Annotated in this window: 389 protein-coding genes, 8 pseudogenes and 1 riboswitch (2 of these 398 only partly in view); of the genes and pseudogenes, 301 read left to right on the top strand and 96 right to left on the bottom strand. The window is 41.1% G+C overall.

Going from position 1 to position 461,373, the window contains the following annotated elements; genetic code table 11:
* The 7 genes from ACZ42C_RS11705 to ACZ42C_RS11675 form a co-directional block, all read left to right on the top strand.
* Nucleotides 1-60, top strand: partial view of a hypothetical protein gene (locus ACZ42C_RS11705; protein ID WP_461180131.1) — the 3' end only. It extends 264 nt beyond the left edge of the window; the window shows 60 of its 324 coding nt (coding positions 265-324); the start codon falls outside the window, past its left edge; its stop codon occupies nt 58-60.
* 105 nt (nt 61-165) lie between these two features.
* Nucleotides 166-351: a hypothetical protein gene (locus tag ACZ42C_RS11700; protein ID WP_461180132.1), complete on the top strand. Its 186-nt coding sequence runs from the start codon at nt 166-168 to the stop codon at nt 349-351.
* A 355-nt stretch (nt 352-706) separates the two neighbouring features.
* The gene (gene spoIIID / locus ACZ42C_RS11695) at nt 707-1,003 is read left to right on the top strand and encodes a sporulation transcriptional regulator SpoIIID (RefSeq protein WP_461180133.1); all 297 of its coding nucleotides are present in this window, start codon (nt 707-709) and stop codon (nt 1,001-1,003) included.
* A gap of 336 nt (nt 1,004-1,339) precedes the next feature.
* Nucleotides 1,340-2,341 (top strand): rod shape-determining protein, encoded by a 1,002-nt coding sequence (gene mreB / locus ACZ42C_RS11690; protein ID WP_461180134.1) that lies wholly within the window; start codon nt 1,340-1,342, stop codon nt 2,339-2,341.
* Nucleotides 2,342-2,472: 131 nt separating this feature from the next.
* A complete protein-coding gene (locus tag ACZ42C_RS11685; RefSeq protein WP_461180135.1) occupies nt 2,473-3,276 on the top strand; it encodes a flagellar hook-basal body protein in 804 nt (267 codons plus the stop codon).
* Between the two features lie 15 nt (nt 3,277-3,291).
* Nucleotides 3,292-4,125 carry a flagellar hook-basal body protein gene (locus ACZ42C_RS11680; RefSeq protein WP_461180136.1) on the top strand — a complete coding sequence of 278 codons (834 nt, stop codon included), beginning with the start codon at nt 3,292-3,294 and terminating at the stop codon, nt 4,123-4,125.
* Nucleotides 4,126-4,292: 167 nt separating this feature from the next.
* Nucleotides 4,293-4,646 carry a DNA-directed RNA polymerase subunit beta gene (locus ACZ42C_RS11675; protein ID WP_461180137.1) on the top strand — a complete coding sequence of 118 codons (354 nt, stop codon included), beginning with the start codon at nt 4,293-4,295 and terminating at the stop codon, nt 4,644-4,646.
* Between the two features lie 1,179 nt (nt 4,647-5,825).
* Here the strand turns inward: ACZ42C_RS11675 and ACZ42C_RS11670 are convergent.
* Complete coding sequence (locus ACZ42C_RS11670; RefSeq protein ID WP_461180138.1) at nt 5,826-5,969, bottom strand: lmo0937 family membrane protein; 144 nt, start codon at nt 5,967-5,969, stop codon at nt 5,826-5,828.
* A gap of 189 nt (nt 5,970-6,158) precedes the next feature.
* On the opposite strand from ACZ42C_RS11670, the gene fabZ reads away from it, so the two are divergent.
* The 10 genes from fabZ to ACZ42C_RS11620 all read left to right on the top strand — a co-directional run bounded on the left by fabZ (nt 6,159) and on the right by ACZ42C_RS11620 (nt 14,906).
* Complete coding sequence (gene fabZ / locus ACZ42C_RS11665; protein ID WP_461180139.1) at nt 6,159-6,578, top strand: 3-hydroxyacyl-ACP dehydratase FabZ; 420 nt, start codon at nt 6,159-6,161, stop codon at nt 6,576-6,578.
* Between the two features lie 227 nt (nt 6,579-6,805).
* On the top strand, nt 6,806-7,057 hold the full coding sequence (locus ACZ42C_RS11660) for a hypothetical protein (protein ID WP_461180140.1): 252 nt from the start codon (nt 6,806-6,808) through the stop codon (nt 7,055-7,057).
* A gap of 351 nt (nt 7,058-7,408) precedes the next feature.
* On the top strand, nt 7,409-7,876 hold the full coding sequence (locus ACZ42C_RS11655) for a hypothetical protein (protein WP_461180141.1): 468 nt from the start codon (nt 7,409-7,411) through the stop codon (nt 7,874-7,876).
* A 71-nt stretch (nt 7,877-7,947) separates the two neighbouring features.
* Entirely contained in the window at nt 7,948-8,127 is a 180-nt protein-coding gene (locus ACZ42C_RS11650; protein ID WP_461180142.1) for a hypothetical protein, read from the top strand.
* Nucleotides 8,128-8,271: 144 nt separating this feature from the next.
* Nucleotides 8,272-8,487: a hypothetical protein gene (locus ACZ42C_RS11645; protein ID WP_461180143.1), complete on the top strand. Its 216-nt coding sequence runs from the start codon at nt 8,272-8,274 to the stop codon at nt 8,485-8,487.
* Nucleotides 8,488-8,689: 202 nt separating this feature from the next.
* Nucleotides 8,690-9,118: a hypothetical protein gene (locus ACZ42C_RS11640; RefSeq protein ID WP_461180144.1), complete on the top strand. Its 429-nt coding sequence runs from the start codon at nt 8,690-8,692 to the stop codon at nt 9,116-9,118.
* A gap of 263 nt (nt 9,119-9,381) precedes the next feature.
* Nucleotides 9,382-9,879, top strand: coding sequence for a competence protein ComK (locus ACZ42C_RS11635; RefSeq protein WP_461180145.1), 498 nt, complete (start codon nt 9,382-9,384; stop codon nt 9,877-9,879).
* A gap of 179 nt (nt 9,880-10,058) precedes the next feature.
* Complete coding sequence (locus ACZ42C_RS11630; protein ID WP_461180146.1) at nt 10,059-10,928, top strand: TetR/AcrR family transcriptional regulator; 870 nt, start codon at nt 10,059-10,061, stop codon at nt 10,926-10,928.
* A 60-nt stretch (nt 10,929-10,988) separates the two neighbouring features.
* Nucleotides 10,989-11,846 (top strand): efflux RND transporter periplasmic adaptor subunit, encoded by an 858-nt coding sequence (locus ACZ42C_RS11625; RefSeq protein WP_461180147.1) that lies wholly within the window; start codon nt 10,989-10,991, stop codon nt 11,844-11,846.
* Between the two features lie 3 nt (nt 11,847-11,849).
* A complete protein-coding gene (locus ACZ42C_RS11620; RefSeq protein WP_461180148.1) occupies nt 11,850-14,906 on the top strand; it encodes an efflux RND transporter permease subunit in 3,057 nt (1,018 codons plus the stop codon).
* A 201-nt stretch (nt 14,907-15,107) separates the two neighbouring features.
* Here ACZ42C_RS11620 and ACZ42C_RS11615 read toward each other — a convergent pair whose 3' ends face one another.
* From ACZ42C_RS11615 to ACZ42C_RS11605, 3 genes are all read right to left on the bottom strand, one after another.
* A complete protein-coding gene (locus ACZ42C_RS11615) occupies nt 15,108-15,551 on the bottom strand; it encodes a threonine/serine exporter family protein (RefSeq protein ID WP_461180149.1) in 444 nt (147 codons plus the stop codon).
* Between the two features lie 155 nt (nt 15,552-15,706).
* Nucleotides 15,707-16,450, bottom strand: coding sequence for a threonine/serine exporter family protein (locus tag ACZ42C_RS11610; RefSeq protein ID WP_461180150.1), 744 nt, complete (start codon nt 16,448-16,450; stop codon nt 15,707-15,709).
* Between the two features lie 114 nt (nt 16,451-16,564).
* On the bottom strand, nt 16,565-16,969 hold the full coding sequence (locus tag ACZ42C_RS11605) for a hypothetical protein (protein WP_461180151.1): 405 nt from the start codon (nt 16,967-16,969) through the stop codon (nt 16,565-16,567).
* A gap of 352 nt (nt 16,970-17,321) precedes the next feature.
* Between ACZ42C_RS11605 and ACZ42C_RS11600 the strand changes: the two genes are divergently transcribed.
* Nucleotides 17,322-18,401, top strand: coding sequence for a glycosyltransferase family 4 protein (locus ACZ42C_RS11600; protein WP_461180152.1), 1,080 nt, complete (start codon nt 17,322-17,324; stop codon nt 18,399-18,401).
* A gap of 361 nt (nt 18,402-18,762) precedes the next feature.
* Here the strand turns inward: ACZ42C_RS11600 and ACZ42C_RS11595 are convergent, their stop codons facing one another.
* Nucleotides 18,763-20,076, bottom strand: coding sequence for a nucleotide sugar dehydrogenase (locus ACZ42C_RS11595; RefSeq protein WP_461180153.1), 1,314 nt, complete (start codon nt 20,074-20,076; stop codon nt 18,763-18,765).
* Between the two features lie 198 nt (nt 20,077-20,274).
* On the opposite strand from ACZ42C_RS11595, the gene galU reads away from it, so the two are divergent.
* The 16 genes from galU (at nt 20,275) to ACZ42C_RS11515 (ending at nt 45,420) form a co-directional block, all read left to right on the top strand.
* A complete protein-coding gene (gene galU / locus ACZ42C_RS11590; RefSeq protein ID WP_461180154.1) occupies nt 20,275-21,162 on the top strand; it encodes a UTP--glucose-1-phosphate uridylyltransferase GalU in 888 nt (295 codons plus the stop codon).
* 307 nt (nt 21,163-21,469) lie between these two features.
* On the top strand, nt 21,470-22,645 hold the full coding sequence (locus ACZ42C_RS11585; RefSeq protein WP_464891263.1) for a glycosyltransferase: 1,176 nt from the start codon (nt 21,470-21,472) through the stop codon (nt 22,643-22,645).
* Between the two features lie 94 nt (nt 22,646-22,739).
* On the top strand, nt 22,740-23,840 hold the full coding sequence (locus ACZ42C_RS11580) for a glycosyltransferase (RefSeq protein WP_461180170.1): 1,101 nt from the start codon (nt 22,740-22,742) through the stop codon (nt 23,838-23,840).
* Between the two features lie 20 nt (nt 23,841-23,860).
* Nucleotides 23,861-24,652: a glycosyltransferase family 2 protein gene (locus ACZ42C_RS11575; RefSeq protein ID WP_461180156.1), complete on the top strand. Its 792-nt coding sequence runs from the start codon at nt 23,861-23,863 to the stop codon at nt 24,650-24,652.
* Between the two features lie 182 nt (nt 24,653-24,834).
* A complete protein-coding gene (locus ACZ42C_RS11570; protein WP_461180157.1) occupies nt 24,835-25,620 on the top strand; it encodes an ABC transporter permease in 786 nt (261 codons plus the stop codon).
* Between the two features lie 15 nt (nt 25,621-25,635).
* On the top strand, nt 25,636-27,243 hold the full coding sequence (locus ACZ42C_RS11565; RefSeq protein WP_461180158.1) for an ABC transporter ATP-binding protein: 1,608 nt from the start codon (nt 25,636-25,638) through the stop codon (nt 27,241-27,243).
* A gap of 15 nt (nt 27,244-27,258) precedes the next feature.
* On the top strand, nt 27,259-29,205 hold the full coding sequence (locus tag ACZ42C_RS11560; protein WP_461180159.1) for a glycosyltransferase family 2 protein: 1,947 nt from the start codon (nt 27,259-27,261) through the stop codon (nt 29,203-29,205).
* Nucleotides 29,186-31,336: a glycosyltransferase family 2 protein gene (locus ACZ42C_RS11555; protein WP_461180160.1), complete on the top strand. Its 2,151-nt coding sequence runs from the start codon at nt 29,186-29,188 to the stop codon at nt 31,334-31,336. Before ACZ42C_RS11560 ends, ACZ42C_RS11555 begins: the two co-directional genes overlap by 20 nt.
* A 20-nt stretch (nt 31,337-31,356) precedes the next feature.
* Nucleotides 31,357-32,769 (top strand): ATP-grasp fold amidoligase family protein, encoded by a 1,413-nt coding sequence (locus ACZ42C_RS11550; protein WP_461180161.1) that lies wholly within the window; start codon nt 31,357-31,359, stop codon nt 32,767-32,769.
* A gap of 38 nt (nt 32,770-32,807) precedes the next feature.
* Complete coding sequence (locus tag ACZ42C_RS11545) at nt 32,808-34,430, top strand: acylphosphatase (protein ID WP_461180162.1); 1,623 nt, start codon at nt 32,808-32,810, stop codon at nt 34,428-34,430.
* Nucleotides 34,431-34,459: 29 nt separating this feature from the next.
* Entirely contained in the window at nt 34,460-36,106 is a 1,647-nt protein-coding gene (locus ACZ42C_RS11540) for an acylphosphatase (RefSeq protein ID WP_461180163.1), read from the top strand.
* 27 nt (nt 36,107-36,133) lie between these two features.
* Nucleotides 36,134-37,573 carry an acylphosphatase gene (locus tag ACZ42C_RS11535; protein ID WP_461180164.1) on the top strand — a complete coding sequence of 480 codons (1,440 nt, stop codon included), beginning with the start codon at nt 36,134-36,136 and terminating at the stop codon, nt 37,571-37,573.
* A 42-nt stretch (nt 37,574-37,615) separates the two neighbouring features.
* Nucleotides 37,616-39,217 (top strand): acylphosphatase, encoded by a 1,602-nt coding sequence (locus ACZ42C_RS11530; protein WP_461180165.1) that lies wholly within the window; start codon nt 37,616-37,618, stop codon nt 39,215-39,217.
* Between the two features lie 84 nt (nt 39,218-39,301).
* Complete coding sequence (gene racE, locus ACZ42C_RS11525; RefSeq protein ID WP_461180166.1) at nt 39,302-40,120, top strand: glutamate racemase; 819 nt, start codon at nt 39,302-39,304, stop codon at nt 40,118-40,120.
* A 57-nt stretch (nt 40,121-40,177) separates the two neighbouring features.
* Entirely contained in the window at nt 40,178-41,602 is a 1,425-nt protein-coding gene (locus ACZ42C_RS11520; RefSeq protein ID WP_461180167.1) for an acylphosphatase, read from the top strand.
* A 452-nt stretch (nt 41,603-42,054) separates the two neighbouring features.
* Nucleotides 42,055-45,420 (top strand): peptidoglycan-binding protein, encoded by a 3,366-nt coding sequence (locus tag ACZ42C_RS11515; RefSeq protein ID WP_464891262.1) that lies wholly within the window; start codon nt 42,055-42,057, stop codon nt 45,418-45,420.
* A 173-nt stretch (nt 45,421-45,593) separates the two neighbouring features.
* Here the strand turns inward: ACZ42C_RS11515 and ACZ42C_RS11510 are convergent, their stop codons facing one another.
* Nucleotides 45,594-47,258: an IS1634 family transposase gene (locus ACZ42C_RS11510; RefSeq protein ID WP_464891261.1), complete on the bottom strand. Its 1,665-nt coding sequence runs from the start codon at nt 47,256-47,258 to the stop codon at nt 45,594-45,596.
* Nucleotides 47,259-47,574: 316 nt separating this feature from the next.
* Between ACZ42C_RS11510 and ACZ42C_RS11505 the strand changes: the two genes are divergently transcribed.
* A complete protein-coding gene (locus ACZ42C_RS11505) occupies nt 47,575-51,552 on the top strand; it encodes a peptidoglycan-binding protein (protein ID WP_464891260.1) in 3,978 nt (1,325 codons plus the stop codon).
* A 226-nt stretch (nt 51,553-51,778) separates the two neighbouring features.
* On the top strand, nt 51,779-55,528 hold the full coding sequence (locus ACZ42C_RS11500) for a peptidoglycan-binding protein (protein ID WP_464891259.1): 3,750 nt from the start codon (nt 51,779-51,781) through the stop codon (nt 55,526-55,528).
* Between the two features lie 979 nt (nt 55,529-56,507).
* Here the strand turns inward: ACZ42C_RS11500 and ACZ42C_RS11495 are convergent.
* From ACZ42C_RS11495 to ACZ42C_RS11480, 4 genes are all read right to left on the bottom strand, one after another.
* Nucleotides 56,508-59,264 carry a CapA family protein gene (locus tag ACZ42C_RS11495; protein ID WP_461183368.1) on the bottom strand — a complete coding sequence of 919 codons (2,757 nt, stop codon included), beginning with the start codon at nt 59,262-59,264 and terminating at the stop codon, nt 56,508-56,510.
* A gap of 331 nt (nt 59,265-59,595) precedes the next feature.
* Complete coding sequence (locus ACZ42C_RS11490) at nt 59,596-59,946, bottom strand: hypothetical protein (protein WP_461183369.1); 351 nt, start codon at nt 59,944-59,946, stop codon at nt 59,596-59,598.
* Nucleotides 59,943-60,104 carry a hypothetical protein gene (locus tag ACZ42C_RS11485; protein ID WP_464891258.1) on the bottom strand — a complete coding sequence of 54 codons (162 nt, stop codon included), beginning with the start codon at nt 60,102-60,104 and terminating at the stop codon, nt 59,943-59,945. Before ACZ42C_RS11485 ends, ACZ42C_RS11490 begins: the two co-directional genes overlap by 4 nt.
* Before the next feature lie 104 nt (nt 60,105-60,208).
* On the bottom strand, nt 60,209-60,778 hold the full coding sequence (locus ACZ42C_RS11480; RefSeq protein ID WP_461183371.1) for a TetR/AcrR family transcriptional regulator: 570 nt from the start codon (nt 60,776-60,778) through the stop codon (nt 60,209-60,211).
* A gap of 222 nt (nt 60,779-61,000) precedes the next feature.
* Here ACZ42C_RS11480 and ACZ42C_RS11475 point away from each other — a divergent pair, with 222 nt between their 5' ends.
* Together ACZ42C_RS11475 and ACZ42C_RS11470 are read left to right on the top strand one after the other, a co-directional pair.
* Nucleotides 61,001-62,050, top strand: coding sequence for a zinc-binding dehydrogenase (locus ACZ42C_RS11475; protein ID WP_461183390.1), 1,050 nt, complete (start codon nt 61,001-61,003; stop codon nt 62,048-62,050).
* A 294-nt stretch (nt 62,051-62,344) separates the two neighbouring features.
* The gene (locus ACZ42C_RS11470; RefSeq protein ID WP_461183372.1) at nt 62,345-63,430 is read left to right on the top strand and encodes an MraY family glycosyltransferase; all 1,086 of its coding nucleotides are present in this window, start codon (nt 62,345-62,347) and stop codon (nt 63,428-63,430) included.
* A 515-nt stretch (nt 63,431-63,945) separates the two neighbouring features.
* On the opposite strand, the gene ACZ42C_RS11465 is transcribed toward ACZ42C_RS11470, so the two are convergent.
* The 3 genes from ACZ42C_RS11465 to ACZ42C_RS11455 all read right to left on the bottom strand — a co-directional run bounded on the left by ACZ42C_RS11465 (nt 63,946) and on the right by ACZ42C_RS11455 (nt 66,723).
* Entirely contained in the window at nt 63,946-64,995 is a 1,050-nt protein-coding gene (locus ACZ42C_RS11465; RefSeq protein ID WP_461183373.1) for an LCP family protein, read from the bottom strand.
* 201 nt (nt 64,996-65,196) lie between these two features.
* Nucleotides 65,197-65,592, bottom strand: coding sequence for a glycerol-3-phosphate cytidylyltransferase (gene tagD, locus ACZ42C_RS11460; protein WP_461183374.1), 396 nt, complete (start codon nt 65,590-65,592; stop codon nt 65,197-65,199).
* Nucleotides 65,593-65,715: 123 nt separating this feature from the next.
* Nucleotides 65,716-66,723, bottom strand: a complete 1,008-nt coding sequence (locus tag ACZ42C_RS11455; protein ID WP_461183375.1) for an LCP family protein — start codon at nt 66,721-66,723, stop codon at nt 65,716-65,718.
* 418 nt (nt 66,724-67,141) lie between these two features.
* Here ACZ42C_RS11455 and ACZ42C_RS11450 point away from each other — a divergent pair, with 418 nt between their 5' ends.
* The 6 genes from ACZ42C_RS11450 to ACZ42C_RS11425 all read left to right on the top strand — a co-directional run bounded on the left by ACZ42C_RS11450 (nt 67,142) and on the right by ACZ42C_RS11425 (nt 70,503).
* Entirely contained in the window at nt 67,142-67,366 is a 225-nt protein-coding gene (locus tag ACZ42C_RS11450) for a DUF1659 domain-containing protein (RefSeq protein WP_461183376.1), read from the top strand.
* Nucleotides 67,367-67,399: 33 nt separating this feature from the next.
* On the top strand, nt 67,400-67,618 hold the full coding sequence (locus ACZ42C_RS11445; RefSeq protein WP_461183377.1) for a DUF2922 domain-containing protein: 219 nt from the start codon (nt 67,400-67,402) through the stop codon (nt 67,616-67,618).
* Nucleotides 67,619-67,750: 132 nt separating this feature from the next.
* Nucleotides 67,751-67,888 carry a YvrJ family protein gene (locus ACZ42C_RS11440; protein WP_461183378.1) on the top strand — a complete coding sequence of 46 codons (138 nt, stop codon included), beginning with the start codon at nt 67,751-67,753 and terminating at the stop codon, nt 67,886-67,888.
* A 220-nt stretch (nt 67,889-68,108) separates the two neighbouring features.
* Nucleotides 68,109-68,594: a DoxX family protein gene (locus ACZ42C_RS11435; RefSeq protein WP_461183379.1), complete on the top strand. Its 486-nt coding sequence runs from the start codon at nt 68,109-68,111 to the stop codon at nt 68,592-68,594.
* A gap of 161 nt (nt 68,595-68,755) precedes the next feature.
* Nucleotides 68,756-69,808 (top strand): LLM class flavin-dependent oxidoreductase, encoded by a 1,053-nt coding sequence (locus ACZ42C_RS11430; RefSeq protein WP_461183380.1) that lies wholly within the window; start codon nt 68,756-68,758, stop codon nt 69,806-69,808.
* 128 nt (nt 69,809-69,936) lie between these two features.
* Nucleotides 69,937-70,503, top strand: coding sequence for an NADPH-dependent FMN reductase (locus ACZ42C_RS11425; protein ID WP_461183381.1), 567 nt, complete (start codon nt 69,937-69,939; stop codon nt 70,501-70,503).
* Between the two features lie 184 nt (nt 70,504-70,687).
* On the opposite strand, the gene ACZ42C_RS11420 is transcribed toward ACZ42C_RS11425, so the two are convergent.
* The 4 genes from ACZ42C_RS11420 to ACZ42C_RS11405 form a co-directional block, all read right to left on the bottom strand.
* Nucleotides 70,688-72,331, bottom strand: a complete 1,644-nt coding sequence (locus ACZ42C_RS11420; RefSeq protein WP_461183382.1) for an acyl-CoA dehydrogenase family protein — start codon at nt 72,329-72,331, stop codon at nt 70,688-70,690.
* Nucleotides 72,332-72,351: 20 nt separating this feature from the next.
* A complete protein-coding gene (locus tag ACZ42C_RS11415) occupies nt 72,352-73,866 on the bottom strand; it encodes a class I adenylate-forming enzyme family protein (RefSeq protein WP_461183383.1) in 1,515 nt (504 codons plus the stop codon).
* Between the two features lie 164 nt (nt 73,867-74,030).
* Complete coding sequence (locus tag ACZ42C_RS11410) at nt 74,031-74,498, bottom strand: MerR family transcriptional regulator (protein WP_461183384.1); 468 nt, start codon at nt 74,496-74,498, stop codon at nt 74,031-74,033.
* A gap of 279 nt (nt 74,499-74,777) precedes the next feature.
* The gene (locus tag ACZ42C_RS11405) at nt 74,778-75,338 is read right to left on the bottom strand and encodes a hypothetical protein (RefSeq protein WP_461183385.1); all 561 of its coding nucleotides are present in this window, start codon (nt 75,336-75,338) and stop codon (nt 74,778-74,780) included.
* 298 nt (nt 75,339-75,636) lie between these two features.
* On the opposite strand from ACZ42C_RS11405, the gene ACZ42C_RS11400 reads away from it, so the two are divergent.
* The 4 genes from ACZ42C_RS11400 to ACZ42C_RS11385 all read left to right on the top strand — a co-directional run bounded on the left by ACZ42C_RS11400 (nt 75,637) and on the right by ACZ42C_RS11385 (nt 78,487).
* The gene (locus tag ACZ42C_RS11400) at nt 75,637-76,065 is read left to right on the top strand and encodes a hypothetical protein (protein WP_464891257.1); all 429 of its coding nucleotides are present in this window, start codon (nt 75,637-75,639) and stop codon (nt 76,063-76,065) included.
* A complete protein-coding gene (locus ACZ42C_RS11395) occupies nt 76,062-76,343 on the top strand; it encodes a YwqI/YxiC family protein (protein ID WP_461183387.1) in 282 nt (93 codons plus the stop codon). Before ACZ42C_RS11400 ends, ACZ42C_RS11395 begins: the two co-directional genes overlap by 4 nt.
* Nucleotides 76,344-76,382: 39 nt before the next feature.
* On the top strand, nt 76,383-77,828 hold the full coding sequence (locus ACZ42C_RS11390) for a ribonuclease YeeF family protein (RefSeq protein WP_461183388.1): 1,446 nt from the start codon (nt 76,383-76,385) through the stop codon (nt 77,826-77,828).
* Between the two features lie 119 nt (nt 77,829-77,947).
* Nucleotides 77,948-78,487, top strand: a complete 540-nt coding sequence (locus ACZ42C_RS11385) for a hypothetical protein (protein ID WP_461183389.1) — start codon at nt 77,948-77,950, stop codon at nt 78,485-78,487.
* Between the two features lie 516 nt (nt 78,488-79,003).
* Here ACZ42C_RS11385 and ACZ42C_RS11380 read toward each other — a convergent pair.
* Nucleotides 79,004-80,136 (bottom strand): IS3 family transposase gene (locus tag ACZ42C_RS11380; protein WP_461183819.1). Its coding sequence is split into 2 segments (ribosomal slippage): nt 79,004-79,887 and nt 79,887-80,136, totalling 1,134 coding nucleotides; the frame shifts between segments, so codons are not numbered across the junction.
* A 104-nt stretch (nt 80,137-80,240) separates the two neighbouring features.
* On the opposite strand from ACZ42C_RS11380, the gene ACZ42C_RS11375 reads away from it, so the two are divergent.
* The 13 genes from ACZ42C_RS11375 to ACZ42C_RS11315 all read left to right on the top strand — a co-directional run bounded on the left by ACZ42C_RS11375 (nt 80,241) and on the right by ACZ42C_RS11315 (nt 89,116).
* Nucleotides 80,241-80,618: a hypothetical protein gene (locus ACZ42C_RS11375; RefSeq protein WP_461183760.1), complete on the top strand. Its 378-nt coding sequence runs from the start codon at nt 80,241-80,243 to the stop codon at nt 80,616-80,618.
* Nucleotides 80,619-80,902: 284 nt separating this feature from the next.
* Entirely contained in the window at nt 80,903-81,223 is a 321-nt protein-coding gene (locus tag ACZ42C_RS11370; RefSeq protein WP_461183761.1) for a hypothetical protein, read from the top strand.
* A 226-nt stretch (nt 81,224-81,449) separates the two neighbouring features.
* On the top strand, nt 81,450-82,892 hold the full coding sequence (locus ACZ42C_RS11365; RefSeq protein ID WP_461183762.1) for a T7SS effector LXG polymorphic toxin: 1,443 nt from the start codon (nt 81,450-81,452) through the stop codon (nt 82,890-82,892).
* A 38-nt stretch (nt 82,893-82,930) separates the two neighbouring features.
* The gene (locus tag ACZ42C_RS11360; protein ID WP_461183763.1) at nt 82,931-83,194 is read left to right on the top strand and encodes a hypothetical protein; all 264 of its coding nucleotides are present in this window, start codon (nt 82,931-82,933) and stop codon (nt 83,192-83,194) included.
* Between the two features lie 263 nt (nt 83,195-83,457).
* Nucleotides 83,458-83,865: a hypothetical protein gene (locus ACZ42C_RS11355; protein WP_461183764.1), complete on the top strand. Its 408-nt coding sequence runs from the start codon at nt 83,458-83,460 to the stop codon at nt 83,863-83,865.
* Nucleotides 83,866-84,181: 316 nt separating this feature from the next.
* On the top strand, nt 84,182-84,364 hold the full coding sequence (locus ACZ42C_RS11350; protein ID WP_461183765.1) for a hypothetical protein: 183 nt from the start codon (nt 84,182-84,184) through the stop codon (nt 84,362-84,364).
* Nucleotides 84,365-84,393: 29 nt separating this feature from the next.
* Entirely contained in the window at nt 84,394-84,783 is a 390-nt protein-coding gene (locus tag ACZ42C_RS11345; protein WP_461183766.1) for a hypothetical protein, read from the top strand.
* A 66-nt stretch (nt 84,784-84,849) separates the two neighbouring features.
* Nucleotides 84,850-85,242 (top strand): hypothetical protein, encoded by a 393-nt coding sequence (locus ACZ42C_RS11340; RefSeq protein WP_464891256.1) that lies wholly within the window; start codon nt 84,850-84,852, stop codon nt 85,240-85,242.
* Between the two features lie 504 nt (nt 85,243-85,746).
* A complete protein-coding gene (locus tag ACZ42C_RS11335) occupies nt 85,747-86,259 on the top strand; it encodes a DUF6431 domain-containing protein (protein ID WP_461181744.1) in 513 nt (170 codons plus the stop codon).
* 41 nt (nt 86,260-86,300) lie between these two features.
* The gene (locus ACZ42C_RS11330) at nt 86,301-87,653 is read left to right on the top strand and encodes a DDE-type integrase/transposase/recombinase (protein ID WP_464891255.1); all 1,353 of its coding nucleotides are present in this window, start codon (nt 86,301-86,303) and stop codon (nt 87,651-87,653) included.
* The gene (locus ACZ42C_RS11325; protein ID WP_461181900.1) at nt 87,646-88,446 is read left to right on the top strand and encodes an ExeA family protein; all 801 of its coding nucleotides are present in this window, start codon (nt 87,646-87,648) and stop codon (nt 88,444-88,446) included. Before ACZ42C_RS11330 ends, ACZ42C_RS11325 begins: the two co-directional genes overlap by 8 nt.
* Nucleotides 88,443-88,664 carry a DUF5348 domain-containing protein gene (locus ACZ42C_RS11320; protein WP_461181899.1) on the top strand — a complete coding sequence of 74 codons (222 nt, stop codon included), beginning with the start codon at nt 88,443-88,445 and terminating at the stop codon, nt 88,662-88,664. The genes ACZ42C_RS11325 and ACZ42C_RS11320 overlap by 4 nt, the downstream gene beginning before the upstream one ends.
* A 152-nt stretch (nt 88,665-88,816) precedes the next feature.
* On the top strand, nt 88,817-89,116 hold the full coding sequence (locus ACZ42C_RS11315) for a hypothetical protein (protein ID WP_464891254.1): 300 nt from the start codon (nt 88,817-88,819) through the stop codon (nt 89,114-89,116).
* A 201-nt stretch (nt 89,117-89,317) separates the two neighbouring features.
* On the opposite strand, the gene ACZ42C_RS11310 is transcribed toward ACZ42C_RS11315, so the two are convergent.
* From ACZ42C_RS11310 to ACZ42C_RS11300, 3 genes are all read right to left on the bottom strand, one after another.
* Nucleotides 89,318-89,917, bottom strand: a complete 600-nt coding sequence (locus ACZ42C_RS11310; protein ID WP_461183141.1) for a pyroglutamyl-peptidase I — start codon at nt 89,915-89,917, stop codon at nt 89,318-89,320.
* Between the two features lie 634 nt (nt 89,918-90,551).
* Nucleotides 90,552-93,539, bottom strand: coding sequence for a M14 family metallopeptidase (locus ACZ42C_RS11305; RefSeq protein WP_461183140.1), 2,988 nt, complete (start codon nt 93,537-93,539; stop codon nt 90,552-90,554).
* Between the two features lie 158 nt (nt 93,540-93,697).
* Nucleotides 93,698-95,302: a glutathione ABC transporter substrate-binding protein gene (locus tag ACZ42C_RS11300; protein WP_461183139.1), complete on the bottom strand. Its 1,605-nt coding sequence runs from the start codon at nt 95,300-95,302 to the stop codon at nt 93,698-93,700.
* Nucleotides 95,303-95,569: 267 nt separating this feature from the next.
* Here ACZ42C_RS11300 and ACZ42C_RS11295 point away from each other — a divergent pair, with 267 nt between their 5' ends.
* The 10 genes from ACZ42C_RS11295 (at nt 95,570) to ACZ42C_RS11250 (ending at nt 106,627) form a co-directional block, all read left to right on the top strand.
* Complete coding sequence (locus tag ACZ42C_RS11295; RefSeq protein ID WP_461183138.1) at nt 95,570-96,436, top strand: Cof-type HAD-IIB family hydrolase; 867 nt, start codon at nt 95,570-95,572, stop codon at nt 96,434-96,436.
* Nucleotides 96,437-96,857: 421 nt separating this feature from the next.
* The gene (locus ACZ42C_RS11290) at nt 96,858-98,912 is read left to right on the top strand and encodes a BglG family transcription antiterminator (RefSeq protein WP_464891253.1); all 2,055 of its coding nucleotides are present in this window, start codon (nt 96,858-96,860) and stop codon (nt 98,910-98,912) included.
* Nucleotides 98,913-98,933: 21 nt separating this feature from the next.
* Nucleotides 98,934-99,422 (top strand): PTS sugar transporter subunit IIA, encoded by a 489-nt coding sequence (locus ACZ42C_RS11285; RefSeq protein ID WP_461183136.1) that lies wholly within the window; start codon nt 98,934-98,936, stop codon nt 99,420-99,422.
* Nucleotides 99,422-99,709: a PTS sugar transporter subunit IIB gene (locus ACZ42C_RS11280; protein WP_461183135.1), complete on the top strand. Its 288-nt coding sequence runs from the start codon at nt 99,422-99,424 to the stop codon at nt 99,707-99,709. The genes ACZ42C_RS11285 and ACZ42C_RS11280 overlap by 1 nt, the downstream gene beginning before the upstream one ends.
* A 161-nt stretch (nt 99,710-99,870) precedes the next feature.
* Complete coding sequence (locus ACZ42C_RS11275) at nt 99,871-101,133, top strand: galactitol-specific PTS transporter subunit IIC (RefSeq protein WP_461183134.1); 1,263 nt, start codon at nt 99,871-99,873, stop codon at nt 101,131-101,133.
* A gap of 110 nt (nt 101,134-101,243) precedes the next feature.
* Entirely contained in the window at nt 101,244-102,275 is a 1,032-nt protein-coding gene (locus ACZ42C_RS11270) for a zinc-binding dehydrogenase (protein WP_461183133.1), read from the top strand.
* Between the two features lie 133 nt (nt 102,276-102,408).
* Entirely contained in the window at nt 102,409-103,080 is a 672-nt protein-coding gene (gene deoC / locus ACZ42C_RS11265) for a deoxyribose-phosphate aldolase (RefSeq protein WP_461183132.1), read from the top strand.
* A 1,058-nt stretch (nt 103,081-104,138) separates the two neighbouring features.
* Nucleotides 104,139-104,315 (top strand): hypothetical protein, encoded by a 177-nt coding sequence (locus ACZ42C_RS11260; protein ID WP_461183131.1) that lies wholly within the window; start codon nt 104,139-104,141, stop codon nt 104,313-104,315.
* A 45-nt stretch (nt 104,316-104,360) separates the two neighbouring features.
* On the top strand, nt 104,361-105,404 hold the full coding sequence (locus tag ACZ42C_RS11255; protein ID WP_461183130.1) for a galactitol-1-phosphate 5-dehydrogenase: 1,044 nt from the start codon (nt 104,361-104,363) through the stop codon (nt 105,402-105,404).
* A 242-nt stretch (nt 105,405-105,646) separates the two neighbouring features.
* Complete coding sequence (locus ACZ42C_RS11250) at nt 105,647-106,627, top strand: hypothetical protein (RefSeq protein ID WP_461183129.1); 981 nt, start codon at nt 105,647-105,649, stop codon at nt 106,625-106,627.
* Nucleotides 106,628-106,707: 80 nt separating this feature from the next.
* On the opposite strand, the gene ACZ42C_RS11245 is transcribed toward ACZ42C_RS11250, so the two are convergent.
* The 4 genes from ACZ42C_RS11245 to ACZ42C_RS11230 all read right to left on the bottom strand — a co-directional run bounded on the left by ACZ42C_RS11245 (nt 106,708) and on the right by ACZ42C_RS11230 (nt 110,513).
* A complete protein-coding gene (locus tag ACZ42C_RS11245; protein WP_461183128.1) occupies nt 106,708-107,079 on the bottom strand; it encodes a hypothetical protein in 372 nt (123 codons plus the stop codon).
* A gap of 164 nt (nt 107,080-107,243) precedes the next feature.
* Complete coding sequence (locus ACZ42C_RS11240; protein WP_461183127.1) at nt 107,244-107,738, bottom strand: RpnC/YadD family protein; 495 nt, start codon at nt 107,736-107,738, stop codon at nt 107,244-107,246.
* A gap of 250 nt (nt 107,739-107,988) precedes the next feature.
* Nucleotides 107,989-108,390, bottom strand: a complete 402-nt coding sequence (locus ACZ42C_RS11235) for a secondary thiamine-phosphate synthase enzyme YjbQ (RefSeq protein ID WP_461183126.1) — start codon at nt 108,388-108,390, stop codon at nt 107,989-107,991.
* 506 nt (nt 108,391-108,896) lie between these two features.
* Nucleotides 108,897-110,513 carry a hypothetical protein gene (locus tag ACZ42C_RS11230; RefSeq protein WP_461183125.1) on the bottom strand — a complete coding sequence of 539 codons (1,617 nt, stop codon included), beginning with the start codon at nt 110,511-110,513 and terminating at the stop codon, nt 108,897-108,899.
* Nucleotides 110,514-110,695: 182 nt separating this feature from the next.
* Between ACZ42C_RS11230 and ACZ42C_RS11225 the strand changes: the two genes are divergently transcribed.
* A complete protein-coding gene (locus ACZ42C_RS11225; protein WP_461183124.1) occupies nt 110,696-111,928 on the top strand; it encodes a nuclease-related domain-containing protein in 1,233 nt (410 codons plus the stop codon).
* Nucleotides 111,929-112,221: 293 nt separating this feature from the next.
* On the opposite strand, the gene ACZ42C_RS11220 is transcribed toward ACZ42C_RS11225, so the two are convergent.
* Nucleotides 112,222-113,541 carry a C40 family peptidase gene (locus ACZ42C_RS11220; RefSeq protein WP_461183123.1) on the bottom strand — a complete coding sequence of 440 codons (1,320 nt, stop codon included), beginning with the start codon at nt 113,539-113,541 and terminating at the stop codon, nt 112,222-112,224.
* 466 nt (nt 113,542-114,007) lie between these two features.
* On the opposite strand from ACZ42C_RS11220, the gene ACZ42C_RS11215 reads away from it, so the two are divergent.
* Together ACZ42C_RS11215 and nagE are read left to right on the top strand one after the other, a co-directional pair.
* Nucleotides 114,008-114,496 carry a PTS sugar transporter subunit IIA gene (locus ACZ42C_RS11215; protein ID WP_461183122.1) on the top strand — a complete coding sequence of 163 codons (489 nt, stop codon included), beginning with the start codon at nt 114,008-114,010 and terminating at the stop codon, nt 114,494-114,496.
* A gap of 319 nt (nt 114,497-114,815) precedes the next feature.
* Nucleotides 114,816-116,270 carry an N-acetylglucosamine-specific PTS transporter subunit IIBC gene (gene nagE / locus ACZ42C_RS11210; RefSeq protein WP_461183121.1) on the top strand — a complete coding sequence of 485 codons (1,455 nt, stop codon included), beginning with the start codon at nt 114,816-114,818 and terminating at the stop codon, nt 116,268-116,270.
* Nucleotides 116,271-116,712: 442 nt separating this feature from the next.
* Here the strand turns inward: nagE and ACZ42C_RS11205 are convergent, their stop codons facing one another.
* From ACZ42C_RS11205 to ACZ42C_RS11180, 6 genes are all read right to left on the bottom strand, one after another.
* Complete coding sequence (locus ACZ42C_RS11205) at nt 116,713-117,048, bottom strand: hypothetical protein (RefSeq protein WP_461183120.1); 336 nt, start codon at nt 117,046-117,048, stop codon at nt 116,713-116,715.
* Nucleotides 117,049-117,050: 2 nt separating this feature from the next.
* Nucleotides 117,051-118,919, bottom strand: a complete 1,869-nt coding sequence (locus tag ACZ42C_RS11200) for a DUF6792 domain-containing protein (protein ID WP_461183119.1) — start codon at nt 118,917-118,919, stop codon at nt 117,051-117,053.
* A 5-nt stretch (nt 118,920-118,924) separates the two neighbouring features.
* A complete protein-coding gene (locus ACZ42C_RS11195) occupies nt 118,925-119,575 on the bottom strand; it encodes a hypothetical protein (protein WP_461183118.1) in 651 nt (216 codons plus the stop codon).
* 301 nt (nt 119,576-119,876) lie between these two features.
* On the bottom strand, nt 119,877-120,524 hold the full coding sequence (locus ACZ42C_RS11190) for a hypothetical protein (RefSeq protein WP_461183117.1): 648 nt from the start codon (nt 120,522-120,524) through the stop codon (nt 119,877-119,879).
* A gap of 45 nt (nt 120,525-120,569) precedes the next feature.
* Nucleotides 120,570-121,232 (bottom strand): hypothetical protein, encoded by a 663-nt coding sequence (locus tag ACZ42C_RS11185; protein WP_461183116.1) that lies wholly within the window; start codon nt 121,230-121,232, stop codon nt 120,570-120,572.
* Nucleotides 121,233-121,272: 40 nt separating this feature from the next.
* On the bottom strand, nt 121,273-121,926 hold the full coding sequence (locus ACZ42C_RS11180; RefSeq protein ID WP_461183115.1) for a hypothetical protein: 654 nt from the start codon (nt 121,924-121,926) through the stop codon (nt 121,273-121,275).
* A gap of 559 nt (nt 121,927-122,485) precedes the next feature.
* Here ACZ42C_RS11180 and ACZ42C_RS11175 point away from each other — a divergent pair.
* Both ACZ42C_RS11175 and ACZ42C_RS11170 read left to right on the top strand, forming a co-directional pair.
* Nucleotides 122,486-122,731, top strand: coding sequence for a hypothetical protein (locus ACZ42C_RS11175; protein WP_461183114.1), 246 nt, complete (start codon nt 122,486-122,488; stop codon nt 122,729-122,731).
* Nucleotides 122,731-124,080, top strand: a complete 1,350-nt coding sequence (locus tag ACZ42C_RS11170; RefSeq protein WP_461183113.1) for a tripartite tricarboxylate transporter permease — start codon at nt 122,731-122,733, stop codon at nt 124,078-124,080. Before ACZ42C_RS11175 ends, ACZ42C_RS11170 begins: the two co-directional genes overlap by 1 nt.
* A 166-nt stretch (nt 124,081-124,246) precedes the next feature.
* Here ACZ42C_RS11170 and ACZ42C_RS11165 read toward each other — a convergent pair whose 3' ends face one another.
* From ACZ42C_RS11165 to ACZ42C_RS11155, 3 genes are all read right to left on the bottom strand, one after another.
* Nucleotides 124,247-124,372, bottom strand: a complete 126-nt coding sequence (locus ACZ42C_RS11165; RefSeq protein WP_461183112.1) for a hypothetical protein — start codon at nt 124,370-124,372, stop codon at nt 124,247-124,249.
* 218 nt (nt 124,373-124,590) lie between these two features.
* The gene (locus ACZ42C_RS11160) at nt 124,591-125,820 is read right to left on the bottom strand and encodes an IS110 family RNA-guided transposase (protein WP_464891252.1); all 1,230 of its coding nucleotides are present in this window, start codon (nt 125,818-125,820) and stop codon (nt 124,591-124,593) included.
* A gap of 1,813 nt (nt 125,821-127,633) precedes the next feature.
* Nucleotides 127,634-128,953 (bottom strand): lysine N(6)-hydroxylase/L-ornithine N(5)-oxygenase family protein, encoded by a 1,320-nt coding sequence (locus ACZ42C_RS11155; RefSeq protein ID WP_461183801.1) that lies wholly within the window; start codon nt 128,951-128,953, stop codon nt 127,634-127,636.
* A gap of 191 nt (nt 128,954-129,144) precedes the next feature.
* On the opposite strand from ACZ42C_RS11155, the gene ACZ42C_RS11150 reads away from it, so the two are divergent.
* The 7 genes and pseudogenes from ACZ42C_RS11150 (at nt 129,145) to ACZ42C_RS11120 (ending at nt 135,417) form a co-directional block, all read left to right on the top strand.
* Nucleotides 129,145-130,557: an IS110 family RNA-guided transposase gene (locus ACZ42C_RS11150; RefSeq protein WP_464891251.1), complete on the top strand. Its 1,413-nt coding sequence runs from the start codon at nt 129,145-129,147 to the stop codon at nt 130,555-130,557.
* Nucleotides 130,558-131,598: 1,041 nt separating this feature from the next.
* Nucleotides 131,599-132,375 carry a hypothetical protein gene (locus ACZ42C_RS11145; RefSeq protein ID WP_461183557.1) on the top strand — a complete coding sequence of 259 codons (777 nt, stop codon included), beginning with the start codon at nt 131,599-131,601 and terminating at the stop codon, nt 132,373-132,375.
* Nucleotides 132,376-132,549: 174 nt separating this feature from the next.
* Entirely contained in the window at nt 132,550-132,924 is a 375-nt protein-coding gene (locus ACZ42C_RS11140) for a serine hydrolase (protein ID WP_461183572.1), read from the top strand.
* 127 nt (nt 132,925-133,051) lie between these two features.
* Nucleotides 133,052-133,703 (top strand): annotated as a pseudogene (locus tag ACZ42C_RS11135) (HAD family hydrolase).
* A gap of 144 nt (nt 133,704-133,847) precedes the next feature.
* Nucleotides 133,848-134,201, top strand: coding sequence for a VOC family protein (locus tag ACZ42C_RS11130; protein ID WP_461183558.1), 354 nt, complete (start codon nt 133,848-133,850; stop codon nt 134,199-134,201).
* Between the two features lie 404 nt (nt 134,202-134,605).
* Nucleotides 134,606-135,115 (top strand): GNAT family N-acetyltransferase, encoded by a 510-nt coding sequence (locus tag ACZ42C_RS11125; RefSeq protein WP_461183559.1) that lies wholly within the window; start codon nt 134,606-134,608, stop codon nt 135,113-135,115.
* A gap of 62 nt (nt 135,116-135,177) precedes the next feature.
* The gene (locus ACZ42C_RS11120; protein WP_461183560.1) at nt 135,178-135,417 is read left to right on the top strand and encodes a hypothetical protein; all 240 of its coding nucleotides are present in this window, start codon (nt 135,178-135,180) and stop codon (nt 135,415-135,417) included.
* Between the two features lie 260 nt (nt 135,418-135,677).
* Here ACZ42C_RS11120 and ACZ42C_RS11115 read toward each other — a convergent pair whose 3' ends face one another.
* From ACZ42C_RS11115 to ACZ42C_RS11095, 5 genes are all read right to left on the bottom strand, one after another.
* Complete coding sequence (locus ACZ42C_RS11115) at nt 135,678-137,840, bottom strand: SA1320 family protein (protein WP_461183561.1); 2,163 nt, start codon at nt 137,838-137,840, stop codon at nt 135,678-135,680.
* A gap of 12 nt (nt 137,841-137,852) precedes the next feature.
* A complete protein-coding gene (locus ACZ42C_RS11110; protein ID WP_461183562.1) occupies nt 137,853-138,719 on the bottom strand; it encodes a DUF1672 family protein in 867 nt (288 codons plus the stop codon).
* A gap of 288 nt (nt 138,720-139,007) precedes the next feature.
* Complete coding sequence (locus ACZ42C_RS11105; RefSeq protein WP_461183563.1) at nt 139,008-139,487, bottom strand: hypothetical protein; 480 nt, start codon at nt 139,485-139,487, stop codon at nt 139,008-139,010.
* A 17-nt stretch (nt 139,488-139,504) separates the two neighbouring features.
* Nucleotides 139,505-140,443, bottom strand: coding sequence for a DUF1672 family protein (locus ACZ42C_RS11100; protein ID WP_461183564.1), 939 nt, complete (start codon nt 140,441-140,443; stop codon nt 139,505-139,507).
* 146 nt (nt 140,444-140,589) lie between these two features.
* Entirely contained in the window at nt 140,590-141,522 is a 933-nt protein-coding gene (locus tag ACZ42C_RS11095; RefSeq protein WP_461183565.1) for a DUF1672 family protein, read from the bottom strand.
* Between the two features lie 490 nt (nt 141,523-142,012).
* Here ACZ42C_RS11095 and ACZ42C_RS11090 point away from each other — a divergent pair, with 490 nt between their 5' ends.
* From ACZ42C_RS11090 to ACZ42C_RS11075, 4 genes are all read left to right on the top strand, one after another.
* Nucleotides 142,013-142,126 (top strand): putative holin-like toxin, encoded by a 114-nt coding sequence (locus ACZ42C_RS11090; protein WP_461183566.1) that lies wholly within the window; start codon nt 142,013-142,015, stop codon nt 142,124-142,126.
* 307 nt (nt 142,127-142,433) lie between these two features.
* A complete protein-coding gene (locus tag ACZ42C_RS11085; protein ID WP_461183567.1) occupies nt 142,434-142,691 on the top strand; it encodes a hypothetical protein in 258 nt (85 codons plus the stop codon).
* Nucleotides 142,678-142,869 (top strand): PIN domain-containing protein, encoded by a 192-nt coding sequence (locus tag ACZ42C_RS11080; RefSeq protein WP_461183568.1) that lies wholly within the window; start codon nt 142,678-142,680, stop codon nt 142,867-142,869. Before ACZ42C_RS11085 ends, ACZ42C_RS11080 begins: the two co-directional genes overlap by 14 nt.
* A 21-nt stretch (nt 142,870-142,890) precedes the next feature.
* Nucleotides 142,891-143,205, top strand: a complete 315-nt coding sequence (locus ACZ42C_RS11075; RefSeq protein WP_461183569.1) for a hypothetical protein — start codon at nt 142,891-142,893, stop codon at nt 143,203-143,205.
* 866 nt (nt 143,206-144,071) lie between these two features.
* On the opposite strand, the gene ACZ42C_RS11070 is transcribed toward ACZ42C_RS11075, so the two are convergent.
* The 4 genes from ACZ42C_RS11070 to ACZ42C_RS11055 form a co-directional block, all read right to left on the bottom strand.
* Nucleotides 144,072-145,082: a DUF916 and DUF3324 domain-containing protein gene (locus tag ACZ42C_RS11070; RefSeq protein ID WP_464891250.1), complete on the bottom strand. Its 1,011-nt coding sequence runs from the start codon at nt 145,080-145,082 to the stop codon at nt 144,072-144,074.
* A gap of 99 nt (nt 145,083-145,181) precedes the next feature.
* A complete protein-coding gene (locus ACZ42C_RS11065) occupies nt 145,182-145,898 on the bottom strand; it encodes a WxL domain-containing protein (protein ID WP_461183571.1) in 717 nt (238 codons plus the stop codon).
* A 412-nt stretch (nt 145,899-146,310) separates the two neighbouring features.
* Nucleotides 146,311-147,594 (bottom strand): IS110 family RNA-guided transposase, encoded by a 1,284-nt coding sequence (locus tag ACZ42C_RS11060; RefSeq protein WP_464891249.1) that lies wholly within the window; start codon nt 147,592-147,594, stop codon nt 146,311-146,313.
* 138 nt (nt 147,595-147,732) lie between these two features.
* Nucleotides 147,733-149,751: an Ig-like domain-containing protein gene (locus ACZ42C_RS11055; RefSeq protein ID WP_461183365.1), complete on the bottom strand. Its 2,019-nt coding sequence runs from the start codon at nt 149,749-149,751 to the stop codon at nt 147,733-147,735.
* Nucleotides 149,752-151,001: 1,250 nt separating this feature from the next.
* Between ACZ42C_RS11055 and ACZ42C_RS11050 the strand changes: the two genes are divergently transcribed.
* The 23 genes and pseudogenes from ACZ42C_RS11050 to ACZ42C_RS10940 all read left to right on the top strand — a co-directional run bounded on the left by ACZ42C_RS11050 (nt 151,002) and on the right by ACZ42C_RS10940 (nt 178,705).
* Nucleotides 151,002-151,469, top strand: coding sequence for a DUF3800 domain-containing protein (locus tag ACZ42C_RS11050; RefSeq protein ID WP_461183364.1), 468 nt, complete (start codon nt 151,002-151,004; stop codon nt 151,467-151,469).
* 1,515 nt (nt 151,470-152,984) lie between these two features.
* On the top strand, nt 152,985-153,143 hold the full coding sequence (locus tag ACZ42C_RS11045; RefSeq protein ID WP_461183363.1) for a hypothetical protein: 159 nt from the start codon (nt 152,985-152,987) through the stop codon (nt 153,141-153,143).
* 116 nt (nt 153,144-153,259) lie between these two features.
* Entirely contained in the window at nt 153,260-154,015 is a 756-nt protein-coding gene (locus tag ACZ42C_RS11040; protein ID WP_461183362.1) for a YveK family protein, read from the top strand.
* Nucleotides 153,999-154,700 (top strand): CpsD/CapB family tyrosine-protein kinase, encoded by a 702-nt coding sequence (locus ACZ42C_RS11035; RefSeq protein WP_461183361.1) that lies wholly within the window; start codon nt 153,999-154,001, stop codon nt 154,698-154,700. The genes ACZ42C_RS11040 and ACZ42C_RS11035 overlap by 17 nt, the downstream gene beginning before the upstream one ends.
* 453 nt (nt 154,701-155,153) lie before the next feature.
* Nucleotides 155,154-155,918, top strand: a complete 765-nt coding sequence (locus ACZ42C_RS11030) for a tyrosine-protein phosphatase (protein ID WP_461183360.1) — start codon at nt 155,154-155,156, stop codon at nt 155,916-155,918.
* A gap of 149 nt (nt 155,919-156,067) precedes the next feature.
* Nucleotides 156,068-156,724 carry a response regulator transcription factor gene (locus ACZ42C_RS11025; protein WP_461183359.1) on the top strand — a complete coding sequence of 219 codons (657 nt, stop codon included), beginning with the start codon at nt 156,068-156,070 and terminating at the stop codon, nt 156,722-156,724.
* Between the two features lie 229 nt (nt 156,725-156,953).
* Complete coding sequence (locus tag ACZ42C_RS11020; RefSeq protein WP_461183358.1) at nt 156,954-157,640, top strand: helix-turn-helix transcriptional regulator; 687 nt, start codon at nt 156,954-156,956, stop codon at nt 157,638-157,640.
* Nucleotides 157,641-157,698: 58 nt separating this feature from the next.
* Complete coding sequence (locus ACZ42C_RS11015) at nt 157,699-159,528, top strand: polysaccharide biosynthesis protein (RefSeq protein ID WP_461183357.1); 1,830 nt, start codon at nt 157,699-157,701, stop codon at nt 159,526-159,528.
* A gap of 113 nt (nt 159,529-159,641) precedes the next feature.
* Nucleotides 159,642-160,751 carry a DegT/DnrJ/EryC1/StrS family aminotransferase gene (locus ACZ42C_RS11010; RefSeq protein WP_461183356.1) on the top strand — a complete coding sequence of 370 codons (1,110 nt, stop codon included), beginning with the start codon at nt 159,642-159,644 and terminating at the stop codon, nt 160,749-160,751.
* A 4-nt stretch (nt 160,752-160,755) separates the two neighbouring features.
* The gene (locus ACZ42C_RS11005) at nt 160,756-161,406 is read left to right on the top strand and encodes a sugar transferase (RefSeq protein ID WP_461183355.1); all 651 of its coding nucleotides are present in this window, start codon (nt 160,756-160,758) and stop codon (nt 161,404-161,406) included.
* Entirely contained in the window at nt 161,396-162,019 is a 624-nt protein-coding gene (locus ACZ42C_RS11000) for an acetyltransferase (RefSeq protein WP_461183366.1), read from the top strand. The genes ACZ42C_RS11005 and ACZ42C_RS11000 overlap by 11 nt, the downstream gene beginning before the upstream one ends.
* Nucleotides 162,016-163,143: a glycosyltransferase family 4 protein gene (locus ACZ42C_RS10995; protein WP_461183354.1), complete on the top strand. Its 1,128-nt coding sequence runs from the start codon at nt 162,016-162,018 to the stop codon at nt 163,141-163,143. Before ACZ42C_RS11000 ends, ACZ42C_RS10995 begins: the two co-directional genes overlap by 4 nt.
* Nucleotides 163,118-164,497, top strand: coding sequence for a nucleotide sugar dehydrogenase (locus tag ACZ42C_RS10990; RefSeq protein ID WP_461183353.1), 1,380 nt, complete (start codon nt 163,118-163,120; stop codon nt 164,495-164,497). The genes ACZ42C_RS10995 and ACZ42C_RS10990 overlap by 26 nt, the downstream gene beginning before the upstream one ends.
* Nucleotides 164,457-164,869: pseudogene (locus tag ACZ42C_RS10985) on the top strand (NAD-dependent epimerase/dehydratase family protein). Before ACZ42C_RS10990 ends, ACZ42C_RS10985 begins: the two are co-directional and overlap by 41 nt.
* Nucleotides 164,870-165,732: 863 nt before the next feature.
* Nucleotides 165,733-166,887, top strand: a complete 1,155-nt coding sequence (locus tag ACZ42C_RS10980; RefSeq protein ID WP_461183352.1) for a hypothetical protein — start codon at nt 165,733-165,735, stop codon at nt 166,885-166,887.
* A gap of 384 nt (nt 166,888-167,271) precedes the next feature.
* Nucleotides 167,272-168,432, top strand: coding sequence for a lipopolysaccharide biosynthesis protein (locus tag ACZ42C_RS10975; protein WP_461183351.1), 1,161 nt, complete (start codon nt 167,272-167,274; stop codon nt 168,430-168,432).
* Between the two features lie 404 nt (nt 168,433-168,836).
* Entirely contained in the window at nt 168,837-169,943 is a 1,107-nt protein-coding gene (locus ACZ42C_RS10970; RefSeq protein WP_461183350.1) for a glycosyltransferase, read from the top strand.
* A gap of 338 nt (nt 169,944-170,281) precedes the next feature.
* On the top strand, nt 170,282-171,085 hold the full coding sequence (locus ACZ42C_RS10965; RefSeq protein WP_461183349.1) for a glycosyltransferase: 804 nt from the start codon (nt 170,282-170,284) through the stop codon (nt 171,083-171,085).
* Between the two features lie 64 nt (nt 171,086-171,149).
* Complete coding sequence (locus ACZ42C_RS10960) at nt 171,150-172,160, top strand: NAD-dependent epimerase (protein WP_461183348.1); 1,011 nt, start codon at nt 171,150-171,152, stop codon at nt 172,158-172,160.
* Nucleotides 172,161-172,480: 320 nt separating this feature from the next.
* Nucleotides 172,481-173,764, top strand: coding sequence for an IS110 family RNA-guided transposase (locus tag ACZ42C_RS10955; protein ID WP_464891247.1), 1,284 nt, complete (start codon nt 172,481-172,483; stop codon nt 173,762-173,764).
* Nucleotides 173,765-174,407: 643 nt separating this feature from the next.
* A complete protein-coding gene (locus ACZ42C_RS10950; protein WP_461183770.1) occupies nt 174,408-175,487 on the top strand; it encodes a glycosyltransferase in 1,080 nt (359 codons plus the stop codon).
* Between the two features lie 125 nt (nt 175,488-175,612).
* A complete protein-coding gene (locus tag ACZ42C_RS10945; RefSeq protein ID WP_461183769.1) occupies nt 175,613-177,367 on the top strand; it encodes an asparagine synthase-related protein in 1,755 nt (584 codons plus the stop codon).
* 75 nt (nt 177,368-177,442) lie between these two features.
* A complete protein-coding gene (locus ACZ42C_RS10940) occupies nt 177,443-178,705 on the top strand; it encodes a lipopolysaccharide biosynthesis protein (RefSeq protein WP_461183768.1) in 1,263 nt (420 codons plus the stop codon).
* Between the two features lie 19 nt (nt 178,706-178,724).
* On the opposite strand, the gene ACZ42C_RS10935 is transcribed toward ACZ42C_RS10940, so the two are convergent.
* Nucleotides 178,725-179,906: an IS256 family transposase gene (locus ACZ42C_RS10935; RefSeq protein ID WP_464891246.1), complete on the bottom strand. Its 1,182-nt coding sequence runs from the start codon at nt 179,904-179,906 to the stop codon at nt 178,725-178,727.
* A gap of 513 nt (nt 179,907-180,419) precedes the next feature.
* On the opposite strand from ACZ42C_RS10935, the gene ACZ42C_RS10930 reads away from it, so the two are divergent.
* A complete protein-coding gene (locus ACZ42C_RS10930) occupies nt 180,420-182,084 on the top strand; it encodes an IS1634 family transposase (RefSeq protein WP_464891248.1) in 1,665 nt (554 codons plus the stop codon).
* A 96-nt stretch (nt 182,085-182,180) separates the two neighbouring features.
* Here ACZ42C_RS10930 and tnpC read toward each other — a convergent pair whose 3' ends face one another.
* The 3 genes from tnpC to tnpA (ACZ42C_RS10915) form a co-directional block, all read right to left on the bottom strand.
* Complete coding sequence (gene tnpC, locus ACZ42C_RS10925; RefSeq protein ID WP_461183808.1) at nt 182,181-183,689, bottom strand: IS66 family transposase; 1,509 nt, start codon at nt 183,687-183,689, stop codon at nt 182,181-182,183.
* Nucleotides 183,690-183,825: 136 nt separating this feature from the next.
* Nucleotides 183,826-184,182 carry an IS66 family insertion sequence element accessory protein TnpB gene (gene tnpB / locus ACZ42C_RS10920; protein WP_461183806.1) on the bottom strand — a complete coding sequence of 119 codons (357 nt, stop codon included), beginning with the start codon at nt 184,180-184,182 and terminating at the stop codon, nt 183,826-183,828.
* Nucleotides 184,176-184,502 (bottom strand): IS66 family insertion sequence element accessory protein TnpA, encoded by a 327-nt coding sequence (gene tnpA, locus ACZ42C_RS10915; protein WP_461183807.1) that lies wholly within the window; start codon nt 184,500-184,502, stop codon nt 184,176-184,178. Before tnpA (ACZ42C_RS10915) ends, tnpB begins: the two co-directional genes overlap by 7 nt.
* Nucleotides 184,503-184,650: 148 nt before the next feature.
* Here tnpA (ACZ42C_RS10915) and ACZ42C_RS10910 point away from each other — a divergent pair, with 148 nt between their 5' ends.
* Nucleotides 184,651-185,682, top strand: a complete 1,032-nt coding sequence (locus ACZ42C_RS10910) for a GDP-mannose 4,6-dehydratase (RefSeq protein WP_461183664.1) — start codon at nt 184,651-184,653, stop codon at nt 185,680-185,682.
* 72 nt (nt 185,683-185,754) lie between these two features.
* Complete coding sequence (locus ACZ42C_RS10905; protein ID WP_461183665.1) at nt 185,755-186,921, top strand: nucleotide sugar dehydrogenase; 1,167 nt, start codon at nt 185,755-185,757, stop codon at nt 186,919-186,921.
* Nucleotides 186,922-186,962: 41 nt separating this feature from the next.
* On the opposite strand, the gene ACZ42C_RS10900 is transcribed toward ACZ42C_RS10905, so the two are convergent.
* Nucleotides 186,963-187,874 carry an HD domain-containing protein gene (locus tag ACZ42C_RS10900; protein ID WP_461183666.1) on the bottom strand — a complete coding sequence of 304 codons (912 nt, stop codon included), beginning with the start codon at nt 187,872-187,874 and terminating at the stop codon, nt 186,963-186,965.
* A gap of 5 nt (nt 187,875-187,879) precedes the next feature.
* The gene (locus tag ACZ42C_RS10895) at nt 187,880-188,473 is read right to left on the bottom strand and encodes an HD domain-containing protein (protein ID WP_461183667.1); all 594 of its coding nucleotides are present in this window, start codon (nt 188,471-188,473) and stop codon (nt 187,880-187,882) included.
* 542 nt (nt 188,474-189,015) lie between these two features.
* Between ACZ42C_RS10895 and ACZ42C_RS10890 the strand changes: the two genes are divergently transcribed.
* From ACZ42C_RS10890 to ACZ42C_RS10845, 10 genes are all read left to right on the top strand, one after another.
* On the top strand, nt 189,016-190,377 hold the full coding sequence (locus tag ACZ42C_RS10890) for a four-carbon acid sugar kinase family protein (protein WP_461183668.1): 1,362 nt from the start codon (nt 189,016-189,018) through the stop codon (nt 190,375-190,377).
* Between the two features lie 13 nt (nt 190,378-190,390).
* Nucleotides 190,391-191,041, top strand: a complete 651-nt coding sequence (locus ACZ42C_RS10885; RefSeq protein WP_461183669.1) for a GntR family transcriptional regulator — start codon at nt 190,391-190,393, stop codon at nt 191,039-191,041.
* 46 nt (nt 191,042-191,087) lie between these two features.
* On the top strand, nt 191,088-192,380 hold the full coding sequence (locus tag ACZ42C_RS10880) for a RuBisCO large subunit C-terminal-like domain-containing protein (protein ID WP_461183670.1): 1,293 nt from the start codon (nt 191,088-191,090) through the stop codon (nt 192,378-192,380).
* A gap of 10 nt (nt 192,381-192,390) precedes the next feature.
* Nucleotides 192,391-192,990 carry a class II aldolase/adducin family protein gene (locus tag ACZ42C_RS10875; RefSeq protein ID WP_461183671.1) on the top strand — a complete coding sequence of 200 codons (600 nt, stop codon included), beginning with the start codon at nt 192,391-192,393 and terminating at the stop codon, nt 192,988-192,990.
* 52 nt (nt 192,991-193,042) lie between these two features.
* Entirely contained in the window at nt 193,043-194,065 is a 1,023-nt protein-coding gene (locus ACZ42C_RS10870) for a zinc-dependent alcohol dehydrogenase (RefSeq protein WP_461183672.1), read from the top strand.
* A gap of 21 nt (nt 194,066-194,086) precedes the next feature.
* Nucleotides 194,087-195,100, top strand: coding sequence for a TRAP transporter substrate-binding protein (locus tag ACZ42C_RS10865; RefSeq protein ID WP_461183673.1), 1,014 nt, complete (start codon nt 194,087-194,089; stop codon nt 195,098-195,100).
* Nucleotides 195,101-195,224: 124 nt separating this feature from the next.
* Complete coding sequence (locus tag ACZ42C_RS10860; RefSeq protein WP_464891247.1) at nt 195,225-196,508, top strand: IS110 family RNA-guided transposase; 1,284 nt, start codon at nt 195,225-195,227, stop codon at nt 196,506-196,508.
* Between the two features lie 458 nt (nt 196,509-196,966).
* Complete coding sequence (locus tag ACZ42C_RS10855; protein ID WP_461183530.1) at nt 196,967-197,443, top strand: TRAP transporter small permease; 477 nt, start codon at nt 196,967-196,969, stop codon at nt 197,441-197,443.
* Nucleotides 197,443-198,705: a TRAP transporter large permease gene (locus tag ACZ42C_RS10850; RefSeq protein WP_461183529.1), complete on the top strand. Its 1,263-nt coding sequence runs from the start codon at nt 197,443-197,445 to the stop codon at nt 198,703-198,705. Before ACZ42C_RS10855 ends, ACZ42C_RS10850 begins: the two co-directional genes overlap by 1 nt.
* A 213-nt stretch (nt 198,706-198,918) precedes the next feature.
* On the top strand, nt 198,919-199,518 hold the full coding sequence (locus ACZ42C_RS10845; protein WP_461183528.1) for a class II aldolase/adducin family protein: 600 nt from the start codon (nt 198,919-198,921) through the stop codon (nt 199,516-199,518).
* A 312-nt stretch (nt 199,519-199,830) separates the two neighbouring features.
* Here ACZ42C_RS10845 and ACZ42C_RS10840 read toward each other — a convergent pair whose 3' ends face one another.
* From ACZ42C_RS10840 to ACZ42C_RS10830, 3 genes are all read right to left on the bottom strand, one after another.
* Nucleotides 199,831-200,145, bottom strand: coding sequence for a hypothetical protein (locus ACZ42C_RS10840; protein ID WP_461183527.1), 315 nt, complete (start codon nt 200,143-200,145; stop codon nt 199,831-199,833).
* A gap of 281 nt (nt 200,146-200,426) precedes the next feature.
* Entirely contained in the window at nt 200,427-200,882 is a 456-nt protein-coding gene (locus ACZ42C_RS10835) for a competence protein ComK (protein WP_461183526.1), read from the bottom strand.
* 139 nt (nt 200,883-201,021) lie between these two features.
* Nucleotides 201,022-201,300, bottom strand: a complete 279-nt coding sequence (locus ACZ42C_RS10830; protein ID WP_461183525.1) for a hypothetical protein — start codon at nt 201,298-201,300, stop codon at nt 201,022-201,024.
* A gap of 581 nt (nt 201,301-201,881) precedes the next feature.
* Here ACZ42C_RS10830 and ACZ42C_RS10825 point away from each other — a divergent pair.
* Both ACZ42C_RS10825 and ACZ42C_RS10820 read left to right on the top strand, forming a co-directional pair.
* Nucleotides 201,882-202,439, top strand: a complete 558-nt coding sequence (locus ACZ42C_RS10825) for a sigma-70 family RNA polymerase sigma factor (protein WP_461183524.1) — start codon at nt 201,882-201,884, stop codon at nt 202,437-202,439.
* A gap of 96 nt (nt 202,440-202,535) precedes the next feature.
* Nucleotides 202,536-203,444 (top strand): DnaD domain-containing protein, encoded by a 909-nt coding sequence (locus ACZ42C_RS10820; RefSeq protein WP_461183523.1) that lies wholly within the window; start codon nt 202,536-202,538, stop codon nt 203,442-203,444.
* A gap of 231 nt (nt 203,445-203,675) precedes the next feature.
* Here the strand turns inward: ACZ42C_RS10820 and ACZ42C_RS10815 are convergent, their stop codons facing one another.
* Nucleotides 203,676-204,059 carry a helix-turn-helix domain-containing protein gene (locus ACZ42C_RS10815; RefSeq protein WP_461183522.1) on the bottom strand — a complete coding sequence of 128 codons (384 nt, stop codon included), beginning with the start codon at nt 204,057-204,059 and terminating at the stop codon, nt 203,676-203,678.
* 337 nt (nt 204,060-204,396) lie between these two features.
* On the opposite strand from ACZ42C_RS10815, the gene ACZ42C_RS10810 reads away from it, so the two are divergent.
* The 20 genes and pseudogenes from ACZ42C_RS10810 to ACZ42C_RS10715 all read left to right on the top strand — a co-directional run bounded on the left by ACZ42C_RS10810 (nt 204,397) and on the right by ACZ42C_RS10715 (nt 226,907).
* A complete protein-coding gene (locus tag ACZ42C_RS10810) occupies nt 204,397-204,588 on the top strand; it encodes a hypothetical protein (RefSeq protein ID WP_461183521.1) in 192 nt (63 codons plus the stop codon).
* 22 nt (nt 204,589-204,610) lie between these two features.
* Nucleotides 204,611-206,086 carry a sodium:solute symporter family protein gene (locus tag ACZ42C_RS10805; protein WP_461183520.1) on the top strand — a complete coding sequence of 492 codons (1,476 nt, stop codon included), beginning with the start codon at nt 204,611-204,613 and terminating at the stop codon, nt 206,084-206,086.
* A 4-nt stretch (nt 206,087-206,090) separates the two neighbouring features.
* The gene (locus tag ACZ42C_RS10800; protein WP_461183519.1) at nt 206,091-206,543 is read left to right on the top strand and encodes a hypothetical protein; all 453 of its coding nucleotides are present in this window, start codon (nt 206,091-206,093) and stop codon (nt 206,541-206,543) included.
* A gap of 35 nt (nt 206,544-206,578) precedes the next feature.
* Complete coding sequence (locus ACZ42C_RS10795; RefSeq protein ID WP_461183518.1) at nt 206,579-206,971, top strand: RidA family protein; 393 nt, start codon at nt 206,579-206,581, stop codon at nt 206,969-206,971.
* Nucleotides 206,972-206,994: 23 nt separating this feature from the next.
* Nucleotides 206,995-208,629: an N-acyl-D-amino-acid deacylase family protein gene (locus tag ACZ42C_RS10790; RefSeq protein WP_461183517.1), complete on the top strand. Its 1,635-nt coding sequence runs from the start codon at nt 206,995-206,997 to the stop codon at nt 208,627-208,629.
* A 156-nt stretch (nt 208,630-208,785) separates the two neighbouring features.
* A complete protein-coding gene (locus ACZ42C_RS10785) occupies nt 208,786-210,252 on the top strand; it encodes a CoA-acylating methylmalonate-semialdehyde dehydrogenase (RefSeq protein ID WP_461183516.1) in 1,467 nt (488 codons plus the stop codon).
* Nucleotides 210,253-210,465: 213 nt separating this feature from the next.
* Entirely contained in the window at nt 210,466-211,086 is a 621-nt protein-coding gene (locus ACZ42C_RS10780; protein WP_461183515.1) for a hypothetical protein, read from the top strand.
* A 48-nt stretch (nt 211,087-211,134) separates the two neighbouring features.
* Entirely contained in the window at nt 211,135-211,707 is a 573-nt protein-coding gene (locus tag ACZ42C_RS10775) for a 7-cyano-7-deazaguanine synthase (RefSeq protein WP_461183514.1), read from the top strand.
* The gene (locus ACZ42C_RS10770; RefSeq protein WP_461183513.1) at nt 211,688-212,668 is read left to right on the top strand and encodes a hypothetical protein; all 981 of its coding nucleotides are present in this window, start codon (nt 211,688-211,690) and stop codon (nt 212,666-212,668) included. Before ACZ42C_RS10775 ends, ACZ42C_RS10770 begins: the two co-directional genes overlap by 20 nt.
* A gap of 1 nt (nt 212,669) precedes the next feature.
* On the top strand, nt 212,670-213,614 hold the full coding sequence (locus ACZ42C_RS10765; RefSeq protein ID WP_461183512.1) for a CBASS oligonucleotide cyclase: 945 nt from the start codon (nt 212,670-212,672) through the stop codon (nt 213,612-213,614).
* 532 nt (nt 213,615-214,146) lie between these two features.
* Nucleotides 214,147-215,328, top strand: a complete 1,182-nt coding sequence (locus tag ACZ42C_RS10760) for an IS256 family transposase (RefSeq protein ID WP_464891246.1) — start codon at nt 214,147-214,149, stop codon at nt 215,326-215,328.
* A 372-nt stretch (nt 215,329-215,700) separates the two neighbouring features.
* Nucleotides 215,701-216,819 (top strand): annotated as a pseudogene (locus ACZ42C_RS10755) (IS3 family transposase).
* A gap of 635 nt (nt 216,820-217,454) precedes the next feature.
* A complete protein-coding gene (locus ACZ42C_RS10750) occupies nt 217,455-218,864 on the top strand; it encodes an ISLre2 family transposase (protein ID WP_461180300.1) in 1,410 nt (469 codons plus the stop codon).
* Between the two features lie 424 nt (nt 218,865-219,288).
* Nucleotides 219,289-220,044: an aspartate/glutamate racemase family protein gene (locus ACZ42C_RS10745; RefSeq protein ID WP_461180301.1), complete on the top strand. Its 756-nt coding sequence runs from the start codon at nt 219,289-219,291 to the stop codon at nt 220,042-220,044.
* Between the two features lie 14 nt (nt 220,045-220,058).
* Nucleotides 220,059-220,790, top strand: a complete 732-nt coding sequence (locus tag ACZ42C_RS10740; protein WP_461180302.1) for a hypothetical protein — start codon at nt 220,059-220,061, stop codon at nt 220,788-220,790.
* A 106-nt stretch (nt 220,791-220,896) separates the two neighbouring features.
* Nucleotides 220,897-222,333: a sodium/proline symporter gene (locus ACZ42C_RS10735; RefSeq protein WP_461180303.1), complete on the top strand. Its 1,437-nt coding sequence runs from the start codon at nt 220,897-220,899 to the stop codon at nt 222,331-222,333.
* 25 nt (nt 222,334-222,358) lie between these two features.
* Entirely contained in the window at nt 222,359-223,528 is a 1,170-nt protein-coding gene (locus ACZ42C_RS10730; RefSeq protein WP_461180304.1) for a metal-dependent hydrolase family protein, read from the top strand.
* A 142-nt stretch (nt 223,529-223,670) separates the two neighbouring features.
* Nucleotides 223,671-224,750 (top strand): zinc-binding dehydrogenase, encoded by a 1,080-nt coding sequence (locus ACZ42C_RS10725; protein ID WP_461180305.1) that lies wholly within the window; start codon nt 223,671-223,673, stop codon nt 224,748-224,750.
* Nucleotides 224,751-224,775: 25 nt separating this feature from the next.
* Nucleotides 224,776-225,975 carry a dipeptidase gene (locus ACZ42C_RS10720; RefSeq protein WP_461180306.1) on the top strand — a complete coding sequence of 400 codons (1,200 nt, stop codon included), beginning with the start codon at nt 224,776-224,778 and terminating at the stop codon, nt 225,973-225,975.
* Nucleotides 225,976-226,163: 188 nt separating this feature from the next.
* Nucleotides 226,164-226,907, top strand: a complete 744-nt coding sequence (locus tag ACZ42C_RS10715) for an IclR family transcriptional regulator (RefSeq protein ID WP_461180307.1) — start codon at nt 226,164-226,166, stop codon at nt 226,905-226,907.
* Between the two features lie 106 nt (nt 226,908-227,013).
* Here the strand turns inward: ACZ42C_RS10715 and ACZ42C_RS10710 are convergent, their stop codons facing one another.
* The 3 genes from ACZ42C_RS10710 to ACZ42C_RS10700 form a co-directional block, all read right to left on the bottom strand.
* On the bottom strand, nt 227,014-227,733 hold the full coding sequence (locus tag ACZ42C_RS10710; protein ID WP_461180308.1) for a gamma-glutamyl-gamma-aminobutyrate hydrolase family protein: 720 nt from the start codon (nt 227,731-227,733) through the stop codon (nt 227,014-227,016).
* Between the two features lie 78 nt (nt 227,734-227,811).
* On the bottom strand, nt 227,812-228,123 hold the full coding sequence (locus ACZ42C_RS10705; RefSeq protein WP_461180309.1) for a hypothetical protein: 312 nt from the start codon (nt 228,121-228,123) through the stop codon (nt 227,812-227,814).
* A gap of 16 nt (nt 228,124-228,139) precedes the next feature.
* Entirely contained in the window at nt 228,140-229,510 is a 1,371-nt protein-coding gene (locus tag ACZ42C_RS10700; RefSeq protein ID WP_461180310.1) for a TRAP transporter large permease subunit, read from the bottom strand.
* Between the two features lie 199 nt (nt 229,511-229,709).
* Here ACZ42C_RS10700 and ACZ42C_RS10695 point away from each other — a divergent pair, with 199 nt between their 5' ends.
* From ACZ42C_RS10695 to ACZ42C_RS10685, 3 genes are all read left to right on the top strand, one after another.
* Complete coding sequence (locus ACZ42C_RS10695) at nt 229,710-230,456, top strand: GntR family transcriptional regulator (protein WP_461180311.1); 747 nt, start codon at nt 229,710-229,712, stop codon at nt 230,454-230,456.
* Between the two features lie 102 nt (nt 230,457-230,558).
* The gene (locus ACZ42C_RS10690; protein ID WP_461180312.1) at nt 230,559-231,938 is read left to right on the top strand and encodes an acyclic terpene utilization AtuA family protein; all 1,380 of its coding nucleotides are present in this window, start codon (nt 230,559-230,561) and stop codon (nt 231,936-231,938) included.
* A 21-nt stretch (nt 231,939-231,959) separates the two neighbouring features.
* Complete coding sequence (locus ACZ42C_RS10685; protein WP_461180313.1) at nt 231,960-232,280, top strand: DUF4387 domain-containing protein; 321 nt, start codon at nt 231,960-231,962, stop codon at nt 232,278-232,280.
* A gap of 273 nt (nt 232,281-232,553) precedes the next feature.
* On the opposite strand, the gene ACZ42C_RS10680 is transcribed toward ACZ42C_RS10685, so the two are convergent.
* A protein-coding gene (locus ACZ42C_RS10680; protein WP_461180314.1) for an IS3 family transposase occupies nt 232,554-234,124 on the bottom strand; the annotation gives its coding sequence in 2 pieces (ribosomal slippage) (nt 232,554-233,461 and nt 233,461-234,124; 1,572 coding nt in all).
* 627 nt (nt 234,125-234,751) lie between these two features.
* Here ACZ42C_RS10680 and ACZ42C_RS10675 point away from each other — a divergent pair.
* Genes ACZ42C_RS10675 through ACZ42C_RS10645 form a run of 7 tightly spaced genes read left to right on the top strand, consistent with a single transcriptional unit; the run spans nt 234,752 to nt 242,267 of the window.
* Entirely contained in the window at nt 234,752-235,600 is an 849-nt protein-coding gene (locus ACZ42C_RS10675) for a MurR/RpiR family transcriptional regulator (RefSeq protein ID WP_461180315.1), read from the top strand.
* Nucleotides 235,601-235,638: 38 nt separating this feature from the next.
* Nucleotides 235,639-236,778, top strand: a complete 1,140-nt coding sequence (locus tag ACZ42C_RS10670; RefSeq protein ID WP_461180316.1) for a M20 family metallopeptidase — start codon at nt 235,639-235,641, stop codon at nt 236,776-236,778.
* Between the two features lie 21 nt (nt 236,779-236,799).
* A complete protein-coding gene (locus ACZ42C_RS10665) occupies nt 236,800-238,542 on the top strand; it encodes a M28 family peptidase (RefSeq protein ID WP_461180317.1) in 1,743 nt (580 codons plus the stop codon).
* 5 nt (nt 238,543-238,547) lie between these two features.
* Nucleotides 238,548-239,561, top strand: a complete 1,014-nt coding sequence (locus ACZ42C_RS10660) for an NADH:flavin oxidoreductase/NADH oxidase (RefSeq protein ID WP_461180318.1) — start codon at nt 238,548-238,550, stop codon at nt 239,559-239,561.
* Nucleotides 239,562-239,577: 16 nt separating this feature from the next.
* Nucleotides 239,578-240,609, top strand: coding sequence for a ketopantoate reductase family protein (locus ACZ42C_RS10655; RefSeq protein WP_461180319.1), 1,032 nt, complete (start codon nt 239,578-239,580; stop codon nt 240,607-240,609).
* Nucleotides 240,610-240,657: 48 nt separating this feature from the next.
* Complete coding sequence (locus tag ACZ42C_RS10650; RefSeq protein WP_461180320.1) at nt 240,658-240,798, top strand: hypothetical protein; 141 nt, start codon at nt 240,658-240,660, stop codon at nt 240,796-240,798.
* Nucleotides 240,799-240,800: 2 nt separating this feature from the next.
* Nucleotides 240,801-242,267: a sodium/proline symporter gene (locus ACZ42C_RS10645; protein ID WP_461180402.1), complete on the top strand. Its 1,467-nt coding sequence runs from the start codon at nt 240,801-240,803 to the stop codon at nt 242,265-242,267.
* Between the two features lie 605 nt (nt 242,268-242,872).
* Here ACZ42C_RS10645 and ACZ42C_RS10640 read toward each other — a convergent pair.
* Nucleotides 242,873-243,079, bottom strand: a complete 207-nt coding sequence (locus tag ACZ42C_RS10640; protein ID WP_461180321.1) for a hypothetical protein — start codon at nt 243,077-243,079, stop codon at nt 242,873-242,875.
* Between the two features lie 663 nt (nt 243,080-243,742).
* On the opposite strand from ACZ42C_RS10640, the gene ACZ42C_RS10635 reads away from it, so the two are divergent.
* Complete coding sequence (locus tag ACZ42C_RS10635) at nt 243,743-244,804, top strand: HD-GYP domain-containing protein (protein ID WP_461180322.1); 1,062 nt, start codon at nt 243,743-243,745, stop codon at nt 244,802-244,804.
* 304 nt (nt 244,805-245,108) lie between these two features.
* The gene (locus tag ACZ42C_RS10630; RefSeq protein ID WP_461180323.1) at nt 245,109-245,264 is read left to right on the top strand and encodes a hypothetical protein; all 156 of its coding nucleotides are present in this window, start codon (nt 245,109-245,111) and stop codon (nt 245,262-245,264) included.
* A gap of 24 nt (nt 245,265-245,288) precedes the next feature.
* Here the strand turns inward: ACZ42C_RS10630 and ACZ42C_RS10625 are convergent, their stop codons facing one another.
* Nucleotides 245,289-246,524, bottom strand: a complete 1,236-nt coding sequence (locus ACZ42C_RS10625; RefSeq protein WP_461180324.1) for a CynX/NimT family MFS transporter — start codon at nt 246,522-246,524, stop codon at nt 245,289-245,291.
* A gap of 503 nt (nt 246,525-247,027) precedes the next feature.
* Between ACZ42C_RS10625 and ACZ42C_RS10620 the strand changes: the two genes are divergently transcribed.
* A complete protein-coding gene (locus ACZ42C_RS10620; RefSeq protein WP_461180325.1) occupies nt 247,028-247,381 on the top strand; it encodes a DUF4176 domain-containing protein in 354 nt (117 codons plus the stop codon).
* Nucleotides 247,365-247,733 carry a hypothetical protein gene (locus ACZ42C_RS10615; protein WP_461180326.1) on the top strand — a complete coding sequence of 123 codons (369 nt, stop codon included), beginning with the start codon at nt 247,365-247,367 and terminating at the stop codon, nt 247,731-247,733. The genes ACZ42C_RS10620 and ACZ42C_RS10615 overlap by 17 nt, the downstream gene beginning before the upstream one ends.
* A gap of 355 nt (nt 247,734-248,088) precedes the next feature.
* Here the strand turns inward: ACZ42C_RS10615 and ACZ42C_RS10610 are convergent.
* A pseudogene (locus ACZ42C_RS10610) lies at nt 248,089-248,235 on the bottom strand (FIMAH domain-containing protein); the annotation flags it as partial.
* Nucleotides 248,236-248,399: 164 nt separating this feature from the next.
* Here ACZ42C_RS10610 and tnpA (ACZ42C_RS10605) point away from each other — a divergent pair.
* Complete coding sequence (gene tnpA / locus ACZ42C_RS10605) at nt 248,400-248,732, top strand: IS66 family insertion sequence element accessory protein TnpA (protein ID WP_461180403.1); 333 nt, start codon at nt 248,400-248,402, stop codon at nt 248,730-248,732.
* Nucleotides 248,733-248,871: 139 nt separating this feature from the next.
* Here the strand turns inward: tnpA (ACZ42C_RS10605) and ACZ42C_RS10600 are convergent, their stop codons facing one another.
* Together ACZ42C_RS10600 and ACZ42C_RS10595 are read right to left on the bottom strand one after the other, a co-directional pair.
* Entirely contained in the window at nt 248,872-250,131 is a 1,260-nt protein-coding gene (locus ACZ42C_RS10600) for a cytochrome P450 (protein WP_461180327.1), read from the bottom strand.
* Between the two features lie 353 nt (nt 250,132-250,484).
* Nucleotides 250,485-251,795 (bottom strand): acetamidase/formamidase family protein, encoded by a 1,311-nt coding sequence (locus tag ACZ42C_RS10595; RefSeq protein ID WP_461180328.1) that lies wholly within the window; start codon nt 251,793-251,795, stop codon nt 250,485-250,487.
* Nucleotides 251,796-252,976: 1,181 nt separating this feature from the next.
* Here ACZ42C_RS10595 and ACZ42C_RS10590 point away from each other — a divergent pair.
* The 7 genes from ACZ42C_RS10590 (at nt 252,977) to ACZ42C_RS10560 (ending at nt 262,337) form a co-directional block, all read left to right on the top strand.
* A complete protein-coding gene (locus ACZ42C_RS10590) occupies nt 252,977-255,571 on the top strand; it encodes an ATP-dependent Clp protease ATP-binding subunit (protein WP_461180329.1) in 2,595 nt (864 codons plus the stop codon).
* Between the two features lie 226 nt (nt 255,572-255,797).
* On the top strand, nt 255,798-257,141 hold the full coding sequence (lpdA, locus tag ACZ42C_RS10585; protein ID WP_461180330.1) for a dihydrolipoyl dehydrogenase: 1,344 nt from the start codon (nt 255,798-255,800) through the stop codon (nt 257,139-257,141).
* 163 nt (nt 257,142-257,304) lie between these two features.
* Nucleotides 257,305-258,228, top strand: a complete 924-nt coding sequence (locus ACZ42C_RS10580) for a thiamine pyrophosphate-dependent dehydrogenase E1 component subunit alpha (RefSeq protein ID WP_461180404.1) — start codon at nt 257,305-257,307, stop codon at nt 258,226-258,228.
* A 27-nt stretch (nt 258,229-258,255) separates the two neighbouring features.
* Nucleotides 258,256-259,287 (top strand): alpha-ketoacid dehydrogenase subunit beta, encoded by a 1,032-nt coding sequence (locus ACZ42C_RS10575; RefSeq protein ID WP_461180331.1) that lies wholly within the window; start codon nt 258,256-258,258, stop codon nt 259,285-259,287.
* A 13-nt stretch (nt 259,288-259,300) separates the two neighbouring features.
* Nucleotides 259,301-260,557, top strand: coding sequence for a dihydrolipoamide acetyltransferase family protein (locus ACZ42C_RS10570; RefSeq protein ID WP_464891245.1), 1,257 nt, complete (start codon nt 259,301-259,303; stop codon nt 260,555-260,557).
* A gap of 943 nt (nt 260,558-261,500) precedes the next feature.
* Nucleotides 261,501-261,842 (top strand): hypothetical protein, encoded by a 342-nt coding sequence (locus tag ACZ42C_RS10565; protein ID WP_464891244.1) that lies wholly within the window; start codon nt 261,501-261,503, stop codon nt 261,840-261,842.
* 108 nt (nt 261,843-261,950) lie between these two features.
* A complete protein-coding gene (locus ACZ42C_RS10560; protein ID WP_461180334.1) occupies nt 261,951-262,337 on the top strand; it encodes a hypothetical protein in 387 nt (128 codons plus the stop codon).
* A gap of 144 nt (nt 262,338-262,481) precedes the next feature.
* Here the strand turns inward: ACZ42C_RS10560 and ACZ42C_RS10555 are convergent.
* A protein-coding gene (locus ACZ42C_RS10555; RefSeq protein WP_461180335.1) for an IS3 family transposase occupies nt 262,482-263,601 on the bottom strand; the annotation gives its coding sequence in 2 pieces (ribosomal slippage) (nt 262,482-263,333 and nt 263,335-263,601; 1,119 coding nt in all).
* Between the two features lie 622 nt (nt 263,602-264,223).
* On the opposite strand from ACZ42C_RS10555, the gene ACZ42C_RS10550 reads away from it, so the two are divergent.
* From ACZ42C_RS10550 to ACZ42C_RS10540, 3 genes are all read left to right on the top strand, one after another.
* Complete coding sequence (locus tag ACZ42C_RS10550; protein WP_461180336.1) at nt 264,224-264,613, top strand: HEPN domain-containing protein; 390 nt, start codon at nt 264,224-264,226, stop codon at nt 264,611-264,613.
* Nucleotides 264,592-264,990, top strand: a complete 399-nt coding sequence (locus ACZ42C_RS10545; RefSeq protein ID WP_461180337.1) for a hypothetical protein — start codon at nt 264,592-264,594, stop codon at nt 264,988-264,990. The genes ACZ42C_RS10550 and ACZ42C_RS10545 overlap by 22 nt, the downstream gene beginning before the upstream one ends.
* 401 nt (nt 264,991-265,391) lie before the next feature.
* Nucleotides 265,392-266,348: a hypothetical protein gene (locus ACZ42C_RS10540; protein ID WP_461180338.1), complete on the top strand. Its 957-nt coding sequence runs from the start codon at nt 265,392-265,394 to the stop codon at nt 266,346-266,348.
* A gap of 226 nt (nt 266,349-266,574) precedes the next feature.
* Here ACZ42C_RS10540 and ACZ42C_RS10535 read toward each other — a convergent pair whose 3' ends face one another.
* Complete coding sequence (locus tag ACZ42C_RS10535) at nt 266,575-267,297, bottom strand: Ltp family lipoprotein (RefSeq protein WP_461180339.1); 723 nt, start codon at nt 267,295-267,297, stop codon at nt 266,575-266,577.
* Between the two features lie 255 nt (nt 267,298-267,552).
* Entirely contained in the window at nt 267,553-268,392 is an 840-nt protein-coding gene (locus ACZ42C_RS10530) for a MurR/RpiR family transcriptional regulator (protein ID WP_461180340.1), read from the bottom strand.
* Between the two features lie 181 nt (nt 268,393-268,573).
* Between ACZ42C_RS10530 and ACZ42C_RS10525 the strand changes: the two genes are divergently transcribed.
* The 10 genes from ACZ42C_RS10525 (at nt 268,574) to ACZ42C_RS10480 (ending at nt 280,286) form a co-directional block, all read left to right on the top strand.
* Complete coding sequence (locus tag ACZ42C_RS10525; RefSeq protein WP_464891243.1) at nt 268,574-269,452, top strand: N-acetylneuraminate lyase; 879 nt, start codon at nt 268,574-268,576, stop codon at nt 269,450-269,452.
* A gap of 30 nt (nt 269,453-269,482) precedes the next feature.
* A complete protein-coding gene (locus ACZ42C_RS10520) occupies nt 269,483-270,145 on the top strand; it encodes an N-acetylmannosamine-6-phosphate 2-epimerase (RefSeq protein ID WP_461180342.1) in 663 nt (220 codons plus the stop codon).
* A gap of 17 nt (nt 270,146-270,162) precedes the next feature.
* Nucleotides 270,163-271,203, top strand: coding sequence for a sialic acid TRAP transporter substrate-binding protein SiaP (locus tag ACZ42C_RS10515; RefSeq protein WP_461180343.1), 1,041 nt, complete (start codon nt 270,163-270,165; stop codon nt 271,201-271,203).
* Between the two features lie 22 nt (nt 271,204-271,225).
* The gene (locus ACZ42C_RS10510; RefSeq protein ID WP_461180344.1) at nt 271,226-271,702 is read left to right on the top strand and encodes a TRAP transporter small permease; all 477 of its coding nucleotides are present in this window, start codon (nt 271,226-271,228) and stop codon (nt 271,700-271,702) included.
* A complete protein-coding gene (locus ACZ42C_RS10505; RefSeq protein ID WP_461180345.1) occupies nt 271,703-272,980 on the top strand; it encodes a TRAP transporter large permease in 1,278 nt (425 codons plus the stop codon). It abuts the gene before it with no gap.
* Nucleotides 272,981-273,011: 31 nt separating this feature from the next.
* The gene (locus ACZ42C_RS10500; protein WP_461180346.1) at nt 273,012-273,926 is read left to right on the top strand and encodes an ROK family protein; all 915 of its coding nucleotides are present in this window, start codon (nt 273,012-273,014) and stop codon (nt 273,924-273,926) included.
* Between the two features lie 24 nt (nt 273,927-273,950).
* Nucleotides 273,951-276,380, top strand: a complete 2,430-nt coding sequence (locus tag ACZ42C_RS10495; protein WP_461180347.1) for a sialidase domain-containing protein — start codon at nt 273,951-273,953, stop codon at nt 276,378-276,380.
* Between the two features lie 300 nt (nt 276,381-276,680).
* Entirely contained in the window at nt 276,681-277,856 is a 1,176-nt protein-coding gene (gene nagA, locus ACZ42C_RS10490; RefSeq protein WP_461180405.1) for an N-acetylglucosamine-6-phosphate deacetylase, read from the top strand.
* A gap of 1 nt (nt 277,857) precedes the next feature.
* Complete coding sequence (gene nagB / locus ACZ42C_RS10485; protein ID WP_461180348.1) at nt 277,858-278,589, top strand: glucosamine-6-phosphate deaminase; 732 nt, start codon at nt 277,858-277,860, stop codon at nt 278,587-278,589.
* A gap of 356 nt (nt 278,590-278,945) precedes the next feature.
* Nucleotides 278,946-280,286: a sodium/glutamate symporter gene (locus tag ACZ42C_RS10480; RefSeq protein ID WP_461180349.1), complete on the top strand. Its 1,341-nt coding sequence runs from the start codon at nt 278,946-278,948 to the stop codon at nt 280,284-280,286.
* A gap of 103 nt (nt 280,287-280,389) precedes the next feature.
* On the opposite strand, the gene ACZ42C_RS10475 is transcribed toward ACZ42C_RS10480, so the two are convergent.
* Nucleotides 280,390-281,349: an alpha/beta hydrolase gene (locus ACZ42C_RS10475; protein ID WP_461180350.1), complete on the bottom strand. Its 960-nt coding sequence runs from the start codon at nt 281,347-281,349 to the stop codon at nt 280,390-280,392.
* Between the two features lie 233 nt (nt 281,350-281,582).
* Here ACZ42C_RS10475 and ACZ42C_RS10470 point away from each other — a divergent pair, with 233 nt between their 5' ends.
* The 10 genes from ACZ42C_RS10470 (at nt 281,583) to ACZ42C_RS10425 (ending at nt 293,972) form a co-directional block, all read left to right on the top strand.
* Entirely contained in the window at nt 281,583-282,848 is a 1,266-nt protein-coding gene (locus ACZ42C_RS10470; protein ID WP_461180351.1) for an alcohol acetyltransferase, read from the top strand.
* 2 nt (nt 282,849-282,850) lie between these two features.
* Nucleotides 282,851-283,570 (top strand): DUF6320 domain-containing protein, encoded by a 720-nt coding sequence (locus ACZ42C_RS10465; protein WP_461180352.1) that lies wholly within the window; start codon nt 282,851-282,853, stop codon nt 283,568-283,570.
* Between the two features lie 268 nt (nt 283,571-283,838).
* A complete protein-coding gene (menC, locus tag ACZ42C_RS10460; RefSeq protein ID WP_461180406.1) occupies nt 283,839-284,945 on the top strand; it encodes an o-succinylbenzoate synthase in 1,107 nt (368 codons plus the stop codon).
* Nucleotides 284,946-285,294: 349 nt separating this feature from the next.
* Complete coding sequence (locus ACZ42C_RS10455; RefSeq protein ID WP_461180353.1) at nt 285,295-285,579, top strand: hypothetical protein; 285 nt, start codon at nt 285,295-285,297, stop codon at nt 285,577-285,579.
* A gap of 686 nt (nt 285,580-286,265) precedes the next feature.
* Nucleotides 286,266-287,264 (top strand): TAXI family TRAP transporter solute-binding subunit, encoded by a 999-nt coding sequence (locus ACZ42C_RS10450; RefSeq protein ID WP_461180354.1) that lies wholly within the window; start codon nt 286,266-286,268, stop codon nt 287,262-287,264.
* Between the two features lie 126 nt (nt 287,265-287,390).
* Nucleotides 287,391-289,079, top strand: a complete 1,689-nt coding sequence (locus ACZ42C_RS10445) for a thiamine pyrophosphate-binding protein (protein ID WP_461180355.1) — start codon at nt 287,391-287,393, stop codon at nt 289,077-289,079.
* A gap of 577 nt (nt 289,080-289,656) precedes the next feature.
* Entirely contained in the window at nt 289,657-290,928 is a 1,272-nt protein-coding gene (locus tag ACZ42C_RS10440; protein ID WP_461180356.1) for a peptidase, read from the top strand.
* A gap of 154 nt (nt 290,929-291,082) precedes the next feature.
* Nucleotides 291,083-292,129 (top strand): DctP family TRAP transporter solute-binding subunit, encoded by a 1,047-nt coding sequence (locus ACZ42C_RS10435; protein WP_461180357.1) that lies wholly within the window; start codon nt 291,083-291,085, stop codon nt 292,127-292,129.
* 80 nt (nt 292,130-292,209) lie between these two features.
* Complete coding sequence (locus tag ACZ42C_RS10430; RefSeq protein WP_461180358.1) at nt 292,210-292,707, top strand: TRAP transporter small permease; 498 nt, start codon at nt 292,210-292,212, stop codon at nt 292,705-292,707.
* Entirely contained in the window at nt 292,704-293,972 is a 1,269-nt protein-coding gene (locus tag ACZ42C_RS10425; protein WP_461180359.1) for a TRAP transporter large permease, read from the top strand. The genes ACZ42C_RS10430 and ACZ42C_RS10425 overlap by 4 nt, the downstream gene beginning before the upstream one ends.
* A gap of 181 nt (nt 293,973-294,153) precedes the next feature.
* Here ACZ42C_RS10425 and ACZ42C_RS10420 read toward each other — a convergent pair whose 3' ends face one another.
* Both ACZ42C_RS10420 and ACZ42C_RS10415 read right to left on the bottom strand, forming a co-directional pair.
* Nucleotides 294,154-294,795 carry a DUF6198 family protein gene (locus ACZ42C_RS10420; RefSeq protein WP_461180360.1) on the bottom strand — a complete coding sequence of 214 codons (642 nt, stop codon included), beginning with the start codon at nt 294,793-294,795 and terminating at the stop codon, nt 294,154-294,156.
* A gap of 332 nt (nt 294,796-295,127) precedes the next feature.
* Nucleotides 295,128-296,012 carry an HAD family hydrolase gene (locus ACZ42C_RS10415; protein WP_461180361.1) on the bottom strand — a complete coding sequence of 295 codons (885 nt, stop codon included), beginning with the start codon at nt 296,010-296,012 and terminating at the stop codon, nt 295,128-295,130.
* Nucleotides 296,013-296,164: 152 nt separating this feature from the next.
* On the opposite strand from ACZ42C_RS10415, the gene ACZ42C_RS10410 reads away from it, so the two are divergent.
* From ACZ42C_RS10410 to ACZ42C_RS10350, 13 genes and pseudogenes are all read left to right on the top strand, one after another.
* Nucleotides 296,165-298,210, top strand: a complete 2,046-nt coding sequence (locus tag ACZ42C_RS10410; RefSeq protein WP_461180362.1) for a BglG family transcription antiterminator — start codon at nt 296,165-296,167, stop codon at nt 298,208-298,210.
* Entirely contained in the window at nt 298,207-298,488 is a 282-nt protein-coding gene (locus tag ACZ42C_RS10405) for a PTS sugar transporter subunit IIB (RefSeq protein ID WP_461180363.1), read from the top strand. The genes ACZ42C_RS10410 and ACZ42C_RS10405 overlap by 4 nt, the downstream gene beginning before the upstream one ends.
* A gap of 19 nt (nt 298,489-298,507) precedes the next feature.
* On the top strand, nt 298,508-299,866 hold the full coding sequence (locus ACZ42C_RS10400; protein ID WP_461180364.1) for a PTS ascorbate transporter subunit IIC: 1,359 nt from the start codon (nt 298,508-298,510) through the stop codon (nt 299,864-299,866).
* 221 nt (nt 299,867-300,087) lie between these two features.
* A pseudogene (gene tkt, locus ACZ42C_RS10395) lies at nt 300,088-302,084 on the top strand (transketolase).
* A gap of 575 nt (nt 302,085-302,659) precedes the next feature.
* Nucleotides 302,660-305,188, top strand: a complete 2,529-nt coding sequence (locus ACZ42C_RS10390) for a M14 family zinc carboxypeptidase (RefSeq protein WP_461180365.1) — start codon at nt 302,660-302,662, stop codon at nt 305,186-305,188.
* A 232-nt stretch (nt 305,189-305,420) separates the two neighbouring features.
* Nucleotides 305,421-305,513, top strand: a riboswitch (cyclic di-GMP riboswitch).
* A 315-nt stretch (nt 305,514-305,828) separates the two neighbouring features.
* Nucleotides 305,829-306,293 (top strand): chemotaxis protein CheX, encoded by a 465-nt coding sequence (locus tag ACZ42C_RS10385; protein ID WP_461180366.1) that lies wholly within the window; start codon nt 305,829-305,831, stop codon nt 306,291-306,293.
* A 20-nt stretch (nt 306,294-306,313) separates the two neighbouring features.
* The gene (locus ACZ42C_RS10380; RefSeq protein ID WP_461180367.1) at nt 306,314-308,305 is read left to right on the top strand and encodes a chemotaxis protein CheA; all 1,992 of its coding nucleotides are present in this window, start codon (nt 306,314-306,316) and stop codon (nt 308,303-308,305) included.
* A 16-nt stretch (nt 308,306-308,321) separates the two neighbouring features.
* Nucleotides 308,322-308,783, top strand: coding sequence for a chemotaxis protein CheW (locus ACZ42C_RS10375; RefSeq protein WP_461180368.1), 462 nt, complete (start codon nt 308,322-308,324; stop codon nt 308,781-308,783).
* Between the two features lie 20 nt (nt 308,784-308,803).
* A complete protein-coding gene (locus ACZ42C_RS10370) occupies nt 308,804-309,160 on the top strand; it encodes a response regulator (protein WP_461180369.1) in 357 nt (118 codons plus the stop codon).
* Between the two features lie 119 nt (nt 309,161-309,279).
* Nucleotides 309,280-309,759: pseudogene (locus ACZ42C_RS10365) on the top strand (CHASE3 domain-containing protein); the annotation flags it as partial.
* A 141-nt stretch (nt 309,760-309,900) separates the two neighbouring features.
* Nucleotides 309,901-310,980: pseudogene (locus ACZ42C_RS10360) on the top strand (methyl-accepting chemotaxis protein); the annotation flags it as partial.
* A 53-nt stretch (nt 310,981-311,033) separates the two neighbouring features.
* Nucleotides 311,034-311,228 (top strand): hypothetical protein, encoded by a 195-nt coding sequence (locus tag ACZ42C_RS10355; protein WP_461180370.1) that lies wholly within the window; start codon nt 311,034-311,036, stop codon nt 311,226-311,228.
* Between the two features lie 121 nt (nt 311,229-311,349).
* On the top strand, nt 311,350-313,821 hold the full coding sequence (locus tag ACZ42C_RS10350) for a YheC/YheD family protein (RefSeq protein WP_461180371.1): 2,472 nt from the start codon (nt 311,350-311,352) through the stop codon (nt 313,819-313,821).
* Between the two features lie 144 nt (nt 313,822-313,965).
* Here ACZ42C_RS10350 and ACZ42C_RS10345 read toward each other — a convergent pair whose 3' ends face one another.
* The 5 genes and pseudogenes from ACZ42C_RS10345 to ACZ42C_RS10325 all read right to left on the bottom strand — a co-directional run bounded on the left by ACZ42C_RS10345 (nt 313,966) and on the right by ACZ42C_RS10325 (nt 316,893).
* Entirely contained in the window at nt 313,966-314,232 is a 267-nt protein-coding gene (locus tag ACZ42C_RS10345; RefSeq protein WP_461180372.1) for a hypothetical protein, read from the bottom strand.
* 877 nt (nt 314,233-315,109) lie between these two features.
* Entirely contained in the window at nt 315,110-315,343 is a 234-nt protein-coding gene (locus tag ACZ42C_RS10340) for a hypothetical protein (protein WP_461180373.1), read from the bottom strand.
* Nucleotides 315,344-315,421: 78 nt separating this feature from the next.
* Nucleotides 315,422-315,535 (bottom strand): annotated as a pseudogene (locus ACZ42C_RS10335) (flagellin); the annotation flags it as partial.
* A 351-nt stretch (nt 315,536-315,886) separates the two neighbouring features.
* Nucleotides 315,887-316,627, bottom strand: coding sequence for a flagellin N-terminal helical domain-containing protein (locus ACZ42C_RS10330; protein WP_461180374.1), 741 nt, complete (start codon nt 316,625-316,627; stop codon nt 315,887-315,889).
* An 80-nt stretch (nt 316,628-316,707) separates the two neighbouring features.
* Entirely contained in the window at nt 316,708-316,893 is a 186-nt protein-coding gene (locus ACZ42C_RS10325) for a carbon storage regulator (RefSeq protein WP_461180375.1), read from the bottom strand.
* 242 nt (nt 316,894-317,135) lie between these two features.
* Between ACZ42C_RS10325 and ACZ42C_RS10320 the strand changes: the two genes are divergently transcribed.
* Nucleotides 317,136-317,699, top strand: coding sequence for a sce7726 family protein (locus tag ACZ42C_RS10320; protein WP_461180376.1), 564 nt, complete (start codon nt 317,136-317,138; stop codon nt 317,697-317,699).
* Here ACZ42C_RS10320 and ACZ42C_RS10315 read toward each other — a convergent pair.
* On the bottom strand, nt 317,694-318,728 hold the full coding sequence (locus ACZ42C_RS10315) for a beta family protein (protein ID WP_461180377.1): 1,035 nt from the start codon (nt 318,726-318,728) through the stop codon (nt 317,694-317,696). The genes ACZ42C_RS10320 and ACZ42C_RS10315 overlap by 6 nt on opposite strands.
* Before the next feature lie 301 nt (nt 318,729-319,029).
* Between ACZ42C_RS10315 and ACZ42C_RS10310 the strand changes: the two genes are divergently transcribed.
* Both ACZ42C_RS10310 and ACZ42C_RS10305 read left to right on the top strand, forming a co-directional pair.
* The gene (locus ACZ42C_RS10310) at nt 319,030-320,640 is read left to right on the top strand and encodes a glutathione ABC transporter substrate-binding protein (RefSeq protein WP_461180378.1); all 1,611 of its coding nucleotides are present in this window, start codon (nt 319,030-319,032) and stop codon (nt 320,638-320,640) included.
* A gap of 328 nt (nt 320,641-320,968) precedes the next feature.
* Nucleotides 320,969-322,216, top strand: coding sequence for a Zn-dependent hydrolase (locus ACZ42C_RS10305; protein ID WP_461180379.1), 1,248 nt, complete (start codon nt 320,969-320,971; stop codon nt 322,214-322,216).
* A 162-nt stretch (nt 322,217-322,378) separates the two neighbouring features.
* Here ACZ42C_RS10305 and ACZ42C_RS10300 read toward each other — a convergent pair whose 3' ends face one another.
* Both ACZ42C_RS10300 and ACZ42C_RS10295 read right to left on the bottom strand, forming a co-directional pair.
* Nucleotides 322,379-323,359, bottom strand: coding sequence for a hydroxyacid dehydrogenase (locus ACZ42C_RS10300; protein WP_461180380.1), 981 nt, complete (start codon nt 323,357-323,359; stop codon nt 322,379-322,381).
* Nucleotides 323,360-323,403: 44 nt separating this feature from the next.
* Complete coding sequence (locus ACZ42C_RS10295) at nt 323,404-325,074, bottom strand: thiamine pyrophosphate-binding protein (protein WP_461180381.1); 1,671 nt, start codon at nt 325,072-325,074, stop codon at nt 323,404-323,406.
* Between the two features lie 171 nt (nt 325,075-325,245).
* Here ACZ42C_RS10295 and ACZ42C_RS10290 point away from each other — a divergent pair, with 171 nt between their 5' ends.
* From ACZ42C_RS10290 to ACZ42C_RS10265, 6 genes are all read left to right on the top strand, one after another.
* On the top strand, nt 325,246-325,917 hold the full coding sequence (locus ACZ42C_RS10290) for a GntR family transcriptional regulator (protein WP_461180382.1): 672 nt from the start codon (nt 325,246-325,248) through the stop codon (nt 325,915-325,917).
* Nucleotides 325,918-325,937: 20 nt separating this feature from the next.
* On the top strand, nt 325,938-327,104 hold the full coding sequence (locus tag ACZ42C_RS10285) for an LL-diaminopimelate aminotransferase (protein ID WP_461180383.1): 1,167 nt from the start codon (nt 325,938-325,940) through the stop codon (nt 327,102-327,104).
* 31 nt (nt 327,105-327,135) lie between these two features.
* Nucleotides 327,136-328,314, top strand: a complete 1,179-nt coding sequence (locus tag ACZ42C_RS10280; protein WP_461180384.1) for a M20 family metallopeptidase — start codon at nt 327,136-327,138, stop codon at nt 328,312-328,314.
* A gap of 194 nt (nt 328,315-328,508) precedes the next feature.
* Entirely contained in the window at nt 328,509-329,573 is a 1,065-nt protein-coding gene (locus ACZ42C_RS10275; protein ID WP_461180385.1) for a TRAP transporter substrate-binding protein, read from the top strand.
* An 86-nt stretch (nt 329,574-329,659) separates the two neighbouring features.
* Nucleotides 329,660-330,181: a TRAP transporter small permease gene (locus ACZ42C_RS10270; RefSeq protein WP_461180386.1), complete on the top strand. Its 522-nt coding sequence runs from the start codon at nt 329,660-329,662 to the stop codon at nt 330,179-330,181.
* Nucleotides 330,178-331,449 (top strand): TRAP transporter large permease, encoded by a 1,272-nt coding sequence (locus ACZ42C_RS10265; protein ID WP_461180387.1) that lies wholly within the window; start codon nt 330,178-330,180, stop codon nt 331,447-331,449. The genes ACZ42C_RS10270 and ACZ42C_RS10265 overlap by 4 nt, the downstream gene beginning before the upstream one ends.
* A gap of 167 nt (nt 331,450-331,616) precedes the next feature.
* On the opposite strand, the gene ACZ42C_RS10260 is transcribed toward ACZ42C_RS10265, so the two are convergent.
* Complete coding sequence (locus ACZ42C_RS10260; RefSeq protein ID WP_461180388.1) at nt 331,617-332,096, bottom strand: DinB family protein; 480 nt, start codon at nt 332,094-332,096, stop codon at nt 331,617-331,619.
* A 420-nt stretch (nt 332,097-332,516) separates the two neighbouring features.
* On the opposite strand from ACZ42C_RS10260, the gene ACZ42C_RS10255 reads away from it, so the two are divergent.
* The 4 genes from ACZ42C_RS10255 (at nt 332,517) to ACZ42C_RS10240 (ending at nt 335,170) form a co-directional block, all read left to right on the top strand.
* Nucleotides 332,517-332,927, top strand: a complete 411-nt coding sequence (locus ACZ42C_RS10255; RefSeq protein ID WP_461180389.1) for a hypothetical protein — start codon at nt 332,517-332,519, stop codon at nt 332,925-332,927.
* A 213-nt stretch (nt 332,928-333,140) separates the two neighbouring features.
* Nucleotides 333,141-333,620 (top strand): ribonuclease E activity regulator RraA, encoded by a 480-nt coding sequence (gene rraA, locus ACZ42C_RS10250; RefSeq protein WP_461180390.1) that lies wholly within the window; start codon nt 333,141-333,143, stop codon nt 333,618-333,620.
* A gap of 105 nt (nt 333,621-333,725) precedes the next feature.
* Nucleotides 333,726-334,025 carry a hypothetical protein gene (locus ACZ42C_RS10245; protein WP_461180391.1) on the top strand — a complete coding sequence of 100 codons (300 nt, stop codon included), beginning with the start codon at nt 333,726-333,728 and terminating at the stop codon, nt 334,023-334,025.
* A gap of 101 nt (nt 334,026-334,126) precedes the next feature.
* Entirely contained in the window at nt 334,127-335,170 is a 1,044-nt protein-coding gene (locus ACZ42C_RS10240) for a threonine aldolase family protein (protein ID WP_461180408.1), read from the top strand.
* Between the two features lie 198 nt (nt 335,171-335,368).
* On the opposite strand, the gene ACZ42C_RS10235 is transcribed toward ACZ42C_RS10240, so the two are convergent.
* Complete coding sequence (locus ACZ42C_RS10235) at nt 335,369-336,841, bottom strand: sigma-54 interaction domain-containing protein (protein WP_461180409.1); 1,473 nt, start codon at nt 336,839-336,841, stop codon at nt 335,369-335,371.
* A gap of 570 nt (nt 336,842-337,411) precedes the next feature.
* Here ACZ42C_RS10235 and ACZ42C_RS10230 point away from each other — a divergent pair.
* The 8 genes from ACZ42C_RS10230 to ACZ42C_RS10195 all read left to right on the top strand — a co-directional run bounded on the left by ACZ42C_RS10230 (nt 337,412) and on the right by ACZ42C_RS10195 (nt 347,399).
* The gene (locus tag ACZ42C_RS10230; RefSeq protein WP_461180392.1) at nt 337,412-338,485 is read left to right on the top strand and encodes an amidohydrolase family protein; all 1,074 of its coding nucleotides are present in this window, start codon (nt 337,412-337,414) and stop codon (nt 338,483-338,485) included.
* A gap of 21 nt (nt 338,486-338,506) precedes the next feature.
* The gene (locus ACZ42C_RS10225; RefSeq protein ID WP_461180393.1) at nt 338,507-339,862 is read left to right on the top strand and encodes a glutamine synthetase family protein; all 1,356 of its coding nucleotides are present in this window, start codon (nt 338,507-338,509) and stop codon (nt 339,860-339,862) included.
* Nucleotides 339,863-339,948: 86 nt separating this feature from the next.
* A complete protein-coding gene (locus ACZ42C_RS10220) occupies nt 339,949-340,662 on the top strand; it encodes a type 1 glutamine amidotransferase (protein WP_461180394.1) in 714 nt (237 codons plus the stop codon).
* A gap of 470 nt (nt 340,663-341,132) precedes the next feature.
* Complete coding sequence (locus ACZ42C_RS10215; protein ID WP_461180395.1) at nt 341,133-342,317, top strand: APC family permease; 1,185 nt, start codon at nt 341,133-341,135, stop codon at nt 342,315-342,317.
* Between the two features lie 200 nt (nt 342,318-342,517).
* A complete protein-coding gene (locus ACZ42C_RS10210; RefSeq protein WP_461180396.1) occupies nt 342,518-343,735 on the top strand; it encodes a M20 metallopeptidase family protein in 1,218 nt (405 codons plus the stop codon).
* Between the two features lie 2 nt (nt 343,736-343,737).
* Complete coding sequence (locus ACZ42C_RS10205; protein ID WP_461180397.1) at nt 343,738-345,075, top strand: glutamine synthetase family protein; 1,338 nt, start codon at nt 343,738-343,740, stop codon at nt 345,073-345,075.
* 18 nt (nt 345,076-345,093) lie between these two features.
* Nucleotides 345,094-346,443: an aspartate aminotransferase family protein gene (locus ACZ42C_RS10200; RefSeq protein WP_461180398.1), complete on the top strand. Its 1,350-nt coding sequence runs from the start codon at nt 345,094-345,096 to the stop codon at nt 346,441-346,443.
* 374 nt (nt 346,444-346,817) lie between these two features.
* Nucleotides 346,818-347,399 carry a transposase gene (locus ACZ42C_RS10195; protein ID WP_461180399.1) on the top strand — a complete coding sequence of 194 codons (582 nt, stop codon included), beginning with the start codon at nt 346,818-346,820 and terminating at the stop codon, nt 347,397-347,399.
* A 235-nt stretch (nt 347,400-347,634) separates the two neighbouring features.
* On the opposite strand, the gene ACZ42C_RS10190 is transcribed toward ACZ42C_RS10195, so the two are convergent.
* The 3 genes from ACZ42C_RS10190 to ACZ42C_RS10180 form a co-directional block, all read right to left on the bottom strand.
* The gene (locus tag ACZ42C_RS10190; RefSeq protein ID WP_461180400.1) at nt 347,635-348,024 is read right to left on the bottom strand and encodes a hypothetical protein; all 390 of its coding nucleotides are present in this window, start codon (nt 348,022-348,024) and stop codon (nt 347,635-347,637) included.
* A 403-nt stretch (nt 348,025-348,427) separates the two neighbouring features.
* A complete protein-coding gene (locus tag ACZ42C_RS10185) occupies nt 348,428-349,834 on the bottom strand; it encodes an amidase (RefSeq protein WP_461180401.1) in 1,407 nt (468 codons plus the stop codon).
* Between the two features lie 818 nt (nt 349,835-350,652).
* Nucleotides 350,653-352,065: an IS110 family RNA-guided transposase gene (locus ACZ42C_RS10180; protein WP_464891251.1), complete on the bottom strand. Its 1,413-nt coding sequence runs from the start codon at nt 352,063-352,065 to the stop codon at nt 350,653-350,655.
* 120 nt (nt 352,066-352,185) lie between these two features.
* Between ACZ42C_RS10180 and ACZ42C_RS10175 the strand changes: the two genes are divergently transcribed.
* The 4 genes from ACZ42C_RS10175 (at nt 352,186) to ACZ42C_RS10160 (ending at nt 355,578) form a co-directional block, all read left to right on the top strand.
* Entirely contained in the window at nt 352,186-352,632 is a 447-nt protein-coding gene (locus ACZ42C_RS10175) for a TRAP transporter large permease subunit (RefSeq protein WP_461183802.1), read from the top strand.
* 169 nt (nt 352,633-352,801) lie between these two features.
* The gene (locus ACZ42C_RS10170) at nt 352,802-352,924 is read left to right on the top strand and encodes a hypothetical protein (protein WP_461183803.1); all 123 of its coding nucleotides are present in this window, start codon (nt 352,802-352,804) and stop codon (nt 352,922-352,924) included.
* Nucleotides 352,925-352,939: 15 nt separating this feature from the next.
* Nucleotides 352,940-354,400 (top strand): hypothetical protein, encoded by a 1,461-nt coding sequence (locus ACZ42C_RS10165; protein WP_461183804.1) that lies wholly within the window; start codon nt 352,940-352,942, stop codon nt 354,398-354,400.
* A gap of 191 nt (nt 354,401-354,591) precedes the next feature.
* Complete coding sequence (locus tag ACZ42C_RS10160) at nt 354,592-355,578, top strand: diaminopimelate dehydrogenase (protein ID WP_464891357.1); 987 nt, start codon at nt 354,592-354,594, stop codon at nt 355,576-355,578.
* Between the two features lie 72 nt (nt 355,579-355,650).
* Here ACZ42C_RS10160 and ACZ42C_RS10155 read toward each other — a convergent pair whose 3' ends face one another.
* The 3 genes from ACZ42C_RS10155 to ACZ42C_RS10145 form a co-directional block, all read right to left on the bottom strand.
* Nucleotides 355,651-356,391: an SDR family NAD(P)-dependent oxidoreductase gene (locus ACZ42C_RS10155; RefSeq protein WP_461183811.1), complete on the bottom strand. Its 741-nt coding sequence runs from the start codon at nt 356,389-356,391 to the stop codon at nt 355,651-355,653.
* A 239-nt stretch (nt 356,392-356,630) separates the two neighbouring features.
* Nucleotides 356,631-356,990, bottom strand: a complete 360-nt coding sequence (locus ACZ42C_RS10150; RefSeq protein WP_461183812.1) for an SDR family NAD(P)-dependent oxidoreductase — start codon at nt 356,988-356,990, stop codon at nt 356,631-356,633.
* A gap of 93 nt (nt 356,991-357,083) precedes the next feature.
* Complete coding sequence (locus ACZ42C_RS10145; RefSeq protein ID WP_461183810.1) at nt 357,084-357,341, bottom strand: SDR family NAD(P)-dependent oxidoreductase; 258 nt, start codon at nt 357,339-357,341, stop codon at nt 357,084-357,086.
* 391 nt (nt 357,342-357,732) lie between these two features.
* On the opposite strand from ACZ42C_RS10145, the gene tnpA (ACZ42C_RS10140) reads away from it, so the two are divergent.
* Complete coding sequence (gene tnpA, locus ACZ42C_RS10140) at nt 357,733-358,203, top strand: IS200/IS605 family transposase (protein WP_461183836.1); 471 nt, start codon at nt 357,733-357,735, stop codon at nt 358,201-358,203.
* A gap of 252 nt (nt 358,204-358,455) precedes the next feature.
* On the opposite strand, the gene ACZ42C_RS10135 is transcribed toward tnpA (ACZ42C_RS10140), so the two are convergent.
* From ACZ42C_RS10135 to ACZ42C_RS10110, 6 genes are all read right to left on the bottom strand, one after another.
* A complete protein-coding gene (locus tag ACZ42C_RS10135; protein ID WP_461181967.1) occupies nt 358,456-358,893 on the bottom strand; it encodes a helix-turn-helix domain-containing protein in 438 nt (145 codons plus the stop codon).
* 30 nt (nt 358,894-358,923) lie between these two features.
* Complete coding sequence (locus ACZ42C_RS10130; RefSeq protein ID WP_461181968.1) at nt 358,924-359,457, bottom strand: DUF6932 family protein; 534 nt, start codon at nt 359,455-359,457, stop codon at nt 358,924-358,926.
* Between the two features lie 300 nt (nt 359,458-359,757).
* Nucleotides 359,758-361,044: a TIGR02679 family protein gene (locus tag ACZ42C_RS10125; protein WP_461181969.1), complete on the bottom strand. Its 1,287-nt coding sequence runs from the start codon at nt 361,042-361,044 to the stop codon at nt 359,758-359,760.
* Entirely contained in the window at nt 361,041-365,189 is a 4,149-nt protein-coding gene (locus ACZ42C_RS10120; protein ID WP_461181970.1) for a TIGR02680 family protein, read from the bottom strand. Before ACZ42C_RS10120 ends, ACZ42C_RS10125 begins: the two co-directional genes overlap by 4 nt.
* Nucleotides 365,182-366,345: a TIGR02678 family protein gene (locus ACZ42C_RS10115; RefSeq protein WP_461182014.1), complete on the bottom strand. Its 1,164-nt coding sequence runs from the start codon at nt 366,343-366,345 to the stop codon at nt 365,182-365,184. The genes ACZ42C_RS10120 and ACZ42C_RS10115 overlap by 8 nt, the downstream gene beginning before the upstream one ends.
* The gene (locus tag ACZ42C_RS10110) at nt 366,345-367,832 is read right to left on the bottom strand and encodes a TIGR02677 family protein (RefSeq protein ID WP_461181971.1); all 1,488 of its coding nucleotides are present in this window, start codon (nt 367,830-367,832) and stop codon (nt 366,345-366,347) included. Before ACZ42C_RS10110 ends, ACZ42C_RS10115 begins: the two co-directional genes overlap by 1 nt.
* 204 nt (nt 367,833-368,036) lie before the next feature.
* Here ACZ42C_RS10110 and ACZ42C_RS10105 point away from each other — a divergent pair, with 204 nt between their 5' ends.
* From ACZ42C_RS10105 to ACZ42C_RS10085, 5 genes are all read left to right on the top strand, one after another.
* On the top strand, nt 368,037-368,969 hold the full coding sequence (locus ACZ42C_RS10105; RefSeq protein WP_461181972.1) for an alpha/beta fold hydrolase: 933 nt from the start codon (nt 368,037-368,039) through the stop codon (nt 368,967-368,969).
* 574 nt (nt 368,970-369,543) lie between these two features.
* Complete coding sequence (locus ACZ42C_RS10100; RefSeq protein WP_461181973.1) at nt 369,544-372,819, top strand: M14 family zinc carboxypeptidase; 3,276 nt, start codon at nt 369,544-369,546, stop codon at nt 372,817-372,819.
* A gap of 463 nt (nt 372,820-373,282) precedes the next feature.
* Nucleotides 373,283-374,002: a (Fe-S)-binding protein gene (locus ACZ42C_RS10095; RefSeq protein WP_461181974.1), complete on the top strand. Its 720-nt coding sequence runs from the start codon at nt 373,283-373,285 to the stop codon at nt 374,000-374,002.
* Between the two features lie 18 nt (nt 374,003-374,020).
* Nucleotides 374,021-375,478: a LutB/LldF family L-lactate oxidation iron-sulfur protein gene (locus tag ACZ42C_RS10090; protein WP_461181975.1), complete on the top strand. Its 1,458-nt coding sequence runs from the start codon at nt 374,021-374,023 to the stop codon at nt 375,476-375,478.
* On the top strand, nt 375,456-376,157 hold the full coding sequence (locus ACZ42C_RS10085) for a LutC/YkgG family protein (protein WP_461181976.1): 702 nt from the start codon (nt 375,456-375,458) through the stop codon (nt 376,155-376,157). Before ACZ42C_RS10090 ends, ACZ42C_RS10085 begins: the two co-directional genes overlap by 23 nt.
* A gap of 257 nt (nt 376,158-376,414) precedes the next feature.
* On the opposite strand, the gene ACZ42C_RS10080 is transcribed toward ACZ42C_RS10085, so the two are convergent.
* On the bottom strand, nt 376,415-377,299 hold the full coding sequence (locus ACZ42C_RS10080; RefSeq protein ID WP_461181977.1) for a LysR family transcriptional regulator: 885 nt from the start codon (nt 377,297-377,299) through the stop codon (nt 376,415-376,417).
* A gap of 159 nt (nt 377,300-377,458) precedes the next feature.
* Between ACZ42C_RS10080 and ACZ42C_RS10075 the strand changes: the two genes are divergently transcribed.
* The 13 genes from ACZ42C_RS10075 (at nt 377,459) to ACZ42C_RS10015 (ending at nt 395,771) form a co-directional block, all read left to right on the top strand.
* Nucleotides 377,459-379,636: a malate synthase G gene (locus ACZ42C_RS10075; protein ID WP_461181978.1), complete on the top strand. Its 2,178-nt coding sequence runs from the start codon at nt 377,459-377,461 to the stop codon at nt 379,634-379,636.
* 386 nt (nt 379,637-380,022) lie between these two features.
* Nucleotides 380,023-381,339 (top strand): FAD-binding oxidoreductase, encoded by a 1,317-nt coding sequence (locus ACZ42C_RS10070; protein ID WP_461181979.1) that lies wholly within the window; start codon nt 380,023-380,025, stop codon nt 381,337-381,339.
* Nucleotide 381,340: 1 nt separating this feature from the next.
* Complete coding sequence (locus ACZ42C_RS10065; protein ID WP_461181980.1) at nt 381,341-382,720, top strand: (Fe-S)-binding protein; 1,380 nt, start codon at nt 381,341-381,343, stop codon at nt 382,718-382,720.
* A 41-nt stretch (nt 382,721-382,761) separates the two neighbouring features.
* Entirely contained in the window at nt 382,762-384,207 is a 1,446-nt protein-coding gene (locus ACZ42C_RS10060) for an FAD-linked oxidase C-terminal domain-containing protein (protein ID WP_461182015.1), read from the top strand.
* 171 nt (nt 384,208-384,378) lie between these two features.
* Nucleotides 384,379-385,161 (top strand): fumarylacetoacetate hydrolase family protein, encoded by a 783-nt coding sequence (locus ACZ42C_RS10055; RefSeq protein ID WP_461181981.1) that lies wholly within the window; start codon nt 384,379-384,381, stop codon nt 385,159-385,161.
* Nucleotides 385,162-385,257: 96 nt separating this feature from the next.
* A complete protein-coding gene (locus ACZ42C_RS10050; RefSeq protein ID WP_461181982.1) occupies nt 385,258-387,024 on the top strand; it encodes an L-lactate permease in 1,767 nt (588 codons plus the stop codon).
* Between the two features lie 285 nt (nt 387,025-387,309).
* Entirely contained in the window at nt 387,310-387,585 is a 276-nt protein-coding gene (locus ACZ42C_RS10045; protein WP_461181983.1) for a DUF485 domain-containing protein, read from the top strand.
* Nucleotides 387,586-387,588: 3 nt separating this feature from the next.
* The gene (locus tag ACZ42C_RS10040; RefSeq protein WP_461181984.1) at nt 387,589-389,127 is read left to right on the top strand and encodes a solute symporter family protein; all 1,539 of its coding nucleotides are present in this window, start codon (nt 387,589-387,591) and stop codon (nt 389,125-389,127) included.
* Complete coding sequence (locus tag ACZ42C_RS10035) at nt 389,124-390,887, top strand: LytS/YhcK type 5TM receptor domain-containing protein (protein WP_461181985.1); 1,764 nt, start codon at nt 389,124-389,126, stop codon at nt 390,885-390,887. Before ACZ42C_RS10040 ends, ACZ42C_RS10035 begins: the two co-directional genes overlap by 4 nt.
* Nucleotides 390,884-391,642 (top strand): LytR/AlgR family response regulator transcription factor, encoded by a 759-nt coding sequence (locus ACZ42C_RS10030; protein ID WP_461181986.1) that lies wholly within the window; start codon nt 390,884-390,886, stop codon nt 391,640-391,642. The genes ACZ42C_RS10035 and ACZ42C_RS10030 overlap by 4 nt, the downstream gene beginning before the upstream one ends.
* Nucleotides 391,643-391,812: 170 nt before the next feature.
* The gene (locus tag ACZ42C_RS10025; protein WP_461181987.1) at nt 391,813-392,163 is read left to right on the top strand and encodes a DUF485 domain-containing protein; all 351 of its coding nucleotides are present in this window, start codon (nt 391,813-391,815) and stop codon (nt 392,161-392,163) included.
* Complete coding sequence (locus ACZ42C_RS10020; protein ID WP_461181988.1) at nt 392,163-393,698, top strand: solute symporter family protein; 1,536 nt, start codon at nt 392,163-392,165, stop codon at nt 393,696-393,698. The genes ACZ42C_RS10025 and ACZ42C_RS10020 overlap by 1 nt, the downstream gene beginning before the upstream one ends.
* A gap of 354 nt (nt 393,699-394,052) precedes the next feature.
* On the top strand, nt 394,053-395,771 hold the full coding sequence (locus tag ACZ42C_RS10015; RefSeq protein WP_461181989.1) for a sulfate adenylyltransferase: 1,719 nt from the start codon (nt 394,053-394,055) through the stop codon (nt 395,769-395,771).
* A 282-nt stretch (nt 395,772-396,053) separates the two neighbouring features.
* On the opposite strand, the gene ACZ42C_RS10010 is transcribed toward ACZ42C_RS10015, so the two are convergent.
* Both ACZ42C_RS10010 and ACZ42C_RS10005 read right to left on the bottom strand, forming a co-directional pair.
* Nucleotides 396,054-397,085, bottom strand: a complete 1,032-nt coding sequence (locus ACZ42C_RS10010) for an ABC transporter ATP-binding protein (protein WP_461181990.1) — start codon at nt 397,083-397,085, stop codon at nt 396,054-396,056.
* A complete protein-coding gene (locus ACZ42C_RS10005) occupies nt 397,078-398,109 on the bottom strand; it encodes an ABC transporter ATP-binding protein (protein ID WP_464891356.1) in 1,032 nt (343 codons plus the stop codon). Before ACZ42C_RS10005 ends, ACZ42C_RS10010 begins: the two co-directional genes overlap by 8 nt.
* A 254-nt stretch (nt 398,110-398,363) precedes the next feature.
* Here ACZ42C_RS10005 and ACZ42C_RS10000 point away from each other — a divergent pair, with 254 nt between their 5' ends.
* The 10 genes from ACZ42C_RS10000 (at nt 398,364) to ACZ42C_RS09955 (ending at nt 409,010) form a co-directional block, all read left to right on the top strand.
* The gene (locus tag ACZ42C_RS10000) at nt 398,364-399,326 is read left to right on the top strand and encodes a P1 family peptidase (RefSeq protein ID WP_461181992.1); all 963 of its coding nucleotides are present in this window, start codon (nt 398,364-398,366) and stop codon (nt 399,324-399,326) included.
* A gap of 14 nt (nt 399,327-399,340) precedes the next feature.
* Nucleotides 399,341-400,078 carry an HAD family hydrolase gene (locus tag ACZ42C_RS09995; protein ID WP_461181993.1) on the top strand — a complete coding sequence of 246 codons (738 nt, stop codon included), beginning with the start codon at nt 399,341-399,343 and terminating at the stop codon, nt 400,076-400,078.
* A gap of 16 nt (nt 400,079-400,094) precedes the next feature.
* Nucleotides 400,095-401,663: an ABC transporter substrate-binding protein gene (locus tag ACZ42C_RS09990; RefSeq protein ID WP_461181994.1), complete on the top strand. Its 1,569-nt coding sequence runs from the start codon at nt 400,095-400,097 to the stop codon at nt 401,661-401,663.
* A 15-nt stretch (nt 401,664-401,678) separates the two neighbouring features.
* Nucleotides 401,679-402,620, top strand: coding sequence for an ABC transporter permease (locus ACZ42C_RS09985; RefSeq protein WP_461181995.1), 942 nt, complete (start codon nt 401,679-401,681; stop codon nt 402,618-402,620).
* 10 nt (nt 402,621-402,630) lie between these two features.
* A complete protein-coding gene (locus ACZ42C_RS09980; protein ID WP_461181996.1) occupies nt 402,631-403,455 on the top strand; it encodes an ABC transporter permease in 825 nt (274 codons plus the stop codon).
* A gap of 18 nt (nt 403,456-403,473) precedes the next feature.
* Nucleotides 403,474-403,917, top strand: a complete 444-nt coding sequence (locus ACZ42C_RS09975; RefSeq protein WP_461181997.1) for an NUDIX domain-containing protein — start codon at nt 403,474-403,476, stop codon at nt 403,915-403,917.
* A gap of 223 nt (nt 403,918-404,140) precedes the next feature.
* Entirely contained in the window at nt 404,141-405,637 is a 1,497-nt protein-coding gene (locus ACZ42C_RS09970; RefSeq protein WP_461181998.1) for an amidase, read from the top strand.
* 79 nt (nt 405,638-405,716) lie between these two features.
* The gene (locus ACZ42C_RS09965) at nt 405,717-406,805 is read left to right on the top strand and encodes a tartrate dehydrogenase (RefSeq protein WP_461181999.1); all 1,089 of its coding nucleotides are present in this window, start codon (nt 405,717-405,719) and stop codon (nt 406,803-406,805) included.
* Nucleotides 406,789-407,538, top strand: coding sequence for an SDR family NAD(P)-dependent oxidoreductase (locus ACZ42C_RS09960; RefSeq protein WP_461182000.1), 750 nt, complete (start codon nt 406,789-406,791; stop codon nt 407,536-407,538). Before ACZ42C_RS09965 ends, ACZ42C_RS09960 begins: the two co-directional genes overlap by 17 nt.
* A 29-nt stretch (nt 407,539-407,567) precedes the next feature.
* Nucleotides 407,568-409,010 carry an aldehyde dehydrogenase family protein gene (locus ACZ42C_RS09955; RefSeq protein ID WP_461182001.1) on the top strand — a complete coding sequence of 481 codons (1,443 nt, stop codon included), beginning with the start codon at nt 407,568-407,570 and terminating at the stop codon, nt 409,008-409,010.
* A 195-nt stretch (nt 409,011-409,205) separates the two neighbouring features.
* On the opposite strand, the gene ACZ42C_RS09950 is transcribed toward ACZ42C_RS09955, so the two are convergent.
* Nucleotides 409,206-410,810 carry a long-chain fatty acid--CoA ligase gene (locus tag ACZ42C_RS09950; protein ID WP_461182002.1) on the bottom strand — a complete coding sequence of 535 codons (1,605 nt, stop codon included), beginning with the start codon at nt 410,808-410,810 and terminating at the stop codon, nt 409,206-409,208.
* A 642-nt stretch (nt 410,811-411,452) separates the two neighbouring features.
* Between ACZ42C_RS09950 and ACZ42C_RS09945 the strand changes: the two genes are divergently transcribed.
* From ACZ42C_RS09945 to ACZ42C_RS09920, 6 genes are all read left to right on the top strand, one after another.
* The gene (locus ACZ42C_RS09945; RefSeq protein WP_461182003.1) at nt 411,453-412,049 is read left to right on the top strand and encodes a transposase; all 597 of its coding nucleotides are present in this window, start codon (nt 411,453-411,455) and stop codon (nt 412,047-412,049) included.
* A 229-nt stretch (nt 412,050-412,278) separates the two neighbouring features.
* Complete coding sequence (locus ACZ42C_RS09940) at nt 412,279-413,250, top strand: Bug family tripartite tricarboxylate transporter substrate binding protein (RefSeq protein WP_461182004.1); 972 nt, start codon at nt 412,279-412,281, stop codon at nt 413,248-413,250.
* 70 nt (nt 413,251-413,320) lie between these two features.
* Nucleotides 413,321-413,809 (top strand): tripartite tricarboxylate transporter TctB family protein, encoded by a 489-nt coding sequence (locus ACZ42C_RS09935; RefSeq protein ID WP_461182005.1) that lies wholly within the window; start codon nt 413,321-413,323, stop codon nt 413,807-413,809.
* Nucleotides 413,810-413,833: 24 nt separating this feature from the next.
* Nucleotides 413,834-415,351 (top strand): tripartite tricarboxylate transporter permease, encoded by a 1,518-nt coding sequence (locus ACZ42C_RS09930; protein WP_461182006.1) that lies wholly within the window; start codon nt 413,834-413,836, stop codon nt 415,349-415,351.
* Between the two features lie 185 nt (nt 415,352-415,536).
* Nucleotides 415,537-415,929: an acyl-CoA thioesterase gene (locus tag ACZ42C_RS09925; RefSeq protein ID WP_461182007.1), complete on the top strand. Its 393-nt coding sequence runs from the start codon at nt 415,537-415,539 to the stop codon at nt 415,927-415,929.
* A 347-nt stretch (nt 415,930-416,276) separates the two neighbouring features.
* The gene (locus tag ACZ42C_RS09920) at nt 416,277-417,227 is read left to right on the top strand and encodes a hydroxyacid dehydrogenase (RefSeq protein ID WP_461182008.1); all 951 of its coding nucleotides are present in this window, start codon (nt 416,277-416,279) and stop codon (nt 417,225-417,227) included.
* A 56-nt stretch (nt 417,228-417,283) separates the two neighbouring features.
* On the opposite strand, the gene nfsA is transcribed toward ACZ42C_RS09920, so the two are convergent.
* Nucleotides 417,284-418,033 carry an oxygen-insensitive NADPH nitroreductase gene (gene nfsA / locus ACZ42C_RS09915; protein ID WP_461182009.1) on the bottom strand — a complete coding sequence of 250 codons (750 nt, stop codon included), beginning with the start codon at nt 418,031-418,033 and terminating at the stop codon, nt 417,284-417,286.
* Nucleotides 418,034-419,646: 1,613 nt separating this feature from the next.
* Here nfsA and ACZ42C_RS09910 point away from each other — a divergent pair.
* The 38 genes from ACZ42C_RS09910 to ACZ42C_RS09725 all read left to right on the top strand — a co-directional run.
* Nucleotides 419,647-420,342 carry a CoA transferase subunit A gene (locus tag ACZ42C_RS09910; RefSeq protein WP_461182010.1) on the top strand — a complete coding sequence of 232 codons (696 nt, stop codon included), beginning with the start codon at nt 419,647-419,649 and terminating at the stop codon, nt 420,340-420,342.
* Entirely contained in the window at nt 420,320-420,964 is a 645-nt protein-coding gene (locus tag ACZ42C_RS09905; RefSeq protein ID WP_461182011.1) for a 3-oxoacid CoA-transferase subunit B, read from the top strand. The genes ACZ42C_RS09910 and ACZ42C_RS09905 overlap by 23 nt, the downstream gene beginning before the upstream one ends.
* A 19-nt stretch (nt 420,965-420,983) precedes the next feature.
* Nucleotides 420,984-421,994 (top strand): TAXI family TRAP transporter solute-binding subunit, encoded by a 1,011-nt coding sequence (locus ACZ42C_RS09900; RefSeq protein ID WP_461182012.1) that lies wholly within the window; start codon nt 420,984-420,986, stop codon nt 421,992-421,994.
* Between the two features lie 41 nt (nt 421,995-422,035).
* Entirely contained in the window at nt 422,036-423,712 is a 1,677-nt protein-coding gene (locus tag ACZ42C_RS09895) for a TRAP transporter permease (protein ID WP_461182013.1), read from the top strand.
* Between the two features lie 126 nt (nt 423,713-423,838).
* On the top strand, nt 423,839-424,309 hold the full coding sequence (gene tnpA, locus ACZ42C_RS09890) for an IS200/IS605 family transposase (protein WP_461183836.1): 471 nt from the start codon (nt 423,839-423,841) through the stop codon (nt 424,307-424,309).
* Between the two features lie 166 nt (nt 424,310-424,475).
* The gene (locus ACZ42C_RS09885; protein WP_461183703.1) at nt 424,476-424,724 is read left to right on the top strand and encodes a DUF3394 domain-containing protein; all 249 of its coding nucleotides are present in this window, start codon (nt 424,476-424,478) and stop codon (nt 424,722-424,724) included.
* A 24-nt stretch (nt 424,725-424,748) separates the two neighbouring features.
* Entirely contained in the window at nt 424,749-425,594 is an 846-nt protein-coding gene (locus ACZ42C_RS09880; protein ID WP_461183702.1) for a 3-hydroxyacyl-CoA dehydrogenase NAD-binding domain-containing protein, read from the top strand.
* 10 nt (nt 425,595-425,604) lie between these two features.
* Complete coding sequence (locus ACZ42C_RS09875; protein ID WP_461183701.1) at nt 425,605-426,390, top strand: enoyl-CoA hydratase/isomerase family protein; 786 nt, start codon at nt 425,605-425,607, stop codon at nt 426,388-426,390.
* A 12-nt stretch (nt 426,391-426,402) separates the two neighbouring features.
* A complete protein-coding gene (locus ACZ42C_RS09870) occupies nt 426,403-427,554 on the top strand; it encodes an acyl-CoA dehydrogenase family protein (protein ID WP_461183700.1) in 1,152 nt (383 codons plus the stop codon).
* Nucleotides 427,555-427,727: 173 nt separating this feature from the next.
* Complete coding sequence (locus tag ACZ42C_RS09865; RefSeq protein WP_461183699.1) at nt 427,728-428,921, top strand: thiolase family protein; 1,194 nt, start codon at nt 427,728-427,730, stop codon at nt 428,919-428,921.
* Between the two features lie 171 nt (nt 428,922-429,092).
* Complete coding sequence (locus ACZ42C_RS09860; RefSeq protein WP_461183698.1) at nt 429,093-430,079, top strand: hydroxyacid dehydrogenase; 987 nt, start codon at nt 429,093-429,095, stop codon at nt 430,077-430,079.
* A 9-nt stretch (nt 430,080-430,088) separates the two neighbouring features.
* Nucleotides 430,089-430,496 carry a PaaI family thioesterase gene (locus ACZ42C_RS09855; RefSeq protein WP_464891355.1) on the top strand — a complete coding sequence of 136 codons (408 nt, stop codon included), beginning with the start codon at nt 430,089-430,091 and terminating at the stop codon, nt 430,494-430,496.
* A 235-nt stretch (nt 430,497-430,731) separates the two neighbouring features.
* Nucleotides 430,732-432,069: a hypothetical protein gene (locus tag ACZ42C_RS09850; protein ID WP_461183697.1), complete on the top strand. Its 1,338-nt coding sequence runs from the start codon at nt 430,732-430,734 to the stop codon at nt 432,067-432,069.
* A gap of 34 nt (nt 432,070-432,103) precedes the next feature.
* The gene (locus ACZ42C_RS09845; RefSeq protein ID WP_461183696.1) at nt 432,104-432,871 is read left to right on the top strand and encodes an IclR family transcriptional regulator; all 768 of its coding nucleotides are present in this window, start codon (nt 432,104-432,106) and stop codon (nt 432,869-432,871) included.
* A gap of 55 nt (nt 432,872-432,926) precedes the next feature.
* Entirely contained in the window at nt 432,927-433,973 is a 1,047-nt protein-coding gene (locus ACZ42C_RS09840; protein ID WP_461183695.1) for an Ldh family oxidoreductase, read from the top strand.
* Between the two features lie 258 nt (nt 433,974-434,231).
* Nucleotides 434,232-435,005, top strand: coding sequence for an electron transfer flavoprotein subunit beta/FixA family protein (locus tag ACZ42C_RS09835; RefSeq protein ID WP_461183815.1), 774 nt, complete (start codon nt 434,232-434,234; stop codon nt 435,003-435,005).
* Between the two features lie 158 nt (nt 435,006-435,163).
* A complete protein-coding gene (locus ACZ42C_RS09830) occupies nt 435,164-436,135 on the top strand; it encodes an electron transfer flavoprotein subunit alpha/FixB family protein (protein ID WP_464891339.1) in 972 nt (323 codons plus the stop codon).
* Between the two features lie 725 nt (nt 436,136-436,860).
* Entirely contained in the window at nt 436,861-438,543 is a 1,683-nt protein-coding gene (locus tag ACZ42C_RS09825) for a sigma-54 interaction domain-containing protein (protein WP_461183282.1), read from the top strand.
* Between the two features lie 4 nt (nt 438,544-438,547).
* Nucleotides 438,548-439,486 carry a ketopantoate reductase family protein gene (locus tag ACZ42C_RS09820; protein WP_461183283.1) on the top strand — a complete coding sequence of 313 codons (939 nt, stop codon included), beginning with the start codon at nt 438,548-438,550 and terminating at the stop codon, nt 439,484-439,486.
* Nucleotides 439,487-439,957: 471 nt separating this feature from the next.
* Nucleotides 439,958-441,106, top strand: coding sequence for an acyl-CoA dehydrogenase family protein (locus tag ACZ42C_RS09815; protein ID WP_461183284.1), 1,149 nt, complete (start codon nt 439,958-439,960; stop codon nt 441,104-441,106).
* Nucleotides 441,107-441,184: 78 nt separating this feature from the next.
* Nucleotides 441,185-443,155 (top strand): TRAP transporter permease, encoded by a 1,971-nt coding sequence (locus ACZ42C_RS09810; RefSeq protein WP_461183285.1) that lies wholly within the window; start codon nt 441,185-441,187, stop codon nt 443,153-443,155.
* A gap of 5 nt (nt 443,156-443,160) precedes the next feature.
* Nucleotides 443,161-444,171, top strand: a complete 1,011-nt coding sequence (locus ACZ42C_RS09805) for a TAXI family TRAP transporter solute-binding subunit (RefSeq protein ID WP_461183286.1) — start codon at nt 443,161-443,163, stop codon at nt 444,169-444,171.
* A 26-nt stretch (nt 444,172-444,197) separates the two neighbouring features.
* The gene (locus tag ACZ42C_RS09800) at nt 444,198-445,796 is read left to right on the top strand and encodes a long-chain-fatty-acid--CoA ligase (protein WP_461183287.1); all 1,599 of its coding nucleotides are present in this window, start codon (nt 444,198-444,200) and stop codon (nt 445,794-445,796) included.
* 122 nt (nt 445,797-445,918) lie between these two features.
* Nucleotides 445,919-447,097: an acyl-CoA dehydrogenase family protein gene (locus tag ACZ42C_RS09795; RefSeq protein WP_461183288.1), complete on the top strand. Its 1,179-nt coding sequence runs from the start codon at nt 445,919-445,921 to the stop codon at nt 447,095-447,097.
* A 22-nt stretch (nt 447,098-447,119) separates the two neighbouring features.
* Nucleotides 447,120-447,884, top strand: a complete 765-nt coding sequence (locus ACZ42C_RS09790; RefSeq protein ID WP_461183289.1) for a beta-ketoacyl-ACP reductase — start codon at nt 447,120-447,122, stop codon at nt 447,882-447,884.
* 22 nt (nt 447,885-447,906) lie between these two features.
* Nucleotides 447,907-448,356 (top strand): MaoC family dehydratase N-terminal domain-containing protein, encoded by a 450-nt coding sequence (locus ACZ42C_RS09785; RefSeq protein ID WP_461183302.1) that lies wholly within the window; start codon nt 447,907-447,909, stop codon nt 448,354-448,356.
* Nucleotides 448,353-448,751 (top strand): MaoC/PaaZ C-terminal domain-containing protein, encoded by a 399-nt coding sequence (locus ACZ42C_RS09780; protein ID WP_461183290.1) that lies wholly within the window; start codon nt 448,353-448,355, stop codon nt 448,749-448,751. The genes ACZ42C_RS09785 and ACZ42C_RS09780 overlap by 4 nt, the downstream gene beginning before the upstream one ends.
* 352 nt (nt 448,752-449,103) lie before the next feature.
* Nucleotides 449,104-450,273: a thiolase family protein gene (locus ACZ42C_RS09775; RefSeq protein ID WP_461183291.1), complete on the top strand. Its 1,170-nt coding sequence runs from the start codon at nt 449,104-449,106 to the stop codon at nt 450,271-450,273.
* Nucleotides 450,274-450,360: 87 nt separating this feature from the next.
* A complete protein-coding gene (locus tag ACZ42C_RS09770) occupies nt 450,361-450,777 on the top strand; it encodes an acyl-CoA thioesterase (protein ID WP_461183292.1) in 417 nt (138 codons plus the stop codon).
* A gap of 68 nt (nt 450,778-450,845) precedes the next feature.
* On the top strand, nt 450,846-451,619 hold the full coding sequence (locus ACZ42C_RS09765; protein WP_461183293.1) for an SDR family oxidoreductase: 774 nt from the start codon (nt 450,846-450,848) through the stop codon (nt 451,617-451,619).
* Nucleotides 451,620-451,850: 231 nt separating this feature from the next.
* Nucleotides 451,851-453,833, top strand: a complete 1,983-nt coding sequence (locus ACZ42C_RS09760) for an acetoacetate--CoA ligase (protein ID WP_461183294.1) — start codon at nt 451,851-451,853, stop codon at nt 453,831-453,833.
* A gap of 106 nt (nt 453,834-453,939) precedes the next feature.
* Nucleotides 453,940-455,319, top strand: coding sequence for an MFS transporter (locus ACZ42C_RS09755; protein WP_461183295.1), 1,380 nt, complete (start codon nt 453,940-453,942; stop codon nt 455,317-455,319).
* Between the two features lie 27 nt (nt 455,320-455,346).
* Nucleotides 455,347-456,348 carry an NADP-dependent oxidoreductase gene (locus tag ACZ42C_RS09750; protein ID WP_461183296.1) on the top strand — a complete coding sequence of 334 codons (1,002 nt, stop codon included), beginning with the start codon at nt 455,347-455,349 and terminating at the stop codon, nt 456,346-456,348.
* Between the two features lie 44 nt (nt 456,349-456,392).
* A complete protein-coding gene (locus tag ACZ42C_RS09745) occupies nt 456,393-457,169 on the top strand; it encodes an enoyl-CoA hydratase/isomerase family protein (RefSeq protein ID WP_461183297.1) in 777 nt (258 codons plus the stop codon).
* A gap of 338 nt (nt 457,170-457,507) precedes the next feature.
* On the top strand, nt 457,508-458,455 hold the full coding sequence (locus ACZ42C_RS09740; RefSeq protein ID WP_461183298.1) for a D-2-hydroxyacid dehydrogenase: 948 nt from the start codon (nt 457,508-457,510) through the stop codon (nt 458,453-458,455).
* A gap of 82 nt (nt 458,456-458,537) precedes the next feature.
* A complete protein-coding gene (locus tag ACZ42C_RS09735) occupies nt 458,538-459,230 on the top strand; it encodes a FadR/GntR family transcriptional regulator (RefSeq protein WP_461183299.1) in 693 nt (230 codons plus the stop codon).
* A gap of 123 nt (nt 459,231-459,353) precedes the next feature.
* Nucleotides 459,354-460,730, top strand: coding sequence for an aminotransferase family protein (locus ACZ42C_RS09730; protein ID WP_461183300.1), 1,377 nt, complete (start codon nt 459,354-459,356; stop codon nt 460,728-460,730).
* Between the two features lie 26 nt (nt 460,731-460,756).
* Nucleotides 460,757-461,373 carry the 5' portion of an NAD-dependent succinate-semialdehyde dehydrogenase gene (locus ACZ42C_RS09725; protein WP_461183301.1) on the top strand. The gene runs 811 nt beyond the window's last position, so 617 of the gene's 1,428 nt are visible here — the first part of the coding sequence; it begins with the start codon at nt 460,757-460,759; its stop codon lies beyond the right edge, outside the window.

The raw sequence follows: 461,373 nt of genomic DNA, 5'->3' as shown, positions 1-461,373 counted from the left end.
GATGGATTCAATCCGGAAATGGGAACGAATAGTGATCCATGGCTGGGAGAGCTGGATTAATCAAAACAGATATAAAGCTTTCAAATAAGGGATAACAGGAGAATGAGTCTGTTACAAGATGGAAAAATTGAACCTTTTTCATAAAAATAGGAGAAATTCTATTCAATGGCATGGGTAAGTGGATGCCTTTTTATTTTGCTCTCATTACAGGTTGATTTTCTTACACACGCCATCCTCTTTACGGCAGGTCTTTCTGTTAAAGATATATCCGCAAAAAAAGCAGCAGCCCCCTTGCCGTTTAACGGATTTCCGCCAAAAGACACGTTAAAATGGCAGCGCCTTACCAATTGAATACCACTTCCACTTTCAAGATACTCCTTGTCCTTTTTGCTTAAAGATGCAATTTTAATCATAAACCCGGGTGTTGAGTAATAAAATGTTACAAACCAAGCATTCAAATTGTCTGAGGTGAGAGCTTGTGTGACATATTCAATCACCCTTTGATGGAATGTATATTTGCAAAAATAGATTACAGAAAATTCCTTTGATTTAACAGCAATGTCAAATGCATAAAAACCTATTTTTGCACATACATATTAACTCCATATATATGTAAATTCACTGGAGCAGCATAAAAGCAACGACTAAAAAATACACCTTGTCTCAACCGCACCTCGGAAATATCCAACATAGGGAGGCGAACGGTGTGCACGATTACATCAAAGAAAGGACTATCAGGATAGGAAATTATGTCGTTGAGACAAAAAAAACCGTCCGAGTGATAGCAAAAGAATTTGGTGTTTCCAAAAGCACTGTCCACAAAGATTTAACGGAACGTTTACCTGAAGTAAATCCGGAGCTGGCAAACCGGGTTAAAGAAGTACTGGAATATCACAAATCCATCCGGCATTTGCGCGGAGGAGAAGCAACGAGAAAGAAATACCGGTCAACTGAATTGGAAGAAAATGCATCGAGGGAAAATGAAGCAAAACCAGTAGGGTAACAGCAGCAAAGGGCTAGCCGAACGTATAGGAGGTGGTGCCTAGAGCGCTCATGCAGAACATATCGTTTCAGAGGAAATAGAATGAATAGCTTCCAAAAGCCCAAGCCAAATAGGTTTGGGCTTTTGGGTTTCTGAAAGGACACCTCCTGAATTGACTGTCCCACCTGTTATAAAGACCTTGGCAAGTAATGTTACTGCCCAGCCCTGTCAAAGGTAAAATTTCTGCAGAATTTTGGAGAAAGTGCAGTTAATTAGAGGATTTTGTGGTAAAATATAATATCAGTAGCATTATGTCAAGAATGTGAGACAGTAAATTAGCTAGGAGGATCCATACTCATGTTTTCTAGGGATATTGGAATCGACCTTGGAACTGCCAATGTGTTGATTCATGTAAAAGGAAAAGGAATCGTTTTAAATGAACCAGCGGTCGTTGCCATGGATCGAAATACGGGAAAAGTACTGGAAGTGGGAGAAGCAGCGCGCCGTATGGTTGGACGTACACCAGGAAACATTGAAGCAATTCGTCCGCTCAAGGATGGAGTTATTGCAGACTTTGATGTAACAGAAGCGATGTTAAAACATTTTATAAATAAAATAAATGTAAAGGGATTTTTGTCGAAACCAAAAATGCTCATTTGCTGCCCGACGAATATTACCAAGGTGGAACAGAAAGCAATAAAAGAAGCAGCTGAAAAATCAGGCGGTAAGAAAGTGTATTTGGAAGAGGAACCCAAGGTGGCGGCAATCGGATCCGGCATGGAAATCTTCCAGCCGAGCGGGAATATGGTCGTGGACATTGGAGGGGGTACCACAGATGTGGCTGTTCTTTCCATGGGTGACATTGTAACTTCCGAATCCATTAAAATGGCCGGTGATAAATTTGATGTGGAAATTCTTCAATACATAAAGAAGAAGTACAAACTGCTTATCGGAGAACGAACGTCGGAAGATATTAAAATTAATATTGCCACCGTATTCAAAGGGGCGCGGAAAGAAGAGATGGAGATTCGCGGCCGTGACATGGTAACAGGCCTGCCGCGGACCATCACCGTTTATTCAGAAGAAATAGAAGAGGCATTACGCGAATCTGCCAATTTAATTGTACAGGCTGCCAAATCGGTCCTGGAGCGCACACCACCAGAGCTGTCTGCTGACATCATAGACCGTGGGGTTATTTTAACAGGCGGAGGAGCATTGATTCACGGGATGGACCAATTATTGGCGGAAGAGCTGAAAGTTCCTGTATTTATTGCCGAAGAACCAATGAACTGTGTGGCAACAGGTACGGGAATTATGCTGGAAAACATTGATAAAATTGAACGAAAAAAAGTAGTGTAAACATCGAGTTTGATCAATGCCGGAAAGGCTTGATTTCCGGTGGAATAGGGGGGGCGAAATAGTGCAATGCTTTGCACATACGCCTCTTCATACATAATCTATAAAAATATGAAAAGAAAGGGGGGCTCCCTTTGTTACGAGGATTTTATACGGCAGCGAGCGGAATGATTGCACAGCAGCGGCACCAGGAAGCATTGTCCAATAATATCGCAAATGCCAATACACCCGGATATAAAGCTGATCAGGCTGCATTACGGGCTTTTCCGGAAATGCTTTTGCATGAAATCGGACATCAGCAATTGCCGGTAAGCCGCGGGCTGAACATGCCTCAACAAAATCCTGTAGGTGCTTTAAATACTGGGGTTTACGTACAGGAAACGGTTACGAATTTTATACAGGGGGATATGAAGGAAACCGGCATCACAACAGACATGGCTATTGTGGATGGAGTATTGCCGGATGAGACGGGCGGATTATTTTTCACGGTGCAAAATGAAGCAGGAGATGTCCGTTATACGCGAAATGGTAACTTCACTGTAGATGGTGCAGGTTTTTTAGTGACCAATCAAGGGAACTATGTACTGGATGAGGCAGGCAATGCGATCCAGACTAATGGAATGGAATTTCAGGTAAGCCGTGACGGCGTGCTGCAGCAGGAAGACCAGGATATTGCATTGGGAATTGCCTATACGGAAAATACTCAGGAGCTCGTAAAAGAAGGCGATGATCTCTTCAGCGGGGATGCCGGCGCCGTGCCTGCAGGAACAGCTTATTCGGTACAGCAGGGCTTTTTGGAACAGTCCAACGTGGATGCAATGCAATCCATGACCCAAATGATGGAATCCTACCGCATGTTTGAAACGAATCAGCGTGTACTGCGGGCGTATGATGAAAGTTTAGGAAAAGCAGTATCGGAAATCGGCAGACTCGGATAAAGGGAGGAATAACAGATGTCCAGATCCATGATTCAGGCAGCAGTGACGATGAACCAGCTCCAAAATAAGCTGGACTTAATCGGGAATAACCTGGCGAACAGCCAAACAACCGGATATAAATCACGGGAAGCGGATTTTTCCTCCCTTTTAACGCAGCAGATTAATAATGTAACCAACCCGCAAAATGCGGAAGGGCGATTAACTCCGGACGGGATCCGGGTGGGCTCAGGTGCGAGACTGGGCTCCACCAATATAAACATGGCTTTGGGATCAATCAATGAAACAGGCCGTGAACTTGATACTACATTGATGCAGCCAAATCATTTTTTCCAAATTGAGGTTACAGAGAACGGGGAAACGGAAACACGCTATACCCGGGATGGGGCTTTCTATTTAAGTCCGGTGAACAATAATCAGGATGTGATGCTCACCACTGGCAATGGAGACCCGGTGATGGGAGCGGACGGCGGTCCGATTATTATGGCGGATGGTTTTGATTCCATTACCATTCAACCGGATGGACAAATTACTGTAGTACGCGGGAATGCCACGGAAAATGCGGGTAATATTGCAATAACGGAAGCAGTTCGTCCAAGGCTTCTGGAAGCAGCCGGGGAAAATAATTTCCGCTTGCCTGATGTGGCAGCACTTGGTTTTGCAGAAGATGAAATAATGCAGGCGCAGGCAGGCAATCAGGAGCTACTGAGAAGCGGTGCCTTGGAACAGGCCAACGTCGATGTTGCCAAACAAATGACAGATCTATTGCAAACGCAGCGGGCCTATCAGTTTAACGCTAGAACCATTTCCATGGGAGATGAAATGAAGGGGCTTATTAACCAGCTTCGATAATTGCATTTTCCAGGTTGAACAGAGTGCGGTATCACGGGTTGTCAGGTGAACACGGCTGTATGATGACAGTAAGTGATTTGCAGAAAGTTTTACATACGTTTTACACCAACAATGCAACCAATATAGTAAACCAGAATTTCTAATCAAGAAGTTAAGGGGAAACAAACATGTCAACGAAACAAACAGGAAAAGCAGCAGAGGAAAGACAATCCAGACAGGCATACAAGGAAGCAAGAAAAAAAGAAAAGAAACAAAAGCGGCAGGAAAGCATGGCAAAAGAAGAAAACAGCGACAAAAGCCAATCGCGAAAACAGCGGAAGGAAAAACGGAAGGAAAGAAAACCGAGAAGACGCATCTTTCCACTATGGCTGCGCATTATTGTCGTTCTCCTGCTGGCAGCCGGTGCACTTGTATCCGGATTAATGATTGGGTTTGGTGTGCTCGGAGACGGAACACCAACCGATGTCCTCAAAGTGGAAACCTGGCAGCACATCATTGACATCGTTGTAAGTACGGAGTAACGGTAAGCATGTAGTAAAAAGGCGTCTGGAACTAATCCGGTATATACCTTATGGAAAGTGAACAATGCCAGCTCCATGAGTATATTTTTGTGGGAAAATTGCTGGGCCTTTATTGTGTTCGCATGCGAGTTCCAACAGCAGCCTGTGAGAAGAGCAGCTTACTTTTGAAGCGGGCATTGGCAGAAAATCTGACCAGGCTATTGTTAAGAGCACTTTCCCCAAGTAATGGGTGGACTCTCTACAGTGATGAGCGAATAGCCGGACTTATGAGCGGAAATCTTGAGTTATGGGCGAATCCCCGGTTATATGAGCGAAAATCTTGAGTTATGGGCGAATTTCTGGTTTTATGAGCGAAAATCTTGAGTTATGAGCGAATCTCCGGACATATGAGCGTAAATCTTGGGTTATGAGCGAATTTCCGGACATATGAGCGAAAATCTTGAGTTATGGGCGAATTTCCGGATTTATGAGCGGAAATCTTGAGTTATGAGCGAATTTCCGGATTTATGAGCGGAAACCTAGAGTTATGGGCGAATTTCCAGACATATGAGCGAAAATCTTGGGTTATGAGCGAATCTCCGGTTATATGAGCGAAAACCTAGAGTTATGAGCGAATCTCCGGTTATATGAGCGAAAACCTAGAGTTATGAGCGAATCTCCGGTTATATGAGCGGAAATCTCGAGTTATGGGCGAATATCCGGACATATGAGCGAAAATCTTGGGTTATGGGCGAATATCCGGACATATGAGCGAAAATCTTGGGTTATGAGCGAATTTCCAGACATATGAGCGTAAATCTTGAGTTATGAGCGAATTTCCGGACATATGAGCGAAAATCTTGAGTTATGAGCGAATTTCCGGACATATGAGCGAAAATCTTGAGTTATGAGCGAATAGCCGGACATATGAGCGGAAACCCCAAGTTATGAGCGAATCCCCGGCCTTATGAGCGTTCCCACTTGAGCTATGAGCAAGCACCCTAAATGCTTCCTTGCCTATTTACTTCTTTTTATCCGATGATCAGCTTTTCCGGCAGGGCGGGATAAGCTTTGTTCCGGTGGGCCGATATTCAGGCCCTGCCCTTGAAGCTTCTAGCCTTTTGAGCCTGAAAAGGCCTTCCCCACAGATGGAAGGCCTTTACTGTTTATCCTAAATTTGTATCCGGATTGTCAGGTTGGTCATACGCTTCTTCCGGTTATTAACCTGACAATTAAAACGACCAATGCAATCACAAGTAAAATGTGAATCAGATTGCCTGCAATTTCAAAACCAAACCCTAATAACCATAATACGAGCAGAATAATAAATATGGTCCAAAGCATATTTATCCCTCCCTAAGATTCTTTTTCGCTTATTTATTTCAAAAACGCTTGCACGTTGTGTCATTTATATTCCTTTACTTGCAATAAATAAAACATATCTTTGCTATAATGAACAGGGAAGGACTTCCTCCGGACATAGCAATTCAATGATACATCAGCAAAAATTAAATTGAACAAGGAGAGATGAAAATGGAAATTCAACAGATCAAAGAAACGATTCCCCATCGTTATCCTTTTCTTTTAGTGGACAGGGTAACGGAAATGGAAGAAGGGAAGCGTGTCGTTGGAATTAAAAATGTCACAGCCAATGAGCCCTTTTTTCAGGGACATTTTCCCGATTATCCTGTGATGCCTGGCGTATTGATTGTCGAGGCACTCGCACAGGTCGGCGCCATTGGGGTACTGGGAATGGAAGCGAATAAAGGAAAAATCGGCTTCTTGGCGGGACTCGATAAATGCAAGTTCAAACAACAGGTAAAGCCGGGGGACCAGTTGAAACTCGAAGTCGAAATCACTCGCATTAAAGGCCCCATCGGAAAAGGAAAGGGAATTGCAACCATCGACGGCAAAACGGCCTGTGAAGCAGAAATCACCTTTGCCATAAAATAAAACACCGGTTTGATTCTTCTGTTGCAGCGAAACGGAAATTTAAAATAATGGGTGGTTCTCCCGTAGCGAAATGCGGGTTAATAAACGCATCTACTTTCCTTTTTCGGCCGGGTTGGAATTTTCTTCGGGGATCGACAGGCTTTCAAGAAAATAGCAAAAATAAAGTATCACTTCTTTATAAATGGTTAAGCTAATGGCGACAGCGAACTTTATAAAGGAGGAAAATCATGAGTAAAAAACTTTTAATGAAACTGGGGATCCCTTTTATAGCATTGTCGATTGTTGCAGCTTGTGGTACAGGTGATGATATGGACCCGGTGGATGACGAAGCACCTTTAATTGAAGACGATGACGGCGCACCATTAAACCCGGATGAGGATAATGAAGACGGCGGGGAAATGTCGGATGACCCCCAGGATAACGACCTGGAAGAAGAATTCGAAAACCAGGATGGTACTGGTGGAACAGGCGTTCAATAAAATAATAAAAAAGCAGAACACTACCTGTACATAGGCATGTTCTGCTTTTTTTATTGGGGTGATATCGATTAACTATTTATTAAAAAATCGGACCACCGCCCATGTTGTAACAGCAGTCCCCTTTGTTACTAACGGAATCGGTAACAGAAGAGAGAGAAATAACACACTAAAATGGAGTATAAATCGCATAGCGTTTCATACTCCATTCTTAATTGATATAGAGAAGTTGTTCAATTTTGGGGAAGGTATGGTGGGAATGTATGTTAAAATACCCATAGAGAAACAGAACGTGTTTATTCAACTAAAATAGCAGATTTGTGAATTAATAATAATGTTGTTTAGGGGGTTTACATGAAAAAAAACATATTATTATTATTTATTTTAGTATTTACTTTTCTAAGTGCATGCGTAGAAAATGATAATGAAGTGCTTGAAGTAAAGGAAGATGAAAAAGAAATTGTAAGTATTGGAAAAGAGATTGATTATTTGGAAACTGTATTTGAAACAGCTAATAAATTAGAACCTGAAAAGGAAAACGAATATTCAAAAATACTGGGGGCAGAGGATTTTAAGAGTTTTGTACCACAAGGAAGTTTAATTACAGAAGTTAGTAAATCTTTAAGTGAAGATAAAGGTGGAAATGAAATCTACAATGTAACAATTGATTATAGATTAAATAATCATCGTGTAATCGTTACGTATTTTGAAGATGGATATATAACAAAATCAGATTTAAATCAAGAGACGGGAATTCTGTTATCAAACCGTAATAACGAAGATTATGAGAAATATTACTTCGAACGTCATCATTCTAAGTAAAATATTAAATAATAACATTGTAATCCTGTTTTTGTTCTGCTAACGGGTGCTTTAGTGTAAGGAGGCTAATAATGAATAAATATTATCGAAATATTATTGCAATAATACTTATTTTAATTATTTTTTTAACGCTATTCCCATATTGGCTTAACCTAAATTTTGGTTACTGGCAAATAATTTTAATTTTCGCAGGAGCATACGGCATTTATCTAAACGTAAAGGCTAAATTAATAGAGCGAAATCAAGCGTGAAGAAGCTAATGAGTTCATCTATTGTGAAAAATTCTATCTGAAGTAAAGGGTGCGATTCTTCAAGAAGGAGATTGCACCCATTTTATTGAAGTATAGGGCAGGGTTCATAATAATAATTTTTATAATGAATGAGGAGTTTAAAAGATGAAAAATTTTATTGGCATATTTTTGTCTTGTATTGTTATTACTTATATCTTTTCATTTTTCTTTCTAGCACTTATTGTAGAGAATCTTTGGGCTTTCGTTATTTTTGTTGCATTTCTGTTAGCTGTGTTTATTACAGTTTTTATAAGTCAAGAATCCAGGATGGAAGAATTAGAAAAGAAGGTAGAAGAGTTATCAAGTAATAAGCAGGATTAGAATTATTGTACTTAAAGTAAAGGGTGCTTTTACTTAACACTGTCGTAAACCTCATAAACGATCTTACTTTAAATTGGGGATTATGATCAACATTAGATTTTCCATGAATTGCTCTTCATATTGGGCACTGTTATGCAAATTTAGTGGATAATGTTCACTAAAGTTACAAAATCTAACAGTAAACTATTTAAGGAGCGATTACGTGAAGAAATTACTTGTTTTATTATCTGCACTATTATTTATATTACCTTCTATAAGTAACTCAGCTAATATAGAAGAACGAGAGAAGGTTAAACCGTTTGCTGAAGACTGGTATGTCACACCAGAGGACATTATTAAGGATATAATATTTTCATCAATTGATAAAAGAGTGATGCAGGAGTATCCAGGTAATGATGTTGCTGCTTTTGGTTGGCGGTTACAACGGATTGTTAATATTGTTTATAACAATAACCATTCTTATGATATTTCCGTAAAAGTTCAGGTGCCTGAAGAAAAAAATAAACCAGGATACTTTGCAGAGGATTTAGTAAAAGTAAGAGTCTCTCCTTCCTGTGATAGTCCTAAAATTTCGTGTACACATGGTTTTAGTGTAGAAGTAATAGAGTATAAAAAATACCAGAATAAGTAATCATTTACATCAACGCTCCGCCGTGTTTCCCGGTAACTGATTCGATCTGTAAAGCAATAAGAAGAAAACGGTAAACCTTTCTCTGACAATCCGGCTCTCAAAGAGACAAAGCCGGGAACATGGATTTTCCAGTAGCCGCAAATTGCCAAACCTCTCTTTCCAACCTATAATATTTTTACATTTTAAAATATTGTTTCCATTTTAGTTTTTTTATAGTAATATATTCCTATGACAGCATATTCATAAAAGGAGGAAAAAGGTACATGGAGAGAGGGTCTCATGCTGTATACGTCATTACATATCACACCAAAGCCATTATATATAAAGACTCTGCTTATTATCATTCACGGATACTGGAGGGAGATCGGGAGCGTCTCGTTATACATCATCCGGAGAAGATTATAGAACAAAATTGCCTGGTCTATAGTTCCGCATTACAGCTCAGAAAAAAGGAAGTAAAGGATATTCTTCACTCATCAAGTAAATTGCCCATCCCCATCTGCCCAGAGAAAGGATACTTTATGATTCCGACTGCTTCAACGAGAAAGAAAGATTGCGTGTGGCTGGCTTATCACCATATTCAATTTTATGAACAGCGGGATGATAAAACATACATCTGTTTTAATGACGGGACAGGTATTTATGTAAATATTTCCAAGAACGCATTTGATATGCAATATAAGCGCACAAGTCAGGTTATCGTTCATTATAAACGTCGGCTCCTCTTCGGCAGACCGAACTTCCCGGATGGTCTGTTATGATCAAGGATTCGTCACAACAAAATGGTTGTATAGGCTGCTTGTTACGTGTAATATGGAAAAGTGGAAAGTATATCACATTGAAATGACTGACCGGTAAGTCACTTTAGTTTTCAGTTAACATGGGGTACAGTGGTGAACCGGTATTCAAGCAATTAAATTGCAGAAAAACAGGTGGTACGATGAATGATAAACAAATGCGGCTGATCCAGGCTGGAATAAAGTTGTTTGCCGACAAAGGATATTACCATACTTCCATTCAGGAAATTGCCACGGAAGCGGGTGTATCCAAAGGGAGCTTTTATCTTTACTTTCAGTCGAAAGAGGAGTTTATCGCCAAGGCATATCGGTATTTTTATAATATAGTGACGGAAAAACTGGAGCGGGTGAAAAATGAAAAACTTCCTCCCCGAGAAATATTAGCAAAGCAAATAACGATACTCATGGAACTTATGTATAATTATAAAGATTTTTTCCGCATGCATATTAGAGAAAATATTACCATTGGAGAAGATATTAATCGACTGATTCACGAGATTAAAGAATATAATTTTAACTGGATGAAAGAGATGATCCTTTCCATTTATGGTGAATCGCAAAGGAAACTGCTGCTCGATACGGTCATCCAGTTTGACGGGCTGCTTAATGCATATTTTAAATGGATGGTATTCAATGATTTGAAAGTGGATAAAACAAGGGCAGGGACATTTATTATTTCCCGTCTGGATGATGTTGTTGATGGAATGAATCATAAAGCGGAACAGCCGCTGGCCGGGGGCTTAATTCGGGAAGTAGAAAACCCCATTGCCAAATTACAGTATAAACTAAATCAGCTGATGATCAGCGATAAAAAAAGAAAGCAATTGCAGGAAGTTATTGCAGTATTGGAAGAAGAAACAAGGAAGAAAACACATAATCCCGTGATTATTCAAGGGCTTCTGGCACATTTTGCACCGATTGAAGAAGTGAAGGAAGAATGCAGCCAGCTAGCTGAAACGTGGAATGTGGAACTGAGTCCATCATGGGAAGGAAAAAATGAAACATCGTCATAATACACTTCGTATATACAATAGGCTGATGATATACATAGTCGAGAGGAGAACGACAGCAAAATGAAAAAAGTGATATTTAGTTTGGCGGCATTGTTAATGGTTATTTTTCTTGCTGCCTGTAACGAAGAAGATGAAGAAATGGAAACAGAAGAAGAACGCGTTGTCCCTGTGGAAGTGGTCGAAGCGGAAGAAGGGGACTTGATTGCAGTTAATACGGTCTACGGAAGGACGGAACCAAACCGGACCACCCCGGTCATGGCAGAAACTCCCGGGGAAATTGATACGCTGGAAGTGGAAAATGGAGATACGGTAGAAGAGGATGACCTGATTGCCACCCTGGACACACCGGCAGGTACACAAAATATCAGAGCAGACCGGGAAGGGCAAATCACCAACCTGGAATATTCGGAAGGGGATATGGTGTCAAATGAAGAACCGCTCGCTGTCATTGCCGACCTGGAAGTGTTAAACATAACAGCAGGCGTAACGGCACAAGTGCGCGCTTTATTTGAAAAAGATGAGACAGTTACCGTGACGATTGATGGAAACGACATAGAAGGGGAAATTACTTCAGTCGGAAGCATGCCCGATGACACTGGTTTATATCCTGTCGAAGTGGAAGTGGAAAATGAAGAGGATGATTTTTTGCCTGGCATGATTGCAAAAATAGCCGTGGAGGAAACGGTGGCTACAGATACGATTATCGTCCCGACAGAAGCATTGGTGGAAGAAGCGGGGGGCACTTACGTTTATATCGTAACGGATGATGAAGCCATCCGCAGAGAGATAACCGTACAGGAAACACAGTCGGAAGAAACAGCACTTGAAGGTGACATTGAAGCTGGAGATCAAGTTGTGATAAGTGGTCAACTGACACTCACAGATGGCGCCCAGGTGAATGTAACGAAAGGGGAATAAACGTTGAAGCTAGTAAAAACATCCGTAAAACGTCCTGTTGGCGTTATCATGATTGTGCTCGCTGTTATCGCGCTTGGCGTTATCTCTTTTCGCAACCTGAATGTTGATCTTTTTCCTGATATAGATCTGCCAATAGCAGTTGTGGCAACATCCTATCAGGATGCAGCGCCCCAGGACGTGGAAAATTTAATCAGCAGGCCGATCGAATCTGCGGTCAGTACAGTAGAAGGCATTGATACCGTGCAATCGCAATCGCAGTCGGGCTCTTCTTTAGTAATTATGATGTTTGATACCGATACTGATCTCGATCAGGCATTACTGAATGTCAGGGAAAGTGTGGACCAGGTATCCGGTATGCTGCCGGATCAGGCCGGTGATCCGAATATTATGCGTTTTAATCCGGAGCAGCTTCCGGTCATCTGGGTCGGTTTGACAGGAGATAGTGCGGAAAACTTAACCGAAGTGGCCGATGATCAGATTGTGCCGTTTTTTGAACGCCAGGAAGGAGTCGGTTCCGTCACCATTGAAGGGGGACGGGAAAGGGAAGTCCAAATTGTTCTCGACCAGTCCAGTCTGGAACAATACGGCGTAACCACGCAAAATATAATGGAGGCATTGAACAGCTCGAACCAATCCGGTTCCGCCGGTACGGTGGACAGAGGGAACCAGGATCTGGAACTCCGTGTTACAGGCGAGTTTCAATCCCTGGACGATATTAAAGAAACCGTTGTTCAAACCGAAGCCGGTGCTACGGTACACATAGAGGACATAGCCGAAGTGAAGGACAGTTATAAGGACGCCGCCGATATTTCCCTGGTCAACGGGGAGCCCGCTGTGGTGTTATCGATATTAAAACAGACAGATGCCAATACGGTGGAAGTGGCGTCCACCATTCAGGACAGAATGAGTGAAGTTCAGGCGAGTTTGCCTCAAGATGTCAATCTGAATGTGCTCATCGATACATCTGAATTTATTCAGTTGTCCATTGATTCAGTCATACAAAATATTATTATTGGTGGAGCCATTTCATTTTTTGTACTGCTGCTGTTTTTAAAAAGCGTCCGTGCGACCTTTGTGATCGGATTATCCATCCCGATTGCCATTATATCCGCCTTCGCTTTGCTTTATTTTACAGGAGAAACACTGAATGTACTGACTCTTGGTGGTCTTGCGCTGGGTATTGGGATGGTAGTCGACAGTTCCATCGTTATTCTTGAACATATATTTACGTACCGGCAGCGCGGTTATAATTTAAAGGATGCAGCCATTAAAGGAGCAACCGAGCTCACTCCGGCCATTGTTGCATCTACGACGACTACACTTGTCGTATTCTTGCCAATTGTATTTGTCGGCGGCATTTCTGCAGATCTCTTTACTCCATTGGCAATGGCGGTTGCTTTCTCGCTTATTGCCTCATTGGTGGTAGCTATTACACTCGTGCCGATGCTGTCATCCAAACTGCTTCGAAAAATAGGTGGAGCTTCAGGGAGGCGTTATTGGTTTGATCGCTTCCTTGGTTGGCTGACGAATAAATACAAGGGTGTACTGAGGGGCGTGCTGAAATACCGGAAAACAACCATCGCCGGAACGTTTCTCGCTATCGTGGCAAGCCTGGCACTTATTCCGCAAATCGGCACCGAATTTATTCCGGCTGCAGATCAGGGACAGGTGGAAATCCGGGTGGAAACAGAAGTCGGCAGTACCCTTGATGTTACAGAGGGAATTGTAGAACAGGTCAATGAAAGACTGACAGACTATGAATCCTATATTGAAACAAGTTATGTAACCCTTGGTTCATCCGGTTTTGGTGGCGGAGGAAATCAGGCGATTTATACGATGCAGTTAATTCCGGCCGGTGACCGGGAACGGTCAACAACCGACATTGTGCAGGAAATGGATGAAGATTTCCGGACCATCGCCGGTGCGGAAATTACCGTAAACACCCTTGATGGCGGCATGGGAATGGGAGACCCGATCCAGATTCAGCTGAGCGGACCCGAGCATGAGGTTGTAAATGAGCTTTCCGAGCAGGTGATCGAGGAGATCTCCGAAGTCGAAGGTATTTTTAATCCGGAATCCTCGGCTGGAGAGGCAGTTCCGCAAATGAACATCCAGGTTGACCAAGAAGTAGCTGCGATGTATGGATTGAGCCAGGATCTTGTGTTGAATCAAGTACAGATGCAATTCACACATCAGGTAGCCACCCAATACCGGGAAGAAGGACAGGAATTGGATGTATCATTAATGTTTCCTGTGGAGGAACGAAGCACCATAAATGACTTGCATGATATGAAGGTTCAAACGCCAACCGGTGCATCTGTTCCGCTGCATGAGATAGCAGATTTTGAAGAAGCCCTTGGACCTGTAGCTCTATCCAGGCAGAACCAGCAGCCGCAAATGAATATAACCAGTGACATTGTGGACAGAGACCTTGGAAGCATCGTCAGAGACGTGGAAACCGTGCTGGAAAATATTAACCTGCCGGAAGGGTACAGCTTTGAAATGGGCGGGCAGGCCCAGGATATGAATGAATCATTTACAGACCTGGCAATTGCCCTGGTATTCTCGATATTTCTAGTTTACGCCGTCATGGCCATACAATTTGAGAATTTCCTATTTCCATTTATCATTATGTTTTCTTTGCCGGCCACGATAATCGGTGTGCTCCTTGGACTATTCATTGTAGATATTCCGCTGAGCATCCCAGGCTTTATCGGCGTGATTATGCTCGCAGGGATTGTGGTAAATAATTCGATCGTGCTTGTGGATTATATCAATATTTTAAGGCGGAATGGAAAAGCCCGCTACGAAGCTATTATTGAAGCAGGAGCAAGCAGGCTTCGTCCCATCCTGATGACCACATTAACGACAATCCTGGCCATGGTCCCGCTCGGACTTGCACTGGGAGAGGGAGCCGAAATGCAGCAGCCCCTGGCTGTAACAATCATTTTCGGACTCGGCATAGCAAGTATATTCACCTTGCTGTTAATCCCGGTAGTATACAGTTTATTTGATGACCTGACAGCGAAAATTGTTCGAAGGAAAGATAAAGAGGCATAGATTCGGAAGCCCCCCATCCTTTGTGGATGGAGGGCTTTTTTTTGATCGCTCGGTTGGGGGGGTAGTTCGCTTGATTATGCATGGATTTCGCTCGGTTCCCGGCCGATTCGCCAAGGCATGAACTTCGCTCGACCTCGCGCAAATATCGCTCGCTCTCCGAATTAACCTCCTCCATACTGTCCGAACAAACCTCCCGATCCATCAAGGGCCAAGCCACTTCCATGTTTTTTTAATCACCTGATTCGCAACCTCGGAAAACATAAGTCCAATGGCAATCCCACCCGCCAAAAGCATTACCTGGGTGGATAGCTGGACAGCGGTCGTGTAATCATTTAGCACAAAATGACGCATTGCATCATAGGCGATTCCGCCAGGTACAAGCGGTATGATGCCGGAGACATTGAAGATGATGACAGGTGTTTCAAACATTTTTGCGCAAATCTGACTCAGTACTGCGACAAGCATCGCTGCGAAAATAGTGGAAGGAACGACATCCAGACCTTCCGATGTTAGGGTGATATATAAAATCCAACCAAACATGCCGACAAGACCGCACTGAAAAAGTGCCCGTTTTGGTGCATTAAACAAAACACCGAAACCGGCTGCGGCAATAAAACTGGTAAATGTATGAGTAAGGATCATCATGGAAAACACCTCTTTTTACCGGGATAGAAATGCAGCAAATTTTCTGTCATTCCGCTTATTCCAGCTTCGTACAAAGTTTAACGACGGAGGCAGCTGCACTCACCGATTAATGGTGGGATCACCTGTTCATCCGAAAAGGAACCTGCCCCGTATTCCTATAAAAATGCGAACACGACTGCTACGCCAGCGCCGATGGCAAAGGCGGTCAACAGTGCTTCGACCCCTTTGGAGACACCTGCAACCAAATGGCCCGCCATTAAATCACGGACGGCATTGGTAATGTGCAGGCCCGGAACGAGCGGCATGACGGCACCGATAATGATCATATCCAGGGACAGTCCGAAGCCATAATGAATCGAAACCACAGCAGCCAGACCAATGACAAAGGACGCGAGAAACTCAGCGATAAACTTAATTTCCACGAGTTTTTCAAAAAAAAGCATACTGGCAAACCCGAGTCCCCCGGCGAGAAAGGCAGGGGTAAAATCCCACCAGCTGCCACCGAACATAATGGCAAAACTGCCGCTCACCAAAGCAGCTGCCATGACCTGCAGCCACGCCGGAAATGTTAACTTTGCCTGGGAAATGTTATTTAACATCAGTTTCGCCTCAGAAGGACTCAACTCACCTGCTGCAATTTTTCGGGATATCTGATTTACTTCTGCAATTTTATGCAGATCTGTAGCTCTTGATGTGACCCGGCGAAAGTACGTCATGTCCTGATTTTCATGGGAAAAATTAATCCCGGTCGGTGTGGCATAGCTTTGCGCATTTTTTAATCCATACGCATCAGCGATCCGATTCATCGTATCCTCCACCCGGTAAGTTTCCGCTCCGCATTCCAGCATGATTTTCCCGGCAAGCATGCATACCTTTGCCGTTGATACTTGTTTTGTCATGATAAAACACCTTTCCCCGGTACTGGCTTCTATATTTGAGTATAATGTCCTTTTTAAGGAAAAGAAAGTGCTCCGTCAAAAAAAAGCAGGCCGGGTGTTCCGGCCTGTTTGAAATTATTGTGGCATCATTAAAATTAAACCAACCAACGAAATGAGCGGTATGGCAGTCGACAGCGGAATGCTGACCATGGAAAAGGAATGAACAAGGGTTTTGGTTTCCGGTCGAACATCCACTTTCTTTTGCAAAAAAATAAATGAAATGGCAAAGGACATAATGAATAAAACAATCAGCCCGGGTATGTAGAGTTCCGCCATATTTGCAACTGACTCCATATTTACAAAGCCGTAAATAATCAGGATAATGGGAATGACTTCACTTACTGCAACACCAATCATGAAGTTTGTCTGAACTTTTCCCCGTGCCTCTGGGTCTTTCTTTAATTTTTCCACGTTGATTTTATAAAGAATTAATATAGGAATGACTGCGAGTGCTGCCGCTGCAACAAATAAGTAAGGCATGGTACGACCTCCTTTTACAGAATTTTTTGGTGGCGTAGCTTTCTTGAAGTGTGTTGAGAAATTTTTGTACTTTCAAACATAATTAAAAACCATATAAATTCTACCATAATTTTCACACCGGCTCAATCAGCATTAATTTGGGACTGTGGTACAGTGGTTCCTCGCCCCATCGTAAAGATTTGGGACTGCGGTACAGTGGTTCCTCGCCCCACCGTAAAGATTTGGGGCTGTGGTACAGTAGTTCCTCGCCCCACCGTAATAATTTGCTAAACCTCCCTATACTTCGCTATAATTTAAGGCAATTACAGTTAAACTGCTATGACTATAGACAACATGATTTCAGGAGAGAAATATGTTTAATTATGCCGAACTGGCAATTGCCTTTGCGATTGCCCTCATATCCGCTTTTTTAATTACCTATCCGGTAAAGAAGCTTTCCATTAAATGGGGAGCTGTGGATTTCCCCAACCACCGGAAAATACATACAAAAGTCACTCCCCGTCTGGGTGGACTGGCTATTTTTGCCGGTTCCCTGATCGGGCTGCTCTATCTTTTTCCCAGTCACCCAAACCTTCCGGAAATAATTCTTGGCTCGATTGTAATTCTTATAACCGGTGCCCTGGATGACCGGTACGGACTCCGGCCTGGTGTGAAACTGACCGGACAGATCATTGCAGCTTCTTTTCTTATCTCGGACGGGTTGATCATTGACCGGCTGACATTACCGTTTTTTGGTACGGTCGAGCTTGGTTTTATGAGTGTATTGATTACCCTGCTTTGGGTGGTCGGTATTACAAATGCCATCAACCTGATCGATGGACTGGACGGGTTGGCGACAGGTGTTACAACGATTGCGCTGATCAGTATTTTTATTATGGCGCTCATAGATGCCCAGGTGATTGCTGCTTATTTGAGCATTGTTTTGATAGGTGCCAACCTTGGGTTTTTATACCATAATTTTTATCCGGCAAAAATTTATATGGGAGATGCCGGCTCCAATTTTCTCGGTTACATGATTGCGGTCGTTTCCATGCTCGGTTTGTTTAAAAATATTGCTTTATTCGGTTTCATTATTCCGGTGATTGTGCTGGCGGTACCGATTTTCGATACACTGTTTACGATGATCAGACGGGCCTCCAATAAAGAGAACATTATGACAGCCGATAATAAACATATTCATTATCAGCTGCTCCGACTCGGGTACAGCCACAGAAAAACTGTACTGATCCTGTATGTAGTCAGCGCTCTGTTCGGAACGATGGCCATCCTGTTTTCCAACGCCAGCATGATGACATCCATCGTCATCACTTTCTTCGTACTTGTTCTCTTACACATATTTGCAGAGATTATGGGTCTCGTCATGGGGGGGAAACGGCCTGTCCTTGATGCGCTGCAAAAAATAGTCAGGAAAAAGCAAAGGAGCGAGGATTAAAGCAAAGGGGCTGTTTTTCTTGTTGAAGTGAGGAGTGTCCCGCTTACAGTTTTTTGAGAATAAAAGCTGTGCAGAATGTCGTGCATATAATCCAGCCAGGAAATTGTTTATCATTGATTTTTGAAAACTGGGATGACGCACCGAGGAGAAAAACACAGTAAGGGAAGAAATAAAAGAGCTGAATGAAAAAATACGGATATGCCTTCATTGCCCTGCCTGAATTGTATTTTTAGGAAGGAATAAAAACTGCATCCGGATGCAGCTAAGAATCTGTAGTTGAAACATCTGCCTGACGAGCTGTGTTTGCCAAAAAGATGAAAAACTAAAGGGAGGGGGACAGTTGACCTGTCCCCCTGACCACCTACAAACTCCAATAATGAAAACCTCTGCGCTCACATTCTTTTCTGTCAAAGGTACTTTTTATATCGACGAGCACTTTCTTTTCATTTTTATAAAGTTCTTCCAGTCTGTCCAAATTAAATTCTTCCTTCAATTCCTGATGCGGCACGGCCATGACAACGGAATCGAGATCATGCAATTCTTCTTTGGCTGCCAATTCGATGCCGAATTCACGGTAGACATTTTCCGATTCAGCCACCGGGTCATACACGATCACGTTTACCCCGTACTCCTTCAGTTCATCAATAATATCGATGATACGGGTATTTCTGACATCACCTACGTTTTCCTTAAATGTCAGACCAAGAATGGCCACTTTTGCCCCGTCAATCTCCTGCTTCGCTTTTATCATTTTCTTAATTACATTGCCTGCTACATATTTGCCCATGTCATCATTAATTTTTCTGCCGGATAAAATTATTTGCGAATGATATCCCAACTGTTCTGCTTTATAAGTGAAATAATACGGATCCACGCCAATACAATGGCCGCCGACCAGTCCAGGTGTGAATTTCAGGAAATTCCACTTGGTGCCGGCCGCTTCCAGTACGGCTTTTGTATTAATATCCATTTTATTGAAAACCATGGAAAGCTCATTCATAAAGGCAATATTAATATCCCGCTGGGAGTTTTCAATAACCTTTGCCGCCTCCGCCACTTTGATCGACTCGGCCTCATGCACACCGGCTTCAATAATCGAGCCGTATACATCGGAAATTTCCCTTAGTGCTTCCTCATCCGAACCGGAAACAATTTTAATAATTTTCGTCAGGGTATTCACTTTATCACCCGGGTTAATGCGCTCCGGTGAATAACCAACTTTAAAATCTTCCCCAAACACCAAACCGGACTCTTCCTCCAGGACAGGGATGCAAATTTCTTCCGTCGTACCGGGATAAACCGTGGATTCATATACGACAATGGAACCCTCTGTGAGGTTCCGGCCAACCGTTTTGCTGGCGCCGATCACCGGTTCCAGATTCGGTGTTTTGTCAATATTAATCGGGGTGGGAACGGACACAATATGAAATTTGCATTCTTTCAGATCCGCTTCGTCACTGGTGAAAGTCATCGTGGTATTACGGAGCGCTTCATCTCCGACTTCATCCGTGACATCCACACCGCTCCTGTATTTATCCAGTTTTTCCTGATTGATGTCAAACCCGACGACATCATATTTCTTAGCGAGTTCCACCGCCAGCGGAAGACCGACATAGCCGAGACCGATGACGGAGATTTTTTCTTTTCCATCCTTTATATCTTCAAATAAACCCATGCTATTTTCATTCCTTTATTAAAACTTTTATCTCAAATTCACTATACAATTATATCACGCTATTGTATAGCATTTTCTCTTCGTAGCATCGCCTAATTACGACATAACATGCAAATGTGATAAACTTAAGAGTAACTGGAAAAACGATATTTAATTGAAGGAAATATACGATCATTCATGGAAAAGGAGACAAATTGTATGCAAGTGAAGAAAGCAATTATTCCCGCTGCCGGTCTTGGTACTAGACTGTTGCCGGCCACGAAAGCAACCCCGAAGGAAATGCTGCCAATTGTAGATAAGCCGACGATTCAATATATTGTTGAAGAGGCGGTGGATTCCGGGATAGAGGATATTATCATTATTTCCGGAAGAGGAAAGCGTGCCATTGAGGATCATTTTGATACTACGTATGAACTGGAAGCAAAGCTTGAAAAAACGGGGAAAACAGAAGTACTTGAACAGGTCCGCTCCATTTCCAACCTGGCTAATATTCATTATATCAGACAAAAGGAACCAAAAGGGCTAGGCCATGCCATTGCCTGTGCAAGCAGTTTTGTCGGCAATGAACCTTTTGCTGTATTACTCGGTGACGATATTGTCGAATCAGAAGTGCCTTGTTTGCAACAGCTTCTACAAGTTTATGATGAACATCAGTGCTCTGTTATTGGCGTTCACGACGTGCCGTGGGAGGATGTGTCCAAATACGGCATTATTAAGGCAGCAGATGGGAAAGACTTTGGTGCCTCCATAAAGGAAATTGAAACGATGGTGGAAAAACCGAAGCAGGAAGAAGCGCCGTCCAATTTGGCGGTAATGGGAAGGTACGTGCTCACCCCTTCAATCTTTGATATTTTGAAAGACCTGCCACCTGGAAAGGATAACGAGATTCAATTAACGGATGCGATTAAAATCCTGCATGAATCGGAACAAGTGCTTGCCTATAATTTTGACGGGGAACGTTATGATGTGGGTAACCAGCTGGGACTGGTGGAAGCTACGATTGATTTTTCGCTGAAACGTTCAGATTTGCACGAAGATGTAAAGGCGTATATGAAAAAGAAGCTGGCTTCATTAGGTGAGAAGTAATGAAAGGAGGAAGTCAGACACCACCCCTGACTTCCTTTATAGCTGCTATGTTTAAAACTTATTTGGTCTCGCACGCCAACATGGAAAACTCGCTCGCCCTTGCTTGAAATCCGCTCGACACTACTAAGTTCCCGATCGACTTCCATTAAATTTCGCTCCACTTTCCAAATCCCTCAACCCCTCACTCACACCCTGAATTTAAGGTCAATCAGCCAATCGCAAACAATTAAATTTTACCCCTTTTTTCCAAACAATTTGACAATTTATTTATCCGTGCTCCTATGGTATAATTCGTGAAGTGTAAATCATGAAACAGAACCATCAACAGCACTACAAGCATGCAAGAGGAAGGCTGAATAAGTTGAAAAAGATTAAAGTTATATTTTTTATCTACCAGATGGGTGCCGGCGGCGCCGCAAGAACGATGCTGAACATCCTGAATAACATGGACCGTACAAAGTTCACGCCTGTGCTTGTTACGCTTGACTATGATGGAAGCTATGAAAACTATATAAATGAAGATATAAAATTTATTAAATTAAAGACAAAACGCCTTCGCTCGGCCATTTTACCACTGGCAAAAGTGATCCGCACGGAAAAGGCGGACATTGTATTCAGCACGATTCCAAATTATAATACGATCGCGATTGCAGCAAGGGTTTTGTCGTTTACCCGTGCAAAAAATATCGTCCGTGAGGCCGCATACCTCGGCGGCAGTTTCCGTGCCAACATGAAATTGCGGGTGATGGGGATGCTATATAAACTGACGAGTCAGGTTGTTGCCCTGTCCTACGGGGTGAAGGAGAATATAGTAAGACGCTACAAAGTAAAACCGGAAAAAATCCGTGTGATTTATAACCCGGTGGATGTGGACAACATAGCAGCACATATGGAAAAAGGAGAAATCGACCCGGAACATGAAGAGGTTTTCCGTGGAGATGCCAAAGTACTGATTACCGCAGGCAGACTTGTGAAAGATAAGGATCATGAAACATTGATTAACGCTTTTGCAAAAGTAAATGAAAAAATGAACGCGAGACTAGTCATTCTGGGTGAAGGAGAACTGGAAGAACCATTGAAAAACCAGGCAAAATCCCTCCATCTGCAGGATTACATCCATTTTCTCGGTTTTCAGCAAAACCCGTATGTTTATTTTAAGCATGCCGATTTGTTTGTACTGTCCTCCATCAGGGAAGGGTTTGGTCATGTGCTGACAGAAGCACTTGCGACAGGAACGCCGATCGTTTCCACAGACTGCAGGCCAGGGGCAATGGAAGTGCTCGACAGCGGGGCATACGGTATCCTTTGTAAAACTGGAGATGCCAATGATATGGCCGAAAAAATAATCAGCACATTAAAACTTGACCAGAAACAAACACAGAAAATGATCGATAAAGGAATCAGCCGCGCCAATGAATTTCATGCACGGAAAATCGTAAAAGAATATGAAGAAACTTTCTCAAACACCGTAATTAGGAGATGATGGAGTAATGACTCCAAATGAGAGGAAGCATGCTGCGGCTGCCACACGCAGTACCAAAGCAAAAAACGAGAGAAAAAATAACCGTGTGGTACATATGACAACCGTACATCATCCTTATGACCCGCGTATTTACCATAAAGAATGCATGTCACTGGCTGCGGCGGGTTTTGATGTGACATTAATTGCTCAACCCCCGGAAAACAGCCAGCTGAATGAAACGAAAGCAATAAGACATATACCTTTAAAAACATACACAAGCCGACTGAAAAGAATGATTTTCGGCACCAGGGAGGCTTATAAAAAGGCAAAATCCCTGAACGCAGACGTTTATCATTTCCATGATCCGGAATTACTGCCGGTCGCATGGCTGTTAAAAAAGAAAAACAACCATGTCATATACGACATACATGAAGATTACATCACAAGCATTCTCCAAAAAGACTATCTGTCCAGGCCGATCAAAAAAATGATTGCCGCTGCGTACAAGTATATGGAGAAGTTTTTCGCGCGAAATTTTCAGCTTTGTCTCGCGGAAAAATATTATAAAGAGATGTACCCAAATGGAGAGTTAATTTTAAACTATCCAACCGTGAACGAAAAATTTATGAAACATAACAGACAAGGCAGCCCACAGGAGGATAAATTATTGTATACTGGTAATGTATCCCACGTTCGGGGCGCACTTTTTCATGCGAAAATTCCGCTCATCGACGAGCAGGCAGAAGTTCATTTTGTCGGCAAATGCCCAAGTGACCTGGCAAAAGAGATGGAAGCAGCAGCTGGAGCGGAAAAGGACAGGCTGCACATCGAGGGAATTGATCGGTTTATTGAAAAAGAAGTGATTGAAGACCGTTATCTTGAACGTAATTGGCTGGCCGGGATTGCCCTTTTTCCGCCGACAGAACATTACATGAAAAAAGAACTGACGAAGTTCTTTGAGTATATGAATGCAGGATTGCCGGTCATATGCTCCAACTTTCCGGTGTGGAAAGCGTTCATGGAAACCTATGAATGCGGCATAGCAGTAGACCCGAATAATGATGAAGAAATAAAAGAAGCAATCCGATACTTGAGAAATCACCCGGAAGAAGCTGAAAAAATGGGTGAAAACGGAAAAAAAGCAGTACAGGAACATCTGAATTGGCGAACACAGGAAGAGAAACTGGTCGCATGGTATGACGAATTGCTCAACTAAAAAAGAATGGGGCCGATAACTTGGAAAAGCTGGAAACCCCTTTAATTTCAGTAATTACACCTGCTTATAACGCAGAGAAATTTATACATGAAACCATTGAATCCGTCTTAGCTCAGACTTACACAAACTGGGAAATGATCATCGTTGACGATTGTTCATCGGATAAAACGGCAGATATCGTAAAAAGCTATGAACAGGAAGACAGCCGGATTAAACTGCTTCAGCTCGAACAAAACAGCGGATCGGCAGTTGCCCGAAATACGGCGATGCGGAATGCAGGCGGAAAATACATCGCCTTCCTGGACAGTGATGATCTTTGGTATCCGGAAAAGCTGGATAAACAATTGCAGTTCATGCAGGAGAAAAACATAGCCTTTTCCTTTACGAAATATATTCGCATGGAAGAGGACGGCACATTAAGAAATGCCATTTCCAAAGCACCGGAATCTGTTGGCTACCATGATTTGATGAAACATTGCGTGATAGGGTGTCTTACAGTAATGATTGATAAAGAAAAAATTGGGCCGCTGGATATGGTAAATATCCGGACAAGACAGGATTATGTTTACTGGCTCACCATTACAAAGATGGGTTACCGTGCCTACGGATTGCCTGAAGTGCTGGCAAAATACCGGAGTGTTGACAATTCCATTTCCAGTAACAAATTAAAGGCTGCAAAACGGCAATGGTATGTATACAGGGTAATTGAAAAGAAGAATTTAATAAAAAGCATCTATTATTTTGCACATTATGCAGTCATTGGACTGAAAAATAGTATAAAATATAGAATGGCCGATAGAAAAGAAACATAAAATCGGCTGGAGCGTCGGGGGGGAATAGGGGCTGAATCAGTCATGAAGCAGGGCTTGTTGTTCAGAAGAGAATTGCTGCAATATAAAAAAACGAAACTGGACGAAAAAGCGCGAAAATGACCAGCAGCATGTTTTAATTATTTCCCCCGAAGCAAAGTTAATTAGGCGGTGTCATCCATAAAATGAGACAATACATACAGGAAATAATAAAAAGAAAAGATTTACTATTCTACTTGGTAAAATCCGGACTGAAAGCAGAACACCGGAACAGCTACCTCGGCTATTTCTGGTGGATTTTGGATCCGTTATTGAACGTACTCGTTTTCTATACATTAGTTGTAATCATATTGCAAAGAGACAGCCAGGGCGACTATCCATTCGCATTATTCCTTGTGATTGGACTGGTGGCGTGGAGATGTATCAGCAGCACAGTGAATTCATCGGCCAAATCGATTATGCGTTACAGCTCAATCATTAATCAGGTATATTTGCCGAAATCAATCTTTCCGCTGGCTTTTACGCTGACGCAATTATTTAATTTCGGTTTTGGGCTTATTGTAGTGGCGGTATTTTTGCTGGCATACGGATATATACCCGGCTGGGAAGCACTTTATCTCCCGGTCCTCGTGCTGATTCAAACCGCGTTTTTACTGGCAGTCGGTCTCGTGCTGGGTTTTGTTACCGTGTTTGTCAGGGACATTGATAATCTCATGACGTACGTAACGAGGATTTTCTTCTACGCCTCTCCGATCATCTGGGAAGGCGGACGCCTGCCGCCGGAATACGGCTGGGCCGTTGCAATAAACCCGGTGGCACATATAGTGGAAAATTACCGGAACATTTTAATGCACGGTACAACACCGGATCTTGTACCATTAACGATTATTTTCATTCTGTCAATAGCTGTCATTATTTTCATGCTCTATTACTACAACAAAAATGAACACAAAATTATTAAAGCATTATAAAAGAGGTTTTAACCCATGAGGTCCAACACTAAAGACACAAATAAAGATGTCATCAAAGCAAAAAATATTGGCGTTGCCTTTAATTCCAGGAAACGGGATGATTATAAATCCCTTATTTTCAATGCGTTTAAAAGAGATAAGGGGTCAAAAGAAGATAAAAAAGTCTGGCCGCTGACAGATATAAATTTTGACGGCCATCAGGGAGAAATTCTCGGCATCATCGGATCCAATGGTGCCGGTAAAACCACCTTGAGTAAAATCATCTCCGGTATTTTGCAGCATGATCAGGGGGAAATGCATGTAGACGGCAATGTAACGGCATTGTTCTCCTTCGGCATGGGCTTTAATAAGGAATTGACGGGTCGGGAAAACGTCTATTTAAATGGTATGATGCTTGGCATATCTAAAGATATGATCAATCATTATATTCATGATATACATGAATTCTCCGATCTGGAAGAGTTCTTTGAACAGCCGATGAAGTATTATTCCAGCGGGATGAAGGCAAGGCTCGGTTTCAGTGTTGCCTCCCATTTGCAGCCGGAGATACTCATCCTGGATGAAGCACTGAATACAGGAGACGCCAAATTCAGCCGGAAAGCAGCAGAGAAAATGAAGGAACTTGTGAAGCAGGCAAAGATGGTCATTATCGTGACACACAGTCTCCGGTATGCTCAAAAGAACTGTGACCGGCTCATGTGGCTGGATCAGGGGAAAGTAAGAGAGATCGGGGACCCCAAAACGGTCATTGAAAATTATAAAGCAACCGTCCCGCCCCGTCCGCCGAGGCGCAACCGCAACCTCCAGCTGGAAAAAACAGACACTGAAGTGGGGGACAGCACGATTGTCAAAGCGGACAATGTCGGTGTTTCCTTTAAACTGAACACAGGCATCTTCTGGGCATTAAAAAATGTCAGCTTCGAAATCAAAGAGCGGGAAGTCGTCGGAATCATCGGCCATAATGGTGCCGGTAAAAGTACGCTGTGTAAAGTGCTGACGAAAATATTATCCCCGGATGAAGGAGAAATTGAGCTGAACGGGGAAACCTCCTCTCTGCTTGGGTATGGGACCGGCTTTAACGCCCAGCTCAACGGAACAGACAACATTTATTTAAATGCGATGCTTTTAGGTATTTCCAAAGAACGGATTGAAAGAAATTACGATGAAATTGTGGAATTCTCCGGACTGGGTAAAAAAATACACCAGCCTGTCAAGGATTATTCCAGCGGGATGAAGGCCCGGCTCGGGTTTAGTATCGCAGCCATTCTCAAGCCGGATATCTTTATTATAGACGAAGCCTTATCCACCGGAGACATGGCTTTTAAACAAAAGGCAAGTGAACGTATACAGGAAATGATGGAACGTGCCAAAGCAGTAATCATTGTGACACACAGTATGAGCTTTGTGGAACAGGTTTGTACCCGTGCGATCTGGATGGAAAAAGGACAAATCCGCTATGACGGCACACCGGAAGAGGCAGTTGCCAAGTATAGGGAAGCCCAGGGTGTAAAACCTGTCAAGAATGTAAGAAACCGCAGGAATAAAAAGGTGATGAAAAATGCGGTGACAAAGAAAAATGAAGGAAAAAAACCTGCACAAAAGAAGTCAGAGACTGACGCATAATGGTGGTGGGAGTTTATGATACGTTTACTGAAAAAGATAATCATAGCGCCGATTGATTGGATACTTTATCGCCTGTTAAACGAACAGCAAAGAAAAAAGCTTACAGATAAGCTGTCAGACGAACAAAAAGCGAAAATAAAGCAACTGATCGGCGGAAAAAAACAAGCGCAAAGACAGCAATTAAAACAAATCAAACACCACCTTTACAGTCTTGGATTTACAGAAAAAGGCCTGGAAGATTTGAAGTCTTTCCATGTCAATATCAAAGATAAACACTTAAAACGGCTCGCAGCATGGGAGCTCGTTTTGTGGTATGCAAATATGTACACGGCAGATGGTGCAAAACAGGCGCTGACCTATATACATGCAGCATCTGAAGGAGAGCAGGATGCAGACCAATTAAGAAGAATCGCCATTTTAAAAGCGGAATGTCATGAACGGCTGAACCAAGTGGAGGAAGGGAAACAGGTCATTCAGGAAATGCTGGAAACACAGCCACATCCTGATTTGTATTTTGGTCTGGCAAATCTGGAGTCTTCCATCACTGACCGGGTGAACTGGATGAATAAAGCAATGAAAATGTTTAACTTGCAGCCGATCACGTTTACTGATATGGAACAGCCAGTCTACGACGATATTAAAAATGAACCATTGGACAGGAAAATAGAAGACGGACCCAAAGTATCTGTTATTTTCCCTGCTTACAACGCAGAATCAGGCATCGGAACTGCGATAGAATCCATACTGGCGCAAACATGGCAGAACCTGGAGCTTCTCGTCGTGGATGACTGTAGTCCGGATAATACTGCAGCAGTGATCAGCAGTTACGCGAAAAAGGACAAGCGGGTAAAACTGCTATCCACACCAATGAACAGCGGACCATACGTAGCAAGAAATATTGCACTGGAGCAGGCAACAGGAGAATTTGTCACCATCAATGATGCAGATGACTGGTCCCATGTGGAAAAAATTGAAATACAGGTAAAACATCTGAAGAACAATAAAAGCGTAATGGCAAATACTTCTGCGCATGCCAGGTTGACGGAAGACCTGCAATTATACCGCCGGGGAACACCGGGGAAATATATTTTCCCGAACATGTCCTCCATCATGTTCAGACGTAAACCGGTAATGGAAAAAATCGGGTTCTGGGATAGTGTACGCTTTGCCGCGGACGGGGAATTTAAACGCCGTCTTATTAAAGTTTTCGGGAAAAGCAGCTATGTAGACCTGGAAACAGGTCCTTTATCCCTGCCAAGGCAGTCTGTTGCTTCCCTTACTAGCAGCTCTGCATTTGGCTATAAAGGATTTTTCATGGGAGTTCGAAAAGAATACGTGGAAAGCCTGGAGTTTTTTCATAGTCAGGCAGATTCCCTGTATTATCCGTACCCACAGAATAAAAGGCCATTTCCGGTACCTGAACCCATGTGGCCAAAGCGGGAGGAAAAGCTTACCGGTTACCGTGAATTTGATGTTATCATCGCATCAGATTTTCGTTTACCCCAAACAAATGAAACAGCCCAAAAAGAAATTGCCAAACAGCTGCATGCCGGAAAACGGATCGGCCTTGTACAAATGTACCGTTACAATCTCCGCATCAATAGTGAAATTCAGCCGGAAATCAGGCAATTACTCGATGGGCAGGATGTACAAATGGTTGTGTACGGAGAAAAACTGACTACTGCTCAATTAATTGTCATGAACCCGCTTGTTTTGGAACATCGGCAAAAATATATACCTGAGATAAAAGCAGAAAGAATTGCTGTGATCCTGACTGAAACACCGGATGAAAAAATAGATCAATTGCAAAACCAGCTGCAAGCTTATTTTGGAAAGAATGGGCTTTGGTATCCCATGGATGAAACAATTAGAGCATCCTTTGAAAATAGATATCCGGATAAAAAAGACTGGATTGCCAAAGAAAATTGGGAGCAAATAGCTTATGAAAAACTGGAAGGATAATGAGAAATCAGCGCGGATGGTTGAATTAGAAACAGAATTACGTGACTTGGAAGAAGAACTTGCGGAAAAGCAGGCCGAAAAGCAAGAAACAGAAGAACAGCTGGAAAAATTACAACGGGAATTTCAGGCAGTAACCGATAGTAAAACATGGAAGCTCGTCCAATCACCAAAAAAGATGAAGCAATTTGTAAGATCAACTGCTGCCTATGCCCTTGGCAGGCGAAACAGGAAACAGCTTTACAGCAAGGAATATAAAAGAAAAAACGCCGCCAATCAACTGAAAAAGTATAAGTATCATCTTTATAATCTTGGTTTTGAAGAAAAAGTGACTCGCGAACTGGAAATGTTATTTAAAGAAACAGACAGCAAGTATGTCAGGCAGGCCATTGCCTGGGAACTCACTCTTTGGTATGCAAATAAATATACGAAAACAGGAGCTCGTCGGGCATTGGATTATTTGCCTGCTGCCATGAAGGATGTTGAAGACGCGGAATCATTAAGAAAAGCAGCTGTTATTAAAGCGGAATGCCTCTCTCTATTGGGAATACCAGGAGAAGGACAAGCGTTCATGCAGCAGGTGCTTACCTTTCAGGAACATCCTGATTTATATCTTGCTGCAGCCAATGTGGAAGTAAAGACAGAAAAACGCTTAGAATGGATCAATAAAGCTATGGATGTGTATGGACTGGAGCCGGTCATGCTTTCTGATAAGGAAGCGGAAACGGCTTATGACAACCTTATATCCAAGGTGGAGAAAAAAGAAGAAAAAGGCCCGAAAGTAACGGTAATCATTCCAGCCTACAATGCAGAAAACGGCATTAAAACAGCTATAGAATCCATTCTTATGCAATCTTGGCAGCAATTTGAACTAATCGTAGTAGACGATTGCAGTCCGGACGGAACAGCTGAAGCAGTCAAGTCGTATACAGAAAAAGATGCAAGAATCAAACTGATGTCCACAACGAAAAACAGCGGTCCCTATGTGGCAAGAAACATTGCATTAGAAGAAGCAACAGGTGATTTTGTAACGATTAATGATTCGGATGACTGGTCACACCCGAGGAAACTGGAAATGCAAGTCAGACATTTGATTGCAAATCCGAATGTCATTGCAAATACTTCGGAGCAGGCACGTATGACTGAAGAACTCGGACTATACCGGCGAGGGACCCCGGGAATTTATATTTTTACCAATATGTCTTCCCTGATGTTTAGAAGAGAACCGGTTATGAAGAAAGTCGGTTTTTGGGATGAAGTCCGTTTTGCCGCAGACAGTGAATATATTAAACGGATAGGGCGCTCCTTTGGAGATGAAAAGATAGTTAACCTGAAAACAGGACCATTATCCTTTCCAAGACAAACGGCAGGCTCGCTGACAGGAAGTTCTGCATTCGGCTACAACGGCTTTTTAATGGGAGCAAGAAAAGAATATGCCGAAGTGCACCGGCAGTACCATCAAAGTGCAAAAACGCTTTTTTATGGATCACCGCAAAAAGAAAGACCATTCCCCGTGCCGGAGCCAATGTGGCCGAAAAGAGAAGAAAAGCATAATGGGATGAGACATTTTGATATAGTCATTGCCGGTGACTTTAGACTGCCGGAGAATCACCTGCAGTCAGCGATCAAACAAATAAAGTTTCATAAACAGCTTGGCCTTCGTACAGGCCTCATACAAATGGCAAAATATAATGTGAAATCACCGAAAGAAATAAACCATAAAATCAGAGAACTTATCGACGGAAATAATATCCAATTACTTGTATACGGTGAGAAAATCACATGCGAAAACCTGATGACCCAACATGCAGCAGTACTGCAGGAAAAACAAAAATACATACCGGAAGTACAAACTGCCAATGTCCGGGTAATACTGGATGAGCTCCCTTCTAAAAATGGCGCCTTACATGACTTAAGGCGTTGTGCGGAGCATGCAGCAGACTATTTTGGAAAAAGAGGCAGATGGTACCCGGCTGATGAAAAAATGAGGACAGAATTATTATCAAATCATCGGAGAGAATCAAGATTCATTAAGCTATCCGGTGAAAACTGGAACAGGATAACCGGAAGTTTGAACGATTATGCTTCACATATTGATAGCTGGACCGTGGATGAAAATCCATATCTATTTTGAACAATAAGGGGGTGGGCAAAATGAGTAGGTCAAAAGATCGCAACGAGGAAAACACGCAAAAAACAGAAGAAGCATTAACTAAAAAACTGATAGAAAAAGAAGCCGCAATAACCAAAACGGAAAAAGAAATCAGCGCAAACAAAAAAGAGATAAAAAACATAGAGAAAAGCAATACATGGAAATATTCCGAGCCTGTCCGAAAAATGAATGATTTATTTGCTTCCAGCAAAAGGGATACCGATCAGTCCCAATACATTAAAGAGCTTGAAGCAAAGCTTGAGGCAACGGAAAAAGAACGAGATGAGGCAATAGAACGTAAAAATGAACTCATGCTGGATGACCGAAAGCTTCAAAGTCATGCAATGGTAAAAATGATAAATGAAACAAAACTCGACGGCAAAATCATTGATTATATTGAGCAGACCGTAAAGAATAAAAAACAGCATGATACAAATTATAGAAATGCATTAAGCTATGCGGCCCGTGTCTATATGAATGAGGAAGAAGCTTATAAAAACCTGGTCTATTCCAAAGCACTGGAAGGACTGAAAATAGAGGAAATCCCTGAGTTTATGATCCGTGCCGGCTTATCAGATGACCCCATCCCTCTCAGACAGGCTGCTTCATTCCGTGGCAGTTTGAATATGCGGATTCGGCAAATGCAGCTGGCAGGTACATTGCCGGAATGGTTATTGGATGATAAAAAGATCGCCTATCAGTTTATGGATCGGATCGGAGTTCGGATACCTCAGATATACGATAAAACGTATCGACTGGAAGAAATTCCCCAAAAGGGCGGAATGGTGATCAAACCGGTGGACGGAGCGGGAGCACGTGGTGTATACCTTGTTTATAGTATGGGTGATATAATAGATATTAAGCGAGGCAGGAAGATGAATAGCTGGACTGAATTAACTGCCAGTATGAAAGAAGATGTCCTGTTAGGCTGGGTACATCATAATGAATGGTTCACGGAAGAACTTATTCTGGAAGATAAAGAGAAAAAAATACCTGCACGCGATATAAAATTTTATTGCTTTTACGGAAAGGTCGGAATTATTCTGGAAATCACCCGTTTCCCTGAACTGCAGTATTGCTGGTGGACTGCAACTGGTGAAAGAGTACGGACAGGGAAATATGATGAAGATTTATTTAAGGGAAAGGGTGCCACCCAGGAAGAGATTGATCTTGTGTCTGCGATAAGTTTAAAAGTACCAGCCCCCTTTATTAGAATAGACTTTTTACTGTCTGAAGATGGACTTGTATTTGGGGAATTCACCCCAAAACCGGGTAATTATGATGAGTTTGATGAAAAAACGGATAAATGGCTTGGAGATTATTTTCTGGAAGCTCAGGGACGATTAAGTGATGACCTGTTAAACGGAAAAGAATTTACTGCGTTTCACCAGCTTCCACCGCGTACTATAGAATAAGTGAAACGTAGAAGGATTAGTTTTAGGAGGAAGACAGAATGGATGAGAAAACGACAGAATGGCTGCCGCACCTATCGGAAGAAGTTGTTTCCGATGCACACGGGAACTTGCTTGATTCATATGTAGTGGCTCTTGAAGGCTGGAGAAGGGGATTAACCCTGCGCTGGCATGTGAAAAACTCGGAAAAATTTATTGACATGTCGACGTGGTATGTGGACAACCCCGGTCAGCTATTCTCGCTAAGCTCCAAGGATAGACAACATTACTTTTTTCGTTCCCGGGGAGACAAAGTATCCAATGATGCGGTGGAAATAGGAAAGGATAAGGAACGGACAAAACAAACGTTAATAAAAGCTGGCGTTCCGGTACCGGAGGGAAAACAGTTCTCCGAAGACGAGACAGACGAATCAATCATCGAGTATGCATCGTCAATGGGGTATCCGGTTGTGTTAAAGCCGACAGATGGGAGTTTTGGAAGAGGTGTTGTATCAAATATCACCAGTGAAGGTGAATTAGGTTTTTCACTTGAATATGTAAGAGAACAGTTGAAATACCGTGATGTCATTGTCGAACAATATATACCCGGAAACGAATACCGGATATACGTGGTGGATGATAAGGTAGTCGGTGCGATTAACCGTATTCCGCCGAATGTAACTGGAGATGGCATCAATTCCATCAAAGCATTAATTGAGCTTAAAAATGAAGAAAGAAGCCTGAACCCAAGACTGGTGAGTTGTCCTATAAACTTAAATCAGGAAACGATTGATTTTATTGGCAGGAGAGGATACACAGCAGATTCTGTACCTGATAAGGGAGAACAAGTATTTCTCAGTGATAAAACAAACATTTCCCTTGGAGGAGATCCGATTGATGTGTTGGATGAACTTCCTGAAGAGATAAAAACCACAGCGGTAAGAGCAATACAGGCTGTGCCGGAACTATACCATGGTTCGGTTGACTTAATTATTCATGCAGATGATACGGAAGCAGGATTTGTAATTGAAATTAATCCAACTTCTCAGCTTGGTGGTATTTTATATCCACTAAAAGGAAAATCACGGGATATACCTTCAGCAATTATTGATTATTATTTTCCGGAAACAATAAATGTGACCAAAAATAAAGCTAATATTTATTTTGATTTTCATGATGTGCTGGATCCGCTCCAGTCAAGGGATGCCAGTGTGTCCACTGTAACTCCGTGCCCACAGGAAAAGCTCTATGCAAAAAAATACACAGTAAGCGGAGATGTTCAGGATATTGGCTATCATCGCGGCTTGCGGAAACAGGCATTTGAACGATATCTCCATGGCTTCGTGATGAACCTGGAAAATGGAGATATAGAAGTTGTTGTAGCAGGTACGGATATAGAAATGGTAAATGATTTTAAAAATGCATTATGGGAAGATGAAGAACGTGCCCAGGTGTTTGAAGTCCAGGAAAGCAATTACAATGAACCCATCAAAGTTGGATTTGAGATAAAAGCAGACCTGAAAACACAGCTGGAAGAATTGAAGTTATATCAACAGGAACTGGAAGTAACCATCAATGATATGAAAAGAGCGGAAATTCAGCGAAGGAAATTTTATGACAGCTTATCATGGAGAGCTACAAAGCCAATTCGCCTGGCTGGAGCCGTTTTTAAAAGGTTTAAATAAATGCAGTACGGTAAATGGAGGAAATACCAATGAAGGAGAAACAGGGAATCAGTTTGCCCCACCTGACAAATGAAATAGTTAAGAATGCAAGGAAAACCAGACTGGACGCATTTGCTGTTGCGCTTGAAGGATGGCGCAGAGGATTGAAATTAAAGTGGTATACGAGAGACTCAGAGCATTTTCAGGATATGATTATTTTTGGTGTAAATCCCCCGGGCCGGCTTTTTTCCCTGAGTTCAGAAGAAAAAACGCATTATTTTTTTCGAACAAGAGGGGATAAAGTTACTAATGATGCGGTTCAAATTGGTTCTGAAAAAGATGACACAAAAGAACTATTGCTGAAAAAGGGCGTACCTGTCCCACTTGGAAAAGGCTTTACAGAAGATGCTACCGATGAAGAAATTATTGCCTACAGTAAAGAACTGGATTACCCACTCGTATTAAAACCAACGAATGCAAGTCTTGGAAATGGCGTGGTTACAAATATAAGGGATGATCAGGAGTTTATTAAAGCCGTTAACTATGTCAGACATGATCTGGAGTATAAAGAAGTTGTTGTCGAACAGCATGTGCAAGGTGAGGAGTATCGTATTTATGTAGTGGAGGATAAAGTAATAGCAGCGTATAACAGAGTGCCTGCCAATATTATGGGTGACGGCGTACATACGATCGAAGAACTGATTGATCTGAAAAATGATGAACGGAAAAAGAACGCCCGTTTGAACAGCTGTTTGATTGAAATGGATGTTGAAATTCTGGAATTTATTCAGGAAGCGGGTTACAGCCTGGAAAGTGTACCGAAAAAAGGGGAAAAAATATTCCTGAGGCAAAAGACAAACGTATCATCCGGCGGGGATCCAATAGATGTTACAGATACGATGCCGGAGGAATACAAGCAGGTTGCCATTAATGCGATCAAGGCCGTACCGGGACTGTATCATGCCGGTGTTGATATTATTGTAAATAAGAATAGAAAACAAAATGTGCCTGCTGTAGTAATAGAATTGAATCCAACGGCACAAATCGGGGGAGCACTTTTTCCTTTAAAAGGTAAATCACGGGATATCCCAAAAGCAATTATTGATTATTATTTTCCCGAAACGAAAGGGAAGGTAGATACAACGAAATCCAAAGTCTACTTTGATCTAATAAATGTGCTGGAACCTTTGGAGAACCGTGCTGCATTGGAAGTGGAAGTAAGTCCCGCCCCAATGGGTAAATTATATGCGAAGAAATATATTGTCTACGGAGATGTACAGCGTCAGTCTTTCCATAGATGGTTGAAAAAACAGGCTTTGGATCGCAACTTGCATGGGAATATAAAAAGTACCGTATTTGATGAGATTGAGATTATTGCAGCTGGTACAGATAGGCAGAAGCTAGATGAGTTTAAAACACTGATTGGTGAAAACACCAGGAATGCAAAGGTAACAAAAATAAAAGAAGAAAACCATGAGGATCCAGTTACAGTAGGGTTTGAAATAACGGAACAATATAATACGTCGAGCGCAAGATCGGTTCAATATGCATTAAGAAAAATGGAAAAAGACCTGAAAAACATGACCAAACAGAAGAACAGGATTGAAAAGGACAATAAGCATATTGTAAATAGTACTTCGTGGAAGATGACCGAGCCTGTGAGGAAGGTTGGGGCATTGGTGAAAAGTAAAAGATAGGGTTGGAGATTTTGGGGAGGGATTTTGATGAATGAAGAATATCCTTATTGGTTGTCAAAGCAAATGCTTAAGGGTGTAAGAAGCTTTAATATAGATGCTTTTCTGGTTGCACTGGAAGGCTGGAGGCGTGGCCTTTCCCTGAAGTTTTATAGTAATTCTCCAACTGTAACAGATCTAAAGTTAATTGGCTTTAATACAACCGGAAAAACTTTTTCTTTGAGTTCAAATGATAAAAAACATTTCTTTTACAGATCCAGAGGAGATAAAGTCAATAATGAAGCAGTAGAGATAGGCGGAGATAAGGGTGAGACTAAAAGGTATTTGTCTAAGAAAAACATAGCGCATCCTGTAGGTATGAAGTTTGATTCTGAGGTATTAGATGAAGAGATTATAGAAAGATGTAAAGAACTTGGATTTCCCTTGGTGATAAAACCAACATTTGGAAGTTTGGGAAAGGGGGTTACAACAAATATTCGTTCAGAAGAGGAAATTAAGAGAGCTTTACTTTATGCTCGTTCCGAACTTGGATATACTGAAGTGATTGCAGAACGTTATGTCGAAGGATTCGATGTACGAGTATACGTAATGGGAGATAAAGTATTAGCAGCGTTAAAAAGAATCCCTGCTAATATTACAGGGGATGGAGCACAGACAGTTGAAGAGCTCATTAATCTTAAAAATGAAGCTAGAAAAGCTAACCCAAGCTTATCGTCCAAACTTATAAAAATTAATGAAGAAACTTTAAACTATCTCAATAAAACAAACTATTCTCTGGAAACTGTTCCTGAAAAAGATGAAACGGTTTATCTAATTGGAACGAGCAATATATCCTCAGGTGGAGATTCCATTGACTTTACGGAAGAGTTGCCAGATTTCGCAAAAAATGTTGCCATAAATGCTGTGAAATCTGTACCTGGTTTACTTCATGCGGGAGTTGACATCCTCATTAATAAAGATCATGCAACTGTAATAGAAATAAACCCCACCGCAGATATTGCAATGCACGCTTTTCCTATGTATGGGGAACCTAGAAATATTGCTGAAGGAATCATTGATTATTACTTTCCGGAAACAAAAGGTAAGGCTGAAAATAGCACACAGATATATTTTGATTATAAAAACATACTTGAACTATTTAGAAGCAATTCGGTTAAGCAATTGGAAGTTGCAGATGCACCTGTAGGGGAATTATATGCGAAAAGATATGTAGTTTCTGGCATCGTTCAAGGAGTAGGATATAGGAAATGGATAAGGAAGCAAGCATTACAACTTGGATTAAATGGCTATACAAGAAACTTGGCTAATGGGAATGTGGTTGTTGTAGTGGGGGGAATCGACAAACATGTCGTGGATAATTTTATTGAGTTATGTGAGCAAGGAACTTCAAGAACAGAAGTTTCAAAAATTAAAGAGTTTCAGTGGGAAACACAAATTAAAATTGGGTTTGAAATAAGGAAAAGTAATTGATTTTAAGGGATACAACAAGAAAACTTTTTAAGGAGAAGTAAAATGACAAATTATAAAAATAATACTTGGCTATCACACTTAGATGAATCGTTACCTGATTCGGCTTTTGGATATAAACTTTGTATCTATACAATAGCGTTAGAAGGATGGAGACGAGGGTTAAATTTAAAGTTTTTTAATGTATATAGAAATGATAGAGGCACCCTTAAATTAACTGTTAGGTTTTCTTTGAGTAATAATGAAAAGGAGCATAGGTTTGCTGTATCTCGGGGTGATCTTGTTTCAAAAAAAGCTATAAATATCTGTGTGGACAAAGATCTAACAAAAAAATACCTTTTAAAAAGCAATGTACCTACTCCTAAAGGGGAAAGTTTTGATGGAAGCCAATCAAATAATGAAGTGATGAATTATTTTAAAACACTTGATTACCCAGTTGTTCTGAAGCCAAGTGATGCAGGTGGAGGAAAAGGTGTAATAACAAATATTAAAACTACTGCTCAATTACAGAAAGCATTAGAATACGTTAGAGGAGATCTTAATTACAAAGATGTAATTCTAGAAAGGTATATAGTTGGAGAAGACCATAGGATATATGTAGTTGATGATGAAGTGGTTGGGGTTTATAAAAGGATAGCTGCAAATGTAATCGGTGACGGGGAAAGTACTATAGGGAAATTAATTGATAAAAAAAATAAAGAAAGAAAAAAGAATCCATATTTATATGGTCGGCTTATTAAAAAAGATAAAGAAATGAATACTTATTTAGCATCAAAAAACTTAACATTAGATTCTATTCCAAAAGAAAATGAAAGGATTTTTATAAGAGAAAAAGGAAGTCTTTCTGCTGGAGGAGAACCAATAGATGTAACAGATGAAATATCGAGCAATGTAAAAGAAACAGCCATAAATGCTGTGAAAGCAATACCGGGACTAATTCACGGCGCCGTAGATATGATAATAGATAACGATAGTAACGTAGGTATTGTTAATGAAGTGAACTCAAAACCTCAGATAAGTAATCATTTATACCCGGTAGAAGGATATGCACGAGATATTCCAAAAGCAATCATTGATTACTATTTCCCAGAGACGAAAAATAAAGTTAAAAATACTTCTCTCTATTTTGATTTCGATAGTATTTTACCCCCTTTAGCTAATGGGAATGTAAAAGAAATTAGAGTTCCTTCCATTCCATATAAAAAAACAACTTTAAAGAAATTTGTAATCTCAGGTAAAGTTCAGAAGGTGGGATATAGAATTTGGTTGAGAAAGCAAGCACACGGTTTAAAGTTAAATGGGTTTGTTGAGAATAAAAAAAATGGAGATGTAAAAGTAGTGGTTGCCGGAAATGATGAGAGCTTAAAACAATTCAAGTCTATTATTGAGACAGAAGCATGTAAAAAGGCTAGGGTAACAAAAGTTGTTGAAAAAGAATGGAATAAACCAATAAAAGTGGGCTTTGAAATAAGGGATAACAAAAAACATAATGAAAATAAACTGAATAAAATTGAACAAGAATTAAAAGAGAAAGAAAGGGAATTGGAGAAAATTAATAGGCAATATAAATCAATTATTCAAAGTAGAACTTGGTTGTTAACTAGTCCATTAAGAAAAATTGGAATGAAAATAAAAAATAGAAAATAAAACAGTAATCGATATATTTTAAAACATGAAATAATAGTAAACAATTGTAAAAAAATGAATAATTAATTTTAATGAGGCGATAAATTGGAAAGAGCAATCGGAATAATCGATTCAGGAGTTGGAGGATTAACAGTTGCGTATGAGTTGATGAGACAACTCCCTAAAGAAAATTTAATTTATTTGGGTGATACACTTAGATGTCCCTATGGACCAAGGTCGAAGGAAGAAGTTCGAAAGTTTACATTGCAGTTAGTTGATTTTTTAGTGATTAAAAACATTAAAATGTTAGTAGTTGCATGTAACACCGCTACAGCATTTACCTTAAACGAATTACAAGAAAGTCTAAATATACCAGTAATCGGAGTTATACAGCCGGGTGCAAGAGCAGCAATAAAAACATCAGAGAATAATTGTATTGGAATAATTGGTACAGAGGGAACGATAAATAGCGGAGCATATAAAAAGGAATTAAGCAATATTAATTCTAATATTTGTGTTAGAGAGCTAGCATGTCCTTTATTTGTTCCTATGGTTGAAAAAGGTATTTTAGAAGGTGAAAAAGCAGAGGGAATAATTAAGGAGTCTTTGACTCCACTTAAAAAAAGGGGGCAAATTGATACTTTAATACTAGGTTGTACTCATTATCCACTATTAACAAGTTCTATTCAAAAAGTAATGGGGTCTTCAATTTCTTTAGTTTCATCAAGTGAAGAAACGGCAAGGGAAACAAGTGCAAGTTTGGAATTTCATCAGTTATTAAATCCAGGAAGGCAATCAATAAATTTAAATCACCAATTCTACACAACTGGTGATTTAGGTATTTTCACTAAAATAACACAGAGTATATTTAACAGTACTATTGATAATTTGACAGCAGCGACTATTGAAAAAACCACAATATAGATCTGTTGGTATAAATATACTAGTGAAAAGGATTTTAATTATAAGGGAGCTAATATAATGGAGATAAAATACAAAGCAACATGGTTACCAAAATATAATATAGTGCCTGAATCGGCCTATGGTTTCCCTACATGTATGTATTTAGTATCTTTAGAAGGCTGGCGAAGAGGACTTGATCTTAAGTTTTATTTAAAAAGGAGCAAAAGTTTTTTTTCAGGGGTTTCTTACTCGTTAAGTGACGGAATAACTGAACGTTTTTTTAATGGAGCACGAGGGGATTCAACTTCCAAAAAGGCAATTAGTATATGTGCAAACAAAGGATGGACTAATGAGCTTTTAGCGAGTGGTAATGTCCCCGTCCCAGTGGGTAGGGCGTTTTCAGAAGATGCAAGTATTGATGATATTCTAGAATATGCTAACGAAATTGGCTATCCATTAGTATTAAAACCAATTATAGGAGGTGGAGGAGCAGGGGTAGTCACCAATATAAAAAATAAAAAGGAAATGGGAAAACATTTGAAAGATTTCAGAAAAAAGTCACCTAGGAAGACTATGGTTGTTGAGCGCCATTTTGTTGGAGAAGACTTTAGAGTAACTGTTTTTAATGGAGAAGTCATAGGAGCATTCCATAGAAGGGCTCAAAGTGTACTTGGAGATGGAGAAAACACATTAGAAGGATTACTACATTTAAAAAATGAAGATAGAAAATTAAGTCCGTTTTTAAATAATAAGGTAATTGAAATTGATAAAAAAATGGAAGATTATCTGAGGGAACAAAACAAAACGCCAAAATACATTCCTGAAAAAGGAGAAAGAGTCTATTTACGAAAAAACGGGGAATTTTTTGGGCAAAGGGACTCTGTTAATGCTACTGATACTATATCCCCAGAAATGAAAAAAATTGCTGTTGCGGCTGTTAAAGCTATCCCGGGTTTGAATTTTGCGGGAGTAGACATGCTGATAGACTTGGATAAAAATGAAGGCGTCGTTAATGAAGTAAATTCTAAGCCTCAAATCAGTAACCATGTATTTCCTATTGAAGGAGAATCGGTTGATATTCCAAAGTTAATTATAGATCACTACTTCCCTGAAACAAAAGGCGAAACAGATACTAATTATTTTTATGAGTATAAGCCAGTTTTACAAAATTTTAAAAATGGCACAGCGACTGAAGTGAAAATCCCACCACTACCTACAGGCGATTTAATAGCAAAAAAATATGTAGTTACTGGTGAAAATTTTAATGATAAATTTTTTACTCGGATCCAGAAACAAGCTATAGATCTTAGTCTGAATGGATTAGTAAGCGAAATATCAAGTAATTATTTATCAGTTGTAGTATCAGGAAATGCTAAAGATTTAGCAAGGTTTAAACAAATAATAAAAAAACACCCATATAAGTATATAAAAGTTGTTGATATACTTGAGAAAGATTATAGGGAACCAATTAAAGTGGGATTCGAAATTAAACAGGACAGCTAATGAAATTGCGCATTCGTTTGGTTTAGTGACAGAGCCTCTCTCAAAAATTCACTGATCCTATTTTTTGCAAACCTTGACCTAAATTTCTTCACAAAGAAAACAATATATTAATTTTACTCTAAAACCTTGATATCCGGATTGTATAACTAGAGCCTTCAAAATCCTTGAAAACAAGGGATTTTTCACTCGTTACAAATTTCGGGAATGCAGATTATAGGTATGTGTTTTCATACAAATAATTTTTATTTTCTACTTTAGCAAAAATACAATAGTTTAAAATCGGTAAAATAACTTTACCAAACTTCAGCTGTCCACTCAGGTAAGAACGGGCAGTCTAAGCATCTATAGAACTTCAAACTAAGATAAATTATTTTTTATTATCTCTTGAGAAAAGTATCAATAAATCCGATAATGTAATTGAAATTAATTGTCATCAAGGAGGTGAAACTAAAGTGAGGAAAACTATCATATTAACTGTTACGTTACTTCTTTTACTCCACTTTAGTCCGCAAACAATAGAAGCAAAAGAGGACGAGGAGTCTGCAGAAAAAGAAATAGACGAAGAACAAGTTGAATCTGAAGAGGATCTTGAGAGTTTAGAGGTTGAAACGTCAGAGGGGAATGAAGAAGTTACTGGCTATGAAGAAGGTGAAGATAAAGAATCTTCTTCTACCAAATCTGATGAGACCGACCTTAATACTAATCAGGCTGACCAAAAAAGTGAAGAAAAAGATGAACTTAACATAGGAAGTAGTAACGCCAATGATTTATCATCAGATGATGAGATTACTAGTGATAGAGTTATAGAATTAAGAGAGAAATTACATGTATTAGGATTTCCATCAACGGACGAACCAGATAATTATTATGGTGAAAGTACTGAAAAAGCAGTTGAAGAATTCCAAAAGTACTATAGCTTGGAAAATGTAAGTGAAATTGAAGATATCATAGAACAGTTGGAAACAATATTAGCTACGCCGTTACAGTACGGTGGAAATGATCCGGCTGTGGTTGAGTTAAAAGAAAATTTAGTGGCATTAGGTTTTGGTTCCTTTAACTTTAATCAAAACTACTTTTCCACAACTGCCGCGACAGTGGAAGAGTTCCAGGCTTTTTACGGACTAAAAGAAAATGGGATTGCAGATGATCGTACTCTGTCCAAGATCGAAGAGTTATTAAATACTCCAATGCAGCGCGGGGATTATCGTAAAGATGCGATAACGCTGAAAGAAAACCTTGCTAAGTTAGGGTTTAACGTTTCAAGCAGCTCATCGCCAGAGTATGACTCAGAAACTGAGAGTACAGTAGAGGCTTTTCAGGAGTATTATAGATTGGATGTGACTGGAGTTGCGGACGATGCAACCCTGGACAAGCTGGAAGAACTGATATCGACCCCGTTACAAGAAGGGGGAAGGCACGAAGATGCTATTCAGTTAAAAGAAGACTTGGAAAAGTTGGGCTTTGGCTCTTTTATAGGCAACCGAAATTATGGTTCCAAGACAGCATCAGCTGTAGAGGACTTCCAATCATATTACGGATTAAGAGTGAATGGAATCGCAGATGAGCGAACGTTGGAAAAGCTCGAGTCAATACTAAACACACCTCTGCAATATGGTGGGAATGACCCACTTGTGGTAGAGTTAAAAGAAAATTTAGTGGCATTAGGTTTTGGTTCCTTTAACTTTAATCAAAACTACTTTTCCACAACTGCCGCGACAGTGGAAGAGTTCCAGGCTTTTTACGGACTAAAAGAAAATGGGATTGCAGATGATCGTACTCTGTCCAAGATCGAAGAGTTATTAAATACTCCAGTGCAGCGCGGGGATTATCGTAAAGATGCGATAACGCTGAAAGAAAACCTTGCTAAGTTGGGGTTTGTGGTATCAAGTAATCCAACACCACAGTATGGTCCCACAACAGAAAGTACGGTGAAAGAATTTCAGGAGTATTATAGATTGGATGTGACTGGAGTTGCGGACGATGCAACTCTGGACAAGCTGGAAGAACTGATATCGACCCCGTTACAAGAAGGGGGAAGGCATGAAGATGCTATTCAGTTAAAAGAAGACTTGGAAAGGTTGGGCTTTGGCTCTTTTATAGGCAACCGAAACTATGGTTCCAAGACAGCATCAGCTGTGGAGGACTTCCAATCATATTACGGATTAAAAGTAAATGGGATCGCCGATGAGCGTACGTTGGAAAAGCTCGAATCAATACTAAACACTCCTCTGCAATATGGTGGGAATGATCCTGTTGTGGTGGAGTTAAAAGAAAATTTAGTGGCATTAGGTCTTGGTTCCTTTAATTTTAACCAAAACTATGGGAATATAACTGCCGCGACAGTGGAAGAGTTCCAGGCTTTTTACGACCTGAAAGTAAATGGGATCGCGGATGATCCTACGCTGGAGAAAATGCAAGAGTTATTAAACAACCCGATGCAACGTGGAGATTATCGTAAAGATGCGATAACGCTGAAAGAAAACCTTGCTAAGTTGGGGTTTGTGGTATCAAGTAATCCAACACCACAGTATGGTCCCACAACAGAACGCACGGTGAAAGAATTTCAGGAGTATTATAGATTGGATGTGACTGGAGTTGCGGACGATGCAACCCTGGACAAGCTGGAAGAACTGATATCGACCCCGTTACAAGAAGGGGGAAGGCATGAAGATGCTATTCAGTTAAAAGAAGACTTGGAAAGGTTGGGCTTTGGCTCTTTTATAGGCAACCGAAACTATGGTTCCAAGACAGCATCAGCTGTGGAGGACTTCCAATCATATTACGGATTAAAAGTAAATGGGATCGCCGATGAGCGTACGTTGGAAAAGCTCGAATCAATACTAAACACTCCTCTGCAATATGGTGGGAATGATCCTGCTGTGGTGGAGTTAAAAGAAAATTTAGTGGCATTAGGTTTTGGTTCCTTTAACTTTAACCAAAACTACTTTTCCACAACTGAAGCGACAGTGGAGGAGTTTCAATCTTACTATGGACTAAAAGTAAACGGGATAGGAGATCCGCGAACCATAGAAAAAATGGAAGAGATATTAAATAGCCCATTAAGGGAAGGTCAGCAACATGATGATGTGGTTCAGTTAAAAGCAGACTTGGAAACATTAGGTTTTGGTTCCTTTATAGGTAATACCAATTATGGACCAAAGACGGAAAGAGCAGTAATGGATTTCCAGGAAGCTTATGGGCTGGCAGTTAGCGGTATTGCTGATGAAGTAACATTAAAAAACATAAAAAATGAGGTAAACAATAATGTTGTGAAGATATTTTTAGACCCGGGCCACGGAGGAAGTGACTCTGGAGGAACTGGTTATGGTCTAAAAGAAAAAAATGTAGCACTTGACATAGCATTAAAAACGGCAGAAGTCTTAACATCTCAGTATTTAGGGATTGAGATAAAATTATCAAGAACAACAGATACATTTATTGAGCTGGTTGATAGAGCAAACATGGCAAATGAATGGGGAGCAGACTATTTTGTAAGTTTCCATGCTAACGCCTTTAATGGATCAGCTAGTGGCTTTGAATCGTATATATTTAACGGAAATGTATCAGATGAAACCAGGGAAAGGCAGAGAGATATTCACAACTATTTAATCGACAGAATAGAAGTAAACGATAGAGGAATGAAAGAAGATAACTTTAGTGTATTACGTAATACTAGTATGCCAGCAATATTACTTGAATACATGTTTATCGATAATGCAATAGAAAATGCACTATTAAAGGATGCAAATTACCGTGACTGGCTGGGACAAATAACTGCAGAAGCGCTTGCCTACTCTTTTGGTTTGAGAGAAAGATAATTTAAGATACTATAATATCATTGGATGCTCCAACTTTTTGGGGCATCTTTTATGTTTCTTAATATATTTTATTATCATTAGCCCGAGTTCTACATCCACTAGGTAAACATAAAGCCCTCAATCCCTTGACACCCAAAGGATTGAGGGCTTAAAAAGACATACTTATTGTGTTACTAGCTCTTAGGCTGAATATCCAAGATTTCTGGTGGCAAGTTCACCCCAACTTTTTGAAACACTTCCTTTTGCTTAGCTGTAGGGGTTGTTGTGCGGTAGAGATCTCCGTCGTCTGTAGTAAAATGCCCTACCTGCATCCGTTGCATCTCTCTACGTGTAGACTCCCAGCTTGCGTTCGTTTCCATTTCAATAAGCCTTACAAGTAACAGTGCCAACCAACTAATGATTACATGTGCTCGAATCCGGTCTTCCAAGCGATGATACATGGGGCGCAATTTCAGCGTGGACTTCAGTGTGCGAAAGGCATCTTCCACTTGAAGCAGCTGCTTATACCCCAGGGCAATATCTTCAATCGACAGCGTGTCATCTGATGTTCTGATTAAATATTTGCCGTCGTATTTGCTTGCATCGCGGATTGCCTGCTTATTCAATTTCAGCGTGCCGTCTTTCAATTGACGGATATATTTGCCATACACTTTATGTGCACGGAGTGCACACGCCTGTTTATGGTGGGCTTCATTGGGCAGCTGCTTTAAATTCTCCAGCTTCCGTTCAATCGTTTGGACAATCTGGTCTCTTTGATGTCTGTCACGTTCAGCTTCTTCAGGGTTAAAGGCAATCACATAACGTTTTCTGGCCTCGCCATCTCCCACAATAGATTCCTTTACCTGAAGGTTGTCACGAATCGTATGGAAACGGCCACGTTTACTGAGAGCGGCTTCCACATCCTTTTTACCTGAACGCATACGTTCCCCAATAATGTAATGACCTGCACCTCGCTGAAGGATACGCAGGTTTTCTTCGGAGGAAAAACCACGATCCATCACTTGTACAATGCGTCCCAGTCTCCAGCCCATAAGATCTTTTTTCACTTCTTCGATGACATTCATATCCATCGTATTACCGGGCCAAGTCCACACTTTAATTGGAATACCCTCCCGTGTCACGGCAAGTCCAATCACCGTTTGTACGAGGTCAGATCGTTTATCCTTCGAATAGCCCTGAAGGCGGAATCGATCATCTTCAGCTGTTTCATCCGGATCGACCTCAAAGTAGCTTGATGTGGTATCAAAGTAAAGTAGATCCACTTCCAGGTTGAACAGATTGGAAACATTATCAAACACACGATCCTCAAGCTGGCTCTGTACAGCAAGAAGCTCGTCCATAGCACGGTATAGCTGATGGCTCTGAATCCGGGAAAGGCCAGGCATATAGACATCCTCTGAAATCCATTCTTCCATTCCCAATTTACTTGTAGGAGCGAGTCCGCGGTTTGCGACCATGGCGAAAATCGCACGTTCCAGATCCATCTCATGGTTGCGGTTGCGGAAAATATCTTTCAGGATCGTATCCATGCCGAGCTTTTTCCACAATTGGTCAAACAGCCAAACACCACCCAGCCGTTTGGCGGAATGAAATAAAAACTCCGCTGCATCGCTAATTTTTTGCTTCGACTTCAGCGCTTCCTCCGGAGTAAGGAATCGGCTAATACTTTGGGCCAGTCGTTCAAGTACGGCCATATCGACTTTATCTTCACGGCCGAAAGAGTATATCACCTTCGCTTTCGCATATTTGGCCTTCGAATCCCACTCATTATGAGCCAGCTGAATGTACGAAACCTTTGATCCATCTTTATTTTTACGGGTAACTCTTCTTATGTACATGCCTATATTATACCAAATTAACATTGGTATGTAAAGGTAAATATTGTAAATCGTTTGCCTATTAAAGTTTAAAAAATTAAGAGGCACTAATCCACAGAAAGACTGACCTCATCGAGAATCCAGTTTATCCACAAGTGAATTTGTGCCTATCTACTGTCGAACTCGGGATTAGGAAACTTGCAATTTTTTCTAGTTAAATCATGACAATCTACAAATATTCCTTGAAAAAAGCGACTAATTATCCGATACTAGATTAGTGTATAAATTACTTTTTCTAATTATACACTAATCTAGTATCGGAGGAGGTGAAACTAAAGTGAGTAAATTCATCATACTATCTATTAGCTTACTCTTTTTATTCCACTTTAGTCCACACACAGCAGAAGCAAAAGAAAACGAGGATCTTGTAGAGAAAGATGTTGAGGAGACAGAACAGATAGATTCTGAGGGAAGGGAGCTCGAAACTTCAGAAATTGAAGAGACAGTTGACCCTTTAGAGGATGAAAATACCAATCCCTCTACTATTGAAACATCAGATCAAGATAGCCTAAATAGTAATGAAGCCGATCAAGAACAAGTTGATAACGAAACCAACATCCAAAGCCACAGCTTAAACAATACATCAGAAGAAGATGAAATAATAGACGATAGAGTTATAGAATTAAGGGAAAGTTTAACTGTATTAGGATTCCCAACAACGGATGAGCCAGAAAACTATTATGGTGAAAGTACTAAAAATGCGGTTGAAGACTTCCAACTATATTATAATTTAGAAGAACTAAGTGATATTGAAAGTATTATAGAACAATTGAACACAGTGTTGGATACACCCTTCCGGGATGGTCAGAGCCACACAGATACGATTCGGCTAAAAGAGGACTTAGTTGCCCTGGGTTTTGGTTCATTTGTATTTAACGAGAACTACGGGCCTAAGACGGCTGAGACTGTAAAAGAGTTCCAAGCATTCTATGGACTGAATGAAAATGGGATTGCAGATGATCGTACTCTGTCCAAGATCGAAGAGTTATTAAATACTCCAATGCAGCGCGGGGATTATCGTAAAGATGCGATAACGCTGAAAGAAAACCTTGCTAAGTTAGGGTTTAACGTTTCAAGCAGCTCATCGCCAGAGTATGACTCAGAAACTGAGAGTACAGTAGAGGCTTTTCAGGAGTATTATAGATTGGATGTGACTGGAGTTGCGGACGATGCAACCCTGGACAAACTGGAAGAACTGATATCGACCCCGTTACAAGAAGGGGGAAGGCATGAAGATGCTATTCAGTTAAAAGAAGACTTGGAAAGGTTGGGCTTTGGCTCTTTTGTAGGCAACCGAAATTATGGTTCCAAGACAGCGTCAGCTGTGGAGGACTTCCAATCATATTACGGATTAAAAGTAAATGGGATCGCCGATGAGCGTACGTTGGAAAAGCTCGAATCAATACTAAACACTCCTCTGCAATATGGTGGGAATGATCCTGCTGTGGTTGAGTTAAAAGAGAATTTAGTAGACTTAGGTTTTGGTTCCTTTAACTTTAACCAAAACTACTTTTCCACAACTGCTGCGACAGTGGAAGAGTTCCAGGCTTTTTACGGACTAAAAGAAAATGGGATTGCAGATGATCGTACTCTGTCCAAGATCGAAGAGTTATTAAATACTCCAATGCAGCGCGGGGATTATCGTAAAGATGCGATAACGCTGAAAGAAAACCTTGCTAAGTTAGGGTTTAACGTTTCAAGCAGCTCATCGCCAGAGTATGACTCAGAAACTGAGAGTACAGTACAGGCTTTTCAGGAGTATTATAGATTGGATGTGACTGGAGTTGCGGACGATGCAACCCTGGACAAGCTGGAAGAACTGATATCGACCCCGTTACAAGAAGGGGGAAGGCATGAAGATGCTATTCAGTTAAAAGAAGACTTGGAAAGGTTGGGCTTTGGCTCTTTTATAGGCAACCGAAATTATGGTTCCAAGACAGCGTCAGCTGTGGAGGACTTCCAATCATATTACGGATTAAAAGAAAATGGGATCGCCGATGAGCGAACGTTGGAAAAGCTCGAGTCAATACTAAATACTCCTCTACAATATGGTGGAAATGACCCACTTGTGGTAGAGTTAAAAGAAAATTTAGTGGCATTAGGTTTTGGTTCCTTTAACTTTAATCAAAACTACTTTTCCACAACTGAGGCGACAGTGGAAGAGTTCCAGGCTTTTTACGGATTAAAAGAAAATGGGATTGCAGATGATCGTACTCTGGCCAAGATCGAAGAGTTATTAAATACTCCAATGCAACGTGGAGACTATCGTAAAGATGCGATAACGCTGAAAGAAAACCTTGCTAAGTTAGGGTTTGTGGTATCAAGTAATCCAACACCACAGTATGGTCCCACAACAGAAAGTACGATGAAAGAATTTCAGGAGTATTATAGATTAGATGTGACTGGAGTTGCGGACGATGCAACCCTGGACAAGCTGGAAGAACTGATATCGACCCCGTTACAAGAAGGGGGAAGGCATAAAGGTGCTATTCAGTTAAAAGAAGACTTGGAAAGGTTGGGCTTTGGCTCTTTTATAGGCAACCGAAATTATGGTTCCAAGACAGCGTCAGCTGTGGAGGACTTCCAATCATATTACGGATTAAAAGAAAATGGGATCGCCGATGAGCGAACGTTGGAAAAGCTCGAGTCAATACTAAATACTCCTCTACAATATGGTGGAAATGACCCACTTGTGGTAGAGTTAAAAGAAAATTTAGTGGCATTAGGTTTTGGTTCCTTTAACTTTAATCAAAACTACTTTTCCACAACTGCTGCGACAGTGGAAGAGTTCCAGGCTTTTTACGGATTAAAAGAAAATGGGATTGCAGATGATCGTACTCTGGCCAAGATCGAAGAGTTATTAAATACTCCAATGCAACGTGGAGACTATCGTAAAGATGCGATAACGCTGAAAGAAAACCTTGCTAAGTTAGGGTTTGTGGTATCAAGTAATCCAACACCACAGTATGGTCCCACAACAGAAAGTACGATGAAAGAATTTCAGGAGTATTATAGATTAGATGTGACTGGAGTTGCGGACGATGCAACCCTGGACAAGCTGGAAGAACTGATATCGACCCCGTTACAAGAAGGGGGAAGGCATGAAGATGCTATTCAGTTAAAAGAAGACTTGGAAAGGTTGGGCTTTGGCTCTTTTATAGGCAACCGAAATTATGGTTCCAAGACAGCGTCAGCTGTGGAGGACTTCCAATCATATTACGGATTAAAAGAAAATGGGATCGCCGATGAGCGAACGTTGGAAAAGCTCGAGTCAATACTAAATACTCCTCTACAATATGGTGGGAATGACCCACTTGTGGTAGAGTTAAAAGAAAATTTAGTGGCATTAGGTTTTGGTTCCTTTAACTTTAACCAAAACTACTTTTCCACAACTGAAGCAACAGTGGAGGAGTTTCAATCTTACTATGGACTAAAAGTAAACGGGATAGGAGATCCGCGAACCCTAGAAAAAATGGAAGAGGTATTAAATAGCCCATTAAGAGAAGGTCAGCAACACGATGATGTGGTTCAGTTAAAAGCAGATTTGGAAACATTAGGTTTTGGTTCCTTCATAGGTAATACCAATTATGGATCTAAGACGGAAAGAGCAGTAATGGATTTCCAGGAAGCTTATGGGCTGGCAGTTAGCGGTATTGCTGATGAAGTAACATTAAAAAACATAAAAAATGAGGTAAACAATAATGTTGTGAAGATATTTTTAGACCCGGGCCACGGAGGAAGTGACTCTGGAGGAACTGGTTATGGTCTAAAAGAAAAAAATGTAGCACTTGACATAGCATTAAAAACGGCAGAAGTCTTAACATCTCAGTATTTAGGGATTGAGATAAAATTATCAAGAACAACAGATACATTTATTGAGCTGGTTGATAGAGCAAACATGGCAAATGAATGGGGAGCAGACTATTTTGTAAGTTTCCATGCTAACGCCTTTAATGGATCAGCTAGTGGCTTTGAATCGTATATATTTAATGGAAATGTATCAGATGAAACCAGGGAAAGGCAGAGAGATATTCACAACTATTTAATCGACAGAATAGAAGTAAACGATAGAGGAATGAAAGAAGATAACTTTAGTGTATTACGTAATACTAGTATGCCAGCAATATTACTTGAATACATGTTTATCGATAATGCAATAGAAAATGCACTATTAAAGGATGCAAATTACCGTGACTGGCTGGGACAAATAACTGCAGAAGCTCTTGCCTACTCTTTTGGTTTGAGAGAAAGATAATTTAAGATACTATAATTCATTGGATGCTCCAATTTTTTGGGGCATCTTTTAAATTTCTTTATTATTTTTATTATCATTAGGAAACTTGCAATCTTTTTTAGTTATATCATGACAACCTACAAATATCCCTTGAAAAAAACAACTAATTATCCGATACTAGACTAGTGTATAAACTATTTCTTTACGATTTTATGCACTAACTACTATAGAAGGAGGTGAAACTAAAGTGAGAAAATTCATCATACTATCTATTAGCTTATTATTTTTATTCCACTTTAGTCCGCACACAGCAGAAGCAAAAGAAAACGAAGATCCTGTAGAAAAAGGTGAAGAGGAGACAGAACAGGTAGAACCTGAAGAGCAAGAACCCGAAACTTCAGAAAGTGAAGAGACGGCAGTTGACCCTTCAGAAGATGATAATAATGATCCCTCATCTCTTGAATCAGATCAAGGAGACTTAAATAGTAACCGGGACGAATCAGAACAAGCAAGTGACGAAGTCAATATACAAAACAACAGCTTAAACAATACATCAGAAGAAGATGAACTAATAGACGATAGAGTTATAGGGTTAAGGGAAAACCTAAATATTTTAGGATTTCCATCAACGGACGAACCAGATAATTATTATGGTGAAAGTACTGAAGAAGCAGTTGAAAAATTCCAAAAGTACTATAGCTTGGAAAATGTAAGTGAAATTGAAGATATCATAGAACAGTTGGAAACAATATTAGCTACGCCGTTACAGTACGGTGGAAATGATCCGGCTGTGGTTGAGTTAAAAGAGAATTTAGTAGACTTAGGTTTTGGTTCCTTTAACTTTAACCAAAACTACTTTTCCACAACTGCTGCGACAGTGGAAGAGTTCCAGGCTTTTTACGGACTAAAAGAAAATGGGATTGCAGATGATCGTACTCTGGCCAAGATCGAAGAGTTATTAAATACTCCAATGCAGCGCGGGGATTATCGTAAAGATGCGATAACGCTGAAAGAAAACCTTGCTAAGTTAGGGTTTAACGTTTCAAGTAGCTCATCGCCAGAGTATGACTCAGAAACTGAGAGTACAGTACAGGCTTTTCAGGAGTATTATAGATTGGATGTGACTGGAGTTGCGGACGATGCAACCCTGGACAAGCTGGAAGAACTGATATCGACCCCGTTACAAGAAGGGGGAAGGCATGAAGATGCTATTCAGTTAAAAGAAGACTTGGAAAGGTTGGGCTTTGGCTCTTTTATAGGCAACCGAAATTATGGTTCCAAGACAGCGTCAGCTGTGGAGGACTTCCAATCATATTACGGATTAAAAGAAAATGGGATCGCCGATGAGCGAACGTTGGAAAAGCTCGAGTCAATACTAAATACTCCTCTACAATATGGTGGGAATGACCCACTTGTGGTAGAGTTAAAAGAAAATTTAGTGGCATTAGGTTTTGGTTCCTTTAACTTTAACCAAAACTACTTTTCCACAACTGCTGCGACAGTGGAAGAGTTCCAGGCTTTTTACGGACTAAAAGAAAATGGGATTGCAGATGATCATACTCTGGCCAAGATCGAAGAGTTATTAAATACTCCAATGCAGCGCGGGGATTATCGTAAAGATGCGATAACGCTAAAAGAAAACCTTGCTAAGTTAGGGTTTAACGTTTCAAGTAGCTCATCGCCAGAGTATGACTCAGAAACTGAGAGTACAGTACAGGCTTTTCAGGAGTATTATAGATTAGATGTGACTGGAGTTGCGGACGATGCAACCCTGGACAAGCTGGAAGAACTGATATCGACCCCGTTACAAGAAGGGGGAAGGCATAAAGATGCTATTCAGTTAAAAGAAGACTTGGAAAGGTTGGGCTTTGGCTCTTTTATAGGCAACCGAAATTATGGTTCCAAGACAGCGTCAGCTGTGGAGGACTTCCAATCATATTACGGATTAAAAGAAAATGGGATCGCCGATGAGCGAACGTTGGAAAAGCTCGAGTCAATACTAAATACTCCTCTACAATATGGTGGAAATGACCCACTTGTGGTAGAGTTAAAAGAAAATTTAGTGGCATTAGGTTTTGGTTCCTTTAACTTTAATCAAAACTACTTTTCCACAACTGAGGCGACAGTAGAAGAGTTCCAGGCTTTTTACGGATTAAAAGAAAATGGGATTGCAGATGATCGTACTCTGGCCAAGATCGAAGAGTTATTAAATACTCCAATGCAGCGCGGGGATTATCGTAAAGATGCGATAACGCTGAAAGAAAACCTTGCTAAGTTAGGGTTTAACGTTTCAAGCAGCTCATCGCCAGAGTATGACTCAGAAACTGAGAGTACAGTACAGGCTTTTCAGGAGTATTATAGATTGGATGTGACTGGAGTTGCGGACGATGCAACCCTGGACAAGCTGGAAGAACTGATATCGACCCCGTTACAAGAAGGGGGAAGGCATGAAGATGCTATTCAGTTAAAAGAAGACTTGGAAAGGTTGGGCTTTGGCTCTTTTATAGGCAACCGAAATTATGGTTCCAAGACAGCGTCAGCTGTGGAGGACTTCCAATCATATTACGGATTAAAAGAAAATGGGATCGCCGATGAGCGAACGTTGGAAAAGCTCGAGTCAATACTAAATACTCCTCTACAATATGGTGGGAATGACCCACTTGTGGTAGAGTTAAAAGAAAATTTAGTGGCATTAGGTTTTGGTTCCTTTAACTTTAACCAAAACTACTTTTCCACAACTGAAGCAACAGTGGAGGAGTTTCAATCTTACTATGGACTAAAAGTAAACGGGATAGGAGATCCGCGAACCCTAGAAAAAATGGAAGAGGTATTAAATAGCCCATTAAGAGAAGGTCAGCAACACGATGATGTGGTTCAGTTAAAAGCAGATTTGGAAACATTAGGTTTTGGTTCCTTCATAGGTAATACCAATTATGGACCTAAGACGGAAAGAGCAGTAATGGATTTCCAGGAAGCTTATGGGCTGGCAGTTAGCGGTATTGCTGATGAAATAACCCTTGCGAAAATAGAAGACATCTTAACATCTAATAGATACTCAACGTACAATCTAACACTAACAGAAGCAGTGGATATCCAAATGAGATTAAATAATCCTGCTCCGCAAACAGATAAAAGATATGCTTACGTATCAGCTGCTTATGTGAATGATAAAGGTGAAGTCACTGCTGGTACCCTAAATGTAAGGTCTGGACCAAGTGCATCCAGCAATAGAGTTGGATCACTTTCAAATGGTACTGAAGTTAACATCCTAAGTGAAGTTGATGGCTGGTATCAAATCGAATTTTCAGGTGCCGGCTGGGTAGATGCTGCCAGGTCTGATGTAAAATACTATATGGATCCGTCTAACTTTCTGGGCGATGAGAAACAGCAGTTCCAATTTTTAGATTTAGCTAGGAACAGTGCGGCTTCGGCAGATTTGTTGAATGATTACCTTGCAGGTAAAGGAATACTTGATGAAATGGGACAGTCATTTATTGATGCAGGTAACATTCACGGTGTAAATGATGTATATTTATTGTCACATGCACTTCTGGAAACCGGACATGGTTCATCTCCTTTAGCTAATGGAATTGACGTAGGAAAGAATCAATCTGGTGATCTAGTATTAGTTGACGCTGAAAACAGAAGTAGTTTAACAGATATAAGGACTACTTATAACATGTTTGGTATTGGAGCAGTTGATGGCAATGCTCATCAAGCAGGGGCATTTCGTGCATATAACGAAGGGTGGTATACCCCTGAAGCAGCTATCGTTGATGGTGCAAGGTTTATCGGGAATAATTATGTGAAAGCCGGTCAAAACACCTTATATAAAATGCGCTGGAATCCAGCTTCCATGGATGAAAATGGATATGCATCACACCAATATGCCACAGATATTGGTTGGGCATCTAAGCAAGTAACCAATATGTATAATCTTTATCAGACATTAAATATCTATGATGTATACTTAGATATCCCTGAGTATCTAAAGTAAGAAAAACCTTGCAGACGTAAATGATCTGCAGGGTTTCTTTTTTGTTGTTCTGCGGCTTACTGGTTGAACTTCTCTTAGATAGTTATAATTATCAATCCTCACAATAACAACATCCCTGCAACTAAACTAAAAACCTGGTTTCGAGTCTCAAACAGTAAGGGGACTTCTTCTAAATACATAAACCCTTACTTTTAAACATCGGTAGAAGCTTTGGTTAATCGTTGTTGTAGATAAGTCTCAATTAAGAATAATTTCTTGTTCTTCCATCTCTACTTTACGTGGGGGCGGATGGAATTTCTATGTCATCTACTTTCAAACAAAAATGTCCCTAGTCTTATTTAGAATTTTAAGCTTTGGTTTTTCAATCAAAGGATTCTTTTTGAATGTCATCTATTCTTTGGGAGTAATCTCCTTTCCAATAGTTCCTTCGATCGGTTTTTAAATCTTTAATTCATTTATAAATAGTTACATCAAATATGCCATATTCGCCACTTGAATCTTTTACAGAATTCCCATAATGAGAAAGAACGACAAGCAATTTAAGGAAATCATTGTTATATTGTTTGCCATAATTTCTTTTGCTTATTGGACCCATTATCCTAAAAATTCACTAAGATGTGTCCATGAAACTTTGAACCAATATTAAACAGAACATTTAACTTAAGCTTGATAATTTTATTGAATAGTTATGCGGAAGAGTGAATACACAATAAATAAAAATTGTTGCAAATCTAATCTAACAAGCTCTAAACAATGAGGGGATACTCACTACAAGAATGAACTTCTAAGTTTTATAACCCCCGCCAAGAGTATAACTATGTCTTTATAGTTCATTATTTAGAAGCATACTTTGTACATGATAACTGGAACTATTCTGAAGAAAAGGGAAAGATTGATTATTATTATAACCAACAACTAAATTTTAATGAAAGAGTCAATAACCTTCATCTAAATTGAATGAGGGTTATTTAGACCTCATTTATCTATTAATAATTTTTTTCAGAATAGAACTTACAATAAATTGTTTTTCCGGAGATGATTTAATAACTGCATAACTATATAAATTTATCCCTTCAAGCGCATTAGGATGTATATGATCCTTAATCCAGGTTTTTGGATTTCTGGTTTTAAATCTGGCATTGATGATTGGATTTGGATCAATATAAACATAACCTGATGAATTAGCATATTTCTCGAGTGCTTTACTATATTCGTTTAACATTTGAAACCGCTCATCTTTAGTCAACTTTGATATAGGATCGTATGCATCGGTGGTCCAAGGTGCTATAAACACAAATTCAGCTAATTTGTTTCTGGACTTTATTTTTTTAACGATTTGTGCCAGGTTATTAATGTATTCACTTGAAGTCATTGCACATTGTTTTGGGTCACGGTATCTCACATCGTTTGTTCCAATAGCAATAACATAAAGGTCTGATTTAAACTTTGATAAAGTATCAGCATGCTCTAAAAAATAAAGCGATGCAGTACTTCCTTTGGCAAAACTTTTGACATCCAAGTGATCAAAGTTTTCTACCAATGGTTCATACCAACCATATCCTCCATTTCTAGTTCCTTCTGTAACAGAATCTCCGATAAAACAAACGCTTTTGGACCTGGAAAGGAGCTTAAATAATTTCTTTTCTTTTAAATCATTCGATATCGTTAAACGCTGGACATGATTTCGAACATACCCTTTTGATTTTTTATTTGCCCTGTCAGCAAAAAGATAATATTTTTTTTGAACTTGATCTATTGATAACTTTTCACCAAGCATGGTATTGGTAATTAATTCATGCACTTTTCCAATTCGATCAAACTCGTAAGTGCTAATATGCTTTCTTATATCGTTATTATGAACTATATCATAAATAGGCAATGCTCTATAATTACTGTCAAGGTAGGAGTGAGCCCATAATGGTACACAAGCCAGCGCAAAAGGTGTACCGTTTTTAGGGTCTAAATATATATGAGTAAGTGCTGAAGCATCTCCATCCTTTTTTGTATATGAATTTACAAAATTACCAGGACAATGGAGAATAAGTACATCTGTATTTGTTTCAGATTTTTTTCTCCACTCATATGGCTGTACTGCATGTGGGTGATCGCTCAAAATTACGTCAGCACCTGCTTCCACAAAAATATCGCACCAGGCTTTTTGATAGCTATCAGGTGTATGCCTAAATTGCTGACCCATGTGCGGTAGAGCTACGATACAATCCGGATTTTCATTTTTGATCTTTTTAAAGTCTTGTAAAACATTATTTTTCACAAGGTCAAAGTGCTCATCTTCAGGTGAAACTAAAAGGGATGTAAGGTGCTCATTTTCTTCTTCAAGAAAGAAACTATTTTTATATCGGTTACTGTTTCTTGTGTAAGCAAGAATAGCTATCTTCAAACCTTTAATATTAAAAATGGGTAATTTTGCTTTTTCCTCAGCATTCCTATAAGTTCCCGAATGTAATAAACCAGCTTCATCTAAGATATCCAAAGTTCTCATTGCACCATCCACACCAAAATCTAAGAAATGGTTTTGAGCTGTAGTAACAAAATCAAATCCTGCTCTCTTAACAGCATAAGCAAAACTATCAGGGAAATTTAAATAGATTGGAATCCCGTCTCCATATATACTTGTGCTATATTCATATTTTTCACCAGCTGTAGGACCCTCAAATACCCCCATGGTAAAATCAGATTCATTCAGGTGTTTTTTAACGTAGGTAAACATATTGTCAAATTCATAGGAATCAGTTTGTGGGTTATATGCATTTAATACCTGATCCCTAAGTAAAATTAAGTCTCCTACAAATGACAGTGTAATTGCATCATCTAATTGTTTAGTCTCATTTTTGGAAATAACAGGATGTAGCTTACTGTTTGTTTTATTCTTTTTATTTCTTTTCTCTTCATATATTCGAACTTGCTTTTCTTTAAATTGTTTAATAAGGTTTTGAACAATTTCATCCTGAGCTCTCTCTGATGAAAGAAGAACATCAATATTTTCCTGAGCGTGCGAGAATTTTCCTTTTTCAATTCGGTTTTTGGTCTTTTCAATATGCCAATCTAAGATCTTATCTTCCTTTAGCTGAAACTCTAATGCTTTATCATTGAAAAAATTGAGAGCAACTTTTTTAAGTTGATTAGATAACAAAAGGGCTCTGGCAGTGTAATGACCAGCATTCTCTAGGTGATAATAGTTAGCGTTTGGATAAGTTGGTTTTAAGAAAACATCCACATAATGACGGTCTATATAGTTTTTTTTATCATAAAAAATAGTGACTTTTTGATTCGACTTTTTTACTTCAGTTAATTCTTTGTGACGAAAGCCTTTATTTTTAAATCTTTTTCCCATTAATTTATTAACTACTGGGTGAGCAGGAATTCGAGGACTCATAGCTAATATATTCGCGTTTATAGCTCCGCCATAATATATAGCACAATAAGCTCCCAAGCTGGAACCATATGTATATACATCTTTATCGTTTATCACGTTTTTAATTATACTGCTAAAATCCTCTGCGCTTAAAAACTGATATTGAGTATGTTTTCTTTGTGTGACATAAATATGGTCAAACCCGGTCGACATTACCAGTTCGCTCCCAAAACCACTTTCTTCCATATTTGAGTCTATTTCACCGAAAGTAATAATACACTTTTTACTTTGCAAATAACCATTAGTATAATAAGTGATTTTATAATTTTTAGTTGATTCAAGAATTCTTTTTTTGTATTCCATTATTTACCTCCTTAAGTAACAAAATAAATATGGGGGTTGATTGGCAAATACTATTATAACTAATATCTATAATATTTCATATTTTAAGAGATTAACAAGACTTGAAAAAATATTGTTTTACCCAATAACTAAAATGGTAAAAAGGCATTCGTTAAACCTCGAGAATTGCACTGGTCGGAGCAGAAGGTCTATGTCAACCTCAGCACGTTCTTGTCACTCAGAAATTTGATTAAGAATCTTTTATTCATGCAGGTTGTGGGGAAAGTATCCTCGACTATAAAAAGCTTGCAGTTTGTGCCCCCTTCTGCAAGCTTTTCTTATGCCTCTAATTTCAACTAAATGAACCCCTCGTCCCGGGATTTCCGTCTCTCGTTATCTCCCGCTCTTTCAAATGGGTTTTTTCCTCGACAATGCCATAATACCAGTCAACAGCAAGCTTCAGTTTGTAAACTAAATAAATGGTGAATAATAGCTGAAGGATCGTAATGGTAATGAATACGGCAACCAGGCCGGAAGTGTTGAGTATCATAATTGCGGCCAATAAAGCAGTTTGGGCTACAAATAGGATGACGGATCTTAGTGTGATCGTCAGTATAAGGGATGCGATGGCAATCGCGAAGATATAGGCGAAATCGGAAACAAAGCCTGGGTTGATTGCGGTGAGTAATGGAAATAATGTCAATGTTTTTCCCTCCCTTCCTCTTTATCGTCATCTTTGTCAGGCAGGGGGAGAGGCTTACATTTTCCCAAATCATATGCATACATAATAAAACCTGCACCCAGCCCCTTATTAATCATGCGGTCCACATCCTGTGCAGGTATTTCAAATTCATCCATCATGGCTCCCTCCTTTTCTTTATTATCTCATGAAAACAGGAGGGGAGAATTGACATAAATCAATTTTACGTTCATTTTCGCTTGGGAAATTTTAACGCAGCACGGCATCACCGTTTGCGCAAATTTACCACTTTCATATTGGATAAAACCGTCAGCTGCTTCATCATATATTCGGCAGGCTGTTCGAAGTTATGTTTGATCCAATAAAATATGAGCCCGACCGTTGCGCTTGTTTGATAATGAATGAAAAGCTCATAATTCACCTTGCCGAGTGGAGAATTGGTTTCAATAAAGATTTCCTCCGTGAAAATATGGTAAAACAGTGCTTCCATTTGTTCTTTAAAATGCTTGTTCCCACTTAAAACGGAAAATAATCTCCTGTTTTCTTCAATATGCTTGAAAATATGCTCTGTTGTTGGTGTTACCTGATGGATATGAATGGTTTCCTCGGTGAGAAAAGGAGTGAGAATGGCATCCTTTAATTCTTTTAACGTATCGTAGATCAGTTCGGCCATAAATTCTTCTTTATCATTAAAGTGATCGTAAAAAGTCGTCCGGTTGATATCTGCCTCCAGGGCAATCATTGATACGGTGATTTCTTCCTGGGAATACTTTCCCATTAACGTAATCATGGCATGTTTGATGGCAGATCGCGTTTTCTTAATTCTTCTATCCATGTACACACACTCCCATTTTGGATAAACGACAAAAATAGGAAAATTGTAGGTTAACCCTCAAAACCGCTTGAGTTGTTTAGCGGCTTTTCCATCGTCATTGTTATAATTATATTGTAAACCGTTTGTATGGCATTATAAATATACCATGCTGCAGGTTTTTGACAAACCTGTGAATGAATACGGTTGCACTATGAGAAGGGGGCTTTACACATGGGAGAAAAAATGAAAGCAGCAGTCTTTTATGATCAAAAGGATGTACGGATAGAACAAAGAGACGTGAAAGCCGTAAAAGATGACGATGTAAAAGTAAAGGTCAGCTGGTCAGGGATTTGTGGAACAGATTTGCATGAATATCAGATGGGACCTATCTTGGTACAGACCGGTGAGCCAAATGCATTAACCGGGGAACAGGCACCACTCGTGCTGGGACATGAATTTTCCGGCGTGGTTGAAGAAGTCGGCAAGGATGTTACGGATGTGAAAAAAGGCGACCGGGTCGTTGTCAATCCTGTTGTCACTTCAGGACAGCATGCACCGGAAACAGACAGATATTATGAATTCTATTCTGCGGGACTTCATACGGATGGTTCTTTTGCTGAATATGTTGTTTCACCGGCAGATAAAATTGTGCTCATCTCGAATGAATTATCCCTAGATAAAGCAGCCATGGTGGAACCTTTATCGGTAGCTGCGCAGGCCATTAAAGAAGGAGAAGTAAAAGTCGGGGACACAGTCGCTGTGTTTGGAAGCGGACCGATTGGTTTATTTGCCATCGTTGCTGCCAAAGCTGCCGGTGCCAAAGAAATTCTCGCCTTTGACTTATCCGATGAGCGCCTGCAGAAAGCGAAAGAAGTCGGAGCAACACAAATCGTGAACACGAAAGACACAGATGCTGTTTCCTATATTAAGGAAAAATATCCGGAAGGGGTGGACGCAAGCTTTGAAGTGGCTGGCGTGAAACCAACCTTTGATGCAGCTATTGCATCGACAAAGCCAAAAGGCAATGTCGTTGTGATTGCGATCCATGCCCGTGATTTCGAGTTCAATCCTATTACTTTGATGACTTCCGGGGTGAAATTATCCTCTTCCCTTGGTTATGAACATGAGACCTTTAAAAAATCCATTGATATTTTATTGGATGATAAAGTAAATGTCGATCCAATCATGACGAAAAAAATCAAGCTGGATGATTTAGTGGAAGAAGGGTTTGAATCCCTGGGCAATGATTTAAGTCAAGCGAAAATATTGGTGGAAATTGGTGGAGATAAGTAAAGCTAAAGGAAGGTCCTGCAGTGATTTTACTGTGGGATCTTTTTTGATTAAGTGGGGAAGCTTTTATTATCGGGCAGCGGTGGCCGGTCGGTGGACGCACACTCCATAGAAAAAATGGCACTTAGGCACGCATGATTACAAACCCGCCTGTAAGGGAAAAAGTGTTACGAAAAGGGTAAATTTAAGTAGGAATTTATCAATCTGGCAATATATTATTTAATACTACTATTATTTTTAAGCAAATATGGTAAAATAGATGAGAATCTTGTAGATTAAAAAGAAGCAGGTGTGACCATGTGGAATATAACAGATTTAGTCATTGCCTTTCTCATATCCGCTACAACTGCATTACTCATTACCCCATTGGTGAGCAGGCTGGCCGTGAAATTGGGAGCGGTGGATAAGCCGGATAAAAAACGCAAAAATCACAATGGGATCAGGCCAAGTATGGGTGGTCTGGCCATCTTTATTGGAGTGGCGGCAGGTTTTATGTACCTACAGCCGGCCTCCCCGGAAATGAATGCCATCATTCTCGGAGCGTTGATCATGCTCATCACGGGAATGCTGGATGATATTTTTGAATTAAGAGCGCTATATAAACTGGCGGGACAAACAGCAGCTGCTGTTACGGTTGTTTCGTCCGGATTGATTATTGAGAAATTGACGATCCCATTTATGGGTACTGTTTTTTTTAATGATTTCGTCGGAATAACATTAACGATCTTTTGGATTCTGGCCGCTTCCAATGCGATTAATTTAATCGATGGGTTGGACGGGCTTGCCGCAGGGGTTTCTGCGATTGCACTATCCAGCATCCTTGTCATGGCGGTGATCGATGCCCGCATCCTCGTCGTATATGTAACTGTTATTCTGGTAGGAAGTATTCTCGGGTTTCTCTACCATAATTTCTACCCGGCGAAAATCTTCATGGGCGACACGGGGGCATTATTCCTCGGGTATTCGATTTCGATTGTCGCCATGCTTGGATTGTTTAAAAATGTGGCTTTCTTTAGTTTTATCGTGCCGATCATTGTGATTGCCATCCCGGTGTTTGATACGATTCTGGCAATCATCCGCCGGTCCATGAACAATCAGGGAATAGCCACGCCGGATAAGGAGCATATTCATTACCGGTTAATGCATATGGGTTACACACACAGACAGTCCGTATTAATCATTTACGGATTCAGCACATTCTTTGGCTTCATGGCCATCATCTTTAACAGTGCCACCTTACTATCATCCCTGGTGACACTCGCCATCATCATTCTCGGCATCCAGCTCATCGCCGAACTGGCCGGCATCACATTTCACAACCGCCAGCCGTTGATGGACGCCTTTCGCAAAATGATCGGCATCAGAAAAATCGACCGTATGTGAATGGCAAGGTAAATCGGGTCGGCTCCTGCTGGGATATAGGGAAGCTGCAGTGCATAATGGCACTGCAGCTTTTTTGGTGGTGTAAGTTCGCAAGTAGTCGGTTTACGCTCAAGTGAAGGTGGGATCCGCTCTTGTTCCTGCGAAATTCGCTCGCTCCCGGGGATGGGTATCGCTCGCTCCGGACTAAGAGATCGATCAGAGATCAAGAAAATCGTTCCACCCAGCCAGCAACCGCTCATCAATCGAAAACATCACTCAGTGCTCAAGTTAAAATTCGCTCCACCCAGCCAGCAACCGCTCAAGATAAAAAACGTTCCACCCAAACCAAATATCGCTCATCCCCCGGCCGATTCCGCTCGCCCCGGTGCAGAAATTCGCTCGTCCCTCAGCCAATTCCGTTCCACCCCAGCCCCTTCGCACACCCACCCAGCACCCGTGCATATCCCACCCCACAACAAAAAAGCACTGTTCAAGTTGAATTTCCAACTCAAACAGCGCATAACTTTTCACTGCAATTAATATTGTCCGGATGCTTCTGATGTTTCCGGGTCGTTCTCTGACTCTGCTGTTACGGTATTCGTAATTTCCAGGTGATCCTGGAGCATGGACTTCGTTTCATTCAATGCCATTTCATCCAGCTGCCAGTAATACGTGCTGCCGGGCTGGTAATCAGTACCTTCCAGTGTCATGGTTTCAATGTCAATATTAGATCCGCTTGTGCCGTATGAAATAAAGCTTCTCATTTCACCAAAGGTCATGTTGGTTGTCATATTGGAGCCGACAGCTTCAATTACGTCATCCAATTTCAGTACGGAGCTTACGGAAGCTCCTTTATCAACGATCGCTTTAATAATGTCCTGCTGTCGTTTTCCGCGTTCAATGTCATTGTCCATTTTTCTTGTGCGTGCCAGGGCCAATGCTTCTTCCCCGTCAAGTTTCTGCTCGCCTTCCAGCAAATGGATGGCATCGCGCTGATCCATGGAATTGGACTCGGTGAATTCGTAAGGCACATCTACGGTGATACCGCCGAGTGCATCCACAACTTCGACAAAGGCATGGAAGTTAACACGGACATAATAATCAATAGGAATATCGAGTAAATTTTCTACGGTTTCTCTTGTAGCATGTGGTCCGCCATAGGCATGCGCATGGTTAATTTTAGATTCATATCCCACTTCAGGTATATAAACATAGGAATCACGCGGGATACTTACGAGATTTACACTTTTATCCTCTTTATTCAATGTGGCGACCATAAGTGCATCTGTTCTGGCCGATTCACTGTTATCTCTGTGATCATTTTCATCTATACCCATAATTAGTATAGAAACATTGTCAAATTTAGGGTCAACTTTTTCTTCTCTTAATTCGGATTTTTCTACTTCGTCTTCTTCATAAGCGTCCGACAGTACAGCGTCAGCCTTCATATATAAATAGGAACCATACCCGACAATGCCAAGGAAAACGGCAATTAATGGGATCAGGATAAAGAAGGCTCTTTTGCGCAATTTGCGCTTTTTTTTCTTTTTCACCATCCTGCTTCGCGTCATATCGTTTCTATCCATTTTGGTTTCTCCTTTAACAGTTTCCGTTATTCAATAAACCAACTTATATTGTACTATGAATCTCGGAAAAGGTAAATGCATTTTTCGTACAATATATTGATAGTTTGTAAATATGGAAAAGAATCATGCGCCGGTTAACGCGCTTCATCTGTATTAGACGTATAAAAAAAAGAAAGGATGCAGATAAATGAATGGCAATTTCTACCTGTCTTGCCGAAACAGGTCGTCTTTTATTTTGGTGGAGGAAATTCCCTTTGTTCTGGGGAGGTAAATGACTTCACAGTATGTTTTCAAATAATCAAATTTCCCTTCCCAATCATCGCCCATGACAAAAATATCTGCTTCATAACGCTGTATATCATCGGTTTTTTGTTCCCAGGAGTTTTCCGGAATGATGTGATCGACATAGCGGATGGCCTCAAGGATCATTTTTCGCTGGGCATAGGTATGGTATGCTTTCTTATTTTTCACCCGGTTAAAATGCTCGGTGGAAAGGCCGACGATGAGGTAATCCCCCAGCGCTTTTGCCCGGCGCAATATATGTATATGCCCTTCATGGATTAAGTCGAAGGTTCCGTATGTAATGACAGTCGTCATTGTAGTCACCTCAAATTTTTACGTTTCAGCATCAACTTCACAAGCAGGAGCTGAAGCTTTGTTGCTGTGCTCCGGACAAACAGGAAAGAGAGGGGGCCCGGGGTGAACCCGGGCTTTGAAAAGTTAATAAACAGGGTCCCCATCATCTTCAACATAATCACTCATATCTTCCATGGGAGACAGGTCCAGATGCTTCCGTAATTTATTTCCAATCTCATAACGGCTGTCATCCTCAACAAAATAATACCAGGCGCCGTCATCGAGATATCCGCCTTCCCCGTCAAAATTCACCATTTCAATGGACAAATCCTCCCACATGCCAAAACCTACAAAACTTTGTAATTCTTTAAAGGTAAAATTCGTCTGCATATTGCTGCCTACAGCTGTAATAACATCTTCCAGCCGTAGTATGGAAGAAATGGAAGTCGCTTTATCGGCAATGGCTTCCAAAATTTCCTGCTGCCGCTTTCCCCGTTCCACATCACTGTCCTGATACCTGGTCCGGGCAAGTGCCAGGGCTTCTTCGCCATTTAATTCCTGATATCCGGGGTATAGGTGAATGGAGTCACTCCGGTCCTGAGAATCGGATTCTTTGAACTCATACGGCACCTCAACCCTAATGCCATTAAGCGCATCAACCACCTCGACAAAACCTTCAAAATTCATGCTTACATAATAATCAACAGGAATTTCCAGAAAATCCTCCACAGCTTCCATCGATGCCCGCGGTCCTGCGTATGCATGGGCATGGTTAATTTTTGTATGGTAGCCAACCTCCGGAATATATACATAGGAGTCCCGGGGAATACTTAATAATTTGATGGATTCTTCGTCCTGATTAAACGTGGCCAGCACCATCGCGTCAGTGCGGCCCAAATCCTCACTGCGGTGCTCACTGTTGTCCACCCCTAAAAGCAGCACAGATACATGGTCTTCCACCGGATCCACTTTTTCCGCCCGCATGTCCGAAGTCTCATTTTCCCGGCCGGTATCGTCGTAGGACTCAGTGACCAGATCCTCGGTTTTATTGTACAGATAGACGGCATAACCGGTGGCGATACTTATGAGAAAAAAAAGGGGGATCCCCAGTATTAATATCCATTTAGTTAATTTGCTTTTTCGTTTAGCCATTGCTATAACTCCTTGATTTATCTTATGCCTATTTTAAAGATATTTATGTAAAAAGTACAGGGGATTTTTGGTATTTCCGGAGCAGTTTGAAGGGTACAAAAGAGAGTGGAAAATATATGTATAACTACTATACCCGAAAAGGGAGGGAGTAAAAAGGGGAGGAGGGGAATTTATGTATTTGGTTTGGAGAGGAGGGCTCGACGGTGGTGTTAATCATGGAAAAAGCGGGACTCAGCTCTAATCACCGCCTTTCCGCCAAGACCGCAGACCCCCTATAGATTTCTTGCCGAATACAAAACGCCCAGGCATTGCCTCTCAAGATTTTCCCTTGACTGATACCATTTCCCTAAAAAAATTCACAATATGCCACTATTTACCCATCCCTTGCGATTATATGGGTGAAAGGGAGGTGAAAAACATGGCCATTCAGGAAATGATGTCATCCTCATTGCAGTTGGTTTTCAGTGCCGGAATCGATGAAGAGTCCGGTGAGCCGGTTTACAGAACTAGAAGCTTCAACAATGTGAAAACCACTGCGGACGCTGAGCAATTATATGCTGTAGCCACCGCTATGGCAGGATTGCAGGAGCTTCCCCTGTACAATATTCACCGTCGGGACAGCTCTGAGATTTATGCAGAATAATTTTCAACATAAAAAGTGAAAGGAGGGATGAATATGTCTAAAAGATTGGAACTTCGATTTGAAAATTACGACGGAAGAACCGTAACCTATTCCCTGGATAATCCTATTGAGCCGGTGGATCCTGAAGCAGTCAATGCAGCCATGGATGAGATTATCAATCAGGATACGTTTACCTCAAGCGGTGGTGACCTTGTTGCCAAAATGAGCGCCCGCCTGGTTGAACGAACGGTGGAAGAAATTGAATTGAATTAATAATCCGGACCAGCGGCTTGGCTGCTGGTCTCCATTTTTACCATGAAGATTTTTTGAGCTGTGTGGTATTTCGCGCGGAATTAAGAAGTACTGCACGGGGAGGGAAATTCCATTTAAAAGGATGTGAAAATCATGGAAACCTGGGTTTCTTTTTTAACGGAGGTTGGCTTCCCAATTGCGGTAACCTTTTATTTACTGCACCGGATCGAGGGGAAGCTGAATTTGTTAATTGAATCCATACATGCACTGCCTGATAAAATGAAAGATTAGGAAACTTCGGCACAATGCCGGAGTTTTACATAAACTGTTCAGATCAAAAACCGTTTTCACGATGGGTAACTTGGAAAGGTTCAATAATTTATCACATCCTGGAGCAAAAAATTGACCTGCGTCAAAATTTCCGGTTCCCGGGGGTGTTAATATATAAGCAATAAATATTTTTTACATTATAATGTGAAGTTATTCACAAAATTAAAGGGAGTTGTTTATTATGTTCATTGATTTTCTTAGAAATAACAGAATCATTTCGGTTCTGCTTACTATATTGCGCGTATACATTGGTTATCGCTGGCTGACAGCGGGTTTTTCCAAAATAACCGGCGGCTCCTTTGATGCGGGCGGTTTTATTCAAATGGCTGCAGAGAATACGGCGGTGCCTGGCTGGTGGGCAGCATTTCTGGAGGCTGTTGCATTGCCAAATCAGGAAGTCTTTTCATTCCTTGTTATGTGGGGAGAACTATTGGTAGGAATGGCACTCATTATGGGTGTTTTCACAAACTTTGCTGCATTGATGGGGATTACGATGAACTTGTCCTTCCTGTTCAGTGGAGCGGGAATCATCGATGCACAGATGGCTATCTTGACGGTCTTTATTGCAATCGCCGGAAGTAACGCCGGCAGATATGGTCTGGACCGTTGGGCCATTCCGTTTCTTAAATCAAAAACCATTCATAAAAATCTTTCCCCGCAGATTTAAGGTGAATCAGGTATTGTAGTTAACGAGAACAAGCACTTTCCAATCAAATGGAAAGTGCTTTATTTTTAATGGAATAAAGCAGGTACTTTGGAAAAAAGCATGGGATCCTTTATAATGATTACGAAAAGTAATTATTAATTCTCGCCAAAGGTTGTGTATGGATGGAAAAATACCGCATGGATAAAAATAAACCGATGGAGTTTGGATTATATACACTCGGCGATCATTTGCCGGACCCGGTGAACGGCGGGCGGATTTCTGCAAAACAGCGGATTCATGAGATTATCGAGCTTGCTCAGCTTGCAGAACAGGCAGGGATTGATTTTTTTAGTGTCGGGGAGAGCCATCAGGACTTTTTTGCGACACAGGCACATTCCGTTGTGTTATCCGCCATTGCCCAGGCAACGGAAAAAATAAAAATTTCCAGTTCATCGACGATTGTCAGCACCCTGGATCCGGTCCGGGTGTATGAAGATTTCGCGACCATTGACTTAATTTCCAAGGGGCGAACGGAAATTGTTGCCGGCCGTGCATCCCGGGTAGGGTTGTATGACCTGTTGGGTTATGATCTGAATGATTATGAAGCACTATTTGAAGAGAAGTTTGATTTGCTGTTGAAAATTAATGAGCAGGAAGAACTCAGCTGGGAAGGGGAGTTCCGTGCTCCTTTAAAAAATGCGAGGGTACTGCCGCGGCCGCAACATGGTTCGATGCCGATCTGGCGTGCTGTGGGTGGCACACCGACCAGTGCCATTAAGGCAGGATATGCCGGGGTTCCCATGTTTTTGGCGCATCTGGGCGGACCTGTTTCTGTTTTCAAAAGGTCCATTGATGCGTACCGGGAGGCGGCTCGAACGAACGGGCATGACCCGGAGGAATTGCCGGTTTCCACAGCAGGGTTTCTTTATGTAGCGGAGACGACACAGGAGGCACAGCGCGAATATTATCCACATATTAATGAAGGAATGAAGTTGACCAATGGCAGGGGATTCCCGAAGCAGCACTTTGCCCAGGGCGCGGATGTACGGGATGTCATGAACATCGGCAGCCCGGATTTAATCGTGGAAAAACTGTTGTACCAACATGAGCAATTCGGACACCAGCGGTTCATCGGGCAAATGGATTTCGGCGGCGTGCCATTTGACAAACTCAAGAAAAACATCGATTTGATCGGCACCAAAATACTCCCCGAAATAAAAAAACACACAAAGTAGGGGGACAGTCCCCCACCACATTAAAGCGATAAAGCATGCGAAATATTCAGAATTGAGGGGTCAGACCCCCGTCGCGTTAATGTGGTAAAGTGTTTGTGGGCAGCAATGTGGAACCAAGGAGGAATTACATGAAATTGGTAGGGTTGTCCGGTTCCAATGTGGGATCGAAGACGAGAACAGCAATGAATTATGTGATGAAAAAGATAAAGGAAAAATATCCGGAGGTGGAAACCACCTTCATCGATCTAGCTGATTACGATATACAATTCAGTGACGGACGGAACTATTTGGAGTATGAAGGGGATACGGGATACGTGACAAAAGCGATCATGGAGGCGGATGCGATTGTGCTCGGTACGCCGATCTTTCAGGCATCCATCCCGGCCACGCTGAAAAATATATTTGATCTTCTTCCGGTCGACGGCCTGCAGGACAAAGTGGTGTCCATGCTTGTTACGGCCGGGTCTGCCAAGCATTATCTGATACCGGAGCAGCAAATAAAGCCAATCCTCGCATACATGAAAGCACAAATCGTGCAGACCTATGTATTTATTGAGGAAAAAGACTTTCTCCATAAGGAAATCATCAATGATGATGTATTATTCCGCATCGACCGACTGGTGGAAGACACAGCTTTATTGACGGAAACCTATTTGAAAGTCCGTGAAGCTAAGGAAGCAGAATATGGCTTTTAGGTAACAGGGCACCGCACGCTTGTGCGGTACCTGCGGGGGGCGAGCGGAGCTGCAGTGGCAGGCAGGAGCGGTGCCTGGTACTGCGCTAAATGCTCGTCCCACCGTAAAGATTTGTCACTAAAAGGGGTCAGACCCCGCAATTGCGAATATTTAGAATTGCGGGGTCTGACCCCTTTGCCCTTTGCTAGTTGTTTATGTCTGCAAATTTTGTGATGGCTGGTGGTGTTTCTGTGATCGCCTCGTGCTCCCAAGTAGCATGGAGGAAGACTTCTGCAACAGCTATTTCTCTGCTGTCTCCACCTTCCATCATTTCCAGGGCAATCACGCTTTCGAAAACAGCTGCCATTCCTTCTGCCAGTCTTTTCGTATAATAGGTCTGCATATCAGTCGAAAGCCGCTTTACCTGGGCCACGCGCTCATTCAGCCGCGTCAGCTCATCTGCTACCCGCTCCTTCCAGGCACCATCCGCCACAGTATCCAACCTCCTATTCATTTCCGCAGTAAAAATGTCATCCACCTGATATTTCCCAATCAGCCGCAAAACTTCCAACCCCAATATATTTGCCGTTCCTTCCCAGACAGTGAGCACCTGGGCATCGCGCAGCAGCCGTGGCGTGACAAAATCTTCAATATAGCCGTTCCCGCCGTGCATTTCAATGGACTCATGGGCAAAATGAATTGCCTGCTCCGCGCTTTCCTTTTTCATGATGGCCACATACAACCGGAAAAGCAACTCCTCCTCGGCCGAGGCGCCGAATTCCGCACCCATCACCCGGTCCATCAGCGCAATGACTTCAAACAGTGCCTGCAGCTCAATTTCCTGTTTTGCCGCCAAATTGCTCAACGTTTCTTTTACCATCGGATAGGCAGTCAATTTATTGCCAAATGCCTCGCGCTCCATCGCATAATCCCGCGCCTCCAAATAAGCCCGCTTCATAATTCCCAGCGATGCCACCGCATTGGAGACCCTTGATAGATTCAATGCTTCCATCATATAGTAAAAACCACGATCCGCCTCACCAACGAGATATCCCTTGGCACCTTCCAATTCCACTTCCGCAGACGGCACGGCACGAACGCCCAGCTTATCCTTCAACCGGCGGATCCGCAGCTTGCCATTTGCCCTGTTTTCCTCCCAGGGCACAAGAAAGAGGCTGAGTCCTCTGGTGCCTGCCTGCGCGCCTTCCATCCTTGCAAGAACCATAGCGACCCCGCAGGCGCCCGCGTTACTGGCAAAATATTTTTCCCCGCTGATCACATAATGACTGCCGGCCTTTACAGCTTCGACCTCATTTGCGCCCACATCCGAACCGCCCTGTCTTTCCGTCAAAAAAGTCGCCCCTTCATAGAGCTCTACGTCCCCTGTCGAAAGAACATGCGGCAAAAACTTTTCCTTTAAATCTGCGTCTGCATAGCGATCGATCAAATAAGCAGTTGCCTTACTCAAGGTAACCGGGCAGTAAAATCCCGGTTCCGCGTGGGAAAGCAGGTAGCCTTGCGCAAAAGCATACACATAATTTCCCGTTTTCCCAAGTTCCGGAATTTCCTTGTGCAAATAGCCGACAATGCCGGTATGATAGGTATCCTGTATCGTCTGCCTGTATCCTTCATTCAGCCAGACCTGCGAAACCTCACTCCCCAATTTGTCGTAACGGATCAGTCTTGGCTCCCCTTCCCGGTCCGTATGCACCGCCCGCGCATCAATTGGTCCGGCACATAATCGGCCAAATTCCTCCAACTCCCGATCCGCATACCGGAAAAAATCCCCAGGCAATTTCTCCTCGAGCAGCCGCCTTAACGTTCCATCCTCCGTGTAAAAATTACGCATTTTATTCCTCTCCCATGCTGTTATGATTTCATCTGTTTTCTTAATTGATTTTTCAAAAGCTTTCCAGTGGCATTTCTGGGTAGCGCTTCCAACTCCTCGTATAATTTTGGGATTTTGTAGGAAGCCAGTTTATCCTGTAAAAATTCCCGACAGTCCTCTGTCAGGTCTTCCATTTTTCCTTCGACCACCACAAAAGCCTTCACCGTTTCTCCCCAATCCGGATTCGGCACACCAACAACGGCTGCATCCGTAATTTGCGGGTGACTCAGCAGTTGATCTTCCACTTCTTTTGGATAAATATTCACGCCGCCGGAAATGATAATATCTTTTTTACGGTCAACGACCCAATAAAAGCCGTCCTCATCCTGCTTTGCCATGTCACCGGTATAAAGCCATTCCCCGCGCAAAGTTTCCGCTGTTTTTTCGGGATCCTTATAATATCCCTTCATATTTCCTTCCCCGCGTAAAATAATTTCCCCGACTTCACCTTGAGGCACATTGTTTCCACTTTCATCCACGATCCGGATTTCACAATGCAATGCACTGCGCTTCCCAATGCTTCCCGCTTTCTTGGCATGATCTTCAAAGGTGAGCAGCGTTCCACTAGGACCGGCCTCCGTTAAACCATATACACACATGAGACGGTCTGTCGCAAATTGTTTCTTCACAAATGACACTTCCTGTGTCGATAAAGGAGCCCCGCCGTACACCCAGTATTTCATCGACGATAAATCGAATGCTTCTATTTTCGGATGTTTGGCGCTTGCCAAATAGGCAATGGGTGCACCGAAGAAATGGGTGATTTTTTCTTTTTCCACCGTTTCAAGCAATAAATCAGGCGTAAATGTCGGCACAAGTACATGAGTTGCACCTACATAGATGCCGGCTCCCATAAATAAATGCAATGGTGCCGAATGGCTGAGCGGCATCATATGAAGGACGCGGCTCTCCGGTTTCATTTCCATTTCCACGGCAATCATGCCTGCCACGGTCAGAATGCTTCTGTAGGTGAAAACAACCCCCTTTGGATCCCCGGTAGTGCCGGAAGTGTATAGGATGGAAGCTTCATCATCTTCTGTTAAATCGCACGGTATTTCATTAGGGTTGCCGTCTGCAATTAGACTTTCCAATGACAGCCAGCCGTCCATGGCTTCTCCAGTTTTTACAAAAGTGATGCCGCCGCTGCTGTCCATGTTCCGGACACCTTCAAAAAGCATTTCATGGGTAATAAACATTTTCGCATCGCTGTGATTCATGATGTAGGCTACTTCATTCTGAACGAGCTTGGCATTGATAGGGACAATCAAAGCGCCAAGCCGCTGCACTGCAAAATACGTATATAAAAACTCCTTCGTGTTCGGCATGTGCAGTACCACTTTATCGCCTTTTTTAATACCAAGCTTCTGCAGACTGTCGGCCAACTTGTTTACTGTCACGTGCCAATCCTTATATGAAATTCGGTCTGACGGTGTAACAATCGCTTCTTTATTTGGAAATTTTCTGGCCTGATGTGCAAGTAAATCCGGTAAATTCATTTTTTTCTCCCTCCAGTTTTTAAATATGAGCAGTGTTTTGCATGCTGCTGTATGTCGGGCATTTTGAGGTAGCTCCACGCATCCTTCATTTTTTTCATCTTTTATATAAACCTCATCCGCTGTGTCTTGCTGTTTCATGGTAGATCTGGATGAACGCGTGTAACTTACTTATCACCCGATTTGTTTAATCTCTCTTCAAAATCCTCAAGCATTTTCTCCATTTCACTTCGAATGGTCACTAATTCATCAATCCGTTCCGTCACCTCCTCCACTTTTTCCCTGCCATATTCGATCGTCCGGAGCAATTGCTTTTTCCCGGAAGGATCCACATCAAAGAGCTCGATCATCTCCCGGATTTCATCGAGGCTGAAACCATATTTCTTACCCCGGAAAATAAGCCGCAGCCTGGTACTCTCCCGCTTGCTGAAAATACGCTGTCCGCCTTCAGTCCGCTTTGGATGGAGCAGCCCCAATTCCTCGTAGTAACGAATAGTTCTCGTAGTAATTCCAAAGCGCTCCGCCAACTCCGAAATCGAATACGTCTCCTGGTGCCTGTCACTTCCCGAAAAAACTCGATTTTTGTCGAATTCATTCGCGGCATTCAACTTCTCATCTTTTTCTTTCCTGCTCATGGAAAAGCTCCTTTATGGTAATTTTCCAACAACTATACCATAACATTAACGTTAACGTTAACTTCAAGGAAGATTATAAAGGGGATCAGACCCCGCAATTGAGAATATTTTGAATTGTGGGGTCTGACCCCATGAAAAAAAAGAGAAGCTAATCGACTATGTTGTCTGATTAGCTTCTGTTTATTTGTAAACATTTAAAGTTTGCAATGAGGATCTCTTAGGAGGATTTTTCTTAGAAGTAATATAAGTGGTCAGTAAAAAATCAATTTCCATGAAAAGTTAATTCATTCCCATGGTATTTTTGATACGGTGAACATCCTCCATATTTTCCCAAGTAAATTTACGTACAAGGTCCACCTTAGATGACACTTTGGTGACTTCTTCTCTGATAGAGCCGAATTCTTTTGCATTAGCAAGTTTCATACCGTCAATTTCTGCTTTTACATGCTCCTGTCCCGTCATGAGTGCATGAAGAATTTGTCCGTGCTCGTCCAGTTGAGAACTATGCTCTTCCAGTATAAGTGTATGTTCATCGAGCTTTTCCCCGTGCTCCCCGAGGATTCGTGTATGCTCATCCAGCTTTTCACCATGTTCTTTAAGCATACTTCCGTGCTCGGCCAACGTGCGAGAATGTTCATCGAGTTTCAGCCCATGCTCACCCAGTATACGTGTATGTTGATCCAGCTTTTTCCCATGCTCGTCCAGGATTCGGGAATGTTCATCAAGTTTCTTCCCATGCTCACCAAGAATGCGAGTATGTTCGTCTAATTTTTCCCCATGTTCTCCCAACGTGCCCATGATTTGTTCAAGCATGCCAATAATTTGATCTTCCTTTTCCATGTCTTTTCACCTCCTTGTGGACTCATTATATCACAAAAGAATACGAACAAAATACGACATTTTTAATGAAAACTTTAAAAAAATATGATTTTAAATCAATGCGGAACCTGCCCCTGCAAATATCTGCCAAATCAGCTACATACTTTTGACCTAAATGTCTGCCAGAAGATACTTAGTAAAGAAATAAAATGAGTCAAAAGTACCCTGTGAAAAACCTGTATTTTCCAGTATTATATAATTATTAGAATAATATGGCATCGTATGTGTGAGCGGAAAGAATTAGGTAAAAAGAGGTGGGATGATGAGTTCGGATTTGTATTCGATTCATACAGAATTGATGGAAGTGCAACGGCTCCTAGGCGCGCGGAGCATAAGTCTTGCTGATCGGAGAGAAAAATTGAGCAGGCTGCAAAAGGCGCTGACGGATTTACGTAATAATAAAAGTGATTTTTATGAAACGGAAGAAATCTGTTCCAAACCTGAATTTGCTGCAAAAACATTCCATGGAAATCATGCCAGGGATCTGACTGAGCTCAAGGAAGGGGAGTTAAGGGAAAGCTTTGCATACATTCCAAGTCGTCAGATTGCTGCAGTGGAAGATAAAATTCTGGAAAAAATAAGACTCATCGAAGGAGAAATGGGAAGTTTGGAAAGCAGTATTTCCGCCTTGGAATCCCGGCGGAGCACATTGCAGGTCAGGAAGCAGGAGGTGCGAAGTCAGACATGAGTCAGGAAATTAAGGTGGATGCTATTGTTGCAAATCGAGGCATTGCTGATATGCGTTCAGCAGCAAGTGTCATGCCAACCACAATTGCCAAGGAAATCAAAGGGGAAAACGACCTTGCAGCTGTGCGTGAATATAATGAGATCAAGCAGGAGTATGAGGACGTTTTAACACAATTCGAGAAAGTTTTTCATCAGCATTTGCAGGCAGCCGGTGAAGCGGTTGAGAAATACAGAGATACAGATCAGCATGTGGCCAATGCAATTAGAATGAAGAGTTAAGCGGATGAGAGAATGCCAGAAGCTGTGGGGGTGCAATGTTTGAAAGTTTTAGACGTGGATTCACTGATGAGCGGTGTTGAGGACGGCGTTCGGGACATTGATGATATGCACGAAAAAATAAGCGCGGTTCAGCGGTCCATTCGCGATTTTTTTGCGATGGAAGATGCGTTAAGAGGAAAAGGCGGGGATGCCATCCGTTATTTTTTCAATGAGGTTCATCAGCCTTTTCTTATTTTCCTGTATCAGTCCCTGCAGGATTATAAAACGGTACTGACAAAAATGCAAAATTCCGTGGAAGCCTTTGAACCGAACCCCAGCGGAATCATCAGACAGGATTTTCTGGAAACTGATGTGACAGATGGGTTTGATAAAGCGAAAGATCGGACGATGGCATTAACCGATGATGCAAATCGTATTATTGGAAGTGTGCAGGATTTAGTGGCAGCTGATCGGATCGATGATACTGCAGTGCTGGAAAGTGTGGATCGGGGGAAAAAGAAAGTCCGGAATATCGTGGAGGATATGAATGCGCTTGATAAGACGCAAGTGCAGGCGATGGAATCGGTGAGAGCAGATTTGCAGACGATGAAAAGTTACCTGGCGGATGTGGAGGTTAAGGTGGAGCGTGGGGATTTGTCGCCAACAGAATTTGACATAGGAACAATTAGGGATATTGATGGATATTCTACTGTGATGGATCGGATCTATAATAATGATAAAACAATTGAAAATATGTCAATGATAGAAATTGAAAAAGCAAAGAATGTGGTTATAGATGATTTAGATGAGTATGGAAAACAGGTTTTAAGTGAAGCGTATAAGGCTTTGGAGACCGGGGAGATAGATAAAAATACGTATCAATCAATTTTTAACCTTCTTTTGGACACAGAAGAAGAACTGGCAAAAGTTAAAGAACAAGATAAAAATGCTATCATACATGGAGAAGTTGTTTTTGAAGGGAGAGAAAATGGTCAGCATACAATTACTAAAGGAGTAGATGTAGATATTGAAAACTTAGGAATTGATTATAGAAAACTTCCTTTTGATGATCATGATATACATTATACAATAGAGGATGGTAAGTTTATTATTTTCAAAGATAATCCAGATCTCTATTATTATACGCAAAGTGCAAAACAAGGTAAGTTTAATTATTATACAGCAGGTGTAACTAATAGTTATGCAAAAGTATTTAGTACTGTCTATTTGAAAAAAGGCCTTGATAAGGTGCCAGGATTAGATAAGGTAATAAGTAAAATTGATCCCAAGTTAGTTGAATTTGGTAAATACGGTGGATCGTGGTGGCTTAAAGACCAAGTTCCTTACATGAAAGATATTTTAGGTGCAGAAATACCTCAAGTAGGTGATAAGGAAGTTATATTATATATAAGTGAAGATGGAGAGATCTGGGATAAAGGCGTTCGTTTTGTTGTAAAAAAAGGAGAGGAACCAATACCTAACAAATTTCATCCCAACCGTTGGTAAATTGTATATGTTATATAAATTATAATAAATACTCTCCTAATCTAATAAGAAATTGTAGTGTAGAAAAATCATTGTAAATTAAAAAATGATTGTCTGGTAGAAAAGAGGGTATTCGGATAATGAAAAATCAAAAGATGAGAAGTCGTTCAATGAAAATTGCAATATTCCTTCTTATTTTATTGTTGTTTCAAACGTTCATATGGAATGAATATGTGATTAATACAACAGCAGAGTCTGCCTTGGAAGGCGAAGAAGGAGAAAGAGGGATACTTACTGAAATTGATAGAGAGCGTTCATTTGGTATTGTTAAATTAGAGGATGGTTTTCGTGCGTATACCTTGTCTGAAGGCTTTTTGGGATGGTCAATTACTGATAACGAATTTATATCAACTGAAACAAGTGATATAATATTTAATGTAAAAAAAGAAACACTTCTAAGTAAAGGTGATAAAGAGATATATGTTATATTAATTGCTACGGATCATGAAGATGTTACTAATATCATAGCCTATGATGATAAGAATGAAGAAATTGGTTTATGGAAACAACCACATGATGGAACAAAATTGTATTTTGCTTTTAGTGAATCACCGTACCCAGAAGGCATCACTTATGAAGCATATTCTCAAGAACAATTACTGTACAAAATAACTGATTAAAATATTTTTATTTTAGAAACAGACGGAGGAAACAAATTTGAGATAATGAGTAAATTAGATATGAAATACGTACAGATCAAGTTATACACTTATGTGAATTTATTACAAGGGTGAACCGGTTACACTTAGTTAGACAAAGGAAAGTACTTCCTCCTACTTCTTTTAATAACGTTTCCAGGCTGTAACCACGAAGTCACAGAGGATAATCTCATTGTAGGTACTTGGGAAGTTACATCCAAGTATCAAGGTGGTAAGCATGAGGTCGAGTCTTCTTGCACTCACAAAAGTGTACATGGAATGTCAACACTAAACTAAACAAATTTATTAAGGAATATAAACTTTTTATGGTGTTAAATAAAATGCTCTTTAATGAAAATAGTTGTATCAGTTTCTCACTTGACTTGGAGCCTCTGCGGGCATGATTTTCTTGCCAGGAAGCCAGCCAATTTAAAACCCGGCTGGCTAGCCAAAAAGGCTATCACGCCCGCCTCTCCAAGTAAAGTGGACGCATTGGTGTTAGATAGCAGTCTGTTCTAACGGATGCTGTAGCTTGTACTCTCTTGGCGTTAAATAGTCTAGTGACTCGTGCATGCGAATGTTATTAAACCAATTGACGTAATCAAACAATTCAAGATCTAACTCTTCTTGACTTGAGAAAACCGCTCCATTGACGAACTCTGTTTTAATAGATTTAAAGGTTGCCTCTGCTACTGCGTTGTCATATGGTGTACCTTTACTGCTTAATGATCTGTCGATATTAAATGTAGCTAATGCCTCATCAATTAATTGATTCTTAAACTCACTGCCTCGATCCGTATGAAACAGTTCAAGGTTGGTTAAGTTGTAAGGCACTGTCGAAAAAGCACGTTGAACTAACCTTGCATCTTTATTTGGACCAGCACTGTGACCAATGATTTCACGGTTATGTAAATCAACGAGTACACAAATATAATGCCATTTTTGTTGCACGCGAACGTATGTCAAATCACTTACAACTACTTTCAGAGCTTGCTTTTGATCAAACTCACGGTTTAATACATTTCCCACGTCAGATTCATTTACGGTTGATTTTTGGGGCTTGAATTGGGCAACTGTATACTTAGAAACAAGTCCTTTAGCTTTCATAATTCTGCCGATCCGACGGCGAGAGACTTGCCAGCCTTTCTTTTGTAGTTTCTCTTTGATTTTCCGTTGGCCATAGACTCGTCTGTTTTTATGGAAGATTTCTACAATTAATTTTGTTAGTTCTTCTTCTTCTTTTGTGTCACGTTCTTTCGCTTCATAATAGTACGTGCTTCTAGGAATTTGCAGGACTTCGCACATTGCTGATACCGAGTATTTGTGTCGATTATTACGAATCACATCTACTTTCGTCCCATGATCAGCGCGGCTTGCTTTAAAATATCATTTTCCATGGCAAGCCTTTGGTTCTCTTTACGTAACTTGATTAATTCTTCTTGTTCAGGAGTACGATTGTCTTTTTCTTCAAAAGATCCAGTTGTGTTATGTTGGAGAACCCATTTATCAAAGGCAGATGGCGTCAGCTCGTATTCTCTGATAATCTCGGCTCTTGGTTTACCTGAAGCATGTAACTGAACGATTTGTTCTTTAAACTCCTTTGAAAATGTCCTTCTTGGTCTTTTGGTCATAAACTGATTCTCCTCCGACTAATTATTGAATTCAGTTTATATGACCTTAAAGTTTTTGTCTAACTAAGTGTAACCGATTCAACATTACGAGGTGTGATGTAAAAGTGAATAAAATCAAGTACTTCCTCCCATTATTTTTAATAATTCTTATAGGTTGTAGCGCAGAGGTCACAGAGGAAGATCTCATAGGTGGGTACTGGATTGGTACTGCAGGATACACGGAAGGTGAGCCAAAGGGTGATCCCTACTGTACACCTTTTGATGAAGGACTGGAGTTTAAAGATAACGATACTGTTCATGTTGAAGTAAATGAAGAGAATATGGATTATTGGTTAGACGAAAGAGAAAATAGAGATGTAATATATTTTTCGGGGGAACTAGATTATCGAAGTTATTATATTGAAAAGCTTAATGAAAATGAGATTGGCTTGAAAGGGACAGGTTCACGGGAAAAAGAATCGTGTTACCTTGAAAGGCAATAATAGAAATAAGACTGGCATAGTGACCCCCTTGGAGAAAATGATTATAATTCTATTCATGAAAGACTTGAGTTTTGAATGAAGGAACAAAAGGAAACAATAATGTTGAAAATTTAATTTTTAAATACATTCTGTATGGGGATGAATCAATTAAAAAGAATTCCTGGAAGAATAAATATATGAAAAATTACGGAGATGATAGAGGTAAGAATGAATAAATGAAAAGAATACCTGTTTTAATACCTTTATTTCTTATAATACTTATATTAGCTGGATGTAGTAATCAAGTGACAACAGAATTTTTGCTGGAAGGAAAATGGTTAGCAACTGCAGGCTATGAAGATGGGGAAATAATAGGTGAACCGAACTGTTCCTATATAGAAGGGTTGACTTTTAAGAACGAGAATACAGTATATTTACATAGTTTTGAATCAGATTATGAATATACATTGGATGACAGTTTTGACAACGCAGAGTTAATGATGCGTGATGGGGTAGATGCATTGATTTTTGAAACAATTTTTATTGATGAAGATAGTTTTGCAATTGTTGGAAAAGGTTTAGATGAGGAGCAGCATTGTTATCTAGAACGGCAGTTGGATGGTTAATAGGACAAAACGAGACTGGATTTAATTACAACAAATATTTCAAATTCTGATGAAAGTCCGTAGTGAGTTGACAATATAAACACGCAAGAGAAAGTAAAGGCCGAAATAAAGCCAAGGAAATTCAGCTTGAAGACAAATACCTATATATACAGAAAAAGTACGTACGGTAATACAATTAGAAGCTAATCAATCTACAAAAAGGATTAGCTTCTATTATTTTATTTTAATGTTAGACGTGGATTCACTAATGAGTGGTCTTGAAAACGGAATTCGGGACATTGATGATGTACACGAAAAAATAAGCGCGATTCAGCGGTCCATTCGGGATTTTTTTGCGATGGAAGATGCGTTAAGGGGAAAAGGTGGGGACGCCATCCGTTATTTTTTCCATGAGGTCCATCAGCCTTTTCTTATTTTCCTGTATCAGTCATTGCAGGATTATAAAACTGTGCTGACAAAAATGCAAAACGTGGAAGCCTTTGAACCAAATCCAAGCGGGCTCATCAGACAGGATTTCCTGGAAAATGAAGTGACCAATGGATTTGACAAAGTGAAAGATCGGGCGTTGGCATTAACCGATGATGCAAATCGTATTATTGGCAGTGTGCAGGATTTGGTGGCAGTAGACAGGATTGATGATACAGCCGTGCTGGAAAGTGTGGATCGGGGGAAAAAGAAAGTCCGGAATATCGTGGAGGATATGAACGCGCTTGATCAGACGCAAGTGCAGGCGATGGAAACGGTACGGGCGGATTTGCAGACGATGAAGCGTTATCTTGCGGATGTAGAGGCGAAGGTGGAGCGTGGGGATTTGTCACCTGATAACTTTAATTTTGGCGCGTTACGGGATGTGGAAGGGTATTCTGCGATGATGGAAGAGATTTATGGGGAAGAGGAGTGGCAAGTGCCAAGAGAAATTGCCGCTAAATTGGCAAATGGAAAAACTTTATCACCTTATGAGCAAGATGTGCTTTATGACTATTTTCAAAATGAATTTCTTGATGCGGGAAAAAGAAAAGAAATTGAAGAAATTGCCGGTTTTATCAGTGAGGATAATATTGATAATTTAAAAGAACGATTAAATAAAGAAGTAATTATTTCTAAAAGTGCTTTGGAAATAGAAATGGCAATGATGCAGGCTTACTTGTACGATGGTAATAAAAAACCTGATGAAATTGAAATCTATCGAGTTAATAAATCTAAACTAGAAGCTTATTTAATGTTACTAAAAAATTATAAAAAAACATTAGAAACAATAGAGGAAAATACTATAGTACAAGTTGTTATATTAAATTATGAAAACGGTCAAAATAATATGCCTGGTCATTTTTTCGAATCCACTTTGCATAAAGCTGAATATGAAGAAAGTACAAGAAATGTTGTAAGCGAAAAAGAATTTCGTGAGTATATATTTGATCCAGAACACCCTGCAGCTAAATCCTTTGATATATCTGCAGTTACCTATTACACTACAGCAGATGCAGGTAGTTTCGAAGGTCTCCAATATCACTTAGAAGATGGGGGATTACTTGAAGAACGAGCTAATTATACAATTAATTTTGTAGGAGAGGAAATAGGAAAGCAGATTGTTGGTCAATTGGGAAAAGCTGTTGGAGGTTTCAACACAGTAATGGAATTGCAAGAAGGTTTGAAGGAGAGGGCGACATAACTGTAAAACAAGCCGCAGAAACAGCACAGTTTTTAAATATGGAATTAATTGTATCACAAAATGGTGCAGTAACAAGTTCAAGTAATGAACCGCAAGTTAAAGTTGTACCTACAAAATATACTTATAATATGCTTGAACGTTGGCATGAAGCTTATAAAAACGATTTTGACAACTCTTTAGTACTGCCGGATAAGGAATTAGTAGAGTCTAAAGACTGGTATGAAATTGGAAAGTGTTGGATTGAGCAGAGTTCAGATTTACATCCTGATGTATACGAATATATTAGGATTGGTGGCGAATAACTAATATACCTTTGAAAATTCGTTATTAGTTCTGTTATATTATTTATTATTTAAATGAGTATACCTTTTGCTTATACAGAATATACGCTTGCTGGTATTGTAGAGCTAGGCAACGCTTTTTTGGTGAACCCTACTAAAGGCGGAAAGGGCGGTCATGGTAAATGGTTCAGTCGTTTAGTATTTTTGTGCAAACACCTAGACAGTTACTCATGCTGAGCTAGTGGGATAATCATTATTTTTTATTAGAAGAAGCGAGGGAGTTCATGAAAAAACTAAATTTATTATTTTTAATTTTATTATTTACCGTTGGCTGCGATGAGACAGTAGCTGAAGAGGACATCATAGATGGTAAATGGATTGCTACAGCAGGATTTGAAGATGGTGAAGTGATTGGGGAAGCTTCCTGTAGTCCGTTTCAATATGGGATAGAATTTATAGATCAGGACACCGTTTATGTAGAATGGGTTGGAAGAGAATTTAAATATTGGCTTAGTGAGAATGAGGAAGGTTCCACTATTACTTTTGAAGATGATTTTTCAGATTCCCTATCCAGTGAACCAGGAAGTGACATTTATTTTTTTCAGATTAAAATGTTAAATACAAACGAAATGGTTTTAGAAGGAGATGGAATGCGAGAAGGTCATAATTGCTATTTAGAAAGGGGAGAGTGATTCAGGTAGTATAGAGTGGCCGAGCATAGGTCATATCTTATAGTGGGTAGGAATACCACCAGGTAAGAGAGTTAGCCACTCGCTTGTAACAAGTTTTGGAGGGTAGGAGATAACCTTCTATCTGTGGGAAAATTGCCACTTTTAAATAAGATATTAGATAAGGTTCCTAATCCAGCAAAACACACAGGAACATATTTGGTGGATGGTGGATAAATGACGGATGTACCAATTGTTAGAGATGTGATTGGTACTGAAATACCATCGGTAGGAGATAAAGAAGTCATTTTATATGTAAGCAAAGATGGAGAAAATTGGGATGATGGTTGAAAATCCTAACATCCCGTTTCCTAATGAGGCTATTAATTCACATGATTGGTATAAGGTTGCTGATGAATTAGCTGGAGTATTAGAAGAATTTGGACCCAGAACTTATACATATATTTACAGTGGTAATAAAAATGGTGAAAGTATTGAAACTTTAGCCGAAGGAGAAGGGTGAAATTTATTATTATGAGGAGTGGTATGACTGTGAATGTACGGAAGTATTGTTTGCTTACATTGCTTTTAATCATACTGATTAGTTGTAGTGCCAAAGTCTCGATGGAAGATTTAATCGGTGGCTATTGGGAAGTTACATCAGAAAATCAAGAAGGTGAGCCTAGTGAAGAGAACTCTTGCGTACTTACTGCTTTTCACGGCCTGGAGTTTAAAGATGAAGGTGTTGTATATATTGAGGGATTTGAGAGTGATTTTAAGTATTGGTTAGAAGATTCTGGATCGGAGATTCACTTTGCTGGGGATGAATTCGGCCTTTATCTTATTTATGAAATTGAAGAAATGAGTGATAATGAGATAGTTTTAACATCAGAAAAAAATAGGGATTCGAAAGTAGAATTTTGTTATTTAGAACGACAATAATTACTGATTATGTAAATCTGTATCTTTGTTAAGAAAATAATGATATTTTATACGGAGTGTTAAAATTTGCGGAGAATGAAATATTGTTTATTACTCTCTTTACTTTTAATAATCCTGACTGGCTGCAGTGCTAAAGTGACAGAAAAGGATTTAATAGATGGGTATTGGAAAGGTACTGCAGGATACGAAGAGGGGGAAGCAGTAGGCGAGCCTAATTGCATGCCTTTTGACGATGGAATTGAATTTAAAGATGAGGAAACAGTATATGTTGAAGCTTATGAGACAGACTTTTCATATTGGCTGGAAGAAAATAGCGATGGAATTGAAATCCATTTTAGAGGAGAAGAACTTGGAATTTATCTTAGTTTCTATATAGATAAAATAAATGAGGATGAGGTTGGTTTATTAGGAAAAGGAGATATTCAGAGTGAAGAATCCTGTTATTTGGAACGTGAGTAATAAAACAGCAACCTAATATATTAAGTGATTTTCTGTAAGATAGCCCTTTGGATAATATTAAACCAGGGGTTTTTTCTCGACTAAAATACATCTTAAATTCCATCAAAGTCTTTCAATTAAACCTAAGCGGATTTATCAGTTGCAAGTTTACTGTCTGAAGTTGAAGCGGAGTAGGGTACTAAAATGTTTACATATATTTCAGTGGCAACAAAAATGGGGGAACTGCTAAAGCTTTATCAAAAGGAGAATGGTGAATCTTTTTATTTTAACTGATTATTTTTATAAGGAGGATTGTGTTTTAGCTATGTTAAACAGGCCGGAAGTTGACGGTTATGTCTGACCAGAAGTAGACTGATAATATGACCAGAAAAAAATCCAGGAAAGGAAAAGGACGCCCCCATTAACGTGAAATTGCGGAAACAATTTCACTGGAGACGTCCACTAAAACCTAACATATGATTAGTATATCAGACTATACGTTAATTGAGAAGAAGGACGAAGCAGGTGTTTTTTGTTAGGAGTGCGGAAATCAATCACTGTCCTATTTGCGAAAGCCCTTTGGTAGTGGCTGGAAGCCGGCGGAGGGTATGGTATAGAAATTCAGGAGATAAAGAGAAACTTATTATACGCCGGCTTTATTGTAAACGTTGTCATAAAGTACATCATGAATTACCTGATGTTTTAATCCCTTACAAACGTTATGGAGTAGAAAGCATTGAACAGGTTGTGGATGATAATTTGATAGATGTTCCGGCTGATGAATCGACATTGGGTCGCTGGCGTGAATGGTTTCAGATCTGGGGACCATATGCTGTGGGCTGCATGATTTCTATTATAAAGCGGTTTCAATTGGACTTACCTGTGGGGAGCACGTCCGGTGCCCCAAGGACCGTGCTCCAAAAAATCGGACGTGACGGAAGAACATTAGATGGATGGCTGGCGAAAGTTGTCCGTCCTATTGTTAATGTTCATTTATGGATACAGACCCGTTCTGCATTCCTGTCCGGATACTCTTGAGATAGACTCATGTTTAATAGCTTAAAAGGAGGCTCATTGACATGAGAAATCAAAAGAAAGCACAGGAGATTGCTGCTGAACGGGTACAATTACTGTCTCCATTGTTGGCGGATGGATTGGATGCCGCCAAGGCCAGACAAATCAGACGGCAAATTTGTGAAGCAAGTGGACTTTCTGAACGAACTATTCGAAGATACTTAGCACAATATCGACAGGCAGGGTTTGAAGGTTTAAAACCAAAAGGAAAAGGTACGCAAATCAGGGAAGCTATTCCCGATCATTTATTGAAACAGGCTATCTTATTGCGTCGGGAAGTACCATCACGCAGTATTGCCCAAATTATTCAAATCCTGGAATGGGAAAAACGAGCTGAGCCCGGTCAATTGAAGCGGAGTACCTTGCAGGAAAAGCTTGCTGAAAAGGGGTATAGTGCTCGGCATATGCGAATGTACAGTGATCCTGGTGTGGCTGCCAGGCGTTTCCAACGGAAAACTCGCAATCAATTATGGCATTCTGATATTAAGTATGGACCGTACCTTCCTATTGGTCCAGGTGGAGAGAAAAGACAAGTTTATTTGGTGGTGTTCCTGGATGATGCTTCTCGATTTGTGATGCATGCCGGGTTTTATCCCACCATGGATCAACGTATTGTGGAACAGGGTTTTCGTGAATCTATTCAATTATACGGTGTTCCCGAATCTGTTTATTTTGATAACGGAAAACAATACAGGACAAAATGGATGAAACGAACCTGCTCAAAGTTAGGCATCCGGTTATTATACGCTAAGCCGTACTCGCCAGAGGCTACCGGGAAGGTAGAAAGGTTTAATCGGATAGTGGGTAGTTTCCTGGATGAGGTTTCACTGGAGAAGCCCACAACACTGGATCATCTAAATGAGCGACTCCGTGTGTGGTTGAGTGAATGCTACCAGTACAAGCCGCATAGTGCTTTGGGGGAAAACCAAAGTCCGGAAGCAGCTTTCCGCAGTGATGACAAAGCCTTACGGTTTGTCAGTACAGAAGAATTGGCGCAAGCATTTTTACACTGTGAGACGCGTAAAGTGGATAAATCAGGATGTATTAGTTTTATGGGTAAGAAATACGAGGCTGGATTATCGTTTATTGGCTGCAGGGTCGATGTGGTTTATGATCCTTCGGATATTACGGAAGTGACCATTGAGTACGAAGGACATGCACCTTGGACAGCTCGTGAATTGGTGATTGGTGAACATGCCGGGAAACGGCCAACGATGCCGGATCATCTTGGACAACAGTCCACAGAGCACTCCAGACTGTTGGACGCAGCGACGGAACAGTATGCTTCCCGTAAAGACGTTCAGAAGACAGCGGTTTCCTATCGCAGGGTTAAGAAAGAGGGTGCTTCACATGTTTAACCATTTTTACGGTTTTACGCACACTCCTTTTAACCGCGATATTCTCACATCGGCATTATATTATCCGGATATGCTGGATGAAACCATTGGGAGATTGGAATATGCAGCTGAATCACAGTTATTTGCGGTGGTGACAGGAGATGCTGGCACCGGGAAAACAACGACGCTCAGGAAATTTACGGATGAACTGGATTCCGGTTTGTTTAAGGTTTTATATCTGGCCGATTCTAAATTAACACCCCGGCATTTCTATAAAGGGTTACTGGAACAGTTGGGGTGCGAAGCCAAGTTTTATCGTGGAGATGCTAAACGGCAGTTACACAATCAGATTGAAATGATGCGTGGAATTCATGGTTTATTACCTGTGGTTATTGTAGATGAAGCACATCTACTGGACCGGGAAATGCTGGAGGAAGTTCGCTTTCTGCTTAATTTTAAAATGGACGCTGAAAGTCCAATGGCTTTGATTCTTGTCGGACAAAGTGAACTTTGGGACCGGCTTCGGCTCCAATCATTTGCAGCTATTCGGCAACGAATCGACCTGCAATGTAAGCTCCCGCACTATGATCGTGCGCAGGTAGGTGGATATATACAAAAACATTTAACCGAAGTCGGTGCACAAAGCGACATTTTCACAGATGCAGCGATTCATGAAGTTTTTCAGTTTTCGAATGGTACACCAAGGCTGATCAATAAGATTTGTACGCATTGTCTCATTTACGGTGCCCAAAATAAACAAAAACTCATCGATGATCATATGGTAAAACTGGTGATAGAAGGTGAACTGTCATGACAGAAGGAATGATGACCTATGAATACAATAGAGACGCCTGGGTAGTTGAATTAAACGGTTATCATTATACACTCTTTTGCGGTGAATCATTTGAACTTATTGTTGGCCAGTATAAAATCCCTTCTAGGCTCGAGTTGGGGTTGGATTGGTATATTATCATGGAGGAAGATGTTCGATTCGACCTTCGCATAGGTAATGTATATCATATAAACATCTAAAATTGGCTAACTGAACGAAGGGGAAGAAGGAAATATTATCCTTCTTCCCCTTCTTTTTATATTCTGTGGTCAATAATCTAGTCAAAACTTGGACAGAAGACGCAATCAATATAAAGGCATTATATACAATCAGTAACAGGATTGTTCTCATCGTGAATAGATTGAGTTGTCCTTTTCTTCCTTTACTTTTTACAATTCTTATTGGCTGCAGTGCCAACGTGACAAAAGAAGATTTAATCGGAGGGTATTGGGTAGCTACTGCAGGTTATCAAGATGGTGAGCCTGTAGGGGAATCCTACTGTTTCCCCAGTGTGGATTACGGACTCGAGTTTAAAGATGAAGAAACAGTTTATGTTGAAGCCTATGAAAGTGATTTTGCATATTGGTTGGAGGAAAATGATGGAATGAAAATTGAAATAAGAGGAAGAGATCATGGAATTAATTTGAGCTAATTGCATCCTCATTTATCTTTACCTTCTTGAGGAAGAAGAATCATGTTATTTAGAGCGGCAATAATAAAGAATTGAATCAATAACCAGTGTACTTCCTTTTGTTTTGTGTGTTTATAACTTACTTATGGAGCACAGGATCAAGGAGTCAGAGCCCCCCATATCAATTATCCGAAATAATAGACAATGGTGGGGCAACCCCCTTCACAAACACGCGACACATAATTCCACTGCGCGGTTCAAATCCTCCTGTGACCAGCTTGGCACTTTCTTTTGTTCGATGGCCAATTCATGAGAAGCCGGGATGTGTATGAACCCGGATGGCATGGATAATTGCCATTTTCTGGCGTAGTACAGACCATGATACATGACATTGTTGCATAAATAGGTCCCTGCCGTGTTTGATATCTCGGCAGGCAACCCGGACTCAGTCAGGCGTTCTACCATTTCGCTAATGGGCAAGGTCGTAAATATTCCATCCTTGCCATCTGCAAAAATCTTTTCCCCGTTTGGCTTCCACCCTGAATTATCCACTGGACCATCATTACAGTTAATCGCAATTCGTTCCGGTGTAATTTTATGCCGGCCGCCGGCCAAACCGAGGGAGATGACGGCATCCGGCTTTATATCTTCCACGGCTTCCAGCAGCTGATCCCCACTTTTGGAAAACTCCACCGTCAAAATTTCCCCGTGAATGATATAATCATTGATGACCTTCCCGGATAAACTTTTGACAACTTCCATTGTCGGGTTGATCGGGTAGTCCAAAAAGGGCTCAAACCCTGTTAATAATAATTTTTTCATGTAACTCACCTTTCTATTTGTTCACCTGTGCACGGGGTGGAGGTTCCCCGCATACTTTCCCGCCAACAGTTCCAGCGAATTCACGTCCGCAACATGTGTAAGTTGACTCCGGTCATGACAGCTTGCCTACAAATGTGAAGCACGTATAATTTGTAAAGAGTGCTCAGCCTCTTATATATGCGATGCACCCAATCGTGGCTTGTATCGGATGACATCCTGCATACGAGCGGCCATCCAACTTATGAGCGAATTCACTCCTTTTATGAGCGAATAAATTCCGTTATGGGCGTATTTTCCAGCATATGAGCGAATGCTCTCCGTTATGGGCGAATATCCCAACATATGAGCGCTTTCTCCCTGTTATGGGCGTATTTCCCAGCATATGAGCGAATCTTCCCCGTTATGAGCGTATTTCCCAGCATATGAGCGAATTCTCCCCGTTATGGGCGAATATCCCAGCATATGAGCGAATCCAACACATATTATAGGTAACTTCCACGTGACTTGAACTGCCAGTCTGCGCCCTAACGCACCGCACCCATATGCCAAATGCTCATTTTATTTCCCCTGCAAACTTTCCGACCAATTTGCTATTCTATATTATCTTTTTTCAACAGCCGCCCCCGCTTAAGTATTACGTTATCTTCAACGGCCGTTCCCGATTGATGCTTACGTCACTTTCCCCGTATACCTTCCGAATAGATTGTACATCTTTATCAATCCAATCCACGGCACCTAAATCAAACAGCTGCTGTCCCTTTTTGCATATTTCCAAACTGTCCCCGTACACCGTCTCATCCGCTGCTTCGGATATTAATTCTGCGCTCACCCATTCTGGAAATCGCTCAATGCCATTCGTTGATTCCGGATCAACTTTCGCATTCCATTGGTAAAAAATAAATTCCTCGACCAGCTCAATCGGAAACAGCTCAGGCATATACTGATGGCCATATTTCTTATATCTCTCCAGCCAGTATTGATTCAGTTCATGTATTTCCGTTCCGCTCACTTTCGCCTGAATGGACTGCGTGATTTTATTCAAAATTTCCGTATGCTGCGGGAATTTTTCCTCATCAAGCTGGCGGGCAATGCCGTACAGCATGGCACTTGGAATCCAGAAGGACATCGGAAATCTCGGTGGAATATGATATCCCGCAAAAGGCTGTGTCCATTCATGGCTCGGGATGCCGTGATTATCGATCAGGATGTCCGGAGCCCAGCGATTCATTATTTTCGGAAGCACATTTGCTTCGCCAAATACCGAATCTTTGTACCTCACATGGGAAAATTCCAATCCCACCGCATTATACCTTGCCGCATGCAGCTTCCATTCCGGATTATCCTCCGCCATTTGCTGCTGGAGCGCCGTCCCGTCCGGATTGGCACGCGGGATCACGACCAGGTTGAGATGCTTCAATACTTCCGGATGCTTCTCACCCAAATCATCCAGCATTTCCATTACACCCGGTGTACTGGATACTTCATTAGCATGATGCCCTGTTTCGATTAGCACGGTCGGCTTGTGTGCCGATAGCTTGAGGGCGGAATAATAATCCTCATTTACTTCCTGGAAAAGTTCATAAGCGAAAATCGGCCTGCCGCGGTACGAGTAATCTGCCAGCCACGGGCGGAACTGCGCCGACTCCGGCTTCGGAAGATCTTCGGGCAATGGAACAAAACCGTTTTCCTTATCGGTATCCAGGGCGATTCTGTGTGGCGTGCCATCCACGAGACATTCCGCCCATAACGGGTGCCTGTGGCCGAACTGGAAGCCCAGTTTTTTCGTGGCAACAGACGGTCTTTCGCGTTCGATCCATGCATACGCCGTTACACGGGCCCTTGGCTTTTCTCCCGGCGTTACTTTCATGAAAGGGTAGACCCCGCCCGGTGTAATGTAAGCTTTGCCGGCCGTTTCTTCCCCCTTCACCTGAAAATAATCCAATGTATTAAAATATACATCTTCATGCAAGGCTTCCAGGGAGGAAATACGCTCTTCGGCCACGGGGATCTTCATTTCTTCTTCACTCATCCCGACTTCTACTTCGATCCGGTCAAACAAAGGCTTTAGCGTACCGCTCGATTCATCGGAAACATCGGATTTTTCCCAGAGCTTCGGTAAAATTTCTTCTATATAATATAAACAAAAACGCTCCCGGTCGGTAAGTATCACGCGGTCTTCCAACACTTGACCGTCCTGCTCCACATATAAATAGCTCGTTGTCGGATAGCTGTATTTATTTTTTTCCACGTAAGGCACTTTGGATACCGGAATGGAAACAGCGTGCTCCGATATTGGTTTTCCGTGACGGTCATAGGCGACCAATTGATATGTATCATCGATTTCTTCGGTCAGTTCAAACTGAATTTTCGACACATCGAGGCTCAATTTCTGGGCGATGATTTCATCGATCGGGTACATTTCCTGAATCCAGCGAATCGGCAGTTCCAGGCCATCTTCCCGTTCTTCTTTCAAACAATAAATAGTAACAGCGTCAATCTCCGCATCCAATGCAGTTAAACAGGGTAAAATTTCTTCGGTAACCCAGAAATATCCCGGTTTAAAAGCGGACCGAACTTGCACATCACTCTTCGGAAACATGCCCCGTATTTCTTCAGCGACATCCTCCCGAATCGCTTTGGAATCGGATAAATAAACGGTCATACGGCTGGGTTCATGCAGGTTTACTTTTTCTTCCAATCCACCCACAAGCACATCCAGCTCCGCTTTTTCTCCTTCATCATCCCAGGTGAGATCGAATAACTGCTTCTCTTTGTTCGTGGTTTCAAGGAATTGGCGCTCCCATGAACCGAAGTGGCCCTGAAACCCCCAATGCTTTTCCCGGAAAAAATAGCTGATGGCATTTTCCACTGCATCATTTTTTCCGGCAAAATAAACGCTCTGATCAATTAATTCCATCGTTGCTTCTTCTTGCTCGTTTGCTTCAAAATGAAGGGTGAACGGATGGTCGGATCGATCTCCGGTCAACGGAAATGCAAGTTGCGTCGACTCCATGCCGATTCTTGCCGCCCCGTAGCAAATTTCTGTCCAGGCCAGTTCCGACAGCCCTTCTGACACCTGAAAGGTAACCGCTTGCTTATTTTCCGGACTTGCTTCCCGGCTGTGCAGGAATCCCACATCCTTCCAGATCTCTGTCAGACTGTTCACAGATGCTTCCCGGTCAGCACGGACTGGTGCGGGATCCAGTGCCAATACTTCATCATGAATGACAACTGCATTGCCTTCCAAAGAAATATTGGTGACAGGCACCTCTGCCTGAATAAGATTCCTGTGCCACTTGGCTGCCAAAAACCGCAGCAATGTTGACAAACGTTCACGATCGGTATAATAAACGATGATTTCATTGGGTGACAGCCATTCCACTGCCGTTTGTTCATTACTTTGCACAAAGGCCAGCTGATGTGCATATCGACTGTTCTGCCGGAAAAAATCGAAGGATAGACTCGTTGTTTCAAAGCCCAGTCTGGCACAGAAATCAATCAGCCCGGGCACAACTTCATGTTTGTCGGGGTTGATCCAAAGATTCACCTGATCGGCGACACCGTCATTATTCTGATCTTCCACAAACCCGCCGATTTCCCACATATTCCTTAAGTCATTCATATCCTCACCTGCTTACCATTAATTAGCACTCGCTTTATATTGAAAAAAATCGGATTGCATGGACAAACCGCATGAATTCAATACCATGATTTCATGCGGTTTAGCTCTACTATTATATTAAAGTAAATCTATGTTGTAATCTAGCTTTTTAACCAAGATTAATTTTCCAAATATACATCTTTCAGCATTAAATATTGGGTCGGCAGCTGCTCCAACCCTTTCACTTCATCCCGCACACCAAGCAGGTACTCGGAGTAATGGAGATAAATTTTCGGTGAAAGGTCCACGAGCTTTTCCTGCAATTCCCGGTAAACTTCATGCCGTTCTTCATCATCAAAAGTCTGGCGGCCCTCAGCCAATAGTTGGTCGATCTCTTCATCCTGGAGGAAAGTTCTATTTCCCGGTGCCCCGACATTTTGCGAATGATACAGCGGGTAGGTGGAATAATCCGCATCCCCGGTGCCTGTCACCCAGCCGAGCACATACATATCATGCTCGCCATTTTCGGTGGCCTCAAGATAAGCACCCCACTCCAGCACTTCAATGTTTACATCAATACCAATTTGCTCCAGTTGCGCCTGAACATTTGTGGCCGTATCAATACGCTCTCTGCTGTCATTCGTCCAGATGCTCGTTTCAAAACCATCTTCATATCCGGCCTCCGCCAGCAGTTCCTTTGCTTTTTCGATATCATAGTCCAAGTCGGATCCATCTTCTTCATGCCCCAGCACGCCCGGCGGAATAGGACCTACAGCAGGTACCGCGTAGCCGTCGTAAATGCCATCAATAATCTGCTCCTTATCAATGGCCATGGAAATGGCTTGCCGCACGCGCTGGTCATCAAACGGCTCCTTCTCCATATTAAAGCCGATATATGCCAGGCTCACACTTTCCTGTTGCTGCACACTTGTTTCATCATGGGCATTTACTTGCTCCACATCAGACGGGCTTAACGGATTCGTAATATGGGAATCGCCGGTTTGAATCTCGGCAACCCGCGTCAGATCCTCACTGACCACCTTAAATGTTACAGAGTCCAGTTTGGCAGGATCGTCCCAATAGTCATCATTCCTCGTCAGGCGGACAAACTCTCCCGGACTCCATGCATCAAATTCGAAAAATCCTGTTCCGATTGGTTGCTCATTAATTTTCGTTCCGGGTTCATTGCCATCTTCCATCGCCGCATAATCTTCATCAATTAAATCAGGCGACACCATTCCACTGACTGGATGTGCCAGATGGGCAGGCAGCGAGGCAAATGGGTATTCCGTCGTAAATCGGATCGTATAGTCATCAACAACTTCTATATCAGTCACCATTTCAAACAAGGAAGCCTGGGAAGATCCTACTTCCGGGTCAATAATTCGCTCAATATTCTTTTTCACGACATCGGCATTAAATGCAGCTCCATCGTGAAAGGTGACCCCTTCGCGAAGGTCAAACTCCCAAACATTTTCGTCAATAGCTTCCCAATCTGTTGCAAGACTTGGCGTCAATTCCATCTCGTTATTTTGTTTTACCAACGTCTCGAAAATATTAATCTGGACATCGTAGGAAGGGATATCGTTGGAACCATTCGGATCAAGCGACACCGCATCGGAAGCTTTGGCAATGACCAAATCCCCGCCCTCGCTTTCCTCCGGTTCATCACCGGTTGCATCAGCTGCACCATCTTCATCAGGTTCGCCGGCACAGGCAGAAAGGAAAATAGCCAAAAACACTGCCAATAGTAAGTAAGCGATTGCTTTTTTTGTGAGTTTCATAGATGTTTTCTCCTTTTTTATGTATTTTTGCAAGTTGGTTAAAAGATTGGTTTTATTATAATTCAATCAATTGAAAAAAACAATTAATTCATTTTTTGAAAAATGGCTGAGGTAAAGATCTGCAGGACCATTGCAAAGGCAGCTCGATCTTCCTATTCAACAACAAAACTGCCTCCTGCCAGCACCCTTCCAATATAAAATAATGGATAATGTGTCTATGGAATGAGATAATATGCAGATAATCAAGCAGATAAGGAGAAATACAATATGAAATTAATTGCAACAGACTTGGATGGAACGCTGTTGGATGAAAATGGTTTGGTAAGTGAGGAGAATGCTGCTGCCATTAAAAAAGCAATGGATCTCGGCATGGAGTTTGTCGTCGCTACTGGAAGAAGCTTTGATGCAGCGAATTTGCCGCTTCGTGATGCCGGATTGCGTGCTCCCATCATTTCATTGAATGGTGCAAATACCTATACAGCCGAAAAAGAATTGCTCCGGGATATCCCAATGGATGAAGCGCAAGTTCGAATAGTATATGACGCATGCCGGAATAATGACTTATATTTTGAAGTGTTTACGAATAACGGTGTTTATTCCACAAGCAGGGAATATTTCTTAGGGGTCATGCTGGACATATTAAGATCAGCAAATCCTCATTTACCGGAAGAAGAGCTTCGCAAAACAGCAGAGCTTCGTTTTCAATATGAAGATGTGGAATTTGTGGAGACTTTTGAATCCGTCTTTTCCAATAAGGACATAAATGTGTACAAAATTCTTGGTTTCTCCATGGAAAAGCCAAAGCTTGATGCGGTTCATAAACAATTAATCAATGAAAAGAGTTTAGCGATCACGTCCTCCGGTGGGATCAATATAGAATTTAACCATGTGGCGGCACAAAAAGGAACCGCGCTGGAGCAATATGCGAAAAGCCTTGGTATTCAAATGAAAGATGTCATGGCGATTGGAGATAACCTGAATGATGCCAGCATGCTGAAGGCGGCCGGCCGTTCGGTTGCGATGGGAAATGCAGCAGACGAAATCAAGGTGCTTTGTGATTTTATGACCGGAAAAAATACGGAGAATGGTGTTGAAAGAGCGATTGAAGAGATGTTGGAAGAAGTGAAGGGTTGAATGCGGAGGGAAAGCTATTGGACAGTAGCTTTCCTTTTTAAGCTCATCGTGCGGCGCCCAGGGATGGTTACGCTCGACAATCCAAAAAAACGATCGACCTAGAGGCGATTTTGCTCGACCCCGATTAAATTTCGCTCGACTATTCAAACGCTCAATCCCAATCAAAAAACGCTCTACAATCCAAAAAATCGCTCGATCCAGGGGTGATTTCGCTCTCCCCGCCCAAAATTCGCTCAACAATATCAAATCATTCCAACACACCACCACTTCCACCCGCCATCCCATGCACCAGAAACTCCCGCTTATTCCACTTTTGCACATACAAATCACAGTGATGTACAAAATATGTTCAATAGATTCAGATGAAAACGTCCCCAACACGCATCGCAGCAGTGTTAGAATAAAAAGTGAAAGAGGGATCATGATGAAACTGGATGATCGCAGTAACACAATTCTGGATGAATTAATAAATAATCCAGGCGTAAATAGCAAAGAAATCGAAAAGAAGTACGGCTTAACGAGAAGGCAGCTCGGTTACAGCATGGATAAGATTAACGATTGGCTGCTGGAAAACAAGCTTCCTGTCATTGAACGAACCAGGAAAGGTCACTTCATTATAGATCAGTCGGTGTTTACTAACTTTTTTGGCAATCAGAAACCAAAAAAGCAAGACATTTCGGTTTTAAGTGAACAACAGCGAATGTACATGGTTGTGATGATGGTGCTGAGTCAGGATGATTTATCGCTCAATCATTTCACTGATGGTTTAAAAGTGAGCAAGAATACAGTACTTGCCGATCTCAAACGAGCCCAGCATCTGGCAGAGCAGTTTGGCTTGGGCATCCGCTATTCAAGGCGCGATGGTTATTTGTTGGAAGGCAAGGAATTTCACGTGAGAAGACTGCTTATCCATGTTGTCGGTAAATTGCTGGACATGCCAAACGGCGATGAGCGACTTCGCGAACTGGCTGGAATAAAACAAGCAGAAGTCAAGGATCTGCATGAAAGAATTGAACTCGTCGAACAGAAACTGAACCTGCAATTCACCGATGAAAAAATCGCGATCATGCCATATATTTTGCTTTTAGTGATGCGAAGAATAATGAAAGGCGATACGATCACCTCTTTCTCCATAGATTATGAAGCATTATCCGATACAAAAGAATACGCAGCAACGGAAGAAATTTTATATGATATGAAAGAAATTCCAACGGGGGAGCGGCTGTTTATTACGTTGCACCTCTTAACGATGAATGTGCATTCGTCTGCGTTTTTGACAGATGATGCCACCCCTGATCTGAAGCAGGCAGTGGATGATATGCTCCGGCTATTTGAGAAGAAAGCTATTATATTTTTTCAGGACAGAGCGCAATTATTAAATAAATTATTACTTCATATCAGGCCGGCATATTACCGGATAAAATATGAGCTTACGGAGCTGCACGATAATCATCATTTAGTCAGTAAAGAATATATGGAACTGCATCATCTCGTGCAGCAATCCACACAGCCGCTTGAAGATCTGATCGGGAAAAAGATCCCTGAAAATGAAACAGTATATTTAACGATGCTGATTGGTGGATGGCTGGCGAGGCAAGGGGACAGCATCCAGGAAAAAATTAAGGCTGTCGTTGTTTGTCCAAAAGGGGTATCTGTTTCCAGACTCATGTTCAGTGAATTGAGAGATCTGTTTCCGGAATTTATCTTTCTGGATTCCTTGTCCGTAAGAGAATTTAATCATTATGAGCTGGATTATGATATTGTGTTTTCTCCGGTTTCGTTGGATACAAACAAAAAGTTGTTCAAGGCGAGTTCATTTTTGGAAAGAGAGGAAAAGACACTCTTACGCAAGCAGGTCATGCTTGAGATGTATGGATATATCCCGACGGAAATGGATATAGACGAGCTTATGGAAATCATTAAAAAAGAAGCGGACATCAAGGACGAAAATAAGCTGAGAGCTGACTTGCACCGTTATATACACCGGGATGAAGATGCTTCAATAAAAAAGAAAGAAGATATTACCCGCTCCCTTACATTGCGGGATTTGATTACACCGGAAACGATTACCTTGAAGAAATCCGCCGGGTCGTGGGAGGAAGCGATAAAAATCGCGGCTGAACCATTGATTGCCAATGGGGCTATCCAACCGGCGTATGTCGATGCGATGATTCATCTTTATGAAAAAGATCCGTATATCGTCATCGGCCCAAATTTTGCTATCCCTCATGCAGCACCTGATGAAGGTGTGAATGAAGTTTCCATGAGTCTTCTCAGGCTGGAAGAGGGGGTAGCTTTCACCGAAGATTATTTGATTAATATTATTGTCGTCATTGCAGCAGAAGATAAGCAAAAACACCTGAAAGCGTTAATGCAGCTTATGAAACTTGCAGGGTCCGAGGAAGATAGAACTGCCCTTGTCAAAGCGGATTCTGAGGATGACATTTATGAAATAATCAAAAACTATTCAAATTAAGTGAAGAAAAGAGGAACAACCATGAATACAATCGTTTTGAATGAATCCACCATTTCCATTGATCTGGAAGGTAACTCATATAAAGAAGTATTAAGTACAATGGCAAATAATTTGCATGAAAAAGACTTGGTGAAAGAAAGCTTTTCACAAGCGGTCATCAATAGGGAAGGGGAGTTTGCAACGGGACTTCCCACAAGCGGGGTATCTGTTGCCATTCCGCATACAGATGTGGAACATGTTCATACTAAAACAATCAGTGTTGCTACATTGAAAGAACCGGTGGAATTCGGAATTATGGGTGGTGCTCCTGAGGAGACCACACCGGTCAAGGTGGTATTTATGCTGGCAATGAATGATTCACAGGACCAGCTTTCCCTACTGCAGCAATTAATGCAAGTTTTTCAGGATGAAGAAACGCTTATGACGATTGCAAATGAAAAAGATAAGACAGCAATGAAACAATTATTGGCAGATAAATTGTCACTTGACGTTGAAGGAGGTGAACAATAATGGCGGAAACGAAACAAGTATTGGTAGCTTGCGGTGCTGGCATTGCTACATCCACCGTTGTTAACAATGCCATAGAAGAAATGGCAAAAGAGCATAACCTGAAAGTGGATTTAAAACAGATCAAAATTGCAGAAGTAAACAGCTATCTGGAAACAGCTGATTTGCTTGTAACGACTGCAATGACACAAAAAGAATTTCCATTTCCAGTAATTAATGCACGCAACTTCCTTACAGGTATTGGAGTGGAAGATACGAAAAAAGAAATTCTGGAAGAGCTTCAGAAGTAAGGGAAGTAAGCTAACCGGCTACCTGTCATGTCGGTTAGCCAAGTTTTTTTCATCGTGAATTTGTAAATGTATGCAACGTGAAAATAGATGAAACGGTATTCATTTTATCGATTATATAACAAAGTAAAAAATTAAATCTGAAATGCAGGGAGGACCACACGATGGACGCATTTGTAAGTTTTATACAAGGCTTTCTGGATCTGGGGGCAACTGTCATTCTTCCAGTAGCCATCTTATTATTGGGGTTGTTTTTCGGCCAAAAATTTGGAAAGGCCTTTCGCTCCGGTTTGACAATTGGGGTAGCATTTGTAGGTATTTTCCTCGTTATTGATTTACTCGTTCTGAATCTCGGACCAGCTGCACAGGGCATGGTCGACCGGCTTGGTGTCGAATTAAATGTGATTGACGTAGGTTGGCCTGCGACATCTACCATTGCCTGGGCTTCCGTAGTCGCAGGGTTCATTATTCCACTGGGACTGGTAGTAAACGTATTAATGCTAGTTACAAAAACCACAAAAACGATGAACGTGGACATTTGGAATTTCTGGCATTACACTTTCATGGCTGCCATGGTATACGCCATTTCCGGAAGTATTATTCAAGGGTTGATTGCAGCGGTACTATTCCAGATCGTTTGTCTGAAAGTTGCTGACTGGACAGCACCAATGATGCGTGACTTCTATGATTTGCCGGGAGTTTCCATTGCAACGGGAAGTACCATTTCCTATGCACCGGGAATCTGGCTCGTCAGACTGTTGGAAAAAATTCCTGGAATAAACAAGCTGAACGCGGACCCGGAAACAATTCAAAAAAGATTTGGTGTTTTTGGGGAATCAATATTTGTCGGTTTAGTGCTTGGTGCCGGAATTGGGGCACTGGCAGGGTACAATGTTGGTGAGATTATTGAAATTGGTATGGCGATGGCCGCGGTAATGGTATTAATGCCGCGCATGGTAAAAATCTTGATGGAAGGGCTTATGCCTGTTTCCGAATCAGCGAGAGAATGGCTGAATAAACGCTTTGGTGATAAAGAAATTTATATTGGATTGGATGCCGCAGTAGCACTGGGACATCCGGCAGTAATTGCCACAGCACTTATTCTTGTTCCGATTACTGTTGTCATGGCAGTTATTTTACCGGGGAACGCGCTGCTTCCATTCGGTGACTTGGCAACGATACCGTTTATTGTAGCATTTATCGTAGGTGCTGCCCGCGGTAACATCGTGCACTCTGTCATTGTAGGTGCCGTGATGATTGCGATTTCCTTGTATGTTGCAACAGACGTGGCGCCGGTATTTACACAAATGGCAGAAAATGCACCGAACTTCAATATGCCGGAAGGATCCGCAATGATCTCCAGTATTGACCAGGGCGGTAACATTGTGAACTATGTGATTTACCAGCTGTTTAATTTGTTTAACTAATTTGGATGACAGGGGGAGAGGAACTTAGCGATGGGCGGAATGCCGTCATTGAGGACGGTTGCCTCTCCCTTCTTCACATTTCTCTACGACATCCAGGGAGGGAACTTAGCATGAAATCACTCGTAAAAACAGACCATGGTTTCGGCAATCTGGAACTGCAGGACAAACCTGTTCCGGAAGCCGGCAAAGACCAGGTAAAGATCGAAGTAAAATATGCAGGCGTATGCGGCTCGGACATACACACCTATGAAGGACATTACAAAGTAGGGGTGCCTGTCACCTTAGGGCATGAATTTTCCGGCGTAGTCGTTGATGTCGGTGAAGGCGTAACTGAATTTAAACCGGGTGATCGTGTCACATCGGAAACAACTTTTTATATTTGCGGTGAATGTGAATATTGCCAGACGAAGGATTATAATTTATGTCCGTACCGTAAAGGGCTTGGAACCCAGCAGGACGGCGGGTTTGCCAAGTATTTGGTTGCCAGAAAAGACAGTGTGCACCATTTGCCGGAGAATGTGGACTTTCAATCAGCTTCCATGACAGAGCCACTTGCTTGTACACATCATGCAGCTGAAAAAGTGGATATTCATGATGGCGATCTTGCTATTGTGATCGGCCCGGGACCCATTGGCTTATTTATGGCCCAGGTTGCCAAAAGCCGCGGAGCAAAGGTGATGATTACCGGGTTGACGAACGATAAAATTCGTCTGGACAAAGCACTGGAACTTGGCATCGACCATGCAGTGGATACACAACAGGAAAATATAAAAGAGATCGTTAATGAGCTGACGGATGGCTATGGTGCAGATATCGTGTTTGAATGCTCCGGAGCAGTGCCGGCAGCAAGGCAGGGTCTCAGCCTGCTGCGGAAAAAAGGCCAATACTGCCAGGTCGGGCTATTTCCCGAGCCGGAAGTGAATTTTGATCTGGAGAAAATAATCCAGCGAGAAATCCGCGTCGTCGGAAGCAGAAGCCAAAAACCCGCCGATTGGGAACCATCCCTAGCGCTCATGAATAATGGAAAAGTAGACGCAAAATCACTCGTCACCCACGAATTCGACATCACCGAGTGGGACAAAGCATACGACGCCATCAAAAGCGGCCAAGCCATCAAAGTCCTCCTCACCCCAGTCGACTGAGCGGGGGTCGACTGAGCGGGGGTCAGACCCCCGCCGCGCTAAAGTGGTAACGCGTTAAAGTGGTAATGTAGTGGGGGTCAGACCCACACTGCTCTAAAGCGTTAAAGCGGACTTATATAAGGAGTGGATCAGTTTGGATAAGCAGAACCTTATTGACTTGATAGATTATACGCTGTTAAATCCGACGGCGACAAAAGAGGATATTACGAAGTTTTGCGAAGAGACGATTGAGCACGGTTTTAAAACTGTTTTTGTCAATCCTTATTACGTTTCCCACGCACATTCGCTCTTGTCCCCGCACGGCATCAAAGTCGGCGTTCCAATCGGTTTTTCCCTTGGTGGGGCCACAACTCATGTAAAAGTGGAGGAAACGAAGGAAGCAATCAAAAATGGTGCCGAAGAGATAGATATACTGATCAACCTGGGTGCGATGAAATCCGGCGAATACGATGTGGTAAATAATGATATTGCTGAGGTAGTGAAAGCCGCCAATGGCTTGACGACCAAAGTTATTATAGAAACCGCACTGCTGACGGATGAAGAAAAGGTAAAGGCAACCGAACTGATTATCGAAGCAGGTGCTGATTTTGTAAAGACAGCCACAGGGTTTAACGGTGGCGGTGCAACAGTTGAAGATGTAAAACTGTTGAAGTCAGTGGCCGGGGAAAAAATTGGCGTGAAAGCAGCCGGCGGTGTAAAAACCTATGATGACGCTGTAAAAATTGTCGAAGCCGGCGCAAGCAGAATTGGTGCGAGCGGTGCAGTTGCGATAGTAACAGGCGGAACTTCTACGGCTTCTTATTAATTATTAGTTGGAGATGGTAGTTAGTTATAACTCTCGAAGGCACACGGTGTTCTTATAGCTTGGAGTGTTTCCGCCGGAGGTAAGAGAAAAACATTCTCAATGCCCTGACGAGTGGGGGAGACACCGCTCAAGGTAACAGAGAAGCGATGTCAGTGCCCGCAAGAGTGGATATTCCGTGGAAAGGGTAACAGAGAAGCGATGTCAGTGCCCGCAAGAGCGGAATATCAGTGCAAAAGGTAACAGAGAAGCTGTGTCAGCGCCCGCAATAGTGGATATTCCGTGTAAAAGGTAACAGAGAAGCGATGTCAGTGCCCGTAAGAGTGGATATTCCGTGTGAAAGGTAACAGAGAAGCGATGTCAGTGCCCGTAAGAGTGGATATTCCGTGTGAAAGGTAACAGAGAAGCGATGTCAGTGCCCGCAAGAGCGGAATATCAGTGCAAAAGGTAACAGAGAAGCTGTGTCAGCGCCCGCAATAGTGGATATTCCGTGTAAAAGGTAACAGAGAAGCGGTGTCAGTGCCCGTAAGAGCGGAATATCAGTGCAAAAGGTAACAGAGAAGCGGTGTCAGTGCCCGTAAGAGCGGAATATCAGTGCAAAAGGTAACAGAGAAGCTGTGTCAGTGCCCGCAATAGTGGATATTCCGTGTGAAAGGTAACAGAGAAGCGGTGTCAGTGCCCGCAAGAGCGGAATATCAGTGCAAAAGGTAACAGAGAAGCGATGTCAGCGCCCGTAAGAGCGGAATATCAGTGCAAAAGGTAACAGAGAAGCTGTGTCAGTGCCCGCAAGAGCGGAATATCAGTGCAAAAGGTAACAGAGAAGCGGTGTCAGTGCCCGTAAGAGCGGAATATCAGTGCAAAAGGTAACCGAGAAGCGATGTCAGTGCCCGCAATAGTGGATTTTCAGCACAAAAGGTAACAGAGAAATTTTCTAAACACCCAAACTAACAAGGCAACACCACCATGTAACTCTGTGCACCCCTATGCCTAACCCGACTGAAGAAAAAGTTACGCAAACAATAAGTGTGAATCAAATATTCCTGTGAAATGAGGGAACCCAAATGATGGATACGTTTTTAGACTTTATGCTGGGACCAATGCGTGCGATATCTGATTTTTATTTTGAATATCAGGTGATTTTTAATACCATTATCGTCGGTCTTGTGGTGTTCAAACTCTTTTTTGGCAAAAAAAAAGTAAATCATCAGGAGGGCGATCCTAATCCGGTTCAAAAGTGAATCACTGGATCTGCCCCTGTGCTGCAACAGGAAGGATGTAATAAAATGAAGTCTTTGAAATTATATGGAAAACAGGATATTCGTTTTGAGGATGCAGAAAAACCGGTAGTGGAAAAGCCGGATGATGTGATTATAAAAGTGAAATCTGTGGGCATTTGCGGATCGGATATTTCCCGCTATAACAAGCTCGGGGCCTATGTGGAAGGAACGATTTTCGGACATGAATTTGCAGGCGAAGTTGTTGAGGTTGGCGAGGGAGTAACCACGGTTAAACCAGGTGACCGCATTGCCGGCTGCCCAGCATTTTACTGCGGAAAATGTGCAAGCTGCCAAAAAGGCGAAGTGGCACGCTGTGAAAACCTCCATGTCATGGGGGCCTACCACCCGGGAGCTTATGCGGAATATGCAAAGCTTCCGGAAGAAAATGTCGTACCAATCCCTGACAATGTTGACTTTGATACTGCTTCCATGGTGGAGCCATCCGCAGTGGTTGTCCATGGACTTTACCGCACCAGCATGCATCCCGGTGATGATGTTGCGGTGATGGGATGCGGAAACATCGGTCTCTTAGCGGTGCAATGGGCAAAAGTATTTGGCGCCAGAAGGGTGTTTGCCATTGATATAGATGACAGCAAGCTGGAAATTGCGAAAGAACTGGGTGCTGACGTACTGATCAATTCCAAAGAAAAACCCGCTCACGAGCAAATTCAGGAACATACGAATGGCCACGGTGTCGATCTTGCTATTGAATCAGCCGGATCCGCCATTACTTCCGCTCAGGTTTTTGCCCTGCCGAAAAAAGGCGGAGAAGTTGTATTTATGGGAATCCCTTATGCGGATATTCACATCGAACGGTTTTATTTTGAAAAAATTGTCCGCAACGAGCTGCGTGTACTCGGATCCTGGAATGCCATTTCATCGCCATTCCCCGGAAAAGAATGGACTGCTTCCGTGCATTATATGAGCACAGGTCAAATTAAAGTGGATCCAATCGTGACCCACTGCCTTTCACTCGAAGAAGGACCAGAAACGTTTGATAAAATTATTAACAGAAAAGAAAACTTTGGAAAAGTGTTGTTCCATCCGTAAAACAAAGGAACACTTCTTCAAGGTTTCGCGACACTCGAGGCACAATGAGCAGTTTCATTCACTCATTATGCCTTTTTTCCATTTTATCCAATTACCAAGATGAAAATTGTGGGCGGTTTATCCTTTGCAGTTAAAGAATTTTAATGGAAGAATCGTCCCAAAATTTCATATGATTTAACCTACGTTTAACCTTCGCTTGTTATCATCAGTTGGAATGTGAATTTAACAAGGGAGGTTACGTGATGGATATGTCTGTTTTGCAGCTGTTTCGGAAAACATTGCCTTTTTTTATCTCGCGCATTGTCATTTATGGCATTTTTACCTTGGCTGCATTTGTATTTCTTGGGATTATGGTAGGAATTGGATTCTTGCTTATAAGGATGTTCGGGGAAGCTTCAGGTGCTTTTATCATTCTTATGCTAATTTCTTTTGGAGTGGTGTACGGTGGCTTGAAGTTTTTGGAGCGGTACGTGCTGTATATGGTGAAGGTCGGCCATATTTCAGTTATTGTGGAATTACTGACCAGTGGCAAAGTGCCTGACGGAAAAGGGCAGATCACCTATGGAAAAGAGAAAGTGACGGAAAACTTTGGAACGGCCCACGTGGCATTCGTGCTGGATAAAATGGTGTATGCCGCTGTGAGGCAAATTCAGCGCTGGATCATACGCATTGGAAATTTTTTTAGCTTTATTCCCGGTTCAAAAAATATAATCGGAATCATAAATGCCATTATGTCTGTTGGGTTGAATTACATTGATGAGGCAATTGTAAGTTATATTTTTGTAAGGAAAAAACAAAATCCGGAAGAAAATGTATGGAAATCCGCCACAGATGGTGTTGTTCTTTACGGGCAAAGCTGGAAGGGTTTGTTGAAGACTGCGGCGGGAGCAGTTTTATTTATTTATATATTTAATATCGCCATCTTTCTTGGCTTTGCCATGACACTCATGTTTGTTTCCAGCCTGCTTTCCGCAAATGAACCGGGACTCGGATTTATGCTTGGCGCGCTCGCCCTGGTTGGCGCGTACGTGTTAACAACCGTACTGAAACGGGCGTTGCTGGACCCACTCGTCACGATTGCGATGATTCGTTCCTATCAAAAGAGTATCCAAAACCTGGAGCCGGCCATCGATATGCAACAAAAACTATTGGATGTTTCACCACGATTCAAAAAACTATTTAACAAAAGTAAAGAAGAAGAGGCAAAAACAGACGCCGTGTAAACAGAAGGACGGTTCTCCTATTGCGTGCGGTTTTCTGACAATCGTTAAACGCAAAGCAGGAGAGCCGTCGCTATGGGGGTTCAGTGGTCCTCTGATTCTCTAATAGCTTGAATTTTATCAGGTTCCCAACTTATTAATTTTGCTATTTTTTCATTGGAAAAGTTTTCTTTGATTAAATTTTTTGCAAGGACTATTTTCGCTTCTTCCATACCTTCCCTTCTACCTTCTTCTCTGCCTTTTTCTTTTCCTTGCTTAATTCCCTTCTCAATTCTTTCCTTCGCCAATCTTTCTATCATTCCATCTAAAGTAGGGGAATACATATCCCTATTGGTGGCATCCATTTGAATAAAGCCCTCCTTTCCTGCATGGTCAATCATTTCACCCATTAATTTTTCTTGGAGATCATCAGGGATTTTTAGCAATACATCAATAAAGTAAAATAATGCTTCCACGTATTTACGTGACTGCTTATCCTGACGGGAAGACCGTTTAAGTACCTGCTTCATTAGTTTTTGTTTAAATTTGTAGCGTTGCACTTCATCTTTCTTCGATTTATTTGCGCATTTTGCAGCAATTACTGCAGCCGCAAATGGATTGTCGGATTTCTGGAGCTCTTTTATCGTGTGATCACGAAATTTATATACATCATATTCATAAGTAAGGTTAGTTTTTTCGAAAGAATAGTGATAATAATCCGGGTAGGACGAGTTGGTTTCACTCTTATTAAGGCAATGGCATAGATTTCATGATCGAATTTGTCAAATATCCGATAAAAGTAACGAAACATACGTTTTGAGAAATCCTTGGTTACCTCGTCTTGAACCTCAACGTGAATTAAATCCCATTTTTCTGTGCCATTCTTTAAAGAAACTTTTACAATCTGATCTGAGTAATTTGTTCCTTCCAGGTTTTTAATAATTATTTTATGCAGCTCTTGTTTTAAGAATTCAGGCTCCTCAGCAAATGAGATCTGTGTATATAACTCAGGTGCGAAAAACTGCACAAACTCTTTAAATAACTTTTCAATTATATTTTTCCAAGCAGCATCATAGTTGGGTGGAGAAATTGATTTATAATCTGAAGGCTCCTCCAACACTAGTTCTACACTCATTATTATAACACACCCTTTATCAATTATATATCGATATTAACAGTATACACGAACAAACATTCTCAGTAAATGAATATTAAAACTATTTATTATCTCGCTTCATTTTAATTAGGTAAAGTTGTTCGGGTATCTTATAGGTGCGTGGATCATAGAGGCTTGAAAGTGGAAAGATAGACAGAAGGACGATTCTCCTGTTTCGGTTTTGTGGAAATTACAAAACGCGCAGTAGGAGAACCGTCATCATGGGAGATCAGCCCTTCATTATTTTCCCATGAAATTTTCTGTTTCGTGGCCCGTCAAATTCACAAAAATATACGCCTTGCCAGGTGCCAAGGACAAGCTCTCCACCGGAAATGACCAGTGTTTGTGCATGTCCCACCGTGCTCGTTTTCAAATGGGCAGCGGTGTTTCCCTCGGCATGTCTGTCTTTCGGATGATCCCACGGATATACTTCCTCCAAACGCATAAGCATGTCTGTTTTCACGTCCGGATCTGCATTTTCGTTTACCGTAATCCCAGCTGTGGTGTGAAGGGAGGAGACGACGAGAATGCCATGCTCCACCCCTGTTTCCTGAACCCATGTTTCGAGCTGAGCGGTTATATCAAGCACTTCCGCATGTTCGTTGGTGCGCAGGTGAAATGTTTTTTCCAAAATAGACATCCTTTCTTTTAAGAAAATACTATGTGTTATTTTGCCTGCATTTTAAAAAAGTAGATATTTATTATTTTATAACAGATAGGGTTTGGATTTTCAAAATCTCAGGATTCGCTCGACAGCAGGCGCAAATCGCTCGGGAACTTAAGTTTTCGCTCGACGGTAGTTGAAGATCGCTCGAAGACTCGAAATTTCGCTCGACGGTAGTTGAAGATCGCTCGAAGACTTAAAATTTCGCTCGACGGCAAGCGCAAATCGCTCGAAGACTTAAAATTTCGCTCGACGGCAAGCGCAAATCGCTCGAAGACTCGAAATTTCGCTCGACCTCAACCACAAATCGCTCGAAGACTCAACTTTTCACTCCAACCCAACTACTTTCACCCCAAAGAGAACTTCAGCCCATTCGCTGGAGTTTTCCTGTTAATCTATCAATCCTATTAATTAAACCGCTTAAACGCTTCCCTCACTTTTCACTGCAGCGCAAGAAGAAACGTCCCCGAGTTTCAATCAAAAACAATATACTTTTTTAATAATGCTACATTATTTAATACAGCTTTACATAACTGGTTCGTATACTTCTCCTCTGCCTTTACGAATAAAATGCTGAGTACAGCGTTTATCAAATCCGTATCGTTTATATTTTCTCTATAATAATCCCATGCTTCCTTCCGTATAACAAAGTAACGATTCGACTGGATGAGCCACCTCATCTTATCGTAATCTGAACAAGCATGAAAATCATCAAATCTTTCCTTATTTCTTTCCATCATTTCTTTCCTGAAATCCTTTAATTGTTTTAAACGCTTTTCAATATTGGGATGCAGACTATCCCCTTCTTTCCAGAGAACCAAATAATCCAAATCGCTTATCGTGTAATTTGCTGCAGGTTCCAAAGACTTCCCTTTTCCAATACGATCAGCCATCAATTTTAATAATAAATCATTTATTTCTTCTTCACTTTCCTCGTTTTGTGCTAATTCACTTCTTTTTTCTTCCAACAACGGTGCCATCTCAACTAAATCTCCAAGCTTATGCTGTAAAATAGCTGCCACGTCTTCATAGGTCATATTCACTTTCATACTTTCCTGAAAACCGGCCATTTGCATCAATACTTTTTCAAACTGGGAGTCCACAGTTTCCGGCTCTTCACTTTCCGGTTCATTAAAGCGCAGCGGTGTTTCATCATGTTCAGGTTCGCCTTCGAAATGCCACTCGAGAGAAAAAACAGTTTTCGCAAATTCCCGTGCATCAACCTGGCAGCCATCCTCATCAAGCACACAAATTTCACAGGCCTGTTCCAAGTTGAAACCAAGATGGAGAAATTCAGAAAGGTCGACTTGAAATCCTAACGTTTGTATGCCGGATTGCTTGAGCCTGTCTATAAAATATGCTTTAATGACTTCCGGAGTAAATTGTTCCCTGATGGTTTTGCCGAGCTGCTCATCTGTTGCGTGCATGGTTAGATGCATAAAAGACTTTAGGGCATCAAACTCCCGGTCAACAAGCCTTCTTATTCGTCTCAACAATATGTCATTATCAGCCCGTTCGGTTAAATGGATTGGTTTTTCAAGGATGGTATTTGCCCATTCCATCGCTTTTCTCATCTGACCTATGGAGATGTCACCTGTGACTAACACTTGCTTTGGAAACCTGCTTTCCAGCAAACAGGCAATCGCAAGAATATAGTTGTGAAATGGAAATCCCTGTGTTTTCGCGTCAAAAATGGTAACATTTCCTACAGGTATTTGGCGTTCTTCCTGTCCATAAAACACAGTCCAATTAATCTCCTTCGCTAAAATATCATCGCTGCCTTCAGGTGTACGGGTTTTCTTCCGGTAGCTTTCAATATTCCTGAAAAGACTAAATGATTCCGCACCCAGCATCGTTTCGTAATCTCCATATAAATGCCATCCCGGCTGGTGATCATTATAATCAAATTCCATCTCTGTCTCGTCCGTACGCAGTGCATACCTCCACATTTCTCCGTAAGTCTCCAAGTCCACCTCATCATCCATAAACGGATACGCCAGAACCAATTGAAGTGATTCTTCATAAACACGTTCCCACTCCTCCTTGTCAATTTTATTTGGCAGTATATCCATGTAAATGTAAATACCCATATTTCTCCTCCTGTTTATGTATTATAAAATTCCCGGCTGGAAATGGTGTTACGGGAAGTCCATGGCTGCAGTTTTTGTATTACAGAGATGGTCATTAATACTCATTTTTCGACTATTATACCAAGTTTTACTACTTAAAATAAAGAAAAAACATAATAATTTTAATTTTGGTTTAAAAGAATGTGGAAAAACACAAAACAAGAAGAAATAATAAAGTGGCAAAAAATATGTCAATAACTGCGAGAGAAGAAGTAAAATTTCCATCATTTATAGTGAAGGAAACATCATCCGTTGAAATCTTCATAAATAAAGTGGATTCTAAATATCTCAACGATGTAGAGGTTTTAATTTTCAAAATCCTCCTAAGAAAAATTGCATTTCTAATCGTTTTATCTCCTTTGAAAAACAATTTCCCTCTTTTGCGCCCGATGATACTTCTGATATATAGTAAAAATAAAAAGGAGATTGCCATGATATTACGATATCGACAAAAACCTATACCCTTGAAAAAGTATGAACGTCTTCTCCCACGACTTCGGCCTGATTTTCCCGGCAAAAGCAAAATACAAGCTGCAAAAGAGAATAGTATGAAGGGATATATAGGCGAACGCAATACCGACTACCACACCAGTCTCCTTGCCAGCCGTTTTTCCATTCTTCAGGATGCAGGCCTGAAGATTCAAGGAAAAACAACACAAATGGATACCCTGATTGTTACACCACATGCAATTTTTCTCATCGAAAGTAAAAATTTTGAAGGTGTCATTATATTTGATACTATCCTCAAGCAATTAATCCGCGACGATGGTCAAAAGGAGAAAGGCTATCGCTATCCGATTACGCAGGTGGAACTGCAAAAATTAAAACTTCAGTTATGGCTGCAGCAGCATCATCTTGCGCACATTCCCATCTATCCCCTCGTTGCTATTAGTGATCCTGCGACGGTGATAAAAGTAATTGGCGATCACGAAGCAATAGCAAAAACGGTATTTCACGCAGAATATATTCCAAAACAAATCTTGGACATGGAAGCACGATTAGAAGGAGAAAAAATAAATCACCATAAGATTGCAAGCATGATTTTGCGTGATTGTGTGGAATATGACAAGGATATTATGGCCGAGCATCAGGTGAAGGCTGGTGATTTATTGCCTGGTGTTCATTGTGCGGAATGTAAATTGCTTGGTTTGAAGCGGGTTCACGGCGGATGGTTGTGTGGTAAATGTCAGCATAAATCTCACAACGCACATAAGCAGGCACTTGAAGACTACTTTCTTTTGATTAAACCTTCTATCTCTAACCAGGAATGTATGAATTGGTTAAAATTAAACTCCCGCCATGCGGCAAAAAGAATCATGCAAGCGGCCAATTTAAAGTATAATACTTCTAATAAAACCTGGCATAAGGCTTTTTAACTCCGCTAGTGCTCGGTCCCGAGTTGGTTGCGCTCGAAGAATCAAAATATCGCTCGATCCCGGGCTAGTTCCGCTCGACAAATCAAAATATCGCTCGACCCCCGGCTGCTTTCGCTCGACAAATCAAAATACCGCTCGACCCCCGGCTGCTTTCGCTCGAAGAATCAGAATATAGCTCGAACCCGGGCTGCTTTCGCTCGAAGAATCAAAATACCGCTCCACCCCGAACAAATCTCGTTCCACCTCACACAAAAAACTCCAGCCCGCCGGCTGGAGTTTTCCCTACAAATCTATCAATAAAACCGTTTAAACCCTTCAAAATGACTCTTCCAATAAGAGTTATCCAAACTTGTTACCGTCACCCCGGTGGATGAACCGGCATGGATGAATTGGTTATTGCCAACATAAATTCCCATGTGCGAGATTCCTGCCCGATATGTACCGGAGAAGAATACGAGATCTCCCACTTGTGGTTTGTTCACATAGAAAGACCGGTTGTAGTAGCCGTCTGTGGAAAGGCGGCTAATATCTTTTCCTGCCTGATTATATGCATAATAAATAAATCCGCTGCAGTCGAATCCGCTTGGGGATGAACCGCCCCAAGTATACCTGGTTCCGGTCATACTGTTTGCTGTGCTGACCAGCTTGTCCACATCATAATCTACATTCGCCGATCCGCTGCCCGAGCCCGAGCTGCCGCCTGAGCTACCTGAACCGCTGGAGCTGCTGCTGTTAATGTTCAGTTTTTGACCAACGATGATAAGATCGGAATTTAAATTGTTCCAACTTCTCAGGTTGGAAACGGAAACGCCGTGGTTGGCAGCAATTCTTGATAAACTGTCGCCGGCTTTTACGGTGTATACCGTTGCGCTGCCGGTTTGTCCGGAGCCGCCGGATGAACCTGAGCTGCCGGATGATCCGGAACTACCTGAACTGCCCGAACTTCCTGAATCCGACCCGCTGGAGCTTCCGTTGATTTTCAGCTTTTGATTGACTCTAATCAAGTCGGAGCTTAAATTGTTCCAGCTTTTCAAGTTGGAGACGGAAACGCCATGTCTTGCTGCAATATGGGACAAAGTATCCCCGGATTTTACCGTGTATGTTGTCGAACTTCCGCCTGATGAGTTTGAACTCCCGGAAGAAGAGCTTCCACTGGATCCGGACGAACTTGACCCGCTGGAGCTGCCGCTGCTTACAGTCAATCTATCCCCCGGATGGATCAGGCTTGAACTTAAATTATTCCAATTCATTAGATTCGATACGGACACATTATGTCTGGAAGCGATGCCGCTGAGCGTGTCCCCGCTTTTTACTGTGTATGTAGATTGTGAATTTGATGATGAAGATGAGCTGGAATTAGAGTTGGATGAATTGCTTGAACTACTTGAACTGCTGCTTGTTCTAAGAACCTGACTTGGAAAAATGATGTCTCCGGATAAATTGTTCAAAGATCTCAGGTTGGAGACGGATGTGTTATGTTTTTGTGCGATGGTCCACAGGGAATCTCCGCTTTTGACAGTGTAGGAAGCTGCTTCCGCTTCTTCTGCTGAAAAAATAGCCGATGCAATCACGGCACTTGCTGTTACGGAAAATAATATTTTCTTGTTAGCCAATGCGTAACCTCCTCATATATATATAAGATTTCCGGCATTTTGACAGATTTTTCCTTCCCTCGCCAACTAAGCAAATGCAGCTGGGTGAGGAATGCCATTCTGCTGTCGAATCGTCAAAAATACCGAATGAAATTGTTGGAAAGTAATTCTATTATATCTGTATTGGCAAAAAAATGATAGATTACCAGGACTTTTGTAATGTGTTTGTAATATAAATTGAACAAAGGTATTTCATTTTTATGTAAATCGAACACGATGCTACAAAGTGGGAAGTAACAGAATAAGTTTTCCAAAGCCACTTGCAATACCATATCATTAGCATTGGAGCTCGAAAAACATGGAACTTTTCCGGAAGGGTGAGGGGAATAACATAATTAGTATCTAGGTTGGTTTAAATGGACAAATTTTAAAGTTACAATAAAGGTAAGTTGTTTTTGAGAAAATCTATAGAAAGGATGGGTAAAAAATGCTGAAAAATCTCTTCAAAAAATCAAAGGAAGAAGAAATACTGTATGCCCCAATAAGCGGGGAAGTCGTGAAGCTGGAAGATGTGCCGGATCCTGTATTTAGTGAAAAGATGATGGGGGAAGGAGTCGCTATTAATCCGAACAAGGGAGAAGTCGTTAGTCCGGTAAAAGGAAAAGTTGTACAGGTGCCGGATACAAAACACGCGATTGGGCTGGAAACGGAAAAAGGGACGGAAGTATTAATTCATGTCGGGCTGGAAACCGTCGCTCTCAAAGGAGAAGGGTTTACGGCTAACGTCAATACGGGTGATGAGATTACGGTAGGTCAATCCCTGCTTACTTTCGACCTGGAATATATCCAGGAGCATGCGGAAAGCACAATCTCCCCTATGATCATTACCAACAGCAAGGATTTGGACAGGGACATCACCTTCGAGGAAATAAAAGAAGCAAAAGCAGGAGAGACTACGCTGCTCATAATAAAATAAGCAGGAAGGACTGCCGGCTTCAGACCCTTATCCACTCTATTATTAATATAATTAATCAAAATTTATTCAATACTTCTTTACGTTTTTATGTCGATTTTTGCTATTAATTGAATAATTTTACATCAAGTTTTACAATAAAAAGTAGTAAGCGTTTACAATTTTACCGTTAGTCACTCCCTCATTCAACACTCCACGAAGGAAACATCCCTGAACACTGAATGCACAATAAGATATGGAATAGATGGAAGGTGATACCTGTAGTTCTCATCTATGATTGTTGCTAAAAATCTGGAAAACTAGGAAAATGGAGGTTTTATGGATGATGAAATACTTGCAGAACCTGGGTAAATCGTTAATGCTCCCGGTATCTGTCCTGCCTGCTGCTGCCATTTTGATGGGTATTGGTTATGCTTTTGACCATGAAGGGTGGGGAGAAGGAAATCCAATTTCTGCTTTTCTTATCAGTGCTGGTGGAGCCATCTTGGATTTTATCCCCATTCTATTTGCTGTCGGGGTCGCGATTGGAATGACAAAAGCCAAGGATGGACCGGCTGCATTAAGCGGTTTGGTTGGTTATTTGGTTATCACACATGTGCTGTCCACGGATAATGTAGCGAACCTGCTGCAAATTGATCCGGACGGTGTCAACATGGCTTTCGGGGAGATTCAGAACGTATTCGTCGGTATTATTTCCGGTTTAATTGCCGCCGCCTTATATAACCGATTCAGTCATGTGAAATTACCGGACGCACTCGCATTCTTCAGTGGAAAGAGACTCGTGCCGATTTTAACAGCGGGTACTATGCTGGTTGTTTCTCTCATTATGTTAATTGTGTGGCCCATTGTATATTCCGCTTTAGTTTCATTTGGGGAGGCCATCAGCAGCATGGAATCCATTGGGGCCGGACTATACGGTTTCTTTAACCGTCTATTAATCCCAACAGGGCTTCATCACGCGTTGAATAACGTATTCTGGTTTGATGTGGCCGGCATCAATGACATCGGAAACTTCTGGTCCGGGGACGGGGAACTTGGTGTGACAGGCAGATATCAGGCCGGGTTTTTCCCGATTATGATGTTTGGTCTTCCTGCCGCAGCACTTGCTATGTACCATACGGCTAAAACGAAAAGGAAGAAACATGCTGCTTCATTGCTTATGGCAGCATCACTGGCAGCATTCCTAACAGGTGTAACAGAGCCGCTTGAATTCTCTTTCATGTTCTTGGCACCGGTTCTTTACGTTGTACATGCTGCATTAACAGGGCTATCATTATTTATTGCATCCTTGTTCGGATGGACAGCCGGATTCAGTTTCAGTGCAGGATTTATTGACTTTTTCCTAAGCTCACAGCTGCCACTGGCCAATCAGCCACTCATGCTGATAGTCCAGGGGTTAGGATTTGCGGTGCTCTACTATGTTATTTTCCGCTTCCTGATTGTAAAAATGGATCTGAAAACACCGGGTCGTGAAGATGAGGACGAAGAAGCGGTAGAAGCAGAAGAAACAGAAGCATCTGCCACCGAGGACAAATATGCAATTATGGCAGAAAAAATCTATGCCGCCATGGGAGGAGATGACAACGTAGTAGCTGTAGACAACTGCGCCACCCGCCTGCGGGTAGAAGTGAAAGATACGGCTGATGTTGACGAAAATCAGATTAAAGAAACCGGCGTGCCAGGGGTCCGCATGTCAGGGAAGCATAATCTCCAGGTTATTGTAGGCACCCAGGTGCAAGCCGTAGCAGATGAAATTCATAAAAAAAGAGAGAAATAGGGAAGCGGGGGCAGGTTAGCTGTCCCCGTAATTTTCTTAATGCGTTAAAGTGGACGTGAAAACAGATAAGAAAAGTGACGAGTGAAATCAAGCGGGCATGGAGCGAAATGTGAAAGGATCGAGCGGAATTCAAGGGGGGAGGAGCGAAATGTGAAACTGCCGAGCTGAATCCCTGTGGCATAGAGCGAAACCAATCTCGAGCGGACTCCCTGCTACGTGGAGCGAAATAGGAGGATGTCGAGCGAACTCCCTGTGGCTTGGAGCGAAATCCAGAGGAGATGGAGCGAAATAAGAAAATATCGAGCGGAATCCAGCGGGCATGGAGCGAAATAAGCAAATGCCGAGCGAAATCCGTGGGAGATGGAGCGAAATACCTGCGCCATGGAGCGAAATCAGCAAACATCGAGCGATCTCCACGCGCCATCCAGCGTTCTTCACACCCTCAACTCATCTCAAACACCTTCTTGTAACGATACGTCACCCGCTGGATCTTCATCTCATCCGCTTGCTCATTAAATCTGTTCACAACTTGATTGATGCGGAAATTCGTTTCCAGCAGCAAATTATTATTCCAGACCTGCATTTGCTTCGTCTTCGTAAGCATTTCCTCTACGATTTCACCTTTTTCATCAAGGAAAATGTTATCGACAAGGGCAAAAAAATCAGCATCACAATCACTGATCTCCTCGGCATATTTTCTAAGTGCATCTTTTTTATGGGAGAAATCCTCCTGCGGCAGAATTCTTTCATTCACAGTGATTGACTTTACCTCATCCATATTTAAACACCCCTTATCAAATCGAACTGTCGTGATACCTTTTCATCTTCATCAAAAAGCAATTCCACAGCCTGGCGATAATTTTCGATATGCTTCTGTTCTCTTTCCAATGCATGCCTGAAAGAATTAAATTCATGATCAAGGTCCGCCTGCTCCAGAGGATAAATTTCTTCATGGACACGGATGCTTTCAATTCTGTGCGGATTGAGCACTGAATACGTTCCCAAATGAAGCATGAGGCGAAATTGATACATAAGCGGGCTTGCTTCCATTTCATTGATTTTTGCGATTACTTTTCTTTTCTCCTCGTTGTAGGCCTGCTGTATTTCCCGGTCCACCGCATTGGCAAGCCTGGTTATCGCCGTTTCTTTTTCCGCAAGTTTTCCCAGCCCTTTTTGATACAGTTCCAGCGCTGCAGACATATTTACCCGAATTTCCTTTTTTCCCTGTGTTGCCGTTAAAATCATATCCGTTCCCATGTAGGATTTTCTCCCGCCGGTAATGGCATCCAATACTTCGGGGATCCCGTGGCTGGCACCGATCATTTGCAAAATATCCATGAATTCCTTTTGCCCGAGTGCGCCTGCGCTATCCTGCAATGCACTCGCATGCTCCAGGAGTCTTATAATACTCCCGATATCTCCGCCTATTTGCGCAAAAAAATTTCCTGTGTCCCGAATCGTTACATTACTTTCCAGAGCTTGCTGAATTCCAAGCAGTTCAGTTTCTATCGCTGTAATCTCCGTGATCAGTACATCTTTCTGCTGCGTGCTAATATATCCCGCTTCCTCCAGCCTGCCGAAAATTAAATCAGCATTACTTGTAATCGTAGTCACTTTGGACATTAATTCCGGGACATTATCATTCAAATTTCTGATCAGTGTATCGAGCTCTTCCTGATGGGTGAAATAAGTATGGACGCCACTGCCAACCCCATCTATCTCAAGCAGTGTGTTCACAAATTCCATATCCGCCCCCAACACGTCGTAAATAAATTGATCGGTGCCTCCTTTTTCAGAAGAAACCGTGTACTGGATGGCGAGTTCCTGAAAATCGCGAACCACTTCGTCCGGAATATCGTCCATGATTTCCCGCAGCCCTGGGTAATCCGGGTTTGTTTCCAAATAATTTACTTCTCCAATGGTAAAAAATCCACGCTGACCGCTAACGGCGTAGAGTGGGTCATCCAGGGAGATGGTCTGATGAATGTTCTCTGCTTTGTCTGCGTAGTGTGTTTCGGCAAATGCCTGGAGTTTCGTGGGATCGATGTCGTAGATGGCGTCTGGGTCTGTTAAACTCAAAGAAAATTCTCTTGAAACTTCCCTTCTGAATTCTATATCGGCTCTGTACAGTTGGTAGTAGTTGGTTTGTGCTCCATTAATACTATAGACAAAATCAAATGTATCATATGCCAAGTATGCAGTACTATTGTTGTTATTGGCTAATGAATGCCCAAGTCCAATAACAGGAATGGAGTCGTCTTTCGAATGTAAACCAAATTTTATTATGGCTTCCTCAGTGAATTTATTTGTATCTAGAGCCTGGCTATAATCCAAGCCGGCAAACATAGATTTTACATTGTAATCCCAGTCAACTAAATCCTGTGTTCCTTGTGAGATTACATATAATTCTTCCATTCTATTTTCTTCATTGCTTAAATAGATTGCTGTACCATCATAGCCTGAAATGCCATCTAATGTATTTGCATCAGAGGAATGGAATATCTCTATATCAGCTTCTAATGTTGTTCCGAACTCTTCAATATAAAATTGTTTTATTTTTGATTTCATTTCTTCCTCTGGCAAATTATCGTATTCCAAATGGATTAACCTAAGGAGAAATGGATCGTTCTCAAGAAAATACATTGTCATTTTCATCAACTACTTTCGCTAATGAAATTAATATTATTAAGCCATTCAATTACGTTTTCTTTCTCTTGCTCCTCTAGGTCAGCACACAATTCCTCATCTCCATTACAGTTGGAGTGAGTAGACACTTGTACACCGCCTATATCTTTTCTGTTTTGAATATATGCTACGTATCCAAAATAATCCTTTGTCTCAAAATGACTAATATAGATAGTTTTATTTTCAGTCTCATGCTTTTTAAAGTCTAATTCACTTCCGAAACTTGCACTTAATTGATTGAGGACTATTTCTTCATTACCGACTTTTTCAGGCAAATATTTAAAATCTATTGAAGTTTCAAGCGCGTTGTTATCCACACCTATAATAAAACTTTCAAATCTTTTATCTTCTTTTGAATATCCTCTTTCACCTATAATACCTCCTCCAGGAAAATCCATCTCATACCTCCCAGTCCCGGACAAAAACGGATAATACCCATCCCTTGTTTCCTCCGTCGACTGCAAAAATTCCCGGGTAAACTCATCCTGAAACGCCCGCAAATCAGGCAACTCTTCCGGATCCATGTCCGCTGGCTTTTGTGCGCCATCCCCAGAACCCATTTGACATCCTCCTAACCCAATCAATGCAATAAATAAAAGTACAATCATCCATTTTTTCACTGTAAAGCCTCCAGTTGTTCAAGCTACATAATTATCATATGATGACGGTTGCCGTGAGCCACGAAAATAGCTCTTTTTTCCAGTATAATAAGAAAATTAGTGAATCGGTAGCAGAAACTTACATTTCTTTAAAAATGGTGCTTTTGTCATAGGTGCTTCGGGGTGTAGTTGTGGATGACCCGGGACTTCAGATGTGAAATTAGAGCATTATATTTATGTTGGAGGTGGGAGTAAACCTGATCGATTTCATCACTTCTTCAATGTTAAACCTCCACCTGCTCAAAATGACCGTTTGGAAATTTTAATTATTCACATTCTCCGATTCATTAACAAATTGTACTGATTCCGCGAGGCGTTTAATCTCTTTCAATATAGCGAGTTTGTCAATGGTGACACTGTGATCTATAGTAAATCTTAGTTCGACTCCGCCGTCATCAAGTTGATTTTGGATGTAAGCGACATAGTAATCGTCTTTAGCATCAGGAAAATATTCAGCCAAGTAAAGAGATCTATCATCTAACACAATTTCTTCAAAACTGAGGTTTTCTTCTACATTTTTTTCAAACCTGTCTAAATGCCGGTCAACTCTTTCTTTATTTCTGGTGATATTATAGGAAGCTCTGATTTGCATGCCGCCACCATCCATCTTTGTACCAATGACTAGATTTTCGATCCCGGTATCTTTTACACTTTTTTCACCAATCACACCGCCTCCCGGAAAATCCATCTCATACCTCCCCGTCCCGGACAAAAACGGATAATACCCATCCCTGGTCTCCTCAGTAGACTGCAAAAACTCCCGGGTAAACTCATCCTGAAACGCCCGTACATCAGGCAAGTCTTCCGGATCCATGTCCGCCGGCTTTTGTGCTTCATTTACAGTATCCATTTGACAACCGTTTAGACCAATTAATACAAAAAATAAAAATATACAGGCACACTTGTTCACCTTGAAGCCCCCAGTTTTTTAATCATTAAGCAAGCTGCTTCAATACTACTTATGTTCTTCACTTTCAATAAAATATATGGAATCAATCCAGGCATTCATTTTCTCCCTCATACTTTCCTCGCTGATTATGCAGCCCTCCTCAGTCTCACAACCAGTTGTGTATACAATTTGTATAGCTCCGCTGTCCAATTTATTTAAAACATTAGCTGCAATACCAAAACTTTCATATTCTTCATAGTCAAAAGAGGCATAATGAATAAATTTGTTTTCATCTTCTTTATGTTTAAATTCCAATTCCATACCCAATCTATTACTGAGCTGATCTAATATATTTGATTCATTTCCCAATTCATGATGAGAGTAGTAATTTATATTAATAGAGCTTTCATGGCCATCTCCTTCATCAACCCCTAATAATAAACCTTCGTATCCATTATCTTTTTCCGCATAACTTTCTTCACCAATCACGCCGCCTGCCGGAAAATCCATCTCATATCTCCCTGTCCCGGACAAAAACGGATAATACCCATCCCTGGTTTCTTCCGTCGACTGCAAAAATTCCCGGGTAAACTCATCCTGAAATGCCCGCGCACCAGGCAACTCTTCCGGATCCATGTCCGCCGGTTTTTGTGCTTCATTCCCCGTCGTGGTTTGACACCCACTAAATCCTATTAATGACATTAAAAAAAAAATTATCCACTTCTTCAATGTTAAACCTCCACCTGCTCAAAATGACCGTTTGGAAATTTTAATTATTCACATTCTCCGATTCATTAACAAATTGTACTGATTCGGCCAGAGTTTTGATTTCCTCTAGTAAACTGGATTGGTCGATGGAGACACTGGATTCTATACTAATTCTTAGTTCAACTCCGCCACTATCCATTGTATTTTGAATATATGCGACATAAAAATCATTTTCTGAGTCAGGAAAATACTCGGCGAAGTAGATAATTTTATCTTCTAATACTTTTTCCTCAATATCCAGTTCCTCCTCTACAAGCTGTTCAAAACTTTTTAAAAGATCTTCAGTATATTCTTCTTGTCTAACAGTGTTATATGATACTTTAATCTGCATGCCGCCACCATCCATCTTTGTACCAATGACTAGATTTTCGATCCCGGTATCTTTTACAGCATAACTTCTTTCACCAATCACGCCTCCTCCAGGAAAATCCATCTCATACTTCCCGGTCCCGGACAAAAAAGGATAATACCCATCCCTGGTCTCCTCCGCCGATTGCAAAAACTCCCGGGTAAACTCATCCTGAAACGCCCGTACATCAGGCAACTCTTCCGGATCCATGTCCGCCGGCTTTTGTGCTTCATCGTCTGCACTCAGGTAACAGCCACCCAAGCCAATCATCGCAATAAATAAAAATAATAAAATAAACTTTTTCACAGTTAATCCCCCAGTTGAGCAAATGACATACTGATTTTTAATGGAGCAGAGTAACAGTCTATTTTCCAGTATAATAAGAAAATTAGTGAATCGGTAGCAGAAATTTGGAATTTATGTAAAAATAGTGCTTTTGTTCTAGATGTTTCAGGATGAAGTTGAAAAAAGGCTTCTGATGGTAAGGGGAGGGGGAGAACCTGCCAATATTTGGGGGGGAATTCCTCCGAGTTGGCTTTCTAATAGTGAAAAAACAAGAAATTCCCTCAACGCACATCAGCCAGAATCCATTCACCCACTGAAAAATCACTACCTACTAACACCACTTCCAAGACAAGCAAAACCACTTATGATAAGATAAAACACATCATCCAATCTGTCCGGGAAAAGAAAAAATCCCGGGAAGGAACGAAACAAAAAATCAGCATCAAGTCAAACGGCATGACCATACATAACAGAGTTTTTCGCTGGCGCTCGCATACAGCATAAGCTCACTGCAAAAGACGAACCCTAAACAAAACAAACAATATCAAACCGCAATCCAATTAAATAAGGAGGCCGAAAAATGACCAGGGAAAACAATGAAAATAATACTTATGTTGAAATTTGGGAGGACCATGTGGAAATCAAGGACCTCCTCCTTGCCATGGCAATTTGTATTAGCGGCTCACTTGGCGGCTATCTGCTTGCTTTTGGCGACACGCCGCCGCTTATTTTTGGCCTGATTGGCGGGGTCATTGGATTTATAATTGCCAGTATCATCGTGAAACCGAAAAGGGAACTGACGGTGATGGAAGAAGGTGAAGAATAATGGATGCAGTCATTATTATGCAAATGGTGCTCGCGGGAATCGCCGGGTCATTATTATACACGCTCATCGGAATTGCTCCCGGCACGGATGAAACGGCGGTGCTCGCACCCGTAACGATCGCGCTTGCGCTAATGGGATTTTCTCCCTACGTCATTTTGGCCTTTTTCATCGCAGCGATTGTTTCCAAAAAACTGACGGACTCGATCCCGGTGGCTGTCGCCGGCATACCGGGCGGAGTCATGGCTGCACCGATGGTAGAGCATGCCATGGTGCTCAAACAGTATGGGCTGCCAGATGTCAGTATTCGGAAAATGGCCTCAGGATCGGTGATCGGCACATTGGTAGCCATCCCGGTCAGCTTTCTGCTCGCTTATTTGCTCCTGCCTTTTGCCGATGTGGCAGAGCAATATTCCGGACTGATCTTTACCCTCGGTGCCGTTTTGCTCGCACTGCTGACGAAAAATAAAATCTTGTCGCTGGTCATCATTGTGCCATTTGCCATGCTGATTATGGGGCTCCGTCATCTGTACTGGGGAGTGGGAGTAGTCCCCGAAGATACCACTGTGTTCGTTTCCTTTTTCCTGGGAATTACCATCGGCCCGATTGCTTTTACTCTGTTCGAGCTGTTGAATAAGCGGATCCGGGAGAAAATGCCCCGTCTCGGCCCCAAAAAAATTGAGATGAAAAAATCGAAAAAGGAAAAGGGCCTGCCGAACCCGTTCAGCATTTTAACCAGAAAGGAAGCTTGGACGTCGGCATGGGGAAGTCTGCTAGGAGTCTTCACATTCTTTTTAACCCCGGTCGGCATGTCGGTTTTCTGGGGAGAAGCCATCACCAGGCATGTGAAAGAACCCGTCGCACGCGCATCCCGGGCGATTTCCACCATGGACGGGCTCACCAACGCTTCCTACCTGGCGGGAATATTGATCCCTTTAATTGCGATCGGGCTGCCATTATCGCCAACGGCCATTGGCCCGGGCGCCGGTCTGTTCAATGCGCCACCGGTACTCACACCGGATAATAATATCCATCATATGCTTTCGATGGGTGAAATCATGACGGCAACGATTATTGGCGCGGTCGTCGCGCTGCTGATCACCTTTTTTATTGTCATCAGATATGCCACGCAAATTTGCGGGCTCGTGTTCAAATACATTCCGCATGAAGCACTGATCGGCCTGTTTTCCGGACTCGTGGTCATGCTTGCCTACATGGATGCCGGCGTACTGAATATTTTCGGAACCATCCTCGTCGCCCTCGTTGCCGGCCTGCTCCACCGAAACGGCGTGAACTACGGAGTCATGTTCATGGTGCTGTATGCGGCACCGTGGATGCTTGGAATGTTTTAAAGTGGAGGTTACAGCAGGGAGGTTGATACTCCCTGCTGTTTACGTTTATAGGGAGTGCGCGTGCGTGCCCTTTTTGTTGATTATGAGGAACGGCAGAATGTTGTATCCATCCTGCCTGATAAAACCGAATAAAAAGATAAATTAATTTCCGGCCCTCGTGGCCGGCTTATAAAAAGAATAATAGAAGAAGAATGGGTATGGTAATAAAAATTGTAAGCAGACAACCGCAACCCATCATGCTGTTTCCTATTTGCTGCAACCCTTCCCCAAGCTCTTTTCCTTTTTTGCTCATGTTTGTATCCCCCTTTACAAAATGATTCGACATAACTTTATTAAACCCTGCAAAAGGGGATCGGAGGGGAAAGACCTGCGGTAGTATGTCAAGAGAAAAATGTTAAATTATTTAATTGTCAAGGTTCAATTTGCTTAAAAAAGGCATCAAGAAACTAGACCAGTAAAATAATGTAAATTACTGGAAATAACACAAAGGATATTAGAAGCAATTTAGCTTCATATATTCACGCTCCTTTTCGGCGTGTAGATTTGGTGATTACGTAGTAGCGCATCCACCAAACGCACTAATTTTCTTGCGGTTAGAACGAGGGCTCTTTTGTGTTGATGTTTCGGTACTTCTCGATACTTCTTTTCATAATACACTTGGTATTCAGGAATCTCTCTTCTTACCCGGTTGGCGGCTTCAACTAAGTAATATCGGAGATACTGATTACCATTACGTGATAGCGAAGTATCATCAGCCGTAAAGCGCCCTGATTGGTGTTTACGCCAATAAAGGCCCGCATACTTTGCGATTTTTGTTTCACCTTCAAAACGGTCTATCTGCCCAATCTCAGCGATAATGCCTGCTGTAAATACTGGACCTATACCAGGTACCGTTTGAAGTGTTTGAGGTAATCCAGCCATAATTCGCTTGATCGCTTTATCAATCTCTTTTACTTGCTTTTGAAGAGTCCTTATGACCTCAATAGTAGTGCCAAGAATGATGTCTATAGAGTCCTCTACAACCTTATCTAGGCGATAGGAAGAACGAACAGCTTTATGGATTGATTTAGCTACACACTCTGGATCATCAAAGCGGTTCCTGCCTTTCTCTTGAAGAAATGCTGCTAAATCTTCTATTGGCATTTGCGCCAGTTCATCAAGGCTGTATTTCTCATAAAACAGATCCATCATGGCATTGCCGAAGACAGAAGACTCCACTTCCTCTGTGAAGGTGTTGCATTTAAAACTTAAGTGCTGAAGAAAGTGTTGTTTTTCTTTAGTTACTTGACGGATGAGTTGGTAACGAGAGCGAGTAAGTTGTTGAAGCGCAACATACTGCTGCTCTTTAACAACAGACATTGGCAAACGCCCAAAGCGTAAATAATCGGCAATGACAAACGCATCAATTTCATCCGTTTTGTCCATATCACTGTAACTCTTTTTAAAGTTCGCAATCTGTTTGGGATTCATAACGAATACTTCTGTACCAAGTGCCTTAAGCGTTTCATCATTATGTAAAAACATGGATGGATGAAAGCTATAAACTGAAGTAGATTCAAGACCAATTTTAATCAAATGGCTTTTTTGGCTTTGTATATACTCTAAAATAGAATCACGTAAAACAGTGGCACCAGGCAAATCATTGGATACTGTGAAGGAACGAAGTTTCTCTCCTTCACCATTTAGAAAACAAACCTTAATATCAAAAGAACTAACATCTAGACCAACAAATAATTTCATGGGGGGAATTCCTCCTTTCGATTTAGAATCATTGGTACTTATTTCTTGGACGCCCTGAGATATCCCTAGTGTGAACGTCGATCAACAACCTCGTGTATAAGTACTATCCCTGATTCGAAAGCCGCCCTAGAGCTACTACCATCCAGGTTCGATAATCAGGGTGCACAGCCTGCGAGTAGGAAGGTCCGCACGTACACTGGGAAACAGTCTTTCTAATGTGGTCGAGCCACAAGGGGGAAAAGAATTGTCCCAAATGATCCTAAGACCATTATCTAGAAATATCTCAGGACATCCAAGAGATTTGACTATATTTTTATAAAAGTAAGAATATTATAGGCTCAAAATTATGGGCCTAAATATACTATACGAGGGGGAATGAGGGGCAGATTTCCGTTAGTAGAACCTTTCTAAAACCCAGTTTGGCTTAAGAATGGAGTGGGATGATTGCTATAGCGGCTCTCGCAGCCAATTCGGATTAAAGAAACCGTGTAAAAATCCATCAGAGCCCTCCTCACTGCCCGACCGAGTTCAAAAAGTCATTGAAAAGTCCAATAGAGTGCATCTCACTGCCCGACCAAGTACAAAAAAGCATTGAAAGGTCCAATAGAGCCCTTCTCACTGCCCGACCGAGTTCAAAAAAGCATTGAAAGGTCCAATAGAGCCCTTCTCACTGCCCGACCGAGTTCAAAAAGTCATTGAAAGGTCCAATAGAGCCCTTCTCACTGCCCGAACAAGTTCAAAAAGACAGTGAAAGGTCCAATAGAGCCCTTCTCACTGCCCGACCGAGTTCAAAAAAGCATTGAAAGGTCCAATAGAACCCTTCTCACTGCCCGAACAAGTACAAAAAAGCATTGAAAGGTCCAATAGAGCCCTTCTCACTGCCCGAACAAGTACAAAAAGTCATTGAAAGGTCCGATAGAGCCCTCCTCACTGCCCGAACAAGTACAAAAAGTCATTGAAAGGTCCGATAGAGCCCTTCTCACTGCCCGACCGAGTACAAAAAGTCATTGAAAGGTCCAATAGAGCCCTTCTCACTGCCCAAACAAGTACAAAAAGTCATTGAAAGGTCCAATAGAGTGCATCTCACTGCCCGACCAAGTACAAAAAAGCATTGAAAGGTCCGATAGAGCCCTTCTCACTGCCCGAACGAGTACAAAAAAGCATTGAAAAGTCCAATAGAGCCCTTCTCACTGCCCGAACAAGTACAAAAAGTCATTGAAAGGTCCGATAGAGCCCTCCTCACTGCCCGACCGAGTACAAAAAGTCATTGAAAGGTCCAATAGAACCCTTCTCACTGCCCGAACAAGTACAAAAAAGCATTGAAAGGTCCAATAGAGCCCTTCTCACTGCCCGAACAAGTACAAAAAAGCATTGAAAAGTCCAATAGAGCCCTTCTCACTGCCCGAACAAGTACAAAAAGTCATTGAAAGGTCCGATAGAGCCCTCCTCACTGCCCGACCGAGTTCAAAAAAGCATTGAAAGGTCCAATAGAGCCCTTCTCACTGCCCAAACAAGTTCAAAAAGTCATTGAAAGGTCCAATAGAGCCCTTCTCACTGCCCGACCGAGTTCAAAAAAGCATTGAAAGGTCCAATAGAACACCTCTCACTGCCCGAACAAGTACAAAAAAGCATTGAAAGGTCCAATAGAATACCTCTCACGGCCAATAAGCCTTAAATAACAATATAAAATTCCAATAAACCATCTCCCAAGTCTGATTCCCCTGACCGCTCGGAACTGGGATAAGGAACCTGTCCCTCCGTCCCGTGTCCCCCAACAGCAAACCGGGACAAGGAACCTATCCCCCTGCCCAGGTTATCCAAATTGCTGGAAAATGGTATCCCGTTTATTTTGATAGACTTCCCGACCGGCGAGCAGGTTGATGATTTGGATGTTTCTTTGCACCGACAATGCCAGGTTGGTGGCGGCTGTTCCGTGGGAGTGTTCCAGGTTGGTCAGGGTGAAAAAGCGATGGTCCCGCCCTCGATCCCGCTCCCGTCCGTCCTTGAAAAGGAGCTGATAATCCCTGGTGACTTTGTAATGCTTGTCATCCTCCCACACGATCTCATCCTGAAAACGTTTATAGAACCAGGCTGGAATGTTTGGTTTATAGCCCGTCGCCAGGATCACCTTGTCCGCTTCATAGTCAAAGGATTTTTCCAACTGCCATTGATAGCATTCAAGCACATATTTGTCATTCTTTTTACGCAGCCCTTTGACTTCCGTGTTTGGCTGGATCGTCACCGGGTGCTTCTTTTGCCCGATGGTTTTGTGGTACAGCGTTTCGTATAATTCCCGCAATGTATCCGGATTAATTCCATTTCTCAGCGTGCCCAGGGTTTCCAATGTGTCATTCCGCTGGTTAAAATCCAATCCATGAAAATAATCCACAAAATCAGGCGAGAAAAACTCCAGGCCGAATTCTCCCTTTTCCAGCTGAAACAGTCCACTGGAGCGGCTGAATAATGTCAGCTGGAACTCCTTGTTTTCCTGTTCCTTCAACAAATCAAGGAGTACCTCGATCGCGCTCTGGCCCGAACCCACAATGGAAATATGCGGAGATTGAACGAGTTTTTCCTTCTCGTACATGTACCTGCTCGTATGTAACACATCCTCCTCCGGGTGCCCTGACATTGTATCCAGAATGAACGGCTCGCTGCCTGTTCCCATGGAAATATTTTTTGCAAAATAGGATGTCTTCTCGTTGGTGGAAGTATCGGCCACGACCACTTCATAATGCGGCTCGGCAGCTTCTTTATGGTCAATTACATCCACGACTTCATAACCGAAATGGAGGTAATCCAGCTGCGCGGCGACCCATTGCAGATAATCATTATATTCCTGCCTCGGTGTAAGCGATTTGCTTAAAATATAAAACTGATACAGTCGATTTTGTTCGTGCAGATAGTTGATAAAAGTGAACTTGCTTGTTGGATTAGCAAACGTGACAAGATCCGCCAAGAATGGAATGGTCAATACCGTTCCTTCAATTAACATGCCGGGGTGCCATTCCAATTCATCCGTCTTATCAAAAAATACGGCATCCAGCTCCGGAGTTTCCTCCAGAAGTGCCGCCAGTCCAAGGTTGTAAGGTCCTATGCCAATGCCAATTACATCGTATAACTTATCAGCCATTTTTCCACTTCCCTCTGTAACATACATTTTTGATTAATGTACCCTTTTTTGCCGGGGATTATGCTTTGGTAGAGGTGGTGGTGCCTAGTATAGTAAATAGTTCATAAATGAAGAAAGACCATCATTTTCAATGTAAAATAGAAGTACCTATCACAGAACTTCCAATTACTAATCACTCAAAGGAGATGAAAATGATGGTCCATACATTATTGAACCATATTCAAGGTAAGAATGGAAGTCGATGGGCAGAATTTATTCGAAAAACAGGAGGAGAAAAGATATTAATCGTAGCGGTGGATGCAGCGAAGTATACGCATAAGGCCACAATCTGTACATTTTATGGAGATATTCTGGTAAAACCATTTGAGTTTGATGCATCCGGGACTGGATTTGAGAAGGTAAGGAATTTGGTTGAGAGTGAAAAGAAAAAACATAAAATGAAAGAGGTTGTTATTGGCATTGAAACAACGGGGCATTATTATGAGGATCTGGTGAGGCGCAGTTATAAAGAGGGTTATATGGTTCGGGTTATAAATGCAGCGACCACAGCACAAGTACGGGAGATGCTTTTAAATTCATCCAAGACAGACAACCTGGATTTAATGGCGATTGTACAAGCGATAATATACGGTCATGGCACAACGCATGAATTAAGCTCGGATACGATGAATAACCTGCAAAAGCTAACTCGTGCAAGACGTGAGTTAGTGGCAGAGCGTTCATCTGTACAAAATCAAATACGTGTCCATTTAGACCATATATTCCGCGAATTTCAAGGGAAAAGTGTATGGGAAAACGGCAAGCGAGAACAGAAAAAGCCCTTTTCCGATTTATTTGGGAAGTCGTCGGTTTACATCATGAGAAATTGCCCACATCCAAGCGATATCGTGGAACTTGGAGTGAAAGGCTTACGTGCTCTTTCGGTACGTGAAAATCTAAAACTGCGAGATGATACGATTCAATGCTTGCTTGATTTTGCCAATCAATCCATTTCACAGCCAAAGGAATGTGTCCAGGCGGATCAATTCCTGCTTAATCAGCGTCTGGATCAACTGGAATTATTAAATAAACAGATTAAAAAGCTGGAAAGAGAGATTGAGGATTTATTTGTACAGACAGAGGGGGCGGTCCTTCTTAGCGTGCCGGGTATTGGAGTCGTTACTGGAGCTGAATTATACGCGGAAATGGAGGATATTTCTGATTTCGATCATGCGGGACAATTAATAAAAATGGCAGGGACAAACCCAGTCGTGAAGCAGTCAGGGGATAGGAGACCTTCTTACTACGCTGTTTCCAAACAGGGGAGGAAGCCTTTCCGAAATGTTGTTTATCAGGCCGGCCGGTCTTTAGCCAGTAATAACCCGGAAATGAAACAGAAATATAAAGAGCTCATTGAACGCGGAAAAGTCGCTCCACAGGCTTACATTGCTTTGGGAAACCGGATGATTCGATTAGCCTTTTCCATGATTAAGCATCAGACGTTATACCGTACAAATCATAAAGATTATACTTTACTCAATCAAATAAGCAAAAAGCTGCACAGCGCTAATACAAAGCTGTTTTTCGAAAAATTTGCCGCAACGATAGACTATCAGTCTGCCTAACTGGAAATTAAGTAATTATAGACAGTGAGCCAGTTATGACAAAAGTGATCCATTCACTGGAAAATAGCACTATCTTAACCACAGCTTTAGCTGCTTGCCCTTGACCGCCGTGCCACTTCTTAGTGATCGCTGGAAGGGGGCGGGGCCCCGCCAGCGGAACTTAGAAGTGAATGTCCGTGGTACGCTGCTGATGCGGATGGAGCCCTAAAGGCTGTTTTTCTACCATCCGCCATCAAAACCACTACCACGGACACAAACAAGGTCAAGGATGGTGGGATACATGGCATGAATGATATTATTTGATGTTTTTATTCACTAAGTAGAACACGAAGCATGAACTGATTAAAGCCATTTGTTTTTATAAGCTATAGGAAGTGAAAATGGAGCTCCTCTAGGACGTTAGATTACATTGAACAACGTGCCTGAGGCTCCAGACCTCGTGTGACAGCGTTATGGATCTTGTCCTGCAAGTACGAATAATACGTGAAAATCTAAGTTTATATCACTAGGTTGTATCCTCTGCAGGATAAAAAAGCAAGATCCCTTTTACGTTCTAGAGGGGCTCTATTATAAAGTTCTGTGATGGATGAGTCTTTTCAGAAAACAAAGAAAATGAAGGGCTTTAGTTAAACTTACCCTTTTTTCGGTAAAATTACCTATTGACTTATTTACCATTATACGCTGTCACTCCCCGAATTTTGTCGAATGGCGGGTGGTGCCTGGGACTGCGGTACAGCGGTTCCTCGTCCCACCGTAAAGATTTGTCACTTCTGGAAATATAAAAAGGTAAGATAGCAGATTGTGAAATAACACACTTAAAGTAACGGTTGCGTTGATCAAAGAAGGATTAACCATCTTTTTTGTTGAACTTAATATATTAAAGGGCAGTTTAGTGCAATAGTGTAATTAAAGATTAGATGTTCCTACACTATGATTGGATTAGAGAATAATTTATAAAGGTGATATAAGAGAATTCGGTTTAAGCATTTTTCTCTGAAGGATAGTGTTCAGTTAGATTTCTTTTGTTGGAGTTGAGAGTACATGGGAAAACATTTAGTTATTAGTCGCTTATTAGAGAACTTAATAGGGGCGAGCTTTTCAATATCAATCTTTTTTATAATAATGATTAGTAGTAGTGGGTTTAATTTGTTTGAATTCCACAACTTGATTACAACACCAGCAATTTGGGCTTTATTTTTTGGTTACGGATTAATTAGTTCCGTTGTCATAGATTTTATTGGAAAATTCATTCCTAATTTTTCTTCTGGTAAACAAATATTGCTTTATATTTTGTTCGGATATCTCATTTTTTTGATTTTGATGCCAATCGAATACCTATTGATTGCTGGAACAGTGGGGGCTTTTTTCTCTCTCCTTTTTTTACTAGGTAAAGAAAAATTAAAACCATTAAAATGGTATAGCTGGATTGTATTCGTTGTACCACTTGTTTGTTTTGTGATGATTCCTTTGGATCATACAAGTAAAGTCGGGTGGAATGAAGTGATAGGAGATAAATTTGTAGAGGTTGAATACGAATATTTTAATGGAGAGCATTTGATACCCATTCATGGACAGCAAGGTCAACAAATTTACTTTGACGTAGAACATCATTTTAGCAATGGAAATAGTTATGGCATTTCTCTTTATGATGAAAATGGTGATCATGTAGGGATGAATGAAGAAAGTAATGATGTATTAAGCGTGGAATTTAAGAAGGCAACGACAAAATATATTGTTGTTAGAGCTATTAATGGAAATCAAGGACAGTTTCAGGTGAAGTGGTGGAATGATGGGAAGACTGAGCCTGATTGGAACTAAGTGAATCTCGAACTAACGGGTGCGCGCGACAAGTTCTGTTATAAGCGCTATTTGGCGTGAAACTAGAGGAAGTTTAGATAAGCTTTAACTTTACAACGGAGGATAGGAATGAGAAAACCATGTTTTCCGAAACTATCCCATCAATACTCCTGCATGCGTTATGACTGACAGCTTATAGGGTGTGAAGCACAGGTAGATTCGGCAGAAGGCGGCTGTGTTTCCACGGCTCATGAATTAATGATATTTATCAAGGCTTTCTTTAAAGGAAAATTATTTAATGATACTGTTTTACATAAACTGAAAGTAAATAACAGGTTGCAGGCTTCCATGCTCCCCATTCATTACGGTCCCGGATATATGAGGGTCCCATTAAATGGTCCTGCAACACTTTTTATGGGGAAAGGTGAGTTAATCGGTCATTCTGGTTCAACAGGTTCCTTTGCATTTTACTATCCCGAAAAGGACATGTTTTTTACTGGAGATGTCAACCAAATGGAAAACCCCGCAACCCCCGTACGGCTGGCGATGCGACTTGCCATGTCTATGTGATCATGAAGATGAAAGTTTCTTCTTCAAGGTTAATATAATTTGATCATTCCTCTGCTAGTGTGTGAGTAGTTCAAATAAGGTTTAACATATCGGTTTGAAAAATAATATTTGTAAGAAGTGGAGAAATATGATAAAAGCAGTTGTGTTTGACTTAGATGGAACTTTATTAAACAGAGATGCATCAGTAAAGTTTTTTAGTGAAAAGCAATACGAGCGATTGAATAAGTGGTTAAACCACATACCAAAAGATAGGTACATAGAAAGGTTTATAGAACTTGATAATAGGGGTTATGTCTCGAAGGATAAAGTCTATCAGCAATTAGTGGATGAATTTGACATTACGGGGTTGACGTAGGAGCAACTACTACAAGACTATATCAGTCAATTTAAAGATAGTTGTGTTCCTTTCTAATCAGTACATTAGAAAATTTAATGACTAAGAATATTGCGCTTGGAATGATTACGAATGGTAAAGGACAGTACCAAATGAATAATATGAAGGCTTTAGGCATCGATCAATACTTTAAGACGATTCTTATATCCGAGTGGGAAGGAATAAAAAAGCCCGAACCAGAGATATTTCAAAAAGCATTAGAAAAACTTAATGTTTTGCCGTCTGAAAGTATATTTGTTGGTGATCATCCAGAAAACGATGTAAAGGCTGCTCAAAATGTAGGAATGAAAGGTGTTTGGAAAAAAGACTATCAATGGGATAACGTGGAATTTGATTATATAGTGGGGGGGATTTGGCAGAAATTCCAATACTTCTAGAAAAATAAGCAATACCAATTTACTCAGTAAGGAAACGGCCGCTTTAACACAAAAATAAAAATTACTATTTTAACAACTTTTTACCAATGAGCAGGATATTATATTTAATATGCCGAATAGTTAATAAAGGGAAAAATGAGAGGGGAGTTTTTATGAAAAATCCAATTTTGAACCATATAGGAACAGTATTTATCCCGGTAAGCGATATAGAGAAAGCGAGAGATTGGTACTGCGATATTCTGGGGCTGAATCCAGACGGGGAAATTCAGTTTGGTCATCTGTATGTTATACCTATGGAAGGTACAGGGATAGTGTTAGATAGCAAAATTTATTCAGAGGGTAGCGTATTCAGAACTCCAGCATTCCACTTCAATACAAAAAACATTGATGAAGCATTTCGTTTTATGATGAAAAGGGGCGTTAATTTGATTACAGACATTGAACATAATCATTATTTTAATTTCAAAGATCCTGATGGAAATATATTAATGATTTGCCAATGTTGATTTTAGGCTAGGTGGTGCAAGGGTGGAACAAAGGATTATAAATGGATGGCCTTAACTTTCAAATTGATTCCGTAATATTAGGTTAAAAGCAAACTCTTTTTCAAGTGAATCAATTTCATAATAGAGAAGTTAGTATAGAAATCCGAACAAAGTTGATTTCCGCTCCAGACGGACGCTTTCCGCGGGCTCTGCCTCAGCCTCCTCGCTACGCTGCGGGGTCTTCGGCTATCGCTGTTCCCGCTGGAGTCGCCGTCTTCCACTCCAATCAACAGGCTCGCGTTCTGTATTAACAAATTATAAAGTGTTTCTATTAATTAATGTTCGGATACTTAGTAAAAATAAGCAATTATGAAATTTACTAAAGTAAAGCAATGTAAATAAATTACTTCAAAAGGGGGATATAAATGATTATACGGGAAGCAAATTTGGAAGATGCAAAAGGAATAGCGAAAGTACACGTCGATAGTTGGCAAACAACATATGAGAATATAGTACCCAGTGAATATCTAGCAAAATTAACATATGAAAGCCGAGAGCAGCTATGGTTGAAAAACATATCAGATGGTGGTGTGTACGTAGCAGAGAACAATAAAGGAGAAATTGTTGGTTTTTCTTCAGGGGGGAAAGAAAGAAGTAACAAATATGAAAATTTTGATGGAGAATTATATGCAATTTATATTTTAAAAGCGTATCAAGGGCAAGGGATTGGAATGGAACTTTTAAAACCGATTGTAGAAAAAATAAAAGCGATGGGGATCAACTCCATGCTTGTTCTTGTTTTAAAAGACAATCCTTCACGTTATTTTTATGAAGCACTCGGCGGTAAAAAAATAGATACACTTGAAATAGAAATTGTGGGAAAGAAACTTTTCGAGTGTGTTTATGGGTGGGAAGATATAAGCGGATTAGTTTGAGAATTTTAGTTTTGTTCCATCAGCTCGCGGGAAATCCTCTAACATAGGGGAGGTTGATAAAAATGTCTAAACCAGGCTTAACAAGTCTAAAACCTGGTCAAAATTACAAAGCAAGTGACCTGGACAGTTTTATCAGTACGACGGAAGCTGTGCTGCTTTCCTCAAACGGGAGCCAGCTTTTTACCGAACCTGACCGGGAGTATAAAGTAACCAATGAATTTGAAGGTTTTTTTGAACATTCACAGGAAACCGCAGAAAAGCACTACCATGAGAAAAAAGTATATCTTGTAGAGAAAGCGTAGACGTAAATGTTAAAAGGTTTCTTCCTGGAAAAGGGGGAAGCCTTTTATGCGACGGGCAGTCGCATTGTTCAGGAGGTGCCTGGGACTGCGGTACAGCGGTTCCTTCAGAGGTGGTGCCTGGGACTGCGGTACAGCGGTTCCTCGTCCCACCGAAAAGACTGTCACTCCCCGAATTTTGTCGAATGGGCGAGAGGAGGAAATGATTTTCAGATGAAGGGAATGAAGGGAAGGGGCGAAATGATGTCATCGCGCTCATCACACTACACCGTCCCGCGCTCCACCTGATCATTTAAAAGCACCATATTTCCTTTCACGCTTTTGGATACATCCTGAATAGATGTAATCGCTTTTCCTTCCTCGCTGGAAAGCTGGAAAATGATATCGTTAAATAGAATTTCCATCTCACGTAAAATGGAGGAGGAGGCGATATTGTATAACCTTACATCCTCGTATCGACCATTATCAAATATGGCTGTGTCCAGATAGGGCTTGAATTCGTCAATCAATTGCGGCAAGTTGACAATCAGTTTGCCAATTCCTTTACGCAAGCCTTCCACCGTTGCTTCCATTTCAATAATAGGTTGTTTCACTGCAGCTGCTGCATCCAATACCCGTTGTTCAAAATCAGTAAATAAACGAATAAGCAAGCCGGCAGGAGTTCGATATAATAGATTTCTTGTTGTTGAATCTATCGTATGCAAAATAAATTCAAGCGTCTTTTCAATCAGAAAAATCCCCCCTTGGATTCCTAATAGAATAGGAGTTATCTTGCTTGTTACAATAGTTCTCAGCATGTTATGGGCCGCGTTCACCTGAAGTTCTTTTATTTTCATTTTATTTTCCAGATAGGGGGAGTCATCGATCGTAAAAACGGCTGTTTGCTGCACTGTATATGTATCAGGTACAGGGGCGGTTTTTGTATCAATGGCATTTGCCAGGTCTTGATCTTTGTTATGAAAAGCTTCAGCAACACCGTCAACTTGCGCTTCAAATTGATGCAGCTGGTTAAATACGGCATCGCTGTTTTTATTAACAATGCTGTAGTGGTCATGCAATTCCCCGACTACGGCATCCACATAAGAATCTTTGCCGCCTTTAAACAGATCCGGGATGTCATCATACACGAATGTTCGGATATTTGAAACCAAATCATCGATATCATTTCTTACGTCCATCAAATAATTTCGCAAAGGGGCAAAAAGACTTTCCACACTAATGTCAACGGATACAACGTACTCCACCAGTTCCATCGGTTTCGAATTTAAAACAACATTGAAAACCCTGCAATTTTCTTCAGCAAGATCGACTAAAGCAATCAGTCCGTCAATACTGGATTTGAGCAGGTGGCCAGTGGATGCAATCCCATTAAACATAGGCTCGGCAGCTAGTTCATCCAGCATAGTTTGGAAGGTGGTTTGGAGTTCGGTGACACGCCGGTTAAATTGCTCGCCCTCATCCACTACGATTTCATGGGAATTTTCCAGGTATCCATGGGCAAGACTAAGGCGTTCTATCACAGTATTTCTGATACCGGAGACTAGCTGATCCATAAAAGCTTTATCTATTTTAATAGGCTGGGATGGTCCGCCATAAAGCGCCTCCCCGGTCCAAAGGCTTGTCACGATATGATCAGCTGCACCGACATGGATATGCCCATAGCCCGGTTCCCCTTCTGTGCCAATTTCAATGGTAAAATTGCCATTTGCATCTCTGTCCACGTATCCCGTGTGGTTGGAAACGAGTGCAGCAGGTAAAGGTACTCCATTATGAATGGTATGTTTCTCTCCGGGAATGCGGTGATCCATTCCAATGCTTTTTTGTATTGTTGTAAGGATGTCATATTCTCCATAATAATTCGTAATATTCGAATAATTTTTGTCGGGATCAACCATACCGGAGGGAAGGATCGCAGGGTTCAGGGTAACCGCCCTCACATGCGGGTTTTCGATAGCGACTGCATTTGTGTTGGCTCCGCCAAGGGAATTCCCGGTAATGGAATCGACGGGACCGAAAGTTTCTTCCACGTAATCAAAATAATCATTTGCTGCATGTAATTGAGCTGGAGGTATTCTGCTTGGTAAACGAAGATTGGTGTCGATCCAGTCTTCTTGGAGCTGTTCACTGCCTACGTAGACGACGGTGAGTTCTCCGGTTTCTACGTTTTGAACGGTTAGGGCATCGAGGCCGGTGGGGTGGTCGTAGATCGTGTCAACCACATCAAAATGTTTATTATTTACTTCTATAAAAGAACCTACTTCAGGTTTATTGTAGGCATGATGCCCGGCTAATTCAACTAAGTCTGGGTCTTGAATTGGGGTGGTGTCTATTTTTTTAACAGTATTTTCTATGTGATTTGCCTGGCTATCAATATCTTTACCTTTTAAACTATTTGTGGAATAAGATGTCTTCTGTCGAATAACCATCAATGTAACCTCCTAATCTTTCATAATTTTATCTGGTGCTTTTCTTTCTAAAGTACTCTCTTTCTTGCCACTTCCTCTTGTCTTATCAATATAATTATCATTTAGAAAGATTGAATATCCTCCTGCAGGAATACCTTTCATTTCTTCAATGTCAGTGACAATTTGATTAAATATCTCTTCATCCGGTTTTGTTTCGCTGTTTTCCATGTAAAATTCAATATTCACGTTTAGATAACGAGGGTCTATTGGGTTCTCTTCAAAGAATTTTTCTAGCTCTTCTTTTGTTATTTGTGGATTTGCCAAATATTTTGCCAATACTTCTCTGAACACGTTACCTGCAGCAGAAATAAAATAATATTGTGTACTGTGTCCATGTGCCTGAACCTTTCTGACTACTTCTAACGGGGTTCCTATAACTGAATATTCCTGTGTTATTTCTTCCAGATAAGTATCCAGTTTTGTAAATTCTTCTTCAAAAGCCATGGCGTATAGTCCACCCTGAATGGCAAACTCAACCTCTCCATCCCGAGACCAAACAGAATCTGTTTTAATTTCCTCATTCTGAAGATCAATAGGCACAATAGCTATGGTATTAAAATGCGGTTCGCCAATCGACTCCACAAAAACAGTCACCCCATCCATTGCACTTACAAAGTTATGTACTTCTACTTCAGCACTGTAATTGTCCAAAAAATATTGCTCCACAGCAGCTACTACAGTATCACGTTTCTCTTCAGCGATTTCCCCATATTCTTCGTTGGCGTCATAAAGGGTATAACCTTCCCCGGTATAATCCTGAATGCTTACGTAATTTTCTTTTTCGTAATCATCCTGCAGGTAATCATTTTCTGTATTCTCATTGTTATCAGCACCACTCATGCTCATGCATCCCCCTAAAAAAATCGGTGTCATTATTGCACATACACATATTAAAAATGCCTGCTTTGGTTTATTCACGTTAACACCTCTTGTGTTAATAAAATTTTAAATAACTATATATCCATCAGTATAAGTTAGTGAGAACTTTTATAAAAGTATTTTCGAATGAATTATTGCTTTTTTTGGAAAAATAAGCAAAAGGATAGATTGTTAGTTGTGAAATAGGTAATTAGTACTGTGAATGTAAAATTATAGTGTAAACGTCTTGATTTAATTTTACCTACAAAATCATTTTTTTATTATTTCATCGGCAGGGGGCAGTGTAACTGCTCTCACATGCGGGTTTTCAATCGCTACCGCATTGGTGTTGGCTCCTCCAAGGGAATTCCCGGTAATGGAATCGACGGGACCGAAAGTTTCTTCCACGTAATCAAAATAATCATTTGCTGCATGTAATTGAGCTGGAGGTATTCTGCTTGGTAAACGAAGATTGGTGTCGATCCAGTCTTCTTGGAGCTGTTCACTGCCTACGTAGACGATGGTGAGTTCTCCGGTTTCTACGTTTTGAACGGTTAGGGCGTCAAGGCCTGTAGCAGGATCATAGATAGTATGCATAACTTCAAATTCGGTCCCATTAACTTTCATTGAGTCACCCAAATCGTGATTTCTATATCTATAAGCATGATACCCAGCTAATTCAACTAAATCTTGATCATTTGCTTTTGAATAATTTTTTCTTTCTATAGTCGTTTTTGAAGAATTAATCATAAAAGTATCCTCAAACTTTATTGTTTTACGATCTTATCGGGAGTAGACCTTATTAAAGAATTGTCTTTCCTGCCGATACCTCTTTTTTTATCAATATAATTATCGTTCAAAGAGACGGAGTATTCACCACTGGGAATTCCATTCAGTTCTTCAATATCATTTACGATTTTATCAAATACTTCTTGATCTGGTTCAATATCTTCTTCTTTCATAAAAAATTCAACCGTTACAGAAAGATACCTAGGTTTAAAATTATTTTCATTAAAAAACTCAGCTAATTCTTCTTTTGTGATGTTAGGATTTTCTCTATATCTGTTGTAAAGTTCATCAAAGACTTCACCAAAGGCTGTGATTGAATAATAGGGTGTTTCGTAACCTGAACCCGACACATTTGCTATTGAATCTATGGTTCTGCCAACGAGAGGAGATTCCTTAGTAATGTTCTCTACATACGCATCTAAATTCGAGAATTCCTCTTCAAAGGCCATTACGTATAACCCACCTTTTATTCCATTCTCTACGTGACCATCTTCTGACCAAACATTATCTACTTCAACATTTTCATTTTCAATATCAATTGGAACTACAGCATAAGAATAAAAAAAGGGCTCATCAATGGATTCTACAAAGACAGAAACCCCATCTGCAGCACTAACAATATTATTTACTTTAACTTCCACTGCATAATTATCTATAAAATATCCCTCTACAGCTTCAACGACTGTCTCACGATTTTCTTCTGCTATTTGTCCTGTTTCCTCTCGGCTGTCACGGAGTGTATAACCTTCCCCGGTATAATCCTGAATACTCACAAAGTTCTCTTGTTCATAATCATCTTGAAGGAATTCGTTTTCCGTGTTTTCATTGTTATCAGCACCACTCATGCTCATGCATCCACCTAAAAAAATGGGGATCATCATTGCACATAATAAAAACGCCTGCTTTGGTTTATTCACTTTCACACCTCTTGTTTTTATAATTTTTTTGAGGTCAATGTTCTCTTTTTTAAAAAATTGGGTGTTAGGGTGGTTCGTTATTAAGTTACAGTTAAAATGTAGCGGATCACTTGTGCTCATCAGAAACAGTTAGTCCTTATGGTCACTTATTCCTTCATAATTTTTTCATTTGCCAGTGTTTCCAATGTATTATTTTTCTTTCCGCTTCCCCTGGACTTATCAATATAATTATCGTGTAAAAAGACCCCATAACCTCCTGTTGGAATACCTTCCATTTCTTCAATATCGGAGACAATTTGATTAAATATCTCTTCGTCAGGTTCAGTGTCCTGTTCTTTCATATAAAAATCAATTCTTACATTTAAATAACGAGGTTCTACAGGATTAGCTTCAAAAAATTCTTCTAGCTCCTGCTTAGTAATTTCCGGGTTTCTTTCATATTCTTCATATAGTTTATTAAATGTATCCCCAGCACCGGAGATAAAATAATATGAGGTGCTATGTCCATGTGCTTGCACATTTCTAACGACTTCTATAGGCGTCCCTAAAACATCATACTCCTCCGTAACTCCTTCTAAGTAGTCATTCAATTTGGCAAACTTTTCTTCAAAGGCCATAGCATAAAGTCCGCCTTTAATTGCAAACTCAACCTGACCTTCCCTAGACCAAACAGAATCAGTTCTAATCTCTTCATTCTGCAAATTAATGGGAACGATTGCAAATGTATTAAAATACGGTTCACCAATCGATTCCACAAAAACAGTAACCCCATCCATCGTGCTGACAATATTATGTACTTCTACTTCAGCACTGTAATTATCCAAAAAATATTGCTCCACAGCAGCAACTACAGTATCACGGTTCTCCTCAGCAATTTCCCCATATTCTTCGTTGGCGTCATAAAGGGTATAACCTTCCCCGGTATAATCCTGAATGCTCACATAGTTTTCTTTTTCATAATCATCCTGCAGGTAATCATTTTCTGTATTCTCATTGTTATCAGCACCACTTATGCATCCCCCTAAAAAAATCGGTATCATCATTGCACATAATAAAAATGCCTGCTTGATTTTATTCACGTTAACACCTCTTGTGTTAAAAAAATTTAAACAACTATATACCCACCATTATAAGTGAATGGGAATATTTATAAAAGCGGTTTCGAATTGATTGGGGGAGGTGCCTGGGACTGCGCTAAATGCTCGTCCCACCGAAAAGATTTGTCACTCCCCGACTTTTGTCGAATGGGGGAGGAGGGGAGTGAGAAGGGGATAAAGTGACGCTTTACAATATTGGTGGCAGTTGTTCCGTGGGAATGAGGGTGTGTTTGAAACTATGCGATTGGAACCTCACTTTTTGATGTCCCCAGCTACTCCGTTTGTAGCTGATCATTTACTTATTAATGAAAAAATGGAGGGTTTTTAGTAGAGGTAATTATTAATATTCCAATTTTGAATAATCTATATATTCTTGTGGCTTTTATATTGGAAGATTGATAAAATAATAGGTGAAGTAACTGCATAAAGCGGATGGGCGGTTGGCACTCCCTGAAAGAAAAGGGGTGTTAGAATGGTGACATATGATACAATAAACCTGCTAATACAATTCGGTATTTTTCTTGCAACCGGGTTAACAGCCATGATAGCGATCATAGCACTTGTCACCGAAAGAAAAAAGAAGTAATCGTCCTCCGCTCAGCAAAAGTGCAGGAGATTACTTCTTTCACATAACACAACAGTTACTTTAGCCAACCACTTAAAAAGTGGCATGCAGTTACTTCTGCTGGGTGTTTTAAACATCCAGCTTATTTTTATTATACTATATTTCAATTTATATTATACATCATTTACATTATATTTTCATTTAATAGCCAAATTTTCACTTATTTTCGAAGCAATCCATGCTTACCAAGTGTGTATCACGAATGTGCTATAATAAATCTAAAAAAAGAATCTGAAAAGCACTATATCTAAATGAGGTGATATAATTTATGACTTTTTACAGAAAAGTTGCCAATAGTGATATTTTGAAAAAAGTGATTGATTTACCAGAAAGCCTTCAGAACAGGGAAGTTGAAATTTTGATTTTTCCATATGAAAAAGATATCGAAACAAAGGAGGAAGACGTAGGCATGAAGAAGAAAAAATCAGCAAAAGGCTTATTGGAAAGCCATAAAAATGTTGATTTTCTTGATGAAGAAAGAAGTGCATGGCCTAAAGCGGTGGAGGAAAACCATGAAGATTATTGATGCAAATGTTCTTTTAAGATATTTGTTAAACGATGTAGAAGAATTGACGGAAAGAGCTGTAGAACTGATAGAAAATAATAACGTCTACATTTCAAACGAAGTAATAGCAAAAGTAGTTTATGTACTACAGAAAGTGGGGGTGGATTTTTTCCAATTTGCAGTCCCTCATCCTAAATAATCAACCAAAGGAGAAATTCCCATGAAAACAACACTCCATGTAGTTATCATACTATTTTTCACCGGTTTCGTATCCGGGTGTAATGTTTCCAATCAAGATGCGGCTGAAGCAACCTTTACCGGAACAATAGAGCACATCAACGAGGATCAGGCACGGGTGGTGATCGAAGAAGGGGACATTCTTCGCTCCGGGGATAAAGTGATGGTGGACCTTTCCGTTGCTGATGACGTTACACTGCAGGTGGGTGACAGAATCAGGGTTGGGTACGACGGGGGAGTACAGGAAAGTCATCCGCTTGGCATAAACACGACGTTTGTGGAGCGAGTGGAGAATTGACGATATAGTGGGCTGTTGGAAAATGCAAGAAGAGGTCTTCTCGGATAAGGATCCTGGGCGCCTGCGTAAAATGCTCGTCCCATCGTAGAGGTTTGTCCCTCTATTCCGTCACGTGCTTCAAAATCCAATTAATGTAAAAAGATGGAAGAAACGTCCAATAGAGCGGTTCATCAGCCGTTTTTCATGTGAAAGTCAGGTGAAATGTTAACAGGTCCCCCTTGAAAAGATAAATGACACCCCATGGAGTGGGTGTATGCACCTTCATTTGAAGGAAAGCACAAAATGACCTACCATAGACCAAGTCAACGCACCTTCATTTAAATGAAAGCTCAAAATGGCATACCATAGATCCAGCCTATACACCTTCATTTGAAGGAAACCGCAAAATGGCATACCATAAACCAAGTCAATGCCCCTTCATTTGAGGGAAAGCACAAAATGACGTACCATAGAGCCAGCCAACGCACCTTCATTTGAGGAAAAGCTCAAAATGGCATACCATAGACCAAGTCAATGCACCTTCATTTGAGGGAAAACGCCAAATGACCTACCATAGACCAAGCCTATGCACCTTCATTTGAAGTAAAGCTCAAAATGACGCACCGTACATCCACCCTATGCCCCTTCATTTGAATGAAATGCTCAAAATGACCTACCATAGACCAAGTCAATGCCCCTTCATTTGAAGGAAAGCACAAAATGACGTACCATAGACCAAGCCAATACACCTTCATTTGAATGAAAGCTCAAAATGACATACCATAGATCAAGCCAATGCACCTTCATTTGAGGGAAAACGCAAAATGACCTACCATAGAGCTCTCCAAAACACCCCATAATTGGCTGCACCACCGCCCCTTGTCCCCCTATTTGTTTTTCAGCCTCCTAATATATATTAATAAAATTATTATAATGACCAGGAGCACGATCATGCCGGCGATATACCAAACAAAATTACTCTCTTCTTCCTCTAATTCTACAGCACTTTCATTCAGACTTTCTGCTTCTTCGTGGATGGTGAAGGATTCCTGCCATTCCCACTTGTTTGCTCCATCTGTAGCCATCATGTTCAGTTCATAGTCTCCGGCCCGGAGTGGCTGGTTATTCCAATCGATGACTACATCCATGGTGGAGTTTGGAGCCATGCGTATATTGCTCTGCTCCATTTCCTGTATTGGTTCCTGACTGCCATCTTTTTTTATAGCAGCCTCGATATGCACGTCTTCCATTAATACGGGCTGACTGTTCTGGACTTTGGCCACAACGGCTGTCCGGTGGTTCACAAGTCCGGGCTCCACGGAGGTTAAAGCCAGATCCGGTTCTACTTCTCCGTCATTTTCGGAAAGCTGCAGCCCGATCACATAGTCATATTTATTCTGGATATTCACCCCTGCTTCTGCTTCTTCCTCCTCCAGTATTTTTTCCACATGCAGCCCACCGAGCTTAATACCGTCAAAAGTTTCGTCGGGCATATTCAGGGTGGCTGTAATTACCTTGGACGAGGTGGGGGGGATGGTCCATTCCTCTTGTTCGAAGGTGACCAGATCAGTGACAGGATTTTCCAAACTTGAGTCTATTTCTTCCTGTGCTTCATACACAACCAGCCCGTTACTGTTGGTGGAAGCATTGACAACATTGGCACGAATGGTGAGTTCCTCATTTTCATGATTAAAAACAGTAATATTTAAATCCTGTTCCTGATCCGGTTCCACGCGAAGATTGAAGTAGGAGACAGTGTCATCGAGCTGATTATCCGGCAGTTCAGCCTGCACGGAATAACCGACTTGCTCATCATTGGCCTGCACGATAAATACAGGGTGGAAGGACAAGGAAAGAAGCAGCACGGCTAAGATCATTGTTATTCGTTTCATCATCATTTATTCTCCTTTCTTCATCCAGGAAGCACAGTCTTTGAGAGAATATCCTCCCATGATCCGGTCCATGCCGAATCCCAGGAGGATAGTATCTATATTTAATTATTGTCCCGGAGCTGAAGTGAGTGTCCAGGTAATGACAGCTGTGTGTTCACCTTCAGTTGCTGCCCCGGCAGGGACTTCCAAAGTGACATTGTCATTGGTCGCTGCTTCATCTTCCGTTGGGAACCAGCGGGTAATCCATGAGCCCAGTCCTTCATCTTCCGCTGCAGTCACTACCTCTGCTGCGTCTCCACCTGTGTTTAACACAACCGAATTATTTGGTTCAGGTGCATCACTGCGACTAGTAGAAACTGCCTCACCGTCGGAAAACGTAAGCACAGAACCCGGCAAAGTTACTTCCTCTTCATTCATAAAACTGCTTAACTGTGCAGTCACATTCCAGCCTTCACCAGTACCCCTTCTGTCCGTAACCTGAATAAACGGTTGTAATGTAGTAGATTCATAGATTTGTGTCTCGGCTTCAATCGTTTGCTCTCCAAAATATACAGAAGAAACATAGTCCAGGGTTAGTGGCCCTGTATCACCGGTAGGCGGATCTTGCGGCACTGTCGGGTCATTCGGATCTGGATCATATGGCATGGATGGATCATCCGGGTCTACAACTTCTGGCGCTCCATCCCCCGGCGTAAACGTAATATGGGCATCCGAATCATAACTGGAGCCATCAATCACATCCTCCGCACTCACACTGACAGCCATCGAAAAAATGAAAAACATTACCAGGACGGATAAAAGCCATTTTTTACTTAATTTCATTATAAAACACTCCCTCTATATAATTAAAATATCTTCAAAATGCTCTTGTTTTCTTAGAATTTCATAAACATCCACTTTGGAATGTGTTGGAGCTAATCCTTTATAACACGGAATACAGAATATTCTTACTGGGGTATATCCATCCTATCAGCCAAATTGTGAACATTTGGTGCTTAAATGGTATGACCATGCTTCATTCTCCACGCTTCTTATGGTCGCTTACCCTCCCATGTATCACGGGATGTTATCCACACATTCCCTCGTCCTGCGTATCCACAAGGTGGAGGTCGGATATGCTCCTTAGCTGGGTCATATGCCCGAATGGTTTAAATAAGCTCCGACTCTGCATTGTTGGTATTTGTTTAATTCCAGAATTCCAAGTGCATTTATCCATCCATTTTGTTCATAAAGCTTAAGCAGCCTGTAATGATTCTATTTGAGGTAAACCTTTTAGTAACTTGCTTCCATCAAATTCACATTGTTTCTTGCCTATGGTGAACATAACGCGTATTAATTTCCCGCATAACGCAATAAGTGATTGCTGTTTCTTTAACGGATTATTGGGGCGGGTAGTGTAATACCTGTGCAGTGCCTTAAACGTCGGGTTACTTGCCACTAGGGGGCGTACAGCCAGATACAGGGCTTTTCGCAACTTTTTTCTGCCACGTTTGGTGATTTTCGTTTGTCCTTTCAATCTCCCGGAGCTGTGTTCCCGTAACGTTAAGCCCGCCATGTTTACCAATTGTTGTGGGTGATCATACTTGGTGAGATCCCCTACTTCAGAAAAGAACGTGGCAACGGTTATGGCACCAAGCCCCTTAATATTTATCAATTCCTCAGCACCCGGTATATCTTTCAATAGCTCTGTGATTTCCTCATCCAACTCTGTTAACTGATTTTGATACAGCTCATACTGGTCTAAAAGGCTGTGTAGTTCTTTTCTTGCGAACCTGAGCCCAATTTCAATGCCAATGCTCTTCTGTGCTTTCTTGACTAATTTCCTTGCCCGTTCTATACCCATGCCGCGTTTGATAACGGTTTTCCACGCTGCCAGCACTTCTTCCGGAGTCATTTGACGGATTTCATAAGGGAACGGGAACTCGCGCAGTGTGAATAACGCTGTCTTACCGGACCAGTCTTTAAAGACGTCATCAAATTCCGGGAAGTACCGCTGAATATGATTCTGAACGCGACCTTCGATGATCATCAGCTGCTTCATGAGTTGATCTCTTAATTTGATCCCTTCCCGTAATTCGGCATAAATGCCGTCGAGAAGATTTGGTACGGAGTATCTCCCATCTTTCACAAGCTGTGCAATAACGCGGGCATCTTTGGTGTCATTTTTCGTTGGTGAGTTGTCATCAAGTTCTTTGGACTTCTTAACGTGCATTGGATTTACCACCACAAAGCGAATGTCTTTGGCTTTTAGATAGTAAGCCAAACCAAGCCAAAAGTGTCCGGTTGGTTCTGCGCCAACAATCACTTCGCTTTTGTTGTTTTTCTCCTGCAATCTGGAAATCCAGTCTAAAAGCTGTTGAAAGCCATGTATGCGATTGTCAAAGACCAATTTCTTACCCAATTCCACGCCCCGATCATCCTGGGCACGTGCCACATGTTTATCCATGGCAATATCGATTCCTACTATCAATGTGGATGGTGTGATTTGCGCTAATTTAAGATTTTGATTATAATTCATTACGAGTCCTCCTTGGTATTTATTTAATTTCGGGGTCAATACATTGACACCCTGTACTATACCAAGAGGGCTCATTTTTGTTCAAACCTCAAATTTCTTCATTACAGGAATGCTCCTTATAAATATTATTTTGATGCTTTATGGTGCATCCACCAACGTCCACGTAATCGTTGTCTCATATGCATCAGCATAAACCTCGCTGCCAACCACTTCGACCATAGGCCCCTGATTTTCATCCCAGCCTATTGATGTAATTTGCTCCTCTCCGGTTTGGCCGGCAAACACTTCCACCGGCCCATTGGTCAGTGAATGGCTGTTGGCATAATCATCGACATAGACAAGCGCATCCGGGAGGACGTGGGAACCATCTGCCGTGGTCAGCGGCTGTTCCGCTTCTGCAAATATGCTGAATGTGCTGCCCGGCCCTCTTGTATCCTTGACTTCCAGAGACCAGTCGGGATTTTGCCTTGGTACAGTGAGGAGGCCCGATTCAATCGTCACCTCAGCAAAGGCAAGGGTCTCCGGTACATGATAAAAAGATATGGTTGCTTCCTTCACGATTACTTCCGTATTTTCACTCATGTATCCCGTTTCGCTAATCAATACAGCAGTGATGACAGTTCCGGGCGCCTGCTCTGGAATCGTAATGGCAAAATTTCCATCCTCATCGACGTCCCCCACATATGTGGTACCGTCAATGGTCAACACTATCGTGCCATTTGGATCTCCGGTGCCCATAACGATTGTGTCATTGCTGTAGACGGGGTCAACGACTGGCGCATCCGGTCGTTCCATGACAGTAACGGATGTTTCTGCACTTTCATATCCCTGTGCATTTTCAACCGTCCCGCGGATTTCTGTTCCAGCAGTTTGCTGTGGGATGTTCACTGAAAAATCGCCCTGGGCATTTACCTGTCCGTCATATACTTCATTGCCGATACGCAGATAAACAGTAGTGTTTGGTTCAGCTGTCCCTGCTACAGTCGTGTCTGTAGTGTAGACGGGTTCATTGATAATAGGAGGACTTGGCAACTCAGATGCAGAAAGGGATGTGGTTGCCAGGTCGTTCCCGGAAAGAAGCGAGAGATCTACAAGTTGGCTTCTCGCATGCGCGTAAAATGTGTAATCTCCACTTTGTGTGGGCGGGATTTCCTCGAGATCCATGGATAATGTAAAGGTATAACTGGCAAGTATACTTAAGGAAAGTAAATTAAAAAAATCCATGCTCACTTGGTTCAGGCCTTTATCCAAGTGGATTTGGTCCGGGGAGAATTCCCCGCGGTTTCGAATGATCCCAAGCAGCCCCGGGACATTATAGGTTGCCGAAATATTTTCCGGTGATATATGATCCATGATCTCAGGTGGTAAGCGGAAAATAGTATGCGAACTTGCCAATAAATCCAAATTAAGCAAACCTCTGCCGCTATAGGTTAACGTAATCCGTTCCATCCCATTTGCCAAAGTGGTTTGTTCCGCTTCCAAATTTGTATTATTCAGTAGGCTGACCCCCGCTAAACCGGACAGCTGACCTGATTGGGTTGCATTCGCCTGGTGTTCTCCACCGGCTTCGTCCTTAACATCCATTTTCTTTTCCGAATCATTGCCTTCTGTTTCCACCTGCTCTCCATCTTCTTTACTTTGCTCTTTTTCTTCTGGTTCATGTGCCTCATGCGTCATCGATGATTCATCTGTTTCTTGATTTTTTTCCGCAGGATCCGGCTGGTCGGAAGTCTCTCGTTCGGTACCCTTCTCTTCATCTTCGTCGGTGATCTCTTCCTGATCCTCCGCTTTCTTTTCCTTCTCCACCTGTTCTGCTGCATCGTCTTTTTCCTGATCTTCCCCGGATACCTCAGCATCGTCCCCTTCATTTTTGGCAGGAGGCTGTTGCTGTTTTTCCTCTTCTGTAGGCTCATCTGTTGTAATTGGATCATTGGCGTTTGGATCTTCTTCTGCTTCTTCACAGTCTATTTTGTCTAATTGGGAGCCAGGCACAGAACTCGCCTGAAATTTGCTCATTGTTTCACAATCATTTGTGTATTCAGTCGCAGAGGGATGAATTTGCTCGCCTATGCTGTTTGCGTGACTCATAAACGGAATATTAAATAGAAGAATAAAAATCATAGTTAAAGCAAAATAGGTTCTCCATTTTCGTACCAAATTCGTCCCTCCTTTCTTTGGTTCGTGGTTAGTAGAGGGTGTGTGAAAGTGCTTTCATCCCCTCACCTTTATTATACTTTATATAAGCTCTATAAATATTGACGAATTTAGCACAGTTATTACTAGAATCATAGGGTTAACCATATTTTACCAGAACCAGGGGCCGTGGTAGCGGTCGGAGCCCGGAGCCAATTAATGTAAAAAGGTGGAAGGATCGTCCAATAGAGCGGTTCATCAACCATTTGAAAGGGGAGAGTCAGGTGGAATGTGAACAGCCCACTTTAAGGGGGAAATGGCATCCCATGGGGTGGGTGTATGCACCTTCATTTGGGAGGAAGCGCAAAATGGCCTACCATAGAGCGTGCCTATGTGCCTTCATTTTGGGGGAGAAGCAAAATAGCTTGGCATAGAGCGTGTCTATGTATCTTCATTTGAGTGGAAACGCATAATGGCCTACCATAGAACAGGCCTATGTGCCTTCATTTGAGGGAAAGCGCAAAATGACGCACCACAGAGCGTGTCTATGAACCTTCATTTGAGGGAAAGCGCAAAATGACGCACCGTAGAGCGTGTCTATGCACCTTCATTTGAGGGGAAGCGCAAAATGACGCACCATAGAGCGTGTCTATGAACCTTCATTTGAGGGGAAGCGCAAAATGACCTACCATAGAACAAGCCTATGTGCCTTCATTTAAGGGAAAGCTCAAAATGGCCTACCATAGAGCCAGCCTATGTACCTTCATTATAGAGAAAACGCAAAATGACCTACCATAGAACAAGTTTATGGGCCTCGATTTGTTGTAAAACCTATTCTCGAGCCTCTTCCATCATAAGTTTTTCTAACCTGATCCTCTTACAACTCCTCCCTTTTCAAACTTTTAATATAAACCAATAACAAAGTAATACTTGTAATGTTATTGAATGCCTTGAAGCGCCAAGCAAAATCTACGTGTTGGCAAACATCTCAGCAGATAAAAAGAAATTGATGGAAAATCCAGTGTTTCCCCCGCTACCTCGTTATGAGTACGCGGTAATCCAGGATAGAAGCTTCGAGTAAAAATATTCTTTAATTTTAAATAATATGATAAAATTAATTTAACTATAGACGAAGGAGAGCACCCCTATGTTGGCTTATATAGACGAAAGTGGTTCGTTGCATCCTAATGCTCCTGAATTAAATTCTACATTAACTGCAGTTTGTATTCCTAAGAATAGAGTAAGTCCCCGATATAAAGATCTTTGCCATCGTTATGAACAGAACCAAACAAGTATTAAAATTTAACAGGGAGGAGTTGCCAAATCATTATAGATTACTAATTCAAAGAGTAAATGGGTATGCATTCACCCAGAAAACATCTTGTATTCTTGGCTTTGATACAAGAGATGAAAATAATGATCAAATCATTTCACAAAGGATTAAAAATTATTTGTACAGATCCTCTGAAGGTAAAAAATCCGGTTTAATTGTTGAATCAGCTGTTTTTGTAAATTCAAAGGTGGAGGAGGGGATACAATTAGCAGACCTTTCTGCAGGAATTATAAGGAAATTTTATGAACTATCCTTTGGTAAAGCAGGATTCGATGAGAATTTTTCCATTTGGCTCAATGCATTGTTTTACCAAATTTCCCAAAAAACCATAGATGTTCCTTCATTACATCATGATCAACAGTTATTCGGGATATATAAAATGCCAGATAGATATCTTTATGGTGAATAATTTATTAACGTAATGCGTATACTTTGACTGAACTGATTTGTGATTCTTCATGCGAGTTGCAAATTGGTTAAAAAGCATATTTGACTTAATCAGTCAAATATGCTTTAATGAAGATAAAGACTGGTCATGTGGTTCTTCATACGAGCTGCTGCAAAACTGGTCTTTATTTTTTTTGGGTTTTTATATACCTCATTGCGAACTTCTTTAAAGCATCCATTAATTAGTTTAATCCAATTTCCTGTAAGTATATGTCAATTATAAGCGCTGGCAAATTCCAACGAACGCCGGTATATTAAAACAATAAACAAGGGCGAGGAACTATCCATGCGTCTCGACCTAATGAGTGAACGAAAGAAGGAATATCTGTATCATTAATTCCCTGATCAAGCCCGTCCTCCGAAAATTGATCGAACCCCTTCAAAATTTGATTGACTCATGTTATTCTGCATAGAGGCTAAAACGGCTGGAACAAAGCGTATAAAGTTCGATAGAGCAGGGCCCGAGGCCAACCCGTCCGGAAATACAGCGATAAAAGTCCAATAGAGCAGCCCTCGAAGCCCAATCACTCGAAAATCCAGCGGTAAAGGTCCAATAGAGCAGCCCTCGAAGCCCAATCACTTGAAAATCCAGCGGTAAAGGTCCAATAGAGCAGCCCTCGAAGCCCAATCACTTGAAAATCCAGCGGTAAAGGTCCAATAGAGCAGCCCTCGAATACCAATCACTCGAAAATCCAGCGGAAAAAGTCCAATAGATCATTTCTCCAGCTACGCCCCACCAATACTAACCATTTTATCAATAGATCAATATCATATTCTAATTACCACAAGGCAGACTTTCCTCTTCCAACAGCAGCGCAATCATGAGTCAACCATCCACCCATTTAACAAAAGTAGCTGATCTTCCCAACTAAGTTCCATATTCATCTTACAAACGACGGATGCAATCTGGTAAACTATATTGAATTCCTCATAAACAACGATAAAATTATTAATATACAACCAATGCAGAAATCTACCGGGTCAAGGAATCTGGGACTGTGCAAAATGATCGTCCCACCTAGAGATTTGTCCCCTCGTCACCGCCCTAAAAAATAATTTAATAAATATCATTTTTGTGCCGATAAATTAATCAGGGAAGGTTAACACCTGCTGTTATAACCTAATGGTGAGTCAGCCAAAAAAATATGATTTTCGATTCAGATTTCAATAATGGGGAAGTGATACAAAAGTTGTGATTTTATGAGTGGTGGTTGTTCATAAGTGACAAATTATTCTGCAGTGAAATGCTGCTAAACTTGCAGTAATACAGCAATACCTGTCAAATAATCCGCAGTTTTTACCCCAAACAAACAAATCACATCATTCCCTAAGATTCTACAAAAATAATGTGTAATAGTTTTCAAATATGCTATAATCAATTATTGTAATATAAAAGTCAGAATGAAGATTAATAGAAAATTTATGGATCTGTCGATAGAGGAAAATGATGGAATATGCAACAGGAGGACACCGAACCTTGGATCGAGCTAAATACCGGTCTTATCTGGGGTTGGGGAAAACCGGGACTGCGATAATGCCCGCCCCGCGAAAAGGTTTGTCCCTTTGTTCGATTAACAAGGTGAAAAGGAAACTGGAGGCTACGCAAAATGGGGCAAAGAACCTGGGACTGCGCTAACTGCTCGTCCCACCGTAAAGATTTGTCCCTGCGTCCCACCCAACTGAACAGGGGGCCGTACCTGTCCCCGTGCCCCCGTGTCCCATCTCCCAACAAGAAAGGAAGAGGTTTATCACATGGAAGAAACAATTTCGCTGAAAGAGATTTTTGAAGTGATAAAAAAGCGCTTATTACTTATTATTGCTTTTATTCTGGGTGCGGCACTGATTGCTGCTGTGGTGAGTTATTTTGTGCTGACGCCGACCTATGAATCCAGTTCCCAGTTTATTGTAAATCAGGGAGAGCAGGATCCAAATATGCAATATAGTGTGAATGATGCGTGGTCCAATACGGAAATAATTAATACATATAATGTGATTATTACGAGCCCGGCTATTTTGGATGAAGTGGTGGAGGAGTTGAACCTGCCTTATTCATCCGCGACCCTTGCCAATAAAATTCAAGTGGGCAATACGCAGGACTCCCAGGTGGTTACAGTGACGGCTACGGATGAAAACCCGGCAATGGCCGTGGAGCTTGCGAATACAACGGTTTCTGTCTTCCAGGAGAACATCCCGGAGATCCTGAGTGTGGACAATGTGACCATTCTGTCTCAGGCAGAACTGGATGCCAATCCATCTCCGGTCGCGCCCAATCCGATGCTGAACATTGCCATTGCGATTGTACTTGGTGGAATGATTGGTGTCGGACTTGCGTTCCTGCTTGAATATTTGGATAACACGATTAAATCCGAACAGGATATTGAGAAGAAGCTGGAATTACCGGTGCTTGGCGTCGTATCACATATAGACGAAAAAGATGTTCAGCAAGGGCAGTTTACATTTAAGTCAAAGCAAGCGAATCGAGGTGGCTATGATGGCTCGAAAAAGTAAACAGTCTAGGCAAATAAGCAGAATGCGGCATGTGATCGCCAAAACAAACCCGAAGTCTCCCATTTCGGAGCAATTCCGCACGGTTCGCACGAATTTGCAATTCGCCGCCATTGATGATGAGCTGCGTTCTATGATCATTACTTCCTCGGGTCCGGGAGAGGGGAAATCTGTAACGGCAGCAAACCTTGCCGTGGTGTATGCGCAGCAGGGAAAAAAAGTGCTGCTCGTGGATGCCGATCTGCGAAAACCGACGGTGCATTATACATTCCGTTTGGATAATTTACGCGGATTAAGCAATATTCTTGTCGGGGAGAATACTTTAGAAGAAACGGCTCATGAGACAGACGTGGAGAATCTGGATGTCATTTCCTGCGGTCCCATCCCTCCGAATCCATCGGAACTGCTGGCTTCCAGGAAGATGCAGCAGTTCTTGAGTGATGCCCTGGTCACTTATGATCTTGTCCTTTTTGATACACCCCCGGTACTTGCCGTGGCGGATGCACAAATCATGGCAAATATTGTCGACGGATCCCTGCTGGTGATCCGCAGTAAGTCGACAGAGTACGAAGCAGCCCTGAAAGCAAAAGATGCCTTGGAACCGGCAAAAGCAAAGCTGCTCGGTACCGTGCTCAATGACCGGGAGAAAAAGCAGGCCAACTACTATTACTATTACGGCAATAACTGATTTGCCGGAATCAATCCTAAATACGCCATAAAAAAGTTGTCATGTGAAGAGACAGTAGGATGCACGAGCATGTCTGCCTTCATGCGGCAACTTTTTTTATACATAAAAAATACAATTTACTTAGAAACCGGCTTGTGAAAGCTGAAATAAAGTCTTACCTATAAAAAACTAACACATGCACAAAAAGACAAGAAAAATATCTTTTCTGATTATACAAAAATCCCCAAATTGAAAAATAACTACCAAAATAATTCCCAATCTGCTAAACTATGAATTAAGTCCATTTTCCTATTCGGGACTTTTTACCTAACAACGCACTCTTTCGCCTGCATAAAGATGACTACCGTGATCCATGTCATTGTAAAAAATAGGGGACTTTGTTACAATAATTTTACAGATATTAGACAATTCTATATATTAAGTGCTATGTATTAAATGGGGGAAGTGAGAGAAATGATTGATATTCATTGTCATATTTTGCCGGGGGTGGACGACGGGGCACAAACGGAAGCCGATAGTATTGCCATGGCGGAAGCAGCTGTGGAACAGGGAATCCATACCATTGTCGCTACACCTCATCATAAAAATGGACAATATGAAAATGACCGGACATCGATTATTCAATATACGGAAATTCTTAATAATCTGTTGACAGACAAAAACATACCGCTCACAGTAGTTCCAGGGCAGGAAACCCGGATCAATGGGGATATGGTCCAAGGATTAAAAAATCAGGAACTGCTGCCATTAAACGACACGAAGTATGTTTTTGTTGAATTTTCATCCGGACATGTTCCGCATTTTTCCAAACAGTTATTTTATGACATGCAGGTGGCGGGCTACACGCCGATTATTGTCCATCCGGAACGAAACCGGGAATTAATCGAGAACCCTGCCAAACTGTATGACTTTGTAAGAAATGGTGCGTTGACACAGGTTACCGCCGGCAGTGTGATCGGGAAATTTGGAAAAAATATAGAGAAGTTCACACATCAGCTTATTGACAACTCTTTAACACATTTTATTGCTTCAGATGCACATAATACAACAAGCCGTAATTTCTGGATGGATGAGGCCTATCAAGAATTGAACAAGCGCTTTGGGAATGACTATTTCTATATGTTTATGGAAAATAATCATTTGCTTCTGGATAATTTAAACGTCAATAGACTGGAACCGTCCAGAATTAAAAAGAAGAAGTTTTTCGGCTTATTCTAAGCAAAACAACAGGTTCTTTAAATAAGAAAGACACTTAAGAATGATGAAGCAAGCGGTATACATTTATTTGTATGCCTATTCATGTATACTGGGAAGTATAAACGCAATGACGCGTTGGGATCGCAATGAAGCGAGAGAGGTGTTGTTTCATGGTCAAAGTGCTGCTGGTGGGTGACCAGCGTCTGTTTATTGAAGGACTGCGGGCCATTCTCTCAAAGGAGAGGGATATTGAAGTGGTTGGCCTGTTATCCGGCGTGGAGGCGATTCTGGGTGAAGTAGACAGGCTGAAGCCGGATGTTATTTTAATGGATATTCATATGCCCCAACACAATGGGATTGAAGCAACCTTCCAGGTGAAAGCCAAATACCCGCATGTCAAAGTGGTATTGCTAACTACGTTTGCAGAAGAAGAACTAATTATATTCGGGGTGCATGCCGGCGCGGACGGGTTTTTGATGAAGGAGCTCGACCGGGAGCAGCTCATCCGGGCGCTTCAAGATGTCAACTACGGCCACCCGGTCATATCAGGAGAAGCGGCAAGAATTCTTGCCAAAAGGATCCTTGACTTGGAATATGATCAAAAAGACATTCTGGATGAGAGGCTGAAAAAACAGCATATTCATCTCACCACACGTGAATTGGAAATTGCAACTTTACTGATGGAAGGGGCCACGAATAAACATATAGCAGAAACACTGGTCCTAAGTGAAGGCACAATCAAAAATTATATCAGTGATCTTTACAGTAAAGCAGATATTCATAACCGAAAAGAATTCATTCATTTTCTCAGAGGACTAGTCAATTAGAATTAGAAAATGCACGAAACATGATAAGATCCGAACCGTGATTTCAAACACTAACTGTGTGGAGAAAAGACAATAGTCCGCAGATTGTGTCATATTATGTCGAAAAAAGGGGAATGGATATGACTTTTATTTGCAAAAGTCACTTTTAAACATGACCAGGTATTTAGTATCATAGAACTGGCGTTATTTTACAGAATAGCACTATTGACATGAAAAGAGATGCATCAAGATGATCATAACTTTATACGTTTCGGAAACACCATACATAAATGCCGTTCTGGCAAACCTAAGGAAAGAAAAGGATTTTATTGTTTTGTCTTATGATACATACAGAGAGGTAAGCATGCCTTTTGAGACAGTTATTTTGGCCGATAGTACAGAGGTCCCGCTGGAAGAGTTAAAGAACCACGAAGGAAACAGGATAAAAGTAGTTGCATTCATAGACCGCGACGAAAAAACACAATCATCCTTATTGCTGCAGGACCAGATCCATAGCATCTTCCTTAAAGATGAATGCACACTGCATACCATTGCCGAGAAGATCCGCAGCATCCAGGATGGTTATTTCTTTTTGCCAAATGCGGATATACAGCAGCTTATAGGTGCATTGAACGAGGAAAAAAGAAAGAAAACAGAGCTTTTTGTATACCAATTAATGAAACGGGGAATCCACTTTACTCGAAAGCAAGGGCAAATTGTCTATTTTTTAAGGTTAGGGTTAAAAAACACGGAAATAGCACGTATATTATTAATAACAGAGGAGTCAGTGCGAGCCCATATCAGTCATATTTACAAGAAAATTGGTGTAAACCGTCGAACGCAAGTCATTAGATTATTAAATGAGATGTCAGGGAATATGATAGAAAAGCAATCAGTCGACGCTTTTACAGAAAAAAAGCCGACCAGTATGACATGAAACGACAAGAAACATCCCACCCCGTACCGAAAAACCAAAAAAGAAAGGAGCCGACAGCATGACCTACAAAACAAGATTAACCCTCTTAATACTGCTTGATTCCATCATTGTCAGTACTGCCATTTTCATTGCTTCCTGGATCGTGTTCCCGGTTTATACCGAAGCGCAGCTGCAAGTATTGATTATCAGCGCGATTGCACTTTTACTTTTTCATCATTTATTTGCCTTTGTTTATAAGCTGTACAACAAAGTATGGGCCTATGCGAGCATCGGGGAACTCTTGACGATTGTTCAGGCAGTGACATTCTCCATTCTTGCTACCGCGATCGTTCAATTTCTCATTAATGACTTTACGATCTACCGGCGGGCATTGATTGTGACGTGGATGCTGCATATTATCTTTATTGGCGGATCCCGCTTCATGTGGCGCATATTCCGTGACCGCTTTATTACAACAGCAGGAAAGCAGAAGCGGACATTGATTGTAGGAGCCGGATCAGCCGGTGCCATGATTGTAAGACAGCTGAAAAATGACGGCCAGCAATTTGAATTATTGCCTGTTGCTTTTGTCGATGACGATTTGACGAAGCAGCGCATGCAGATTTATGATATTCCGGTGGCCGGAAAAGTGAAGGACATACCGAAAGTGGTGGAAAGGCTGAACATCGAACATATTGTCATTGCCATTCCGTCCTTACATAATGGTGCACTGGAGAAAATTATTACCGCATGCAATAAAACGAATGTGCAGGTGCAGATGATCCCGAAAATTGAGGATCTCATGACCGGAAAAGTATCCGTCAGCCACCTGAAAAATGTCGAAGTGGAGGACCTGCTTGGGCGGGATCCCGTAAAACTCGATATTAATGCGATATCCGGCTATGTTACCGGTCATACGGTGATGGTGACCGGAGCGGGCGGTTCGATCGGCTCGGAAATCTGCCGGCAGCTCATGCGGTTTACACCGGAAAGAATCGTCCTTGTCGGCCATGGTGAATTCAGCATTTATTCGATTGATATGGAACTCAGGCAAAAATTTGCCGATAACGGTACGGAAATCCTGCCGGTGATCGGGGATGTGCAGGATAGAAACCGGATGTTTGATATTGTGGAAGAGCATCAGCCGGCGATTATTTATCATGCGGCAGCCCATAAGCATGTGCCGTTAATGGAATATAATCCGCATGAAGCAGTAAAAAATAATGTCGTTGGCACGAAAAATGTGGCAGAAGCTGCCGATACATTTGGCGTGAATAAGTTTGTGCTTGTCTCCACGGATAAAGCAGTAAACCCGACAAACGTGATGGGGGCAACAAAACGTGTGGCGGAAATGGTTGTGCAATCATTGGCGCAGCGCAGTCATACGAAATTTGTCGCTGTTCGGTTTGGGAACGTACTCGGAAGCCGCGGAAGTGTGATACCATTGTTTAAGAAGCAGATTGAAAACGGAGGCCCGGTGACTGTTACTGATCCGGAAATGACCCGGTACTTTATGACGATACCTGAAGCATCCAGGCTGGTGATTCAGGCAGGAACGCTTGCCAAAGGCGGAGAAATTTTTGTCCTGGATATGGGCGAGCCTGTGAAAATAGTAGATTTGGCACGAAACCTTATTAAACTATCAGGTTTTTCAGAGGAAGAAATTCCGATAGAATTTACCGGAAAACGCCCGGGTGAGAAAATGTATGAGGAACTTCTCGGGGAGGATGAGATTCTGCCCGGAGAAGTTTATGAGAAGATATATGTCGGCCGGACGGTGGAAGTGGATGAATCGTTGCTGGACAGGCTGATGGAAGTGTTTGATACATACGACGCAGAAAAGCTGAAGGGTGAATTGATGAAGATTGTTTATATGGAGCGGACTGTGTTGTCTGTGAAAGGATCTTAAGCAGTAATTATAATATTTATTGGCTCTGGAGGTTAGTTAGACCAGAGACTTTATTAGGGTAAATGAAATCAAAATCAATTAATGGTATGTTTCACATAGAAAGGTAGTATTACATGGCAGATAGAATTTTTCTTTCTTCACCTCATATGAGTGATGAAGGTTATGAACAGCAATATGTACAAGAAGCTTTCGATACAAATTGGATTGCTCCACTTGGAGAGAACGTGAATCAATTTGAGAAAGAGTTAGCTGAAAAGGTTGGAGCTAAAGATGCAGCTGCACTATCATCAGGTACAGCAGCGATTCACCTAGCATTAAAAGCTGCAGGTGTCGGTGAGGGAGATATTGTTTTTTGTCCAACACTTACTTTTTCGGCAACAGCAAATCCCATTATTTATCAAAATGCCATTCCAGTGTTCATAGACAGTGATTTAGAAACGTGGAACATGAGTCCGACTGCGCTAGAAGAAGCTTTCGAGAAATATCCAGAAGTAAAAGCTGTCATTGTTGTTCATCTATATGGATTATCTGCTGACTTGGATAAAATAGTAGATTTATGTAAAAAACATAATGTGGTTTTAATAGAAGACGCTGCTGAATCACTGGGTACTTATTATAAAGGAAAACATACAGGAACTTTTGGGGATTATGGCGTATTTTCATTTAATGGAAATAAAATCATTACCACATCTGGTGGTGGTATGCTGGTTTCTGATAATGGAGAAAAAATAGCTAAAGCCAGGTTTTGGGCAACTCAATCCAGGGATCAGGCAAGGCATTATCAGCATAGTGAATTGGGCTTTAATTATCGTATGAGCAATGTGCTTGCGGGAATTGGCAGAGGGCAACTAAAGGTGTTGGATCAAAGGGTGGAAAAGAAAAAGTATATTTTTGATTTTTATAAGAAAGAACTTGGCGCACTTAATGGTGTTGAGTTTATGCCTAGTAATGAATGGGATAATCCAAATCGTTGGTTGAGTTGTATTACATTGCGTGGAAAAGTTAGACCGATGAATATATTTGAGGCTTTGGAAGATGAAAATATTGAGTCAAGACCGGTTTGGAAGCCGATGCATTTGCAGCCTTACTTTGAGAAATATGACTTTGTTGATGAGGGTGTGTCAGATAAGTTATTTGAGAATGGGGTTTGTTTGCCGAGTGATAGTAAGATGACGGACGAAGATCTGAAGAAAGTTTGTGAGATTATTAAGGGGTTGTGGTAGAAAGATGAACAAATCTAAAGGTGGAATCTATAGAAAGTTTTTAAAAAGGCCGATGGATTTGGCTTTATCTTTACTGGCTTTAATAGTTCTAAGTCCCATATTTTTTATGGTTGCATTCCTCGTTCGCATGAAACTAGGTAGTCCGGTTCTTTTTAAACAAGAAAGGCCTGGACTTAATGAAGAAATATTTACCATGTATAAATTCAGGACAATGACTGATGAAAAAGATGAACATGGGAATTTATTACCTGATGAAGTAAGGCTCAAAAGGTTTGGAAAACTATTACGTTCTACATCACTTGATGAACTACCTGAACTTATAAATATCTTAAAAGGTGATATGTCCATTGTTGGTCCAAGACCGCTATTAATAGAGTACTTACCACTTTATAATGAACATCAAAAAAAACGTCATCTAGTTAGACCAGGCCTTTCTGGGCTGGCCCAAGTAAGTGGACGAAATGCAATTAGCTGGGAAGACAAGTTTAATCTAGATGTAGAGTATGCCAATAATATAAGTTTTATAGGAGATTGGAAAATTATATTCATGACGTTTAAGAAAGTCTTTATCAGAGAAGGAATTCATTCAGAAACTGCAGCTACGGTAGAAGTGTTTAAGGGGAATGATAAAGGAAAAAAAAATTATGAAAAATAAACTCCTTATAATTGGTGCTAGTGGACATGGCAAAGTTGTAGCTGACATAGCAATAAAAATGAACAAATGGAATAAAATAGAATTTCTAGATGATAATCCAAACTTAACATCATCCTTAGGTTTAAATGTTGTTGGAAATTCTAATCAAATTTCTGAGTTTATAGGGCAATATGATATCTTTGTAGGTATTGGTAATAATAGAGTAAGAGAAAAAATATACAAGAAACTGGAATTATTGGGTGCAAGTATACCAGTACTCATACATCCTTCAGCAATACTAGCTGAACAGGTACAGATAGAAAAAGGTACAACTGTGATGGCCAGAGTAGTCATAAATTCCTCTACGAATATAGGAAAAGGTTGTATTATTAATACAGGATGCACGATTGATCACGATAATAACATAGAAGATTACGTACATATTTCTCCAGGTGCCAACTTGGCAGGGGGAGTGACTGTTGGAAAAAACTCTTGGATAGGTATTGGCAGTAATGTCAGTAATAATGTTTCTATATTTAAGGGTTGTATGGTAGGAGCTGGGGGAGTAGTGATTAGGGACATAAAAGAGCCTGGAGTTTATGTAGGAGTTCCGGTTAGGAGAGTAATTAAATGAAAGTCCTTGTTTTAGCAAATTATGGTATGGGGTTATATAAATTTAGAAAAGAATTGCTGGAAAAGTTGATGAATGATGGGTATGAAGTTTACGTTTCATTTCCTAAAGATGAATACACGGAAAGGCTAGAGGGGTTAGGGTGTAATTTTATAGATACTGAACTAGATAGAAGAGGTGTCAACCCTATTGTTGACTTAAAATTATTGTTGAATTACAGAAAAATAATAAAAAAAATTAAACCAGATATAGTACTAACTTACACTATTAAACCAAATGTTTATGGAGGTATTGCTTGTAGAATTACTAATACTCCATATATATCAAATATAACAGGGCTAGGTACGGCTATTGAAAATAAGGGAATCATACGTAATATTACACTTAAACTTTATAAAATAGGATTAAAAAAAGCTGCATGTGTATTCTTCCAAAACAAGTCAAACCATAATTTTTTTATAGAAAATAAAATTATTAATGGGAAAACAAGATTAATTCCGGGATCAGGAGTTAATTTAAAAGAGCATAAATTTGAAGAGTACCCACCGAATGATAAAGAGATTATATTTTTATTTATTGGGCGAATGATGAAAGATAAAGGGATAGAGGAATTAATGCAGGCAGCGAGGATAGTTAAAAAAAATTACCCAAATGTACAATTCGATTTAATTGGTGATATTGAAGAAGATTATCAAGAAAAACTTGATGAGTGTCAAAGGTTAAATATTATTAATTACTATGGAAAACAAAGAGATGTGCATTCATATATAAGGAAATCACACGCAACTATACTCCCTTCATATCATGAAGGTTTATCTAACGTATTATTGGAAACTGCATCTTCCGGTCGCCCGATATTAGCTACTAAAATACCTGGTTGTATAGAGACATTTATTGAAGGTGAGAGTGGATACAGCTTTGACGTTAAGGATGTAGAGAGCTTAGTAAATGTAATAATTAAATTTATAAAACTGCCATATGATCAAAAAAAGGCGATGGGAATTAGTGGTCGACGAAAAATGGAAAATGAATATGATAGAAATATAGTGATAAACGCTTATATAGAAGAAATTAGTATGTTAATTAATAAGGAGAATAACAATGAACGTATACGAAGGATTGGTTAGCGGAGATGAAAAAGTATCTTTAATTGGCTTAGGTTATGTAGGTATGCCAATTGCTGTTGCATTTGCAAAAAAAGTTAAGGTCATTGGTTTTGATGTTAATAAAGAAAAGATAGATCTTTATCAAAATGGAATAGATCCTACAAAAGAAGTAGGGAATGAAGTTATCAAAAATACTGCTATTGACTTTACTTCTAATGAAAAAAGACTTAGCGAGGCGAAATTTCACATTGTAGCTGTGCCGACACCGGTTAAAGATGATCATACCCCTGATTTGACACCAATAAAATCTGCAAGCCGGACACTTGGAAGAAATTTAACAAAAGGTTCAATAGTTGTATTTGAATCGACTGTTTACCCAGGCGTTACGGAAGATATTTGTGTCCCTATTTTGGAAGAAGAATCCGGCCTAAAATGTGGTGAAGACTTTAAAGTTGGTTATTCACCAGAAAGAATAAATCCCGGTGATAAAGTACATAGACTTGAAACTATAATAAAAGTTGTATCAGCTCAGGATAACGAAACACTAAATACAGTTGCCAAAGTGTATGAATTAGTTGTAGAAGCTGGTGTGCATAAAGCGAAAAACATAAAAGTGGCTGAAGCAGCAAAGGTAATTGAAAATTCTCAGCGAGATATAAATATAGCTTTTATGAATGAGTTATCTATAATATTTAATAAAATGGAAATTGATACAAAAGCTGTCCTGGAAGCAGCAGGAACCAAGTGGAACTTTCTTAACTTTTCACCAGGACTTGTTGGTGGTCACTGTATAGGTGTAGATCCATACTACCTTACATACAAGGCAGAGCAAATGGGTTACCATTCTCAAATTATCCTTTCAGGAAGAAAGATAAATGATGATATGGGAAAATACGTAGCTGAAAATACTGTTAAGAAAATGATTAAAGCGAACAAGCAAATCAATGGTTCAAAAGTAGCTGTTTTTGGTGTTACTTTTAAAGAAAATACACCTGATGTAAGAAATACAAAAGTAATAGATGTAATTAGTGAGTTAGAAGATTATGGGGTAGAAGTAATAGTAGTGGATCCTGTTGCAGACGAAGAAGACCTATTGAATGAGTATAAAGTAAAAGTTAGTGGGATTGAAGAAGTAAAAGACATAGATGCAGTTATCTTTGCTGTAGCACATGGTGCGTTCAAAGATATTAAATTTGAAGATATTAAAGCTATGTTTAAAACAGTTGAATCTAATTCTATTGGATTAGAAGAAGTTGCTGCTACTTCAGAAACAAATAAAAAATCTGATGAAAAAGATGATGTATTAATAGATTTAAAAGGTATGTTTGAAAGGGATGAAGCGGAAGAAGAAGGTTTCATATATTGGAGGCTTTAACATGGGATACGAAGACATTACATTTCCGGATGGATCAACGTTTTTAGTAACTGGATCAGCTGGGTTTGTTGGTTCAAATTTGGTGGAAGCAATTCTTAAATTGGGTTATCAAGTAAGAGGCCTTGATAATCTATCAACTGGAAAAATAGAAAATGTAGATGAGTTTATAGATCATCCTAATTATGAATTTATTAAAGGGGATATACTGACCTTGATACTTGCCATAAGGCGTCTGAAGGGGTAGACTATGTTCTTCACCAGGCCGCATGGGGAAGTGTACCCAGAAGTATTAAAATGCCTCTTTTTTATAAGGAAGTTAATATACGTGGTACTATTAATATGATGGAAGCAGCCAACTATGAATGGGGATAGTAAACAGTGCCGTGACTTTACTTTCAATGTGCCAGGTCTAAACCCATCGACACTAGCCGATAGCTTTAAGCACTTTGACAACCTATGAGTTCACCTTGTGGTTGAATATTCAACTGGCAGTCACTCGATATACGATACAAAATATAATATTGTATGAGCAACTAAATATCGCTCCATTTCCTATGCGGTGATGTAGCATATGAGCAATAGAACTAATACGTCAATGTTGTATGGCACGGGACATAACAAAAGTGAACCGTTAGCAAAGGTCACATACATTGGCTGGTTTCTGCCCAGCAATAATGGCTCTTGCATAGATAGTTCAATACCAAAAGGGGAGGTCAACGAGAATGATACAAGATGAGTTTCCGCATCTCAATAAAAGGTATTGGGACAATACCTATGGGCAAGAGGCTATTTTTTAGTAACAGTAGGAACAGTCATTGAAGAAACGATACGTTAATACATTGAGGGTAACAAGTTGAAGGAGATGGCGTATTTGACATCGATGAATAAGCAGCAATCGAGTTTCAGTCGAAACCTTCAGTTGGCTTCAGCTAATGGTTGCTTCTTAACAGGCTTTAGACTGAATTACCTTGCTTATGTTAGGCAAACTTAAAAACTTATAAGCTGCCCTGGAAGCTTATAATATTGCTTTTTTGGTAGAGTTTTTAATAGATATCTATAACTTGTTATAGAGTACATTAGAGATGGATATTGAACCGAACTTGGGCCCTGAGCGTAAAGGTGGATTAAGCACAGTAATGCTGAATTACTAAGCTAGAGAGTGATAATACAATATATTATAAAATTATATTTTTTCTGATATTCTAAGGTATAACAAACAGATAAGAGATGGTAGGATGAATGTTAGTAAAACAAAAATAATATCTATACTAATTTCTATGTATTTTATAATGGCACCATTCTATTTATTAGGTAGTGGTTTACCACAAATTGCCGACTATACTATTTTTTCAGTAATTATATTGTTTACTTTTAGTTATAGTTTTGTGAAGGATATTCGATTTTATTTATCAGCTATCTTGTTGCTGCTAATAGCTGTAGTAAATGGTATCTGGAGCATAGTACTGACAGAGCCAAGCATGAATATCAATACTCTTTATTTTATATTCAATATAATGATCATGTTGGTTATATTAAATCTATATAAAATTGATAAAGAGAATTTGATGAAATACTTACTGATAGGGGTAGTTATTAGTTTAGTTATTCAATTTATAATAGCTATTACTACTCAAGGTGGGAGTGGTAGAACAACACTTTATTTCAATAATCCTAATCAATTAGGGTATTATAGTTTAATTCAACTAGGAATTATTACTCTTTTTTATTATATTAATAGAATATCATTTAGAGGCTACCTAGTATTCTCGATTATTTCATTATATTTAATTTTAATTTCGTTATCCAGTGCGGCAATTTTATCAGGTTTAATTTTATTCGGTGTAGGTTTAATATACTACTTTATTACTAAATTTAATTTAAAACAAAAAAATATTATTTTGGTTATCTTAGTGTTATTAACAATGGTGCAAGTACATGCATTAGTTACTGATACACAATATTCATTTAATATAATAGACGATGTACAAAATAGGTTTGAATCAAAAACTTATGATGCAGAATCTACTTTCACTGAAAGAAGATACGACCGAATATTGGAAAATCCACAATACTGGTTTACTGGAGCTGGGCAAGGTGGTCTACAGAGGTTTTCAGAAGGGTTAGAAATTCATGCAAGTATACCAAGTTTTTTCTTTTATTATGGAATTTTAGGCTTAATACTCTTATTAGTACTTTTTTATAATTTAATTGGCAAAGTTACTTTTATAACACTTTTAGTTTTGGTTACTATTCATTTTTATGGATTGACACATCAGGGATTAAGGCAATCGATGTTTTGGATATTATTAGCTGTAATTTTTCTTTCTAATAAATATGAAACGAAAAAGAACATTCCGGACAAAAGGCCTGATCCTAACCAGTTGGGATGAGGTTAAGTATATTGAATTAGATGTGTTTAATGCGATGAAGTACCTATTTGTTATTGTTGGTAAAAAATGTTTTGGAATGGGTAGAAGAGGGAACTTGGGGTTGAGTATCACTTGGTTGTTAGGCCTTTAGTTGATAATAAGAAGAATTATTTGTTAATAAAGTGACTTTCTTACCAAAATTATTAACAATATAGAAAGTATTCTAATTTCAATATGACTCCTTAGTATTTCCGAAGTTAAATTAGATGGTAAAAAGGTGTAGTACATGAAAAGAAAAATAATACAGCTAACAAAAAAACCGTTTGTTCGCAATGTAACAATAATGGAACAGGAACTGCCGCTGCACAATTTGTTAATATCCTATTACAACCACTCATTACTCGGTTGTATGGTCCAGAAGCTTATGGATTAATGGGAGTTTTTATGGCAATAGTAGCAATTGTTACTCCTGTTGCAGCATTAACTTATCCTACCGCTATTGTGTTACCTAAGAGTGATGGTAATGCAAAAAGGTTAATTCGGCTTTCTCTATATATAACTACGGGGATTGCCTCAGTTGCAGGACTTATCTTACTGTTTTTCAATCAACAGATTGTTAAAGTATTTCAACTAGAAGATGTTGCTTCCTTTTTGTACTTGATTCCTCTAGTTATTTTGTTTGCTGGTTTATTTCAAGTTACAGAACAATGGCTTATCCGTACAAAGCAATTCGGAATCAATGCTAAAGTGGCGTTTTTGCAAGCATTATTTTTAAACGGGAGTAAAGTAGGGATCGGTCTTTATTATCCAATTGCTGCAGTGCTTATTATCTTATCGGCTCTGAGTAATGGATTTAAAGCTTTGATGATGATAATATTTTCTGAAATGTCGTATTACGAACAGAAAAATGATTTACAAGAGAAACTGTTGTCTGTTAAAGAACTTGGTAAAAAGCATAAGGATTTTCCTTTATTTAGAGCACCACAAGAGTTTTTAAACGCAATTTCTGAAAGTATTCCAATCTTAATGTTAACTACTTTCTTTGGGCCAACTTCAGCAGGTTTTTATTCTATTGGTAGGACAGTTCTCACTGTACCAACACTTCACATCGGAAAATCGGTTGGGGATGTATTTTATCCTCGTATTTCTGAAGCTGCAAATAATGGAGAAAATCTCTCAAAATTGATTAAAAAGGCAACTGTTAGCCTGGGTTTAATCGGACTCATACCCTTTGGACTTATAGTTATTTTTGGCCCTTGGCTTTTCGGTTTTATATTTGGAGAAGAGTGGATAACAGCGGGTGAATATGCAAGGTGGATGGCACTTTGGATGTTTTTTATGTTTATTAATCGCCCGAGCGTTAAGTCTTTCCCTGTTTTGTCTGCTCAAGCCTTTCATTTGAAATTTACTATCTTTATGTTGATAACTCGAGCAGCAGCCTTAGCAATTGGTTATTATGTATTTTCAAGTGATTTGGTTGCAGTTGCCTTTTTTGGCATTTCAGGTGCCATACTTAATATATGTTTGATTTTGATAACAAACCAATTAAGTAAACGGAGAGTTTGAGCAGATGAGTAAAGTGTATATTTGTGGCAGCATTGTTAATTATAAAAATCATAATGGTTTTTTGTTTGAGGTTTGTTAGCTGAGAACCATCAAGGGGATGACTACTTCCGGTTTAAGTTCAAAGTATCTATTGAGAATTGGCTGCTTAATACTTTATATCAAGTCTAATATAAAAATATAGAAACTGACTTAAGGTGCAAGCTTAAAAATAATACAAACTCATGTTGATGCATTAGGGATTATATCTAGAAACAATATAAACTTTGGGATTTAAGATTTATTATATTCTTGATGTGTGGATTTATTTTGTTTGCCGACTCGTAAGTCACCTGAAATATAGTTTTATGCTTTCTTTAGTGATATATCTTCGGAAGTAATTTAAGATGCGAATTTGGGAGGTACAAATGAAGAAAAAAGTTTTGTTTTTTTTATATTCATTATCAGGAGGGGGTGCAGAAAGAACGGTAGTAAATATAATTAATAATATGGATAAGAATAAATTTGACATAATTTTAGTACTAGGTACTAATAAAAATAATGATTATATGAAATTAGTATCAAATGATTTAAAGGTGAAGGTATTAGGTGCCTCCAAACTAAGGTTTAGTTTATTTAAATTAAGAAAAGTTATCAGTAGTGATAATCCAGATTTATTATTTAGCACAATTAATGCTAATAACATTATTTTATTATTAGCAAAGATATTAACATTCAAGAAAATTCCGACTATTGTTAGAGAAGCTAGTAATAGAAGTCAGTCTGGAACAGTATCAAATTTGAATAAATTTGTAACATACCTTTTATATAATTATTTTGCAAATAAAGTTATCTCTTTATCCAAAGGAGTTAAAGAAGATTTAGTTAAGAACTTTCACATAAACAAAAACAAAATAGAAACTATATACAATCCAATTGAAATAGAAACTATAAATAAATTGAGTAATGAAAAAATAGACGATTTTTATAGGATTAAAGGCGAAAATCTAGTAGTTGCAGCAGGAAGGTTAGTAGAGGCAAAAGATTTCTTTACTTTAATAAAGGCTTTTAAAATTGTATCAAGTAATACAAAAGCAAAATTACTTATTCTAGGAAAAGGTCCACAAGAAACGGAGCTTAAAAATCTCAGCAAGAAGCTAGGCCTAGAAGATAAAATTATTTTCTTAGGTTTTAAAAAAAACCCATATAAATATATGAGAGAAGCAAAAGTATTTGTACTAAGTTCAAAGTGGGAAGGGTTTGGGCACGTTATAGTGGAGTCTATGGCTAGTGGAACTCCGGTTATATCTACAAATTGTAATTCTGGGCCAGCAGAGATAATAGAAGATAATAAATATGGTATTTTGGTACCCGTTGAAGATTACTATATAATGGCAGAAAAAGTAATTGAAATTTTAAATAATGACGAAATGAGAAGAAATTATAAAGCTTTAGGACTTAAAAGAGCTGACAAATTTAATGTAAAAATTATAGTAGATGAATATGAAAAAGTATTCAATAAACATATTAAATAAGATAAATGATTAGGTAGAATAATTACTTGAAAATAGGCTGTAGACTAATGTTATTATATAATCCATTTATCTAATACTGAAGTTTAAAGAAGTAATAATAAATCCTAGAGAGGAAGTGGGCTATAAAATTACATAAAGACTATTACCTTGTGAAAGTTTTGAGAGAAATAAATGCTGACTCATTAGTAGTATTAATTTTATTTGTTTAATACCTTTTATATATAGCTAATAGGTGTTTTCAAAACACGTATTGTAAACTTTAATAAGATGGAAACTAACTCCTAATAGGATTGTCCGGAAACTAAAAGTTTGTGAGATTATGTGTAAGGAGTGACAGCATGAAGGAAATAAAAGTTTCTGTTATAATGGGGATCTATAATTGCGAAGATACTTTAAAAAGGTGTATAGATTCGATATTAAATCAATCTTATGTTAATTGGGAACTCATTATGTGTGATGATGCGTCTTCAGACGGAACATATGACATTGCAAAAGAGTATGCGGATAATTATAATAATATTACTCTTATTAAAAATGAAAAAAATCTAGGGTTAGCTGCAACCTTGAATAGGTGTATCAGTATTACAAAGGGAAGATATATTGCCCGAACCGATGCAGACGATATATGTTTACCAAATAGATTTGAAAAGCAAGTAGATTTCTTGGATAGCAATCCTGAATATGATGTAGTAGGGAGTTCTGTAATATTATTTGATGAAGATGGTGATAAAGGATTAAGAAAAAACAAAAAAAATCCTGGAAAATATACTTTAATCACGAGTGTACCTTTTGGTCACCCTACCATTATGATGAAAAAAAGTGTATATACTGATTTAGGAGGATACACTGTTTCAGAAAGAACAAGAAGAGGACAGGATAGGGATTTATGGTTTAGATTTTACCATAAGGGTTTTAAGGGATATAACATTCAAGAGCCATTGTATAAATATCACGAGAGCATTGATGATTACAAAAAAAGGAACTTAACTGTAGCAATTAATAGAATAAGAACTAGTTACTTGGGCTTTAAATTATTAAAGTTTCCAAAACGATATTATTTTTTCTTATTAAAACCTTTAATAGCAGCACTTTTGCCAAATAGCGTTATGTATAGATATCATAAACGTAAATCTAGTTTTTAATACGACAAATAATCAATCCATTAATTAAGAATCATAATATTAATCAAGAAGTTAGGAGTTTGAAATGATTATTTTAGTGACGGGAACAGCCGGTTTTATAGGATTCCATTTATCGAGACGATTATTAACAGAAGGTCATCAAGTAATAGGCTTAGATAATATAAATGACTATTATGATCCCCAATTAAAAGAAGATAGACTTAATCGATTAACAAATGAAAATTTTACTTTTATTAGAACAGACTTAGAAGATCTTTACACAGTTAACCAAACATTTGAAAAGTATAAACCTGAAATTGTAATTAATTTAGCTGCACAAGCAGGGGTTCGTTATAGTCTTAAAAATCCGCATGCGTATGTTAACTCAAACGTCGTTGGCTTTACAAACATACTTGAAGCATGCCGTCATTATAAAGTAGAACATTTAATCTACGCTTCATCGAGTTCTGTATATGGTGCAAATACTTCCAAGCCATTTTCAACAAGTGATAACATTGATCATCCCTTGAGTTTATATGCAGCGACTAAAAAGTCTAATGAACTATTTGCACATACGTATAGTCATTTATATGGTTTACCGACGACAGGCTTACGTTTCTTCACTGTTTACGGTCCTTGGGGTCGTCCAGATATGGCGTTATTCTTATTCACAAAAGCAATTGTAAATAATGAGCCAATTGATGTGTTTAATAATGGCAATATGATGCGAGATTTCACATATGTTGATGATATTGTTGAAAGTATTGCTAGGTTAACAAAAAGACCAGCCCAATCTAATCCAGAATGGTCTGGTGCAGATCCAGATCCCGGAAGTAGTAATGCGCCCTACAAAGTGTACAACATTGGAAATAACAATCCAGTAAGACTAATGGATTTTATTGAGGCAATTGAAAATAAGTTGGACAAAAAGGCAAAGAAAAATTACTTGCCGCTACAAGCTGGCGATGTACCAGACACATATGCAAATGTGGAAGATTTGTTTAAGGATATTGATTATAAACCAAAGACTACCATTCAAGAAGGCATAAACAAATTTATTGATTGGTATGTTGATTATTATGGGGTTAGATTTTGATGGAACGAAAAATAGCAGTAGTAATCCTTGGTTATATAGGTCTACCAGTTATTTTTTGGTGCCAACAATATTAACAATATTGGAGTCAGACCCTCGCCACGTTGGGTTCAAGAGATTAAGCTTTCCAAGAAAATATTATATATTTCTATTAAAACCATTAATTGCTGTTCTAATTCCAAGGAAAGTTATGTATTTCTATCATAAGAAGCATTCCTGTAATGAAGAAATTTGAGGTTTGAACAAAAATGAGCCCTCTTGGTATAGTACTGGGTGTCATGATCATGACCCCTAAATTAAATAAATACCAAGGAGGACTCGTAATGAATTATAATCAAAATCTTAAATTAGTGCAAATCACACCATCCACATTGATAGTAGGAATCGATATTGCCATGGATAAACATGTGGCACGTGCCCAGGATGACCGGGGCGTGGAATTGGGTAAGAAATTGGTCTTTGACAATCGCATACACGGATTTCAACAGCTTTTAGACTGGATTTCCAGATTGCAGGAGAAAAACAACAAAAGCGAAGTGATTGTTGGCGTAGAACCAACCGGACACTTTTGGCTTGGTTTGGCTTACTATCTAAAAGCCAAAGACATTCGCTTTGTGGTTGTAAATCCAATGCACGTTAAGAAGTCCAAAGAACTTGATGACAACTCACCAACGAAAAATGACACCAAAGATGCGCGCGTTATTGCACAGCTTGTGAAAGATGGGAGATACTCCGTACCAAATCTTCTCGACGGCATTTATGCCGAATTACGGGAAGGGATCAAATTAAGAGATCAACTCATCAAGCAGCTGATGATCATCGAAGGTCGCGTTCAGAATCATATTCAGCGGTACTTTCCGGAATTTGATGACGTCTTTAAAGACTGGTCCGGTAAGACAGCGTTATTCACACTGCGCGAGTTCCCGTTCCCTTATGAGATCCGTCAAATGACTCCGGAAGAAGTGCTGGCAGCGTGGAAAACCGTTATCAAACGCGGCATGGGTATAGAACGGGCAAGGAAATTAGTCAAGAAAGCACAGAAGAGCATTGGCATTGAAATTGGGCTCAGGTTCGCAAGAAAAGAACTACACAGCCTTTTAGACCAGTATGAGCTGTATCAAAATCAGTTAACAGAGTTGGATGAGGAAATCACAGAGCTATTGAAAGATATACCGGGTGCTGAGGAATTGATAAATATTAAGGGGCTTGGTGCCATAACCGTTGCCACGTTCTTTTCTGAAGTAGGGGATCTCACCAAGTATGATCACCCACAACAATTGGTAAACATGGCGGGTTTAACGTTACGGGAACACAGCTCCGGGAGATTGAAAGGGCAAACGAAAATCACCAAACGTGGCAGAAAAAAATTGCGAAAAGCCCTATATCTGGCTGTACGCCCCCTAGTGGCGAGTAACCCGACGTTTAAGGCACTGCACAGGTATTACACTACCCGCCCCAACAATCCGTTAAAGAAACAGCAATCACTTATTGCGTTATGCGGGAAATTAATACGTGTTATGTTCACCATAGGCAAAAAACAATGTGAATTTGATGGAAGCAAGTTACTAAAAGGTTTACCTCAAATAGAATCATTACAGGCTGCTTAGGCTTTATGAACAAAATGGATGGATAAATGCACTTGGAATTCTGGAATTAAACAAACACCAACAATGCAGAGTCGGAGCTTATTTACACCATTCGGGCATATGACCCAGCTAAGGAGCATATCCGACCTCCACCTTGTGGATACGCAGGACGAGGGAATGTGTGGATAACATCCCGTGATACATGGGAGGGTAAGCGACCATAAGAAGCGTGGAGAATGAAGCATGGTCATACCATTTAAGCACCAAATGTTCACAATTTGGCTGATAGGATGGATATACCCCAGTAAGAATATTCTGTATTCCGTGTTATAAAGGATTAGCTCCAACACATTCCAAAGTGGATGTTTATGAAATTCTAAGAAAACAAGAGCATTTTGAAGATATTTTAATTATATAGAGGGAGGTTAAAGGGTTAAAGCATAATTGAATTAATAGTATAAATTTTATTTTAACAACCTTTAATCTTATAGCTTGATTATTTTTAGTTTAGCAATTATCTTAGGACTCCTTGTTTATTTATCGATACTTTTGATAAGTTACGATAGAAAACATCTTTTATTTATATAAAACAAAGGCAATTAAATTAGTGTTAAACTGCTATTATCAGGAGGATCATTTATGAAAAAAAAGATATTATTTTTTTATTCTCCTTATCTGGGGGGGAGCGGAACGGACAGTTATAAACTTGGTTAATAATCTAGATAAAGAAAAATTCGATATTGTAATAGTTTTGGGGTCAAAGCGGCAAAATGATTATAGAGACTTAATAGGACAAGATATATATATTTATTATTTAAATAGTTCTAAATTAAGATATAGCTTATTTAAACTAGTTAAAGCTATTAACAAACATAAACCAGATTTGTTATTTAGTACAATATATCAAAATAACATTATGCTGTTAATTGCTAAGTTATTAAGTTTTAAAAGAACGCCAACTGTGATTAGAGAATCTAGTAATAGAATAGCATCAGGTTCTGTTACATTGATAAATAGATTGGTAATATTTATTCTCTATAATTGTTTTGCAAATAAAATAATTGCCCTTTCTAAGGGGGTCGAAGAAGTTCTGGCTAAAGACTTCAGAGTGAAAAAAAGTAAAATTGAGCTTATTTATAATCCCATAGAAGTTGAAAGTATCAAAAGATTAAGTGATGAAAAAGTAACTGATTTAAATAAAATCGATGATAATGAAAAATTAGTTATTGCTGTAGGTAGACTGGTAGAAGCAAAGGATTACATTACTTTATTAAAAGCATTTAAAATAGTCACAGAAAACATACATTCAAGATTAATTATTCTTGGAAAAAGTCCATTAGAGAATAAACTTAAATCATTTAGTGAAAATTTAGGCATGAAAGAAAAGGTGGTTTTTATGGGCTTTAAAAAAAATCCTTATAAATATATGAAGAAAGCAGATGTCTTTGTCTTGTCATCTAAATGGGAAGGATTTGGGCATGTAATTGTTGAAGCTATGGCAGCTGGTACACCGGTGATATCAACGGATTGTAATTCTGGCCCTAGAGAAATTATTAAAGATAATGAATATGGTGTTTTGGTTCCTGTAGGGGATATAAAAAAGCTTTCTAATAAAATAATTGATTTCATAGGTAATCAAGAACTTATGGATTATTATTCATTTAAGGGAAGTAAAAGAGCACAAGATTTTTATGCTTCTCGAATAGTAAAGCAATACGAAAAAATGATAGAAGAATATGGATAAAACAATATCCGGAATGCGTTAATGTATAATAGTGCTTTCATTGGTACTTTTTAAGAAATAAAATAAAGTGTCTTACTTCAAAAGACATGCTTTAAAATTTTGAAAGAGGCGGACGGCGATTAATAATGAGTGATTTTATTTATTCAAAAATAAAAATAGATAAAGGAAAGTTAACAAAAGAGGTTCAAAAAATTTACCATGATGACAAACCAACAGTGGAAGAGTTTCATGGAGAATGGGGTTCTTTAGCGGTAAGTACTAATCTATACAACGGCTTTCAATATTATGAATCGAATGATTTTATTTTTGTTGTAATTGGTGGACCCATTTTACGTTTCCAAGATAATAAATTTTTTAAAAAAAATACTGGTAATACGGGGACTAAAGCTATATTTAATAAGTGGATTAAAGAAGTAATCAAATGGGATGAAGATTTAAGTGGCCCTTATACCATCTTAATTATAAATAAGAAATCTTCTGATGTTCAGTGTATAACAGATCTAATGTCTTTTATTCCAGTCTATATTTATCAAGACTCTACAAATATTATGCTATCAACACATGTCGATATATTGGCAGAAACATCTAACCAGAAAGATAATATTGACATGGTTTCAACAGTAGATTTTATTCTTCACAGTGTAGTTACCTTTCCGTATACGGTATATAATGGAATTTTTCAAATAAAACCAGCTTCTATTCATTATTTTAATAGTCATAATTGTACATTTCACTCTCAGGCTTATTGGATACCTGAAGAGAAATTTGAGTATAAATCTATTAAACAGGCTGCAGATAATCTTAGGAAAAGTTTAACAGCATATATAAATAGTATTATAAGTGAAACGTCTGATGTAGCTCAGTTTATAAGTGGGGGAGAGGATTCACGTGTGCTTTCGGCATTACTTCAGAAAAAATCTAGAGATGCCTTTATTTTTCTCGACCAAATGAACACTGAAGGTAAAATAGCAAAGAAAACAGCAAAAGCATATGGGGCAGACTTTAACTTAAAAACTCGCACAAAAACACATTATTTAGAAATACTGTCTGACTGTTCAAGTTTAGTGGGCAGTGGATCTCAATATCTTAATGCGCATACATATGGATTTCATAAAAGCTGTAATCTAAATGATTACTCTGCTATTTTTGGAGGTTTGCTTTCAGACGGTTTATTAAAAGGATCACATATAAAGAAATTGCGGGGATCCGGACGTTTGCCATTCATACCAGATATAAGAAGAAGAGGTTATAGTGCTGGGGATTTTATGAAAAATAATTTAATCACACCGGATATTTTAGAAGAACTAACAAGAAGAAGACAGTCTCATTTAAATTATGTGAAAAACTTTAGAAATGAATCTGCAGAGGAATGGTTTGAGTTATGGCCCAGTTCTATGAATGTGGATATAGGAAACCTTCATGCCAATCGAAGATTATTTAGGTCATTTGAACCTTTTATGGCTAATGATGTGGTGAAATTAAGCACTTCTGTTCCGCAAAAGTGGAAATTAAATCGCAAATTATTTCATAAAGCAGCAAAACCATTACTAAAGCCAACTAAATGGTTACTTCATGGTGACGGACGGCTACCATACTTTGTATGGTATATTAACATTTTTATTCAATTGACTTTTTGGTCATCAAGGAAATTTGGTAAAGGAATGGGTTTGATTAAAGGAAACCAAGGTTCTTGGGCGGACTGGAATGCTCTTATTAAGAGTCAGGAATGGAAGAAATCTATTGACAATTATTCGGATGAATTTCACATAATATCTTCAGCATTCATAGAGAAAGACGTGAATAAAATTTTTGAAAATAGTAATTTAAAACCCAAGCAAAAAATTAATTTATTGCAGACATTGTACAATATTAAGTTCTAGGATTTAATTTTCTAATACTTTATAGTTGTCTATAACATTACAAATCAAAATAATTAATTCAAAGGACATTTCAAAGTGAAGGATAAAATAATAAAATTAATAAAAAAACCATTAATAAGAAATATTATTATCCTATCATCAGGTACCGCAGGAGCTCAAATAATTGCAATGTTATTAGCTCCTGTTATTACGCGTTTATATGGTCCAGAAGCATACGGCTTAATGGGAACTTTTATGGCTATGGTAGCTATTTTAACACCTATAGCAGCTCTAACATATCCTATAGCTGTTGTACTTCCGAAGCGAGATAATGATGCAAAAGAATTAATAAAGTTATCATTAATAATAACAGTAATATTATCAGTGATCGTTGCTTTATTTTTATTATTATTTCAAGGTTCCATTGTAGGATTATTTCAATTAGAAGAAATAGCTTCTTATTTATATTTAATACCATTAGTTCTTTTATGTGCTGGTATTCTACAGGTAACCGAACAATGGCTAATACGTACAAAAAAATTTTCAGTTTCAGCAAAAGCTACTTTTATACAAGCTATAATTATAAATGGTGGAAAAGTGGGAGTTGGTTTCTTTTATCCAGTAGCATCCGTATTGATAGTATTTTCAGCATTAACACAAGGGATCAAAGCTTTTTTAATGCTTTTTTTTGCTGGATATACTAATAAAAAGCTATTAAGTTTTTCATTCAAAGAAAAGACGTCTATAAAAGAGCTTGCTAAGAAACATAGAGATTTCCCGTTTTTTAGAGCACCTGAAGTATCTTTGAATGCAATATCTGGAAGCTTTCCTATTTTATTATTAACTAGCTTTTTTGGACCAACGTCAGCAGGATTTTATTCTATAGGGAGAACTGTACTAAATATACCTTCACAATTAATTGGTAAATCAGTTGGTGATGTTTTCTATCCACGCATATCTGAAGCAGCTAATAATAAAGAAAACCTAACACAATTAATTAAAAAAGCAACATTATTACTGGGTGCTATAGGTGCTGTACCCTTTGGAATTGTAATTATTTTTGGACCTTGGCTTTTTAGCTTTGTTTTCGGTGAAGACTGGGTTATGGCTGGAGAATATGCAAGATGGATTGCATTTTGGTCTTATTTTGGATTTATAAATAGACCGAGTATTAGGTCATTGCCTGTGTTATCAGCACAACGATTTCATTTAATTTATACCATTATAATGTTAATTACTAGAATATTAATGTTATTTATTGGTTTTTGGTTCCGTCAAGAAGTATGTGTAAATTTTAATAGGGTATTCCACAGAATTGGTGGGGGAGCAGTCATCATCCCCCGGGTACCCGGGGGATGATGACTGAAAATTCTCCCGGTTATACTTTGCTTGTTTTTCCATATCTTGCTTCAAACATGTCTTGAAGCGGCTGATAAGCACTCGCAAAGCCTCGCAGTTTCCGTTCTGCCCATTTTTGATTGTAGTCAATGGATTGGAGATAAACCACTTTCTCTGCCGCCTTTTCGCTGGGCAGGCTGTTCATCGTCTTGGTACGTTTTTTGATTTCCTTCATCGTTCGCTCAATGATGTTTGTCGTGTAGATCATGCGCTGGATGGATGACGGGTAATTTAAAAACGTCAGAAGCACATCTAAGTCTTTCTCCCACGATTTGACGATTTTAGGATGCTTAGCCTCCCAAGCATGTTTAAAAGCCTGGAATTGCTTTTTGGCTTCTTCTCTTGTACTTGCCTCGTAAATGGGCTTTAGATCCTCGGCAATGGCCGTTTGGTCTTTTTTACGTACGGCATTTATGGCATTTCGGATTTTGTGAACGACACAGCGCTGCACATCAGCCTTTGGATAAACTTCTTTCATTGCGTCTTCTAAACCAGGCAGGCCGTCAAATACACCAAGCAGCACTTCCTCGGCACCGCGCTTGTAAAGGTCAAGAAGGATTTCTTTCCAACCGAGTGAACTTTCTTGGCCGCCGACATAGAAACCGAGAATCTCGCGATAACCATCTTCGGTGATGCCAATGACCAGGTAGACGACTTCGTTATCAACGTCATCGCGACGCAGCTTGAGATAGGTTCCATCAAGATAAAGAACCGAATAGCGTTTCTGCAGCTTGCGCTCTTGCCATGATTCGATATTTTCCAGTGTGACATCCGTTATATTGCTTACCGTTGTTGCCGAATAAGCAGAACCCAACATGTGCTCGATCATTTGACCGATTTCACGGGTGCTGATGCCTTTCTGGTACATTCTCGTGACCGTTTCTCCAACCCATTGGTCACGGCGCTGGTAAGGATCAAACAACTCCGTCTTAAATTCACCGTTGCGATCACGCGGAACAGCAAGGTCATCGATATGACCGTGCTTGGTGTCGAGAGTGCGTGTGTAGTACCCGTTTTTCACCTGTTTCAGTTCAGGGTGCTCCACCTTAAAAAACTGTTCCATTTCTTCTTTCATAATGGTTTCCAGGTGCTCTTTGACAAAGTCACGAACAAGTGTGTCAAGTTGATTCATAAAGTCATTATTGGTTATACTATGAGACATGGTAGGGTTTCTCCTCTCTTAGAATTTTAGCCAATTCCGAGGGTACCCTACCTCGTTTTTTGTCTCAAATAATTTACACAAACTATTTTACGTCATCTGGTTTTTATATTTTCAATAGTGATTTAGTAGCTATTGCACTATTTGGCTTATCTGGTGCACTTTTGAACGTCGGATTAATATTGATAACTCTTTTAATTAGTAAGAAGTATGATCAAACATATGGAGATATATAAAAGTGATAATAAACTCTTTAGTCAGCTTCCACCGCATTAATGGTTAATCAATAAAGAGACTATTTGATTTTATTGATTCTCATGAGAATAATTGTTGAATCATATTTCTTATACCCGAGTTCGACAGTAAATAGGCACAAATTCACTTGTGGATAAACTATATTCCCCATAAGGTCAGTCTTTCTGTGGATTAGTGCCTCTTAATTTTTTGAATTTTCATAGGCACACGTATTACAATATTTACCTTTTAATATCAATGTTAGTATGCTATAATATAGGCATGTACATAAGAAGAGTTACCCGTAAAAATAAAGATGGATCAAAGGTTTCGTACATTCAGCTGGCTCATAATGAGTGGGATTCGAAGGCCAAATATGCGAAAGCGAAGGTGATATACTCTTTCGGCCGTGAAGATAAAGTCGATATGGCCGTACTTGAACGACTGGCCCAAAGTATTAGCCGATTCCTTACTCCGGAAGAAGCGCTGAAGTCGAAGCAAAAAATTAGCGATGCAGCGGATTTTTTATTTCATTCCGCCAAACGGCTGGGTGGTGTTTGGCTGTTTGACCAATTGTGGAAAAAGCTTGGCATGGATACGATCCTGAAAGATATTTTCCGCAACCGCAACCATGAGATGGATCTGGAACGTGCGATTTTTGCCATGGTCGCAAACCGCGGACTCGCTCCTACAAGTAAATTGGGAATGGAAGAATGGATTTCAGAGGATGTCTATATGCCTGGCCTTCCCCGGATTCAAAGCCATCAGCTATACCGTGCCATGGACGAGCTTCTTGCTGTGCAGAGCCAGCTTGAGGATCGTGTGTTTGATAATGTTTCCAACCTGTTTAACCTGGAAGTGGATCTACTCTACTTTGATACCACATCAAGCTACTTTGAGGTCGATCCGGATGAAACAGCTGAAGATGATCGATTCCGCCTTCAGGACTATTCGAAGGATAAACGATCTGACCTCGTACAAACGGTGATTGGACTTGCCGTGACACGGGAGGGTATTCCAATTAAAGTGTGGACTTGGCCCGGTAATACGATGGATATGAATGTCATCGAAGAAGTGAAAAAAGATCTTATGGGCTGGAGACTGGGACGCATTGTACAAGTGATGGATCGTGGTTTTTCCTCCGAAGAAAACCTGCGTATCCTTCAGCGAGGTGCAGGTCATTACATTATTGGGGAACGTATGCGTTCAGGTAAAAAGGATGTGGAAGCCGCTCTCAGTAAACGTGGCCGTTTCCATACGATTCGTGACAACCTTCAGGTAAAGGAATCTATTGTGGGAGATGGCGAGGCCAGAAAACGTTATGTGATTGCCTTTAACCCTGAAGAAGCTGAACGTGACAGACATCAAAGAGACCAGATTGTCCAAACGATTGAACGGAAGCTGGAGAATTTAAAGCAGCTGCCCAATGAAGCCCACCATAAACAGGCGTGTGCACTCCGTGCACATAAAGTGTATGGCAAATATATCCGTCAATTGAAAGACGGCACGCTGAAATTGAATAAGCAGGCAATCCGCGATGCAAGCAAATACGACGGCAAATATTTAATCAGAACATCAGATGACACGCTGTCGATTGAAGATATTGCCCTGGGGTATAAGCAGCTGCTTCAAGTGGAAGATGCCTTTCGCACACTGAAGTCCACGCTGAAATTGCGCCCCATGTATCATCGCTTGGAAGACCGGATTCGAGCACATGTAATCATTAGTTGGTTGGCACTGTTACTTGTAAGGCTTATTGAAATGGAAACGAACGCAAGCTGGGAGTCTACATGTAGAGAGATGCAACGGATGCAGGTAGGGCATTTTACTACAGACGACGGAGATCTCTACCGCACAACAACCCCTACAGCTAAGCAAAAGGAAGTGTTTCAAAAAGTTGGGGTGAACTTGCCACCAGAAATCTTGGATATTCAGCCTAAGAGCTAGTAACACAATAAGTATGTCTTTTTAAGCCCTCAATCCTTTGGGTGTAAGCGTAAAATAGTCCACACCTATTTTTCAGATGTGGACTACTGTTATAATTTATTTAGATTTATTAGGAACGCGGCATTCATCAGGGAGTGAAGCGGACCACGGCAGAAGTCGAGTCAACTGCACTTCATCTGTCGTATCTATATTGGGAAGTTCCTCAAACAGGTAGCTGAGGTAGTTAAATGGATTCAGTCCATTTTCCTTGGCCGTCTCCACAACACTATAAATGATCGCACTGGATTTTGCTCCTTTTGCGGTATTGCTAAAAAGCCAATTTTTCCTTCCGATCACAAAAGGCTTGATGGACCGTTCAGCTCGATTGTTATCAATCTCCAATCGGCCATCCTCCAAAAATGCCTCTAAACGTTCCCATTGGTTACGACAATATTTGATGGCTTGACCAAGCGCACTTTTTGGCAGTACGCGTGGTGTTTGCTCTTTCAACCATGCCAAAAAAGCCTCCAGCACTGGCTGGCTGCGTTCCAAACGCTTTTCATAGCGTTCTTGCGGACTTTTGTCCTTTAAATCTCGTTCAATATCAAAAAGCTTATTACAGAAGTCCAAGCCTTCGTTTGCCTTCACAGCCGTAGTGGCTGCGGATTCAGGAAGAGCCTTGAGTGCTTCTGTGAATTTGCGCCGTGCGTGCGCCCAACACCCAACAAGGACAACGTCAGGAAGCCCATTGTAGCCGGGATAACCGTCTACATGCAGGTAGCCCTGGAAGCCTTTCAGAAATCGGCGTGGATGTTTGGCCGCCCGTGTTTGCTGATAATCGTAAAGAACGATGGGTACATCAGTATGCCCTGAGCGATATAGCCACATGTAGGAGGTGGATGTTGCCGGCCGTTCCGGCTCGGATAAAACTTGCAGTGTCGTCTCATCCGCGTGCATCGTATCCAATTCCAATAGTTGGGCGTGCATTTTGTTATAAATGAGCTCCAGCCATGTGATGGCACCGTATACCATCCAATTGGCCAGTGTCTGCCGTGGAATGGATACACCGAAGCGTTCCAGGTGTTTCTCTTGCCGGTAAAGTGGCATGCCCTCTACATATTTTTGTGTCATGGTGTAAGCCATGGCGGATGGAGAGGCGAGGCTCCCAGGAAATACTGGCTCCGGCATCTTCGCTGTCACAATAGGTGTTTCAATTTCATGGCGTTCGCAATGCCGGCAGCTATATACGTGGCGCACGTGTTCAACGACTTTTACTTGCGCAGGAATGATTTTTAATTCTTTACGCACTTCCGTGCTCATATCGTGAAGATTTCCTCCACAGCACGAACAGACCTGTTCCTCATCGGATAAACGATATTCGATCGTTTCCGTAGGCAGGTTTTCCAGCTTTTGTTCACGCTGACCACGCTGTTTCTTGCGTTTATATGTAATCGTTTCGACAGTTGGTTCTTCCACCGTCGTGTCAGTAGTATCTTCGGCCTCATTGAAAAGAGAGAGCTGACCTGAATCGGTCTTCTCACTGGAAGATCCAAATCTGCGTTGTTGGCTCAAACGAAATTGTTCTTCGTACCATTTTAATTTTGCCTCCAACGCTTCTTTTTCCATCTCAAGCTTTTCATTTTGCGCTTTATAATATTCAATTGACTGGGTTGATGTATGCGCTGTTTTTTCCATAAAATAAGTATACGATAAAGAATTCGACTTGCCTAGTCGAATTCCCGTATTCCTATATTTCAATCTTTTAAATAATGGTACGCGCTTTCACCTCACGGTGTGCCTGCCTTTGTTCAATTGGCAAACCATCCAGCAGCCAGCGAAGCTGACGAGGACTGATATTCATAGGTGCTGTGTCCTTTTCTGATGGCCAATGGAATGTTCCCTTTTCCAACCTGCGATAATGCAGCCAAAACCCATTGTGCTCCCACTGCAGGATTTTTAACTTGTCACGTTTCCGATTACAGAACACGAACAAACAAGGAGAAAAGGGATCGAGGTCAAAGCATTCTTGAACAATCACCGCCAGACCGTCAATAGACTTACGAAGATCTGTGCTTCCGCGGGCCAGGTAGACACGCTCAAATTGTAAGTTTGTCAACATTGATTTCGCAGGACATGGATGATATCGGATAGTAATCCAACATTGGCTCCTGGTCGCACTTCGACAGAAAGAGCATCAAAGTGGATAAAGATAGGTCCTTCTCCTTTGGAAGAAATATTTTCCTCTTCCACCTGGACGGCGAGCCATTGTGTTGGTTCCTGTTCAGAAAGATTTTCCTGGTTCTCGAATCGCTGGATCCAATAATACATCTGGTGGGCTTTGATTTCATGATCCCGACACCATTCGGCTACACTTTGCCCGCTATCTTTCCAAGCATCATACCGCGCTTCCCATTCTATTCTCTTGTCTTTTAGAGTCATCGCATAACCTCCTGAATTCATTTCTAAGAAGATTATCGCATGGATGACTTTCTGATTCTATGTGTGTTTTATTTGACGCTTACCTTTGGGTGTCAAGGGATTGAGGGCTTTATGTTTACCTAGTGGCTGTAGAACTCGGGTGAAAATTTTGAATTACAAACGATCGGATACAACAAAAACATATCTAATCACAGGAGCAGCAGGTTTCATAGGGTTTTACCTATCTAAGAAACTACTAGACCAAGGCTGCGCAGTAGTAGGTATTGATAATATAAACGATTATTACGACGTGAACCTCAAGCATACTCGCTTGGATCAGTTGATGCCGCACGAGAAGTTTACCCTTGTGAGAGGGGATATTTCAGATAAGGAAACAATAAATAAACTGTTTAAGGATTATAAACCTGATATTGTGGTAAATCTGGCAGCTCAAGCTGGTGTGCGTTATTCCATTGAAAACCCGGATGTCTACATTCAAAGTAATATCATTGGATTCTACAATATTTTAGAAGCATGCAGACATCATCCAGTAGATCACCTTGTTTACGCATCTTCCAGTTCGGTATATGGTGCAAATAAAAAAGTCCCATTTAAGGAATCTGGTTTTGTAGATACTCCTGTATCTCTTTACGCATCAACGAAGAAGTCAAACGAGTTAATGGGACATACATATAGTCATCTTTATCATATACCAGCTACTGGACTGCGTTTCTTTACGGTATACGGTCCAGTGGGTCGCCCGGATATGGCGTACTATGGCTTTACCGATAAGTACTTTGCAGGTGAACCAATAAAGATATTTAACAATGGTGATTTTGAGAATGACCTATACCGTGACTTTACATATATAGATGATATCGTCACCGGAATCGAACGTCTGTTAAGTAACCCGACGCAAAAGGAAGAGGGTGCGCCACACCGTGTATTCAATATAGGAAATAACAGCCCGGTTAAGCTGATGACATTTATAGGTGCATTGGAAAAGGCACTAAGCAATGCTTTAGGCCGGAATGTGGAATTCAATAAAGTGTATGAACCGATGAAACCAGGTGATGTACCAGCAACCTATGCATCAACAGATCTATTGCATGAGGCTGTTGGCTTCAAACCGGAAACACCTATTGAAGAAGGATTACAGAAGTTTGCGGATTGGTATGTTGACTATTACAACTTAAAATAAGGCATTTTTGATAATGCCTATTTTTTGTATGAATAAATAACAAATGATTACAAGAACAGGAAGTGAATGCAATTGAAAATAGCAGTCGCAGGAACGGGGTATGTCGGACTGGCCAATGCTGTACTTCTCGCACAGCATCATGAGGTGATGGCACTAGACATTCTTCAGGAGAAGGTGGACATGCTGAATAATAAGCAATCCCCCATTGTCGATCCGGATATAGAGGCGTTTTTGCAAACCAAAGACTTATACTTAAAAGCCACCACCGATCCGGAAGATGCTTTTAAAGATGCGGATTATGTCATTATCTCCACGCCAACCAACTATGACCCGGAAAGAGACTATTTTGACACCAGCAGTGTGGAATCGGTCATCGATCAAGTGCTATCCATCAACCCAAATGCCGTCATGGTAATCAAATCAACCATACCGGTCGGCTACACCAAAGAAGTAAGAAAGAAGTTTCATACAGACAACATCATCTTCTCACCGGAATTTTTAAGAGAAGGCAAAGCATTACACGATAACCTATATCCATCACGCATAATCGTAGGCGAACAGTCAGAACGGGCAAAAGTATTTGCAAACCTATTAGCAGAAGGAGCAAAGAAAGAGGATATTCCAATCCTTTTCACCGACGCCACCGAGGCAGAAGCGATTAAACTATTCGCAAATACATACCTGGCCATGAGAGTATCCTTCTTCAATGAATTGGATACCTACGCAGAAATGAAAGGCCTGGACACAAAGCAGATCATCGAAGGCGTGGGCCACGACCCAAGAATAGGATCCCATTACAACAACCCATCATTCGGCTATGGTGGCTATTGCCTGCCAAAGGACACCAAGCAACTGGCAGCCAACTTCAAAGGAATACCAAACAACATCATTGATGCTATCGTGAACTCCAACGCCACCCGCAAGAAACATATAGCTGATATGATTATAGAACGAAACCCTAACGTAGTCGGGATCTACAGACTGACCATGAAAACCGGCTCCGATAACTTTAGACAGTCAGCTATCCAGGATGTTATTGATCATGTAAAGGGTAAAGGTGTTGAAGTTATTGTCTATGAACCAGTGCTGGAGGAAGAAGCATTTGAAGGACTAAGCGTTGTAAAGGATCTGGATGACTTTAAGCAGCTTAGCGATGTAATTGTTGCTAATCGGTTGGATGAAGAGATAAAGGATGCGAGGGAGAAGGTTTATACGAGGGATTTGTTTAGTCGGGATTGAGTTATTGGGGCTCGTAGAGCCCCCTCTGTATTTTTTAAATATTAAAATCTCTCTACGGCTTTGTCTTGCACTAATTTCTTAATTGTTCTATACATTTCTTTACCTTCTGTAGTAGAGGTATCAGATTTCATATATACTCTACCAATTAAATATTTATTAGAGAGTGCATTGAAAATAATGGATTTTTTTAACCAATCTTGATCCTTTACTTTATCATAAGCCTCAAAATGATCTTTTGATAGTAAAACCGCCTTCTCTTTATTCAGCCCCTTTAAAGGGTTATCATTTATAACATCATCCTCAATAAAATTTGAATACCCTGGGTAGCTAGCAATAATCTTTCCTTTGATTTCTTTAACTTCTTTTACTTTTCTTTCTATATCTTCATGTTGCATTTTTTCTTGGGGGAAAACTTCAGCAATTCTTTTCCAAATTTTTCTATCTAATAAGTCATCAATGATTTCTTTACCATAGTCATCAACTTTTTTATGAGCTTCTTTTAAAAATACTTCATCGGATAGTATTAAATAACTTTCAATAAATTTATCAGAATTGCTACAATCGATAAACACACCGTGATCAAGGTGCTCTGTTGCTTTTTTAAGCATAGTGTTACAGGCACGATTAGTTTTATGAAAATAAACCTGTATATATAATTCATAACGAGCCTGCAAAAAATTTTCTATTGCTGGCAAGCCACTTTTTTTTATGCCTAACCGTATAATATTCTTTTCACTATCTATAAATGGCAATAATGATTTCAGCAATCGATTCAAATCATAACTCCCATATGTAACCCCGGTAAAGTAACTATCTCTTAATAAGTAATCCATTCTATCGCAATCTAATGGTGCACCTGCTACTATTTGGTTTAAAAAAGGAAGAATATTATAATTTGATTTTGTATCAGTTAATTTAATCATATAATTACTTAAGTTTAACTTATCCTCCATAATGGTTAAAATTCTACGGATTCTGTCGCAAAATAATAAGAAGTATGTTCATGCTCAATTTGATTTTTATCACCTTTAATTGCATTAAATGAATTTGCAAATTCATCACGAAAATGTCTAACTTCTTCGTTAATAGATAATCCCGGATCATTTTTGATCATGTTAATAAAATCTCTATATTCGGGAGCAAACGTATCAAATAAATGAGACATTGGTCCGTGACCAATATCGTGAAGTAAGGCTGCAATTCTCAAATCATAAAATAATTCTTCTATTGCTTCTTCTCCTATTTGTCTTTGGTTAAGGATTTTATTATCGTTTTCCAAATCATATTTGTTCTGTTTATCTAACAAAGTATTTGCATTCTCGAAAGAGTTTAAAAACATCTCACTCGCCAGGTGCATTACTCCTATCGAGTGTTCAAATCTAGTGTGGTTGGCTGAAGGAAATACATAGTATAAGAATGTGTTTTGCTTAATTCTTCTTAACCGGTGAAAGAGTGGGTGCGAAATAATTTGCATTTCTTCTTCAGTCATCTTAATTAATCCGTGTATTGGGTCTAATATACTTTTGTTAAGTTTGTTTGAAAATAGTAGCATTTTATCTCCTCCTGTAGTTACTTGTACCTACATTATAGTAATTCGACATTTATACAGAAAATCCTTTATTTTTTAATAAATATAAAAATAAGAAAAAATGGGTTATAACTGTCAAGTTCAATTAAACAGTTTTCCACAATCAAGTTTCGACAATTTCTCACAATTAAGGTTCCACACCTGTTTCTTCAAATAGCTCGTCGATAATTCATCTAATATTTTCTATTTGATCGAATGTAATGATTTCATATCGACGGAGAACTCGATCTAAGATCGACGTAGTTAATGTTGTATCCACAAAGATTCAGGCCCGTGAGTAAACTCATTGTCATTGGTATTGTGTGTTTAATAATGGAATAAATTTATAACAGGTTGGCTCAGAAATCCATAAGATCTAGGAATTATAAAATATTATTAAAAGTATTGACTTTTATTTAAATAGTTAATATTATACTAATAGATCTATAATAGATCTAAGTTAGATGTTAGATTGCAAGCCCTTACATTTTTTTCTAGCTAATGCATGGGTTAAAGGAGATTTTATAATGAATGATAATAATTTACTACTAGCTTTTTACGGAGACGATTTTACAGGTTCAACAGATGCTATGGAGGCTTTAGCGGCAAAAGGTTATAGGACAATTTTATTCACTGAAATTCCTACGATCGAAATGATTCAGCAGTTTGAAAATCTAAAATGTATTGGAATTGCTGGCACTAGTCGAGCAAAAAATACTGAAGAGATGGAAAATGAATTAAAGCCTATTTATAATATTCTTTCAAAGTTAAATGTCCCTGTTGTTCACTATAAGACATGTTCCACTTTTGATTCTTCACCAAAAGTCGGAAGTATAGGTAAAGCGATAGATTTAGCTAAACAATACTTTGATAATAAGAAAGCAACACCATTATTAGTAGCTACTCCAAAATTGGGTAGATATACTTTGTTTGGACAGCATTTTGCAAGAATGAAAGATATTGTTTATAGATTGGATAGGCATCCTGTTATGTCAAAGCATCCGGTAACTCCTATGGATGAAGCAGACTTACGTAAGCACTTGAAAAAACAAATTCAATCAGATATTGGTCTGTTAGATATTATTGAGATGAATAAAGAGGATGTTGACGAGATTTATGAATCGAAATCGCAAAATTATGATATTCTTTTAATTGATGCTCTTAATGAAAAAGATGTTGATACAGCTGGAAGGCTTATCTGGGATGCATCTAAAAATAACACCGTGTTTACTGTAGGTTCTTCAGGAATTGAAGATGCACTAGCTAGTAATTGGAACCGATTAAATGTACCTCGTAATACTGACCAGGTTAATAGACAAGATATTAAATCTAAAGAAAATATATTAGTTGTATCAGGTAGTGGTTCGGTGATTACTAAAGAGCAAATTAAAACAGCGCTTCGAAATGGTTTTGAGGGGATAAAAGTAAATTCTGATATATTAACTGGTGATTATGAGAATCAAAAAAACTTTATAAATAAAGTAGTTAATTTATTGAATGACAAGAAAAATGTGATTCTCTATACCGCGTTAGGACCAGATGATGACTCTATTTTCTCAATGAGGAACAAACTGAAAGAAAACGGCATTCAAGAAATGCAAATAGGTGAGTTTATTGGAAAAAAACTTGGAGGTTTTACCAATCAAATATTAAAAAACAGTAGCATCAATCGTATAGTGCTTGCAGGAGGTGATACTTCTGGCTTTATAACTAAAGAATTAGATGTTTTTGGGCTAGAAATGATACAACAAGTCTCTCCCGGAGCTCCATTATGCAGAGTATACTCAAAAGATATAAAAATTAACGGAATTGAATTAGCATTAAAGGGTGGCCAGTTAGGAGGAGATAATTATTTTCATGAAGTTTTAAATGTAAATAATAATGACTAAAAGAGTGGTGCAAATGAAAAATTACACTAAATCACGATCTAATATGCTATTAAAAGAAATTGCGTATGTCAAGATTAAGGAAGGTATCCTGGAAGAATATTTTAAACCTGGTAGTTTGCTTTCTGAACGTGAATTAATTGATATGCTTGAAATGAGTAAAACACCAATAAAATCAGCTCTTGATAGGTTAGAAACAGAAGGATTTGTAACTGTATCTTCAAAACAAGGAATTATTGTTAATGACTTAACAGTGGAACAAATAGTAGATATTTATAATTTGAGGATCGCATTAGAGACACATATTTGTAATCAAATATATAAAACAATCACCGACGAACAGTTAGAACTTTTGAAGGACAATTTAAGGGAAACTGATGAGATAGTTAAAAAACAAGATATTAAAAGGTTTGCAGAGGTGGATCATAATTTTCATTTAATGTTGTGCAGATTTTCAGGTAATAATGAAATGCATAAGATTTTATTAAACTATAACTCTCAATTGTTAAGAATAACTTTACGACATCTAAGGCGCCAGCCTAATAGAATGCTTAGTTTTAAAAAAGAACATGAAGATATATACCAAAAGCTATGTCAAAGAAATGTAGATTGTGTCAAATTAATGGAGCTTCATTTGAAAGAGGCTAAAAATACATTATTTCTATAAATAATATGTATTTCGGGTATTTTAAAAATACTTAAAATTGCAAGGGGTGTTACTAATTATTAGTCTATACGATCCAAATATCTTTAATTATTCACAAGAATCAATTGAAGATAATGATTACATAATTGCTACCTATTACTTTAAAAAAGAAGCTGTTGATCACCTTAATTTAGTTGGATTTATGGCATTAGAATCATCAACTGGCGGGTGGATGGACTTTCCAGGGGAAACAGTAGATGTAAGAAGAAAATTAGGAGCTAAAGTTGTAGGGTATTATCCTATACCTCTAAGTGAAGGTAACGAGAAAGCGGCAATTGTACACATAGCTTATCCAGTAAAGGGGAGTGCTGGTTGGAACAGTAGTGTATCCATGCTTCTTACGACCATTGCTGGTAATATTCTGGATATGCCTGGCGATGTATACTTGATAGATGTAAAACTCCCACCAAGTTTTACAGATAACTTCAGCGGACCCAAATTTGGTGTTGAAGGGATTCGGGATGTTTTAGGAGTTCCAACAAGACCTTTAGTAAATATGATGATTAAACCTAAAGTTGGCCTTAATGAAAAAGAAATTGAACAAATGTCGTATGAGGCGGGCATAGGAGGTGTTGATCATATAAAAGATGATGAAATTATGTCTGAAGTGTACAACTTGAATCTAGAAAAACGAATATTGTCAGTAATGAAGGGATTAAAGCGTGCTGAAGAAGAGACAGGGAATAAAGCCTTGTACACCGTCAATATTACGGGAACAGGTTATGATTTAACTAAAAGGGCAGAGAAGGCAGTTGAATTAGGAGCGAATGCCATAATGTTAAATTTTCATCAAGGGTTGGAATCATTAAGATTATTAGCTGAAAACCCTAATGTTAACGTTCCAATACTGTTCCATCCCGCAGGTAGTTTTTCAATTAATTCTATTGGAAAAATGGTTCTTTCAAAATTGTCAAGATTATGTGGAGCAGATTTTTATCTGCCAGGTTCTCCATGGGCGAAATGGTCAAAAACTTCAGAATTAGAATCGACGATCCGATCGGCTCAATTACTGTCCACTTCATTTTATGACATAAAGAAGACCTTTATAGTGCAATCTTCTACAGCTGGTAAGGTTCCTACAATAATACAAGACTATGGAATGGATGTTGTACTTGGAGGAGGGGGAGCAATACATGGGCATCCTAGTGGAATTAAGTCAGGTGTAATGGCTATACACCAAGCGATAAACGCAGCTATCTTTGGAGAAAAACTAGAAGATTATGCAAAAGACCATGAGGAATTAGAAGAAGCTTTAAATGTATCTCCTGTTTTTAAAAGGCCACAAGAAACCAGGTATTAGGAGGAAAAAAGTGTATTTTTTAGCAGAACGTCAAGCTATTATTAATGCTGCAAAACGTTTGTATGAATTAGGGATTATGACTGGGTTAGAAGGAAATTATAGTATTAAGTTAGAAGAAAATAAATTGCTAATTAGCCCCAAAGGGATAAAACTACACGATTTAAATGAGCATGACTTAATAATATGTGATTATGAAGGAAACATTATAGAAGGAAAACATCAGCCTTCATCAGGGTTAACAATGCATCGAATTATATATGAAAACAGACCAGAAATAAATACGGTATTCCATACACATTCAATAGCTGCCACAAGTTTTGCAATTGCAAATCAACCTATACCTAATTCTTTAGAGGTATTAAATGATTTTGCAGGGGGTGAAATACCCGTTGCAGCTCCCTACGCTCCATTAGGTTCTGATGATTTAGCAAATAATATTAAATTAGCAATGAATAATAGTTATGCAGTGTTATTAAAAAATCATGGAGTATTGTGTTTTGGTAAAGATGTAGATCATGCAGTTAATGTAAGTTGGTCTGTTGAAATGGCTGCTCGAATGGTAATAAATGCAAATACCTTAGGAACAGTAACAAAAATTGAAGGAAATTGAATGCGTTATCAGACTCTTGTAATTTGTAATAGATAATTGGAGGAATGGAAAATTGAAGTCAGCAGTAGTAATTGGGCCCAACAAAGTTGAAATAAAAGATAAAAATATTCCTGAAATTAAAAGAGATGAGGTGTTAATAAAAGTTAAAACTGCCGGTGTATGCGGGTCTGATCTTCATTTATTTTACGGTACACATGCGTTTCGAAAACTGCCAGCTGTTTTAGGTCATGAAGTAGCTGGAGAAATAGTTAAAGTTGGTGAGGATGTTACAAAATTTAATATTGGTGATCGAGTTACAGTAGAACCACATATCGGCTGTGGTGAATGTGAAAGCTGTAAAAAAGGTCTTTTAAACCTTTGTAAGTCAAAGGTAGTCCCGGGAACCAAAGATTGGATCGGTACATTTAGTGAATACTTTAATGCACCTGAACAGACCCTTTATAAGATTGATGAAAATGTATCTTATGAAATTGGGACATTAATAGAACCTTTAGCCGTTGGTATTCATGCTATAAGCAGAATCTCAGTTCCTGACAAGGATTCAATTGTCATTTTAGGGTCTGGTACAATTGGTTTGCTTACATTAGTGGCTGCAAGAGAAGCAGGATATAAGAATATTATATGTACAGATACAGAACAATTTAATTTAAATATGGCCAAAAAACATGGGGCAAACCTTGTTCTAAATCCATATGAAGTAGATGTTGAATCAAAAGTAAAAGAGTATACAAATGGGGAGGGAGTCGATGTAGCAATTGTAGCAACTGATGTACCACCAATTATAAATCAAGCTTCATCCATTGTTAAAAAAAGAGGTGAAGTTGGATTAGTTGCCATGATAACTGAAGAGATTCCTGTTAACACATATAATTTTGTATTTAACGAAATTAATCTTTTTGGAGCGATGACCTACGAAACAGAGGATTTTGCTAAGGCTGTTGAACTTGTAAATAATGGATTGGAAATAAGTGATTTTATTACGCAAAAAAAACCCCTGGAGAATGCCCAACAAGCTTTAGAGCTTTTGAGTCAGAAGAAACAAAACGTGGTTAAAGTACTTGTAGAAATTAATTAAAAAAGTGAGAGGTGTAAAACAATGAATAGAATAATAAGTTTTATAAGTGTTATGTTGATTTTTGTAATATTTCTAATTGGTTGCTCCAATGATCAAAGTGCATCAGGGGATGAGAGTGGTGATGGTGATGAAACAGTTCTACTCACATTAGGCCATGTGCAATCTGAAAACGATATTTGGCAAGATGGTGCTGTGAAGTTCAAAGAGGAGGTTGAAGCACTTTCAGACGGTGAAATAGAAATTGAAATACATCCAAACGCTACGTTAGGTGGCGATCGAGATATGGCAGAAGGTATGCAAATTGGTAGCGTTGATTTTGCTTTGATTGCAGGGGTTCTTGGCAATTTTGAGCCTTCTATTAGTTTACTAGAATTACCTTATTTATTTAGTAGTGAAGAAGAGTATAATAAAGTAATTCACGGAGAAATCGGAGAGGAAATTGCTGACCGTGTGTTGGAATCATCTTCCATTAGGATACTCGATTGGTGGGATCGAGGCCCCAGACATATTACTGCAAATAGACCTATTACTACACTTGAAGATTTACAAGGATTGAGAATGAGAGTACCAGAAATCCAGGCTATGGATCATACCTGGAGTGAAATGGGGGCATCACCAACCACAATGGCTTGGGACGAAGTTTATACTGGCTTAGAACAAAATGTGATTGAAGCTCAAGAGAACCCTATCCCATTTATATATGGCGGACGTATTCACGAAGTTCAAGATTATTTAGCGCTTACTGCACATAAATACGAATATGTAACCCTTGCCATGAGTGATTTAACTTGGTCTGAATTAACTGAAGATCAACAAGAGATTATCTCTGAGGCAGCTAGTACGGCCACTGCATATCAAAACGATCTAGTTGAAGAACAAACGGACGAGATATTAGAGGCCATGAAAGAAGAAGGATTGGAAGTAACAGAACCAAATATAGAAGAATTTGCTGAAGAAGCTCGTAAGGCACATGAAGCTTATGCTGAAACAAATGATATTGATCTTTACAATAGGATAATTGAAGAAATTGAATAGTGATATTAGGAGCATTCCTGTAATGAAGAAATTTGAGGTTTGAACAAAAATGAGCCCTCTTGGTATAGTACTGGGTGTCATGATCATGACCCCTAAATTAAATAAATACCAAGGAGGACTCGTAATGAATTATAATCAAAATCTTAAATTAGTGCAAATCACACCATCCACATTGATAGTAGGAATCGATATTGCCATGGATAAACATGTGGCACGTGCCCAGGATGACCGGGGCGTGGAATTGGGTAAGAAATTGGTCTTTGACAATCGCATACACGGATTTCAACAGCTTTTAGACTGGATTTCCAGATTGCAGGAGAAAAACAACAAAAGCGAAGTGATTGTTGGCGTAGAACCAACCGGACACTTTTGGCTTGGTTTGGCTTACTATCTAAAAGCCAAAGACATTCGCTTTGTGGTTGTAAATCCAATGCACGTTAAGAAGTCCAAAGAACTTGATGACAACTCACCAACGAAAAATGACACCAAAGATGCGCGCGTTATTGCACAGCTTGTGAAAGATGGGAGATACTCCGTACCAAATCTTCTCGACGGCATTTATGCCGAATTACGGGAAGGGATCAAATTAAGAGATCAACTCATCAAGCAGCTGATGATCATCGAAGGTCGCGTTCAGAATCATATTCAGCGGTACTTTCCGGAATTTGATGACGTCTTTAAAGACTGGTCCGGTAAGACAGCGTTATTCACACTGCGCGAGTTCCCGTTCCCTTATGAGATCCGTCAAATGACTCCGGAAGAAGTGCTGGCAGCGTGGAAAACCGTTATCAAACGCGGCATGGGTATAGAACGGGCAAGGAAATTAGTCAAGAAAGCACAGAAGAGCATTGGCATTGAAATTGGGCTCAGGTTCGCAAGAAAAGAACTACACAGCCTTTTAGACCAGTATGAGCTGTATCAAAATCAGTTAACAGAGTTGGATGAGGAAATCACAGAGCTATTGAAAGATATACCGGGTGCTGAGGAATTGATAAATATTAAGGGGCTTGGTGCCATAACCGTTGCCACGTTCTTTTCTGAAGTAGGGGATCTCACCAAGTATGATCACCCACAACAATTGGTAAACATGGCGGGTTTAACGTTACGGGAACACAGCTCCGGGAGATTGAAAGGGCAAACGAAAATCACCAAACGTGGCAGAAAAAAATTGCGAAAAGCCCTATATCTGGCTGTACGCCCCCTAGTGGCGAGTAACCCGACGTTTAAGGCACTGCACAGGTATTACACTACCCGCCCCAACAATCCGTTAAAGAAACAGCAATCACTTATTGCGTTATGCGGGAAATTAATACGTGTTATGTTCACCATAGGCAAAAAACAATGTGAATTTGATGGAAGCAAGTTACTAAAAGGTTTACCTCAAATAGAATCATTACAGGCTGCTTAGGCTTTATGAACAAAATGGATGGATAAATGCACTTGGAATTCTGGAATTAAACAAACACCAACAATGCAGAGTCGGAGCTTATTTACACCATTCGGGCATATGACCCAGCTAAGGAGCATATCCGACCTCCACCTTGTGGATACGCAGGACGAGGGAATGTGTGGATAACATCCCGTGATACATGGGAGGGTAAGCGACCATAAGAAGCGTGGAGAATGAAGCATGGTCATACCATTTAAGCACCAAATGTTCACAATTTGGCTGATAGGATGGATATACCCCAGTAAGAATATTCTGTATTCCGTGTTATAAAGGATTAGCTCCAACACATTCCAAAGTGGATGTTTATGAAATTCTAAGAAAACAAGAGCATTTTGAAGATATTTTAATTATATAGAGGGAGGGTGAAGATTAAGAACTTCACTCTCCGTTGATTCTCAACACTACGGGGGATAATAATGAAAATAATAGATAAAATTCTGTGGAATGTTCTATATTATATTTGTGCCTTTTTAATGTTTCTTATGGTATCTGTAGTTACAGCTCAAGTAATTTCAAGGTATGTATTTAATAGCCCTTTTACTTGGACCGAGGAACTTGGTAGATATACTTTTGTATGGGTCTCCTTTTTAGGTATGGCAGTAGCTATAAAGCGTGGTGGCCATATAGCATTAGATGTTTTGGTTAAAAAATTGAATTTGAATAGTAGGAAAGCTTTGTTGACCATAAATAATTTATTACTTTTATTATTTGCTGGAACATTAACTTATAGTGGTATAGAACTTGTAAAGTTAGGAGCAGGTCAAAATAGCCCTTCATTAGGTTTGCCGATGGAGATTGTATTTATGGTTATGCCAATATCGGGAATCTTAATGTTTTACTATGTATTAACTGAAACAGTTTTGCTTATCAAAAGAAAGGGGGATAGTCTGTAATGGGCACATTATTATTTGTTTTATTCGCTCTGTTCCTGATATTGGGTATCCCGATTGGGTTTGTTATAGCATTGGCTTCAATGGGAGCAATTGTGTTTATGGATTATCCAATTATTTTAATAAGTCAAAGGTTTTTCACGGCATTAGATTCTTTTCCTTTTATGGCTATTCCATTATTTATGTTAGCAGGGTCAATTATGAGTAATGGTGGAATTACTAAGAGAATCATTGATTTTGCACTATCTATAGTCGGTAACATTAGAGGAGCTTTATCTCAAGTTGTTGCAACAAGCGGAATTATGATGGGAGGCATATCTGGTTCAGCTGTAGCAGATACCGCGGCTTTGGGATCAATTATGGTACCAGAAATGAAAAGAAGAAAGTATGATCCTGCATTCTCGGCAGCATTAGTGGCAGCTTCTGGAAGTATTGCCTTAATTATTCCGCCTAGTATTGCTCTAATTATATATGGAGTTGCTACGCAGTCTTCTATTGGTGATTTATTTGTAGCAGGTATTTTACCAGGTATACTTATTGGTTTGCTATTTATGCTATATTCTTACTTTGTTGCTAGAAAAAATAATTATCCTAAGGAAGGAAAAACTAATCTAAAGGGGATATGGATTAGTTTTAGAAAAGCATTTTTGGCATTATTAATGCCTGTTATTATCATTGTAGGGATACGTGGTGGAATGTTTACAGCTACTGAGGGCGGAGCTATTATCTGTGTATATGCCTTTCTAATCAGTACTCTCATTTATAGAGATTTGAGAATAAAATCCCTTCCAAAAGTATTTTTTGATGCTGCCATCAGCACAGCTATCATCTCGACTATTATTGCAGCTACTACTCTTTTTAGTTGGTTGTTGTCCAGAGAACAAATTCCGCAACAAATAACGAACTCTTTATTAAATATAACTGACAATACAATTTTATTACTACTCCTTATTAATTTAATCTTACTAGTTTGTGGAATGTTCTTAGATAGTGGGCCTGCTATTCTACTTTTAGCGCCAATATTAGCACCAGTTGCTTTTAATATAGGAGTAGATCCTGTTCAATTTGGCATACTGATGGTTATTAACTTGACTATAGGGCTTTTAACCCCACCTGTAGGAACAGCAATGTATGTGGCCAGTAACGTTTCTGGTGTTCCAATTATGCAATTAGCAAAAAAACTAATCCCATTCTTACTAATTATGATTACTGTATTATTAATAGTGACTTTTGTACCAGGGTTCACTACTATATTTACGAGATAATGGGGCTGGGTCTGCCTGAATTAAAATAACTTTATTACATCCTGAAGATATTCCAACTGGTAGTTTTTCTTATAAAATAAAAGATTGTAGTTTTACAAGGGTGAAAGCATTGTTTATTGGGAAAAGTGTGAATTTCAGAAAACAATTAACTTTAAATAATTTAATAAGAAGGATTCCATCTAATGTACATACAATTATAAAGGGATGATTTAAATGGAAATTGAACAAAAGCTTAAAGATTCAATCTGGATTGCAAAAGCCTTATTTGACAGAGGTAAAGCAACTGGCTCATCAGCTAATTTAAGTTTTCGTCATGATGAGGAGATCTATATTACTGGTAGTGGGACTTGTTTCGGTGAGTTGAAGGAGAAAGATTTTTCCGTGGTAGACATGAAAGGTAATCATTTGAAAGGAGTTAAACCAAGTAAAGAAATACCACTTCATATAATATTATACAACAAGGATCCCCGTATTCAGGCAGTAATCCATACCCATAGTTTTTATTCGACTTTATGGTCTTGTTTAAACCATCAGAATGAGCAAGATATCATTCCTGAATATACTCCATATTTAAGAATGAAAGTCGGATCAATTGGTTTGGTTCCATATGCTAGACCTGGTTCCGCCGAGTTATTTGACTACTTTGAAGAAAGAGTTAATTTTAGTGATGGATATATCTTGCAAAATCATGGTCCAGTTGTTGGGGATGTAGATTTGATGTCAGCCTTCTATGGTTTGGAGGAATTGGAAGAGAGTGCGCGTATGGCTTGGGAACTTCGGAATGAAAATGCTAATCTAATTTTTAAGCATTAATCACATATAATGTATTTTGTGCGAAGATACGGTGGATGAACTTTTTGGTATATACAAATAATTATATGGAGGGCCATGAAGAGTGATATTGAGAAATTTATATCTAATTACTCAAAGACTTATTACAAGCCAAAGAGGACTTTATTCTTGGATGAATTAACTTATCTCAGTTAATTATATTTTTGACAAATGATCACAAATGGATACAGGGGTGGTTGGGGGCGAGGCAGCCCCCTTTTGCTTGGAAAAAACCTTGTGCATAGAGTGTTCTGGACGGATTCGAATTACCATCTGCTTGTAGTCATGAAAGTCTTACTTTTTCTCCTCCGTACGCGGCATTGGATTCAACAACAGAAGCATCTCCAAGCCGCTCATGTCCGGCAGCTGTTTGACGAAATCTTTCATCTCTCGCTTTGTACTGAAGCTGAAGGAAGCCAATTCCTGAATGGGAAAGAAGGCATCTTCATCTTTTGCCAGCTCCAATATGTGTACGATAAACATTCCGTCCTTTTTCTCCGAGAGCACGGCAACTCCCAGTTCCGGGTGTACTGGTGAAAATATACTCGTTTCGATCTCCATGTTTTCCAGCATGTCATCATCAAATCGTACTTTTTTTGCCGAATTCATTGCATCGCCCCTTATTTATTTTTTAATACGGTTGTGGTGATTTTATTTTTTTGGATCCTTGTATGCGGCATTCTCGGATTTGTCTGTCTCTTCTTATCCTACCATAAGTTATGAGAAATGTTCTGTTTATTTTTTATTTTCTTTACCTAATTTGTTGATTTTTTATTAAAGCACAGTTTTCCGTGATCGATTTGTAAGGATCCGGCAGCTAAGCGGATCTATATCCATTGCTGAATAGGAAGCACACCAATTTTGATAGGTTTTGGTGTGCTTTTTGCTGCTTAACGATAAATTCCATTTACTTCAATCATGCAGGATAGGGTTCGCTCATACTGCTTTTTGAATATGTAATGGGACAATGGCAGTGGGAGCTGTTGATTATTTTTAAAAGTAATCACTGTTTGGTTCTGTTGTTTTTGAATGTGTGCAATATGGTGGAAAAAGATCCAGTGGCAATTGAAGTCTGATGTGGCATGGGTTGGGAAAGTAAAGATATTCTTTTCTAAGTTGATGGGAATCGGGACTTTCTTTCTGTATTTCGTATGGTGAATGACCGCCTGGCGTTTGCCTTCATACGTGGACCAGTTGGCGATGCAAGCATCCTTGATCAGCTGCATCGGTGTCTTTCGCACCCGGTAGGTCGCAGCTTCTTCCAGCACCACGGTGTCATGGTCCCATTTTTTGGCGGGGCAAAGGGCGATGGTTTGTTCATTGATTTGGTAAGATTCTCGTATCATTTTTCTTTGTCTCCTTTGTGTGACAGTGATACGACGAAACGGGGGAGGAGTGAGGGGTGGTGAAGGGGCGGGATGAAGCTGATCGGTGGGCTGTGAGGTGTATTTTATCATGCTGCGTCATGATGAGGTTGATTGCTTGTTAATCTTCTTCTTCCCATTCTGCCTTTAATTGTTCGTACTCCTTCATGTATTCTTCTGAGGGAAATTGTAATTCTTTTTGGAGCAGGAACTGCTTGTAAGAGCCTGCTTCTCTATGACCGAGTTCGATTTTATTTAGGTGCTTTGCATCGGTGCCAATTTTCCAGGCCACTTCTTCTATGGTTTCCCCCTTGAACTTCCTATTTTTACGAATGATTCTTCCAAGGGCTATGAGAAATATTTCTTTGTCTTTTTCCTCCATACTCTTCCTCTCGTCCATCGTTAACCGTCCTTTTACTTCCATTATCTTTAGTTATGAAGAAATAGTGAATGGTCTATAGGCCATATTTTGGCAGGAAATGTTAATTAAGGGAGATTTTTTTGGGTTGTGGGGAATGAGTTGGGCTTTGCTGATACGATGGAAGAGGGGAAAGTGCGCTAACTTGGAGAGGTGAGTGGAAAATTGGTGTTTTTTCTGGAGGGAGTGCGGGAATTTGCGCTTGTGAATGGAAAAAGGGTGCTAACTTGGAGGAAAGGATGGGAAATGTCTTTTTTTGGGGAAAAGTGTGTGGGATTTTTAATTTAGGCGGTGGAATGGGGAAGTTAGCGTGCGGGGAAAGGAAAATAGGATGCAGGAATTTTTGTTTGGTGTTGGTTAGTATGGGGGTGGAGAGTTGGAATCGGGGGGAGTGCTGGGTGTGTGGATGGGCGTGCGGTGGTGCGCTGGAGGGGTGTGGTGCCTGGGACTGCGGTGCAGTCGGGAGCAGTGCCTGTGGGGAGTAGTGCCTGTCACTCCCCGGTTTTTGTCGATCGGTGTCGAACTGGAGGGGGGAGGGAGCTGGATAAGGGAGGGGAATGGAGATGGAGCGTGAGGGGGAATGGAGTTTTGAGGAGATTTTTAAACAGAATGAGAAAAGGATTTACTTCCACATGCAGCGCCTGGGTATACATGATACTCATCGTGAGTTTTATATGGAGGGACTGTATGCGATGTGGAAGGCGTATAAGAAATACGAGCCGGACAAAGGACCTCTTTCTACTTACTTCAACTACCACATCCGCAGTCAACTCATTGATATGCTCCGCAAGAATGGACGGGATAAGTATAAAGCGCAAATGTTTATTGAGCATGAAAAGCTTCGCGTGGATGATGGCAATCGATCCGGTCTCACGGGAAATCCAGTCGTTGATCGTGCAGGGGTCAACGTGAAGGATACAAAGATCTGGGAAGAAGTGAAGGCAGCGCTGTCAGACAACCAATGGAACTGGGTGTATTACCATGTCATTGTTGGGATGCCGCTGAAGGAAATCGCGACTTTAAAAGGTGTATCCATCGACGCAGTAAAAAGCTGGGGAAGAGAAGCAAGACGGAAACTGCGAACCGAACCAACCCTTTCTGTGATATTGGAACTGTTGTAGGGTAGAAGAGATGGATGGTGAAGGGGTCAGACCCCGCAATTCTGAATGTTTTGAATTGAGGGGTCTGACCCCAATGATAAAGAAGGGATGAGTAGGATGAATTATATTAAGGAGATTAATGCGTTTTATGATCATATGGAAAGGAATCCATTGTCGGCTTCCGCCGTCACGTTATGGCATACGTTGATGCATATCAATAACAAAGCAAGGTGGGCAGAAACTTTTACGGTGGCTGCTCCGGTTATCCGGGTGAAGTCGGGATTAACGGATAGCTCTTTTAAGCGGGCAAGGATCGAGCTCAAAGAGAAGGGGTATATCGATTATCAGTCTCGGAGCAGGAATCAAGCGCCGATTTACCGAATGGTGAGGTTGAGTGGGGAAGAGGAAGCGGAACTGGCTGGTGGTGGCGGGTATGTGTTGGAGGGAGAGAACCGGGATCAAGTGAGGGGGGATTTATCTGAGGTGGAGGTAGGGGATCGTCCTGCGGACGAGGGTGTGGACCACCTTGCAAACCAGAGTGAGGGCCCATTAATTAAACATAAAGAAAACAGAAAGAAACAAAATAATAGAAATGCTGCTGATAGTGTGGTCAGATTTTTTCGGGAAAATTTTGGTGTAGTTAGTCCGTACGTAAGCCGTGAACTTTTGTATTGGTCCAATAACATGGGGGAGCTGGTTATGTATGCCATGAAACGTGCGTTGGATCGGGGAAAAACAAACTGGGGTTATGTTCGTGCGATTTTGGAGAATTGGGAGAAGAAAGGGATTCGGAGTGTAAGGGATGTGCAGGAGGAAGAGTTGCGTTTTCGGAGGGGGCGTTTGGTGCGGAAGGGACGTGGTTGGGTTGGTGTGGGCCGGGGGAAGGAGGAGGTTGTGCCGGAATGGTTTTGGGAGCGGAAGCAGGGGATAAAAGCCGTGAAAGAAAGTGCTGAGGAAAAGACTACTTTACGTGAAGTCGATAAAGAAACGAAAGAGATTAAAAAGATGCTGGAGAATTTGGGGTAGGTGATACTGACAAATGATATTTAATAAGAAAATTATAGTTGTTGGGGTGCTCGAAGTGTTCTAACATTGTGGAAGTCTGTGTTGCGAAATATTGAACCGAAGGTTGGTATTGCAAACACAAGGTACCTTCTTATGAAACCTATTACTAGAATTCAAGGAATTAAGTACTGGGAGAGTAAGCGCTTTATATAAAGGTACAGTTTTGGTAAGTACTGATTAAGTATTTTTTGTTTATCTATTCAGTTCTCGCTTTATAAACTCCCAATACCTAATAAGCCGTTCCACGTTTTCATTGGGATCCTTACTAAGCTCACCAAGTAATTTATCCTCTTTCATTTTCTTTATTGCAGTGATTTCCTGTTTACTTAAAGATAAGTCATCTGAAATAGTAAATTCCACTGGATGGCTAGGAGTGTCAATGATTCCAAGTAAATAATCAGCAGAAACATTAAGTGTAACAGCGATCTTTTGAATGGTTTCTAAAGAAGGTTCATTTCTGCCTTGTTCATAGTATCCATAACCACTGGTGGATACGTTTAATAACTTTGCCATCTCCTCTTGTTTATAACCGTTCTCTATACGAATATCTTTTAAGCGTTCTCTAAAAATGTCCATTTCAATACTCCTAACAACTTTCTTTTGAAGAATTATACAATCAGAAGTTGTAAAATCTCTTAAATACAATTAACAGTTGTAAAATATATTGACATACAACAATATGTTGTATATAATAAGTGGAAATTGAGTGAAGGGAGGTCAAGATTATAAATTATAAAAGTTCAAAGGTAAACTCAAACATGTAAAAGAAGGGAGTGTAGAGATAAAGCTTTCGTTATTGTTTCTTTAAACCAAAGTAAATATACAAGAAGATAACAGAAGCAGCAGTGGTGTGAGGCATCAATATTACCAAAAATGAAAGCGTTTTAAAATCTGCTTTGACGGGGGTGAATAGATGAATACCTTAGGTCCCAAGATGGCAATAGGTGTCTTAGTATTAATTTTGTTGGTATTTGCAACATGGAATACTACTACATCGTTATTTTTTGGCTTACCAATAACAGTTGTCTTATTGTGGTTGCTAGTCATTCTTGCTTTTGTTATTCCACTGATTTTTATATTTTTAATGGAAAAAATAATTGATTAATTACCAGGAGAGGTGAATTTTAGTGCCATTTAATGTTGTCGAGAGCATTGTGATATTGGTGTATTTCATTATAGTCACGTTATTCGGAGTATTTGCTAACAGAAGGATAACAGACAGTATTTCATATTACCTTGCAGATAGGGGGTTAGGTGTAGTTTTCGCTGGTATTGGAAGATTTGCAGCAGTTGCAAGCTCATTTACTTTTATGGGTGCTTTAGGATTAGGATATACCTTTGGTTTCCCATATCTACTATCCGTTGCAGTAGGGTTAAATATGGGATTTGTTATGTCTCTACTTCTGCTATCTAATATTAGGAATTCGAATGCTATTTCAATTGCAGATTTTCTGGCTAAACGATTTGATAGTAAAACCTTGCGAGTTGTAGCATCCATCATTTCTATATTAGTTATGTTTCCAGCAATAGTTGCACAAATAAGGGGAGCTGGGATTGTAGGAAATTCAGTTTTGGGAATTCCATTTGGTTTAGCGATGGTACTTTTAACTGCTGTGTTTGTATTTTATGTTTTCATGGGAGGACTCTGGGCTGTAACGTGGACTGATATGCTCCAGGGAATTATGCTTACTGTATTCCTGGTTATTCCTTCAGTATTTGTTGCGTTTACTTTAGGATCTGACATTACAACGAGAGCTCTGGAAAATGCTCCTTCATTTTTAACAGGGAATCTGCCAATGTGGTCCCATTTAGGAATAACAATTACTTTTATGGGTAGTATGATGACTTTTCCCGCCTATTTATTTTGGTCTTTTACTACTAAGGATGTAAGGATTCTTCGGAAATCAGTTGCTGTTACTGCGTTTATGGGTGTATTAGTTTTCTCCAGTTACTTTTTTCTATTGGCTGGTGCACATACCGTTGCGCCAAATTTAGAGAATCCTGACAATGCATTTTTTACTGTAGCACAATTTTTATTTGATAGCAGTCCAATTGTTTTGGGAATAATAGCAGCTGCTGCTTTATCTGCTATTATGTCCAGTACGGATGCAATGCTATTATCCACCTCTGCTATTGTTTCAAATGATTTATTGAAGCTGATAAGGCCTAACTCAAAAGACTTTCTAAAGATTGGCCGTTTATCAACATTAATAATTGCAGCAGTTGCATTACTTTTCTCCTTTTATACTCCCGCGTTAATAGGAGAGTTGATTGCAGCTGGAGCTGCGAGTGCAGGATCAGCTTTTGTATTTCCATTAGTGTTGGGAGTTTGGTGGAAACGTATGAATGCACAAGGGGCAATAGCTGGTGTTATTACTGGGTACTTAACATATAATATCCTGACTTTTAGTAATATCGTTCCGATCATGAATGTACCTATTTTAATATCTATTCCAGCATCAGCAGTAGCTTGCATTGTAGTAGCAATACTGACGTCTCCTCCCAATCAAAAGCAACAGGAATTCTTTGAGAGTTTACACTCTGCTTCGGAAAATATAACGGAACCTTCTATGGACATGACGAATGTAGGTAACAAGGGGTGATTAAGTGATTACTAAACGTTGGGAAGCCTTTTGTGCCTATTCTATTGAAGAGTGTGAAGAATATTTTTTGGAGGCTATAAAGGAAATAGGGATTGAAACGGTTACAGAACAATCCTCTATTAATAGTATGCAAAATTTTATGCTGGGAAGTGAAGGGAAGGTAAAGAAAATAACATTTAAACAACCATACCCATTTGAGTTAAAGATTATCTCTGTTTCTCAAGACCCATTATATAGATTTTTTATGTCTCTGTTCAGTTCGCAAGAGAAAGAATTAATTTCTTTATTAAGCATGGAACCATTAAACAAAGACACTCAGCCAATTATTTTTAATATAATGCAAGCATTCTTTAAAAGAGTACACAGCCAGCCGTGGGATATTCAACACCCACGATTTAAGGTTTCATGGCTTCTTAATTATCGAAACAAGAAGAAATGGAATTATTGGTTCTCTTAATATCAGAGTAAAAAAATATAAAGGAGATGTTTAATTTGCAAATAAAAGAATTTATTAATCCTGATAGTTTAGTTACTCCAGTCGGTCCTTATAGTCATGGAGTAAGATGGGGAAAATTAGTGATTGTGTCTGGCCAGCTTCCTTTAGATAATGAGACTGCTCGACCGTTGAATGACGAAGATATTAAAGAACAGACGCGTATTGTCTTAAGTAATATCCGGTTTATACTTGAGCAAGTAGGATCTTCAATTGACAATGTGTTAAAAACAACTGTTTATCTTACTTCGCTTGATGAATATAAAGAAATGAATGAAGTATATAATGATTTCTTTAAAAAAGCTAAGCCTGCCCGAGCAACTTTGCAAGTAGCAGGATTAATTGGCGATGTAAAGGTTGAGATAGAGGCTATAGCTGTAATACCAGATTAATATGAGGGGAGTAAAATAATATTATGCAGTTCGATTTAATACTTAGGGGAGGATCGATAATCGATGGAAGTGGAAATCCTCCATTTTATGCAGATGTGGGTATTAATAAGGATAAAATATGTTATGTAGGAAAAATTGGCTCTGATTTAGGAGAAAGAGAAATAGATGTCTCAGGAAAGATCATTAGTCCAGGGTTTATAGATCTTCATAGTCATTCAGATTTAGCTTTATTAGAAGACCCTCTTATCAAGCCAAAAATTATGCAAGGAATAACTACAGAGATTGTAGGTCAGGATGGTGTCGGTGCAGCACCTATAAATGAAGAAATGATTGATATGCAAAAAGACTTAATGTCAGGTTGGACATACCCTGAAGCACTCAATGTCGAATGGACTTGGCGATCAATTACCGAGTATTTAGATGCTATGGAGAGTAAAGGAACTTCAATAAATGTGGGAACTTTAATTCCGCATGGAAATATTAGACAGTTAGTCATGGGAATGGAAAATAGAGAGCCAACGGATAAAGAGATAACGGAAATGCAAAATCTTATTAAGGATTGTTTAGATGAAGGAGCTATGGGGTTATCAACAGGATTAATCTATTTACCTTGTGCGTTTGCTACAGAGGAAGAACTGACTAAGCTTTGTGAAGTAGTTGGAGAGTATGGCGGTATTTTTGATATTCATGTACGGGGATATTCCCATAACTTCCTCGATTCTGTTAATGAAGCAATAAGAATTGCTGAAAGTACGGAGTCAACATTGCATTTATGTCATTTTGGAGTAGCAGGTAAAGAGAACTGGCACAAGTTAGAGCGTGTATTTTCAGTGATATCCGAAAAACGAAAACAAGGTGTGAATATTGTTGGTGATCTTCACTCCTATCCAGCAGGTAGTACATCACTTGGGGCGGCTGCTTTACCACCGTCTGTTACGTCAAAGGGAGCCGATTTTGTATTGGACTTTTTGAGGAAAACCGATAACCGAGCTCGTATGGTTGATATGCTGGACGGTACTATACCTTCAAATTTTGATAATTGGATTCGTTATAATGGCTATGATGGGGTAATAATTTCCGGCGTGCACTCAGAGAAAAATAAATTTGCAGAAGGGAAAACAGTGACCGAAGTTAGCAAGTTATTGGATAAATCTCCAGCTGATACAATATTAGATCTAATAATAGAGGACACTTTAGAATCTAATTCACCGTTTTCTATAAGTTGTATTGTTTTTTGGAGTAATGACGATATTTGCTCGAGAATTTTAAAAGACGATTATTTTGGAGTAGGGACAGATGCGTTATTAATAGATGGAAATCCACATCCTCGTTGTTATGGTACTTTTCCAAGGGTAATTGACAATTTTACTAAGCAACGAAAAGATATTACTTTGGAAAAAGCCATTCAAAAGATGACTTCACTGGCAGCTAGAATAATGGGTGTAAATGATCGAGGAATCATAAACCCCGGTTATTACGCTGACATAGTAGTTTTTGATCCAAAGAATATACAGGATAATGCCAGATATATTGATCCTCGTCAGCATTCGTCCGGTATAAAATATGTTATTGTCAATGGCCAAATCGTAGTTGAAGATGGTCAACACACGGGAGCACTTCCTGGCAGGACAATAAGGAGAAAATGGGCAATATCATAAAAATTTACTTTTATGTTTTCTTATTACAACTTATAAAGACGGAATATTATGATTAACAGATAAGTTCAAACGTGTTTTTGAGCTACTTGTGCTATAGACTCATGTATAACTTCTATAAAGAGAAAAGAAAAAACTGTGATTTAAAGGAGAATTTAAATGGTTCAAACCTTAAAAAACTATGTAAATGGCGAATGGATTGATTCAAATACCAGTAAATACTCACCAGTATCTAATCCAGCAACAGATGAAATAATTGCATATGTTCCAATATCATCAAAGGAAGACTTATCGTTGGCGGTTCAATCTGCTGCTAAAGCATTTTTGAAGTGGAGGAAAACACCAGTACCAAAAAGGGCAAGAGTACTTTTTAAGTATCATCAATTGTTAATGGAGAATGATGAAGAACTTGCAATATTAATTTCACAGGAGAATGGAAAAACATATGATGATGCATATGGAGAAGTTCAGCGTGGAATAGAGTGTGTGGAATTTGCAGCAGGTGCTCCCAGCTTAATGATGGGTTCGGTATTACCAGATATAGCGACGGAAATAGAGTCAGGAATGTATAGGTACCCTGTAGGAGTTGTGGGAGGTATAACACCATTTAACTTTCCAATGATGGTGCCGTGTTGGATGTATCCGCTCGCCATTGCATGCGGAAACACGTTTATTCTGAAACCATCTGAGCGCACTCCTTTACTTGCAGAACGTTTAGTAGAGCTGTTTCAGGAAGCTGGCTTACCTGAGGGAGTTTTAAATCTTGTTCATGGATCGCACGATATTGTAAATGGTCTATTAACCGATCCCAAGGTTGACGCTATATCCTTTGTTGGTTCTCAACCGGTTGCACAACATGTTTACAAAACAGCTGCTAAATACGGAAAAAGGGTTCAAGCGCTTGCAGGTGCAAAAAATCATTCCATTGTGCTTGCTGATGCAATACTCGATAAAACTGTTAATGGAATTATTAACGGAGCCTTTGGAAGTGCGGGGCAACGTTGTATGGCCTGCTCGGTGGTTGCTGTCCAGGAGGATATAGCTGATGAATTTATTAATCAGCTTAAAAGTAAGGCAGAGAGTTTAGTAATAGGTGAAGGGATTAATAAAGAAGTAACACTTGGTCCTGTGATTAGTGAACAGCACTTGGAAAAAGTGAATCATTATATTGATTTAGGTATTCAACAAGGTGCTGATCTAGCATTAGATGGAAGAAATATAACTTTATCTTCTCGCTATGAAGGTGGTTACTTCCTGGGTCCAACTATATTTGATAATGTGACGACCGAGATGACGATATGGAAAGAGGAAATATTTGCACCCGTACTTAGTGTTATCCGGGTTGAAAATTTAAGAGAAGCTATTGAAACAGCTAATAGATCAGATTTTGGTAATGGGGCAGTTCTCTACACAAGAAGTGGAAAAGCTGTTAGAGAATTTAGAGAAGATATAGAAGTCGGGATGTTAGGGGTAAATGTGAATGTGCCGGCTCCAATGGCATTCTTCCCTTTTTCAGGATGGAAAGGTTCATTTTATGGAGATTTGCATGCGAATGGAAAAGATGGAGTGAATTTCTACACCAAAAGAAAAATGTTAACTACACGGTGGTTTGAAGAGTCAAGTTAAAGTGAAATAAATATTTAATGTTAGAAGTAACATATCACTTTGAATAGGTGGTGTGTTATTTTTTGTTTGTAATTTAAAGTCTAATGATGGGGGCACAATTAATAACTTCGAAACTTAATAGTTATTAAATCCTGTTTTTATAGTTTGGTATATGATAATATGGAAATACATAGTAACCGCTTACATTTAGAATATTAAATAAGGGGAAGATACATGGAAAATAAGACTGTTAAAGTAGAGCAGATAAAAAAACTAATAAGAAAAGCTGAAGTTACTAGAAATGCCTACTTTCTACTTGGTCGTAGATATAAGTCATTAAATAATTGGTTACATTTTATTACTTTGATTTCCGCTTCCATAGTTGCGATTTTAACCTTTGCCAATTTTAGCACTTTCCTTCCAATTTTCCCGAATATAACTGAAGAATACTTTAAGCTTGTAATAGCAGGATTCGCATCTTTAGTCTTTTTACTTACAGTTACAGAGGAATTCCTTTCTTTGGCTAACAAAGTGGTAATACACGAAACACCGGCAAAACAACTAACAACATTTATTCGGACAGCAAATGCTGTAAAAGGATCCGACAGAATAACTGATGAAGATATTGAAAAATTAACATCTCAATATACAATGATTAGTGAATCTGCTCCTAGTATACCTGATAGAGTATTTATTAAAGCTAAGCGTGAATTACTCGTGAAAATTGAAATTAGTAAAGCTTTAGACGACAATCCGTTTCTTTCAGTTAAGGATTATTTACGTAATAAGAAAAATAGTGAAGAAAAGGTAATAAAAGAAACTAATAAAAATACAGAATTCAAGGGAAAGCAATAGTAGAGGAGAATGATTTTTAAGTGTTAAATCAAGGAGGAGAAAAGTTTATTGTCAAAAAGGTCTAATTCTGTCTTAGTGTTATTAAGTGGCGGTGTAGATTCTACAGCTTTGGTACAATATTATCAATCTAAGAATTACAAAGTAAAAGGAATCTTTATTGGCTATAATCAGTCCAGTAGGGCTATGGAAGAAGATGCAGTCAAAAGTATATCAAAATATTATCAGATCGATACGGAAGTCGTAGATTTGGGGATGTCACTAAAACAGCATAATGGTGAAATCTATGGAAGGAATGCTTTATTTGTATTAATTGCTTCTGGTACTATTTCGATGAGTTTTTCTGAAATAGCGATAGGAATACACCTTGGAGTTCCTTATTATGATTGTACAGAACTCTTTGTTTCCGACTGTCAAAACATATTGGATGGTTACTTTAATGGAAGTGTAACTCTCTCCGCACCCTTCTTAAATTATACTAAAAAACAAATATATGAATACAGTATTGAAAATAAAATTCCATTTGACTTAACTTATAGCTGTGAGATAGGAACGAAGCAACCGTGTAATGATTGTCCTTCCTGTGAAGATCGGAGGTTATTAGATGCATTATTATCTAAGTGAAAAAAGAACAATCGATGAGATTGAAACTCCACTTCTTGTTCCGTCCTTTTCAAGTAAAGGAATTAGAAATATCGGCGACATCCATTATTATCTCAGAGACTACCTGGTAGATACTTCATTAATAAGTGCATATGACTTATATTATGGCTTTATTCAACACGAAAACATTTTTGAAACAGATGTATTGTTTATTGACAGCGGAGGTTACGAACGAGATCAGGAACATGATTTGTCAGAAATTTATAATAAAAAATACATACCTAGAGTTTGGAGTTTAGAAAATTACAGGAAAGAGATTAATAAAATAGAACCAATCACTGATCTAGTCCTAGTCAATTATGATTTTCGAGAATCTATGTCACTTGAAGAACAGACAAAATTAGCGAGAAACGACTTTAAAAAATATCCGAATTTCATAAGTGACTTTTTATGTAAGCCTGTTGCAGAAGGGCAATGTATTGATATTGATAATTTAATAGATCATGTTCATTTATTATCAGATTTTGATATATTAGGCTTAACAGAAAAAGAATTAGGTAGGTCAGTATTAGATAGGTGCGTAAAAATCTATAAACTAAGATTAGCCTTGAATAAAGCCAATATAAGTATGCCAATTCATATTTTTGGCTGTCTAGATCCACTTAACATAATCATTTATTTTCTAAGTGGTGCAGATATATTTGATGGTTTGTCCTGGTTGAGATTTGGTTTCTACGGAAATACACCTATATATCTTAATAGCCATGTAATATCAAGCGGGAAATGGGACATGGAGGATATAGAGACGAGATTCCTAGTGTACTCTGAAAACTTACAGCAACTTTCTAATCTAAAAAAGAAAATGATTCAATTTATAGAAAAAAAAGATATAAATGCTTTTGGTTTAGGAGAAAGATCACTAGTCGAAATTAGTGCTTTGATGGAACAAGTGTATGAAATAACTTCTAAGGAGGATAATTAGAATGGGTGGAAGTGGTGGCGGGGGAACTTATAGTACCCCAGGAAAGACTTTACAAGAACTAAAAAAGGAGCAAGAAAAAAAGGAGAAGCAACAAAAATATGATCGCGATGTAAATGATTTTCTGAATAAATTATTACGTCAATTAAACCAACGTGACTTGGAACAGATTAAAAAGCATTTAGATACTATAAAAACTGCGCTTGAAAAAGATGAAGAAGGTAATGATATTGAGAGTTATATAGATTTAAGGTATGGCGGCTCAGTAAGTAAACATACCTATGCTGATGGATTAAGTGATATTGATATGCTAGTGAATATTAATAAGAGTGATTTGAAAAACTTAAAGCCTAGAGAAGTATTAGAAAGAATTGCCAAGCGACTTGATAGAAGATTACCTAATACAAAAATGAAGGTAGGTGATTTAGCGTTAACTGTAGAATTTTCTAATGGTCATGAAATTCAATTATTACCTAGCATCAAAACTTCTACAGGTAATAAAATTCCAAAGGCGGGATTAAATGAATGGAGTAATGTAATTAAACCCCGTAAATTTGCTGAAAAACTAACTGAAGTAAATAAAGCTAATGGTGGGAAAGTTATCCCTTTTATTAAGCTGTTTAAGAACGTTAACGAAACAACTTTGAAGTCTAGCAAGTTATCGGGGTATCATCTTGAATCCCTGGCATTAAACGCATTTAAGAATCCAGAGCAAACTCCCAGGACCTATAAAGGAATGTTAAAATACTTTTGTAGTTATGCAGAAAAAGCTGTAATGAGTCCGGTTAAAGATAGTACAGGACAATCCATACATGTAGATGGTTATTTAAATGGTAGGAACAGTATTGAAAGAAAACAACTTAGCCAGTCAATAAAGATGCTAAGGAAAAAGTTTGACAAAGCAGATTCAACGCTTTCAATATCGAAGTGGGAAGATTTATTCGATTAAATCTACAGGATATCAGATCTTCTTGTTTAATATTTTGCTGGATTATTATTAGCTTTAATACGAGAAGCATGGGGGCGGTTCTTTTGCTTCCACAAGGCCAATTGATTAGATCACTACTACAATTATGATGATTTAAAGTACAGGATAATCGGTCTGTCAAGGTTGTAATTGCCTTGCAAGCTATCGACAATAACACTGATTGGGATGATAGTACTATAGCAATTTACAATCAGATAATGCACATTAGGAGTGAATTACGAAGATATAGATCATAATAAACTTATCTCCAACATATGCAACCGGTTTCATCGAATGTTACCTATCCAAGAAACCACTTGAACAAGGCTGCACAGTGATAAATATCGTTAATTTAAATGATTACTATGATTTAAATCCCAACTATACACGTTTGAATCAGCTCGAACCGTTTGATAAGATGACGTAAAATAGTTTGTGTAAATTATTTGAGACAAAAAACGAGGTAGGGTACCCTCGGAATTGGCTAAAATTCTAAGAGAGGAGAAACCCTACCATGTCTCATAGTATAACCAATAATGACTTTATGAATCAACTTGACACACTTGTTCGTGACTTTGTCAAAGAGCACCTGGAAACCATTATGAAAGAAGAAATGGAACAGTTTTTTAAGGTGGAGCACCCTGAACTGAAACAGGTGAAAAACGGGTACTACACACGCACTCTCGACACCAAGCACGGTCATATCGATGACCTTGCTGTTCCGCGTGATCGCAACGGTGAATTTAAGACGGAGTTGTTTGATCCTTACCAGCGCCGTGACCAATGGGTTGGAGAAACGGTCACGAGAATGTACCAGAAAGGCATCAGCACCCGTGAAATCGGTCAAATGATCGAGCACATGTTGGGTTCTGCTTATTCGGCAACAACGGTAAGCAATATAACGGATGTCACACTGGAAAATATCGAATCATGGCAAGAGCGCAAGCTGCAGAAACGCTATTCGGTTCTTTATCTTGATGGAACCTATCTCAAGCTGCGTCGCGATGACGTTGATAACGAAGTCGTCTACCTGGTCATTGGCATCACCGAAGATGGTTATCGCGAGATTCTCGGTTTCTATGTCGGCGGCCAAGAAAGTTCACTCGGTTGGAAAGAAATCCTTCTTGACCTTTACAAGCGCGGTGCCGAGGAAGTGCTGCTTGGTGTATTTGACGGCCTGCCTGGTTTAGAAGACGCAATGAAAGAAGTTTATCCAAAGGCTGATGTGCAGCGCTGTGTCGTTCACAAAATCCGAAATGCCATAAATGCCGTACGTAAAAAAGACCAAACGGCCATTGCCGAGGATCTAAAGCCCATTTACGAGGCAAGTACAAGAGAAGAAGCCAAAAAGCAATTCCAGGCTTTTAAACATGCTTGGGAGGCTAAGCATCCTAAAATCGTCAAATCGTGGGAGAAAGACTTAGATGTGCTTCTGACGTTTTTAAATTACCCGTCATCCATCCAGCGCATGATCTACACGACAAACATCATTGAGCGAACGATGAAGGAAATCAAAAAACGTACCAAGACGATGAACAGCCTGCCCAGCGAAAAGGCGGCAGAGAAAGTGGTTTATCTCCAATCCATTGACTACAATCAAAAATGGGCAGAACGGAAACTGCGAGGCTTTGCGAGTGCTTATCAGCCGCTTCAAGACATGTTTGAAGCAAGATATGGAAAAACAAGCAAAGTATAACCGGGAGAATTTTCAGTCATCATCCCCCGGGTACCCGGGGGATGATGACTGCTCCCCCACCAATTCTGTGGAATACCCTATTAAAATTTACACATACTTCTTGACGGAACCTTTGATAATTTTACATTTATTAAAAAAGACATAGCTGATAAAACATTAAAAAATTTTTTAGAGTACAAAAAAATGTTGAGTGAATTTAGCTGTCCAAGCCTGTGTGCGTTACTCTATAGATAATCCAGAGGTATATACCTAGAGTAATATCATTGGATTCTATAATAACTTTTAAGCTTGCATACAGTAGGTCACTATACTCATAGACTATAATGGACCCAAGATTTTAGACACGAAAAAGGGAGATGTTAAGGTAGGTATATGAAACGAAAAAGATATACACCAGAATTCAAATCGCAAATCGTGTTGGAAATCTTGAAGGAAGAAAAGCCAATGAGCCAGATAGCTTCGGAACATGGTATTCATGTAAACCAGCTGCAAAAGTGAAAAACACAGTTTCTCCAAGATATGTCACAAGTCTTTGAGAAAAAGAACAAAGACAAGGAAAAAATGAAAGAAGATTACGATAAACAACTGGAAGCTCTCTACGCTGAAGTTGGCAAATTAACCACGCAATTGTCGTGGATGAAAAAAAATCTGGAATCTACCACGACTAGACGGGAACGCATGGAGATGGTGGATTGGAAGGATCCAGACCTTCCTGTCTCCCAGCAGGCTAAACTACTTGGAATCAACCGTTCCAGCCTTTACTACAAGCCTGTGCAGCCGTCTCCTGAAGAGGTTGCCATTAAACACCGGATTGATGAGATCTATACCAAATACCCGTATTTTGGTTCACGCAAGATTGTCGAATTTCTAAAGAATGAAGGAGTGAACATTAACCGTAAAAGAGTACAGCGTCATATGCGTGAAATGGGTATACAAGCCATTTATCCAGGCCCTAATTTGAGTAAACGTAATCTGCAGCACCGGATTTATCCATATCTGTTGAAAGGAGTGACGATAACCCGCCCCAATCAAGTTTGGAGTATTGATATAACCTATATTCGTCTGCAGAGTAGTTGGATGTATTTAACCGCCATTTTCGATTGGTATTCCCGCTATATTGTCAGCTGGGAGTTAGATCAGACATTGGACATTGACTTTGTCCTGGAGGCAGTAAGACGTGCATTCACGGTCGGTACACCCGACATCTTCAACAGTGATCAGGGCAGTCATTTTACCAGTTCCAAATATATTAATCTATTAAAAGAGCAGCCATCCATTCAGATAAGCATGGACTCAAAAGGCCGGGCACTGGACAATATCATGATTAAACGCTTTTGGAGAAGCCTTAAGTACGAAGAAGTGTACTTAAGGGACTATGGATCACCAAGAGCAGCCAGAAGCAATATAAGGGATTACATGAACCTTTATAATCATGAACGGCCTCACCAATCATTGAATTACCAAACACCAGGATTCATTTATTTTCAATAGATTCACCCTTGACAGATGCAGACCCAGGAAAGGCAGGGTTGGCAAGGCGGGTAAGGAACAAAACTAATGATCCCACCTTATTTTTTATAAAATTTGTGTCTTGACAATGGGGTCCACCATAGTTGACTCCGTGCTTTACGTCAAGAAGAGATGGAAGCTTCAGCTGGCAGCATTTCTGTAAAGAAAGTTTGAAGTTTTGTGCAACGAGCCATTCACTCAATCTGCATAAGAAAGCCTGAAAAGTAATTCACAGAATATAGGTGGTATTTTAAATAGATTAAAAGGCGGGATGGAAATTCTCAATAGAGTCTAATAAAGGTGGTCTTATGGTTGAGATCAATATCATTTTGACATCTTCGGATTTGTTAATTTACGGCTATCCGATATACAGTAGAGCCAGGAAAGTCACCGGATATTGGACTCAGAAATTAAAGATGGTATTTGGAAATAAATAGTGTTTCAATTTGCTCTAAACGGTAGTATGATTAAAAAATTTCTTTAATTGCTGGATTTTTTTAAGTATGTGTAAAATAGTTCTCGGGGATAATTCTACAAAATCCTAGCCAAAAAAGAAGAGGCACTCTATCATAAATGTATGCTTACCACGGCAAATACATTTAGAAAGAGGCCTCTTCATGAATACTATTATATCAAATTTATACAAATTAATACACCAAACAGACAATCTTATTGAATTTGAAGAAAGCGTTCGTATCCTGATGTATGAGGTGTTTACTTCGCAGCTGGGGGACGTATTTACCAATATGAATAATGTCATTGTGAAGGAAAAACAAGCGGCGGGCTGGACAGTGGAAAGAAATGACGAAAGGGAAGTTCAGTTTACTTTTGGCGTGGTGAGATTTACGCATACCCTCATGTATGATCAGGAAGGGAATGCTCATTACCCCTTTGATGAATGGGCAGGATTAAAAAAACACCAGCGCAGAAGCCCTTTTGTAGAAGTGAAAGTAGCCGAGATGGCTGCCGAAAGTACTTACCGGGAAACAGCACGTGTATTGAAGGAATGGACCGCTGTGGATATGAGCCATACAACGGTTGGAACGATTGTGAGGAAAGTTGGGGAAGCACAAGCCAAGGCGGATGAGGAAATGGCCGGCGAACTGGAGGAGTCCGCTGAGTTGCCGGAGGGAAAGGAAGTAGATTTTCTTTATGCCGAAGCTGATGGGGTATTTGTTCGGGCTACTGAAAAGAAAAAGAGTCATGAGGTGAGCCATGCCATTCTTTATGAAGGATGGGAAAAGAACGGAAAACGCGTATCCCTGCGTAACCCGATAGCGATGATGACAACCCGGCCAACTGCGGATTTTTGGAAAGAAGTACAAGCACTGAGCGCCCATCGGTATTCATTGGAAAAGACGCAAGTGATTACCAATAGTGACGGCGGGGCAGGATACACAGCTGAGAAGTTTCAGGAAGCCTTCTCACAGTCGGCATATCCCGTACTGAACCAATTGGACTCCTACCACGTATTTCAAGGGCTAAACCGCGCGCTTGGTGCTGCGAAAAGCGAGTATAAAGACGAACTGCGAAAGGCGTTAAAAGAACATGATTTGAAGCGTTTTAACTTATGGCTCGACACCTATGAAAGTACGCTTGATGATACCAAGCAGACAGAAAAAGTAGAGAAATTCCGTTCGTATATCCTAAACAATTGGGATCGCATTATAGACTGGAGAGAGTGCATTGACCATCCGCCGGAGGATGCAAGAAGCCTGGGAGCGATGGAATCCAATCAACGTCATATTACGTATCGGATGAAGAAAAGAGGAATGCATTGGAGTCAGGATGGTGCCGAAGCCATGGTCAAAGTGAAGCAGGGAAAGCTAAACGGGACGCTGAGAGGAGCTTATCTCAAGGATCTGCATCGAAGCACAAGAAAGCAGCGAGAGGTAAAAAAGGTGGTTCGGAGGTCTATTTCTCTGCATCAACCGACGCGTCCGTCCATTGGAGCGAAACAGGGCTCAATCGCCGTGTACGCATCCCATTCATCGGCTATTGGAAAACTGGCTAAGAGCTTTAAATAATCACCCTGTCATTTTGTGTTAGGTTCTTGGTTTGTAGAACCTAACACAAAGTGACAGGCCACCAAGCGATGACAATCGCGCGGTAGCTGGATAAGCGTACAAAAACAGAGTGCCAGAAATATTGGTATTATAAGGGTACCGAGAAAAGCTTGACACAAACTTTTTTTAATTTCTACTATACAAACATTAAAAAATGTAGTAATATATTGCATAATACTTAACCTCCCGAGAATTCAAAACTTTTACCGTATTTTTAAAAGATGTTAGAGCATCTTCATTTTTTTACCTATAATAAGAAACGGTGTTTCTAATAAGGAAACAATTCTTGGGGAACTTTCGAAAGAGGTGGTATTTAATCTAACTAAACAGCCAGTTGTTATCTTTCTAAAGAAGGTGTTCAGAAAATTAAAAAGGAGGATGTAATATGAAATTGCAATATATTATTCCCGGGCCAATGCATAAAACCCCGGTGGGGATGGAAGAAGTGAACAGAAGACTGGAAAAATTGCAGGATTGGGCAAGTCCGGGAACAGAAGTTACTATCTCCACTGTTTCATCGGGACCAGCTTCTATTGAATCTATGTATGAGGAATATTTAAGTGTTCCTGGAACTGCAAAGAATATCATAAAGGCCGAATCTGAAGGCCATGATGCTACGATCGTTGGGTGCTTTGGCGACCCTGGACTGGATGGATTAAGAGAAGTATCCGATAAGTTGGTCGTTGGACCTGCCGGAGCATCAATGGGGACAGCAATCACACTGGGTCAGAAATTTTCTATTGTTACAGTTACTGACAGTATCATTAACGGGTTGGAAAAGTTGGCTTGGGAAACGGGTGTTTACCAGAAACTCCGATCTGTTCGAGCCATCAATTTACCAGTTATGGAGATTAATAAAAATCATGACCTGGCAGTTGAGCTGCTTATAAAGGAAGGGAAAAAGGCTATTGAAGAAGACAAGTCCGAAGTATTGATACTGGGATGTATGAGTATGGGTTTTCTTGATGTTGCCGACAAAATGATGGAAGAGTTAGGGGTTCCGGTAATTAATCCATCCAAAGTAAGTGTCAAATTTGCAGAGGCACTTGTTTCATCAAATTTGGAGCATAGTAAGAAAGGTTATATGAAACCACCAAAAATGGAAAATAACAAGCGTATTGACGATCTGTTTATTAAATGAGTGGGGTGAACGCAATGAAAGTAAAACTGTCAGTTGTTATTTCAATGGCTTTTGTTATCTGCTTATTTATGAACACAACGGCTTTTGCGGATAGCTATCCTGTCAAAGCGAACTTGGAATCGGAAATAATTGATGATACTTCGGTATTTGTAACAATAGATTACTCCTTCAACATTGAAGAAGAAACGGAAAATCTTCCATTTGAAGCAATTCTGTTTCTCAATAGTAGTATTGAGGATATCGATGTCACTGTCAACGGGGAGCCTGGAAATTTCAGTTTTGAGGACCAAGATAAAAACTTAATAAGCGGAGAAGTCATTTTAGACGCAGAGTTATCTGATTCTTCAGAGGTTGAAGTTCAAATAGATTATCGTGTGACGGATGCTGTTATGAATGATGGGGAAAATTTTGAAGTAAATATACCGGTTATTGCAAGTACATTAGTACCGCTGGAGGCAGCCCCGGGCTTCTTTGAATTTAATGTGGATACTCCGGAGGGATCTACAGTTACGGGAGGATTTCCATCTGCATATACAGCGGGTGACCCTACCGGCGTATCTTCTGAACTGCAAGTAATGTCTTCCCTGATTTCATTTGAAGGGAGTATAAATGAGGCACCTTTCTTTACTTTCAATAGAATGATAGATTTTTCAGTTATTTTATTATTAATTGTGGCTGGAGCAGCTGCCTGGATGCTGAATCGTAAAAAGCCTGCCAAATCAGAGGGGGAGAAGAAATGGGGTTAGGTTTTATATATTGGGGTGTTTTTGTTGTCTATGGTGTGATCACGCTGGGGTATATTCTATGGATGTATTTTGCTAATAAATCTGACGCTGAAAGGGGTGAATAATAGTGGATATCCAACTCATTGTATTTGTTGGTTATTTTATTCTTCTGCTTTTTATTGGGGTTTTTTCTTTTAAAAACACAGAAAATGCCCAGGACTACTGGATTGCAGGCGGAAATTTAGGCTGGGCGGTCGGTGGTGCCAGTATTGCATCAACGCAAATGAGTTCCGGGCTTTTTATAGGGACAATTGGCACCATGTATGCAGTTGGATGGTCTTTTGGCTGGATTGTATTAGTTTTTCCGTTTGCTTATTGGTTTATGGTCGCTTTTATTGCTCCGCGGTTTACAAGAGTAAAAAGAAACTCTCTGCCGGATTTCATTGAAACGCGTTATTACAGCAAATCCGCCAGGATTATTGCGGCCATTATCATCCTTGTTACGATGGTAGTCTATATCCAGGCACAGATTGTGGCAGGTGGATTAATTGCCAACATTATTTTTGGCATACCAACTGAACAAGGTATGATTTTGTTTACTGTCATTTTAATCATATACTCCGTTATCGGGGGAATGATGGCCGTTATGTATACAGATTTTGTTCAGATGATGGTAATGGTTTTGGGTGCGATTATTTCCGTGCCATTGGCTATCCGCCATATGGGGGGGACGGAAAATTTATTATCTTATGTTCAGTCGGTAAGTCCAATTACTTTTACCTGGGAAGGGATGCCACCAGCAGTATTGTTCACCATGGGCTTGGCATTTTTATTAGGAGCTGTTGCCAGACCTGAGCAATTGGTTCGTTTCTACGCAATGAAAGATATGAAGACCATTCGGAAAGGGATTTTATTTACGATCATTCTCGTAGGAGTTGCTCATTTCTTTGTCTATTATTTGGCCCTGTCAAGTACAGTACTGTTTCCTGCATTGCCTACAGGAGATTTAGCAATGCCTATGATTGCAACCAGCGTATTACCGCCGTTGATTGGTGGCATTCTGCTGGCTGCTGTTACATCTGCCATGATGTCTACGGTTGATTCATTGTTAATTGTAGCCGGCTCTGCACTATCCAATGATATCTATCAGCCGATATTCGATCCAAAAGCCTCGGAAAAACGTAAAATATGGGTTGGCCGAATCGGTGTTGTTATAGCGGGGACAGTTCCTGTTGTTTTATTACTGTTTGGTATCGGCCAAGGAGAATTAGTTCAAATTATGGTTGCTTTGTTTAGTGCCCTGATGGCTTCCAGCTTCCTCATGCCTGTAGTATTAGGTGTTTTATGGAAGAGAACGACAAAAGAAGGGGCAATCAGTGCCATGATTGGTGGATTATTAGCCTGCTTCGGCTGGCGCTTGCTCGGATTCCACAGTTTTCTGGATCCTGTAGTTGCCGGGTTCATTGTTTCCACCGTCCTGATTGTAGCAGTTAGCTTAATGACACCTGCACCGCCAACATACGCAACAGATCCATTTTTTAAAAAGGAAAAGAAAGTTGCCTAAACTAAACAGATAAGGGGGTATGTATGTGTATCAGGTAATCAAGTCAAAGGCTATTTTGGATGGGACAGGCAGTGCACTTATACCTGATGGTTGCCTGCTAATTCAAAACGACAGAATTGCAGGTGTCGGCAGAGAGGAGGAGTTTACGGGGTTAGATGGTATAGTCGAGATGGTGGACTACACTTCTCATTATATCCTTCCGGGACTGATAGATAGTCATAACCATTTGTCTATCGTGCCTGCATTGGGAGATCAACTGGGGCAAATGGCTTTGCCTCCGGGGCGAAATATCCTGAGAAGCATGCCGAATATCCAAAGGAGTTTGCAATCAGGTGTTACCACCATGCGGATTGTCGGAGAAGAGAATTTTATTGATGTGGAAATAAAAAATGCTATTGAAGAAGCGTTGATCCCGGGTCCCAGGCTGCTCGTCAGCGGCCGGGGAATGGTGGCGAGCAATGGGCACGGAGCCGCTTTGACGGTTTCAGATGGGGAAGAGGAAATCCGTAAACATGCGAGAGAAAACTTTGCCAAAGGTGCTGACTTAATTAAATTGTTTGTAACCGGAGGGATTAGCAGCAGCAAGACTGGCATTGATTTCTGCAGTTATACCGGCAGGGAAGTCAGAACGGCGGTGGAGGAAGCACAGAGGTACGGTTCCTACGTGGCTGCACATGCACATGGGGGAGCGGGACTGGATCTATGTATAGAGGAAGGTGTTCGGACGATCGAGCATGCTGCCCTGATAAATGAGCGTCAACTTGAAGGCGTTGTGAATAAAGACCTGTGGATCATTGGGACGTTTTCCATCCTTTTTCATGAGACAGGTATAGAACAAACAGACTTCAGTGATCCGGTTATAAAGGAAAAAGTATTGCGGACCAGGGAAATTGTTTCCGATAATTTTCACCGTGTCATCCAATCAGGTGCGAACCTGGCACTTGGCACAGACAGTATGCACGGATTGCTTGCGTATGAAATGGAATGTTTAGTCCGGTTTGGCGCCACGAATATACAGGCGATTTCAGCCGTAACCAAGCATGCTGCAGAGGCTCTGCGGATTGAAGATCGGCTTGGCACCCTTGAAAAAGGAAAGATTGCAGATTTTATAGGTTTGCCAGCTAATCCATTGGATGATATTAAAAACATGGCACAGGTTGAATTTGTTTATAAGAATGGGAAACAAATTATATGATTTGGTGAGGGTGCAGCGTATGACCGGGAAGAAAAGAAGCCATTAATAAAAGCTTTTTATGTTTTTTCAAATAAAACGAGACTGGAATTGGAACATGATTTATTGATGTTAAAGCACATGAATGGAAGGAGGATTAAACTCAGTGAATAATTTTCCAAAAGAAATGAAAGCTGCGGTTATACCGGAACATGGCGGGCCTGAAGTAATACGTTTGGAAACAGTCCCGGTTCCCCAACTTCAACCAAACGAAGCGTTAATTAAGGTGAAATACACAGCCTTGAATCACCTTGATATATTTGCCAGAGAAGGATTGAAAGGGCCGGGCGTCCCTAAGATAACATTACCGCATGTTTCTGGTGTCGATATTGTAGGAGAGGTTATCGCCTACGGTTCAGCTAAATCAGCTGGCAATAAGGAACTTCCTGAATTAAATAGGCGGGTGCTGGTAAATTCTGCTTTTGGCTGCGGAACATGCCGGTATTGCCGTAATGCTGAGCCCAGTATGTGTAAAAATTACAAAATAGTAGGAGAACATTTGTGGGGAGGTTTGGCGGAGTATGTAAAAGTACCCGCTCAAAATATTATAGAAATACCGGAACAGGTAAGTTCAGTAAAAGCTGCAGCAGTACCTGCGGTGTACACCACTGCCTGGAGAGGTGTCGTAACTGTTGGTCAGATTAAACCCTCGGACACTGTGCTGGTGGTAGGAGCTTCAGGCGGCTTGGGTTCTGCCCAAATGCAAATTGCCGTTTTAATGGGGGCTGATGTAATTGCCATAGTCGGTAATGAAGAAAAAAGGGAAAAAGCCCTGGCAATGGGGGCGGCCGAAGCCTTCTATTCACATGAAAATTGGCTGGAAAAAGTGATGGACTGGACAAACGGATACGGTGTTCAGTTAGCGTTGGATTGCGTAGGTGTTAAGACGATCCGGAATAGCCTGAATGCCCTTGACCAGGGCGGGAAGTTAATCTTATCCGGTGCAACATCTGGTGACTTTCCGGACTTAAGTATTCGTGAAATTTATCAGCACCATCGAAAAATTCTCGGAGCACCGATGGGCAACTGGGAAGATTTTTTACAGGTGACCTCTTTGGTTTTCCGGGGAAAATTGGATCCGGTTATTCATCAAGTCTATCCATTAAATGAGCTTGGTGTTGCACAGGAAGCTTTAGAAAAGCGAAATCATTTCGGAAAAATTGTGATTGAAATAGACCCATCATAGTATATACAGAAAGGTGAGAAATGAAATGAAGCAAAAAAATTATAATGGATATAAATCTTATCAGTATTTGGAAGCAGGGGTTGATTACAAGGAGTTTAAATTAGCAAAAGAAATCGACCGTGTTCTCGAGTATAAAGTACCTGTAACAGAACAGGAAGAGAAACGTGTGCAAAAGTTATTTGAGGAAAATATTACAATTTCTCTGCATGATCATATGTTTATTACTCCCGAAAATTTGGATGAGTTTATGGAATTTCGACGGTGGGGAAGAGATTTTACCGGCTATGAGGGATTAAGTAAATCCGGCTTAGATGCTTTTTTTGATAATATGATGGATGGAACTGCGATGATCACCTCCCGTGCAGGCTGGAAATGGGAAGATGTTGTTTTTGATTTAGGCATGCGGTTAAGTGATATCGCCCATCAGGATATGGTAATCGTAGGGAAAACGGTAGATGACATCGTTCAAGCAAAAGAAAACGGTCAAATTGCATTTATACCTTCACTTGAAGCTTCCACAATGATTGAAAATGAATTGGATCGTTTAGACGTTTTATATGGCCTCGGTGTCAGATCCATTGGAATTGCCTATAGTGAGGGAAATAGTTTAGGTGCAGGACTAAAGGAACCGGGTGATGGAGGATTAACGGAGTTTGGTCGTCAGGCAGTAAAACGCATGAATAAATTAGGGTTGGCAATAGATATTTCGCATTCCGGGGATAAAACGTCCATGGATACGATAGAAGTAAGTGATAAACCTATTTTTATCACTCACTCCGGTGCCCGTGCTTTGTGGGACAGTAAAAGACTGAAGCCGGATGATATCATTAAAGCCTGTGCAGAAAAGGGTGGAGTAATCGGGATTGAAGCTGCTCCCCATACTACGATAACCAGGGATCAAAGAGTGCATACGATCGATTCATTTATGGCGCATTTCGAGTATTGTGCAAATTTGGTAGGTATTGAACATGTTGCATTTGGGCCTGATGTGCTTTTTGGTGACCATGTGGGATTGCATAATGCACTGGCAGGGGCTTTGTCCATTTCCGCGGCACATGGAAAAAATGAATTTGAAAAAGTGGAATATGTTAAGGGGATTGAAAACCCGGTTGAAGCATTTCCGAATATTGTTCGCTGGCTAGTAAAGCATGGTTACTCGGATGAAGATATTTCGAAAGTGATTGGCGGAAATATTTTGCGTGTGCTTGACGAAGTATGGTACTAATCCATTATTGAAAGAGCGAGGTATTTAAAATAATAGTTATAGCTGAATAAGGTGAAGTTTTAGTTTGACTTGGGGTGTGATTGTTAATGTCACGCCCCCTTTTCACGGAGAAGTAATGACAGGCTCCGGGAGATTTGTCATAATAGATTGTGTGTACATATTTAGTCTGAATGATAAGGGGTAATTGTATGGCAAAGTTAAAAACATTGGAAAATGCACTCAAAACATTAAATTGTTTCACGTATAAAAATCCTACATGGGGAGTTCGCGAGTTAGGCAGGGAAACAGGCTTGAACCATTCAGTGGTGTATCGTATTCTATCCACATTTGAGGAATTCGGGTATTTAAGAAAGAGCAGCATTAATGATAAGTATGAATTAGGGTTCAAACATCTGGAATTTGCCGGGTTATTACAGGATCATTTAAATATTCCTGAAGTCATGCAGCCTAAAATGAAGGAATTAACGGACCAGATAGGTGAATCGACGGTCTTAACCTGGCTGGATGGTGATGAGGGTGTGTATATTAATATAGTTGAAAGCGCTCAAAGGGTGAAATTTCATGAATCTCTCGGAGCTAGAGCCTCCCTTGTATACGGCGCATCTCACAAGATTATTCTTGCCTATCTTGCAGAAGAAGACCAGGATAGAATAATCAGTTTCCATTTAGGTGAGGAAGAAAAGGCGCAGACCCTGAAAAAAGAGCTTGGTGCCTTACGAACACAAGGCTGGGCATATTCCAGCGGAGAATATTTGGATGGAGTGACAGCGATTGCAGTCCCCTTATATAATCGTAACGAAGATATTATCGGTTCTCTTTCCATTGCCGGTCCAAGTTTCAGAATTCCATATGAAAAAAGCATGGAATACTTAGTTTTATTACGAAAAACGCAAGAGGACGTGCAGTATTCATTAAATAAAATACTTTTTTGAAGAGCTAATTTTAATATAATAGTCATAAAGGCAGCCCAGCTATCTGGAAAAGTCAATGACCACAAGTGTTGTTATCCCCCGACAACCCGGGGGATGATGTTGCGCGTCACGCGTGCTCCATACCTCTGTCTTTAAACTCCGCAGCCGCCCTGATAAACCTTCTGTAAATATTACACATTTTTTCACTCTCCACCATAAATTCCGGATGAAACTGAAGACCCATTATAAAGTGGGAAGAGGTCCCTTCAATACTTTCAACTACTGTATCTTTCGAGTAGGACGTTATTTTTAGTCCTCTACCCACTTTATCGATGGCTTGACTATGAAAACTATTTACCTCCACTTCTTCACTTTGAACAGCGTGAGATAAAATCGTTTCCGGTTCAACAAATATCTTGTGGGAAGGTTGTGCTCCGGATTCCTCCTGAATGTGAGCCTTACCCGGCAGGTTTACAAGGGATCCGCCCATTACTTCATTGATCATTTGATATCCTCTGCAAATTCCCAGTAAAGGGATATCCTTTTTCAAAGCATATGTAATGACCGCGCATTCAAAATTATACCTGTTCGGGTTTTGTTCCCGCAAACCCGGTAAAACATCCATTTGTTCAACTTGTGGCAGCAAGCCACCTCCACCGCTTAATAATATCCCATCGTATAAAGGAAGTATGGTGGGGATTTCTTCAACTGGCAATAATGGAAGGATTTGCGGAATACCACCATTTTTAGAAACCATATCTGTATATGATTTATCTAGATGAAACGTACCATTCTCACCTTCATGTGGCTTGAAATTACTACTAACACCAATAATTGGTTGATGCATTTACTTTACCCTCTCTCTTTAAAAGGTGTAAATTTCTTCTGTGCATAAGTTGCAGGATCAAATTTTTCCGCACTAATCTCAGGAAACAACATTCTTTTGCGTCACTTCTTCATCCTCTAATAGATCATCTTGATTAGCCGAATCCTTATCCATGGTCAATGTGTGTTTCTTACTAACGTAAATATTAATGATTCCGGCCAGTACCGCTACAGCAGCTAACCGGATCGACCAGGTCATCAGCGTTCCGGATACAACAGCTACATTCTCTCCGGCGGTCCCCCCGATGATCAACGCAGTTAAAAATAATAAAGCGACTAATAAACCAAGAGATAATGCAATTAAGGTAATCCACGTATACAGTTTATGCGTAACACTTGTAAGCACTTTCATTTTTTCACACCTTTCATTATAAACCTAATATTGGCAAGAGACCTGTTAACAGTATGATTGTTATTAATATATGTGTGGCTATCCAAATAAAAGCCAACTTTGCTGTTTTCTGAAAACTTGATCCCGCAATTCCCATTGCAACATATAGACCAAGTGCCAATGGTGGGGTCATCCCTTCAAGTGCTCCTGTCATGGCAGGAAGCAATGCAGCAAATATCACTGGGTCTCCACCAAGCGTTGCAAAAACAGTAATCATTGCTCCACCTAAAATCGCAATTTGTGCGGATCCAGGCAAAACCATTCCCAGCACCATGAATAGTAATGGCAATAGAATAATAATCATGGTTAAATTAAACCCAAAGGATAAGACCCATTCACGTACGACCGTATCCATCTGCAAACCTACAAAAATTTGAGATAGTGCATATGCCATATAGATCGTAACACCAATTGGCACTACCTTTAACAATGAATTACTGAAGATATCCAATAAATTTTTCAAATTTACTTTTGCATTCGGCAATGCTTTCCGGCCGATCATCAAAGCATATCCTCCGGCAATTGCCGGGGTAAACATTAGTACAGAGCTTGAATAAGCAGCCGTACCTTCTTCGCCGATCCTTCCTAAAAAGAAGTTTTCGAACTGGGCATCAGCAAATAATGGAACGAAAATGAGTAAGGGCAAAAACAGTGCAGTCCATCCTTTTTTTAGGCTTGGACGAAATGTTGGCAGTTCTCCAACTGGAACCGGTTCAACTTTATATACTTTGCATAAAACCCATAATGTAACGATCCGCTGCAGTAAAAACCAAAGTCCAATACCATAGGCTAAGACCATCCATCCACTTAAAGAGATGCTGTCAGGCGCAAATTCAATTAAAATTCCGTAAGTTAAAATGACTATTCCTGATGGTGGGATAATATTCCCTAACATACTTGCAGACATTTCAGTGCTGGCAGCAAGCGGTGCAGGAAAATTAGAACGTTTCATCATTGGGATGGTAAAGACTCCCGATGCCGCCACATTACCTGGTCCTGTACCAGATAAGCTGGCCATAAATGTACTTGAAAGCATAGCGACATATCCCGCGCCTCCTTTAAATTTCCCTACAATCGCCAACATCAAATTGATAATTCTATTTATAACTTTCGTAGAATCAAATAATACGGCGATTGCCAGGAAAGCAAAGATGGCGTAAAACAATGAACTTGTAGAAGGAAATAGAAGCGCTTCCCAAAATAAATCAAATGAGCCTGTAATCACTACAATGAACACAAAAGACAAAGTCATCACTTCATACATGGGCCGTTTCAATAAAACAAACAGAACAGCAACAAAAATAAGCAAGGCTACTAAGTACAAAATCGGCATTGGTACTCCAAACATGTTACACCTCCAAGTTATTCCACTCGTTATAAAAGTGGTTATATCAATTTGTTAAAGATTATAACAAAACAGTGTTAATTGTCAACAGATTTTGAAAAAACTTTTAATAAAATATAAATAGATGGAAATTCTTACGTATTTGGTTATAATGATTATGATGACTGGTTATACTTATGTTATTTACTAGGAGGTACCTCTTATGATAAAACGAGGGTTAAAAACACCAATGTATGAACAATTGAAAGATAAATTAAAAGAACAAATACAGAATAAAGAGCTGAAACCAAATGACCAGCTTCCATCAGAAAAAGAGCTTGAAGGACAATACGGTGTGAGTAGAATTACTGTTCGTCAAGCAATAGCATTAGCTGAGAAAGAAGGGCTGGTCACAAAAATACATGGGGTAGGCACATTTGTATCCACCCCTAAAGTGGAACAAGAAATTGATACCATAAACAACTTTCAAAACACAGTAGAGAGATTAGGTCTCGTTGCTTCTACAGAGGTTATCAAAAGAGACAGAATATCAGGAGACTTTCAACTAGCCAAGCTCTTAAATACAAATATTATGGATATTATTTATAATATGCAACTTGTAGGGTTAGGGGATAACTACCCCATTGTTTACTATAATTCATTTTTTTCCGAAAAAATAGGAAAAGAGGCAATGGAGACAGCAGAAGAATTTAGAGTGAAGCAAATCCCTTTTTCTACTCTGGATATATATAATGACATTGATTCAGTAACACCTACCCATCTTGAACAAACTTTCGAAGCAATGGGAGCCAGTGCCGAGGTTGCCGATCATTTAAAAATAGACAAAGGGTTTCCTTTACTGAAAATTACTTCCATAGTCTATGAAAATCAAATACCGCTTGAGTACCGTGAGTCCTATTACCGTGGGGATAAATACAAGTTTTTTGCAACACGTACTTTAATTAACTAACCTATGTATATTCTAAAACGGGTATATTTTCAGAATTGACATAACTTCAATTTGTGATAAACTCATTGTTATAACACATTATAACCACTGAGGAGGATTATCATGAAAAAGGAGTTACGTATTGTTAGTCCAAACGGTCATCTTGGTTTTGCTCCAACCAAAGAAGAAAGTTTCCATTTAGCAGCTGCTACAAAGCCTGATTATTATTGCTGTGATTCAGGCAGTGATGATATTGGTGCTTCTGCGCTTGGATCTGATAGATCGGTGAGTATGTATAATTGGCAAAAACATGACTTGGAACTCATGCTACTGGCTGCCAGAGAACAAGGAGTACCTATGCTGATTGGTTCTTCAGGAGATACAGGCGCAAATAGTCGTGTCGATATGTATGTTCAGATGATTAAAGATTTAGCAAAAGAACATGACTTACCCTCTTTTAAAATAGCTTACTTTTATTCTGAAGTGGAGAAAAATTACTTGAAGGAAAAATTGTCAAGTGAAATTGTTATTGAAGGGTTGGATGAACGGGAAAATCTTAAAGTGGAAGATGTGAAAAAAACCGATCGTATTGTGGCGGTAGCAGGAGTACATCCGTTTATTGAAGCGCTTGATATGGGAGCGGACGTGATCATTGGTGGGAGATCCAGTGATGTAGCCATTTTTGCAGCTCCAGCTATTCGTGAAGGTTTTCCTGAAGCCAATGCTTACTATTTAGGCAAGGTTTTAGAATGTGCATCTTTTTGTGCAGAGCCATATGGCGCAAAAGAAAGCGTAATCGGGACCATTACCCATGATGATGTAAAAGTAACGGCGATGCACCCCGACCAGCGCTGCACAGTGGCATCTGTTGCAGGACACGCGATGTATGAAAGAGCGAATCCTTATTATGAATATTTTGCTGGTGGCATGTTGGACATGAAAAACTGTCATTATGAACAATATGATGAAAAAACAACGAAAATTACGGGAATGAAATATGTTCCTGTAGAAGGTGATATAAAAGTAAAACTTGAAGGGTCAGGGATGGTTGGTGAAAAGTTCCTTGGCATTGCCGGCGTACGGGATCCTTATACGATTGAACATATCGATGATGTCATTGAATTTGCATATGAACAGGTAGAGAAGGAATTTGCAGGAGAGGAATATCACTTGAATTTTCGTATTTTTGGGAAAAACGGTGTGATGGGAGACCTGGAACCTGTTAAAGAAATTAAATCTCATGAATTAGGAATTGTAGTAGAGGGTGTGGCTGATTCCAAGGTTACTGCAGAAGAGTTAACACTCTTTGCTACAAGGCAAATCTTTTATGCAAGACTACCTCAGGTAAAAGGAACAGCGGGAACAGCAGCTTATTTAATTGATGATGTTATTTATGCAGGGCCGACCTATGAATGGACGATGAACCATGTAGTGCCTGTTGAGGATGCACTTGAGCTGTTTGATGTTCAAGTGGAGGAAGTAAACCAAAAAGTTGAAGTATAATTGATGAGAGGGTGAATAGGAATGTCGAAAAAAACATTAAATGATTTGGCGAAAACAATTCGTTCCAAAAATGCTGGAACAGATAAGATCACGTTTGATATTATCTTCAGAGAAAAAGAAGAGTATGATCTCGTATGTCAAAGCGATGTGTTAACAAAGGAATCGGTGGCGAAACTTTATGATATTCCAATGGAAAGGGTCACAGATTTTGTGCAATTCGATCCGGCATATGCGATCAAGTTTACCTTAAGAAGGAATCAACCGAGTGGAAGTCCTGGTGACGGCGATATTTTTGGAAGCCAGCAGTATGCACCATTATTGGATGTCGAAGTTCCGGTTTAAGTTATTTAATGATGATTACCGTATGTTCGAATGATTTTGCTGCCAATCTTTTGACGCTTTACTAGATAGAAAGAACGAAAAAATGTGACTGCTCACCTCCTATATTTTTTATAGGAGGTTTTGTTTTATGCTTTGTATAATTCCTCTAAGTTACGCCATTTTATATTAAATTTAGCATTTTTCTCTTTTGTGGCATTATTTCCGAACAAATAAAATAAATCCCATCTCTACTGAACTGCGCCCTGTCAAGTAGACAGTGAAAAAACAAAAAATCTATGCCACAGCCTGGTACCGGTATTCTAACGGTGCTAGGCTGTTTAATTTCTCTTGGTATCGTTCCTCATTATAAAACTTAATGTACTTATCAATATCCTTCTCTAACTCTTCATTGCTCTTGTAATTCTTTAAATTATAACTCTCACACTTATAATGACCGAAGAAACTTTCAATAGGTGCATTATCAATGCAGTTGCCAACACGAGACATACTACGAGTCATCCCGGCTTTTGTGGTTATGTAACGGTATTCCTTTGATGTATATTGCGAACCGCGATCACTATGAATTAAAGGAGTTGCGTCAGGATTCGCTTTTATAGCTGCTTTTAGCGTGTTCATAACCAGCGGATTGTCATTATTACGTCCAATCTGGTAAGCAATAATGGAACCGTCATAAAGGTCTTTAATGGCACTTAAATAAGCTTTGTTTCCAAAACCATAATGCATATGCGTGATATCCGTTACCCACTTTTCATTTAGTTTCTCTGCAGTAAATTCACGATTTAAAATGTTTTCTTCGATGTTTTCATAGCTTGTCTTCGTTGAATACCCATTCGATCGTCGAATACGAGATTTTAAGCCCAATTTAATCATTAAACGTCGAATTCTTTTCGGGTTATATTGTTTCTCGTATTTGCGGTTGATGGTCATTGTGATTCGTCTATAGCCAAAGTTCCCATTGCTTTTCTTAAATATAACCTTGATTTGATCTATTAGCCATTCATTTTCTTTTTGACAATCTGTAGGAGTATGTTTAAACCATTTATAGTACCCTGAGCGGGATACATCTAAGATTTGACAGAGTAATAGAATCGGTACCTCGGTTTCTTCATGATAGTCATGGATAGCCTGAAACTCGTGTAATTTTTCTCCTAATCGCGCATCCCCGACCTCCTTTCGATTTCCTTCAACTTTTTTAAAAGACCATTCTCTGCTTCTAGATATTGATTACGATGTTCCAGTTCTTTTATACGAAGTTGAAATTCTTCTTCCTTTGTAAGAGTAGACTTTGACTCCAGAGTCTTTCCCCGGCGGTCTTGAAGAGCTTGCTCCCCATCCTGTTGATATTTACGAACCCAACTATACACTTGTTGATAAGAAACTCGATATTTTTCTATAGCCTCTTGATAATTAAAATCATTGGCAATTGTATATTGAACAATTTCTATCCGCTCTTGAAATGTTGTTTTACGCCCCTTTGTCATTAGTCCTCTTCCTTTACTAGTGGATTTTATCTCTTTTCCACTAGTATAAAGCTTTATCCACTGACGTAAAACATACGGGTCTGAGATATTGAATTTTTCACAAGTTTTTCTTTGACTACCCTCCCCATTGAGGTAGTATTCGACAGCTTTCTTTTTAAGTTTCTTTGAATATCTCATCCGTTTCTTTTTCTCTTTAAGACCATCCACACCGTCTGTTTGATACTTATGAACCCATGATTTAATTGTGGTTCTGTCAACAGAATACTCACCAGCAATTGTATGCACTGACTTTTTATCCTCAATCACACTTGATACAGCTTGAATTCTTTCATCCAGGGTATGTTTCGTCCTTCTTTTAGACATAATAAATGCCCCCTTTATAGTAGTAGAGATTTTTATTATTTCTCTGTCTACTATATTGGGAGCATATCATACTAATAGTGGGATTTACCTCATACTTGTTGCTTAATACTATCTTCCATCAAACCCATCTTTGTCCATCTCTAATATCCGGTAAATAGTTGGTGCGATTTAACCACAAATTACACGCTCTCACATCCTTATTTCCTAAAATAAACCCGGTATATACAACATGTCGGTCATAAGATCTAATGGGAGGCAAGTAACGTGTGAGCATCTGTCGGTGTTTTTACAGCCCCGGTTACGCTACGTTCACTCTTCACATCCATGCCAATAGGGTTGATGATCAGTTTAGGGGCCCAATTATCGTGGGAGAGGGAAAGAGGGGCTATGATAAAAGATAGAAAAGTGCAAAAGAATTTTTAATAAAATTGGGTTAAAAAAATGAATATACTGGATAACATTCTAGCAGTTATATACAAATAACAAAAAGATAGTGACAAATTTGAAAATAGTACTTGCATTAATTTTTAGATTAATATATCATATATAGCTAATCAAAGAATTATATAATACTTTATAAAGTAAAAAAGTAGGAGATAATTCTTCTTCCGATTGGAGTAGATATCATTGGATATAGAAAAAATAGTAGCTGGTAAGTATGACAAGCTCCCGCCGGGCCAGAAGCAAGTAGCAAAGTATTTGTCGGCTAATCCATTTGAGTTCAGCATGTCTACAGTTGCCCAAATAGCCAATGCAGTGGATAAGAGTGAAACTACCGTCATCAGACTATCCTATAACCTGGGTTTTGATAGTTTTTCCCAGTTGCAAAAAAGTCTGCAAAAGCATTTTTTAAAGTCTGCCGGAGGAATAAAATCCATAGAGATGCAGGATGAGGAGGAAGATCCCAAGCGTAATTCTTTTAAAGAAATTATTAAAAAGGATATTTTTATTCTGCAACAGATGCTGGATAACCTGGATGAAGAGAATTTCAATCAAGCCATTGAACTATTAATGGAAGCTGAACAGTTAAAAATTGGTGGTCATCTTGCGTCTTATTCTGCAGCACATTGGTTTCATTTAAAGATGAGTTTGATGAGGGATCGTGTAACCTTTCTATCAGCTGAACTCAACCCCTTTGAAAATTATGTGGGGGAAAATAGCAATACTGTTTTCTTTTTGATTTCCATGCCGAGCTACGCTGCAGAAACATTGAGGCTGGCTGAGATGGCCAAAAAGCAAGGTGCAAAAATTATTGCATTGACGGATCGAAGGCTGTCACCTGTAGGACGCATGGCAGATATTTGTCTTACTGCAGATATCGAAGTGCATTCTAAGGTTATGATATCGATGTCCAGTGTAATGACTTATTTAAATTTATTAACTGCCGGGATAGAAGAAAAATATGAAGACAAGATCTCAACGCACGTCAATAAAATTCTGAATTTATATTCAAAAGAAAAAATGGTTCTTGAATAAACGTGAACACATGAATATGGATTGGCAAGGAGGACAAAATGAAGAATATTTATCAGCATCTGGAAGCACAAAAAGACGAAATGTATACATATTTAGAAAAAATTGTTACGAAGGAATCACCATCTCATGATAAGGAATTGGTGGATGAACTGGGAGGATGGCTTGCAAAGACATTTGAAGAACTTACCGGAGGCACGACAATCACGATACCTGATGAGACCTACGGAGATCATATAAGGGGAGAATGGGGAAGCGGTGAAGGTCAGATTCTGATTTTAGGACACTTTGATACCGTTTGGCCAAAAGGAACTATTAACACTATGCCTTTCAAAATGGAAGATGGCAAAGTTGCCGGACCTGGGACTTTCGATATGAAAGGCGGCATCATTCAAGGATTATTTGCCTTGAAAACACTGAAAGAGTTAAATGTCCCAATGAATAAAAGAGTAGTATTTTTCTTTGATTCAGATGAAGAAATTGGTAATCCCTCTTCCAGAGAGTTAATTGAAAAGGAAGCAGAAAAAAGTGATGTTGTTTTTGTCCTTGAACCTGGGATGAGTGAGGAAGGAAGCTTGAAAACATCGAGAAAAGGGGTGGGGATTTTTAATGTAGAGGCAAGCGGGATTCCTGCGCATGCTGGTATCGATCCGGATAAAGGAGTAAGTGCCATTCAAGAGCTCGCCCTGCAAACGCTAGATATTGAAGCAATGAACGACTTTAATACAGGCACTACCTTTAATGTTGGCAAAGTTATGGGTGGAACTGGAAGCAATGTGATACCGGAAAAAGCATCTGCCGAAGTGGATTTAAGAGCAAAAACACAGGCAGAATTTGATAAGGCAATTGAAACGATGCTGAATTTGAAGCCGAAATTAGAGGGAGCTCAGTTAAACGTGACAGGAGGAGCCAACCGGGCCCCGCTTGAACGTACGGCTGAAGTTGTAAGTTTATTCAAAACTGCGAAGCACTTGGCTGAAACCTATATCGGAATGGAACTTACCGATAAAGAGACAGGGGGAGGAAGTGATGGCAATCTTACCGCCCCTCTTGCACCCACTCTTGACGGCTTGGGTGCAGTAGGAGACGGCGCGCATGCCAATCATGAGCACTTAATTTTAAGTGAGATGCCAAAAAGGAGTGCGCTGCTGGCAATGCTACTGGCTACGTATGGGAAATAGCAGAAAGGAGTGTATCGTTTCATGGCAGATAACAATAATAATTTATTGAAAAAAGTAAGTCAGGAGAGGTTAATGGCGTTTACGAAAAATATTTCCAAGGAAGTTCGAACTTCCGGTTCTGAGGAAGAGTGGCGGGCTTTTCAATATGCGGAGGCGCAATTACGTAAATTCGGCTTTCAAACAAACCTGTATAAAAGACATGGATATATAAGTTATCCCGTTTCGGCAGATCTGGAAGTAAATCATACAGCATATCCATCAATTACCCATTCCATGGCAGTGTCTACCCCGGGGTCTGGAATCACTGCTGAATTAGTAAGCGTGGGAGAAGGATCTGAAAAAGAATATGAAAATGAGTATGTTAAAGGAAAAGCGGTGTTAATTAATGGACTAGCTACGCCGGGTGCATTAAATACTGCTGAAAAAGCTGGAGCAGCGGCAGCTATTTTTATTAATGCAGCATATACGCATGAAATGATTGTTTCAACCGTGTGGGGAAATCCTACCTTGGAAAAATCGGAGGACTATCCGAAAATACCTGTCCTTTCTATTAATTACACAGATGGTCAGAAGATAAAGGAACTGCTGGATAATGAAGTGTCAACTGTTTGTACGTTAAAAGCAAAAGTAGAGACGAAATGGCGTGAAATACCTACTTTGATTGCTGACTTTAAAGGCACTGTGGATCCTGATAACTATGTATTGTTCTCTGGCCATATTGATTCCTGGCATTATGGTGCAATGGATAACGGGAGTGCCAATGCGACGATGTTGGAAGTTGCAAGAATTATTGGAGAAAACAAACCGGAATTATATCGTTCATTAAAACTTGCTTTCTGGTCCGGCCATTCTCATGGACGATACGCTGGATCTGCCTTATATGCGGATGAAAACTGGGAAGACCTTCATGATCATTGTGTACTTCATTTAAATATTGATTCTGTTGGCGGGGAAAATTCCGTTGTATTGTCTGAAGGAAATGCCATGCAGGAAACCAAGCGAATTGCTGCAGATGCGATAAAGGAAATTGCGGGAGAAGATTTTTCCTCCACCCGTTATGGTCGTGCTGGGGATCAATCTTTCTGGGGACCTGGCGTACCTTCCTTGCTTATGGGTCTATCCGAACAGGAACCAGTTGATTCACCTGCAAATGAAGCTTTTAATAAATTGTTTGGCGGTGGAAAAGGTGGAGGATTTGGCTGGTGGTGGCATACGACCGAAGACACCATCGACAAACTCAGCCCGGCATTTTTGCAAAGAGATTGCAGAATTTACCTTTCCATAGTGCTGGATGTTTGTACAGCACCTGTGATAAAGGTGAATCAGCTGGCAGCAGTTGAAGAGTTGGAAGGATATATTGCATCCTATACACAAAACATGCCAGATCTGCTTGTTTTAATGAAAGCAAAGAGTAGAATTCAAACATTAAAAGAAGAAATTGAACAAATGGAGCGGCAATTTTCTAATCTAGCACAGAAAAATGAAGTGCAGATTCAACTGTATAACAAATGGAATATGGAAGTTTCCAGAGGACTGGTGCGGTTAAACTATGTAAGAGAAAATGAATTTGATCATGATGCTGCAGCACCTATGGCTCCCTTGCCACTGCTGGAAGACGCGAGGAAATATAATGAAGAACTTCCATTTGAAGAAAGAAAAGTGATTGAAACAACAGTGGTGCGCAAAGCAAACAAAGTGAATTTTATATTTAGATCACTAATTCAACTTACCAATGATTATATGGAAAAAATATTTAAGGAGTGATTGGATTGACATCCCTATTTGATTCATACAAATTAAAGAATTTGGAATTAAAAAACAGAATTGCCCTCTCTCCAATGTGTCAGTACAAGGCTGACAACGGGAAAGGCGTTCCTGAAAATTGGCATATGGTACATCTGGTATCCAGAGCCATTGGAGGAACAGGGCTGATTTTAACGGAGATGACCAACGTAGAACCAAGGGGCAGAATTACAGAAAATTGCTTAGGTATATATAATGATGAGCAAGTGGAAGCTTTTAAGAAAATAAATGAGGAAATCCATAAATACGGCGCCAAAAGCGGCTTGCAAATAGCCCATGCCGGCAGAAAATCAGTAATTGAAGGCGGAGATATTGTAGCCCCTTCCGCTATTCCATTTTCGGATAAATCTCCAATGCCGCGGGAGCTGAAAACAGACGAAGTGGAGAGAATCGTGGAATTGTTTGCAGAAGGTGCAAAGCGCACCGTGGAAGCCGGATTTGACACGATAGAAATTCACGGGGCACACGGTTATTTGCTTCATCAATTTTTGTCCCCGGCATCTAATCAAAGAACAGATAAATACGGGGACCATGTGTTATTTGCAAAAGAAGTGATTGAGGCAGTTAAATCGGAAATGCCAAGCAGTATGCCGCTCATCATGAGAGTTTCCGCGGTGGAGTACAATGGCCGGGGCTATTCATTTGATGATATATTGAAACATTCTCAAACATTTATTGATACAGGAGTAGATATGTTTGATGTGTCAACCGGCGGCGATTCGGTAAATAGGCCGGATGTCTATCCGGGGTATCAGACAGGATATGCAAAAGAGATCCGCGATAAGTTTGATATTCCTGTAATGTCTGTCGGACGGCTGGAAAACCCGGATGTAGCTGAAATGGTCATTAAAGAAGACAATGCAGATTTAGTAGCGGTAGGAAGAGGAATGCTAAGAAATCCTTACTGGGCAAAAGAAGCTGCAGAGCAACTAGGGTACAAATTCGAATTACCCGGCGAATACAATTTAGGATACATGTAAGGAGGATATACAAGACATGAAGACAGATAATCTGAATATTACGATCCTCGGGGTGGGAGCTATAGGCGGCGTGATTGGTGCCTACCTTGTAAAAGGCGGATATAATGTCACTTTCCTGGATGTAAATGAAGAGCATGTGCAAAAAATGAATCAGGACGGTCTTACCATTAAGACCATTGGTGATTCGTTTACCGTACCGGTTCAAGCTTATACGGTGGAAGAATTTAAAAAGAGGAATCAAAAACTGCAAACTGTTCTATTGGCGGTAAAAGCACAGCATACAGAATCAGCGGTCAAATCCATTTCCGGTTTACTTGCTCCAGATGGGTATATTGTTTCTTTTCAAAACGGTCTAAATGAAGAAACCATTGCCAAAGAAGTAGGTGAAGAAAGAACGGTCGGTTGTTTCGTAAATCTGTTCGCAGATTATCTCGAACCTGGCGTGATATCTTATGGCGGTGTAGGAAGCCTGTATATTGGTGAATTGGATGGAGAAGACAGTGAGCGTGTCACCCAGTTGGTTGGAGCCCTGCAATATTGGGGTGACGCTAAGAAAACAAATAATATTACTGGCTATTTATGGAGCAAATTGGCATATGGAGCAATTCTTACAGCCAGTGCCACCTCGAATGTGACTATTGCTGATTTTATTGAAAGCAAAAAGTATCGTCCGCTGGTCATCGCACTGGGGCAGGAAGTGCTCCAGGTTGCAGATAAAAAGGGAGTTACACCGGAATTTTTTGATGATTGGGAACCGGCTTATGTTTTTCCGGAATTACAGGAAGACAAGCTTGACGAGCAATTCGGCGTTCTTGTAAACAGGCTAAGAGGCTATACAAAAACCAGAACCGGCATCTGGCGGGATCTGGCTGTTCGTAAGAGGAAAACAGAGGTTCCTCAGCAGATGAATCCGATTATTGCGGAAGGAGAATCAATTGGTCTTTCAATGACATTACTGAAAATACTTGTGAAGATTATTGAGGAAATCGAAAATGGTGAACGTGAGATGAGTGAAGATAATTTACAACTGATGATTGAGAAAATTTAGATCAGGAAGTGTTTTTATAACACACAGATGAGATAAGGAGAGATTGTGATGTTTCTTGGTTGGACTTTAGGAGCGTGGGCTGTGGTTGTTCTTATACCGGGAGCTATAACTGCTTTTTCCATCTTCTATTATATAAAAGGAAAAAAAGAAAGTTATGATGTATATGGGGAAGAGGGGGATATGAAGTGAATATGCTGATGATATTGCCAATTATAATATACTTCATTGTCCTCGTAGGAATTGGTGTATACTCGTATAAATTTACAGATACACGAGAAGGGTTCCATTTAGGTGGCCGCGCAATTAGCAGTTGGGTTACGGCGATCAGCTATGCATTTTCAGGAATGAGTGCATTTGTATTGATCGGTTTCGTTGGCATGGTTTACACACTTGGTCCGTCTTCGTTTTACACATTGATTGGGTATAATTTAGGTTTTGCATTTTCCTATATGGTGATTGCAAAACGACTTAGAAATTATTCTGAAATTCTTAATGCATACACCTATACGGATTATTTCGTAAAAAGGGTGCGGGGCAATCCGCATTTGATCCGGATCATATCTGCAATTTCTATCGTCGTGTTTATGTCGGTGTATGTGGGGTCGCAGCTTGCTGCAGGAGGAATGACGATTGAAACAGTATTTAATATTAACCCGACTGTAGCTGTTTTAATTGCTGGTGTAATTGTGACGATCTATTGTTTATTTGGCGGATTCGCCGGTGTATCTATAACAGACTATTTTCAAGGAATTATAGTGGTGGTAGGTACTGCGATCTTGGGAATATATTTGGTATTTGAAGCAGGCGGATGGTCTGCAATCGTATCTCAAGTCGGTGTAGAAGATTCGGGAATGATTTCAGCCAACATGGGTGCAGCAGGATCTACATTGTTTGGTCTTATTTTTGGATATTTAAGTCTGGGTGTTGCCATTATCGGAAGGCCGCATGATACGATTCGTTTCTTTGCGATATCAAGTTCATCGGAAGTACGGAAATCGTTTGCTATCACATTAACTGCTTTATCTATAACGTACTGGGGAGCATTCCTTGTTGGATATGCAGGAAGAGTGCTTTTGCCTGCTATTGATAACCCGGAGTATATATTTCCGGTGGCACTGATAGAGTTTACACACCCATTATTTGCAGGACTCATGATTGCAGTATTTCTCGGTTTGTTAATGTCAACGGCGGATTCCCAGCTGCTTTCTGCCGGATCGACTTTCGGTGAAGATGTGTACCGCAAATATATTAATAAGAATGCAACTGATAAGCAAATTATTTTCACTACCCGTTTATTTATCGCTATTGTAGGTATAGCTTCAACACTTGTGGCGATTTACAGTTCCGAGTCTGTATTCTGGATTACGGTATATGCCTCGGCAGGCTTAGCAGCAACATTTGCCCCAGTTCTTATTGTCTCTCTTTACTGGGATAAGCTCACGAATCAGGGTGCAGTTGCAGGTATGTTTTCTGGATTTATTACCGTTGTTTTATGGGATACATTTGTACCGGAAATTTCTTTCATCATGACCGAAGCACTGCCGGCTATCCTTGTTTCATTTATTGTTATTATTGTAGTAAGTAAGCTGACGGAACAGCCGGAGATTGAGCAGGTAAGGAAAGAATTGGCTCAGGCTAGGAAAGTTTGGAAGAAGTAAGGATTGTTCAGTTGGTTTCTCCTGGGTTATGTATACTACGGTGTGGAATAAAGAAATGAGGTCTTTGGAAGTTATAGTATGGTTGTTAAACTTTTGATATAAGTTATATGTTACGACTTTTGACGGGATCATTACTTTTGCTTTATGTAATGGTTCCGTCTGTTTTGTTCGTTCCTGGCTAAAGGGGGAAGGCCGAAACTAACCATTTGAGAGATACTCTCCCAAAAAGTGTCCATCCTTATCTAGCAGAAATGGTCTATTATAGTTAAGCAGTTACAGCCCTCAATTAACCTTTAAAAGGTTGGATCTAATATATTCAACAAAATACTATTTTTAAGATAAATTGAGAATGCTTGATTGATGTTTTGTTTCTTAGAAAGTGATTCAACTATCGGATTTTTTAGCTGTTGAGACTTATACTGTTTTTAACAGGATTGATGGATTGAGAAAAGATGCCTACCCCTCATGAGTCAGATACGTTTCACTAAGAGGATTGTATTGAAACCGCTACCACTTTTTAAATAGGTTCGGAGGGTAATTATTATATAAATATAAAGTTACTCTGAACGAATTCAAACCACCATCTACTTGTAGTCATGAAAGTCTTACTTTTTCTCCACCGTACGCGGCAACGGATTCAACAACACAAGCATCTCCAATCCGCTCATATCCAGCAGCCGTTTGACGAAATCTTTCATCTCTCCCTTTGTACTAAAGCTGAAGGAAGCTAATTCCTGAATGGGAAAGAAGGAATCTTCATCTTTTGCCATCTCCAATATGTGTGCGATAAACATTCCGTCCTTTTTCTCCAAGAGCACGACAACTCCCAGTTCCGGAAGTGGATTTGGTGCAGGGTTATTATATTGCCAAACCAATGCCGATAAAACAATTGAAGCGATGGATGCATAAGGGATAGCGCCGTTGTTCGTACATATTTATGAAGAGCCATCTTCTGCCACTGGAATGAACCGGTCCAGTCCAGTATAACCTCTTGTATAAAGTGACATGCCAAAACAAGCATGACCATGGATACAGGGGGGCTTTTTTATGGTTCATTGCATAAGATGGCAGGCTGAATTTGGAGGAGGTCGGTTCAAATAGAGAAAGGTACAAACAGGAACGCATGTTTTTAGTAAAAAAGAACTATATAATAACGAAAATTATGTTATAATAGGCATAAATAACTAATTTCACATTCAATTATAAGCATTATTTCTTCTTTGATAACAAAAGAGCATGAAAGGCAGGAGATTTGATGGGGGATAAAAAATCAGAAATTTTTGTATTAAAACAGCCTGATCTTGAGAGGATGCTTTAAAATGGTGTTTGATGTATGCTCTTTTGATTGGCAGCGGACACACTAACATTCTTTTCGATAAATTATCTTATACATAACCGGAAGATACGGATAGTAGTTTGTCTGTTGGTCCCGGATTGATTCTATGCAGTTCAAAAATTAACGGGGGTGTATGGGGTTGCCTGTTGTTCGTGTGAAAGATTTAGAAGCGGGGCATGTATTAAAAAAGGATATCTTTAGAGGGAATATACTTGTTTTAAAAAAGCAAACCGTGCTAACGGAACCCATGATTTGGAAATTGAATTTATGGGGTATTTCAACTGTCGACGTTTACAGTGTAAAAGTGGAAGATGAAGTACATAAACAAACTGATCAGGAAACGGAGACGGAGGATGTTGCTGTACCTGATGTGGAGGAAATCAAGAAGATCTTTTTTAATAACCTGCTGAACCTGGGCCATGAACACCGGTATGGTTTTGCGCTTAATGATGCCGCTGATTACAAGTGGGTGGAGGATCTATTTATCAAACTGATGTCCCATAAAAAGATTTATAAATTAATAGATAAACTAAGGGCGTGGGATGATCATGCGTATCAACAGTCATTTGATGTCTTTATATTAGGGGCGTTATTTGCCAGGAAATTAAAGTTTAAGAAAATCGAGCAATTTGCCGCTGGTTGTTTACTGCACGACATAGGGAAACTAGAAATACCGCAAAGCATTTTGACAAAGTCATCGAAATTAAGCCAGGAAGAATATGAATTAGTAAAAAAGCACACCATTTACGGCTATGATATTTTAAAACAGCAAAAATTCCCGGAATATGTAGCTAATTTAGCAAGATACCACCATGAACGTGTGGACGGAAGTGGTTATCCGGAAGGGCTTAAAAATGACCAGATTGGTGAAGAGATCAAAGCGATATCAATCGTGGAGGTGTATTCTTCATTAACACAGGTGCGTCCATATCGTCATGCATACAATTCTACCATTGCCGAAGCGATCTTACTGAAAGAATGTAAGATGGTGGAAGACTATTACTTTTACACCTTTTTTAGAATGCTGGATATTTTCCCGTTGAATTCCATCGTAGAATTGACGACCGGCACCCAGGCAAAAGTGATTGATACCAACGAAAGTGCACCATATCTTCCGGTTCTGAAAGAGAGGGATAAATCCAATCCCATTGAAATGCCGCTTGATCGGTCGGTTAAGGTTGATAGGATTATAAAGTTTTAAATTCTTCAGCATGTGCTAGTGTGGATTCGGGCCTTTTTACATAGAAAAGGTTTGGTTTCAGCAAACAGTCATTAGGGAGCTTGGCTTTCCAATGACTGTTTTCTTTTTGTCAAAAATACTAAAAGCCGGAATCAAACATCAATAAGGTATCCTTCCAATCGGTCACTGGATGTGGTGATAAGGATAACAGTTGGTTTGACTGTTCGATCATTCCTTCAAAAAGTTATAGAGAAAAAACTGTGATATTGTTTCTTTTTTCTGCATTGTCTGCACTGTCCACTGGTCCGTAAAGCAGGAGGTTGTTATGGAATTTACAACATTAAAAAAGCAACAGCGGATTTATCAATCTGCGGCAATCGAGATAGGGGAGGAGATAACCGAACAGTGCCAAACCGAACAGTGCCTGGCACTGTTCGCCTCTCAACTCAGTCGACATAACTCGACAAAAACCGGGGAGTGACAGGCACCAGCGAAACGTCCCTTGTCAATTCCTATTGCCTGCCATCGCCTGATACTCGTCGCTAATCGTTCGGTTTCTTCCGGCGCCGTAGCCGGCTATTGTCATGAAAATAAGGCAGACGATTAAAACGATTAAAGGCACATGCCAACTTCCGCCCAGGTCACGCAGATAACCTGCAGCAATGGGGCCTATTGCTGCGAGAAAATAGCCTAAGGCCTGAGCCATCCCTGATAATTCAGCAGCTTGCTGTGCATTGCCGGCCCGCATTCCCAAAAATGCTAGAGAAAGAGGGAACAAGGCACCGGAAGTGAGGCCGACCAGGGTCACGCTCGTAAACATAATGATGGATGATTGACTGAAAAAGAGACCACAAGTTCCAGCGATGGCAAGTAAAGAGATACCAACAGTGATACGCGTTTGTGATTTTAGTTTTCCGGCGAGTATAGGTAAAAAAAGTCCAAACGGCAGACCTATAAATTGCGAATAGGAAAGCATCCATCCTGCAAACTCGTTGGAAAGGCCATTTTCCTGCAAAATGGAAGGAAGCCAGGCTATAAGGACATAATAAAAAAGCGCTTGTAAACCGAGGAAAATGGAAACTTCCCATGCAAGTCTGGAACGCCACATCTTTACCTGGTCTGCTGCAATATATTGTACTTCCACTTCGTCCGCCGATGTTCGGTGGCGAACAAAATACGTCCAAACTGCAATACCGAGTACTGCAGGAATAATCCATACAGCAAGCGATAATTCCCAGCTGTTATTGAAAAGTCCTGCAAGTGGAATGCTCAACCCGGAAGCCAGCGCAGCCATGAGTCCCATTGCCGTGGAGTATACGCCGGTCATCATTCCAACATTGTCAGGAAATCTTTCTTTAATAATACCGGGAAGCAGCACATTTGCTACGGCAATACCAACTCCGATGAGTATTGTTCCGGCAAACAAAAAAAAGATCATCGGAATCGAACGTAAAACCATCCCAATGGCTAAAGTCACCATTCCACCGATCACGACCACTTCATTGGAATACCTTCTGCTCAATAGAGGTGTAATTGGAGACATGATCGCAAAACCGATTAACGGCAAGCTGGTGATTAATCCGAGACTCCAGCCGGGAAGCTGAAGGTCAGAACTGATCATTCCAATAAGCGGCCCAACTGCTGTGATGGACGGACGCAAATTAAATGCAATCAAAATAACCCCGAAAATGAGCAGAGTCTGGTTAAATCGTTTCATATCTTCGTACTTGTAAACGGACATGTAAATCACACCCCCTGAAGTTAAAAAGATACTCTATCTCAAGTTCATTCTATGACCAAATTGCTTGCTTGACAAATTTTTGTTAGGCCGTAAATGTGTCGTGTGTGTTTTTGCATAACAGCGGCGTTCATGTATTGTTTTATTTTGTCAAAGTGAGTGATGTACCGTGCAGGGGGCAAGTAAATGTTGAGCACACTGCACATTCAACATAGTCATTCATATAGGTGGTGTAAAGCCAATTAGGAAAAAAGGATAGAATTTGGGGACAAAAAACAGCAGTTTCGTTGGAACATAGCCGGCGGACAAGTCTTTCATCCCCTTTGATGGTATGAGGGCCCCATTACTTCGCCCTATTTCTTATGATCTTTTACTTATTGGACCTATATTTATTTCTTTATTTCATTTAAAAATAGGAAAAAATACCCTGCAAATTACCATTAAAATGGCTTAAGATTAAATTACTAGAAATATTTGAATAGATTTGACTATGCTGGGGTGACACAATGAGTAACAACTTATATACGATCAATACACAGTTAATGGAGATTCAGCGTCTTATGAATTATTATCGTCTAAATTTAGGCAATAAGGAGGAAGAGCTTAGTCGTTTAAATGAAGCATTGATCGATTTGGTAAATAACAAAAGCGACTTCAAAGGAACAAAATGGATATGTATGAAACCAATGTGGGATTACGTAGCATGTCCATATCCACAAGGGCATCTGTCTGATGATACCAATGTTTTCTTTAATCACGAACGAATAACAGATATAATCTTTAAAGGATTTGAATCGGAAGGGGAGTTAATTTTACGCAAAAAAATCTTGGGATTAACTGGTGATGGAACAAATGAATAAGTTAAAGAACATCTTAATTTACCCTTTTAAAATGGCGATACAGGAAATTAAAAAAGACAAAAAATTACAAGAAGAACTAAAACATCAGGACTTAAAAACAGCAAATATTTCTCCTTTTATGTATGCATCTTATATGTTTCTATCAATCATTTCTATAATGTACATTGCTGTTTTATATTTAATCATTGCTGGCATTTTTGTTGATCCAGTTGGTTTTATTCCTTTATTACCAACAATCTTTACTACATGGGTATTTACCCTTATCTATACCAAAGTTTATCCGAAGACCAAAGAGAATTTTTTAAAAAGCATAGGGTTTAATAAAAAAATGAAAAACGTTAAGGAGAAATAATAAAAGAATATATCTTTTATCAAATGGGTTAAAGTATAGTTGCCGAAATCAGTTATTAAAATGCATATCAGTATGAACGTTGCCTACATAATAATTTAATTACAGAAAAATAGTTAGTTGTCACGATTATGTTTCAAGTTATATTATAAAGCCCCACTCGAATCTCTGAGTGGTTTTTTTATGTTATTATTTACATCAGAGTTCTAGTCACTGGTAAACATTAAGCCCTTCATTCTTGACTTACAAGGAATGAAGGGCTTAAAAAGGAACACTATTGTGTTACTAGCACTTAAACTGCATATCCCAGGTTTCGGGTGGCAAGTTTACACCAATTTATACTGCACCAGTCAAAAGTTTAGGACTCCCACGCCTCCAATAAATCATCACTAAATTCCTGAAGCATGCCATACATCTTCTCAGAAATAGAGTCCTGATTCAGTTGATGGTCCAGTAAATCCTGAAAACCATGCATATGTCTGACAGCTTTGTCCATTTGGTCTGTTTCCTGGTAGTGTCAGATTGCTGTCAAATGTGTTGATAATAAGCGAGGGGGCAGCATCATGTAAGCGTCAAATAGTACTCACATTTAAATCATAGATTCATCATGCAATAATCTTCTTAGAAATCATTTCGGGAGGTTATGCAATGAATTAAGCAGACAAAAGAATAGAATGGAAGGCACGGTTTAATACATGGAAAACCAGTGGTTTATGTGTAGCTGAGTGGTGCCGGAAACAAGGACTGAAAGATCATCAAATGTATTATTGGGTTCAAAAGTTTGAACGTGACGATGAGAAATCAGTCGATTCACAATGGTTGACGGCCAACATGAAAGAAGTATCACATCATATGGACCAAGAGCCTGTGTTCATTCATTTTGAAGCTATTTCTGTTGACGTACGTTTAGGTTTACTTATTCTGATATACTGCTTCGTTCAAAACTACGCTCCCCTTCCCCCAATTCCATTTGAGTTATCTTGGTGCGTTATAATTTTATAATCGCCAAACGGTGGGAGCTCTTTAAGAAAAAGTATAATTGCTTTCACCATCAATTACTAAGCACTTTTTAAAAAAGCCTACACATAAAAAACCTAGAAAACTAGATGCACAATCCAATTTTCTAGGCTATCATTTGATTTTACTCTTTGAATAACAATGCTTTACTGTTCGGGTATGTCGGGAATTGATTCATTGGGATCGTCCAATCTTGCTCCGGCACAGTAAATTCATATTTATTAACCAACTGATCAGAGAAAACACGCATGCTGTGGAGTGTAATCCATTCCCCGGCACAGCGGTGCATCTCCCTGAAATTCCCGCCTCCCTGTGCTATCATTTTATACTGTTCTTCATATGAAATATCTTTTGCTCTGCCAATATATCGCTCGATATCAAAGCGCTCTGGGGAAGCGATCGTCCGCTCATCATGGTTGGTTCCGTAAAGGTCTAATACGACCCAACTGTCTTTAGGAATTTCGTAACCATCGATCTCGACATCTCTAAGCGCAATTGCCGGCAACATTGGGAAAAACGGATAATAACGGCGCATTTCTTGAATGAAAGGATCTTGCAAGTTATCGAAATCAGCTTTTAACTTATCATAAACATTTTTTTCCGAAAAAAGCGCGTGCCCCATTAATGCCATCCACACCGTCAATGCAACAGTAGGACGGATAATGTTCAGCAATTCAACTGCCGCTACTTCTACCGGCAACAACTCCCCGTCTAAATCTGTCGCATTTGCGAAGACATATAACGCACGATTCTCTTCCTCAGATACAGGATGTTCCCGTGCTTCTTTAATGAGCTCTTGAGCCCATTTTTCTGAATCATTTCGGTCGGTTATTCCTTTGATATGGTCTTTAGGGGAAGTGACTGCACCACTGATCATGGAGATTTGATTGTGGGCAAGTTCTTTCAGCTTTTTTGAATCGTATTTTTTAATGTTGATCCCCGACCATTCACTAATGGAGTTGAATAAAACGTGATTCGATAAATCAAACAACTCAAGTTCACCATGTTGCTTGTCTAATTCTTTCGTTAGATTCCTGTCCAATATTTTACGATAATCTTCCATTCTTTCAGGTGTCATTAAATCCATGAAGTAATTTTTGCGATGGTGGTGTTCCTGTCCGTCCAAAGTTTGTACACCATCTTCACCGAATAACGTTTTCAATACAGGTTTAGGCATGGCTCCTACACGTGTAAAGTTTTCTGGATTATAAAATTTACGAGTCGCCTCTTCTCCGTAAAAAGCTATAATCTCTTGGTTTAAAAATTCCGCCTGCACTACAGGAGCTCCAACATCTTCGCGAAGCTCTCTTAAAAGATTATACCCTTTGTTGATTAATTCTTTTGTTTCCGTTAGTTTCACTTTAGTTTTAGGTACTTGTTCCATTGATCATTCTCCTATTTTCATTGTTTCTATATTAGCTTGATTCCCATTAGATGATTAATATAAACGAGCCCACACCAATTTTTCGATGTGGACTACTGTTATCATTTATTTAGATTTAATAGGAATGCGGAAAGAGATAATTTTCTTTATTGGGGCGTGAATCCGAGTTCGACAGTAAACAGACAAACTGACTTTCCTATAATGTCATGTTTCTCTGGATTTGTGTTTTTTCATCTCCCATAACCAGGGTAGCCAGCAGTGATATAGCAGTCATTTTATCGATGAAATGAACTCGACGGCAGCCTTTGAAAAAGATTAAAAAAACGCCAAGGTTACTCCCTTGGCGTAAGTCCTTATATATACTGACCTTTCACAACTTCCAATAAATCCTTTTGATCCAGGTACGTTGTAGGGGCGAGGAACGTAATTGTTGCTACCCCTGGGTGCCGGCCAACGTCAATGGAGCCAGTGATGGTTGCCCTGTTCATGACTTCCGGTACGGTAATACCAAAGAATGCTGCAGCCCGCTCCATCCCGTTTTCCGTTGCTTCGTTAAGGGTGGCACCTGTGCCGATAAAGGAAACCGGGTAGGATTCTTCTATCTTTTCGATACCCTGTTTTTTCGCAAGTTGCAGGGCTTTCTTTCTTTCGTTTTCCGTAAACGGTTTGGCCAGATGCGGCAAATCTTCGTGAACAGGTAAAAGGATGGGTCCTTCTACATTAACATCTTTTAACACTTCCACCTGCAGCGTAACAATCCCAGCCACATCTGTTGTATGACCTGCTATTTCACCATTTCCCTGCATGGCGTGCATATCTCCAACGTATACTCCTCCGCCCTCTACCTTAACAGGTGCAATTAATACCGCACCCTCACGAACGCGATTAATATCCATATGACCATCTGTTCGGTCTTCTATTTGTTCTTTTGTCATCCCGTAATCATGTGGAGCATCAATAAGAGCCTGGGCGAAGTCACCAGCGTTATGAGAGTCCGGCATCGGTCGGGAAGGCATGGTACCAAGTTGACCGAGGAACGGACGCATTCTTGCAATTACTCCAACCAAATCATGTGGTGCAAATGTCAGAATTGGATTTTGGATGGAATTTTCCGGTGTGTTCATATGGGTTTTTGCATCTTTTGCCATGTTTTCGGCCCGATCTTTAGAAAGCGTAATACCCAGTGATTTATCTTGATTAAAAGCCATCGTATAACCATTTGTAATAATAAAAGGGGTCACATCTTCATTACATGATTTACAGCGAATTGCTTCCTGACCAGTTCCTTCAATATAGGTTTCAGGGTTCACCGTACCACAGTTGGGACACTTACCCGCGACAAAAGGGTCTCCAATATAACGGCCATCTACAGGAGCGTCACTTCCGGATGCAGTAGCAATGGAAGTTACTTCCACCGATTCAATACGGATGGCTATGGCATCTCCGACTTCTGCCCCTTCTACATAAACAGGCTTCGTTACTTCATGACCGCCTTTCAGTGCTGGGGTAATCATCGGTCCCCAACAGCCGGGAGCTGTGTTTGCGACAATGTGACCACCATCTTTTACGATATATTTCATGTTTTCAGAAGGGTCAAGAATACCGTCTGTGAAATCATTCACAAATACTGTTTGTTTTGCATCGCTTTTTTGATTTGTTTCCACGTTGATCCACTCCCTTTCATATTATGATTCTATTATACCATGAATTTGAAGTTAATAGGGATTATAGGATTTGAGGGTGTGTGCCTTGAGACAAAGCAGTAGAGCCGAATGGAAAAAAGAGAAGCTCCATCAGGGGTCACTGTTCATATGGCTAAGCCAAAGAACTTGTTCGTGTGAGTGTATTTTATGATCAGCAAGATGACCGGTCATAAGCCGGCACTCAGCGTACATACGTCTGGCTGGATTAAAAGAGATCAATATGAAATAACTAAGCAGGAAACTTATTTTATATGGACTGCGTATAGTTCCTATCAAACATGTGAAAAATTTCTGCACTATAATCCTCTAGGTCGTTATAAACCTATCCACATCAACCAAGCAGCGTCCAACTCAAACAAAGGATTAACGATTAAACCTGTGTCATAATTTTTGCTGATCCAACAAGGTGATGGAGGATGTAGTTCTTCGTAATGAGTGCTTCCCCTGCAATGTCTATAGTCTCGTCGAAACAAGCCGCTACAAATAAAACAGAAAACAGCAGAAATAGGTATTTCCTCAACCCCTCTTGATCAGTAATATAGTTCTATAGCCTTGCAAAGGGTGGGTTTGCTCAATAACAAATGATGGTGGAAATCCCGTTCGTGTAGGAGGTGCGGATTAACTTTTTAAATATGGAATATTTTAAGTTAGTAAATTTCATAATTGCTTATTTTTACTAAGTATCCGAACATTAATTAATAGAAACACTTTATAATTTGTTAATACAGAACGCTAGCCTGTTGATTGGAGTGGAAGACGGCGACTCCAGCGGGAACAGCGATAGCCGAAGACCCCGCAGCGTAGCGAGGAGGCTGAGGCAGAGCCCGCGGCAAAGAAAACACGACGAAAACGAGTTTGAGTCGATGTTGCACTTGTGCCAGTGGTGAAAGCGTCCGTCTGGAGCGGAAATCAACTTTGTTCGGATTTCTATACCAACTTCTCTATTATGAAATTGATTCAAGTTTATAAATTTTAAAAAATAACCAAAGAAGAGACATACAGGTTTCCTAATCTTATTTGAACATTTTTATGTAGTTATACTTCTTAGTAACAAAGTCTTTCAAACCCTTATACTCAAAATAAACGCATCTAACGTGTTACAATTAATACATGAATAGGCTTTCAGCGAGAGGTGATGAAATATGACGAATAACCAGACAACAGCTGTAAAGGAAGTTTTAATAGAGGCTCAGGAAATTGCAAAAAAGCATCAAAACTATCAGTTGGATATACCACATCTATGGTCAGCTTTGTTACAACTTGAAAGTTTTGCCTATGAGTTTTATGAAAAGTTGGATATTGATATGAATGAATTTATTCAATTGGTAAATAAAGAAGTGGAAAAAATCTCTACTTTATCAGGTACGGATGTAATTTATGGTGAAAAACAAAGTCTGCGATTAAAGAGTCTGATGGAACAAGCTAAAGAGGAGTCTGAGCTTTTACGTGATCGTTACGTAACTGTGGAGCATATCATACTCGCTTTATTTGAACAGAAATTTAATCCAATTACAATCTTTTTGAATGATTATGAAATTAATAAAGAAACTATCTACAAGAAAATGAACAAAATACGTAAGGGAAAAAAAGCGGTGACCCAACATCAGGAAAATCTATATGATTCTTTAAATAGATATGCCGTTAATTTAAATCAAAATTATATTGACGGACAAATAGAAAATGTAATAGGAAGACATGATGAAATTCAAGACATTATTCGCATTTTAACACGAAAAAATAAAAATAATGCTATTCTTATCGGCAGTCCAGGTGTTGGAAAATCAGCAATTGTTGAGGGATTAGTTCAAAAAATTGTAGATAATAATGTACCAAAAAACCTGGAGGATAAAGTCGTTTATAATTTAGATATGAGTGCTCTTGTTGCCGGCGCTAAATATCGAGGTGACTTTGAAGAGAGACTGAAGGCAGTGTTAAATGAAGTTCGGGATTCCAATGACAAGATCATCCTGTTTATTGATGAAATTCATACGATTGTAGGAGCCGGGAAAACGGAAGGATCAATGGATGCCGGAAATATTTTAAAACCAATGCTTGCAAGAGGGGAAATTCGATGCATTGGTGCGACCACACAAGATGAATACCGTGAAAATATTGAAAAAGATAAGGCATTAGAGAGAAGGTTTCAGCGAGTCATTGTACAGGAACCAACAGTAGAGGATACGATTGAAATTCTTAAGGGAATTAAACAGGACTATGAGCTGTTTCATGAAACAGAAATTGATGAAGCGGCGATAGAAGCAGCTGTCAAACTTTCCATTCGATATATTACAGACAGATATTTGCCGGATAAAGCGATTGATTTAATGGATGAAGCTAGTGCGGTTAAATATATAAAATTAAATGAAACTCCTCAAGCTATTCAAAATATAAAAGATAAAATTTTCGCCCTGAAAATACAATCTTATACGGATGAAAGCTCTGATTCTACGAAACAAAAAAATATCAAAACACGTTTAGATGAACTGGAAGCTCGAAAAAAGATAATGGAAGAACAATGGTATAAAGAGCTGGATCTTCTTCAGGTAATCCAAGAAGAATTAGTAAAAGTGAGCAAGCTGAAAAAAATGTATGATCAAGCTTTAATGGAAAATGACTTGGAAAACATTGCTGACTTATCCAAGGTTAAAATTCCTGAAGCAGAAAATAAAATGCGTTTACTAAATAAGCAGAGGCTTACTTTGACTGATGACTCTGAAACTTACATGGACAAAGTAGTTAGTGAAGAAGATATTAAAAGCGTAGTAGAACGATTAACAGGGATAAAAATAAGTGGCATCATGGAAAATGAAAGAGAAAGATTATTAAGTCTGGAAAGCGAACTGAGTAAACAAATTATTGGCCAGAATGAAGCTGTTTTGAAGGTTTCTCAGGCAGTTTTACGATCAAGAGCAGGTATACAAAACCCGAACAAACCGACTGGTTCCTTTTTGTTTATGGGTCCTACAGGTGTTGGGAAAACACAGTTGGCAAAAAGTCTGGCAAATGTTTTATTCGGCAGTGAGTTAGATATGGTTAGACTGGATATGTCGGAGTATATGGAAAAACATGCAGTGGCAAGGCTTGTTGGGCCACCTCCAGGATATATCGGGTATGATGAAGGTGGCCAATTAACTGAAGCAGTACGGCATCGACCATATTCCATTGTAGTTTTGGATGAAATTGAAAAAGCGCATCCGGATGTGTTTAATATGCTCCTTCAGGTATTGGATGAGGGAAGGCTTACTGATTCTCAGGGAAGAACGATTGATTTTAAGAATGCCATTCTTATCATGACAAGCAATCTGGGTTCCTCCAAATTATTGGATTCTATAGAAAAATACGGAGAAATAACTGCAGAAATAAAAAGTACCATTACGCATGATTTACGCAGTCATTTTCAACCTGAATTTATAAATAGGATTGATGATGTTTTGGTCTTTAATCCATTACAGAAAAAACATATGTACCAAATAACTGAATTAATGATTAAGGAGCTAAATAATCGGTTAAAAGATAAAAAAATGAATATTATTACTGAGGATGAAGTAATAAAATGGATTGCAGATCATGGATATAATCCGATCTTTGGAGCAAGACCATTACGAAGGTTTATCACTCAAGAATTAGAAACACCATTGGCCAAGGATATTATATCAAAAAAAATTGGTGAAGCGGTTGATATTCACATTTATTTACAGAACGAGAGATTAGTTTTCACGTATGAAGGAGAAGAATAGACAATGATTACCAGGTTCAGCATGGGGTGATGAATTTTACTCTCTTTTTACAGTGTCACAATTTATACAAAGACCGCGATATATTGGAGAAAATAGCCGGCAATTAATTGATTGCAGATAAAAACTTTGATACAGTTAATATATAGGTGCTGAAAGCGCTTATGAGCACCACTTGTTACTTAATTCACTTTTTCAATGCAAATTTGGTGAAAAGGAGAGTGATAGCTTGACAACCTTTGATATTTTAATTATTGGAGCGGGTCCTGGTGGATATGTAGCAGCGGAAGAAGCTGCTAAGTTAGGTAATTCTGTAGCCGTAATTGAGAAAAATGCTATTGGCGGATGTTGTTTAAACGTTGGCTGTATTCCATCAAAAACTTACCTGGAATATAGTAATTGGTTATCGTCCATTGAATCAGCCAATAAGCACGGAATGAGTGTAAAGGTAGAAAATATTGATTTTCCTTCTATTGTCCAAAGAAAAAATAAAGTAGTAACTACTTTACAAAATGGCATTCACAGCACATTTAAAAACAAGGAAATTCAGTATATTCATGGAGAAGCAAAATACGTTCAAAAAAATACGTTTGAAGTCAATGGTGAAAAATACTATGGTAAAAATGTGCTTCTGGCTACCGGCGGGCGACCTTTTATTCCTGAGATTAACGGATTAGGTTATGTGAAATATTTCACAACCGATACGTTTTTTGATATGGAAGAATTGCCGGACAAACTAGTAACGATAGGAGGTGGTGTGATTGCGGTAGAGTTGGCATTTGCACTGAAAAAGTTTGGAGTGGATGTAACCATTGTTGAAGTGGCATCTGATATTTTATTAACGATGGACGATGATGCCAGGAAAGTTATTAAGAACAAACTGAAGGATGCTGGAATCGATTTCGTTACGGATGCTGACATTCAAAAAGTAACGGATGAAAAAGTCGTACTTGCTGAAAACAGGGAGATTTTATTTGATGAAATACTTGTAGCTACAGGGAGGCGACAAAATCTCGAACTGCCTGAAGCGATGGGATTAAAATTAGATGATCATCAACGGTTTGTCTCGGTGGATGAATACTATGAAACTAGTGAGAAGCATGTATATGCTATTGGTGATTTAATCGGTGGGTATACTTTAGCTCATGCTGCGAGCGCAGAAGGTATAAAAGCTGTACGCGCGATGAGCGGAAAAAAAGAAAAACCGGTTAACCCTAATAGTATTCCCAGACCTCTGTTTATTGAACCGGAAGTTTCAGAGTTTGGTTTAAGTGTGGAAGAGGCCAAAAGTGCAGGATATGATGTCATTGTTGAACAAATGCCATTTTCTTTTAATGGCAGGGCTATGGCCTCTGATGAAACAGATGGGTTTGTTAAAATTATTAGTGAGTCCAAGTATCGTGAAATATTAGGCGGTGTTATTGTAGGGTCACAGGCTGCAGATTTATTACATCAAATTCTGACAGTCTATGAATCTGAGGGAACAGTTGATGAATTGGCAAACACAGTGTTCACCCACCCTACCATATCTGAATTAATTATGGAAACGGCTAAAAATATAGTTAAAAAATAAATGAGGAGGAATAATAATGTCTGCTAAACCAAAAGGAATGCCGAAGTCAGTAAGTCAGGTTGAAACATCTTTTAAAGAATTGGTTGATTTGGAAGTCCGTACTTCCACAGATGCAAAAGTGAAGGATTTAACTACTGATAAGGCGAAAGATATCTATAAAAATATGGAAGACATTCGTAACTTTGAAGAAAATGCCAAGCGATTTTTTGCTGCTGGTGAAATACCGGGATTCGTCCATTTATACGCGGGGGAAGAAGCTATTGCGACGGGGGTCTGTGCACACTTGTCCGATGACGATTATATAACAAGTACTCACCGCGGTCATGGTCACTGTGTAGCAAAAGGTGGAGATCTAAATGGAATGATGGCTGAAATATTTGGGAAAGCTACAGGCCTTGGAAAAGGTAAAGGCGGTTCTATGCATATCGCTGATATTGACAAAGGCATCTTGGGAGCAAACGGAATGGTTGGTGGTGGTTTTGGTATAGCCACTGGCGCTGCCATGAGGAATAAGTATAAGAAAAATAACAATGTCGTTGTTTGCTTCTTTGGTGACGGTGCTGCTAACGAAGGGGTGTTCCATGAATGCTTAAATATGGCATCGATCTGGGGGTTGCCAATAGTCTTTGTTAACGAAAATAACTTTTTTGCCGAAGCCACGCCACAATGGTATTCTTCTGCTTCTAATACCATTGCAGAAAGAGCCGCAGCATACAATATGCCCGGCGTACGCGTGAACGGTAAAGATGTGGCAGCAGTCTATGATACAGCTGGTGAAGCGATTGAGCGTGCACGCAATGGAGAAGGACCAACACTGATTGAATGTGTCACCTATAGAAATTACGGTCACTTTGAAGGGGATGAGCAAACTTATAAAGCTGATTCCGGTGAAGAAAAAGAATGGGCCCAGGTGGATCCTTTAGAAGTGTTCCGTGAGTATGCCATTGAAAATGGTCTAATAACAGAAGATGAATTGGACCAATTGCAGGAAGAATCCATCAAAGATTTGGAAGCAGCTGTTAAATTCGCGCAGGAAAGCCCGGAACCAGCACCTGAATCGCTATATGAAGACGTTTTTGCTGATTAATCAACGATTAGAAAGGGGTAGAATATCATGAGTAAGGAAAAACTGTTTATGCAAGCAATTAATGAGGCGCTAGACCAGGCAATGGAAAAAGATGAAGACGTTATTTTACTTGGAGAAGATATTGCAGGTGGAGCAGATGTTAAACATTTGGAAGAAAATAATGATGATTCATGGGGCGGCGTAATGGGTGTCACTAGAGGACTGATGCCAAAGTATGGCCGGGAACGTGTTATCGATACACCATTATCCGAAATGGGATATATGGGTGCTGCAGTGGGTATGGCGGCAACAGGATTACGTCCCGTACCGGAGTTAATGTTTAATGATTTTATTGGTTTTGCATTCGATGCTATTCTTGGACAAGGGTCCAAAATGCGCTATATGTTTGGCGGAAAGGCTAAAATCCCAATGACAGTCCGCACCATGCATGGTGCCGGTGCCGGTGCGGCTGCCCAGCACTCAGGGTCTTACTATGGAATGTTTGGTTCTATTCCGGGGGTAAAAGTTGTCGTTCCAGCAACCCCATATGATGCAAAAGGGTTAATGTTATCTTCCATTGAAGAAGATAATCTGGTTATATTTTCCGAGGATAAAACATTGTATGGTTCAAAAGGTGAAGTTCCGGATGATTACTATACAATCCCTATAGGGGAAGCAGATGTAAAAAGAGAAGGTAAAGATCTTACCATCGTTACAATTGGGAAGATGTTGTTTGTAGGATTGGAAGTTGCTGAGCGTTTGGATAAAAATAATGTGTCTGTGGAAGTGATTGATTTAAGAACGGTTGCACCATGGGACCAGGAAACAGTAATTGAATCTGTTAAGAAAACAGGCAGGCTAATCGTTATTGATGAATCGAATCCACATAATAATACTGCTACAGATATTGCTTCTGTCGTATCCGACAAGGCATTTGACTATTTAGATGGTCCGATAAAATGTGTCTGTGCACCAAATACACCTGTTCCTTTTGCGCCAAATCTTGAACAGCTCTATATCCCGGATGCAGATAAAGTTTTAAAAGAAGCAGCAGAAATCATTGATGATTTAAAAGCTTAGAAGGGGAGGTTACATGATGGCAGCGGAAATTGTAATGCCTAAATTAGGTCTGACGATGACTGAAGGCACAATAGAAAAATGGTTAGTTAATGAAGGCGATCAGGTTGAACAGGGCGATCCTATCGTCGAAATCAGTTCAGAAAAACTGACAAATGAAGTGGAAGCACCTGAAGCCGGGAAAGTTATTAAGCTGGTTGCACAAGAAGGAGATGTTATTCCGAGCAAGGGAGTAATCGCATATATAGGTGAGTCAGGGGAAACAGTTGATTCAGATACAGAAACAGACGATAAAGCAGAAGCAGGAAAAGGTACCCAAGAGGCCGGTAAAAAGGAAGATGTAACATCTTTCAATGCAGAAACGCAGCCAAGCCAACCGGCAAAAACAAACGATGGTAAACGCATTTTTATCACTCCGGTTGCGAGGAAAATGGCAGAGGAAAAGAATATAGACATTCGGGATGTCAACGGAACGGGGGGAAACGGAAGAATTACACGTTTGGATATTTTAAGATACGAACCGTCCGAAAAAACTGCATCCGCCACTGCACAGCCAACTGGTACCAGTGCTGTGACCATGGAGTATGGAGCCGGTCTTGAAGGCATGCGTAAAACAATCGCTGAGCGTATGATGCGTAGTGTGCAAACCACTGCTCAAGTAACAAATCAGCGAAAAGTGGATATTACAGACCTAATGGAATTCAGGAAAGAAATGAAAGGAAAAGTAAAACACCCGCTGGATAATGGGGAAATGAGCATTAACACCTTACTCACAAAAGCAGTAGTTCTGTCTTTGCTGGATACGCCTGAAATGAACGCCTGGTACTATAACGGGGAGTATGTAAAAGTGGATGAAGTTCATATAGGAATGGCTACAGCTATCGATGAAGGTCTCGTTGTTCCTGTAATAAAGGATGCACATCAAATGCCGCTTTCCCAGCTTGGACCAGCCATTAAAAAGGTAACATCTGAAGCAAGAAAGGGAACATTGGACGGCAGTTTATACTCAGGGTCCACGTTTTCCATTACCAGTTTAGGCGGTTATGATATAGAATATTTCACACCGATTATCAACACGCCTGAAGTTGGTATTTTGGGAGTTGGGTCTTTACAAAAGGAATTAGCTTTAGATGAAAATGGAGAAGTGGTTGAAAAACTAAAACTTCCATTAAGCTTAACTTATGATCATCAAATTATTGACGGTGCTCCTGCGGCTGAATTCCTAAATAAGATTGCTAATTATTTACAGGATCCGTATAGATTGCTGATATAGAATGAAATAGAATATATCTGTTAGTAAGTGCCAATCTAAGTAAGCACAGAAGAAAAGCATCCACCAAAAGATAATGCTTTTCTTCTTTTTTATATGGGTGTATGCCTTGAGAAAAAGCAGTAGAGCCGAATAAAAAAAGTGAAGCTCCATCAGGGGTTACTGTTCATATGGCTAAGCGAAAGAACTTGTTCGTGTGAGTACATTTTATGATCAGCAAAATGACCTGTCATAAGCCGGCAAGCAGCGTACCGAAACTGTCAACTTCATCGTCTGGCTGAATTATAAATGGATCAATATGTAATACCTATATCAAAAAGAATAGGCAGGAAACTTACTTTATACCGGTTGTGTATACTCCCTATCAAACATGTGATGAAATAATAGTAACATGATAGTTTGGGGAGCGGTTCACTATGATAGAACTAGTTACCTTTAAGCATAATATGATATGGTAAAATTATTAAACTAACTTGTCTTTTTTGGGGAGGCAATTAATATGTACAATGTATCCAATGATAAGGCAATAAAAATTGATGCAACTTCTTTTGCAGAACTGAATTACAAAGAAAGTGATATTGAAGACTTACTTTAGTAAATTTCATAATTGCTTATTTTTACTAAGTATCCGAACATTAATTAATGGAAACACTTTATAATTTGTTAATACAGAACGCTAGCCTGTTGATTGGAGTGGAAGACGGCGACTCCAGCGGGAACAGCGATAGCCGAAGACCCCGCAGCGTAGCGAGGAGGCTGAGGCAGAGCCCGCGGCAAAGAAAACACGACGAAAACGAGTTTGAGTCGATGTTGCACTTGTGCCAGTGGTGAAAGCGTCCGTCTGGAGCGGAAATCAACTTTGTTCGGATTTCTATACTAACTTCTCTATTATGAAATTGATTCACTTAGACAAAATATCGATATGATATGTGATGAAGAAGAATCGATGCTCATTGTTGGTAAGCAAGTTAGAAACGCCCAGCATGGAATTAGTGATCTTACGGCTGTTGACAATAAGGTGAATATAGTTTTAGTTGAGATAAAAAGAGATCGGAAGGATATTGAAGGGCGAAGAGAGGCTTTTGAATTTCAAGCCATTCGATATGCAGCAAGTTATGCAACGATTGAGGATCCAGAGGATTTGGTTAATAAGATTTATGCACCATACATCGAAAAATATCGTAATGAATTTGAAGAGAGCTCTTTAACCAGTGCCGAGCTTGGAACGAGAAAACTGACAGAGTTTTTGCGGGAAAATGGTGCAGAGAGCAACTTTAATAAGAATTAAAAAATTATACTAGTTGCATCTGACTATGACGAACAAACCTTATCGGCTGTTGCTTGGCTGAATAGTAATAATGTTGATATCAGTTGTTTTAAAATGATACCCTACAAAATGAATGCTCAAGTTTATATAAACATTGAAAAGGTCTTACCATTAAATACATATAAAGATTATTATGTAAATTTCTTAGACAGCCCCATAAAAAGTAGTTTGCAGAAAAAAAGCTTTACACGGAGAGCGCTGCCTAAAATAAATGAAATGCTCGAATGGGGCGTTGTTAAAGCCGGTGATACGATCGTTGCAAAAGGGCGGGATGATAAAGGTACGCTTTTAGCTAATGGAAATGTAGAAGTTAATGGCGAAGAAACCTCCATGCAGAAATGGTTAAAGGAGCTGTTTGGCTGGTCTAGTATTCAGACTTATGCGTTCGCTGTTCATAAGGAAACAGGAAAGACGCTTTCTATGGTGGACCCCATTGTCAAGACACAAATTTTATAAAAATAAGGTGGGATCATTAGTTTTGTTCCTTACCCGCCTTGCCAACCCTGCCTTACCTGGGTCTGCATCCGTCAAGGGCGAACTTTCCCTTGACGGATGCAGACTCGGGAAAGATAATCGCACCAAGGTGGGTAGGACAATGATCTATTGAAAATAAATGAATCCTGGTGTTTTGTAATCCAATGATTGATGAGGCCGTTCATGATTATAAAGGTTCATATAATCCCTTATATTGCTTCTGGCCGCTTTTGGTGATCCATAATCCTTTAAGTATACTTCTTCGTATTTAAGGCTTCTCCAAAAGCGTTCAATCATGATATTGTCCAATGCCCTTCCTTTTGAGTCCATGCTTATCTGAATGGGTGGCTGCTCTTTTAATAGATTAATATATTTGGAACTGGTAAAATGACTGCCCTGATCACTGTTGAAGATGTCGGGTGTACCAACCGTGAATGCACGTCTTACTGCCTCCAGGACAAAGTCAATGTCCAATGTCTGATCTAACTCCCAGCTGACAATATAGCGGGAATACCAATCGATAATGGCGGTTAAATACATCCAACTACTCTGCAGACGAATATAGGTTATATCAATACTCCAAACTTGATTGGGGCGGGTTATCGTCACTCCTTTCAACAGATATGGATAAATCCGGTGCTGCAGATTACGTTTACTCAAATTAGGGCCTGGATAAATGGCTTGTATACCCATTTCACGCATATGACGCTGTACTCTTTTACGGTTAATGTTCACCCCTTCATTCTTTAGAAATTCGGCAATCTTGCGTGAACCAAAATACGGGTATTTGGTATAGATCTCATCAATCCGGTGTTTAATGGCAACCTCTTCAGGAGACGGCTGCACAGGCTTGTAGTAAAGGCTGGAACGGTTTATTCCAAATAGTTTAGCCTGCTGGGAGATAGGAAGGTCTGGATCCTTCCAATCCACCATCTCCATGCGTTCCCGTCTAGTCGTGGTAGATTCCAGATTTTTTTTTCATCCACGACAATTGCGTGGTTAATTTGCCAACTTCAGCGTAGAGAGCTTCCAGTTGTTTTTCGTAATCTTCTTTCATTTTTTCCTTGTCTTTGTTCTTTTTCTCAAAGACTTGTGACATATCTTGCAGAAACTGTGTTTTCCACTTTTGCAGCTGGTTTACATGAATGCCATGTTCCGAAGCTATCTGGCTCATTGGCTTTTCTTCCTTCAAGATTTCCAACACGATTTGCGATTTGAATTCTGGTGTATATCTTTTTCGTTTCATATACCTACCTTAACATCTCCCTTTTTCGTGTCTAAAATCTTGGGTCCATTATATTCTCAAATACGTGAAGCGTATATGGAAAAAGAACAGGATACGGGTATTTAAGGTATATATACCTTAAAAGTTGCTTGAGCTGGTGATTAGTTCTGGCAGCTTTTTTATTTATGAAAAAATAACCTAAATTTCATTTTCTGCCCTCAGAAACGCACTGAATTCGTATTTTCTACTTAGGGAAAGTTGAACTTTATGCGCTTATACCCCTTTCAAATTGCAATATTACACTTTTGTTTATCCTAATCAAATACCTTATTTTATAGATGAAGGAAAACGCTGTTACAAATGCAGCGTTAGCCTACACATCCTTCAACAGGAAAACAGGACACCATTTGAACTTACCTCAAAGCTGCGTAATGGGAACCATTTTCACCTGCAAAACGCTTCACACAACTTGCATTACTTTCTGAAACTGTTGGATTTATCATGTCCCATAAACTATTCCTGTTCCTTGATGATCATGCAGCCTCTGCCATATCGTAAAAACCTTAAATCCCCCCTTGCCCCCCTCATAACCACGTAATCAATACACTTTCATGATTAAATTGTTTATAATAAGGAGGAAAATATGAATAGAGCGGAATTACAGGAACTCGCGGAAATTCGTCTGAAAGAGGCTAAGGTTTTATATAAAGCTAATCAGTATGATGGAGCATATTATTTAGCAGGATATGTTATAGAGTGTGCACTTAAGGCTTGGATTGCAAAAAGAACCAGGAAGTATGATTTTCCTGATAAAACGATTGTAAATAAAATTTATACGCATGACGTGGAGAAACTAATTGGGGTAATTGGTGTGAAAATACCCAATGAATTGGAAATCAAGTGGACTATAATTAAGGATTGGTCTGAAAAAGATCGATATGCTAAGCATACGATGGAAGAGGCAAAGGATATGATCGAAGCAGTGAATAATCCAAATGAGGGGGTATTCAGATGGATAAAAGAACATTGGTAGAAAAGGATTTTAAGGATGGCGCAGTACTTGTTACGGAATTAGATAAGGCTGCATTTCATGTTCAAGCAGCGCTTTGGCTTTATGATACCGATAGAGATAACTGGAGACTGATGATAGCATCTAAAGACTATGATACAACCGGGCCAGCGAAGGCGTATGAGCATATAAATAAAGTGTTAAAGGAAATTGAACAAAAAAACAGTGATTACGGTATTGCGTTGGATAATATTTCTGTTGTTCGCACAAATGATAAATTAATAAAACTGCTTGAAACCACCATACAAACAGGACCGGAAGAGGTGTCCGGCATCAGATTTTCCAGAAATGCCATCAATAATCATTATATAGAAGATGCATATATATACCGAGTAGCATAGGCTGTATAGATTTAGGTGTTGGAGCTGCGCTTGGAAAGGTGCCTGGGACTGCGGTACAGTGGTTCCTTTTGGGAAGGTGCCTGTCACTCCCCGAATTTTGTCAATATATGTCGAATACAATTGGTTAAGGTGATTCGTGCTGATGGCTTTTTATAAATACAGCCATCAGTGCTATTCACCTATTGACAGTGTATGTTATAATTAATTTAACAATTATTTTTAAACAACAAAATTAATTCACCTATTTACACTTGAAGTTTTATATTATAATATAAATCTAGTTCCATGCCGGAGCTGGATTTTTTGTTATTATGCCGGTTTTTGGCACCTGATTCATTATTCTTACGAGCAGGCTGAAGCGTACATAGAAAATGAAGAAAAACTAAACGAGGGGTAAGTGAATGGAAAAGATGGGAAAATGGACGATGAAGGAAACGCTATTGGGAAAAACCCGAACTGTTATTATTCTAACTGCTATTTTAACGTTTATCATGAACAAAGTAATCAATCGTATTATGACAAAAGAGGTAGCTGTTGAAGGAGGTTTATACAGTAGTTATACTTATGAATTCTCACTTGGCATTTATGGCTTGGTATTTGCGATTCCGGCTGGATTCCTCAGTATCCTGATCGTGATGATTTTCATGAATCTAATAAAAGGGAAGCCGTCTGGTACTTTCCATCATCAGAAAGAATTCAAGTGGTACAGTATCTATGGAACGATCACCGGTTTTGTTCTTTTGTTTCTAATAATCAATTTCAATCCTTATACATCTGAAATGCAGGTAACGAATGTATGGGAAGGTTTTTTATGGGTGGGGCTTGAAATGCTCATTCCCATCGCAATTGCTGTAACAGCTGCAAAATTGATTAATATAGTTATGGTTCGTATAACAAATACAAACGGAATGTTGATTGAGGAGATAAAGACCACAGGCAAACATGCCGGAATGTTTTCAAGTGAAGAAGAGAAAAATAGAGTTTTGAAGCAACTGAAAAAAGGAAATGCTTCTACCATTAAAGGAGCGCTGCGGCGACTTAAAATCAATGATTTCTTCCTAATGGTCGGTGGTGGTTTTATTGCTTTATTTGTGATATTGAGTAAGGCTATTCCAAAGGTCGAAAACAAATATACCGGTTGGAATCAAGAGATGGATAAAGCACATCAAGCCAAAAAACAAATAAAGAGTGAGGCAAATCGTGCAGTTGAACAAAAACGAAAAAAGGCCAATTATTCGGGAAGGAAATTTGTGGATCAGTTTAACTATAATGCGAAATATTCAAAAAGTGAAGAAAATCGGTACAAGCAAGATTTAAGAGAATATGAAGAGGCGAGAAAGCGTGCTGAGCGGTTGTAATTGGGTTGTTCAGACAACTGATAAATTTATAAACTCCTTGAAACCAAAATCACACAAGCCCTGAAGCTGTGTCGGGAATTTCAAGTTTTCCAGTAATGTCATTAATAACCATAGTTGGCTAGGAATTAAATATCCGTGCCACCTATTTTCACGCTGCTGATAGAACAAAACCACCAGTTCATCCTGGTGGTTTTACTAATTCCGCTTGATAAATGATGCTGATAAATTAAAGTCCCACTTCATTTGCAGCATGTGTTGCATCTTCATTGCTGAATCCTTCATACATTAGCTGTTCAATTAGACCGCTTCTGGAGAAACTCATATAGTCTAAGTAACTTTCAGCCATTTTGACTGCCTGCTCTTTCCAACTTACACTTAATTGGTCTACGGCATAAGTGGCGTCGGCATCATCGAATCCTTCATATTTTAATTGATCTATGAGACCACTTTTAGAAAAAGCCGTATAATCCAAATAACTTTTAGCCATATTCACTGCATTTCTTTGTGATGGTGTTTCATCTTCAGACTCTTCTTCTGTTTTTTCTGTAGCCGAAGCCTCTGTTTCCTTCTTCTCTGCCGTTTCTGCAGTGTCTTCTGACGTGGCTGCTGTTGCGGCGACTTCATCTTCAGCTTTACTGATTTCAGCGTGAAGTGATTCTAATGTATCCTCCGCTTCTTCGACTTCTTGAATCATATCATTTCTATTTTCGGCCAGTTCTTCCAAAGCCTCATATTTTTCCTTGTTTGCCTCAAGTTCATTTTCAACAGCAGTTAATTCATCTTTCTTTTCTGCCAACTCGTCATGGATGGACGCTAATTCTTCTTCCGCTTCTTCGATTTCTTCCTGTAGTTCTTCGTAATTGAGTGCTTCTCCTGCAATATCTACAGTCTCTTCGGAACAAGCCGCTACCAATAAAACAGAAAACAGTAGTACCAGGTATTTCCTCACCCTCCCCACCCCCTCCTTATCATAAACATAGTACTATTATCCTACAAAGAGCAGGTTTGCGCAATAACGAATGGTGGGGGTTTCAAGGACCATATAACAACAACTAGTAAAATTTAATCGATCTAAGCTGATGTGCGAAAATAGGAAAAGGTGATCAATCAAAGTCGCAAACGATGGTAATCATGGTGGAATATACGGAACCACAAGAAAAAAACAAGGGCATCTATAGCAAGGTAGGATAACCCCTTGTATTTTTTAATATAATTTTTCGGATATCGTCTGTGCAACTTGCTCCTTTATTTGTTTGGCCCCTTCATAGTTTTTCATCGTTATGCCTGTACATAACAGATCTATCACAAACAACTGAGATATTTTTGATACGAGTGAACCACTATCCAATGGATTTTCCTTAGCCGATGTCAGAAGAACGATATCTGCATAACTGGTTAATGGTGATTTCATATAGTTCGTGATTGCAATTACTGCAGCGCCGTTGGTCTTTGCTGTTTTTACAGCATCAATGATATCTTTCGTGCTGCCTGTAAGGCTAATTGCGATAATGACTGTCTCCTTGTTGGTGGAGTTGGAGCGGATCACCTGATTGTGAGAGTCTGTGATGGTTTCGATGTTCATCCCAATCCGCATTAGTCTGTTTTGCATATCCAGACCGGCAATTCCTGATGAAGAAACACCATACACAACAACCGATTGGGCATCGTATATTTTATCAATGGCCATCTGTAATTGAGCATCGTCAACCAGTTTGTAAGTATCATCGACTGCTTGTATCATATTGTTTCTCACTTTATCGATATATGTTCCATCATTACCATGATTCTCCCGGATGGAGAGCTCTCTTGCCAGAGCCAGTTTGAAATCCTGATACCCTTTATAACCTAGTTTCCGGCAAAATCGTAAAACTGTCGCTTCCCCGACTTGGCATGCAATCGCAATTTCAGTTAATGATTGATAAACAACTTTTTCAAAATTTTCGGTAATAAAGTTGTACAACTTTAATTCGGACTTTGTGAATGTATTCTTGTTTTGCTCCATCAACATGGTCAAATTTACGTTATTATCACTAAAATGGTTCACGATCCATCATCTCCTTTGTACTGCCTCCCACTAATTTATCTTACTCTATCATAACCGGTTCTCATGTTTGGAGATAAACTCCATTTTAAAATTATAATTGACAACTTACTTTCATACTGATATGATACACCTAAATCTTCAAAAATGAAAGCGTCTTCTCGAAAAAGAGAATGGAGGGACAATGATGAAAGGTATTATAACAGCCTTGCTAACACCGTTTAACAAGGATGGTACGCTCAATGAAAAAGGACTAAGGGAGGTAGTTCGCCATAACATTGACGAGATGAAAGTGAATGGATTATATGTAGGCGGTTCCACAGGGGAGAGTTTCCTGATGGATGAAAGTGCCAAAACAGATTTACTTAAAATAGTCAAAGAGGAAGCCGGAAATGCTGTCACCTTGATTGGGCAGATTGGCTCCTTGAATATAGAAGAAGCAATACGGTTAGGAAAGGAAGCCAAACAGCTTGGGTATGACGCGCTATCTGCAATCACGCCATATTATTATAAGTTCAGCTTTCAGGAAATTAAGGCTTATTACGAGCGGCTGACAGAAGAAACAGATCATCCAATGATTATTTATTCAAATCCTGCCTTTACCGGTGCGCAATTTTCTATCGAAGACTATGGAGAGTTATTGGCTATTCCAAATGTAATAGGAGTCAAGTACACGGATACTGATCTTTCAAAACTGGCTACATTAAAAGACATACATCAAGATAAAGTATTCTTCAGCGGGGCTGATGATATGGTTCTGCAATTTGCCGTCTCCGGAGCAGACGGAGCCATTGGCAGCACATACAATATTATAGGTAAGGAAGCTATTGCCTTATACGAAGCTGTAGAAAGCACTAATTTGGAAAAGGCGAAAGATCTACAAAAAAAGATGAATAAAGTGATTGCCAGATTGGAAAGACTCGGTGTCTATCAAACTATTAAACATGTGTTAAAACAATATGGGATTGACGCAGGATATATGAAATTCCCTTTCAAAGAACTTACAGAGGATGAAAGGAAACAGGCAGAAAAGATTGTAAACATCATATCCACAGAAGAATAAATCAGAAATAGTTCAATGGGAGTTTAGTAAATGAGTAAAAAATTAATTGTATCTTGTCAAGCTTTAGAAGATGAACCGCTTCACAGTTCATATATCATGTCCAAAATGGCATTGGCTGCCTATGAGGGAGGAGCAAATGGCATCCGCGCCAATACGGTTGCTGATGTCCAAGCCATAAAAAAGGAAGTCAATTTGCCCATCATAGGGATTATTAAACAAGATTATGACGACAGTGAAGTCAGAATTACGCCAACGATTAAGGAAGTACAGGCTTTGTATGAAGAGGGAGTCGAAATCATTGCATTTGATGCAACAGACAGAGTTCGGCCTCATCATGAAACACTGGAAACGTTTTTTCACAAGGTGAAGGAAAATTTTCCCGGGCAAACATTTATGGCGGATGTTTCGAATGTGCAGGAGGCTATCCAGGCAGAGAAATTAGGGGTGGACCTGGTGGGTACCACGCTGGTCGGTTATACGGCTGATACAGAGGGTGATCAACCTCTCGATTCGCTCGAAGCAATCCTGCATGCAGTAGATATACCAGTGATTGCGGAGGGGAATATAGATACACCAAATAAAGCGAAGCGAGCGCTTGAACTTGGAGCTTCCGCTGTCGTGGTAGGAAGTGCCATTACAAGACCACAGGAAATAACAAAAAAGTTTTCTATGAAAATGAGTGAAGTAAAATAATTAAGGAGGAATATGTAATGAAAAAAAGTCTGATTTTCTTATTAGGTTCAGTGATGCTGCTGGTGATGGCGGCATGTGGGGATAACGACGGCGATACGGCTTCAAATGGCGAAAGTGATGGAAATGGCGGCGAGGGGGAAACGTATGAGCTGCAGTTTGGAATGCAGCCGAACACCCAGTCCAATGAATATGAGGCTGCTGAATTTTTGGCAGACTATGTTGAGGAAGAAAGTGATGGGCAACTGACGATCACCTTATACCCGGACGCTCAACTAGGGGATGATCTTTCCATGTTGGGGCAATTGCAGGAAGGGTCACTGGATATTACATTATCTGAAATGGGACGGTTTGGTCAGTGGATCCCACGTTCTGAGCTCTTGGCAGTACCTTACGTGATTGAGGACTTTGATCATATCCTGCGTGTGGTTTATGACACCGAATTTGGTGAAGAATTGCGAAATGAATTAGTTGAAGAGCATGGCCTTCGTGTGGTTGACAGTGCGTATAACGGTACACGCGTGACATCCTCAAATTTTGAAATCAATGAGCTGGCGGATATGGAAGGCATGAACCTGCGCGTTCCTGAAGCAGAAACACTGCTTGACTATGCGGAATATGTGGGAGCCTCGCCGACACCTATGAGCTTTGATGAAGTTTATCTGGCTCTGCAGACGAATCAGGTTGACGGTCAGGATAACCCGCTTCCTGCCGTAAGAGCAAACAGCTTCCATGAAGTACAGGATTATATCGCATTGACCAATCATGTTGTAAACGATAATACGTATGTGGTAAGTGAACAGACATGGCAGGATCTACCTGAAGACCTTCAACAGATTCTAAACGACGGTATCGTAGAAGCAACAGATTATCACACAGAGTTATTCCAAACGGAGGAAGAAGAAATAGTTCAGTTCTTTGAAGATGAAGGTCTGACAATAACAGAGCCTGATTTGACAGAATTTAGAGAGGCTGTTTCGGAAGCATATCCAAAGTACTTTGACAAAATTGGTGAAGGTGCAGAGGAATATATGGAAATTATAGATGATGCTCGAGAATAATCAACCATGTAGGTGATCGGTCATGTTGAAGAAAATATACAATAACTTCGAGGAAATTATAGGCAGCAGTTTGTTTGTGGCCATGCTGGTAGTTTTGGTTGTACAAACTCTGACACGCCAAGGGATTGGTGTTCCCTTGGTGTGGACAGAGGAATTAAGTAAACTGCTTTTCATTTATGCCGGTTATCTGGGGATTGCAGCCTGTATAAAAGATAACAGTCATGTTGCCATTGATGTATTTATTAAAAGACTGCCCGCCAAGGGACAAAAATGGGTGTATATATTCAATCAATTTTTAATCCTTTGTACCCTTATAGTGGTATTTATCATCAGTATCCCTATTTTGCAAAGCCAGACGCATTTAAATATTGTTACTTTACAAATTTCATATACCTATATGTTTGCAGCTCTCCCAATCCTTACGCTCGTTATGATCTACCGATTGATTGAGCGTATAGTGAAAGAATGGCGCGAAGACAAGGCTGAGGAGGTGAAATAGATGGAAATAGCAATTATTTTCATCGCATGGTTAGTCTTACTCTTTCTGGGTATCCCTGTCGGATTTACATTAATTATGGCTGCTTTATTGTACTTTATCTTAGGAGATTGGAGCCTTGTTTATGCCTCAGGTGCCCAGCTGATAAGCGGAATCAATAATTTCACCTTACTTGCTATTCCCTTCTTTATATTAACGGGAACGTTGATGAACTCATCCGGAATTACGGATCGTATTTTTAATTTTGCCATGTCTTTGGTCGGACATGTTCCCGGCGGTGTGGGGCATGTTAACATAACCGCCAGTTTAATGTTCTCCGGCATGTCCGGTTCATCACTGGCAGACGCTGGGGGATTGGGTCAGCTGGAAATCAGAACGATGCGGAAGGCAGGCTATGATGAGGACTTTAACGGTGGGTTAACTGCAGCTTCTGCAATTTTAAGTGGGATTATCCCGCCCAGTTTGAACATGATTATTTATGCCGCACTTGCCAATGTATCGGTTGCTTCTATGTTTATTGCGGGGCTGGTTCCCGGACTTTTAGTTGCAATATCACTATTTATAACTACGTTTTTAATTGCTAAAAAGCGGAACTACATCGTACTTGAGCGAGCCAGTCTTAAAGTAATCGGCGAGAATTTCCTGAAGTCTTTTTGGGCATTGCTGACTCCTTTAATTATCATTGTCGGAATTTTCTCCGGGTTCTTTACGCCGACGGAGGCTGCTGTAGTAAGTACTGTTTATGCTTTATTTCTTGGTTTCTTTGTTTATCGGGAACTGACGTTAAAGAAAGTATATGTCAATATCGTGGATGCGTTGAAGATGACCGGTGTGGTCGTACTGATGCTTGCCGCTGTGGAGTTTTTTGGACAATTCGTAGCAAGAGAGCGAGTGGCTATCAAAGTGGCTGAAGGTTTTCTCGGTATTACGGAGAATCCAATCTTTCTCCTCATGTTAATCAGTGTATTATTGATCGTTCTTGGGACTTTTGTGGAGGCACTTGCTTTACTGGTGCTGGTTGTTCCGGTTCTGATCCCGGTAGTAACGAGTGTCGGTGTTGACCCTATCTTTTTCGGTGCATTCGTTATTTTGAATTTAATGATTGGTATTTTAACACCACCGATGGGAATGGCATTATTTGTAGTATCACGAGTTGGTAATATTCCGGTGGGCACCATGTATAGAGGTATCCTGCCATTCCTGATTCCGCTCGTGCTTGTTATGATCGCGTTGATCTTTTTCCCTGGAATATCCACATTCCTGGTGGACTTACTTAATTAGATTGTAAAACGTGAAATGGGGGGGGACGCAGGTGATTGCAGGTGCTTTTGACATCGGCGGCACAAATATTAAATATGGCGTGCTGAACGAACAAGGCGATATACTTTATAAATCGAAAACTGCCACTAGAGCAAGTGAAGGCGGAATGGTCGTGATCGGTCAGGTCATAGAAATTGCCAAACGTCTGCAGGCGGATTATAAACTAAACGGGCTGGCCATCAGCACAGCCGGTCAAATTAATAAACAGGAGGGAAGCGTGATCCATGCTACTGAATCCCTCCCCGGTTATACCGGTTTGAATATAAAAAAAGAATTGGAAATAGCGCTTGGCCTGCCGGTGGTCGTTGATAATGATGTAAATTGTGCAGCTCTCGGAGAATATTGGCGGGGTGCTGCCAAAGAAATGAACCACTTTCTTTGTATGACGCTTGGGACCGGAATCGGAGGAGCCATTATTATGAACGGCCAAGTTTATAGCGGTGCGGGATATTCTGCAGGGGAATTCGGGCACATGACACTCTATCCCGGTGGAAAGTCCTGTCTTTGCGGTGATCATGGTTGCTATGAGCAATATGCATCCAGCAGTGCTTTGGAACAACGGGCAGCGAATTACTTTAAAAGAAGTACCTCTTTGCCCCTCCTGTTTAATCAGGCTAAACAGGGTCACAGGGCATCGGAGTTACTGATTGATAAATGGATTGATGATGTTGCACTGGGTATCAAGTCACTGGTCCATATTTTTAATCCCCCTTTAATAGTTATAGGAGGTGGTATTTCCGAGCAGGGAGATTATTTACTCAAAAAACTGCAAAAAAATGTGAATGCTCAAATCATGCCTTCCTTCCAACACTCCTTAGAATTAAAACTGGCACAAAATGGCAATGATGCTAACTTGCAGGGTGCCGTTTATCAGCTGAGAACAATTTTAAATGGGGAGAGGCTTTAAAAACTTAAGGAGGAATGGATATTGATGACACATTTTAAAAAGTTGCTCATATTTGCGTTCGTTGGGGTTATTCTTACTTTTGCAGGGACACCTGAGACAGTAAAGGGAGAAACGACTGGAAGTATGGATCCAATCCTGCATATTGAAAATGAGACGATTACAGATGATAATTTTATAAACTTGGAAAATGAAGTAGACCAATTAAAAGAATTAGATGAAGGTACCATTGTGGTTAGATTTCGGCCTACTGAATCATCGATTATGTCTCTTTTTTCATTAAGTAATAATAATGTTCCTGATGGTCATTTCCACTTCTATATTTCTTCATCTGGAATAGGAAGCGAAAATCGTTATGAAGCACCTGGAGAGCCGAAGGAAAATATCCATGTTATTTCCGATCATGTGGACGTAGAAGAAGGAGAAGTCTTCACCGCAGCTATGGTGATGGATAAAGATGAAGGATATAAGTACTTCTTAGATGGAGAGTTAATTAAAGCAGATACAGATTCGCCACGCAGATTTTTAAGCCATATTCATGAACCAAATAGTGCATATATCGGAAAGACAGACAGGGCATCAGGTAACAACTACGAATTTAACGGTGATATTGACTTTGTGGAAATATATAACAAGCCGCTGACGGATGAAGAACTCCAGGACGTAACTGCTGATACAGCATCCGATGCATTACTTACCAACCCGTTACCGGAAGATGCTTTTGTATCAGAATCTGAAAGTATCTTTTACCCTGGCTTTATGGATTCCCCGAATTTTAGGATTCCTGCCCTGTTTTATACGCAAAATGGTACACTTTTAGCTGGGATTGATCGTCGTATTGGAGGGCCCGGGGATTCTCCGAATGATATTCATGCAGCTGTGCGCAGGAGTCATGACCAAGGTGATACGTGGGAAGATGAAGGTATTCTGATAAATGCCTATCCGGACACTGCTTCCAACATTGATTTGGCTTTCACTGAAGATACAGAAAATGAAAGAATCTTCGCGGTTGTAGACGGTTTTCCTGATGGAGCCGGTTTAATGGGTGGCTTTGGAACGAATACGGAAAAAGGTACCGGTTTTACAACCATTGAAGGCGAAGATTATATGTTTTTAACTGATGAAGATGACAATCAGTATACAATTCGGGAAGATGGAGAAGTGTATGATGAAAATGGCGAGGTAACCGATTATACCGTAGATATGAAGCGGGATCTATATGAAAATGGAAATAAAATAGATAATATTTTCAGTGGAACGTCTCCGCTGAAACCATTAAAAACTTCCTACTTGGAGTTGTATTATAGTGACGATGAAGGTGAAAACTGGACTGGTCCCATAGATTTGAATGATCAGGTAAAAGAAGATTATATGATGTTCCTTGGTGTAGGGCCGGGCAATGGCGTTCAGTTGAAAGAAGGGGAAAATGAAGGAAGATTGGTTTTCCCTGTATATTTTATCAATGACAATAACAGGCAGGCCAGTGCGGTGATATACAGTGATGATAACGGAGAAACATGGCATCGCGGAGAGTCTCCTAACGAGGGAAGACATGTAGGAGATGGAGAGACCATTAATGAAAAAGATTTTACCGAGCAGGCTCATGAGATTACGGAAGCTCAAGTCGTGGAAATGCCGGATGGCCAGCTGAAGCTATTTATGCGGAATTATTCAGGACACGCACAAATTGCAACAAGTGTGGATGGTGGAGAAACCTGGCATTCTGAGGTGGTAACGGAAGAGGGCTTGGTTGCTCCATACAGTCAGATGTCGGCGATTCTGTATGATGGGAAAATTGATGGAAAAGATGCTGTTATCTTCTCCAGCGCGAATCATCCTACTGATCGAATCAATGGAACAGTAAGGGTAGGACTTATTCAAGAGGATGGTGTGGACGAGCATGGCCATACCAACTACTCATTTGACTGGAAATATGAGCAGTTGGTGAAAAGCGGACATTACGGATACTCGAGCTTGACAAATATTCCAAATGGAGAGATTGGCCTGTTTTACGAAGGTACTCCCAACACAGAAATGGACTTTATCAAGTTCAATACCGAATTTCTTAAATGGAATAGGGAGGTAGAAAAACCAACTCCGAAAGTAGATTTCATGGAAGTGATACAGTCGCCTCCTCCCGTATATCGTCCAGGGGAAACGATACAAATAGAGGTTGCTTTTGAAGATTATGTGATGTTGATCGGGGAGAAGCGTTTGAAAGCCAATATTGGAGGTTATAATGTTTCCTTCGATCTTGTGGACCAAACAGGACACAATTACTTTATTTTTGAAGCGGAAGTACCTGCGTTATCTCCTGGAACCCATGATATTCATGCCATGTTTGATTCGGGTCTAAACATTTACAATGTATATGGAGAAAGTCTATCCGCTAACGAAAATGATAACCAATTAACTGATATAATTAGAGTAAGAGATAGTGGTAACGGCCGCCCTTAAGTAAGGGGTAAAGTAAAACTCTGCAGGACAATAATATGAGGTAAAACTAAATGGTTTTACCTCTTTTTCTTCTATCCATTCGGCTTTTATTTTCAAATTGCTTACATCTGCAAAAGAAAGTCCCTTGGACAGCGGTTCACTCGTATCTAAAATAACACAATTGTTTTTAATCGACTTAATTTGTACGGGACTAACGATAAAAAATTACGAAGAAGCCGAGAAAGTAAAAATGGAGATCACTGAAAATACTGCGAGTAAATTGTATTAAGGGGTTCTCTTTGTACGTAGGGAGGTGGGTAAATTTTGAGCAGGACCAGCCAAACTTTGATAAAAAACGTAAACATTTTTTTAGAAGAGGAGATCCTCCCGAATGGTTCGATTTTAATGGAAAACAGTAAAATAACGGGGGTGTCTGCTGGCGAACCGAGTGATTTACCGGAAGGAACACAGATTATCGATGGGATGAACCTTCATGCGATTCCCGGGTTTATTGACGGACACATTCATGGGGCAGATGGAGCGGATATGATGGATGGCAGAGAAGAGGATTTGGACAAAATTGCGTCCGCTTTGCCACAGGAGGGTACGACAAGCTTTTTGGCAACAACGATTACACAGTCAGCTGAAAATATTGAAAAAGCATTAATAAATGCTGCGGACTACGAGAGTAAGCAAGGGCAGGCAGAATTGATCGGTATCCATTTGGAAGGCCCCTATGTGGAAAAGGAAAAAGCCGGAGCACAACCTGTTTCATATATCGTGAAACCGGATCTGGAACAGTTTAAAAAGTGGCAATCTCTTGCAGGAAATCAGATTAAGACGATTACACTTGCACCTGAACATGATGAAGAGGGAGTATTTATTAACGAATTAGCAGCCTCCGGTATGAATGTTTCAGCGGGACATACGAATGTGAATTATGAGGGAATGAAAAAAGCTGTCAGTGAAGGCGTGCGTCAATTAACACATCTATGTAATGCAATGAATGGCATCCATCATCGGGATATTGGGGCAGTAGGAGCGGCATTTCAATTGAAGGAATTGCGAGCTGAATTGATCGCAGACGGCATTCATGTTTCTCCTGACATGCTGCAGTTAATTTATAACAATATGGGCAGTGAGCGATTAATATTGATTACTGATTCCATGCGAGCGAAAGGGTTGCCGGCCGGACAATATAAGCTGGGAGGCCAGCCGGTCAACGTGACGGAAAAACAGGCTGTATTAGCGGATGGAACGTTAGCGGGAAGTATTTTGAAAATGAAGGATGCAGCAAAGCGAATGTTGCAGTTGGACGGTGTAGGGTTAAAAAATATAGTGGAAATGACTGCTGTTAATCCAGCCAAGCAAATTGGGATATATGATCAAAAAGGAAGCATTTCAGCAGGAAAAGATGCGGATATTCTATTGGTAGATGATGAATTGAATATAAAATATACCTTTTGTCGTGGAGTAATTGCATACAAAGGAGAATAAAATGGAAATTATACGTGTGAAAGATTATGAGGAATTAAGTGAGAAGGCAAGTGAATTTATCATAGAAAAGGTGAAGAAGCTGGAAAATCCTGTGCTCGGTTTGGCAACAGGATCTACGCCGGAAGGGTTATATCAAAGGCTCATAGACAATTATCGACGAGGCAAAATTTCCTTTGAAAATGTTTCAACCTTTAATCTTGATGAATATGTAGGATTGGCAAAAGACCATCCGAATAGTTATTATCATTTTATGAATGAGAAGCTGTTCAGGCATATTGATGTTTCTGTGGATCGGCTCCATATTCCAAGTGGTGATGTTGAAAATTTGCAAGAAGAATGCATGAATTATGAGAAACAGATTCGCCTGGCTGGTCACATTGATGTTCAAGTCTTGGGGTTGGGAGTAAATGGTCATATAGGTTTTAACGAACCGGGAACTCCTTTCACGAGCAGAACGCATGTAGTGGATTTAGATGCATCTACGAGACAGGCAAATTCCAGGTTTTTTAACTCGGTGGATGACGTTCCTGAAAAAGCAATCACCATGGGAATTGAAACCATAATGGAAAGTAAGGAGATTCTTTTACTTGTATCCGGCAGGAACAAGGCAAAGCCTCTCGATCAATTGAAAAAAGGAGAAGTTTCTGCTGCGTTTCCAGCATCTATCTTACAGAAACATGGAAAAGTAACAATTATTGCAGATGAAGAGGCATTAAGTATTGCAGAAGAATAAGGGAATTTTTGTAGATGGACCAAGTATTGCCACACTTGGTCTGTTTTTTTTGGGGGGGTCAGACCCCTCAATTCCGAATATTTTGAATTGCGGGGTCTGACCCCCGCTTGAATAATGTAATTTTTAGCATTTTTTCTTAATGGGTTGCTTTGGGTGGAGGGTTATATTAAAGTATAGCTTTGGTAGAAAAACTTACGCTGGCATGCATTATACCCCGCTGCGCGCCCCTGCTGAACTTTATATTTAACTTTTAATAAAAGAGATTGATATACAATAGAAATAGTGGACAAGTAAGTAATGAATCCAATCATAACAGAAAGTAATAGAGAAGCATCATAGGAAAAGGGGGATTCATCATGGATATTACAATTTGGGATATGATGGTCGATTTCGGTATCATGTCCATTGCGCTTGTGATCGGAATCATATTAAAGGCAAAAGTGCCTCTGATACAAAAAACGTTTATGCCTGCCAGTTTTATCGCCGGGATCCTTTTGCTGATCCTTGGGCCGAGTGCTTTTGATATTCTCCCGTTCTCTGATTGGCTGGGGACGTATCCGTCGTTACTGATTGCGGTGGTCTTTGCTGCGATCCCCATTGGAGCGGCAAGGGCGGATTTCCGGGAACAGTCCAGCAGGGTTCGTAGTGTTTGGTTTTATGGTGTATTTGCACTCATGCTTTTTTATGCCATCGGGCTGATTGTGACGCAGACTTTCCTGACACCGGTAATGGGTGCTCCGGCCGGAGTGGGAATGATGCTTGGTGTCGGATTTTTTGGCGGACATGGTTCGGCGGCAGCCATCGGGGAGGCTTTTGCAGCTTTAGGATGGCAGGAAGCAACGGATATTGGTTATACGGCCGCAACCATTGGAATGGTTGTAGCTATATTAGGCGGAATGATGATTATTAAGCGTGGCGCTGAGAAAAATGAAACGAATTATATTACCGGGTTTAAGGATTTGCCGAATGAATTGCGTACCGGGTTGGTGCCAAGCCGAAAAAGATTACCGATGGGAGATGTCACGTTCTCGCCGAATGCGGTTGACCCTCTCCTTGCTCATGCCGGTATCATCGGAATTGCGATTTTATTGGCTTACGGAATCCAAAACGGTCTTGAGTCTGTTTTTACAGGATTGTCGGTACCACTGTTCAGTATGGCGATTATCGCAGGACTTCTTGTTCAGTTTGGGCTGAAAACGACAGGCGGTTCCGAGTATGTGGATAAGCGGATTATGGACCGGATAAGCGGTACTGCCACGGACCTGATTGTGATTTTCGGTATTGCTTCGATCAATTTAACCGTCGTTGCAGATTATGTTGTATTACTGCTAATTTTATTTTCCATCGGAATCGCTGCTGCCTACCTGACCTTCCGTTTGCTGGCTGCACGCACGTTTCAGTCCCATTGGTTTGAAAATGCGGTGTTCAACTGGGGCTATACAACGGGAACGGTGGCGATGGGAGTGGCGCTGCTTAAGATGGTTGATCCCAACCACCGGAGTGGTGCCTTGACGGATTATGGCGTGGCCTATCTCGGGATAATGCCATTTGAAGTAGTGACACTTGCTATTTTACCGGGCATTCTGATGAGCGGATTTGGCTGGACGTACACGATCTTCACCGTCCTGGTGTGTGCGACCCTTCTTATCCTATTCAGGCAAAAGAACTGGATTAATCGTCAGCGTAAAACGACTTAGGAAGATGGGAGTGCCTGGGACTGCGCTAAATGCTCGTCCCATCGAAAAGACTTGTCACTCCCCGGAATTTGTCATATCATGTCGAAGTTTGGGGTCAGACCCCTCAATTCTGAATGTTGTGAATTGAGGGGTCTGACCCCTTTTCTCCATCTATCTTCTCTACAATCTGCTTCAATGCATTTCTTGATTCGGGGAAGTTGTAAATGGGATAAATATGCACCATTTTGGGAGCTTCCATATAATCCACAGAAACTCCCTGTTCTTTTGCCATAGTGACAAATTTCCTGGCGTCGGCTGCTAATATATCATGGGAACCCATAAACATGGTGATTTTCGCAAGCCCATGTAATTCTCCATATAGCGGGCTGACTTTCGGATGTGTTGTATCCGTCGTGCCGGCATACATTTTACCCGCTTCCATCAGTCCGGTCCTGACAAGAAAGGGATCATGTTTTTCTATTGGAGTAATTTCAGGGTTGGTTAGAGACAGATCCAGCCAGGGAGAGATGAGAATGATTTGTTCGGGCTGCTCCAGTTGTTTTTCCTTTAGTAATTGCGCCAGTACGAGTGCCAGTCCGCCACCGGCTGAATCGCCCATTAAAATCATGTTTTCCGGATGTTTCAGCTTGTTCATCTGCTCCATATACAAATCATAGATAAACGGAAGTGTATGCTCATACGTGTGCTCCGGGGCCAAAGGGTACAGTGGAACGATGATGGTACAATTTAATTCGTCGGCTAATCTGCCCAGGAAATTCCAGTGCAGTCTTGAAATACGGTAGACATAGGCGCCACCGTGTATATAAAAAATGGGTTTGTTGTCATTTTGCTGGTTTGGCTGCAGCTCATAATAATAATGGCCGTTGAATTCTCCCTTTTTGATTTTCATTTTTTGAAGTAATTTTTTAGGTGGTTCGTCACTCACCATTCTTCTTATTTCAATGGCTTTGATCAGGTCTTCTCCTGACTTTTCCCAGAATTGTTTGCTTCTGCTCGCTTTCAGCAACAGCTTGAAGCTCTTGCTCTTTACACTTTCCTTTTCATATCTGTCCCCTGTGTGCATTACATTTTCTCCCGCCCATTTGAATTAAAATCCATATCTTCATTCTAACACTAATATCACCGGATAACGAGTGCACTTTTATATGGGGTCAGACCCCACAATTCTGAATGTTTTGAATTGAGGGGTCTGACCCCCTTTTCGCTAAATATCTACAAGCATCTGCTGTATTTATGTTTGCCTGCTTTAAATGTGGTACAATAACCTGGAAATCATATGAAAGGGGCTGGATGGGAATGGGAGATAATTCTTGGTATCCACTGGATAATGCCGGGAAGCTGTATTCATCTATTATATCTTCACGTGCGACTACGTTATTTCGGCTTTCTGCGACATTGACTTCTCCTGTTCATCCAGATTACCTGCAGCGTGCCCTGGAAGTTACATTGGAACGTTTCCCCTTTTTTAAGGTGCAATTAAAGCAGGGTTTCTTTTGGTATTATTTTGAAGGAACCGACTGGACACCGGAAGTGGAAAAAGAAAAGTATCATCCGTGTATCAGTTTATCGATTAAAAAACGCGGATCCTTTCCGTATCGGGTCTATTATTTTAACAACCGGATTGCGCTGGAGCTATCCCATAGCTTAACAGATGGTACGGGAGGGCTTCGGTTTTTAAGTGAGCTTATCCGGCAATACATACATTTGAAGGAAGCTGTTCCGATTAAACAGGAAACGGTAAGTGAGGAACAGCTTTTATCAGAAACAGAGAATGCTTTCAGAAAGTACTTTAATAAAGATATCCCCGCGCCGCGAACGCGTATGGGAAAATCATTCAAATTACCGCTTCCATTGGATAAAAAGGGACATTATCATATTGTTACCGGGATGATCAATGTCAGGGAGTTAAAAGAAAAGGCGAGGGAGTACGATGTCTCGATCAGCATTTTTCTTACGGCTGTTTATATCGAGAGCCTGTTAAAAATTCAGGAAAAGACAGCAGTCAGAAAGCGGCCGATTGTCATTAATGTGCCGGTGAATATGCGCTCCTTCTTTGAGAGTGATACGATGCGTAATTTTTTTGTAAGTATTACCCCTTCAATTGATGCAAGACTTGGGACATACACATTTGAAGAAATCATTCAGGAGCTGAAAATTGAGTTCAGCCGTTTAGTAACGCCAAAAAAGTTAAGTCAGTATATTAAGCGAAGTGTGATGGGGGAAAAATCACTTGCGCTGCGGCTCATGCCGTCGCCGATCAAGGATATCGTTGCTCCTTCGATCTATTCTTTTTTCGGGGAAGGGCAATATACGAGCGGTTTATCGAACCTTGGCGTTATTCGTATGCCGGAAGAAACGGAAAATTTTATTGAAAGAGTAGAATGTTATCCGCCACCCAGTATTGGAAATAAAGTGAAGGCCATGATTACAACTTACAAAGACCATATGTATATTTCATTTGGAAATTTATCCAGGGACCGTATGCTGGAGCGGGAGTTTTTCAGGAGGATACGGCGGCTGGGTATGGAAGTGACGATCGAAACAAATGACGAGGAGATGTGAAGATGGCTTATTGTCCGAAGTGTGGGGTACGGGTGGAAGGCGATGATCGGCCATGTCCGCTTTGCAGCTTTCCGATTCCCAAAGTGAGTGAAGATGATACGGAAAGAGTGCGGACGAGAAAATTCCCTAAAACGGCAAACCCGTATCCTGCATACACGAGAAGGGTATTGAATCGAATTTTTATTTTTATTACGTTATTGGTATTTGTGGCTGTTTGCCTGATGTTTTATATTGATTATCTGATGAATGACAGGTTCACCTGGTCAAGGTACAGCAATTTAAGTGTTTTCGCCGGCTGGGTGCTGTTGTTCTTTTCATTCGGTTATGTGCAAAGTTATTATAAGGTAATTATTGGTATTGGCTTGAATGCGCTTGTTTTATTATTTGGATTGGATATGTTTGATGGCAGGCTGGACTGGTTTATGCCGCTGGCTTTTCCAATTGTTACCGGGGTCACGGTGATGGCTGTCGGTTACTGGAGTGTCATCCGGGCATTATCGGTTCGCGGCTTTAATGTCATCGGTTCGCTTTTTATCGCGCTAGTTATTCTCGCCATGTGGATCAACTTTTTCATTCAAAGTTATCAACATGAAACAAACCTATGGAGCTGGATCATGGTGACCGTGCTGCAATTAATCCCGGTGCTCTTCATCATGCTCGCTGTAAAATACCTCCTGCCTGAGCGGATCAAACAGAAAATCGCAAGGAAATTTCATTTGTGAGGGGGGGGTGCCTGTCACTTCCCTGTGAGGGGGGTGCCTGTCACTTCCCGGTTTTTGTCAGAACTTGTCGTTTTTTGTTGCTGTGCGAGATGGGGTCTGTGCGAGATGGGGTCAGACCCCTCAATTCCGAATGTTCGAAATATTAACCGCAAAAAGAACTTATTTTCCAACGGATATGTGGCCACAGATGTGATACATCATCATGAGGATGGAACATGCTATTATTATTTTTTTTAAACAGATAAAAAGGAGATAAGAAGCCGTGAAGATACCAATTAGACATATTACATTGCATAAACTGAAAATGCGTTTAAAGAATCCATTTGTTACCAGTTTTGGCACCTTGCAGGATAAGGAGTTTTTTATCACAGAAGCTGTCGATGACCGAGGACATCGTGGTTATGGCGAGTCTGTGGCTTTTACCAGCCCATGGTACACTGAAGAAACGGTTAAAACGAACTTTCATATGATGGAGGATTTTTTAATTCCGATTTTAAAGGAAAACGAGATCAAACATCCGGAAGAGGTTTCTACGCTATTCTCGCCGATTAAACGGAATAATATGGCTAAATCAGCTTTGGAAGGAGCCATATGGGATCTGTATGCCAAAAGGGAAAATATTCCGCTGGCCAAAGCATTGGGCGGGACAAAGAAGGTAGTGGATGTTGGGATCAGTATTGGCATTCAACCCTTGGAGGAACTGCTTAAGACAATTGATTATTACGTACAGGAAGGATACAAGCGAATTAAAATCAAAATAAAACCCGGATTTGACGTGGACGTCCTTAGGCAAGTACGGAAACAATTTCCGGATACGCCGATCATGGCGGATGCCAATTCTGCGTACACGTTAGATGATGTAGAGCATTTAAAGCAGCTTGACGACTTGAATTTAATGATGATCGAACAGCCTTTGGCACATGATGATATTGTCGACCATGCCAGGCTGCAGGAAGTCATGCACACGCCAATTTGCCTGGATGAGAGTATTCACTCTTTGGAAGATGCTAGGAAAGCCATTGAACTTGGCAGCTGTAAAGTGATTAATTTAAAAATCGGACGAGTGGGTGGTCTCACGGAGTCAAAGCGAATACATGACTTATGCAAGGAGCATGACATAGATGTGTGGTGCGGCGGAATGCTGGAAGCAGGTGTAGGCCGTGCGCATAATATTGCATTGACGACGCTTTCTCAATTTACGATGCCGGGAGATACGGCGGGTTCTTCACGCTATTGGGAAAAAGATATTATTACGCCTGAGGTGACGGTGAAAAATGGGGTCATTGCTGTCCCGGACCAGCCGGGTATTGGTTATGAATTGGATGAAAAAGCACTGGCCAATTATCGCGTGGAGAAAATGAGATTTGATTTTTAATTGTAGATTTTACCTTCGTTAGGGTTTTGGTGTCTGGGACTGAGCGGGTACGGAGGGAGAGTGCCTTGGACTGCGCTAAATGCTCGTCCCACCGAATAGACTTGGTTAGTGGGTGCCTGTCACTCCCCGGTTTTTGTCATAAATTGTCTATTTATTTGCAATAGGCATTGGCTGCAGGTAATGTCAAACATCCGGCTGAGATACTTTATCTCTAAAATAGGGATAGATTGGGTTACAATATTTCCCATTTTTCACTGGTACGGAGATGCTTGAATTTCACAGTATGTTCGGTTGTGGACGCACCATCACCATGGTAAAATATATGAAAAGGTCGTGGGGAGGGAGACTATTGGCTGAGATATCCAACAATGATATATTTTTAGCGATTAATGAACTGGCTGCAAGTGTGAATGACATAAAAGAAACAGTTGACAGCACTGAGAAACGGGTTACAAATATAGAAGACAGAGTGACAAACATAGAAGACAGAGTGACGAATATAGAAACAGAAATGAAAGAAATGAGAAAAGAGTTGAAACATGACATCCGTAAAGTAGATGAGAAGATCGGGCGTCTTTCTGCTGAATTATTGGATGCAAAAGCAGATATTTCTTTATTACAACAGCAAATATAGCCATGTAGTAAAAAGTAAACTGAGCGTGCGTGGAGCAGGCTTATTTTTTTCGATTTTAGTGGGCGCCTGTCACTCCCCGGTTTTTGTCATAAATTGTCGAGAAAGGGATGGGGTCTGACCCCTCAATTGTGAATTTTCTGTTTATTTTATTCCATCTATTGTAACGCGTCTTTTGCAGTAGATAAGCCACTTCATCCGCAGCTCATGTGGTACTTTTCTATCATTTTGATGGGTGTTTGAAGTTAATTATTGTATAAAGTAAGCCCATGTGCTAAACTTTTATCAATAATAAATTCAGATAATACAATAATTTCTTTAAACTGCTTAATCTAAATGACTCTGTTGGAGAAACAGAGCAGGACTTGGATTAAAACCAGTTACATGTACAGGATTCGTCAAAGAGAGTCCGGGTATATGTAGCTGGTTTTTTATTTCCGGAATGATCAATTTAAAATACGGAATAATTGAAAGCGCTTTATTTCTATTCCTGTTATTACCCTTTCTCTGTTTTTATGCCACATATAGTTGTGAGGCATGAGAGAAAGGACAACATACAAGAATTTATTACATATGGGCGGTGGTGAAAATGTAAGGATGCAGAGCGAAAAGTTATTCCTGAATATTAGGAATGAAACAAGTCAGTTAATACCAAACCTAATTATTTCACATCAGAAAGGATTGATTTCATGAAAAAACTGCAGAGGATTTGTGTTTTTATTTTAATCATCATTCTATTAAGTGCATGCGGGGAGGATGCAAGCACGGAAGACGGATCGACAAGTGCAAGCGGTGGAGCGGCCGTGCCCGGTGATCTGAGAATTGGCGCGTCCACGATCGGCGGGTTCTGGTACACACTGGCGGCATCCATGGGAGAGCAATTGGATGAAGTTTATCCTGGCACCACTGCTACGGTTATCGAGGGAGGTTCCATTTCCAACTTGGCCGGGATGGCTGATGGAACTTTTGAAATCGCCTTCAGTTCGGGACCGATGATTCATGCTGCCAGGGAAGGTACAGCTCCATTTGATGAAAAAATAGAAAACGTAAGTACGATTGCAACCTTATATCCTACTGCCATGCATATTGTGGTGAGAGAGGATTCGGATATATATACCATTGAAGATTTAGCAGGAAAAATTGTGAGTCCCGGTGTGAAGGGGTATGGGTCGGAGCTGGCTTTTATAGATATTTTGGAAGTGCACGGCATGAGTTATGACGATATTGACAGAGTGGAGTATGTGGGAACTTCCGATGGTGCGGATCTGTTAAGGGACAGGCATATTGATGCTATTGCGACAATTGGCGGTGTGCCGAATGCTGTTTTCCAGGAATTGGCCAGTACGGTCGGCATTCGCCTGATTCCGTTGGGGGAGGAGACCGTAGATCAGTTGCAGGAGCTGAATGAAGGGTATATTCCCCATGAATTTACGACGGATGACTATGATTTTCTGGACGACAGTATGAATACCATTGCGCCGTATACATCCTTATTGGTGAATGATGATCTGCTGGATGAAGAGGCGGTATATGAATTGACGAAAATGCTGTTTGAGGATAAAGATCGCTGGAAAGATATATCCACTATCATGGATGATTTTGATGCAGCATACTCCATAGAAAATAATGTAGGGAAAATTAATCCGGGGGCGGAAAGGTATTATGAAGAAATTGGTGTGTTGGATTAAGCTTTGATTTTAAGTATGCACAGTGATTAAAATCTCTCCTGAGAAACTGTTGCAAAAATCTTGGATAAACCACGGCCTCTTTATACTTTGCTGTAAAGAGGCTGTGGGGAGGAGGACGATGTTAAATTGGCAATTACTGCAAAAGAATTTACTGTCGCAGATGCTGTTGTAAAAGAGCTGGTAAGACAAGGAGTGGAAGTAGCATTTGGTATTGTCAGCATTCATAATCTACCGATCTATGATGCTATTTCACGGAATGGAAATATACAATTAATTACTGCACGCGGAGAAAGCGGTGCAGTAAATATGGCTGATGGGTATAACCGAGCCAGCGGCAAACTAGGCGTGGTTATTACAAGCACTGGTACCGGAGCGGGCAACGGTGCAGGGTCACTTGTCGAAGCCTGGAGTGCGGGGACCCCGCTTCTACATATTACAGGCGAAATTGAAAGCCCGTATATTAATCAGGGGAGACATTATATTCATGAAGCGAAGGACCAGCTTTCCATGATGGAAGGGGCAGGCAAAAAAGCATACCGTCTCCGAAAGCCGGAACAGGCGGTGTCGGTTATGCGAAAAGCTATTGATAAATCATTCGAAGCGCCTACGGGGCCGATTACGCTGGAAATTCCGATTGATTTTCAGACAGCCATTATTCCGGACAGTGAGATTGTCGAAATAAAAGGGGCGAAACCGGATAGCGATGAAGGCGAATCGGTGATAGCTGATCCGGTTATGGCAAAAATAGCTGCCGCTCGGCGTCCGGTAATTTGGGCCGGGGGCGGAGCAATTAAATCCGGTGCCTCTGAAGAAATAAAGAAATTGGCTGAAAGGCTCGGAGCAGCTGTGATTACAAGTCAGGCCGGAAAAGGTTCTATTCCTGAAGATCATCCTTTATGTGTAGGGTACTTTTCTTCCAATCAGCGGGTGCGTGATTTTGTGCGGAAATCTGATGTAATGATCAGTGTCGGTACGCAATTCCGCAGTACAGAAACCGCGCTTTGGGATGATTTTGTCCCCGAGGAACATATTAGTATTAACACAAACATGCAGGCATTTAATGTGAATTATCCTGTAACCCACGGAATTGTGGGGGATGCTAGGCTCGTGCTGGAAAAAATGATTCATTATATAGAAGAAAAAGGTTATTCCCCGGAAGAAGGGTACGAAAAAGAAGTGAAAGAGGTTCGCGATCAGGTTCGCCGGGAATTAATTGATACACTTGGCCCATATCAGCATTTTGTGCGTAGCATTCGTGAGATTTTACCCGACGATGGGGTGCTGGTACGTGATGTTACCGTACCGGCGAATTTATGGGGGAGTCGTGTGATCGATACATTAGTGCCGCGTACCTCGATCTACACTGCCGGCGGGGGAATTGGCCAGGGATTGCCTTTGGCGATCGGTGCCCAAGTGGCCCGGAAAGACCGGTCGGTTGTTTTAATGGCAGGCGATGGCGGCTTTCTTTTAAATATCGGTGAAATGGCTACAGCACTGCAGGAAAAACTTCCAATCAACGTAATTTTATTTGATGATGCAGGGTTTGGGGTGTTGCGAGGCATTCAGGATGCAGCATACGGGAATCGTGTGGCGGTGGACCTGGAAAGTCCCGATTTTGTAAAAATTGGCGAAGGAATGGGATTTTTCGCTAAGCGGGTGCATTCCGCAGATGAATTTACCGGTGCATTTTCCGATGCCGTTTCCATGGACAAACCATCACTGATTGTCGTGGACATGCACGCCGTAGGTCCGGTAACCAAAAAGTACGCCGGAACACCGGGGGCCGTGCCTGATTATGAGCCCAGGAAGGTGTGAGCGGGAGTCTTGGACGGTGCTAAAAGTTCGTCCCAACGATAAAATCCGATTCCCCTGATTGTTCAAGATTGTTAAGGGCTAGAGAAAACGTGATTCAATAGAATGCGTACGCCTATTTTCTCCGGAAGCCCCCGAATTAATATCATAGTGGGGAGGGAACAAATTTTTCTGCCTTTAAAGTGGTTCCCTCCTTTTTTATTCTCTCCCCCCCAATTGGAATATGCTGTCGAATTATTTCCCGGGAAATGTCAAAGTAGCAGTTGAACATGCGTATTATTTTAATATTTTCAATACATACTATGTTTTTGTTAGACAAATTGAGGTTTAAATAATCGTTATTTCGGGTATTTACTATTGAACTGTGCAGAAAGAAGTGCTTTTACATATATTTCAAAATTCAGAAGAGAAAGACCGCTCATGTTGACATATAAGTTGATCTCCTTTAAGATGGATAACTATATCTCGGCGGTCCCGGCATTCGTTGTGTTCTTACAAGGTGTTTGCCGTAACAGCAGGCTTCATGGTGCGAGAGTTTATGAGCCTGCATAATCAACTGTCATTGCGGGGGGAGAATTATATGCCTTTCCATGAAAAGGTGAAAGAAAATATTAAAAACCGACAAAATGAATATATTAATCTACTTCAGCAAATCGTACAGCAACCAAGTACTACAGGAAATGAGCTTCAGGCACAGAAAATCATTGCGGAAAGATTGAAATCAAAAGGGTTGGAGGTGGACGTCTGGACGCCTGATTACCACGAGCTTATGAAGAGCAAATTTTTCAACCCGATCAGGGAAGATTATGAAGGAAGTCCGAATGTTGCAGGCGTACTGAAAGGAACGAACAATGGGCGCTCCTTGATTTTAAATGGCCATATTGATGTCGTTCCTGCCGGGGACAAAGCAAAATGGACAGCGGATCCATTCTCCGGGGAAGTAAAGGACGGGAAGTTATACGGCCGGGGGACCACGGATATGAAGGGAGGAAATATAGCGGCGTTAATCGCATTGGAAACTATTGTTGACCTGGGCATTAAGCTGAAGGGCGACGTTATTTATGAAAGCGTTATTGAAGAAGAAACCGGGGGAGCTGGAACGCTGGCGGCGATTCAAAAGGGTTATAAAGCGGATGTCGCGATTATCCCCGAACCGAGTGAGATGCGGATTTTTCCGAAGCAGCAGGGATCCTTATGGTTTGAAGTCCATGTAAAGGGGATCGCTGCCCATGGAGGCACAAGATATGAGGGCGTCAGTGCACTGGAAAAAGGCTGGCTTGTCTTTCAGGAGATCATGAAATTGGAGGAAGCCCGGAATGCGCCGTTGCGAAAGGATCCTCTCTACAAAGATAACCCGATTCCGATACCTATCAATATCGGCGAATTTAACGGTGGGTACTTTCCTTCGTCTGTAGCGGATAAAGCTACGATTAAAGGCCGCTATGGGGTGGCGCCGGGAGAAACGATAGAAGAAGCGAAAGAAAAATTTAAGGCAATGCTCGATGGATTAAAAGAGGTGGACGATTGGTTTGCGGATCACCCGGCAACGGTCGAGTGGGGCGGGGTGCATCTGCCGCCCGGCGGATGTGATATGGACCATCCGATGCTGGAAATCCTGCAGCAGAACTATTATGCCGTGGAGAAAAAAGAGCCTGTGCTGGCCGGATCCGCCTGGGGTACGGATGGAGGTCTGCTCACGCAGGCAGGGGGCATTCCTTCTATTATATTCGGCCCAGGTACAACCAACATGGCGCATTATGTGGATGAATATGTCGAACTGGACAAGCTGTTTAAGACAGCCGAAATCATCGCTTTAGCCATGATAGACTGGTGTGAGCCATCCAATGCATAAAATGTAAAGTTACAGCAGCAGGTGGAAAGGAAGCATGTATGAAAACGTCCACCAACCAATGCATAGATTTTTAGAGTTGCAGCAGCTGCTGAAAAGCACACCTGGCTGAAAACAAGTACCATTCAATGAATATTTTTCAAAGGGAGAGTTTATCGTGAAGAAATTTCTGATCATGACAGGGTTTATTTTAATGATGATTTTCATAGCCGGCTGTACATTGGGGGAAACCACCAATGAAGCCGTTGACGAGGACGATGAAGGTGAAACAGGAGCTTCAGGCTCAGGGGAATATACGATTGGTGTGACTTATACTACGCCTGAAACAGGGGCAACGCATTTGGGAATGGAGAGATTCAAAGAATTGGTGGAGGAAAGAACAGAAGGTGAAGTAGTTGTGGAATTGTATCCGAGTGGTCAATTATACGCTTCGGAACGTGAGGCAATTGAAGCGACCCAGGTTGGGAACATAGAGATGACGGTTGCTGCCTCTGCGCCGGTTGCCGGATTTGATGAACGATTTTTAGCACTGGATTTGCCATTTATTTTCCCGGATCATGAAACAGCGTATGAAGCACTGGACGGGGAACTTGGCCAGACACTGCTGGATGGTCTACCTGAGATTGGGTTGGTTGGCCTGGCCTATGGAGAAACGGGCATGCGGCAATTATCCACGAGCAGTACGCCAATAGAATCACCGGAAGATTTACAGGGAGTAGCCCTCCGAACGATGGAAAATGAAGTGCATATTGATACGTTTACGGAATACGGGGCTAACGCTTCTCCTTTCGCATTCGGTGAACTGTACAGTGCGCTGCAGCAGAATATTTATGATGGAATGGAAAATCCGTTAAATCTCATTGATCAGATGAAATTTTATGAAGTTCAGGAGTATTTAACGATTTCCAATCATGCGTATACGGCTACCGTTGGGTTTATGAATGGTGATTTTTTTGACGGGCTGCCGGAGGATTTTCAGGATATGGTAAAAGAGGCTGCCCTGGAATCGATGGACTATCAGAGGGAAATGGCGCGGCAGCAGGATGAAGAGGGTCTGGAAGTGATTGAGGAGCATATGGAAATTAACGAGCTTTCCTCGGAGCAGGTAGATGCATTTATCGAAGCGGCAGAACCGATTTTTGATCAATATGAAGAAGTCATTGGTACGGAATTAATGGATTTGACACGCTCCTATTCTCAATAAATCTTATTAAAATAAAATTCCACAGGGAGGGGCAGCAATTCCCTCTTTGTGGAAAATTTTTCATAGATAAGGAGAAGACAATGGACGTAAAAACATTACTGGATAAACGGATGGAGGAATTTATCCTCGTTTTGACGATGGCGCTTATGGTGCTCATCATGTTCTTTCAATCCATTTTCCGCTATTTTTTCGGATTTTCCATCAGCTGGGGATCTGAACTGGCGCAATATCTGCATGTTTGGCAAATCTGGATTGGTGCCAGTCTGGCCATTCGGCTGCAATCCCATATTCGGGTGGACGTGTTCATCAAATTATTCCCTCCTGTCATACAACGGTTCTTACATATATTGGCATTGCTCAGCTGGTTTGTATTTGCAGCATTTTTGGCCTATGAGGGAAGCAGATATGTTTTGGATATTTTAACGAGCGGCCAAACGAGTCCGTCTCTTCAGATACCTATGTGGATTCCGTATTTAGCGATTCCGATTGGGGGCGCTTTAATGATGCTCCGTTTAATTCAGCAGTTTTATTTTATATTTACAAATAACGATGCTTTCTCCGAGGAGGAAAGGCAATGACAGTAGCTATTTTATTCGGTATGTTTTTTCTGCTGATGTTTATTGGCGTGCCTATTGCGCTGTCTTTGGGGTTGGCTTCATTGGCAACGATGGTTTTTGCCACGGAATCTTCTCCAAGTGTGATCATTCAGCAGGCTTTTACATCGTTGGACAGCTTCCCGCTGATGGCCATTCCGTTTTTTATTTTAACGGGAGTCTTAATGAGCCATGGCGGAATTTCGAGGCGGTTACTCCATTTGGCCACCGTCCTGATTGGTTTTATTACCGGTGGACTGGCGATGGTTACGGTGCTGGCAAGCATGTTTTTTGCCGCCATTTCGGGTTCGGGGCCTGCGACAGTTGCGGCGATTGGGTCTTTTATGATTCCGTCGATGCGAGAGCAGAAATATGACAGTGGTTTTGCAGCGGCCATTACGGCATCGGCCGGGTCCATTGGTGTGTTAATTCCGCCAAGCATTCCTTTTGTTATGTATGGGGTGGTCGGTACTGTTTCAATCGGGTCGATGTTTTTGGCCGGGATTATACCGGGGATTATTTTAGGATTGGCTTTAATGGTTGTTTCCTTTATTATTGCAAAAAAGAATGGATTTAAAGGAACAGACAAGGTACCGACATTTAAAGATGTGTTGAAAGCATTGAATGATGCCAAGCTGGCGCTCTTGACGCCGGTAATTATCTTGGGCGGGATCTATGCAGGGATCTTTTCCCCGACGGAATCGGCGGCAGTGGCTGCTGTGTATGCTTTGATCATTGGAGTGTTTGTATATAAGGAGTTAAATTGGAAGTCCGTGTATGAAAGTTTTTCTTCGGCTGCGATTACGAATGCGGCTACGGTCATTATTATCGGGTTTTCCATTTCCTTTGCTTTTTTAATGACAAGGGAAAGAATTCCTTCGATTATTGCGGATTTCATTGTCGGTATATCGGAAAATCCGCTGATTATCATTTTGATCATTAACTTATTCCTCATTATTGTAGGGATGTTTATTGATACGATTTCGGCTATTGTGATTTTGACACCGATATTGCTGCCGATCGTAACGAATATTGGGATAGACCCGATCCATTTCGGCGTCATCCTCGTCATGAACCTGGCCATCGGCTTTGTCACTCCGCCGCTGGGGGTAAATCTCTTTGTCGCTTCCACGGTCGGAAAAGTACCGTTTGAATCCATCGCCAAAGCTATGATCCCCATCCTGGCCGTCATGCTGCTCGCCCTATTAATCGTCGTTTACTTCCCACCACTGACCATGTGGGTGGAATAAAGACGTAGAAAGGCAGCCTATGTTTGAAAATTCGGAATTGAGGGGTCAGACCCCATTAAAAGCGGCAGTGGTGTGAAGATTTAGAATTGAGGGGTCAGACCCCCGTTGAAACCGACAGAAGATTGAATGTTTGCAATTGGGGGGTCAGACCCCTTTGCAGATCCTATGTGTGTCATCGATGCTACACATAGGATCTGTCGGGTGCTTTGGGGATGATGATCCAGCGGCTGTACAGGTCGATTAAAAATCCGATGCCGAGCATAAACAGGATGGTGCCGGGGCCGATGCCGACGATTTTGCTCCGGTACAGGATGATCATCAGTCCGATCGAAATCGGGATGGATGTATAGAGTATATTGGCCATGGTATAGTTTTTCATTCGTTTTCCAAACGCCTTCAACAGGAAGTCGGATGGCAAATAAATAGAGCTGGATTGGAAATAAATACATATGGCAATGGCGATGAGATTCAGTCCGATCATTAAATAAATAAATCGGGATATCATATCACCCGGCACAAATACCATTTCATGGATATATAGAAACAAATCAAGCAATATGCCAAAAGCAAAGGCAAGCGTTATACTTTTGATAACCACCCCTGGGGTTACTTTTTCTTTCATTAAATAGGCAAGGAAAAGGGCAAAAGAATGCAAAATAAAAATACAGATGCCGATCGTAAGCGGCAATATGAAAACGAGATTTTCCCCGGCGGAAGTCCAGGGCGCGCTTCCCAGATTAGAGATGACCATAAAGCTGTTTCCTAAAGCATTTAATGTAATGGAAAGGATAAACCATAAACTGTTTTGCGTGCGTATGTGCATAGAAACCTCCGAATCGTGTAAATAAAAAAGCGCGTGAGTTGGTTCACTTCCGCGTTGTTGCAACTAATTATTTAAGGCTTGTCATTCTATTAGGTTAAAATCAGTATACTAGAAATGGGCCGGGAAAAAAGGGAATTTGCTCAGGACAGGCGCCTGTAAATTCCCGGCACTTTTCCCGATAGAATACAATGAATAAAGTAACATAGATCATAGAAGAAACAAAACCAGCACCACGTATCAAGAAAATTCAGAATTGAGGGGTCAGACCCCGAGTTAAGCGCCGACTAAAAGAATATTCAGAATTGAGGGGTCTGACCCCCAAACATGGTAGCTCAACCAAATGTCTTATTCAAATAGTGATACAGGCCGTGGTGTTCGTAGCTGTATTCGGTTACTTCATTTGCCTGGGCCTGAATGCTTTCTTCGGCGTTTTTCATGGCTACTGCATGTCCTGCTATTTCAAACATCGATAAATCATTTTCCCCGTCTCCGACAACGAGCAGGTTATCCTTACTTATCCCATATTCTTCAAGTAGCAGTTTGATGCCGGTTCCCTTGGAAACACCGGATACCATTATTTCCACATTATGGAGAGAAGAAGATGAAGTAGTGAATGCCGTTTCCCTTTTCAGGTCTTCCAGCTGTTTTTTCCACGCATTAATTTTCCCGGTATCTGCACTGAAAAAATATACCTTCACCACATTGTTGTACGTTAATTCATTGACCCAGTCGATTTTTTCGCCGATGGCATTCCGTCTTGAATATAATTCATTTTCAAGTAGTGTCTTTGGCATTTCCTTCTGCAGTTCCCCGGTAAAGTAATCTTTGTCCTCTGCTAACGCATAGCGCGACCCTTCCAAAGGATGAACTTCATAATAGATATTTTCCGCCCGGGCTGCTGCAATTACTTTCTTCAGAAGGGGTTCTTCCAATGAAAATTGTGCCAGTTGTTTTTGCCCGGTATAGGCACCCATTCCATTTGCTGCAATATAGCCATCCGGCTTCAAATGACTCGGAAAAACATCAGTAATTTCTTTTTGCGTGCGACCGGTAGCAATAAATATTTTAATGCCTCTTTGCTGCAAATTATTTAGTAGATGAATAAGTTTCTCATCAATGATGCCATGAGGATCGAGTAATGTTCCGTCCATATCCAGTGCAATTGCTTTTACGTCCATTCCTAAAATCAGCCTTTCTTCCGTAATATAAGTATTCAACACTAACTTCATTATAGGATATATCTGATATTTTTTGGGGAAACTACGGGCACAATTCGTGTTGTGAATACGGATACAAAGATTGGGTTCAAATGTCGTTGAACAGGTAATAGGTACAATATACAATTAAATTAGGAAGTGGAGGGGATAACTTGTTGGACCAACGCTCCTATATTTTATTTAAAGAAATCACTTCTACTCATCCTATTACCAAATCAGAGGTAATGCGAAAGCTGAATTTAACTGAGCGTCAGCTTAACTATGATTTGGAAAAGGTTAATGGATTTCTGCAACAACTGGAACTTCCGGAAGTCATGTTGAAAAACAATCTGTTTTCTGTTGCTGAAGAATTGAAAGGCATTACAAACTCAGGACTCCTGGCCAATGTTGATTCAGATATGTTCATTATTTCGGAGCAGGACAGAGTATTTGCCATCTATCTTTATACTTTCATTCGCAAGGAGACTGTATCTAATTATCACTATCAATTTTTACTGCGGGTAAGCAAAAATACAGCCTTGGCAGATGTCAAACATGTTAAGGAGCTCTGCAGGAAATGGAACCTGGAATGGGCTTACTCCAGGGCAGATGGTTATCACATTAACGGAACTGAATTGGACAAGAGGAGACTTGCTGCCTACTGCAGTGACACCTTAGTTTCCCAGCCGCTCGGCAAAGAGATACTTATTCTTATTTTAAAAAGTTGGGGATACGAAAATGAAGTCGTGCATACGAACCGTATTGTCGATGAAATCGTAAGGCAGCATCACATGGAACTTGTGAAAAGTAGAAAAAGCGAAATGATTATACGGCTTGCCTTCTTGCGCGTCCGAACGCCAAAAAATGATTTGTCTTTTAAAGAATATGAAAAGAATATCATTGAAAGGCAAAGTGTGTTTCATGCAGGGAAAGCGTTGGCATCCCAATTATTTCCCGAGGGATCGAATGAGGAAGCGTATTATGTGACACTGCAGCTTCTCGTTTCGCTACAGGAAATTGATACAACTGAAAATCCTACCCTTCATGGGCTGGCAGAGCGAATCATTGCTGAGTTTGAAAAAGTGACTTTGCTGCCGATGGAAAACAAATCCGCTTTGAAGAAGAGTTTATACAACCATTTGGTACCGGCATTCTATCGTATTTCTTTTGGCATTCCTCTGGTGAATCCGTTGAAGGATAGAATCCAGGATGAATATAAGGATTTATTTGAATTCGTCCGTCAGGCGTTAGCTCCTTTAGCGATGTGGACGGGCAGAATGATCAGTGATGAGGAAGTTGGTTATTTTACACTTCACTTTGGTGGACATTTAACGGAAGACAAACGAAAAAGCACGGAAAAGCTTCGAGCCTTAATTGTTTGTTCGAATGGAATCAGTTCATCCATGATGTTGAAGGCTCAATTAAGTCAGATGTTTTCCGACATAGAGTTTTCAAGTATACACTCCTTATCCGAGTTATCCGGAGTTTCTCCAAGCCGGTACGATATGGTTTTTTCAACAGTGGAGTCACCAGCAACAGAAAAACCGTTTTATGTTGTGAAACCCCTGCTTTCCCAGGTGGAAAAAAATTATCTCGTTCAACAGGTGGCATCCGATTTTCCGGGATTAAATGTCAAAAATATTTCCGTGGACAGGCTAATGGAAGTGGTTGCAAAGTATGCGGATATCCAAGAGGAAGAAAAATTGTTTTCCGAGCTTGTTCATCTGCTGTATTTTAAAAACACAGAAAAAGGGAGATTTTCACCAATGTTATCAGAACTACTAACAGAAGAAATGATTCAATTTACGGATGCGGATGTAAATTGGAAAGATGCCATTTCTCAAGCATCGTCCCCACTCTTGGACACTGGCAAAATTGAACAGAGCTATGTTGATGCCATGATTAACAATGTAGAAGAGATGGGCGCGTATATTCATATAGGGAAAGGAATTGCCATTCCCCACGCAAGGCCGGAATCAGGTGTGAATCAGATTGGGATGTCTTTTTTACGAACGAAGAAACCCGTACGTCTTCTGGACAAAGAAGAACATGCTATCGATATTTTTATTTGTATTGCAGCCATTGATAATGAGGCACATCTTAAAGCATTATCCAGTTTAACTAAAATTCTGGCAGATGACAGTCAGCTTGAACCACTGAAACAAGCGGATACAGCTGCTGAAGTAATAAAACTTATTCAAAAAGGAGAAGAAGAATGAAAATAATGACAGTATGCGGACATGGGTTGGGAACAAGTTTTATGGTTGAAATGAATATTAAAAACGTATTGAAAGAATTGGGTGTAACTGGTGTGGAAGTGGAACATGCGGACTTAAGTTCAGTTGGTCCGGGAGATGCCGATGTTTTTTTCCTTGCCAAGGATATTGCAGATGGAGGATCCCATTTAGGTGAAGTGGTTGTTTTGGACAACATTATCGATATGGATGAGTTAAGAGAAAAAGTAACCAATTTAATGAAAGAAAAAAATATGATCTAATCTCACGGGGGGAAGTAAATTGAATACATTTTTTAGTACGTTAGTTGACATTTTAAGTGAACCGGCAATTCTTGTTGCTGTCATTGCATTAATTGGTTTGCTTTTACAGCGGAAAAAAATGTCGGATACCATTAAAGGAACAACCAAAACCTTTGTTGGGTTCCTGGTCATTTCTGCCGGTGCCGGAATCTTAGGCGTAGCACTGGAGCCTTTTGGTGCCATGTTCCAGGAAGCGTTTAATGTATCCGGTGTTGTCCCGAATAACGAAGCCATTGTGGGACTGGCATTAACTGATTATGGTACAACAACGGCGCTGATTATGTTCTTTGGTATGATAGTTAACATATTAATAGCCCGTTTCACGCCTTATAAATATATTTTCTTAACTGGTCACCATACACTTTATATGGCTTGTATGCTAGCGGTGATCATGGCAGTGGCCGGGTTCAACACACCAGGTTTAATTGCTGCCGGTTCCGTTGCTTTAGGTATTATTATGGCTTTATCTCCGGCTATTCTGCAACCGTTTATGCGTCAGCTGACAGGTCATGATAATGTGGCACTTGGTCACTTCAGTGCTGTAGGTTACGCCATTAGTGGTTTAGTTGGTAAAGCGGTGAAAGGGAAAAAAGAGGTCGTATCCACTGAAAAAATTAATTTTCCGCAAGGGCTTGGATTCCTGCGTGATAGTACAGTAAGTATTGCACTTACGATGGCAATTATTTATATTATTGTTGCGTTATTTGCCGGCCCAACGTTCATCGAAGGTAATCTGAGTGAAGGCACAAACTTTTTAGTGTTTTCCCTGATTCAGGCTGGTAATTTTGCTGCCGGTGTATTTATTATCCTGGCTGGTGTTCGTTTGGTATTGGCAGAGATTGTGCCTGCATTCCAGGGTATCTCTACCAAGCTGGTTCCAAACTCGAAACCTGCGCTTGATGTGCCAATTGTATTCACATATGCACCAAACGCCGTATTAATCGGTTTCTTCTCCAGCTTTGTTGGGGGTATCGTTTCGATGGCTGTTATGGCCCTATCCGGCAGTGTGATTATATTACCGGGAGTTGTGCCTCACTTCTTCACCGGTGCAGCTGCAGGGGTATTTGGAAACATTAATGGTGGTGTAAGAGGTGCCGTACTTGGTGCCTTTGTCAATGGTATCATCATTTCTTTCCTGCCAGTATTCCTGTTGCCGGTACTGGGAGATTTAGGCTTTGCAAACTCTACATTCTCTGATGCAGACTTCGGTGTAGCAGGTATTTTCTTTGGAACATTGGCAAACTATTTCGGAACAATGGCCATCGTCATTGCACTTGTAGTAATTCTTGTACTTCTGTTCATTCCTTTCAAGAAAAAAGCTGCTAAAAACCAGGAGTAAAAGTTGATGTAATTAAAATATGACACACTCTGAACGGCCCGAATACATGGAAACTTTAGCGGGAGCGGAGGTGTTTGAAGCAATCGCTTCCGGGGATGGAGCCCTCAGGCGTTTTAGCGCTGTAGGGAATAATTCCCTCCACTGGCAGGTACATGTATTCGGGCTGTGCATGTGTATGGAAAGATTTGGGTAAAAAAATATAGCAATGGAGGAGAAGATAAATGACAACATCGGCACGTACCATTTCCGAGCTATCCATAAACACGATCCGCACCTTAACGATAGACAGCGTGGAAAAAGCACAGCACGGTCACGCAGGCATGCCTATGGGTGCAGCCCCAATGGCATACTCCCTTTGGAAAAACTTTCTAAATATCAATCCTGCAAATCCGAACTGGTTTAATAGAGACCGCTTCGTTCTCGCTGCAGGACACGGCTCAAATCTTCTGTACAATCTGCTCCATTATCAGGTTTTGATGTGACGCTGGAAGATTTAAAAACAACCAGACAATGGGGAAGTAAAACTCCGGGTCATCCGGAATACGGCCACACTCCAGGGGTGGAAGCAACAACCGGGCCACTTGGTCAAGGTATCGGAGTAGCTGTGGGGATGGCAATGGCAGAACGTTATTTTGCTCAAAACTTTAACCGGGATGGTTATCCAATCGTAGATCATTATACGTATGCCATATGCGGGGATGGAGATCTGATGGAAGGCGTTTCATATGAAGCTGCATCTATTGCCGGTCACCTTGGACTGGGCCGTTTAATCGTGCTGTACGATTCCAACGATATTAGCCTCGATGGTAATTTAAATCTCTCTTTCTCGGAAGATATGAAAAAACGTTTTGAATCAATGGGCTGGCAATATTTGCTCGTGGAAGATGGAAATGATGTGGAAGCGATTGATGCCGGAATAAAAGAAGCACGCCTGGATCATGAACGTCCAACTATTATTGAAGTGAAGACAACAATTGGATACGGGGCGCCATCTATACAGGGAACACATAACGCACATAGTAATCCATTGGGTGCAGAAGAAATAAAACGAACGAAAGAATACCTTGGTTGGGAATATGAAGAAGCGTTCCATGTGCCACAAGAAGTTTATGATGATTTCAATTCCATTCGGGAAAATGGTGAAAATAAAGAAGCAGCGTGGCAACAGCTGTTTGAAAGGTATGAAAAAGATTTTCCGGCGAAAGCGAAGGAATTAAAACGTATTATCGCCGGGGAGCTTCCGGAAAATTGGGATGCCAAACTGCCAACGTTCGAAGCAGGAGAATCGCTGGCTACAAGAGTTTCTGCGAGTAAAGTAATGAATGGACTGGCAGAGGTTTTGCCAGAACTCATTGGAGGAGCGGCAGATCTCAGTTCTTCTACCAAGGCTGCATTGGATCATCATGGTGACTATAAATCGGGAAATGATACAGGCAGGAATGTGTGGTTTGGTGTTCGGGAATTTGCCATGGGCACAATTGCCAATGGAATGGCACTGCATGGGTTAAAACCATTTGTAAGTACTTTTTTTGTATTTTCCGATTACCTGCGTCCGGCCATCCGTTTGGCTTCCCTTATGAAACAGCCGGTCACCTATGTGTTTACACATGACAGTGTGGCCGTTGGCGCCGATGGACCCACACACCAGCCTGTCGAACACTTGGCCTCATTCCGGGCCATGCCTGGACTTTCGGTTATTCGTCCGGCTGATGCAAATGAAGCAAGAGAAGCCTGGAAATTGGCGGTTTCCCAAAAGGACAGGCCAACGATGCTTGTGCTGGGGCGCCAGGGGTTACCAACTCTTGCTGAGACCGGTGAGCTGGCATCTGAGGGTGTGGCGAAAGGGGCATATGTAGTTTCTCCTGCTGCAGGCGAGGCGAGTGGTATTATCTTGGCTGCAGGTTCAGAAGTTTCCTTAGCCATGGAAGCTCAAAAGGAACTGGCTGCGGAGGATATCCATGTTAATGTGGTAAGCATGCCTTCCTGGGATTTGTTTGAACAACAAACCAACGAGTATAAAGCATCTGTGCTTCCTCCCGGATTAACCAAGCGGCTGTCCGTGGAAATGGGATCCAAGCAGGGCTGGAGAGAGTATGTGGGTTTCGAAGGTGCAGTAATGAGCATCGATACATTCGGCGCATCCGCCCCGGGAGACGAAGTAATTCATAATTACGGCTTCACTGTAGAAAATATCGTGAACCAGTATATGAAGCTGTAAGGGGGCAGGGGGCGGTGCCTGGGACTGCGCTAAATGCTCGTCCCACCAAAAGACCTGTCACTCCCCGATATTAATCAAATAATGAAGACACCTTCCATATAACTGAATATTCAGAATTGAGGGGTCAGACCCCGACATAACCGTTATTAATAAGAATATTCACAATTGAGGGGTCTGACCCCCTGCAAGGAGAGCCTCGCTTTTTTAGCGGGGCTTTTGGTGCTGGTTCAGTTGTAAAAAAGGGGATAGCACTGGTGTTTTCTATGTGCTCCTGTCCCAAGATGTACCTTTTATCGATAAGGCAAAACTACTAACTTTTTAGAGATTTAGTAGTTTTAGGACACCAAATATTTAAGTATTATTGTCTATTGTAGTTTTACAAATAATTGGTTATTGTTTTTATAATAGATAAAATCTGACAATATACCAGGTTATAAATTTTATCTATTAATAACCTCATAAGATATAACATAAAAAGCTAAAAATTTACAGTTTACAGGAGGTGAAAAATGAAAGCGCTTTAATTATTGTTAGGCCAGGATGGCTACTGAACAGTGAAAAAAGGAGGAAATAGAATGAAGAGTTATTTTAGGTTTACTTTTGCGGCTTTATTTGTCGTAGCAATGTTTTCTGTTCTCATTGGAATAAAACCCATTTCTGCAGATACAATTTATGAACCTGTTCCATATGAAGATATCGGCCCCATACTTGAACAGCATGAAGAAGAGAGTGAACGAGTATCCCTGGAAGTCATTGGACAATCCGTACTTGGAAACGATATTTATGTTGTCACCATTGTTGATTCACAAAACGGTGAAGCAATGGAAAAATCCGATACTTTACGAGAACTAATGGTGGGAGATCCGAATGAAGCACAACAATTTCTTGATGAAAACCCGGAAGTAAAAGCACCGATCATCATTAACGGCTCTATCCATGGTACTGAATATGTAGGTACTGATGCAGTTATGAAACTTATTGATAGATTTGCTTATGATAACGACGAAATAACTGAACAAATTCTTGAACAGCATATATTAGTTTTTAACGTAGTAGCAAATCCGGACGGCCGTATATTAGGCACAAGGCAAAATAGCAACGGATATGACCTGAACCGTGACTTTGTTACGGTATCCCAGCCGGAGACGGATGCAAATGTCGATTTAATTGTTGATTGGTTGCCACTTGTTCATCTTGACTTACATGGATATGTTATACGTTCTACTGAAACGCCAGGCCTGATTGAACCCACAACACCTCCACATAACCCTAACATCGAGCATGATCTGTATATAAAATGGGCATTGGACCAGGCTGAAGCGATGGAAGATGAATTGGTTGCAAATCGGAATGAATTTGAAACGGATATGTATAGAAACATGGAAGGAACCCATATCCCCTATCGTGATGCAGAAGACGGATGGGACGATTACCCACCGATATTTACTCCTGGGTATACGATGTACCATGGAACATACGTTGCCACTCTGGAGGCGCCAACAAATAGTGTTGATGGTGTTGATTGGCATTATCATGCGGTAATGGGAGCTTTGAAATTTGCAACTGAAAACAAAGTCGGAATGCTCCATGATCAAATTGAAGTTTTTAAGCGTGGTGTCGAAAATGATCATCCAAATTATAAGGATGGATTTTTTCCGGAAGCTTATTTATTGTCTGTAGATGATATTGATCCTTCTGTAACGGCAAAGGCTGTTAATCACTTAAGAAAGAGCGGGATTGAAGTTAATAAAGCAGAAGACTCATTCAACGTGGATGGAAATTCGTACGAAGAAGGAACTTATATAGTGAATATGAGACAAGCGAGAGCAGGTTTGGCAAACACATTGCTATGGGATGGGGAAGATATAAGTGAACAGGTAAACGCGATGTATGACATTTCAGGATGGAGTTTGCCGGAGTTATGGGGATTTGATGCGACTGCTACTTATTCCAATGTTGATGTGGCAGTCAGTGAAGTGGAAAGCGTTGAACTGGAAGGGAGTCTCGAAGGAGATGGACCTTATGAGATTGCCAATAGTTCCGTAGAATCTATAGCATTCGTGAATAAGTTGATGGAAAATGGTTTCCCTGTATATAAAGGAGAAAATGGAAACTATTATGCGGAGCCGGGGGATAGAGATTTATTAAGTGAACTCGTCCGGGAAACTTCAGGAATTAGTTTGAAAACAAAAGCGATTCCAAATGAAGCTAGCTTATTGGATAAAGTAAATGTAGCTGTCTTTAATGATCGCGGAATACATGGAACCCGTACGGCGCTTCAACGGTTGGGTTTCCAGCCAGTTGACATTGAACCTGAAGACATCGTGGAGAACGGTTTGGATGAATTTGATGTGCTCATTGTAAATGGTCCTTCCATTCATGGAAGTGATGCGTATAAGCAGCAGATAGAAGAATTTATTGAAAACGGTGGAAAATACATTGCAATTGGTGCACAAGCATCCAATGCAGCAGCAGAACTTGGATTAGCTGATGTTACAGTCAATAGTGGCGGAAGAAACAGCAACGGTATTGTAACGGTTGATTTCAAAGATACCTCTTTAACTGCTGGTTATGGCAGCCGTGATTTTGGTTTTGTCTATGAGCCGGTATGGTATACCGATTTAGAAAATGATAGAGTTGTAGCGTCATATGGTGAACAAGATTTCTTTAGAGCAGGGTTTTGGCAAAATAGTCAAGTTGCCCAGGGTCAGCCTGTTATCATAAAAGGACATCATCCAGGCGTGACATTGCTGGGACTGGAGGCTGGATTTAGGGATCATCCTGAAAATCTATACAGACTTCTTTCAAATGCAATTTATCCTGGTGAAGAGACGATATTGACAACCATTGAAGGGATGCAAGAGCGTGTAGGGCGTTACCAAGAAGAAGGTGAAATTGAAGAAGAACAGGTGATAAGTTCATTAAGAACCCATTTAATTGCAGTTAATCAATATGCAGATCAGAATGAAGGGGAGAAAGTTATCAAGCATATGGGAGGTTTCGAGCAATTGCTTGATGCATATTATGATGCTGAGCAGATCTCTGATAAAGCATATACTATTTTAAAAACGGATACGGAATCTATAATTACCAAATGGAGATAGAATGTAGGAAATAGTTGTTATAATACCCGGTGACTTTTATGGTTCACTGGTTTATGTGATTTCAAAATTGGGGTCAGACCCCTCAATTCGCAATATTTAGAATTGGGGGGTCTGACCCCAATTTATTCACATTCAGTTCACATCTTTTTTATTTTGGTGCTTAAACATTTATTAATGTTTGCCGATAAATAATGTGGGTCTAAAGTAATGGTTCTAATATCATGATTTATATAGAAGAAAAAGGCAAACTGCTTGAAAAGGCAGGACGTAAAGCTAAGGGTCTATGGTGTCAACGATAAGACATGATGATCGCTTGGCTGCCAAACTTTAAAGTACAAATGTATTTTTAATATCTTTGGCTATTCTATTATGTCTTGAATAGTCTTTTTTTTTTCGTGGAGAAAATCTAGAAATGATACTAACCGGGAAGGGAAATCGTACTTAATTAATATAAAGAAGAATAAACACTGTAAAGTCTTGCAGCTCTTCTTAGAAAAAAGGCACCCTGACAACCACTTACTTTGCATCCACGCTTAGTAGCTAACTCCAGTAAACAAAACATGGAAATAAATAGAAGAGTAGAAGTACAAATATTGCCAAACTATGATATTGAAATAGAGGTAGATGAGGAGGAAATATAATGCAAGTAACCATTAACGAACGAAATAAGGTCGTCACTAATCTGTTGAATGGTACGTTAACATCTTTGGAAGGGGTCGTTCCTATTGAATTTACAAGATCTGCCCCCAGGCTTTTGGACCAGAATTGTGGTTTGGAATTTGGGGTTCTAATTGGAATTATTGGTGATGTCAAAGGGAAACTGATATTGTCAGGGGATCTGGCAACGTTCAGCAGCATTGGGAATGCCATGTACGGGATGCCGCTCGAAGGCGAAATGCTTTTATCCTTCAGCGGGGAGCTCGGAAATATGATTGCAGGTGGGTTGTCAGCAAATATTGCTTCAGAAGGTGTGGATATTAATATCACTTCACCTACCATTATGCAGGGGGGCACTACATTATCAGGATTCAAACAGGGTATTAGCGTTGCAGCCGCCTTTGAACAAACTGGGGATTTGAACCTGTCCCTGCTGCTTGATTCATAGGTTGAAAGGAGGAAACAGATATGGAGACAAATGATTATCTTGATGTATTTCTGGCAGAAAGTGATGAACATTTACAGGCCATGAACGACCATCTCCTGGAACTGGAAAAGAACCCGGAGAATCTGGATATTATTCAAGAAATTTTCCGGTCAGCTCATACATTAAAAGGAATGGCAGGAACTATGGCATTCCATGACATTGCTTCATTGACCCATCAAATGGAAAATGTATTTGACAATATGAGGAACAACAAATTATACGTGAGCGAAGATATTGTTGATATTATATTCCAGGCATTGGAAGCTCTGGAGAAAATGGTGGATTCCATTCGCAACGGTGAAAGTGGCAGTATGAATGTGGATACGCTTGTTACCCGGTTAAAGGAATTAGATGGGGAAAATGGCAATATTGAAGGCCGGAGCAACACTCCTGAGGAATTGGAGACTCCGGACGTGAACTTGGATGAATACCAGATGACAGTCGTGAAACAGGCAAAAGATCAGGGGGTTACCCCTTTCCAAATAAAAGTAAAGCTTACAGAGGATTGTTTGTTAAAGGCAGCACGAGTTTATATGGTTTTTGAAGTGTTGGAAGAGTTCGGGGAGATTATCAAATCTGTTCCTTCCGTGGAAGAGCTGGAAGCGGAAGATTTTGATACTTTGTTTTCGGTAATTATTGTGTCAAAGTCACCTGCACCTGAAATGGAGTCCCGCATACATAAAGTTTCGGAAATCCAGTCCGTTTCAATAAGAGAATTAAATCCAAATGTTAACAACACTGCAGGTGAAAAGAAGCAGCCGAATAAATCGGAAGAGAACGAAAAGTCGCAAGTGAAATCCAAAAGTAAAAAGCACACTACTGCTAAAACGATCCGTGTCAGCAGTGAGCGGATAGATCATCTCATGAATCTTTTCGAGGAATTGGTACTCGACCGTGGTCGTCTGGAAGATATTTCAATGAAAAAAGATGACTATGAATTAACAGAAACTGTGGAGCATATTGCTAAGGTTTCACAGGACATGCAGGATTTAATTTTGACGATGCGCATGGTGCCTGTGGAGCAGGTTTTTAACCGATTTCCAAGAATGGTCAGGGGGCTTGCGAAAGATCTCGATAAGGAAATTGACCTTGAAATAATCGGTGCTGAAACAGAGCTTGATCGGACGGTGATTGATGAAATTGGTGATCCGCTGGTTCATCTTATCCGTAATTCCATAGACCATGGCATTGAGACGGGGGAAGAACGTAAGAAAGCAGGCAAGCATAGTAAGGGACGATTATGCTTACGCGCTTACCACAGCGGCAATCACGTTTTCATTGAAATAGAAGATGATGGTGCTGGCATAAACCGTGAGAAAGTTATTAAAAAAGCGATAGAGAATGGGATGATTACCGCTAATCGTGCTGAAGACTTAAAGGACGAGGATGTTTATCAGATGATCCTTGCTTCCGGGTTCAGTACAGCGGATAAAGTCTCTGACGTTTCGGGCCGCGGTGTTGGTTTGGATGCAGTCAGTAAGAAAATTGAATCACTGGGCGGGCATATTTACATAGAATCAGCGCCTGGTGAGGGAAGCAAATTTTCCATTCAATTACCATTAACGCTATCTATCCTTTCCAGTTTATTGGTGCATGTTCAAGAGGAAGTTTTCGGGATTCCACTTTCTTCTGTTGTCGAAACAGTATTGCTGGAAGAGAAAGATATGATGCATTCCCATCGCCAGAAAGTAATGGATTTCCGCGGCAAAGTCATTCCTCTCCTTTCATTGCAGGAAGTACTCGAAGTGCCGCCTCAGGAACAGGAGGAGAAACAGAAGAAGTTATCTGTAGTCATTGTAAAAAAAGGAGAAAAGATGACGGGACTAATTGTGGATTCATTTATTGGTAAAAAGGAAGTAGTCTTAAAATCGCTGGGAGATTATTTGCAAGATGTTTTTGCGATTTCCGGCGCGACGATTCTTGGAAATGGTCAGGTTTCCCTGATTATTGATCCGAATGCATTGGTGAAATGAACAAAGGAGGATTTAAATGAATGACTCAATGAAAGTAGTAGCTTTTCTTATGGGGGAGCAGCAATACGGTATACCAATAGAAAACGTCCTTGGTATTGAGAAATTACATACGATTACAAGCATGCCCGGGACTTCCGACTTTATAAAGGGGGTCATTAACCTCCGCGGAGATATCACCCCTGTACTCGATTTAAAACAACGGCTCCAACTTGGAGAAACTGAGCATAGGGACCAAACCAGGATCTTGATTGTAACGATGAACGAAATGCAAGTTGGTTTAATGGTGGATGCAGCAACAGATGTCATGGACATCGATTCAGCTATTGTTGAGGATGCGCCGGAAATGATCAACGGGGTGAAGGAGTCATTCTTGCATGGAGTGGCCAAGCTGGAAGATAAGTTACTGATCCTGCTTGATTTGGAATATGTATTACATTTTGAAGAGGTCAATGAGATCAATGAAATGATAGAAAAATAGAGATACGGGAGGAAAAAGAGATGGCAAAAATTTTAGTTACAGATGACGCAGCCTTTATGCGAATGCAGTTAAAAGATATCCTATCCAAATTGGGTCACGAAGTAGTAGGTGAAGCAGAAAACGGGTTGGAAGCGGTAAAGAAGGCAGCAGAACTGCAGCCTGAACTGATTACAATGGATATTACGATGCCTGAAATGAACGGGGTGGAAGCTGTAAAGGAAATTAAAAAGTCCAGACCGGAAGCTAAAGTTATTATGTGTTCCGCAATGGGGCAGCAGAGTATGGTTCTTGAGGCAATTCAGGCAGGAGCAAAAGACTTTGTAGTCAAACCATTTAACGCTGACCGAATTAAAGAAGCTATCGATAAAGCCTTGTAAAGTGATGTCCGGGACTGAGCAAAAATCTCTTCCCACTAAGAAAACTTGTCCACCCAAAGAACGAATTAAGAATATATGGAAAATTTAGAATTGAGGGGTCAGACCCCATAGGAAGAGGTATGAAAATGAGAAAACTATTTAATTTTAAACGTATTAGAACTAAGATTTTATTCGGGTTTGGTATTGTGCTTTTGCTGGCGGTGTTACTGAATGTCTTTAATCTCTATTCTATAAATAATACGAATAATGTTCTGGAAGATATGATAGATAAAGAAGTTACTTTATTGGTTGCCAATGAAGACCTGGCTATGAATATGTATGAAAGAGCAAGTTTATTGCGCGGTTTTTTATTGCTTGAAGATGAGGCATATAAAGAAGAGTTTGAAGCCGGGACAGAGGAAAGTATTGAATTGGAGAACAGGGCACTTAAATTGAGTGATTCCGAACAATTGCATGAGCTTATTGATATGAAAATAGAATGGGGGATGCTCACAGATGAAGTGATCATGGCCTATGAAAATGGGGATATGGAAGAAGCAACAGCGATCATGGAAAATGAAGTAATTCCGATAGGTAATCAGCTGACAGAAGGCTTTGAGAGGTTAGCAAATGAAAGGGAAGCGGAAGTAAGGGAAATAGGTGACAGGATGATAGCAGACAGTGAAAGACTGCTAACTATAGCTGTCATTGTATCCCTATTAATGATTGTATTGACTTTAATTGTTGCAATATTTACTGCCAGAATGATTTCCAATCCAATCCAGGCTGTGATGAACCAAATGAAGCAGATTTCAGGAGGAGATTTATCACAGGAATCCCTGGAAACGACTTCAAGGGATGAAATCGGACAGCTTGTATTGGCTACAAATGATATGAGTAATGAGATGCGTAAATTATTAAATGAAATCAACCAAGTATCGGAGACGGTAAGTTCGCAAAGTGAAGAATTGACCCAGTCCACCAATGAAGTAAAAGAAGGATCTGAACAAATTGCTACAACCATGCAGGAATTGGCTTCTGGTTCCGAAACACAGGCTAATAGCTCAACCGAGTTATCTTCTGCGATGAGCGACTTTGCTGCAAATGTACAGGAAGCAAGTGATAACGGGGAACAAATAAAAGAAAATACCGGGAAAGTGTTGGAGATGACGGAGGAAGGCAGTCAATTAATGGATAACTCTAACGCACAGATGGAAAAAATTGATCAGATTGTTCAGGATGCCGTTCAAAAAGTGGAAGGACTGGATACACAGTCCCAGGAAATTTCCACATTGGTTTCCGTCATTAAAGATATTGCCGACCAAACAAATCTGCTGGCTTTAAATGCAGCAATTGAAGCGGCTAGAGCTGGTGAACATGGAAAAGGGTTTGCGGTAGTGGCAGATGAAGTGAGGAAATTGGCTGAGCAGGTAGCTGAATCTGTTACAGATATTACGGGAATCGTTACGAATATTCAAAGTGAATCAAGTGTTGTAACGGGTTCTTTACAAGAAGGCTACAAAGAGGTAGAGAGCGGCATTGTACAAATAAAAGCGACGGGTGAGAAGTTTGACGGAATCAGTACAGCTATTTCGGAAGTGGTGGATAGCATCCAAACGGTTACCGGTAACTTGTCAGAAGTTGCAGCAACCAGTCAGCAAATGAACAGTTCCATCCAGGAAATCGCATCCATTTCTGAAGAGTCCGCAGCAGGGGTGGAACAGACATCAGCAGCTTCCCAGCAAACCAGCAGTTCCATGGAAGAGGTGGCAGCAAGTGCAGATGATCTTGCTAAGCTGGCAGAGGATTTGAATGGATTGGTTCGAAAATTTAAGTTGTAATTTGCGGCGGGGGCATTCCCCCGCTGTAGTTGTGTTTACGGGTATGCGGTTGTATGAAGTGTAGTCTAAAGAAATTGCTGAACCAACGAATCATTTTAAATGCAATAATTGAAGAGGCGAGCACAGAGGAACACAGAAAAGGATTTGCAGTAGTTGCAAATGAAGTAAGAAATTGGCAGAACAGGGCTGAATTTGTTACGGATATTACAGGTATACTCACAATTACAGATAAAGCAATTACGTTATAGGCTTTAAAACTGCGTGTGCGTGTATGATTTGCTTATACCGGACACAACACTTCACTTCACCCTGTTTTATACCGATATTAGTTATGGGTAATTCGAAATACATTTTAGGGGTGTCACACATATGTCAGCATCAACTGATAAACAGCTTCAGCAAGTTAATAATATATTCCAAACATTAATTGAAGCAACGGAGCATTTTCATAAGCTTATACAGAAAAAAGAACTGAATCAAAGTATTTTTATATTTAGTTCCATTGTTGAAGGCTTTGATGCAGTTAGCAAAATGGATAATAATAAAGAGTTGGCTGTTCAAAATAACAAAATTGAAAGTTATTTACTCGAGATTGCAAAATTACTGGAAAAGGGTAAATACGCAAAGATTAATGGAATTATACAGTTTTCCCTTCTCCCCCTATTAAATAAGATATCAAGAAGTATCGCTAACGAAATCGGAGACCAGGAGCAAGATAAAAAGTATACGATAGGAGTATTTCATTCATTTCGAAATCCTCGTGAATTTTATATGGAAGCACGGGTTAATGCGTTGGTTGAGGAAAGTAATAGACAAAATGCAGAAGTGCTATTTTTCACTTCAAGTGATGTGGATTTTGAGAACAGGCAAATTACTGCAGATAAATATTTAGGTGGAAAATGGGAACGTGTAACAGCTCCTTTTCCTGATGTCATCAATAATGCAGGAGCAGGAAAGAGATCACATGTTGAAAGAAAGCTGCGCAGAATTATACCTTTTACAAGCTTTTTTGTCGGAAACAAATATACGTTACCAAAGCGAATGGCAAAGTACCGTAAATATGCAGAATTACTAGTACCGTTTAGAGTTTGCCGCAATGAAACTGATATCTATGAATTTATTGAACGTAATAATAAAGTGGTTTTCAAACATCTTCGTGGCAATCGTGGAGAGAATATTTATTTCGTCACAAAAAAAGGCAACCGATATATTTTATTAGATCAAAAGAAAGAACAAGTCCTTAACTATGAAGCTTTCAACAAGTGGATACAAACAATGATATTAAGAGAAAAAGGTAGTTATATTGTGCAAAGGTATATTCACACACGTACAAAATACGGTGAGCCTTATCATATTCGTGCGCAGGTTCAAAAGGATGGTTCTGGTAATTGGGTTATTACACATATGTATGTGACGATCGGAGACAAAAGAAGAGATCTTAGTAATTTAAATGCAGGTGGTAGAAGAGAGGAGCTTCATTACTTTTTACACCAAGAGTTTGGAAAGAAGAAAGGTATAGAATATGAAAAAACACTTCCGAAACTAGCAATAAATATTGCTATGCATCTTGATAAATTGTATGGCTTTGTTCTGGATGAACTTGGACTTGACTTGGCTATTGATGATACAGGCCGTATTTGGATGCACGAAGCAAACAATGGGCCAGTAACTCGATTTTTTGATGATAAACGAGCAGTACATACAATTGCTTACGCTAGATATATTGCTGAAAATGGGATTTTTCATTCGGATACCACAAGAAAAGCTGAAGCTGGATTTTTTCAAGCAAGGAATACAAGGATACCATTGGTGGATTTGGGTAACAGTTCGACTGTCGGATTGTTAATGGGGAGAATAGTAAACGATCGATTAGCCGTAACTTGTGCGGAAGTATCAAAGAAGCAAGGTGTTCAACTTTTTACTTTTACACCAAAAGATGTTGACTATGATGAGATGCTTATAAAAGGTTATTTTTATGAGAATGACGCATGGGTACCAAAAGTAGTCGAATATCCAGATGTGATCATTGATCGTTTAAAATTGCGTGGTGAAAAAGATGCTCAATGGATTTATGAAGAGATGGAAGATATCCCATTTACTAATGAATGGGCTAGCTGGGTACATAGTCGCTCTGATATCTATAATAGATTGCTGGATATAAATGAGTTGGGTAGTAATCTGTCACCGTTTCAAAAGCTAATAAAAACTCGTGATATATTCCGTTTTATCGAGGAACATGGTAGAGTACAGTTAAAACAAGAAATTGGAACAGGAACACAATATATTGAGCCTTTATCTGACAGGATATATGCAGTTGAAAAAGGTTTATCTGTTAATGAATACAGTGAACTTCCACTACTAAATAAATGGAAAGAACTAATTAAAGAAAAAAGCTATATTATTCAAAAGGATGCTAGAAAAACGGATAACAATGGCCAAGTATTTAGTATCCATATTCATTTAATGCTTAATGAGAAAGAAGAATGGAGATTTGTCAGCGTTTATTCAGAAATTGAAAGCTTCACTGTGGATGGAAAAGTGAAGGAGAACTTGAAAGAAGACCTTAATAAGTTTCTTAGTTCTAATTACGGAATAGAGCTTTCGGTAGAATTGGAATTGAATATTAAAAAGCTAGCTAAGCGTGTTGCTAATAGTCTGCAATTCATGTACGGAGACGTTGTTTCTGAAGTAGCCATTGAAATGGCGATTGATGAAAACAATCAGTTATGTTTGCAGGAAGTAAATCCAAATGGACCTGAAACAATTTATGATGTAACTGCTTATGCAGAAAGCTTGATCAGATATGCTGATTATGTGGCTTTCTTGGATGAAGAGAAGTAAGCGTATAAGGGAGGAAAAGCTGTAAGAAACGACTAGTGTTTTTTTACAGCTTTTTTCTTTCAAGAGTGGTATATGTTATAACATAACTAACTGAAAACCCTCTCTGAGTGAGAGTAACCCCTCTTATCCAACATCTAAATTACTTTAATGCTGATTATCATGCAAATCTATTATGTACTCTTTTAATTTGATGATTAGACTACTTTTAACTACTGAATTAACATTCTTATTAATTTGCTCTAGATCTGGGAATATTCCATTTTCATTTACAACAACCTCTACGGATCCATTTGATGAATTGACATTTATATCACTAGAAACTGAAAATAAGATATTATAACCAATAGAACCTGGAACGGGATGATTAACTAATTCTTCCCTTTTTTGGAGTTTAAATGTGAACTTTGTCATAATTTTATTCCTTTCTACTTTATTTAATATTATAAAAGAGACTCTAGCAAAACCAGGGTCCTTCCCAAATAATTTGAAATTATTGAAGTAATTGTAATACGCCTTGAGGCATTTGATTTGTTTGATCCAACATTGATCGTGCCACTTGTGAAAGAAATTGTTCTTAGTGAACTCAATCATTTCTTTCGACATTGTGCGAATATATGATTTAACAAATGACTAGACTATATCTTACCCTTTGACTTTAGGGGGACTGGGCACTTCGGATTCCAAGGGATTTGCGGCTCCATCTTTCACCTACGAATCTCATCACCAATGCTTATGCATTAGGTGGTTTATTCTAGTCGTTGAACCTTCTCCAGAGTTTCCTCACAGGAGCTTGGCTGCTGATTGCCCAATCTTGTCTTTTTTTAGACCTTCACGATTGTCGTTTCCGACTTCGTTGTGGTAAGACAAGTTCTAAGAAGTTTCCAGCAGTTCACCCAGTAATAATCGCTAACCGTTACCAGTTAGGAGGACTGTGCCTTATTCTGCATTAAGCAGCTTCGGCATCATCAACGTCACGGATAAGTGATTCAGTAGCTGTTAGGTTTTCTGCTGAAGTACCAAGGGTATTGATTGTGTGGCCTAAACGGTCGGTTTTGTATTGCACCTGGTTTAGAACTTTCAGCAGAGACAGGTTCAAATATTTTGTTAATAGATGTAATAGCAATATAATTGATTTAAAGATATAAGATATTTACATGTTTGTTTTATTTATTATCCTGTTCTTAATTAAATCCGATAGTTCTAATATCCTTAGTTTGTCCCTCAATATTTTCATTTGGAAACCTCATGATAGATACAAAAAATTCCCATCTTATTAACACATTACTAGTTACTCTTTGTCCTGATTGTAAGTTTTTTGAATTGGATTTTCGACTTCATCCCTTACTGAAATTCTAATATGATTAGGGTTCTCTAACCAAATACCAAAGTTTTCTATATCTACTAATCTTGCTAATAACCAATCTTTTGATTGATAAATGACAGTGACATGGCCAACTAATTCCTCTAGCAAATTTTTAAATCTGATCTGTATATTTTTATTAATTGCATCTTGAAGTGCCAAAATATCCGCTCCATTAATCAAATTTTTCTAATATAAAAGGGACCAAAGCCAAAGCCATAGTCCCTTTACATTTCAATATTATTGAAGTAATTGAAGTACTCCTTGCGGTTGCTGGTTTGCTTGAGCTAACATAGATTGTGCCGCTTGAGAAAGGATGTTGTTCTTCGTAAACTCCATCATTTCTTTCGCCATCGTGCGAACATTTACTTTCATAAATGACTAGACTATATCTTCACCCTTTAATTTTTGTAGGGGCTGGGCACTTCGGATTCGGATGGATTTGCGGCCCCATCTTTCACCTACGAATTTCATCACCATTGCTAAGGCATTAGGTGGTCTATTCTAGTCGTTGAACCTTCTCCAGAGTTTCCTCCTAGGAGCTTGGCTGCTGATTGCCCAATCTCGTCTTTTTTCGAACCTTCACGTTTACTGTTTCCAGTTGCGTTGTGGTAAGACAAGCTCTAAGGGTTTTCCAGCAATTCACCCAGTAGTAATCGCTAACCGTTACCAGTTAGGACGACTGTGACCTGTTGTGCCTACTACTTAAGCAGCAGCTAAGTCATAATCAACGTCACGGATACGTGATTCTGCAGCAGTTAGGTTTTCTGCTGAGGTGCCTAGGTTGTTGATAGTGTGCTCTAAACGGTTTTGCATAGCACCAAGCAAACTACGACCCTCCGATACAGTTTCAATTTGAGTGTTTATATCAGTAATTGCTGTTTCTGCATTAGTATGGCTATCTAACGTTAGAGTGTTAACACCACTATGAACGCTCTCTAAATCGATTCCAGCTGTAGATAAATCTAATTCCATTGATTGATCAGCATTCGCACCGACTTGTAAATTCAATACTCCGTCTGTTCCAGCTGAACCGTCCAATAAATTCATTTCGTTGAACTGTGTGGTGTCCATAATCCTTTCTATTTCTTTTGACAATTCATCAAATTCATTTTGAAGTGCATCTCTATCAGCTTCAACGTTAGTATCAGAGGCAGCTTGAACTGCTAATTCTCTTTGACGTTGTAAAATTGAATGTACTTCGTTTAGAGCGCCTTCAGCAGTTTGGATGAGAGAAATTCCATCCTGTGAATTTTTTTGGGCCATTTCCAACCCACGAATCTGCCCACGCATCTTCTCAGAAATAGCCAGACCCGCAGCGTCATCTCCAGCTTTGTTGATTCCAAGACCTGAAGAAAGTTTCTCCAATGAACCTTGTACTGCATTTTGGTTTGCTCCTAATTGCCTATGCGCATTAAGAGCAGAAATGTTGTGATTAATAATCATGTTTCCTTACCTCCGTGTTTTTTATTTTACTAGCAAGACCTATCCTTGTGAAATGCTAGTTTGTATAATATCTCCTGGTTTCAGGAGTTATTACCGTCGTAAATCTCTCCACGCACAATATTAAATTCCGGTGGAGCCGTGATTCTGAGCTTGAGAGCGTTTTTTACACTTCCCTCCGCCTTCACCACTTTAATTTCAACTTCTCTTCCTTGATCATCCTGGACAATCACTTTTTCCCCAGGTTTTCTTCCCAACATCAATGCCATGGCAAATCATCCTCCCTGATGACTTATTACTTATATCGGCAGTATTGGAGATTGTTTAACTGTTTTTAATAGAATTTTTTATTTCTATGGATTTTGTTCCATGAAGACGAACAAGGTACGGGGTCAACTTTAATTTCATAGTGTATGTGCCCATTCTATAATTAAATTCGAATATATCCTTATCAACACTTGAAATTTTTAATAAGCTTTATAATAATATAGCTGAGGTGAGAAAAATGCTCTTGAACGATAGGGGAGTAAGAAGTTTATTATTAGATGAACTGGATACGCAATATCACAATGACCCCGACACCAGGATAATAAATGAACTGGGAATTAATAATGGAGAGTCCAGGGTTGATGTAGCTGTAGTTAACGGAATGATACATGGCTATGAAATCAAGAGTGATTTTGATACGTTAGATCGGTTGCCGAGGCAAATTACATACTATAATAAATTATTTGAAAGGATGACAATTGTTACATCGAGAAAATATTATCGACAAATTTGCGACTTAGTACCTAAGTGGTGGGGAATCAAGATAATCAGTCATGATGGAACAAGATTAATTGAAAGAAGAAGGGGGAGGAAGCAATCTAACCAGGATAAAGATAGTTTGCTTCGGTTACTATGGAAAAAAGACCTGGAAGATTTCATTGATGTTATTGGTTATCCGAAGCGTATGAAAAAATTAAAGAAACATCAACTTCTTGAAATTTTTTCAGAAGAAGTTGATATTCCTATAATAAAAAAACATGTATATGAAGCCTTGAAAACCCGTGAAAACTGGAGACCGGATTTATAACTGTCTTGCAGTTAGTTCAATGTGATGATTGATCCCAAATTCAATAGGTTTCACATGGTTATTTATTTCAAGACTGCCTTCAGCGCAATCATGTATGGCTTTATCTCCAAATGAAAATTCTGGATTTTTATATACATCGCTATTAACAATTTCTTCACAGACATCCTGAAATGTCTCAATGCCTTTGTCTTGTAGTAAGGTAGATTTGCCAATATAATATTCGTCTTCAGAGGAATAAAAGATCTTAAGGTAGGTATTATAGTAATTTATCTGGACGTTTTCTAATGGAGCTTTTAATCTAACGGTGTAGTCACCGAATTCTAATTCAGGATAGGCTTTTTTAAATTTGAAATAAGTTTTAATATCATCTCTGCTATTGCTGAGTGAAAAGGCATTGGCTGGTGCTGCATCAGCATTTTCTGGACATGATGTGAGAAGTAAAACAAATTTATCAGCTTTAATCGTAGAAAAGTTCTTAAGAGAAGTCATTATCCTATTTTCATTGATGGAGGAATTATAGAAGTCCAATAGAACAATGAAGTTTTTATTGGTAGCTTGTTTAATGATTTTATCTGTTATTCTTTCAGCTATTATTTCTTCTATGGGGCTATTGAAGTCATGGCACCTTATCCTAATAGCTATTTCTCGCTGCTTGGAATGAAGTAGGGTGTCGATCATCCAGGATGGTGCATCAAAATGCAAACAAGGTATAAAATCCTGCCCGGCCTCTTCCAATTTTTCAATACAATGTTGCACTAAGTTATTTCCACTTTCTGCATCAATTAACTGCTGAACTTCGCCAATCTTCTCAAATGCTGAATGGAAATCGTATATAAAACGAGTTTCACCTGCTTTTTCTGCTGTGTAAGTGCCTAAAGTTCTAAAGGTTGCTTGCCAATCCTCTTGTTTCTTTGCAGGAATCATTTTTGATTCAATAATAGGTGTAATTAGTTTTTTTGTTCCTTCTTTCAAATTGGATAAAGCACCCATTTCTGCATTGGACAATTTCAACACTGGGTAATAAGACATGTAAATCCTCCTTGGTTTTATTTTCTGGTTCAATATACCTATTCGACAAATAAATAAGAATCCCTGCAAAAAATGTAAAATTATAATAATTTCAGTTGCTAATGAAATGGTAATCAATCGACTATGGAATTGATCCTTTTTGCCGGAATGAGGATCTGTTAAGTAAGATCCACCATAAATAAAAAGAAGACTATTAGCAAATAGCGAAATTTGTAGAAATTTGTTGAAATCTCCCCCGCTTTAGTATAAACTTCAAATAATTCATTATTAAAAAAACACAACAGGGGGAAGGAAGACAGAGATGAACATACTTAAAAGATGGGGAATTATTGCTTTTATTCTTTCCATTGGTTTTCTGCTTGCGGCTTGTGCGAGCGAGCCGGAGGAAACGAGTGGGGATGAAGGCAGTGCGGATAATGGGGAAGAAGCAGCTGCCGGGGGAGAAGGCGGCGATTTGATCATTGCCAAGGGAGCTGATGTTGTATCCCTGGATCCGAATGGTTCCAATGATATTTCGTCCTATGATGTGCAGCGGAATATTTTTGAAACACTGGTAAAGCAAAATGAGGATTTGGAGCTTGTACCGGGGCTTGCCACGGAATGGGAAGCAATTGAAGATGATGTATGGGAGTTTCAGCTGCAGAAAGGGGTAACTTTTCACGATGGATCAGAGTTTAATGCGGAGGTAGCGAAAGCAAATATTGAGCGTATCCTGGATCCGGATGTTGGTTCGTCCCAGGCTTCATTGTACGAGATGATAAATGACATTGAAATCGTGGATGATTATACGATCCGGCTGACAACGGATTATCCATTTGCACCACTTCCGGCTCATTTTGCGCACCCTGTAAGCGGTATCGTTTCACTGGAAGTGGTGGAAGAAGATTATGCGGCCATGGAAGACGGTGCAGAACCGGGAACGATCATTAATGAAAACCCGATTGGCACGGGATATTTTAAATTTGAAGAATGGGTTGCAGGTGAATACGTGGATTTATCCAAAAATGAGGATTATTGGAATGGGTCTGCTTTACTGGATACCGTCCGGTTTAAAGTCGTGAATGAAGATTTGACCCGGATTGCCGAACTGAGCACAGGGGAAAGCCATGTGTCAAGCCCGCTCAGCACGTCGGATGTGGACCAGATCGAAACGACGGATGGGGTATCTGTACATGAGCAAAGTATTGTCAGGTACACCTATGTCGGTTTTAATATGGCCCAGGAGCCTTTTGACAATCAGCTCGTTCGCCAGGCAATATCGATGGCGGTGGATCAACAAATGATTATTGACGGCATTTTCGAAGGCTATGGTGTTCCTGCCAATACGCCAATCCCGGTCGATATCGAGGGGCATGACGAAAATGTGGAATACTATGCGCATGACATTGAAGGTGCCAAAGAATTGCTGGCTGAAGCCGGTTATGAAGATGGCTTCTCCACGACGATTTGGACTGATGATGAACGGGAGCAGGTGGATACCGCAGTTAACGTTCAATCCCAATTGCAGGAGATTGGCATTGATGCGGAAGTAGAGGTGCTGGAATGGGGTGCGTACCTCGAGCAGACCGCCAACGGGGAACATGATATGTTTGTCATTGGCTGGACGAGCGGAACGGGGGATCCTGACTATTCCGTTTATTCCCTGTTCCATTCGAACAGTGTCGGGGCACCGGGTAACCGGACGTTCACAGAAAATGAGGAACTGGATGCCCTGCTGGATGAAGCACGTCAAACAACGGATGTGGAAGAGCGCATGGCACTGTACAGTGACATCCAAGAGCTGCTCGTGGACATCGCACCGGCGATTAATATCAGTTATCCGGAATACTTGATGGGTGTGAGTGATAACGTGAAAGGCCTGTCACAGCTGCCGACACAGTATCTGGAATTAAAGGATGTTTATTTGGAGTAGGCTGATTGGAGTGGTGCCTGTCACTCCCCGAATTTTGTCATAATATGTCGAATAAAATAAACACTGCTTCTCTACCGTGATAGGTTGGGGTGCTCTATGGTAACTCACAACTCTTTTACTATGAAGATATAATTAATATACCTGACTTCCAAGACCATGCATAATTACTATATATGCATGGTCTTTTTTATTGCCTGTTTTCATGGGAAGTATAGGCATGCAGGGCACTAGATTTTATTTTGTGTAATTATAATGAAAACGTTGCCTGTGGATGTTGAACCTCAGTCAATGTTGGAGTCTACTAAATAATGAGAGGAAGGTGACCGATTTGCTGAAAGGAATAAACGCAGAAAGAATGGAAGAACGAATGAAAAAGCTGGAGCAGTTTCATGAGCCTGGTACATCATATACGAGGAGATCTTTTACTGCTGCGTATCATAAAGGAAGGGAATTCCTCGCAGAAGAAATGAAAAAATGCAATTTATCCGTTCGCATCGATCCGGCAGGAAATTTAATTGGACGACGAAATGGCAGGGATCCTTCATTACCAACGATAATGATAGGTTCCCATACTGATACGGTCATGAATGGCGGCAGGTATGACGGCATTGCAGGTGTGATGGCTGCCATTGAAATTGCTTGTTCCCTGAATGAAAATGAAATGATGTTAAATCATCCGTTGGAGGTGGTTGATTTTTTAGCGGAAGAGGTTTCGGCTTTTGGAGCGGGCACGATTGGCAGCAGAGGGATGGCTGGGCGCTTAACTTCTGATATACTAAGTCTTCAGGATGCAGAAGGGCGTATCCTTTCTGAAATGATAAAAGAAGCGGGGGGAGAACCACAAAGATTAAACAAACAATTATTAAATAAAGGGGATGTAAAAGCATTTCTGGAAATGCATATTGAACAGGGTCCCGTATTGGAACATGAAAATAAAGATATTGGGGTGGTTACCGGCATATCAGGTATCCGCCGTTATCAGGTGAAAGTTATTGGAAAACAAGGGCACGCGGGAACAGTGCCCCTGAATGGAAGGAAGGATGCCCTTGTGGCAGCATCTAAGATGGCAGTTTGCCTGCGGGAAAAAGTATTGGAATATAAGGTGAATGATGATTCGCTTGTAGGGACAGTTGGTGTGTTTAACAGTTATCCCAATCATGCAAATGTAATACCGGGAGAAGTAGTATTTCAATTTGAGATCAGGGGTTTACAGGAAATCACTATGGAGAAGGTCATTTCCTCGCTAATAACTGAATTTAATGAGACAGCAAAATACGAAGGCTGTGCGGTAGAATACAAAGAACTCACTGTCTCTCAACCTGTAATCTCTGATGATGGCCTGGTTTCCTTGTTGAGAAAGTCAAGTGAACAATTGGGTTATGCTTATAAAAATATGTCCAGCGGAGCAGGGCATGATACCATTCATATGGCAGCGATATCTCCTGTTGCCATGGTTTTTATCCCGTGCAAAGAGGGCTTAAGCCACCACCCTGATGAATTTACAACGATGGAACAAATTAAAAAAGGCACCGAAGTTTTAGGGCATACAATATTGGAATTAGATAAGCTAAAGTAGCTGAAGAACTAAGGTAATATTAGTAATTGGTAAGGGGAAAAGGACCGGGTGAACTGTCCCCGATCCTGTACCTTCTATTATATTGGAAACATCCTAAAGCGTACGGAACACATTCTATCTCCGGATCTGCTTCTATTTGAGATAAATTAACGCTTTCCCATGTCAAAACCTTGCAGAGAGCACTTCAGGATTTGCTATTTGCCTGATCTCCCCACCGTTTAGCGCATCGATAAAATTTATAGCTACAGCCTCACCGGATTTTTTGGCTGCTTCCAAAGTTAAACCACCAATATGAGGTGTTAACACAACATTATCCAGGTTGAACAAAGGATGCTCCTTAGCAGGCGGTTCCTCCGTATATACATCAAGTCCGGCTCCGGCAATCTTTTTCTCCTTCAAAGAATGGTATAAATCATCTTCATTAATAATGGCACCACGGGCTGTGTTAATAATATAAGATGTCGGTTTCATGAGACTTAATAGACTTTCGTTGACGAGCCCCTCTGTTGCATCATTTAACGGAATATGAAGGGAAATGATATCGCATTCTGAAAAAATATCCTCGAGGTTCGTTGTCAGTTTGACTCCGAGCGACTCGGCCTTTACTTTTTTTTGCTCATCGATGTCGCGGACATAACTGTAAACCTCCATTTGCAGACCGAGACTGCAAATACGGGCAACTTCCTGCGCAATATGACCAAAACCAGCCAGTCCCAGTTTTTTCTGTTTTAATTCAAATGGAGTTACCTGGCTGCGAATGGAAAAATTCCCATTTTTCATATGATGATCATAAGGGATCACTTTTTTTGTAAGTGCGAAAATCAAACCAACTGCATGTTCTGCTGTAGAGATATGGTTGATTTTCGGAGCGTGCAATACGGGAATTCCTTTTTCAGTGGCAGCTGCCACATCAATATTATCGTAACCGTTTCCAGTTCCGCTTATTACTTTTACCCGATGTGCAACATTTAATATTTCAGCTGTAATGCGGGCAGGGCCACGTACAATGATGCCATCCACATCCTGTACCAGTTCCTTTAAATGATCAGGATTATAATTCATTGTTTTGATCACTTCCACATGTGATCTTAAAATTTCTTCGCCATCAGGGTGGTGCATGTCCAGTATTTGCAGTATTTTCATTCTTATCACCTTCCTTAGTTTCATCAGAAACGGGAGAGTTGTTCTTAATTCAGAAATACCTTTACTGTTGGGTCAATATGAATATCCAATAAAACCGGATTTTTCTGTCCAAAGGATGTTTTCAGTGCTTCATGTAGTTGTTCCCGTGTCGTTACTGTATGTGCTTCTATACCAAAACCTTTTGCCACACTTGAAAAGTCAACGGCCGGCTCGTTCAGGTCCATGCCCGGAAAAAACTGTTTCTTTGCAGACTCTCCGCCGATTTTCACCAGACCACCTTTTAAAATCATATAGCTTTGGTTATTAAGCACGAAGAAAATAATTGGTAAATTAAATTTAGCTGCACCCCACAGGGACTGGATATAATACAAACTGGAACCATCTCCAATGACATTCACTACTCTTTTGTCCGGCCGGCCAAGTTGCGCACCAAGGGAAGCAGGCATTCCGTAGCCAAGCCCGCCGCCTTTTAAAGCAATCAGGCTGTTCGGTTGCTTCAGTTGTAAATATTCATGAACATATTTTCCCGAGGTGACGGATTCATCCACGATGAACGCTTCCTCAGGCAAATAATCATTCAGTGTGTGCACAGCTTCCACTGCAGTCAAAACTTCATTGTTTTGGGCATCCTCTATTTCCTGATGACGTCTTTTTAGTCTTTCTTCATGGTTTGTCAGCGTTCTCATTTTATTTTTTTCAAATTGTTGTTGTGCCGATTCGGTAAGTTGAGCATTAGTTTTGTCCACCACTTCCTGCAGGATGGTTTTAATATGGCCGAGAATAGGGACATCGACGTGCATATTTTTTCCGATTTCCCATTCACTGTTGTCGATGGCAAATATTTTTTGCGATTCGATCAATGGTTGATCAAAATACAGTAACGGAGCTTGACTGATCACCCCAATGAAAAGCACGGCATCCGCTTCCTCCAGCGCATTTTTAATAAATGAACCGTTTGGCAAACATCTGCCAGCAAATTGCTGATGGGCATATGGGAAGTTCAAAGATGAACTCTGGTGTTCAACATACACTTTGGAACCAATCAATTCTGCCAGTTCCACAAGTTCCTCTACTGCTCCGGTGTGTGCAACACGGTCCCCTGCAACAATAACAGGATTCTCCGCTTTTCTTAACGTGTTTACCGTTTCCTGAATGGCGTTGGCATCCCCTCGAATTTCCGGTGCAATGGTAGTGAGAGGTATTGGCTCTGTGTCCACTTCCTCCCATAAAATATCTGATGGAAGAGAGATGAACACCGGCCCCATCGGATGTGTCGTAGCTACTTTGAAAGCTCTGTGCAGCACTTTCGGAAGTTCTTTTACATTTTTCACTTCCCAGCTCCATTTCGTATAATCTTTAATCATGGGAACCATATCTCCCCATAAGGCAGGTTCTTCAAGGGCCAGTCTGGTATCCTGCTGACCGGCGGTTACAATTAAAGGTACGCCGGCCCGGTATGCATTATAAATATTTCCAAGTCCGTGGGCCAGACCAGGAGCAGCATGCAGGTTTACAACCCCAGGCTTACCGGTAGCCTGTGCATATCCTGCTGCCATTCCCACACAAATATCCTCATGTAAGGAGACGATAAATTCAATTTCGGGATAATTAACCAGCCCGTCCATTAATGGTAATTCGGTTGTACCCGGGTTACCAAATAAATAGTCTACTTCATACTTACGAAACGCTTCCAATACTAAATCTCTGCCTAACAAGATGAAACACCTCTTTTTAATTATTTTGTTTATTGAAAATCATATATGATGTCATATATTATAACGGAAAGAAAAGAATAATAAAACAATTTTATAAAAAAATAATTTTTTTATTAAAGAATATTGAAATAATATACAAAATAATATATGATTTGATATATGAAAAGTAAAATGAATAAGCAAGAAGTCGCGTACAACTTTATAAGAACACGAATTATGGATGGGTTATACTCGCCCGGCCAACGTCTGGTTATCGATCAGATTGCAAGAGAGCTCTCTTCAAGCCCTATACCTGTAAGGGAAGCAATACGAAGATTGGAGGCGGATGGGTTAGTAGTACTTAAGCCGTATACAGGGGCAGTAGTCAGTGTGATTGATGAAGAAGAGTACGTTGAGACGATGTATGTCATGGCCGTAATGGAAGGGTATGCAACTGCATTAAGTGCAACCTATTTTCCGGAGAGTGAATTGGAAACGTTAAATCATTTGAATAACAAAATGAAAGAAGCAATGGAAGACTTTGATTTTTATCAAGTGGGAGAGTGGAATCGCCATTTTCATGATTACTTAATCTCTTATTGCAATAATAAGACATTATTAAAACAAGTCCGCCAGATTTGGAAGAACTTAAATACAATCCGACGTATGGGCGTTTCTTTTTATCCCTCCCGCGTGAAAGAAAGTTTTGATGATCATGAGGAGATTATCAGACTGATCAAAGAAGAGAGAAATGATTTTCATAAAATTGAGCAGTTTGTGCGGGTTCATCATATGAATTCTGTCGAAGCATACAAAACAAATAAAGAAAGATCAAGAAGTACAGTTAATGAGCAGAAAAATTGAGAATAAAAAGGGGTAAACATATGCAATATCAATCTAAAATCATCTCTGAAATTCCACCGTATAAATTTGCAGAAATTCAGAAGCAGAAAGCAGATATGCTTGAGGAAGGAATTGACGTAATTGATTTGGGGGTGGGGGACCCTGACTTGCCGACGCCACAGCATATCGTGGACAAGCTTATTGAAGAGGTAAAAGACCCTCGCAATCTGAAATATCCGAGTTTCATTGGATGCCAGGAATTCAGGGAAGCCGTGGCCAACTTTTATGCTCAGCAGTATAGGGTTGACCTGGATCCGGAAACAGAAGTGCTTGCATTGATAGGGTCGAAAGAGGGGATCGCACACATGATTCCTTCCATTATCAATCCAGGAGAATACGTACTCATCCCGGATCCGAGCTATCCTGTATATCGAATGGGAACCCATCTGGCGCATGGCCATTATCATGAAATGCCTTTGAAGGAAGAGAACGGGTTCAAGCCGGTATTTGAAGATATTCCACCTGAAGTGTTAAAGCAGGGCAGACTCATGTTTTTAAACTATCCGGGCAATCCGACTTCTGCTGTTGTTGACTTGTCCTTTTACGAAAAAGCTGTTTCATTTGTCCGTTCAAACGATTTGGTACTGGTTAATGATTCCGCTTACAACATGATTACTTTTGATGGCTATAAAGCACCGAGCCTCATGGAAGTGGATGGTGCCAAAGAAATTGGAGTAGAGGTTGGTTCCCTTTCCAAAACATATAACATGACCGGGTTTCGTATTGGGTACGTGGTTGGAAACAAACATATACTTAAATCTCTTTCAGTCTATAAAAGCAATACAGATACCGGTGTCTTTACACCCATACAGAAAGCAGCTGCCCATGCACTGAATAGTGACCAGGGGTCCGTGGCCAAGAACAATACTATTTATAAAGAACGCATGGAAGCAACAGTGAAAGGGTTAAAGAGTATAGGGATAGATGCTGAAGTTCCAAAAGGCAGCTTTTTCATTTGGGCACCTGTACCTGAAGGGTATACTTCTCATTCCTTTGCTGCCACAGTACTGGAACAGACCGGTGTGATTGTGACACCAGGCCACATATTTGGATCCTCCGGGGAAGGGTATTTCCGCATGTCCATGTCCGTACCGAATGAACGACTGTTTGAAGCGATCAATCGAATGAAAACCAATTTATCTATATAAACAAAAAATCCTGATATAAGGAGGAAGTGCTTTGGAGATTTCGAAGACTACTTTAGTTCCAAATGAGATTTTAGAAGAAGTGATTGAGTGGAGAAGATATTTACATCAATATCCGGAGTTATCCTTTGAAGAAGAGAAGACCTCCCAGTTTATTTATGAAACATTACAATCTTTTGGTCATCTGGAAGTTTCCCGGCCAACGAAAACTAGTGTTATGGCGCGGTTAATCGGAGATAAAAAAGGAAAGGTAATCGCCATCCGGGCAGATATAGATGCTTTACCAATAGAAGAAGAAAACTCTTTTGCATTTAAATCTAAAATCCCCGGAAAAATGCATGCTTGTGGACATGATGGTCATACTGCAATGCTTTTAGGGACAGCCAAAATATTAGCTGCACAAAAACACCATATAGCTGGAGAAATCCGTTTTATCTTCCAACATGCAGAGGAATTTTCTCCTGGAGGAGCGCGGGAAATGGTGGCTGCTGGCGTCATGGAAGGGGTTAATGCGGTAATTGGTGCCCATTTATGGTCACCGTTGCCAGTCGGAAAAATTGGGGTGGCTTATGGACCTATGATGGCTTCACCGGATACGTTCTACATTACCATTTATGGAGAAGGCGGTCACGCAGCGCTTCCGCATGAAACAGTTGATTCGATTGCAATAGGGGCACAAGTGGTCACAAATATTCAGCATGTCGTTTCCAGAAATACCGACCCGCTTGATAATCTTGTTGTTTCTATTTCTGAATTTATCGGCGGCTACCGGCGAAATGTAATTCCCGGATCTGTAAAGCTGACAGGACAAATTCGCAGTTTTGACCCCCAATTGAGGGAATCAGTTCCCCAGAAGATAGAGCAAATTGTAAAAGGGATCACAGAAGCGCATGGAGCCACTTTTGACATTGAATATTTGAGGGGATACAGACCGGTTATTAATGATGATGGTGTTACAAAGATCGTAGAAGATACTGCCCGGGAAGTTTTCGGAGAGAAGGATGTGGATCAGATTAAACCTGTGATGGGTGCCGAAGACTTTTCAGCTTATCAGCAACAAGCTCCAGGTTGTTTCTTTTTTGTCGGAGCAGGAAATCAGGAGAAAGGTATTGTCTATCCGCACCATCATCCCAAATTTACGATCGATGAAGATGCATTGAAACAGGGTATGCAAATGTTTATCCATTGTGCTCACAAGTTACTCAAGGATTAGATTGCAAGGGTGTGGAAGTCATATACGACATCCAGGAATCAGCAGATATGGATATATTTGTAAACGTTTACTTGAAGGGAGTGATGCTCTTATTATTTTCTAAATCATTCATGAAAGCTTATGGGAGAAAGATAAAAAAATATTATCTGAATAAACAGATTATATTAATATAATTTATTATGAGGAGGAGAATTATGAGTAAAAAACTACAGATGCTTGGGTTTGTGTTATTCGTTTCTATATTGGTGCTGGCAGCGTGTGGAGGAGAAGAGGAGACCGCTGCAGATCCAGATGATGAAGCAAATGGTGAAAGTTCTGGTTATAGTGGTGAATCTTATCAATGGTCTATTGGATATAACACAGGAGAAGGAACAGTCCGTGATGTTGCTTCCCGCAGATTTGCCGAGATAGTGGAAGAAGAAACAGATGGCCAGGTTACATTTGAATTTTTTCCGGATGAAGTATTAGGTTCAGAACAGGAGATGGCTGAGCAGGTACAAACAGGAGCACTCGAGTTTCAGGCAATGGGCGGCGGCATGATGAGTAATGAAATCCCTGAATTCGGGGTCCCGGGACTGCCGTTCTTATTGGAAGACTATGAAGAAGCATATGCACTTCTCGATGGTCCATTGGGACAAAAATGGGCGGACATGGGAGAAGATCATGGAATAAAAGTGTTAGCTCACCTTGATTCAGGCTTTGCACATGTTACGACCAATGGTAATCCGATTCATGAGCCAAGTGATTTTGAAGGTTTAACGATGAGGGCACCAAATGGTCCTCAATATATCGAACCTTTCAGGGCTTTTGGCGCTTCTGTATCGACGATGCCATTTACTGAAGTATATTTGGGACTGGAGCAGGGAGTGGTAGACGGACAGTTTAACCCGCTGGACCCAATCCATTCTTCCAGTATGCATGAAGTGCAGGATTATTTGGCTTTGACCAACATTCTATATTACCATAACAAATTTATTGTGAATGTGGAGCTTTGGAACAGTTTGGATGCAGAGTTACAGGAAATTATTGAAGAAGCTGCAGATATTGCACAGGAAGAGTCCCGTGAATTCACCCAGGGAATAGAGGAGGAAATGCTTGAAGAGCTTGAACCTCATTTTGAGGAGATTACAGAGCCGGACCTGGCCCCGTTTCAGGAAGCATTAGAGCCACTCTATGAAAATGAATTTCCTGAATTATTTGGTGAAGAAGCAGTTGCAGAGGCAATGGAATGGTTGGAAGAGTATCGTGAAAATAAATAGTAGAAATATATGAAGATAAGGTGTATGTGTTTTCAGGTTGTGGGGCGTCTTGTCTCACAACCTGTATACAACGGAAGGAGGTAGAAATGAGTACAAAGAGAAAAATTTCATTGGAAACATTTTTAAATAAATTCGTTCGCATTTCAGAATTGATAGCTATGCTATCGATGCTTTTTTTAACCGCAGTGGTTTGTGTTGAAGTTTTCATGCGGTCTGTGCTTAATTATCCGATTGTAGCTTCCAGTGAGTTGTATATGATCTTTTTTCCGTGGGTTATTTTTCTGGGGGCAATCGCAGTGACACAAAAGAAAGAACATATACAAATTACTTTTTTCATAGACAGATTACCTCCATTAGGTTATAAAGTTATGAATACAATTATTCATATTGTCATGCTGATCTTTTCTGTTTATATCATTTATGCAAGTTGGGATATGATACAGAACGTATCCAATCAAATATTCCCTGTATTGCGTATTTCAAGAAGTTGGTCTGTCGTTCCAATGACCATTGCTTTTACTCTCATTTCCATAATATTAATATACTACACTATTAAAATACTTCGTAGCCCTGCGAAAGATAAGGCGGAAAAGGAGGGTAATCTATGATATGGGTCATGATTCTTGGAGGTTTTTTATTAATATTTTTAGGCGTGCCGGTTGCATTTGCCATGGGAGCTGCTGCTTTACTGTTCATATTAGTTGAGGGTATTCCCATCTCCATGGTTGCCCAGCAGTTTTTTTCCAATACACAGTCATTTACCTTTCTGGCTATACCGTTTTTTATTCTAGCAGGTAATTTAATGGTGCAGGGAAATGTTGCACAACGTATCATCGACCTGGCCGATTCACTTGTTCGTCAATTACCGGGGGGCCTTGGTCTTGTCTCGGTATTAACCAGTATGGGAATGGCCGGAGTATCTGGATCATCGGTCGCAGACGCCTCCGCTACAGGAAGTGTATTAATTCCCAGTATGAAAAGAAAAGGGTATTCTGCATCTTTTTCAGCTTCTATCAATGCCGCGAGTTCTGTTGTAGGCATCATTATTCCACCCAGCAGTACGATGATCATTATTGCTTGGTTAGGTAACTTGTCTGTGGCCCAAATGTTTCTGGCTGGTGCCATACCAGGAATTCTAATTGGAATTGCTTACTTTATCGTGACGATTGGCATATCCATAAAACGCGGATATCCACGTGAAAAAATGACGACGCTGAAAGAAATTGCGATCAATGTGGTCCGTTCTTTTTGGGCGCTTGTGCTGCCAATTTTATTGCTGTATGTTATTCTTGCAGGTATTGCAACAGCGACGGAAGCAGCTGCACTTTCCGCTTTATATGCTTTTGTCGTTGCCTTTTTTATCTATCGTGAATTGGATTTGAAGAAAACATGGGTTGCATTGCGTGATACGGTTTATAGTACAGCTGTGGTCATGATGATCATCTGTACCGCCGCTATCTTTACATGGGTAATGATTCGTGAAGGTATTCCGACGATGATCTCGGATCTGTTGCTTGGAATGGGACTGGAAGGCTGGCAATTATTGTTTGTGATGGTCTGTATCATGTTGTTGGCAGGCATGGTTCTTGAAGTTGTCCCTAATCTCTTTATCTTTCTGCCAATTTTTATGCCGATAGCGATGGACATTGGAATGGACCCAATTCATTTTGCAATTGTTATGCTTGTTGCTTTTGCACTGGGTCTATTTACACCTCCTATTGGGGTAACCTTATTTATTTCCTGTCACTTGGCAAATGTTGGCATAGAAAAAACGATCAAAGATCTGATTCCGTATTTTATTGCAGGAATCGTTATTGTTTTCGCTGTTGCTTACATTCCACAACTAACACTTTGGCTACCTAGTCTATTCTATTAGCTTGTGGGGGTGCCTGGGACTCCGCTAAATGCTCGTCCCACCAAAAAGATTTGTCACTCCCCGAATTTTGTCATATTATGTCGAATGAAAATAAACACTGCATCTCTACCGTGATAGGTTGGGATGCAGTGTTTATTGTTTGGGAGTCAATATAGCGGGAATGCGGGTTAAGCATTTCCCTGCTGGATAGCAAGATTAATTCTTTTGATTGCTTCCATATGCAATGCTTCATGATAAAAGGTAAATAATAAGCATTCACCAATTGTATGAAAGGTTAACCCTATCCCATTGGTAAATGGTGGGTCCAGTTTCTCATCAAGTCTTCCGGAAAGAAACTCTCTGATTCTTGCTTTTTGGTTGCTTAATTCGTCAGAGAGTTCGTCCAAAGTCGGGGCCGGAAACTGCCAATCAGCCGGCTTTGTACCGGGACCAAACAGTAGTTTGTACAATTTCGGTACACCCATTTCCTCACCCAGCTGCTTGAAAGTCACCCGATCCTGGATAAAAGCAATATGGCCAAAATTCCATCGTATATTATTGTTAAAGCCCGGTGGAATCACATCCGCTGTTTCTTCCGGCAGTTCATCAATCGTTTTAATCGTATAGTCACGAATCGTATCCATGTATCTGAAAATCATCTCTTCCATGATAAGCCCTCCTCATTACCCATTTCCTCAAGTATACTAGTTGGACGTTCGCCTGTCACCTTCTGTATAGAGTGCCTGTCACTCCCCGATATTTGTCAAATAATGTCGAACGAATGAAGAAAAAAACTTAAATTATATATATTTGCTCAGAATAACCTGCTGAATTTAGCATTTCCTCCGGGGAGATAATGAGTTTTTACCTCTTATCACCTTGTCAATATCCAATATTGCACTTTTGATTTTGTAATAACAATAGAGTAATTTATACGTGAAAAAGGGCCGAAGTGAAGAATCAATAGTAAGTCGATTTTTTAAAAAGCAGTTACTATACTGGCTAAATTGGAAAAAGTAACAGGAAAAGCCGAGCAGGAGTTCTAAGTAATGTTCGCTTAAAGGTAAGTTAACTTAGGGGGTCATGATGTGCAAAATCAATTAAAAGCCGAAATGAAGGCATGGTTGGAGGAGTATTGCAGGAAGGATGAAAAAATGGAAGAGCAATTAAGGGAGATTCTATTGCAGAATAAATACTTTGTAAGGAATCTCCATCAATTATTTATACAGAAAAATAGCCGCGCCATGAAAAATCAAATTGAGGATTATGTTAGGTTAAAGATAAATAAGGTTATTTGTGATCACTGTGAGAAGGTAAATATGGTATTAAAAACCTCACTTGAAAATTCAGCTTGTTATAATTGTAATAAAAAGTTAAGCGCAGGTCATGTGCAAAAGGAAACCGGAGAGAAGAAGTGTATCTATTGTAATATTACGATCGCAGCCTATTCAAAAATGGTGTGCTCCAGCTGCAGGAAAACTGTTCAGTTTGAGTATTGATGGGGCCCGGTGCCAGTGACTGTGCTAATGCTCGGCTCACTTCTGGGACTACGGTTCAGCAGTCCCCGTCCGACTGAAAAGATTTATCATTTCCCGATTTACCTAATAATGATGAACAAGCTTTGCATTTGTTCCCCTATTTTTATTGCATTTCAGTCAAATTCCTTCATAATAAAAGAGAGAATTAAGAATATTTAGCAGAGGTGATTACATATGACAAACTTTAAGACAGCGGATTTATGTGATGATCATGCAAATGCTGTGCAGGTGTGCAATTTGGAACTAAAATCATACGGAAAAAAGAAGCGTTTTTCCGGGAAAATTGAAACAGTCCATGTTTACGAGGATAATGTTCTGTTTGTGGAAGCACTGGAGTCTGTGCCGGAAGGGTCTGTTATTGTCGTGAATGGCGGTGGCTCCAGAAACTGTGCGTTAATGGGTGACCGCCTTGCCGGAATTGCAGAATCCCGGGGTATTGCAGGTGTGATCATTAACGGCTGTGTCCGTGATTCTGCAGATCTTGCAACAATGGACGTTGGGATTTTCGCATTGGGTACGAATCCATTGAAAAGCAATAAAAATGGTATAGGCAAGCGAGATGTGAAGTTTTCCTTTGGCAATGTGCATTGGGCACCGGGGGATTATGTTTATGCGGATGAAGATGGCGTGATTGTTTCAGGGGAGAAGCTTTGAAGGAATTTGAGCTTTCCTTCGTTAGTGGTGGTGTGATAAAGCCGGTGCATGGGAGGAAATAACCAAACTGGCGGAAATGCTTAGGACAGCTGTAGAAGCTTAAGTTTGAATGAATTTTGGGGAGCGGCATTAGGTGCAGTGAAGATAAATGAAATGATCTTGATTATGGTCATAGGTGCTCCCTATTTATCTGTAGTTATTGGTTATTTTGTGATACCTAATCAGCTTACAGAATTCGTAGCCTCAATGAGAATTACCTGCATTCAATTGACGATTATCTTAACTATAATGTACATCTTTCCGGGTACTTTGCTTGACGATTGTTTAACAGGATTTCCAAGAAAGTTTCTTCCACAAGGATACGGAGTAATCACACTGGATAATAAGGAGCGACTAATGGATTAAACCTCCTAAAAAATGAAAAATAATTGTGAGACTAAAAAGGATAAGCAAGGAAGAAAAAAGTTTATTATAATCTCATTTATATTGGGAGAAAATAGGTGTTAATGATGAATATGTTAAATAGTTTTTATAGTGATAATACATCAGGAGCACATCAAGAGGTATTAGATGCAATAAATAAAGCTAATCAAAACGATGTGCCCTCCTATGGAGATGACTTATATACGGCGTCTGCCATCTCAAAGTTTAAAGAACAGTTTGGTGATGATATAGATGTTTTCTTTGTTTTAAATGGTACTGCAGCGAATGTATTGGCATTAAAAGCAATGACAGCATCCTACAATTCTATTATTTGTGCAAAAACTGCCCACTTAAATGTGAATGAATGCGGTTCCCCTGAGCAATTTACCGGATGCAAAATCACCCCGTTGCCAACCAAAGATGGGAAGTTGACATCCGATATCATAAAAAAACATTTAAAGGGTTTTGGCAATAAGCATTACAGTCAACCAAAAGTTATCTCCATATCTCAACCGACAGAGTTCGGAACGACCTATAAACCTGAAGAAATTAAATCCATCGCAGCATTGGCAAAAGACTTTGGAATGCTTTTGCATATGGATGGAGCAAGATTAGCTAATGCTGCAGCATATTTGGATGTGTCTCTTAAAGAATTAACTGCTGATTCTGGAGTGGATGTTTTATCATTTGGTGGTACTAAGAACGGTTTAATGATGGGCGAAGCAGTTGTTTTTTTAAATAGAAAGTCAGGAAAACATTTTCAATATATCCAAAAACAAGGAATGCAACTCAGTTCGAAAATGAGATTCATTGGAGCTCAATTTGAAGCACTTTTAACTGATGATTTATGGTTAAGGAATGCAAGAAATGCTAATGAGATGGCACAATTGTTATCTCGTGAAGTGAGTAAAGTACCAAATATAAAGGTTAGTCAGAAGGTAGAGGCTAACATGGTTATTGCCGATGTTCCGCAAGCATATGTAAAGTTACTGCAAGAAAAGTATAAATTTATTGTACAGGATGAGAGCAGGCTTTCCAGCGTCCGTTGGATGACATCTTTTGACACGACGGAAATTGATGTATATACATTCATACAAGAAATAAAAGATATATCAAACGACTGGTAATATTCTAAGGACAGAACGTGGTACCCTCTATTCCTTTTAATGGTTGGGTACCACGTTTATTAGTAACTATGAATTAATAGCAATCTAATGAAAAATATTTTTCATGGAAAGTAATTTTTCAGGTGTAAACGTATAACAATAAATTCATCCATTTTTCCAAACTTTATTGAAAAATAAACATCTAAATTATCTTAGCTCTTATTTATAAATACCTGTCCGGATTTGATGTTTTTTCAATTTGTAATTTAAATTTTGTCTGGAAATCCCCAGCTTTTTACTTGCATCCGTAATATTACCCTTTGACTTCTCCAGGGCCTGTTCAATTAAGTTTTGCTCCAATGTTTCAACTTTTTCATTCAGTGTTCCAGCATCTAAATCAATTTTTTTGCTCTCTTTGTTTTTTTCATTTACTTCGTCCAAAATTAATTCTTGATACGGTAAGGACAAATGGTCAAAAGAAATAATTCTTTCATCTTGTATTAAATTTAAAGCTCCTTCAATCGTATGCTCTAATTGTCTTACATTTCCAGGCCAAGAAAAACGAAGAAGGAAGTTCATCACTTGGTCATCTACCTTATCAACATCGATTCCTAACGAGTTTGAATGCTTTCTAATAAAGAAATCAATAAGAATTGGGATATCAGTTTTTCGATTTCGCAATGGCTGTATGTGCAGGTGGACAACACTTAAGCGATAGTATAAATCTTCTCGTAGCCTTCCCCCATTAATTGCACTATCAGGGTCTTCGTTTATTGTTGCTATTATACGTACGTCTACCTCTTTTTCTTTAAAAGAACCTAATCTTGTTACTTTCTTTTCTTGAATAACTCTGAGAAGTTTTACTTGTAAATTAAGGCTCATCGAATTAATTTCATCAAGTAATAATGTACCTTTATGTGCTTGTTCAAAAATGCCAGCTCTATCTACAGAGCCGGTAAAGCTTCCTTCAGTAGTACCGAATAAAATACTTTCCAATAAGCTCTCAGGTAAAGCCGCACAATTTTGTGCTATAAACTTATTATCTCTTCGGGAACTCTCATTATGAATGCTTTGTGCAAATAACTCTTTACCTGTTCCTGTTTCCCCAACCAGTAAAACATTTGAGGAAGATCGTGTAGCTGCTCTTTTAGCAATTTCAACCAATCTTCCCATTTCCCTGCTTTGAAAGATAATATTCTCAAATTTAAAGCGGGTATTGTTCAATATTTTATCTTTATCTTCTGATTTTATTGGTGTTACTCGATCTTTTTGAAATTGCCTTATCGCCTGTTCCATTTCTTTTTCTTTCGTAATATCTTTTAAAACTTCTACTGCTCCGATTCCTTTTTTTCCAACTACTAACGGATAAGTATTTGATAATATCGTAATTTCTTTTCCGTCAGTAGAAAAATGTGTTTCCCGATGGTTTAATTTTCTTCCCAGCTTCAATGTTTTTATAAGTTTATTATTTGCTTCTTCCAAATTAGGAAATGCTTCCCATAGTTGTCTGTTTTTAATGGATGCCGGTTCACGTTTATTTATTTCCCCCATTTTTTTATTATAGAATAATATCTTTTGGTCTGTATTAATAACACAGATTCCTTCATTTAATTGATCCAGTAAAATATCAAAGGTTGTTATTTTTTCTTTTAAACTATCCAGTTCGTACTTGTCTCTTTGAATTGTTGTCATGTCTTTAAAGATCAATAGGAATACATTTTTTTGCGGCTTAATGGTTAGCAACAATTCCTTTGTTCCAAAATCTATCGAAATACCGGTTATTTCTTTGCCCTTCGTAAAGTATGTTTCTAAATTTGGAGGAATCAATTCAAAAATGGATGTATGGTAATCACTTGTCGCGTTAAGGGAAAATAACCGCATAGCAGGTCTATTTGAATGAAGTATATCTCCATTGGAGTCTGTAATAATTAAGCATTCAAACAAATTGTTCCAGATGTCCTCTAAGTAAATATTGTTCAATTATTTTGCCTCCTTAAAAATTTGTTATATTTATAATAATGATAACATAATGAAAGTTAATTTTCGAAAACTTTTTTTCGTTAGAAAGAAATTTTTCAATTTTTCGCTTGAAATTGGTGATTATTATGCAATTGGCTAACTTTTTTAATTTGGCATAGAAATTGCAGAATATATAAAACGAAATATAAAGGAGGGAGATGCATGGGAGTTTCATTACAGAATACAAAGGCAATTGATGTTCATTGTCATCCCTTTAAGGAAAATGAGAAGCCTTTCTCAGAAGTGGAATATTTAGAGCATCTATCGTTATCTGTCTTACCAAATATGTTCAGCGGCCAAAAATATACAGATAAGCTCTATCCCGGTATGAACATGTATATGCAAATAACGATTCAAAGACTTGCTGCTTATTTTTCATGTGAACCTACTGTAGGAGAAGTTGTTAAAAAAAGAAATGAACTTGCAAAGAACTTTTCATCATTTACAAAGACATTATTCAGGGATGTTAACCTTGAAGGACTTATTGTTGATTTTGGCTACCCTACAAATCGCATTCCGCAAGAGGACTTTAGTGATACTACAGGATTACCTTTATGGGAAGTGTATCGAATCGAACCCTTAATAGACTCTTTGCGAGAAAAAAAATTTACTTTTGCTGATTTTATAGAAAGGTATCGAGCAGTCTTAAAAAATGAATTGAAAAAGGATCATGTTGTCGGGCTAAAATCAATTATCGCATACAGAAGTGGCTTAGAAATTCAAAAAATGGATCAAGGCAAGGCTTTAGATGATTATGAAAAGTTCCTTGTTAACAAACGTATTACAGCAAAGTCATTGCGGGATTACTGTTTTCATATAGCGATGGAAGAATGCAATGAAGCAGGAAAGGTCATGCATATCCACACAGGAGTCGGTGATGGAGAAATTGTATTACCAAAAGCAAGTCCAAGTCTTTTGGTTGACCTTCTTCGGGATCCGAAATATGAGAATACAAAAGTGCATCTTGTTCATGGAGGATATCCCTGGATGGAGGAAGCTGCGTTTTTGACGAGTGTGCTTCCGAACGTATATATGGATATAAGTCTTCAAAACCCTTTCATTGGTCATGGTGTGAAAAGGATTATATCACAAGTATTTGAATTTGCTCCATTTAATAAAGTGATGTATGGATCTGATGCATTCACTGTGCCTGAAATGAACTGGTTGGGAGTACTTTTATTTAAGGAATGTTTTAAAGAAGTTTTGGATGAATGGGTTAAAAAGGATTTTATGGATACTGACACAGCTCAATTAATTGGAGAAATGGTTCTTTACAGGAATTTTGAAAACGTATACAAAGATCATTTAAGTAATTAATATTGAAAGGATGAATATAACGTGTCTACCGCAACTACGAAAGAAGATATTTTACAACTTGTTGAGGAAAAAGGGATTGAGTTTATCAGAATTGAGTTTTTAGATTACTCCGGTATCACAAGGGGGAGGACGATTCGCCGGGATAATTTAAAATCAGTAATGGAAAAAGGGGTGAACTTTAGTACAGCGATCATGAGTTTTGATGTATTTGAGGAGTATATTCCTGATCCAATGTATGGGGCTGAAGACGGTGATTTCTTTGCACTTCCAGATCCTGCTACATTTGCCATTCTGCCTCACCGTAAAAAGACAGCCAGGATGTTATGTGATTTAGTTGATATTAATGGCGATCCATGGAAAGGTTGTCCAAGATTTGCACTTAAAAATTTATTGGGTAAACTGGAAACTTTATTGGGTGGGAAACTTCATATGGCATACGAGCAAGAAGCATATCTGCTGCAAGAAAAAGACGGTAAATTAATATCTGCGGATAATAGCCATTGCTTTTCAACTACAGGGATAGATATTCAAGAAGAATTTATTCATGATTTTGTTCATTCTATGGAAGGTATGGGAGTTGAAACCGAGCAAATTTCAAGTGAATACGGTCCAGGGCAAGTAGAAATTAACTTAAGGTATACGGATGCCCTTAAAGCGACTGATGATCAGGTAACATTTATGCACATGTTTAAACAAATAGCCCGAAACTATGACATGATTGGAACACTGATGCCAAAACCTTTTCAGGATTTAGCTGGAAGTGGTTTGCACGCTCATATTAGCTTGTATAATGATAAAGGTGAAAATTTATTTAAGGATGTGACTGACCAAAGAGCTTTGGATATGTCGCAGGAGGCTTATTATTTCATTGGCGGACTGTTAAAACATGGGAAATCACTTGTTGCAGTTGGGGCACCGAGCTTTAACTCGTATAAAAGAATGCAACCGGGATCTTGGGCGCCAGCTCATGTTTGTTATGGATCCAGCAACAGATCAGTCCTAGTACGTATTCCAGAAAAAAGAAGAGAAAGGAGATTTGAATTTAGAGGAGCGGACGGGACGTGTAACCCCTATCTACTAACAACATGTATGCTTGCTGCAGGACTTAATGGAATACAAAATAAGATTGACCCAGGCGAGCCAATTGATGAGGATGTCAGTTTGATGGATGAATTTCAATTAAAAGAGAAAGGCATTGATTGGGTGCCAAGATCATTAGAAGAAGCGGTAAAAAACTTTGAAGAAGATACAATTTTAGCGGATACCATCGGTCGTGATATATGGACAGAGTTTATTAAATTAAAACGAAGTGAATGGAATAAATTCAATAGTTATGTAACGGATCATGAGTTACAGCTGTATTCCCATATGTTCTAAGTCTTAGAAGATGCTTAAATATAATTTTATAATAAACTGCTAGCTTGGAATGCTTTGGTTAACCGGGAAATGAAAAGGGGAGCAATATGAGAATTCATGCATTAATTAACTATTCAATTGCAGATTTAGGTATGATAGATGATTGGGCTAAGGAGAATAATTATACAATTACAACGACGAAAGTGTATGAGAGTAGCAACTTTCCGAATCTACATGAATTTGATTTACTTATCGTTCTTGGTGGTGTCGCTGGATCTTATGAGGAAGAGAAATATCCATGGCTAAAGAACGAAAAAAATTTTATTAAGGAGGCGATAAATAGAAATAAAGCTATTCTAGGAATTTGCCTGGGTGCTCAATTAATTGCTGAGGTGCTTGGAGGCAAAGTATATCCGCACACGTATAACGAAATTGGTTGGTGGCCCATTCGGTTTTATAAGGAAGTGGAAGATGTCCCGTTATTTAGTGGTTTAAAACGAGAATTGTACTTCTTTCAATATCATGGGGATGTATTTGAATTGCCGGAAGACGTTAAGGGTATCGTACCTCTTGCAGAAAATGATGCAACAAAGAACCAGGCTTATGTTTACAAAGATCGTGTAGTCGGTCTTCAGTTCCACCCAGAGTTCAACGAAGAAAAGTTGGAAGAAATCGTATCTATTTTTGAAAATGAAATTCGCCCGGGCCCTTATACTCAGATGCCAAAGGATTTCCTAGGGCAAATAGAATGTGTTGAGGAAGCAAGGAAATTTTTATATTCATTGTTGGATAACTTCACAAACAAATTAAGAAAACAGTAAATCAAGCTGTTTGTAATCTTTAAGGTAACGTAAACATTCCTCCTCTCACTCTTTTATGTGAGGGAGGAAAGCTAGAATGAGGTTACTTTTTTATCATATTAACTATTTACAATTACTACATTAAAACGGAAAGTCTGGTGCTTGTATACTTCACTTTTATACCGACCCTGCAGGAAATTTAATCTAATCAGCAAGATGTATTGCGTATTGTTTAGGCTCGATTATCATACCAGTTTAGGAATAGCAGTCTAAATAATGGACTGCGTCTCAAAACTACTATAATTTTTTATGCTTACTTTGCGGCTTAACAAAATTATTGCTTCCGTTTTCAATTTTCTTATTTATATCTTTAATACTTCCTTTACAATAGGTTATTTCACTTTAGAGTAAATTAATTAAAGGGAGTCAATATTTAAAAGTAATTTTTGCAATATTCATTAATAACAAAAATTAAAAGGAGTGTTATATGAATGGCAAAACAAGAATTACTGGAAATTCAACCGTTACAAAATTTAAAGTTTCGGCACCTCTGGGCATTAGGGGTAGGGGCGGTTATCGGAGACGGTATCTTCTTACTTATTGGTGAAGGTATTGCAGTAGCCGGTCCGAGTGCAATCTTAGCTTATATAGTAGCTGGGTTGTTTCAATTTTTCCTCATGATTTCACTAGCAGAACTTGCAATAGGTATGCCTAGTGCTGGTGGTATGACGGCATGGGTGGAAAGGTTTATGGGAAAATGGTGGGGATTTTTATCTGGTTTTGCCTTTGCGGCAGGGTGGGTAATCGCCGGTGGAGGAGTAAGTATGGCGTTAGGAACAATTACTTCATGGTATTTCCCACATCTATCAGGTGAACTATGGACGACGATATTTGCAATTGTTTTTGTAACAGTTTTTGCTTTGTTAAATATTTTAGGGACGGCTATTGCAGCTAAAACACAGCTTTATTTAGTACTTATTCTTACAGCGGGGATGTCCCTATTTGCGCTTGTTGGTATAAAAGACATTAATACATCCAATTTCAGTAATTGGTTCCCACATGGAACGTCCGGATTTTTAAGTGCGATTCCGATGGGTACTTACGCTTATTTAGGAGCTCTATCTATTATTACTGCCGGTGCTGAAACAGTGAATAAAAAAGATTTGCCAAGAGCATTAATCTGGTCCAGTATAACTTTCATTATTATTTACTCAGCTGCTCAATTTGTTTTACAAGGAATCATTCCTTGGCAAGATGTAACGATGGACAGTTCTCCGTTCACGGAAGCAGCAAATGTTGTCTTTGGCTATGCAGGGGCATTTATTATTAACTTTATTGCCTGGATTGCAGCAGCTACTTGTATTATAATGGGAACTTTTTACACTGCTTCCCGAATCTTTTATTCACAAGCAAGAAAGGGCTATTTACCTAAATTCTTTGGCTACTTGCATCCGAAAACTCGTACTCCGGTTTATGGGATTATTTCTATCTGGGTAATTTCCGTTCTTTTCATTCTCATCGGTGCATTCAACCCCAATTTAATTTATGTAGAGTTTTCTTTACAATTAACATTATCCTGGATCGTATCTTGGTCACTAGCGGTAATAGCAGCTATTTTATATAGAAAACATGCAAAAGAAGAAGTGATGAGTCTACCATGGAAGCAGTGGGCCTAACCTGTATTCCCTATTTTGGGAATAATAGGTATTATCAGAATATTCTATGGGACATTCTTAAGTACTCCAGGAGCACTAGTGAGGGGTGTTGTTTGGATGGTAGCTTTATTTATCTTTTATAAATTGTATAGCGAAAAACGAGTGAACGAAACTGACAGCGAATATAAAAAAGCAAAATAATGTTGGAAAAGGAGTTACTTATGAAATTAAATGATGAACTAGGACAGCTACTTATAAAGGAATCCAACGAGATAGAAGAAGAACTTATTTTCATAAGAAGACACCTGCACAGCCACCCTGAGCTTTCTTTTAAAGAGTATGAAACGAGTAAATATATAATGGGCCAATTAGATAAGATAGGTATCCCATATAAGCGAATAGGTGAAACAGGGGTTGTTGCATGGATAGATGGAATGAAAGACAAGGAAGTTTCCTCCTCTTTTACAATAGGTTTGAGGGCAGATATTGATGCCCTCCCTATCCAAGAGGAAACCGGGCACAGTTTTTCATCTTTAAATGAGGGTGTGATGCATGCTTGCGGTCATGATGGTCATACGACAATTCTACTTGGAGCTGCACGACTTCTTTATCAAAATAAAAAATACTTTAGCGGGAAAGTTGTTTGTATATTTCAACCTGGGGAAGAAGAGGATGGTGCAGCGAAAGAAATGATCCGTCTTGGAGTTCTAAAAAATCCAAAAATAGATGCGATGGTCGGGCTTCATCTCTGGCCATATATTCCTTTTGGTAAAATTGGAATAAAAAGCGGGAGTATGACCGCTTCATGTGACGATTTTACAATTAGAATAAAGGGAAAAGGCGGACATGGTGCAAGACCTTATGAAGGGGTCGATGCCATTGCAGTTTCCCAATATATTATGCAAGGCTTGCAGCACCTAGTTGTGAAAACTACTAATCCCCTAAACCCAATTATCATTCATGTAGGAAAAATTATGGGAGGTTCAGCTAGAAATGTCATTGCAGACGAAGTAGTTATGGAAGGTACAACTCGAGCTCTTACGAATAAAGATAGAGAATTACTTGAAATTGAAGTGAAACGGATTGTAGAAGATATTACACAAAGTTTCCATGCAAAGGCAGAGGTCAATTACGTGTGGGGACACTCGCCAATTAAAAATGATTTAGAAATGACTAATATTGTCGATGAATCAGTGCGTGAACAATGGGGAGATGGACAAATAGTCAACCTGGAGGAACCGTCCCTTGGGGCGGATGACTTCGGTGAATTCTCTCAACAGGTTCCAAGTTGTTACTTTCGACTGGGAATTAAGAAAGAAGGTGAAGAGACATATAACCTTCATCACCCTAAATTTTCATTTGATGAGAAGGTTTTATCAAGAGGTGCAGCAACTTTTGCGTACATTGCGTTAAAAGCAATAAACAAGTTAGGGGAATGACTATGGTAACGAAAGAGAGAGTCAAAGAGCTTATAAAAAAACATAATATTCAATTTCTGGATATTGGCTATATGGATTATGCTGCGCTATCACGTATACGTACTGTTCGAGTTGAGCAGCTTGATAGCTTATTTGAAGAGGGAATAAACTTTTTTAGAGGCATGATGAGTTTTAATGCATTTGACGAGTATATTGAAAAACCAACGTATGGAATAGAAGGAGGTGATTTCTTTGGGATCCCTGACCCTGCAACTTTTACAATTTTACCACACAGGCAGAATACAGCCCGGATGTATTGTGATTTGGTAGATGAAAATGGAAATCCGTGGGAAGGGTGCCCGCGACAGGTTCTAAAAAGAGTTGTCAACGAAGCTGAGCATTTATTGGGCGGGAAAGTGAATATGGCATTTGAGCAAGAAGCATATCTGTTAAAGGAGGAAAACGGACAACTTACCACCGCAGATGACACACACTGTTTTTCTATAGAAGGGATACAATTAAATGAGGACTTTATGCAGGATTTTATTAATGCAATGCAAGGAGCTGGAGTTAAAGTTGAGAAAATATCAAGCGAATATGGCCCCGGTCAATATGAAATAAATTTAAAATATGCACCAGCAATAAGAGCGGCAGATGAACAAATTTTATTTATGCAGCTATTTAAACAGATTGCTTTAACTAAAGGTCTTGTAGGTACACTCATGCCAAAGCCCTTTGATCACCTTTCAGGAAGCGGATTACACGTTCATATTAGTGCCATGGATAAAAGTGGGAATAACCTGTTTGAAAACCATTCTGATCCTATGGGTCTTTCACGAGAGGCATACCATTTTCTTGGTGGCCTGATTAAACATGCGCGTTCTCTGGTAGCTATCGGTGCCCCGAGTATTAACTCATATAAACGTTTATATCCAGGTTCATTTGCTCCTACTCATGTAAGTTACGGAATAGGTAACCGTTCTGCTTTACTCCGGGTAACCGAAAAAAGGCGTGGTAGTCGTTTTGAGTTCCGAGGTGCTGATGGTACATGCAATCCGCATTTATTAGCAACTGCTCTAATTGCTGCGGGTATAGATGGTTTGAAAAATAATATTAATCCAGGTACTCCAGTAGACTTTGATGTGGCAACTATTAATGAAGAAGAAATGGAAGAAAAAAATATTAAACTGATACCTGGTTCATTAGATGAAGCTATGGATGAATTAGAAGATAATAAATTGATGGCAAAAGTGCTTGGTCCAATTTGGAAAGAATTTATTAATATAAAAAGAACAGAAGCTGCCAAAGCAAATAGACATGTTGCTGAATGGGAAAGAAATCTGTTAACTCGAAGATATTGATGGATAATAATTTTTTTATTGGAGGGGAAATATGTGTCACAAAACAGAGCTTGGCTGGAAAAAGATAATCAATATGTGTCAAACGCATTAAAAATTAGGTTTTATCCAATGGCTGCAAAGAGTGGGAAAGGTTCCAAAATTTATGATTACGATGGGAAAGAATATCTCGATATTTCTGCAGGATGGGCAGTTGCCAATATCGGTTACGGCAATGAAAAAATGGCAGAGGTGTTAAAAGAACAATACGAAACGCTCTCTTTTTCAACCAATATTACCATTCCAGATCAAAATATGATCTCTCTTTCTGAAAGACTGGCTAATATGCTTCCTGGAGATTTCGATAAAAAAGTTTGGTACGGAATGTCAGGGTCGGATGCTAATGATACGATAGCTAAATTAGTGCCATTAAGTAAGGGCCGTCCAAGAATGGTCTCTTTTATGGGGGGATATCATGGACAGACGATGGGTTCCCTTTCCCTCTCCGGGCACACAGCTCAAGCGCGTTTTATCAGTGGTGCAAATGTAGTTAAAGTACCTTATCCCAACCCATATCGACCTCCTTTTGGCGAAGGAAAGGATATTACAAAACAAGTCATTGACTATATGGAAGAGCAGTTATTTTCAACAATATGTCCCCCGGATGATACAGCAGGTATTATTATAGAAACAATTCAAAGTGATGGAGGTGTTATTGTTCCTCCTGACGACTTTTTGCCTGAGTTACGCAAGCTTTGTGACAGACATGGTATATACTTAATTGTAGATGATGTAAAAATAGGGTTAGGCAGAACAGGAAAAATGTTCTCTATTCAACATAGTGGAGTAGAAGCTGATGCGATTACCTTAGGAAAACCTTTGGGTGGTGGAGTACCAATTAGTGCGGTCATCGCGAGAAAAGAAATATTGGATTGTGACCGTGCAATCCACTTATTTACTTCCAGTGGAAATACAATCAGTTCCCGATCAGCATTAACAAATTTAGATATTTTACTAGAAGAAAACATAATAGACCAAGTTCCTGAAAAAGGAACTTACTTTAAAAAACAATTGGTGCAACTACAAGAAAAGCATGAAATAATCGGTGATGTCCGGGGGAAAGGGCTAATCTTAGGAATGGAATTAGTTGAAGACCGAATAACAAAACAACCGGCTGCTGAAAAAACAGCTGCTATCTGTTACCGTGCTTTTGAACTTGGATTACTTGTCTTCTATGTTGGAATTCACGGAAATGTAATTGAAATCACACCACCCCTCATCATTAGTAGAGAAGAGATTGATCAGGCAGTAACCACACTCGACCAAGCAATTACAGATGTAAATGAAGGGAAAGTAGATATGAATAAAGTAAGAGAATACGCAGGATGGTAAATAGGGTGTGGGGGGGGAGGTGCCTGGGACTGCGCTAAATGCTCGTCCCACCGAAAAGATTTGTCACTCCCCGAAAAAGCTCGAAATTTGTCGAACGATAGTCAAATAATTAATTTTCATAGGAAGTAACACAGCTAAAATACAATATCCTTCAGCAGGAAATACTATATTCATAGTCTATAATTCTCTTAATATTGACTTTTGCTATTTTGCATTTTATTGTACGAAACTGTATATTGCATATGATAGCGTAATTGCGGGCGGCACTGTGACTGGAGCGGTGCCGTATTTTTTCTTTGTGAGCTGGTTCTCTGGCAATTTAGACCCGCAGACGAATTTAATTTTCAACAATAAGAAAGGAATGGTATAAAACGATGGTCAGAAAGAAACGAATATGGGATCCCAACTTATTTTCCCACGTTATTTCCCGTGGTAATCGGCGGGACGCGCTATTTTATGAAGAAGGTGACTTTAAGATTTTTCTTCACATTCTCCGAAAGGTCAACGAGAAATCCCCCTTTGAACTTGCTTCCTACTGCCTGATGACCAACCACTTTCACTTACTTATGCGTTCTGAATATCAATCTATTTCCAAAGTGATGTCACTGATCAATAAACGTTATGCTGATTATTATAATACTAAATATAATCTGACCGGGCATGTATTTGAAAAAAGGTTTTTTGACAAAATTATTGCCTCTCCGATTGACATGCTCGAGGTGAGCCGCTACATTCATTTAAATCCGGTGAAAGCCGGTATGGTGACAACCCCTGAGAATTATCGTTGGAGCAGCTACCGATATTATAGGTATACGGGGAAAGATCCGCTTTTAAATAAAAACGCCATACTGAAATTTTTTCCGGGAGATAATTTGGAGAAAAGGCAGAAGTATGAGCAATTCATGTTGACGGAAGGAAAAGGAGAAGCCGATTATTTGATCGATGCGAGTAAATGAAAGAGAAGGAACGAATTAGTTAGGCGTGTATTTCGACAAAATTCAACAAAAACCGGGGAGTGACAGGCACCACTCCACGCGAGCGCAGATCCTGACACCCCCGGTGATAAAAAATCCCAGACTTTAAAATACGAAAATAGACATATTTACTACATAACCATCAACTTTGAACATATCTTATAGTAAAGAGATTAAGCGTTGGCGGTTATGGTAAAAGGCCTTTTTTGAAAACTCTTTAGTAAAAAAATGGGAAAAAGAATCGCCGTATTCCGAAGAAAGGGAAGGTAAACCGCTGAAACCTTCTGAACCTGTGTGGGAAACGGCCGTAGCCTCCATAAGGATAACCATACCCGCCATAACGAAATTGACTATCTTCGCCTGAAGCTTCAGGTCGCTGCTCTCCAATCGGCATTAATATAATTACATTGTCAGCCTCTACATTCAAAATAATGCCATCATAAACATTTCCATCGTCGGTTTCCATCATGACATAGTGATCTCTGTGCTTGCTGCAAAAATCATACATGTGCCTGTGATGATCAGGGTTTCTCATTGTACCGTCTTGCATAGGATTTTGTATATCTTGATTTGCCATTGGATGATTCATATCATTGTGTGAATACATTAAAATGTAACCTCCTTAACTTATTACATGATTATGATATGTATCCCTGTTGTCCTAAGTACTGGGCTTCTGTCCTATTTGAGGTTAAATCTCTGTTTACTAAGGGATAAAAGGGGAGAGGTCCATTTCGATGAAAAGGCCAGGTATATTTAGATCAGGCTAAATCATTGATGATATCAGGTGTTGACTGCTGCTCTTCCACCTGAAGAGCTAATGCCAGGCAGTTATCTGCTTCCAGTGTGAAACGAAGTACAGGTTTGATTATAAAAGGGTGTACAACAACATAAGTTGCACACCCTTTTATGTATTTTCGACAAAATATGACAAAAACCGGGAAGTGACAGGCACAAACCAACCGAGCGGGCTGGTGGGACGAGCATTTAGCGCAGTCCCAGGCACCTACCTACAATTCTGCCCGCTTTCCCTCCATCAGGTTCATCTGCTCTACGGCATACCCGGTATTGAGTATTTTTCCTTCACTGAAGTTTGGTCCCATGATTTGCAGTCCCACCGGCAGTTGGCCGTTAAATCCGCATGGAACGGAAAGTGCCGGGATGCCGCTCAGGTTTGCGGGGCCTGTTAAGCGGATGAAGTTGGGTACGAGATCTACTTTTTCTCCATTTAAATCAGCTGATGGATCACCGATTTTATTTGGCATGACCGGCAATGTCGGGGAGATGAGCACGTCAACCTTAGTGAAAACTTCCTTGAAATTTTCGATTAACTGCTCTCTTACCTTCACTGCCTGGGCATATCCGGCAGAAGACGGGAATGCACCGGCCACCAGGAAGTCCCGGATATCTTCCCCAAAGTCTTCCGGATTATTTAAAACACTGTTCATATGAATGGCGGAAGCTTCCGATACGTTGAACATCATCCCTGCCATTTCTGCTTCTTTCAATGAAGGAATTTTTACCTCTTCCACCTTCGCTCCCTGATCAACGAGCTTCTGAATCGCAGTGCGGACGGTCTTTTCAATATTGGCGTCTATATTATGAAAGAAATAATCTTCATCCAGCCCGATCACCAGATCTTTGACATCTCCGGTGATTTGTTCCAGGTAATTTTCAGCAGGGTGATCTACAGAAGCGGGATCTTTTTCATCATGGCCGGCGATGATTTCCAATAAACCTGCCGCATCTTTGACTGTTTTTGCCATCGGGCCAACATGGTCCTGTGTCCATGATAAAGGATATACGCCACGTGCACTCACTCTTCCGCGGGTAGGTTTTAAGCCGACGATTCCGCAGGCAGCCGCTGGAATGCGGACGGAACCGGCTGAATCTGTTCCGATCGAAGTCATGCTGGCGTCCACGGCGATTGAGGCGCCGGAACCGCCGCTGGAGCCGCCCGGTGTTTTTTCCAGGTCCCATGGGTTCCTGACCGGTCCGTAGTACGGGTTGTTGCTTGTGATGCTCAGTGCATATTCGTGCATATTCAGTTTCCCTGTAAAAATGGCGCCTGCTTCGCGCAATTTGGATACGACAGTCGCATCATAGGATGGGACGAAATTTTGATGTATTTTTGACGCCATGGTAGTGACTTTGTCTTTGAAGAAAATATTATCTTTCAGTCCCATGGGAATGCCGTGGTACATGCCGCGGTAATTACCTTCAGCAATTTCAGTTTCTGCTTTTTTCGCAGCTTCAATTGCTTCTTCACGGTAAAAGTTAATATACGCGTTCGTTTTCTCCTGACATTCTTCCGCGCGGTCGAGCACCGCTTTGGTTAGTTCCACAGGGGAAACGGATTTATTCTTAATAAGAGGTGCCAATTCTTCTACTGATTTGTTGATTAAGTCTTTTGTCAATGAGATAGCCTCCATTATACTCCCTTTGCCGGGTATTTTATTTTTCCTCTATCTTCAATTGTATGCTGAATAAAATTTCCGTCAAATTATTGCGGCCGTCCATTCGACAAAATATGACAAAACTCGGGAAGTGACAGCGTATAATGGTAAATAAGTCAATAGGTAATTTTACCGAAAAAAGGGTAAGTTTAACTAAAGCCCTTCATTTTCTTTGTTTTCTGAAAAGACTCATCCATCACAGAACTTTATAATAGAGCCCCTCTAGAACGTAAAAGGGATCTTGCTTTTTTATCCTGCAGAGGATACAACCTAGTGATATAAACTTAGATTTTCACGTATTATTCGTACTTGCAGGACAAGATCCATAACGCTGTCACACGAGGTCTGGAGCCTCAGGCACGTTGTTCAATGTAATCTAACGTCCTAGAGGAGCTCCATTTTCACTTCCTATAGCTTATAAAAACAAATGGCTTTAATCAGTTCATGCTTCGTGTTCTACTTAGTGAATAAAAACATCAAATAATATCATTCATGCCATGTATCCCACCATCCTTGACCTTGTTTGTGTCCGTGGTAGTGGTTTTGATGGCGGATGGTAGAAAAACAGCCTTTAGGGCTCCATCCGCATCAGCAGCGTACCACGGACATTCACTTCTAAGTTCCGCTGGCGGGGCCCCGCCCCCTTCCAGCGATCACTAAGAAGTGGCACGGCGGTCAAGGGCAAGCAGCTAAAGCTGTGGTTAAGATAGTGCTATTTTCCAGTGAATGGATCACTTTTGTCATAACTGGCTCACTGTCTATAATTACTTAATTTCCAGTTAGGCAGACTGATAGTCTATCGTTGCGGCAAATTTTTCGAAAAACAGCTTTGTATTAGCGCTGTGCAGCTTTTTGCTTATTTGATTGAGTAAAGTATAATCTTTATGATTTGTACGGTATAACGTCTGATGCTTAATCATGGAAAAGGCTAATCGAATCATCCGGTTTCCCAAAGCAATGTAAGCCTGTGGAGCGACTTTTCCGCGTTCAATGAGCTCTTTATATTTCTGTTTCATTTCCGGGTTATTACTGGCTAAAGACCGGCCGGCCTGATAAACAACATTTCGGAAAGGCTTCCTCCCCTGTTTGGAAACAGCGTAGTAAGAAGGTCTCCTATCCCCTGACTGCTTCACGACTGGGTTTGTCCCTGCCATTTTTATTAATTGTCCCGCATGATCGAAATCAGAAATATCCTCCATTTCCGCGTATAATTCAGCTCCAGTAACGACTCCAATACCCGGCACGCTAAGAAGGACCGCCCCCTCTGTCTGTACAAATAAATCCTCAATCTCTCTTTCCAGCTTTTTAATCTGTTTATTTAATAATTCCAGTTGATCCAGACGCTGATTAAGCAGGAATTGATCCGCCTGGACACATTCCTTTGGCTGTGAAATGGATTGATTGGCAAAATCAAGCAAGCATTGAATCGTATCATCTCGCAGTTTTAGATTTTCACGTACCGAAAGAGCACGTAAGCCTTTCACTCCAAGTTCCACGATATCGCTTGGATGTGGGCAATTTCTCATGATGTAAACCGACGACTTCCCAAATAAATCGGAAAAGGGCTTTTTCTGTTCTCGCTTGCCGTTTTCCCATACACTTTTCCCTTGAAATTCGCGGAATATATGGTCTAAATGGACACGTATTTGATTTTGTACAGATGAACGCTCTGCCACTAACTCACGTCTTGCACGAGTTAGCTTTTGCAGGTTATTCATCGTATCCGAGCTTAATTCATGCGTTGTGCCATGACCGTATATTATCGCTTGTACAATCGCCATTAAATCCAGGTTGTCTGTCTTGGATGAATTTAAAAGCATCTCCCGTACTTGTGCTGTGGTCGCTGCATTTATAACCCGAACCATATAACCCTCTTTATAACTGCGCCTCACCAGATCCTCATAATAATGCCCCGTTGTTTCAATGCCAATAACAACCTCTTTCATTTTATGTTTTTTCTTTTCACTCTCAACCAAATTCCTTACCTTCTCAAATCCAGTCCCGGATGCATCAAACTCAAATGGTTTTACCAGAATATCTCCATAAAATGTACAGATTGTGGCCTTATGCGTATACTTCGCTGCATCCACCGCTACGATTAATATCTTTTCTCCTCCTGTTTTTCGAATAAATTCTGCCCATCGACTTCCATTCTTACCTTGAATATGGTTCAATAATGTATGGACCATCATTTTCATCTCCTTTGAGTGATTAGTAATTGGAAGTTCTGTGATAGGTACTTCTATTTTACATTGAAAATGATGGTCTTTCTTCATTTATGAACTATTTACTATACTAGGCACCACCCAACAGTGGCAGCCCATTTATTTATTTTCTATTTTGGCATCATCTCGAACATTACCCCTCCTGTAGCATTGGCATCCATCGTGGCATCAGGCATATCCGGAGCAAGTTCGATGGGGACAAGTTTAACGGCATTGAGAATAGGATTGCCGGCGTTTATTTTGCCATTTACATTCATATTTGAACCGGCCCTTATTTTAAGCGGGGAAGCAATGGAAACGATCCTGAGTGTCATTACAGCGCTGATTGGGTTATTTGCCTTGTCCTATAGTACCCAACAGTTCTATATCCGCCATCTGAAAAGGTGGGAAAGCAGTCTCTTCCTGTTATTTGCGGTCTGTTTAATTTTTCCGCATTTAATGGTGGGTTTGATCGCATTTGCCGGATTGGTTATGCTGATGGTATTTATAAAATTTTCCTCAAAGGAAGATAACATCAGTGCTTCTGCTTCTTAGCGCCGGGAGGATATTCAGATATAAATCAAGCTGTCCCGTGAAAAAAATCGGACGGACTTTCCGGAAGCGGGCAGGGAAAACATGAAGCAATACGTAACTGATCCAATGATGGGTGCCCGTTCCGGCGGGGGAGGAAAAATGATATGAAGCAAAACACCAGAGAGCATGGTTGAAAGCGATACATTATATGGGTGTTCCCGGCGATGTGGCGCCGAAAACCACTGGAGCGTTGTTGGCTTCTGTCGTCATGGATGTGTTAAAAGAAAATGATATACATGGTAAACTGTGGTAGATTAGGTTATTATCTGTGAAATATCGGCCGACTTTTGTCATGTTGCCGGGATCTGTCCAAAGAATGGAAGCGAGCTGGATCCTGGCACAGGTGACGGCATTTTTCACAAATGTATTTCAGCTGGGAGATATACTTTTGAATACTTTTTCCAATAGTGTCATTGTTATTTTAATCGTTGCTTTTATCATCGGTCAATTGTTTCCAAATCCATTTATTTTTGCCATTTATGCCATATTAACCGGAATGGCGGCGATCATCAGTGTTTTCTATAGCAAGGGACTTCCGAAAATGTTCGGGCTGGCCATGATATTGGTTGGCTGCAGTGTATTCTTTTATCAACAGCAGCCGCTTGAGGTGTGGGCGGAAGGTATTACGAGGAATCTGCCGCTCGTCTGTCTCATTGTTGTCGTTCCTGTGCTTGGTATTCCGATCGGGCTGGGAAATTATAATAGTTATCTTGCAGGAATCACATCCCGTTTTCAGAAGAAACCGCAATGGATTTATTTATTTATCTCGGGACTGTTTTCGCTCATCGCTCCGATTACGAATCTGGGTTCCATGTATATCATTCATGCGATGCTTGAAAAACTGAAGTTGCCTGCCAGGTTATTGGGAAGCGTTTATCCCCGTGGGTTTACGTCGGTTCATACGTGGTCCCCCTATTTCGCTTCTGTGTTTTTGGTTGTGTATTCCCTTCAGATTCCGATGTACCAGTATTTGCCGTACGGACTGCTGCTGAGTGTTTTTCAAATATTGGTTGGATATGGGCTGTTCAGGTTCATTGAAATGAAGGATATGGCATGGAGAGCCGAGCGCGATATGGGAATGAATTATAAAAAATTAATCGAGCTGTTTGCTGTTTTGTTTCTGTTAACCGGGTTTATTTTTGTGCTGGAACCATTTGTTGAGCTGAGTGTCAGTGTGGTGATTACGCTAACTGTGTTTTTATTCGCGGTTCTCTGGACTGCTTATTTGGGTTTTCCGAAAAACTTCTTTAAGGAAGCGAATAAATACAGAAAGATGATTATGCCGAGCCGGGCGAATGAAGTGAACCTCCTGTTGACGGCAGGTTTTTTCGGCCTGGTACTGACGTATACACCTGTTTCCGCTTTTGTTCAGCAAGTGTGGGGCGGCATGGCGAATATATCGATATTTTTGCTGATTGTTTTGACGATCAGTTTCATTACCCTGCTTTCATTTGTCGGGGTGCACCAAATCGTGACGATCAGTACTTTTGTTGCGACGGTTTCCTATGATGATTTGGGGATCCATGTGATGGTGCTGGCCATGATGCTGTTGAGTGCCTGGTCGGTGGCAGCAACTATTTCTCCGGTCTCTCCGGTCGTCATTGGTACTTCGGGTTTAATAAAAAAAGATGTATTTTCCGTCATTCGCTGGAACTTGCTGTACGCAAGTGTGCTTATATTGGTTCATGCAGGGGTGATTTATGCTGTGCATATGTTGTTGTTCCGTTGAGCGGGATTTTGGTTTGAATTGGGCGGATTTTAAAAATGGACAGGATACTTTGTGTATAAGAATATGCCTGACTGCCAAATGATGGCATTGGTTGGTGAAGGAAAGCAGTGAGATTCAGGTGATGGCAGCTGTTTGTGTGAAGCAGCTGCGCTTCCAAAATATGCAGAGATATACTTCTAGGAGGAGAAAAGATGAAAAACAAAATTAGAGTAGGAATCACAGGATATGGTAATCTGGGCAGGGGTGTGGAGTCGGCAATCCGACAGAACGATGATATGGAACTTGTAGCGGTATTTACAAGAAGGGACCCGGCGGATGTTCAATTACTGGACCCGGAAGTGAAAGTGCTGCATGTTTCGGAAGCGGAGAAATATACGGATGAAATTGATGTCATGATTTTATGCGGGGGTTCTGCAACCGATTTGCCGGAACAGGGACCGGAATTTGCAAAACTGTTTAATACGATTGACAGTTATGATACGCATGCGAAGATACCCGAGTATTTCCCCGTCATGGACGAGGCTGCGACGTCCGGGGACAATGTAAGTATTATTTGCGTCGGCTGGGATCCAGGTGTGTTTGCAATGAATCGTTTGATGGGAGAAGCCATTCTTCCGGAAGGGGATACGTATACTTTCTGGGGGAAAGGGCTCAGTCAGGGACACTCGGATGCCGTGAGAAGAGTGGAAGGGGTAAAGGATGCTGTTCAGTATACCATTCCGATTGAAGAAGCGGTGGACCGGGTAAGAAGTGGGGAAAAACCCGAGCTGTCGACGAGAGAAAAGCATTTGCGTGAATGTTTTGTCGTACCGGAAGAGGGGGCGGATGTAAATCAAATTGAAGAAGAGATTAAGACGATGCCCAATTATTTTGCGGAATACGACACCGTGGTGAATTTTATTACGGAGAAAGAGTTGGCAGAAAACCACTGGAAAAAAGTACATGGCGGATTTGTCATCCGGAGCGGAAAGACCGGTGAGAATACGGATCAGCTTATAGAGTATTCTCTGAATCTGGACAGTAATCCGGAATTCACGGCAAGTGTGCTTGTGGCATATGCGAGAGCTGCGCACCGGCTGACCCAGTCCGGGGAGACGGGTGCCAGGACTGTATTCGATGTGCCAATCGGGCTGTTGTCATCGAAATCTCCAGAGCAGTTGAGGAAGGAATTGCTATAGTAGAGGTTTATAGGGGGTCAGACCCCACAATTCTGAATGTTTTGAATTGAGGGGTCTGACCCCGTTTAAAAGTTACTGTGATCCCCAGCCGCCATCTACTTTAATTACTTGTCCGGTGACAAAGTCGGCTTCATCTGAGGAGAGGTAGAGAACCATGCTGGCTATTTCTTCCGGTTTTCCGAGCCTTCCTGCCGGGGTTGCATCAGTGAATTGTTTTGTTACTTCTGGCGGGTTGTTTGCCAGTATAGGTGTTTCGATAATGCCGGGCGACACGACATTAATTTGTATATTTTTCGGGGCGTACTCTACTGCGACCTGGCGCGACATGGAGATAACCCCGCCCTTTGATGCTGAGTAACTCGGCAGTCCGGTTAAACCTACATGTGCTGCCAGTGAAGCGATGTTTACAATTTTTCCTGATTCATTCTTCACAAATTCCGGTAGGACAACCTTCATGCCGAAGAAAGTGCCTTTTAAGTTAATATTGATCATCTTGTCAAAGTCTTCTTCTTCCAGATCAACAATGTCAACCGCTTCGGAAATTCCTGCAATATTGCACAACGCATCGATCTTACCAAATTCGCTTATCGCTTTTTCCTTTGCTTCTTTCCAGCTATCCAATTGGGTTACATCCAAATGCACACCCATTGCTGTACCGCCAGTGTCCTGGATAGCCTGTGCACTTTCTTCCGCACCTTTAATGTCGGCACAAATTACTTTTGCTCCGTTCCCGGCAAATTTCTGCGCCACTGTTTTTCCAATACCGGAACCTGCTCCTGTCACGATTACTGCTTTATTTTTGACTTCTGCCATGAAAACACTCCTTAAGTATGAAATAATATTTTGATTTGTTTGCGCTGGAAAAGGGATACCGGAAAAATGTAGTATAGGACCAAACATGAATATTGTTTCCTTTATCGTGTAAATTAAACTTAAGTAATTTTTTTTCAATAGAAATAAAACCAAGCACGCGTTAGTTCGCACTTGGTTCTTATAACACTTCTTTCAATTTCTTCTTGATATGACCGGGGTTTCTTAACAATTAAATTTTATTAGTGGGAAATTCCACCACCATCAATAACCATTTCAGCCCCTGTTGTAAATCTTGATTCATCCGATGCCAAATATATTACACCGTATCCGATATCTTCAGGCTCTCCCATATGAAGAGGAAGTGGACTAAATTCTCTCATTCTTTCCATAATGCTTGGGTTTTCTTCGATTGCTTTTTCAGACATCGGCGTTCTAATTCCCCCAGGGTGTACAGAGTTTACACGAATATTATCTTTAGCAAGTAAATGAGCTGCATGCTTTGTTAACGAACGAACAGCTCCTTTGGATGCACTATAAGGTCCATCTCCTCCATCAGAGCTTGGGCCTCCCATTATACCGCCAATAGATGAAAAATTTATAATAGACCTTTTCCATTTTTCTTCATTTCAGCAGCAGCATACTTCATACCAAGATAGACACTTGTTGCGTTAACAGTGATGACTTTGTTCCAGTCATCTAACGTAGCGTTTTATCGTCTCAGATATAACTTTTTTCCAATCTTCTTCATTAGCAACATTTTGTTCTAATCCGATGACAACTTCGGAACCTATTTCATCATTAATTGATTTTACCGTCTTTGTCAAAAGCTCATAATTCATATCTGTTGCAACAACTTTTGCTCCCTCTTTTGCAAACAGGCCCGCTTCAATAGCTCCTTGTCCGCCTGCTGCACCTGTAATAATAGCTACTTTTCCGTCTAATCTTTCCATAAAGATTTCCTTCCTTATTTAAGCGCTTACATAAAGTTTAACATTATTAATCTATTGACCTCAAACTTTTTTCCTGGTTCTAAAGATTCATATGAATTCAGTGTTAGTACAATCAGACATTAGTCATACTTACATCAGTAAAGGCATGTTTATTAAGAATTGGAGTAAAGCTCCTTGCTTTCCAAAAAAAGGCCATAGATTCTGATACTGGACGAGGAGTAAGACATAGATGAAATGCGTGTCTTACTCTATTTATGATCTTTGAAAACCCCCGGCTATGCCGGGGGTTCCAGAGAGCTTCTAGCGTGGGGTCAAAAAAAGCCTCGCTTCATGGTAAGATTAGGTAGGTTTCCCGACCACCAAAATCTCACCATAGAAGGAGGCACGTCCAATGAAGGACAAGAATAGTTTAGCACACACGCAGTGGAGATGTAAGTACCATATAGTTTTTGCACCAAAATATAGAAGACAAATCATATATGGAAAATATAAAAGAAGTATAGGAGAAATAATCAGAGAACTCTGCGAAAGAAAAGGCGTTGAAATACACGAAGCAAATGCATGCAAAGACCACATTCATATGTTAGTTAGTATACCACCAAAATTGAGTGTGTCTCAATTCATGGGATACTTAAAAGGTAAAAGTAGTTTAATGATCTTTGACCGTCATGCGAATTTAAAGTATAGATATGGTAATCGAAAATTCTGGTGTCGAGGATTCTTTGTGGATACGGTGGGAAGAAATAAAAATCAAATTCAAGAGTATATACGAAATCAGCTTAGGGAGGATTACATGAGCGATCAATTAACATTATTTGAAGAATTTGATCCGTTCACCGGTAAGAAAAATAAAAAGAAATAAGAGATTCTTTAAGAATCAGTGAGTAAGTGTGGTGCAAAAGGGAAACCCATTCAGTGGGCCTTTTAGGCCGAGGCCGGTAACATAGGCTTTCAGCCGCAGAGCAAACCACCAGTTCACACTGGTGGTTTTGATTCATTTCAGTTTGAAAGTAAAGGATCAAGTTATTTCCGGTATTTATTTAAAGAATTCCTTAAATATTAATTTTAAAATTTCATGAAAGGGCCAGCACTTTCTTAATAATAATCCAATCATTTAAGCGGAAACATCGTCGGATGGACCTACTTTTGTAATAGAAGTCATGTTCATAGCATCCATTACACTTTGAATCCGTTCTATTGTCGCTCCGTAGTATTCATTTCTTTCATCACGTGAAACTTGGGAAGGGGAAACGCCTAATTTATCTGCTAACTCATTCTGTGTCATACCCAAATAAATTCTATATGCTATTAATGTTTTTCCTATTGTATGCAAATTAAATACGGTTTCAAACTCCCCCCGTTTAATACGTTCATAATAGTCTACCTCTTCTTTAAGTTGCTCATGAAAAGAAACATAAGGTTGGATGGCAAGTTCAATATGGTCTTCTTCAAGCCCCATTTCTTTAAATTTCTTTTTTTCCGCTGCTATAAATTTTTTATCTTGTATAAGCTTCTCGACAGCTTCTTTATACGCACTTTCCGTTTTAATCATAAATCTATCCCTCGCTTATTTATGTCTCTTTTACTTTATGATTTTTATGATGCCTTTCGGTTTGAAAGTATCTCTCGTTTGTCTAAAAGCAGAAGGAAACAATAAATTATTTCCATATTTGTCACGTATACCCGTGTTTGGTCCGTCACCATAATGTGGATATAACTCGACCCGGTATTTATGCCACATTGGCAGTTGTTTTTTTGTATACCCTTTATAAGGTTTCCGAGCTCTACTATCCCAAGTCCATATTTTACTTGGCTCCATAATGTTTAACTCTCTTTGTATTATTGGCAAGTCCATAATATCGCATTCAAAGTATCCATCAATATCATTGGGGTGTGCTTTATTTTCGACAAAGGAACCATTAATAAATATCTCGCTTATACCGACCGACCAAAATTGTTTGACCATGATCTTTAATTGGGAAACTAAATATGATCGCCAATCTTCATCCCAAACTGTTCCATCCTCAGGACCGGTAACTAACAATGATTTTTCTAATTCTCTTATAGTTAACATATAATCACCTGGTGGTAATAGGCCGAAATCATTAAATTCCATCTTTTATCGCACCCCAAACAATAACATAAATGTTAAAACAACTTATTTGTTATATTTATTTTACCATTTTATATTTCGTACATCAACTTAATTTGAGTACTAAAAGTATGTAGGGGAAGTCAAATAATTCAGAATTGAGGGGTCAGACCCCCTCCATGGAGGAGTCTGACCCCCGTGGTTTATGGGCGTTTTTTGAGTGATATGAGCGAATCCCCCATGTTATGAGCGTTTTTCTAATATTTATGAGCGAATTCCCCATGTTATGGGCGTTTTCTACTATTTATGAGCGAATCCCTCCAGTTATGGGCGTTTCTCTAGTTCCCGTATCATTTCGGGAACTAGGGCTTCCTGGTATCCGGCTTTTTTCGTCTGTTTCAGGGCATCCACGACAGGTGTTAATTCGGCTGATTTTATGGAAGATAATTTATTTAATCTTTCCTCAGATATTTCGATATCCGTCACGGATCTCCTGTAGGACGCCACATCCATCTTCCATAGTTTTACCTGTTCCGGGTGGCGCAATAAGAGACGTTCGGCCATGCTAACCCCTTCCGGATCCAGATCACCGGCATAATGAATGGTGCATCCATTTTCCGCCAGCAAGTCGATGAGGACAAGTGCAGCCAACTTAAATTGTCCGTGTGTGCAGATAAAAGAAACTTCCGGCAATGCATCCAATATACTCGAATATACGCCGGAGTTCTCCACGATCCAAACGTCACTGCCACCAGCAGCCGGATAGGCTTTTGTTAATTTCATTAATTCCCGGAGCGGCACATTCAGCACACTATGCGCAGTGGCAGCCGCTTCCCACATGGGGTGGACGCCTGCTTCCGTTTCCCCCAGCAGATTTACACACGTAACATAATTTGTAATATCATCCCGAAGTATCCGGTGCTTTAACAATAAGTCATTGATTCCCTCGCTGTCTGCCGGCACCAGCACAGGCGCACTTTGCACATCCTCAGCGGAAAGCACTGCCAGCACATGAATGAAGAGCCTTCCTAAATGATTGTTCTGATCAAAGGCGTGCGGGTCCCGCGTGATGCGCTGGCTGAACATCGGCAGGCGCTCATATTGGTCAGGTAGATCTCTTACTGCTTTGGCCAATGTTTCCATCCACGCTGTAAACCTGGGTTTCGACGCCTCCATCAGCCGGTAAATCCAGTAGGTATCTGGTGATTTATCTCTCACATAGTCCAACCACGGACGCAATTCGGGAAACCCCGCTTCCAATTCATCAAAAAACACCTTTTGCTCGCTGTCTTTCCGGGATTTCATTTCCTTTTTGGAAATCAGTGTCTCTCCAAAGTATGTTTCCAATAGCTCTTTCAAGCCAATCCCTTCAAACCGGGTGAATTGCAGCTGCCGCTCAAACTGCTCCAGGGAAATTTTACCCTTTTTCCTTAATTCCCCAGTAGTCCTGCCGAAAAAACGGCCGAGATCAGCCAGTTCTTCCTCGGTAAAATCCGCCACTTTAACCGTGCCGCCAATTCTCCCGAGTGACTCATATTTTTTCCTGAAAAGAGGGAATAAGCGACGGAAACCTTCTCCGTCGCGAAAATATGCTAATGCTTCTTTGATCATTGTCTCACCTTCAAGTCGATTTCTTCCTCTGCTTCCAGCGGTGTTTCAAAATTGATTTTGCTTCCGTCCCAGTGGTAACGGATGACACTGACAAAGTCCGCATTTTTCGGACGGACCAATTCATAGATTGACAATTTCCGGATCGTGTCATAATCTCCCCAGAGGACCTGGGAATTCATGATGTAATCAAAGCCCAGTTCTTCCACAATTTCAAACATTTCCCGGATGTTATTTTCATCGACCCCGGCAAAAGCTTCATCCAGGGAAATAATGTAGGGTGCTTCCGGTCCGGCTTCCGAATAACGGGAATAGCAGGCTGTGAATAAAGGAATGTACATGGACATCGCTTTTTCACCGCCGCTGAATTTATAAAATTGGTTGTTTGTCAGCTCACGCCGTTTTTCCCCTTCTCTTTGGAAATAAAGGACGAAGGAAAACCATTTCCGATAGTCCAGTACTTCTTTTAACACTTGCAGAAATGTCTGCAGTTCATTTTCTTCTTCGATCATTTCCTTGGCTTTTTCTATTTTGGAACGGAAATGGGTGATAATCTTTTCCCTGTCCTCTTCTTTTAACAGTTTGGAGTCCTGTCTTAACAGATGGACAAGATCGACCGTATCCATTTCGGTATCGTCATCAGCGGTCCGCGGCTTCCATCTGATGGAGAAGGACAGACCGGAGGAAGTATCCCTTGTTTCCATCAGTTTTTTCATTTTCTCCACCCATTGTTCGGCCCGGCGGATTCTTGCCCGCAGTTTCTGTCCAACGGTATTAAAAAGAATCTCTTCATACAGGGCCCGGTCCTGTTCATTCAAATAGCTTTCCTGCCGGGCGCGTTCCAGTTCAATTTGCTGCTGGAACAGGTAAGGACTCATCTGTTTTCCCAGGTAATTTAACTCGATGATTTGCCGCGACATTTTTTGCTCCCAGTTTTCCACATGGAGCTTCTCTTCATCACCGCTCACTTCATGCATCCAAGCAGGAAGCTGAAAAGGCGCGCTGAAACTGTTCAGGCGGTACTCGCGCAAATCGCTTTCCTGGTTGTAATATTCCTTTGTCAGTTGTTCGGAAAGCTTGCTGCGGTCTTTCTGCTTTAAAAGATGCCCAAATTCCTTGATGATTTCGTATGCAGCCTCGTGCAATTCCTTTTCTTTATCATACAAAATAAATTCCCGCTGTAATTCTCCGGCAAAGGACTGCTTCCAGGCCTCTTTCATTTTTATCCAAAAATCGACCAGCTGCCTCTGTTCTTCAATTTGCCCGTCAATATGCGTTTTTTCCGTTTCTTTTCCTGGTTTGATTTCCTTTTTCTCATCCAATTTTGCGTTTATTTCTTTCAACTCCCGCTGTACCTCGGCAATTTGTTGTCTGATGTCGGTCAGTCCCTGTTTTTCCAGCTGCTGTTCGATTTGCTTCAGGTTCTCTTCAAATTTTTTCACATTGGTTTCCGACATGTTGATGTCGCCCTGAAGCTCCAGCAATTCTGCTTCCAGGTCATCGAGCTGTGTTTGTGTGTCTACTTTTCGGCTCTGATGATAAACAGATTGAATATGTTTTTTCTCCAGTTCCGACAGGTCTTTTTCATACCGTTTCATTACACGGATGGCATCCTGAAAGGCAGGAAGGGTTACTTCCAGATTGTACGATCCGGTTTTATCGTCTATGGTTCGTTTTACTTTGGTATATTCCTGATAAATTTCTTTAATTTGGCCTGACAGGATTTCGATCTGTTCCTGATGATGCTTTATTTTCAGGCGCACATTGGTAATCTGCCGGAAACTTTCCTGCAAATCTGCATCGGATGGAAAAGCATTAAGCCGCATCTCCGCCTGATGAATAGCTGCTTTTTTCTCTTCTATTTTGTCATGCAGGACTTGTTTTTCTGCCTGCAATGTGGCAACTTCCTGCTCAATGCGTGAAATTTGTTCTTCGCGGTATCTTTTTCTGGCATTCCGTCCGATGTATTTGACGTTATCCACTGGCAGGGCATGTCCTTTTAACAGGCCCAGTTGGTAATCCCCTCGTTCGTTGATCAAAAATGGCGCATCTCCGCTGCCATCCTCTTCAATTAAGATACTCCGTAACACCTCATCCACGACATCGGCAGGGAGTTTGCTGTCCTGGTCCACGTCCGGTTTCAAGTAATCTGCCAGCGTGTGGGCCATCATGTGCGGGGCGGGAGTAAGCACCCTGTCATGCTCCACGGCGATATCCTCTTCCACGATCAAAGCATTCAGCATGCCGCTGTCGATTAAAGCTGCTTCAATTCTTTTTCGCCATGCTTCATCCACATGGTCCCGGAATTCCACTGCGGCATATAATGGTGTATAGGAAATGCCTTTGTCAGCTAACGTTTTTCTCGCTTCCTTTGTTAATGGATCGGCATCCGGCTCGGGATCTTTTTTTTGTTTCCATTCCTGAAGTTCCGCATGCTTTTCTGCCAGTTCTTCTTCCAATTGATCTTGATTAAACGTTAATTGGGAAAGCTTTTCCCGCTGTTCCTGCTCATAGTCAAAAACAGCTTTCCGGTATGGTTCTTTCACCGTATCATAGGAGGCCGGTTCGTATAGGGAATGAAGCGAACGGGACGTTGCCTGCAGCACCTCTTCCGGCATATCAAGCCACACTGTATCTCTTACCCAAGTGTGAATTTCATCCAATTTTTGTGCTTTGTCTTCTTCCAGCAAACGTGTCCATTCCTGTTCCTGGTTCAGCACATCATCCAACTTTTTGTTTTCTTCTGCCTGCTGTTTATTTTTTTCCTGGTACTTTTCTTTCAGGGTTTCAAAGTCCCGCAGTTTTTCTGTCACTTCTTCCAGATTCATTAAATGGCTGCCGGCTTCCTTTTTCCATAAACGAAAATCAAAACTCTCCTGCTGATGACGCCTGAAATCCTGTTCACTTAATTCATGGGATGCAGTGAAGGAAGCCGATTCTGCGTCATTCATCAAATCAATCAGTTGATCTGCCATTTCCTTCTTCAGTTCAGAGATGTCCTCTTCAATCTGCTGCAGGGTCGATTGTAATTGATGCTCTTTCCTGCTTTTCTGCCGGAACTGATCGTTTTTTCTTGCTAATTGTTTCGACTCCTGCTGCAACTTCTCCGTTTCCTCGGTACGTTCTTTTTCCAGGTTCCAGATTTTATGCGATTTCAGCCGTTCTTCCTGTTTTTCCACGGTTTCCTTTTTTACATGTAATGCTGCGATGTCGTCGGAAAGCGAGTTAATTTCCCGTTCGAGCGTTTCACTGTAGGCGTTTTTTTCCTGATACACCTTTTGCACTTCGGCGAGACGGTTTCTGGCCTGTAAAAACTCATTCGCCTGTTCCGCCGCAATTCGCTCGTTATACGTTTGATACACCTGATTCAGGCTCGTAATCGCTGTGTGTTCCCGGTCCAGTTGTTCAATCTGCTGTTTTGTCTGGTCCATCTGCTCGATCGTGTCAGACAAATGGCGCAGGTCATCGTCCGATAACGGGGGCAGGGCAGCTTCCAAAATTTCATAAATGACGGTGGGCTTAAAATCCTTGGACAGCTTCGGACTCCTGAGCTGAATGAGCAGCTTGATGAGATCCTCATAGGCTTCCACAGTTTCAAATTGAAACAGGTACTTGTTTACCAACTTCATATACGCTGATTTTGTCTGCACGACATGGCCGCCGTCTGAGAGCGTGTTTTCCAGTTCCACCCGGGAAAGGGGGAGTTTATGTGTCTCTCCGGCATGCCGTTCGGTTTTGTACAAATGAAAGTCAATGCCGATTCTGCGGTTGTCGGTAATGACGAAGCCCCAGAATTTCATTTGTTTATGGCGTTTTGCCTGAAGACCAATCCCGATCGTCATATATTGATCAGTCTGTTCCCGTTTAAATTCAATAAATAAGTAACCGGTCCGTTCATCACGGTCGACGATATCCTTTTCGCCCAGAAGATAGTCTTCCATTTTTCTCGCTTTCGACCCAAATGGATCCAGCCTGTCCGGGGATGTTTTCCCGTCCAGTAACACCGGCAGGAAACTTTGCATCGTCACTGATTTTCCGGAACCATTACTGCCACGGAGAAGCAGTTTGCCATTGGAAAAAGTAAAAATCTCTTCATCGTAATACCAGAAATTCAATAATCCGGCCCGGTTCATCTTCCATTTATTCATTTTCTGCAGTCACCTCGACTTCGTAATCTTTCGGATAATGGCCGGTCATTCTGGCAATGGCCGGTTTCAGTATGATCATTTCCGTATCCGGTTCAACCGCCGCCATTTCCCATTCCTTGTACAGCTGCAGCAGTTCCTCGGCAATCATCGCATAGGACATGTCCCGGTATTTTTTGCTCCAGCCCCGGCCATATAATTGTTTCACCGTTCCTGCTAATTGGCTGAATTCCGCCATGGTCAGCCTGATTTCCCCTAAGGCGTTGATCGTGTAGAGATCGGGATGTTCGCGGATGTATGTCTGGAAATGCAGGGCCACATTCATGATTGCTTTTTGATCGGGAAACAGGGTGAACCGCTGTTTTCGCTCCGGCATGACGAGCATGGCCGCATTTTTATACACTTCCAATTGAAATGGAGTGTGCTCTTCCAGGTCCTCCCGCAGTCGGTTGCGGAAATTACGGATATAGGCAAAATCCGGATCATCATTGCTTTCCCGGTAAACCGCCGGGGAAAATAATAATTTACGATACACCCGTTTCCGTCTGGCATCTTCGTGATGCCGCTGCCATTCACTGTCGAGAATTTCCTCTGTTGTTTGGTAACGGAATAAATCGTCCGGATAGGAACGCATAAAATAGCGGGCATGCACGGTTACTTCATACAGCACCTCATGTTCCTCGTTTCCGGCAAACACATCAATATCCCCGTCCACGACTTTGATAATGCGTAAATCCGTCATTTTCTTCAGCGCGCGAACGAGTGATTTCCGGTGCTGGTAATTGGTCCAGTCGAGGGGAAATTCTCCGGGATAGAGATCCTGAATGTCTTCGGTGATGTCCGATAATAAAAATTGTTCCTCCACCGACCTCCGTTCCGTAAATGCCAGTCCACAGCAAAATATCGCATAATCCTTTGAAGTGGTAAAATCCTGCATCCCCATCCAGGATTTTGGATCGACCGGAATTTTTTCCAATTTAATAAAATGCTGGTGGACGATTAGGTCAAAGCCAAATTTCTCGGAGACGTAACGCTTCAATGCTTTTTCCCGTTCACGAATCAATTGATAGGTGGCGGGTTCTTCGGCGCGCAGCACCCAAAATTGCTCAAATAATATGCCTAAAGCTTCCTGTGTCTGTTCATCAAAACCTGTTTGGATCATGCAGTGGGCACCTCCTCTTCGATAAATTGAAATGTCACGTTTGGCATCTCCAGCATGCCGTCTTCGGATGTAAGGGTGATGCGCTCCCCGTGGAGTACGACACGTACTTTTCTGCCAAGTTCTGTTTTAATCGTCCGGTCTTTTCGCACCATGGCTTTGCCAAGCCAGGAAAGCAGCAGTTTTCTTACGTGCGGTTCCACTTTCGGCAGTTCCTCCACACGTATTTCATTTCCATGAATGTATTGTTCGATCAGTTTTCGTTCCTGCTGTTTTTCTTCCAGATAGCGCTTCTTCATTTCCTCTTTCTTTTGCTGATTGCTCGTGATCGCGCCGGGTCTTGTTTTTTCCCGGTAGTTACGCGTAATCGGTTTTGTCTCATGCTGCATCGGCTGTTCATCCCATACGTCGGCATAAATATTTTCGGTTGGTGTATGATCAATGTGAAAATGCCTGGTATGGAAAACGCCAAAGGCTACCGAGGAGAGCTCGTGGGCTTCTTCAATATTTTCCAGTGCGTCAAACCATTTTGCCAGGTGCAGGTAGTCTTTTTTTCTGCTGCGGAAATGCTGGTGCCGCTCACCGAGCCGCTGGACGACTCTCGTGATCCGGCGGATGGATTCGGTGGTGCGTTGCTGCAGCATTTCATATTCGCTTTCTCCGTGTTCATTTCCGAGAAACCAATCCTTGATGCTCCGCCACTTTTCTTCGTATTCGGTATAGGGGTCTGTATCTTTTTCCTTTTCATTGTCAAACCGGAATATCTGCTCTTTATGTTGGATTACTTTGTTAAAAAAGGAACGTAACTCGTCTTTCGTAATGGCCAATAACACGTCCTGTATCTGCAGTGCCGTTCCTTGCAGGGCAATGATGAAGTCTCTTAAATAAGTAGTGAATTGGTCTTTATAGACAAGGAATGCTTCTGTCTGCATTTGCTCTTCCACTTCTTCGCTGTTGATATAGGCGATATAGTCAGAAGTATTCCGGGTAATCTGCCGGAAGTAGGAAATGACATCGTCCCATACCTGGGCACATTCTTCCTCGTTTTCGGCTGTCTCGTTACGGGTGATTTTTTCTATTTTTGACAGGGATTGGTAAAGCCGCTCGAACTGGGATTTTTCCAAAGAACCGCCGAAGACTTCGCCCATGCCTTCCAGCTGGATGAGCATTCTTTCAAACTCCACCGTGTACGGGGTGGATTGATAGCGGAAGCGTTTTTTCTTAAATTCTTCCACCGTTTTCGATTTGCCCATTTCCTGCCTCGCAATGAGGTTTCCCCATTTGACGAGGGTATCTAAATCTATGTGAAGTGCTTCGATCGGGTAATCTTTGAATTCATCAAATTGAGTTAAATGTTCATATATTTCTTCCGGAAAGAGAAACTCCCGCATTCTTTCATGCTGAATAAAGAAATAACGCAAAATCGCCCGGTAACTCCAGGCCTTCTCAGCCGTCAAATACGTCGCCTCTTTCACACTCTTAAACATGCCATCACCTGCTCTTTTTATCATGTAAGTCTATTTTAACATATGGGTGGTGCCTGTCACTCCCCGAAAAAGCTCGGATTTTGTCGAACTCCGACGGCGCGGGTTTTTGTGATATACTATTAAGTATGTAAATGTAGGTTGTATAGGGGGGGGACAGGCCCTGTTTAAACTGGTGTCCAATATTAATCTAAGGAGGCATTTATTATGGCATTGCAAGAAATAAGTTTTCAATCTTTCAATGAAAAAGATCATGTAAAGGGATGGATTTACACACCAATCCGCAAGCCCAAGGGTATTGTTCAGCTTGTTCATGGCTTTGGCGAGCATTCCCGCAGATACTTACATATGATCTTAAAGCTGAACGAGGCAGGGTTTATCGTCGCGGCAGATGATCATGTAGGGCACGGAAAAACAGCATATGATTCAGGCAACTGGGATGATTGGGGTGATAAAGGTTATATGACTATGGCTGAGGATGAACATACACTTCGGCAAATGGTTCAGAAGCAGTACCCCGATTTACCGTATTTTATGTTTGGTCACAGCATGGGATCGATGATTGCCCGGGGATATGCTGCAAAATATGGTGAGGGTATGAACGGTTTAATTTTGTGTGGTACTTCCGGCATTTTTTCTGGAGCTGCAGAACTTGTAACAGAACTGAAAAAGCTGATTGATGAAGGTAAGGGGAAAGAAGTGGAGCCAAGTTACTTGGAAAAATTTTTGGGCTGGATGACCGAACGTATTGAACATCCAAACACAGGAAATGACTGGATTAGCGGAGATCCTGACATCGTAGCAGATCATGCGAATGATCCATTCAATAACTTTACTTCAGTGCCTAATATACGATCATTATACTACTTTGCGACGATGATGGAAGAAATTGTCGGTACAGCCTGGGCGGAAAAGGTTCCTGCGTCTATTCCTGTTTACAATATTGCCGGGGACCAAGATCCGGTAGGACAGTATGGAGAAGGTGTTTATGCTGTATCTAATTGGCTTGCTGAAACGGGAAACCAGGTGGAAACAAAAGTGTATACCGGATATAGGCATGAGATCCATAATTATCGCGATATTAGAGATGAAGTGGTGGACGGGATGATTGCGTTTTTAAATGGTGCTTTGGAGGGTTAGCCGGTGTCGGGATAAACGAATAACATCGATTCTGGGGCGGTAAAAGCAGCTTGGAACGGTGGTTTGTTCTGTTTCGCTTAAAGAATATTGCTTTATAACCAAACAGCATTTGATTCCTTGGTAATACCGCCGATAGAAATCTATGAGGGGCCTTGTAATGATGGCAAATAATTATAGATAAATGGTTGAGGGCGGCTTTTTTACTAATAAATGTAAGATACTAAAGATAAATACCTATAAAGCTACTATATAAATTTAGTAATTTTTCATCATCTTTTGAAAAATTAAGAATTTATATAGTGTTTTTTTGTTTTTTTTGTTATTGTCAATTCAATAGAATGCCTAAAAAACTAGAACCTTCCAAGGTCAAAATACTATTGGCAGGTAGGTGTTGCTTTAATGGGTAAGCGCTTACATATTAAACGAAAGAGGGAGGTGTGCGAGAATTGTTTTGGGTTTTAGTATAAAACAAATATGAAGACAGGATCTATTTATGATCTTAAGCGAATTGAGAGCGCATCCATGAACTTACATAAATAGAAAAAACTATACTATTAAAGGAGGGCATTAAATAATGATGCAGAGTCAAATACGCAATAGAATAGTATTTATGACAATTTTGCTAGTCTTTATTCTTTTCTCGTCTACAAGTATTGCAGCAATGGATGATAACGAACACGACTTGCCCACAACCGGTTTTGAAGACCGGAACAGTGGTGAGTGGACAACATTGGATGAAGAGATAGATTTCATTAATGAAGTAGCAGATCTATCAGATAGAGTCTGGTATGAAGAAGTAGGACAATCTGTTGAAGGAAAACCAATATATTTGGTCTATGTTGGAGAATCCGAACGCTCCAAAGATGAGATTCAAAATGGCCGAACTGTATTTATTTTGGGTACACCACACGGAAACGAGCCAGCAGGTAGAGAAGGAGCTTTTAAAATCATGCGTGATTTGGCCTTTACGGATGATCCGGATATGCTCGATACCCTTGAAGAGTCAACTGTTTTAATCATGCCTACACCGAATCCGGATGGCCGTGAAGCAAACACTCGCAGAAATTCCTGGGGTATTGACAATAATCGGGACAACCTTAGTTTAATAACCCCGGAGAACCAAATAATAGCAAGTGTTTTGAGGGATTATAGTCCGGATATTACAATCGATGCGCATGAACGTCCGAGTGGCAGCAATCCGGATATCGAGTATTTATGGCCACGAAATCTTAACGTGGATCGTGAAATATACGATTTGAATGTTGAGCTGGTACAAGACTATATGATGCCGGATGCGATAGAAGATGGATGGTCAACAGGACTGTATGGAAGACCTGGCGGAAGCGGCAGAGAAGATGAACGTATTCTTCGCAACATGGGAGGTCTCAGACATGGTATAAGTGTACTGACCGAATCCGCCGGAACAGCACCAAACGAAGACCGGGTGGATATGCAGTTAAGTTCATATTATTCCGTTCTGCGTTTTTACCAGGAAAGATTTGATGAAATTGCAATTGCTGTAGACGGAGCACCAACCCGCAAGCAGGAAGATGGCAGGAATAAAGCACCTTTCTATTTAGCCGGCGCAGATGATGAACCGGAGAAGGAACAAGTGATAGATCCGCCGGTATGTGGATATTTGCTTCATACAAAACAAGCCGAGGCAATCGAGCGCCATATTGATTTATTTGAACTGGAAGTTGAACAGGTAAGTGATAATGGCGTATTTATCACAATGGATCAGCCGATGATGACAGTTATTCCTTTTTTGGTTGATGACCGGGCGCTTTACAATGAAGTAGAAGGGTTGCCGTTGGAAGACTGCACAGATCCGGGATCAATGGATCCTCCAGAACCACCGGAAGAGACAGCGCCTGCACAATATCAAACTGATTTCTCGAATAACGAATCAGGTATACCATCTGATTGGACCATGCAGTGGAGGGACAGTAACTGGGAAATCAAGGGTGATCCGCATAGATTGGAACACTATGTAGATAGCGAAGGCGGCCGCCGATTATTAGCCTGGGATACAGTCGGCGAAGTTCATGGAGATGTGGAAGTGTCAGCCCTTGTACGTCCAAGGGGAAGTGGTGCAACCCTCTTCCAGCTGCAGCTGCATACATCCGGAGAAGCAGGGTCAGAAAACAGTTACTATCTGGATGTTCGAACAAGTAATGATGTTCGTATAAATCGGAACTTGGACGGTTCTTTTAGTACCCGTGCAACGTCCAGTCTGCCATTTATCGTGAATGAAAATACATGGTTAAACGTTGTGTTAAAACGCGAAGGATCCATGTTAAAAGGAAAGGTTTGGCCATATGGAGCCGATGAACCGGAAGATTGGTCCATTACCGTAGAAGACCCGCTTACAAATAGTGGTCAAATAGGACTTGGGCATGTTACCAGCAACAGATACAATGACTGGGCATTTGTAGGAGTCGGTACAGGCGGGGAGGATGCACCGCGGGCACCGGAAAACATGCCTGGATATATTAGTACTGCAGGCCTGGAAGATCTTGTGGATTCCATTGAAGGGGAAAACCTTGTGGAAGATGATTATACACAAGAAACATGGGCGTTATTAGAAAATGCAATGGAAAATGCGAGAAATGTGTTGCAAAACGCAGTGAATAATCCGGATGAAGCAGTACAATCTGTTATTAACGATGCACTGGTAGAATTGGAAAATGCACGTTCCGGATTATTAAGTAAGCATGCAGCACAATATGAAACAGACTTCTCTGAATATGAGCTGGATCAGTCTCCATCGGATTGGTCGACTTTATGGAGAGATAGCAACTGGAAAATTACTGATAACCCTCGCAGGCTCGAGCATTCATTGGATAGTGGAGGACGTCGGGCGCTGACATGGGATGCCGTTGGGGAACATGAAGGCGATACGGAGGTTTCGGCAGTTGTCCGTGCAAGTAATGTGGGGGATACGATGTTCCAAGTTGGGTTCCACATGTCCGGGGAAGCAGGCAGTGAGAATGCTTATTACATTGATATGAGGAGCCCGGACGCCAGTTCACGGGCAAAGCAGTTACGGATTGGCAAATATGTAAATGGAAGTTACACGCTAATTGGAGGCAGCGGAGCATTACCATTCGAAGTGGGAGAAGATATTTGGTATGAAGTCGTATTAAAAATCGAGGGTGACAGACTATATGCAAAAGCTTGGCCATATGGTGAAGAAGAACCTGATGATTTCCAGGTAATAGGGCAAGATAGTTCTTTTTCCAGTGGAAAACTGGGTCTTGCTGCATTTACGAATGGGACTATTAATGACTGGGCATTCGTAGGGGTTGGAGCAGGTGGATTGGATGCCCCGCGTGCACCAGGGGATCTGTTTGAACCGGAAGAGCCGGAAGTGGACAAAACGGCACTGCAGGAACGCGTTGATGAGATCCATGCTGAAAACCTTAATGAAGAAGACTACACCGCAGACAGCTGGCAGGCTTTGCAGGAAGCATTAACTGCAGCTGAGGAAGTACTGAACGATCCGGATGCCACGCAGGAAGCAGTGGATATTTCTTTAACCGTGCTGAACGAGGCCCGAGTCGGGTTGGAAGAAACGGAAACAGAACCGATCAGTGCAGCGGACATGATAGGAAGTATTGAACAGTTTGATGAAGCGGGAGCATTTGAGGATGATCAGGTTGTAAGATCATTAACCCTTCATCTAACTGCAGTGGAGCAATATGAATCACAGGAAGAGGCAGAAAAAGTAGTGAGACATATGGAAAACTTTTTGTTATTGCTTGATCATATGGAAGAGCAGATGATCGAGGAAGCGTATGAATCTCTTTATGCTGCTGCTGAATCACTGATCGATCGGTGGGGATAAGCCAGTGGTAAATCGCAAAGCATCATTTCCCTGTATCACCGGGGAGATGATGCTGTTTTGTTATCATTTGTCAATGGAGTATTAAATAACATTAACGGCTTTTGTTGACCACGACAATAAGTGAATGCTATAAAGGCAGCAGTATTGTGTTTTTTCATTAGTAAAGTTTCATATTGATGCAGCAAATTGCAAGCTGCTCCCTAAGGAGTATAAAAAACCAACCCGTTGACATATTTAGAAATTTCAAATAAGATAAACTGCAATAAACGATTATAATGCAATACTAATTTTTTACATGTTGTCATACATAAGAAGAGGATAGGGGGTCTGACCCCTCAATTCTAAATTTTCAAACTATTAAACGTGTTCAGGATTTGTGCTGTTCACTTTCGTTGGGCTGGTTTCGACAACTTTAGACAAAAACCGGGGAGTGACAGGCACCCAAAGGGGGATGGGAACAAACATGAAGGTTTCGTTATTTGTGACGTGTCTTGGGGAAGTGTTTTATCAACAGGCGGCTAAGGATGTGGTGGAGGTGCTGGAGAGGCTTGGCTGTGAATTGGACTTGCCGCAGGGGCAGGTGTGCTGCGGGCAGCCGGCCTTTAACAGTGGTTACAGGAAGGAAGCACAAAAAGCAGCTAAGCAGATCATTGATGCCTTTGAAAAATCAAAGTATGTGGTCACTCCTTCCGGGTCCTGTGCAGCCATGGTTAAGGAATATCCGGCTTTATTTGAAGGGGATGTAGAGTGGCAGGAAAAAGCACGGATGATGGCCGAAAAAACATATGAATTCACCCAGTTTATTGTTTACGTGTTGGGCATAGAAGATGTCGGAGCGGTGTATCCGGCAAGGGCCACGTACCATACTTCCTGCCATATGCTCCGGCTGCTCGATGAAAACGAGGCGCCATATACCTTGCTGAAAAATGTAAAGGGGCTGGAATTGCTTCCCTTGAAAAACAGTTATGACTGCTGTGGTTTTGGCGGGACTTTTGCGGTGAAGATGGCGCCGATCTCCGAACAAATGGTGGAAGAAAAAGTCAGACATGTGAAGGAATCGACTGCTGAAGTATTAATCGGAGCGGACAGCGGATGTCTGATGAATATCAAAGGACGGATGGACCGAAAAGATACACCGGTGGAAGTGAAGCATATTGCGCAAATTTTGAATACGCTTGCATAAAGGTGGGAGGGTGGACCAATGGCAATGAAAATAGGAAACAAGCCTTTTTCAGACCGGGTGGATGATGCGTTACAGGATGACTTTATGAGAAATGCAATGTCGTCCGCCCAGGACAGATTGCGCGGAAAAAAGCTGGATGCATCCCAGCACGATGAACAGATTGGCGACTGGGAGGAATGGCGGAAGGCCGGGGAGGAGATTCGCAGCCATACGCTGGAAAATCTGGATTTTTACCTTGATCAGCTGAGTGAAAATTTTGCTGCCCGGGGAGGTCATGTATATTTTGCCGAAACGGCGGAAGAAGCGAACCGTTATATACAGGAAGTGGCCAAAAAGAAGAATGCGAAGAACATAACGAAATCAAAGTCCATGGTCACGGAGGAAATCGGTCTTAATGATGCACTGGAAGAGATCGGCTGCCGGGTGCATGAGACCGATCTTGCGGAATATATTTTGCAGATAGATGACAAGGATCGTCCTTCGCATATTGTAGTTCCTTCTCTCCATAAAAATAAGGAGCAGATCCGCGACACGTTCCGGGAAAAAGCCGGTTACACGGGGACGTCTGACCCGCATGAGCTGACGAATTTTGCGCGTGGAGCGTTGAGGGATGTGTTTTTGGGAGCGGATATCGGCATTACCGGCTGCAATTTTGCTGTGGCAGAATCCGGTTCGGTCTCCCTGGTTACGAATGAGGGCAATGCCAACATGGTGACAAGTTTTCCCGATACGCAGATCAGCGTGATGGGCATGGAACGGATTGTGCCGACATGGGAAGAACTGGATATTTTAGTCAATTTATTAAGCAGAAGTGCTGTTGGGCAGAAGATGACGACGTATGTAACGAACTTAACCCCCGGTGTGGAGGCAGATGAGGTGGATGCACCAAAGGAATTTCACCTGGTCATTTTGGACGGTGGCCGTTCCAAGGCAATGGGAACGGAATTTCAGTCTGCGCTTCATTGCATCCGTTGTGCCGCCTGTGTCAATGTGTGCCCGGTTTACCGGCATATCGGCGGGCACGCGTACGGTTCGATTTATCAGGGGCCGATCGGGGCAGTGCTTTCGCCTGTCCTTGGCGGATATGAAGAATATGGTGAACTTCCATATGCATCCAGTCTTTGTGCTGCCTGTACGGAGGCCTGTCCAGTGAAAATTCCGCTCCACGAACTGTTAATCAGACATCGGGAAAATTATGTGGAAGGGCAGGGGAATCCAAAAGTGAGTGAGAAGGCAGCGATGAAAGCTTTCGGCATTGGGGCAGGCACGCCTACCTTATTTCAAATTGCCGTAAAAGGGGCACCGACCTTTTTGAAACCTTTTATTAAAGAGGAACGAATTACCAAGGGACCTGGTCCGTTAAAAGATTGGACGAATAGACGCGATTTTCCTGCACCGGGAAAAGAAAATTTCCGGAAGTGGTTTGCAGCGCATCAAAAGGAGGCGTCAGTGAATGGGAAAAGGGACGATTCATAATAAAGATATATTTTTAAATAACATTGCCGGGAAGTTGGGCCGGGAACGGAGGTGGTCTGCCGTTCTTCCGGAATGGGAGCACCGGCCTCAATGGGATGTATTTAAAGAAGCTTCCCGGGATGAATTGCTGGAGATTTTTCAAAAAAACAGTGAGGAAAAAAAGGTGGATGTGGCAGTAACGGATCAAGCTTCCGTTGCAGAAACAATCCGGAACGTGATCAGGGAATATGGCGGCGGACCGGTAGTTACGACGAAGGATGACAGGTTTGCAGAGTTTGGGCTGGAATCCATGTTTGAGAATAAGGAAGTGCATCGTTGGGACCCGGCTGTTGGAATAGAGAATATAGAGAAAGCGGAAGCAGCCAATGTGGGTGTGTTTTTTAGCGATATCAGTTTGGCTGAGTCCGGTACGGTTGTACAGTTCAATGATAAAAACATCGCCCGGTCAGTGAGCCTGCTGCCAACTGCCTATATCGCCATTGTACCTGAGTCAACGATCGTTCCGCGGATGACCCAGGCGATGTCTGAAATTCATGAACAGTCGGAGACCGGCGGCGAATTGGCCACATGCATTAACTTTATATCCGGTCCAAGCAACAGCGCCGACATCGAAATGAACATCGTTGTCGGCGTCCACGGCCCAGTCAAGGCAGCCTACCTCATCGTCCAGGACATGTGACGCAGCGGGAATTGACGTAATATTGCGAATTGTGGGGTCAGACCCCCGCTGCTTTAAAGTGTTAAAGAGAGGAGGGGATCCATATGTTTTCGACAGGATCTGACATATTTCGGGGAGTGACAAATCTTTACGGTGGGACGAGCATTTAGCGCAGTCCCAGGCACCACCGCCTCACGGGGAGTGACAGGCACCACCGCCTCAGCGCAGTCCCAGGCACCCCCTCCCGACCCCTCCCGCACGCCGTGCACACACCGCACTCATACCCCGTGTGCTTTTGCCATCGTAATGAATTCTCTTACTGCATGGGGGAGGTATTTGTCTTTTTTCCAGATCATGGCCAGTTCCAGGTAGACTGCCGGTTTGTCGAAAGGAATGGCTTTCATATTTTCATTGGCAATCTGGCTGCAAATCTTGCTTGGCAACAAAGCCACGCCTAATTTTGCTTCGACCATTTCAATGATAAAGTCTTTTTGTGAACTTTCACACACGACATTGGGGTAAAACCCATGGTTTCTGCATGCCTCCATAATCCTGTCATGGAGGGAGAAGTCCCGTCTGTACAGGATCATTGGCTCATGTTCTATATCGGAAAATTTTATTTCCTCTCTTACAGCCAAAGGGTTATCTCTATGCATAATCAGCATTAACGGATCTTTTAACAGTCTGATGGTTTCATAGTTTTCCTTTTGAATGGGCAGATTGCAGATTAAACCGACATCGAGCTCTCCTTCGCTTACTTCCTGCTTGATTTTATTGCTGCCGACTTCATTTAAACTCATTTGAATCGATGGATACAGCTCAATGTATTTGCTGATTAACGTGGAAAAAAATGCCGCGCCAATAATCGGAGGAATTCCTATCTTGATTTCCCCTTTTTTCAGTTCACCGACATCGTCCAGTTCCGCTGTCAGATTATCGAAAGCATCCAGCACATTTTTGGCGTTCGCGAGAAAAACCTGGCCGGTATCCGTCAACTCCAGCCCTTTTGCCGCCCGGTAAAAAAGTGGAGTGCCAAGCTTCTCCTCCAGATTTTTAATCGTTTTACTTAAAGAAGGCTGAGAAACATGCAGTGTGGCTGCTGCTTTTGTAAAGCTTTTCTGTTTAGCGACCTCTGCAAAATAGGTTACTTGTCTGATATCCAAGAAAGCCCCTCCTTTATTTTTGCGCCGATACATTGCGGTAACCCCATTATACGCCAACATATAACCAAAAGGAATAACGAGTATGCAAAACTTGTATTTCTGTTTCTGTGCAAAAACTATTAGAATATTAGTTATAGAGAGAAAAGAGGAGGCAAATAAATGGAAGGATATATAAAAACGGATCGTCTGCAAGTCGCAAAAGTACTATATGATTTTGTAAATCAGGAGGCACTTCCGGGTACCGGGCTGGACCGTGATCATTTTTGGAAGGATTTTGGAAAGCTTGTGTCTGATTTGGCTCCAAAGAATAAAGCATTATTGGCGGAGCGTGATCAAATACAGGAGCAAATTGATCATTGGCATAAGGAAAACAAAGCATTTGATTTTAATAAATATAAGGCATTTTTAAAGGAAATTGGCTATTTGGAAGAACCGGTGGAAGATTTTAAAATAGAAACGGAAAATATTGATGACACGATTACAACACAAGCCGGGCCGCAACTTGTGGTGCCGATTGACAATGCACGCTATGCCCTGAATGCTGCCAACGCCCGCTGGGGTTCTCTGTATGATGCATTGTACGGGACGGATGTGATCAGCGAGGAAGGCGGTGCGGAGAAAGAAGGTGCTTATAATCCGGTCCGTGGTGATAAAGTAATAGCTTTTGCAAAAAACTTCCTTGATGAACATGTCGCGCTTGCAACAGCTTCCCATGCTGAAGCTGCAGGGTATACCGTAGTAAACGGGAAACTGGAAGTTACCCTGAAGAACGGGGAAAAAACAGGCCTGAAGGACCCTGCCAAATTCGCCGGTTACCAGGGAAATGAAACGGAGCCGACCGCGGTATTATTAAAAAATAACGGCCTGCACATGGAAATTCAAATTGACCGCAGCCATCCGATTGGAAAAACAGATCCGGCGGGTGTGAAGGATGTGTATTTGGAATCTGCCACCTCCAGTATCATGGACTGTGAAGATTCCGTCGCCGCAGTCGATGCCGAGGACAAAACACTTGTATACCGCAACTGGCTGGGCCTCAACAAAGGGGATCTGACCGCAAAGTTTGAAAAAGGCGGAAAAGAAGTTACCCGTACATTAAACCCTGATCGCGAATATACAGGTCCGAATGGGGAAAAAGTGACACTTTCCGGGCGTGTGCTCATGTTCGTCCGCAACGTGGGACATTTAATGACGAATAATGCCATTCTCGATGAAAATGGGGAAGAAATACCCGAAGGAATCATGGACGGCGTGTTTACAAGCCTGATGGCAAAACATGGTCTGCTTGGAAATGGACAATACCAAAACTCCGCCAAAGGTTCTGTTTATATCGTGAAGCCAAAAATGCACGGCTCCAGGGAAGTAGCTTTTGCCAATGAATTATTCAGCCGGGTGGAAGATATGCTCGAGTTGAAGCGCAACACGCTGAAAATTGGTGTCATGGACGAAGAACGCCGCACGAGCCTGAATTTAAAGAACGCGATTTATGAAGTGAAAGAAAGAGTTGTTTTCATTAACACCGGTTTCCTCGATCGCACGGGTGATGAAATTCATACTGCGATGGAAGCAGGACCGATGATTCGAAAAGGGGAAATGAAAGCATCCACATGGCTGAACGGCTATGAGAAAAACAATGTAAGGATTGGCCTGGATGCCGGCTTGAAAGGAAGGGCGCAAATCGGTAAAGGGATGTGGGCCATGCCTGATTTAATGTCGGATATGCTCGAGCAGAAAGTGGGTCATTTGAAAGCAGGCGGCAATACGGCCTGGGTACCATCCCCGACAGCGGCAACATTACATGCGATTCACTATCATCAAATTAATGTAAATAAAGTGCAGGAAGAACTGCTGAATGAAAAAACAGAATACGAGGATGATATTTTACAAATTCCGGTTGCGGAAAATCCAAACTGGTCTGAGGAAGAAATACAGGAAGAGCTGGATAACAGTGCGCAAACACTTCTCGGCTATGTTGTCCGCTGGGTGGAGCAAGGTATCGGATGTTCCAAGGTGCCGGATATTAACGATATCGGTCTGATGGAAGACCGCGCCACATTGCGGATCTCCAGTCAGATGCTTACCAATTGGCTGCATCACGGTGTTTGCACAGAAGCTCAAGTAATGGATACGCTGAAACGCATGGCAAAAGTTGTTGATGGACAAAATGCAGGCGATGCAGCATACCGGCCGATGGCTCCTGACTTTGACAGTTCTGTTGCCTTCCAGGCTGCATGTGATCTTGTGTTCAAAGGAAAAGAGCAGCCAAGCGGGTATACAGAACCTATATTGCATCAACGCCGACTTGAGGCGAAGGAGAAGTTTTCGGTAAAAAGCTGAATGATTGAACGCGGATCTTTCTGCAACCAACCAAACAAACTGAACTGACATCGGCAGCGGCAGCCCGGTACGGAGGTGCTGCCGCTGCTGTTACAAGCATATTTCCCATTCAATATGTTGCTTATAGAGGTGTTGCAGAGGTGAATTTGACTTTTATTTAAAAGAGTGGTTAACTATAAACAAATTTATCTGAATACATTTTAAAAACGGAATATTTCTTCGTTGTCCATTACAAAAGGGCATTCCTATGTCATATTCACTCGTGGCTCAATAGAGGGTGCACCAGAAGAAATGCATTCCACAGTGGCATATGGACAAGGGAAAACGCCTGAGAGTTGAAAGTTTTGCTTCTCTCCCAAAAATTATCCCAAAGGGGGTATTTTCATATGATTTATTCAGACACGGCAGGTATTTTGCCGACAGAACAAATAAAAGAAAATATGGAACCGGCACATCTGCTTGGAAATGACGGGGCACAGGTTATGGAAGCTCATACCGAGGAGGATATTTCCAGGGTGCTCTCCTATGCCAACCAAAATGAAAAAACGGTTCATGTAGTATCCGGCGGTACGAAGCGGGGATATGGCGGCGAACTGGAACAGGCGGACATTTTATTGTCTCTGGCAAATTATAAAGGCATTGTCGAGCATTCCGTCGGAGATCTTACGATGACTGTAAGGCCGGGCACCACCCTAAAAGAAATCACGGATGAACTGGCAAAAAGCGGCCAGTTTGTTGCATTGGACACTCCGTGGCCTGAAAAAGCAACGATTGGCGGCATTATTTCCGCAAATGACAGCGGTTCCAAACGACTGCTATACGGATCGGCGAGGGATCTCGTGATCGGAACCCGAATTGTTTACGCGGACGGAAGGGTGATCCGTACAGGCGGCAAGGTCGTAAAAAATGTAGCCGGCTATGATATGAATAAGCTGTTTATCGGAGCGATGGGAACACTAGGGGTCATTAGTGAAATTACGATGAAATTGCGCCCCCTGCCCAAGTATGAAGGGCTGTCACTGCTCCATTTCCCTGAAGGCAGCACAAAAGCAATTCATGATTTTTCCGTTCATCTGCTTGACTCGATGATGGAACCCGTCGCTTTGGAACTGTTAACCCCGGCTCTTTCAAATAGATTAACCGGTGAAAACAGCTACACGCTGGCGATTGCATTTGAAGACAGGGAGAAAGCGGTGCTGGCTCAGGAAAAATGGGTACAGGAAAATTTGCCAACAGGTGTAAAACATACTGTCCTGCATCAGGAAGAGGCCAAAAATTGGTGGGAGGATTTCCGCCATATTGGGCCAAATGGCTATAATGATGAAAATAACGAGGCAGCTACACAGGCTGCACTAAAAATAGGAAGCAATAACCTGGACGTACTTGTGAACCTGCAAGCTGCAACAGAGCTTGCTGAGGATTTTCAGCTCACTGTTGAAGCACATGGTGGCCTGGGGCATGGAATATCCCGGGTGTATGTAAAAGGACTGCCGGAAGACATTGTTTCCTACATTCAAAGAATGAGAACCAAAGCAGAAGAAAGACATGGCTACGCAGTGTGCACGCATTTGCCATTTGCGCTAAGGGAGACAGTCAGTGTCTGGGGAGATAAGCCGGCACACTTTGCCCTGCTGGAAGGAATTAAGCAAACAAATGACCCGAAGCAGATTCTTAATCGGAATCGATTTGTAGGAGGTATATAACATGAATGTCGGTGAGAAGGAAAGAGGGACAGTAAATCTGGCAAATCTCCTGGAAAATGGCGGGCCGGCCTGTGAAACAAAAACATTGGGAAACTATCTGTGGGATGATTTGCCTGACCCGGATAAATGGGCGGACTGTGTGCACTGCGGCATGTGCCTGGAAGCATGTCCAACATACCAGGAAACAGGGGAAGAGCAGCACTCGCCAAGGGGAAGGGTTTATTTAATTAAAGCCGTGGCGGAAGGAAAAATAGATATTAATGAAGCATTTTCCAAGCCTGTATTTGACTGCCTGGATTGCAGGGCCTGTGAAACAGCTTGTCCGGCAGATGTTCAGGTAGGCGGTCTGATTGAGGAAGCCCGCGGGCAAATCCGTCAGGCGATGCCTTTAAAAGGCTTTAAGGGCAAGATGAGCAAAAAAATGTTAAATGATGTTTTACCAAATAAGAAAAGGATGGATATGCTTGGCGGCCTCATGCGTTTTTATCAGAATAGCGGCATGCAAACCGTTGCCAGAAAAACAGGAGTGCTGAATGTGTTGCCAAGCCAGCTGAAAAACATGGAATCGATTCTCCCGAAAGTTGGTAAACCAGTGCTCGGCAACTATCCGGAATCGGTGCAGACTGGAGGAGAAACAAAAGAGAAGGTTGGCATGCTGACAGGCTGTATTATGGATGTCATGTTCAGTGATGTGAACGAAGCCACGATTCGCGTGCTCAACCATAATGGCTTTGAAGTGGGTCTTCCGAAAGAGCAGGGATGCTGCGGGGCACTACATGTTCACGCCGGTGACAGGGAGAAAGGGAAGGAACTCGCCAAACAGAATATCGAGGCTTTTAAAGATTACGACAAGGTACTTATCAATTCTGCAGGCTGCGGCTGTGCGCTTCAGGAATATGATGAACTGTTCCGTAATGATCCGGAAATGCTCCCTTTGGCAAAGGAATTTTCGGAAAAAGTGGAGGATGTTTCCAAATTCTTGTATGACAATGACTTTAAACGGCCAATATCGGAAATAAATACGAAAGTCACCTACCATGATGCATGTCACCTTGCTCACGGGCAGGGGGTACGCGACGAACCACGGGAAATTTTAAAAGAAATTCCGGGTGTGGAAATGGTTGATTTGCCTGATGCCGACAGATGCTGCGGCAGTGCGGGAATTTATAATCTCACCCATCCTGACATGGCGGGGAAACTGCTGGAACGCAAAGTCGATGATATTCCCGAAAATGTGGAAATGATTTCGATGGGAAATCCCGGGTGCATGCTGCAAATTGCCATGGGCGTACAGAAACACGGACGCAGTGAAAAGGTTGTCCATACCGTCCAGCTGCTTGACTGGGCTTATGAAAAGGATAAACAGCAAGTGAAATCATAACGGATGAGGGGGTGCCTGATTTGTTTGGAAAAAAGCGAAAAATGGAAAGACCGGATGCGATTGTTCGGCAATTAATGGATATCGTTGGTGAAAGGGAAGTGCTGTATAAGAAAGAAGACTTGATTTCCTACGAATGCGACGGCTATACAATGTCCAAGGGAATGCCAAAAGCGGTTGTTTTTGTCCAGGATACACAGCAGGTTTCCGATGTGGTGAAATGTTTAAATAAAGAAGAAATACCTTATATTGCAAGAGGAGCCGGCACCGGTTTAAGCGGCGGCGCAACACCGCTGGGCGGGGAAGTGCTGATCAGCATGGTAAAAATGAAGAGATTGCTTCATTTGGACCTGGAAAATAGAAAAGCTGTGGTGGAACCGGGGTATATCAATTTAAAACTGACCCAGTCCATTTCAGATAAAGGTTATTATTATGCGCCGGATCCATCGAGCCAGTATGCATGCACCATTGGCGGAAATGTGGCTGAAAACTCCGGTGGGGCACATTGTTTAAAATATGGGGTAACGACTAATCATATTTTAGGCCTGGAAATTGTGCTGCCGAGTGGGGAGATCATTGAATTAAGTGAAGAAGGAGTCCCGGACCAGCCGGGATATGATTTGCTTGGTCTTTTGACCGGTTCGGAAGGGACGTTGGGCATTGTGACCAAAGTGACGGTGAAGGTGCTGAAAAATCCGCAGGGAAAGAAAACGGTGCTTGCCTATTATGATGATATTGACGATGCAAGTCAGGCCGTTTCCGACATTATCGCTGCCGGTATTATTCCTGCTGCACTTGAAATGATGGATGGGATCGCCATTGAAGGGGTGGAATCGGCAGCCTACCCGGTGGGACATCCGATGGATATTGCTGCATTTCTTCTGATTGAAGTGGATGGCATTGCCGCCGGTATCGATGATCAAATTGAGGAAATCCTTACCGTATGCAAAAAGAACCATGTGCGTGAGGTAAAAGTGGCCAAGGATGAGGCTGAGCGTGGCCTCTGGTGGGCAAACCGCAAGATGGGCTTCGGGGCCATGGGTGCCATATCTCCGGATTATCTCGTTCAGGACGGGGTGATACCGAGAACCCGACTGCCGGAAGTGCTGGCCAAAATTACGGAAATCAGCCGGAAGTATGAGCTGCGTATCGCGAATATTTTCCATGCAGGAGATGGCAACCTGCACCCGCTTATTTTGTATGATGCCAGTGTGCCCGGGGAAAGTGAACGTGCTTCCAAAGCAGGTTCGGAATGTTTAAAGGTATGCGCGGATGTTGGTGGTTCGATTACCGGTGAGCATGGGGTCGGCATTGAAAAATCAGCCGAGATGCGCTTCGTTTTTACCGACGAAGAAATGGCCGCGCAAACGAATATACGCGACGTATTTAACCCGGACGATCTGCTAAACCCCGGTAAACTATTTCCGCAACCGGGCCGCTGTGTGGAAGTAACCCAGTGGGACGCGGGGGCAGGTACCTTATCGAAGTAGAAAGCGTGGGATACGAGGACGGGTATTCTGTCCCAAGAACCGCGTTTTTTTGTCAAACAGAGAACGAAGATAGAACAACGGGTAAGAGAAAACGCCCCCGAAATCAATCATGAACAGAAAAAACAAAGGGGACAGCAGGGACTTGTCTCACTGTCCCCGGGGAGGATGCAGATGAAATTTGCCAGGTTTAAAAGACAGAATGATGAAACAATTTTACAGGGAATTTTGACCGATGAAGGGATCCGGGAAATAGAAGGGGATATATTCACAGACTGGGAGCAAACAAATCAAATACATAGATTAGAAGAAATAGAACTTTTGGAACCGCTTGCACCCAGGCATATTATAGGCATCGGTGCGAATTATGTCGGCAGCAAATCCGACTTGCCGGCTGCTGCTCCTGACTTGCCGGTGTTCTTTTATAAACCGCTTTCCTCCGTTATTGGCACCGGAAAACCGATTGTCATTCCTGCCAATATCGACGAGGTCAAATTTGAGTCAGAGCTGGCTGTTGTAATTGGTAAACAGGCGAGCAGCATATCTGAAGAAGAAGCAACAGATTACATTTTCGGCTATACGATTGCCAATGATGTAACGGCACCGCAATATTTCCATGAAGATGGCCATTGGATGGTTGGAAAGTCGTTTGATACATTTATGCCACTTGGACCTTTTATTGAGACAGAACTGAACCCGGACACGGTCCATGTGGAAGGATACTTGAACGGGGAGCAAAAACAGAACAGCCCGACAGAGCTGATGATTGTATCCATGAGAAAAATGATCGCTTACCTGTCCGGTGTGATGACACTGGAACAGGGAGATGTCATATTAACCGGGAGCCCGCTTGGAGCGGAAATGATGAAAGACGGGGATGAAATCTCATGTAAAATAAATGGGATTGGTGAACTGCGAAATCAAGTGCAGCAAGACCGGTCTATTAAAAAAGAATAGAAAAGCCAACCAACATCGTTAAACAACTATATGACATCTGCGGATTGAATATAGTTGTTTAATTATAAAAAAATCTTTTTAAGGAGGGAAAAGAAATTGGGGAATGGAATGTTAGCTATTCTGGCTTTACTTCCGATTATCGTTGTTGCAGTTTTTTTAGTAGGGTTAAAATGGCCTGCGAGTAAAGCAATGCCGCTTTCCTACATCGTTGCAGTATTGCTGGCGCTTTTTGTTTGGGATGTGGCTTTTCCGCAAGTCGCTGCTGCTTCTGTCCATGGTCTGATCGTGGCTGTAACGCTTTTATTCATTATTTTCGGTGCGATTTTGCTATTGAACACATTGCAGGAGAGTGGAGGTCTTCATACCATTAGGCGGGGTTTTACCGATATTTCTCCGGACCGCCGTATTCAGGTCATTATCATTGCATGGCTGTTTGGTTCCTTTATTGAGGGGACAGCGGGCTTTGGAACACCTGCCGCGGTTGCGGTGCCATTAATGGTGGGGCTTGGATTCCCTGCCATGGCGGCAGTTGTCTCCGGGATGGTTATTCAGAGTACCCCGGTAACTTTCGGGGCAGTTGGAACCCCCATGGTGGTGGGGGTTGGTTCGGGAGTGGAGCCGCTCACCCAGATTACCGATGTTTCTGCGTTTGTTTTCGACGTTGCCGGAAAAACAGCCCTGCTTCATGCTGTGGCGGGATTATTAATTCCGTTATTTTTAGTCGGTCTTCTCACCCGGTTTTTTGGCAAAAACAAGTCATTCAGTGAAGGGCTGAAAGTGTGGAAATTTGCCCTTTTTGCAGCACTGGCGATGACGATCCCTTATGTTATTGTCGCCCACTTGCTCGGACCTGAATTTCCGGCCATGCTCGGCGGTTTAATTGGGCTGATTATTGTGATTCCTGCTGCCCAAAGAGGCTTCCTTACACCAAAAGGGGATGATGTGTGGGATTTTAAGGAAAAAGACCGCTGGGATCCAACCTGGACGGGTAAGGTGGAACTGAAAAATAACGATATTTATGCTGGAAAAATCAGCATGTGGCGCGCTTGGCTGCCGTATGTATTAATTGCCATTCTCTTGCTGGTTTCGAGACTGACAATAGTTGGGGATTGGCTGAAATCAGCTGTGATTGTCGTGCCAAATATCTTTGGGACGAATATTACTTCTGATTGGGAGATTCTCTTTTCCCCAGGATTTATTTTTATCGTCGTGGCGGTGCTCACATACTATATCCACGGGATGAAAGGCAGTGACTTTGCCAGAGCATGGAAAAATTCAGGGAAAACCATGCTAGCTGCAGGAACTGCCTTGGTGTTCACGGTTCCAATGGTACAGGTATTCCTGAATTCAGGCGGCGGTGCAGCCGGCTATCCGGAAATGCCGATGGCTTTGGCGGAAGGGGTGGCAAATCTGGCTGGGTCCATGTATCCGATCTTTGCCACGTTTATTGGTGGACTCGGTGCTTTTGTTGCCGGCAGTAACACGGTGAGTAATATGATGTTTTCCCTGTTTCAATTCGGGGTTGGTGAGCGTATTGGCGGTGATCCATCCTGGATGGTTGCACTTCAGGCGCTTGGCGGTGCAGCCGGTAACATGATTTGTGTGCATAACGTGGTGGCTGCATCTGCTGTTGTTGGTCTGGTTGGAAAGGAAGGGCTGGTTATCCGTAAAACCCTTTTGCCGTTCCTCTATTACGCACTGTTGGGCGGTTCCATTGGCTATTCTATTATGTGGACTGCGGAGCGGGGCATATTCAATATTGGATCGATCCTGGCAGTAATTATTTGGACCATTGCTATCTTCATTATTGCGACAAACAACAGGCGTCTGCATGCTATTGACCGGAAACATAAAAGTGCTTAAGCAGTTAAGACTGCAATGAACCTGATAGTAGTCAGGCCCGTGTAAAGGGATAGCAATATGCTATCTCTTTTCACTTGCTTAAGTTGAAGCGCGATACAAACAGAGTACGGTTAGCAAAAACAACAGACCAAAAAAATACAACCGCAAAATATACTGAAAATTACGAATTGAGGGGTCAGACCCCTTTCTTTACATTTGCGGTGGGTTGGGTTATCATTCTTAATAAAGTGAATTTACTGATTTTTACAGGACTTTTGGTTTAGGTAGTTGGATGGAGGGTTGGTTATGGATGATAAGTTTGCCCTGATCATGGAGGAGAAGAAGCGTTTCCTTGTGCCTATGCTTATCTTTTTACTCGCTTTTTATTTTATGCTTCCGCTGTCACTTACTTTTTTCCCTGAGTACATGAACAGCAATAGTTTCATTCAGGGGGTCTCCTGGGGGTGGTTGTATACCTTCCTGCAGATTCCGATGACATGGTTTCTCGGTTGGGTGTATCATCAGAAATCAAAGAAGTTTGACAGGGAGCTGGAGAAGATCAGGCGGGAGGAGCTGCAGTAAACCTTGAATCTTACATACTTTCTATTTTTTATTTGTATTATTGTTTGTACATTGATTATAACGTACTGGGCCGCCAAGCGGAGTACGACAACCAACCGTTTTTACACAACGGCGGGTAGTTTAACAGGTTTTCAAAACGGCATGGCAATTGCCGGGGATTTTATTTCCGCTGCCTCTTTTTTGGGGATTGTCGGCACGATTGCCATTAACGGCTATGATGGGTTTTTATACTCCATCGGTTTTTTGGTTTCCTATTTGGTAGTGTTATTTCTGATTGCCGAGCCGGTGCATCATCTTGGGAAATATTCACTCGGGGATGTCGTCTGTTCCCGTTTTCCCGGAAGTGAAATGCGGTGGATGATGGCGATCGGCACGTTTATGATTTCTATATTTTATATGATTCCCCAGCTCGTGGCATCGGGATTTCTGCTCCGTCTCCTCCTGGATATTGATTATTCGATTTCCGTGGCGGTCATTGGCGGATTAATGACCGTATATGTCGTTTTCGGCGGGATGGTTGCCACGTCCTGGGTACAAATTGTAAAAACGATCGTACTTATGTCGGGGACCTTTTTATTATCACTCATTGTGTTTTCCAATTTTCAGTGGAACTTTACCGATTTTGCGCAGCAAGTCAAAGATGGCACCCCATTGGGAGAGGCGTTTTTTCTGCCCGGTCAATTATTTGAAAATCCTTTGGAGTTTTTCTCGCTCCAGCTTGCTTTAATCCTAGGTACGGCCGGCCTGCCCCATATTTTAATCCGGTTGTTTACTGTTCGCAATACGTTGGAGGTTCGCCGCTCTTTAATGAGTGCCACCTGGATCATTGGCCTTTTTTATGTCATGACCCTTGTGCTGGGACTTGGGACAGTGGCTGTTTTGGGCTATCATACGCTGGTCGGGGCGGATGCTACCGGGAATCTGGCTGCACCGCTGTTGGCAAGGGAGGTCGGCGGTGATTTCCTTTTGGCATTTATTTCAGCCATAGCCTTTACGACGATCGTGGCAGTAGTGGCTGGTCTTGTTATTTCCGCGACGACGGCATTTTCCCATGATATCTACCACCATATTTTGAAAAAGGGAAAATCAACGGAAAAGGAGCAGCTGATGGCGGCCAGATGGACTGCGCTGGGGATTGGCCTCATCTCTACCCTGTTTGCCCTGCGGCTTGAATCGATTAATGTGACGTTTTTGGTATCGATGACATTTGTTGTGGCAGCATCAAGCATTTTTCCCGTCCTTTTATTGACAATCTATTGGAAGCGCTTTAATAAAATTGGCGCGATTACAGGGATGCTGAGTGGACTGCTTGCTTCTATCCTGTTACTTTTACTGGGACCGAATATTATGCATGTGGATGGCGGCTATATTGCAAGAGAAGCCATTATCCCCCTGTACAATCCGGGTGTGATCGCCATTCCAATCGGTTTCCTCGGCGCAATCATCGGAACGCTGGCAGCACCGGGAGGCAAACAGGATGACATGGAATACAGGAAATTTTTTAAACGGGCACAAACCGGGCCGGGGAGAGAAAGCGCGTGAAAGATTTAACAATTATTTTACTGGAACGAATGGGTTTATTGTTGGTAATTGCTTTTGTCATGACGAGAACGCCCGGATTTAAAACATTATTATACCGCGAGTTCAGCTGGAAAATGTCCATGGTCCATGCCCTGGTGTTTGGGATCTTCGGCATCGCCATTACGATTACAGGCGTCATCATTACCGAAGAAACGGTCATTCGCGATTTCGTTCTTTTTCCTGTGGAAAATAATCAGCTGATTGTCAGTTCCAGTTTGGTTCCGGTCGTGATTGCCGGGCTGCTGGGCGGGCCGATTGTCGGACTCGGTGCCGGTGTCATCGCCGGGGGACACTTAATGTTCCTTGGCGGGATCGGCTGGCTTGCCAATGGCCTGGTGAATCCGCTCACCGGGTTGTTGGCCGGGCTCACGGCAAGATTCTTTTCCAATGAACGGGTTATTTCTCCGTGGAAAGCTTTGTTTATTGGCGTTTTTCCACCAATTTTGCAGATGCAGCTACTGCTCATCCTATACACGGATTCGGCACAAATGGTGGAGATTGTCGATCAGATCGGCTTGCCGCTCGTTTTATCCAATAGTCTTGCCATTGCTGTTTTTACTGCCATGATCGGTATCGTACTGCGGGAGCAGGAAAATGAAGCGGCGCTTGCCACGAAGCAGGCCTTAACCATCGCCGAGGAAGCACTTCCTTATTTGAAAAAGGAGTTTACTTCGGAAGGGGCAAAAGGCATTGCCGATTTACTGTATGAGAGGCTGGAGCTTGCTGCCGTGTCGGTGACCAACAGCAATGAAGTGATGGCACACAGGGGAGTGGGGAAAAGTCATCACCGCCCCGGGGATCTGATCCGGGCACCGGTTTCCCGGGAGGCCATCCAATCAAAAGAAATGAAAGTAACCTATACAAAAGAAGGAATAGACTGCGGGCATAAAAAGTGTGCATTGGGAGCAGCGATTGTAATTCCTGTCATGGTGGGAAGTCAGGTGGAGGGACTCATTACTTTTTATTTTCGGAAAGCACACCATATTTCCCCGGTCGAATTGACCATGGCAGAGGGGATCGGGCAGTTTATTTCCAATCAGCTCCATGTGCTCGATGCGGAAAAAATAAAGACACATATCCGGGATGCGGAATTGCGGAACCTGCAGGCACAGATCAATCCGCATTTTCTGTTTAATACATTGCAGCTGATTGCAACTTTATTTCGTGAATCACCGGAAAAAGCACGCCATATTACTTTGCAATTGGCAAACTATATGCGGTTTAATTTACGGCTCGTTTCCAAGTCGTTAATCGAGTTGGAAAAGGAATGTGAACATGTGGAAGCATATGCATCCATTATTCAAGCCAGGTTTGCCGGACGGCTGGACATCAGCTTTGAAAAACCGGAGAATGTTTCCGGCATTTATATTCCACCCTCAACGATCCAGCCATTAGTGGAAAATAGCATTCAGCACGGGCTAAACAACAAAAAGGGAAAAGGAAAAATTGAGATAAAAATCGAAAAGTGGAATGGGGATATTGCTATTATGGTACGCGACAATGGAAGCGGATTTCCGGAGCATATATTGGCTGATGCGGGTCATACACCTTTACAGGGGATAAAAAATGGCGGGACAGGTATGTACAATGTGAATCAGCGTCTCATCCGTCTGCTTGGTGATAGTGCCGAAATCTCCATTCGTAATTTGCCGGAGGGCGGAAGTGAAGTGTATTTTGCGATACCCGGAACGACTGAAATGGAAAGGCAGGCGATACCATGAATTTGCGCGCAATGATCGCTGAAGATGAATTAATGGCAAGGAAGGAATTGCTCTATTTGCTGAAAAACGAAAAGGATATCGTCCTTCTTCCGCATGCGGAAACAGGCGAGCAATTAATTGAATTGTATTCGGAACACCAACCGGATATCATTTTTCTGGATGTGGAAATGCCCGGCTTAACCGGGGTGGAGGCGGCCAGGTATATTACGGAAAGATCGGAGGGCCATTCTCCATTATTTGTTTTTACCACTGCCTACGATGAATACGCCTTTGATGCTTTTGAAATAGAGGCAGTGGATTATTTGCTGAAGCCATATGAAGAAACACGGTTCCAAAAGGCAATGGCGCGGCTCCGCAACAATATTGGCATGGCTGAAAAAAATAAACCCCGGACCGAAACATCCGGCCAAAACGAGCTCACAACATCCAGGCTGCTCATTGATGATGGGGAAAGAATGGTGGCATTATCGCCTGAAGCGATTTATTATGCCGTTCCGAACAAACCGATGCTGGAAATTCATACCGAGGATAAAGTACTTTACAGCAAGATGACGCTGCAGGAACTGGAGGAAAAGTTATCAGGATATTCATTCTTCCGGGCCCACCGCAGTTACTTGGTAAATTTAAATCATATATTGGAAATCACCCCGTGGTTCAACGGAACGAGCAATATAACACTGAAGGATAAATATAAAACGAAAATTCCTGTCAGCCGGAAAGCAAGCAAGACCATTCTGGAAAAATTCAAAGTTTAGCCATTGGTCATTGTATAAAAACCATTCAGATATAAAAATCAACCGTTTATCCTTACTTCGTCCATGAAAGGGAGTAAATTATTATAATACACAGTAAGCGCTTACAGTTGGGACTTGTATTTCACTGGTAAGTGCCACAAAACAAAAGGATAAACGGGAGGATGGTTTTAATGACTGCTCAACAAGAATATGCCGAAGCGTATCAGGATAAAAAGATGGATTATGTGGCGGTGGAAAAAAGCAGCGAGTTTAAGAGGTTTATGGGCAATAAGAAAAAGTTCACCGTGCCTTTTACGATTTTTTTCCTTATATTTTACTTTACACTGCCTGTATTAACATCGTACACGACGTTTCTGAACGCATCTTTTTTTGGTGATATATCCTGGGTTTGGGTATTTGCATTTTCACAATTTGTGATGGTGTGGGTGCTCTGTACGGTTTATGTAAGAAAAGCGGCTTCCTTTGACAAGAAAGCAAAAGAAATTATTGATGATCAAATCAATAAGGGAGGCCGTACGTAATGGATCCGATTGTTATTGTTCTTTTTCTTGCCATTGTCATGTTGACCCTTGCGATCACGTATTATGCAGCGAAAAATACAAAATCCACCGGGGACTTTTACACGGCAGGCGGCGGGCTGACCGGATGGCAAAACGGGCTGGCTATTGCCGGTGATTATTTATCGGCAGCATCGTTTCTAGGTATTGCCGGGGCGATTGCCTTAAATGGTTTTGATGGGTTCTTTTACAGTATTGGATTTCTCATCGCTTATTTGGTTGTGCTGTTTTTAGTTGCAGAGCCGCTGAGAAATCTCGGGAAATATACACTTGCGGATATGATCAACTCCCGCTTTGATGCCAAAAAGGTAAGGGGTGCAGCCGCGCTCAGTACGATTACGATTGTTTTATTTTATATGATTGCACAGCTTGTAGGTGCCGGTGCGCTTATTCAATTGTTATTCGGCATTGATTATTGGATAGCGGTGTTAATTGTCGGGGTGATGATGACCATTTACGTCCTCTTTGGCGGCATGATTGCAACGAGCTGGGTGCAGATTACGAAGGCAGTGCTGCTTATGGCTGGTATGGTTATCGTTTCCTTTTTGGTCCTGTGGAATTTTAACTTTAATATTTCAGCCATGTTTACGGAGGTAAAGACAGCAACAAGTCATGGTGCTGATTATTTAAAGCCGGGCATACAATATGATAACGGAATCGGAACTATATCTCTGATGCTGGCGCTCGTCCTTGGTACTTCCGGTTTGCCGCATATTCTCATGCGCTTTTTCACGGTGAAGGATGCAAAAACGGCCAGAAGCTCGGTTGTCGTGGCCACATGGACCATTGGTATTTTTTATGTGTTAACTTTGTTCCTCGGGTTCGGGGCAGCAGCGTTTGTCGGTGAAAGCAGCATTCTGGCAGCAAATCCCGGAGGAAATATGGCAGCACCACTGCTTGCAGAAGCAATTGGCGGAAATATTTTATTTGCATTAATATCTGCAGTCGCCTTTGCTACAATTTTGGCCGTGGTGGCAGGACTTGTATTATCGGGAGCTTCCGCATTTGCCCACGATATTTATGGGCAGATTATTAAGAAGGGAAAAACAACCGACAGAGAAGCGATGCTGGCAGCACGTTATGCAGCGCTTGGTGTATCGGTGCTTTCCATTGTGCTGGCGCTGGGTGCACAAACTTTAAACGTGGCATTCTTGGTATCTTTGGCATTCTGTATTGCAGCCAGTGCCAATTTGCCGGTCATTTTGTATACGGTGTACTGGAAAAGGTTTAATACTACCGGTGCAATAACTGCTATTTTATTTGGGCTTATATCCGCATTGGTGCTCGTGTCCATGAGTCCGAGCGTATTTTCTCCGGTGGAAGGAGCCGCATTATTCGTAGGTAATCCGATCTTCCCGATTGAAAACCCGGCGATTGTCAGTGTGCCGCTAGGATTCCTGGGAGGTTATCTTGGTACGGTATTCTCCAAAGAGACGGATTTCAAACGCTATGCGGAAGTAAAAGTAAAGGCCCATACCGGGTACAAAGAGACGAGTTAACAGATGATGTTTCGGTTAAAACTGGCGTGTTTTCAACGCTGGTGGCAAAGAAACGTCCGGCAGAAAACGGTCTGCTATGATCTGTACTTACCGTATTTAAAGTTGCATATTTTCCAAAAATATTATAAAATTTGTAATCAAACGATAATTATTTATATTGTTAAGCTTATGCTGCTGTTTATAATGGACGGCAGTATAGGCAAGCAAATTTTAGGGAGGCCGCTTTATGAAGGGAAAGTCATTTGCTTAATTTGAAACGTTTCCATTTTGTTGAATGAATGGTTTTTTTCCGGGCTTCTGCAGATGTTTTACCAATACCAATTTAAATTTTCAGGGGAATGGGGAGGAGATCATATGAGTCACGAGATATTAGTACCGGATGAGAAGAAGTTTGCAAATTACCCGCAACAGCCGCATGGCGGTAAATTGGTGAACAGGGTGCTGACCGGGCAGGAACGGGAGGATGCCCTGGCCCGTGCGAAGCAGCTGCCGATGATTATGGTGGATATGGAGGCGATCATTACACTGGAGATGATCGGAACAGGGGTGCTGTCTCCGAATGAAGGTTTTATGGATGAGGAAAATTATAAATCCGTACTGACCGAGGGGCGGTTGGCAAATGGGGTTGTCTGGCCGGTGCCACTCAGTTTTGCGCCAATCGGAGAACGCAATAAGCAGATTATTGATACGTTATCGGTTGGTGACGAGGTGGTGCTGACCGATGAAACGAAAGAACCATATGCCATCTTGAAACTGAATGACATTTTCCATTATGACAGGGAGTTTCGTGCCAAGCATTTATTCGGGACGACAGACCGAAATCATCCGGGGGTGGACTCCATTTACCGGAGGATGGGGGATACCGCTTTGGGCGGACCAATTCAATTGCTGAACAGAGCCCATTGGGGACCGTTTGAGGAAATCCGCCTCGAGCCAAAGGATACGTGGGAATTATTTTATGAGGAAAAGAAATTTACATCCGTCGGCGGATTTATTACGGGAGCAAACCCACTCCACCGGGGGCATGAATATATTCACCGGAACGCCCTGGAGGAGCTTGATGCATTATTTGTTCAGCCGCTCGTGGAAATGGCGAAGCGGGAATATACGCGCCATGAATTCCGGGTGCTGTCCTACCGCAGTGTGATGGATACGTATTATCCAAAAGAGAGAGCTGTCCTTGCGCCGCTCCGGGTGACGTATATTTTTGCCGGACCGCGGGAAGCCGTGCTGCATGCACTGATTATGAAAAACTACGGCTGTACCCACGCGTTAATTGGCAGGGACCATGCGGGGATTGGCGATTATTATGATAAATACGCCAGCCATACGGTGTTTGATGAGTATACAGCAGAGGAACTGGAAATTGATATTCGCCTGTTCCATGAAGTGTTCTACTGCACACGCTGTGATCATCCGGCAACAGAGCAGACCTGTCCGCACGGGGAGCAGTACCGCATTAATATTTCCGGTACGGGAATCAGGGAGTTGCTCCGTTACGGCGTATTGCCGCCAAAGGAAATTGTCCGTCCGGAATCAGCCCGGATTGCCATGCAGGGCGTACAGCCAAAGGGCATGGATGAAAATGCGCAGGCCATCAATCCGGTAGGGAAAACGATTAAGAGCATTTTTCCATATTACTTGAAATATAAGCGGCTGGGTGGACCTTTGCGGAAGGAACCGCTCAAGGCGGAAGATTTAACGATAGAAGATTTGGAAACGGCGATTATGGATGTCCGTGCCAATTCCGACAAAGTGTATGGTGACATTTTCGGCGAGTTCAGCTATTTGACCGATATGCTTCGCTCCGTCCAGCCTGATTGGGTAGCGGATGCCAGAGAGTCGATCGAGCGCCAGCAGAAAATGGTCGTGGCATACCTTGAGGAAAAAGTGGAGCGCGCACCGGACCAGGCATCCGATGAATTTATGTACCAGGATAAGGAAGAAGCTGCACGCGAACTCGAAACAGCCCGAAAAATCGCTGCAGACATCCCATCCGCCATGCGAAAAGAAGACATGGAATACAGAGCCTGGAACCCGCTCCCGTATAAAAGGTACCGGAGCGGAGACTAAGATTGAATATTGCGAATTGTGGGGTCAGACCCCCACCGCTTTAAAGGGGTAAAGTGTTTCTCTATATATAGGGGATAAGTAAAGCCACCCGTTCAATGGGTGGCTTGATTTAGTCTATTTATTAGACATACTTAGATTCACATTAAATTAGTTGAATTGATTCCTTGGTCGGTGACTCATCATGTTTGTTTCTATAGCGTCTGTATGTTGACTGAAGCCAGCTGTCTGCTTATCTATTAAACAAAGTATTGTTCTCACAATACAAGGTGTCAAAAATTGAAATCATGAAATCGGAACCTTTTTAACCTCTTCCCCCATTTTTTCCGTCGTTCCATTCTCTGAACTATACAAATGGCACGCCACCGCATGTCCATTTTCCTGCACTGTCATTTCCGGTTTTTCCACTTTGCAGCGGTCATGTACAAAAGGGCATCTTGTATGAAAAACACAACCCTGCGGAGGGTTTGCAGGACTGGGAGGTTCTCCCTTGATCTTCTGCCGTTCTTTTTTTATATCAATATTCGTAGAGGGAACAGCTGATAAAAGTGCTTGTGTATAGGGGTGGAGCGGGTTGTCGTAAATCTCTTTCTTCGGGCCGATTTCCGCCATTTTTCCCAGATACATGACGCCAACTCTATCACTTATATGCTTTACTACACTGAGGTCATGAGCAATAAATAAATAAGTTAAATCGAACTCCTCCTGTAAGTCTTTCATTAGATTAAGCACTTGCGCCTGTACGGAAACATCCAAAGCAGAAACAGGTTCATCCCCAATGATAAATTTTGGATTCATGGATAGAGCCCTGGCAATTCCAATACGCTGCCTTTGTCCCCCGGAAAATTCATGCGGATACTTATCCATTGCTTCTTCGGAAAGTCCCACCCTTTCCAGCAGATCAATGACCCGCTGTTTTCTTTCCTGTTTTGATAATGAGCTCTGAACAGTCAGTGGTTCTTCAACTATTTTTCCTATGCTCATTCTGGGATTTAAAGATGAAAAAGGGTCTTGGAAGATCATCTGCATATCCCTGCGGAGCGCTTTTAATTTCTGCCCACTCAATCTGGAAATATCTTTCCCTTCAAAGATTACGTTGCCATCAGTTGGATCAAGGAGACGAACGATACTCCTCCCCAGTGTTGATTTCCCCGACCCGGATTCTCCAACAATGCCGAGCGTTTCTCCTTTATAAATATCAAAAGATATATCGTCCACTGCTTTAACATGATTTTTGGCTCTTTTTAGAAGTCCGCTCCTTATGGGAAAATACTTTTTTAAATTCTTTACTTGGAGTAGTTTTTCTAAGTTATTCATTTGGATTCTCCTTTGTATAAAGGTGGCAGCGAACTTTTTGATCGTTATCAACTTCAAGTAATTCAGGGTTTACTTCGTGACAGATATTCATGACATGTTTACAACGGGAAGCAAATCTGCACCCCTTGGGAAAAGCATGTGCTGCCGGGACATTTCCGGGTATGGATTCGAGTCGGTCCAGTTCCTTTTCCAAGCTTGGTATGCTGTTTAACAGTCCGTTTGTATAGGGGTGTTTTGGCTTTTTGAAAATGTCTTCTACTTTTGCCTCTTCTACAATCTGTCCACCGTACATAACAAGAACCCGATCCGCAACTTCAGCAACCACACCGAGATCGTGGGTAATTAATAGAATGGAAGAGCCAAACTCTTCTTGCATATCATTCATTAAATCGAGAATTTGCGCCTGGATTGTTACGTCCAATGCTGTAGTAGGTTCATCGGCAATCAGCAGTTTAGGGTTGCAGGACATGGCTATGGCAATCATTACCCGCTGTCTCATCCCACCGGACAATTGATGTGGATATTCATGCATGATCTTTTCTGCTCGGGCAAAACCTACGAGTTTGAGTAATTCCACACCTCTTTGAAATGCTTCCTTTTTACTTACTTTTTTATGTTTTATAAGAGGTTCCATGATTTGATATCCGATAGTAAATACAGGGTCAAGGGAAGTCATTGGTTCTTGGAAAATCATCCCTATATCGTTTCCGCGAATCCGGTTCATTTCATTTTGAGAAAGTGTAAGTAAATCTTTTCCATCCATTTTTATGGTACCATTGACAATTTTTCCTGGCGGCTGAGGAATCAGCTGCATAATGGAGAGGGATGTGATGCTTTTACCACTTCCGGATTCCCCGACAAGGGCTACTGTCTCCCCTTTATTAACAGTGAAACTGACATTATCCACTGCTTTGGAGGTTCTATCCTTATCTACAAAAAAATAAGTTTGTAAATCTTGTACAGATAGCACGATTTTTTTGTCTGTATTCTGCTTTCTGGGTTTGATTTCTTGTATATGCACCATCAATCCTCCCATCTTCATTGTTAATAAAGGCTTTACAATAATTAATAATAGAATTATATTAAAGATAAATATATATTAAGTCAATATTATTAATATTATATCTAATTATACTTTTGTGAGTATAGGACAAAAAGTAAAATTGTTTTTTGGCAGATTGCACATTATGTCTAATGTAATATTAAAGAATATTCATTATAATTTAAAAAAGTAGAAATATCAAGGCTTTTGTAACTGTTAGGTAGGAGGCTTATTATATGGTTTTTAATAATATAACCGATGTTCCAGGTGTTAAAGTCGGCAATATGGAAGATTTGGAAGCTTTAACAGGGTGTTCGGTTGTTGTGACAGAAGATGGTGCAGTTTGTGGAGTGGATGTGAGAGGTTCAGCTCCGGGCACAAGAGAGACGGATCTATTGCACCCGATTAATATGGTAGAAAAAGTCCATGCTGTTTTATTATCGGGTGGCAGTGCATTTGGCCTTGATGCTGCAAGTGGTGTGATGCAATTTTTGGAAGAAAAAGGAATCGGTCAGGATGTAGGTGTGGCAAAAGTTCCCATCGTTCCTGGTGCGGTATTGTTTGATTTGCCGGTGGGGGATGGAAAAGTACGACCTGATAAGCAGATGGGATATGCTGCAACGAAAAGAGCGGAAAGAGGTAAATTTAAATTTGGAAATCAGGGAGCTGGTTGTGGAGCTACTGTTGGAAAAATTACCGGTTTCGAGAATGTCATGAAAGGTGGGCTGGGAAGTGCTTCTATGACATTATCAAATGGAGTAACGGTTGGGGCTCTGGTGGCTGTGAATGCAGTTGGGGATATTAGAGACCCGATGACAGGTGAGATTCTGGCCGGTCCGGTAGATAAGGAGAAACAACATATTCTTGACAGTCTGTCTTATTTAGAACAATCGATGAATATTGGTGTGCCTGCGGGATCCAACACAACGATTGGAATCGTGGCCGCCAATGTGGACTTGACGAAAGCCCAGGCAACGAAAGTAGCACAAGTCACACAGAATGCGTTGGCGAGAACTATTTTTCCTGCGCATACGATGATGGATGGAGACACCGTCTTTGCTCTGGCTACAGGTGGTAAGGAATGCTCGGTGGACCTAATAGCAAATATGGCATCCAAAGTGATGGAAGACGCCATAATAAATGCAATAAAATCTGCAGAATCTGTGAACGGTATACCGTCATACACTAGCCTAAATTAAAAGGAGGGAGTATAATGAACACTAATAATATTAAGTTAATTGCTTTTGATCTTGGCTATACACTGGTATTTAACGAAAGGGAAGAAATATATAATGCATTTATCAGTGAAAAAGGGATTTACCACCCTATGAAAGATATTCAGATGGCTTTTCATTTAACAGATAAAACCTTTATGCGGGAATACCCGGGAATGTTGGGGAGACACCCAAAATTTCAATTGCCGTGGTATCTGGGAATGGTTAGCTATAACCTTGGAGAAAAGGTTGATTTGAACGAAGCTGCAAAGTTCTTTGTTGAAAATTCGAACAGGGAAACATATTGGCATCTGTTCAGTTATACCAGACAGGTTTTGGAAGACCTTCGAGAACAAGGGTATAAACTGGCGTTACTGTCCAACTGGGATCCTAGTGCACGTACTCTCCTGGAAAGACTTGGAATCTACGATTTATTTGATACTATACTTGTATCTTCTGAGGTCGGTATAGAGAAACCGAATAAGAAAATATTTGAGCTTTTGCTATCAGAAACGAAACTTAAACCTGAAGAAATAATATATGTCGGGGATAACTATTATGATGACGTAAAAGGGTCAAGAAAAGTCGGAATTGAGACATTATTATTAAATCGTTTTGATAGAAAAGGAATTGAAGAGATTGATGATGCCATTATTATTCCTACAACAGAGGAAATTTTCAAGGTCTTAGAAGCCGAAGACGATCAGGTAAGATCTTTTATGGAAATAAACAAATAAAAAGGAGGTAAATTAAATGAAAGCGAAATCAATTGGATTGAAGCTGATCTTCGGTTTTATCCTTTTTATGATGCTTATTATCTTTGCTGCCTGTAATGGGGAAACAGGTGGGACTGAAGATGATTCGACTGACGTAAATGAAGCTAATGGAGAGGTGCAGGAAGGCGGGGAAATCAGTGTACGGATTACCAGTGATCCTGATTTTTTGGATCCACATATGGCTGAAGCGTCCATAACAGAACAGATGATTTTAAATCTGTTTGAAGGTTTGCTTACGGCCAATAATGATGGAAGCCTTGAGCCCGGACTTGCTGAAGACTATGATGTATCCGATGATGGCATGACCTATACCTTTTACATCCGTGAAGGTGTTACATTTCATAATGGGGATCCACTAACCGTTGAGGACATCCAATATACATTTGAGCGTTTAACCGGTTTGGGCGGAGATGACCCATTGACTTCTGAATTTGATTATATTGAATCGATGGAAACACCGGATGAAAACACTTTTGTTTTTCATTTGGAAGAACCCAATTCTTCTTTTCTCGCTTTTTTAACTGCACTGAACTCAGCTATTATTCCGAAGTCTAATGATGGAAACCATAACGATTATCCAATCGGTACGGGACCATTTCAATTTGAAAGTTATAGTCCAGGGGCAGATATGGTGATTTTAAAAAATGAAGATTACTGGAAAGAAGGGATTCCTTACCTGGATCAGGTTACTTTTCGGTTCCAGGCTGATAATCAGTCTGCACTAATGAGTATGAGGGCTGGGGAATTGGATTTAATGGATGTGGAACCACATCGGATTCCTGAAATTGAGGATGAATTTAATGTCATGTTAGAACCAGCCAATTCTACATTGATCATTGGGTTTAACCATGATAGGGAGCCATTTGATGACCTAAAAGTACGGCAGGCTATTAATTTTGCTATAGATAAAGACGCCATGATAGATATGGCTTTTTCGGGTTATGCCGAAAAATTAGGATCAAATATGAGTCCGGCTATGGAACTTTTCCATCAGGAGGGTTTGGATGAAGTATATGATAGAGACGTTGAACAGGCAAGGCAACTGCTTGAAGAAGCTGGATATCCGGATGGGTTTAGCACAACCCTTTCCATTTCTTCCCATAATTCCATGTACACAGATATTGCTCAGGTAGCAGTGGAGAATCTTCGGGAAATTGGCATTGATGTAGAAATTGAAGTAATCGAATGGGGAGTTTGGCTGGAAAGAATTTATCAAGGAAGAGATTATGAAATGACAGCAATTGACTTCACTGGAAAACTTGATCCACATAATATTTTAAGACGATATATATCTGATTACGGAAGCAACTTCTTAAACTATAAAAATGAAAAGTATGACCAACTTTTATCTGATGTACTGTTGGAAGATGAAGAAGAAGTCAGGGCGGAAATGTATAAACAAGCACAGGAGATATTAACAGAGGAAGCAGCTGGAGTTTATGTGCTGGATTATCAGTTTGTTTGGATTCTAAACCCGGAATTGGACGGATATCAGCATTATCCCTTTTTCTTCCATGATTTATCTGAAGTGAGATTTACTGAATAGAGAGGAATTTTCCACATGGCTTATATTATTCGCCGATTTATATTACTATTTTTAACAATAGCATTGGTCTCCGTCATTACATTTGCTGTATTTCAGATTATACCTGGGGACCCCGTCCGGATTATTTTAGGACCAGAAGCGGATGAGGTTCAGGTTGCCAATTTGGAAGTGCAGTTGGGGCTTGATAAGCCGTTGCATGAACAGTATGCAAGTTGGATTGCTGGGGCAGTACAAGGGGATTTCGGACAATCTATCAGATATAATCGTTCAGTATCTACCCTGATTTTGGATCGGCTTCCAATAACCTTATCTCTGGCTTTAATGGCTATTATTATTGTGTTAACCGTTGCCATTCCTTTAGGGATTTTTATGGCGAAAAGGCAGAATCAAATTAGTGATGTGGTATTTTCCTCTGTAACTCAATTGGGAATGGCAGTGCCATCATTTTGGCTTGGAATGTTGCTTATCCTGTATCTGGGTATGAATTTTAACTTTTTAACTTTGAGTGGTTACGTGCCCTGGACGGAAAGTATTTCAGGTGCGGTTGGAGCATTATTGCTTCCTGCATTAACCATTGCAATTCCTCAGGTTGCTGTAAAATTTCGTTATGTTAGAAATGCTATATTGGAGCAATTGAGATTGGATTATGTAAGAACCATTAGAAGTAAAGGAATTACTGAACGGTTTGTTATGTATAAACATGTTCTAAAAAACTCCATGGTACCCATTCTGACCGTTTTCGGCCTAATATTTGCCGAGGTTGTTGCTGGAACCATAATCGTCGAACAGGTATTTGGGCTTCCGGGAATTGGAAGTTTGCTGGTTGATGCAATTAGCTACCGTGATTTTCCGCTTGTCCAGGGAATTGTCATGTACATCACAGTGGTGGTAGTTCTTATTAATTTTTTGGTAGATATTTTCTATTCCATTATAGACCCAAGAATCCGTTTAGGTTAAGGAGATTTCTATGAAACTAATGAAAAAACATGGGAAGAATGTAAATTTACTTATAGGCGGAATTCTATTGGCATTGTTTGCTGTAGTCTTGGTCATCAGCTTTTTTTACACACCACATGATGTAAATACAATGAATGCACCGGATAAACTACAGGGACCAAGTGCAGAATACTGGTTCGGAACAGACGAGTTTGGAAGAGATATATTTAGTAGGATTATGAAAGGGACGCAGACAGCTTTTTTTGTCGGGACTATAGCTGTTACCATAGGGCTGGTTTTTGGTACACTGATCGGCGGGATTGCAGGGTATATCGGTGGTTGGCTTGATGAAATCATTATGCGAATCATGGATTCTCTGATGGCATTTCCGGGAATTATCCTCGCATTAATGTTAGTTGCAGTATTTGGGCCTGGAATGGTCAATACATCGATTGCGCTTGGATTAATGGCTATACCTGGCATTGCTAGAATAGCGAGGAGTGGTTTCATACAAAATAAAGAATTAGAGTATGTGCTATCAGCAAAATTGGTTGGGATTGGTCCTTTTAAAATTATGTTTAAACATATATTGCCTAATATATCTTCTCCGCTTATTGTGGCTGCCTCAATTGCTTTTGCAGCTGCTATGTTGGCAGAAGCCGGTTTAAGCTATTTAGGGCTTGGGGTTCAACCGCCTGATCCGAGCTGGGGTAGAATGTTAAGAGATTCCCAATCTTATATGGTGGGCTCACCATGGTATACATATGCACCGGGTATAGCAATCACGTTAATTGTATTGGGCTTTTATATGTTAAGCAATGCAATCCGGGATATCAATGATCCGAGACAAAAGTGATCATAGGAGAAGAGGACAATGAATTTACAAAATATTAGTATAGCTGCAGGTGTCATTATTGAACAAAATTCTTCTATCTTGCTTGTAAAAGAAAAAGGACATTGGGGGCTACCTAAAGGTGAGGTAGAGTTTGGTGAATTTCTTAAGGATACAGCAAAAAGAGAAGCCTTCGAGGAGACTGGATTGAAAGTGGACGTTCGGGAATTGGCCTTTGTGACCGAATTTAAACAAAAGTCTCTCGGCCATTTTATTCAGTTTTTCTATAATGCAGAAGTTGTGGGGGGCAGGTTGGAAATTAATGATCCGGATTTGGAAATAGAAAAAGTTTCCTATATATCTAAAGAAGAACTATTTCATTATTTTACATTCAGACCCCGGGCTGTTCCTTTAAAGTATTGGTTAGAGAATAAGTCATTAGCTTATTTTCAATTTGATTTGGATAAAGAAAATTTTTTCCTATAAGTAAAAGCAATAACTTTTAACTATTATATCTATTAAAAGTGTTAATGCTAACGAAAGCATTGGTAAGTATGGATCCACTCAGATTAACAGCACCAATAGTTTCTGATCGGAATTAGTAGACTTATTTTTTTGTATATACATATGAGAAGTCTCCTATAGAGGAAGGAAAAGAGTGAGGGAAATACCAGTGTTAAAGTCTGAAAATTGCGAAGGAGTGTCGCTTGTGAATCTAGCAATGAATTGGAAGGAATGGGCTGAACTTGATGCATTGGGTATTGCAGCGTTAGTCCGAAAAGGGGAAATTACCCCGCAGGAAGTGGCAGCCCAGGTGGCCAAAGGAGTGGAAGCATTAAACCCTGAGCTTAGCGCCGTCATTGAGCTGTTTGATGATGTTGTCGACAATCCGATGAAGGACGGCATGAATCCCGACGGCGTTTTTGCCGGCGTGCCCTTTTTCATGAAGGATCTGGGGCCAACGATGAAAGGGCGTCTCCAGGAAATGGGTTCTAAATTTATGGAGGGGAATCGTTCTGCGGATGATAGTTTCCTGACGAAACAAATCCGGCAGGCCGGCCTGAACATTATCGGGCGGACAACGACACCGGAATTCGGGCTGTGCAGTTCTGCAGAGAATCCGGAAGTCTACATAACAAGAAACCCTTGGAATCCGGACTATACGACCTGTGGTTCATCAGCAGGGACTGCGGCTTCCGTGGCAGCAGGAATCATTCCCATTTCCCATGCAACAGATGGGGGCGGGTCGATTCGGATTCCGGCGGGGGTAAACGGAAACATTGGCTTAAAGCCGTCCCGGGGTGTTTTTTCACCTGCCCCCAACAGTTCGGACTTGATGAATGTCGTATCGGCGCAAGGTTGCCACACCCGTACGATACGCGACACTGCTGCTTTTGTTGATCATTGCAGGGGTAGAGCACCGGGGGAATTTATGCCTTATTGGACCCCGACTGAACCATACTCCGAGCTGATTAAACGAGACCCGAAAAAACTTCGGATCGCTGTTTCCCATGAGTGGGGGGATTATCAAGCGGAGCCACACATTGTGTCGGAGTTGAAGAAAACGGCTGAATACATGGAGAGACTTGGACATGACGTGGAGTGGGCTGTCCCGAAAATTGATCTTCATGCCAGTTATAAAGCCCAGACGGATGCCTATATTATGAAGTTTTCCCAGACCATATCAGATTTGCTTGAGCGGGAAAAATTGGAGCAGCCGCCGGGAGATCTCATAGAACCAATGTGCATCAGGGTTTGGGAGGAAGGACGCTTTGCCACCTATACAGACCGTGTGAAAATGGAAACGATGTTTAATGAAATTTCCCGTGAAATGGGAGCGTTTTTCGAGGAATGGGACGTAATTCTGACACCGACCATGGCCAAGCCGACCCCACTGATTGGAACGCAGGAATATTTGACGATCAGTGATAACCCTTCTGTTCATGATTGGTTTGAAAACTTGTGGAGTATTTTTTCCTATACACCGATTGCCAATATTTGTGGTATGCCAGGGATTTCCCTGCCGATGGCTGAACTGGAAAATGGTTTGCCGCTTGGAATGCAAATGATGGCGAGTCAGGGAGATGACGGGCTGCTTCTGCAGCTGGGTGCCCAGATCGAACGTGAATTGAATGGAAAATGGAATCAGGGGAAGAAACCTGCGAATCATGTCACGAATATAAAAATGGCAGAAATAAATAGATGATCAATTACAGATTAACTGATTGTAAGGATCATAGAAATATTTTGTATAGCATGTACAGGCAGAAAAGGATGATTTTTAGATGAAAACATATAACATAGCCGTTTTACCGGGGGATGGAATAGGTCCTGATGTGATGAAGGAAGCGTTAAAAGTATTAAAGACGCTGGTCTTGGTCGATCCCGGGTTTTCTTATAAAACGACGGAATTTAACTGGAATACGGATCATTATGTAGAACACGGATCCATGATGCCAGAAAATGGTCTGGAACAATTAAAAGCATTTGACGGTATTTTATTCGGGGCGGTCGGGGATGCAAGGGTTTCCGAGCATATTCCCATCTGGGAGCTGATCATGCCGATCCGAAAACAGTTTCAGCAGTACATCAATTTCAGGCCGATCAAATTGCTGAAAGGATTGAAAACCCCATTAAAAAAAGGGGAAGATATCGATTTTGTGATTATCCGGGAAAATGCGGAAGGGGAGTATTCTGCTGCCGGTGGGAAGATGTATCAGGGGGAATCCCGGGAGCTTGCGATACAAAATACTATTATGACGAGAGAAGGTATCTCCAGGGTTGCAAAATTTGCCTTTCAGTATGCCAGGGAGCATCGGCTGGGTAAAGTGACCAACGCAACAAAATCAAATGCCATCATCCATACCATGACATTATGGGATGAAGTGGTGGAAGAAACGGCGGATACCTTTAATGATATTGCTTATGAAAAATTTTATGTGGATGCAATTGCTGCCTTGTTTGTAGAACGGCCGGAAGATTTTGAGCTGGTCCTTGCTTCCAATCTGTTTGGAGATATACTGTCGGATCTGGGATCGGGTGTTGCCGGGGGCTTGGGAGTTGCCCCTTCAGCAAATATCAATCCATCCGGTGAATTCCCGTCCATGTTTGAACCGGTACACGGGTCTGCGCCTGATATTGCGGGAAAGGGAATTGCCAATCCGATCGCACAAGTTTGGTCCCTCGCTTTGATGCTGCAACAGTTTGGCAGGGCGGATCTGCATGATCTGGTGCTGGCTTCCGTGGAAGATGTACTCTTGGAAAAGAAAACACTTACCCCGGATATCGGCGGTGAAGCAACTACCGCACAGGTTGGTGATGCTGTAATAGAAAAAATAATGGAAAGGAGCAGCAGCAATGGGCCTCAAAGATAAAACGTTTCTTGTAACCGGAGCAAATGGCGGCATGGGAAGAGCAACTGTCGAACTTTTGCTGAAGGAGGATGCCAATGTGGCAGGCTGTGATCTCCGTACAGATGGATTAACGGAATATGAAGGGAACCGTCATTTTGTTGCTTTTCAGGGTGACTTAACGGATGAAAAGATGGTAAAAGAAATGTTTCAAAAGACAGCGGAACGATTTGGAGGAGTCGATGGACTGGCTAATATCGCAGGCATTGCGCAAAGTGCTGCTCCCATTGATGACGTAAGCCTGGAAGACTGGCACCGGATTATGGACATTAACATGACAATGATGTTTCTGACCTGCCGGGAAGCTTCCGTTTATATGAAGGAAAAGAAACGGGGAAGCATGGTAAATATCGGTTCCGTATCCGTGACGAGACCAAGGCCCGGGCTACAGGCATATGTGGCATCGAAGGGAGCGGTGGAAGCTTTTTCGAAAGCGTTGGCATTGGAACTCGCGCCTTATCAGATTAATGTAAATGTACTTCATCCCGGTCCTTCAGATACGGAAATGCTCGGACAATTTTCCGCAGAAGGGGCAAGTGTGGATAATACGAAAAAAGAAGTATTCGAAAGCAGTGTGCCGCTTGGCAGACTGCTGAAACCGGAGGATATTGCCCATTCCATTAAATTTTTGCTTTCGGATGAAGCAGCCATGATGACAGGAAGTATTTTGCATGTGGATGGCGGCAGGAATATCTGATTTTGTTAAAGAGGTGAGGAGGTTTTATTTTGAAGGAATTTAAAATGTACATAAATGGAAAATGGACAGACAGTGCCAATGGGCAAAGTATTGAGGTGAAAAATCCTTCCAATGGCGAGGTGATTGCGAGCATCCCAAGAGGTACAAAGGAAGATGTGGATCAGGCTGTAAAGGCAGCCGGAAAAGCTTTTCGCAGTGAGGCGTGGAGAAAAGTAAAGCCGCATGAACGCGGGGACTTACTATTTGATATTGCAGATAAAATGAAAGCCGAGCGGGAGAATTTAGCAAAAATGGAATCGATGGATGTCGGAAAACCTTTATCCCAGGCGTATGCGGATGTGGATGCGGCCATTCGGTATTTCCGGTTTTACGGTGGAGCCGCAGATAAAGTGATGGGAGATACGATCCCGATTGAAGATGGACTGCTTGATTATGTCGTCCGGGAGCCGGTCGGGGTTACCGCGCATATTGTACCGTGGAACTACCCGCTGCAAATTATTTCCCGGAGTGTGGCGGCAGCAATTGCCATGGGGAATACCGTGGTTGTAAAAAGTGCGGAAGACACCCCAATGACTGCGATGCGTCTAACCGCGTTTTTTGAGGAGCTGGATTTACCGACCGGGGTGTTTAACCATGTTACAGGTTACGGGTATGAAGCAGGTGCAGCATTATCCTCTCACCCGCTGATCAACCATGTAACCTTTACCGGGTCAGTAGGTACAGGTATTGCGGTTGGACAGGCTGCGATGGCAAATGTTGTTCCCTCCACATTGGAGCTTGGCGGAAAATCACCTAATATTGTCTTTGCTGATTGTGATGTGGAAAAAACCGTCGAGGGCGTCGTCCGGTCCATTATACAAAATGCGGGTCAAACATGCTCGGCAGGGGCCAGACTACTGGTAGAAGCATCATTTAAAGAGGAATTTTTGGCAAAAGTAGTGGAAAAGTTTGAAGGATTAACTGTCGGCGCAGGGCTGGATGATAAAGATCTCGGGCCGATTTTAAATGAAAAGCAATTTCATCATGTGATGGGTTTGATTGAACTGGCGAAAAAAGAAGCTTCCGTGGTGACAGGCGGCAATGCAGTTGCTGTGGAAGGGAATGAAGGCGGTTTTTATGTTGAGCCTACGATCATTGACGGTGTGACTGCAGACAGCAGGCTGGCGCAGGAGGAAGTTTTTGGGCCGGTGCTGACTGTGTTTACATTTCAGGATGTGGAAGAAGCGATGGAATTGGCCAACAGCACGGACTATGGTCTCGTTACCGGCATCTGGACACAGGATATCAGCCGGGCGCATTACCTGGCAAGCAGAATTGATTCCGGACAGGTATTTATTAATAACTATGGTGCCGGCGGTGGCGTACAAATGCCATTTGGCGGCTATAAAAAGAGCGGATTCGGCAGGGAAAAAGGCTGGATCGCACTCTACAATTACACCCAAGTGAAGAACGTCGCAGTAAAATATGATTAAGGAAAGAGTCTTACGTCAGAAAATTTGAATTGAGGGGTCAGACCCCCACCGCTTTAAAGTGGTAAAGTGAGAGGGGCCAGACTTCCACTGCGTTTCTGGTTGTGGTAGTAAATACTCTTTTTCAACGAGATCGAACTTTGCCGCGGAGTAACAAACTTGTACGGTGGGACGTGCGCTTAGCGCAGTCCCGTTCACTCAAACAAGTTCCCGTACCTGGTCCCGCAACGTGCGCTTCAAAAATTTTCCGACACTTGTTTTCGGAATTTCCTCCATAAAGATGACCTCATCTGGTACCCACCATTTCACGAATTTCGCTTCCAGATACTTGAGGATCTCCTCTTTGGAAAGATTCACGCCTTCATGCAGGACGACACAGGCGACAGGTCTTTCCTGCCATTTGGGGTCCGGCACAGAAACAACGGCTGCTTCGAAAATACCTTCATGACCCATAAGGGCATTTTCCAATTCCACGGAAGAAATCCATTCCCCGCCGCTTTTAATTAAATCCTTCGTGCGGTCAACGATTTCCACATTTCCTTCCTCATCGATGGTGACTACATCTCCGGTATGCAGCCACCCATCCCGGAAGGTTTCCGCGCTTTTTTCCTCATCATGGTAATATTCATCAGCAATCCAGGGGCCACGGATGAGCAGTTCTCCCATATCTTCTCCGTCATGCTTTATTTCCCCGTTGTCATTGATGGCTTTGATATCAAGCCCCGGCACAACCAGCCCCTGTTTTTTCCGAATGGCTAGTCGGTCGGCTTCGGGCAGATCATTTTGGTAGCTTTTTAGTCTGGCAAGGGTGACGAGCGGCGTTGTTTCCGTCATACCATATGCATGAATAAATGGAATGCCGTGCTTTGATTCATACGCGCGTATCAGTCCTTCCGGCGCAGCAGAACCACCGCAAAGAATCGCTCGCAGGCTGGAGAGATCGTACGTATTTGTTTCAATTTCTTTTAACACTCCCAGCCAAATCGTTGGCACCCCCGCAGACGTTGTGACCTTATATGTTTCCATCAGCTCAGCAAGGATTTGCGGCGTCGCGTAGGGTCCCGGCAAAACTTGGGTTGTTCCAAGCCATGTTGCGCTGAACGGCACACCCCATGCATTTGCATGAAACATCGGCACGACAGGCATGGATACATCTGATTCGGATAAGGCAGCCGTATCCGCCATTCCCAAACTCATGCTGTGGAGGGCAATTCCTCTGTGAGAATAGACTACCCCTTTAGGTTTTCCCGTAGTTGCAGAAGTGTAGCACATGCCTGCCGGATCATTTTCATCAATGCGGGCAGTGTATGCATATGTTTTGTCCCCTTCTGCAACGAGATGTTCATAAGCATAGAGCGGGTCCAGGGATGATTCAGGAACGGAATAATTTTCCCCCATGACGATGAAAGCTTGTACAGTTGGAATCTGGTTAGCAATTTTTTCCACTAAAGGCAAAAGGTCTGGATCAACAAGCAATACTTTGTCTTCCGCATGATTAATGATATGGATGAGGTGCTCGGCAGGCAGGCGGATATTTATCGTGTGCAGCACCGCACCCATGGATGGAATGGCAAAATACGCTTCCAGATGGCGGTGGTGATTCCAGGCAAGCGTCCCGACACGATCTCCCTGCTGCACGCCGAGTTCTTCGAGCGCGCTGGATAAAGCCCGTGTTCTTTCTCCGATTTCTTTATACGTCAGCTCTTGGATGCCGGCATGCGTTCTGGAAATCACCTTCTTTTTGGGAAAATATTTTTCTGCTCGTTCAATCATGGATGTAATGGTTAATGGGGTGTTCATCATAATGATCATCTCCTTTTTTATAGTAATATGTTAACTGCTAAATGCACCAGACCTGTTGGGGGAACGATCCTGCATTGCAAAAGAGAAAAGGGTTTTTGTGTTAATCTGTGGTGTGGTAAAAGTTAAGTATTCTACTATATGAATATGTTTCCTCATATAGTACTTGCCCGAATGAGGCTTGCAGGTGAAGATCAAGATAAGATAATAGATTTTCTTCTTATTTGTGGCACGAAACCAAAGTCAGCAGCGACAGGGAAAAGCAACCTCTCAATAAAAGAAAACGCTGACATTACTCTTGTATTTTATTTTATAAGGGTCCGGTGAAACTGTCAATCAATATACAAAAGTCAGTATATTTCGAATTGCGGGGTCAGACCCCCGCCACGTTAAAGTGTTAAAGTATTTATTTAATAGTTTGTTCTGTTTTATAATTTTGGTCATACTGGTGCGGGGGAAAATATGAAAATAGCCATATTGCCATATCGTGATATTGAAAATCACACTTATAAAGGTGGGAGAAACTGCTTATTCCAGTGTCGGCGTGCACTTGACTGGCTTCGGGAATTGAATTATCTTTTAGATGCACAGAAAGAAGCTGCACTAAAAAGCATTACATAAATAAGGAAAGGAAAGGTGGATTAGATGGCAAGAAAGCAAAGGGTTTGGTACCCGGGAGCAATGTATCATATAACTAATCGGGGAAACAGAAAGGCAGCATTATTTTACGATGATTTGGATTATCTTACTTATCTCGAAATTTTGGAAGAAAGCCGCGAATATTTTCCTTTTTACCTTCACAGTTATTGCCTCATGACCAACCACATACATCTTCAGGTGGAAACCATCCAGCATCACCCACAGCACATGATGAAAATGATTAATTCCCGTTATGCTGTACATCATAATAAGAAATACGATCTTGAAGGACATGTTTTTCAGGGGAGGTATGGCTCGGAAATAATAGAAAATACAAAGTATGAATTGAAGGTTAGTCAATATATTCATTTGAATCCGGTGGAAGCAAATATAGTCACCATCCCTGAAGCGTACCCCTGGAGCAGTTATGCGGCCTATATTACGGGAGAGGAAAATCCCCATGTACAAAAAGACAGGATATTGGGGTATTTTGCGAACACCTCCGACTATAGGAAGTTTGTAGAAGAAGCACAGGAATATGGAGAAATTAACCTGCAATCTCCGTTAAAAAACGGAGAAATACAAGCGAAACAATTTAGATAATTTAGAATTGAGGGGTCTGACCCCATTAAGATGATCCCATTTGTATTCGCTTACAACAAAGTGTAAGTATTTTTGCATCAGAATTAACCAAAAAGAATAAAATTTTTACAAAATACTGATTGACTGTAAGATATAGGTGAGTTATAATATCATAAATTATTCAATTGCTTTAAAGTACTAAAGTGCTGAAAGTAATCTGTTTACCACAGAGAAAGAGGAGAGCTTAGAAATGGGAAAAAATAAATTTCGTTTTATTGTAGGATTACTTAGCGTATCCGCGTTGTTGCTGTTTCTTGCGGCATGCGGGGAAGAAGATTCTGCTGAAAATTACCCGAACCGTGAGATTGAGACAATCATTCCGTGGGATCCGGGCGGCGGCAGTGACCTGGAAGGCCGGGTTGTTACCGATTATGTCTCGGACGTGATTGGAGAAGAAATGGTCGTTGTGAACGTACCGGGTGTTGGCGGTACGGTTGGCGCGGAAGAATTATTGGAAAAAGAAGCGAATGGATACCATATTGGACAAATACATGATGGACATCTCGTAGCCCATCATTCCGGAATTACAGATGTGAATTACGATGATTTTGAACCGATTGCTTCCATGACAACCTCCTATCAGATTATCGCCGTTTCCTCGGAAACTGGTATTGAATCATTGGAAGAGTTCGTTGAATATGGACAGGAAAATGAGATTGACTTTGGCGGCACAGTAAGTGGTATACCACGGGTATGGTTGGAGCAGGTCGGGCAGGAGCTGGACATTCAGTACAACCTGGTCGGCTATGAAGGATTGGGAGAAGCAATCCAGGCTTTGGCAGGCGGTCACGTGGAAGCTGTTATTGTTGATTATCCATCGGCTATTGAATTTGTCGAAGCTGGCCACATGAATTTTATTGCAGTAGGAACGGAAGAACGTTTGGATCATTTGCCGGATGTGCCGACATTTATTGAAGCCGGTTATGATGTCACGTTTGGACTTAACCGCGGTTACGTGGCGCCGGGCGGTACCGATCCTGAAATCATTGAATTGTTAAGTGAAAAATTTGAGGAAGCGGCACAGGATGAGTCATTTATTGAAGAGGTAACTTCCCTCGGTGTAGGGGTCAACTTTATGAACCAGGAAGAATACTCTGATTATCTGGACGAACAAAATACAATTATCGAAGAAACGATTAATGAACTAGAACTAGAAGAATAAGGATTACAGGATAGGGGCGATCTCATGTATCGTCCCTGTCCTTCATTATCGCAAAATGAAGGAGGTCGCCATGGGTGAAATAGTAATTGGGATTTTTTTAATCCTGCTGAGTGCGCTCATATATTTTAATTCGGGAGATTTTGCTCAGCTGAACGCAGCTGAAACCCACCTCGATCCGGGATCTTACCCGAAATTGATTGCTGCATTACTATTTTTATTATCACTGATCCTGATCGTGAAGCAGATGGTTACATTAATTAAGGCAAAAGAGTTTGGCTTTAAAAATAGCTTCAAGGATTTTTTGCAAAGGCAATGGCATGAATACAGATTGGTCTTCTACATGCTTGCCGTCCTTGGGTTGTATATTTTCACCATAAATTTACTCGGGTTTATCGTATCCACCATTCTTTTCATCATCGCAGCAGGTTTACTGATTGGCCCGATCAAGAAAAAGAATGTCATTACCATTGCCATTATCTCATTTGCCATGACATTCGCTGTTTATTTCTTTTTTGAAAATGTATTGTATGTCAGATTCCCAAATGGGATTTTCTTCTAGTTATCTATAAAAGGGTTGGTGAAAATGTCAGATTTATTTTTACTCGGAATTAGCGAAATTTTTCAGATAGATATTCTAATCGTAATATTGCTCGGTGTAATTGCCGGTATTTTAGCAGGGCTGATCCCCGGTTTTACAGTGACCATGGCCATCGTGCTTACACTCCCGCTGACATTTGGCATGGAACCGATTATGGGGGTGGCAGCCATGATTGGTGTGCTGGTAGGCGGCATGTCCGGTGGATTGATTACAGCAGCTTTGCTGGGAATTCCCGGCACACCTTCTGCGGTAGCTACCACATTTGATGCCTATCCCATGTCACGGAAGGGCCAGCCCGGAAAAGCCTTATCCTTGGGGATCTGGTCATCTTTTTTAAGCTCGGTTGTCAGTCTCATTATACTTATTACGATCGCCCCGCAAGTAGCCAATTTTGCACTGCAATTTGGTCCGTGGGAAATGTTTTCCTTAATTGTGGCTGCCTTAACGATTATTGCAAGTGTCACCGGGGAGTCGGTATTAAAAGGGCTCATTGCGGGGTTGTTCGGTCTTTTGATCGCGACAGTCGGTGCGGATCCGATCGCCGGCATTACCCGGTTCACTTTTGATGTGGGCGTCCTGCGTGCCGGCATTCCGTTTCTCGTGGTACTTATTGGGATGTTTGCCATTTCCCGGTTAATGAACTCCGTGGAACAGACGGAGCTGTACAAGGATTTTCAGCAAAAACAGGAAGATAAAATTAAAGGCATTAATTTTGTACTGAAGCCAAAAGCTACGTTTATGTCCATTATAAAAAAACCGCTTAACCTGATCCGATCCTCTGCGATAGGGGCCATTATCGGGGCGATTCCGGGTGCCGGCGGGAGTATTGCCAATATTATTGCCTATGATCAGGCGAAAAAATGGTCGAAGGAATCCGAAAAATTTGGGAAAGGGCATGATGAAGGAGTGGTGGCTTCGGAAGCCGGAAATAATTCCACGGTCGGCGGCGATTTGATCCCGACGATCGCCCTTGGTATTCCCGGTTCGGCGGTAACAGCTGTGTTATTATCAGCCCTGATGGTTCACGGCATCAATCCGGGACCATTGCTGATTACCAATGAACCAAACATTGTCGGCGGCATGTTCCTGGCGTTTTTGGTGGCATCCTTTTTTATGCTCATCACGCAGTTTTTGGGCGTCCGGTTGTTCGTCCGGGTTACTGAAGTACCGACGCAAATTCTCTTCCCGATCATTATGGTGCTTTGTGTGACGGGTACTTTTGTGTTAAATAACCGCATTACAGATATTTATCTGTTGTTTGTCATTGGAATCATCGGTTACCTGTTTACAAAATACAAATTCGCTTTGGCACCGATCATTATCGGGGTGATCCTTGGACCGATTGCCGAGGTTAATTTACGACGGGCATTTATGGCAGACCCTGATTGGACACTGTTCTTTTCCCGCCCGATCTCGTTATTGTTCCTGATTCTTGCTGTGCTTTCGATTGCGTTTACGATCTGGCAGAGCAGGAGGATGAAGAAGCGGAGTGCAGCTTCATAGATGATTACACCTATTGATGTCTGCTGGTTGTAATGCAAATAATGATATGTTGAGAGAGTCCTGGTCATAATGCCGGGCTCTTTTTCTATAAGTGTGGCTATCTTTGTTTAGTATTCCTCTTGACTCTCTGCGCCACTTCCATTATCTTTTATCTATCACAGACTATTGGAAGGATAAAGATAATTATGCCAACAGAAAAAGAGATTATTGTCAGTGAAAAAGATATTGATGGGCTGAACCATGTAAATAATAGTGTTTACCTGAATTACCTGGAGCATGGGAGAGAAGCCTGGTACATAGAGAACGCAGGATATTCCTATGATGATTTCCATCATGCCAATCTGGGTACGGCAGTGTTGAGAATCGATATTATGTATAAAAAAGAAGCCCTTCTGCATGACAGGCTGCGTGTTATTACCACACCAAAAAAGCTGGGAAATACAAGTTTTGTGTTTGAACAGAAAATCCTGAATGAAAAAGATGAAGAGGTGTGCGAGGCCACCGTGACCAAAGTAATGATTGACTTTACGACTAGGAAGAGCAGACCTGTGATTGAGGAAATTGCCCGTAATTTTTAAGGTGAACTCCTTGAGGTAAGGAGCATTTCTCGCCGTGTTCCATACATGCGCCCAAAGTTTCTGTACCGGGTGCTGATCATAGGCTAATAATATAGTAATTGCATGGACCATGATAAATTTACAGATGATCAGGGAGAACAAAGCGGATTATCGAGGGAAAATTGCCAATATTGATACCGGGGATTAATTTATGATGAGGGCAGTACACCCGTGTTGCCCTCATTCAATTTTATGAAAAATAATCGAAATTCACAGGCAAACAAAAATATATTGTCAAATAGTAAAGCTAGCAGTATAATTAAAACCTAATACATAAAGCAAATCATTCTACAGGGAGAGAGGACAATATGAAGATTCTTGTAACAGAATTAATGTGGGAAGATGGAATAGCAGAATTGAGAAGAAAAGGATATACCGTAGATTATGATATGGAGCTGAGCCGCAAGCGGGATGAATTGCTCTCATTGCTGCCTGAGTATGACGCATTGATCGTAAGGAATGAAACCAAGGTGGACACCGAGTTTTTGGATGCTGCCAAAAAAACACAAGTCATCGGCCGGCTCGGGGTTGGTCTTGATAATATTGATCTGCAGGGAGCCAGGGAACGGAATATTCCGGTCATCTCGGCGAGAAATGCAAACGCTACCTCTGTTGCGGAGTATGTCATGGCCGCGATGCTTGATGCTTCCCGTCCATTGGCGGTCGCTGATGCGGATGTTCGAAAAGGCAATTGGAACCGTAAATTTTTTACCGGCTATGAGCTGAACAACCGAACGCTCGGACTTATCGGCATGGGTGAGATCGCACATCGGGTCGCTAAACGGGCCAAGGCATTTGGAATGAATGTCGTCGGTTATGATCCATTCGTCGCTCCATATGATCACGTCGTGCAGGAAACTGGAATAAAACAAGTCGATATGGAAGAATTATTGAAGGAATCCGACTTTGTTTCTGTCCATGTGCCGTTGACAAAAGCAACAAGACATCTGATTAACCGGGAAAATATGGAGCTGATGAAACCGCATGCATATATTATTAATTCGGCCAGGGGCGGAATTGTGCATGAGCAGGATCTCGTGGAAGCTGTAGAAGCAAAACAAATAGCAGGTGCCTACCTTGATGTGCTGGAAAAAGAACCGGTCCAAAAAGATTCGCCGCTCGCAAAAGTGGAAGCCATCCGGCTCTCCCCGCATATTGCCGGTTTAACCATTGAAGCACAATCACGCACGGCTATGCTGATCGCAGAAGAAGTGGACAGAGTGCTGAATGGCGGGCAGTCACTTTGCAGGGTGAATTAATAAAAATGATGAAAAAGCAGCCTTCATCCAATTGGGAAGGCTGCTTTTTAATTTGTTTAGCGTAAATTTAACTTCTTACTCTGCACATACGGTGAAACATCCATTCGTGTAGGTACCTTGTATTTATTTTCCATCTGCTCTGTCCAAGTTGAAATCTTTTTATTGGAAGAGCGGGTCTGATAATAATTTTTCAGGTATTCGTCAAAATCGGTTATCAGTTTATCCTGTTTCTCTTTATCCTGATCATAGGTGTTTTCATGATAGATTGCCTCGAGCGGCAGACGCGGCTTGATTTCCGGCTGATGCTCCGGATGCCCCACTGCCAGCCCGAATAATGGAATAACATACTCCGGAAGCTCCAGCAATTCATCCACTTTTTTAATATCATTTCTCAGACTGCCGAGATAGCATATGCCCAGCCCCATCGATTCTGCAGCAATGGAAGCATTTTGAGCAGCAAGTGTTGCATCAATTGTAGCAACAATAAACTGTTCCGTACTTTCCACGTTCTGTTTTACACCTTCTTCATTCGTATGAGATGTAACCGCATAATTCCGCTGCAGATCAGCGCAGAAAATAAATAAATGTCCATTATTTTTTACATGCGGATGTCCTGACACAGCATGCAGGTCAGACTTCAGATTTTCATCGGTAACACCAATAATCGTATAAGCCATGACATGACTGGAAGTCGATGCCTGCAGGGCGGATTTAAGGATCATCTCTATTTGCTCCGATGTTAATTTTTCGTCTGAAAACTTACGAACGGAACGGTGATTGAGCATGGTTTCGATTGTTTGATTCATAATAATCTCCTTTGCCATTTAAACTATAATGATTATTCAGTCATAGTATACTTGAAAAAATATATTTTGACATGGAATTGATTTGGAAGGTGCGAAGAGAAATTATTTTTTGCGTTGTCTGCCTGAAGTCAGATCTTTTTCAGGGCATCTGATTTGCAGACACAGATTCCTTGGAGCCCTTTCGCTATAAAATGAGTTTTAAAAATTCTGGTAGAGCCTGTCTCAGTGCCCTTTTACCAAGAAACAAGCGTTGAAAAGTCCGATAGAGCCTGTCTCAGTGCCCGTTCAGTCTGAAATAAGTCTGGAAAAGTCCAATAGAACGTGTCTCAGTGCCCTTTCAGTCCGAAATAAGTATGGAAAAGTCCGATAGACCCCGTCTCAGTGCCCGTTCAGTCCGAAATAAGTCTGGAAAAGTCCAATAGACCCCGTCTCAGTGCCCGTTCAGTCTGAAATAAGTCTGGAAAAGTCCAATAGAACGTGTCTCAGTGCCCGTTCAGTCCGAAATAAGTCTGGAAAAGTCCGATAGACCCCGTCTCAGTGCCCGTTCAGCCTGAAACAAGCGATGAAAAGTCCAATAGACCCCGTCTCAGTGCCCGTTCAGTCTGAAATAAGTCTGGAAAAGTCCAATAGAATTTGCCTCAGTGCCCGTTCAGCCTGAAACAAGCGTTGAAAAATCCAATAGAACGTGTCTCAGTGCCCGTTCAGTCCGAAATAAGTCTGGAAAAGTCCAATAGAACCTGCCTCAGTGCCCGTTCAGTCTGAAATAAGTCTGGAAAAGTCCGATAGAGCCTGTCTCAGTGCCCGTTCAGTCCGAAATAAGTCTGGAAAAGTCCGATAGAACGTGTCTCAGTGCCCGTTCAGTCCGAAATAAGTCTGGAAAAGTCCAATAGAACCTGCCTCAGTGCCCGTTCAGCCCGAAATAAGTCTGGAAAAGTCCAATAGAACCCGTCTCAGTTCCTTTTTACCAAGAAACAAGCGTTGAAAAGTCCGATAGACACTGTCTCAGTGCCCTTTCACCAAGAAACAAGCGTTGAAAAGTCCAATAGAACCTGCCTCAATGCCCTTTCACCAAGAAACAAAGCCGGACAAGTCCGATAGAATTCGCCTCAAAGCCCTTTCACCATAAAACCAACTTCCAAAAGTCTATGATATCCCTTCTCAAAGCGATTTCACCAAGAATCAATGCAAAAAAGCCCAAAAGCCCTCCCTGTGCACCCTCCCCGTGCTACCAGCCCCAAATAAATTATTCAGCAAACCTCATTTTTTCAACTTATCCTAATGCCTGTCTCCTTGATGACCATAATCAATGATATGAATCATAGTCTAAAAATATTTTATTAAAATAATAGTTTCCCTCTGATCCAGTGTGAGATAAACTGCGGTGCGAGGTAGGGCACAACAAAGAAATTTATCAATGTAAATATAATTTTAATAGTTTTCGACAAATTATTGACTTTTCATAAACCAGTGCTTATAATATGACCTAACAGAAAATAGAATAATTATTCCGCAAAATGGAATGATTTGCACCTTCCGAAAATGTATTAAAGTTTTAGAGTTTGTAAGATTACGAGGAAGGATCCGTATGTACAGAGGATGAAGGAGGGAATTCAGTGAGTAAAGTGATTGATAAATCCGAACTGTCGAAATATATAAACGACGGGGATACTTTACTTGTTGGCGGGTTTGGTCTTTCGGGCACACCACTTACCCTGATCGATGAACTGGCCACGTTGAATAAAAAGGACTTAACGGTAGTGAGCAACAATCTCGGTGAGAAGGATAAAGGGCTTGGTATTCTGCTTCATACAGGCTGCCTGAAAAAAGCGATGGGTTCTTACTTTACTTCCAATCGGGATGCAGTGAATGAATGGTCAAAGGGCAATCTGGAAATTGAGCTGATTCCACAGGGGACACTGGCAGAGCGGATCCGTTGTGGCGGGGCCGGGATTGCTGGTTTCTACACGAAGACCGCTGCCGGAACTAAGCTTGCAGAAGGAAAAGAAGAAAAGGTGTTTGACGGTGAGACGTATGTTTTGGAAAGGGCGATCAAAGGGGATGTTTCTTTAATTAAAGCTATGAAAGCGGATACCCGAGGAAATCTCATCTACGACCATACCGGAAGAAACTTTAACCCGGCCATGGCAACTGCAGGAAAAACCGTCATTGCAGAAGTCGATGAAATCGTGGAGGTAGGCGAACTGGCACCGCATGAAATTACGACACCGCATGTGTATGTTGATTATCTTGTCATGAATGAATATGAAAAGATTGGGGGTAAATACGTTGTCCCAACAGAATCGAATTAAAATTGCCAAACGAATTGCACAGGAATTACCGGATGGAGCTTCCATCAATCTTGGTGTAGGGATTCCAACACTTATACCGGACTATCTCGGTGATAAAAAAGTGGATCTGCACTCGGAAAACGGTCTGCTTGGCATGGGGCCGACGCCGGATGAAGAAAATATTAATATGGAATTGATCAGTGCAAGCAAGAAACCTATTACCATGGATGAAGGCGCTTCCCTGTTTGACAGCGCGGATTCATTTGTCATGATCCGTGGCGGTCACATTGATGTTGCTGTAATGGGAGCGCTTCAGATAAGCCAATATGGGGAGATTGCCAATTGGGCTATTCCCGGAAAGGATATTTTGGGCGTAGGCGGTGCGATGGATTTGGTAGCAGGAGCGAAAAAGATTATTATTGCTTCCAGTCATCAGGCCAAAGACGGCACACCAAAGCTCGTGGAAGAATTATCGTTTCCTACAAGCGGAAATGGAAGAGCAGACATGCTGGTCACTGAACATGCCGTATTTAAATTCAGTGAAAATGGAGCAGAACTTGTGGAACAACTGTCAGATTTGAGTTTGGAAGATTTGAAGGAAATTACAGGAGCACCATTTACGTATAAAAACAAAGTAGTTTAATAGACGAGGAGGAGACAACATGAAAAAGTTTTTCATATTTTTGATGGGAATTGCATTAGTAGCGCTTGCAGCATGTGGAGGAGACGAAGAAACAAGTGGAACAGACAATGGGGGCGGTGACGAAGGTGCCGGAGAAGCAACCGAGGTACCTGAGGAACTTACTTTTGGAGCAGCAACCCAGGGTGGTGTCTGGTACACACTTGGCGGCGCCATGGCTGATCAGATGAATGAGGTTTTTCCTGACTCATCCGTTGCGATTGTGGAAGGTGGGTCAACAGCCAATATTTTAGGACTTGGTGATGGAACATTTGATATCGGTTTTACAAACGGGGAAGCAATCGCTGAGGCTAATGAGGGTACTGGTGAATTCGATGAACCGATCAATAACTTCAGCACCATTGCAACACTATATCCGAACCCGGTACAAGTTGTAGTAAGAGCAGACTCTGATATTCACTCGGTGGAAGACCTTGCAGGAAAAAGAGTAAGCCCGGGAATCCGCGGGTACAGTGGAGAACTATCTTTCCTGAGAATCCTGGATATTCTTGATATGTCATATGATGACCTGGAAGGTATTGAGTATACCGGAACGGAAGATGCTGCCAACCTGCTTCGGGATAATCATATTGATGCCTGGATCGGAAACCTGGCTGCGCCTGCAGCAACATGGCAGGAACTGGATACAACCGTCGGGATCCGTTTAATTTCCCTTGATGAAGATACGATCAATCAAATGTATGATGATAACCCGGGATATGTGCCATACACCATTGAAGCGGGCACTTACCCGAATCAGGATGAAGATGTGGAAACAGTGGCACCATACACTGTGCTGCTTGTGAATAACGATACGATGCCTGAAGATGCAGTATATGATCTGACAAAAATGGTCGTGGAAAACAATGATACCTGGAGTACGATTTCTGCTACATTGGACGATTTCGATGCTGAGTACTCCGTGGAATATAATGTCGGAGAGATGCACCCCGGTGCGGAAAGGTATTATGAGGAAGTTGGAGCGATGGATTAAAGTAGATCCGGCCACCGCCGGGTTGAAAGGAGAGTGAGCACATGTCCGAAAAATCAAACAAGAACACTCCTGAAAATGCAGAACAATATGATGATGAGGGCAATAAAATGGCAAAACGCCGCAACCTAAAGGGCGCAGTCAGTATGATTATCTCCGTTATAGCTATCGGGATGTCCATTTTTCATTTATACACGGCGATGTTCGGTGTTTTCGAATCGATCATGCAGCGTTCTGCTCACTTAGCGTTTGCGCTCATGCTTGTGTTTGCCATTTATAAGCCGGCAAGGAAAGCTGCCAAATCGGATACCATTCCATGGTATGACTGGTTGTTAATCCTGCTTTCGGCCGGCGTGTACGCCTATTTTGTTTTCAATGCACAGGATATTTCCTCAAGAATGACTTATATTGAAGACTTATCCGGTCTGCAAATTGCCCTTGGCATTATTGGTGCCTTTGTATTAATTGAAGCAACGAGAAGGGTGGTCGGCAATGCCCTGGTTGTCATCATTGTCGTTTTTCTCGCTTATGGCTTGTGGGGGCAAATGCTGCCGGGAGCGCTGGGTCACCGTGGCTTCGATATGATGTGGATTATTGATCACCTGTTTTATACGACTTCAGGAGTATTCAGTACACCACTCGGCGTATCGGCTACATTTATATTTCTGTTTATTCTATTTGGTAAATTTTTGGAAGTTTCAGGTGCGGGACAATTTTTCATCGATTTATCTGTCGCAGGTATGGGTAAATACCGTGGCGGTCCGGCCAAAACAGCGGTTGTGGCAAGTTCCATCATGGGTACGATTTCCGGAAGTGCTGTCGCCAACACGGTGACAACCGGGGCGTTCACCATCCCATTGATGAAGAAAACAGGTTATAAAGGCCACTTTGCCGGAGCTGTGGAATCCGTTTCTTCCACGGGAGGACAAATAACTCCGCCAATTATGGGAGCATCTGCGTTTATTATTGCTACATATTTGGGCGTTCCTTATATTGAAATTGCCTATGCTGCAATTATTCCGGCCCTGTTATTCTTTGTCAGCTTATTTATCCAGGTGGATCTAAGGGCAAAGCGAACCGGCCTGAAGGGATTGGATAAATCCGAATTACCGAATACGTGGGATGTGTTTAAAAAAGGGTTTTTATTTTTCATTCCGCTGATTGTTATTATTGTGCTGCTCGTTTCCGGAGCGTCCCCAATGCGGGCCGGTCTCTTTGCGATCGTGGCCACCGTGCTGGTTGCTTTAGTGAATAGAGTTGCCAAACTGAATTTCAGAGCAGTTGTAAAGGCATTGGACCTTGGTGCCAAAGCTTCCCTGGAAACAGCGATTGCCTGTGCTGCGGCAGGGTTAATCATTGGTGTTATCGGATTTACGGGAATTGGATTGCAATTCAGCAGCCTGATTATCAGTATGTCCGGCGGCATTCTGATCGTAGCTTTAATATTCACAATGATTACAAGTATCATTCTCGGTATGGGGTTACCTACAGTCGCGGCGTATATCGTACAGGTGCCTTTGACAATCCCGGCACTGATCGAGTTGGGAGTAGCGCCAATGGCTGCCCACTTATTTGTATTTTATTTTGCGGCTGTATCAGCGATTACCCCGCCAGTTGCACTGGCTGCATTTGCAGCATCGGGTATTGCAGGATCCAATCCGATGCAGACCGGGATGACAGCTGTACGCCTTGGCATTGCAGCCTTTATTTATGATCTTTGAAAACCCCCGGCTATGCCGGGGGTTCCAGAGAGCTTCTAGCGTGGGGTCAAAAAAAGCCTCGCTTCATGGTAAGATTAGGTAGGTTTCCCGACCACCAAAATCTCACCATAGAAGGAGGCACGTCCAATGAAGGACAAGAATAGTTTAGCACACACGCAGTGGAGATGTAAGTACCATATAGTTTTTGCACCAAAATATAGAAGACAAATCATATATGGAAAATATAAAAGAAGTATAGGAGAAATAATCAGAGAACTCTGCGAAAGAAAAGGCGTTGAAATACACGAAGCAAATGCATGCAAAGACCACATTCATATGTTAGTTAGTATACCACCAAAATTGAGTGTGTCTCAATTCATGGGATACTTAAAAGGTAAAAGTAGTTTAATGATCTTTGACCGTCATGCGAATTTAAAGTATAGATATGGTAATCGAAAATTCTGGTGTCGAGGATTCTTTGTGGATACGGTGGGAAGAAATAAAAATCAAATTCAAGAGTATATACGAAATCAGCTTAGGGAGGATTACATGAGCGATCAATTAACATTATTTGAAGAATTTGATCCGTTCACCGGTAAGAAAAATAAAAAGAAATAAGAGATTCTTTAAGAATCAGTGAGTAAGTGTGGTGCAAAAGGGAAACCCATTCAGTGGGCCTTTTAGGCCGAGGCCGGTAACATAGGCTTTCAGCCGCAGAGCAAACCACCAGTTCACACTGGTGGTTTTGATTGTACCGTATATCTTTGTATATGGAGAAGCGCTATTGTTAATCGGAAGCGCACCGGAAATTATTCTTGCTGTCATAACAGCTGTAATTGGAATCGTCGGGATCTCCAATGCTGCGGAAGGCTGGATGTTCCGACACACATTATGGTATGAACGGCTTACCCTGATCATTGGAGCATTATTAATGATCGCTCCGGGACTCTGGACCGATATTGTCGGAGTAGTTATTTTAGCAGCTGTCTATGTATTACAGCGATTTACAAGAAAAGATTTATTGCCAGAGTAATAGAAAATACAGGAAGGTGATGGAATGAGTAAAGTAACCGTAGTAGGTTCAGGAGTAATGGGAAAAGGCATCGCATATGCTTTTGCCATTGGCGGCTATGAAGTAGCAGTCAATGATTTGAATGACGATATTTTGGCAAAAGCCAAAAACGATATTGACGGGCTGCTTGATGGCAGTTTTGAAAAAGGGTTTTTAAAAGAAGACGTCTATCAAAATGCAAAAAACAATCTCGTTTATGAATCAGATTTGAAAACAGCAGCAGAAGGATCAGAACTCGTCGTGGAAGCTGTACTGGAAAAAATGGATTTAAAGATTAATATTTTCAAGCAGTTGGATGACATCTGCCCGCCGGAAACGGTGCTAGCGACGAATACATCGACGATGAGCCCTACGGAGATCGGCGCGCAAACTTCCAGACCGGATAAAGTCGTGGCTATGCACTTTTTCAACCCGGTGCATAAAATGAAGCTGATTGAAGTGATCCGCGGGCTGGAGACGTCGGATGAAACAGTGAACTTTATTCATGAAACAGCTGCCAAGATTAACAAAACAACGGTGGAAGTAAATGAATTCCCTGGATTTGTTACTTCCCGCATGAACTGCCTGATCGGGAACGAAGCAATGAATCTATTAATGGAAGGTGTTGCTTCGGCAAAAGACATTGACAATGCCATGAAGCTTGGGCTGAACCACCCAATGGGGCCATTGGAACTGGCAGACCTGGTAGGGCTTGATACGAGACTCAGAAACATGGAGTACCTATACGAAACATTGGGAGAGAAATACCGTCCATGTCCGCTCTTAATTAAATATGTAAAAGCCGGCCGTTTAGGCAAAAAATCCGGCAGTGGTTTTTACGAATATAGCTAGGAGGTAAAACATGGGAAATCAATATGAAAGTGTTAAAGCAGAACTGGATCAGGGCATCTTCTGGCTGACGCTAAACCGTCCCGATGCCCGGAATGCACTGGATGCAAACATGCTGCAAGAAATTGATCAGGCAGTGACGGAAGCAGAAGCAAACGAAGCTGTAAAAGTGATTGTCATTCAGGGGGCCGGTGAAAAATCATTTGCCGCCGGCGCCGATATCCGCCAGCTGAAGGAAAGAAAACCGCTGGAAGCACTCGTGCCGGGAATGCAGGGAATTTATAACAAAATAGAGAACTGTACGAAGGTAACAATTGCTGCGGTGCAGGGTTTTGCCCTTGGCGGCGGTTGTGAACTTGCGATGAGCTGTGATATCCGCCTGGCAACGAAAAAGGCAAAATTCGGTCTGCCGGAACTGAATCTCGGGATAGTTCCCGCAGCTGGCGGTACCCAGCGCCTTTCCCGCATGGTTGGAAAAGGCAGAGCACTGGATATGATTTTAACCGGAAAAATTATTGACGGCGAAGAAGCAGAACGGATCGGCCTGGTATCCTATTTCGTGGAGGAAGAGGAAGATCTCCAGGAAAAAATCAAGGAAGTAGCCGAAAAAGTATTGAAAAAAGGACCGGTGGCAGCTATGCTCGCCAAGCGTGTGGTGCATAAAGGCTACGATATTGATGAAGATACAGCGATGTGGATGGAAAAACTATCCCAGGCTGTAGCATTTGGCACAGAGGATAAACAGGAAGGAACATCGGCTTTCCTTGAGAAAAGACAGGCAGAATTTAAAAACAGATAAGGAGATGTCAACATGGATTTTAACTTTTCAGAGGATATTGAGTTTCTAAGACAGAATGTAAGAAAGTTTGTAAGAGAAGAAGTAGAACCGGTAGCGATGGAAATTGAGGAAAACAATGAAATTCCGGAAAAGATCGTGGAGCAGTCCAAGGAAATGGGGCTCTTCAGCCTGGGAATCCCGGAAGAGTACGGCGGACTTGGCCTCGACATGGTGGGAAAATGTGCGATTTATGAAGAACTTGGAAAAACACATAACGGCTTCACTACCCTGATCGGTGCCCATACCGGGATCGGCTCTGTCGGTATCGTGGAACTTGGTACAGATGCACAGAAAGAAAAGTACCTTCCAAAAATGGCGTCAGGTGAGTGGATCGGATCTTTTGCCCTCACCGAACCAAGCGCCGGATCGAATGCTGCGAATATGAAGACAACCGCAGAGAAAAAAGGCGACAAATACATCATCAACGGTTCCAAGCATTACATTACAAACGCGGTGGATGGCCATGTATTCACCGTGATGGCAGTAACTGATCCATCTAAAGGTGCCAAAGGAATCACTTCCTTCATCGTGGAAAAAGATTTCCCTGGTTTCATTGTCGGTAATGTGGAAGACAAAATGGGACTGCGCGGTTCCCATTCTGCAGAACTATTCTTTGAAGATATGGAAGTGCCGGCGGAAAACGTACTTGGAGAAGAAGGTCAGGGCTATATCAACGCGCTGAAAATTCTTGCCAACGGCCGTGCGGGACTGGCTGCAAGAAACCTGGGCTCCAGCAAGCGCCTGCTTGAGCATTGCCTGGAATATGCTGCAGAGCGGGAACAATTCGGCAAGCCGATCATTGACTTGCAGGCCATTCAGCATATGCTCGCGGAAATCAGCAAAGAAATCGCCGCACTTGAGGCGCTAACCTTTAAAGTGGCATGGATGACCGACCAGAAACAGCGTGTCGTAAAGGATGCAGCGATTGCCAAATTATACGGTTCCGAAGTTTACAACAAAGTGGCGGACCTTGCAGTGCAAATCCACGGCGGTATTGGCTACATGCGGGATTATCCAATTGAACGCTACTTCCGTGACGCAAGAATTACAAAGATTTATGAAGGAACATCCGAAATCCAGAAAAATATTATCGCCAACGAACTAAAACGCGAAATGAAAAAATAAGAGGGCAAGGGGACAATTCTTTCCGGTGGGACGAGGAACTGCTGTACCACAGTCCCAGGTTCCGCGTCCCGTTCAAGGGCACGGCACCTGGGATTGCGCTAAATGCCCGTACCGTCGTAAAGGTCTGTCCCTCTGCCCCATGTACCATCACTATGAAAGGAATGGTGTTTTTAATGAATGAATCATATATTGTCGGCTCAGTAAGAACCGCCGTCGGAAAAATGGGCGGTACGTTAAAGGATGTAACAGTGGATCATCTGGCTGAAAAAGTAATTCGTGAACTGATGGAACGTAACGGCGGTTCAGATGTAAAGGTGGAGGAAGTTATTCTCGGTCAGGCAAAGCAGAGTGCGGACACATCCAACCTGGCACGCCTTGCAGCATTGCGTGCGGAACTGCCGGTGGATGTTCCCGGTTATACCGTGCACCGCCAATGCGGATCCGGTCTGCAGGCGATCAATAATGCGGATATGCAAATTAAGCTCGGTCTCTCCGATGTCGTTGTTGCCGGCGGGGCGGAGAGTATGAGTACCGCACCTTACTATTTAAGAAACGCCCGTTTTGGCTATCGTGCAGGCAACGGTGTATTGCTGGATCCAAACACGGAAAGCCAGCCATGCTCCCAGCCGCAGGAGAAATACGGCAATCTCACCATGGGACTGACAGCGGAAAACCTGGCGGAAAAGTACAATATTTCCCGCGAAGAGCAGGATGAATTTGCCCACCGCAGCCAGACGCTTACCGATGACGCCATCAAGTCCGGCCGTTTTGAAAAAGAAATTGTACCATATGAAGTAAAGGAACGGAAGAAAACCATCACATTTGACACCGATGAGCATCCATTCCTCACTTCTCCGGAAAAATTGGCCAAATTGCCGGCTGTATTTAAAGAAGGCGGATCGGTTACACCGGGGAATGCGAGCGGAAGAAACGATGGTGCTTCTGTCGTACTGATGATGAACGAAAATAAACTGAATGAATACGGCTTAAAGCCAAAGGCCAAAATTCTCTCCCATGCAGTCAGCGGGGTATCCCCGGATATTATGGGAATCGGCCCGGTGGAATCCACATTCAAAGCACTGAAACAGGCGAATCTTTCCATGGATGATCTTGGCCTGATCGAATTAAATGAAGCCTTTGCTGCACAGTCTCTGGCAGTGATCAGAGAAGCAAAAATGGATATCAATAAAGTGAACGTGAACGGCGGAGCCATCGCTCTCGGCCATCCAATTGGCGCTACTGGTGCCATCCTGATGACAAAACTCCTCCATGAAATGGAAAGAAGAGGAGAAAAATACGGCCTGGTTACCCTTTGCATCGGCGGCGGACAGGGAATTTCCACGATTGTTGAATTTCTTGATAACTGATAGGAAAGTCATTGTCCTGTCTGCTTACACTATCACCATGAACGGTTGGTGAAAGCCGGGATTTTAGCAAACGATTAATACCAAAATTCATGCAGATGGTGATTCCCTTCCAGGATCACCATCTCTCCTTATCCCAAATGATAAATGAAAAATACGGAGGTGCGGTTTAATTTGGAATCCATACATATTTTACAAATCCTGCCCATGTATCACGAAGATGGGGAAAAAGTGCTGAGCAAAGGTGCAAAGGTAACCAAATTTGATACGTTTGATGAACAGGAAATCATCCATTTTTTACAAAATAACAACGTGGACGGAATTACCCTGCGTGCACCCGCCAGGATCACCCGGGATATTCTCGATGCCTGCGATGGCGTAAAAGCTATCTCCGGTGCGGGAGTAGGGCTCGACAACATTGACGTGGACTATGCAACAAAGAAAGGCATTCCGATCCTTCATGCCCCAAAAGTGAATACGAACGCGACAGCGGAACATGCAGTCAGTCTGATTCTGGCTGTCATGAAAAATATTGTTAAATTTAACAAGGAAATGGAAAAAGGGAATTACGCCTATCGCGATGGGAGGTACACAAAGGAACTGAAAGGAAAAAAACTCGGCCTTGTCGGTTTTGGATCTATTTCCCAGGAAGTGGCGAAAATCATGAAAAACGGCTTTAACATGGAAGTGCTCGCCTACGTTCGGAGAATTCCGGAAGAAAGAAAACAGGCAGCAGAATCCATCGGCGCAGAACTGACCATGGATATGAAAGAAGTTTTCCGAACATGTGATGTAATCAGTCTTCATATTCCTTTAAATGACAACACAGACGGGCTCATTGATCAAACGTATTTTGAATTAATGAAGCCGGATGCTGTGCTCGTTAATACGGCCCGGGGCGGAATCGTGAATGAGGAAGACATGGTGGCTGCACTGGAAGCAGGGCAATTTTCAGCTGCCGGAGCTGATGTGTTCCGGAAAGAGCCGGCACCAGCAGACCACCCATTTCTACCTGTGGAAAAAATCACAAAAACACCACATGTCGGCGGGATCAGCCAGGAAGCAGCCCAGCAGATGAGCGTGACCGTGGCAGCCAATCTTTTAAAAGCTGTCCAGGGAGAAAAGCTGCCGACGATTGCAAATTTGGATGAGCTTTCTTAAAGGAAGGGAATGGAAGAGTACGTGGAAAAGATGATAAATGACTTTGAACAAAGCAATTTTTGGAAATTTATAGGCTTGGAACTGGATTCCGTGGAAAAAGGAAGTGTATGTCTGAAACTGCCCATCATCCCTGAGTTTTTAAATGTAAAGAACTCAGCACATGGCGGCATCTATGCCACCATTCTTGATACAACAATGGGGTTTTCTTCCCGCTCCCTCGGATTTGATGAAGTGACTACCCTTGAAATGGATGTCCACTTTTTAAAAGCGGTCAGCAGCGGAACCATTTATTCAAAAGGGAATGTGATTCATCAGAATCGTTCCACTGTGTTGGTGGAGGCTCACCTTTTTGATGAAGATGGAAACAGACTGGCCCATTCCACAGGCACGTTCCGGGCAGTAAAATTGGATAAATAAGGAATTGATTTTGAAGGGGAAAACCTGTTTCTTCCTTATTATATAGAAGAATATTTGTCGGGAGAATATTGGTGGAGCGGGAATCGGGTCGGCTGGAGCAAAATCGTAGCGGGGTGGAGTGAAAAATCCAGGTAATCGAGCGAACCCCGCCCGGGATGGAGCGAAATCCATTTAAGATGGTTCGAAGCCAATCCCCGAATAAAATTTCATACAACTATAACAGGAAAGCTGGTTTATGATGTTTCGTTTTATCATTTTTACAGCAATGTGTCTAATTTATATTACACAGGGACTCATCTCAAACGAAGTATTAAATATCCTATATATTCTCATTTGTATTTTGGCATTTTTGCTGGCATTTCGCATGCTGAGCAGCAAAAATAAATTATTTACCGGCTTTTTGTTTATTACTGGAATGATGATTCATTTTTTATACGGAAGTCAAGGGTTGGCGCTATTTGATGGGATCACCCAGAACATTGCGCTTTTGGCCATCATTTTACTTGCGCCGCTGATTTCACTTCCCCTTGAAGGAGAAGGAGTCATCCATACAGTCATTTCCAAACTGAAGGAATGGAAAGAAGATGAGCGGAAAACTTTTTATGGTGTCAGTTCTTTTATGATGATGGTTGCACCCATTTTAAATATGGGAGCGATTCGCATCGTACACGGATTCATCAGCAAACTGAAAGTACAGCCTAAGCTGCTATCGCGCGCATATTTTGGCGGGTTTACCCAGGCTATTGTCTGGTCACCATTTTTTGCTTCTGTTGGTATTGTTATATCCATTGCGGAAATGCCGTATGTGACTTATATGCCCATCGGGATCACTTTTTCCATCATTATGTTTATTACAGCGATTTTATTGTTTCGTCCCGCAAAAAGTGAGGCAGCAGCTACAGTGGAGGTAATGGAGGAAAAGACTGCAGCCGGAAAAAAAGATGTTGTCCTGCTCATTTCCTACATGCTGCTGTTGGTTGGACTTTTAATTTCGTTGGAATTTATCACCAAACTGCCGATGCTTTTACTCGTCAGTATAAACTGTCTGCTTATCCCATTTGCCTGGACACTGATCCGGAATAAATGGGGGTGGATGAAAGAACAAATGAAATGGTATAAAACACAGATGGCTTCCAGCTCCAATATGGAGATCTCCCTTTTCCTGAGTGCCGGATTATTCGGTAATGCACTGATGCATACACCGATTACTTCCAAACTGGGTAATGCACTTTTTTGGGCTTCCCAATGGTCGGTTGTTTTGGTTTTTCTGTTTGTTGTTTCCTTTGTGACGATGATGGCACTTCTCGGCATTCATCAGATTATTGCCGTACCGATTATTTTTCCTTTAATTTTGATACCGGAAGTGGATGTAAGTATATATGCAGCAGCTTTTATGTGCATATTTTCCTGGATGTTCTCATCTTCCCTGAGTCCACTGAACGCATTAAATATTATTATCAGTTCCTGTGTGCATGCGAATGGAGTCAAAGTAGGTTTAACCTGGAATGGAAAGTACTTTCTCACCATTTTTCTGCTTGCATCCGGGTACGTTTTCATTTTGAACCTACTATAATAAGACAATAACTATCATGACTGAGGTGTTCACCTTGAGTAAAAGTTTAGTAAAGGCCATTCATGTATTGGATTGTTTTTTAAAAAAACCGGAAATGACCATTATTGAATTGGCCGAAATGGCCGATATGCCGAAAACAACGGTGTTCCGTTTAGCCAGCGGCCTGGAGGAAGCCGGGTTATTGGTTAAGGAAAAAAAGTCTAGCCATGATGTGACGTATCGTATGGCACTTAAATTACTTACGTACGGGAAGCATGTAAGCGAGCAGCTGGAGTACAGTAAAATCGCCCTGCCCCATATGAAAAAATTAAATGAAGAAATTAACGAACTGATTCATATTACTATTTTGGAAGGTAATGAAGCTGTCTATGTGGAAACGGTTGACAGCTCCAGGCCTGTACGATTAGTCGTCAAGGTAGGGAGAAGGGCTCCTTTATATGCGGGATCAGCTCCAAAACTGCTGCTTTCCAGTTTGAGTGATGAGGAACTGGAAGCCTATCTGGAAACTGTTGACATGAAAAAAATCACAGAAAACACGCTGAATACGAAGGAAAGCGTAAAAGCGGAAGTAGAAAAAATCAGAGAAAAAGGCTACTCGATCAGCTATTCTGAACATTTCCAGGCAACGGTGGGGATGTCTTATCCTTTGTATGACCACGAAGGGAACATGGTTGCAGCTTTGGGGACGAGTATACCGGATATCGATCATACCAAAGAAAGAGAGGAATATTTGCTTCAAAAATTGGAAGAAACCGTAAAGAAAATCTGGCAGGAACTTGGATATATGTGGACAGAGAGGTAGAGCCACCACAGACATACACCGCTTTCTTTATTCTGGAAGTAGAGGGGATGAACAAATGGCATTAACTGTTTCTGCTCATAAACTGATCAAGTTTTGCAGTGAGATATTGAAGAAAAATGGCCTGCCGGAAAACGAAGCAGACGTCATTGCCGACAGTCTCGTTGATGCCGATTTAATTGGCGTCGGCTCCCATGGCGTGACAAAAATGACGGATTATCTGGCCCGGCTGGATCAAGGGATTATTGAAAAGAAAACAAAAATGGACATCGTCAGAGAAAATGATACAACAGCTTTATATGATGCAAATAACGGCTGGGGCCAATATGCGGGAAAAATAGCGATGGAACATGCGATCAAAAAAGCGAAACAACATGGCACATCCAGTGTTGCCGTCATGAATTCAAATCATTTTGGCACGGCATCCTATTTTACGAAAATGGCTGCAGCGGAGAATTGCATCGGCATCACGATGACCAACACGTCACCGATCATGGTGTCGTGGGGATCCAAAGAACCAACCCTTGGGACAAACCCCATCTGCATTGCAGTTCCAACGAATAGCCATCCGGTTATATTGGATATGGCAACAAGTAATGCCGCCCGCGGAAAAATTAACCTCGCCGTAAAAAATGGTGACGATGTTCCCGAGGGCTGGGCGATTACGGAGGACGGGGGGCAGACAACAGATGCCAAAGAAGCACTGAACGGCTACCTGCTGCCGCTTGGGCCAAAAGGCTCCGGGCTTGCCATGATGATTGATATTATGACCGGTGTGATGACAGGTGCATTCTTCGGCAAAGACATACCAAGAATGTACGACGATCCCGAACCGCAAAATATCGGCCACTTATTTATGGTAATCAACCCGGAAAACTTTATGGAGATAGAAATGTTTAAAAGCAGAATGGATGAACGAATTGCACAAACCCGGAACAGTAAACCGGCAAAAGGGTTTGATCAGGTGTACATGCCCGGGGATATGGAGCAATTGAAAAGAGAGAAAAATTTGGCGGAAGGCTTGTATTTGACCGAGGCGATTTATGGGGAGCTAAAGTCTTTGGGAGAGCAATGGGGGATGAATATAGAGGAAATACAATTGTAAAAAGCAGGAGGCGAGGAGAAAGATGGGCAGATTCTCCGGAAAAGTTGCTTTGGTTACCGGGGGCAGCCTCTGCTGTTACTAATATAGGGAGGTGGTTGATGGAAAGGTGAGCAGTTATCCAGGGATGGGTAGATTACTTTGATAAATTAAGTCTGCCGGAATGGCGGCATATAATGTATGAAGAATATTTTATTTATCCATTAGTGATCATCATTAGTTTTTCAAATGAAGGATCAGTAGTTTAAAGGAGGATATGTCATGAATATTTATGTATTATTGAAAAAAACCTTCGATACGGAGGAGAAAATTAATGTTTCAGGTGGCGAAATAGAAGATGATGGTGCGGAATTCATCATTAATCCGTACGACGAGTACGCCGTGGAAGAAGCGATCAACCAGCGTGACGCTCATGGTGGCGAAGTAACAGTCGTAACCGTCGGAGATGAGGATTCCGAAAAACAACTGCGTACGGCACTTGCCATGGGAGCGGATAAAGCGGTGCTCATCAATACCGAAGATGATCTGGAAGAGGGAGATGCTTTTACAACGGCAAAAATTCTTGAAACTTATTTTGAGGATAAAGAGGCGGACCTCATTCTGGGCGGAAACGTGGCCATTGACGAAGCAAGCGGGCAGGTTGGCCCAAGACTTGCAGAGTACCTCGGCATCCCGTATGTGACGACGATTACGGACTTGAAAATTGAAGGGAAAAACGTAACGATTGAAAAAGACGTGGAAGGCGATGTCGAAATCGTCGAGACAAGCCTGCCGGTACTCGTTACTTGTCAGCAGGGCTTAAATGAGCCGCGTTATCCATCCCTGCCGGGCATTATGAAAGCGAAGAAGAAGCCGCTGGAAGAGCTGGAAATTGATGACCTGGATCTGGAAGAAGACGATGTGGAAGCAAAAACAAAAACGATCGATATTTTCCTGCCGCCTGAAAAAGAAGCGGGCAGAGTGCTTGAAGGCGAAGCCGCTGAGCAGGTACAGGAACTTATCTCCATACTTAAAAACGACGAAAAAGTACTTTAAAGAACAGCCGTTCAGCGACATGCAGGCTGCTTAAAGCACCCGCCATTGCAGGGAAGCATGACGTATAAAAACTATCAAACTATGAGATAAATCTATTCGTTTTAGCTGAATCGACAAATAATTTGGATTCATTTTGCTGACAGAAAGGAGCAAGAGACGTGAGTAATAAAGTATTGGTTATAGGCGAATCAAGAGATGGCGAATTACGGAATGTATCATTTGAAGCCATCGCAGCAGCAAAAAAGATAAATGCAGATGAAATTGTAGGTGTCGTACTGGGTGCAGGCGACCTGGGCGCACAGGGCGAGGAAATGATCAAATATGGTGCCGACAGGGTAGTTACCGTTGCCCATGATAACTTGAAAACGTATACTTCCGAAGGGTACGGCCAGGCGGCACTCGCTGTCATTAACGAGGAGTCGCCGGACGGCATTGTAATGGGACATACTTCCATCGGAAAAGATCTGACCCCGAAACTGGCAAGCAAACTGGGAAGCGGACTTATTTCCGATGCGGTTGCGATTGAGGTGGATGATGATAAGGCAGTGTTCACCAGACCAATTTACTCCGGAAAAGCATTTGAGAAGAAAATTGTAACAGACGGCATCGCGTTTTTCACGATTCGTCCGAATAACATCGCTGCACTGGAAAAAGATGACTCCCGTTCCGGAGAGGTCACTTCCAAGGATGTGGATGTAACAGACATTCGCACTGTCATTAAAGATGTGATCCGCAAAGCATCAGAAGGCGTGGATTTGTCCGAGGCCAATATCATTGTTGCAGGCGGCCGCGGCGTGAAAAGCAAGGAAGGCTTTGACTCGCTGTACGAACTTGCCGATGTATTGGGTGCTGCAGTAGGTGCTTCACGTGGAGCGTGTGACGCTGAATACTGCGATTACTCCCTGCAGATCGGGCAGACAGGGAAGGTAGTTACCCCTGATCTGTATATTGCAGTCGGTATTTCCGGTGCAATCCAGCATCTGGCCGGGATGTCCAACTCAAAAGTAATTGTGGCGATCAACAAAGATGCGGAGTCCAACATCTTTAATGTAGCGGATTATGGGCTTGTCGGCGATCTGTTTGAGATTGTGCCGATGCTGACGGAAGAGATTAAGAAATTGAAGGCATAGGGGAAAAAGTGGCCTCAAAGAAAGGGAGGCCACTTTACATTCACCCTTTTTAACATACATATAATCTTTAAAAAGTACTCTATGATTAACCTCGAAAATTATCATCTATCGTATAACATGAACTTCAGAGTAGTCTAAAACAATTTTCCATTCAGGACGAAGCATTGTTTCAACAGGGTAATGACAGTACATATAAACATTTTTGTATCGGTGTTACCGGGAAATATTTTTAGTTATAGCAGCCCGAATCCGATAATCTTTACATAATCTTCGCAGGAGCTGACTACGAGTATCCAATATGGTATTCCAGTCATTTGCATCGTTTAAATAATCATATGTATGGAAAGTTCCCATGCATGAGGAGATGACATTTCCTGATGAGTGATAGGGACAGAATAAGTGAACCCACGCTTTACTGTTTGGCGGAATCATTTGAAATTAAACCTTTTCAAGCTCAGAATAACAGGTAGTTTAGGTTTGAATTGGATAAGCATTAGAGGTGGATGTTATTTCTGCAGACAGGAAGATCCGGAGGGTTGAGGGTAAAGTATTGATAGAGAAAGAAATGGGCCGGCCTTTTAATGAAGTGTCATCCTTAAGATTATGTATGAAGTTTGCCCCAGGGCCTTCGTTCAGGAAAAAACATAAACTATATAATAAATTTTACGAATCAATATAATTATGTATAATAATAGGTTAAACACCTTATTAAGGAGCTGTTTCAAATGAAGGGCAGCATGAGTGAATTAAGATTGAAAGACACTCCCTTTTTTTCCATTATACTAAACAATGAAAACCGCATTATCGGGTATAACCATTTATTACAATCTATTTTAAAAAAAGACGAAACAGGGAAAAAAATTGCCTCGGTATTTGCAGTGTGGAAAGAATCTTCTTGCGGAAAACTGATTCATGCAGAATATAAGGACCACTCTTTCATTTTTATTTCCGGCAAAGAACAAGGGGACGAACATAAGGAATTACATGGAATTGAATCAGCTATGCTAGGTGTATTGCTTAATGAAAACGAAAAATTAAAGACACTTAACCGGGAACTTGATACGATCATCGAAAATTCCTATGATGGAATCTATATTACAGACAGAAACGGGGTAACTTTAAAGACCAATTCGGCAATTGAGAGAATTACCGGGATACCAAAGGAATATTATGTTGGAAAAAATGTAAGCGCCCTTATAAAAAGAGGTATTTTAAAAAGTTCTGTCACAAAAAAAGTTTTGAAGCATAAACGGATGGTTTCTGTTGTGCAGAAAAATTATCGCGGCAATGAAACGCTGTTGACCGGCAGCCCTATTTATAATGATGACGGAGAGATCGACAAAATTGTAACAAATATCCGTGACTTATCGGACTTAAACGAATTACAGGCTGAACTGGCAAAAGTAAATGAACTGAATAAGAAATATAAACAAGAACTGGAGCGGTTAAAGAATGGCTCCAATATATCTGATGACATTATTGCCGAAAGTAAAGAGATGCAAGTAATTTTTGACACCGCTGCAAGAATCGCTGACATCGATGCTACAGTATTAATATTAGGTGAAACAGGAGTAGGGAAAGATGTTCTTGCAAACTATATATTTTCCCAAAGCAGAAGATCCGAGGAAGGGGAATTAATAAAAGTAAATTGCGGAGCGATTCCTGCTGACTTACTGGAATCAGAACTGTTTGGCTATGAAGGTGGTGCCTTTACCGGTGCAAGCAAAAAAGGGAAGCCCGGCATGTTTGAACTGGCAAACAACGGGATTCTCTTCATGGATGAAATCGGCGAATTATCTCTGTCACTACAAGTAAAATTATTACGTGTCCTGCAGGAAAAAGAAATACAACGTGTTGGCGGTACGAGACGTAAAAAAGTAAATGTCCGTGTGATCGCTGCCACCAATCGTAATCTGCAGAAAATGGTGGAAAAAGGTGAATTCCGGGAGGATCTATATTACCGGATTAACGTCATTCCAATACATATACCACCATTAAGAGATAGGAGAAGTGACATCATTCCTTTGATGAATTCCTTCCTGTTAAAATTTAATGAAAAATATAATTTGAATAAGTCTTTTGATGAGGACTTAAGAAGCTTTTTCTTCTCTCACAGTTGGACAGGAAATATCAGAGAATTATCCAACTTAATAGAAAGGCTTATTGTCACTGCACGGCAAAATGTTGTTTCAGTATCAGACCTGCCACCGGAATACCAGCAAAATGGGGCTGAAGCAGAAAGCAGCATCGGAACACTTAAGGAAACAGTAGAAATGGCAGAGAAAAGAATTTTAAGTCTGGCAGCAAATAAATTTAATAACACATATGAGATTGCTGAGGCGTTGAAATCAAGCCAGCCTACGATAGTAAGGAAATTAAAAAAATACAACATTGATATTGGAGGATGATGATATGAAAATTGGCGTAGTTGGAGCGGGTGCAGTAGGAAGCTTTTTTGGGGCAATGCTGGAACAGGCTGGAAATGAAGTTACTTTTCTTGCAAGAGGAAGGCATTTGGCAGCCATGAAAGAAAATGGGTTAACCGTAAACAGAGAAAACAGCACGATGAACGTATACGGGAATTTTACAGATGAGCTGGAAGAATTGGCCGATTCGGAGCTTATTCTATTCTGTGTAAAATCCCATGATACTGAACAGATGGCAAAGGAATTACTTCCGCTTATTAGCAAGGATGCAAAGTTGATTACGATGCAAAATGGAGTAGACAATGAAGAAACGTTAAAAAACATTTTTGGGTCAAGCCGCACCTTTTCTTGTGCCACCTACATACAGTCCGCCATAACTGAACCCGGTACGGTGCAGCAGCAAGGAAGGGTAGCATTAGTAGTGGGAGAGCTTGTTCCTCATGCGAGAGATCACTGTGCCGGGATCGTAGATATATTTCAGCAGGCAGGAATTAATACAAAACATACCAGCAACATTCTTGATAAAAAATGGCGGAAGTTTTTATGGAATATTACATTCAATCCTCTATCGGCTATTGCGAATGCGGGAATTGGAGATATTATTGATCATGACACATTGCGGCAGACAGCAGAAAAAATCTGCAGGGAGGCGATGGAAGTAGCGCTTCTCCAAGGAATTAATATTAATCGGGAAGAAATGCTGGACACTATTTTTAAAAATGCAGAACGTGCTCGAGGGCATCACACTTCCATGCTGCAGGACCGGATCAACAACAAACAAATGGAAGTTGAATCCATGTGCGGCTATGTCCTTCGTAAAGCAAAGGAGTACGATGTTCCGGCTCCGGTTATCGAAACATTGTATAATATATTAACTTATATGAACGAACAGTTGACCGCTGATACCCCCAATGTGAACATATAAAGTAGAAAGGAATGGGACCTAATTATGAAATCAAATTGGATTACTTTGAAAATAATTACGGGAAAGATGGATAAATGTTAGTACTAGGCTATACTGATCCAGCTATCCGAAATCACCAGTTTCCCTGCAAAGAGACTACAATTATATTGTTACTTCCATTATCAATACGACAGACAGAAGATCCTTTAGTTAAATTTTAAGCGCTAAAGGATTTTTTAATTCAAATTTAAATCGACGATTCAAAAATGAATCGCGTGTTTCTGCATATTTTACATTAATCGATTCATAATTGAATTAATTAATAAAAGCTGCCTTCTGTTTGTATACTAAAGAATTTTTATTTTCTCTTTGTCAATCGCTTATTCAACAGCTGTTTCCGGTGAAACAGTTAATTTTATATAAGTTGGCATGAAGTTTGCATTAACTATATTGCATACATTAAAAAAATTCATCATTTTGGGAGGAATCTTTATGTCAACAGTGATCGCTGATGAACTTCAGCAAATGAAAACCATGATTAAAAATTTTGTAGATAACGAGGTGGATCCATGCGCCCAGCAAATAGAGGATGAAGACGCCATTCCACAGCACTTGATTGAAAAAGCAAAGGAACTGGGGCTGTTTGGAATCAGCATCCCGGAGGAGTATGGGGGGATTGGCCTGGATACTGTCGGGAAAGCTGTCGTTTTGGAACAACTTGGCAGAACACATAATGGGTTTGTATCCCTTATTAGTGCTCATACCGGGATAGGAAGTACGGGTATTGTAAAGCTTGCTTCAGAGTTTTTGAAGAAGAAATACCTGCCGGATATGGCTAGTGGAAGAAAAATTGGTGCATTTGCTTTATCCGAACCAGAGGCAGGATCTGATGCTACCAACTTATCCACCCATGCGGAAAGAGACGGAGACCATTGGGTGCTGAACGGTACTAAACATTTTATAACGAATGCTCCCATTGCTGATTTATTTACTGTATTTGCTGTAACAGATAAGACGAAAGGAGCAAAAGGAGGGATTACAGCATTTTTGGTGGAAAGGGAATTTCCGGGGCTTATTATCGGAAAAAAAGACAAAAAAATGGGACTCCGGGGCTCTTATACTTCCCAGGTCATCTTTGAAAACTGTCGGGTACCACGGGAAAACGTCATAGGTGAAGTAGGTATGGGCTATATGAGTGCTCTCAAAATTTTAGGCGAAGGGCGTGTGGGACTGGCTGCCCGTGCAGTTGGATCCTGCGATAAGTTAATAGAATTGTCGGCGGGCTATGCTCAGGAACGGGTGCAATTCGGTAAACCAATTGCAGCCAATCAGGGCATTCAATGGATGCTTGCAGATATGGCTACAGAAACAGAGGCGGCCCGTTCCTTAACGATGATGGCTGCTGAAAAAATAGACGCTGGCGAAAAGGTCATCAAAGAGGCGGCCATGGCAAAATTATTTGCTTCTGAAGTTTTTAATAAAGTCGCAGATCAAGCAGTTCAGATCCACGGAGGTATTGGGTATATCGGGGAATATTCGGTGGAGCATTTTTACAGGGATGCAAGAATTACAAAAATTTATGAGGGCACCAGTGAGATACAACGGATGATTATATCGAGAAAAGTACTGGAGGAGAACTAGGCTATAATTCTATTATTTTGGCCTTATGTTAATTATTACAGGTGCTACAAATTTAAAGGAAAGGATGGTGAGAGACAAATGGGAGAGCAGGCAACAACACAAAAAATAGATACAAGAATTGAAGAGAAACAAGCATATGTGGAACAAATTTGGCACAACAGGAAAGAAAAATGGAACAGGTCCAGAGTGTTGCTAACAGTGATATCCCTATTGGCTATCGGTCTTTCTGTATTTCATGTTTATACTGCCGGGTTTGGAACTCTATCTTCCTGGCTGCATAGAAGTGTGCATGTATTGTGGGCCATTATGCTGATATTTCTTCTCTTTCCGTTTAGGAAAGGGAAGAAGTTCGGGCTCATTGATGTGGTAGTTATCCTGTTGGCAATCGTGACAGCGGGCTATATGATTATCGATGCAGAAGGAATTCAAAGCAGACAAGGTAATATAAGCACAATGGATGCAGTGTTTGGCACCTTTTTTATCGCTCTGGTGCTTGACGCTACCAGGAGAACAAATGGTATTTTAATGGCTGGCATTGGCGTCTTCTTCTTGGTTTATATCCTTTTCGGCCAGTATTTTCCGGGGGCACTTGCTCATCCGGGCATTCGATATGAAAGAATGGTTGACCATATGTTCAGCGGCACATTGGGGATTTTCAGCGAACCAATTTATGTTAGTTCCACTGTGCTGATATTGTTTGTGATATTCGGTGCTTTCCTCATGCGTTCTGGGGGAGGACAGTTCTTTACAGATTTTGCTTTTGGTCTGCTCGGGAATAAATCAGGAGGACCGGCATTGTCTGCAGTTGGGTCAAGTTCCCTGGTAGGAATGATTACAGGAAATGGAGCGGCAAATGCGGCTATTACCGGATCGTTTACCATTCCTTTAATGAAAAAGTTAGGGTATAGTAAACGATTTTCGGCATCTGTGGAAGCGGTTGCTTCCCAAGGCGGTCAAATAATGCCGCCTATTATGGGGGCATCAGTTTTTATTATGGCGGAAACGCTGGGGATTCCGTATATACAACTTGCTTTGTACGCTTTAATACCGGCAGTCATTTATTTCTTTATTGCCGGCATGGTCGTATACTACCATGCAAAGCGCTTAAAACTGGCGGGAATACCAAAAGAACAACTGCCAAGTGTAAGGCGGGTACTTTTAAGACAAGGGTATTTGTTTTTACCGATTCTTCTCATCATAGGTTTGCTGCTGAATGGCTTTAGTCCGATGAAATCAGGTTTCTACGGAATATTATCTGCACTGGTGCTGAGTTGGATCCGAAAGGCAACAAGGATGAGTCTGCTTGGTGTCCTGGCTGCACTAGAGAATGGAGCAAGAAGTGCTTTGACTGTGATTGCTGCTTGTGCTACTGCCGGAATTATTGTTGGAGCCGTATCATTGACTGGATTGGGTATTACTTTCTCCCGGTTTGTCATTGATTTAGCAGGCGGAAATTTACTTTTGCTTTTAGCACTAATCGGGGTAGCATCCATCATCATGGGTATGGGTATGCCTACTGTTTCTGCGTATGTCATTCTTGCTGTACTGGGTGCTCCTGCACTTATACAATTAGGAGTGAATGAAGTTGCAGCTCATATGTTTGTATTTTACTTTGGCGTTATGTCCGGCCTCACACCGCCGGTCGCGATAACCGCTTATACAACGGCTGGGATTGCAGGTTCTGATCCTTTTAAAACAGCAGTTTATGCAATGAAAATAGGTTTAGGCGGATTTTTCGTTCCTTTTATTTTCGCCTATAATCCAGTGCTGCTTATGCAGGGAGGAGATCCTGCTCAAATTACGATAGCAATTGTAAGTGCTTTCTTAAGCTGTATTTTCTTTGCAGGTGCTTTGGAAGATTACTTCTTTATAGAGCTTGGACCTTTGAAACGAATATTAATGTTTGCGGTTGCAGTATTGCTGGTAACTCCTGGAATTACTGGTGACTTAATAGGTGTGGCCTTGGGGATTGTTCTTTTAATTATGCAGATGAAAAAAAGAGGAAATGCAATAGAAGGTACAAATCAAAAAATAAGCATGGAAAGGTGATGACGATGAAAAAATTAATTATGATTAGTGCTGTTATTTTAATGATATTGATGGCAGCATGTAACGGAGATAGTGAAGTATCCGGAGATTCCGACAAGCCTGAAGCTCCAGATCAATTTTTGACGATCGGTTCCGGCCCCATGGGCTCTGGCTGGTACCCTATTACTACTGCCATGACGGAACTTTACGCTGATGAGTTTAATGGGCTGAACGCGACACAGCAGGAAGGCGGATCTACTGCGAATTTAAACTCGCTTGAAATAGGCGATGTTCAAATGGCGTTAAATTATACTACTGATTTTAATGCAGCTCTGATTGGTGATGGAGAAGGTGGTTTTGATGAACCATTGGAAAATGTAGCTGCAATCGGGGCTATTTATCCCGTTTATCAAACCATTGCAACAAGAGCAAATAACACAGACATTAATACCATTGAGGACATTGTGGACAAGCATATCTTCCTGGGACCTCAAGGAGGAGGGGGGCCTGTCGCTTTTTGGCAGATGATGGAGGAATATGGTATTGATGAACAAACTATTGAACAAGCAGGCGGACAAATCTCATATGGAAATTATGCTGATGGCGCATCCATGCTGCAGGATAATAATGTGGATGTTTATTTGGCAGGTGGTGCTCCATTTGTTCCAGCTTTACAGGAAATGGAAGTAACTGCTCCAATTAAGGTTCTCCCCATTGATGAAGATAAACTAAATAGTATTGAAGGTAAAGATGTTGGGATAACAGGGGGAGCACTGCCGGGAGACACATATGAAGAAAATCCTGAGGACATCCCGACTTATATAATGGAAACGATGATTACGGTACGCGCGGATTTAGATGAAGATTATGTATATAACCTTACAAAGTTTTTCTGGGAAAACCTTGATTTGTTTGAACAGCAAGTGCCAGAAAGAGCGAAAGATTTTAGTTTGGATACGGCGATGAATGGAATTAATGAAGAAGACCTGCACCCTGGTGCAAAACGATATTATGAAGAACAAGGTATCTTGGATTAACATTTTTGCAGAGAGGAGAATTTTGATTGAATCGATTGGCAGACCGCAGATGGTATCATGCATATCCGGAAAATATAAATAACACATTGGAAGTTCCTGAGATACCTTTATACAAATTGTTGGAAACCACCGTAGAAAGGTATGGCAATCGAGCGGCGATCCTTTATGAAGGTAAAGAAATAACTTATAAAGTATTGAAGGACAGGGTAGAACGATTGGCTACTGTATGGGATCAAACAGGTTTAAAGAAAGGGGATAGAGTGGGGCTGATGGTTTCCAATCAGCCCTGCTACATAATTGCTTATTATGCTGCAATGAAACTGGGTTTAATCGTAGTTCAAATTAACCCGCATTACACCGCCAGGGAATTGATTCAGATCGTCAGCGATGCAGATATAAAGTGCATGGTAGTGGAAAAGAGAAGCATGGAAACATTTAAAAAGATCGATGATATGTTTGATATTGATCACATTTTTGTTACGTATCAAGGATCCGAACAATATAAGAGCATAGGTGATGTTATAAAAACAGCAATTCCGTTTAAAGGCCATGCCGATATCCATCCGAAAGAAGATGTGGCAGTAATCCAATATACCGGCGGGACTACAGGCGTCATGAAAGGAGCCATGCTTACCCACTATAACCTGGTGGCCAATGTATACCAAAGCCACGCCATGTACGGAGATCAAATGGGGTTCGGAGAGGAAGTAGTCCTGACCGCTACTCCGCTTTACCACGTCTACGCGATGACGAGTGCGATGAATCTGGGCGTTTATACCGGTGCTACCATTTTACTAATTAATAAGTTTGACACTACAAAAGTGCTGGAGAAAATAAAAGAGTACCAGCCTACTTTTTTTCCGGGAGTTCCCAGAATGTATAATGCCTTTGTTAATCATGAAAACGTGGAAGCTTACGGAATAGACAGCCTGAAGCTTTGCTCTTCCGGTTCAGCACCACTGCCTGTGGAAGTGATCAGGAAGTTTGAAAAGATGACAGGGGCGGTTATTGGAGAGGGATTTGGTTTATCGGAAGCATCCCCGTCAACGCATCGAAACCCGCCGGGTGGAAACCGAAAAGCAGGCAGTGTCGGGATACCGTTTCCATTGACGGATTGCAAGATCGTTAATGAAGAGCATAACGAGGTTCCGGTGGGAACAGTAGGAGAACTGGTAATAAAAGGGCCGCAGATTATGAAAGGATATTGGAGAAACAGTGAGGAAACGGAGCGCGCGCTCATAAACGGGTGGCTTTATACAGGGGATCTGGCAAAGCAGGATGAGGATGGCTACTTTTATATTGTAGGAAGAAAAAAAGAGATGGTCATTAATGGAGGGTTCAATGTATATCCTCAGGAAGTTGAAAATGTGCTTTATGAACATCCGGATATTAAAGAATGTGCAGTCGTTGGCATTCCACATGCGGAAAAAGGTGAGGTATTAAAAGCATATCTGGTGCCAAAGGATGGAAAAACTCTGGATACGGAAGAAGTAAAAGGATTATGTTACCGGAATTTAACTCCTTATAAGGTGCCGAAGATGTTTGAAATCATTGAAGAATTACCAAGAAATACAGTTGGAAAAATACTGAAGCGCATGCTGGTTGAAAAAGATAGAATGAAATAATTTGATAGCAGTTGATGGTCAGCAGGTTCCATGTAAACCGCTGCCGGGATGCTTATTTAAATAGAAGTGAAATTTTTAGAAATTATACAATAAAGCATTAATGCATAGAGGGAGCGATATACATGCATTTACGTCTGACGGAAGAACAGAAAATGGTACAGGAAACAATACGGAAATTTGTAGAAAAGGAATTGATTCCCCTTGAAAATGATGTGCTTAGGAATGAAATTGAAGGGAAACCAAGCTTGCCCGCTGAAAAGCAGCAGGAATTGGTTTTGAAGGCAAAGGAATCAGGTTTTTGGGGGATTAATACGCCGGCAGAGTACGGAGGAGCTGATTTAGGGCAAATGATGCAGGCGATTATTACGATGGAAGTTTCAAAAACGTTTGTGCCATTTAAGTTTGGCGGTTCGGCAGATAATATTCTTTACTATGCAAACGAAAAACAAAAAGAAAAATACCTAATACCAACCATAAATGGAGACAAGAAATCCTGCTTTGCTATGACGGAGCCCGGAGCTGGTTCAGACACCCGGAATATAAAAATGACCGCTGTCAAAGATGGCAGCGATTGGATTCTGAATGGAGAGAAAACCTTTATCACCGGTGGAAATGAAGCGGACTTCGTTATGGTGATAGCCATTACGGATAAAGAACTTCACGAAAAAACAAAAGGACGTGAGGGTGTTACTTGTTTCATTGCAGACCGGGAGATGGGCTGGACATCTGAATTTATTCATACCATGGGAGAATGGGGACCGGCCAGTCTGTTTTTTGATAACACAAGAGTTCCTGAAGAGAACATTTTAGGTGAATTGCACCAGGGATATCAGTTGGGACTGGAATGGATTGGATTTGCAAGATGGATTGTTGGAGCACGTGCGGTAGGTTCAGCGGAACGAGTACTTCAATTGGCTATTGATTATGCCAATGAACGGGAAACGTTTGGGAAACCAATTGCTGACAGACAGGCGATCCAATGGCAGATAGCAGATTCTGCCGTGGAAATAGAGGCAGCCAAATGGCTGGTTCTCAATGCAGCCTTTACCCTTGATGAGGGAGAGGATAACCGGCATCTGGCTTCCATGGCCAAATTATATGGTGCCAACATGGGAAATCGGGTGATTGATCGTGTCCTGCAAATACATGGCGGAATGGGATATACGAGAGAATTACCAATTGAACGCTGGTATCGTGAAGCTAGGTTGTGGAGGATTTATGACGGCACAGATGAAATTCAAAGATTAATCATCTCAAGAAATCTAATTAAAGACAATGTCAAAATAGGACAGTATATATAGAAAAAATAGGGAGGAATAAATAATGGCAGGAAATTTTGAAGGAAGAGTAGCTTTTATTACGGGCGGCAGCCGTGGTATCGGCAAAGGGATTGCATTAAGGTTTGCGGAAGAAGGCGCAAAAATAGCGGTGATTGATATTAATGAGGAAGCATTAAATGAAGTTCAAACAGAGTTTAAAGCAAAGGGGTATGAGATTTTTACGAAAAAAGCAAATGTTACCCAGGCTGATGAAGTAGAGGCAGCAGTGAAGGACATTGTCAATGCGTATGGAAGAATAGATATTTTAGTAAATAATGCCGGTATTATCCGTGATAACTTATTATTTAAAATGACCGATGATGACTGGCAGCAGGTAATGGATGTTCACTTAAAAGGATCTTTTTACGCAACACGGGCTGTGCAGAAATATATGGTTGATCAAAAATACGGCCGGATTATTAATATTTCATCCACCTCTGCCCAGGGAAACAGAGGGCAGGCAAATTATTCAACAGTAAAGGCAGGACTGCAAGGGTTTACCAAGACGTTGTCCATTGAACTTGGTAAGTTTGGAATTACTGCAAATGCTGTAGCGCCGGGCTTTATAGAAACAGAAATGACGAAAGCAACAGCAGAGCGGGTAGGTGTTCCCTTTGATCAATTTATTCAAGGGGCAATCAGTAAAATTCCGGTTGCCAGAAGCGGCAAGCCTGAAGATATTGCGAATGCTGTTGCATTTTTCGCAGATGAAAGATCTTCATTTGTGAGCGGCCAGGTTATTTATGTTGCCGGAGGACCGAAAGACTAAGCATGATGGGAGGTCAGTAATGATGTACAAGAACATGATTGGCAAGAAATCAGATAAAGTGAAGAACGCTGTGGAACGAACGCTTGTAAGACGATTTGCGGAAGCGATCGGGGATCCGCACCCGATATTTATCGATGAAGAAACGGGAAAACAATCAAGGTATGGAGCAAACATAGCACCGCCAACTTTCCCGAGAACGTTCGATTTCGGTACAGTAGAGGGGTTGCAACTACCTGAAAAAGGCCTTATCCATGGGGGACAGAACTATTATTATGAAAGACCTCTATTGGTAGGGGAAGAAGTTTATTGCTTCACCCGTGTGAAAGATTACTTTGAAAAGGAAGGTAAAAACGGGCTGATGAGTTTTCTCGTAATCGAGCGGTTCGGTGAAAGCACAGATGGCGATGTCATTTTCACAGAGGCATCCACGGTTATTATTAATGAAAAAGTAAGGGAGGCCATGCAAGCATGAATGGTATGTCGGAACTGAAGGAAAATGAATTATTGGAAGTAACGCTGGATCCGGTAACCAGATTGGATCTTATACGTTATGCAGGTGCTTCAGGAGATTTTAACCCAATTCATACGATTGATGAAGAAGCGGAAAAAGCAGGCCTACCCGGCATTATCGCGCATGGCATGTGGACAATGGGTAACCTGGCAAAACTCTTCACCCCGTATTACAGTGAAGGATTTATTCAGGATTACCAGATCCGTTTTGCCGGAATGGTTTTTTTGGAAGATGTCATCACATTGCAGGCGGAATTGGAGAAAACGGATAACCATACTTTCGAATTTCAGGTGAGAGCGGTAAACCAACATGAAAAAGAAGTAATCAAGGGAAAAGTAAGATTTCTAAAATATTAATCTGAGTTAATTTCATAACTGCTTATTTCCGAACATTCATATGGATATACATTGAATCATGCGTTCATTTATCGCTGATTCCGTTGATTGGAGCGGAAGGCGGCGACTCCAACGGGAATAGCGATAGCCGAAGACCCGCAGCGAAGTGAGGAGGCTGAGGCAGAGCCCGTGGCAAAGAAAACACGGCGAAAACGAGTTTGAGTCGATGTTGCACTTGTGCCTGTGGTGAAAGCGTCCGTCTGGAGCGGAAATCAACTTCGTTAGGATTTCAATACTAATTTCTCGTTATGAAATTGATTCATCTATAAAAAACCTGAGCTTAAAGGGTAAAGGAAGCCAAGGAGGAATGGAGATGGAGAGAGAGGCAGTGATCGTTGCAGCGGCACGGACAGCGATTGGAAGACAGGGTGGAGCGCTGGCAAGTGTACCTGCTCACGTTTTTGGAGCGGAAGTAATAAAGGAAGTAGTAAACAGATCAAAATTGGAACCGGAAATGATCGATGATGTGATATTCGGAAACGTTTTGAGCGGAGGGGGAAATATTGCAAGATTAACAGCTTTAGAGACAGATTTATCTCTGAATTTACCGGGATTAACAGTTGATCGCCAGTGCGGTTCTGGGATTAATGCAGCTATGCTGGCTGCACAGGCGATTAAATCCGGAGCAGGAGATGTATACATCGCAGGCGGTATTGAAAGCATGAGCCGGGCTCCCTACTTGATGGACCGTGCTGAACGGCCGTATGATGCAGCTCTTCCAAAGTTCCGGAAGTCTCAATTATCACCGGAGAGAATTGGAAACCCTCCGATGGGAATTACAGCAGAAAATCTGGCAAAGAAATATGACATTTCCAGGGAAGAGCAGGATGAGTTTGCCCTCGCGAGCCAGCAAAAAATGGCGGAGGCTATGGAAGCAGGACGTTTTAATGAACAAATTGTTCCGATCTCCATCCCTCAACGAAAAGGAGAGCCGGTTATTTTTGAAAAGGATGAGCATCCGCGTCCCCAGTCCAGCATGGAAGGATTGTCGAAACTGATGCCTGCCTTTGCAGAAAGGGGATCAGTCACCCCCGGCAATAGCTCTGGTCTTAACGACGCAGCCTCTGCATTGGTTATTATGACGAAGGAGAAAGCTGAAGAATTGAAATTAGAACCTTTAGCGTTTATTAGAGAGGGCGCAGTAGCAGGAGTCGATCCTAATATCATGGGAATAGGACCGGTGCCAGTCATTAAGAAAGTAATGGGGAATGCTGGTCTTGAATTGAATGACATGGATCTTATTGAGCTGAATGAAGCATTTGCAGCACAGGTCATCGCCTGTGACCGAGAATTAAACTTTAATTCGGAAAAACTGAATGTGAATGGCGGCGCCATCGCTCATGGCCATCCACTCGGTGCTACAGGGGCCATTCTTCTTACCAAAGCAGTATATGAACTGCAAAGAATGGAAGGGAAACATGCTTTGATTACTGCTTGTATCGGTGGCGGTCAGGGAATTGCAATGATTATTGAGCGGAATTAAATAACACGGATAGGGGTTAGGAGTGACCTGGGAGTACATAAAAAAAGGGTGAGTGATGTAATCAGATCCCCTGGATGGAGGTGTGCTATGGGAGAGATACATGAAATTGAAACGTATGTGCGTTTCTGTGATACAGATGCATTAGGGCATGTTAACAATACCCGTCATTTTCAATATTTTGAAGAAGCCAGAACAAAGTTTTTTAAAGCAGTTTATCCAGAGCGCAGTACTTCATTCAGCTTTATTTTAGCGTCCATATCCTGTGATTATCTGGCACAGGCATATGCTGATCAAATTTTAAAAGTCACGACATTTGTTATGAACATTGGAAATAAAAGTTTTACATTAAAACATGTGCTGACAAATAATGATACCGGGGAAAAAGTGGCAGAATCATCAGGAGTGGTAGTCTGTTTTGACTATCATAAGCAACATTCAATTGCCATTCCGGAAAAATTAAATTTAAGACTTGGAAATTACCTGATGGACAAGCAGTATACTTGAGGAATAGATGAAAATAAGCAAATACAATAAAAGAAAAATTATTAAACTTGCAAAGGAATGAATTGCATATGAAAGTAGAAGAGTTATTTGGTCTAGAGGGAAAAGTGGCGCTTATTACCGGCGGTGGACGGGGGCTGGGAGCTCAAATGGCAGAAGTTTATGCAGAAATGGGCTGTGACCTTGCCCTCTGCTCAAGAAAAAAATCAAACTGTGACCAAACTGCTGAAGCGCTTTCAAATAAGTACGGGATAAAGGCAAAAGGATACGAGCTGAATGTGAGCAGTGAAGAAGAAGTGGAGAACACTGTGAATCAGGTGCTGGAAGACTTTGGCCAAATAGATATCCTGGTAAATAACAGCGGGGCCACATGGGGTGCCCCAGTGGAAGAAATGCCATTGGAGGCATGGAATAAAGTAATGAATGTAAATGTAACCGGAACATTTTTGCTGAGCAAAACAGTCGGAAAACATATGATTCATCGGCGGTATGGAAAAATCATTAACGTTGCATCGGCAGCCGGACTCAAGGTAAGACCGCCGGAAGTCACCAACACGATAGGCTACACTACAAGTAAGGCTGCCGTCATCCATTTCACTAAAGATCTGGCAATGAAATGGGCCAGACATAATATTTATGTAAATGCTATTGCTCCAGGTATGTTCCGGACGAAAATGACCAAAGGTACCCTTACTGAAAAGGAAGACAGTGTGCTGGAAACCATCCCGTTAAAGAAAATCGGAGATGAAAACATGTTAAAAGGCGCAGCATTGTATTTGGCGTCTCCGGCAAGTGATTTTGTAACGGGTACTGTTCTAAGTGTTGATGGAGGGAGTACTCTATAATTCCAGCATAATGGTTCATCACTTGGAAAATGAAATTTATAAGTAGATGACTAGAATGGAATTGAATAAGCTGACTAAAGCAACCGGTTCGTTTAAACTCTTCAAATAATATTAAAGCTGAAGCTGAATGTAACAATATTGATGTGTGTAAAAATGACCTGTACAGCAAATGGTCAATCCATTAAAGAGAAAACACAGCAGTCTCATATAAATAGGGGGGAGTGATAAAGTTTGAGCGTAAAAGAAGGAACACTGCTATGGGAACCTTCTGAGAGGTTGAAGAAGGAAGCAGTAATCACAGATTATATTACATGGCTGAATACGAAAAAAAATCTCTCCATTACAGCATATGACGAACTGTGGAATTGGTCTGTTCAGAATACGGAGGAATTTTGGGAAAGCATTTGGGATTACTATGAGGTAAAATCCTATACAGATTATAAGTCAGTTCTTGAAAAAGAGACGATGCCGGGAGCAAAGTGGTTTGATGGCGCATCCCTTAACTACGCTGAACATATTCTCAGAAATGCGGAGGAAGGTAAAGTGGCTATCTATTCCAAGTCCGAAACCCGTCCCTATTCTGAAATAACCTGGGATCAATTATTAAAGCAGACGGCTTCCGTAGCATCGTATCTTAAGAAAATTGGCGTAAAACCCGGAGACCGTGTCGCATCTTATATGCCTAACATACCTGAAACCGTCGTTGCTTTTTTAGCCACTGCCAGTATAGGCGCAATATGGTCGAGCTGTGCTCCGGAATTCGGCCTCGGCAGCACGCTTGACAGATTTAAGCAAATTAAGCCAAAAGTGTTGTTTGCAGTGGATGGTTATCAGTATAACGGAAAACCGTATCTTAAAATGGATACGGTATTGAAATTGCAAAATGAATTAAGCAGCCTAAAGCAAACTATTATTGTGCCATACCTGAATACACAGCCGGATATCAGGGGATCAGGACCAGTTTCCTGCTGGTCCGATATGCTTGGATTGTCAGAGAAAATCACCTTCGAAAAGGTGCCATTCGACCATCCGTTATGGATTTTGTATTCTTCGGGCACTACCGGATTGCCTAAGGCTATCGTTCATGGGCATGGTGGGATCACCCTTTCCATGCTGTTAAAAAACCTGCAGGCTGACCTTACGCCGGATGATCGTTTTTTCTGGTATACAACCACTGGCTGGATGATGTGGAATACGGTTGTTGGATCCTTGATCACCGGAGCATCCATTGTTTTATATGATGGAAGCCCAACATACCCGGATATGGGTGTTTTATGGCGATTGGCAGAGAAAACTAAAATGACATCATTTGGAACCAGCCCAAGTTACATTTTAAACTGCATGAAGAAAAACCTGGAGCCCGGAAAGACATATGATGTATCCTCTATTTCTACTTTTGCCTATACGGGCTCACCTCTTTCACCGGAAGGGTTTAAGTGGATCTATGATCATGTAAAGGCGGATGTCAGGGTTGCACCAAGCAGCGGCGGCACGGATTTATGTGCTTCCATTGTGGCATCCAACGTACTATCTCCATTACATGCTGGAGAAATTCCATGCCGCAGTCTGGGGGTATCCGTGTACTCCTATGACGAAGCGGGCAAACCGATATATAACGAGATGGGGGAAATGGTGATAACAAAGCCATATCCTTCCATGCCACTTTACTTTTGGAATGATCGTGATGGACAGAGATATCATGAAAGTTATTTTAATGTATACCCGGGAATATGGAGGCACGGGGATTTATTGAAAATTAATAAAAGCGGCAGCGCCGTTATTTATGGCAGATCAGATGCTACCATCAATCGAATGGGTGTCCGAACTGGTTCCAGTGAAATTTATAATGCCGTGGAGGGGATCCCGGAGGTGCTTGATAGTCTGGTTGTGGATTTAAGCGGCTATTATCATGAACCTTATATGCCTTTATTCGTTGTCGTTCGCGACGGGGATACTTTAACAGCGGATCTAAAAAGGAAAATTAATGCAGAAATCAGAGATGAGGTTTCACCCCGTCACATTCCCGATGATATTTTTGAAATTAGAGAGGTTCCCAGAACGTTAACCGGAAAGAAAATGGAGATTCCGGTTCGAAAGATACTTTTAGGCCAGTCATTGGACAAGGCAGTCAGTAAAGATGCCATGAAAAATCCCCATTCCATTAATTATTTTTTACACTTATCCAGGAAACTGAACGATAACATACTTGGATAAATTGTGTGTCGAAACGGAATGTATTTCTGCAGGCTTGCCATAGTAACGGGCAGCAGTGATGCCTTTTCAACGCCCCGGCATGATATGGAGGAGTAAAACTGTTCGTATGTTTACAAATGTGAAGGGAGAAGCAGAAGCCGATAAAAAAATAGCTGCAGAACAAAATCTAATATTTGTATGGAGCTGTGCCGTATTTTTTTCCACTATGAATTCAACGATGTTTAATATTGCCATTCCGAGTGTTCAGTCTGATTTATCCATCAGTATTTCATTGGCTTCATGGATTATTTCGGGCTATTCCATAGTTTTGGCCATTTCTACCCTGACATTCAGCAGGTTGAGTGAATCGATCCCTGCGTTGAAATTAATCATTACAGGTATTCTCTTATTGGGCGCAGGATCCTTTATCGGCTATTTTTCAGACCACTATATTTTTACTTTAATCACGCGTCTGATTCAAGCTGCAGGAGCAGGTTCGATTGTCAGTCTTGCTGTAGTTGTGGCCGCCCGCTACATACCATCTGCAAGACGGGGAAGAGCGCTGGCATTAATCTCTTCCTCAGCGGTAAGCGGCCTGGGTCTGGGCCCTGTTATTGGTGGTGTTATTGATCAATATGTGGGATGGAATGCATTGTTTTTAGTTACAGCGTCTGTCTTACTTTTCATCCCTTTTTTTATCCTTTTGGTGCCCAGAGAGCAGCAAAGACCCATGAAATTTGACGCTTTAGGATGTATGCTTACTATATTGAGTGCAGTATGTTTGATGCTTTTTTTTACTACCTTTCATGTTTTATATATTGTTCCTGTCTTTATTCTTGGGATATTCACAAGAAAACATTTTCTTCAAGTGAAGCATCCGTTTATTAATACAAATCTATTAAAAAAGAAACGTTATACACATCTATTATATGTCAGTTTTATTGGCTATTTTGTATATTTTGCCGCTTTATTTATTTTACCTTTGTTATTAAGCGATTTATTTCAAAGTGGGTCCCTGGAAATTGGTTTGTTATTATTGCCGGGTGCCATTGGTTCAGCTTTAGCAGCAAACACCATAGGAAAGATTATAGAAAAGCTTGGAAACGGGAACGTAATTGTTATGTCTCAGCTGCTTTTTTTGATTTCCATTATTATGTTTATTTTTTTATCAGCGGTTTCACCGGTTTTTATGCTTTTGGCCTACTTATTTATGAGTCCCGGGTTTACAGCACTTTCAACAAGTATCCGCAATGAAATAGCAAGCATATTACAACCGAATGAAGTAGCAACAGGAGTGGGTATTGCACAGTTAACTCAATTTTTTGGCGGAGCATTTGGAGTAACCGTTTCCGGAACCATTTTAGCTATAGAGGCAGGCCTTTCATCTGAATTCATGTATATGACTGTGTATATCATGCTGGGTGTATTAACCTGTATCTCTGCTTTTATTTTTAAAAAATACAATCGAAGTGGCAGTGATAAGTGTTTGGTGGAGAAGTTGGAATAAATTAAAGTAACCTGAGGAGGCGTAACATTGACAATATCAAACCGTAAATTTCTATTAGCAAGCAGACCCAAAGGCATGCCCGGAACCGAGAACTTCAAGATGATCACCAGTGATTTGCCTCCGGTTAAGGAAGGGGAAGTGTTAATAAGATCTATCTATTTATCTGTAGATCCTTATATGCGGGGGAGAATGCGCGGGGTTAAAACTTATGTGGAGCCTTACCGATTACATGAGGTGTTAACCGGCGGAGTAGTCGGTGAAGTAGCAGAATCCAGAAATGCTTCATTTAAAGAAGGGGAAATAGTAGAAGGCCGGCTGGACTGGGCTGATTTTTCCATTTCTAACGGAGAGAATATCAGAAGGGTGAATCCTGACCTGGCACCAATTTCAACAGCACTTGGAGCAGCCGGAATGCCGGGACTGACTGCCTACTTTGGGATGCTGGATATAGGCAGGCCAAAAACTGGTGAGACAGTCGTCGTGTCAGGAGCTGCAGGTGCTGTAGGTTCTGTTTCAGGACAATTAGCAAAGATGAAAGGGTGCCGGCTAGTTGGAATAGCGGGTTCTGCAGAAAAAACAGATTACTTGAAAAACGATCTTGGTTTTGACGCAACAATCAACTATAAAACGGAGAATGTCAGGGACGCGTTGAAAACAACTTGTCCAAACGGCGTAGATATATATTTTGATAATGTAGGAGGGGAAATTTCAGATGCAGTAATAGAGTTCATTAACTTCCATTCGAGGATCGTACTTTGCGGTCAAATTTCCACTTATAATTTGGAGAAGCCTGCACTGGGCCCGAGGATCCAGGGGCAATTAATTCACCGCAGCGCATTAATGAAAGGATTTATTGTCAGAGATTATGCTGATCGATTTGAAGAAGGCTATACGCAACTGGGAAATTGGATTAACGATGGCACATTAAAGTACAGGGAAAATATAATTGAAGGATTGGAGAATGCCCCACAAGCTTTTATTGGGTTATTTCTGGGAGAAAATGTTGGGAAGCAGCTTATTAAACTATAAGCGTGTCATTCTATAAATGTAGTAATAATGAAAGAGGTGTTTAGATGTCTAAAGAATTGCAAGTTGATATAGAAAATGGGATAGCCTATTTGAAGATGAATCGGCCGGAAAAAAGGAATGCACTTTCCAGTGAACTTAAACACGGGTTAGTAGAGGCGTTAAAGGAAGCAGAAAAAGATGAAGAAGTAAAAGCGGTAATTTTATCCGGTGAGGGAAAGTCTTTTTGTGCCGGGGGAGACATTGACACTATGAAGCCAGGGGGAAATCCTTCTGCCATCATGTTAAGAATGAAAGAAGCTGCGGAAATTACTAAAACTATTACAGACCTTGACAAATATGTAATAAGTGCGGTCCACGGCCATGCTGCCGGAGCTGGGTTCAGCCTGGCGCTTGCATCGGATTTCATTATTGCGGACCGGTCCACAAAATTTATTTCAAGCTTTGGGAATATAGGATTGGTGCCCGACTTAGGTTTAACTAAGCTTCTTTCGGAAAGAGTTCCGCCTGCCCGTGCAAAGGAATGGATATCTTCTGCAAAGCCAATATCAGCTGTGGAGTTGCACGAAAAAGGAATAATCAGCCGGTTATCAGAAGGTAATGCAGTGAATGTGGCAACGGAGTTTGCACAATTTATTGTGGAAGGTCCCCCGATCGCCAATAAATTTGTGAAATATTTGGTAAACCATGCGAATGAGTTTACCCAATCATCCAGTATGACGCAGGAAAATATTATTCAGTCATTAATGTTCCACACACATGATACAAAGGAAGGCATTCAGGCATTTTTGGAAAAGAGAGCTCCGGACTTTAAAGGAGAATAAACTTTATAATCTGAACAGCAAGAAGAGATATAAAACTCAAAATATAAATCTTGAAAAAGCTTGTAAAACCATAATGTGATATTGGTATTGCAGGCTCTTTTTATAACGTTTGTTATACCAAATAGTAATCCCATGTATTCAACTTTCATTTTAGTTAAAAATATTTAACATATAATAACAGCGCTTACAAATTTAATGTTACCAATGTAGAAAAAAGTCGAAAAAGATAAAATTTATCTTGCAATAGTAAATTCACTCTGCTATTATATTTGGTATAACTGGTAGGACCAGTTGAACCAGATGGGAAGTTGTCATGAAGGAGGGGTTCATAAAACTACATGCTTATAACGAACATTACTGAGTTTACGAGCGAACAAATAGATAAACTAACCAGGATTTATAGCGGGAAAGTGGAGGTTATAGAAGATTTAAATGATGAACATGCCTGTGACTGGGACCAGGTTGAAATCCTTATATCTTACGGTCACCAGGTTAACAAAGCATTTCTTGATAGGTGTTCCAATTTAAAATGGATTCAAGCTTTTCAATCAGGAGTGGAACGCTTTCCACTTGAAGAACTTAGGAAACGAAACATTATACTTACTAATATGGTCGGTATTCATGCCATACCCATGTCTGAATATACCATTAGTATGATTCTATTTTTTGCCAGGGATTTTCAAAAATACTTGGGAAATCAACGTAAGCATCTTTGGGATCGTGAAGAACTTGTTGGAGAAGCACATGGAAAAGTAGCAGGAATACTAGGTGCAGGAAGGATCGGCCAGGAAATTGCCAGAAGGTTGGAGTTTCTCGGGATGAAGGTATATGGAATGAATACAAGTGGAAAATTAAAGCCACATTTCCATAAAATGTATACTCCTGATAAAAAGTTGGATCTTCTGCAACAGTGTGACTTTGTAATATTGATTCTGCCCTTAACAAAACAAACAGAAAATTTAATTGGTGAAGAAGAATTAACTATTATGAAAAATGACGCGTGTTTAATCAACATAGGAAGAGGGCCGCTAATAAATGAAAGGGCATTCATTAAAGCGATGAAAACAAACGAAATAAGAGGTGCTGCTCTAGATGTTTTTCATGAGGAACCACTGCCGGAAGACAGCCCATTATGGGACCTGGAAAATGTGCTCATCACTCCACATGTGGCTGCCAAAACAGTGAAGTTCTTGGATCGTTGTATTGATAAATTCAGAATAAATGCTGATAATTATTTAACCAACATGCCTTTGGATAATGAAATTGACTTAAATAGAGGCTATTAAACAAACTATTATATTAAGGATCAAATAGAATTTAGCCAATTCTAGAACCCTAATAACGGCACTAAAGCAGGTGAAACACAAATTGAACAACTATTTACATACAGATATTGTAAATTTTGTTGAAGAAAAAATTATGAAAAACAAACTGAGGGAGGGAGATAAATTACCATCTGAACGCATGTTGGCGGCCCAGTTTCAAGTTAGCAGAAATGTTGTACGAGAAGGTATTAATATCCTTAGAGAAAAAGGCTTGGTTACAGTCCATCCCGGAAGAGGAGCTTTTATTACGAAACCTGATCCATTAATGATTACTTCAACAATAGAAAGAATTATGCAGAACTATGATACTACCATTGAGGATGTATTGGAAGCACGAGAGGAATTGGAGTTATCTATCATTGGCAAGGCTATCAAAGCAGCAAATTCCAACGACATTAAAGAACTCTATAAGCTTTATAAATCAATGGAAAAGTACAAAGAAGATGTAAACCTCTTTGTAAAATATGATATTCAATTCCATGATACACTTGCAAAGTCAACAGGGAACACGCTATTCAGCATTTTATTAAATTCTTTTATTGAAATGACAAATGAAGTTTTGTTTACCTTAACAAAGATGACTCCTGAAACTATGGAAATTGCTCAAAAGCAACATCTTCAATTAATTGAAGCAATTGAGCAAAAAGATGTACAAAAGGGAGAAGAATTTATGAAGGCTCATATGCATGTTATCAGAAATGACATTGCTTTGTTAAAGGAATTAAATTTAATTTAAATCTCATATTTTTAATCCACTTATGTAAACCCTTTCATGAGAGAGTTAGCAAATAATTTAGATAATATAGGATGAAACACTTACAGTTCTTGAATGAAAAAATTAGGAAATGGAGAGATCAAAATGGAAAAAACAATGAATAATAAAGCCGAATTGGTAGATTTGGATAAAAAGCACTTTTTACATCCAACTTCATCCATTCAGGCACAGCAGAAAAGTGGTGCACCTCTCGTTTTTACGCAAGGTGAGGGCGTGTACTTGAAGGACATGGATGGTGACACGTATATTGACGGAATGTCTTCATTATGGAACGTGAATATTGGCCATGGCAGAAAAGAGCTGTCCGATGCTGCAAGCGAACAAATGAGTAAGTTGGCATTCAGCTCTACATTCTCCGGGTTCTCGCATGAACCGGCAATTCGGCTGTCAAAAAAATTGGCAGATCTCGCACCGGAGAGTTTAAATGTCAGCTTTTTTACCTCCGGCGGTTCAGAGGCAAATGACTCTGCCATTAAACTGATCCGTCACTACTGGAAGGTGAAAGGCTTTCCGGAACGAAAGAAAGTTATCACACGAAAAAGAGGGTACCATGGAGTATCCATGGGCTCCACCAGTGCAACCGGTATTCCGGAATTCCATGCCATGACGACTTCGTTGGCCCCGGATTTTCTGTACGCGCCGACACCTTATATTGTTGAGGGAACATATAGCGAAGATGATTTGATGAAGGCTGCCCGGGAAGTGCGCAATATGATTGAAGCAGAGGAACCGGAAACCGTTGCTGCCTTTATGGCCGAACCGATTCAGGGAGCCGGCGGGATTATTATACCGCCAAAAGAATATTTTCAGGAAATCCGCAACATATGTGATGAATACGGTGTAATTTTCATTGCAGATGAAGTAATTACCGGGTTTGGAAGAACCGGTAAAATGTTTGGTCTCGCTCATTGGGATGTCGAGCCGGATGTCATGACACTGGCAAAAGGAATTTCAAGCGGCTATGTCCCGTTGGGCGCAGTGATGATCAATGACCATATTCATGAAGAACTTATTAAATACTCGGAAGGGACACTTTTCCATGGATTTACCTACAGCGGTCATCCTGTTGGGTGTGCTGTGGCACTTAAAAATATCGAACTGATTGAACAGGAAAATGTCGTAGAAAATGCTGCAAAAATGGGTGGAGAGCTGACAAAAGGGTTAAAAATGCTGGAAGACAAACATTGGTCTGTCGGTAGAGTGAGAAACGTTGGGCTGCTGGGTGCATTTGAACTGCTGGCAGATGTGGAGAAAAACATTCGTTTCGATGCCTCGGAAGGAGTTGCAGCCAAGGTAGTTCAGGAATGCCTGAAAAGGAAGTTGATTGTACGTCCTGTCACCTATGAAGGAACGGATATTATCGCCATCGCACCACCTTTAACAATAAATAAAGAAGAGATAGAAGAAATCATCTCGATTTTCGATGAGGCTGTTTCCGCAGTCGAAGCTACTTTAAATTAATAGACAGCAGAAGGAGAGAGATAGACTTGTATATTAATGGAAAATGGATATCAACAGACAATACTTTAAAAGTAAAAAGCCCGGCAACTCATGAGATTGTCTTTGAGGTACCCCTTGGAGATGACACGCATGTACAGCAGGCGATCGATGCAGCAGATGAAAGTTTTCCGGCATGGTCCAAAAAAACTGCGCAGGAACGTTCCAATTATTTAATTAAAATTGCCGAGAAAATGACAGAAAAAAAAGAAGAATTGGCTGCGATGATCACCCGTGAAATGGGAAAACCGATCGGGGATTCTCTCGGAGAAGTGCAGCAGTCCATCGATTACTTTCGCTGGTACAGCGAGGAAGCAAAAAGAGTGTACGGAGAAACGATCCCGTCAAGCAGCATGGAAAAGCGGCTGATGGTCATCAAACAGCCAGTAGGCGTAGTCGGGGCGATTACGCCATGGAATTTTCCGATCTCCATGCTGGCCAGAAAGCTTGGTCCAGCCCTGGCAGTAGGATGTACGGTAGTCGTAAAACCGGCTTCCCAGACACCGCAATGTGCAATCGAACTGTTTAAAATCTTTGAGGAGGCCGGGCTGCCGGCAGGTGTGCTGAATCTGGTTATTGCAAAGGCATCGGCTGTTTCAGAAACATT

The organism is Virgibacillus kimchii (genome assembly GCF_055379185.1).
Note: the sequence above shows the minus strand (reverse complement) of the source record. Positions and strands in the feature narration are given on the sequence as shown.

Coding starts and splice junctions, on each gene's coding strand:
- ACZ42C_RS09945 (WP_461182003.1), top strand. CDS start 411,453: ATGGCAAGAAAGCAAAGGGTTTGGTACCCGGGAGCAATGTATCATATA.
- ACZ42C_RS11385 (WP_461183389.1), top strand. CDS start 77,948: ATGAAAAATCAAAAGATGAGAAGTCGTTCAATGAAAATTGCAATATTC.
- ACZ42C_RS10440 (WP_461180356.1), top strand. CDS start 289,657: ATGCCTTTCCATGAAAAGGTGAAAGAAAATATTAAAAACCGACAAAAT.
- ACZ42C_RS10670 (WP_461180316.1), top strand. CDS start 235,639: ATGAAGAATATTTATCAGCATCTGGAAGCACAAAAAGACGAAATGTAT.
- ACZ42C_RS11480 (WP_461183371.1), bottom strand. CDS start 60,778: ATGGATAGAAGAATTAAGAAAACGCGATCTGCCATCAAACATGCCATG.
- ACZ42C_RS10450 (WP_461180354.1), top strand. CDS start 286,266: ATGAAAAAACTGCAGAGGATTTGTGTTTTTATTTTAATCATCATTCTA.
- ACZ42C_RS10650 (WP_461180320.1), top strand. CDS start 240,658: ATGTTTCTTGGTTGGACTTTAGGAGCGTGGGCTGTGGTTGTTCTTATA.
- ACZ42C_RS10300 (WP_461180380.1), bottom strand. CDS start 323,359: ATGAAAATACTGCAAATACTGGACATGCACCACCCTGATGGCGAAGAA.
- ACZ42C_RS10065 (WP_461181980.1), top strand. CDS start 381,341: ATGAATGTCGGTGAGAAGGAAAGAGGGACAGTAAATCTGGCAAATCTC.
- ACZ42C_RS11155 (WP_461183801.1), bottom strand. CDS start 128,953: ATGGCTGATAAGTTATACGATGTAATTGGCATTGGCATAGGACCTTAC.
- ACZ42C_RS10105 (WP_461181972.1), top strand. CDS start 368,037: ATGGCATTGCAAGAAATAAGTTTTCAATCTTTCAATGAAAAAGATCAT.
- ACZ42C_RS10315 (WP_461180377.1), bottom strand. CDS start 318,728: ATGTCTTATTACCCAGTGTTGAAATTGTCCAATGCAGAAATGGGTGCT.
- ACZ42C_RS10690 (WP_461180312.1), top strand. CDS start 230,559: ATGAAAAAGGAGTTACGTATTGTTAGTCCAAACGGTCATCTTGGTTTT.
- ACZ42C_RS10155 (WP_461183811.1), bottom strand. CDS start 356,391: ATGGCAGAAGTCAAAAATAAAGCAGTAATCGTGACAGGAGCAGGTTCC.
- ACZ42C_RS10790 (WP_461183517.1), top strand. CDS start 206,995: ATGCAGTTCGATTTAATACTTAGGGGAGGATCGATAATCGATGGAAGT.
- ACZ42C_RS11580 (WP_461180170.1), top strand. CDS start 22,740: ATGACAACCGTACATCATCCTTATGACCCGCGTATTTACCATAAAGAA.
- ACZ42C_RS09745 (WP_461183297.1), top strand. CDS start 456,393: ATGTCTAAAGAATTGCAAGTTGATATAGAAAATGGGATAGCCTATTTG.
- ACZ42C_RS09780 (WP_461183290.1), top strand. CDS start 448,353: ATGAATGGTATGTCGGAACTGAAGGAAAATGAATTATTGGAAGTAACG.
- ACZ42C_RS10275 (WP_461180385.1), top strand. CDS start 328,509: ATGAGTAAAAAACTACAGATGCTTGGGTTTGTGTTATTCGTTTCTATA.
- ACZ42C_RS10745 (WP_461180301.1), top strand. CDS start 219,289: ATGAAATTGCAATATATTATTCCCGGGCCAATGCATAAAACCCCGGTG.
- ACZ42C_RS11160 (WP_464891252.1), bottom strand. CDS start 125,820: ATGAAATTATTTGTTGGTCTAGATGTTAGTTCTTTTGATATTAAGGTT.
- ACZ42C_RS10260 (WP_461180388.1), bottom strand. CDS start 332,096: ATGGAAGAGATGATTTTCAGATACATGGATACGATTCGTGACTATACG.
- ACZ42C_RS11510 (WP_464891261.1), bottom strand. CDS start 47,258: ATGTACATAAGAAGAGTTACCCGTAAAAATAAAGATGGATCAAAGGTT.
- ACZ42C_RS09775 (WP_461183291.1), top strand. CDS start 449,104: ATGGAGAGAGAGGCAGTGATCGTTGCAGCGGCACGGACAGCGATTGGA.
- ACZ42C_RS10120 (WP_461181970.1), bottom strand. CDS start 365,189: ATGAATAAATGGAAGATGAACCGGGCCGGATTATTGAATTTCTGGTAT.
- ACZ42C_RS11560 (WP_461180159.1), top strand. CDS start 27,259: ATGATACGTTTACTGAAAAAGATAATCATAGCGCCGATTGATTGGATA.
- ACZ42C_RS09770 (WP_461183292.1), top strand. CDS start 450,361: ATGGGAGAGATACATGAAATTGAAACGTATGTGCGTTTCTGTGATACA.
- ACZ42C_RS10235 (WP_461180409.1), bottom strand. CDS start 336,841: ATGACAACAATTCAAAGAGACAAGTACGAACTGGATAGTTTAAAAGAA.
- ACZ42C_RS10705 (WP_461180309.1), bottom strand. CDS start 228,123: ATGAAAGTGCTTACAAGTGTTACGCATAAACTGTATACGTGGATTACC.
- ACZ42C_RS10465 (WP_461180352.1), top strand. CDS start 282,851: ATGGCTTATTGTCCGAAGTGTGGGGTACGGGTGGAAGGCGATGATCGG.
- ACZ42C_RS11130 (WP_461183558.1), top strand. CDS start 133,848: ATGAAAAATCCAATTTTGAACCATATAGGAACAGTATTTATCCCGGTA.
- ACZ42C_RS09940 (WP_461182004.1), top strand. CDS start 412,279: ATGGGAAAAAATAAATTTCGTTTTATTGTAGGATTACTTAGCGTATCC.
- ACZ42C_RS10750 (WP_461180300.1), top strand. CDS start 217,455: ATGAATACTATTATATCAAATTTATACAAATTAATACACCAAACAGAC.
- ACZ42C_RS10405 (WP_461180363.1), top strand. CDS start 298,207: ATGAAAATAATGACAGTATGCGGACATGGGTTGGGAACAAGTTTTATG.
- ACZ42C_RS10020 (WP_461181988.1), top strand. CDS start 392,163: ATGGATCCGATTGTTATTGTTCTTTTTCTTGCCATTGTCATGTTGACC.
- ACZ42C_RS09980 (WP_461181996.1), top strand. CDS start 402,631: ATGAAACTAATGAAAAAACATGGGAAGAATGTAAATTTACTTATAGGC.
- ACZ42C_RS09755 (WP_461183295.1), top strand. CDS start 453,940: ATGTTTACAAATGTGAAGGGAGAAGCAGAAGCCGATAAAAAAATAGCT.
- ACZ42C_RS10855 (WP_461183530.1), top strand. CDS start 196,967: ATGAAAATAATAGATAAAATTCTGTGGAATGTTCTATATTATATTTGT.
- ACZ42C_RS11080 (WP_461183568.1), top strand. CDS start 142,678: ATGAAGATTATTGATGCAAATGTTCTTTTAAGATATTTGTTAAACGAT.
- ACZ42C_RS10130 (WP_461181968.1), bottom strand. CDS start 359,457: ATGGAATTTAATGATTTCGGCCTATTACCACCAGGTGATTATATGTTA.
- ACZ42C_RS10890 (WP_461183668.1), top strand. CDS start 189,016: ATGAATGATAATAATTTACTACTAGCTTTTTACGGAGACGATTTTACA.
- ACZ42C_RS10720 (WP_461180306.1), top strand. CDS start 224,776: ATGAAGCAAAAAAATTATAATGGATATAAATCTTATCAGTATTTGGAA.
- ACZ42C_RS11240 (WP_461183127.1), bottom strand. CDS start 107,738: ATGAGTGTAGAACTAGTGTTGGAGGAGCCTTCAGATTATAAATCAATT.
- ACZ42C_RS11275 (WP_461183134.1), top strand. CDS start 99,871: ATGGACGCATTTGTAAGTTTTATACAAGGCTTTCTGGATCTGGGGGCA.
- ACZ42C_RS10025 (WP_461181987.1), top strand. CDS start 391,813: ATGACTGCTCAACAAGAATATGCCGAAGCGTATCAGGATAAAAAGATG.
- ACZ42C_RS10355 (WP_461180370.1), top strand. CDS start 311,034: ATGAAGTGTAGTCTAAAGAAATTGCTGAACCAACGAATCATTTTAAAT.
- ACZ42C_RS09920 (WP_461182008.1), top strand. CDS start 416,277: ATGAAGATTCTTGTAACAGAATTAATGTGGGAAGATGGAATAGCAGAA.
- ACZ42C_RS10330 (WP_461180374.1), bottom strand. CDS start 316,627: ATGATTATTAATCACAACATTTCTGCTCTTAATGCGCATAGGCAATTA.
- ACZ42C_RS10210 (WP_461180396.1), top strand. CDS start 342,518: ATGAAATTAAATGATGAACTAGGACAGCTACTTATAAAGGAATCCAAC.
- ACZ42C_RS10090 (WP_461181975.1), top strand. CDS start 374,021: ATGGCAATGAAAATAGGAAACAAGCCTTTTTCAGACCGGGTGGATGAT.
- ACZ42C_RS10055 (WP_461181981.1), top strand. CDS start 384,379: ATGAAATTTGCCAGGTTTAAAAGACAGAATGATGAAACAATTTTACAG.
- ACZ42C_RS11120 (WP_461183560.1), top strand. CDS start 135,178: ATGTCTAAACCAGGCTTAACAAGTCTAAAACCTGGTCAAAATTACAAA.
- ACZ42C_RS10075 (WP_461181978.1), top strand. CDS start 377,459: ATGGAAGGATATATAAAAACGGATCGTCTGCAAGTCGCAAAAGTACTA.
- tnpC (WP_461183808.1), bottom strand. CDS start 183,689: ATGGAAAAAGAAGCGTTGGAGGCAAAATTAAAATGGTACGAAGAACAA.
- ACZ42C_RS10995 (WP_461183354.1), top strand. CDS start 162,016: ATGAAAGTCCTTGTTTTAGCAAATTATGGTATGGGGTTATATAAATTT.
- ACZ42C_RS11635 (WP_461180145.1), top strand. CDS start 9,382: ATGGAGAGAGGGTCTCATGCTGTATACGTCATTACATATCACACCAAA.
- ACZ42C_RS10480 (WP_461180349.1), top strand. CDS start 278,946: ATGGATATTACAATTTGGGATATGATGGTCGATTTCGGTATCATGTCC.
- ACZ42C_RS10015 (WP_461181989.1), top strand. CDS start 394,053: ATGAGTCACGAGATATTAGTACCGGATGAGAAGAAGTTTGCAAATTAC.
- ACZ42C_RS09730 (WP_461183300.1), top strand. CDS start 459,354: ATGGAAAAAACAATGAATAATAAAGCCGAATTGGTAGATTTGGATAAA.
- fabZ (WP_461180139.1), top strand. CDS start 6,159: ATGGAAATTCAACAGATCAAAGAAACGATTCCCCATCGTTATCCTTTT.
- ACZ42C_RS11430 (WP_461183380.1), top strand. CDS start 68,756: ATGGAAAAATACCGCATGGATAAAAATAAACCGATGGAGTTTGGATTA.
- ACZ42C_RS10830 (WP_461183525.1), bottom strand. CDS start 201,300: ATGGACGAGAGGAAGAGTATGGAGGAAAAAGACAAAGAAATATTTCTC.
- ACZ42C_RS11425 (WP_461183381.1), top strand. CDS start 69,937: ATGAAATTGGTAGGGTTGTCCGGTTCCAATGTGGGATCGAAGACGAGA.
- mreB (WP_461180134.1), top strand. CDS start 1,340: ATGTTTTCTAGGGATATTGGAATCGACCTTGGAACTGCCAATGTGTTG.
- ACZ42C_RS10570 (WP_464891245.1), top strand. CDS start 259,301: ATGATGGCAGCGGAAATTGTAATGCCTAAATTAGGTCTGACGATGACT.
- ACZ42C_RS11495 (WP_461183368.1), bottom strand. CDS start 59,264: ATGGAATACAAAAAAAGAATTCTTGAATCAACTAAAAATTATAAAATC.
- ACZ42C_RS09795 (WP_461183288.1), top strand. CDS start 445,919: ATGCATTTACGTCTGACGGAAGAACAGAAAATGGTACAGGAAACAATA.
- ACZ42C_RS11280 (WP_461183135.1), top strand. CDS start 99,422: ATGGCGGAAACGAAACAAGTATTGGTAGCTTGCGGTGCTGGCATTGCT.
- ACZ42C_RS10645 (WP_461180402.1), top strand. CDS start 240,801: ATGCTGATGATATTGCCAATTATAATATACTTCATTGTCCTCGTAGGA.
- ACZ42C_RS10215 (WP_461180395.1), top strand. CDS start 341,133: ATGGCAAAACAAGAATTACTGGAAATTCAACCGTTACAAAATTTAAAG.
- ACZ42C_RS11555 (WP_461180160.1), top strand. CDS start 29,186: ATGAAAAACTGGAAGGATAATGAGAAATCAGCGCGGATGGTTGAATTA.
- ACZ42C_RS10045 (WP_461181983.1), top strand. CDS start 387,310: ATGGATGATAAGTTTGCCCTGATCATGGAGGAGAAGAAGCGTTTCCTT.
- ACZ42C_RS10160 (WP_464891357.1), top strand. CDS start 354,592: ATGAAAAACAAAATTAGAGTAGGAATCACAGGATATGGTAATCTGGGC.
- ACZ42C_RS11115 (WP_461183561.1), bottom strand. CDS start 137,840: ATGGTTATTCGACAGAAGACATCTTATTCCACAAATAGTTTAAAAGGT.
- tnpA (WP_461183807.1), bottom strand. CDS start 184,502: ATGACTCTAAAAGACAAGAGAATAGAATGGGAAGCGCGGTATGATGCT.
- ACZ42C_RS10060 (WP_461182015.1), top strand. CDS start 382,762: ATGGAAAGACCGGATGCGATTGTTCGGCAATTAATGGATATCGTTGGT.
- ACZ42C_RS09740 (WP_461183298.1), top strand. CDS start 457,508: ATGCTTATAACGAACATTACTGAGTTTACGAGCGAACAAATAGATAAA.
- ACZ42C_RS09985 (WP_461181995.1), top strand. CDS start 401,679: ATGGCTTATATTATTCGCCGATTTATATTACTATTTTTAACAATAGCA.
- ACZ42C_RS11465 (WP_461183373.1), bottom strand. CDS start 64,995: ATGGATAGAAACGATATGACGCGAAGCAGGATGGTGAAAAAGAAAAAA.
- ACZ42C_RS09995 (WP_461181993.1), top strand. CDS start 399,341: ATGAACACTAATAATATTAAGTTAATTGCTTTTGATCTTGGCTATACA.
- ACZ42C_RS10845 (WP_461183528.1), top strand. CDS start 198,919: ATGGAAATTGAACAAAAGCTTAAAGATTCAATCTGGATTGCAAAAGCC.
- ACZ42C_RS11645 (WP_461180143.1), top strand. CDS start 8,272: ATGAAAAATTTTATTGGCATATTTTTGTCTTGTATTGTTATTACTTAT.
- ACZ42C_RS10885 (WP_461183669.1), top strand. CDS start 190,391: ATGAAAAATTACACTAAATCACGATCTAATATGCTATTAAAAGAAATT.
- ACZ42C_RS11565 (WP_461180158.1), top strand. CDS start 25,636: ATGAGGTCCAACACTAAAGACACAAATAAAGATGTCATCAAAGCAAAA.
- ACZ42C_RS11470 (WP_461183372.1), top strand. CDS start 62,345: ATGTGGAATATAACAGATTTAGTCATTGCCTTTCTCATATCCGCTACA.
- ACZ42C_RS11520 (WP_461180167.1), top strand. CDS start 40,178: ATGGAGATAAAATACAAAGCAACATGGTTACCAAAATATAATATAGTG.
- ACZ42C_RS10760 (WP_464891246.1), top strand. CDS start 214,147: ATGTCTCATAGTATAACCAATAATGACTTTATGAATCAACTTGACACA.
- ACZ42C_RS11300 (WP_461183139.1), bottom strand. CDS start 95,302: ATGAAACTCACAAAAAAAGCAATCGCTTACTTACTATTGGCAGTGTTT.
- ACZ42C_RS10265 (WP_461180387.1), top strand. CDS start 330,178: ATGATATGGGTCATGATTCTTGGAGGTTTTTTATTAATATTTTTAGGC.
- ACZ42C_RS11090 (WP_461183566.1), top strand. CDS start 142,013: ATGGTGACATATGATACAATAAACCTGCTAATACAATTCGGTATTTTT.
- ACZ42C_RS10715 (WP_461180307.1), top strand. CDS start 226,164: ATGGCAAAGTTAAAAACATTGGAAAATGCACTCAAAACATTAAATTGT.
- ACZ42C_RS11615 (WP_461180149.1), bottom strand. CDS start 15,551: ATGATGATCCTTACTCATACATTTACCAGTTTTATTGCCGCAGCCGGT.
- ACZ42C_RS10135 (WP_461181967.1), bottom strand. CDS start 358,893: ATGATTAAAACGGAAAGTGCGTATAAAGAAGCTGTCGAGAAGCTTATA.
- ACZ42C_RS10865 (WP_461183673.1), top strand. CDS start 194,087: ATGAATAGAATAATAAGTTTTATAAGTGTTATGTTGATTTTTGTAATA.
- ACZ42C_RS11040 (WP_461183362.1), top strand. CDS start 153,260: ATGGAAGAAACAATTTCGCTGAAAGAGATTTTTGAAGTGATAAAAAAG.
- ACZ42C_RS10820 (WP_461183523.1), top strand. CDS start 202,536: ATGAATTATATTAAGGAGATTAATGCGTTTTATGATCATATGGAAAGG.
- ACZ42C_RS10600 (WP_461180327.1), bottom strand. CDS start 250,131: ATGGAACAAGTACCTAAAACTAAAGTGAAACTAACGGAAACAAAAGAA.
- ACZ42C_RS10375 (WP_461180368.1), top strand. CDS start 308,322: ATGAATGACTCAATGAAAGTAGTAGCTTTTCTTATGGGGGAGCAGCAA.
- ACZ42C_RS11680 (WP_461180136.1), top strand. CDS start 3,292: ATGTCCAGATCCATGATTCAGGCAGCAGTGACGATGAACCAGCTCCAA.
- ACZ42C_RS10685 (WP_461180313.1), top strand. CDS start 231,960: ATGTCGAAAAAAACATTAAATGATTTGGCGAAAACAATTCGTTCCAAA.
- ACZ42C_RS09935 (WP_461182005.1), top strand. CDS start 413,321: ATGGGTGAAATAGTAATTGGGATTTTTTTAATCCTGCTGAGTGCGCTC.
- ACZ42C_RS09880 (WP_461183702.1), top strand. CDS start 424,749: ATGAGTAAAGTAACCGTAGTAGGTTCAGGAGTAATGGGAAAAGGCATC.
- ACZ42C_RS11450 (WP_461183376.1), top strand. CDS start 67,142: ATGGCCATTCAGGAAATGATGTCATCCTCATTGCAGTTGGTTTTCAGT.
- ACZ42C_RS10930 (WP_464891248.1), top strand. CDS start 180,420: ATGTACATAAGAAGAGTTACCCGTAAAAATAAAGATGGATCAAAGGTT.
- ACZ42C_RS10560 (WP_461180334.1), top strand. CDS start 261,951: ATGAATGCTCAAGTTTATATAAACATTGAAAAGGTCTTACCATTAAAT.
- ACZ42C_RS10370 (WP_461180369.1), top strand. CDS start 308,804: ATGGCAAAAATTTTAGTTACAGATGACGCAGCCTTTATGCGAATGCAG.
- ACZ42C_RS11535 (WP_461180164.1), top strand. CDS start 36,134: ATGAATGAAGAATATCCTTATTGGTTGTCAAAGCAAATGCTTAAGGGT.
- galU (WP_461180154.1), top strand. CDS start 20,275: ATGCAAGTGAAGAAAGCAATTATTCCCGCTGCCGGTCTTGGTACTAGA.
- ACZ42C_RS11435 (WP_461183379.1), top strand. CDS start 68,109: ATGTTCATTGATTTTCTTAGAAATAACAGAATCATTTCGGTTCTGCTT.
- ACZ42C_RS10770 (WP_461183513.1), top strand. CDS start 211,688: ATGCATTATTATCTAAGTGAAAAAAGAACAATCGATGAGATTGAAACT.
- ACZ42C_RS10785 (WP_461183516.1), top strand. CDS start 208,786: ATGGTTCAAACCTTAAAAAACTATGTAAATGGCGAATGGATTGATTCA.
- ACZ42C_RS10310 (WP_461180378.1), top strand. CDS start 319,030: ATGAACATACTTAAAAGATGGGGAATTATTGCTTTTATTCTTTCCATT.
- ACZ42C_RS09965 (WP_461181999.1), top strand. CDS start 405,717: ATGAAAACATATAACATAGCCGTTTTACCGGGGGATGGAATAGGTCCT.
- ACZ42C_RS10190 (WP_461180400.1), bottom strand. CDS start 348,024: ATGTATTCACACAATGATATGAATCATCCAATGGCAAATCAAGATATA.
- ACZ42C_RS09805 (WP_461183286.1), top strand. CDS start 443,161: ATGAAAAAATTAATTATGATTAGTGCTGTTATTTTAATGATATTGATG.
- ACZ42C_RS10145 (WP_461183810.1), bottom strand. CDS start 357,341: ATGGAAAGATTAGACGGAAAAGTAGCTATTATTACAGGTGCAGCAGGC.
- ACZ42C_RS10825 (WP_461183524.1), top strand. CDS start 201,882: ATGGAGCGTGAGGGGGAATGGAGTTTTGAGGAGATTTTTAAACAGAAT.
- ACZ42C_RS09960 (WP_461182000.1), top strand. CDS start 406,789: ATGGGCCTCAAAGATAAAACGTTTCTTGTAACCGGAGCAAATGGCGGC.
- ACZ42C_RS10270 (WP_461180386.1), top strand. CDS start 329,660: ATGAGTACAAAGAGAAAAATTTCATTGGAAACATTTTTAAATAAATTC.
- ACZ42C_RS11285 (WP_461183136.1), top strand. CDS start 98,934: ATGAATACAATCGTTTTGAATGAATCCACCATTTCCATTGATCTGGAA.
- ACZ42C_RS11310 (WP_461183141.1), bottom strand. CDS start 89,917: ATGAAAAAATTATTATTAACAGGGTTTGAGCCCTTTTTGGACTACCCG.
- ACZ42C_RS10810 (WP_461183521.1), top strand. CDS start 204,397: ATGAATACCTTAGGTCCCAAGATGGCAATAGGTGTCTTAGTATTAATT.
- ACZ42C_RS11065 (WP_461183571.1), bottom strand. CDS start 145,898: ATGAAATTAAGTAAAAAATGGCTTTTATCCGTCCTGGTAATGTTTTTC.
- ACZ42C_RS11545 (WP_461180162.1), top strand. CDS start 32,808: ATGGATGAGAAAACGACAGAATGGCTGCCGCACCTATCGGAAGAAGTT.
- ACZ42C_RS09855 (WP_464891355.1), top strand. CDS start 430,089: ATGGAAGAGTACGTGGAAAAGATGATAAATGACTTTGAACAAAGCAAT.
- ACZ42C_RS09820 (WP_461183283.1), top strand. CDS start 438,548: ATGAAAATTGGCGTAGTTGGAGCGGGTGCAGTAGGAAGCTTTTTTGGG.
- ACZ42C_RS09765 (WP_461183293.1), top strand. CDS start 450,846: ATGAAAGTAGAAGAGTTATTTGGTCTAGAGGGAAAAGTGGCGCTTATT.
- ACZ42C_RS10565 (WP_464891244.1), top strand. CDS start 261,501: ATGCTCATTGTTGGTAAGCAAGTTAGAAACGCCCAGCATGGAATTAGT.
- ACZ42C_RS11305 (WP_461183140.1), bottom strand. CDS start 93,539: ATGAATGACTTAAGGAATATGTGGGAAATCGGCGGGTTTGTGGAAGAT.
- ACZ42C_RS11085 (WP_461183567.1), top strand. CDS start 142,434: ATGACTTTTTACAGAAAAGTTGCCAATAGTGATATTTTGAAAAAAGTG.
- rraA (WP_461180390.1), top strand. CDS start 333,141: ATGACAAACTTTAAGACAGCGGATTTATGTGATGATCATGCAAATGCT.
- ACZ42C_RS10895 (WP_461183667.1), bottom strand. CDS start 188,473: ATGCTACTATTTTCAAACAAACTTAACAAAAGTATATTAGACCCAATA.
- ACZ42C_RS10505 (WP_461180345.1), top strand. CDS start 271,703: ATGGAAATAGCAATTATTTTCATCGCATGGTTAGTCTTACTCTTTCTG.
- ACZ42C_RS10220 (WP_461180394.1), top strand. CDS start 339,949: ATGAGAATTCATGCATTAATTAACTATTCAATTGCAGATTTAGGTATG.
- ACZ42C_RS09810 (WP_461183285.1), top strand. CDS start 441,185: ATGGGAGAGCAGGCAACAACACAAAAAATAGATACAAGAATTGAAGAG.
- ACZ42C_RS10700 (WP_461180310.1), bottom strand. CDS start 229,510: ATGTTTGGAGTACCAATGCCGATTTTGTACTTAGTAGCCTTGCTTATT.
- ACZ42C_RS10525 (WP_464891243.1), top strand. CDS start 268,574: ATGATGAAAGGTATTATAACAGCCTTGCTAACACCGTTTAACAAGGAT.
- ACZ42C_RS11205 (WP_461183120.1), bottom strand. CDS start 117,048: ATGGATGAGGTAAAGTCAATCACTGTGAATGAAAGAATTCTGCCGCAG.
- ACZ42C_RS11445 (WP_461183377.1), top strand. CDS start 67,400: ATGTCTAAAAGATTGGAACTTCGATTTGAAAATTACGACGGAAGAACC.
- ACZ42C_RS10960 (WP_461183348.1), top strand. CDS start 171,150: ATGATTATTTTAGTGACGGGAACAGCCGGTTTTATAGGATTCCATTTA.
- ACZ42C_RS09990 (WP_461181994.1), top strand. CDS start 400,095: ATGAAAGCGAAATCAATTGGATTGAAGCTGATCTTCGGTTTTATCCTT.
- ACZ42C_RS10710 (WP_461180308.1), bottom strand. CDS start 227,733: ATGCATCAACCAATTATTGGTGTTAGTAGTAATTTCAAGCCACATGAA.
- ACZ42C_RS10010 (WP_461181990.1), bottom strand. CDS start 397,085: ATGAATAACTTAGAAAAACTACTCCAAGTAAAGAATTTAAAAAAGTAT.
- ACZ42C_RS11050 (WP_461183364.1), top strand. CDS start 151,002: ATGAACAGAACCAAACAAGTATTAAAATTTAACAGGGAGGAGTTGCCA.
- ACZ42C_RS11395 (WP_461183387.1), top strand. CDS start 76,062: ATGAGTCAGGAAATTAAGGTGGATGCTATTGTTGCAAATCGAGGCATT.
- ACZ42C_RS10005 (WP_464891356.1), bottom strand. CDS start 398,109: ATGGTGCATATACAAGAAATCAAACCCAGAAAGCAGAATACAGACAAA.
- ACZ42C_RS10835 (WP_461183526.1), bottom strand. CDS start 200,882: ATGATACGAGAATCTTACCAAATCAATGAACAAACCATCGCCCTTTGC.
- ACZ42C_RS11415 (WP_461183383.1), bottom strand. CDS start 73,866: ATGAATTTACCGGATTTACTTGCACATCAGGCCAGAAAATTTCCAAAT.
- ACZ42C_RS11320 (WP_461181899.1), top strand. CDS start 88,443: ATGACAGAAGGAATGATGACCTATGAATACAATAGAGACGCCTGGGTA.
- ACZ42C_RS11660 (WP_461180140.1), top strand. CDS start 6,806: ATGAGTAAAAAACTTTTAATGAAACTGGGGATCCCTTTTATAGCATTG.
- ACZ42C_RS11200 (WP_461183119.1), bottom strand. CDS start 118,919: ATGACAATGTATTTTCTTGAGAACGATCCATTTCTCCTTAGGTTAATC.
- ACZ42C_RS10815 (WP_461183522.1), bottom strand. CDS start 204,059: ATGGACATTTTTAGAGAACGCTTAAAAGATATTCGTATAGAGAACGGT.
- ACZ42C_RS11530 (WP_461180165.1), top strand. CDS start 37,616: ATGACAAATTATAAAAATAATACTTGGCTATCACACTTAGATGAATCG.
- ACZ42C_RS10475 (WP_461180350.1), bottom strand. CDS start 281,349: ATGCACACAGGGGACAGATATGAAAAGGAAAGTGTAAAGAGCAAGAGC.
- tnpA (WP_461183836.1), top strand. CDS start 423,839: ATGAAGGACAAGAATAGTTTAGCACACACGCAGTGGAGATGTAAGTAC.
- ACZ42C_RS11175 (WP_461183114.1), top strand. CDS start 122,486: ATGACCAGGGAAAACAATGAAAATAATACTTATGTTGAAATTTGGGAG.
- ACZ42C_RS09815 (WP_461183284.1), top strand. CDS start 439,958: ATGTCAACAGTGATCGCTGATGAACTTCAGCAAATGAAAACCATGATT.
- ACZ42C_RS10780 (WP_461183515.1), top strand. CDS start 210,466: ATGGAAAATAAGACTGTTAAAGTAGAGCAGATAAAAAAACTAATAAGA.
- ACZ42C_RS10620 (WP_461180325.1), top strand. CDS start 247,028: ATGAGTAACAACTTATATACGATCAATACACAGTTAATGGAGATTCAG.
- ACZ42C_RS10425 (WP_461180359.1), top strand. CDS start 292,704: ATGACAGTAGCTATTTTATTCGGTATGTTTTTTCTGCTGATGTTTATT.
- ACZ42C_RS11230 (WP_461183125.1), bottom strand. CDS start 110,513: ATGGGTATTTACATTTACATGGATATACTGCCAAATAAAATTGACAAG.
- ACZ42C_RS10935 (WP_464891246.1), bottom strand. CDS start 179,906: ATGTCTCATAGTATAACCAATAATGACTTTATGAATCAACTTGACACA.
- ACZ42C_RS11325 (WP_461181900.1), top strand. CDS start 87,646: ATGTTTAACCATTTTTACGGTTTTACGCACACTCCTTTTAACCGCGAT.
- ACZ42C_RS11550 (WP_461180161.1), top strand. CDS start 31,357: ATGAGTAGGTCAAAAGATCGCAACGAGGAAAACACGCAAAAAACAGAA.
- ACZ42C_RS10325 (WP_461180375.1), bottom strand. CDS start 316,893: ATGGCATTGATGTTGGGAAGAAAACCTGGGGAAAAAGTGATTGTCCAG.
- ACZ42C_RS10655 (WP_461180319.1), top strand. CDS start 239,578: ATGAAGACAGATAATCTGAATATTACGATCCTCGGGGTGGGAGCTATA.
- ACZ42C_RS11350 (WP_461183765.1), top strand. CDS start 84,182: ATGATGGTTGAAAATCCTAACATCCCGTTTCCTAATGAGGCTATTAAT.
- ACZ42C_RS11005 (WP_461183355.1), top strand. CDS start 160,756: ATGAACAAATCTAAAGGTGGAATCTATAGAAAGTTTTTAAAAAGGCCG.
- ACZ42C_RS10765 (WP_461183512.1), top strand. CDS start 212,670: ATGGGTGGAAGTGGTGGCGGGGGAACTTATAGTACCCCAGGAAAGACT.
- ACZ42C_RS11330 (WP_464891255.1), top strand. CDS start 86,301: ATGAGAAATCAAAAGAAAGCACAGGAGATTGCTGCTGAACGGGTACAA.
- ACZ42C_RS10695 (WP_461180311.1), top strand. CDS start 229,710: ATGATAAAACGAGGGTTAAAAACACCAATGTATGAACAATTGAAAGAT.
- ACZ42C_RS11255 (WP_461183130.1), top strand. CDS start 104,361: ATGAAGTCTTTGAAATTATATGGAAAACAGGATATTCGTTTTGAGGAT.
- ACZ42C_RS10850 (WP_461183529.1), top strand. CDS start 197,443: ATGGGCACATTATTATTTGTTTTATTCGCTCTGTTCCTGATATTGGGT.
- ACZ42C_RS11105 (WP_461183563.1), bottom strand. CDS start 139,487: ATGATTAATTCTTCAAAAACGACTATAGAAAGAAAAAATTATTCAAAA.
- ACZ42C_RS10665 (WP_461180317.1), top strand. CDS start 236,800: ATGGCAGATAACAATAATAATTTATTGAAAAAAGTAAGTCAGGAGAGG.
- ACZ42C_RS11670 (WP_461180138.1), bottom strand. CDS start 5,969: ATGCTTTGGACCATATTTATTATTCTGCTCGTATTATGGTTATTAGGG.
- ACZ42C_RS10965 (WP_461183349.1), top strand. CDS start 170,282: ATGAAGGAAATAAAAGTTTCTGTTATAATGGGGATCTATAATTGCGAA.
- ACZ42C_RS10955 (WP_464891247.1), top strand. CDS start 172,481: ATGAATTATAATCAAAATCTTAAATTAGTGCAAATCACACCATCCACA.
- ACZ42C_RS10350 (WP_461180371.1), top strand. CDS start 311,350: ATGTCAGCATCAACTGATAAACAGCTTCAGCAAGTTAATAATATATTC.
- ACZ42C_RS11030 (WP_461183360.1), top strand. CDS start 155,154: ATGATTGATATTCATTGTCATATTTTGCCGGGGGTGGACGACGGGGCA.
- ACZ42C_RS10110 (WP_461181971.1), bottom strand. CDS start 367,832: ATGTTTAAGAGTGTGAAAGAGGCGACGTATTTGACGGCTGAGAAGGCC.
- ACZ42C_RS10980 (WP_461183352.1), top strand. CDS start 165,733: ATGAATGTTAGTAAAACAAAAATAATATCTATACTAATTTCTATGTAT.
- ACZ42C_RS10000 (WP_461181992.1), top strand. CDS start 398,364: ATGGTTTTTAATAATATAACCGATGTTCCAGGTGTTAAAGTCGGCAAT.
- ACZ42C_RS10990 (WP_461183353.1), top strand. CDS start 163,118: ATGAACGTATACGAAGGATTGGTTAGCGGAGATGAAAAAGTATCTTTA.
- ACZ42C_RS09835 (WP_461183815.1), top strand. CDS start 434,232: ATGAATATTTATGTATTATTGAAAAAAACCTTCGATACGGAGGAGAAA.
- ACZ42C_RS09900 (WP_461182012.1), top strand. CDS start 420,984: ATGAAAAAGTTTTTCATATTTTTGATGGGAATTGCATTAGTAGCGCTT.
- ACZ42C_RS10900 (WP_461183666.1), bottom strand. CDS start 187,874: ATGGAGGATAAGTTAAACTTAAGTAATTATATGATTAAATTAACTGAT.
- ACZ42C_RS10180 (WP_464891251.1), bottom strand. CDS start 352,065: ATGATGGTCCATACATTATTGAACCATATTCAAGGTAAGAATGGAAGT.
- ACZ42C_RS11610 (WP_461180150.1), bottom strand. CDS start 16,450: ATGACAAAACAAGTATCAACGGCAAAGGTATGCATGCTTGCCGGGAAA.
- ACZ42C_RS11295 (WP_461183138.1), top strand. CDS start 95,570: ATGAAATTAATTGCAACAGACTTGGATGGAACGCTGTTGGATGAAAAT.
- ACZ42C_RS10740 (WP_461180302.1), top strand. CDS start 220,059: ATGAAAGTAAAACTGTCAGTTGTTATTTCAATGGCTTTTGTTATCTGC.
- ACZ42C_RS10195 (WP_461180399.1), top strand. CDS start 346,818: ATGGTCAGAAAGAAACGAATATGGGATCCCAACTTATTTTCCCACGTT.
- ACZ42C_RS10520 (WP_461180342.1), top strand. CDS start 269,483: ATGAGTAAAAAATTAATTGTATCTTGTCAAGCTTTAGAAGATGAACCG.
- ACZ42C_RS11015 (WP_461183357.1), top strand. CDS start 157,699: ATGACCTACAAAACAAGATTAACCCTCTTAATACTGCTTGATTCCATC.
- ACZ42C_RS10625 (WP_461180324.1), bottom strand. CDS start 246,524: ATGTCCGTTTACAAGTACGAAGATATGAAACGATTTAACCAGACTCTG.
- ACZ42C_RS09850 (WP_461183697.1), top strand. CDS start 430,732: ATGATGTTTCGTTTTATCATTTTTACAGCAATGTGTCTAATTTATATT.
- ACZ42C_RS11475 (WP_461183390.1), top strand. CDS start 61,001: ATGAAAGCAGCAGTCTTTTATGATCAAAAGGATGTACGGATAGAACAA.
- ACZ42C_RS10590 (WP_461180329.1), top strand. CDS start 252,977: ATGACGAATAACCAGACAACAGCTGTAAAGGAAGTTTTAATAGAGGCT.
- ACZ42C_RS11625 (WP_461180147.1), top strand. CDS start 10,989: ATGAAAAAAGTGATATTTAGTTTGGCGGCATTGTTAATGGTTATTTTT.
- ACZ42C_RS10290 (WP_461180382.1), top strand. CDS start 325,246: ATGAATAAGCAAGAAGTCGCGTACAACTTTATAAGAACACGAATTATG.
- nagE (WP_461183121.1), top strand. CDS start 114,816: ATGATGAAATACTTGCAGAACCTGGGTAAATCGTTAATGCTCCCGGTA.
- ACZ42C_RS09865 (WP_461183699.1), top strand. CDS start 427,728: ATGAATGAATCATATATTGTCGGCTCAGTAAGAACCGCCGTCGGAAAA.
- ACZ42C_RS11145 (WP_461183557.1), top strand. CDS start 131,599: ATGGGAAAACATTTAGTTATTAGTCGCTTATTAGAGAACTTAATAGGG.
- ACZ42C_RS11600 (WP_461180152.1), top strand. CDS start 17,322: ATGTTTAATTATGCCGAACTGGCAATTGCCTTTGCGATTGCCCTCATA.
- ACZ42C_RS11110 (WP_461183562.1), bottom strand. CDS start 138,719: ATGAGTGGTGCTGATAACAATGAGAATACAGAAAATGATTACCTGCAG.
- ACZ42C_RS11675 (WP_461180137.1), top strand. CDS start 4,293: ATGTCAACGAAACAAACAGGAAAAGCAGCAGAGGAAAGACAATCCAGA.
- ACZ42C_RS10385 (WP_461180366.1), top strand. CDS start 305,829: ATGCAAGTAACCATTAACGAACGAAATAAGGTCGTCACTAATCTGTTG.
- ACZ42C_RS11360 (WP_461183763.1), top strand. CDS start 82,931: ATGGAATTAATTGTATCACAAAATGGTGCAGTAACAAGTTCAAGTAAT.
- ACZ42C_RS11355 (WP_461183764.1), top strand. CDS start 83,458: ATGAAAAAACTAAATTTATTATTTTTAATTTTATTATTTACCGTTGGC.
- ACZ42C_RS10630 (WP_461180323.1), top strand. CDS start 245,109: ATGGAATTTACAACATTAAAAAAGCAACAGCGGATTTATCAATCTGCG.
- ACZ42C_RS10615 (WP_461180326.1), top strand. CDS start 247,365: ATGGAACAAATGAATAAGTTAAAGAACATCTTAATTTACCCTTTTAAA.
- ACZ42C_RS09875 (WP_461183701.1), top strand. CDS start 425,605: ATGGGAAATCAATATGAAAGTGTTAAAGCAGAACTGGATCAGGGCATC.
- ACZ42C_RS11170 (WP_461183113.1), top strand. CDS start 122,731: ATGGATGCAGTCATTATTATGCAAATGGTGCTCGCGGGAATCGCCGGG.
- ACZ42C_RS10240 (WP_461180408.1), top strand. CDS start 334,127: ATGATGAATATGTTAAATAGTTTTTATAGTGATAATACATCAGGAGCA.
- ACZ42C_RS10100 (WP_461181973.1), top strand. CDS start 369,544: ATGATGCAGAGTCAAATACGCAATAGAATAGTATTTATGACAATTTTG.
- ACZ42C_RS09785 (WP_461183302.1), top strand. CDS start 447,907: ATGTACAAGAACATGATTGGCAAGAAATCAGATAAAGTGAAGAACGCT.
- ACZ42C_RS11020 (WP_461183358.1), top strand. CDS start 156,954: ATGATCATAACTTTATACGTTTCGGAAACACCATACATAAATGCCGTT.
- nfsA (WP_461182009.1), bottom strand. CDS start 418,033: ATGAATCAAACAATCGAAACCATGCTCAATCACCGTTCCGTTCGTAAG.
- ACZ42C_RS11570 (WP_461180157.1), top strand. CDS start 24,835: ATGAGACAATACATACAGGAAATAATAAAAAGAAAAGATTTACTATTC.
- ACZ42C_RS11595 (WP_461180153.1), bottom strand. CDS start 20,076: ATGGGTTTATTTGAAGATATAAAGGATGGAAAAGAAAAAATCTCCGTC.
- ACZ42C_RS11070 (WP_464891250.1), bottom strand. CDS start 145,082: ATGATGATGAAACGAATAACAATGATCTTAGCCGTGCTGCTTCTTTCC.
- ACZ42C_RS11270 (WP_461183133.1), top strand. CDS start 101,244: ATGAAATCACTCGTAAAAACAGACCATGGTTTCGGCAATCTGGAACTG.
- ACZ42C_RS10510 (WP_461180344.1), top strand. CDS start 271,226: ATGTTGAAGAAAATATACAATAACTTCGAGGAAATTATAGGCAGCAGT.
- nagB (WP_461180348.1), top strand. CDS start 277,858: ATGGAAATTATACGTGTGAAAGATTATGAGGAATTAAGTGAGAAGGCA.
- ACZ42C_RS11420 (WP_461183382.1), bottom strand. CDS start 72,331: ATGCGTAATTTTTACACGGAGGATGGAACGTTAAGGCGGCTGCTCGAG.
- ACZ42C_RS09825 (WP_461183282.1), top strand. CDS start 436,861: ATGAAGGGCAGCATGAGTGAATTAAGATTGAAAGACACTCCCTTTTTT.
- ACZ42C_RS11260 (WP_461183131.1), top strand. CDS start 104,139: ATGATGGATACGTTTTTAGACTTTATGCTGGGACCAATGCGTGCGATA.
- ACZ42C_RS09790 (WP_461183289.1), top strand. CDS start 447,120: ATGGCAGGAAATTTTGAAGGAAGAGTAGCTTTTATTACGGGCGGCAGC.
- ACZ42C_RS10030 (WP_461181986.1), top strand. CDS start 390,884: ATGAATTTGCGCGCAATGATCGCTGAAGATGAATTAATGGCAAGGAAG.
- ACZ42C_RS10860 (WP_464891247.1), top strand. CDS start 195,225: ATGAATTATAATCAAAATCTTAAATTAGTGCAAATCACACCATCCACA.
- tagD (WP_461183374.1), bottom strand. CDS start 65,592: ATGACGACTGTCATTACATACGGAACCTTCGACTTAATCCATGAAGGG.
- ACZ42C_RS11630 (WP_461180146.1), top strand. CDS start 10,059: ATGAATGATAAACAAATGCGGCTGATCCAGGCTGGAATAAAGTTGTTT.
- ACZ42C_RS10095 (WP_461181974.1), top strand. CDS start 373,283: ATGAAGGTTTCGTTATTTGTGACGTGTCTTGGGGAAGTGTTTTATCAA.
- ACZ42C_RS11455 (WP_461183375.1), bottom strand. CDS start 66,723: ATGGCTAAACGAAAAAGCAAATTAACTAAATGGATATTAATACTGGGG.
- ACZ42C_RS11400 (WP_464891257.1), top strand. CDS start 75,637: ATGATGAGTTCGGATTTGTATTCGATTCATACAGAATTGATGGAAGTG.
- ACZ42C_RS11025 (WP_461183359.1), top strand. CDS start 156,068: ATGGTCAAAGTGCTGCTGGTGGGTGACCAGCGTCTGTTTATTGAAGGA.
- ACZ42C_RS11485 (WP_464891258.1), bottom strand. CDS start 60,104: ATGATGGATGAATTTGAAATACCTGCACAGGATGTGGACCGCATGATT.
- ACZ42C_RS09840 (WP_461183695.1), top strand. CDS start 432,927: ATGGCATTAACTGTTTCTGCTCATAAACTGATCAAGTTTTGCAGTGAG.
- ACZ42C_RS10085 (WP_461181976.1), top strand. CDS start 375,456: ATGGGAAAAGGGACGATTCATAATAAAGATATATTTTTAAATAACATT.
- ACZ42C_RS10390 (WP_461180365.1), top strand. CDS start 302,660: ATGAAGAGTTATTTTAGGTTTACTTTTGCGGCTTTATTTGTCGTAGCA.
- ACZ42C_RS09950 (WP_461182002.1), bottom strand. CDS start 410,810: ATGATGAACACCCCATTAACCATTACATCCATGATTGAACGAGCAGAA.
- ACZ42C_RS09925 (WP_461182007.1), top strand. CDS start 415,537: ATGCCAACAGAAAAAGAGATTATTGTCAGTGAAAAAGATATTGATGGG.
- ACZ42C_RS10575 (WP_461180331.1), top strand. CDS start 258,256: ATGAGTAAGGAAAAACTGTTTATGCAAGCAATTAATGAGGCGCTAGAC.
- ACZ42C_RS11365 (WP_461183762.1), top strand. CDS start 81,450: ATGTTAGACGTGGATTCACTAATGAGTGGTCTTGAAAACGGAATTCGG.
- ACZ42C_RS10205 (WP_461180397.1), top strand. CDS start 343,738: ATGGTAACGAAAGAGAGAGTCAAAGAGCTTATAAAAAAACATAATATT.
- ACZ42C_RS11655 (WP_461180141.1), top strand. CDS start 7,409: ATGAAAAAAAACATATTATTATTATTTATTTTAGTATTTACTTTTCTA.
- ACZ42C_RS11585 (WP_464891263.1), top strand. CDS start 21,470: ATGAAACAGAACCATCAACAGCACTACAAGCATGCAAGAGGAAGGCTG.
- ACZ42C_RS11650 (WP_461180142.1), top strand. CDS start 7,948: ATGAATAAATATTATCGAAATATTATTGCAATAATACTTATTTTAATT.
- tnpB (WP_461183806.1), bottom strand. CDS start 184,182: ATGTTGACAAACTTACAATTTGAGCGTGTCTACCTGGCCCGCGGAAGC.
- ACZ42C_RS09895 (WP_461182013.1), top strand. CDS start 422,036: ATGTCCGAAAAATCAAACAAGAACACTCCTGAAAATGCAGAACAATAT.
- ACZ42C_RS10945 (WP_461183769.1), top strand. CDS start 175,613: ATGAGTGATTTTATTTATTCAAAAATAAAAATAGATAAAGGAAAGTTA.
- ACZ42C_RS10430 (WP_461180358.1), top strand. CDS start 292,210: ATGGACGTAAAAACATTACTGGATAAACGGATGGAGGAATTTATCCTC.
- ACZ42C_RS10470 (WP_461180351.1), top strand. CDS start 281,583: ATGGGAGATAATTCTTGGTATCCACTGGATAATGCCGGGAAGCTGTAT.
- ACZ42C_RS09930 (WP_461182006.1), top strand. CDS start 413,834: ATGTCAGATTTATTTTTACTCGGAATTAGCGAAATTTTTCAGATAGAT.
- ACZ42C_RS11440 (WP_461183378.1), top strand. CDS start 67,751: ATGGAAACCTGGGTTTCTTTTTTAACGGAGGTTGGCTTCCCAATTGCG.
- ACZ42C_RS09975 (WP_461181997.1), top strand. CDS start 403,474: ATGAATTTACAAAATATTAGTATAGCTGCAGGTGTCATTATTGAACAA.
- ACZ42C_RS11410 (WP_461183384.1), bottom strand. CDS start 74,498: ATGAGCAGGAAAGAAAAAGATGAGAAGTTGAATGCCGCGAATGAATTC.
- ACZ42C_RS11075 (WP_461183569.1), top strand. CDS start 142,891: ATGAAAACAACACTCCATGTAGTTATCATACTATTTTTCACCGGTTTC.
- ACZ42C_RS10970 (WP_461183350.1), top strand. CDS start 168,837: ATGAAGAAAAAAGTTTTGTTTTTTTTATATTCATTATCAGGAGGGGGT.
- ACZ42C_RS10420 (WP_461180360.1), bottom strand. CDS start 294,795: ATGCACATACGCACGCAAAACAGTTTATGGTTTATCCTTTCCATTACA.
- tnpA (WP_461183836.1), top strand. CDS start 357,733: ATGAAGGACAAGAATAGTTTAGCACACACGCAGTGGAGATGTAAGTAC.
- ACZ42C_RS10540 (WP_461180338.1), top strand. CDS start 265,392: ATGGAAAAGATGGGAAAATGGACGATGAAGGAAACGCTATTGGGAAAA.
- ACZ42C_RS10550 (WP_461180336.1), top strand. CDS start 264,224: ATGAATAGAGCGGAATTACAGGAACTCGCGGAAATTCGTCTGAAAGAG.
- ACZ42C_RS11150 (WP_464891251.1), top strand. CDS start 129,145: ATGATGGTCCATACATTATTGAACCATATTCAAGGTAAGAATGGAAGT.
- ACZ42C_RS10580 (WP_461180404.1), top strand. CDS start 257,305: ATGGAAGACATTCGTAACTTTGAAGAAAATGCCAAGCGATTTTTTGCT.
- ACZ42C_RS11405 (WP_461183385.1), bottom strand. CDS start 75,338: ATGGAAAAGGAAGATCAAATTATTGGCATGCTTGAACAAATCATGGGC.
- ACZ42C_RS10495 (WP_461180347.1), top strand. CDS start 273,951: ATGACACATTTTAAAAAGTTGCTCATATTTGCGTTCGTTGGGGTTATT.
- ACZ42C_RS11010 (WP_461183356.1), top strand. CDS start 159,642: ATGGCAGATAGAATTTTTCTTTCTTCACCTCATATGAGTGATGAAGGT.
- ACZ42C_RS11165 (WP_461183112.1), bottom strand. CDS start 124,372: ATGAGCAAAAAAGGAAAAGAGCTTGGGGAAGGGTTGCAGCAAATAGGA.
- ACZ42C_RS10125 (WP_461181969.1), bottom strand. CDS start 361,044: ATGATCAAAGAAGCATTAGCATATTTTCGCGACGGAGAAGGTTTCCGT.
- ACZ42C_RS10380 (WP_461180367.1), top strand. CDS start 306,314: ATGGAGACAAATGATTATCTTGATGTATTTCTGGCAGAAAGTGATGAA.
- ACZ42C_RS10070 (WP_461181979.1), top strand. CDS start 380,023: ATGATTTATTCAGACACGGCAGGTATTTTGCCGACAGAACAAATAAAA.
- ACZ42C_RS11700 (WP_461180132.1), top strand. CDS start 166: ATGGCATGGGTAAGTGGATGCCTTTTTATTTTGCTCTCATTACAGGTT.
- ACZ42C_RS10840 (WP_461183527.1), bottom strand. CDS start 200,145: ATGAATTCGGCAAAAAAAGTACGATTTGATGATGACATGCTGGAAAAC.
- ACZ42C_RS11540 (WP_461180163.1), top strand. CDS start 34,460: ATGAAGGAGAAACAGGGAATCAGTTTGCCCCACCTGACAAATGAAATA.
- ACZ42C_RS10345 (WP_461180372.1), bottom strand. CDS start 314,232: ATGACAAAGTTCACATTTAAACTCCAAAAAAGGGAAGAATTAGTTAAT.
- ACZ42C_RS11125 (WP_461183559.1), top strand. CDS start 134,606: ATGATTATACGGGAAGCAAATTTGGAAGATGCAAAAGGAATAGCGAAA.
- ACZ42C_RS11605 (WP_461180151.1), bottom strand. CDS start 16,969: ATGCCTTACTTATTTGTTGCAGCGGCAGCACTCGCAGTCATTCCTATA.
- ACZ42C_RS09870 (WP_461183700.1), top strand. CDS start 426,403: ATGGATTTTAACTTTTCAGAGGATATTGAGTTTCTAAGACAGAATGTA.
- ACZ42C_RS10515 (WP_461180343.1), top strand. CDS start 270,163: ATGAAAAAAAGTCTGATTTTCTTATTAGGTTCAGTGATGCTGCTGGTG.
- ACZ42C_RS10285 (WP_461180383.1), top strand. CDS start 325,938: ATGCAATATCAATCTAAAATCATCTCTGAAATTCCACCGTATAAATTT.
- ACZ42C_RS11035 (WP_461183361.1), top strand. CDS start 153,999: ATGGCTCGAAAAAGTAAACAGTCTAGGCAAATAAGCAGAATGCGGCAT.
- ACZ42C_RS11215 (WP_461183122.1), top strand. CDS start 114,008: ATGCTGAAAAATCTCTTCAAAAAATCAAAGGAAGAAGAAATACTGTAT.
- ACZ42C_RS10545 (WP_461180337.1), top strand. CDS start 264,592: ATGGATAAAAGAACATTGGTAGAAAAGGATTTTAAGGATGGCGCAGTA.
- ACZ42C_RS11060 (WP_464891249.1), bottom strand. CDS start 147,594: ATGAATTATAATCAAAATCTTAAATTAGCGCAAATCACACCATCCACA.
- ACZ42C_RS11000 (WP_461183366.1), top strand. CDS start 161,396: ATGAAAAATAAACTCCTTATAATTGGTGCTAGTGGACATGGCAAAGTT.
- ACZ42C_RS11250 (WP_461183129.1), top strand. CDS start 105,647: ATGGATATGTCTGTTTTGCAGCTGTTTCGGAAAACATTGCCTTTTTTT.
- ACZ42C_RS11290 (WP_464891253.1), top strand. CDS start 96,858: ATGATGAAACTGGATGATCGCAGTAACACAATTCTGGATGAATTAATA.